This window comes from Affinundibacterium danionis (genome assembly GCF_042432465.1).
Classification (GTDB): domain Bacteria; phylum Pseudomonadota; class Gammaproteobacteria; order Burkholderiales; family Burkholderiaceae_D; genus Undibacterium; species Undibacterium danionis.
Genome location: NZ_JBHLXJ010000002.1, coordinates 1 through 461,373, shown reverse-complemented (window position 1 = coordinate 461,373; position 461,373 = coordinate 1). Strand labels below are relative to the sequence as shown.

The window sequence follows — 461,373 nt, the reverse complement described above, 5'->3', positions numbered from 1 at the left end:
AAAAGGGTCAGCAAAATAACGCGTGATGGAAAGAGCGACGACCGGGCCGACATCATTGACTTGCAATAACTGTTCTTCGGTCGCAGCCATCAATGCTTCCATGTCAGCAAATGCCAAGGCCAAATCTTTTGCCGTTGATTCTCCAACATGACGAATTCCCAACGCATAAATAAAGCGCGGCAAGGTGGTGGATTTGGACGTCTCTAAGGCATCCAAAATATTCTGCGCTGATTTTTCCGCCATGCGATCCAATTCGGACAAAGCCATCAAGCCCAGCTTGTAAAAGTCTGCAGCAGTAGTCACGACATTTTTGTCCACCAATTGCTCAATCAATTGCTCGCCCAAGCCTTCAATATTCAAGGCCTTACGTGACGCAAAATGGAATAAGCCACCTTTACGCTGTGCAGCACATTTGATCCAACCACCCGAGCAACGTGCAATCGCCTCATCTTCTAACTTCACAATATCAGAACCACAGATAGGGCATTGTTTAGGCAAAACGAATACACTAGTCTGTTCTGGTCTTTTTTCTAAAACACTAGCCACCACTTCAGGAATGACATCACCAGCACGGCGCACAATCACGGTATCACCAACCCGTACATCCTTGCGTTGAATTTCTTCTTCGTTATGCAAAGTCGCATTGGTGACCGTCACACCACCGACGAAAACGGGCGCCAAACGTGCCACCGGCGTAATGGCACCAGTGCGACCGACTTGTACTTCAATATCGAGTACCGTCGTCAACGCTTCTTCTGCTGGGAATTTATGCGCAATCGCGAAGCGCGGCGCACGTGATACAAAACCTAGAATCTCTTGCTGATCGAAGCGATTCACTTTGTACACAACTCCATCAATTTCGTATGGCAATTGCGCGCGCTTTTCTTGTATGCCGCGATAAAAATCTAATAACGATGCCGCGCCTTTGACCACTGCTTTTTCTTCACAGGTGGGAATACCCATGCTTTGATACCAGTCGAGCAAAGCGCGATGCGAGCTGGGCAATTCTGCGCCGTCTAACAGCCCTATGCCATAGGCAAAAAATCGCAAACTACGTTGCGCGGTAATTTTTGAATCGAGTTGACGCAAACTGCCAGCAGCGGCATTACGAGGATTAGCAAACTCTTTCGCACCGAGATCACGCTGACGTTGATTCAATTTATCAAAGTCAGCTTTAAACATCAAAACTTCGCCGCGCACATCCAAAATAGCAGGAGGGTTTTCACATTGCAAACGCAAGGGAACGCTACGGATCGTGCGAATATTTTCAGTCACATCCTCGCCAGTATAGCCATCGCCGCGCGTTGCCGCCTGCGAGAAAACGCCATCAACATAGCGCAAATTTATCGCCAAACCATCGAATTTCAAATCAATAGCGTACTCAATATCTTGATCGCTGGTCGCCAAGCCCTCACGTACCCGACGATCAAAAGCAAACACGTCTTCATCTTCAAACCCGTTATTCAAAGACAGCATCGCTACCGCATGCTGCACCTGAGAAAATTCAGGCAGTATGGTACCGCCCACTCTCAGCGTAGGACTATCTGGTGTTTTCAATTCAGGGTGCTGCTGCTCCAGCATTTGCAATTGCTGGAAAAGCTTGTCGTATTCCGCATCGGGAATGGTGGGCGCATCTAAGGTGTAATAGTGATAGCCGTGTTGTGTTAGCTCACGACGTAAGCGCTGCGCTAACTCTGGCAAGGACTCTTGCTCAGGCGTGGATTGCCCTACGGAGTTAGCACCAAATAAATCATTTTGCATGTTCAAGCGTTCGACTCAATTAACTCAAGTAACTCAAGTAACTCAAGTAACTCAATTAGTTCAATTAGTTCACTTAACTAAACAGGCGCTTAGCGCGGCGTGAGCCGGCTGGAATTTCCGCCACAGCCATGGCGTTACAAAATTCACGAACCTGGTCAGCAATTTCGCTAAGCGCTTGATCAGAAATAGGATTGTTTCCATCATCAACCACCGTTCCACCTAAGCGAGAAGCCAAGGAGCGCGCGCATTTCGCCATGACACCGAAGCCTTCCAAGTCGGGCGACACACAAGGCACATCCAGTAACAAAGTTAATTTGGATGTGACGGTTTCACTCGCACTCACATTAGTGGATAAGGTGAACAAATTACCGACATCACCATCTGGCATCACCAAGCGTCCGTCAGGGCGGACATCGAAGCCCTGCTTTTCCAATGCGCCTAATAAAGTTGTAATATCCCAAGGCGCACCATTGGATAAGACATTCACGCTCAACTGCGCATCGTGTTCGGCGACGAATTGGTGCAATTCACGTGCATTTGACATCACACGATTCATGTCGGGCACATCCGAATGTGCATTGAGACGATCAGCGATCTCACGCAATTTACTAACGAATTCGGAATACTCCAATTCATTCAAAGGACCACTGCGACTGACCATTTGCACACCAGCGAACAGCGCCGTGTACGCGCCGCCATGGGCGATTTCATCACGCTTACCATCATGGGTTAAACCGATGAAATGCACTGGCTTACGTCCGACATATTTCAAGTTATTGACTTCTTTCAGTAATTTTTCACCACGAATCGGCGCTTCAAATTCGAGCGGGATGACACAATCAATTAAGTCATCAACTGATAATTCCTTACCATACATCGTGGCATCGAAATCAGGTTTGGCACTGTGTGCCTGATTATCAGTAGAAGGCGATGCAAGTGCTTCCTCATCCATGCTCGCCAATTCTTCTTGATCAAATTGAGGCTCCTGACGTACCAACTCTGCATCATCGCGGGCATTCATCAAGACATCGTCATGTTTACCAGAAAAAGCGCGATCTACACTTTTTCGGGCACGATATTCCTGCCATTTACTATAAATATAAACCACCACTACAAATGCGCCACCTGCAATGATCAAACTCATCGTTAATTCTGACATGCTGCTTAACCCTCACCTACTAAACTTGCTGCCGATTCCATATCGACCGCAACGATTCGAGAAACCCCCTGTTCTTGCATGGTAACGCCAATCAATTGTTGTGCCATTTCCATTGCAATTTTATTGTGGGAGATAAATAAAAATTGTGTATTGCTAGACATACGTTTCACCATATTACAGAAACGTTCTGTGTTTGAGTCATCCAGCGGTGCGTCAACCTCATCAAGTAGGCAGAATGGCGCTGGATTTAATTGGAACATCGAGAACACCAAAGCGGTCGCGGTCAATGCTTTTTCACCACCTGATAGCAGGTGAATCGTCGCATTCTTTTTGCCCGGTGGCTGCGCCATCACTTGCACACCAGAATCAAGAATTTCATCACCCGTCATAATCAATTTTGCCTGACCGCCGCCGAACAAGATAGGGAATAGTTCAGCAAAATGATGATTCACACGATTAAATGTATCTTGCAATAAATCGCGAGTCTCGATATCGATTTTCTGAATGGCATCTTGCAGCGTCGTAATCGCTTCCGTCAAATCGGCGTACTGCGCATCTAGAAAAGTTTTACGTTCGGTCGCTTGTGCCAGCTCATCTAAGGCGGCCAGATTGACCGCACCAAGTGCTGCGATGGCATTGGTTAAACGCGTGACTTCACCCTGCAAATAAGACGGCTTCAAATCATCATGTAATTTTTCTTCGAGGGCGGCTTCATCAACCTCAAAATTACGCAACTGCTCTTCATATTGTTCTTGATTGAGGCGCGCTGCTTGCTCCTTCAGTTGCAGCTCGACGATGCGATCACGTTGCGGTTGCAAACTACGCTCTACTTGCATTTTTGATTCTTCTGCGTGGCGCAGTTTTTGAGTCAACTGATCCAGCTCATGTCGCGCATCCGCTAACACCCGTTCCTGATCACTACGCTTTTCCAACAATGTCTGTAAGCCAGCATGCGCAGTCTGCTCATCCATGCTCTCCAATTCAAGCTGACCTTGCTGCATATTCGCAAATAACTGCGAAGACTGCTCTAAGGCGGTGGCGATATTACGCTTGAGTTCTTCCATTTTGACGCGATGCGTTTTCTCAGCAAAACTGGCTTCTTGCGCAGCCAATTCCAAATCACGCAAACGAGAACGTGCATCATTTAAATGCTGTTCTTTTTCTAGAAAAGCCGTTTGTCCATCTTCATGCGTTTCCTGCATTTCGGCCAATGCAATATCCAGCTCTTCAAACTTAGCTTCTGACTCAGCGCGCGCAGTTTGTTGTTCCTGCTCTTGCTCGGCGATTTCTGCTAAATCAGAAAGAATTTGTGTACTACGCTGATTAAAGCGTTCCTGCACCTCGGTCAATTTCATGTATTCGATTTGTAAGCTATGAACGGATTGCGTCAAACCAGCAACCCGTACTCGTAACTCTTGCAAACTTTGTGTGGCCTGGCTTAACTGTGCTTCAGCGCGAACTGCTCGCGTTTTACCTTCATCAGCCAGGAGATGTTGCGCACGCGCCTGCTTAGCGACATTGTCAATTTCTTGTTGCCGTGCGAGTACGCCATCTTGTTCTGAATCGGCCGCATAAAATCGCACGCTATTAGCACTGATTAGATGACCTTCTTTGGTAATGAAGCAAGCACCGGCGGGCAATTTAGCGCGCTCTGCAAAAGCAGTCGGCGCGTCTGGCGCAATGTATACATTGTGCAGCCAGTCTTGCATCACGCTACGGACACCCGCATCATTGAGTTGCAACAAACTGAGCAATGGCTTTAAGCCCTCGACCATTGCAACCGGTGCAATCACTTGGGGTGCGTAGAGCGCTAATTTAGCTGGCGGTGCGTCATTAAAAAAGGCTTTTGCCCATTCCAAATTCGACATCTCCAGTGCCGAAGTACGTTCACGCAAGATAGATTCCAGCGCAGTTTGCCAGCCATTTTCTATCTGTACTTTTTGCCATAATTTCGGCAATTTTTCTAACTCATGTTTGGCTAACCAAGGTTGAACTTTGCCCTGACTTTCAACTTTTTCTTGCAATGATTTCAGTGCTGCAAGACGGGCATCGAGCTGCGCTGATTGTGCGGTGTCTTGATTTACTTGCGTTTGCGCGGAACGACGCTCTTCTTCCAACTGCGGCAAACGCTCTTGCGCCTCGTCCATTTGCATCGTCACTTCTTCTAACATCTGCTTTTTTTCTTCAAGTTGCAAAGACAGATTTTGCAAATGCGAAGCATCTGGAATAACCAGACCTTGCTTCTCTTGATTCAGACGTTCACGACGTACTGCTAAAGTATTTAAGATATTCGATGCATTGCGTTGATGCGCAGATTCGAGTTCTATCTGCTGTTGCATCTGCATGATTTTGGCGCGTGACTCTGTCGACTTGAGTTGCGCGTCACGCCAGATTTGCTCTAACGCAGGGATTTTTTCGTTCTGCTGCGCTACGGCCTCTTGCGCCTGCTCGCTACGCATCGCCAATTCTTCCACGTGCATTTCCGCATCGACTAAGTCATCTTGGAATTGCTGGCCTTGACGCTGCCATTGGTCGCGTTGCGCAGACAGCGAATTGAGTTGCGATTGCAAGCGAGCACGCGATTCGATCACGAACTTAATCTGCGCTTCTAAGCTACCGATCTCAGCATTAGTTTGGTACAAATTACCTTGCGCCTGATGCATCTTATCGCCAACCGCATAGTGCGCCTGACGCATTTGATCTAGTTCTAACTCTACATGACGTAGCTTGGCGGTTTGTTCTTCCAGATCAAGCTGACATTTTTCGATTTCGGCAAAATGCTTTTTCTGTTCGGTTGCAGCTTCACGTTTGCGTAACATCCACAACAGTTTTTGTTTTTCTTCTTGATCCGCTTGCAGAGAGTGGTACTTATTAGCGACCACCGCCTGCGCTTCCAGTTTTTCTAAATTATTGTTTAGCTCACGCAAGATATCTTCGACCCGCACTAAATTTTCGTGAGTATCGTGAATGCGATTTTCGGTTTCGCGGCGGCGTTCTTTGTAGCGTGACACACCAGCAGCTTCTTCCAGAAATACGCGCAATTCTTCTGGTCGCGACTCAATAATGCGAGAAATCATGCCCTGACCGATAATCGCGTAAGCGCGTGGCCCCAGACCTGTACCTAAGAAAATATCTTGAATATCACGACGACGTACCGACTGCCCATTAATATAGTAAGTCGATGTACCATCGCGCGTTAAAGTCCGTTTAACGGCAATCTCGGCGTATTGACTCCACTGCCCCGCCGCTTTACCCAAACTGTTATCAAAAACCAATTCAACCGAAGAACGCCCGGCAGGTTTACGATGTGTAGATCCATTAAAAATAACGTCTTGCATGGATTCACCACGCAATTCTGAAGCTTTAGATTCACCCAAGACCCAGCGCACGGCATCAATAATATTTGACTTGCCGCAGCCGTTCGGACCAACCACACCTACTAATTGACCGGGAACATGAAAATGAGTGGGATCGACGAAGGATTTAAATCCAGCCAATTTAATAGAAGTTAAGCGCACGTTGTTTTTATTTATCGATTTTTAGACCAAAATACACAAATTGAATCTGCTTCCAACACGCTATTCAAAGATCTTTCTTTTCTACAAAAACGTGATGGCAGATGACAATTTTTTTAGCATTCAACTTACCATTCAAACAAGTAAGACCGCACATCATAACATTCTGACGGCCTAGTTTTGCAGATTTTGATGGACTGACGACGCTAAAAAACGCAGACCTTCACAGTTTATTGAGAGATTGCTCTGAACTTCTCTCAACTTGCTCGTTAGCGCACAGCAAGCACGGCTATAATACGAGCTTATTTAGGTATCTGACTTATTGATTCTTTGCTTCTAAAAAAATATCTAGGCTAACAGGCTACGGCGGTGCAATAACCCAATTCAAAAGTTTTAATTTTAATTCTTATTTTTTCCGTATTTTTAAGTGAATTTGTCCGTGAATCCCAATTTAGAAAAACTACAAGCTTATCCGTTTGAAAAATTAAAACGTCTGTTTGCCGGCATAACCCCTAATCCCGATTACAGTGCTATCAGTCTTGGTCTAGGCGAGCCTAAGCATGCCACGCCGCAATTAATCAAAGATGCCTTGGTCGCAAACTTGAATGGTTTGGCCAATTATCCATCGACCAATGGTATAGAAGGCTTGCGAGTCGCAATTAGCAATTGGCTAGCGCAACGTTATAACATTCCAGCATTAGACGCGGCAACACAGATTTTGCCAGTCAACGGTTCACGTGAAGCGCTATTTTCACTGGCGCAAGCGGTGATAGATCCAAGTAAGAATAGCCACGGCGCACCTATCGTGATGTGCCCAAATCCTTTCTACCAAATTTATGAAGGTGCAGCCTATTTAGCGGGTGCTGAGCCGTATTTTGCCAATGCCAATCCGGCTAAAAATTTCGCTCCCGATTTTAGCCAAATTCCAGAAGCCATCTGGCAACGCGCACAATTATTGTATGTCTGCTCCCCCGGCAACCCAACCGGTGCGGTTTTGACACTAAACGATTGGAAAGAGCTGTTTGAATTATCGGATCGCTATAACTTTGTGATTGCTGCCGACGAATGTTATTCCGAAATTTATTTTGGTGAAACCGCACCTCTGGGCAGTTTAGCCGCAGCGCGTGCTTTAGGTCGCAATGATTACCCTCGCTTAATTACGCTATCCAGCCTTTCGAAACGTTCAAACGTTCCTGGCATGCGCTCGGGTTTTGTGGCTGGCGACGCCAATATCATCAAACAGTTTTTGCTGTATCGCACCTATCACGGTGGCGCGATGTCGCCTAGCATACAAGCGGCATCGATTGCAGCTTGGAACGATGAACAGCACGTGATCGAGAATCGCGCTTTGTACGTGAAGAAATTTTCTCAAGTTACTCCCGTTCTACAAGAAGTCCTCGATGTTGCACTACCTGACGCTGCTTTTTACCTATGGGCAGGCGTCGATAAGCATCTTCAAATCTCTGACACAGAGTTCGCGCAAGGTCTTTACCGAGACTATAATGTGACCGTTTTACCAGGTAGTTTTTTGGCTCGTGAAGCGCATGGCATCAATCCTGGCAGCAATCGCATTCGAATGGCTCTAGTCGCTGAAGTTGAAGAATGCATGGAAGCAGCACAGAGAATAGCTGCTTACACTAGGCAATTAATGCAAGCGCAGTAAAAACGCAACGAACACAATAAGCGCAATAACACCAGCCCGCAATTTCTATCTTCACCCATTAATTCACTTTACTTAAAAATAACGTCATGACACAGCAATTACAAAACATCATTGATCAAGCTTGGGAAGACCGTACTAATTTTTCTCCTAAAAATGCACCAGCAGAGTTACGCGAAGCCGTGGCTCACGTCTTAGAACAACTCGATTCTGGTAGCTTGCGAGTCGCACAAAAAATCGATGGTGCATGGCATGTTAATCAATGGGTCAAGAAAGCCGTGTTACTGTCTTTCCGCTTGGAAGACAATATCGTGATGCCATCTGGCGAGCATATGCAATTTTTCGACAAAGTCCCAACCAAATTTGCCAGCTACACGGCTGAAGATTTCGCCAAAGGCGGCTTCCGCGTAGTACCACCTGCGGTGGCGCGTCGCGGTAGTTTCATTGGTAAAAATGTGGTCCTGATGCCGTCTTACGTCAACATCGGTGCTTATGTCGATGAAGGCGCCATGGTCGACACATGGGCAACCGTTGGCTCATGCGCGCAAATCGGTAAAAATGTACATTTATCTGGTGGCGTTGGCATTGGCGGCGTGCTGGAACCTATGCAAGCCAATCCCACTATCATTGAAGACAATTGCTTCATCGGCGCACGTTCAGAAGTGGTTGAAGGAGTCATCGTGGAAGAAAACTCTGTGATTTCTATGGGCGTATATATCGGTCAATCGACTAAGATTTATGATCGCGCAACTGGTGAAGTCAGCTATGGTCGCATCCCAGCAGGTTCTGTTGTTGTCTCTGGCAACTTACCATCAGCCTGCGGTAAATACAGTCTGTATTGCGCAGTGATTGTAAAACGCGTTGACGCACAAACTCGCTCCAAAACCAGCATCAACGAATTGCTGCGCGGCGCTTAATATCCAGTTTTTTTGGGTTCAATCTCGCTTAATTTTGCTCAATTAACGGCGTCAGCATTTGAACAAAGTCATAACATAAAATAGGTTTTACTTTACAGGGGAATTATCATGGCAATGGATCGTTTATTTCAGTTAATGAAGGACAAAAATGCGTCAGACATGTTCTTTGCCATTAATTCGCCTATTCATTTAAAAATCAATGGCAATCTCCTCCCCATCAATCAACAACGCATGGATGAAGATAATATTATGGCTTTGCTGGCAGAAGTCTTGTCTGCAGAACAGATTGCACAATACAAACGCGAAAACGAGCTCAATGTTGGTATAGGCATGACTGGAGTTGGTCGTTTCCGTCTATCCGCATTTCGACAACGTGGATCAACTTCCGCAGTTTTCCGTTTTGTACCCGGACACATTCCGGGATTTTCTACTTTGCATTTACCACCCGTGCTTTCAGAATTAATTATGGAAAAACGGGGCTTAATTTTGGTGGTAGGCGCCACTGGATCTGGTAAATCAACTTCGATTGCTTCTATGCTCGACTACCGCAATGAAGTAAAAACGGGCCATATTTTAACGATTGAAGACCCTATAGAATATTTATTCCGCAGCAAAAAATCTATTGTCAATCAACGCGAAATCGGCACTGACGCCGACAGTTTAAAAACCGCATTACGCAACTCTTTACGTCAAGCACCAGATTGTATTCTGATCGGTGAGATCCGTGATTTAGAGACGATGATGGCTGCTATTGCGTACGCCCAATCAGGCCATTTGGTTTTAGCAACGCTGCATGCGAATAATAGTTATCAAGCCTTGAATCGTATCATTAGCTTTTTCCCGATTGAAAATCGCAGCGCTTTACTCTTAGATTTGGCGTCGGCAATCAAAGCCGTTATTTCGCAGCGACTAATCAAAGCGATTGATGGCGGTCGCTGTCCAGCGGTTGAAATTATGTTGAATACCCGCTATGTCGCTGAGTTGATTGAACAAGGAAATATTTTCCAAATTAAAGAAGCGATTGAGAAAAGCTTGGCGCCAGGTTCGCAAACCTTCGAACGCGCACTTTTGCAATTGATTAAAGACGGTCTGATTACGCAAGAAGAAGGTTTGGCCAATGCAGATTCGGCCAACAATCTATTGTGGTTGCTCAACAATGACACGGCCTTAAATCAAAAAGCACAGGCCGAACCAGAGCCAGAACACCATACTGAAGCAACCTTCACTGAATTTAATCTGAACATGTAATATGAAAGCACCAGCAAGCATTACTCTATTTGGCATCCCCAACTGCGATACCGTAAAAAAAGCGCGCACTTGGTTAGAACAACAGGCTATCCCGTTTGATTTTCACAATTTCAAAAAAGAGGGTTTAAGCGCAGAGCAAGTCGAACTTTGGCTAAAAAAAATCGACTTCGATACGCTGATTAATCGCAAAGGGACGAGTTGGCGCGCCTTATCGGAGGAACAAAAAAATCAAGCTGCAAGCAAAGCTGGTGCACTCGCCTTGGTACTGGAAAATCCCTCACTCATCAAGCGCCCCGTTCTACAAATTGGCGATAACACACTCGACTATGTTGGTGTTGGATTTAGCGACCAACTGTATTCATCCATTTTTCAAGAAAAGTAAATTTTCATGAGTAAAACGCTCGCACTGACAGAACAATTAATCGCCCTAGATTCCGTCACTCCTGAAGATAAAGGCTGTCAAAACACCTTAATCAATTTATTGACGCCATTGGGTTTTACTTGTGAAACCATACAATCTGGCGATGTCACCAATCTCTGGGCACGTCGCGGCAACTCACAGCCTCTAGTCGTATTCGCGGGACATACCGACGTGGTTCCGACTGGACCTGTGACGCAATGGCAATCTGAGCCGTTTGCGCCGACGCACCGAGATGGAAAATTATACGGACGTGGTGCGGCAGACATGAAAACCTCGATTGCCGCATTCGTCGTGGCAACCGAAGAATTTGTCGCGGCGCATCCCGATCATAATGGCTCTATCGGATTTCTCATCACCAGTGACGAGGAAGGTCCAGCCACCGATGGCACTATCGTCGTTTGTAATCTGCTCAAAGAGCGTGGCGAACAATTGGACTATTGCATCGTCGGCGAACCTACGTCTAGTGAAGTATTAGGCGATACCATAAAAAATGGCCGACGCGGCACCATGTCCGGCAAACTCACCGTGAAAGGCATACAAGGCCATATCGCCTATCCACAACTCGCTGAAAATCCCATACATACCGCTGCCCCCGCCTTAAGTGCTTTAGTCGCAGAAGTTTGGGATCTCGGTAACGAATATTACTTACCGACTTCGTGGCAAATCTCCAATATTCATGGTGGTACAGGTGCCTCCAATGTGATTCCAGGTGAAGTGGTTATTGACTTCAATTTTCGTTTTTCTACCGCCAGCACAGCCGAAGGTCTACAACAACGCGTGCATGCGATTCTCGACCAGCATCAACTCAAGTACGATCTAAAATGGACTATCGGTGGTCATCCTTTCTTAACCCCGAAAGGTAATTTGAGCGATGCTCTGGCCAAGGCGATTAAAGATGAGACTGGAGTGACAACAGAATTATCGACAACGGGTGGTACCTCGGACGGACGTTTCATCGCAAAAATTTGTCCGCAAGTGGTTGAATTTGGTCCTCCCAATGGCAGCATCCACAAAATTGATGAACATATCGAAGTGCGCTACATCGATCCGCTCAAAAACATTTATCGTCGTGCGTTGGAAAACCTTTTACTAAACTAGAATTATTATGACGAACTCAAACACGCTCCCGTTTCAAACACTACGCGACCTGTTGCGCTATGCGGTGACCCGTTTCAATACGGCACAACTATTTTTCGGCCACGGCAGTGCCAATGCTTTGGACGAAGCCGCCTATTTGTTGCTGCACACTTTAAAATTACCGTTAGACAAAATCGAGCCGTTCTTAGATGCCCGCTTATTGCCCCATGAAATTGATGCGGCGATTGCGGTGATCGAACGGCGCGCTACCGACAGAATTCCAGCCTCTTACATTACGAATGAAGCTTGGTTAGGTACGTATAATTTTTACGTTGATGAGCGCGTGATCGTGCCACGCTCATTTATCGCCGAATTGATACCAGAACGTTTTACACCGTGGGTACAAGATCCTGAAGAAGTAACTGACATTTTGGAACTATGTACAGGCTCAGGTTGCTTGCCCATCATGCTGGCCGATGCGTTTGAAAACGCTCATGTTGATACGGTTGATATTTCTAAAGATGCATTAGCCGTTGCGGCAAGGAATATTGCTACTTATGAGCTAGAAGATCGCATCACTTTGATTGAATCAGACTTGTACAGCAAGGTGCCCGACAAACTCTACGATATGATCATCACCAATCCACCGTATGTGAATTCGAGCTCCATGAGCAAACTACCCAAAGAGTATTTGCACGAACCGCAAATAGCCTTGGCCGGTGGTGACGACGGTATGGATTTAGTCCGTAAAATTGTTGCTGGCGCTGCGTCCAGACTCAAACCCAATGGCATCTTGATGGTGGAAATTGGTAATGAACGCGTGTTCGCCGAAGAAGCCTTTGCTGAATACGGTTTAACTTGGTTATCAACCAGTGCAGGTGACGATATGGTATTCCTGCTCACTGCTGAGCAACTCCAAGAAGGTAATTAAATCGCGACTGAGAATTACTATTAAGGTCGCCTCGTTTTTTTCTTGCACTAGTTTTATCGCTCAAAGCGCCGCATAGCGTTTTGAGCATTTTTATTTTTTGTAGTTCACTACTCCTTATTTTTGTTAGTCAAACATGATACGTCTTCAACAGGTCATCCTCGCCCGCGGCACTAAGCCACTTTTCGACAGCGTCGATGTCACGCTCAATCCCGGAGACAAGATCGGCCTGATCGGTTCGAACGGTGCCGGCAAATCCAGTCTGTTCGCTATGCTCCGAGGCGAATTACATCCCGATCAAGGCAGCATAGAATTCCCAGCCAAATGGCAACTCGCGCACGTCGCTCAAGAGACGCCCCCCTTAGAACGCAGTGCGATTGACTACGCGATTGATGGCGATGTCACGCTACGCAAGCTCGAAGCTAAATTAGCTGAATTGGAAGCGCAACCAGAATCGCATGACAATGGGATTGCGATTGGCGAAGTGTACGGTGCCTTGTCCGATGCCGATGCCTATACGGTGCGCTCTCGCGGGGAACAATTATTGTTAGGTTTGGGTTTCACGCTTGAGCAAATGGAACAATCCGTCGCCAGTTTTTCAGGTGGTTGGCGTATGCGTTTGAATCTGGCACAAGCCTTGATGTGTAAATCAGATTTACTACTACTTGATGAACCGACTAACCATTTGGATCTAGATGCAATTATCTGGTTGGAGGACTGGCTCAAGCGTTACACAGGCACCCTGATTATCATTTCACATGACAGAGATTTCTTGGATGGCGTTGTGAATGTCGTCGTGCATATCGATGAACGCAAGCTCAAACGTTATTCAGGTAACTACTCTGCTTTTGAACGTCAACGCGCAGCGCAATTGATACTCGCGCAGAGTTCTATCGAAAAACAAAACCGCAAACGTGCTCACTTGCAATCCTTCATTGATCGCTTTGCCGCCAAAGCGTCTAAAGCAAAACAAGCGCAAAGTCGTATTAAAGCTTTGGAGAAAATGGAAGAACTGGCACCTTTACGTGCTGCAGCAGAATTTTCTTTCGAATTCCGCGAGCCATTAAGTGCGCCTAATCCTATGTTGGTGATGGACGATGTGGATTGTGGGTACCGCATAGAATCGCAAACCGACCATAACTTTACCGAAAAGAAAATTGTTGGCGATGTTAAATTTTCGCTGCAAATTGGTCAACGCATTGGCCTACTCGGCATCAATGGTGCTGGTAAATCAACGCTGATCAAAACCATCGTCGGTGAACTACCGCCACTCACAGGTACGATCACCACGGGTAAGGGTTTATCGATAGGCTACTTCGCCCAGCACCAGGTAGAAATGCTACGCCACGATGAATCGCCGCTCTGGCATTTGGCACATATCGCACCCGACGTGCGCGAACAAGAATTACGTAATTTCTTAGGTGGATTTAACTTCCCAGGTAGCATGGTTACCAGTCCAATTGCGCCCTTCTCCGGTGGCGAAAAAGCCCGCCTAGCACTCGCCATGATTGTGTGGCAACGCCCTAACCTCTTGCTGCTCGATGAACCTACCAATCACTTAGATTTAGAAACACGAGAAGCCTTAACCGAGGCCTTGGCGCAATTTGAAGGCACACTGGTGGTGGTCTCACATGATCGTCATTTATTACGCGCCACGACCGACCAATTCATCATCGTCGCCGATGGTAAGCTTTTACCCTTCGATGGCGATCTCGATGACTATAAAGATTGGCTGTACAAAACCAAACTTGAACAAGCTGCGGCAGCCGCCAATGCGGCAAGCAATACCGCAACACTACCGGTTAAATCCAAGGAAAAAGCAGCCGCATTGCCGCAGGCACAGCCGGTACCAAGCACCCCGATTGATGACAAGGAACGTAAACGCCGCGATGCGGAAGAACGCCAACGCGTTGCCGCCTTACGCAAGCCTATAGAAACCAGAATCAAACGGCTAGAAGAACAAATGGCGAAGTTAAATCTGAAAAAGGATGACTACAGTAAGCAATTAGAAGATAGCGCTATTTACGATGATGCCAATAAAGAGAAATTGAAAAATCTCTTATTAGATCAAGCCTATGTTGTCAAAGAATTGGATCAGCTAGAAGCGGACTGGTTGGAGCAACAGGAGTTCTTAGAAGCAGCGGTTTAAAACAAAGCTAAGCTAAATTTAGCTTTGTTAGCCGATATAAATGAGGGGCGAAATCCCCTCATTGTATTTGTGTTGTACAAAAAGTCGCATTCCTTGCAAGGCCAGCTTTTCAGCATTACCATACAGCATCATTATTTCTAGATATTGAGCGCAATATGCGTGCACCGTGCTTGCTTCTGTCTCAAATATTCTTAGCCTTGTCGCTTATCGCGCTGAACGCCCCATCGCGGGCGCAGACCTTACAAATTTACACACAATCTTGGCCTCCCTATAGCTACGAGCATCAAGGCAGTTTGACTGGCTACTCGACTGAATTACTGCAAGCAGTTTTACAGGAAGCAGGAATCGATGCGAATTACACGACATTAAGCTGGAGCCGCGCTTATCAACACGCTAGCACAGAAGCAAATACCTTACTTTATACGACGACAAGAACACCTGAACGCGAAGAGCTCTTTGAATGGATAGGCCCAATCGGACTCAGAAAACTATGGCTATTTAAACTCAAGGAACGCACAGACATCAAGATCAAAGGCGTAGATGATCTTAAAAAATACAGGGTCAGCATAGTACGTGATACATCCAGTTTACAATTAGTGATGGAACGCGGTCTATTCCCACGCAGTCAGATCGACGAGGCGCCGACCACTACTTCGAACGTCAAAAAACTTTTCTTTAAACGCGTTGATCTCATCCTTGCAACTAATGGCGGAGCAAATTATGAGCTCAGCCAACTAGCGTATGCCAAAGACAGCATAGAGCCGGTCTATTTGCTCAACGATGAATTCTCACTCTATTTCGCTATTAACAAAAAAACTGAAGCAACAACTATAGAAAAAATACGCCTAGCATTTGACAAGATAAAGAGCTCTGGCCTCATCGAAACACTAAAGAAAAAATATAAGGTTGATTAAGCTTGAACATCACCTTGAGCATCACCTTGATCAACTTATCTGTACTAGCTCAGCCGTCGCAATTTTTTTAATTATCTCGAATTATCCTGACTTATTCGGGATGATAAACACGCACAAAACTCGCAAATTTTGGCAAGCCATTTGCCGTCCAATCGCGATACCGATACGTGATCAAAGTCCCAACCTCAGGTGGATTTTTGCGCATCTCGTCGTCAAATCCAGTGCCAAGTTTGAAGTGTTTCCCTTCAGGCGTTTCTAGCAATAAAGCACCCATCATTCCATGATATTTCCCTTGGCCTGCTTGGATAGCGATCACCTTGGCTTCGGCATCATGTTGAGGTTTTAATTTATATACGAAGGCGCTGCGTCCCGCTTGAAACTCCGCCTTAGCGTAATGCAAAACCAAGCCTTCAGCTTTTTGTAAACTCAGTTGTTTTAACTTCGCCTCAAGTTGCGCCACAGATTTCACTGGCTCTTGCGGAATCATGCGTAGCCATGGGATCGCTAGTTTTTGGACGATATTTTGTAAGGCCATAAAACGCTGACGAAAATCACCTGTCACTAAAGGATATTCAAACAAACAATATTGAATTTGCCGCCATTCATCATCATTGGCCTGTTGCCGCCTTACCGCGCCAGACAGACGCTCAAATTGCCCTCGCCCCATCCATAACTCGCCATCCAGAGGATGCGCAGGAAATTTTTCAGTGAACCAAGTAGGCGCTGCGATCACGCGACCACTACGAAAATATAATTGTTTACCATCCCAATACGCACGCACGCCGTCTAATTTTTCACTCATTAAATAATCAGCGATATTGGGCTCCAATTGACGTACATCGGACAAGGTTTGCGGAAGGACTAAGGCTAAAGTGGATGAACTATCTCGATCTACACTTGGCAACTCAGCAGGCATTTCAATTGCGTCATGCGCTTGCCCGTTAGTCATTACACTAAAAAAATTGAGCGGTAACAGCGCACAACATAAAAACTGACGGCGCACTTTGCCTTGCGTATTGAGTTCAGACAAGCACTTGTTTTTATACAACTCCATAGCAGCACCTTTAAGGGTTTTGAGGAATTTAAGTATAAAAACAATTAGATAAAATTACACCAAAATTCTTACCTGTGTAGCAAAAAAACAAAACCACCGTTCATTACTGAAGACGGTGGTTTTGCTTATTCCAACTAAGTTGTCACATAAAAATAAAACTTCCTGCTAGAAGCTGCCCAGCTTATGTGTATTGACTATGCACATTTATGCATTATTTCTGTGCTTTCACCACTTGCATTGCGCTCGCGATCAAGCCACTCATATCGCTCATATTCGCAGGCACGATGATGGAATTATTAGTTTTCGCTAAATTTGCAAAGGCAGCGACATACTGCTCAGCCACTTTCAAATTCACCGCATCCGCACCACCTGGCTCGCGGATCGCTGCGGCAGTTTGGCGAATAGCCTCTGCGCTCGCTTCTGCAATCGCCAAAATCGCGCCAGCCTGACCTTCAGCGCGATTAATCGAGGCTTGTTTTTCACCTTCTGATTTGGCAATCGACGCTTCACGCTCACCCGTCGCGATATTGATTTGCTCTTGCTTACGACCTTCGGAGGCTGCGATCAAAGCACGTTTTTCACGCTCCGCAGTGATCTGTGCTTGCATCGCATGCAGAATTTCTTTTGGTGGCGTTAAATCTTTGATTTCATAACGCAATACCTTCACGCCCCAATTGGCGGCCGACTCATCAATCGCATTCACAATCGTCGTGTTGATGTGGTCGCGCTCCTCAAAAGTCTTGTCGAGTTCCATTTTACCAATCACTGAGCGCAGCGTGGTTTGCGCCAACTGCGTAATCGCTGCAATGTAATTAGACGAACCGTAAGACGCGCGCATCGCATCGGTAATCTGAAAATACAAGATACCATCGACTTGCAGCTGCGTATTATCTTTAGTAATACAAACTTGTGGCGGTACGTCGAGTGGTATCTCTTTTAAGACATGTTTGTAAGCCACACGATCAACGAAAGGCACCACGATATTGAGACCCGGCGCTAAGGTTGCATGATATTTACCAAGGCGTTCAACCACCCACGCATCTTGTTGTGGCACCACTTTGATCGTCTTCATAATGAAGACTAATGCCAACACAAATAAAACTAATACGACAAAGCCTGAATTTTCCATGTTATTTTCCTCTTTTTGTTTTGTTTAAACCAACATCAAATTTTGAGTGTTTTTTTACTCAAGTAATCTCAGATCACCTTACATAGGACGCACAATTAAGCGACTACCTTCCACTGCTTCAATCACAAACATACCCGCGTTCGCATGCGCATGGCGCAACTCAACATCCCACATCGCGCCCCGATACTTGGTTCTAGCAACCGAGATACCATTGCCCTGCTCTTGCCATTCTTCCACTCTCAATTGCTGCCCAATATCAATATTCACATTAGGATCACGCGCCGCATCGCCACGCCGTTTCCAGCCATATTTACTATTATGCAGCGCCACAGTCGCAGCACTACCGACCACCGCAGCAATCAACATTTGTAATTGCATAGAGCTGATCAACAATGAGGCAATCGACGCACTCACCAAACCGAGCGCAAACATCAATAAATAAAACGTCCCAGTGAACAATTCACAAATCACCACCACACCCGCTACCACCAACCACCAAGTCCATGCTTCCATTTATTATTCTCCTTATAAAGAATTACAACAGTCTGCCCGATAACTAGTAAATTGTCATCGGTATTCTACAAACAAAAAAACCCTCGACATCGACGATGTGGAGGGTTTTTTCGCAGGTAATTTGAGGGCTTACTAATTTTTCGTTTTTTCTTGTTTTGATGCACTTACTGTAATGCTCAATTATGACAAGATGATGAAATTAAATACCTCGAATTCAAGCTAGACGTAAACCATGAATACACCTAATCGCATAGTTCCCATCAGTTATGATTTAACTCCAATAACGTAGAAGAGCTAGCAATTTAAACAGGGTAAAGCTCGCCGTCATCTTTCGCGCAATTCAACAGATGGAAAGGTGCAATAGATGAAACCCATTGCCCCGTACAAATTCGTTGCTCCTTACGGTCTTGTGCTTGAATTGTTTTGCTGTTGGTCTTTTAATTGAATAATTTGCGCTCAAAAATTCTACAATTATTTCATTAACGTCCAAACTTATAGTTTGCTTCAATCCAGAATTGGCGACCAACTGGTGAGTAGCTTCCAACTGGATAGTTAGGCCAGCCGCCAGTTTTGTCGATCTTGATCTTATTAGCTACGTTGTTCACCACGAAAGACAGCGTTAAGTCCTGGCTAGTCTGATAGACGGTACTGAAATTGCCTATGCCTGTTGGTGATAAATAGTAGCTACCTGAACCATTCGGGATTTTGCCATAACGAATAATGGTTAAGGTATTCGACCATGCACCTTTGTTCCAATTCAAACTACTAATTAATTTATCACGCCAGTTGCTATTGACGAGATCGTTTAAGTCATCGTATTCCGCATCGCCCGCAAATTGTTTTGATTTTTGCGTCAAAGTTTTGCTGTAGTTGCCGCGCAAAGTAAACGTACCTAAATCTTGCAAACGCCAAATGTATTTACCGCTGATATCAATACCGCTGGTCGACTTGCTAGCAGCGTTAATTGGATTGACCCAAATTTCTTGGATTTGACCTGGACGGCTTAAGTCTGTGTCTGGATAGCGCTTAATTCGATTAATGGTGTCCGTACATAAGCCGGATGCAATATCGCGTTTTCCTGTACGGCAGTCGGCTTCATCGCGTAATAATTGATCTGCACTAAGATTAGTAACCATGTCGCTGATTTTGATTTTCCAATAATCGACGGAGACGTCAAATCGGTTATTCGGTGACCAAACAATGCCTAAACCGTGCGATTTACCTTGTTCTGATTTGAGTTTTTTGTTACCAAATTGAACGTAATTTGCACCCGGTGAGTAGTTCGCGAATTCACAGTCTTTCAAATCAACACCTGTTGATTTGCAACGATAGTAGTCAGTCGTGCTGGAGTAATAGCCTGTGCCACGTGCTTTAAAAATATAGTTCATGTCGGGTGCGCGGAAATTAGTGGCATAGTTACCGCGCACTAAAATCTGTTCAGTTGGACGAATTTCCAAACCTGTGTTGTAAGTCAATTTACCATCGGTGCGATCAGCAAATGAATAATGATCGTAACGTGTGGCGACACTGGCGGTGACTTGCTTGAGGAGCGGAATATTCGCTTCTGCACCAATGGCATAACGTTGACGCTCACCGCTTACGATGTCGGATTTTGTGGTGGTGTTGAAATAGCCTTGATTGATACGTGGATCGGGCGTGTTATCAAATCGTTGGCTACCTATTTCCGCGATCGTTGCCACTTTCAAAGGCCCTGCTTTGAGTTGGACAACTTCGGCATTGGCAGAGAAACTTAAAGCATGCGTGAATGAACTATCGGAACTTCTGGAAGCGCCGAAGGCTTGATCGTATTCAGCTGGCGTAAAGATTTTAGTTAAACGAGCAGGATCTGGTGCGTAAATATTCACACCGTTTTTATATACACCGAGCTTGGGTCCTAAAATAAATTGATCGGTACTAGCTAAGGTACGTGGCGCTACGTTTTGGCTTTGATAATTCGACGCACTATACGCAGCTTCATACGACTATTCGGTATTGGGAATTTGGCCTTTTATACCGAGATTGAGCGTGGCAGACGTGTCGTTCCAAACGCGGTTAAAACGGTTGATGCCACCAATTTCTTCAGGCGAAAAAAGTTTAAACCAAGTCTCATACACATTGGTATTTTTGTTTAAGAAGTAGCCTTTGCTGGTCGCTCCGGCCGTCCAACTTGGCGAGCGTGTATCGTTTTATGTGCGACTTTTTCCGATCGAGAAATCGGCAAACAAACGGGTATTTTCGTCGATCTCGTAGTTGGTACTAGAGAATAAATTCAGGTTTTGATTCTTAGTTTGTACCGTCCAGTGTAAAGGGCTGATGATAGGACTGGCGCAATAGTTGCCTTTGCTGGTGGCGTAGCTAATGACACTGTTTTGGAACAGGCTTGCTTGTGAGCTGCATGTGTCGCCGAGGTCATAGTATTTTCCAGTCTTAGTATCACGACGATACAAGCTGGCCGATGGTGTACTACGGAAGGCCATGAAATCACGTTGTGTCGCGCGTAAAGGTTCGCGGTTGCTGGCTTCTACACTGAATAAACTTTTTAATTTATCAAAATTGAGCGTGCCAGAGAATTGCAGGCGCTGCGTTTCACCGCCACCGCGTTCGGTATCACCTAATTTGACATTGAAATTAAAACCTTGAGAGTTTTTCTTAAGGATAATATTAATCACACCGGCAATCGCATCTGAACCATACACTGCAGATGCGCCACCGCTCAAAATCTCAATACGTTCTACGATATTGGAAGGAATATTCGCTAAGTTAGTGAAGTTCACTGTACCTGTATAGGCAATCGGAAAGTCGGCGAGGCGGCGACCATCAAGCAAAATTAAGGTATGGTTAGGTCCCAAGCCACGCAAACTAATGGTGTTTGCGGAAGGCGTGAACGTGTTACCAAAATCTTCACCTTGCGTGAAGCCTGAGTTTTGTACGGTGTTTGCTAAGGCATCGTACACATTTTTATAACCTGCTTTGGCCAGTTCTTCTCCGGTGATAATCGTGACGGCAGTTGGGCCTTCTAAACTAGCGCGTGGAATGCGTGATCCTGTTACCACGACTGAGCTGACTTTATCATCGCCACTGATTTCATTGTTCGATGGTGTCGCAAAAGCTGGGTGACAAAGTGCAGCTAAAACGAAAGCGGTAATAGGTTTAAGTTGGGTGATATTTTTGTTCATAATTACTCTTGAGAAACGAAAAAGAGCTCGAACAATATCAAAGATGCTGCGCCGCACAAACTAATCTATTTGTATAACTTTATTTGGTTTTTTTACTCATGAATAATCTGGCATCCAATGATGCGGAGTGTGAAGCAGTTTGGAGAGGCAAAGTGCCGACATCTATCGCGTAACTTGAGGAGTGGAACGGTGCAATAGATGAAGCCCATTGCACCCTACAAATTCGTTATGCCTTACGGTCTTGAGTACTGATTGTTTCGATTACCAACTAGAATCGTCGGTTTGTGATTGAAATGTTGCTTTCAATAAGCTAAACGCAATCAATAGAAGACTAATTAGAAGGCCGCAAAAAAAGTACAGTGCGATCGAAATTTTAATATTACTTAAGACTTGAAAACCCATTAATGCTGAAATTGTAATTGAGACTACAAATGAAGCAAACATGAATATACTATCTATCGAAAATCGTAATTTCATAATACACAATCTCCTACATATAAGGTAATTTATTTAATCCGGTTTGAATCTAATCTCAGGACTTTTGACTCTATCAAGTTCCGAACAAGAAGGTAGGGCTCAATTGATCAATGCTGAATATCAATTGTTTCAATCACCAAAGAGGTGGATAAGTAGCAAGCTCACTCTAAACTCTATCTATACTTCTAATTTTCCATAATCACCTTTATTTCTCTCGCCTGATATGCATCATATTAAACTTGGAAGTTCTTTTGCTATGTAGATCAAATATAAAGAACTCCGCAAAATATGTCACGTTTATTTTTCACCCACAACAAAAATTCTTAAAGCCAATTTTGTTTTCAATAGCAAAGCGATCTCCAATGAAAAAGCGCGAAGATTCGATTAAATCTTCGCGCTCGAACTTACCAAGAAATTACCTCGATATTTTACTTAGCAACCGCAGCCAACAACTTCCAAGTATCAATCACAGAATCTGGATTCAGAGAAATCGATTCAATTCCTTCAGACATTAACCATTCTGCGAAATCTGGATGATCTGAAGGACCCTGGCCACAAATACCGACGTACTTGCCAGCTTTACGGCAGGCGGAAATTGCACGTGACAACATTGCTTTCACTGCAGGATCGCGTTCATCAAAATCGGCTGCCAACAATTCCATACCGGAGTCACGATCCAGACCTAAAGTTAATTGCGTCAAATCGTTGGAACCGATAGAGAAGCCGTCAAAGAATTCTAAGAATTCATCTGCCAGAATTGCGTTAGATGGGACTTCGCACATCATGATTAAACGTAAACCATTTTCGCCGCGTTTCAAACCATTTTTAGCTAGCAAATTGACGACTTTTTCTGCTTGTCCCAAAGTGCGAACAAACGGTACCATGATCTCGACATTGGTTAAGCCCATGTCGTTACGCACGCGTTTCATCGCCGTACATTCCATCTCGAAGGACTCAGCAAAATCGCTCGCTAAATAACGTGCAGCGCCACGGAAACCTAACATTGGATTTTCTTCATCCGGTTCGTAGCGTGTGCCACCGATCAGCTTTTTGTATTCGTTGGATTTGAAATCAGATAAACGCACGATGACTTTTTTAGGCCAGAAAGCAGCAGCAATAGTAGCGACACCTTCAGCTAATTTATCAACATAAAAAGCTTTTGGTGATGCGTGACCGCGTGCAACGGATTCGACGGCTTTTTTCAAATCAGGGTCAATATTCGGATATTCCAAAATCGCTTTTGGATGTACGCCGATGTTGTTGTTGATGATGAACTCTAAGCGCGCTAAGCCTACGCCTTCGTTCGGTACAGATTGGAAATCAAATGCCAGTTGTGGATTACCCACGTTCAGCATAATTTTCAGAGGTAACTTCGGCAATTCGCCACGTACTTCTTCTGTCACTTCGGTTTCAATTAAACCGTCGTAAATCTTGCCTTCGTCGCCTTCTGCACAAGAGACTGTCACCAAAGTACCGTCTTTCAACAAATCAGTCGCATCACCACAGCCAACCACCGCAGGCACGCCTAATTCGCGCGCAATAATCGCTGCATGACAAGTACGTCCGCCACGATTTGTCACAATCGCTGAGGCGCGTTTCATGACGGGTTCCCAGTTAGGATCGGTCATATCCGCTACCAACACATCACCTGGTTGTACACGTTCCATTTCGGATGGATCGTGGATCACACGTACACGCCCTGCACCAATTTTTTGACCAATCGCACGGCCTGAAACCAAAACCGCACCGGTACCTTTGAGTTTAAAACGTTGTTGTGCGTCGGTCGATTTTTGCTGTGACTTCACGGTCTCTGGACGTGCTTGCAAAATGTAGAGCTTGCCGTCGCGACCATCTTTGCCCCACTCAATGTCCATAGGACGACCATAGTGCTTCTCGATGATGACTGCATACTTCGCCAGCTCAACTACTTCTGTATCGTTCAAAGAATAACGATTACGCAATTCAATCGGCACATCAACAGTTTTTACTGAACGTCCTGCTTTCGCTTCGCCCGTAAATTCCATCTTGATTAATTTAGAACCAATATTGCGACGAATCACAGGCAATTTGCCTTGCTCGAGCATAGGCTTATGCACATAAAACTCGTCAGGGTTGACTGCGCCTTGCACCACAGTTTCTCCGAGACCATAGCTTGACGTGATGAACACGACGTCTTTAAAACCAGACTCCGTATCAATCGTGAACATCACACCAGCTGCACCTAAATCAGAGCGTACCATGCGTTGTACACCCGCAGACAATGCCACTTCTGCATGTGTAAAACCTTTGTGCACACGGTAGGAAATTGCGCGGTCATTGTACAAAGAGGCGAATACATGCTTCATCGCTTCTAGCACATTGTCGATACCAACCACGTTCAAGAACGTCTCTTGTTGACCAGCGAACGAAGCGTCTGGCAAATCTTCTGCGGTTGCAGAAGAACGCACCGCGAATGACATTTCAGCAGTGGAGTCGGCAACCAACTTATTGTAAAACGCTTCGATTTCTTTTTGCAGACGTGGCTGGAATGGCGTGTCGATAATCCATTGACGGATTTCAGCACCGGCTTTCGCCAGTTCTTTCACGTCTTCGATATCCAAGGACGCCAGACGGTCTGCAATACGTTGAGCTAATGGCAAACCGCCATCAACACTGTGGGATAAGAAATCTCGAAAAGCCTGTGCCGTCGTGGCGAAACCACCCGGAACACGTACACCTGCCGACGCAAGCTGGCTAATCATTTCGCCAAGTGAAGCATTTTTACCACCGACGGAATCGACATCAGTCATCCGTAAGTTTTCGAACGAGGCAACGTACACAGATTCACTGCCCGCCTCGATATTTGCTGCGTTAGACATAACAACCTCTTTTTTGATGATAAGAAATCTTTCGCCCTGCTTCAATGCGCCATCTTGATTAGAGCATGGATTCGTTGTAATGCCAGCTTTCTTATTATTCTGTTGCCTGCATCAACGACTATATTGCTGAGCATTTTACCTTGTGCGCTGCAAAATTTACATTTGCCCAAAAAATTTTGTGGGATTTTATGAAAATTTGTGGATTTTTCAATTGATATATTTATCCTGTCAGTCTCCCCATACAATGACCATAATGCGTGACCAAACTGCGTAACCAAACTGCGGATAGATTACTGTACAATTTCCCACAAGATTTCACTTCCTGGTTACACTCATTTTTATGCCTGATCATCTTTCCCCCGCTCTTCCTGTTGCCAACCGCACGGTTTTCTTTGTATCTGATGGAACAGGCATTACCGCAGAAGCATTTGGACATTCCGTCATTACACAATTTGACCTTAAATTTAAGCAAGTACGTTTGCCTTTTATCGACGATATAGATAAAGCTGAAGATGCGGTAAGACGCATTAACGAAGCGTTCGAATTAACCGGAAATCGCCCTATTGTTTTTTCTACTTTAGTTAAGCCAGATTTAGCGAATGTGATTTTCAAATCCAAAGGCTTGCACATGGATTTGATACAAACCTTTGTCGCGCCTTTGGAAGAAGAACTAGGAATCAAATCGACTCACACAGTAGGTCGTAGCCACAATATTGCAGATACCGAAGAATACAAAAATCGGATTGAAGCAATCAATTTCTCATTGGCGCACGATGATGGTCAGTCGAATAAAAATCTCTCACTTGCCGATGTCATTTTGGTTGGCGTTTCGCGCTCAGGCAAAACGCCGACAACACTCTATCTGGCAATGCAATACGGAATAAAAGCGGCGAACTATCCTTTAATTCCTGATGATTTTGAACGGGGCAAATTACCCTCGGCATTACCTGAATTCAAAGGAAAAATATTTGGTCTCAGCATTGCACCAGAACGTTTATCGGAAATTCGTAACGAACGCCGTCCGGGCAGTAAATATGCCTCCTTGGAAAATTGCCGTTATGAGGTAAATGAAGCCGAAGCGATGATGAAACGAGAAGGTATACGTTGGTTATCGTCTACGGCGAAATCGATTGAAGAAATCGCGACCACGATTTTGCAAGAGGTTAAACCGGATTCTCGCTTATAAATTCAAACCAAAGTCAAACCAAAATCAAATCAAATTCAGACCAACATCAAACAAAAAAGCTTGATGTAGAAAATTCTACCTCAAGCTTTTTTATTGTTATTTCTAAGGAATCGAGCTGATCTATTTTGTAGCGCCAGTAATCTGCTGACGAACTTGTTCAAAAAAACAAATCGCAGCACTCGCGGCAACATTCAAAGATTCGATCTCTGCCTTTTGTGGAATGGTGACGGCATCAGTCGCCAGCGCCATCAATTCAGGATCAACGCCCTGTCCTTCATGTCCAAATAACCAAGCCAATGGACGATTTAAATCGATTTGATAAATGCTCGTATCAGTATGCGAGCTAGTTGCCAAGATAGGAATGCTCGATGAATTGATCAAAGTATGTAAATCGACATTCTCAAAAATCTCCAACAAAAAATGCGCGCCCATACCAGCACGCAAGACTTTGGGTGACCAAGCAGAAGCACTACCTGGGCTGCAAAATACTTGTCGAATTCCCGCACCAGCCGCGCTGCGCAATATAGATCCAAGATTCCCCGGATCTTGTAAATTATCGAGTAACACGGCGTTCACGCTTAATTGCAAGGGCGCTTGCGCTTGATTCGCTGCGATCACGAAAAGAATACCGACGCCATTCTCAACCTGACTCAAAGCTTGATATAAATTATCTGGCAAAACGATGCAATCAGCACCGTCTTCTTCGCATAGAGCAATGATACCGCTGACTTCATGATGCTCAACACAACTGGCGGAGACCACGCATAACTCAGGCGCACCACGATGCTGTAAAAATGCTTGGCAAAGATGTACTCCATCGAGCATGGTCTTAGCCGCTTTTTTACGCGCGCTAGCACTGCTGGCTAAATGCTTGAGTTCTTTATAGAGCGCATTGTCGCGTGAACTAATTTGTTTCATCGTCACAGGTCTTTCAAGAGCGCTTTCACAGGCGCATAAGATTTTCTATGGATAGGCGACACACCGTATTGTTTCAGACGTTCTAAATGCAAAGCAGTTGGATAACCTTTGTGCTGATCTAAAGCGTATTCTGGATACTGCAAATGTAATTGCGCCAATAAATGATCGCGCGCCGTTTTCGCCAATATGGATGCAGCAGAGATGGCGGGCACTTTATCGTCACCTTTAACGATAGCCTCGGATCGAACCGCCATCACCGGACAACGATTGCCATCAATCAAAGCTAAAGTTGGTGTCACATTTAACGCTTCTACCGCGCGTCGCATGGCTAACATGGTTGCCTGCAAAATATTTAAGCTATCAATTTCTTGCTCTGAGCATTCTGCGATTGCCCATGCTAAGGCCTTCTCTTTAATCTCTATTGCTAATGCATCACGTTGTGCTTCACTCAGTTTTTTCGAATCTCGCAAGCCAGCAATCGGACGCGCAGGGTCGAGTATCACTGCGGCCGCAGTTACAGGACCAGCTAGAGGACCTCTGCCCGCCTCATCGACGCCACAAATAACTTCACCCTCGTAATCAAATAAAGAAAACAAAGAGAGACTCTCTTGTTTTTGATCAGTTTTTTCTTTTGTTTTCTTAGTCATGCAAGAAGGCTTTCAGTTTTTCTATATCCAAAAAATAATGGCAAAGTTGTTGCGCTTCTTGTGTTTCTTTTTGTCCAAATAAGACAGGCACCAATTCATCAAATTGAGCGACCAAAGCCTCATCGGCGTCTACATCGATGACATCAATAGTCGTAGATATACCACTCAAATTAGCCTTTAGCTGTGCCAGCATGTCATCGCACAAATGGCAGTAAGTACGCGAATAAAGTATGAATTTAATCGGAGATTTCGGTGATATTTCGAGCATAGAGCTGAATAAATTACGGCAGATTAAGAATCCAACGATTATATCGTCTCTCACCTACTTTCTGATTGAAATTAGTCTAAAAGCAAAAAAGCCGCACGGCTTAAGCAGTGCGGCTTTTTGACTGAGCGTAAAGATCAAAAAAAATTATCCAGCAGGTCGAATCACCAAGAATTGTGATGCTTCGCCTCTACGCACCAGAAGAACCACTGGTTTCTTAGTATCTAACTTGGCTACCATCGCATCAAATTGTTTAGCGTCTTTAATATCAACATTATTCATCATCAAAATAATGTCGCCAGGACGCAAACCACTCATAGATGAGAGTCCATCAACGTTTTCAATCACAACACCATTGCCACCTGGCATTTGGCGCTTTTGTGCATCGGACAAATCTGATACTGACAATCCTAAATAATTGTCGACTTTTTCGCGCTTGGCTTTTTTCTCAGCTTTTTGCGATGGCTTATCAGCTTCGGCTTCACCAATCGTAACGGCTATATCTTTCGCTGCACCTTTACGCCAAACAGAAACAGTCGCTTTGCTTCCTGGTTTAGTTGCCCCTACCATACGTGGAAGATCACTACGTTTCTCGATCACACTACCGTTGAACTTAAGAATAACGTCACCTTCCTGAATTCCCGCTTTTTCTGCAGGACCATTGGCTTCAACGCGTGCGACCAAAGCACCTTGTGCCTTACCTAATCCTAAGCCTTCTGCAACTTCCTTACTCAACTCGCCGATTTCGACCCCCATACGACCACGAGAGACAGAGCCAGTGCTTTTCAATTGTTCTACCACGCGCATCGCCTCATCGATAGGAATCGCAAACGAGATACCCATATAACCGCCAGAGCGGCTATAAATTTGCGAATTAATGCCTATCACTTCACCGCGCATATTGATCAACGGACCGCCAGAATTGCCGGGGTTAACAGCCACATCAGTTTGAATCAATGGCAAATAATCGCCTGTATCACGCGCCTTGGATGAAATAATTCCTGAGGTCACGGTGTTATCTAAATTAAATGGTGAGCCAATCGCAATCACCCATTCACCAGCCTTAATTTTGTCAGAATCGCCAATGGCAATTTTAGGTAACTTACTGCCTTCTATCTTCAATACCGCAACATCGGTGCGCTTATCACTACCGATCACTTTCGCTTTGAATTCGCGTTTATCGGTCAATTTCACATAGACTTCAGACGCATCTTCAACAACATGAGTATTGGTCAATACATAGCCATCCTGACTGACAATGAATCCCGAGCCCACTCCACGTGGTACTTCTTGTTCTTGTTGTTTCGGTGCTTGGCGACGATTTCTTGGTGCTTGCTGGGGGGCTGGCATACCAAAGAAACGTCGGAAAAATTCTTGTGCTTGCTCATCGCCATCAAATGGATCGCTTTGCACTTGGGTGATTTTTTGCGTGGTACGAATATTGACTACGGCAGGACTAGTCTTCTCTACTAGTTGCGTAAAGTCAGGCAATCCAGTGACCAATAAAGGTGCTGCCGCGGCACTCTGATTACTGGAGCTGCCAGCGCCCGATGAATTTTGCGATGCGACTTGCGCGTTCGCATGAGTGTCTGGACTAAAGAAACTAACTGCCGCAAACACCGAAGCAGAAATCAAAACCGAGGAAATTAAGATAGAAATATGTTTTTCAACAGGAAAAAATCTCACTTTTTTCATATTCTCACCATTAGTTTAAAACCGAGGCAAAACACTAACTAATAGTAAATTTACCTCTTAAATTGAACAGAATTCATTACTTGTTTAATTGCGGCATTCGGCACCTCACCTACCACTGTTACCCAATTGTCGCCGGAACGTTTTCCCATAATCGTCATCGCACCTTGCTGCAAACTTCCTTCGGTACGATTGCCCGTATTTGGCTCGACGAACACCGAAATAGTGGATAGCCCATCAGAAAACATCATTTGCACCACCTGATGCGACTTGGCTTGTCCCTGTTCCGCATTTGCTACATTGGCTGAAATAGGAATTAATCGCTTAGTTTCAAGAGTCTTTTTAAAGCCACTTGGTAAATTTTTTACCGTCCAACCAGAATTGACATTGGCCTGAACCGTCATATTTTCGGTTTTCCATTGAGCTACATTAGTATAGCTAGGCTTTAAACGATTTTTATCAACGTCGCCCAAGGAGATCTGGGTGAATGCAATTTGTTCGATAACTTCATTGCGCGGATTTAAGGTCTGTACGCCCAATAAAAGTCCCGCGTTTTTTTCAACACACAGGCGAAAGCCATAACGCAATGCATCTTTAGGCTGAAAATTTAACACCTGACACTCAACCCCCGCAACGCGACTCATTTGCGCTTTTTTGATGTAGTAAGACTCAGGTAATAAATTGACGTTTTCGCTCAATAAGGCAGGAAACTCTTCCTGACTTAAATTCTTTTCTATCTGTATCACTTTGCTATCAGGCAGATAGCAGGATACTTCTCCATTTCGACGTATATATTCTCTTGGCTTAGCATCGAGAATCTCCAATTTTTCGACCTCAGCATCACCATCAAATCCATGTGTGATTCTTGAAGTACGAATTTGATTTCCTTGTTGATAGACAAAGGTGCCGGAATAACTGGATTTCTTTGCCGCCGCCTGCGTGGTTTGCAAGAGCTTGAGAAGGTCACGCTCTTCGCTGCTTTGCGCACACGCCATGCTGGATAGAAAAAGCAGCGCTTGCGCAACGATCAAAGAAATATGTCGAAATCGCATACGATTATTTTTCAGATTCAGAGGAAGACACAACATTAGCGCGTTTAATATAACGAGCTCCATTATCAAAAGAAGGAGATACTTTTTGATGTGCTAATAAGTAACTATCCAAAATCGGATCACGCAGCATCTCTACTTGATTCTCCAATTTTGGTGCAAACTCTAATTCTTTTTTATCATTACTATTCGCATGCCCAGAAGCACTGGCATTGGATGCCAATTTTACGCCTGGCGCCGCAAATCCATCCGTCTGGTCCACTTTAGCCATCTGCGCATCAGGTGCTGCCTGCTGGCGCAATAATGGAATAATCTGTGGTGCCATAATAAATGCCACCATGACCGCTGCGGCCATACTACTAATAGCAAAATACGGGGCTTTAGACTTAGTTTCCTTCGCCACCTTAGCTGCGGGCGTATACGACTTGGGTGCCAGAATTACAGGTTCAGCATCCAACAAGGCCGAAAATTTCTGGGAAAAATCAGCGCTTAAAGGCACCGCTAAATCTTCGGATCTCAACACATCACCTAACTGGTGGTATTGATCCCAAGTTGCCTGGATTTGTTTGCCTTCATCACTTTTCAAACGGGTGAGCACAGCATCCAACTGCGCATCCGTCAGCTCGCCATCAAGCATACTAGAAATGAGTTCATCATGATTCGTCTTATTCATCGTTTCTTCCCGGTTCAACACATTTATTTTTTATAACATCTATTACTTCAATACAGCCAAGTTCTATTCAGGACAAGCACATCACCAGCGCTGATCGATTGCGGTCCCAATTAAGGGTCTTAATTTTTCTGCGATCGCTTCTCGTGCTCGAAATATACGACTACGTACGGTACCAATTGGGCACAACATGACTTCTGCGATTTCGTCGTAACTCAAGCCCTCAATTTCTCGCAAAGTAATTGCATTCCTTAACTCTTCCGGTAAAGACAGCATCACTGCATTCACCGTTGCTGCAATTTGCTTACTCGCCAATAAAGATTCTGGCGTATTAATATCTCTTAGTCCGTCCGCATCGTTAAAAGTTTCCGCTTCATTCACGTCCGCATCAGTTGATGTCGGTGCACGCCGTCCTTGCGTTACTAAATAATTCTTTGCAGTGTTAATTCCAATCCTGTACAACCACGTATAAAACGCTGAGTCACCACGAAAATTAGCTAAAGCACGATAAGCCTTAATGAAGGCTTCTTGCACCACATCTTCCGCTTCTGCATGATCATGGACGAGTCTAGACACGAGCCTAAATAGTTTCCTTTGATATTTGGAAACCAGAAGCTCGAATGCCTTTTTATCACCACGCTGAACGCGCTCAACCAATAGTTGATCTATCTCGCGCTCTGTCGTCACACAAACATTCCCATTTTATTATTTGTTTTTTAACTACTTAATTAACGAATTGGCTATGCTAAAAATTTGTTTTTACTGGTTTTATGACAATCACTGTTTTCAAAAGTTCCCCTCCGACAAATCATTCTGGACTGAAACTGATGTTTGAGCCTGCGCCAACCAATGAAAAGCCAAACTCAAGCGTCGAAAACCAGTAGCGCTGACGTTATCACGCAAAATCAGCAAATGAGTCGTTTTGCCGGATTCATTTCGTAGACTGAGTAGTAAGAGTGAAGGCCAAAGTATCAAAGGCGATCTCAATTTTACTGACTCAGAGTTTATCACTTGCCCCGCTGCATTCAGTCTACGCAACAGAATATCCCCTTCGCCACTGATTTCTAAGCTGACCACAAACTTCTGTTGCAAAACATTAAATACTAACCTGAGGGCAAAGCAATACAACAGCGTCGCAACCAGCAACTGTAAACTCGCAATCAAATAATTATGTCGCGATAAAAACCAGTAAGTGACTAAGCCCCAAGCAACACTGGCGCAGCATGTCATGAACAGCAATAGCCAACGTATCGTTTTCGACGGCGTAATTAGTGCAGATGTCGCAATACTCACTAGGCTTACCAATCACAAAAAAAAACACCACATAGAAATGTGGTGTTTATTTTATTACAGAAAAATTACAGATTGAGAATTTACGATATTGGTTCTTAAACTTTACCAAAAATCAAAGTTCCATTCGTACCGCCAAAACCAAATGAATTTTTCATTGCATACTGTATCTTCATTTCACGTGCCGTATTAGCGCAATAATCGAGATCACATTCGGGATCTTGATTAATGATGTTAATGGTCGGTGGTGAAACTTGATTATGCACTGCCAATACAGATAAAACAGATTCCAAACCACCAGCACCACCTAGTAAATGACCCGTCATCGACTTAGTCGAATTGATTGTCATTTTATAGGCATGATCACCGAAAGCCGCCTTAATCGCATCAGTTTCATTCTTATCACCCAAAGGTGTAGAAGTACCGTGCGCATTTAAGTAGCTGATTTGTTCTGTATTTAATCCTGCATTTTTCAATGCGTTGACCATACTACGACGTGGGCCATCAACCGTCGGCGTTGTGATATGGTAAGCGTCACCGCTCATACCGAACCCCAATACCTCGGCGTAAATTTTAGCGCCACGTGCTTTCGCGTGTTCGTACTCTTCCAACACCATGACACCAGCGCCTTCACCCAGAACAAAACCGTCACGGTCTTTATCCCAAGGTCGAGAGGCTGTCGCTGGATCGTCATTACGAGTCGATAAGGCGCGAGCAGACGCAAAGCCACCCAAACCTAAAGGAGAAATCGTTGATTCGGCACCGCCAGCAATCATCACATCCGCATCACCGTATTCAATCATACGTGCCGCGTTACCAATGCAATGCAAACCTGTCGTACAAGCAGTAACAATCGCCAAGTTAGGACCTTTCAATCCATACTTAATCGACAAATTACCTGAGATCATATTGATAATGGAAGCTGGTACAAAGAAAGGCGTGATACGACGTGGACCACGTGCGATCAAGACCTCCTTAGTTTCCTCGATCAATGGCAAGCCACCGATACCAGAGCCAACAATGACACCAATACGCTCTGCATTTTCTTCAGTAACAGTGAGACCACTGTCTTGAAAAGCCTGCACACCAGCCGCGATACCAAAATGGATAAAGGTATCCATATTGCGCGCTTCTTTGGCTGGAATATAGTCTTCGATGTTGAAGCCCTTCACTTCCCCAGCGAAGTGGGTAGTGAACGGGGTCGCATCAAATTTGGTGATCGTTGCAATACCAGATTTACCAGCGAGGATGGCTGCCCATGTGTCGGCGATATTATTGCCGACAGGAGACACACAACCAAGGCCAGTAATTACAACTCGACGTTTACTCGTAAGGCTCAAGCGTCTCTCCTGGAATTAATAAAGCAATCCGACAGAATTAAGCTTTGACGTGCGCAGTGGCGTAGTCGATTGCTTGTTTAACAGTCGTGATTTTTTCTGCTTGTTCGTCAGGAATTTCCATTTCGAACTCGTCTTCCAAAGCCATAACCAATTCAACTGTGTCGAGTGAGTCTGCACCCAAATCATCAACAAAGGAAGATTCAATTTTGATGTCAGCTTCAGCGACGCCTAATTGTTCAGCGACGATTTTTCTAACGCGTTGTTCGATATCAGACATGTGGTCTCCATTAGTGGTTACAGAAAGTGCGCGCATTTTATCAGGTTTGCGCGCAAAAAGAGCATTTTTAGATGCCGCACCGCTAACTCCGCTCAATTTTAGCGAAATTCGCTCAATTTACAACAATTACATTAACACAAATACATGCCACCATTCACATGAATAGTGGCTCCGGTGATATATCCCGCACTTGGTGATGCCAAAAAGACGGCAGCATCAGCAATATCTTCTGGCTGACCTAATTTACCCATAGGAATTTGGCTGAGAATTGCCGCTTTTTGATCATCGGTCAAAGCCTTGGTCATATCAGTATCGATAAAACCAGGCGCAATGCAATTAACGGTAATATTGCGACTACCAATCTCTAATGCAAGAGCGCGACTCATACCAGCTACTCCCGCTTTTGCCGCCGCGTAATTCATTTGGCCAGGATTACCGGATGACCCAACAACAGAAGTAATATTAATAATGCGGCCATGTTTCGCTTTCATCATACCGCGTAATACTGCACGAGATAAACGAGCAACTGAATTGAGATTAGTAGAAATAACACTATCCCAATCATCCTCTTTCATACGCATCGCCAACTGATCTTGGGTAATGCCTGCATTATTCACCAAAATAGATAGCGAGCCGAATTCCTTTTGAATTTCATCCACCAAAGAACCACAGCGCTCAACATCATTGACATTAAACGCAACACCCTTTCCCGCCTCTGGACTCACTTCCTGCAAATAAGCAGTAATTGCCTGCGCACCAGATTCTGAAGTTGCAGTACCAATTACTTTGGCACCAGCGCGCGCCAAAGCGATCGCGATTGCCTTACCAATGCCCCGAGAGGCACCCGTTACCAATGCTACTTGATTTGTTAATTGCTGCGTCATATTCCCTCACTATCTTGTCAGACATGGCCGCTATATGCCTGTCAGAATTTATTATTTGATTAATTTAATGATTGGTTCGATTTTTTTTAAATCTCAGTTTGAACTTAGTTTGAACCTAATTCGAGCTAAAGGATGCCAAAACTTTTTCCAGTGTTTCTTGATCGTAGATTGCATCGCCAACCAAGTCACCATTAATCCGTTTAGTCAAACCCGCCAATACCTTACCCGGACCGCATTCGATCAATTGTGCAATGCCAGAAGCTGCGATTGCATTTACCGTCTCGACCCAACGCACTGGACTTGCGGCTTGACGAACAAGTGCATCCTTAATCAAGGCTGGGTCGGTAACTATCGCGACATCCACATTATTAATTAAGGCAATCGCAGGCGCGGAAAATGACACATTCGCCAAATATTCTCGCAATTGATCTGACGCTGGTTTTAACAAAGAAGAGTGGAAAGGCGCTGAAACTGGCAATGGCAAGGCACGTTTTGCACCCTTTGCTTTAGCCAACTCACAAGCGCGCTCAACCGCCGCTTTACTACCAGCAATCACCACCTGCGCTGGCGCATTAAAGTTAACCGCCTCTACCACTTCCGCAGTTGCGGAAGCAGCTTCTGCGCAAGCAGCAATCACGTCTGCATCGCTTAGACCTAAAATCGCAGCCATACCACCCAAACCAACAGGCACCGCGCTTTGCATCACCTGCGCGCGAAAACGCACTAAAGGCACAGCGTCTTTAAACGCAATTACACCAGCTGCAACCAAAGCAGAATATTCACCCAAGCTATGACCAGCAACAATCGCTGGCTGCTTGCCACCTGCAGCAATCCACGCACGATAAGTAGCCACGGCTGCGGTCAGCATCACAGGCTGCGTATTCGTCGTTAAATCCAAATCCTCTTTTGGACCTTCGGAAATCAATTTCCCCAAATCCATTTGCAAAGCATCAGAAGCTTCTGCAATCGTGTCTTGCACGACGGGGTTACCAGCAAAGCCATTTAACATGCCAATCGCTTGCGAACCTTGACCGGGAAATACAAATGCAAATTGCGTCATAATATTTTCACTTTACGTATTTTTTAATGAGATTCAATCAGAACCAATGTGAACAACAATATCGTTTGCATTACATCTTGACTAAAGCAGCGCCCCAAGTGAAGCCACCACCAACACCCTCAAGCATCACAATCTGGCCTTTTTTAACACGACCATCACGCACCGCAGCGTCTAAAGCCAACGGTATCGATGCAGCAGAAGTATTGCCGTGCTGATCCACAGTCACAACCACTTTATCCAAAGGCAATTTCAATTTTTTTGCAGTACTTTGCATGATACGAATGTTGGCTTGATGCGGGATCAACCAATCAATTTGACTCGCGTCCATACCTGCAATTTCTAAGGCTTCATTGGCGACTTTTTCCAGAACATTCACAGCTAATTTAAATACAGCCTGACCGTCCATATACAAGAAGGCACTACCCGCAATCACACCAGCATTTACATTCCCAGGCACACACAAAATATGCCCATGGCTACCATCGGCATGCAACTTGGTTGCCAATACACCTGGCTCTTCGGATTGCTCCATAATGATGGCACCCGCACCATCACCAAATAAAACGCAGGTCGTACGATCTTCAAAATTCAAAATACGGGAAAAAACTTCAGCACCAATAATCAAAGCTCTTTTATGCGAGCCTGACTTAATCATGCCATCGGCCATCGCCATCGCATAGATAAATCCACTGCAAACGGCCTGAACATCAACTGCCGCAGCGCCGTTAGTGATGCCTAATTTATTTTGCACAACGCAAGCCGTGCTTGGAAATCCGCCAAAAAAATCTGGCGTAGAAGTTGCCAAAATAATGAGATCAATATCATTCGCTTGCAAACCCGCCGCGTCGAGCGCGTGCTTTGCTGCCTCAACCGCCATATCACTGGATGAGACATTGGGTTCCGCATAATGGCGCGCCGAAATTCCACTACGCGATACGATCCACTCGTCGGAAGTTTCAATGCCTTTTTCGGCCAACTGCGCTGCTAATTCGTGATTTGTTACTTTTCTCGGTGGCAGGTAGCTTCCTGTGCCTATAATTTTGCTATAGAAAGTCATGCGTCTTTATCTGTATTATGGTTCAGTAGAACCGGAACTATCTGTACTTGCCTCTGCGGGCACTGGCATTAATTCCGCCAAGGATGTTGTGATGCGTGCGAGCACATCATTTTTTACTGCATCGAATGCACGTTGTATCGCCCATTCGTAACTATATTTATCAGCGCCGCCATGACTTTTAATCACCACACCACGCAGTCCCAACAAACTACCGCCGTTATAATTGGATGGATTCATGGTTTTTGAAATGTGTTTTAACGCACCGCGAGCGATCAAAGCACCCAATATATTCAGCGGATTACTCTTAAACGCATCTGTCATCGTCGTTTTAAAAAAACGCCCTAGACCCTCTACAGCTTTCAAAGTCACATTCCCAACAAATCCATCACATACGACGATGTCGGTGGTACCTTTGAAAATGTCATTACCTTCAACATTACCGTAAAAATTTAACAGGCCACGCTCATGATCCGCGCGCAACAACTGCGCCGTGCGTTTCACTACATCGTTACCTTTAATGTCTTCTTCACCTACGTTGAGTAGGCCAATGGTTGGGCGCGGCTTATTCTCAAGTGCGGCAACTAAAGCTGAACCCATAATCGCAAATTGATGCAAATGCAAAGGCTCGCAATCAACATTCGCGCCGAGATCAAGCATGTAGGTTGGGAGTTTTTTCTGATTCGGCAATATGCTGCAAATCGCGGGACGATCAACGCCCGGCATCGTCTTGAGGACATAGCGAGATACCGCCATCAAGGCACCCGTATTACCCGCGGAAACACAAGCCTGCGCTTGCCCTTCTTTCACTTGATTTAGGGCGACACGCATGGAGGAGTCTTTTTTTCTGCGTAAGGCAATCTCAATGGGATCATCCATCTCGACCATTTCACTCGCATGCACGATGGATAGTCGCGGATGACCTAGCGCGCCGAGTTTTTTTAATTCTGCTTGCAGAACAGTTTCCTGCCCTACCAAAACAAATTCAACATCAGGCTCGCGGTTCGCAAATGAAACAGCTGCCGCTACAGTGACTGATGGGCCAAAATCACCACCCATGCAATCAATTGAAATTTTTATTGTCATGTATTTGTTACTATTTTCTCACTCCAAGAGAACTATCTTATCAAGAATGACGTAAAGAATCATCCGTTTTAAGTTCAATGGTGAAAAATGAAAGAAGCAATGAACAAAAACAAAAGCTAGTTTTGAACATTTTTTAGAATAAAAAAAAGCGGCGTCAAGTACGAGACTCGCAACGCCGCTTTATCACTGAGAACAGATTACTCGTCGTTCTTAGTTTTCAATACTTTACGACCACGGTAAAAACCATTTGGGCTGATGTGGTGACGCAGATGTGTTTCACCTGTTGTTGGCTCGATACCTAACTGTGGTGCAGTCAAGAAATCGTGTGAACGGTGCATACCACGTTTGGATGGTGATTTTTTGTTTTGCTGAACGGCCATGATAACTCCTAATACTTCAAAAAATGTTTCTAAAATTTAACACACTTGAATCGACAATCAAATCTTTTTCGCCGCTCAAGAATCCCTAACAATACTTCGACCTGAGTGTTTTTTCAGAATAATGCCACTAGGTACGCCCACTTACTTTTCATTGCAACTTCTTCAGCACAGCGAATGGAGACACTTTAATACTTGTGCTCGCTGTATCTACCGCATCTACATCGTTCGCTGCCTCTGATTGATTGAATGAATCAATTACATCAGGGCATACTGCATGTTTGGGCGATTGGGGTATTGCCAGCAACGCCTCATCCTCAATCAAATCCATGACATTGAATGCTTTGCTGCCTACTACTACATCAATCTCGTCATCCTCGAGCACGCTTTCAATTTCGTCGGCATGATCATCGTCTTTGGCGAGAATTAATTCTGCTTGTGAATCTATAGGAAAATCGTAAGGTGTCAAACAGCGCTGGCACATTAAATGAAGCTGCCCATCAACAGTCAACGTCAATTGAGGAAAACCTAATTGATTCACGCCGCCTTGTATAGACCAGTTCAACACACTTTCACCGTTTGCGCATTCCGCCGATAAACGCGGAAAATCGGCAATTTTTGTACTACCTTCACGTTGTTCGCGATGCTGACAAAACGTAAAAGTGTCGATGACAAATGCTTGCATAGGATTTCTAGACCCAGAAAACCTGCGATAATAACAGGATTACACCTTATTAGTCAAAGCCTTAGCGCATTTAGAATGTGCGAAGCTTGGGGAAAACGCAGTAATTTTAGCAAAAACCTCAAAATTCATACCAAAAAGATATTAACAATGCAGCCAAAATCATCATCGCCGCACATTATACTCGCCTCCAGCTCGGCATATCGCAAAGAACTACTGCAACGATTACGACTAGACTTTCTCGCGATTGCACCTGAGATTGATGAAACCCCTTCGCAGGACGAAGCGCCACAAGAAACAGCGTTGCGATTAGCACAACAAAAAGCGGAAGCAGTTGCTTTACTACACCCCGAAGCGATTATTATAGGTTCCGACCAAGTCGCAACTTTAGACGGTGTACAAATCGGAAAACCCGGCAATCACTCACGAGCATTAGCGCAATTACAAATGATGCGTGGTCGCGAAGTTATTTTTCACACAGCACTATGCGTTCTAAGCCTGCACGCCGAAGACACCGCCCATAAAGTGCAAATTCAAAATTGCCAGACCTTGGTACGTTTTCGTAATTTAAGTGACGCCGAATTAGATGCCTATCTACACATAGAACAGCCTTACGATTGCGCAGGCAGTGCAAAAAATGAAGGCTTAGGCATTGCCATTTTAGAGGCCATACAAAGTGACGATCCCACCGCGCTGACAGGCTTACCCTTAATCACACTAACCAGCATGTTACGCAAACTTGGCGTCTCGTTTTTTAGCTAACACTCACATGACATGCCATCGAACTATCGCGCAAAATCACGTAGCACATCCATATCTCATACATAGTGCAAAAACGCACTACAAAAAAAACCATATTAAAAAATAAAACGAAAGCTCACCATGTTAGGCACACTATATTTAATCCCCAACACGCTCGGTCAAAACGATACATCACAAGGCAATGTGTTGGCGCACATCATTCCGGAAACAGTGCAAGCAATGAGCGCCCAATTACACTATTTTGTCGCAGAAAACGCCAAGACCACACGTGCCTATTTAAAGACTTTAGCGTTGCATCATCCATTGGCAAAAACCATCCAAGAATTACAGATTACCGAATTAAACGTCAACACACCTGAAGCTGCCTTAAAAGATTTACTGAGCCCTCTACTTGCAGGTCATGATGTAGGTCTTATTTCGGAAGCTGGCGTGCCGGCAGTGGCCGATCCCGGCGCTAACTTGGTTCGCTTAGCGCACCAGCACAAGATCACGGTACGTCCTTTAGTCGGCCCCTCCTCTTTGCTATTAGCATTGATGGGCAGCGGATTAAACGGTCAAAGTTTTGCTTTTAACGGCTATCTACCCACAGATGCAGCGCAGCGCGCCAAACGCATCAAAGAACTAGAAGATCGTTCGCGCAAAGAAAAACAAACGCAAATCTTGATAGAAACGCCCTACCGCAATGCCGCCATGCTAGAAGCACTAGCCGCACATTGCCAAGCACATACATTGATCTGTATCGCGACCGATTTAAGTTTAGCGAGCGAATCGATACAGACCAAAACCGCTGGCGAATGGAAAAAACTTTTGCAAGCCAATATGACGCCAGATTTCCATAAAAAACCTACGGTATTTTTATTTTTGTCTTAGGATTATTTTGCCTAAGCACTAAATGGTAAAAACCCCGTAACAATGCTGCAAATAAAGTCAGGAACAAAGCAACATAACTACGCTCCGCCATAAAGATCAACTCCATCCATGGACAAAGGTATAAGGAAGCCGAGATTCATCGCCTTCCTCAATACTAATGAAAATATGAATGAAAATACCAATGAAAACCTCATTGAAATTCAGCCCCCTTACGACCAACCCAATAAGTTGCGATGATCAGCAATACGCCAGCGACTAGACATGACAGAGTTGTTGCACGCGCAGCGATATCAGGAGCCTTGCTATTGAGCGCCATCATAACGTAGGTCCAAGGGTAGTACACCCAATCCTTAGATTGACCAATCTGCATAATTCCCATAGTGGCGACAACACCGAGCGCCAATGGCGCGACGATATTTTGCACGCGCCAACTAATCCAATGCTGCACCATTACGATAGGCAGACTACAAACACTGGCAAGCAGAAAACTACGGACAAAGTCATATTGAAATGCCTGCTCAGTAGAAAAACCCGCCAATCCAAAAATACCAATACTCACAGCGATCTGAGCGAACAAGGCCAAATTAGCACCGATAACAAATATCAGCGCTAACACACATTTCGCCAGAAATAGCTGGCGCGCCGTAATTGGCAAGGTCAGCATCAAGCGCCAAGTTGAATTCCTGTGCTCATTCCCATTCAACAATCCTGTCGCCAACGCGATGAATAAAGGCAGCATGAAATAGCCCCAAATCGCGGTATTGCCCATCCAGTACATTTCCCAACGAATCGGACCTCCTTTGTGATTCTTTAATTGAATAAAAAAACACAATACCGTTACCATCAAAGGGCATAACAGCATCATCAATAGTGCCAAAGATCGTCGTACCTTTAAGATCTCCAGTTGTATCAACTTAAAAATCATGCTGCGCTCCTTTCCAGAGTCTGACTGTCCTGAGTGCTTTGATGGAACCATTGCTCAAGCGTTGGTTTTTCAAATATTGACTGGTGTAAGCGCAGATCTGCTTTAATCAAACAGGCATTTACTTTATAAGCCAATTCCTGTGGAAGACGATGCACACGTAAAGATTGTGGACTCGTAATCGTGACTTCAGCAGCCTGATCGACCAAGATTCCATTAAAACCCTTTGTGCCAACACAGCATCGTCCACCAGCAAAGTTAAATATGCATCTTGTTGCGCATAAAGAGCCGCCATCTCGGATTGAAATTGCACTCGCCCATTTTTTAAAAGCGCTAAGTGGGTCGCAATCTTTTCTACCTCATCAAGTTGATGACTAGAGACCAGCACCGTACAATTTCCTGTCTCAGGCAGGCTAGCAATTAAATTCCGAATCTCTTGCATACCAACTGGATCAAGGCCATTACCCGGCTCATCCAAAATCAATAATTTCGGAGAGCCGAGCAAAGCATGCGCCAAAGCCAACCGCTGCTTCATCCCCAAAGAAAACTGACTAATTAAACGCCGACCATCACCGAACAACCCAACGACGCCCAAGACTCGATCAATCTCGGTCAAAGACAAGGATTTCAAGACACAGGCAATACGCAAAAACTCACGGGCAGTTAAATTGGGATAAGCACTAGGCGCCTCAACCAAGCAACCCGTTTGCTTTAGTATCCATTTGCGCTCGGTCGTAATATCTCGCCCCAAAATTTGAATACGCCCCTGATCAGGATGTAGCAAGCCGAGCATTAAGCGAATCGCGGTTGACTTGCCTTCACCGTTATTACCTAAAAACGCGAAAATACTGCGTTCGGGTACCACCAAATTCAGACCTTTTAACACTTCATGCTGCTTAAAACGCTTCACAACCCCAGTCAGCTGTATCGCCGGATTCTGCATAAAATTTCTCCCAAAATTCACTCCAGCGTCAATAGTAGGAGGCACAACCGCAACTACCCAGGAGCACGCGACGAAACTTCGCAACATTTGGATGAAAGCGCTTTATTCAGGTGCCAAGCAAAAAAATGCAATCAATGCAAATAAGATTGGAATAACAACCAAACCACGAGTGAGCGCTTGGCAATGAATAAAAAAAAACCGCTGGTGAGAGCGGCCTTTAGATTTTGTCATGCACTTATGTAGTGACTTATTAACTGAACGAAGTTAGACATTTAGAAGTGAGCTGAAGGTGAAATAAAGGCGAATTAATGATGGGGACTTGATACTTAAACTTTACTTTTTAACGCTCTTCTCGATATGGCAATTTTCGCTCAAAAACCGCATAGCACCACTGTAGTTGGTATCCCAATCGTCCATCAAATAAGTCGGTGCTTCTTCGGCAAAATCGGCCCAGTCTTGTAGCAGCCCCTCTTGCTTCTCGTGCGGCGCAGTCGATTTAATCCACGCTATCGTTTTTTGCGCATCCAAACCATGTTCACGAATCTTCTTAATGATGCTTTTGGCGGTTTTTTCAGGCAAACTGGTTTTCGCAGGAACACCAGCCGCTATACACAAAAACAAAGTCAATAAAGAATCAATATCGGTCTTGCCTTTGGTGTGCTTCGCCCATTCTTTTGATACCAAGGCATCATAATCCGAAGTATCTTCCAGCTCGTGGGCGCAGATAAAATAACGTTCCTTTAATTCAAATACCAAGCGATCTAAAGAATTTTTGCTATCCAAAATCATTGGGATATCACGCGTGAGTATTTCTTCCAAAACCTGACGACTTAGCTCAGAAAATTTCGTAGGAATTGGCTCTGCAAATACCTGTTCTTGGGCTCGTTGAGCATCCAAAATTTTCGTCTTTTTGGTTTTAGATTTTGCTTCTTTGCGCAAACCTTCAATAATTTGTGCGAATTCAATTTGATTTTCTATCGGCGCATCAGGATCGCCAACTAGGCGTTTCAAAATCGCGGTACGAATCACCGCCAAAGCCTCGGCATCCTCTTCCTGCAATTCAGTTTGCGTGACATCCATTGCACGTCCAAACCAAAATGCAGCCTCAATTTCTAAAGCATTATTCTGACGATGCGCAAGTAAATTACGATATTCCTGGGGCTTGTCTTTTAAGGACCAAACATCCAAAAAATCTTCTACACGCGCTTTTTGTTCACGTCCCAATAATGCGTACTCAGGCAAAGCAAATAGCGCTTTTAATAAACCAGAACCACCACGAGACAGCGTTAGAAAGGTATTGTCGCGTATCAATTTTGCCGCAATATCCAAATCACCTTGTGACGTTTCCAATAAATATAAACTGGCGAGATTAACAATGCGCTTACAAGCCGTCTCGATTTCAGGTCGCAAATATTTACTGCCAAAAGCTTCTGCAATCTGGACCAGGCCTTTAGGCGCCTCCGCCTCTATCATCGCCAATTTTGCTTGCGTAATAATCGCTCTACGCACACCATGACGCAAAGCCGTTTCAAAGAACGGTCGATCATCATAAATGGCCAGTGCTTGCTGATTTTCAGACATAACTCAACTCATCTCTACATCAGATTACAAAGCAGATTCTTCATCGTCATCGTCGCCGTCGTCCGTATTTTTCTTCGGCGCACCAACCTCATCTTCGTCCTCTTCAGTCGATTCTGCAACAGCACCTTCGGCAAACTCATCATTTTGCAAATTACGCAGATAAACTTGGTAACGAGCGCGTAATTTCATCAACACTTCACGGAATATTTCAGGTAACTCATAACGTAAGATGTAGGTAACTTCCATCCAGTCATGATCTTCTACATTCGCTCTGTCGATCGCGGACGCACGCGTCTCCGTATCGCGAGTCAAACTCAACAAATCATCATCAATCGCTTGCGTTTTGTTTTCATCACCATACTCGTATAAATCAAATGTGGCGTAACGATAAAAGTGTTCAACCATTTGTGTACGGTCTTGCAGATAATCGGCAAGCGAATCATAGCCACCTTCTACTTCAGCGATTTCATACAAGAACTCTGCTGCATCAGCCCCTTCACGGAAAATCACTGAATTAATCATGCCACGCAACTGCTCGTGAGTCAGATCCTTGTATCGCTTCTCTAGCACCACGGCTTGCGCGAATTGCTCAGGTGTCACTAATAGATTAACCAAGGATTCTTTAGACGAATCATATTCACGAATAATCGCCAATAAATCTTTGGCGGGAAATTCATCTAATGCAGCGACCAAAGCTTGATCACCCTGGGTTTCGGCCAAAGTCGCCAACGCATGTTCTGCACCAGCGATATCGCCAACTTGCACCAAATTCTGCGCTTCTATGAGGGCGGGATAATTCATCGTTTTTCCTTAGACGTATTTACGGTTATTGTATTGTGCTTATGCGGTGGTGATGATTGCAAAGCCTATCGCGCTACGGCGGCAATCATCGTCGCCAAGATTTGGCGAAAGAAACAATTTGACTACCTCAATCCTTACGATCAAAGCCCTGCTCCGCCAACCAATCAGCGCCAGCTTCTTCCAAATCCACATCATCGCCATCGTCACCATCATCGCGACCATGTCGGCCATAATTGCCATCCAAATCGCCGTTCTCATGCAACTCGGTATCTTCATCCTGCTGATTTTCTTCGTTGTCATCGTCGACACTCGATGCGGCCAGTGCTCTAGTATGATGACTACGACTCAGATATTCCAAGCATGCAGCGGTCACCATAAAAGCGTCGCCATCAGGTTCGACCAACACCATTTGCGCCATCTTTTCTGCCCACGGCTCTAATTTTACGGCGCTGCTCAAACTTTTCCAGGAAGGCAGTTTATTCGCTTCTTTAGACGACAAAGACTCAAAACTCAAAGGATTCATAAACAAGAAGGCATTATGAAAAGCTGGCGCGAGCATTTCGGGATTAGATCCCATCATTGGCAATAAATATGCTAACTGTTCGCGCTTTTCCTTCAAGCGATGGCGCATCACATCTTTACCCTCAGAGTCAGAACGCAAATCGTCTAATTCCGCTTTATAAGCCAACATTAATTCTTGAAAATAGCGTGAAAATCTCACTGTAGTACTCCTGATAAATAGTTCTTCCAAATTTCACTCGCCGTATCGAGCGGCGATTCCAACAGATTACGTCGACGATTCTCATCGTAAGCAGAACGCGCAGCCTCATCCGACAACACATCGTAGGCTTCTTTTACCGCGTGAAATTTAACCGGTGCTAATTCCGAACTATTGCGGTCAGGATGGAATTCAGCCGCTTTTACTCGATAGGCTTTTTTGATATCCGTCAGCGTCGCATTACTCGCCACGCCGAGAATAAAATAATAGTCTTTCATGTCTTATCTACCCACGATGAAAGTCATACGAACGACACCATTTGTACCGAGATAGAATCAAGAACACTTTGGTGTCAACGTGAGATATAGAATTAATAGTTTTCAATAAAGTGCAAGAAGAAGTTTAAGCGCATAACAAAGTGCAGATCTAACTAGCATTCCAAACTTCAGAGACTAAAACTACAAATTCCTTAATCAATCTAGATCAATGATGATGGCCGTGCTCACCATGCACATGACCGTGTGCGATTTCTTCTTCAGTCGCAGCGCGTACTTCTAAAATTTCTGCGTCAAAACGAACCGACATACCGGCCAAAGGATGGTTACCATCCACCGTCACCATGCCAGCGTCAATAGCGGTCACACGATACTGTGCGGTCTCATCGGTTTCTGGATCACGAGTTTCGAACATCATGCCGACTTCCAAATCGGGCGGAAACAAACCAACGTCTTCTTCATGTACCAAACTCGGGTCAAACTCGCCAAATGCCTCGTCCGGCCCCATTGACACGGAAACAACTTGCCCGACAACCTGACCATCCAACGCCGCTTCTACAGCAGGTAGGATATTATCGTAGCCGCCATGTAAATACACGATGGGATGATGGTTTTTATCGATGACTGCACCTTGATCATCAAACATGGTGTAGTTCAAAGTAACTACAGAATTTTTCGAAATTTGCATAATTTAAATTGTATAAAGAGATCTGAGCGAGAAGATGAAACAACATAGTCATAGTCAAAATTTGTCTTCGTACCCGATAAAATAAATCTGACTGATGCTGTGAAGTAATTCAGTTCCAACAAAGTTAGCATTGTAACAGAGCCTCACAGAGCATTTACGCTGAAGATAGTCGTCCAATTTTGCTGGCAAAACCACCCATGCATGAAAAATTACAAAAAATCCAGATGAAATCTGATCTTACTTAAAGAAACAAAAAGAAAACCTTAGTAATTCATGGTTTTTCCATCTTCAAGATCAAAAAAAAGACCACCTAGGGTAGAATTGCGCCTGTAGAAAATTGAGATGCATAGATTTGAATCCATTTGTAGCTACTTAATTAGAAATTGAACTCTAAAAATTAATTCTTGAAGAATATAAAAAGTATTTGCAAATAGTAAGAAGTTTCATCGAAAAACTTCAGAATACAAAGATCCTACTCACAGCAACTCAACAGTCAGCTAGGCCAAGAATTTAAAATAGCAGTGTAGTCCAAGGAAAACAATGAAACGTGTAGATGACTTTCGCCTGCGTCTAGGCAAACATGAACTAGTGCCAATTATGATCGGTGGCATGGGCGTGGATATTTCAACCGCAGAATTAGCTTTAGTGGCAGCTCGTTTGGGTGGCGTCGGACATATCTCTGACGCATTAGTGCATGATGTTTCTGACCGTCGCTTCGATACCAGCTTTATCAAAGACAAAACGAAACTCTACAAATACAACATCAACAATTCTGATAAGACCGATATCAAATTTGATCTCGACTTATTAGCAGAGGCCACTCGTCTACACGTAGGCAAAACAATGGACGCCAAGCAAGGTGACGGTATGATTTTCGTCAACTGCATGGAAAAATTAACGATGAATGGTCCACGCGACACCTTGCGCGTGCGTCTCGCATCCGCTTTAGATGCCGGCATTGATGGCATTACCTTAAGCGCGGGTCTGCACCTAGGCTCCTTTGGCTTGATAGAAGATCACCCACGTTTCCGCGATGCGAAGCTTGGCATCATCGTATCCTCAGTACGGGCATTGCAATTATTCTTGCGTAAGAATGCAAAATTAAATCGCTTACCGGATTACATCATTGTCGAAGGCCCATTGGCTGGTGGCCACTTAGGCTTCGGGTTGGACTGGGCGAAATATGATTTGCACACGATAGTGGCAGAAGTCATTCAATATTTAAAAGACGAGAATTTAGAGATTCCTGTCATCGCTGCCGGCGGTATTTTCACAGGTAGCGACGCAGTTTCATTCTTAGAAGCTGGTGCTGGTGGTGTGCAAGTTGCAACCCGCTTCACGGTCACCAAAGAATGCGGATTGCCTGATGACGTTAAACAAGAATATTTTAAAGCGCAAGAAGAGCAAATCATCGTCAATACGATTTCTCCAACTGGCTATCCTATGCGTATGTTGAACAACACACCAGCGATAGGCTCTAATATTCGCCCAGGCTGTGAAGCCTATGGCTATCTGCTTGACGGTAATGGCAATTGCTCTTATATCGAGGCTTACAATCGCGAAGTAGAAGCTAATCCCAACAACAAAGACTTTAAAGTCATGGACAAAACTTGTTTGTGCACCCATATGCGTAACTTCAAGTGTTGGACCTGCGGTCAAACAACTTACCGTTTAAAAGATACTACGCATAAATTAGCCGATGGCAGCTACGCCTTACTATCCGCTGAACATGTATTCCGCGACTATCAATTCAGCATCAATAATGAAGTGGCATTGCCAACACAAGCCAGCTCAACTTGACCTGCAATGACATTTGTCTAATCGATTTAACCTAGATTTTTAATTAGATTGGATCGTATCGTAAAAAAAAGCGCTGAAATTTTCAGCGCTTTTTTTCATTTTACTTGATGTTGCTTGGTCATGAATAGCGACTCAAGCTTCTTGCCGATCAGCACTCATTAACCATCAACGAAATCATAAAGTAGCACATCCAATTCAGCTTGAAGCTGACGTGCGACATCGCTGCCTTTGGATTTTTGTATTGACTCTATGAGAGTTTCACCCAATTCCAAAAAATCTACGATGTTATCAGCACGCTCCGCCTTCAATTGCAGACCAAAACCACGAAGTCCTAATTTAGCTTTGATTGTCTCATTAAAAAAATTACGTATTTCTAGCATCCGTGCGGGTGTAGGAGTGCATAATACTTTTGATTTAGGTTTCGTTGCTGCGACTGGCTCAGGTATGCTTACCACCTGCTCTACCATTTTCTGAACAATAAATCCTTCTTCCAACAAGATATTCAAACTATCTTCGGTCAAACCTAATCCAGCTACTTTCTTTAACAGATCGGGGGCAGCATGCTTCCCATCAATCATCACCAGTAAAGGGCGTAACTTCGATGGCAGCTGATACTTACGAGTAGCTAACTCTTCTTTACCCTTCTCGCTCTTATCAAAAAATATCATATCCATTTACACGCTCCTTATTTTGCCAATTCAAGACCAAATTCATTTCCGTAAATCAACAAACTTCGGCTAAGCATACAGCAGATTCCTCTTCAAACATCAATAATATGTTCAATACGTCATAATGATTTATCTAATATTAATTAGATCAAACTAATTACGAACGCGCAATAAAGAAAATTACTTACCAATAAAAAAACGCAGAGTGCTTTTCAGCGAACTCTGCGTTTTATGCGACTCATCGAGATTTAGCCTACCCAAACCCGCGCATTTCTGAACATACGCATCCAAGGTGAATCTTCGCCCCATGACTCTGGTGCCCAAGAATGTAACACGCTGCGGAACACACGTTCGGCATGCGGCATCATCACAGTGAAACGACCATCATCATTGGTGACTGAAGTCAGTCCACGAGGCGAACCATTTGGATTATATGGATAAGCTTCTGTCGCTTGTCCGTGATGATCAACAAAACGCATCGCTGCCTGCACCGCATTAATATCGCCCGTCGTAGAGAAGTCTGCAAAACCCTCGCCGTGTGCTACTGCGATTGGTGTTTGCGTACCGGCCATACCTTGGAAGAAAATCGATTTCGACTCCAAAATTTCCACCATAGAGAAACGGCCTTCGAACTGCTCGGACTTGTTCTTAGTGAATTTCGGCCACGCAGTTGCACCTGGAATAATGGATTTCAAATTGCTCATCATTTGACAACCGTTACAGATACCCATACCAAACGTATCTTCACGGTGGAAAAATTCTGAGAATTGCTCAGACATCATGGCATTAAACAAAATCGTCTTGGCCCAGCCTTCACCCGCACCTAACACGTCACCATAAGAGAAACCGCCTACCGCGATCAATCCTTTAAAATCAGCTAGTTTCGCGCGTCCAGCAATCAAATCACTCATGTGTACATCAACAGCCGTAAATCCTGCCTTATGCATCACATACGCAGTCTCAATATGCGAGTTCACACCTTGCTCGCGCAAGATTGCGACTTTAGGACGAACACCAGTTGCAATATATGGCGCAGCCACATCTGCTTGTGCGTCAAAAGTAATAATTGGCTGCATGCCTGAATCCGACTCATCCGCAAGACGTGCGTATTCAGCATCCGCACAGGCTGGATTATCGCGCATACGAGCGATTTGCCAACTCGTTTTGCTCCAGATTTGATGCAAGGCACTACGTGATTGTTTGTAAATTTCTTTGGCGTCACGCATGAAAGAAATCACACCACTACTATTTGGCTTACCGATTTCATGACTGCAGGCACCAAGATTATGTGCACGTAATACATCCATCACGGCACTACGCTGCTCAGTACGAACTTGAATTACCGCACCCAATTCTTCATTGAACAAGGCGCGCAAAGTCAGCTCATTGCGACGTTCTGCCACCTGCCCTGCCCAATTTTTAGCATCGCCATGATCCGCAGCGTGCTCACTTTCCATCGTCAACATATCAAGATTGATCGCTAATCCGCTACGCCCAGCAAATGCCATTTCGCATAAAGTGCCATACAAACCACCATCAGAACGATCGTGGTAAGCCAAAATTTTTCCGTCTTGATTCAATTTCTGAATCGCTGCGAAGAAGGCTTTCAAATCATCCGCACTATCAACATCTGGCGTTTGATCACCGAGTTTTTGCATGACTTGTGCAAATGCGGAAGCGCCCAAGCGATTCTTGCCACGGCCTAAGTCGATCAAAATCAAGCTTGTATCGCCAACATCTAATTTAATTTGTGGTGTCAAACATTTGCGAATATCGTACACGGGTGCAAAAGCTGAAATAATCAGAGACACTGGTGAGGTCACAGATTTATCAACACCCTCATCTCTCCATGTGGTACGCATGGACAAGGAATCTTTACCGACTGGAATACTAATTCCCAAAGCTGGACACAGTTCCATACCAATTGCTTTTACCGTATCAAACAAAGCCGCATCTTGACCTGGTTGACCACACGCTGCCATCCAATTCGCGGAGAGTTTGATACTTTCAATATTGGAAATCGGCGCCGCTGCAATATTCGTAATGGCTTCACCGACCGCCATACGACCAGAAGCTGCAGCATCAATCACCGCTAAAGGCGTACGTTCGCCCATTGACATTGCTTCACCCAAATGCCCTTCTAAACTCATCGCCGTCACTGCGCAATCAGCAACGGGGACTTGCCATGGCCCAACCATTTGATCGCGCACAGACATCGCACCAACTGAGCGATCACCAATCGTCACCAAGAAAGATTTATCACCAACAGTAGGCAAACTCAATACACGTTCGCCAGCCACTTTCAAATCCATCCCAGTCAAATCAATAGATGGAAAATCGCGTTTTAGGTGAGTTACGTCACGATGCATTTTCGGAGGTTTACCGAGCAATACATTCATCGGCATATCAACTGGCGAGTTATCGTTCAATGGATCGATAACTTTGAGTTGACGCTCTTCTGTTGCCGTGCCAACTACCGCGAATAAACAACGTTCACGCTCACAGAAATATTGGAACAGTGGCAGACTCTCTGGCGCAATCGCCAGCACATAACGTTCTTGCGATTCATTACTCCAAATCTCTTTTGGTGCCATACCACTTTCTTCGAGTGGCACTTTACGCAGATCAAAGATCGCGCCACGTTTGGCATCATTCGTAATTTCTGGGAATGCATTGGATAAACCACCCGCACCCACGTCATGAATCGACAAAATAGGATTATCGTCACCCAATTGCCAGCAAGAATTAATCACTTCTTGCGCGCGGCGCTCCATCTCTGGATTACCGCGTTGTACTGAATCGAAATCCAAATCAGCAGTGTTGGTACCCGTCGCCATCGAAGACGCTGCACTACCACCCATACCAATCCGCATGCCCGGACCACCAAGTTGAATCAATAAACTACCAACAGGCAAATCAAATTTTTTCGTGTGTTTGTCATTGATGTTACCAATACCACCAGCGATCATGATGGGCTTATGATAGCCATGCACTGTGCCGCCAACATTCTGTTCGTAAGTGCGGAAATAACCGCCCAATACCGGACGACCAAATTCATTACTGAAGGCTGCACCACCAATTGGGCCTTCGATCATAATTTGCAAAGGAGAAGCAATGCGATCGGGTTTGCCGTATTGCTGTGTCGTGGTGTTATTAGTCAAGACATCGCTAGCGTTTTCCCAAGCTTGAATGTTGCCAGGCAAATTCAAGTTCGAGACTGTAAAGCCTGTCAAACCAGCCTTCGGCTTGGCACCGCGCCCAGTTGCGCCTTCATCGCGAATTTCACCGCCAGCACCAGTTGATGCGCCAGGGAAAGGCGAAATCGCCGTAGGATGATTGTGCGTCTCTACCTTCATCAGCGTATGCGTCAGCTCGGTCGAGGCTTGATACTCATTACCTTTGGCCGCGCCATTCGGATAAAAACGCGTGACTGTCGCGCCTTCCATAATGGAGGAATTATCGCTGTACGCAACGATAGTTCCCTTAGGCTGCAACAGGTGGGTATTTTTGATCATGCCGAACAAGGAGATATCTTTTTTCTCGCCGTCGATCGTCCAATCTGCATTGAAAATTTTGTGACGACAATGCTCACTATTCGCTTGCGCAAACATCATCAATTCGACGTCGGTAGGATTGCGTTTTGCCGTGGTAAAAGCATCGACTAAATAATCAACCTCATCATCCGACAGCGCTAAACCGAGCGCGCTGTTCGCTTCGACCAAAGCGGCTTTACCACCTGCCAAAACGTCGACATATTCTAGAGGCTTAGCTTCTAACTCTGTGAAGAGACCACTTGCAGCATTTAAGTCTTCCAACACCATTTCAGTCATGCGATCATGTAGCAACGCGATGACGGCTTGCTTAGATTCTGCCGCCAATTTTTTCGAACCACCTAACAAGCCTGACTTGACCTGCACAAAATATTGCACGCCTCGTTCAAGACGCTTAATTTGCTGCATGCCACAGTTGTGCGTAATGTCAGTTGCTTTGGATGCCCACGGTGAGATCGTACCAAAACGTGGAATCACAACGAAACTGTCACCCTCTTCGCTACCGTTAAAAGCATCGCCATATACCAATAGCGCTTGCAAACGATTCACTTCGACTTCGCTCAATGCTGCGGACGCGTCGACAAAGTGCGCATAGCGCGCCGTCACGCCAACGATATTGGCATCAACAGCTTGCAGACGAGATAATAGATTTTTAGTACGGAAGGCAGACAGGGCGTTAGAGCCTGGCAATATCAACATGGCATGAATGTAGTTGAGGCAAGGTGTTTGGTTTCTGGAGCTCGCTGTAGCATGACAGCGAGAGAATACAGACACAGTGCGGGTTGGAACGGAAAGTACGATTATACCTTGATGTGCGCTATGACTCCAGCCCGTTATTGATTCAATGCTGACCTAATAGATTTCTACCTCGATTGAAAAACATAAATACCGAGCCTGTGGAACAGAATATGCTAGCTGCAAGACTGATCAAATTAACTCGATTTTTTCGCATTTTCCATCTTAGGAAAATCTATTATCTCAAATTCTATTGTGCCAAAATCTGCCTCTGCCACAGGATCAGCTTGAGGGGTGATGGAAAGTTCGAGATCTACCTTGGTACGGCTAGTTTTAATCGGGCCTTCAATTGCCATAATTTTATCCAGCTCATGAGCAATTCCTAACAGCATTAAGATATCGCGATACACGGGTAAATCAAATCCTGAACGTTTACCCTCACGATCATCAATCAACAAACTTTCTAAGTAAGGAATAATGTCCGGCGTGTTCCACGCAGCCGAGATACGCTGAATTAAATGCGGAAAATCTTCTAAATGCCGCTCTTGAACTTGTGACAAATCTGCATCATATTCTGGGACATTCGCATTAAAGAAAGAAATAAAACGCTCGCGCAGTTGCTTGTATTTCTCAGCATCTTTGACCGTACGATACAGATCCAACAAGAACAACCAAGGCACAGGCGAATCCGGTTGCGCAACTTTCTCCTGCGCCGCCAAAATTTCAATCGCACGTTGTGGATCATTCATAGAAATCCAAAACTCGGCTTCTTGAGTGACATCCGAAATTTCTTCCACTTTCACCGAACTACCGCGTGGTGTAAAGAAATTAAAAATACTGCTATTCGTTTCTTCCAAAGTAGGTGTTCTCTGACGAGCTGATTCCAAAGATGCTGGCTCCGTAATCTTCGTCTTGCCAGCATCATCGAATGAATCCAGCGCATCGGACTCTGCATCAGAGGCAGCATTGCGATGCTCCACTATAGAGACATCGTCAGACACTCCCACAGGTTCGAAACTGGTTTGAAAATTTTTAATGACGTCATCAATTTTCTCGGCGGAAGCATGATCACTTGCTAAAGAGTCATCTTCCCACCAAGTTGGCATCTTATTGTTCAGATTTTTGCGAATATATAGCAACAAGAACAAAATAATCAGAATCGAAATTATGGCAACTATCGCCAAAATAATTAGCCAAGAATCAAAACCCGTTTTATTTTGCAGTTGAGCCAGCGCAGCTTTATCCAAAAGATTTTGCTTTTTCAACTGCTCGGCCTGTGATTTCAAATTCGCAATTTCATTTCCGTCTTTAGCCGCAACAGGTAAATCGATAGTCGCCTTTTCGTCACGTAAAATGGCGGCCATTTTTGCTTGTGCCGCCCGCAACTCTTCCATATTCTGAATCAATTCTTTCCCTGACTCGGTACTTAGAACGTCACTCATACGCAAACCTTGCTGTGCAGGAAGAATTACCTCATCAGACAATTTCAACACATCTTTTGCAACAGCCAGCTTCTTGGGTTTAGCCGTACTAGCCGCAGGTACTGGCACCTTATCGACACCAAAGCTTGGTTGAGGTGATGCAATACCTGCATCTAGATTTTCACGTTTCTTCTTTGATTTTTTCGGAGCTTTTTCAGATTCAGGAATAGCGGCAAGCTTAGTCCCGTCATTACCATCAGCCAGATTTTTGTTCTGTGCGGTAGGAGCGACGGCAAAGGGTGATTCGTCACGTTGCACGTTGATCGCATTGGCGCTCAACTCAGGAGGATCTAACAGAATAGAAAATTCTCTATGCAATTGCGTATCGCAATTGATATCAATTACCAAATTAATTGCGGGCTCATTAATGTGCTGCTTGGTAGTGAAGGATAAGGCTCGCTTTTTTTGATTTTGATACACGGTAATATTTGCACTTGCTACAAACACACCGTCCATAGTCAAAATACGTGCACGCAAACACGAAGAATTTACAACTTCAGTATCACTTCCAACGATATCTGCATGCGCCAACAGTCCCTGCCCCAATGACGAACGAACCCGGATCTCACCCAAACCGAGACCAAATGCTGGCACATTCACAACTGAACAAATCAGTATGAATGAGACAAGGCGATAAAAAAACCGGCGCAGGCGAACCAAAATGATATTTCCTTTTTTGTTATCGAGTAAAAACTGAGTTGAAACTAAGCGGAAACCAAGCAGTATCTAAATTAAAGTAACAAGTTTAAACTTGAGCGAGCAGTCCCAAAAACACGCAGCCAAGCTAAAACATTCTTGCTTATGCAAATACAATACTACTTGTTTTATTTACACTTTCAAAGAAAAACAAGCTGAATTTTGCTCTCCAACAAGTTGTTTTTAACCAAAAGACACAATGTATATCTTTAAATAGGCAAAGAAGCTATTCTGAAAACTAATTTATTCCACCACCAGCCACTAGAACTAAGATTCTCTATCCAAAATTCTTTTTGAAATTCCGCGGATTATATTCACTTCTTCAACTTCTAGCTGAGCTCGCGAAAATAAGCGTTTCAATCTTGGCATAAGTTTTTTGGGATTCTGAGGATCAAGGAAATTAATTTTGACAAGTGCTTGCTCCAAATGCTGGTACATGCCATCTATTTGTTCAAGCGACGCCATCTCTCCCTGAAATCCAACTTCGGACTTTGGCACCACATACGCAGAATTAGCCACCGCACTCATACGACACTCGTAAGCCAATATTTGTACCGCCTGTGCCAGATTCAATGACGAATAATCAGGATTGGCTGGAACATTGATCAACACATTACTATTCATCACGATGTCATTTGGCAAACCGTAACGCTCACTACCAAATACCAAAGCTACAGTCTGCGTAATCTCATTAACCAACTTATCGGCAAATTCACGCGGCGCTATAACAGGCGGTGAAAATTCACGTAATCGTGCGCTGACCGCCGCAACAAAATGGCAATCAACTAAAGCCTCTTCGATCTTATCGGCCACTTTCGCCGATGCCAGAATATCTTGTGCGCCACTAGCAAAAGCGATGGCATCAGGATTAGTAAGCGCATCGTCAAAGCGCGGATTCACTAAGCGTAAATCAGAAAACCCCATGGTTTTCATAGCGCGTGCCACTGCACCAATATTGCCTGGATGACTGGTATCGACCAAAACAATTCGCAGACGACTAAAAACAGATGTATCAGAAATAGGTAAGTTCATTTAAAATAGCGCCATTGCGCGTTAATTTTTGTTGATTTTTGTTGTTTGTGTCTTTATTCACAATAAATTACAGCGCCCTGCTCTTTAATTCATCTTTGTGCGACATCATCACGACCTTGGTCTAATCCAGATTCAAGGCTGAGCTGCCGCCATTTTAACGGAAACTCTATGCACCCAATGCTCAATACGGCAATTAAAGCCGCTCGTCGTGCCGCGACTATTATTAATCGTGCTTCTTTTGATGTGGACCGCGTCCAAGTCAGCGAAAAGCAATACAACGATTTTGTCACTGAAGTTGATCGCGCGGCTGAAGCTGCGATTATTGAGGTACTAACTTCCGCTTACCCTGATCATGCGATTCTTGCTGAAGAATCCGGTGCATCCAAAAATCTACATGATGACAATGAAAATGTTTGGATCATCGACCCACTCGATGGCACCACCAATTTCATCCACGGTTTTCCCCAATATTGCGTTTCCATCGCCCTGCAACAAAAAGGCGTCATCACTCAAGCCATCATTTACGATCCTAGCCGCAACGAAATGTTCACGGCATCCAAAGGTGGCGGCGCGTTCTTGAACGACAAACGTATTCGCGTGACCAAATGCGACAAAATCGCTGATGCCTTAATCGGCACAGGCTTCTCAGGTCGCGACATGTCGGGTCTAGATGAGTATATGGAAATGTACAAAATCATGACGCAAAAATGTCAAGGCCTACGCCGTCCAGGCGCTGCGGCTTTGGATTTAGCGTATGTTGCGATGGGTCGTTTAGATGGTTTCTTTGAAAAAGGCTTGGCGCCTTGGGATATCGCCGCGGGCTCTTTAGTAGTTACAGAAGCAGGTGGCATCGTTGGCACCTTCGCAGGTGAATCAGATTACCTCTACAAAGGTGACGTTTTAGCGGGCACACCAAAAGTATTCGGCCAAATGGTCAATGCCTTACAATCCTTCGCAAAATAAAATAGCATCGCGCACATCACCCACGCTTCAAGGGTGATGTGTATAGCCGCAATATGCAGTACCCAAACCTTTCCCACTCCCTGTGGGAAGTTTGTTTCCTATAGAAATTAGCATGACCACATTTTCAGATCTCGGTCTTTCCGAGTCCATCGTTCGCGCCGTCAGCGAACACGGTTACACCACACCAACACCGATACAAGCGCAAGCCATCCCTGCGGTCATCAAAGGCGGCGATTTACTCGCTGGCGCGCAAACTGGCACAGGTAAAACAGCCGGCTTCACACTGCCCATCTTAGAGCGATTACTGCGTAGCAGTTCAGTACCGAAAAACAAAACAGATCGCCGCACTATTCGCGTTTTGGTATTAACGCCAACCCGCGAATTAGCAGCTCAAGTTGAAGAAAGCGTCGCTACGTATGGCAAACATACGACACTTAACTCTGGCGTCATTTTTGGTGGCGTTGGGATCAACCCGCAAGTGAAATTGCTCAAAACTGGTGTAGACGTTTTAGTGGCAACACCAGGACGCTTGCTCGATCATCACCAACAAGGCACCATCGATTTGCATCACATCGAGATTCTGATCTTAGACGAAGCAGACCGTATGCTCGATATGGGCTTTATCCATGACATTAAAAAAGTGTTGGCGATATTGCCAGCAAAACGTCAGAATTTATTGTTCTCAGCGACCTTCTCCGACGACATCAAAGCACTCGCTGATAAATTGCTGAATAACCCGGCGATGATAGAAGTCGCACGTCGCAATTCCACCGTAGAAGTCATTGCGCAAAAGGTTCATCCGGTTGATCGCGATAAAAAACAAGCCATGTTGGCGCACTTAATCAAGACCCATAAATGGTCGCAAGTTTTAGTCTTCACCCGCACCAAGCATGGAGCAAATAAACTGGTTGAACAGTTAATGCGAGATGAAATTAATGCGATGGCAATTCATGGCAATAAGAGCCAATCAGCACGCACCAAAGCTTTGGCAGAATTCAAAGACGGCAGCTTAACGGTATTGGTGGCAACCGATATCGCGGCACGTGGTATTGACATCGATCAATTGCCGCACGTGGTGAATTACGACTTACCTAACGTCGCCGAAGATTACGTCCATCGTATTGGCCGTACTGGACGCGCCGGTGCCACTGGTGAAGCCGTGTCGTTAGTGTGCGTGGATGAATTCAAACTCTTGGCAGATATTGAGAAATTTATCAAACGCCAAATCCCTCAAGAAATTATCGACGGTTTTATTCCCGATCCGCACGCCAAAGCACAGCCTATACAATTGCGTAGTTTTCCTAATCCAGGGCAAGCTCGTGGCCGCAGCAATGGTGGTAACGGCAGCGGCAATCGCAGCAAGCCAGCCAATCGTCCACAAGGTGCACCGAAGGCAGCAGCCAGCAATGCCACACGGAATGCAGGCCCAAAACCTGCTGCAGCTAAACCTGCATTCAAACAAAGCACACCACGTCGTTCTGGCGGTCGCGGCGGTGCTTGATTTGTAGCGAATCAGGAATCACAAATAAGATAAAACGGGCAAATGTGCGAACATTGCCCGTTTTTCATTCAGGCATATATTTAATGCATATAAATCCTAAAAAAATCATCGCAATTGCATAGCCATACTATCTATTTGCGCTATGATTTCGCACCCTCAAGAAATTTCAAAAAGAATTTATTTTCTCTCGCATTCAACTCAAAAATATCAATAAAAATATGGCAGCTACTGAAACCCACACCCCAATGATGAAGCAATACTTAGGTATCAAAGCGGATTATCCCGATACTTTGGTCTTCTATCGTATGGGAGATTTTTATGAATTATTTTTTGAAGACGCAGAAAAAGTTTCACGAATTTTAGGCATTACTTTAACCCAGCGCGGCACCTCAAATGGCGCGCCTATCAAAATGGCGGGAGTTCCTTTTCACTCGATAGAGCCGTATTTGGCCAAGCTCGTAAAAATCGGTGAATCTGCTGCGATTTGTGAGCAAATCGGTGATCCAGCAACAAGCAAAGGTCCGGTAGAACGCAAGGTTATGCGCGTGATCACGCCAGGAACATTGACCGATACTGACCTCTTACCGGAAAAAGCAGAACGTCCTCTATTAGCCTTATGCCTGTTAAGTCAGCGTAAGACAGTGAACATTGGTTTAGCTTGGTTATCTCTAGCCAGTGGCGCTTTGAAATTGATGGAATTTAGTACCGATGAGAAATCGCTACAAGCGCGTCTGCAACAAGAATTAGAACGCATCTCGCCTGCCGAAGTTTTAGTGTCCGCAGGTGGCCTCATGTTAGAAGAATTTCGCCACGAGTTACCTGGCAAGTTTTCCGAAGTCCCAGATTGGCATTTCGATCTAAAGCAGGGACAAAAATCTTTACAAGATCAACTCGCAACCTCAACGCTCACTGGCTTTGGCGTTGAAAATTTCGGTGCGGCGTTAGGGGCTGCTGGTGCGCTCTTACGTTACGCAGAGTCCACGCAAGGGCGTGGATTAAAACACGTCAACTCACTCAGCGTAGAATCGGAAAACGAATTTATCGGACTCGATACCGCCACCCGCCGCAACTTAGAATTAACCGAAACTTTACGCGGACAAGAATCCCCAACTTTATTCTCCTTGCTGGATCACTGCCGAACAGCGATGGGTTCTCGTTTATTGCGCCATTGGTTACATCACGCACGTCGCGATCAACAAATCGCCCGCAGCCGTCATCAGGCTATCGACGCATTATTGCAAGCCGATGCGACGACGGGTTTGTCGAACACCTTGACGTCGATACCCGATATCGAACGCATCACAACACGTATCGCGCTACTCTCCGCACGTCCGCGCGATCTCGCGGCTTTACGGGATGGGATACAACATCTAGGAACAGTTCGCACTTACGTGTCCATGTGTTTGAAAAACAATGAGCCACCATTATTAGCGCAATCTTTAACCCATCTCGCGACACCCAATGAGTGCTTAGATTTATTAGAACGAGCACTGATGGCACAGCCCGCCACCATGGTGCGCGATGGAGGTGTGATCGCGACTGGCTTCGATGCTGAATTGGATGAATTACGCTCCCTCTCCGAAAACGCAGGACAATTTCTGATCGACCTTGAAACCTCTGAACGTGCTCGCACTGGCATTGCGAATCTTCGAGTCGAATACAATAAAGTGCATGGTTTTTATATCGAGGTGACTAATGGTCAAGCCGATAAGGTTCCTGATAATTACCGTCGCCGTCAGACGCTGAAAAATGCCGAGCGCTATATCACACCAGAATTAAAAGCCTTTGAAGACAAGGCTCTGTCAGCACAAGAACGTGCCTTAGTGCGTGAAAAAGTGTTGTACGAAAGATTATTACAAGATTTGCTTCCGCATATTCAAACCTTACAAACCATTGCCCATGCAATTGCACAATTAGATACACTGGTTAGCCTCGCTGATCACGCGATGAAAAATAATTGGTGCGCACCGCGTTTAGTCAGCGAACCAACTTTAGATATCATCCAAGGTCGCCACCCTGTGGTTGAAAATCAAATCGAACGCTTTATTGCAAATGATTGCCAACTATCGTCTGAGCGCAAACTACTACTGATCACGGGTCCAAATATGGGCGGTAAATCGACCTTTATGCGCCAAACTGCGCTGATCACGCTACTCGCCTACATTGGTAGTTATGTGCCAGCAATACAAGCGACCGTAGGGCCGATTGATCGCATTTTCACACGTATTGGTGCGGCCGATGATCTTGCTGGTGGTCGCTCCACCTTTATGGTGGAAATGACAGAATCAGCAGCGATTCTGCATGGCGCTACAGAAAATTCTTTGGTACTGATGGATGAAGTCGGTCGTGGCACATCGACCTTTGATGGACTTGCATTGGCATGGGCGATCGCACGTCATTTAATCATGACTTCAAAAAGTTACACGCTATTTGCGACCCACTATTTTGAATTGACGCAATTACCAGATATACATCCTAGTGCAGAAAACGTGCACTTATCGGCGATTGAACACAAAGAAAATATCGTGTTCTTACATGCGGTACAAGCAGGTCCCGCATCCCAAAGCTATGGCTTACAAGTGGCGCAATTGGCAGGCATTCCGCAACCAGTGATCCGCGCTGCACGCAAGCATTTAGCGGACCTAGAGGCGCAATCCTTACAAAGCACATCTCAATTTGATTTATTCGCCAGCAATAGCAACATGGCAGGTGATGGACCTGATGTAGACGCATTACCCGAGTCAGCGCCACCAGAGTCCGCACTATTACTTGCTATAGACGATATCGATCCTGATGCGATGACACCTCGCGAAGCCTTAGATGCGCTCTACAAATTGAAAGCCATCGCCAAACAAGCTTAAGCAAGTTTGGCCACAAAAAAACTTCTGTACTCAAATCGTCCATTCCGATTTTGATACAGAAGCTTTTTGTATTACCAAGTGACTAGCGACGACATCACAAAAGAGCGCCAACTAGCTTTCAATGACCTCAATGCAATGAATAAGTGCGGTATTCACCGTCTTCATCATCTTCGTCGTCATGATGGTGTCCATGCGCGCCATGTACATGACCATGCGCAATCTCTTCTTCCGTCGCCTCACGCACGTCAATGACATTCAATGTAAAACGTAGCGCGATGCCGGCCAATGGATGATTACCATCCAAAACGACTTTACCTTCTGCTATTTCGGTCACGGTGAAAATAATGCTCTCGCCGTCATCACTTTCTTCTGGCGTACCCTCAAATTGCATCCCTACTTCTATCGGTGAAGGCAGGCGCGCGCGATCTTCAATTTTTACTAATTCTGCGTCGTATTCGCCAAAAGCATCTTCAGGCTCTACCTGTATGGTTTCATTAAAGCCGACTGCTTTTCCATCCAAAGCTTCTTCTATCTTTGGTAAAGTGTTCTCGTAGCCACCGTGGAGATAAACCATCGGCTCTTGTCCCTGCTCGATCAGATTGCCGAGCGTATCAGACAAACTGTATTCGACCGTCACCACGGTATTTTTGGCAATTTTCATACTATTTCCTTAAAAATTTCAGTTCTTTTGTGCAGCAAAGTGCATTATACCCTCGTCAAGCAAGCGACTATGATTTATCCTGCCTGAACTTTTTACTTCCCCCAATTCCAAAGCTGCAATATGAAAAAATCTCCCGCACTCACTCTGTTAGGTGGTATTTCCCCTGAAGATTTTTTTGCTGAATACTGGCAAAAAAAACCACTCCTCATACGCCAGGCTATCCCAGGATTTAAGGCCTTATTTAGCCCCGAAGAATTATTTGAAATGGCGGGACGTGACGATGTGGAATCGAGGCTGATTTGTTTTTTTAAGCAACATTGGGAAATGAAAAACGGGCCTATAGATAAAATTCCCGTCAAAGAAAAAAAGGATTGGACTTTGCTGGTACAGGGTGTGAATTTACACCAGCCAAAAGCGGATGAATTATTGCGCCAGTTCCGCTTTGCGCCAGATGCTCGCTTGGATGATTTAATGATCAGCTATGCGCGCGAAGGCGGTGGCGTCGGCCCACATTTTGATTCTTACGATGTGTTTTTATTGCAAGCCCATGGTCAACGTCGTTGGCAAATCAGCGCGCAAAAAGATTTAACTCTAATCGAAGGCATGCCATTAAAAATTTTGCGCAACTTTAAAGCTGAGCAAGAATTCATTCTGGAACCGGGCGACATGCTGTACCTACCGCCACACTACGCACACGATGGCGTTGCACTTGGTGAATGCATGACTTACTCAATAGGATTTCGTTCGCCTTCTTATCAAGAACTAGGTGAAAGTTTCCTACAATTCATGGCTGATACCATAGAGTTACCAGGTCGCTACGCTGATCCTGAATTGCAATTAAGCAAAGCACCTGCAGAACTGAGCGAAGTGATGCTAGACAAAGTCGCTAAGGAGCTAGCAAAGATCACCTTTAGCAAAGAGGATATGGCGATTTTCTTGGGTGAGTATTTGACCGAACCTAAAGCAAGCGTGTTTTTCGACTCACCAGAAAATCCTTTAAGTCCCAAGAAATTCAGTCAAGCCGCATTAAAATATGGCGTGCGCTTGTCGCTTAAAACCCAAATGTTATATCAAGGCAAACATGTATTTATTAACGGCGAATCGTTTAGTGCCGGCAAAAGCGATAAACCCACATTAACTCAATTAGCTAACCAACGTTCATTGAGTCCCGATGAGATTGCTAAGGCTTCCGACGATGTGCTAGAGGCATTTTGTATTTGGTACGAAGATGGCTGGTTAGAACTAGCGAAAAAATGAGTATTTCACTACATAAGTGAAGGTCTTTATTAGAGCGAAAAGTGTCATTTGATGTGCATACAACAGCAAAATGTGAATTTGCCGCGTAAATTAGATAATAAGTTCATTTTTTTTGAAAAAAATGCTTGCAGGTATATTCGATTGACAGAAAAATCATTATAATTCGCGGTTAGGAAAGTTTCGAAGGGTTTGCAAGATCTTTTTGATTTTTGTGCCGACGTCCTAACCTATTGAGCGATAATTACCGGTAATTATTCATCGCAAGTTTGTTGTTTTTTTAGATCCATTTATTGAAAGTAAAAACATGAAAAAATCACTTTTGCTCGTTTCCTTGTTGGCAGTAGCTTTGGTAGCTTGCGGTAAAAAAGAAGAAGCTCCAGCAGCTTCTACTCCAGCAGTTGAAGCAACTCCAGCTTCTACTCCAGCAGCGGCTCCAGCTTCTACTCCAGCAGTTGAAGCAGCTCCAGCATCTGCAACAGCAGCTGAAGCAGCTCCAGCAGCGGCTTCTGCTGCAGCATCTAAGTAATTTTTATTACTTTTAAAGAAAAGCCGGTCATTGACCGGCTTTTTTTACGCTCACATTTCCCATACAAATCATTCAAACAAGAATGAAAATAAAGAAAAAAGGCGAAAAAAAAACGGATCATAAGATCCGTTTTTTATTAAAGCTTAAGCAATTTTATTTCAGTTGCTCATTCAACACTTTCAAGATCTTATTCGCTACTGGACTAGAAGAAACCTTGCCATCGTCACCATGCACGGTTACTCGACTCACCTCTCCAGCGTCGCGCACTAGGATACGGAATTTCTCGCCATCTTTTACCGCATCGCTAGAACCCCAAGAGAATAAGCGAGCGAAGAAGCCTTGACTTGCGCCCTTAGTCTTAGCGTCGATATCCTGATCGATATAACGAACAAAATAGAGTCCTTTAGAACGATCCCTGTCTTCTATGGTGAAGCCAATACGATCTAAAGCCAAACCTACACGGCGCCATGAGCGATCAAAACCTTCATCGGTCTCCAAATAGCTCAATTCGTCCAAGCTCAACAATTTAGAGCGTGGCGCTCCCGCTGCTGCATCAGGCGCCGTTGCAGCAATTGCTGCTTTTACCTTAACTTCGTCCGATCCCAAACGCAACATCAAACGCGATAAGAATTCTGCTTCCAGTCCAGCATCATTGGCACGCGAGGTCCAAGCTGTATTGTCTTTCTGCATACCAGTCAACACTTCTTGTGCGCCACGATGACTGATATAGACTTCGACATCGCCATTGGCACCGCGCTCTACACGGGTGCGGAATTTATCTCGTTCGCCGGTAGAATACAGACCATCAAATACTTTGCCGATTGTCGAACGAATGATGTCTTGTGGAATCTTGCCGCGATTTTCGGCCCAATCAGTCTCCATCACACCAGTGGCTTCATTTTCAACATTAATCAAAAAGCCTTGCTCTTGCCAAAAATCTTTTAATTGTGGCCACAATGCCTCTGGTGCAAACTTCACCACCAAATAACGCTGAGTACCATTACGCTCAATACGCATATCTTTTAATTGATTTGGGGCTACCACGCCATTGGCTGTTGCCACAGCCCCACCACCAGAGCGTTTTGCCGCATAAGAAGATGCAGTCGCACTTCCTTGCTCAGCATCAGGAATGGAGAAACGGCTATCGCGACGAATTTGGGTCAAATCAGGAGGAACATCTAGGGAAGTGGTTTTTGCCTTGCTTGCGCTTCTGTAATCAATACGATTGGAATCGGAAATATTACCCACGAAACTACAGCCAGCACTCAGTCCCGCAGCGCCAATTACACCAGCTAATGCCAAAGCACGAACCATCTTTTTATTAGCAACAACGCTTTTTGCCATGTGAAAATCCCTACAAATTGTAATCAAATAATATGCATGAAAACACGAATGCTAGTCCCCTGTCATAGCAATGCCATGCGCACCCGTTGAAGATTCTTAATGCAATACGCCTGCTTCACGTAAAGCGGAACGAACAATATCATGATATTGACTAGAAAGGCTAACCAAAGGCAAACGAATTCCAGCGGGCATCAAACCCATTTCGGACAAAGCCCATTTGACTGGCACTGGATTTGGTTCAACGAATAACTTGGCATGCAAAGGAATTAAACGATTATTAATCTCAACTGCCTTGGCTATATCACCTTGCATTGCAGCGACACATAATTCATGCATTGCACGAGGAGCAACATTCGCTGTCACAGAAATATTACCTTTACCACCACAAAACATTAACGCCATCGCGGTTGGATCATCGCCAGAATATACGGCGAAGGAGGCGGGCACCATGCGTAGCAATTCCAAACCACGGCCGACGTTACCAGTCGCATCTTTAATACCGACGATGCCTGGCACTTCGGCTAAACGTGCGATAGTCTCATTCGACATATCCGCCACAGTACGACCCGGTACGTTGTACAAAATAATCGGCAAATCCACAGATTCAGCGATTTTCTTAAAATGTTGATACATACCCTCTTGGGTGGGACGATTGTAATAAGGGACAACTTGCAAAGACGCATCTGCGCCAGCTTGCTTAGCAAATTGGGTCAGTGCTATCGCTTCCACCGTAGAGTTGCCGCCAGAACCGGCAATGATAGGCACACGCTTATTGGTATGTTCCACAGCTATACGAATTAGCTCGCAATGCTCTTCAACACTGACTGTCGGTGATTCTCCGGTCGTTCCAACGATGACGATACCGTCCGTACCTTCGGCGATATGCCAGTCTATCAACTTGCGCAGCGTTGGAATATCGAGACTACCATCGGCATGCATTGGGGTCACAATCGCGACCAAACTTCCTTGTATCGTTGTCATCTTAGCGCGTGGAAAAAGTAAAGCCATTATTGTAGCGGATCGTTACCTGCTATGGGAGAGAATCGAGCCTTGATTCGAGAAGAATCGACAGCAAATCTCATCGTGACAGACTCCAAACAAACGACAAACTTGGCGGATAGAAATTTAAATTGAAATATCGAACAAAACATTACACAAAACTTCGAGCCAATACGAGAATTTAGATCTTAAGGAATCACTTATTCACGCAAACGCCGAATGCAAATTCTCTGAACGACAGCTTCTGTGATTTGGTTGACATAAGTATGCTCGAATACAAGACATTGTTGGCGCCAGCCCGAGATAGCTGGGTAGACAAAGTGCTGAAGCAATTCATTCTCTTGCAGTAGAAAATCAGGATTGCGCGGTCTGCCATATTGCTCATTCCCCGCTGCAAACGTTTCATAAATCAACACACCACGATCTGCGAGCGACTGCAAAATCGAAGCCATCAATGGGCGATGCAAGTAATTTGTGACAACAATGCCGGCAAACTGTTCATTAGCAAACGGCCACTTAAAACCCTCACTCTCAAGATCAAGATGAAAACATTTCGCGCCTAATTGTTCTAATTCGGCCACGGAATCGCTATCTCGATCGACCGCCCACACCTCATAGCCCGCCGCCAATAATACGCGAGTGTGGCGGCCAGAGCCACAGGCCAGATCTAGCACAGGACCTCTTTCTTTAAGGATTTCGTCTAAGTAACGTCGTACAAATTGAGAAGGCTGAGCATTATTCATAAAGACTGAGAACTTACCGATTAGCTCAGTAACATCGTAAGTGGGGTCAATACGAATTGCAAAATCGACTGAGCGATATTCATCAGTGGGTACATCCAAAACTGTAAAATCTTAAAATAAACCAAAGCCATGACAATGAAGAAACCATAGGGTTCAATTTTTGAAAATTGATAGGCCTGACGATGTGGCAACAGGCTAGTCAAGATTCGTCCACCATCAAGCGGCGGAATTGGGAACAGGTTAAACGCGAACATCACCAAATTAGTCAACAATCCAGCCTGCGCCATACGATAAAAAAATTCGTGTTCCACTTTTAATACGACGAGAAACACGGCCAAAATCATCCACAAAAACGCCATAATAAAATTAGCGCCTGGACCAGCCAAGGATACCCAAGCCATGTCACGCTTAGGTTTGCGCAAAGCGCCGAAGTTAACTGGGACTGGCTTTGCGTAACCAAACAAAAACTGCCCGTCAGTTGCCATATATAAGACAACAGGAATAATAATCGTGCCAAATAAGTCGATGTGCACCACGGGATTTAAACTCATGCGGCCTTGGCTGTACGCGGTCAGATCACCAAAATATTTTGCTGCGTAGGCATGTGCCGCTTCGTGCAAAGTAATCGCCAAAATAACAGGAATCGCATATACGGCGATGGTTTGTATTATCAATGCATCCATGAATTTAATTCATCCTCAATCTTATTTTCGACCGCAAAAAAACAGCGTTGCAACGACTTACAAACCAAACAAAGCCGCGTCTCCACGTCCTTGACGTATCAACTCCGGCATTTCCTGCGTCATATCAATCACCGTCGTAGGAATCAGGCTGCAGGCACCGCCATCAATAACTAGATCGATCTGCTTTTCGAGTCGCTCGCGAACCAACTCTGGATCAGTCAAAGGTTCTTCTTCATCAGGCAAAATCAAGGTAGTTCCCAGCAATGGCTGCTTCAATTCCGCCAATAAAGCGTGGGTAATTGAATTTTCTGGCACTCGCAATCCTATGGTTTTACGAGAAGGATGACTTAAGCGGCGCGGTACTTCTTTGGTCGCTTCCAAAATAAATGTATAGGCACCGGGCGTCGCCGCTTTCAACATGCGAAATTGGCGATTATCGACTTTGGCATATTGCGCGATTTCAGATAAATCACGACACAATAAGGTCAAATGATGTTTTTCATCGACGCCACGAATGCGGCGCAAACGCATCACCGCATCTTTATCATCCAGATGACATACCAAGGCATAACAAGAATCCGTCGGCAAGGCGACGATCCCCCCCTGATCAATAATCTGTGCCGCCTGTTTGATCAAACGTAGTTGAGGATTATCAGGATGAATTTGAAAAAATTGGCTCATAAATAAAGTCTACCAATGAAACAACGGAGGCAGAGCCTCCGTTGAATATCTTATTAAAACTGTGTTTATCTTAATTACTTATTTAATTGCTTATTTTAATTGCTGTAACGCCGCGATACGTTGCGCCATCGGTGGATGAGTAGAAAACAACTCAGCCCAACCTGGCTTATCACTAATACCCACCGCCGCCATCGATTGAGGCAACTCGCCTGGCGCCATACCACCTAGACGCGCCAAGGCGTTAATCATGGGCTGACGATCTCCCATTAATTTTGCAGCGCCCGCATCGGCACGGAACTCACGTTGACGAGAGAACCAAGCAACGATCAAGGATGCGCCGATCCCGAACAAAATTTGAAACACAAACGAGGCAATATGAAAGCCCAGTCCCGGAGTGTGATTCTCATCATTCTTCGACAAAAAACTATCGACGGCATACGCAGCAATGCGCGACAAGAACACCACGAAGGTATTCACTACGCCTTGAATCAGAGTCATAGTCACCATATCGCCGTTCGCAATGTGCGCGACTTCATGCCCCAAGACCGCTTCAACCTCTTCTTTTGTCATACTTTCCAACAAGCCTGTAGAAACCGCCACAAGCGCAGAATTTTTGAACGCACCAGTCGCAAAGGCATTTGGTTCGCCATTGTATACGGCGACTTCTGGCATCGCGATTCCAGCCCGTTCAGACAAGGTCTTCACGGTGTTCACTAACCAAAATTCTGTAGAAGAAGCTGGATTATCGATGACACGCGCTCCGGTTGACCATTTCGCCATGGGTTTGCTGATCAACAAAGAAAAAATAGAGCCAGTAAATCCAACCACTAAGGAAAATACTGCTAACGCGCCTAAATTCAAACCTTTGGCAGTCAAATAATGATTGACACCCAACATAGACAAAATAACAGTCATCACCAACATGACTGCAATATTGGTCGCCAAAAATAAGACGATACGTTTCATATTCAATTCTCCAAAACCTAAGCGAAAACACGAACTACAACGGTACTGACATGGGGCAATATGCGTGTCTTTCGGCAAAATTCAAGTGCTTTGCGCCTTAATTGCACTTTAATCACACATTAGTCACATTTTTGACTCAATAAGCAGTCATTTAATCCAACTATGCCAAACTGGCGTCAACTCTTTAGCTAATGCGGGTAATTGTCCCAAGTCGGGTAAATTTTCATCGGGCGCATGAAAATCCGAGCCACGTGACGCCATAAATCCATACTGATTCGCGATTTTAGCGTATTCATCATATTGATCCACAGTATGACTGCCGGTTACCACTTCAATTGCCGTACCGCCCAGATTTTTAAATTCATTAAAAAAGGCATCAAATGCTATTGGCGTTAAATCATAACGCCCTGGGTGTGCCACTACAGCGATCCCACCAGCTCCTCGTATCCATCCAACAGCTTCAGACAAAGTCGCCCAACGATGCGGCACAAAACCTGGCTTACCATCGGCAAGATATTTCTTAAAGACCGCAGACACGTCCTCACACACGCCGACTTCCACCAAATAGCGCGCAAAATGGGCACGTGATATCAAGTCAGGATTACCTACATATTTCAGTGCACCCTCATAGCAATTAGGAATACCGACTTTCGCCAAGTCAGCTGCCATATCTTCGGCGCGGCGTTGACGTCCCGAGCGCGTCTTCGCTAAACCCGACAATAAGTTGGGATTCGTTTCGTCAATCTTCAATCCCACGATATGGATAGTTTTATTCGCCCAAGTAACAGAAATTTCTAATCCCGTCACATAATCCATACCTAAATCGGTTGCGGCCTCACGTGCCGCGGCGATACCACCGACCTCGTCGTGATCCGTCAAAGCCCAAACATCAACGCCCTGCGCATGCGCACGCTGCGCAACTGCTGCTGGCGCTAAAACGCCATCCGACACAGTGGAATGGCAATGCAAATCAACGTTTAAAGGTGGGGCAAACATAATGGAAGCAGACAAAATAACGGCAGAACAGATATTGTACTCCTGCCGCACGCGCTTTGCCGCACTGCGACAATCTAGAACAAGCTAAAAACTTAAAACTAAAACATCTCAACACAGAGATGCAGAGAAACAGCGGCGTAGAGAAAAAAGCAAAGAAAGACCACATTTTTTTTGAGATTTCATCTTGCCCTCCTCTACAACTCTGTGTCTCTGTATTGAGAAGTTTTGTATTTTAGCTTTCTTCAACAAGGCGAACATCCTGTAGAGCATACATCACGGTAGGAAATTGCAAACGCGCTCCCAATTCAGTTTTTATACGCCCATTCATTAAGCGACGTGATTCCGACATGAATGATAAAAGCATAGGCGATACCTGTTTTTCCAATTCAACTCTTGGCAGACGAGGTGCGCGCGGTAATTGAAAATGATCTGCCACTTGATCAAAGTAATCCCCCATCTTCAAATCACTCTCATCGACCGCATGATAAACGCGATTCGGACTTGCTCTAAAAAGCGCTAACTTGATCAAGTAAGCTAAGTCCTCCGCATGAATATGATTGGTGTACACATCGTCTTGCGCAATTAAGGCGGGAGTCCCTTTGCGCAAACGTTCTATTGGGAGGCGATCCGATGCATAAATGCCCGGTACCCTTAAAATAGACAACGCACTGTTGCGGCGTCTAGCCCAAGCACGTAAGGTATTTTCAGCATCAACACGACGCTTAGCTCGGGCATTCTGTGGCGCTACCGTCCTCGTCTCATCAAATTGAGCGCCATCACAATTTCCATAGACGCCAGTGGTGCTGATATAAACAAGTTTTGCCTTCTCAGGTAAAATAGCGGCTAATCGCCGTGTTCGTCGGTCAAATTCGCCATCAGTCTGCGGCGGCGCCAGATGAACAATGTATTTCGCCATTCCTGCTAAACGCCGTAAGGTGTGAGCTTGATCCAGATTCGCATAAATCGGCATCGCTCCAGCAAGCCGCAATTGCGTAAATCGCTCGGAATCAGGCGACTGACTGGTCAGAGCAAACACCCTAAAACGGTCAAGCAAATACGGTATTAAGCGCATACCGACATCGCCACAGCCGATAATCAAACAACGCGGTTTAGCGAACGAAGTAGGATTTCCCGCTACACGAGGGTTGAGAAATACGCCAGATTGATTCATTTTTTAACTTTGTTTTTAGATTGCCAACTGATTCAGGACAAGTATGACGTTTCAAGTAACTATTTCACCAAGCGGTCGTCAATTTCAATGCGACGACGATGAAACCGTATTAACTGCCGCCTTACGGGCGGGGCTCATTTTGCCATACGGCTGCAAAAACGGGGCATGTGGATCATGCAAAGGTAAAGTCAGCGCTGGTCAAGTTGTGCATGGCAACCATCAACAAAAAGCCTTGAGTGATGAAGAAGAAGCGCAAGGTGGCGCCCTATTCTGCTGTGCCAAACCGCAATCTGATCTCACTATCGAAGCACGTGAGATGTTAGCGGATGACGACTATCCAATCAAAAAACTCCCGAGCCGCATCGCTAAATTGGAAAAATTATCGGATGATGTGATGCTGATTGAATTGCAATTGCCCGCTGCGGAGAAATTCAATTATCGTGCGGGGCAATATATTGAATTTCTATTAAAAGATGGCAAACGCCGTAGTTATAGTCTCGCCAATGCGCCACATGTTGAAGGCCCACTGAGCCTGCACCTACGTCATATGGCCGGCGGCTACTTCACCGATCAAGTTTTTTCTACGCTCAAAGAACGCGACATCATGCGCTTTGAAGGTCCGCAAGGTAGTTTCTATCTAAGGGAAGATTCCGATAAGCCGATGATTTTGCTGGCATCTGGCACTGGATTTGCACCGATTAAAGCCATCATTGAACATTTAATCCATATCGACTCGAAGCGTGCAGTTCACTTGTATTGGGGAGGTCGCCGACCACAAGATCTGTATATGCATACGCTGTGTGAAGAATGGGCAAATACATTGGAAGGCTTCCAATACACGCCTGTCGTGTCTGATGCGAATGCCGAAGATGATTGGCAAGGTCGCACAGGATTCGTACATCAAGCAGTGTTGGATGACTATGCCAATTTATCTGGCTATCAAGTCTATGCTTGCGGCGCTCCTATCGTGATCGAGTCAGCAAAACGGGATTTTGTCGCGAAATCACATTTGCCAGCGGACGAGTTTTATGCGGACTCTTTCACCTCGGAAGCAGATTTAGCAAAAAACTAATTTATTTAAAACGATGAAATTATTTTTCATTTTTTTTGATTTATTTCAGGTTTGCATCGCACAAAACCGCAAAAAAACCGTTACACTACGCAAATGAAAAATTTTACCGACATGTCTTCTCCAAATATCGCTCGACGTCGCTGTTCGCACACCGAGCCTGGGAAGTCTTGCGCGTAAGAAAAGCAAGGTCACGATAAAACCACAGGCTCAAACCCTGTGGTTTTTTTTTGCGTGCTGGTGAATTTGCTTGTGGATGTGACGGTGGATCTGCTGACGTATGCTGAGACTGGTCGTTCTGCGGTAACATCTTTCGCTTATTCTGTTTTTGTATTTAATTTTGGATTTTTAGTCTTTGTTTTCTTCTTTGAGGAGTTTTGAAATGGAATTTAGTCAGTACAACGCCAATGCCCTGATGTACATCACACCACGTCCTGAGTTGGTGTTTACGGAAGGCCGAGGCATGTGGCTGACTGACCATAATGGCAAACGCTACCTTGATTACTTGCAAGGCTGGGCGGTTAACTGCTTAGGGCACTCTCCTCAATGCATCACCGATGCGGTGGTCGCTCAAGCGGGAAAATTGCTCAATCCTTCACCTGCTTTTTATAACGAAAACATGATCATGTTGGCGGATCAACTAACCAAGCATTCTTGTTTTGATCGCGTCTTTTTTGCCAATAGCGGTGCCGAGGCGAATGAAGGTGCGATTAAATTAGCGCGTAAATGGGGACAAAAAAATAAGAACGGCGCTTTTGAAATTATCACTTTCGATCACGGCTTCCATGGCCGGACTTTAGCTACCATGTCTGCCTCAGGCAAACCGGGTTGGGATACGATCTTTGCACCGCAAGTAACGGGTTTTCCCAAAGCCGATTTAAACGATATCGCCTCAGTTGAAAAACTCATCAACGACAAAACCGTGGCTGTCATGCTAGAGCCAGTGCAAGGCGAAGGCGGCGTGATTCCCGCAAGTCGCGAATTCATGCAAGCACTTCGCGCGCTGACTAAGCAACATAATATTTTGTTGATTGTCGATGAAGTGCAAACAGGCATGGGACGTACAGGCGAATTATTTGGCTACCAACTCTCAGGTATAGAGCCAGACATCATGACCTTGGGTAAAGGCATAGGCGGCGGCGTGCCACTCGCAGCCTTATTAGCGAAAGTAGACGTTTCCTGCTTCGTACCTGGCGACCAAGGTGGCACTTATAACGGAGCACCATTGATGACGGCGGTCGGTTTGGCTGTTATCAAGGCCTTGACCGCACCAGGCTTCTTAGATGAAGTGAAAGCAAAATCCGCGTATTTGAGCAAAGCACTTAATACGCTATCTGAGCAATTAGGCATGGAAGGCGAACGTGGTGAAGGCTTATTGCGCGCACTTAAACTCGGCAGCGATATCGGCCCACGTTTGGTCGAAGTCGCACGCGATCTGGAGCCGATTGGTTTACTCATTAATTCTCCACGTCCTAACTTACTCCGCTTCATGCCAGCACTGAATGTCAGCTACGAAGAAATCGACACCATGATTTCTATGTTGAGCAAAGTCATCCAACAGGTGATAGACGAAAAAGCCGCAGCATCGACAGCATCTTAAATCGAACATATCCGAACAAATTAACATGGCTATCAAACATTATTTACAGGTCTCTGACCTGACGTTAGATGAATACGACTATCTGATGCAGAGAGCACGGATCATCAAAGATCGCTTTAAAAAATACGAACCCTATCACCCGCTTTTGGATAGAACACTGGTGATGGTATTTGAAAAAAATTCCACTCGGACGCGCTTGAGTTTTGAGGCAGGTATGCATCAATTAGGTGGCGCGGCAATTTACTTGAATACGCGTGATAGCCAACTGGGTCGTGGCGAGCCTGTAGAAGATGCAGGTCAAGTCATGTCACGCATGTGTGACATCATTATGATCCGTACTTTCGAACAAGAGATGATAGAAAAATTTGCCGCGAATTCGCGCGTGCCTGTCATCAACGGTTTGACCAATCAACACCATCCTTGCCAAGTATTTGCGGATGTGTTCACTTTCATCGAACATCGCGGCTCCATCGCAGGCAAAAAAGTTGCGTGGATCGGTGACGCGAATAATATGTTGTACTCATGGATGCAAGCGGCGAAAGTATTTGGTTTCCATCTGCATATTTCGACACCGAAGGGCTATGACATTGATCCAGCGTGCGTCACTGTTGAAGCGGAACATTACACCGTTTTTGACAATCCATCGGATGCCTGCATCGGTGTCGATGCCGTCAATACCGACGTCTGGACCAGCATGGGCTACGAGGCAGAAAATCAAGCGCGGCTTAAAGCATTCGACGGTTGGATCGTAGATGAAGCGAAGATGGCGCGTGCCAATCCTGATGCAATTTTTATGCACTGCTTGCCAGCGCATCGTGGTGAAGAAGTCTCCGCAGGTGTGATCGATGGCCCGCAATCCGTAGTCTGGGACGAAGCTGAAAATCGCTTGCACGTACAAAAGGCCTTACTCGAATATTTAGTCATCGGCAAAGTCGATAACTGAGCAGAATTCCAATTTGATCTCAACATTATTTCAGCAATATCTTCAACATTAGAAAGCACATCATGAGCGACGTCAAAAAAGTAGTGTTAGCGTATTCCGGTGGTTTGGATACTTCCGTTATTTTGAAATGGTTGCAAGACAACTACCAATGCGAAATCGTCACGTTCACAGCCGACTTAGGTCAAGGCGAAGAACTCGAACCTGCACGTGCCAAAGCCTTAAAATTGGGCATTAAACCAGAGAATATTTTCATCGATGACGTACGCGAAGAATTCGTGCGCGATTTCGTATTCCCTATGTTCCGTGCTAACACCGTGTATGAAGGCGAATACTTATTGGGTACCTCGATTGCACGCCCACTCATCGCAAAACGCTTGATAGAAATCGCCAAACAAACTGGTGCCGACACGATCTCACACGGCGCAACAGGTAAAGGTAATGACCAAGTGCGTTTTGAACTTGGCGCTTATGCATTAATGCCAAACGTTAAAGTCATCGCGCCATGGCGTGAGTGGGATTTATTGTCACGCGAAAAATTGATGAAATATGCTGAAGATGCTGGCATAGAAATCGACCAAAAACACAAAAATGGCGGCGCACCCTACTCCATGGACGCCAACCTCTTACACATCAGTTTTGAAGGTCGTCATTTAGAAAACCCAAGTGCCGAAGCAGAAGAATCAATGTGGCGTTGGACGGTCAGCCCAGAAGCAGCACCAGACCAAGCTGAATACCTCGACATCGAATACGAAAAAGGCGATATCGTTGCATTGAATGGCGTACGCATGTCACCAGCAACCGTGTTGACTGAACTCAATCGCTTAGGCGGCAAACACGGCATCGGTCGTTTAGATTTAGTAGAAAATCGTTTCGTCGGCATGAAGTCACGTGGTTGCTATGAAACCCCTGGCGGCACCATTATGTTACGTGCACACCGCGCTATCGAATCCATCACTTTAGATCGCGAAGTTGCGCACTTGAAAGATGATTTGATGCCACGTTACGCGAGCTTGATTTATAACGGATACTGGTGGTCTCCAGAGCGTTTAGCATTGCAAACTTTGATCGATCACACGCAACAAAATGTGAACGGCTGGGTACGCGTCAAACTGTACAAAGGCAATGTGATTACCGTATCTCGCGATTCCAAAACCGACTCCTTATTCGACATGAACATCGCAACCTTCGATGAAGACGGCGGCGCTTACAATCAAGCCGATGCAGGTGGTTTCATCAAGTTGAATGCCTTGCGTATGCGAATTGCAGCGAATGCGAAATTGAAACGCGGTTAATGCATAGACATAGTCGCGACTAATACTCCCTTCTCCCGCAAGCGGGAGAAGGGTTGGGGATGAGGGCAGTTGAAAACGGTACAACAAAACGTAAGGCGGGTGAAACCCGCGCCGCCCAAACGTCAATGCACTGACCTAGGGTTGATCAGCGCGTATTTCATCCATCCAACAAAACTGAATCGCCCTCATCCCTATTATAAATTTACGACCACTGCCCCCCCTCACCCTAGCCCTCTCCCGCTTACGGGAGAAGGAACTAACATCAAAACCCAAACACCATGACCACACAATTCGACCAAGTCAGCGTCATCAAAAAGGCCAATCTCTATTTCGACGGCAAATGCGTTTCGCACACGGTGCTTTTCCCTGACGGCAGCAAAAAAACCATAGGCGTAATTTTTCCTTCCAGCCTCACCTTCAACACAGGCGCAGCAGAGATCATGGAAATCAACGCTGGCGTTTGCCGCATTACATTAGCTGGTGAAAACACGAGCAATGAATATCGCGCAGGGCAATCTTTTTCGGTGCCAGCTAATTCCAGTTTCCAAATCGAAACGCTGGAAACCTTGGACTATGTCTGCCACTTTATTGACGCTGCATAATTTATAGTTATCGCTAGCTGCACACCAAGTACAAGCCCTAATTTATTTAGGGCGATCATCACCATTAATTTTAATGAAACTGGCTGCTTAAGTTTTTTCTCTGCACCCCCTCTTTTTTCTCTGAGCCTCTAAGTTGAGAGGTTTAGATTTTTCTCCGCACATACACCAACACAACGCTTGAAACCCAGTTGACAGCTCAAGCGAAACAGCGCAATCTCGCTCTCTTTTGGAACGCCAAATCATCTCGCATTTGGATAGCCCTACTTGAGGAGTGACCTATCTTGACTCATACACGCAAACCTATTCTTCGTTCGATCATCAGCGCTGCCCTATTAACCTTAGCAGCGAGCGCTGCAGTAGCCCAAACCCAAGCGCCCCTATCCGCGATGACACCTGATGGCGTAAAAAGCTACGACAGCATTCGACCGCAAGCGGATTTCATCAAGCGCGTTGTAATGATTCCGATGCGCGATGGCGTCAAACTGTACACGGTCGTCGTCATGAAAAAAGGGACAAAAAATGCACCTATCCTTTTGAGCCGTACGCCATACAACGCCAAGGGTTCGACCTCCCGCACCCAAAGTCAAAAAGCCACTGAAATTTTAAGTGTCTTAGATGAAGTTTTTATCGAAGATAATTACATCCGTGTCTATCAAGATGTACGCGGTTTGCATGGTTCTGAAGGTGATTTCATCATGAATCGTCCTTTGCGTGGGCCACTCAACTCGACGACAACAGACGAATCCACAGATGCCTACGACACGATCGATTGGCTCACTAAAAACACACCCGAATCCAGCGGCAAGGTCGGCGTGATCGGCTCCTCTTATTTAGGATTCACCGCACTCATGGCTGAGATCAATCCGCACCAGGCGCTCAAAGCCGCCGTGCCGCAAAGTCCGATGGTCGATGGCTGGATGGGGGACGACTGGTTTCATTACGGTGCTTTTCGCAATACCAATATCGCCTACACAGTCGGCGTCACCACAGGTAAAGGCGGTGGTGGATCCGACCCAACAGGTGTTGGTGATGATTACAGCCGTTATTTGGAGGCAGGATCAACCGGCGACTACATCCGCCATTGGGGTTTTGATCAATATCCGTTCTTACAAAAGATCATGCAAAATGCCGCCTACACGCCATTCTGGTCGCAACAAGCGGTTGATAAATGGTTTGCCAATCACGATTTAAGTGTACCGACTCTGCTCATGGTCAGCCAATGGGATCAGGAAGATAGCTATGGCGCACCTGCCGTTTACAAGGCGATCAAGTCACGTAACAAAGATGCCAAAGTCAGCCTCTTGATCGGTCCATGGCCACACTCAGGCGGCAATCATTACGGCTTCAAACTTGGTGATATCGCGTTCAAAGGGGACACCGCTTTAGAAGCGCGCATCAACTATATCAAACCATTTTTAGATCATCATTTAAAAGGCAGCGCAGATCCACAACTCCCTGCCGCCATGACCTATGCAACGGGTGCAGACAAGTGGCAACATTCAGCGCAATGGCCTGCCGGTAAACCGACCAAGCTATATTTACGTGAAGGCTTTGGACTCTCTTTTGAAGCACCTGATGTCAAGCCATCCGCTAATCAAGCGCAAGGCCACGACGACTACGTTTCCGATCCTTCTAAACCTGTGCCATTCATCCCGCGCCCTATCAATATGAACGACAGCAGCCAATGGAAACCTTGGCTAGTGCGCGATCAACGCTTTGTGTCAGATCGCCCAGATGTGCTGGTGTATACCGGCCCGGTGTTGGACAAACCGCTACACATCATGGGACAACCTTTAGTTGAGTTATTCGCCGCCACCTCAGGCAGCGATGCTGACTGGGTCGTCAAGTTGATTGATGTCTACCCCAACGTCTCCCCGGAAGGCGGACAAGGCGTGATGACGATGGCAGGATTTGAGCTACCGATAGGCATAGAAATCTATCGCGGCCGCTATGTACGCGGCTTCGACAAACCACAAGCCTTGCCCCCCAACAAAATCGAAGCCTACCAATTTGGCCTGCCACACGTGAACCACGTCTTCTTGCCTGGCCATCGTTTAATGGTACAAATCCAATCATCGCTATTCCCTTTGTATGACCGTAATCCACAAACCTATGTCGAAAATATCTTCAACGCCAAGGCTAGCGATTTTAAAAAAGCGACGCAAAGTATTTATCGCACCAAAGCCGCGGCGAGTAATATTGTGTTGCCTGTGGTGGAGAATTAATTCACGACATTGATTGAATTAATTTAATTTTGAGACAGCCTGTTGATTAAATTCAACGGGTTGTTTTTTTAGGAAATTTGATTTTCTAGCATATAAGTTGGACTGCAATCCAACATTTATCGACATGACTGCAGAGCTTTGGACATATCAGCGCGTAGGTTGGGCGATTTGTTATGCATTTGGTTTGCTAATAAGATGTGTAGCCTTCCAACACAAAAATATAGTTGAAATTCTTGCAGCCTCACCTGCGCCCTTACTGCAAGCTACCTTAAATGCTTTATTTTGAATTTCAACCCAGTCAAATTTAAAACCACTTAAATCTTCCAGGGATACTTTGTAGTCATGCTTATGTGCGTAATTATTTCTTACTTTGTTTATAGCCTTAAAAGCGGAATAATATTTCTTATTTATTAGCCCCATGGCTAGAGCTAGATCTGTTTTAAGATCAAACGAACGTGTAGATTTAAAAAATGCGTTAGGATCTTTAAGATTTTTTGAAATCAAGGTTTCAAGCACTTTTTCAATAAATATATGCCCTTTAAGAATTGGCGATATTTCTTCGTCGTCAAATACAAACCGCTCCATAGCATGCTGGTCAATTTCATCGAAAGATAGATTGTCGAAGCTCAATGTTTTTCCTACCTTACATAACGTCGATTTGAAAGGCGCGCGCGCCAATCTACAAATTTTAAAAAAGCGCTTACTCGCGCGTCATTTTCGAAAGTCATGTTAGCGATGTTCACCACCATGGTTGGTCGACTTCCATATTCTCCATGAATTTTGGTCCTGATAACTTCCATTCGACGGCTTCCCGTAAGCTTAACTTTCTGATGCCACAATGAACAACGTTACAGTTGTGTACGATACCATTTACGAGCGATATACCCTCTATATGCCTGCCTGTTTCGTCAACGGAAATACACAAGCAAGGATGAAAACTACAACTCTCAAAAAAATCACCAACCTTTATTGCGTTTGGAATATTTACTTTTTCTGGCATGACAGATGATCGCTAACTAGTTTTAATGTGAAAGAGACGTAAGTTAACATACTCTTAAAATTTTATCAATAAAACATAAAACATTTGGAAACCCGCATAAAGTCTAGCACTTACGTATTTTTCTTGATCCACGAAAGGTATAACAAAAAAACGAAACAGGTTTTCAGGCAAATCAAAGCCTCAGAAAATTAACGACAAAATTCGCGCACCACTTCAAATACGCATCAGAATAAAACAGCATAAAATTATTTACCAAAATCAATCGCCAAAGCCATCACAAGATTTTTAGGAAGTGCAAAATTTTCATGACTATGTAACACATGCACTTCGCACCGATTCAACTGAACATCTAATTCCGCGCTCCACTCCTGCAACGCCAACCCACAACATTTCAATCTAGACTCATGCATCGCCCAACAAGCCGCGAATTCCTTAGCCTGCTGCTCTTCTGGCGCATTGGCGATACCTTGATTATCCGCAGGCGACAAATACAGCCGAGCTACATCACGCCAATCAAAATCAATCGCTGTGGCGAGTAGGTCTATCCCTATATTTTGATAACGATGAATCGCAGCCACAGCATAATTTTGATCATACGAAAACGAGAGAAATATACGCTGTTGTTCGACTTGCGCATACGGTGCTTGCCCTGCTTCTGCGTGCAATTGAATTTTGTCTTTATTGACCGCGCAAGCTAGCACTAAAAACTGTTTAACCGATGTGCGTAGTGATGTGCGAGAGACGGTGCGGTCGTGGTTTTCTTCCGCTTGATTGAATAACACCACGAAATCATGTTGGCGATAAAAAGCACAGGCTGCGTCGATTTGATTTGGGTATTCAAATACGCAGTGGCTGTGCTTCATATCAACACTACTTAGCAATCGCCGCGGGACAACCGCGCCAGCTTGATTTTGCGGGAATGAATTCGCCTTTCATGACCAAGGTCAACGCACCTAATTTGGCGTCATCGCCGACTACCGCGCTGTACAAAACAAAACTGCGTGGGCCGAGGTAAACGCGTTCGCCGATGATCACATGATCCACCTTCATCACGCGGTCTTCAAACAGATGTGTTTGTGGGCAAGCGGCGGCGTTGATTTCGCTGTAGGCGCCTATGGTCACGCAATCAAATTCAGTGATGTCGGTGGTGTCCAAATACACGCCCTTGCCGATTTTTGCACCTAATAAATTGAATGCCAATGGCAGCCACGGTGTGCCTTTTAAGTAACGCATAAAATTGGGGACGGCAATGCCTTCATAGAGATTGGTAATCGCTTCAGATGACCAGACAAACCACGTCCACATAGGATGACTGCTTTTTTTGTAGCGACCGATCAAGATCCATTTGGCGAGCAAAATAAACACATAGCAACCTGCACCATATAGCAAACCGGAGATGACCAAGTAATACAAGACTTCTAACCAACGTTCTTCGGCGGCCAAGGGCATTAAGTCGAGCACGATGGTGTAGCCGATGGCGATCACTAAGGCGTGTGGCGCGATGATGCGGAAGGCTTCGATTAGACCGCGGGCAACACGACGCCATAAACTCGGTTTAAAGGTGAGGTTTTCTGCGAAGCCTTTAACCTCTTCGCGCGCAGGCAGGTTCATCGCAGGTGAGCCTATCCATGTGTCGCCGCTACGCATCGCGCTATTCGCTGGGGCGCTGGTGTGCACGCCAATCAAGACATTCTCAGGAATCACGGTACCATCGGGAATATACGCGCCGTTACCGACAAAGCTACGACGCGAGACTTCGGTGGCTTGCACCGACATCCAGCCTTGATCGATTTCTTCATCGCCTAACATCACGGCATCGGCAATAAAACATTCATCGCCCAAGGTCAACATGTCAGGCACAACACCCAATGCGGTCGATACCTCTGCACCCTTACCAACTTTAGCGCCCAACATGCGGTACCAGAACGGTGAATAAATCGTCGCATACACGCCGTGCAAGACATTCAAACTCGATTCTTGAATTTGATTGACCAACCATTTACCGCAGTACACATTACTATGCACGGCATAACGTCCTGGTGTCATTTTGGGTAATAAGCCCCAGCGTATACCGGCCGAGAGAACCGCTGTGCACACAATCAGAACAGCGGTAGCTGGAAAAGCGAAGACAAAATACTCACTCAACTGCACTGCCACCTCGGCGTTCTGGGTGCTAGGTAACAACTCCAAAGTATCAAGCCAGTCGATCAAAATAAAGGTTGGGAAAACTGGCAAGAAAAACAGCGCTGAAATACTCAAACTACCTAGGATAAAAAATAAATTCTCACCGAATTTTCGTCCTATCCCAACCACCGGCCTTGGTGGTAAAGCGTGCGCATCAAAGGCTCCCACATCGCGCGCGGGTGAGCCTTCCCAAATGCGATGGGCTGGAATACTTTGCCCATCAACGAGACAGGATTGACCCGCCAAGTGGGCATGTGTTGCGAGCTGCGTACCACCTTCGATCACCGCATAAGAACCGACATAGGCGTTATCGGCGATATCAATTTGCCCCAAATGCAAATAGCCTTTTTCAACCCGTGCATTTTCAAAATTACAGGCGTTACCGATACTCGCACCATCACCAATTTGCAATAAGTCAGCGGCGCGTAAAGTGATAGAACCAATCAAAACTTCGTCGCCTATCTTGGCACCTAATGCACGCAGCCACCATGTGTAAATGGATGAGCCACTCAGCATATAGGCAGGTGCTGCTTCGATGATGCGGTCAACTAGCCACCAGCGAAAATAAGTCCATCCCCACAGCGGATATTTGCCCGGTTTTAATCGTCCGACGATCAACCATTTTGCCGCGATGGCGAGGAAAAACTCAGCAACGGTCACCAATAGGAAACATGCCAGTGACAAAGCCACCGCGCGTGGAATCGAGTCTTCGCTGTCACCAGTAAAAAAGTGATACGCGAAAAATGGCGTCAACCATTGCAACATGCGGAATGCGACCAAGCAAGGGATCATGGCGGCCTGTGCTAACCCACAGGTCCAGCGTTTGATAGCTGATGGCGGCGTCCATGCATCAGCTGCTTGTATCTCATCTGTCACCACGATCATGCCAGCTTGCATCACAGCAGCGATTTCTCCTACCCGACGCTGTTGATAGATATCGCTGATTTTAAAATACGCGAAACGCGCATCCAGGCGCAAGGACGATACTAAGCGCGCTGCCATCAAAGAATGGCCACCGAGATCATTAAAAAAATCTGCGTCTCGACGTATCGCTTGACCGGGAAAGAGACGCGTTAAGGCTTCAAACAAACATGATTCAGCCTCGGTTTCGGCGACATCACTTTCCGAGGATGAGACTTGTACAGCTAACTCCTGGGCTTTGAGGGTTTTGCGATCAATTTTTCCTGAGCTTAGACGCGGCATCTCGTCCAAAAATTCATAGCGCGTTGGCACCATGTAGGCGGGCAAACTTTGCGTCAATGCTTGGCGTAAATTGCTACCATTCACCAATGCAGGATCAGCACCAGTTTCGCGCACGAGAAAGGCAATCAGTTGATCAACGCCCTGCTCCGCACGCAAAATAACTGCAACGGTTCCTACACCGTTTTGCTTCGCCAAGACCGCTTCGATCTCACCCAATTCAACGCGAAAACCACGAATCTTTACTTGATCATCCGCTCGACCTAAACATTGGACGCTACCGTCTTCTCCAATTTTGGCAAGGTCGCCTGTACGATAAATTCTGTTATTGATAGGATCATTGGCCCAAGGATTACTCAGAAATTTTTCCGCAGTTAAATCAGGGCGTCCAAGATAACCAGCCGAAACACCTGGACCAAAAATACAGAGTTCACCAATCTCACCACGCTCCAACAGGCGCAAGCCTTTATCGACATCGGGATCAATCACCAATAGACCATAATTGGGCAGAGGAATCCCGATGGTCACGGGTGTGCCAGCTTGCAAAGGAGCGAGGCTAGCAGACACCGTTGCCTCAGTTGGGCCATAGGTATTGAACATCTGGCGGCCATTTATCGCCCAGCGTTCAACCAAACTAGCAGGACACATTTCCCCGCCCAGATTGATTAATCGCAAACACGGTACATCGATACTAAACAAGGCGAGCAAAGTCGGTACCGCATGCAATACAGTGATCTCATGTTCAATCAAGGCACGTGGCAGCGCATCGGGGTCGAGCGCTACTTCTTTTGGTGCTATCCACAAGCTAGCGCCGACCAAATAACTAATCCAGATTTCCTCAAATGACATATCAAATGCCACAGAAAAACCCTGATAGACACGATCGTCAGCCGTAATTCCAAGCACACTATTTTCACTGCGCAAAAAATGACAAATGCTGCCTTGGTTAATCAAAATACCTTTTGGTTTCCCCGTTGAACCGGAGGTATAAATCACATAGGCTGGATGACTAGGCTCAACGGCATTACGCTCACGTTTTCTTAGTACGCCCGAAGTTGGCGAGGATAATTGCGTCGCCGTAAAAACTTTTTGCGTTAGTGATGGCGTCAATTGTGCAAGTTGCGGCAGTAAGGTTTCGCTAGTGACTAAACCAAGTCCCTGCGCATCGTCCAAACAGACAGAGATACGTTCAACTGGAACCTCTGCATCAAATGGCAACCAGGCGGCACCAGCTTTGGCAATGCCAGCCTGCATGACGAGCAGCTCAATACCACGCGGAAGCCAAAGTCCCAGAATGTCACCGGGTTTAACACCAGCCTCAAGCAGATAATGCGCAACCAAATCGGCACGAGCGCCAAGCTCAGCATAACTAAGCTGTTCTTGATCACTAGAGAGCGCGATTTTATCGGGCAATGTGTGAATGGTCGTTTCTAATAAATCCGCTAAGCATTCGGTTTTGATCAACTCTGGCTGCACTGCGCCATACAAAATATTCGTATTTGATTTCATTATTTTTTTTATTGGTAAGACTTAGGGCCTGTTAGACGAATACAGGTTCGACTTCTAGTGATACACCCATTTTTGCCAACACATCGGCTTGAATTGCTTGTGCCAATTGCTTGACCGCAGCGCCGTTTGCACCGCCAAGATTAATTAGCACTAAGGCTTGCTTCTCATAGACGCCCACGGTCGCGGCGCTATAGCCCTTCCATCCACATTGCTCAATTAACCAACCTGCCGCTAATTTGTAATCACCATTGGCTTGAGGATAACTGACACAAGCAGGATATTGGCGCAGTAGTTGGTCGCGCAAGTCGGCGGTAACTATGGGATTTTTAAAAAAACTGCCTGCATTGCCAATCAAAGCGGGATCTGGCAACTTGCTTTGCCGGATAGCGATAATCGCATTACTAACATCAATTGGCGTCGGGGTAGCAACGTTATGCGCCTGAAGATATTTCGCCACGTCGCCATAATTGAGGCGGGCTTGCCATTGCTTAGGTAGCGCAAAACAGACATCTAAAATTACATAACGTCCCGGTTCTCCGCTTTTAAAAATACTGTCTCGATAGGCAAAGGCGCAGTCTTGTTTAGTGAAGGTTTTCACTTCCCCGGTCTGCATGTCCAACGCGCGCAAGCTATCAAAATAGTCTTGCATTTCTAAACCGTAAGCACCGATGTTTTGTATAGGCGAAGCACCAACGGTACCTGGAATTAAGGATAAATTTTCTAGACCTGGATAACCATGCGCCAAAGTCCATAACACAAACTGATGCCAATTCTCACCCGCGCCAGCACGCACGATGAAGGCGTCGCTGGTTTCGGCTTTCAATTGGCGTCCCATGATCGCGATATGCAGAACAATATGTGGTAAATGCTCAGACAAAATCATATTGCTGCCACCGCCCAAAATCAAACGCGGCAATTGTGATAAATCTGTATCAGCTTGAAGTTGCGTGCGTAATGCCTGTAACTGTGACAAGCTTTCTATCCGCACATAACGATGTGCTTGCGCCGATATTCCAAAGCTATTCAAGTGGCGCAGGTCAAAGTTTTGTTGAAGTAGATATTCTGGTTTCATAGAGACAAGATTATAGTCGGTAACGCATGCTTAGCCTGACGTTCTGTCACAAAAATGCCTATAAAGTTAGGCTTAGTTTTTGTTAAAATAGCGCCACCAAAAAGAAATAGCTAAATTTCATCGCTTTATTTCTGCCTATTTATATTATCGTAATTTTTTCACGCTTATTTTCGAGAATCATAGCCAGACGCGCTGTGAATCACGCCGATTAGTCATACATCTACAAGGAACATCCATGCCCTCATTTGATACCGTCTCCGAAGCGAATATGGAAGAAGTCAAAAACGCCATCACTCAAGTCAATAAAGTCGTTACCAATCGATTTGATTTGAAAGGAACTAGCGCCAAAGTTGAACTCAAAGACAAAGAGCGCGAAATCACCATTTTTGGTGATACTGAGTTTCACCTGGACCAAATTATGGTTGAAGTGACCCAAACCATGGGAAAACGTAGTGTAGATGTGCGCTTTTTAGATATCGGTAAAGTCGATAAAATCGGCGGTGATAAAGTTAAGCAGGTTATCAAAGTAAAAAACGGCATACAAACCGAAGATGCAAAAAAAATCGTTAAAGTGATCAAAGACAGCAAGTTAAAAGTACAAGCCAGCATACAAGGCGATGCGGTGCGTGTGACCGGCGCGAAACGTGATGATTTGCAAGCGACCATGGCAATGCTGCGTAAGGAAGTCAAAGATTTGCCGCTGGAATTTAATAATTTCCGTGATTAATCTTTACCTCTGTGTTCACTATCTGCTCTCTCTGACCGTGTACAAACAAAGCCAGCATGACTTTCTCTCATCTTAGGCGTCTTCTTTTAGCCAGCGCATCTACCGCTTTGCTAGGCAATAATCGCTCGGCTTATGCCGCCAGCGATATTAGCTTGGTCGCCTTAAGCAATGGAAAAGCCATGCTGGTCGTCGATGGTAAGGCGCCCAAAATGTATGCTATCGGTAGCAATATCGATAGCACGACAAAATTAATTGCTAGTACCGCCAATAGCGCGACGATAGAAGTCGAAGGCAAAAAGCAAATTCTGTATTTGGGTCATGGCGGCATGCGCAGCACTACTGAATCCAAAAACGCGAGCGTCACTCTACATGCCAACGAATTGGGCCATTTTTTCACACTGGGGCAAATTAACGGTGGCAGTAGTTTGCGTATGATCGTTGATACCGGAGCTAGCTTTGTCGCTATCCCAGCATCTGAAGCAATACGATTGGGAATTGACTATCGCAAAGGCCTAAGAGCCAGATCCAACACCGCCAATGGCATCGTTCCGATTTATTTGATCAAACTCGATTCAATCAAAGTCGGCGATATAGAATTATTTCAGGTCGAGGCGTCCATACACGAAGGTGATCTCAATATCTGCTTACTCGGTATGTCATTCTTGAAGCGAGTGAGTATGGTGCGCGAAGGCCAACAAATGGTGCTGACAAAGAAAATCTGATTTGACAGTCACCCAATAAAAAAGGGCTGAGTTTAAAAAAACTCAACCCTATTCACAGCATTTATTTAACTGCACTACGACGTTGTTTAACCGCATCAGCAAGTCCTTGTAAGACCACCTCACTGTCTATCCAATCTATACAGCCATCCGTAATGGATTGACCATAAATCAATTCTTTACCTGCCACTAAATCCTGACGGCCTGCAACTAAATTAGATTCGATCATCACCCCGACTATACGTTGATCGCCACCTGCGATTTGACGGGCAATATCTGCACACACTGGAATTTGGTTCAAAGGATTTTTTGAACTATTCGCATGTGAAGCATCGATCATAATGCGTGGTTGCAAACCATTAGCAGCGATATCTTTAGCGGCTGCATCAACGCTCGCAGCATCATAATTTGGCGTCTTACCGCCACGTAAAATGATGTGACAATCTTCATTGCCATTGGTCGAAACAATCGCTGAGTGTCCGCCTTTTGTGACTGACAAGAAGTGATGCGGTTGGGAAGACGCTTTAATCGCATCGACGGCGATTTTGACATTACCATCCGTGCCATTTTTGAAGCCAACTGGGCAGGACAAACCCGATGCCAATTCCCTATGCACTTGTGATTCTGTGGTTCGCGCACCGATCGCACCCCAGCTAATTAAGTCTGCGATGTATTGTGGACTAATCATATCCAGGTACTCGGTACCAGCCGGCAAACCAAGTTCATTGATATTTAATAGCAATTCACGCGCAATACGCAGACCGTCATTAATACGGAAGCTGTTGTCCATATACGGATCATTAATCAAACCTTTCCAACCAACCGTAGTACGCGGTTTTTCGAAATACACGCGCATCACGATTTCTAATTCACCGGCAAATTTCACGCGTGCTTCAGCAAGTTTTTTTGCATACTCCAGAGTCGCTTTGGTATCGTGAATCGAGCATGGGCCTATCACTACCATCACTCTATCGTCTTTGGCTTGCAGAATATTATGCAATGCGGCGCGCGCATTGGCGGTGACTTCTGATGCTTTATCAGAGCAGGCAAATTCGCGAATCAAATGCGATGGTGGAAGCAGCTCTTTCATTTCCCGAATACGTAGATCGTCTGTGCGTTGCATGATGTTTTCCTGAAGTTTTAGTAAGATTAAAATGTGTTTAAAAAATAATTTCTAGAAAATTTTTTTGATCCGTTTTACCTATCCATTGACCTGATGAGTTAATTTCAAAGGGCAAAAAAAAACCGCCATGATTGGCGGTTTTTTTGGATCGCTTGGGTTCTCAGTACGTCGATTTTGCTTCTACGTGAACTTACCACTTCTCCACCGCCTTAGGGTTGGAATAGCTAAAGTAAAAGTGAAAGTAAAATCGTGCAAAATTCATGAAAACCTCGTGATCGAATGCAATGACTATAACAACATCAAGCTGCAATTGGCAAGCAATTTATCTCAATATGCGCAGAAACTTACAAAAGGCTTGAGCAAACACATGCTTCAGAACATAAGCTTATAGCCAAATCTCATATACCAACTTCAGATTCAAACCTCACATTCAAACAAGATTAGCACTTATAAAAAACTGGCAATCTCATTTAATGGTTTCTTGCGAATATTTGGCACCATGCAATGATCTGCGGGATGTCCAACCACTAACAAAATATACGGTTTTTCGTTATCCGGACGATCCAGCAATTCATTTAAAAATCCCATAGGGCTTGGGGTATGTGTCAAAGTCGCTAAGCCTGCGTGGTGTAAAGCTGCGATTAAAAATCCTGTCGCGATGGAAACCGATTCTGGCACATAATAATTTTTGACTGCCGTGCCGTCATCCATCAAGGTACTTTTTTGCCCAAAGATCGCGATCAAATAAGGGGCATCTTCTAAGAAAGGCTTATTAGAATCCGTACCCAAAGGTGCTAATGCATCTTTCCACTCTTGCGGTGCACGACGCTCATAAAATTCGCGCTCTTCGATTTCTGCTTCGACACGGATACGATGCTTTAATTCAGGGTCACTGACAACTGCAAAATGCCACGGTTGATGATTGGCACCTGAAGGCGCAGTACCCGCAGCTAACAAACACTGCTCTATGACTTTGCGAGAAACTGGTTCTGATGAAAATTCACGTATGGTTTTACGGCGAGATAGCTCTTGATAGAACTCCGCAGCGCGCGCTTCCATCTCACTTTCGGGATAGGCGCGATAGGTACTCAAAGGAATGAATTGAGGCGAACCTTGATTGAAGGAGAGTTTAGACATGCTGATCCTTTCGTAGAAAAAAGATACTGTAATCACAATATCGGATCGACTCAAGACACAACACTACATTCAATACAAGAAGCAAAAATAAAGGCTTTTTAACAATCAATCAACGGCAAAAATATGTATATACAATACGAACTTTTGCCGTCAATTTACCAAAAGAAACTGCACTCTAGAACCTAGGCGGTACCGCCAACGACCAAGCCATCAATTCGCAAAGTCGGCTGTCCAACTCCTACAGGTACACTTTGCCCTTCCTTGCCACATACACCAACACCGGAATCCAAGCGCATATCATTGCCTATCATTGATACCCGATTTAAGACATCGGGACCATTCCCAATCAAGGTTGCGCCTTTAACTGGATAGGTGACTTTGCCATCTTCTATCATATAGGCTTCACTGGCAGAAAAGACGAATTTACCATTCGTGATATCTACCTGACCACCACCAAAATTCACCGCGTACAAACCATTTTTTACTGAAGCTAAAATTTCGGCAGGATCTTTGTCGCCGCCCAACATATATGTATTGGTCATGCGTGGCATAGGCAAATGGGCGAAAGATTCGCGACGTGCATTGCCTGTCACTGGCATCTTCATCAAGCGTGCATTCATCGTGTCTTGAATATAGCCTTTGAGTATGCCGTCTTCAATCAAAGTAGTGCATTGGGTAGGATTACCTTCGTCATCAATATTCAAAGAACCTCGGCGATTTTCTAAAGTGCCGTCATCCACTACAGTCACGCCTTTTGCCGCAACGCGATCACCGATGCGACCGGCAAACGTACTAGACCCCTTACGATTAAAATCGCCTTCCAATCCATGACCTATGGCTTCATGTAATAAAACACCAGGCCAACCTGAGCCAAGTACCACGGTCATCGGCCCGGCTGGCGCAGGTCGCGCATCTAGATTAACTAAAGCAGACTTCACTGCATCATCTGCGTATTGTTCCAGAATCGCATCCGTGAAATACGAAAAATTATAACGACCGCCACCTCCACTAGAACCTGTTTCACGACGGCCATTTTGTTCTGCGATGATAGTCAGTGACATACGCACCAATGGGCGAACGTCAGCAGCAATCACACCATCACTGCGTGCCACCAAAATCACGTCATACTCGCCAGCTAAACTCGCCATGACTTGGACGATACGCGGATCTTTGGCGCGCGCAATTTTCTCGATGCGCTCTAACAAGGCAACTTTTTGAGTGGCATCTAATGACGCCAAAGGATCATCTTGCAAAAATAAATTATGGCCTTGTATGCCTTGCATGGAAGAAGCAACTTGAATCTTGCCAGAGCCTGCGCGCGCGATAGTACGAGTAGCGGCCGCAGCTTCTAACAATGCGTGCTCCGAAATTTCATCTGAGTAGGAAAACGCTGTCTTATCGCCGGACACGGCGCGAACGCCAACGCCTTGATCTATCGAAAAACTACCAGTCTTAACGATACCTTCTTCCAAACTCCAACCTTCATTTTTGGTAAACTGAAAATACAAATCCGCATAATCGATCTTATGGGTGAACATGGTTTTCAACGCGGACGATAGCTTGACCTCATCCAGTCCAAAAGGCTTCAAAAGAATATCGCGAGCGATAGCAAGGTGTTTTAAATTCGAATCAAATGGTGTCATATTCTTCAATCTTTATTGACTACAGCAGTGGCTACTAAGTGGCTAGAAACTTGCGTATTGTAGAGCATTTCATACAGATGCTCGCGAGGCGACCAAACGCAACTAAAACCGAAACTAAAACACAACTAGCAAGCAAAGCGTCGATGCTTTAAGGCTGGTAAGTTATTACGGATATTTTGCATTGCTTCCCTATCCAAATCGGCGACAACTACGCCCTCGCCTTCTTCCAAACAACTCAAAACTTTACCCCAAGGATCAATCAACATACTATGTCCCCAAGTACGGCGACCACTATCATGCGTACCGCCTTGGGCTGATGCTAATACATAGCATTGGTTTTCTATAGCGCGGGCTCGCAGCAGGATTTCCCAATGCGCCTGTCCGGTCGTGTAGGTAAAGGCGGCGGGCAACACTAACAAATCACAGACTCCCATATTGCGGAATAATTCTGGAAAGCGTAGGTCATAACAAATACCCAAGCCCACTTTACCAACTGCGCTATCAAAGCTAACGATCTCGTCACCAGCTTGTATGGTGTTCGACTCTTGGTAGCTTTCTTCGCCATTGGTAAAGCCAAACAAGTGAATTTTGTCATAGCGCGCAATTTGCGTTCCGCTAGGATCAAACACCAGACAAGCGTTATAGATTTTATGACTATCACTCGATTGCAAAGGAATAGTTCCTCCGACTATGGTCATCTGCAATTCTTGCGCCATTTGCTTTAAAAAGTTCTGTAAAACGCCATTTCCCGGCTCTTCAGCAAAGGCTACTTTATCCGTATCACGCAGCCCCATAATGGACCAATACTCAGGCAACACGGCTAGCTCGGCACCCGCCGATTTCGCTTGTTGCAACAAACGTTTTGCGGTTTGTATATTGGTGGCTGGGTCAGCTAATGACACCATTTGTATTGCAGTGATTTTCATCATAGTCCTTACTTTACTTCAGTCTTACTGTACTTCAATCTTATTTTACGTCTGTCTTATTTTTACTTTGTTCGGCTTTCAATTGATCTGCTTTTTGCTTTTCTAAAATTTGCTGGCGCTCTTTATTTTCTATCTTGGTAACCACGGGATTTTTCCACGGTCCAGTAATTTGATATTCATAAGTGAACGCTCGTTTCAAAGGATCTCTAAAAAACAATTGCGCTAAAAACGTGCCTAAGCCTATAACAGGGTTAACGGCCAAACCATAAACCACAGACGCGGCACCAGCATTCAAATCAGGAATCACAGCAACGTGTAAATCTTGAGATTCTTTGGCGACATCTGCACTACCTTCCATCAATACGGTCGCATTCACACTATTCATTTTTAAATTATCGGTCTTGGCGATACCGTGTTGAATCTGTGCGGTTCCAGTAATCGTATCAAAGGCAAAACCGTCTGAAAACACATCGCGAAAATCTAGCGTAAAACGTCGTGGCAATGATTGCATACTCAGGACGCCAAGTAACTTCGCAGCACCCGGATCGACTTTAAGAAACTGCCCCGCAGCCAACTTCAATTGTAGTTGTCCGCTTAAGCTAGGAATATCGATATCGAAAGGTAAACCATTCCACTGTGCATCGCCCTCCAAACGGCCTTTACCCCCCTTCAATACTTCTTGAAAATCCAATCTATCCAAAAGCTTGCCAGAGTTAGCGATATCTAAAACGTAGCGCAAATTTGTCTGACTATCATTCGCTCTGGCCACCCATTTACCACTGGCACTCAGCTCAGCATCATCGTTTTTTATATTTAATTTATCGATATGCCATTCGCGCCCTTGCGCCGCTAGGCTATTACTGGCGAGTAAATCTAGGCGGCCCAATTTTTTATCAAATAATTCAAAATTGTCGACTTGAATATCAAGATTAGGAATTTGTTTCGTCGTATTCTTTGCTTCCAGTAAATCCCCTACGTCAGATGCTGCGGATTTGGGGATCATCAAACGACTTAAGCGAGCAGCTAGTTGTCCGTTGGATTGTTGGTTACCCAAGCCATTCCAAGTCAAATAACCTGACGCTTGTTTAGAATCCAAATTAGCTTGCCACAAACCCGATTGATGCGAGGCACCTAATACGATATTGTCCAATTTTTTACCAAACAAAAACAATTCATCCGTGGTGACGGAAAAAGAATTCGGCTCTATGTATTGGGCTAGATCGGGCGTTTTTTTACGCTCACCAGAAATAGCTTGGGCGCTCTGTGAATTAGCTAGGGGATTTTCCCCCTCGATAGATTTAGCATTTTTTTCTAACAACCGACGCCAGTCGTCCACGTTCAAGGACTTAGTCGCGATATGCACACTCAATCCATTATCGGGCAAAATAGCTGGCGCATTGACGGCAACACTTCCTTTCATCACCTGCCATTTCGCATTTTTCTCATTCAACTTTTTGCGTTGATAATGCGCACTAAAACGATTTCCTACACTAAGTTTAATTTGCTCGCGCGATTCGCTAGCACTACTGCTAGCGTCTGGTAACAGCTCAAATTTCAACGCTAATTGATCACTAGCAAGCTTGGTAAGCGGTGCAGGTAAATTCCACCCCAAACCAAGCAAGCCAGATTCCACTATCACTTCTGTTTGTCGTTGCTTAACATTTATTTGAGTTGTGTAACGACTCTCACCATTCAATCCAGTCAACAATCCACCTAAATCCACGTCCGCAAAGTGTTTACGGATGCCATCCGCACTGGCTAGGCCATCTAATTTAATACGGATCACACCGTCTTTTTGTGTTCCACCGCTAGCCTGAACGCTTCCACCTAACATCGACGCTTTTAAATTATTCAAATTTAAACCGCGTTCATTAAACTCGATGCGACCATTTAAACCTGTCATCAAAGGCAGATCTGGCTGCAAATTAGTATCGTTTGCGCCTAATTGCAAAACACCTTGTACCTTGGAATCAATAATCGTGTGTAAGGGCAACTGTAATTTCAATCCCAACTGTGCATTTCCTGTAGCGACAGTATCATGCAAAAAATTACCCAGCCAATCATCTACCGGACTCGCTTTGACATAATTCAGCATAGACTGCAAGCCACCACTAGCAATGCCATCAATTTGCAGGACAGAATTATGCTCGGCCAAGTCAGGAATAATTGCTTTTACTTTTGAGACCGCAACCCCATTAGTAGTACCGCTCTCCGCGCGGATTTCCATACGAGCGCGGTCAAAAATAAAACTGCCTTTAATGTTTTCTATCACAGGCCAAAAAGGCGCGTTACCATCTTTCGCAAATGCACCAGGTAAAAAATTTAATTTACCGGCGTGAATATTACCCTTTACGAAAAACTCTCCTTGCTCAAATGCGCGGGTGTCTTTTTGGTGATAAGGAAATTGCGCTAATGGTCCTTTAAGTTTGAAAACTACGTCATTTGCCGTACCGTCGAGTAAGGCATTACTCAACCAAAAACGCAAATCATCGGGGGTATGCGCAGGGATATAGCGATTAATCGTTTTCAAATCAAAACCATTCAAGCGGCCGCTGATATCGAGTTCGCCTAAATCTTGCTGACGCATCGACATAACATGTTTACCGTTCAAAGAGCCGATAGCACCATCTTGTTCAAAATCCATATCATGAATCTGAAACAATAATTTATCATCGTTCGCGAATTCCCATTGTGCACGCATTTGCAAACGTTTAAACGGCATCAAAGGGTCGACAAAATAACTCGGCAATTGCAGCACCAGATCATGAGAATCCAAGGTAAAACTGCCACCTTTATCCGTCGCATCTATGGAACCAGATAAATTATCAAAGCCAGGTATCGCTGGCACTGCCGCCTTGGCAGGCGTTTTTCCCACTTTGGGGCGAGCCAGCTGCGCCTTCAATGGCTGCATTTCTAAATTACTGAAATGGCCCTTGACGCTGTAACTAGAAATTTCGGGAAAACTACCCTGCCAGCGAGCAGTGAATTCCTTGAGCACACCTTTCGGTGCCACATCCATCAATAAACGTCTTTGATCTAAAGGAATCGGCAGATGCTCGGCAAAATTGGCTAAAGAATGCAAGTCAAGTGACTGCGCATACAATTCAACTTTCTCACCTTGACCATTTTCACCAGGTGTAAAGGTTTCCTTAAGGGTGGTTGCGGGCAGCAATAAACCGTCCCGAGTTTGCATAGAAAAATCGACCAAAGCCAAACTGTGTCCAGCCTGCCCTAGCATCCAAGATAAGTAGCGGCGATTATCGGCGATCCGCTCAGAGGCGATGATACGGCCACTTACTTGAGCCATATCCAGCACAGGCAAATCGCGACGAAATTTACCCAAGACATCTTGCAAGCGCACATCAGCGGTAAAATCAACAATTCTGCCCTGATCCATTTTCACCCAAGAACGTAAGGTACCAACACCTTTGTCTAGTTTCACAGGTAAGGAAAAATAACGGTGAATCGCAGGCAAATCAGCCTGTCGCAAATCAGAATACAATTCACCCGACCACGATGCTAAATCCATTTTTTTATGCGCAAAAACGGACTGAGTAAACTTGCCACGAATATCCACGGGGGCAGTCAATAAGGCTGGAGGCTTCGCACGCAATGCAAAACGATGTTGATGCCATTGATTTTCTAGGACGAAATTGACTTCATTGAGCGTCAAAACAGGATTTCCCTGCATTTGATCATCCCAACTAATCTGTCCATCTTGTATATTTATTTCATGTTGTGCCAACACCCAATTGATGCCTGCATCGTCTTGCTTCCCGTCCGACTTTACACTAACCGGAAAACCAGCCACCTGTATCGTACCGTCACGATCTCTTTGTACTTTCAAACTAGGTTTGAATACAGCAATCTGATCGAAACGTATGTCCAATACAAATAAAGACCACCAAGAAATACTGGTGCGCACCTCGGGCAAGCTTAATGCAGGCTTGGAATATTGGTCGAGGATGAGCACATTACTCAGGGTGAGTTGCGGATTAAATGCTTGCCAACCTGCCTGAATTTTTTCAATACGAACTTGCCGTCCCATTTTTTGACTAGCAATTTGCTCTATCTCTGGCTTGTAATTTTCGAGATTAGGCAAAACGATATAGCGCAACACCAAGAAGAGAACCGCGAATACGAAATACAGCAGCAACAGACACTTCATTGCAATCGTACAAGCCTTCTGCACTCCACGCCCACCATGGCAGGCGGCTACAAAGCAGGTACTCCTAAAATGAAGGGCGGCGTGACGCCAACCACGCTTAGTCGGTTGTGGTTGTGTATCAGAAGCGGATGAGGATGGCGGCGATTCTAATTTCACGTTAGAACCGAGGCAGAAAATTTAGGATAAAACAGGGCATCATGTGCCATCAGGCACCGCGACATCAGTAATGCTATAAACAACCGAATTCTCCCCGCTCACTTCGTAAAAATATCAAGCAATGCGAACATTTCGCATAAATTTCATAGCGCTTTTGCTGCAATAGTGTCGTAGAGTATCAATTCACAGCACAATTGACTACTACTTTACTTCTTTGTACTTACTGCCCGTTCTCTTTAACACGCCTCTAGATAACTCGGCAGTTCTTTATACATTGATCGTTCAGCTTTACTTTACAATGCACTTGGGCCAGATGCAGCCTACACCGGCATTTTTTATTCGTATAAATTTGCACCAACCTGAATACCGCACATGAATTCTTCACTCACCTCACTTACTTCAATTGCATTAAGCAATCCACAACATCCCGCCCTACGTTCGCGTTTTTTAAGGCGTTGGCTCAATGCAAAAGAAACAAGAATTCATGAGCTAGAAAATATAGCGCAATTATCCCTGAGCAAGGCGGTTTTTGGCGAAATTTTACAAAATGAAATGGCACAAGGCGCTAGCCTAAGCGCCGCCATGCGCCGCACTCGGAATTTGCTGCTCTCAAGCCTCATCGTGCGAGATCTCAATGGTAGTGCGAATTTGCATGAAGTTATTACCACTATTAGTGACTTTGCAGGTTTTGTCGTACAAACCCATTTGCAACAACTAATGTCGGAAATGCTCGCCATGCACGGCCAACCTATCGGTGAAGAAAGTGGCGAAGCGCAAGAGCTGATTGTGCTTGGCATGGGCAAACTAGGCGGCCATGAACTCAATGTATCTTCGGATATTGATCTGATTTTTTGCTACAGCGAAAATGGCGAAACCCAAGCTGGACCAGAACAACGCGAACTTTCTAACCACGAATTTTTCAGCCGACTTGGCAAAAAACTGATTGCGGCGATTTCGGAAATTACTGAAGATGGATTTTCATTTCGAGTCGATATGGCATTACGCCCTAATGGCAACTCAGGCCCCTTAGTCGCTAGCTTTGGCATGGTGGAGGACTATTTTTTAGTTCAAGGCAGAGAATGGGAGCGCTACGCCTGGGTCAAAGCGCGCGCTATCACAGGCAAAGCGGAACACATCGCTGTGCTAGGCAAAATTATTCATCCCTTTGTTTACCGTCGCTATCTCGACTATGGCGTGATTGACTCGCTGCGCAATATGCATCATCAAATCCGCGCCGAAGTGGTACGTCAAGAAACACGCCATCCTGATCGAGGCATCAATGTTAAATTGGGTCGTGGCGGGATTCGGGAGGTAGAATTTCTGGCGCAAGTATTTCAATTAATTCGGGGGGGGCGCGAGCCGATACTGCGTGATCGGTCCACTCGCAAAACCTTAAACACCCTAGCAGAAAAAGGCATACTAGATCAGCAAGTCGTTGCTCAACTGCTGCTGGCATATACCTTCTTGCGTGATGTCGAGCATCGATTGCAGTATTTGGATGATGCACAAACACATATTTTCCCGTCGAATTTAGAAGATCAACATATCGTCGCACAGATGATGGGGTATGCCGATGTCAGCGCATTAAATGCGGTGTTGATACCTCATATGCGATTTGTTGCGGAGCAATTTGATGCGATCTTCAAAGACAAATCAGACAAAGAAACCGAGCAATTAGAAGCGCCTAACTTATCGGATCCAGATGCAGTTGAGACTATCGAATTACATCTTCAAACTTTAGGTTTTCAAGAAGTAAAAAGTTTGGCGCAGCGACTCGCGAGCACTTGGCGATCTGGAAAAATGCAATCCTTATCGGAGTCTAGTCAGCAGAAAGTAAGCGGCTTGATCAATAGCGCACTCAATATTTTAGCCAAACGAACGGAAGGACAGACAGACAGCTTACAACGACTACTCGATTTTTTAGAACAAATTGCCCGTCGCAGCGCTTATTTATCTTTATTGAGCGAATTCCCTCATGCATTAGAACGTTTGCTTCGCATGATGAGCGCCAGTGATTGGGCCGCCAAGTTTCTAAATCGCCATCCTATTTTGCTTGATGAATTATTAGATGAGTCAGTCTTGCATCAGGTACCGGACTGGAGCTCTTTTAGCGCGGAACTACACCATCAATTGCAGCAACAAAACGGTGATATCGAAGCGCAATTAGACAGCTTACGCGAAATGCATCATGCGCTGCTATTCCGTCTATTAGCCCAAGATTTGGAGGGACGTTTAAGTGTCGAGCATTTGGCTGATGCCTTGTCAAAATTAGCCGACATTGTGGTAGACGCCGTTGTACGGGCGGTGTGGCAGAGTATTCCCAATCGCCATCGCGAAAGGCCGCGTTTTGCCGTCATCGCTTACGGCAAATTAGGTGGTAAAGAATTGAGTTATGCCTCCGATCTCGATGTCATTTTTTTGTACGATGACGAGGATCAGGAAGCGCCAGCACTGTATGCCAAATTAGCGCAACGCTTTATCACTTGGATGACATCACACACATCCGCTGGTGTGCTATTCGATATTGATATTGCACTACGCCCAGACGGTGCCAGTGGGCTCATGGTTTCATCCATAAAATCATTCGAAAAATATCAAGAAAAATCAGCTTGGCTGTGGGAGCATCAAGCCCTCACACGAGCACGTTTTTGTGCTGGAGATCAGGAAATTGGGGAACGATTTGAGCGAATCAGAGAGCAGGTTTTACGACTACCGCGAGATGCCGACAATTTACAATCTGAAGTCAGCAGCATGCGCAAAAAAATGCGCGATGCAAACGTGAATCGAAGCGATTTATTTGATTTAAAACACGATCATGGCGGCATGATAGATATTGAATTCATCGTCCAGTATTTGGTATTACGCTACGCTCATGACTATCCAGATCTGACCGCGAATATCGGCAATATTGCGCTATTAAAACGCTGCGGAGAACTCCAGCTTATCGATCCCACACTTGCCGTAGAAACAGCGAACACCTATCGAATTTTGCGTAAATATCAGCACAACATACGTTTACAAGGAGAGGAGAAAGCGCGTGTTCCGACTGACAAAGTGGCACAAGTAATTCTCGCTAGTCAAGCACTATGGAATACTTTGCTTACCTAAATACCATAGCGCCATAAAAAAAGGCTTTGCATGTAGCAAAGCCTTTGATCTCATTAACATTCCAGATGTCTAAGCTATCTGATGCGTTAGTGAAGATTTCTTATAGCTAAATTTAGCCCTCAGGATGCATGGCAGTAATCCATTTTTTGATACGCCCTGCATCAGCTAAGCGAGAATATTTGCCTTTGGAGTCAAGAAATACCATCACGACTGCGCGGCCTTCAATAATCGCCTGCATCACCAAACAACGTCCTGCCTCGGCTATATAGCCCGTTTTTTGCAAACCAATATTCCAATCTGAGCTTGCGACTAATTTATTGGTCGTGCCGTATTCCAACAATTGTTTACCTTTAGGATTGACCGCATATTTAGAATCTGTCGAATATTCACGGATCAAAGGATATTGGTAAGCAGCATTAATTAATTTCACCAAGTCACGTGCACTGGCTACATTCTTACTGGATAAACCGCTAGAGTCCACATAAGAGGTATCGTTCATACCTAATTGCTTAGCTTTGGCATTCATGGCGGCCACAAAGGCAGGCAAGCCACCTGGATAACTGCGACCTAAAGCAGACGCCGCGCGATTTTCTGAACTCATCAAAGCAATATGCAAAAGATCGGCACGCGATAACTTGGCACCGATTGCCAAACGCGAACCTGTACCCTTTTCTTTATCTAAATCTTCATTAGTAATCTCTATCATTTCATTTAAATCTTGCTTTGCCTCAACCACGACCAAACTCGTCATCAGTTTGGTAATCGAAGCGATAGGCAATGAGACTTCAGCATTTTTCTCAAATAAAACTTTAGAACTATCTTGATCGACGACAAAGGCAACATTGGACGCGAGCGCCAAAGCATCTATGTGTTTTAATCCTGCGATATCACCTGCACTTGGGCGCGTATCTTCTGCCAATTGGGCGGCGTGTTGTTTCGAGGCTTTTGCCGCTAAGACCTTGTGTTTAGATTTTTTTGAGAGTTTAGCGTGAGCCGTTTTTGAAACGTGCGCTTTAGATTTATGTGCGCTACTTTTAGTCGCATGCGCTTTTTTTGTACGATGATGACTGGAATTGGTAGCCGCTTGAACTTGAGAAACGAGCAAGGCTGAAGCGATAACAAGAACAGAAACCGCAGCCTTGTTAGTAGAAATTGCAGAAAAACCGAACATAGATTTCACCATAGACTTCAAACTTAGTGCAACCATGTAAAACTCCTTGAGACAAAAAATTTCCTAATGGAACGAAGTGTAGCAAATTCTTGACAATCCGCAAGAGAATTAAAGACTTAGCGCGACTTCCTCACTACAAATCTACATTCTGAAAACAAATCAGATAAACAATTCACATCATTTTTTTAATTCCAATATGAAATTAATATCTCTGTTGTATATTTCACTCGGCCAGATCTTTTAGTGAGTCAATCAACGATCAATCCAAAAACTGAACAAACTCAGAAATCGACGCTCGTTCAGTCATCAAGCTATTTTCAATTTTGCTCATATCTGCAAAACCCAAGGACATACCGCAAACAATCATTTGATCTTCGGGCAACTGCAATTCTTTCTGTAGAATTTTATGGTATTGCGTAAATGCGGCTTGTGGACAAGTATCTAAACCACGTGCGCGCGCGGCCAACATAATATTCTGCAGGAACATCCCATAGTCCAACCACGAGCCTTGTTCCATAATGCGATCTATCGTAAATATCAAACCCACAGGGGCATCAAAAAACTGATAATTGCGACCATGCTGGGTATGCATACCAGCTTTATTGTCGCGCGTCAGACCAAGTAAAGCGTATAAATCCCAACCCACTTTACGGCGCCTATCAATGTAAGGACTACGCCATTCGACTGGGTAATACTTATATTCTTCCATATGCGTCTTCGCAACCTCAGGGTCATTATGCGCAGCCAGAATAGCATTGGAAACTCGCTGCAAACTAAGTCCGCGCAAGACCGTCACTTTCCATGGCTGAGTATTAGTGCCAGAAGGAGCGCGCGCAGCGACCTCTAGAATGGCTTGAATATCTTCGGTAGCTATAGGTGTTGGCAAAAACGCTCGCAGAGAACGTCGTGAACGAATCACTTCATCTACGGTTTCTTGGACTGAATTTACTATCATCACCATCACCTTTTCTTACTAAAAAATTGATCAAAATCTTGCGCGACTTTTGACATTTCATTTTAAGTTGATTTCGCCCTGCGCGCTTTTTCCAAATCAGCAAAAAAACTTAAAACAACCGACAACTCACGACTACGAGCAAATGCCGGTAAGCTTTGCCAAATACGCTTGCCATATGGTTTTGAAATAAGTCGCGGATCACAAATCATCAATACACCACGATCTGTCTCGTCACGAATTAAACGGCCTGCACCTTGCTTCAAATTAATAATCGCTTCGGGCAATTGATGATGGACAAAACCGTTCAATCCTTTCTTCTCCATCGCTTCTATGCGCGCAGCTAAAACCGGATCATCGGGTGGCGCAAACGGTAGCTTATCAATCACCACTAAAGATAAGGCTTCACCACGCACATCGACGCCCTCCCAAAAACTCTGGCTACCAATTAGCACGCCGTTTCCTGACGCTCGGAATCGATCTAATAACTCGGTGCGTCCGGCATCGCCTTGAACGAATAAAGGAAAATTGAGTCCACGTTGACTGAATTCATCTTTAAGCCGTTCCGCGCAATGCTTAACTGCCTTATTGGTCGTACACAAAACAAAAGTACGTCCACCAGCCGCTTCGATGACCGGTAAAGCAGCATCGACAACGGCATCGGTATACTCTCTGGAATTGGGCTGTGGCATACCCTCCGGCACATACAAAATACCCTGTTCTTGATAATTGAATGGACTGGGCCAGGTACGCGCTGGTTCGTCCCACAATCCCATCTGCGAGACATAATGGCTGAAATCATTTTTCACTGCCATGGTGGCCGACGCAAAAATCCAAGTGCGTGGCACGCCTTCCCGCTGCTTATTAAAAATCGGCGCAATAGACAAGGGAGTTCTATGTAGCTGCAACGAGGTTGAGTAAGCTTCCACCCACAAAACACATTCAGGCTTGCCCTTGCTCTCTTTGGCATTAGGATCAAGCTCACGCCAGTCCTCTAATTTGGTTTGCAGATCAAGCGCACGAACCCGGCATTGCTCTATCGTCTCTGCTCGCTCCGCTTGCTTTTCTAATACGCAAATTAGATCGCTCAATGTGTCTTTTAAAGTTTCCAATGCTGGAAAAAATGGACTGGATGGCGCGATTTGCTGTAAGGACATCCGTATAGAATCTTGCGCAAAACAAAGTCGCAAGTCGCGTGCGGCTCGTTCTACTGGTGATACGATTTTCGCCCACTCGGCACCATCACGAGCATGCGATAAACCTTCCGCCAAACTATCCCGACACAACTCTAAAATCTGAGACGTCGAAATTGACTCTCCAAAAAACAAAGTTGCAGTTTCAGGTAACTGATGTGCCTCATCAAAAATAACCGTATTAGCTGATGGCAGGAGCTCCGCGATCCCCGTATCTTTTAACGCTAGATCAGCGAAGAATAAATGATGGTTCACCACCACTACATCAGCCTGCTGAGCTTCTTTCCGCGCTTTCATAACAAAGCAATCTTGGTAATACTGGCACTCAGATCCCATGCAAGTATCTTTGGTCGACGTTACCAAACTCCACACAGGCGCGGTCTCAGGAACACGCGCTAACTCGGCCTTATCACCGCTACTGGTGGTCTTCATAAACCGAGAGATATCTCGCAGATAACCGACATCTTCACGCGAGGTGAGTCGACCATTTTGCAGAGTTCGTTCCAAATGAAAATGACAAAGATAGTTTGCGCGGCCTTTTAACAAGGCAACTGAGACTGGTGCTTTTAATACTTTTTTTATCGTGGGGATATCACGTAAGTACAACTGATCTTGTAAGTTTTTTGTCCCTGTAGAGACTATGACTTTACCGCCCCATAACAAGGCGGGAATCAGGTAGGCAAAAGTTTTCCCAGTACCGGTACCCGCCTCCGCCAATAAAGTCGTTTGAGTCGCTATCGCCAAAGCGATCGCTTGCGCCATTTCTATTTGTGCCTGACGTGGCCGATAGCCCTGAATCGAGCTGCTCAAAACACCTGACTCACCGAAAATCTGCTGGACTTCGCGGTCATGAACACCGCTATCACTCGAATTTAAATTATGTTCTGTCAAAATAAGGCACAATCAAATACAACAAGAAAACATACTCCATGTAGACCAAAGAACATGAAGCAAAAAGTAAGTATAAGTACTAGCTAAGAGATAACTTGCTCAATTGCTTAGCTCAACTACTTAAAACTAGAACAACGATCCCAGTAGGCACGATTAGTCGCAACACAACCAAAAGTCTCAGCGATTATGCTGGAATATCCGGAGAGAGTTGCATTTTCAATAGTGATATGTAATCCTTGAGCTGCAACTTACGTTTTTTTAAACGGCGTAACTGTAATTCGTCGTGATTAGGATCTTTAATAATAGTTTCTATGACAGAATCGAGATCGCGATGCTCTACTTCTAATTCACAAATACGCATTCGAATTTGATTTGTATGGTCCATAAGCGATAAGAGCGAGTAAAATGCAACAAATTAATTTAATAAAAATCGGAATTTCCGACTAGTGTAATCTACCACGACGTATGAGCCAATATAAGATCGAAGCTGGCACCGCCCAACATATCGGTGATCGTAAGGAACAACAAGACCGCGTAGCACTTTTCGCGGCACCCAATGCGCCCGGCCACATGATGGCGGTGGTGGCAGATGGTATGGGAGGAAAAAGTGGTGGTGCCATCGCAGCAGAACAAGTAGTACGTTCTGCCAAAATGCTATTTGATGAATTTTTTCCCGGCAACGACATTAAAGCGATGTTGGAATCCATCGTCCATGAGGCTCACACAGTCATTAAGCTATCAGCCGTATCATCAGAAAAAGAACCTCATAGTACCTTTGTAGCATTAGTCATCTCCCCCGAAAAGGCAGTGTGGGCGTATGTGGGAGACTCTCGCCTCTATCGATTTTCAGGTCCCAATTTTGCCGAAAGAACCAAAGATCATTCTTATGTAGAACGTCTAGTTGACGAAGGTTCGATCACGCCGGAAGAAGCAAAAAATCACAAAATGTCCAATGTTTTAGTGAATGTACTTGGCTCTAAAAATGCAATTCCCTATGTAACTTTTGGAGAAAAGGACAATTTAACAGCTGGGGATTCGTTTTTATTGTGCTCAGATGGCTTATGGCACTATTTCGCAGATATAGAGTTATCGGTTGCAGTAGGTGCCAGCACGCCGCGCCAAGCGTCAGAACTGATGATACGCAAAGCACGTGAACGAGCAAATTCACAAGGTGATAACGTCTCATTTGCTATCGTCAAACTGGTATCACCGCCTGCCGAGCCTAAAAACTATATTGCGCAAAAGATGACGCGTGTGATTTAAATCTATAGATACGTGAAAATCAATCTACAAAATATAAAAGATTAGATGAAGTAAAAAGCCTCACTGTTAACTTAGTGAGGCTTTTTCTTTAGAGCTTAGCTTTTTTAAAGCTTTGATTTCAAAAAACTCAGAATTTTAATTAATATAATTAAACAGAGAAAGTGAAGAAGTCTTCACAAAGGATTGTTGTGCCGCCTGCAATACCACCTGATTCTGATTTAATTCAGTAATCGCTTTGGCGTAATCAAGATCTTGCAAAGCAGAGAGTTCCTGCTTATAAATGACTCCCATACTCTCTCCAGCGCTATTTAAATTCTCTAATTCCTTCAGGGAAGTGCCGAGACCGGTTCTGGCCATTAATACATTGGACAAAGATTTATCAATATTAAAGTTAGCCTGACTCAAATCCGCGGTCAATTCCAATCGGCGCTGAACATTGCCTGTTGGCGTTTTCAAAGTATTAATTAAATCAGTGATGGTTTCAAAAATATTTTGATTTCCAGGTTGAATTGAGAATTTGTCATTCGGCCCAGGAGCGCCGGGCGTATTCGTCAAAGTGATATCCATCCCATCAACCGTTACAGTTTGTGGGCTGGTATAGGCTGTACTAGGTACGACGACGACACCGGTAGTTTTATTGGTAACGGTAAAATTCAAGCCCGTGTTATCAAACGCAACTTCATAATTATTACCTGTCAAATTAGCTGTGGTTGGCACATTAATCGCGGCAGTGGCAACTGTTTGCCCCACATTTGAAGGATTAGGACGAATATTAAACTGACCGTTAGATGTTCTGATATTGCCAAAAATAGCAGAACCGATATAACTGATAGGAATTTGTCTTGAGGTATCGACTTGCAAGAATCGCCCACCTTGGTCACCATTGTATTGCGCCCCACCCTGTGTTTTAGTGTAAGGTGCGGTCGTTGATGAAAAGCCAGAAAACAAATAAGCGTCAGTACCATCGGTGGCATTCGCAAAACCAAACAATTGCTCCAGACTACCTTGCAGCTCATTGGCAATATAACCGCGCTCCTGGTCAGTTAATGTACCGTTACCTGCACTAACTACCAAGGTTTTGACGTTATGCAAAACATTTGTGACATTACTTAAGGTGTCTTCCGCAATACTCAAAGTATTGATTGCATTTTTTCTATTGACGGCAAGCTGATCATTAACCGCATCGGTCTGAGTGATAACCAAAGCACGAGCCGAGCCAATAGGATCGTCTGAAGGATTTAAAATTCTACGTCCGGAGGCGATCTGTTGCTGTGTGCGGTTCAATCCAACTTGCAGATCACTAATGCGTGCCCCACCCGACTCATAAATGGTATTGGTACTAATACGCATAATTATTCCTCTTATCTTCCTATAGCAAGTATCGCATCGAATAACTGGCTTGCGATTTGCATCAATTTACCGGCAGCCTGATAAGCTTGCTGATAACGCAATAAGTTCGCAGCTTCTTCATCCAAATTCACGCCGGATTCCGATTGTTGCGCTTGTATCGCTTGCGCCAATAATTTGGTTTCCGATTTATTGGTCACTTCCATCTCATGCGCTTTATTACCAACGTTGCTGACAAACTGACCATAGGCACCTTGGAAACTTGTGGTACCAGATCCCATAGTATTTTTCGTTTGCAATCCAGCCAGCAAACCAGCATTGCGATTATCGCCAGAACCTGAAGGATTAGTCGAGATATTTACGACGTCGCCATTGGAATATGCACCAGAAACGGTAAAACTCAGCCCATTAAAACTAATAGTCGAGCCTTCAATATAAGGAATCGCAGACCCCGCCACATAAGAAGTGGTCGTATTACCATTTTTTACAGTGACATTAGCATTAGCAGGGAAACCCGTAAAATTATTACCTGCAGAGTTATAAGTCAACTTCGTTGGTGTAATGGGCAAGGAGCTACCCAAAGTAAAAGTATCGCCAGCAGTAGGCGCACTAGGATTATCTTTGATGACGAAACTAACACCGCCATAAGTTACCGTCGCACCACTGGTATAAGGAACATTGACTACTTGAGGAGGACTTGCTGCAGGAGCCGCGACTGCAGCAACTTGGTAATTGGATGTAACCCCCCCATTGGTAACAGACACCAATGCACCAATCGGGAATCCTGCAAGGCTATTAGGACCAGTAGCAAATGTTAAGTTAAGTGGGGGAGTCAGAGTGGCACTTTTATAAGAATCACCAACCGACACCGCTCCTATGACTCCAGTCGCAGAATTACTGGTAGCTGAGACAGCAGTATTCACTACGCCTGAAGTTATTTTCCCAGTTCCAAGATTAGTGCTTGGCACACTTGTGGTCACAGGTACCGCGGCCGCAATTTTACTAGTGTCATTGATCGCCATGCTAATGGATGACGCTGCCAATGCAGTGGGGCGCACCATAAATTCATCATTAACATTGGGGGTCACGACTATGGCCGGCGAGCCTACTGCAGCGAGATTAAAACTGAGTCCATCAACAACGGCAGGCAAAGTTGTGGAGGTATTTACACTACCGTCAGATATACGGGTAATTTTAAAATAATTAGGCGCTGGCCCCACTCCTGCAAGATACTGAACCCGATAGTCACTAGTGGTTAAAGCGCCCACATCAGAAAATGAAACCGCCATATTGGCCGTACTGGTATTAATACCGCTGGGTGTTGAGGAAGGACCAGCAATCGAAAAGAAGTCATTCCCTATTTGCCCATTTAAATCTTGGCCCAGTTTATGTTGATCATTAAATTCTGTAGCGATAGCAACCGCAATGCGCCCTAAGGAATTACGCGCAACATCTAAGGAGTTTGATCTAAACGCAAATAAGCCGCCCAGCTCACCACCTTTCAGGCTTTGCTCATTTAATTGGATTAAACTTCCATTACTCTCATAAGACACTTGAATCCGGCTTGGATCAGTTAAAGAACTGGTTGGTTGCAAAACACTAACTTTAGCCCCTAACACTAGAGGCTGCCCCGTTCCCATGAAGATATTGAATTTTCCGCCTTGATCAACGACAGTCACGTTTACTAATTTACTCAACTCAGTCACAGCTAGGTCTCGTTGATCTAGCAAATCATTGGGAGCCCCACCGCCCGATATAGCAACGGCTGTCTCGATAGAATCGTTTAAGTCGGCAATCTGTTTGGAGTATGCATTAATGCTGGTCACAGTTTGACCAATTCTATTATTCACATCATCTGAAATCTGATCCAAACGACTACCTAAACTTTGAATGCGCGAGACCAAAGACGATCCGGTAGAGAGTACAGCCTGACGCGCCGCCGCGCCAGCTGTGCCATTAGGACTAATTGCCAAATTCTGAATAGAACTGAAAAACTCTTGCAGCGCAGGCGAGACACCGGCAGATTGATCTGCAACCAAATTACTAATTTGTTGTATCTGATTCAAGTAAGCAGCAGAATAATTCTGTGATGATTGGGTCGCGTTGACTTGCTGTCCGATAAATTCGTTATAAACCCGTCGTACTTCACCGATTACCGTACCCTGCCCGATAAAACTACCACCCACGTTTTGTGCTGCGGCGGCACTTTGTAGTAACTGCTGGCGGTTGTAACCTGGCGTATTAATATTGGCAATGTTATGACCAGCGGTCGCAATACCCATCTGCGCTGCCGCTAATGCACTTTGTCCAATGCCTAAGATATTGGTACCCATAATTCAACCCATTCACTTAAAACACTCAAAATATCGATTTAATACTACCGGAATTATTACCGGGCTAGAATCCCATTACAGATTACCGTCTTTCAATTTAACGGGTTAATCTAGGAAAACTTTAATTTCTGCGCTGAGCGAAATCAGCCTGAGAAAGACTGTTGTATTACTTTCGTCAACTTTTGCGCATAATGTGGATCGGTCGCATAACCGGCCTTTTGAAGTGCGTAAGCAAACTGAGAAGCATCGCCCCCATTTTGCAGTACGGATTGATAACGCGGATTATCTCGTATCAGTTTGGCATAGTCTTTAAAGGCATCACTGTAGTTATCATAAGCGCGGAATTTCTCAATTTTTTGATACGCGACGCCATTAGTGTATTCCGTGGTCATTGCGTCAACGGTGCGGCCTTTCCAATTCCCTGTCGCTTTAATACCAAATACGTTATGGCTAGATGACCCATCCAGAGCGCGAATCTCACGTTTTCCCCAACCAGACTCCAATGCTGCCTGCCCCAGCATAAACTTAGCAGGAATGCCACTTCCCTGACTCGCTAACTCAGCATGTGGCCCCAGCTTTTGAGTGAATTCTTGTACATGCCGGGCGGAAGAATTGGTTTCGATACTGCTGGTTGAGTCAAGCAGTTGTTCCGCTTTCGCCGCATACTTTTGTTGTTGAATATATTGATTGATACCGCCTAATCCGCCCATTGGAACTGGTGGCGCATTATCGGATTGCAAAGCTTGCGTCATCGCATTATTAGAAAGCTGTCTTACCATGGCATCTGCCAAACCTATACCGCGACTCGCCATTTTTTGCGATAGCTGCTGATCTAGCATCGAGGTGTACATGCGGCTTTGCTCATTATCGAACATACCATCTTGCCCACCCGCTTGCCGCATCGATTTGAGCATCATGCTCATAAACAGCGCTTCAAATTGAGTAGCCGCCGCCTTTAAAGCCTCGGGTGAATTATCCTTCGAAGATTGGCGCAATGCGTCCAACCCCTTGCTGTCAAACGCAAGTTTTTCAGATAAATCAGGGCGGGATATCATTGTATTCGCTCACAAATTAATTAAATGATTTCTAAATCAGCACGTAAAGCACCAGACGCTTTCATCGCCTGCAAAATCGCCAACAAATCCTGTGGTGTCGCTCCTATCGAATTAAGCGCTTTCACCACATCAGACAGCGATGCCCCTGCTTTCAACATCAATAGTTGCCCACCATCTTTGGTAATTGAAATATTTGAATTAGGTGTTGCTGCCGTTTGTCCATTGCTCAGTGCATTTGGCTGACTCACGGCATTATCCGTGTTGATCACGACACTTAAATTTCCATGTGCAACCGCGCAGGTCTCAAGACTAACCGATTGATTCATGACTATAGACCCAGTGCGTGCGTTCAAAATAACTTTGGCAGCAGTCTGTGCGGGAGTGACTTCAATACTTTCGAGTGCCCCCAAAAATGCCACCCTTTGATCATTCACTTGCGGCGCTTTTACTTGAATCACACGACCATCTACCGCTGCTGCCGTTTCGGGGCCGAATTTCTGATTAATCGCCTCAACCACACGACTTGCTGTTGAAAAATCGGCTGTATTCAATTCCAACTGTATCGAATTACCATGCCCCAAAGGTGATGGCACAGATCGCTCCACGGTTGCGCCACCCGAGATTTTACCGACACTCAAATGATTGACTTGCGCTTTACTGCCGTTAGCAGAAGCCCCCACACCACCGACCAACACATTACCCTGCGCCATCGCGTAAATTTGATTGTCTGCACCTTTTAAGGGGGTCATCAATAACGTACCACCTTTCAAACTTTTTGCGTTCCCCATCGAGGACACGGTGATATCTAAAGTTTGCCCCGGTTGAGAAAATGGTGGCAAAGATGTGGTGACCATAACCGCAGCGACATTCTTTAATTGCAAACTTGTGCCAACCGGTATTGATACGCCCATCTGTTGCATCATGCTGATAATGCTTTGTACCGTAAATGGGGTTTGCGTGGTTTGATCACCACTACCGTCTAAGCCAACCACCAGTCCATATCCCATCAACTGATTTTGACGAACGCCCTGTATCCCCGCCAAATCTTTGAGACGTTCGGCATGGCTTAATTGAGGCAAAATCAAAATACCAAGCAAGCAAACCATTTGAGCGGCACACCGACAAATTTGATAGACACTAAACGGCGATACTAGTGCATTTGTTTTACGCGATTCCATAGCAGACTCTCAAATTAGAACGGCAAAAAACTTAAAAAGAATCGGGTCAATAAAGAATTCACCTCGGCCAAATCGACACGCGATGTTGAACGATATTCAAACCTTGCATCAGCAACCTGCGTGGATGAAACTGAGTTAGCAGCAGTAATGGTTTGTGGATTAACGACGCCCGAGAAGCGCACATATTCAGCGCCCTTATTAAACGCGATTTGCTTCTCGCCACTGACTAACAAATTACCATTTGGGAGTACATCAATAACCGTCGCAGCAATCGTACCCGAGAAAGAATTACTCGCTGTTTCGGCACCTTTTTCATCAAATTTAGTCGATGCCGACGTAGAAATGGACGCTTTTGCGGTTGTACTAGCTGGAATACCTAAAATAGTGGGCGCAGCAAATGCTGTGCTACCGGATTTACTGCCCGACGCGCCAGCAGCTTTTGTCGCCGACGTATTTTCACTAATTGAGATAGTGAGCACATCACCAATTAGGCGCGCTTTAACATCCTCAAACAAAGGACGATAACTGGCTGACTGAAAAATCGCACCATTCGCTTCGCGTTGATTTTTGGCGGTTTGTGCGTGCACTACACCAGACTGATGGCTAATGGCAGGTGGTGTCGTGGCGCAACCGTATAAAGCCGTTGCACCTATTACTACGCTGATTAACTTTAGTGTCTTCATTTAAGTGTTCCTGTCTTCGCTAATCTAACCAATCGGATCAATATCCCCAATTACGCGATCACAATTGCGACAAGCGTTGTAACATCTGATCAGAAGTGGTGATGGCTTTACTATTGATTTCGTAGGCTCGCTGCGTCTGTATCATGCTCACCAATTCTTCCGCCACATTGACGTTAGAGGTTTCAATAAAAGACTGAACCAAAAGACCTGCGCCGTTAGTACCTGGTGCGTTAGTTCCAGGATTTCCTGAGGCCGCCGTTTCCACATACAAATTTTCACCCAGACTCATTAAACCAGCTGGATTAATAAACGTCGCTAACTGTATGGAACCGACTTGCACTGGTGCCGTAGAACCTGGCTGAGTTACAGACACTGTGCCGTCGCGAGCTACTGTAATTGATTGCGCATTCGCTGGAATAGTAATCGCTGGCTGAATGACAAAGCCACTGGACGTCACCATCTGCCCTTGGTTATCAACCTGAAACGAGCCATCCCGAGTGTATCCAGTAGTACCATCTGGCATCAGTACTTGGAAAAAACCTTGCCCATTAATCGCCAGATCCTTACTGTTTCCCGTTTGCTGTAAATTACCTTGCGTGAAGATACGCTCAGTTGCAACAGGCCTTACCCCAACCCCCAGTTGTAAGCCAGATGGCAACTGCGTTTGTTGAGAGCTTTGCGCACCCGGCTGACGCACTGTTTGATACAAGAGATCCTCAAAAACGGCGCGTGAACGCTTAAATCCCGTAGTACTGACATTGGCCAGATTATTGGTGATCACGTCCATTTGCGTTTGTTGCGCATCTAAACCCGTCTTTGCGATCCATAATGAGCGTATCATTTTCTTCTCCTATTTATGCATGCAATGCAGACAAACATTTTAGTGTTTGACCGACACCTCATTGTGCATTAACTTACATCAACTCAATGTGAAGATCTGACTTGCTTTAGTAGCGTTACTCTCAGCATTGGTCAATAATTTCATCTGCATTTCAAATTGACGAGCCAAATTAATCATCGTCACCATAGACTCAACGACATTCACATTACTTCCTTCTAACATTCCTCCCGCGACCGAGACGGCAACATCAGGATCAGGAACAATGCCATCCTTGGTTTTAAACAATCCATCAGCATCACGCACTATATTGGTCTCAGGAGGGTTAACTAATTTTAATCGTCCCAAAACCTGCACGGCATTTGGCTTTGTTCCCATAGGTACGCTTGATACGGTACCGTCTTTTGCAATCGCAATAGTGACTTCGGGAGGAATCGTTATCGGGCCCGCATCCCCTAAAACCGTCAAACCACTATGAGTTTGCAGAACACCATTTTCACTAATTTTCAAACTGCCATGACGCGTCATTTTCTCACTGCCATCTTCCGCTTGTACTGCTATCCACCCCTTACCTTGAATAGCAACATCCAACTCACGTCCAGTATTTTGTAAACTACCAGTGGAAAAATCAGTACCTACAGTGGCATCGACTACAAAAGCGCGAGTCGGCATACCTTCACTAATTACCGGCACGGCACGAAATGAATCTAACTGAGCTCGAAAACCAGTCGTCGTCGCATTGGCCAAGTTGTGTGAGGTGGTCGCCTGCTGCTCCAGGATATGCTTCGCTCCTGTCATCGCGGTGTAAATTAATCGATCCATCGCACACTCCTCAACTTAAACTCAAACTGAACCTAAAACAAAAACGCAACGTGGCAACACAGACATCACCTATCGCTAGAACTGGATTAACGCAAGTTGACCAATGTCTGTAGAATCTGATCAATTGTTTTAATAGTTTGCGCATTTGCTTGGTACACACGCTGCGCCGTAATCATGCTGACTAGCTCGCCAGTCAGATCGGTATTCGAATCTTCAGTCGCATTCGACGTTAACAGACCTAAACTACCAGAACCTGGTGGTCCCACCAATGCCGCACCAGAGGTTGCCGTCTCGGTCCATTGATTGTCGCCCAAAGATTGCAAACCATTAGCGTTAGTAAAGTTAGCCATAACGACCTGTCCCAATACCGAGGTTTTACCGTTGGTATAACTACCAACGATGGTGCCATCTTTTGCTGTATTAAACTTCGACAACTTACCTGAGGTATAACCATCTTGTTTAATGGCGTTGACGCTAAATGCAGCGCCAAATTGTGTTGTTCCAGTAAGATCAAACTTGACTGTTGGTGTAGAAATTGGTGTTACAGCACCCGTTCCAACAGGAATAGCAATCGCCAAAGCATTAGGATCTGTGGCTGCAAACGCAGGTGTCGCACCTACAAGCTTGCCGAGATTATTAAAACCAATTTTACCGACTGGCACAGGAGGCGCTGGCAATACTGAACCTATGGACAAACCATCCACCGCGGCATAAACATCCCACTCAGCGGTCGCGCCAGCCATAGTTGGCGGGAACGCTATTGGATCGCGTCGAACATAGAAAGTTTGTAAAACGTGCGAATTGCCCAAACTATCGAACACAGCAACCGACGTCGCATTGTTATAAGAAAGTGGATCGGTCAAAGAAAAAGCAATCGGTGTAATAACTGGGGGCGATGCAACGGGCAATTGTGTGCCTGGTACCAAAGCGCGAGAATCCAGATTCAAAAGAGCGGTTACAGTATCAGTCTCTTTTGGTGGGATATCGCTAGTGTTAATATTAATTGGAACAGCAGAACCAGTCGATAAAACACCGTTAGTATCTGCCATATACCCTGTCAATTTAGCGCCTGTTGCGTTGACGATATAGCCTTCTTTATCCAAAGAAAATTGACCGTTGCGGCTATATGTAATCGCGCCATTAGTAGACATTCTAAAGAATCCGGCTCCATTGATCGCGATGTCGAGAGGATTATTGGTGGATGTAATATTCCCTTGTGTAAATAGCTGCGCTACCGTCTGAACTTTGACACCGATACCTGCACCGCCTCCGCCTGCACCACTCAAAGAATTTGCAAACACGTCAGCGAATTGCGCTTGCGCCATTTTAAAACCCACCGTATTTGCATTGGAAATATTATTTCCAATCACGTCTAATGACTTAGACGCAGCATTTAATCCACTTAACCCCTGTTGAAAACCCATGATACCTCTCCTCTACTTTGGGTAAAAAGCGCTACAAAATAACTACCAAATAGTTACCAAACACTCAGATGTATTTAGCCATTTGAAAATTAAGTCACTTATTTCTTTGCTTATTTCTTTGTTTACCTATTTACTTATTTTTGAACACGATACAAATCAAAATACTTGCCTTACATCTGACATTGCCACTTCTCCGGTATTCAGAACACTCAACATCGTTCCCTGAGTTCCAAATGACACACTCGATACCAAACCAAAACTTAAAGGTGTAACAGTTAGTTTGGTTTCACCTGAACTGGCGGTCACTTCGAATTTGTAATTGCCATTGGCTGCATTCCCACCTGCATCCGTTTTACCATCCCACACCACAGAATTAAAACCGCTAGTCATGCTAGTAGAATCAACTGTTTTCACGACAGCACCCGATTGATCTTTAATGAGAACTCGAACTTTGTCTGCATTTTGCGGTAAGTCAAAACCTAATACGGACTTACCGTCTTTCAATTCGACATTTGTCCCAGGCACCACGACCCCATGACCTATCATGTTTGCAGCCTGCAAGCTCTGAGTACTTTTAAAACTGCCGCTCATTGCCGTCATCGTCTCATTTAACTTATCGATCCCAGTCACTGTCGATAACTGCGCTAATTGACTAGTCACCTGCGCATTATCCAAAGGATTCAAAGGATCTTGATTCTTCATCTGGGTAACTAGCAAAGTCATAAATCGATCTTGCGCCTCTTGAGCCGTAGTTTTCGTTGTACGTGAACCGTTCATCGACGCTAGCAAACTGGGATCTACGGTTTGTGTCGTTTGTGTATTAACTGTACTCATGATCTTGACCTCACTGACCTTGATGCTTCATGGATTAATTTGTTGACCGATATTTTTAAACGGTGCTTACTCATCGATGTTTATTGACCGATGCTTAAAGTTTTTAACAGCATCGACTTAGCAGCGTTCATTGTTTCTACGTTAGTTTGATATGAACGTGAGGCCGAAATCATATTCACCATTTCCTCTACCACGTTCACGTTCGGCATCGCGACATAGCCCTTTTCATCAGCTAATGGATGCTTAGGGTCATACATCATTTTCGGCGGATTGGGGTCTTCCACAACTTGTGTCACTTTCACTGCCGTCGATGCGGCATTGGAAGTGGGTATTGCGCTAAATACCACCTGCTTTGCTTTGTAAGGTTGGCCATTGGCACTCGTCACGCTATCCGCATTCGCTAAATTACTAGAGACCACATTCAAACGCTGCGCCTGAGCGCTCATGGCTGATCCAGAGACATCAAATATCTTAAATAAGGACATAATAATTACCCCTGAATTGCAGATAACAAACCTTTGATCTGCATATTAATCATCGTTAAACTTGCCTCGTAACGCAGCGCATTCTCAGTAAACTCATTGCGTTCCACATCCATATCTACCGTATTGCCATCGACATTGCCTTGCACTTCTTTTCGGTAGGCGGGAGGTAATCCTGCCACTGTACCGGGTTGACTTAAATGCGCTTGTGCAGTCTTAGTTAGATCTCGCGCATTCGAGGTTTTATCCAAAGCGGCATGCATCGCAGCACCAAAGTCAATATCTTTCGCTTTGTAATTTGGAGTATCTGCATTGGCGATATTAGAGGCGAGTAATTGCTGGCGTTGACCGCGAACGGACAAAGCCAACTGGTGAAAACGCATGTAATCATCAAGCTTGTTCATCATCACTCCCTCTACACATTCTTTTCACTTCTTTCGATTATCAGCAGCGCTAAGACAGTATCTTTACCTCTTGACTTACAAATTGTCTGTCAGCAGTCTCGTTACGGTTTCTGTTATCGTGCATAGTAGCCCTCGTCACGCCAGTTCAAACCGCCAATAAACCCACTAAAACCCCGTCTATTCCAACAATAGAAAAAAATCTCTTCACCTACACTTTCGCTATCCATCGTAATATTTGCAAACGGCCTAAGCTTTTTGGCGCGATCATGAAAAAAATACTGAAATACTTATGTACTGGCTTTATGACTGCACTGGCAGTCAACGTGAGTGCACAAAATATTGATGCGACGACGATGACACAGGCGGCTGAAGCATTCCTCAAAGAGCAAGTCAAATTATTACAAGTCGCGCAGCCTCAACTAGAGTCCGCCGTAAAGATTTCAGTGAATAAACCCGACCCACGTCTCAAACTACAAGCCTGCGACGACCTCAAACCATTCTTAACACCAGGTAGCAAAGCTTGGGGCAAGATCACCTTGGGCATACAGTGCCGCGCCCCAAAATCATGGACGATTTATCTCGCGGCCAACGTCATGGTATTTGGTGACTATTTTGTGACTAGCAAAACTGTCAATATGGGACAAGTACTAACAGAACAAGACTTGGTTAAATTGCAAGGCGAGGTAAGCAGTCTTCCTGCCAGTATCATTACCGATGAAAAACAGGCTGTCGGCAAGACCATGCTCGCGACTTATCCTGCAGGTGTGAGTCTACGTAAAGAAATGTTCAAGATCGTCCCTGTCATTCAACAAGGACAATCTATCAAAGTTAGTAGCACTGGTTTTGGTTTTACGGTATCGAATGAAGCCATCGCGCTGAACAATGCCGCAGAGGGTCAGGTCGCGAAAGCCAAGACCGCTAGCGGCCAAGTCATTTCAGGGATAGCAAGAATGGGCGGAGTTATCGAAGTCAATTAAAGCGTATTGGCGCAAATATAGCTAATCCAACTGTGGTTAAATGATGATTTGCCGAAATAAGATTAAAGTTTAAAATAAGTGCGCCGTTATAATGGATGTAGATATATGTCAATCCAACCTCAAAGGTGCTGCTGTGAAAATTAATGACGCTCTCAACTCGACGCAAGGTCTGCCCGCCAGCCCGCCAGCGCCACGCGCAGACAAAGCCGGAGATAATGCTAAGGTAGTTAATACGCCTTCGCATAATGTACAGATTTCACCTTTATCGGTGCAATTGCAGGCGCTGCAAAGTACGCAAGCAAGTTCTGCTGTTTTTGAAGCAAAAAAAGTAGAAGAAATTAAATTAGCAATTTCAGAAGGTCGTTTCCAAGTTGACGCTGAAAAAGTAGCGGACGGACTATTGGAAACGGTTAAAGATTTACTCAACGCAAGAAGACAACCAACATGAATGATGCATTAGCCAACTCTCGCAAATTACAGGACTTTTTAGAAAAAGAAATTGTATTAATGCGTTCGTTGGATCAGCTCCTTATTGAAGAACAAATTGTACTCACCAATAACGAAGCTGAAAAATTAGGGACCATCACCCCTGAAAAAAATAATGTATTAATGCAAATCGTCGAACTAGAAAAAAATAGAAATTTATTTTTATCTGCGATTGGTTACACACCTGACGCCAGAGGTATGCAAGATTTTTTTGCTGCAACAGAAAATAGTGACAAATTAGAAGATAACTGGAAAAATTTGCTCTCAATTTCCAGTGACGCTCAAGAAAAAAATCGCACCAACGGCTTACTCATCAGTCGCCAACTTAGCCGCAATCAAAGCGCGCTCAATATACTTCAGCAAAATACTCAGACAGGCTCTATGTATGGCGCTGATGGACAATCAAAAAATAATTCCACTACAGGTCGCGGCATCATAGCCGGCTAACCACTGTAATTCACAACTCGAAGCAAAAAAATATAGCCCAACCAACTTACTGCGGCAATATTGGCTTTAGTGTATTTACTGGAACGTCAATAGGCGTTTCAGGCAATACCGACAAAATGGTAACCGTCACTCGTCGATTACGCGCACGTCCATCTACAGTATCATTTGATCCGACTGGAAATTTGGGGCCTTGCCCGACAGCCGTGATGCGGTTTTCATCAACACCATTTTCCATAAATAGGCGGGCTACTCGACTTGCCCGAACCGCAGATAATTCCCAATTAGAAGGAAAAGTTGAATTCTTAATCGGCACATTATCGGTAAATCCTTCTACCTGAATAGAATGATTATCTAGCTTCAAGACACCAGCAATAGCATTCAATGCCTGAATAGAATCCTCATTCAACTTGGCCTCACCTGGCGCGAATAACAAACTCGCATTAATCTCTATCGACACACCACGACTAGTTTGCGTAACCTTAACTTTACCTTCCCGAACTAATGGCTCCAAGGCACTTAAGACGTCCTTCGCCACCGTCGTCATTTTTTCACGCTCTTTACGTAGAGACTCCACGTTACGAGGTTTAATCACCGGGAATTTTTCTATCAAAGCCGACTGAGAATTCTTTAAATCGGGAATTACACCACCGGGAACAACCACCGTACCAAACGCACCATTTAATGCAGTGGACAACACTCGATATTTACCATCATTGACCGAGGAGATCGCGTACATCACGACAAAAAAAGCAAACAACAAGGTCATGAAGTCGGCATATGAAACTAGCCATCGTTCATGATTTTCCGGTTCTTCGGTATATTTTTTGCGAGCCATATTGAGGTTTATTTGCGGTAGGCAGTAGATATTTATCCTCGATGATTGGATAAGCGTTCTTCAACTATCCTTGGGCTGTCCCCTTGCGCAATACTAAAAAATATATCGGCAAGCATCTCGCGTCTGACGACTTCCCTTCCCACCATTTCTTTTAACTTATTAGCGACTGGGAGAAAAAACAAATTCGCTAATCCAACGCCGTAAATGGTCGCCACAAATGCGACGGCAATACCACCGCCCAATTTACTAGGATCAGTAAGATTTTCCATCACATGTATCAAACCTAAAACTGCACCTAAAATACCTATTGTTGGCGAGTAACCACCAGCAGCATCCCAAATTTTAATTGCCTGACGTTGTTCCATTTCGTAAAAAGAAATATCAACATCGAGAATTTCTTTTAGGCGTTCCGGATCAACACCATCTATCACCAGCTTCAAGCCTTTTTCGATAAAAGGATCTTTGGACGAATTAATATAGCGCTCTAAGCTTAAAAAACCTTCACGTCTGGCGACAACGCTCCAGACCAAAGCATCGGTAACATTTTTCTTACTCTTATCCTCTGGCATCACAGCAATCCACTTCAACATCTTAATGCCACGAATAAAAGTAGGTAGCCGACTTTGTAACAGTACCGCACCTATTGTGCTAACTACTACAATCACAAATGCAGCAGGCTGCAACAAAGAGGATAAGTGTCCACCTTCTAGAACTTGTCCAGAAAGAATACCAACGAATACAAGAATAATTCCGATTAAGCTAGCCCGGTCCACGCGCGCTCCCTTAAAGATGCTCTTAACCTCGCTACCGCTTGACTATGCAATTGCGAGACCCGCGATTCAGAAACGCCCATGACGGCGCCGATTTCTTTTAAATTTAACTCTTGTTCGTAGTACAAACCCATTAATAGCTTCTCACGCTCAGGAAGATTATTAATGGCATACACGACGGCATCACGAAAATCACCGTGTAGCAAATCTTGCAATGGATCACCAGAACGCTCATCATTACAAAAGTGATCTAGAAAATGCTCTTTTGTCTCAGCATCATGGAAGTCTTCATAATACAAAAGTTGATGTCCACCGCTCTCACCTAGTAGCTCTTGATAATCGAGGAGATTAAGTTTTAAATGCTTCGCGACTTCAGTTTCCATTGGAGGACGACCTAATTTTTGTTGCAGCTCGTTCATCGCGGTTTCAATTTTTCGCATATTCTGGCGCACCCCACGTGGCAACCAGTCACTGCTGCGTAACTCATCTAACATCGCCCCACGTATTCTTTGAATGGCGTAGGTTTCAAATTGTGCGCCATGATTGTCTTCATAGCGATTGACTGCGTCTAGCAATCCTATCATTCCAGCTTGAACCAAATCATCGACTTCGACGCTAGGTGGCAAACGTGCTTTTAATTGATAAGCCAAGCGTTTTACTAACGGAGCATGCTCAGTAAGTATAGAATTTTTATCTGATTTACCGCTTGCTGTGTACATAAATAAATTAATTAATATTCCAAATGAGCACCTAAATGATTACCTAAAGCAGGAATGGCATCCAGTTGAAAACGTCCACTAGCTGAGGATAATAGCTTGTCGGCCATACGCACAAAGGCATTCGCCGCTTTCGACAAAGGGAAAGCATCGACAACCGCCCTACCCAATTCAGTGGCCCGTTTCAAGTACATGTCTTCGGGCACATATCCAACAAAATTCAACTCTACCGCAAGGTAACGCCGCGCGGTCAAAGATAGATTAAAAAATACACGCTGCGCCTGCTCTTCCGTTGCGCCAGATACGACAATATTGTAAGTACGGCGACCAAGACGATTATTCAGGCGCTTAATCAAACCATAAGCATTGGTAATCGAGGCAGGATCGGTCGATACTTGAATCAGCATTTCACTGTCATCCAATGATGACAAAATAAACGAATCATCTGAATTTAATTCACAATCGACCACCACCATATCAGAGCGATTTGCGGCCAAATCAAACACCTTCGATAACTCGCGATAGCCACTTTGCGGCAATCCGAGTGACTTAGGTATGATATTGGCGACTTTCGTTACCGATAGCCCCGGCGACACCTCTTTAATCACAGCATCCATTGTACGCTGATGTCGTGCCACCTCCAATAAGGTCTGATCAGATTTCAGGTTCAACCAAGCACTTAAGGTCGAACTAGTTGATTTCGCATCAACCATCAAAGTATTTTTGCCGTTCCGAACAAAACTTGCGGCGAGATTAATCAAGGTTCCATTTCGTTCTTCTGGAGGCAGCGCCGACATAAACGTCAGTACACGTAATCTCGGCAACTCCAGCATACGTCGCAAACCTTCTGCCTGATCGAATTTAGCCAAGATGAGCCTCCGCTTTTGCGCTCGTATTAAATCCAGAACCAGTCGACATCAACAATGGCAACTCTTCATTTTCAAATTTATAGGCGGACGTTTCTCGCTTCAATTTAAAGGCGCGATCAATCAAATATTGCTTATTCGCGACATGTAGATCTTCTGGCACACGTTGACCGCTTGCGACATAGTAAATATTTAATTTTTGACGAATCGCGATATCCAAAGCGCCACCTATCGTTGCGGCCTCGTCAAGTTTGGTCAAAATACAGCCTGATAAACCATTGCCCTTGTAGGCACGTACTACCTCGCTTAAGGTTTCGCCAGTGGACGTCGCGTTCAAGCACAGCAATCGTTTTACGTCGACACCGGAACCGGACAACATCGCGACTTGCTCAGTGACCATTTTGTCGCGCTGACTGACACCAACCGTATCAATCAGTACCGTGTGCTTGTCTTTCAGTTCGCGTAGAGCGATTTTCAGGTCGGCTTCATCCTTTACAGAATGCACCATGACACCCAAAATTTTTCCGTAAATTCTCAATTGCTCATAAGCGCCAATACGATAGGCATCAGTAGTAATTAAGGCCAGTTTTGAAGGCCCATGGCGCATCACACAACGTGCTGCCAACTTGGCAGTCGTAGTGGTTTTCCCAACGCCTGTAGGCCCAACCAGTGCATACACACCACCACGTTCCAATATCTCGTTTTCATTATTGATGGCGGACATGTTTTTGACTAGAACAGACTTAATCCATTCCAGTCCAGCGACTGCACTCTCTGACTCTGGCATTCTTTCAACCAAATGTCGCGCCAAGCTAGCACTAAATCCTGTAGCTAATAACTCGCGCAAAATATCAGCCTTATGTGGCGCTTTTTGCTGCATGCCCATCCAAGAAATTTCAGACATTTTATTTTCAAGCGCACCTCGCATCGACCGGATTTCATTCATCATCATCGCCATCTCTGTCTGGCTATCGCGGACTAATTGTGCTGCTTGCACGACTTGATTTTCCTCCCAAGTCGATTCTGTCGAGTTTGATTTAGTGTCAGCTAAATGAGCTTTTGAATTAAATTGCGCCGCACCGATTGTCGCTTGTGGCTTTGCTTGCTCTGGCATGATAGAACCTAGCATTCTGTCGCTGATCGCCAAAATTTCAACTTGCCCATCAACATTGCGATTCGACAAAATAACAGCGTCATCACCTAACTCGTTACGCACCTTTCTCAAAGCTTCACGTGAAGTAGGTGCGATAAATTTTTTGACGTTCATAATTGTCCTCCAACCAGGCTAGTCACCCGGATAGTTTTTGTTTCTGGTAATTCTGCATGAGACAAGACTTTCACTTGAGGCAAACTGCGGCGCAAGAAGCGCGCCATTAAAGCCCTCAAAGGACCGGGTACCAGCAGTACCGGTGTCAAACCCATTTGTTGTTGATGTTGAGCCGCAACTTCGGTTTGCATGGCTAAAGTGTCGGCCAAGCCTGGCTCCATACTAGCTCCGTCAGCACCATTGCCTTGTAGAGTTTGCATTAAAAGTCTTTCCAACTTGTTGTCTAGAGTCATCACACTCAACTCATTTCCAGTTGGGAAGATCTGCTGCACAATTGCACGCCCTAACGCGATCCGAACCTGTGCTGTTAATTCGTTCGCATCTTGTGTTTGCACCGCAAACTCGGTCAGTGTTTCGACGATGCTACGCAGATCGCGAATATGCACACCTTCTATCAATAAATTTTGCAGTACTTTCTGTACGGTAGATAAAGGCAGAAGTCGCGGTGTTAAATCTTCAATCAGTTTCGGCGAATCTTTTGCCAAATGATCGAGTAACTGCTGAACTTCATGACGTCCGAGTAATTCCGCTGCATTGCTGGTAATAAGATGATTTAGATGCGTCGCAATAACGGTTCCGGCGTCGACCACTGTATACCCCATAGACTGCGCCTGCTCTTTAGTTGCGGCATCAATCCAAACAGCGGGCAAACCAAAAGCGGGATCAGTAGTTGGAATGCCAGGCAATGTACCAGAAACCATACCGGGATCAATCGCTAAAAATTGCCCCATGTTAGCCTCACCACTCCCAATTTCCACACCTTTCAATGCGATGCGATAAGCGCTGGGTTTCAATTCGAGATTGTCCCGGATATGAACAGGTGGCGATAAGAATCCGATGTCCTGTGCAAATTTTTTGCGTATGCCTTTAATCCTGCGCAATAACTCCCCGCCCTGAGTTTTATCGACTAAAGGAATCAAACGATAACCCACTTCCAATCCCAAGGTATCGACAGGAAGAATATCTTGCCAAGTTGCCTCTTCCATTTCAGGTGCTGGAGTTGGCGCAGTCGGTACCTGATCCGCTGCAGCAGGTTTGGCTAAACGCTTCTCCATTAAATAGCCACCTCCTGCTAAAACACCAGCTAACAAAATGAAAGCGATGTGAGGCATCCCAGGGATAACACCTAGGCCACCGATAATTGCGCCGGTAATATAAAGCACCTGTGGCTTGGCAAACAATTGGCTGATAAATTGGCTGCCGATATCTTGTTCACTTGCCACCCGTGACACCACGATACCGGCGGCAGTAGAGATAATCAAAGAAGGAATTTGTGCCACTAAGCCATCACCAATGGCTAACAGTGCGTAGATTTTTGAGGCATTAGAAAAATCCAAATCATGCTGCACCATACCGACGATTAAGCCACCCACGATATTAATAATCGTCACCATAATGCCCGCGACGGCATCACCCTTCACATATTTACTAGCACCGTCCATAGCACCATAAAACTCAGCTTCCTGCGCAACCTCGGTACGACGTTTGCGTGCATCTTGCTCGCCAATCAAACCTGCGTTCAAATCAGCATCAATCGCCATTTGCTTACCCGGCATCGCATCCAAAGCAAAACGTGCCCCCACCTCAGCGATACGCCCCGCGCCTTTGGTAACCACAGTAAAGTTAATAATCGTCAAAATAATGAAAACGACGATGCCTACGGTGTAATTACCACCAATCAAAAAGTGACCAAAAGCTTCAATCACTTTACCCGCAGCGTCTGGCCCCGTATGCCCTTCAGTCAACACAATACGAGTTGACGCCACGTTTAGTGACAAACGCAGCATGGTACTGACTAGCAAAACGGTAGGGAAAACCATGAAATCCAAAGGTCTAACCGTATATAAACTAGTCAACAAGACGATGATAGAGAGCGCAATATTAAAGCTGAAAAAAATATCCAATGCAAAAGCAGGCAAAGGCAAAATCATCATGGACAACATCATGATGATGAGGATCGGTGCGGCAAGCGCTTTGCTACCCATGCCAGACAACCAGCTAGGAAATTTTATGGAGTTCATGTTGGTATTTCACTTTTTATTGACAGAGGATCGAGTCCCTCTGGCACTGCAATATTCTTAGGTTCTTGCGGTGGCAAACCACCTGCTTTTTTGAAAGTTTTAAGCTGAAATACATAGGCCAGAATTTCTGCCACAGCGGCGTACAATGCTTCTGGAATTTCATCACCTAGTTCAGTATGCTTGTGTAGTGCCCGCGCTAATGGTGGCGCTTCCAAAATCGGCACATTATTTTCTTTAGCGATTTCTCGGATTTTTGCGGCGACGACATCAGCGCCCTTCGCAACAACACGTGGAGCTCCAGAACCATCGGTGTATTTCAATGCGACAGAGAAGTGCGTTGGGTTGGTCACGACGACGTCTGCGGTTGGAATTTCGGCCATCATGCGACGACGTGCCATTTCACGTTGTTGAGCGCGAATTTTGGCTTTAATTTGCGGATTACCATTCGCCTCTTTAGACTCCTGTATCACCTCTTGATGCGTCATTTTCAATTTATCGGCATAAGCCCACATTTGATATGGCGCATCAATCGCCGCAATTAAAACCAAGCCACTCACGATCGCTAAAAAACAAACGCCTAGCATGTGTCCAACATGGGCGCTGCCTTGTTGTAAAGTCTCATGCACCAAGCCAAAAATGGCATCTTTCTGACGCATCACGACCATCCAGGCAATAACGCCAACCAAGATAGTTTTCAAAATCGCCTTAACTAACTCAATACCAGCGCGCGAGGACACCAGATTTCCCAATCCGGCGATAGGATTAAGGCGCGAAAATTTAGGTTCTAAGGCTTTAAAACTAAAAAGCCAGCCACCAATCAGTAAAGGCGATGCAAGTGCCGCAATTAACAACAATGCCGCGACAGGCATAAACGCAAACATCACCTCCTCAATCATATTTTGTGCTCTGGTCAATAGAAAAGTAGAGTCAAAAGCTACTGCGCGCTCAAATGACACACCTGTAGTCAAACTTTTCCCTAACTGCCGAAATAGCGTATCACCATAGAAGAACAAGCCTCCTCCTGCCGCTAATAAAACGGTACAGGTAGAAAGCTCTCTGGAACGAGGTACATCGCCCTCCTCACGCGCCTTTTCTAGACGCTGGGGCGAGGCCGGCTCGGTTCGTTCTAATCCACTGTCATCCGCCATTTGTTTTCCGTTAGTATCTGTACTAGCACTATTTTCCTAGGACAAATTATTAACGAAAACTATCGTTCGACATCAATGGAATAAGCAGTGATTCACCCCTTAGTTCTTCACAATAGAAATAACTGGAAAGAACGAGCTATTTGGAAAGCTCGCGTCCAGATAAAAATATTCCAGGGGAAATGAAAAATGACCAGTGTGTGTCGCGTCAATTATTACGCGACACACACTGGTCATTAAAAAGGATGAGGATATTTAAAACGAGTAGTCGGGGTATGAACTAATCAATGTCTTTACATCAGAACATAGTACCGACAAGAGATAGCGTTTAAGCAGAAGCGATATTCTTCGCCCACACTAATGAGGACAGATGGGCTTTATTAACATCATCATGCGCAATCTTCAATGTCTCTGCCAAAGATTGCACCAGCATGCTATTCAACTCACATGCTTCAGCCAAAGCCAAATATGGACCATAAACACCACTACGTGATACCAGTGCTTCAACTACAGGCTCTGGCAATTGAATCGTGGACAAGACTTCTTCCATAGGCAAGCCTAGCAAACGATCAAGCAAAGAGAACATGCCCGCCACAAATAAATTTTCAGCCTCTGTTTTAGACATAAATGGCTGTCCAAGCAACTCAGCAAAGCGACCTCGAATAATCGCAGTCTCTAACAAGACGGGTGAGTTTCCATTGGTACTTGCGGTTGCCAATAGCAATGTCAGCCAACGATATAAAGGACTATAACCTAAAATGGTTACAGCGTGCTTCAAAGACTGCACTTCGGTACGCAAACCAAAACCAGCGGAGTTGATATAACGTAGCAGTTTGTAAGCCAAAGCTGCATCACGTTTAACTACCGTTTCTAATTGTTGAATGTCGGCATTTTTTCGTATCATCTCCATTAATTGAAGAATCGTCGTCTGCGTGGTATTTAAACCTTTCTGTGTCAAATTGGGGCGTGGCGTTAAGTGCAACTTACCAACAAAACTCGATAGTCCCAAAGCCGCACAAGCATCAAAATCTTGCCAACTACCGACATTGCGCGCAACCATCTGCACATTCGATTGCTTCAAAGCGGCATACATTTTCGCCTGGGAAGCTAGATTACTGGCATCTAACTGCACTTCCATGTGGGTGATGAGCGAGAAAAAAGAACGCTCCAAAGCCGTAATATCTGCATTTCTAAGGCAGATACCAAAACCTTGTTCGCGCAATTCTTTAATTACTTCAAGGCTCTCAGGATCGCCAAAATAACGCTTAGAAAAAATCAACACCGTGTTCTTCGCGTAAAGCTGGCGCAATCCATCTGCCTTTAGCAAGCCAGGAACCGCTTCCAAGAAAATCAGGCTATCACCTAAAAGAAAACCCTTTTCTTCATCGTGAAATTCCGATGCGACAAATGACATCAAAGAACTTAAGGTGGAAATATCCACTTCAACATTTTTTACGCCAGATTGCCAAGACAATTGAAAACCAATAACGCGCTGGGTCGGATCCAACAATGGTTCTCTAACGATGAAGTTTACATCAGTCATAAATTAACAATCAATTTCTAATTTTTCTAATTGAGAACCAAAGATCAGGCAGGCTTACCTAATTTTTCAAAAATCTTAGATAGCTTTTCATCTAAAGTCGCCGCAGTAAATGGTTTGACCACATAACCATTTGCGCCAGCTTGAGCCGCGGCAATAATATTTTCTTTTTTCGCTTCAGCAGTAACCATTAAAACAGGTAACTTTGCCAATGCGGGATCAGCACGAATATGCTGCAACATCGTCAAGCCATCCATATTTGGCATGTTCCAGTCAGATATAACGAAGTCGAAATCCCCCCCCTTTAACTTTGCCAATCCAAGCGCACCATCTTCTGCCTCATCGACATTAGAATAACCAAGCTCTTTAAGAAGATTACGCACAATACGACGCATAGTCGAAAAATCATCTACAACTAAAAATTTGAGGTTTTGATCAGCCATAACTTACTCCATAATTTCACAAAGGACAGTAGTACATATTATCGGTTATCTACACATATTTGGATATGCATTTTCTGGTAAACCGTTGACGCTATACTAAACACGCAACGCTCGACTTCCGTGCTGATCAAGATAATGTAGCACTCGATGCGGTAACTCATTTAGCGCAACAACTTCATTAACAGCACCGACAGCGATTGCTTCGCGTGGCATTCCAAATACTACACAGGTTGCTTCATCTTGCGCGAAATTATACGCACCGGAATGCTTCATTTCCAACATTCCTTCGGCACCATCTTTTCCCATACCAGTCAAAATTACACCAACCGCATTTTTTCCTGCAAATTTAGCCGCTGAACGAAACAATACATCAACGGATGGGCGATGACGATTAACTGGTTCAGCATGACTTAATTCAGTCACATAATTGGCGCCACTGCGCGCCAAGAGCAGATGCGAATGTCCGGGTGCGATATAAGCATGTCCTGGCAAAATCCGCTCCCCACCTTGCGCCTCTGACACTGATATCTTACACAAACCATTTAATCGCGCCGCAAAAGATTTAGTAAAACCTTCTGGCATATGTTGTGCAATCAAAATACCAGGGCAGTCAGAAGGCATCTGCATGAGAAAATTTTTAATTGCTTCAGTCCCGCCCGTAGAAGCACCAACGATAATTAATTTTTCACTACTAACCAAAGGATTTCTAACCGATGGCAAAACCGATAATGAATGAGCACCTGCAGCTCCCGTTGTCACGGTTCTCGCACGAATTCTTGCTTTAGATGCGGCACGTATCTTATCTGTAATGACATGCGCATATTCATTCATACCGCTTTGAATGGACAACTTCGGTTTCGTCACAAAATCAACGGCGCCCAACTCCAAAGCTCGCATAGTAATTTCAGATCCACGCTCCGTTAGTGAGGACACCATAATCACTGGCATAGGACGTAGGCGCATTAACTTCTCTAAGAAGTCCAAACCGTCCATTTTTGGCATCTCTACATCTAAGGTCAACACATCCGGATTACATTGCTTGATCATCTCTCGTGCCACCAATGGATCGGGTGCAACACCTACCACCTCCATATCTGGCTGACTACGAATAATCTCCGACAAAATACTTCGGATCAGTGCGGAGTCGTCAATAATTAGTACTTTAATCTTCATTACCGTTCCCATTAGGCGATCCTCTAAAGCGATCTTTTTTTTCTGCGCTAACGACAAATTACTTCGACTTCAAACCCAACGAACCTAAATAAGCTAAAAGTAAGCTTAAAACAAATCCACATCCCCACCAACGGGTGCGCTCTTCAATCGGCTGGCGTAATCGAGCTCGCGTTTTTTCAAGGTATCGTTATGTTCAACTTTGAGTTTCTTCACTAATACTTTACCAGTGCGCGGAAAAAAATATACTTTTCGTGGGTAGATATCGTTAAGATCTTCTGCGATGACACGCATTCTCTCCATGCGTAGATAATCCAAAACAAATTTAGCATTTCGTTCACCAACATTAATTGCCGTAAATCCCCGCAGCACATTGCCACCGCCGAAAACTTTGGCCTCTAAATTTTCTCTACGCGCACCTGCCTTCAACAATTCATTAATCAGCACTTCCATCGCATAAGTTCCGTATCGCATTGAGGCCGATACAGGATTATCTGAATTCTCTCCGCCGTCGGGCAGCATAAAATGATTCATGCCACCTACACCCGAAACTCTGTCACGAATGCATGCAGAAACACATGAACCCAATACGGTCACGATCAACATATCTTTACCAGTGAAATAGAACTCGCCCGGTAATATTTTTGCAGCATCACAATCAAAAGTCCGATCGTAATAGACATTAGTTGCAAAGTGTTCTTCACTAAACTGGCTCATGGATCACCTATTATTTGTATCATAAGAGCTAGACCTCTTATGCCTATCATCTTGGCTAGCCAATACGTAAACTGTCTTCCCTCGCAGCTTAAAATCATCAGAAACATATAAAAAGTTTTCTGAGTGCCCGGCAAACAGTAATCCATCAGATTTCATCAAAGGCACGAATTTTTTCAAAATATTTGCTTGTGTCGGCTTATCAAAATAGATCATCACGTTGCGACAAAAAATAGCATCAAACTCACCGCTAATATGCCAGCGCTCATCCAACAAATTAAGCGACTCAAATGAAATTAAATCCCTTAACTCCTGCCGAACCAGAACAGTTCCTTCATTTTTTCCTCGACCTTTGAGAAAATACTTACGAACCAATTCAGGTGCCATTTTTTCAATACGTTCGATGTTGTATACACCGCGCGCCGCAACTCCCAATACATTCGTATCAATATCGGTCGCGATAATCTGCAAATTTGGCTTTGTCGTATGTAAAGCTTCACACACAGTGATGGCTATCGAATACGGTTCTTCACCAGTAGAGCTCGCCGAACACCAAATCCGAATCGGTCCATTTTTCTTTTTGACGTGCTCTGACAGGATAGGGAAATGATGCTCTTCACGAAAAAAAGAAGTTAGATTCGTGGTCAGTGCATTGGTAAAAGCTTCCCACTCAGCACTTTCGCTTTCGCGTTCTAATAAATCTAAATAGGTTGCGAACGACACAATTCCCGTTGCCCTTAGGCGTCGCGCCAAACGGCTATAAACCATTTCTTGCTTGCTGTCTGACAAAGAAATTCCTGCCCGACGATAAATCAAATCACGAACTCGTTCAAAATCGCGATGATTGAACAAAAATTCTTTTTCGCCTTCAGACCGATCCGCTGGCTTCGCCATCCCAAGTTTCCAGTCTCAAATTAAATGTATCTACTAAATAAAAACACGTGCTATCGTCAACTAGTCGGCATGATCCATCAATCCCATTTCAGGGCTTGACATCAATTTTTCTATGTCAACCAAGATCAACATACGCTCGTCCAATGTTCCTAGGCCAATCAGAAAATCGTCATTAAATGTCGTGTTCATTTCCGGCGCTGGTCTCACTTGTTCTGGCAACAAGGTCATCACGTCAGAGACACTATCAACCACCATACCAACAACTCGTGTACCAATATTTAGAATAATCACGACGGTCAATTGATCGTAAGTTGGCGTACCCAGATTAAACTTAATACGCATATCAACGATAGGAACGATAATGCCTCGGAGATTAATAACACCCTTTAAAAACTCTGGTGCATTGGCAATCCGGGTCACTGCTTCGTAGCCGCGAATTTCCTGCACTCGCAGAATATCAATCCCATATTCTTCACTACCTAAAGTAAATGCTAAAAATTCGTGCGTCGCCAATTCATCTTGAGTGGCATTTGCACTACTTGCATTTACTACAGAATTATCAGAATTTTGTGCCATGTTAATTCCCCATAAACCAAAGTTAAGTCAAAACTATCGGACTGAACGTAACAATGCCGCCACGTCTAAGATTAAAGAAACACCACCATCACCTAGAATAGTAGCGCCCGAGATTCCTGGAATTTTCCGATAATTAGATTCAATATTTTTTACAACAACTTGTTGCTGTCCGACCAAATCATCGACAAATAGTGCAGCTTTTTTCCCATCCACTTCAACAATGACAGTGATACCCAATGAAGGATCAGTATGAAGCGGCTCTATGTTGAATGATTGATACAAAGGAATTAACGGCAAATACTCTTCACGTATCTTGATGACACGACCTTTACCATTAATCTCCTTAATATCTTCTGCTTTGGGCTGCAAGGACTCAACTACAAAACCCAAAGGAAGAATATAAATCTCCTCGCCAACTTTAATCGACATGCCATCTAAAATAGCCAAGGTCAAAGGCAAGGAAATGGTAATAGTTGTACCAAATCCTTTGGCTGATCGAATGTCAACGACACCACCCATTTGCGTGATATTACGTTTAACCACATCCATTCCGACACCGCGCCCAGAAACATCAGTAACAACTTCGGCAGTTGAAAAACCAGGTGCAAAAATCAATTGCCAGACATCAGAGTCAGACATACTATCAGAGACAGCTAAACCATTTTGACGCGCTTTTTCAAGAATTTTTTCGCGATGTAATCCACCACCATCGTCACAAACTTCAATGACAATATTGCCGCCTTGATGCACCGCTGACAATGACAATCTGCCCGATTCAGTTTTGCCACTTTCCAGTCGCGTCGCAGGCATTTCAATACCGTGATCAATACTATTCCTGACCAGATGTGTTAATGGGTCGACGATACGCTCAATGAGTCCTTTATCTAACTCAGTAGATGCGCCGTAGGTCACAAACTCAACTTTCTTACCTAACTTGGTCGCGAGATCACGCACCATCCGCGGAAAACGTGAGAACACATAATCCATAGGCATCATGCGGATTGACATCACCGCTTCTTGCAAATCTCTGGTATTGCGGGTTAAGTGCGCAACACTACTAAGCAAACGCTCATTGGAGACAGGATCTAAATCCTGCGTTCTTTGCGCCAGCATAGCTTGAGTGATCACCAACTCACCGATCAAATTAATAATCTGATCAACCTTTTCAATACCAACCCGAATGGTACTTGACTCCTGAGTACCGGCATGTTTTTCCGCTTCTTTTTTTGCAGCGGCTTTGCCAGCATTTGCTAATGCTTCTTGAGCGTTTTTTTCCGCCGCTTTTTTTGCCTCATGCTGCGCATCTTGATGCTCATCTGGCGGAAACATTGCATCTAAAGGTTGAAAGAATCCGTAGCCTAACTCCTCTTCACTTTTACCTGAGGAATCGTCTATCACTTGAGCGATCTCTTCTCTTTCGATAGTAATTTTATCGACGTCCAAAATAAAAGAACAAACGGCCAAAATATCGTCTTCGCTGCCATTCGTCTCTAACACAATAAGCGCACTATCAGATCCACGTTTTTCAGACTTAACAGCCCCTAACAGACTCAATTCAGTCGTCAGCAGTTTGAGATCCTCATCACCGACGGCTGAAAAATTCACACTAAAACAATGATGGAATTTTTCATTTTCGTGTTGTGTTTTTACGTGCGCGCTAAGATCTGCGACGATAGTCGGCTTTGCCTTTATCTCCTCCTGCACAAATGATTGCAACAACATTCTCACGTCACCGACTGCATCTAAATCTACCGCAGAACCCAAGCGATGACCGTCCAATTGCATTTTAAGAATATCTTTAGCAGCCAGAAACGCATCGACATGCTCTGCTGTCAGTGCCATCTCACCTTTTCGAATTTTGTCCAACAAAGATTCGAGAATATGAGTCACCTCGGTCATATCGGCCAAACCGAAAGTTGAAGCGCCTCCTTTTATCGAATGTGCGGTGCGAAAAATGGCATTCAGATCCTCTGGATCTGGGGAGTCAACGTCAACACCCAATAGCAACTTTTCCATTTCAGCGAGAAGCTCTTCTGCTTCATCAAAGAAAACTTGAAAGAACTGACTCATGTCAATCGTCATTGTTCCACCCCATTTTTACTCAATTACTTTAGTAACAGCTGAACAAGCCAGCCATAGAAATCAAGACATCAACTAACCAATAACCTTCTTGACCACTTCGGTTAGTTTTTGTGGATCAAAAGGTTTTACCAGCCAACCGTTAGCACCCGCTGCTCGCCCCTTAGCTTTCATATCATCACTTGACTCTGTGGTTAGCATCAGAATTGGCACACGTTGATAGCTAGGCAGCGCTCGTAGCGATTTAATCAAAGTCAAGCCATCCATACGTGGCATATTTTGATCGGTCAAAACTAAATCAACTACCTGATTTTTAGCTTTTTCTAAACCATCTTGACCGTCGACAGCTTCTATGACTTGATAACCAGCTGCCTTCAAACTAAATGCAACCATTTGACGCAACGATCCTGAGTCATCTACCGCTAAAATTGTTTTGGCCATCATTACTCCATTCAGAAAATTGAGAAAAAATTCTCAGTCTTAGGCAAATCTAAAATAATTCAATATCACCACTATTTAAGTGTTCTTGGTTAACCGTTTTACGTAATAAGCTTTTCAACTCTATACTTTGTTGCTCTAGTTTTTCTGTTACTTCGGTCAATAGCCCTTCGATCTCGTCGTTTTCACCATCAGCAGAAATTACGTTACCAACAACGTCAAGGGTGCACAATAACTCTCTCAGTCCCGCACTACGCTGCATAGTCCTTGAAATCAATTGATTGGTTAAATCCTGAAACTGTAAGCTAGTTACCGCTTTATTAATATGTAGAGCAATATCTGCTTGTATCTGATGCAATCGTTCGACATTCTCCGCCGGCACCTGACCAGATTCAACAATCAAACTAATCTGCTCTTCCTGTGATAAAACAGAAGCATGCAAATCTAGGAAATTAGTTCCAAGTTTTTCTATTGCTTCTGCCAACAAAATAGTCGTCTGAATCAGATCAGTCTCAACCTCTAGCAAGTGAGCCACGCCGTGATCGGAAACTCCTGCCAACAGTTGCTTCACCTTAGACCCGAGCATTTTTCTCTTTGACATCGTTAGCGTCCCATTCTGCAACTAAGCTATTGCATTTCTGCAAGTGATTAACGTTATCTTATTTCTTGCCCTCAACCGGAACTTCGATCTGCTTCCCAAGATCGACTTCACCGCCATCTTGAGAAGCAGACAGCTCGGCTTTTTTATTCATCACTATAATACTGATACGGCGATTAATTGGATTTAAAGGCTCTTCTTTATCAAAAAGCACCGATGATGACAATCCTACTACACGCAATACTTTTTTCTCATCCATTCCACCATAAATAAGCTCTCGCCTCGATGCGTTGGCTCGATCGGCTGAGAGCTCCCAGTTGCTATAACCTTTTTCCCCACTCCCATAAGGTGCTGCATCGGTGTGCCCAGACAAACTTATGCGATTAGGCACTTCGTTTAACGCCAATCCAATTTCATGCAAAATTTCTCGGGTATAGGGCTGCAAATCTGCCTTTGCAGAAGCAAACATAGGGCGATTTTTTTCATCGACCATTTGTATCCTTAGCCCCTCGGTTGTAATATCTAGTAGCAGTTGCTTCTTAAATTGCTTTAAAGTGGCATTTGATTCAATCGCTGCTTCAATTTTCTCTTTGAGATTTTTAAGCCGCTCCGCATCAGCCCTTGCTAACGCTGCTTCAGCAGCCTGAAGGTTATAAGTCTTTTTTACCGCTTCTATTTCCCCTTTACGCTGCTGACCTTCACGCAAAGACAAATCCTTGCCACCACCTTTTATTACACTAGAACTATCTCCACTACCATCACCACCGGCCATCGCAACTTTCAAAGGCGTTTGAAAATACTCCGCAATACCTTGTAAATTGCCTTTTGCAGTAGAACCAAGCAACCACATCAATAAAAAGAACGCCATCATAGCGGTTACGAAATCGGCATAGGCGATCTTCCAAGCTCCACCATGATGCCCGCCAGCGACTTTTTTTATTCGCTTAACGATAATTGGCCTAAGTTCCTCATTTGCCATTTTATCCGCCCATCAAACTATTTAGACTTAGATTGCTTGATATGTTCTTCAAGTTCAGAAAACGTTGGACGCTCAGTTGAATAAAGCACTTTACGACCAAATTCAACCGAAAGTGCTGGCGCGTAACCATTTAAACTCGCCAACAATGTCACTTTAACGCACTGAAAAGCTTTCGACGACTCATCCAATTTTTGCTCCATCAAACTAGATAATGGTCCCACGAAACCATACGCCAGCAAGATACCCAAAAACGTACCCACCAAGGCTTTAGCGATTAGAATCCCCAATTCAGCAGGTGGAATACCAACAGACTCCATAGTATGCACAACGCCCATCACAGCTGCCACAATACCAAACGCTGGCAAACCATCGCCTAACTTTGCCATAAAATGAGCTGGAATAGCGCCCTCATGATGGTGGGTTTCCAACTCATTATCCATCAGGTTTTCAATCTGAAAAGCGTCCATATTGCCAGATACCATCAAACGCAAATAATCAGATAAAAATTCCATCAAATGATGATCGCCGACCACCAAAGGATATTTACTAAATAAAGGGCTTTCTTCAGGCTTTTCGATGTCACCTTCAATCGACATCAAACCTTCTTTACGAATCTTGGTCAGAACATCAAATAACATCGTCATTAATTCCATATACATGGCTTTTGAATATGGAGAGCCCTTGAAGACAGAAGGCAATGCCTTCAACGACGCTTTAAGTGATTTTGGTGTATTGCCGACAAATGCCGCTCCTACGGCAGCACCACCAATCATCAACAATTCAATCGGCTGAAACAGCACCGCCATGTGCCCACCAGCCAGCACAAAACCACCAAAAACGGACCCGCATACAATGATATAACCCACAATAACGAACACGAGTTAGTCTCCTTCATCAATTTGACCTCGATTTACTACGGTTTCGAGCGATAACTCAAGAATACCAGCGATCTGGTAACATTAGGCAACATTTCCCAGAATATTGCTCAAAAAATATATTTCTGTTGTTTCATTATATACGCCAGCCATATAGCAAGGATCCGTCCGACTCCAACTCCAAACATAGATCGGGAGGGGCATCAGGCACAATAAACTCGTAACTCAGAAAAAGTGATCCCGGCTGCATTTCAGCTTTCACCTTTAGCCAGAGATCGGTCATCGCTGCCGGAGATAAGTAGCAAAAAACCACGCGAAAATGCGATAAATCAATCCCAGTATAGCTACCAAAGTAAAATTTCACTGGTGGTTTTCGAAAAAAAGAACGTAATACGCTGACCAACCAAGGCAAGGGTGCAATTTCAACGCCAAAAAATTGCCCGTTTTTACTACGCGCGGAAAGGTCAAGCACCAAGCCGCCCATTCCACTACCAAGATCAATGAAATTAAATGGCGCATCACTTGGAAGCAATGTCGAAACAGGAATAATTAATGCAGATTTAGAAGGATAATAAGGCACTTGCGTCCGGTAAGTCGACCAGAACAACAGACTTAAAACGAACAAGCCAATGAGATAAAAATAGGACGGTATATTTTGCCAATATGACCAATACACCAAAAGCGGAAATAAGAATTGAATTAAGCCCCACCACCAATCAAATCGCAGTATTAAAGCTGCGCAAGCCGCGAAACAGCAGTGAATCAAGAGCCCAACAAAAAAACCAAATGAAATACCAAAACCAATCTTCAACAGCAGCAACAATGAATACGTCAATACTAGACTAGCCAACTGCAATAACAATGCTCGGATTCCGATTGACAACTTCAAATTGCTCACCCTTCATAAGCCGCATCAAAAACCAAATCAAACTTAACTTGAAGCAAGCGAATTTTAACGTAACTAAGCAAAGGCATGTGACATTTCAACTGCTCTCGCTTTTTTTGTTTTACCAGCACGAGAAGGAACATGACATAAGCCACAGGCATAATGATCATGCAAATCCAATGTATGCCCAACAAACTGACCGCCACAGTGCTCGCATTTGACGAACGAAAGCATATTTCCTTCGAAGAAACGTACCAATGTCCACGCACGAGTCAATGATAGAACTGGCTCTTCACCATCTGGTGTTGGCATTTGCTCAAGATAGAGTTTATAAGCCTTAACCACGGCATGAATACCACTAATTTCCGCATGCTCGCGCAAGTACTTAAAAATATTCATAAAAAGAGAAGAATGAATATTAGGCTGCCAAGTCACAAACCAATCAGTAGAAAACGGCAGCATACCTTTCGGTGGAGACACGCCCTTCAACTCCTTGTAGATTTTCAACAAACGCTCACGTGACAATGACGTTTCTGATTCCAGTAACTGCAAGCGTGCACCCAAGTTAACTAAATCTACTGCCAATTGAATTTCGTTAGCTTCATTCACAATACTTTTCGTTGCCATGACTACACCTCAATCTTCAAAAACAATTTAAAACGCCAATTTGAGCAATTAAGCAATTTCTTCTACTTTTTGGCCAGCCATCAAAATAGCAGCATGCGAATGCGCCAAAGAACGTTCTTTATTGTAATTAGTCAACATGCAAAGAATGGAGCTATCTTCGAATCTGAAACGAGCCAACATCATATTAGAGCCCGCCAATTTTAAAATCTGAGCATTGTTTAAGCCTTCGATCAAATCAGCGATTTCTTTACCGATGCCTAAGCGAAAGATTGCAGTTGCTTTGTCAGCACGGATCATTTGCTGGGCGAGCATGAGGTAACTCAGGTTAGCATCGCGAATTTCAGCCATCATATCATTTGGTGTCATTTTAATACTCCCACTATGTAGTCCTGACAGAATGTGTTGCCAGTGGGATACATTGTGTTACCAAGCAAAATTAGGGAGTATCAGCGGAAGCCTGGAATTGAATCCAGAAAATAAAGAAAGACCCAATAGGAATTCATCCTACATTGGATCATTAAGAGAAATCACAAAAATATATTTGCGATTTATATTTGAAATGTGAATTTTACCTATATCAGGAAAAACTCAATAAAACCTAATAAAAACAATAACTTAAAAAACTCAGCCAAGTAAAACTATCGTCTTCAAATACATTAACGGCAGCGATTTAGAAAACTTTAGGGCAAATTCAAAAATATTTTTAAAATTAATTTCGAGGATTTCCTACAAACATTAACGACAAAAAAAAGCGCCACTTTAGGGTGGAGCTCAAAATATTTTTCAAAATTTTGTTGGTATTTAGCTGAAAAATACCAAAAAGATATTAAAAATCATAGTCAGTTAACAAAACCAATAACTATCAAAATGAAACTCATCATCTAAAATTTAATATATTTTCAACTGATAGACTCTGTTTTCCAAAAACAATTTCCATTAGAAGCCTTGGAAATGTCATTAACCAGGTCCTCATGCATCTCCAATTCTCGATCACTTGCCGAATGTACCAAGGTATTGAAATCGATCTCTTCTGCCTCAACAATTGTCGCAACCACTTCTGCTGGCGCTTCATCTTCCTCGATACTAAAACTATTTTGGCCGCGAGACATTGCCAAAAAAACATCCGCTAACAACTCCGCATCCAACAAAGCGCCATGCAATTTACGATGTGAGTTTGAAATCTCATAACGATCGCACAAGGCATCTAGAGAATTTCGTTTACCTGGATGCAGCTCTTTCGCCTGAACCAAGGTATCAACTACGGCGGATACATGCTCCTCGAATTTTGGAAGTCCCAAACGCTCAAATTCTGCGTTCAGAAAACCCAAATCAAATGGTGCGTTATGAATAACAATTTCTGCATCTCTAACAAACTCAATAAATTCGGTGGCAATCTGAGAGAAAGTAGGCTTATCGCTCAAAAATTCCGTTGTCAAACCATGGACTGTCAACGCGCCCTCTTCCGAATCGCGCTGAGGATTAATGTAGCGATGGAAGTTATTGCCAGTTAATTTACGATTAAGTAATTCAACGCAACCAATTTCAATAACACGATTTCCCAAACGAGGGTTTAGACCTGTAGTTTCAGTGTCCAGTACAATTTGCCTGCTCATTGATTAAACTCTCTCATTTATTACGCACAACCACCAACTCAAATTTGAATACTAGCCTGATCGGGAATCCAAACAAGCTCGATCTTGTTTGCACCATCGGACCCAGACAAGAATGCCGCATCGGTGCCAACCAAACCGACATGAAGTAAATCATTTTCTATATAAACATAGGGTAATTTTTCTCGACGCCAAAATGGTATGCGCAGACTTTGAAAATGACTTTTCATATCCCGCGATGGCCTCAACTTACCTAAACGAAGACGCTCACCGCCCTTGCGCTGACGGACTTCCAATTTATTTTCCAACAAAACTTTAGGATCAATACCTTCAACACCAGACACCCGCCGAAACAAAAAACTACCTTTCAACTCAGGCAAATAAAGTCGCTCCTCGCCCGCCCATTGTATCCATAAGCTACCAACATAATGACTAACATGACTCGTATCGATGAGAGTGATTTTATCGTCATAGCGATACAAAACATAATGTAAATGCGCAACCGTAACACGCGCATCTGCTCGCGCATCAAATAGTTGATTTTGCATTTCCCGCAATTTTGCAGAAGAAGGCAATTGAATTCCCTGTCGCTGCAACCAATAGCGAAATACATTACTCAAACGATCTGCACTTAAACTCTTTAATACCGGGAGCTTTAAATCGACACCATCCAGACTGAGTGCCAAATCCTGTGCCGCGACCTCATCCAAAACTCGATTAGCCGAGCGAACATGCTCGGAAGTACGCAACAAACGCTCTGAAAATTCAGGTGCTATTTTTTCTATCTCTGGCATCACAAGCAGACGTAGTGCATTTCTGGTGTAGCAGGTGAGGCCATTTGATTCATCTTCAATATTCACCAAGCCATGCAATTGAGCATAATGAAGCAAAGTCTGTTTTGCCTCTGACAACAAAGGTCTGGCCAACAGTAATTCAGTATTTCTTAGCAACGAAGGAGCATAGTTAAAGTAATCCATGCCAGCCAAGCCGCGCAAACCAGTGCCTCGCAATAATTGCATCAACATGGTTTCAGCCTGATCGTCCAGATGATGTGCGGTTAGCAAAACAGGAATTTGATCGATTGCACACAACTCGCCCAATGCCGCATAACGCGAACTACGCGCAGCAGACTCGACGCCCTGCCCTTGTTGATTCACCTGGACTTTTATAAAGCGAAAACGAATACCAGCATCGCCACAAATTGATTGGCAATGCTGCAGCCATGCATCTGCATTCGGGCTTAAGCCATGATGTATGTGATAGGCAACTAGGGGAATGTTTTTCTGTTCAGCAAAGCGTTGTGCGAGCTTGAGCAGAACAGTAGAGTCAAGCCCCCCACTATAAGCCACGGCAAAACCATTTTGCTTGGCTGTGGGCACTTGACTCTCTAGGATGTCAGTAAGTCTGGCAAAAAAATTCTGTTCGAACTGCTTAGCACTAATTAAGTGCGTTAAGCTCATTCTGCCACTCGGGTTTCCTTAAACTTACCATAGCTCATCAATTTTTCATGACGCGCCTCTAATAAGTCTTTGGTTTTCATGCCCTGGAATTGACGCAAAGTATCGGCCAAAGCACGTTTAACTAAGGCACACATTTGCTTGGGATCACGATGTGCCCCCCCCAGCGGTTCGTTAATAATTTTATCGATCAAACCCATCGCTTTTAAACGATTAGCGGTCAAACCAAGCGCTTCCGCGGCATCAGAGGCGCGCTCTGAAGTTTTCCACAATATAGAGGCACAACCTTCAGGGGAGATCACGGAGTAAGTTGCATATTGCAGCATCAATACGGAGTCACCAACTGCCAACGCTAAGGCACCACCCGAACCACCTTCGCCAATAATAGTGGTAATCAAAGGCACTTTGAGTTCTGCCATGACATACAAATTGTGGCCAATAGCCTCAGACTGTCCACGCTCTTCTGCATCAATCCCTGGCCACGCGCCAGTTGTGTCTACAAAGGTAAAAACTGGAATATCAAATTTTTCGGCCAACTTCATTAGGCGCATCGCCTTACGATAGCCCTCTGGCTTAGGCATACCGAAATTACGCATAGCGCGCTCTTTTGTATCTCTGCCTTTCTGATGCCCGATAACCATACATGCCTGGCCATTAAAACGAGCCAAACCACCAACAATTGCCAAATCATCAGCGAAGGAACGGTCACCATGTAACTCATGGAAATCCGTAAATATCTGGGAAATATAGTCTAGCGTGTAGGGGCGTTGTGGATGACGAGAAATTTGTGAGACCTGCCATGGTGTCAATTTGGCGTAAATATCCTTCGTTAACATCTGACTTTTTTGGGATAAGCGATCAATTTCTTCTGAAATATCTACCGCAGAATCGTCTTGCACAAAACGTAATTCTTCTATCTTTGTCTCAAGTTCTGCGATTGATTGCTCAAATCCTAGAAATGTCGTTTTAGTCATCGTGCCTCCTTAAAAAATCCACACGAGTTAAAAAAATAAACTTAACTTAACTTAACTAGCTTAAATATAACTAGTTTAGCTGTATTACGTTATATCAAATTTGAATCTAGACTGCGCCACATATACCACGTCGCTACAGTTCTCCAAGGCTCCCAATTTGCGGCAACCTCGCGAATATCGATACGAGAAACAGGTTCTCCAGAAAAATAATTCTTACTAATTCCTGAGATTAGGCCATTATCGTCCAAAGGCAAAATATTTGGTCGTAATAAATTAAAAATTAAAAACATTTCAGCGGTCCAACGGCTAATGCCTCTAATTTGGACAAGCTCGGCAATAACCTCTTCATCCGACATATCTGCCCATTTGTCGACATGCACTTTACCGTCTTTAAAATGCCCAGCCAAATCTAAAATGTAATCGGTTTTACGCTTTGACAAGCCACTCGATAACAGTTTGTCTCTGCCGGCCGCGATAACTTGCTCTGGTGTCGATTTAGGACACACGATTAAATAATTCTCCCACAAAGCATTAGCTGAAACACCAGAAATTTGCTGTGCAATAATAGATCGAGTCAAAGTGGTAAATGGATCATCGCGCCCCATTAGGTACAAATCACCAAATTGTGGAATTAACTTACGCAAAATTCTATCGCGCTTCATCAACTCAACTTTTGCCTCTTCCCAGTAATCAGGTACATGCAATTCTTCGTTACGGACTCGACTATCTTTATTCATTTATTATCTTCCGTATTACAAAGGATGCTCGTCAAATCGGTATGTCACGTGCTAGGTCGTACACCCACTGTACTTATGTACCTAGCTCGTATTAAGAGAAAGCCGCCGATTTTACATGATAATGATTCTGAAATGACTATTTTATCGTGTGAATGAGTCGCGAAACCGATAGAAAAACTGATTTAACAAGCAAAAATAGCAAGCTTTTTACAGCACATAACAAAAAAGAATAACGATAAGAAATGTTAATCAACGCAAATGAATTGGAATAGATAAATGTATGCCACGGCATAGGCCGTCAGTGCCTAGCCTCAAAAGTTATTTCTCGTCAAACAACCATAGAATGCTACTTTTTCGCCTCAAGCAGCTAATATCTACAACGCACTAACGAGTTTATTTGTTAAGATTGCGCCTGATCTGCGCTTACTTCCAATGACTGTTATCAATTGGCTGGCGCAAACAAGTCAAAATGCATATTCCCGACTTAGTACGCAGGCTCGTAGAATTCACAAAATCAATAGAAAAGACACTCAATTAAATTATGCGACACTCTATAAAAAACGCATTTGCAGTAACGATTTTACTCGGCGCAATGTGCCCAGCGATCAGTTTCGCAGACGACGCTAGTGATGCGAGTAAATTATACAAAGCTGGACAACTCAACGAAGCATTAAAAAAAATAGATGCTGTCTTAAGTCAACGCCCCAAAGACGCTCAGATGCGCTTTTTAAAAGGCATCATTCTGACCGAGCAAAATAAGGCCAACGATGCGATTGTTATCTTTACCAAATTAACCGACGATTATCCAGAACTACCAGAACCCTATAATAATTTAGCGGTTTTATACGCGTCCAACGGACAATACTTAAAAGCTAGCACCGCTTTGGAAATGGCGATTCGCACCAACCCTACTTATGGTACCGCCCATGAAAATCTGGGCGATGTCTATGCTAAATTAGCTAGTCAATCTTATGACAAAGCCTTACAACTTGACTCAGGCAATTCAACTGCCAAGTTGAAACTAAACCTAGTTAAAAATTTGATCGGCAACTCTACGGGTGGCACCAATCCCAAAACGATTGCGGCAACAAGCCCGATTGCCAACTTACCTGCATCTCCAGCCGTTGTCGCGACACCGCCCAAATCAGCAGAGCCAAAAGTCGCCAGCTCGCCAGCGCCGACAACTAATAGCAAAGCAACTGCAGCAGTCAATGAGAAAGATACCGTGCTAAACACGGTAGAGACTTGGGCCAAAGCGTGGAGCAATCGTGACGTCAACAAATATCTAAGCCATTACGCAAAAGACTTTCAGACTCCCAAAGGAGAGTCTCGCGCAGCATGGGCAGAAGATCGCCGCTCACGCATCGAAGGCAAAGGGAAAATTAATGTGCGCGTCGAAGATGCCAACGTAAGTATTGACGGCAATTCCGCAACAGTAAAATTCAAACAATTTTATAGCTCTGACCGTCTGTCGTCGACCAGCAGAAAAGTCTTAGTGCTCAGCAAACAAGATGGAAAATGGTTGATTAAGCAGGAGCGTTCGGGCAGCTAATGTTTTTCACTTTTCCAAGCACTGTTTCAATGACTAGGCTCATTGGAACAGCCTCGTTCAGCCTAGCTTCAGCCTTAATTTTACTTGTTGCAAACACCCAAGATGCATGGGCCAATAACAATCCACCTGACAAAGCAAGTTTCCAGGCACCTAGAACTGGCCCCAATCCTGATTTAACATTAATTCAGGTCTATCAACATTTGGCCAATAATGAACTGGATAAGGCGCAAACAAAAATAGATGCTTTATTGACGGCCTACCCTAATTTTCAATTAGGGCATTTGATTCGTGGCGATTTAATCACCATGCGCACGCGTCCAGTCAATCGTTTTGGAGCGGTCACCAACCCAGCAAATGACAAATTAAAAGACTTACATGATGAGGCACAGGCTAGAATTCGCGCCATCACAGAACGCCCATCAAAAGACCTGATACCAAATGTATTATTGCAAATGAGCGAGGAACAACGTTATGCGCTGGTCATGGATGCCAAGCGCGCACGAATTTTCCTTTATGAAAACATCGGTGGCAAACCTAACCTACTCAATGATTACTACGTCAGCCAGGGTAAATTAGGTGTTGATAAATTTAAAGAGGGAGACCAACGCACTCCTATCGGAGTTTACTATATTACGACGCGCTTGCCTGGAGCAAAACTACCTGATTTTTATGGCCCTGGCGCACTACCATTAAATTACCCAAACGAATGGGATAAATTAAATGGACGCGGTGGTTCTGGCATATGGTTACATGGCGTACCACAACATAATTATAGCCGCGCACCGCTCGCATCAGATGGCTGCGTTGTCTTGTCGAATCAAGATTTTTTAGCACTAGCGGCCACCGTCGATATTGCCAAAACACCGGTAATCATTAGCGATCGTATTGAGTTTATCAACAGCACAAATTGGATCGCAGAAAAACTATCAGCAAAAAAAATACTCGATGCATGGCGAGCTGATTTTGCGACTGGCAACCCCAATGCTTTAGCGAAGCATTACAGTAAAAATTTTAAAACTGGCTCAAATGAAGGCCTAGCGAATTTTCTGCAAAAGCAGGTGCAAGGTATTGCGGGCGCAACCGTAACAGGCATCAACTTGCGTGAACTCTCGCAATTTAAATATCCTGGTCGGGAAGAGATAGTAGTGAGCAGTTTTATTCAAGACATTACTACCAGCCGAGGTGTAGCTAGCTTCAAGCATAAACAATACTGGGGAAAAGAAGCCGGTCAATGGCGTATTGTTTTTGAAGAAAATAATCTGATTGCGGGCAATCGCCTTGATGTGGATATCGCTAAAGTCGCGACATTAAATTCACAACCATTACCGAAACCACAAGCTCCGGCAATCCTGCCGCAAGCAAGTACGCAGCTTGCCAAAGCACAACGCCAGCCTGAAAAGACAAACGATAAAATAAATAATGGCACCCAGCGTGAAGTGATCAAAGCGGTCGAACAGTGGCTTAGCGTTTGGAGCCAAAAAAATACAAAAGCCTATCTAGCCCACTATGCAAAAGACTTCCAAACACCTAACGGAGAATCACGCAAATCATGGATGGAAGAACGTCGCTCAAGGATAGAAGGCAAAGGTAAAATTACAGTGCAGATTGATAAGCCTACCGTGACAATAGAAGGCAACACCGCGACTGTAAAATTTAGACAAAATTACCAATCGGGCGCACTTGTTGCGAGCAGTAGAAAGACCTTATTGATGGTAAAACAAGACGGCAGATGGTTAATTAAGCAAGAGAAAACAGGTAGTTAATTGAAGCAGCCCAATTTGACCATCATCGTATCTTCATCTGAGCATTAAAGGAGCAAAATATGATTTCCACCTTACGCCGCGGACTAAAAAATGCAAGCGCGACATTGCTTGTTGCTTGGTTTAGCCTATGCCTCACAAGCAGTTTTAACGCCAGTGCGCAAGAACTGCCAAAAGTCAATATTAAAACCTCGATGGGTGATATCGTGCTGGAGCTCTATCCAGAAAAGGCTCCAAAGACTGTAGAAAATTTTTTACGCTATGTCAAAAAAGGACATTACAACAAAACCATTTTTCACCGAGTAATTGATAATTTTATGATTCAAGGCGGTGGTATGGACAGCGCAATGAGAGAAAAAGCCACTGATAAACCTGTGGTATCCGAAGCAAAAATGGCGTTCGAGCAAGGCTTAAAAAATGACATGGGCACGATCGCCATGGCAAGAATGCCCGATCCAAACTCAGCTCGCGCGCAGTTCTATATCAACGTCAACAATAATGATTTTTTAAATTATCAGCCGCTAGCGGATGGCGATCCGGTACAGGTCATGAAAAACGGCGATCCCATCACTTTACCGCGCGCACGCGCCTTGGTAATTGCTGCAGGCTATACGCCGTTCGGCAAAGTAATTGAGGGCTGGGATGTGGTTGAGAAAATCAAAACTACAGCGGTAACCGACGTTAGCATCTACCAAAATGTGCCAACAAAACCGATCACCATTATCTCGGTAAAATTAATCAAATAATTGCTTTAAACAATTAGTTTAATAAGATCGATTAATCAAAAAAAGGCGCATTAGTGCGCCTTGATAACAGGATTTTTTCACATCGCATTCAGTTACAATACATCATCCATTTTTTTTGAGGTCTATCATGGCAGTCCTACTCACCACCAATCTCGGCAATATCAAAATCGAACTCCACGCAGACAAAGCGCCAAAAACAGTAGCCAACTTCCTCGCTTATGTCGAAGCGGGTCATTACACAGGCACGATTTTTCACCGTGTGATTCGCGGCTTTATGATACAAGGCGGCGGTTTTGAAGTTGGTATGAAACAAAAACCTACCAATGCACCAGTCGAAAATGAAGCGAAAAATGGTTTAAAAAACGTCCCCTATAGTGTAGCGATGGCGCGCACCAGCGACCCACATTCTGCTTCAGCACAATTTTTTATCAATACCGTAGATAACGAATTCCTCAACTTTCCAGGTCAAGATGGCTGGGGATATTGTGTATTTGCCGAAGTAAGCGAGGGCAAGGATGTTGTCGATAAAATTTCGGCTTCCAAAACAACACGCTCCGGGATGTTTGCCGATGTTCCTGTCGAAAATATTATTATCGAAAAAGCAGAAATTATTTAATTTCTAAACAGCTTATTTTATTGGATTCTATGTATGCCCACTTTATCCGATAACATAAACTCAAACTCAAAAGCGCAACCAAAAGCGGTTGCGCTTTTTGTTTCGGATGTTCATTTATCAGACGCGCTCCCACTTACCACCGCAACGTTTTTACACTTTTTGTCCACTCAAGCGATACAAGCTGAGCGTCTCTACTTACTGGGTGATCTATTCGAATATTGGGCAGGCGACGATGACAGTGATGCCCCTTACAATCAGGATATTATTACCGCCTTACGAGCCGTTAGTGATGCTGGTGTCGCGCTCTATTGGATGGCCGGCAATCGCGACTTTCTCGTAGGAGAAAGCTTTGCACATCAAACGTCTGCTCAACTCTTAAACGATCCGCATGAGCTGCATCTCGCTGGCCAGCATTTATTAATTTCACATGGTGATGCACTTTGCACCGATGATGTCAGTTATATGGCATTTCGCGCCATGGTACGCAACCCAGCTTGGCAACAGCAGTTTCTAAACAAGCCTTTACAGGAGCGCAAAGCGATTATTCTAGGCATGCGTCAGGCCAGTAATAGCGAACAGAGAAACAAGAGCATGGCGATTATGGATGTGAATCAAAATGCCGTGGCTCAATTATGTGAACAATATCAGGGAGCCAATCTAATCCATGGACACACCCATCGTACTGCGACCCATCACGAAACACATGGATTACGTTATGTTTTACCAGATTGGGATTGTGATCACGGCACAAAAGAGCGCGGTGGTTACCTACGCTTGGAGCCAAGCGGAAAATTACAATTTATCTACCTATAAACATTTAATGTGACAAATTAAACATTCAGACTGGCATATTTAAGTTAAACGTAACATGCAAGCCAACTCATTCTGCTAATAAGCTCAAAATTTCAGGTCTGACAATACGAAGATGTACTGCATCGACCAGTATTACGAGTGGGAGAATCACCAACGGAAATATGAAAAATTCCATCCATGACGACAAACCAACTTTGGATGACAAATCACCTAAAAAGACCAGTAAAACGAAAGGCAAAGAAAAAGCAATTGATGCTAGTATTAAAAGCCAATTTCGCGCATCTTTAAACGGCAACCGTTTACTGGCATTATCAATAATTGTCTTCGCTTTATAGCAATCAACTTCCGCTAATTCAGGTACAACGCGGGAAATTATCATTCTATGATAACTGCTTCGACTAAACATATATTTCAATCCTTTTCTTTAAACAAATTCAAATCCATTGTTTAATCCACTAACTGCGAAATTTCATCTGCATCGATACGTTTTTCAGTCAACGATTTTTCGCAAACGATACCTGCTACCAAAATTGCCGAACGCAATTTTTCAATTTGCTCTTGCTGCGAGCAGACGTGTTCAGTAAGTTGGCGAAATGCTTTTGAAATGGGATCATCTCCATTCGCACTTAATCCATACGCGCTAAATGCAGCAGGATCTTTTCCTTCATTGACTTCATGCCCTGATTTCACCAAATGTGCGGGATTTCCGACTGCAGTCGCACCCGCTGGAACGGGTTTAATCACCACCGAATTAGAGCCGATTTTTGCGCCAGCACCAACGGTAAAACCACCCAAGATTTTTGCGCCAGCGCCAACAATCACGCCCTCTTCTAATGTCGGATGACGTTTAGCGCCTTTCGTTAAGGACGTACCACCTAAAGTAACGCCTTGGTAAATCGTACAATCATCGCCCACCACGGCAGTTTCTCCAATCACGACGCCAAAACCGTGATCGATAAACACACGCTTGCCTATGGTCGCGCCAGGATGGATTTCAATTCCGGTAAAAATCCGCGCCAGATGCGCAATAAAGCGCCCTAGCCACTTCATACCATGCGTCCAACACCATTTAGCCCACACATGCATCACAATCGCTTGCAGACCCGGATAACAGGTAATCACCTCCCAAGTATTGCGAGCGGCGGGGTCACGTTGGATGATGCTGGCGATATCTTCGCGAAGTTGCTTAAACATAGGAATGAAAAATACTGGCAGAGTCAGTGCAATCTAGTAGAAGGACACCTAGTGTAAAAGGTTTTTGCGTTTGCTGCTGAAAGCGCATTATTTACCAAATCACGATGAAAGTGGATGATGCGTAGTAACCGAATGAAGCTTAATGATGCTTAATAAAGCAAAGATGCGGCATCTACGATGATGCCGCAATAGAAATTACTGAGCGGCGATGCGTTGACGACGTGCCTCGTAAAGACAGACGCCAGAGGCTACTGAGACATTCAAACTTTCCACTGAGCCCAACATAGGAATTTGCACTAGCATATCGCAATTCTCACGAGTTAAGCGACGCATGCCCTCACCTTCATTGCCCATCACAATCGCGATGCCACCTTTAAAGTCCACATCATAAATCGTTTTTTCTACATCATCGGAAGTGCCGATAATCCAGATATCACGTTCTTTCAAATCACGAATAGTGCGCGCCAAATTGGTTACCGTAATGTAAGGCACCGTCTCTGCCGCCCCACTCGCTACTTTTTCGGCAGTCGCATTTAAGCCAACAGCGCGATCCTTAGGCGCGATCACAGCATGAGCACCAACGCCATCAGCTACACGCAAACAAGCCCCAAGATTATGCGGATCGGTAATGCCGTCCAAAATCAATAACAAAGGTGGTCCTTCAATTGCATCAAGTAATTCATCTAAATTACGCGCTAAAGAAAGCTCACCCGCTTTGGCGACCACACCTTGATGACGACGCGTCCCAACGATATTAGAAAGACGCTGGTCATCCGCTTGAATAATTCGAATGCCAGCGGACTTAGCGGCATGTATCAATTCCTGCATACGGCGATCCGAACGATCATGGTCTACGTAGATTTCTTCTACTGAAGATGCTTCATGGCGAATACGGGACGTCACGGCATGAAAGCCGAAAATCATTTTACTTTTCATTGCTCACTTCTTTTATATATTAAACTTCTTAATGCGATTTTTTTACGACGAATTGTTACTACAAATTTTTATGTAATCTGCTTATGCTGTCTTCTCACGCAGTCCTCTATTGCGATCATCAACGTTCTAAGACATTCTTACGATAACCAAGCACGGGGCGCAGCAATCAAGCTTAGCGCTTCTTACGCGCTGATGCTGCAGTTTTTACTTTACGTTCGGCACGGGTCGCTGCAACTGACACTTTTTTACGCCTGGTTTTACTAGGTGCGGCTTCAACATAAACTGCAGTTGCCTTGCCTGCTTTGGCCCTGCTACTGACGGTCGACTTATCGCTCTCGATGGCACGCCCAGCTTTTACATTTGCACCACGCTTTCCGTGACGTGTTTCTGCAATTTCTTCAAATTCACGTGTTTTAGGGAAACGATTAGGTACTGCACTGGTCGCCAAAGATAAATCAATTTTACGTGCATCGATATCAACCCGGCTCACTACCACTTTAACTTTATCGGTCAATTGATAACGCTTCCCGCTGCGCTCGCCACGTAATTCATGACGAGCGTCATCGAATTGAAAATAATCAGCGCCGAGCTCAGTGATATGAACTAAGCCTTCCACAAACATTTCATCCAATTGAACAAATAAACCGAATTGCGTTACACCAGAAATGGTGCCGGTGAACTCTTCACCTAACTTGCTCTTCATGTAGTAACACTTGAGCCAGGCTTCTACGTCACGCGACGCTTCATCAGCACGACGTTCATTGGCGGAGCAATGCGTGCCGAGCATATCCCAAATGGTGATTTCTTTTTGCTGACGCTCTTTGCCAGCAGCACGATCAGCCGCCATTTGTTTGCGTGCTGCATTCGATACGCTGGTATTCAGAACGCTGGTATCGATACCCTTAGGTTCGTATTTTTTTCCTTGCAAAATCGCTTTAATAGCGCGATGCGTGAGTAAATCAGGATAACGACGAATCGGACTTGTAAAGTGGGCATAGGCATCATATGACAAACCAAAATGACCAATATTGTCTGGGCTATAGACCGCTTGCTGCATCGAGCGCAACAACATCGTTTGCAGTAATTGTGAATCGGGGCGACCTTTTATTTTTTCCATCAACTGCGCATAATCAGACGCAGATGGGGTATCTCCGCCCATCAAATTCAAACCAACTTGACGCAAGAAATTTCTTACTTGAGTTAACTTTTCCTTGGTTGGTCCCGCGTGGATTCGATACACGCCCAAATGTTCAAACTCAGCTAACAAACTAGCAGCGCACACATTGGCTGCCAACATACATTCTTCAATCAACTTATGTGCATCATTGCGTGTGCGCGGCAAGATTTTTTCTATCTTGCCTGCAGCGTTGGCGACGATATAGGTTTCAGTCGTTTCGAAATCAATGGCGCCACGACGCTGACGCGCTTTCAACAACACCTGAAAGCACTCATACAAATGCAACAAATGTGGCACCAAAGGTAGGCGCTTATTCGCTTCCGGTCCTTTTGTATTACCGAGGATGGTGGCGACTTCGGTATAAGTAAAGCGTGCGGCAGAATGAATCACCGCTGGATAAAACTGATACGCCGTCACTTCTCCGTCCAGAGAGATAACCATGTCACAGACTAAGGTCAACCTATCGACATTCGGATTTAATGAACATAATCCGTTAGACAGTTTTTCAGGCAACATGGGAATGACGCGGCGTGGAAAATACACTGACGTACTACGCAATAGAGCATCTTCGTCAATCGCATCATTGGGTTTAACGTAGTGACTGACATCGGCGATTGCAACCAACAGTCGATACGCTTTTTGGCGACCGATTTTGACGGGTTCACAATACACAGCATCATCAAAATCACGCGCATCTTCGCCATCAATCGTAACGAGCGGAATATCTCGCAAATCGACGCGATCTTCTAAATCTTTTGCACTGACATCAAAAGGCAATTTTTCAGCAGCACGCTTTGCTGCGACGGAAAATTCGTGCGGCACCCCAAACTTACGCACCGCTATCTCAATTTCAATACCAGGATCATCAATCTCACCCAGTATCTCAACCACCTTGCCAACTGCTTGTGAATATTTGGTAGGCTGTTCAATCAACTCAACACTCACTACCTGACCTACTTTTGCCTTGCCCGGAGTCCCTGCCAATAAAATATCTTGATTAATGCGATTATCTTCTGGTGCAATCAACCAAACACCATTTTCATTGATCAAGCGACCAATTATGTGCGTATTGGCGCGCTCCAAAATTTCCGTAACACTGCCTTCTAAGCGACCTTTTCTATCCGTACCAACGACTTTTGCACTTACCCGATCTCCATTTAAGATACGCGACATTTCGCGCTCGGGTAAGTATAGATCAGGACTACCATCATCCGGTGTTAAGAAACCATAACCATCACGATGACTACTTACTTTGCCAACGATCAAATTGTCTTGCACTAAGGCAGAGAAGTTTCCTGCGGCATCCTGTTTGACCTGACCTTCGCGTTCCATCGCTTTCAGTCTTTTTGCCATACCGTCGATCTCCTCAGGCTTCACGCCCAATTTCTTTGCAATCGATGTCGCCTTCAATGCAGTTTTTGAAGTGCGCAAAACGCCGAGAATATCCTCGCGGCTAGGAATGGGATAAAGATGTTTATTCAAAGCAGTTGAATCTCTTCAGATAGAAATATTAAACGTCACAAATGCCGTTAGTTTATCGGGTTACGTCAAAAATAAACAGCGAAGTTTAAGTAAGCAAAGTTCGCATGACAAGACGAGCAAAGCGCTAAATTCATTGACTTTAGCCGACATTACTTTATAATTCTCGCTTTCGTTGCCCACGTGGCGGAATTGGTAGACGCGCATGGTTCAGGTCCATGTGCCTTCGGGTGTGGGGGTTCGAGTCCCTCCGTGGGCACCACAGCATTAATTTAAAAAGCCGTTAATTCATTAACGGCTTTTTTGCATTTAAATCGGCAAAAATGTTTGAGTAACCAAAGACTAAAAATGCAGATTTAAAAAGAGAATATACGAACGAAATACAAGCACATAGTCATACTGTGCATATAAAAAACAATGATCTTCTCAGCGCTTTTATCTCTTCAAGGTTTCTTTAGTGTCTTTCGCGATTAGCCAAGTCTTCAAAACTCAAAGTGTCGTAAATCTCAAACGGCTGATGTATCCAAGGCGTGCCTTCTACATATTCTATATAGAAATCGGGAACAACCACCGATACCGACTTCACCCATATCACCGCACTCTTAATCTCGCTAATTTCTGGATAGTGACTACGCAACCAAGGCTGGACTTCTTTAAAAGTAATGCCGGAATCAACCAGATCATCCAACAACAGCACCCTACCACTCAGATTTTGCTCAACACTGGCAACACTACCACCTATCTGAATTTGGCCATGTTCCTGTCCAGCGCTGCCACGATAAGAGCTGACTGAAAGTATACTCAAAGGCAGTTTAAACAGACGCGAGAAAACATCGCCTAAACGAAGTCCTCCACGCGCCAGACATAAAATATGATCGAACTGTAAGCCCGACTCATGGATTTTCAATGCTAAGAGTTCAATAGCGCGATGATACTCATCCCACGAAACCCACAAATCTTTTTGCTCAGTATTCAAGATCAACAACTTTTCAAAATCAGCGACAGATTCAATCAAAGAAACGGGTGACGCAGCACAATCGTTTCTTCACGGTCAGGGCCAGTTGAAACCATATCAATTGGCACACCTACCAGCTCTTCGATGCGCTTAATGTAATTACGTGCATTGACTGGTAAAGCATCCATAGATTGCGCACCTACCGTAGACTCAGACCAACCTGGCATTTCTTCGTAAACCGCCACACAACGCGCAGCATCTTCTGCGCCGACCGGGAAAATATCCACCGCTTTGCCATCTATCGTGTAACCAGTGCACAACTTCAGGGATTCCAATCCATCCAACACATCCAACTTGGTCAAACACATACCAGATACACCATTGATTTGCACAGAACGTTTCAACAAAGCGGCATCAAACCAACCACAACGACGTGCTCGACCAGTGACCGTACCAAACTCATGACCGACACTCGCCAAATGCTTACCAACACCTTGATCAGTCGGCAATTCAGATGGGAATGGACCAGAACCTACCCGTGTCGTATAGGCTTTAGTGATGCCCAAAATGTAATGCAACATGCCAGGACCAACACCAGAACCCGCTGCCGCATTACCCGCAACGCAGTTACTTGAAGTGACGAATGGATAAGTGCCATGATCGATATCGAGCAAACTACCTTGCGCACCTTCGAACAACAAACTTGCACCGTTTTTATAAGAGGCATGCAGCGCACTAGAGACGTCAGTCACCATAGGACGGATACGCGCTACATCGCGCATCGCATCGTCATATGTTTTTTGGAAGTCGACTGGCTCAGCTTTTAAGTAATTCACCAAAACGTAATTATGGTATTCCAGATTTTCTTTGAGTTTTTCGGCAAAGCGCTCTGGGTTCAACAAATCAGCCACGCGAATCGCACGACGTGCAACTTTATCTTCGTACGCTGGGCCTATGCCCTTGCCTGTTGTGCCGATCTTAGCGGCACCACGTGCCGCTTCACGCGCTGCATCCAACGCAGTGTGATATGGCAGGATTACTGGGCACGCTTCAGAGATTTTTAAACGCGAACAAACCTCAACACCATTGGCCTGTAATTTATCAATTTCACGCAGCAAATCTGGTACCGACAAGACCACGCCATTACCAATGTAACAGGCCGTGCCAGCACGCATAATCCCTGAAGGAATCAATTGCAAAGCCGTCTTTTGGCCGCCGATCACCAAAGTATGGCCGGCATTATGACCACCTTGAAAACGCACAACACCTTGCGCGTGATCCGTCAACCAATCGACGATTTTTCCCTTGCCTTCATCGCCCCACTGGGTACCAATGACAACTACGTTTTTTGCTGGTTTATTTTGTGACATCGCTCATCAACCTACAGTTTTTAAAATCCATTGACTACCATCGAATTCGACCATGCGTGTGCACTCAAATTCGTCCTGTTCATTCTCGTGACCTGGCAGATTTTGTATGACAATCTCGCCTGCCTGGCGCAATTCATTAATTTTATGGCGCAGCGCTGGATCCGAACTCCACGGTGCCAAAATCGCATTCTTACGCTCTGCCGATGGCATCAAACGCGCCAATTCACGCAAATCTAATGAGAATCCAGTTGCCGGACGCGCACGACCAAATGCTTCACCCACGTGATCATAACGACCACCGCGCGCTACGGCATTCGGTAAGCCAGGAACGTAGGCATTAAACATGACACCACTATGATAGTGATAACCACGCAAATCTGCTAAATCAACCGTCACCTTGGCATTGCCTGCTAAATCGACTAAATACGCTAATTCGTCCAATGCTATCGCAATCCCATCGAGTTTGGGCAAAATTTCACGCGCTTTTTGAATAATCGCTTTGTCGCCGTATAAATTTGGCAAATCCAATAAAGCCTGGCGTATGTCTGGTTGAAAGTCTTTCGTCAACGCTTTCAAGGCCGGCAAATCTTTTGCTTCTAGTAAGGCAAATAATTGCGACTCATGTCGTTTGGCAGCAGCATCGCTATTTAACAAGGCGCGCAGCACACCAACATGGCACAGATCTAAACGCACTTCAGAAATATTCGCAAGCGCTAATGAAGCCAACATTAATGCTTGAATTTCTGCGTCAGCCTCTAATCCCGCATGCCCATAAATTTCCCCGCCGATTTGCAAAGGCTCGCGAGTCGCATGTAGACCTGACGGACGGGTATGTAAAACACTACCGACGTAGCATAGTCGAGTCACCGATTTGCGATTCAGCAAATGGGCGTCAATGCGTGCCACTTGCGTGGTCATATCGGCGCGCACCCCCATAGTACGACCAGAGATTTGATCGACCAATTTGAAAGTACGCAAATCCATATCTTGCCCGGCACCAGTCAATAAAGACTCGATGTACTCAAGCATAGGCGGCATGACTAATTCATAGCCATAACAACGGAAATTATCTAACAAGACACGACGTAGCTCTTCTATCTTGCGTGCTTCTGATGGCAAGACGTCAGCAATGTTTTCGGGGAGCAGCCAATTTGGCATAAGAAACAATCTTCAGTAATAACAATACTGCAAACATTAATGGATAGGGCAAAAACTAGAAAGACTGCAGTTCGAAATGAAATGCAGTCTGACTAACAACACCCACTTTACTAACAAATTATTTTTTCGGTGCAGCTCCGACAGCGCCTGAGCTTGGTGCTTTAAAGTATTTGAAAAACTCCGAACTTGGATCAACTACCATCATGTCGGTTTTGTTCTTAAAGCTGGCACGATATGCTTCCAAACTACGATAAAACTTGTAAAACTCGGCGTTTTGACCAAAAGCTTGCGAATAGATTTTCGCCGCCTCGGCATCACCAGCGCCGCTGATCGTTTGCGCTTCTTTGTACGCCTCAGCCAAAATCACAATGCGTTGACGATCTGCATCGGCACGAATTTTTTCAGAATCGGCAAAACCAGTAGAACGCAATTCATTGGCAACTCGACTACGCTCAGCTTTCATACGCTCGTAGACAGAATTATTGATCTGCTCAACATAATCAACCCGCTGCAAACGTACGTCAACTATTTCCACACCAATTTGTTTCGCTTCATCAGTGACTTTTTTACGGATCGCTTGCATTACTTTATCGCGCTCACCAGAGATCACATCACGCACAGAGCGCTTAGTAATTTCTTCGTTCAAAGCTGCTTTCACGATTTGTGATAAACGATCACGCGCACGGCCTTCTTCACCACCAACACTCACATAATAAAGCTTGGGGTCGGTGATATGCCACTTGACATAAGTATCAACCAAAATGTTTTTCTTTTCAGCCGTAATAAAACGCTCAGTCTCTGGAGACTCTATCGTCAAAATACGCTTATCTAAGAATTTTACATTTTGAAATGGTGGAGGCAACTTGAAATGTAAACCAGGTTCACTAATCACTGCTTTGACTTCACCTAAAGCAAATACAATCGCGTGCGACTTTTGATCCACAACAAAAATGGTTGAATAAGCTGCGATACCAGCGATCAGCAAACCCAATAGAGTAGAAATAAGTTTATTCATTAACGTGACTCCCTATCACGAGAATCGCGAGCACGACCATCTTTACTGCCTCGCACTTCCACGGTGGTCATGGTATCGGCAACTGCGCTAGTCGCTGTATTTGCGGGTTGACTCGCTTTTCCGGCGCTATCACCATTTAACTTATCTAGAGGCAAATAAATCATGTTATTTGCATTCTTAGTATCCATCATCAACTTTGTTGTACTAGAAAAAATTTGCTGCATAGTTTCCAAGTACATACGATCACGGGTGACCGCTGGCGCTTTTTGATATTCAACCAATACCTGTTTAAAACGGGCTGCATTACCTTCCGCGTTTGCAATAACGCGAGAACGATAGCCCTCTGCATCTTGCAACATACGCGACGCTTCACCACGTGCTTTTGGTATTACATCATTCGCATAAGCTTGGCCTTCATTCTTTTGACGTTCTTTGTCTTGACCTGCTTTGACTGCATCATCAAATGCCGCCTGCACTTGCTCGGGTGGCTGCACTGCCTGCATTGTCACATTCGTAATGCGCGCACCAGACTCATAACGATCCAAAACTTGTTGCATCAGCAGGCTTACATCTAACGCCACTTTTTCACGGCCTTCGTACAAAACAAAATCCATTTTGCTACGGCCCACAATTTCACGAATCGCGGTCTCGGCAACTTGACGTATCATCTCTTCCTGATCACGATTGCTATACAACCACTTCGCCGCATCACTTAACTTATATTGAACCGCAAACTGAATGTCGATAATATTTTCATCGTCAGTCAGCATCAACGCTTCTTTCGGCTGCTTGTTTTTCACATTATTGCGATAACCAACTTCTACCGTCCGAACTTGTTGTACGTTAACGATTTCATGCGCTTGAATTGGTGTTGGCCAGCGCCAATTGAAACCCGGGCTAGCTTGGTAACTATATTTACCAAATGTGGTAATCACTCCAGTTTTACCTTCTTCCACAATGAAGAAGCCACTCACCATCCAGAAAAATCCGATCACGATCAATACTAAACCGAGCCCGACTTTTGCGAAGGTCGAATCAGGCGATCCGCCGCTGCCATTACTACCATTATCATTCCCGCCATTTTTACCAAACAAGCGAGCGATAGATTGATTAAAATCGCGCCACAATTGATCAAGGTCAGGCGGACCATCTTCAGGCTTTTTGCCGTTTTGCTTACCGTCTTTTGAACCTCGCCCCCATTGCGGATCATTCAAAGACAATAAGGGGCGAAAAGACATTAAGCGTTTCAAAAAGGGAATTCGCATTCGTTCATTACCCGTTAAAAAGTTAAACTAGTGTTACCAGCAGTCTGATAATTTGCAATCAAATTGCGACACATTTATCGCCAACTGATCGCCTCATTAATTTCAAAAGAAAACCATACATCAATGCATAATCAATTTTACTCTTCAAGTAAAACTTCTTGATCTGATTCGACACTGGCACTATTTGGCGCCTCTTGCATCAATTCAATGATGGCATTTCGCAATAAATCAATACCCAAGCCATTTTTTGCACTAAGAAAAACCCTGTTGATTTTACCATATTCATCGCGCTCTACGTTGGCAGGTAAATCAGCTTGATCAATCTTATTCCACACCAATAACTGTGGAATGTGGTCAGCACCTATTTCCCTTAATACATGATTCACCTGATCAATCTGATCATTGCGCACTGCGCTACCAGCATCAACCACGTGCAACAACAAATCAGCATGAATCGTTTCTTCAAGCGTTGCCCGAAAAGACGCTACCAATTGATGGGGTAAATCACGAATAAAACCAACCGTATCAGACACGACGATATTCCCAACACCCTCAAGATACAGTCGGCGCGAGGTAGTATCTAAGGTTGCGAACAACTGATTGGCGGCATAGGTACCTGCTTTCGTCAAAGTATTAAACAATGTGGATTTACCCGCATTGGTATAGCCGACCAAAGACACTGTAAAAGTCTTACTACGCCCACGAGAACGGCGCTGCGTTTCTCTCTGTTTGTGCAGCTTCTCCATTTTTGCCTTGAGCATCTTAACCCGCTCACCTAGCAAACGCCTATCGGTCTCCAACTGAGTTTCACCAGGACCGCGCAAACCTATACCACCTTTTTGCCGCTCCAAATGTGTCCAACCACGAACCAAACGTGTCGCCAAATGCTGTAACTGCGCTAATTCGACCTGTACTTTACCTTCATGGCTTTTTGCACGCTGAGCGAAGATATCCAAAATTAAACTAGTTCTATCGACGACACGAATCTTTAAATGACGCTCTAAATTTCTCTGCTGGGCAGGAGAAAGTGCGTGATTAAAAATAACAAGGTCTAAGGAGAGATCAATGACAGCATGCGCAATTTCATCGGCTTTACCTGAACCGACAAATAATGCAGCATCAGGACTAGAGCGCTTGCAAGCGATGCTTGTGATAGTCTCAGCCCCCGCGGATAGCGCGAGCTGAGAAAGTTCGTCTAAACTTGCAGCAAAGTCACCCTTGCCGAAGTCCACGCCAACTAGAGCAGCGCGCATAGGAACCTAAAAATATTACGATAACAAATGAAATTCAAAAATAATTACTCAGCTTCAGATTCTGAATTGATACTCACCGCACGTGCAGGAACGACAGTGGAAATCGCATGTTTATAAACCATCTGTGTGACAGTATTACGCAACAGCACAACATATTGATCGAACGATTCTACGTGACCTTGTAGCTTGATACCGTTCACTAAATAAATAGAGACAGGAATGTGCTCTTTTCTTAGTGCATTCAAAAATGGGTCTTGTAACAGTTGCCCTTTATTACTCATAACAGCTCCATTGTGTTGTTGTGATTAGGAGTTGGAGACACTTTTTATGATTTCAAGTGTCCAAAAGATAATTAAGATACCACGAGAACTTAATTTTTAAAATACTTACCGCCATATATCATTTCTAAATAAACGAAGTAAATTTAGCGTTAAGCAAATCCTTACTTCGAATCTTTAGTAAATGGATTTTTACCCGAACGCATTTCTATACGCAAAGGCGTACCAGTTAAAGAAAAAGTTTCTCTAAAGTGCTTTTCCAAATAGCGCTTATACACATCACCAATCGCCTCCAAAGCATTACCATGAATGACGATGATAGGTGGATTTTGTCCACCTTGATGCGCGTAACGCATCTTAGGACGAATCGATCCTTTACGTTTCGGTTGTTGATGTTCAACCGCCTCAATCAGAGCACGCGTCAACTTAGGTGTCGACAAGTTCACCATCGCTGCTTCGTATGCCGCATCAATGGATTTCATCAATGGACTAATACCAGTCGATTTTAATGCAGAAATAAAATGGAATTTGGCAAAGGTCAGGAAATTTAACTTGCGTTCAATATCCATTTTAATTTCATCACGCCGATCACTTTGCAGACCATCCCATTTATTCACACCGACCACTAACGCGCGACCTGATTCCAAAATAAATCCTGCGATATGTGCATCTTGCTCTGAAATATCTTGTTGCGCATCCAGTAGCAACAACACGACATTCGCTTCAGAAACCGACTGCAAAGTTTTAACAACAGAGAATTTTTCTATCGCTTCAAAAACTTTACCACGACGACGAATACCCGCCGTATCAATCAAAGTATACTGCTGTCCATCACGCTCAAAAGGGATCTCAATAGAATCGCGTGTAGTACCTGGCATATCGAACGCGATCACTCGCTCTTCACCAAGCAGCGTATTTACTAAAGTAGATTTACCGACATTCGGGCGACCAACGATGGCAATTTTAATACCCTTAGCTGCATCGGCGGCTTCATCTTCTTCTTGAGGGCGAGAAGCATGCGCAATATTCAGGGCTTCATCGACCAAATCAGCGACACCATCACCGTGCGCAGAGGAGATCACATAGGGATCGCCCAAACCAAGTTCGTAAAAATCAGCAGCAACACTGGTATAGCGCATACCTTCTGCTTTATTTACCACCAGCATCACCGAGCGGCCTGATTTACGCAAAAAATCGGTAATCGTCTTGTCATGCGGGGTCAATCCTTGACGACCATCCACCAAGAAAATGACAACATCGGCTTCAGCTACTGCTTGCTTAGTTTGTTTCGCCATTTCGTGCATGATGCCCTCTTTGGCGACCGGCTCAAAACCACCGGTATCGATGACCAAAAATGGGCGCTCCCCCACTCTACCCTCACCATAATGGCGATCACGAGTCAAGCCAGGCATATCCGCAACCAAAGCATCACGGGTACGCGTCAGGCGATTAAAGAGTGTAGATTTGCCGACGTTAGGTCGACCGATTAAAGCAATAACTGGTTTCATTAATTTATTCCGTCGCAAATGCGACAACAGCACCTAGTTTAGTTTGAACAACCAGGTTATTACCGACCAAAGTCGGGGCAGACATAATCTTACTTCCATCCGTAGGCATACGAGCCAGGAAAGAACCATCTTCTCGAGATAAAAAGTGCAAATAGCCTAAACGATCACCGATCACCACAGCACGTCCAAAAGACATAGGTGCGGCCAAGCCACGGTTCGTCAATTTATCGTTTTTCCACATAGTGGCACCACCACTCAAGGCATAGGCGTACACACCACCTTCATTATCAGCGGCAAACGCAAATCGTTCATCAGCAGCCACACCTACTTCACTAGAAATGGCCTTAGTCCACTTCGCGCTACCATTCGTCAAGTCAAAACAACCAACACGACCTTGATAGCTAGAGGCGCACGCATTGTTACCTACCACCGCTGGCGCACCGGACATATCCACGATACGTTCCAATTCCGTTGCACCTTTTGGTTCGGCAGCCGTTGCTTCCCAACGTAAACCACCATTTTGCAAAGCTAATGCAATTAACTTACCACCAGGTGAGGAAATAATCGCCAGCTGATCTTTGATCGTAATTCCGGTCACGATACGTAAAGTCAACACTGGCAATGGCCGCTCTACAGTCCATTTACGCTCACCAGTGTTAATATCAAACGCGGAGATACGGTTATCAATACTATGCACCAAGACAAAATCATCAGACACCGCAGGTGTCGATAAAATTTCACTAGATGCCTGAGCTCGCCAACGCAATTTTCCTTGCACGTCAAAAGCAAACACGACACCTTTTTCAGCCGCGACCACTACTGCTTTTTGATTCGCACCGACACCCGCTGTCAAAGGCAAATCTGCCTTTATTTTCCACGTGACTTGACCGCTGGCATTATTAATTTTTGCGAGGCTACCGTCTGCGGCTGCAACATACACGTCATTAGCAACTGCGGCAGGTGAAAATACATAATCCCCGGCATTAGCAAGATTCACTGTCCAAGCACTCTTGACCGCCATACTTTGCTTAAATTCTTGCAAAGGTGCTGGCGCATTCTTTGTATCCTCTTTGGCAAATGGATTTAAAGACGACAGTGTTGAACATCCGGACAACAAACTCAAACCAATAACAAGAGATAAAGTGCTACGTAAAAACATAGTCATTTCCAATTTATTTTTTCTCTGAAGAGGCTGCCGCTTTTACTTCTGCAGCACCACCAATTGCGTCTAATTTAATCTGCACCAACTGACGGCCAGCATGCTTGTCACCCATTTTATCCAAAGCATTTTTGTACATATCACGTGCTTCTTTAATTTTATTTTGAGCAACAAAAACATCTGCTTTTTTATCCATGACGTCCGCTTCAAACGCAGCAGGAAAATCTCCCGCCAAGACTTTAGCGGCTTCGTCAAAATTCTTTTCATCTAACAAAATAGACGTCAAGCGTAATTTTGCTAAAGCTTTAAATTCTTTAGTATGCGCATGATCAATGGCCCAAGTTAACTGAGTCTTCGCGACTTTCAAGTCATTATTGTCAAACGCACTTTTAGCAGCGGCGAGCGCAGCCATTGTTGCGTACGCAGTACCGCTATATTTATCGACAAGAGCTGCTGTTGCACCTTGTACTTTGGCATTATCTTTCAATCCAACTGCACGTTGCACTTCCTCATATAAGGTGGAGGCTTGTGCAGCTTGATTGCGTTGATAGGTATTCCAAGCGGTCCAAGCTGCAAAACTTGATAAGGCCGCGATTAACAGCCAAGTCACCAAATTACCGTATTGTTTCCACCACGCCTTGAGGGTGTCTATCTGTTCTTGCTCTTCGAGATCGTATGCCATTTTTATTAATGATGAAGGTGAATATGATTAGGGTTATCGCACTGGGATTCGTCGTGATCCGCGCCAACAATTTGATCTACTAAGTAATCAACCGCGGTATCGAAAGGAACGCTGACTTGATTATTAGCAAAATCCTCTGAGCGCATAGACTTGACAGTCACTGTCTCAGCTGCCGCTTCATCCTCGCCAATGATGACAGCAAATGCGGCACCACTTGCATCCGCCTTTTTCATTTGCGACTTGAAACTACCGATTCCCGTAGCAGATGCGCAATGTAACACAACATCTAAGCCTGCATCACGTAAACGCTCACCTAAAACAAAAGATTGCATTTGTGCTTGCTCGCCTTGATGCACTAGGTAGATATCGCAACTATTCGCGACATCCGCATCGCCATTGAGTTTCATCAATTCCAACAGGCGTTCAACGCCCATAGCGAATCCACACGCTGGCGTAGGCTTACCACCAAAAATCGTGAATAAAGTATCGTAGCGTCCACCTGCACATACCGTACCCTGCGCACCGAGTTCATCAGTAACCCACTCAAACACCGTGCGATTGTAGTAATCCATACCACGCACCAATCTTGAGTTGATCGTGAATGGAATACTATTGTGACGCAATATTTTCTGCACGCCTTCAAAATGCGCCTTAGATTCTTCACCTAAGAAATCCAATAATTTGGGTGCCTTGTTGACCAAGTCTTGCATACTTGGATTTTTTGTATCGAGAATACGCAAAGGATTTGAATACAAACGACGCTGAGCCTCGGCATCCAACTGATCTTTGTGCCGCTCAAAATAAGCGATTAATTCTGCGCGATGTTGATTACGCTCGGCAGCATCACCTATCGAATTTAATTCCAGACGAACATTGGTCAAACCAAGGTCATCCCACAAGCGCTGGCACATCGCAATTAATTCAGCATCAATATCAGGACCAGCGAAACCTAAGGCCTCAGCCCCAACTTGATGGAATTGACGATAACGGCCGCGTTGCGGTTTCTCATGACGAAACATAGGGCCGTTATACCAAACGCGCTTTGGCCCCTCATAGGTAATATTGTGCTCCAACGCGGCACGCACGATACCGGCAGTATTCTCAGGACGCAACGTCAGCTTATCGCCATTCATCGCATCTTCAAAAGAATACATTTCTTTTTCGACGATATCGGTCACCGCACCCAAGCCACGCGCGAATAAAGGTGTAGCTTCAACAATCGGGGTACGCATCTGTTGAAAACCGTAGCTTTTCAATACAGATTGCACAGTATTTTCGAACAATTCCCAAAGCGCAGCCTGCTCAGGGAGAATGTCATTCATTCCCTTGATACCACTGATTTTTTCTATTTTTTTATCTTCGGACATGCATTCATTTCCACTTTAATTTCGATTGAAACGCTTCTTTTTAAAACTAAATTTCTAGGCTGTTGGTGCGTAATGGCTGTGCACATAATCAAGCACAATCTGCTGAAAATCTTTTGCGATATTTTCGCCCCGCAAAGTCATCGCCTTTACACCGTCAATAAATACCGGCGCTGCGGGCGACTCACCCGTTCCGGGCAAACTAATACCAATATTGGCATGCTTCGACTCACCAGGTCCGTTCACGATACATCCCATCACTGCAACATTCATGCTTTCCACCCCTGGGTAAGCCAATTTCCAAGTCGGCATTTGCTCACGCAAATACGACTGAATATTATCAGCCAACTCTTGGAATACCGTTGAAGTGGTTCTTCCACAACCAGGACAAGCGATCACCATGGGCATAAATTTACGTAGGCCCATTGTCTGTAAAATTTCCTGAGCCACAAAAACTTCACGACAACGATCACCACCAGGTTCTGGCGTCAAGGAAATCCGAATAGTATCGCCTATACCCTCTTGCAACAAAACAGATAATGCAGCAGTTGACGCTACGATTCCCTTACTTCCCATTCCTGCCTCGGTCAAACCCAAATGCAAAGGATAATCACAATGCTTACCAATTTCTCGATAAACTGCGATCAAATCCTGCACACCAGACACCTTACAAGACAAGATAATTTTATCCGCTGCCAAGCCTAACTCTTCGGCTCTATGCGCACTTTCTATCGCTGAAGTGATCAAAGCCTGATACATGACCGATTGCGCACTCAATGGCTCAGCGCGATTGGAATTTTCATCCATAATTCTTGCCAACAACGCTTGATCCAAGCTACCCCAATTGACACCGATACGTACCGGCTTATCATAACGACAGGCCATCTCTATCATTTGTGCAAATTGCGTATCACGCTTAGCACCTTGCCCAACATTTCCCGGATTAATCCGATACTTGGATAAAGCCTTGGCGCAATCAGGGAAGTCTTTTAACAAAGTATGGCCGTTATAGTGAAAATCACCCACCAAAGGCACATCAACGCCCATGAGATCCAATTGATCTCGAATGGCAGGCACCGCAGCCGCCGCTTCAGGATTATTTACCGTAATGCGAACCAGCTCTGAACCGGCACGAGCCAACTCTTTAATTTGAATCGCAGTAGCGATCACATCAGCAGTATCCGTGTTGGTCATCGATTGAATCACCACAGGTGCATTACCGCCTACCACGACTACTTTATCTTTATAGACAACCCGCACTGACCTTGCTGCGCGTCGCAAGTGGGCTCCCGAGGATATTTCCTGCAAATCAATCAGCATGTTTACTTCACCACCAAGTTCGCGACATTACTGCCACGTTCCGACGAAATCGTCAAAGTTTGACCACGCAAGCTTGCATCAACACCGGCAGCATTCCCAATTCGAACCGAAAGTGCTTGCTTTACACTAAACGACTCTTCTGTACCCGCCTTTGCCAGACGCGAGCTCAGCACAGTACCTGTTTCGGTTTTAACTTGAATCCAAGAGTTTTCGCGAAATTTCAAAACGAGTACATTGTTATCTCCAGCCGCAGCGGACAATGCCGCCTTCGACGCCGCTTGCGCAGAATTTGGATTGGCAAGTTGTGTCACATCAGCCGACGATGCAGCAACTACAGGCGTACGCGCAGCAGTAACGGCAGCAGCAAGGTTTTCTTGCGTCTCGCCCGCCACCACACGTTGTTCATCAGCACTGACAGTCGGCGCGGCCACGGGTTCTACACTTGGTAGCGAAGGCATAGCCACATTATCTGATCTAGGCAAATTTGCGTTCGCCGCTGCGACACTTGCGGTCGCACTCGCGATTTCTGTGTCAACTACGTTCTGATTGGGTGCAACCTCGGGAGTCACTGATTGAGCTGCCGGGGCATGGAACTGTGCAATGAGATTCCTACCAAATTCGGTTCGCTGCACCAACAAAAAAATCCCGACCAACAATACCAAACATATTGCACCAACGATATAACGACGATTGTTGTCATGATGTCCCAACAAAGAGAGACGGGAATCAACAAAAGGAGTCGATAAAGCAGGTCGCAAAGAAGTCTCTAGCTGCATAGGTGAGGCATCTTTCGGCAAAAGCGCAATCAAACTATCAGCATCAATTTTTAATAACTTAGCATAGGCGCGCACAAACCCACGGACAATGACCAACTTAGGTAATAACTCGAATTGATTCGATTCCAAAGCAAGAATTTGCCCCTGAGACAACTTCAATTGCTCCGCGACATATTGAACGCTCCAGCCTTTTTGCCCGCGACTGGAAGACAATCTTTCGCCCACTGACAAATTCTGCATCACTTCAATTGATTCAGTAGCATCATTACTCTCAAGCAAAGTCGATGCTCGTGACAAGTCATTCATTAAACGCACCCTTTTGAAACGAAGCGAACTCTTTTGAATTAGGATGTCTGCGACGCAATTGGGTCGCCAATCCATTCACCGATGCGGTATCACCCAGTTTATTATCGATTTTAATCGCCAACCACAATACATCTGCCGCAAAAATCTCTTCTTTTAAAACGCGTTGAATATAAATTCTAGCGTCCGTAAACTGAGCTTTATCAAAATACAGTTTGGCCAAATTACCGTTGATGGTCGGATTATTAGGCTGCAATTCGGCGCCCATTTTAAAATAGCGCTCAGCCGTAGCAAGATCTTTTAAACGCAAGCTACACACGCCTGCACTCAACATAGTTTTCACTGGCGCGGCATAACTGCGATCATTCAAGACTTTGTCAAACAAAGGCAAAGCCTGCTTTCCGCGATTAGTCTCACACAAGAACCACGCATAATTATTTGTAATATCAGAATTAGTCGGATCTAATTTGCGGGCATGCAAAAAATTCTCTTCCGCCCTTGGCATGTCATTCATTTCCATCTGAATGAGGGCTCGCAGACTGTAGGCATCCGCAAAATTAGGAGACAAACTAATCACCTGACGTATTTCTTCTAAGGCCGGCTTATATTGACCTTGGGTGAAGTAATCAACCGCCAACTGCATACGAATCGAAACTCGACGTTGCACATCGGGGGTTTCAGTTTTCACTTTTTCATCATCCATAGAACTCACAAAACGTGAGCTGGAACAAGCAGATAAAACCAACACAAAAAAACAATAAAAGAATACTGAAATTGCTTTGCAGGATTTCATTCCTTAATCTCCGTAATTTTGCCAAAATTGGGACCAAATTTCTTTTGATACGCCGACATTTGCTGCATACGTTCTTGCACCCGAGTTCTATCTTGCACTTCACCCGCCAATTGACCGCAAGCAGCATCAATATCATCGCCGCGCGTTTTACGCACAGTCGTGACAATACCAGCGTCCATTAGAATTTGTGCAAATAATTTAATGCGCACATTAGGTGAACGCTTTAAACCAGACTCTGGAAATGGATTAAATGGAATCAAATTAAATTTGCACGGAACCGTTTTCACCAACGCAACCAGCTCACGTGCGTGCTGATCGGTATCATTCACACCGTCCAACATACAATATTCAAATGTGATGAAATCACGTGGTGCATAGTCGAGATAACGACGACACGCATCCATCAGTTCATGCAATGGATATTTCTTATTCAAAGGCACCAGCCCATCTCGCAAAGCATCATTAGAAGCATGCAAAGAAACAGCCAAAGCAACGGGACACTCTTTCGCCAACTTATCTATCATCGGCACTACGCCGCTGGTTGACAGAGTGACGCGACGCCGCGACAAGCCATAGGCATTATCGTCCAACATCAACTTCAAGGCGGTTACCGTTGGCTCGAAATTCAACAACGGCTCGCCCATACCCATCATCACGACATTGGTGATTTGGCGTTCACCTTTAGGGCCTGGCTCTATGCCTTTAGTACGGCGCAGTTCAAACTCAGCCATCCACAATTGGCCAATGATTTCACCTACGCTTAAATTACGATTAAATCCTTGTTTGCCGGTAGAACAAAAACGGCAATTAACTGCGCAGCCAGCTTGAGTAGAAATACACAAGGTGCCGCGATTTTCTTCTGGAATAAATACGGTCTCAACCGCATTTCCATTACCGACATCGACTAACCACTTACGGGTACCATCGGTCGAGGTGTGATCACTGATGACTGCTGGTGCGGAAATATGCGCACGTCCAGCCAACTTCTCTCGCAAGGATTTTGCCAGATCGGTCATTTCATCAAAATTGCTAGCGCCGAATTGGTGTATCCAGCGCTGCAATTGCTTTGCGCGAAACGGCTTCTCACCCAACTCGCCACAATACGCTACAAGTTGTGCAGGATCAAAATCCAATAAGTTGGTGAGTGCCGTCATGTAAATCTTCTTAATTAAAACTTTTCAGTTAATTTTCGCGCCTGGAGCAGACGCCCCAGTTAAAACTAATAAATCAATAACTACCTTAAACCTGCTTCAACACAGATTAACGTGAGTACACGTTCAATGCTGGGAAGAAGTAAGCGATTTCAACAGCTGCTGTTTCTGCAGCGTCAGAACCGTGAACTGCATTCGCATCGATAGACTCAGCGAAATCAGCACGGATTGTGCCTTTTTCTGCTTTCTTAGGATCTGTTGCGCCCATCAAGTCACGATTTTTCAAAATCGCGCCTTCGCCTTCCAATACTTGTACAAATACTGGACCAGAGATCATGAAATCGACCAAATCTTTGAAGAATGGACGTGCTGCGTGCACAGCGTAGAAACCTTCTGCTTCAGCGCGGGACAATTGTGTCAAGCGAGCTGCAACAACTTTCAAGCCAGCGCCTTCAAAGCGGCTGACGATTTGACCGATAACGTTTTTTGCTACTGCGTCAGGTTTAATGATTGATAATGTACGTTCGATAGCCATCTAAAAACTCCAATAAAAAGAAAGGGTTAAGACAAAATTTCAAGAATTCATCTAACCTTAGATTCTAGCACGAAACCATTTACTCTAGGGAACATGTCAATTAATACAATTGGTCCTTTAATTTATGATCCTTTAACTTATTGAAATGCATTCATCTTAAGCGTTACCACTATCGACTCATACGAAGTTATTTTATAGGCCATAAAAATTCTAAAAACAGTAATTTAGAATGGCTAAACATAGAACTTCCGCAGTGCAACTGTTAGACTTCGCGCTTCGATCCGAAACACCAATACCAACATTATGCAGACCGCCAAACGCTTTTCCGAACTACCACTCACCAAGGCCATGCTGGATAACTTAAGCAATCTTGGCTATCTGGAAATGACAGAAATCCAAGCTGCCAGCATTCCGGTTATGTTGGAACAGCAAGATTTGATCGCCCAAGCAAAAACGGGCAGCGGCAAAACGGCGGCTTTCGGCATTGGCATTTTAAGCAAACTAAATCCCAGCTATTTCGCGACACAAGCACTCGTTGTATGCCCAACACGAGAGCTCGCCGAGCAAGTTTCGAATGAATTAAGACGCTTAGCCCGCGCGATTGGCAATGTAAAAATTCTTACGCTATGCGGTGGAACGCCAATGCGACCACAAATTGCCTCATTAGAACATGGCGCACATATCGTGGTCGGTACACCTGGACGTCTGCTTGATCACATTGGACGCAATAGCCTCAATTTAGCAACGGTTCAAACACTGGTCTTAGACGAAGCTGACCGCATGGTCGACATGGGCTTTTTCGAAGATATCGTGGGCATTGTTGCAGCTTGCTCGCCACGCCGCCAGACTTTACTATTTTCGGCAACTTACCCAAACGATATGCGCAATGCAAGCGCCAGCTTTTTACGTAATCCTGTGGAAGTTAAGGTTGAAAGCCAGCACGCGGGTCAACAAATTGAACAAATTTTTTTCGAGACGACTGCCGAATCTCGTAATGCAGCAGTGAGTCAACTTCTATTTCATTATCAACCGACGTCCAGTATTGCTTTTTGCAATACAAAAATTCATTGTTGGGAATTGGCGGAAGAATTACAGCAACAAGGTATCACCGCACTGGCATTGCATGGCGATCTAGAGCAACGTGATCGTGATGAAATTCTGGTCTTATTCGCGAATCAAAGCTGCTCCGTACTGGTTGCCACCGATGTGGCTGCGCGCGGTATTGACATTCAGTCTTTAGGCGCCGTCATCAATGTGGACGTTTCCAAAGACACTGAAGTGCACATACATCGTATTGGCCGCACTGGCCGAGCTGGAGAACGTGGTTTAGCACTAACACTAGTCGCCCCCAATGAAAAAAAATGGGTACGCCTAATCAAGGAATATCAAAATCAAGCGGTCACATGGAAATCATTAGCAGAACTGGAAGCTCGTCAAATTGATTTGCAAGCACCCATGATCAGCCTGTGCATCTCAGGCGGTAAAAAAGATAAATTGCGCCCTGGCGACATCTTAGGTGCACTAACTGGCGATGTTGGACTAAGAAAAGATCAAGTTGGAAAAATTAATGTATTTGAATTTATGTCCTATGTTGCGATAGAACGCAGCGTTGCAGAACATGCTTTAAAAAAATTAAGTCTATGCAATATCAAAGGCAGACAATTTAAAGTTCGAGAAATCACCTGATCGCGGCTTGCCGATCAACCTACGACAATATAAAAATACAAAAAAAAGAGAATCCAGTAAATGATAAAAATTCTGATTGCAGACGACCATACCATCATGCGTGAAGGACTTAAACGCATCCTAGATGGGATAGAGGATATCCAAGTCATAGGCGAAGCAATTGACGGCCACGACACCATCACCAAAGTCCGCTCAGAAATTTTCGATGTCTTGCTCTTAGATCTCTCTATGCCGGGGCGCAGTGGTGTTGATTTAATTCATCAAATTAAAGATGAATTTCCCAAACTACCCATTTTAATTTTAACCATGCACGAAGAAGAGCAATATGCAGTGCGTGCTATACGCGCCGGCGCCAATGGTTATTTAACCAAGGAAAGTGCCGGAACACAATTAGTCAGCGCATTAAGAAAAGTGGCATCTGGTCGCCCGTATATCAGCATGGAGGTGGCAGAACAATTAGCGATGTCTGCGATGCCCGCCAGCCAGAACGACTCGTCACACAGCGCCTTATCTGATAGAGAGTTTGAGGTTTTCTGCCATCTAGCGAAAGGCAAATCGATTACCGAAATCGCCGAAATGCTGCACTTAAGCGTTAAAACTGTCAGCACGCACAAAACACGAATTATGCAAAAAATGGAACTGCATTCCATCTCCGAATTAGTGCAATATGCGATGGCACATCACTTACTCAATTGAACGACGCAAAACGCAGATAAGCGGCTAAATTCCCTAATTTGCGCAGACTCTACTTCACTTCTCCACTCCGCGTCCTCGCCCCCCCAAAAAAAGACCAGCAAACCATGCTGGTCTTGCTGTTAATAAGCCAGCCGCCTCAAAGTCTAGACTAACAAAATCAGTCTTGTAGGAATAATCCTAGTTGCCGCATCGCAAACTCCCACAAAGCAAATCAGCAAACACTGATGTAAATCAAATTCGCACTTCGCCATAATGGACACATATCAATAACGCAGTCCATTAAAGATCAAACGCATCATGAATCTGTTTATCGTCGAAGACTCTCTCCTGATTCAAAATCGCCTGGTGCGGTTTATCGAAGAACTGCCAGACGTTAGCATAGTCGGCATCACTCCAGACATAGGAAGTGCCTATAACAAAATTCTGGACAGTCATGCAGATGCGATGATTTTGGATATCCAACTGAGCGACGGCAACGGCTTAGTACTTCTCAAAAAAATTAAAAATACCCATCCAGAAATTCGCGTTGTGGTACTGACCAATCACTCAAATGAAGCTAACCGCATGCAAGCTTTGCGTGCGGGTGCAGACAGTTTTCTAGACAAATCAACTGATTTCGAGCAAATCCCAGACATCTTGCACCGATGGCAAGCTACAGGACCTACTCACTAGCAAGCATATTTTTCATCCAAGCTTCAATTAACTAATTAATTACGAATTCAACAGTTTATAAATTCATTCTAAAGAGAGTCCATCATGTCGAACTTACTTACACTTACTCAGCCTAATCGTTTCGCCGATGCTACTCATGCATCCGATAGTGCTTGGCGCCAGCAAGGTAGCTTGTGGTCTAACTTACGTCAGGTATGCGAATTATTGACTATTCAGCCTCCTGCCACGGCGGATGATGAAGACACTTTATTTCAACATGTACGCTTCAAAGCTGGTCAACGCATACATCGTATTGGTCAGGTGTTTGATACCTTGTATATTGTTAATTCTGGTTTTCTAAAAACTGTTCATATCGATGAATATGGCAACGAACAAGTATTAAGTTTCCCTATGAAAGGTGACTTACTTGGAATCGACGGCATCCACAAGCAGCACTATGCCTCTGAAGCGATCGCGCTCAGCGACTGCGATATGATTTTGGTTCCTTACAAAACATTCACTTCGCTAGGTCGCATTCATGTCGAATTAGAACAAGCGATGTTCAGCGTGATGAGTCGCGAAATCGTCCGTGAACAAATGATGATCAGCATGCTCAGCGCATTGAGTGCAGAAGCGAAAGTAGCTCGTTTCTTAACTAATCTGGGCGAACGTTTCAATCAGATGGGCTATTCAGGTCGTAGTTTTAATTTGCGCATGACCCGCCAAGAAATTGGCAGCTACCTGGGATTGACCTTGGAAACCGTCAGTCGTACATTATCAGCCTTAAATGAACTAGGCATGATTTCAGTAGAACAACGCGAAATTAAACTGATTGATCCTGTCGCATTAAAAACACTACGTCGCTTGCCTCCAGCGAAAGCACGGATTAAAGTGAGTGAAATTGTGAGCGAAAAGGTCACAGAAAAAGTCAACGCTTTAGTCAATAAAAATATACTGCCACAATGGAATAAGGACATGGCAGTCGCTCTCAACTAGTATTTGGATCAACCATCTCCAACGTCAACACCGAGGTGCATCATGACTTACAAAACTATTTTGATACATGTTGATGAAACACCTAGCTCAGTGAAGCGCACGCAATTGGCACATGCCATTGCACAACAATTTGACGCCCACTTAACAGGCATCGCGTTGACTGGTATCTCGCGCTATATTTTCGAGAGCACCGATCTCGGTGTTGGTGATCCTAACATCATGCTGCATCTAACTGCTTTAAGGGAAAGAGCAGAAAAAGCGATCACGAGATTCAAACAAGCCAGTGCTGAATTAAGCATCAGCACCAACGAATGCGTGATCGCGAATGATGAGGCCAATGGCGGCCTAGGATTGCGGGCACGCTACGCCGATCTAATTGTGATAGGGCAAACCAATCTGCACGAACCCTCACCTTCGGTTATGTCTGACTTTCCTGAATTCATGATCGTCAATTCGGGACGTCCCATACTCATCGTTCCCCATACGCTGACACAACTCACCCTAGGTACGCAAATTGTAGTCGCTTGGGATGGCAGCCGAGAGTCAGCTCGCGCCCTGACCGACGCCTTGCCGCTACTCAAACTGAGTAAGCTGGTTCACCTATTGATCATTAATCCCAATCAATCAGAACCTGCTCATGGCGAAGAGCCAGGTGCAGATATTGCACTCTACCTTGCGCGGCATGGCATCCAAGTTGACATCACAACTCGGTTTAGTACACATGACAAAGGCACAGCCATACTCAATGTCTGTAAAGAACTGGGTGCGGATTTGTTGGTAATGGGCGGATATGGTCATTCGCGCTTTAGAGAAATGATTATGGGCGGAACTACCAGAACCATATTAGAAAAAATGGATATTCCAGTGCTTATGTCGCATTAGAATCATCAAAACAAATCGACTATTATTTTACCCAAATCTGACTTGCCAACTCGATAGCTCTTGCTAGGGACTAATTTGTGCGACCGAGCTGGCAGCAACTCACTCACTCACTATTCAGGCTACCACCGCCGCACTTTCGCATGTTCGCACAGCCGTCGACTGAATCATTTTCTAAGACACTTAGTGAAAATAATAATGCACGGCTCCCTATCCTTTCGCTAAAATCACTTTTTCTTTCCGTCGGCCTGTTCACACTCGAGCCCACGCTATCGCATACACAATAGACATCATAGACATGAAAAATGCCGTCCCCAAAGAATTACAACACATCTGCTGGATTAGTGCATTTCTATTTACCTTGTCTGGTCTTTTATGGTCGCAACAAGCGCTGTTTACGCAAATCCGAATACCAAACGCCTTAAGCATACATACGGCACTTGAAACTGCCACCATCATCATCTTTACATCCGTTTTTATCGTGTCGTGGAATGCATTCGGTGATGTACGCAAACGTAGTAGCCTGATCCTTGCGATCGCATTTCTTAGCGCTGCCCTATTTGGTTTTTCTCACGCGATTTCATTTCAAGGCATGCCGGGATTTCCCGATGCAATCGACATGCATAAGTCGCTGAGTTTTTGGTTACTGTCTCGCTACATTATCAGCCTCACTTTGCTAGGCCTCGTTATACAAACCAAAGACATTAATGTTTCGAACAAGTACTCCTCATTAAGCGTTTATTGCGTCGTCATTCTCACTATCGCGGCTAGCCTTTTAATATTCAACTATCCTGCCATTCTTCCTCCGACCTACCTCAAAGGCTCAGGACAAACGCTGTTTAAAATTCATTCGGAAATTTTGCTGGTTGTGATTAACGTCATCACGGCTGCTTTGTTATATCGTCAAATATTACGCTCTGACAGACTCAATATTGATACCGATCTAAAGATCAAACGCTCCTTGCTATTTTTTGCGAGTGCGATGATGGCGATCTCAGAAACTTATTTTTCTATGTACCAATTTCCGGATGAATTGTTCGTGGTGATTGGACATGTATTTCAAGTACTAGCGGCATTCGCGATTTATCGCAGCATGGTTGGCATCAATATTCACGCTCCCTACTCAAGCTTAATTCAAACGACCAAAGACTTACAAAATACGGCGGATGAATTACTCATCCACAAACGGCGCTTAGTCGGCGTCATAGAAACTGCCATGGACGGCATTCTGACTATCGATGAAAGCCATACCATTATTTTGGTCAATCCGGCTGCTGCCAGTATTTTTGGTTACACCGTGAATCAATTACAAGGCGCCCCAATTGATATAGTCATTCCCATGAGACATCGACATGTCCACAACACCCATGTCAATCAATTTGGTGAACGTGGCACAACTCGCCGAAAAATGGGCGGCAATTTTGACGATTATTACGTCACGGGCTTGCATGCCAATGGTAGCGAGTTTCCACTGGAAGCCTCCATTTCCAGCCTGATTGAAAATGACAAACGGTTCTACACCGTGATTTTCCGTGATACCAGCGAACGCAAACTAGCCAAAGAAAAAATGGCGCAATATCATTCAGAGCTTAGTCAACTATCATCGGCTTTACAAAGCATACGCGAAGAGGAACGCAAACACATCGCCCGAGAATTGCACGACGATCTAGGTCAACTATTGGCTGCGCTGCGTATGGATTTATCGCTACTACAACGCGACCAAGGTTTAGCCGGCAAATCGCGCTTGGCTTTAAATAGCATGGATCAATTACTACTGACATCCATCACAACTTTACGCCGCATCGCAACCGATCTTCGCCCTCGTGCGCTAGATGAAGGTGGATTATTTTTTGCGCTACAAACTTTACAAAAGGAATTCTCACAAAGACATGGCATTAACTGTGACTTGATCGCCAATGAAGAGCAATTAATTCTCGACGATGAGCCTAGCACTGCGATCTTTCGTATAGTGCAAGAATCGCTGACCAATGTCGCCCGCCATGCGAAAGCCAATCACGTCATCATTCGATTTGCAAGAGATGAACAATCCTTAGCGTTTACGATACAAGATGATGGTCGCGGAATTGAAGAAGGCGCGATGAATAAAACGCGTTCATTTGGCTTAGTTGGTATGCGTGAACGAATCAAAGCGATGCAAGGTGAATTTCAAGTATTGAGCGAAGTAGGTAAAGGAACGCAAATTCAAATTACATTACCTTTGAGGCAGCAATCCAACAGCGCCAAATTAATTTAGTCTTATCTAAAAATAATATCAAGGCAAGAATAGAAAATCGTACTTTTTTACAGTGCATAAAATTTTCTGCAAACTTACTGAATTAGCGCTATGCTAGAACCAATCGAGACTCAAAACGAGTCTAGTTAAGTAATCAGCAAATAAGCAAGCAAAGTTGAAGGAAGTATGATGTCACTCTCTAGCTTTAATATAGGTGTTTCTGGCATGCGAGCCTACTCAGGAGCGCTTGATAGCAGTGGTCATAATATCGCCAATGCCAGCACCAAAAATTTTCAACCGCAAGTGGCGAGCTTTCAAGAAAATACCAATGGCGGCGTGATCGTCAACATCAGTAAAACCAGCCAGCAATTGGCGGCCCAAAACAACAATGTAAATGGCAACGGTAAGGACTTAAGTGGCTCCGATCTGAGTACCGAACTCACCAACAATTTACAATACAAAGCGGGCTTTGAATTCTCAGCAAAAATTGTTCAAGTTGCCGATGCTATGTTTGCCTCTTTACTCGATATCAAAAAATAAGTTCAAAGCTGACCTAGCGTTCACTTTAGTCCTTATGCTTGCTAGCCAATTTTCTCAATAATTACTTGCTACTGACTCCAGCTCTTCTGAACTAGCGCGGCGTTACGCACAAGAAATCCGGCATACTATTCATATCAAAATAGAACAGACCTGCCACGCCAAAGCCAATTAAAATCAAAGCAAATAAGGCCTGCACTACACCCATCATGCCATGCGCTTTGATTTGTTTAGACATGGTTTGCGCAATTAATAAATGTGGCAGTGCTGCTAAACCAAACAGCAACATCAACACCGCACCTGACCATGCTGCTCCTGATAACAAAGCGAATGGCGCAATCGCATACGACAAGCCACATGGCAAACAACCCCAGGCCATTCCTGTCAAATACGGGTGCGCACTACCGCGCTGTAAACTGGGAGTGAGTTTGCTATAAAGCGCTTGGGTCTTAGCTGTCAAAAATGTCGGCAAGAATGTGCTTAACAATAAATTCAACTTAAAGCCCAGCAGGCGCAGCCCTAAAAAGACCAATGTCAAATTACCGAGAGCAAAAAAAATGCTTGTGATTGGAAATTCTGCTTTCCACCGCAAACTACTCGCACCGAAACCACCAAATACCGCCCCAATAAGTGCGTAGGTGGATAGACGCCCGGCATGTAATTTATATGGATATAGCTTCCGTCCAAGATTCGAAACAGGACTTGCATTGCCTGTCGCCAGCACTGGATTGATAGGAATTACTTTGGACAAACTCAGCCTGTCGTCGATCTTAGCTTGAGAGACCTCGGTAATTGTAGGCAAACTGCTCAATAGACTTGCGATTCCACCACACATACCAACGCAATGAAATCCACCAATCAATCCCGCAGATAAGGCCGCGATTATGAATGGAAAGGTCAGCATGGCGTCGCCTACTGCCTTAAATCAATTTAGAATATTTTGCACCACTTTGGCGTGACAAATACTGATCAAACACCATACTAAAGGCACGCACAAACATCCGTCCTTTGGCCGTTACACTCACGGCTGACTCACCTATCCTCATCAGACCTTCATCCGCATACGCTTGGATACGAGCTAACTCATCACTAAAATACTCCGCAAAGCGAATATGGTATTTACGTTCGATTTCTGGAATATCCAAACTGGTGCTACACATCAAATCCATAATAATTTCACGGCGCAGCAAATCGTCTTCACTCAGATGAAAGCCTTTTTCGACCGGTAATTTATTCTGATCAAGCGCTGCGTAGTACTCATCTAAAGTGCGTAAATTTTGTACGTAAGACGCACCAATTTTACCTATTGAGGATAAACCCAAAGCCACCAGATCACAGTCGGCACGGGTTGTATAGCCCTGAAAATTTCTGTGCAATGATTTGTCTTTCACCGCCAAGGCCAAACTGTCATCAGGTTTCGCAAAATGATCTAAACCAATATATACATAACCCTCTGCCAGCAAGCGACGTAGTGACATTAAGAAGATTTGCAAACGCTGTTCGGCAGAGGGCAAGTCAGCCTCGTTGATTCGACGTTGAGGTTTAAAACGTGTCGGCAAATGTGCGTAGTTATATAAAGCAATACGTGCAGGTGATAAGGCGATAACCTGATCCAAAGTACGTGAAAAACTTTCCAAACTTTGTTTAGGTAAGCCATAAATCAAATCAAAATTAATCGACTGAAATCCTACTGCACGGCTTTGCGTAATACATTTCTCCACCATGTCGTAGGGCTGAATTCTATGCACTGCAATTTGTACTTGCTCATCAAAATCCTGCACACCTAAACTGGTGCGGTTAAAGCCGACATCAGCGAGCAGTTGTAAGGTCTCAGGCGTCACTGTACGCGGATCAATTTCTATCGATATTTCGGCATCGGCGGCAAAATCAAAATGCTCACGCAACATTGCCATCAAGCCGCGCATCTCTGCTTCGCTTAAGAAAGTAGGGGTTCCACCGCCTAAGTGCAATTGCGAAATAGTTTCACGAGCGGTCAAATGTTGCTTGACCAGTTGCAGTTCTTTCGCCAGATAGTTCAAATAAATCGCCGATTTACTACGATCTTTGGTAATTACTTTATTGCAGGCGCAGTAGTAACAAAGCGATGCGCAAAACGGGATGTGAATATACAAGGACAATGGCGGTTTATCCACCGCATCATTACGTTGTTTTAAATACTGAATGTAAGACGATTCAGTGAATTCAGCATTGAAACGATCAGCCGTAGGATAAGAAGTATATCGAGGACCGAGCGAATCGAAACGTCGAATCAATTCCTCAGAAATCTCCAAATTGTCTTGTATGCTGTTTTCTAAAATCGTCATTTTTGCGCCCAAGTAATCTATGTTATTTTTCGTAAGAGTAAAGCGGTGAGCCAACTTGAGAATGCGCCTAAAGCCCAAAAAATCAAAAAACCTATCGTATAAGCACCTAGCATATGGACTTGTACGCGTTCATCCAGAACAATGAGTTCCATGGGATCAACCAAACTAAAGAAAACGCCAGTAGCAACACATGCCATTAAAAATGCAGGCCACAATACCACCATTAATATGGAACGTATCGACGTTTGTTCTTGCGTCTTATTGTGCGTTTGTTCTTGCGTTTGTTTTTGCTGTAGATTGCTAGTGTCCAAACCTCACTCCTTTACCGGTCTTTACTGCAGACTCACATTGAGTCAAACCACACAACATTGTTTTTTGTAAGCCGACTAACGCGAAGGTGATAATGCCAATTGCCTTTGTAATGGATCTAACCAATCGCCCGTCAAACGCCAATCATTGGTTTCTAATTTCACGTGCAAAATATGCAGTACACCAGAATTAATTGCATTCTCCAGCTTTTTATCCTGTGATAAATCCGCATCATATTTGCCATCCGCAATCAACTTAAGCGGCAAGCGACGAACTACCTCTTCAACAGAACCGCTGGCAGCGCCCGAGCTTGCTAAACTGAGTTGCACCAAATCGGGCAACACTTGTTTGGAATTCAATTGCATCACGATTTTTTTATTCGCCATATCCAATTGCAAGCCTGCATGCAAAGCCAATTCACGCGCTTTGGCATCGCGTTGCAGATTCGTATTGATCATTAATCCTTGGCGATAATAATCTTTCGCCACCACTTGATCAGCGCCACGAAATGCAATAAAGCCCGTAAATAAACTTGCGCAGACCACCAATAATGGACCGCCTACAACCAGTAGCAACCACGGTTCTTTATACCAGATGTCTTTTTTAACGGGTTGGGTCAAAATTCCTGCGTTCATAGTCGCTCCTTCAATTTGCTTCACTTTATGTCACTTTTGGTATGCAAACTGCATTTACAGATCTAATTTAGCTGTTTATCTTGGGACTAAGAAAACCGCTTTCTCGGTCACTGAAATATTAGCGCTTTCACTATCTGACACCACAAAGCGTATTCTGTTCGAACCGGTTGGCGCGGCACCGGCTGGCACTCTGACCCGAACCGGGAACGCCATACTGGTCGCTGCTTTGATAGAGACTTGTGCCTCATTCACAATAGTCGCACCAGGAATTCCTTTGACGCTAATTTGGAAATTACGAGCGGCTTCTTGTGTGTTCATAATCTGCAAACGATAGACGTTTTCTATCGCACCTACTTCGGTTATTTTCGGCATCGCTCTATCACGGATTACGTCTACTTTCAAAGGGATACGATACGCCAAAGAAACCGCAGCTAACAACACGATTAAACCAAGTATCGCGCCATATACCAGTGTGCGCAAACGAAATACCCGTTTCCACATCGCATCTTTAGTCATTTTTTCGGTCAGCGCATGCTCAGTGGTATAACGAATTAAGCCGCGCTCATATCCCATCTTGTCCATCACTTGATCACAGCCATCAATACAGGCACCGCATGCGATACATTCGTATTGCAAGCCTTGGCGTATATCAATTCCGGTTGGACAAACCTGAACACAAATACCGCAATCGACGCAAGAACCTAAGCCTTCCGCTTTGAAGTCCACTTTTTTATTGCGAGAACCGCGTGGCTCGCCACGCTCAGTATCATAGGTAACAATTAAAGTGTCTTTGTCAAACATGGCGCTTTGAAAGCGCGCATATGGGCACATGTATTTACATACTTGTTCACGCATGAAGCCCGCATTGCCATAAGTCGCAAAAGCGTAAAACAAGAACCAAAATGTTTCCCATGGCCCCAAGCTAAAAGACAGAACTTCGCTGGCCAAAGTTTGAATAGGTGAAAAATAACCTACGAAGGTAAAGCCGGTCCAAAGTGCAATTGCCAACCAAATAAAATGTTTGGTCGATTTACGGCGAAGCTTATTGAAGGACATCGGCGCCTGGTCTAATTTCATGCGCGCATTGCGGTCGCCTTCTATTTTAGCTTCCACCCACATAAAAATTTCGGTGTACACCGTCTGAGGACAGGCGTAACCACAAAACAAGCGTCCTGCTATAGCCGTAAATAAAAATAGTGATAGCGCAGAAATAACTAATAAAACGGCGAGATAAATAAAATCTTGCGGCCATAACACCAAGCCAAATATATAAAATTTACGATTCACCAAATCAAACAAAACAGCTTGGCGATCATTCCAAGTCAACCAAGCTGAACCGTAAAATAATATCTGGGTAAAAAACACCAAAACCCAACGCCAAGATTGAAACCAACCTTTTTGAGAACGCATATAAATCTTTTTTCGTTCTTCAAATAATGCGAGCTCAGCTTCATCAACAGGCACTGGGATAATGGGTATTTTTTTCATGTCGTGCTACTTTACCTTCGTTGGTTTCCTGCTTGCCTGTTAATAGGCGTTTTTGCTTATCACTGCAAGCAGGTCACACTATTTTCAACTATCTATAACTAACGACTACATACTATAGCGACGTACTACAGTTACGTACTATAACTTACTATCGTTTGCTAGGATTTACCCTAGCGTATTGCTTACTTGCCCTCAGCGGTGACTTCCGCACTAGCGACCGCGGAGGCACTAGCGATTTGTTTGAGTGCATTGGCATCAGCTGCCGACACCGCAGATCCAGAATTTGACAGTCCCCAGACGTAGGCGGTCAATAAATGAATCTTAGCATCAGTCAATATGGTTTTATGAGCTGGCATTTGATTGCCGCGACCTTTATTAATGGTCTCGACAATATTATCGATACCACCACCATACAACCAAACTTTATCTGTCAGGTTTGGTGAGCCAATGGCTTGGTTACCTTTGCCATCAGCACCGTGACAGGCAGCACAAACACCAAACTTACCTTTACCAAGCGCAGCTTTGATAGGATCATGTGCAGAACCCGACAAACTCATTACATAGTTGGCGACATTTTTAACATCATCGTCACCACCTAACGCAGCCCCCATAGGTGGCATTTGCCCATGACGACCTTCTTGTATCGTGGTCTTGATCACTTCTGGTGCACCACCATATAACCAATCGCTATCGGTTAAATTTGGATAACCTTTGCCGCCTTGGGCATCCGAGCCGTGGCATTGGGCGCAGCTATTCAAGAATAAACGTTGACCGATTTCGCGGGCTTGTGGATCGAGTGCAACTTGTTTCACATCGGTATTCAGATACTTGTTAAACAAAGGGCCGTACTGCGCTTCACCGTCTTTCATTTCCTTCTGATAAGCGCCCTCTTGTGTCCAACCAAATGTGCCTTTGTAAGAGCCCATACCTGGATAAACAATCAAGTATCCAACGCTATAAATAATCGTCAGATAAAACAACCACATCCACCATTTTGGCAAAGGATTGTTTTGTTCCATCAAAGACTCATCCCAAACGTGACCAGTGGTTTCGGCTGGCAATGGTTTCCCATCGGTACCGATTTTCACTTTGACTTTGGATTGAGACCATAATAAGAGTCCACACGCAAGAATACTAATGCCTGTTAACACGGCAATTGCGGTGCTCCACCATTCGCTAAAAAAATCTGCCATGGCTATTTTCCATTCTCATTATCTTGTGGCAATTGTGCCAATTCTTCAAAACGGGCTTTATTCTTAGAACTGAAAGCCCAGTACAGGATGCCTATGAAAGCGATCATACTGATCACGGTCATCACACTGCTTAAGATCGTAAAATTCATCGTCAACTCTCCTAAAAAGTTCTAGTCATCCTAGTTTTTGTTTTTGATCGAAGTACCCAAGACCTGCAAGTAAGCAATCAAGGCTTCCATCTCGGTTTTGCCAGTTACTTCTTCAGATGCCTTCGCAATTTCTTCGGCCGTATATGGAACGCCCAAAGTTTGCATTGCCTTCATTCTTGGTGCCATTCCAGCGCCGTCTACAGTTGCCTTTAACAACCATGGATAGGCTGGCATATTGGATTCAGGCACAACAGAACGTGGATCGGTCAAATGGTCTTTGTGCCAAGTGTCACTATAACGACCACCAACACGCGCCAAATCTGGACCAGTACGCTTACTACCCCATTGGAACGGATGATCATAAACAGACTCACCTGCCACAGAGTAATGACCATAACGTTCAGTCTCGGCGCGGAAAGGACGGATCATTTGGGAATGGCAACCATAGCAGCCTTCACGCAAATAGATATCACGCCCCGCCAATTGCAAGGCGGAATAAGGTTTCATACCCTGCACCGCAGAGGTAGTCGATTTTTGAAAGAATAAAGGTACGATTTCAACCATACCACCAATACTGATCGTCAAAATAACCAGTACCAACATAAGACCGATATTGCGCTCGATCAAATCATGAGTAAATTTACGCATTTAGATTCTCCTGATAGTGTCGAGGTTAAGCGTGGGCTGTATGAGTTGCATGTGCTGCTGGCAACGCAGGAATCGCATTGTTTGCAGGTTTGGCCAACATCATCGTTTTTGCGACGTTATAGACCATCAACAACATACCGCTCAGATACAAAATACCGCCTGCCAAACGAATCACATAGTAAGGATAAGTTGCTTTTACAGACTCAACGAAGGTGTAAGTCAAAGTGCCATCTTCGTTCACTGCGCGCCACATCAAACCTTGCATCACACCAGCAATCCACATCGCCGCGATATACAGAACGATACCGATTGTCGCAATCCAGAAATGCATTTCAATCAAGCGTTTGCTATACATTTGAGTTTGACCGAACAAACGTGGAACGAGGTAATACAAGCTACCAATAGAAATAAAACCGACCCAACCCAAAGCACCTGAATGCACGTGACCAACCGTCCAGTCAGTGTAATGCGATAATGCGTTCACTGTTTTGATCGCCATCATAGGACCTTCGAAAGTCGACATGCCGTAGAAGGACAAGGAAACAATTAAGAAACGCAAGATAGGATCAGAACGCAACTTACTCCAAGCGCCGGACAAAGTCATAATACCGTTGACCATACCACCCCATGATGGCGCCAACAAAATCAAGGAGAACAACATACCAATCGATTGCGCCCAATCTGGCAAAGCGGTGTAATGCAAGTGATGCGGACCCGCCCACATATAAGTAAAAATCAAGGCCCAAAAGTGAACGATAGACAAGCGATAGGAATACACTGGGCGACCAATTTGTTTCGGTACGAAGTAATACATCATGCCGAGGAAACCCGCAGTCAGGAAGAAACCCACCGCATTATGGCCGTACCACCATTGCACCATCGCATCTTGCACACCAGAATAGGCAGAATAAGATTTCATGAAAGAGACTGGCATCGCCGCACTATTAACGATATGCAGAACGGCTACCGCAACAATGAATGCACCGTAGAACCAGTTCGCTACGTAGATATGCTCGACCTTACGCTTAACGATAGTGCCGAAAAACACCACTGCGTAAGAGACCCATACCAAGGCGATCAGAATATCAATTGGCCATTCCAATTCTGCATATTCCTTACCTTGGGTATAACCTAAAGGCAAACTAACCACTGCAGCAACAATCACTAATTGCCAGCCCCAGAATACAAATTCGATCAACGGGCCACCAAATAGACGTACGTTACAAGTACGCTGCACGACATAAAACGAAGTCGCAAACAGAGCACAGCCACCAAAGGCAAAAATCACTGCATTGGTATGCAAGGGACGCAATCGCCCATAGCTCAACCAAGAAATTCCGGATAAAAATTCTGGCCAGGCAAGTTGAGTTGCAATCAGTACGCCCACTAGCATACCAACCACGCCCCACACTACTGCCATGACAGAAAATTGGCGAACAACTCGATAGTTGTAGGTGTTTTCATTGTTTATAGTCATGATCTCACTCGGTTAAAAAATACAGATGCAGGATAACAATCGTTCCACAGAGCTACATTGATACAAATCAAATATAACCTGTATTGCAAAGCAACTTTTAGCTGAATAAAGAATTTCTCTAAAATATCGCAAAAAAACCCACAAATATCGAGAATTCGAGCAAAAAAAAAGACAGCCCGAAGGCTGTCTTTTTCAAATCAATCACCACATCAATTACCTAAAATAAGCTGCTTAAAATAAGTTAGCCAAGCTATCGATAACATTAATGACGCGATATGCTTATTCTCAAACTCAATTACATCAATTATTGCGCCGCGTTCGAATTTGATTTTGATGCCAAAGCGGCACGATTAATCGTTACTTTGGCATTTTGTTTCAACGCCTCAACGTAGCTAAATACCTCTTGCTGTGCAACCGCATTTTCAACTTGCTTAGCTTCGGACAAGCGACGAACAGGATCAGGCGTACCTTGGCTTACTTTAGAAATGCGATAGACCTCGTAGCCCTGCCCTGCAACTTCAACCCCCACGTAAGCAGGTAATTTTTGCACGTCTGCCTTTACAACCGCCAAGAAAGCCTCATTGCTCAACTCTGGCTTTTTCAAACGAGACACCGTTTTAGTTTCGGCAAAACCATTGGCATTATCGGCCGCTTTCAAAGCTTGCAATTTTGCCTCGCCTGCCTTCTTCGCCAAAGCTAAAGATTCTGTTTGCTCGATTTTCCCCTGAATGACCGCTTTCACTTCTTCAAAAGGACGCTTAACCGCTGGCTTGTATTCAACTACACGTCCTGCGACCAAAGTATTCGGTGCAATTTCAACGGCTTCCGTATTGTGTTTTTTCTTTAAAGAATCATCGGAAAAAATTGCCTTCAAAAATTTAGGATTATTAGCAATCATCGTCGCAGGAGCACCCGGCATACTTTGACGTTGCAGATTGCTTACCTGCTCAATTTTCAATTTCAATTTTTCTGCGATAGGCTTCAAACTATCTGGCTGTTCGTACGCCATATTCGTAAAAGCTTCGGACGCTTCAGCATAGGCCTTAGCTGCTTTTTGTTTTTTAATATCTGCCACCAATTGCGCTTTTACTTCTTCCAAAGGCTTAATGGCTGCAGGTTTAACCGCAGTCAATTGAATAATGTGAATACCAAATTCACTTTGTACCAAATCACTGATTTCGCCTTGTTTCAATTTAAAGGCAACATCGTCAAACGCTTTTACCATCGCACCACGAGAGAAGTAATCAAGATCACCACCACGCTCTGCCGAACCCAAATCCTGAGAATTTTCTTTCGCCAATTTAGCAAATTGATCTGGGCTCTTACGCACTTGCGCCAACAAAGCTGCTGCTTTCTCTTTTACTGCCTTAGTTTCATCGGCACTTGCGTCTTTTTTCAAATTCAGCAAAATATGACTAGCACGACGTTGCTCATCTGTTGTGTAGTTCTTTTTATTCTGTTCGTAATGGGCAAGGACGTCAGCGTCAGCTACGGTGATTTGCTCAGCCAAAGCCTCGTTGCTTAACACAACATATTCCGCATTAACCAATTCAGGAATCTCAAATTGCGCTGCATTTTTATTGTAGTAAGCACGCAAAATATCATCTGTAATTTTGACATCCGCTACATAATCTTTTGCTTTGAAACTCAAAGCTTGGACTTCGCGCTCTTGCTCAGAAATCAGTGCAATACGTTCCGCCACCGTTTTTGAATTGATCGCAGAATTCTGTACTGAATTAAGCAACTGCTGCAATGCCAAATCTTGCCGCAAATTTGCTTCATACATCGCCGGCGTCATGCCTTGCATTGCCAATAAGCTCTTATAGCGATCGGTATCAAAAGTATTGTCTGGCTTTTTTAAGCCTGGTGTTTCAAGAATATTTTGTTGCAAAGACTGATCTGTAACAGTCAATTTGTTTTTAACCGTCTCTGCGCTCATTGCCTTACGTGCAATCAAGTCATCCAAAATGCCTTGACGTGCTTCTGGCGTATTGAGCATCTGTGCATCAAATTCCGGTCCATAAGCCTGCTTCAAACGGTCCAATTGGCTGCGCATAGCCTGATCAAATTCTTGCTGACTGATAGATTGACCTGCGACCGTCGCTACCGCCGTATTCGCATCACGCGAACGCATGAAACTATCAACACCAAACAGCGCAAACGATGGGAAAATAATCACCAAGAGCACGCCTTGCATGATGCGTTTATGGGTACGAATATACTCAAACATGGTTCACCGATCAATTCGAAAAAATTACCAAGAAAAATATAAAAAAAGGCGAACATATGTTCGCCTTTTAGATGTTGGCGGAGCGGACGGGGCTCGAACCCGCGACCCCCGGCGTGACAGGCCGGTATTCTAACCAACTGAACTACCACTCCAATTTCCTGCTATTGCTGATATCTGGTGGGCGCTGAGAGGCTCGAACTCCCGACCTAAGCCTTGTAAGGGCTCCGCTCTACCAACTGAGCTAAGCGCCCCATCTATCAACAACAATGCGACTTACTTATCTTTAATAACTAAATCGCGAAGTGCATTAGTTTACCGCATCTTTCAAAGCTTTGCCAGGCTTAAATTTAGGAACCTTCGCTGACTTAATCTTGATTGCTTCACCGGTACGTGGATTGCGACCAGTACGTGCAGCACGCTTACCGACAGAAAAAGTACCAAAACCAACGAGCGTTACTGTGCCGTTCTTTTTCAAAGTTGTTTTAACAGCCGCGATCACAGCATCCAATGCACGTGCTGAAGCAGCTTTAGACAAATCGGCAGATTTAGCGATATGGTCGATCAATTCAGTTTTATTCACTTATGGTCCCCTCACAAAAAATTAACACTACGATGATATTTTTGGCTCAAACCCAAGACTGTGCAAGCTCTACGGTCTGGCGAAAATTTGCATCCGGTATTAGATCAAGGCGATCAGTATTGTGTCAAGCGCTTTGGATGTTTTTTTGGACCGCATGCATAAAAAAAACAAAAAAAAATTCGAATGCATCACGCACCCAGCCTATCTTTCGCACGAAAAATCTTCGGTAAGTCGCTTTAAATCTGAAGAAAAACTCTCAGCAACAAAACTTAATCCCTAGAACTACGCAACAAAACTGCAAATATAATCACGCGACAAAAGTAGAATTTTCAGCTAGAGCAAACATGAGTTTAAAAAAATCGCATATAGTTAAGCCCTTTTTTTAGCAAAACATAGACGGTTGATACTCATGATGAAATTTGATGTAGCCATTGTTGGAAGTGGTTTGGCAGGATTATCGGTAGCTTTACATTTAGCGCAAACACATAAAGTTGCCGTCATCTCGAAACGAACCCTTTTAGACGGTGCAAGCAATTGGGCGCAAGGTGGCATTGCGGCTGTGCTTGATTCACATGACAGTCATGAACAACATATTGCCGACACCATTGTTGCGGGCGCTGGATTATGCGACGAAAGTGCTACTCGTACTATCATTGAGCAAGGCCGAGCCGCGATAGACTGGTTGATCGAGCAAGGCGTTCCCTTCACTAAAGATCAGCATGCAGAATTAGGATTTCATCTAACTCGCGAAGGCGGGCACAGCCAACGTCGCATCATTCATGCAGCCGATGCAACTGGCCATGCAGTTCAAGTTACTTTAGAGCAGCTAGTGCGCAAGCATCCTAACATCAGTTTATTTGAACATCATTACGCGATTGACGTTATTACCTCAAGCAAGGTAGGCGATACCTCTGCCACACCTCGTTGCTTAGGTCTTTATGTGCAAGATGTAAAGTCAGGTACCGTGCACACTGTTAGCGCGCAACACACGGTCATGGCAACAGGCGGAGCAGGTAAAGTATATTTGTATACGACCAATCCAGATACCGCGACAGGCGATGGCATCGCGATGGCATGGCGCGCAGGCTGCCGAGTAGCGAACATGGAATTCATGCAATTTCATCCAACCTGCCTGTATCATCCATACGCCAAATCTTTTTTAATTACCGAAGCAGTTCGCGGTGAAGGTGGCATTTTAAAACTGCCACCTGAAGCCGGTGCAGCAGCTGGCACACGCTTTATGTTGTCGCATGATGAGCGAGCTGAACTGGCTCCACGCGACGTGGTAGCGAGAGCGATTGACTTCGAAATGAAAAAACGCGGCCTCGATTATGTAGAGCTCGACATTAGCCATCAACCACCAGAATTTTTAAAAGAGCACTTCCCCACTATTTACGCCCGCTGCTTAGAACTGGGTATAGACATCACTAAACAAGCAATTCCTGTAGTGCCCGCTGTTCACTTTACCTGTGGTGGTGTGGTCACTGACACCTTAGGCAGAACCGATATTCCAGGCTTATATGCGGTGGGTGAAACCGCTTACACAGGCTTGCATGGCGCCAATCGTCTCGCTAGCAACTCCTTACTGGAGTGCTTAGTCGTCGGCAAAGCCGCAGCGCAGCATATAGCAGCTCAAACCCTAATAGAAATTCCCGACTTGCCAGCGTGGGATGAAAGCCGCGTTTCAGATGCTGACGAAGAAGTCGTGATCGCTAACAACTGGGATGAATTACGTCGTTTTATGTGGAATTATGTCGGCATCGTGCGCACCACCAAACGTCTAGAACGCGCCAAGCATAGGATTAAATTACTGAAAGAAGAAATCGATGAATACTATGCGAATTTTCGTATCTCTAACAATTTATTAGAGCTACGCAATCTGGTTGAAGTCGCCTCATTAATCGTCAACAGTGCCCTATCTCGACGCGAAAGTCGTGGCTTACATTTTAGTCGCGATTATCCAGATACCATGCCAAAAGCATTGGCCACCGTTTTATCTCCCAAGCAAAAAATAAAGCCGGCAAAAAAATAAATTTAAGTATCCGATTGAGGTCGCCCCCATTTATCTATCTTTGGGGGCGTAACCTAATGACCTCAATCGACCAAACCATCCACATCACGAATCTTATTCAGCGCCTCGTCAATACGATCAACAGCAATAATTTGCAAACCTTCGATTTTTTGTTTAGGCGCATTTGATTTAGGTATCATCGCCACCGAAAACCCCAACTTGGCAGCTTCACGCAAACGCTCTTGACCACGCGGCGCAGGTCGAATTTCGCCAGCCAAGCCAACCTCACCAAACACCACCAAACCACGTGGCAGTGGCTTATTACGCATAGACGAATTGATCGCCAATAGAACCGCCAGATCAGCGGCAGGCTCAGTAATCTTGACGCCTCCGACTGCATTAATAAAAACATCCTGATCAAATGCGGCGACACCGGCATGTCTATGCAAAACCGCCAATAACATGGCTAGACGATTTTGTTCCAAGCCGACCGACAAGCGTTTGGCATTGGGAGCGTGTGAGGTATCAACTAGAGCCTGAATTTCAACTAGCAAAGGACGAGTACCTTCTTGCGTCACCATGACGCAGGAACCGGGTACTTGCGTATCATGCTGCGATAAAAATAACGCCGATGGATTTGAAACACCTTTCAAACCACGTTCTGTCATCGCGAATACGCCTAACTCATTCACCGCACCAAACCGATTTTTAATCGCACGAACGAGGCGAAAACTAGAATGGGTATCTCCCTCAAAATACAACACCGTATCCACAATATGTTCCAGCACGCGTGGCCCCGCCAAAGCGCCCTCCTTGGTCACATGACCAACCAAAATCATGGTGATGTTCATGGTTTTAGCGACACGAGTCAGTTGAGCTGCGCATTCTCTTACTTGTGCGACCGATCCCGGCGCTGAAGTCAAAACATCAGAATAAAGCGTTTGTATCGAGTCAATCACCACCACTTGTGGCTTATGCTCAGCCAGCGTATTGAGAATTTTTTCTAATTGAATTTCGGCTTGCAAGGATAAGCCACTCGCTTCTACCAATAAACGCTTAGCGCGCAGGGCAATTTGTGCACCAGATTCCTCGCCACTGACATAGAGTACTTTTTTAATCTTATTGAGATTCGATAAGGCTTGTAATAACAGCGTCGATTTGCCTATCCCCGGATCACCACCAATCAACACCACGCCACCAGGAACCAAACCACCTCCCAAAACCCGATCAAACTCCTCAATCCCAGTTCCAAAACGAGGAATATCTTGCGCATCAATTTCCGCTAAATTTAATATCGGTGCAGTCTGCGCTATGCCCTGATATTTGTTTGTTGAAAATCGATTCCCAGCTTCTTCAACCAAGGTTTCGACCAAAGTATTCCATTGCTGGCAAGCCGGACATTGTCCCGCCCATTTACTTTGCACGCCGCCACATTCGGTACAAGTGTAATTAGTTTTTTGTTTAGCCATATTGCGTTTAAATGCGTGTAATTGCGTACTTAAGGTGTGCTTAATGCGTTCTCAATACGTGCCAATGTGCACGAGCGATACAAAGTGTTGTTAAGAACAAGAAGAATACTGATATTTTACTCAGTATTCCCATCGATGCTTGCGCTATTTCAAAGAATTATTCGATGTTTCATGTGATATTTCATGGTATAAAGCTTGCCTGCCAGATAAAGCATATCAGGCATGTGACTAGACAAAGGTGCACGGATCGAATGAAACGCGGTTTTTACACAATTATGGCAGCGCAGTTTTTTTCTTCGCTTGCTGATAACGCGCTGCTAATTGCAGCGATGGCACTTTTAGTCTCTATGCACGAACCAGCTTGGATGACTCCATTACTTAAATGGAGCTTCGCGCTATCCTACGTGCTGCTAGCTGCCTTTGTTGGTGCATTTGCTGACTCTCGCCCCAAAGGCAAAGTCATGTTCATCACCAACTTGATCAAAGTTGGCGGCTGTGCGCTGATGTTTTTTGATGTGCACCCTGTCATTGCCTACGGCGTAGTTGGCTTCGGTGCAGCGGCCTATTCGCCAGCTAAATATGGCATCCTGACCGAATTACTACCGCCCGAAAAATTGGTCGCGGCGAATGGCTGGATAGAAGGACTCACCATCAGCTCTATCATTCTTGGCGTTCTGCTCGGTGGTAAGCTAATCGATCCAAACATCTCTGCGGTATTACTTTCATTTGATTTTCCTCTGATTGATTTAGGCGTCGACAGTATCAATGAATCGGCACTGTGCGTTATCACCGGCTGCTATGTCGTTGCTGCCATATTCAATCGTTACATCCCCGACACCGGAGCTAAATATCACAAGCAAGAGTCAAATCCAATCTGTTTACTGCGCGATTTTGCTCATTGCTCAGTAAGACTGTGGAAAGATAAACTAGGTCAAATCTCACTTTCTGTAACCACTTTATTCTGGGGCGCTGGAGCAACTTTACAGTTACTCGTTTTGGAATGGGCAAAAGTCAACTTAAATATGCCTCTCAACAAGGGCACGGAATTGCAAGGCGTCTTTGCTTTAGGAATTGCACTTGGTGCCTTATTCGCAGCACGTATTGTTCCCCTGAAAAAATCACTTTCGGTCATGCCACTTGGCATAGCCATGGGTCTAGTTGTAACGTCGATGATTTTTGTAAAATCAGTTTGGCTGGCCTATCCCTTACTGATATTTATTGGCGGCTTAGCAGGATTTTTCGTAGTGCCGATGAACGCCTTACTACAACATCGAGGCCATGTTCTAATGAGTGCAGGACACTCTATTGCAGTACAAAATTTCAATGAAAATTTATCGATATTGGTGGTATTAGCGATCTATAGCTTTATGGTTTCGCTGCAACTGCACACCAGTATTATTATCGTGATCTTCGGCCTATTTGTCGCTTCGACCATGTATGCAGTCATGCTAAAACACAAAGCCAATCAGAAAATATTTGATTCAGTGGCTTTGATCGGTGAACAAAAACACGAATAAAACAAGAAAGAATCAAGCAGCTAAGTAACTAAGTTGGCAGCACCAACGTCGCACGTGCAGGCCAGTCATTTGACACCACCATACCGCGACAAAATTCTTGCATCAAGTGACCATTTCTCTTCATGATCGCCACCATAACAGGCGTGCTATCAACTTGAAAATGTCGATGTAACGCATCGAGTATCATCGATTTTTCCATCACTTCATCAGGCGACGCCTGTGCTGGCGCCAACCATTGCAAACGCTCCAACCTTAAGGCATAAGGAACGGCTAAGTGCTCAAACTCGTCCAAAGTCCACCAAAAACCCAAACAATGATTACTAGCAATGCCTCCCACAAACGCCAAATTGCGATCAGCCGTGTGATAAAACAACCAGCCTTTGATTAATGCCTTTGCTACGATAATTTTAGATTGCACCAGTTTTTTAGCGGCTTCGTGCTGAGATAAACTTAACTGCTGTTGCAAAATTTTTTGCATCTTCGCACCCAGACTGTCATTCAAATTCGGGCCCAAATAATTAAAAACCGTCATAGGACGAGACACGTCAGCAGCACGATGAAATAGATAAAACTTGGTCGCCAGCTCTAGGTGCAATAGCCCCCCCTGAGCAAACAAGAGATAGTCGAATTCACCAATCGTATCCGATTTTTCGCTGTGAACTTGCAAACCATGTGCGTATAGCAGACCTTCATGCCTAAAATAAAACGCCAAGAGATTTTCAGCGTAATGCCCAAGACGCAAAAATTTATGTATTTTTAGTGCCTCATGCAAAGGCGTTGGATGTGCATCTAAATCATGCAACCAGATTCTTAATTTCTCACGATCAGGAATGTTCAAGCTACCAATCTGCTGCCACCAGATAGGCGCATTTTTGTCTAATACATCAGGTGAAGTCAGCAACCAAGCTAAAGCTCTTACATGCGGATCGCTTAGCTCAGACCATTCTTGGTGAAAACTATTTTGGTAGGTATCCATAGCCCATTTCTTTTAAAGATCACTTGACGTCAACATTCCCAAAAGAACCAAAAACTCAAGAACATCAAGAGCATTACAGCTGTCTTAGCCTACACAGATCTTGCCAAACTTCATATTTCGCTTGCGGATGTTTTAGTAAGAAGTGGGGATCATGAGTCACAATAACCGGAATTTCTTGATACTGATGTTGCGCTTGCCGCATATTCATTTTGCTATCCACATCGACGTCCAACAAGCGCCGCGCCAAGCTTTCTCCAAATACCAGCAAAACTTTGGGTTTTACCTGATGAATTTCTTGATGTAGGAAAGCCTGACAAGAACTCACAGCATCAGCGCTTGCAACATCCGAAGTAATTTGAGATGAGTCAGAAATTTTCGCCTTCAATAGTGAGGTACGATAAACCGCCAGTGTTCGAGACGACGGTTTTGTTTTGTCGCCCAATGACAATGCAGCTAAGATACTCGATAGCAATTTTTCTGATTGCTGCAAAATGGGATCAAGTTGCGCAGAGCCATCGGCTGCCGACCAATCCGTAATAACCATAACGGTGGCTGAAGTATCACCAGAACCCAGCATTCCTTTGCCGAATTTTGCACAGAGCGAACATGCCTGACATTGTTGCAAAGTCTTGTGCAAAACCTGCCAATCAACAGGCGACTCGCTATTTTCATCTGACTGACTTGGAATTATCGTTGACGGCTGCGCAGCTGCGGCAGCGACCGGCATAACAAGCGCCTTCTCAACACTTGGCATAGTATCGGCATCAGCCTCGACTTCACCCGCCACCAATTCAGTTAAAGCAAGTGATGCGGGCAGATCCGATTGGCGCAATTGCCAAATTTCACCTATACCGAGATTTTTCAGATAGTAATCGCGCATATCATTCATAAAATTTGCCTGCTATCTTCAATTTACCCAAGATTCGCGCTATCCGATGTCGCAATGCGCATCACAATCGCATCTTCACGAGTCAATTGATCGACAGGATAGTAGCCCTTGCGTCTTCCAATTTCAACGAAACCAAACTGCTGATAAATATGTCGAGCTCGCAGATTACTGATGCGTACTTCTAACATAATAGACAAATAATTCTTGGACTTTGCCAAGCGCCTCATTTCCTCTAGCAAAAGCCGCGCGTAGCCCTGGCCTTGATATTGAGGATGAACTGCAAAGGTTAACAAATGCAATTCATCGAGAATGGGCATCAAAAGAAAATAAGCGACTAGCGTACCGTTATTTGACCTCAAGCCGATTGCCTCGTAAGGCTCAGCGAAAGAATCGAGAAAATTGCCCCGGGTCCAAGGATGTGTATAAACCTCGTTCTCTATTTTTAAAATCTCTTCGAGATCAGTGCTTCCTAATGAGCAGCAATAGACATTTTTTGCATCGGATGAAGATTGAGATAAATTTTGCAAGACTAAACTCCGCGCTGTAATTGTCGCTCAGCCGTAGTTTGTGCGATTTTATTTCTTAGATATAAAGGTTGTGCGTCAGCAGCATTCAACAGCAAGCCACGCTCAAATGCGTGCATTGCAATAGGAATCGCGAAAGAGGCATGCGGCATCGCATTGGTAATCATAAAATTAGCATCAGTGGTCGGGACGTCCAATCCATTTCCCAGTACTAATGGCAAACTATTCGCGTGCGCGTAGGCTAAAGCCACATCTAGCGTGCTCAAACTAGGTGCAAGCACCTCGAGCCATTGACCTTTTTGGCCGCGATAATGCGCCCAATAAACCTCATCCATGCGCGCATCAAGCAAACATAACATGTCCTCCCATCCGGAGTTCGTATTAGCAGCCTCGGCCATGTTAGCAAGACTAACGACAGAAATCACCGGCACATCCAAACCAAATGCCAGCCCCTGCACAACGCCACAGGCAGTGCGCGTTCCGGTAAATGCCCCTGGACCACAACCAAAAGCTATAGCATTTACTTGCCCCAACTGCAGCTCAGCTTCTAAAAGCAATGTCTGCAAAGCAGGCAGCAAGCCATGTGAATGTGTTTGCACACCAGTTAAATCGCGGCTAATAATCCGCTCACCGGAACTAAGAGAGACTGAAGCGAGTTCAGTAGAAGTTTCAATTGCCAATATAATAGTCATGCTTTCATTTTACCTTGTCGAACGCGCTTTCTCTAGCGACTATTCAAGTTTTCATCACCGCTTAAGCAATGCTTTTTCAATTCATATCGCATAGGGTAAAATATGTCATGCTTACACCGACCTACTCCACTGACGATTTAACAGCAATTAAGAATCAACTGCAGACCAAACCGTGGTTAGTCGCCTGCCTGTGCGCCGCTTGGTGCGACACATGTCAATCATACCGCGCGGGCTTCGATCAACTGCGTCTATCGCATTCAGATAAATGCTTTGCGTGGATAGATATCGAAGATCATGCCAATTTAGTTGAAGAAATCGACATCGAAAATTTTCCGACTATTTTGATTCAATACGAGGAAAAAGTTTTATTCTTCGGAACCATGCTACCAGATAGCAACTTGGTTATTCGCTTGCTGCAAGCTTTCGAGCAACAACTAAATGAATCAGGCTTAGAAAAAATTATTCCCTCCATCCAAAGTAGCGATTACCCGGTCGATACCAACTGGAGCCTACGTCACTTACTCTTGAACAAATCGGACTAAAAATTTAATTCCCGAGCGCTTTCAATAAGTTTGCTACAACTAAACGTCCCTAGTCGGAATAAAATCAACGACTCACCACCTAAGCACGCAAACGAACAAGCAAGAAAATAAATAAATCGAAAAGCAAAATGAAAAAAGGGACTAGATTTGCATCTAGTCCCTTAAATCTGGTGCGGCTGGCAGGAATCGAACCCACGACCCCTTGGTTCGTAGCCAAGTACTCTATCCAGCTGAGCTACAGCCGCGAAGAAAAGAATTATAGCAGACTGTATTCCAAATATGAAGTCTTCTGCGCTAGGAATTACGAGGATTATTAATCGCCCTACTATTTTACGCAAAAAATCCGAGAATATAGCCCAAAACTCGGAAACACCCTAAGTACAACATACAAAATGAAAAAAGGGACTAGATTTGCATCTAGTCCCTTGAATCTGGTGCGGCTGGCAGGAATCGAACCCACGACCCCTTGGTTCGTAGCCAAGTACTCTATCCAGCTGAGCTACAGCCGCGAAAAACAAGATTATAGCACAGCTATTTTTAATTGATAAGCCCTATTGCAGCTCTATTGCAAAGTTTCATAACGACAAACGGGCTTGTCACAGCTATATTTCAACTTGAGCACCAACCTCAATCACACGATTACTCGGAATCTGATAGTAATCGGCAGCGTCGCGCGCGTTGCGTGACATGGTTACAAAGAGCCCCTCACGCCAACTTGCCATACCACTACCAGGACTAGAAATAATCGTTTGACGCGAAATAAAATAAGATGTCTCTAGCGGTTCAAAAGTCAGACCGAAAGGCGCGCACAATTCCAAAGCATTCGGGATATCCGGTTCATTTTTAAAACCATAATAGACATCAATCTGAAAGCAATTATTTCGTAAATCAGTCACTTTAATGCGATCAGAAAACGGTACCCAAGGAATTTCACGATTATGCAAAGTGATGAAAATGACGCGCTCATGCAATATTTTATTGTGCGAAAGATTATGTAATAAGGCATGCGGCACACCATCGGCCTCGCCACGCAAGAAAACGGCGGTACCTTCAACACGCACAGGTGGTGAAACAAACAAAGACTCCAAAAACTCCTCCAATGGAATCGCGTGCTTTTTCAAATTATCAAACACCAAAGATCTACCACGGCGCCATGTCAACATGACCACGCAAATACCAAAACCCAAGGCAATCGGGAACCAACCACCGCTGAAGAATTTCAAAGCATTTGAAGAGAACAGCGAGATATCAATCAAGAAGAAGAAGGAAGTCGAGGCGATACACAATGCCAGATTGTATTTCCAACCAAAACGTATCACGAAAAAGGTCAAGATCGAAGTGACCAACATCGTCCCAGTATTGGCGATACCATAAGCTGACGCCAAGTTAGAAGCAGAGCCAAAACCCACGACAGCGCCGACGACCGCCGCGAGTTGCAACCAATTCACTACCGGAATATATATCTGCCCAATCTCTTTGGACGAGGTATGAATAATTTTCATGCGAGGCAAAAATCCTAGCGAAATAGCCTGTTTCGTCATGGAAAACGCGCCAGAAATAGTCGCTTGAGATGCAATCACAGCGGCCATAGTCGACAGCACGACCAAAGGATAGATACTCCAATCACCCAACTGATTGAAAAAGGGATTTTCAACCGCAGTAGGATCAATCATAAGCAAGGCGCCCTGCCCTAGATAATTTAATCCTAGCGCTGGAAACACGATAAAAAACCAGGCTGTACGAATCGGTTTCGCTCCAAAATGTCCCATATCAGCATACAAAGCTTCAGAGCCAGTGAATGCCAAAACCACAGCGCCCAAAGCAATAAATGCCGCCCATCGGTGATAGTATAAAAATTCCAAGGCATGCATAGGATTAAATGCCGCCAAAATATCGGGGACACGCAAAATATTGTACAAACCCATAGCAGCCAAGACTGCAAACCACAAGACCATGATAGGGCCGAATAATTTACCTATGGTCGCCGTGCCACGAGACTGAACTGCATAAAGTCCAATCAAAATGATTAAAGTAATAGGCACCACAAATGGTTTCAGCGCGGGTGTCGCAACTTTAATCCCCTCGATAGCCGATAACACTGTCATCGCCGGGGTAACGACGCCATCGCCATAGAACAGAGAGGCGCCAACCACGCCTAAAATCACCAAAGGAAAATACAATTTGGAATTCTTACCAACTGACTCCAAGGTCAACGCAGCCAGTGCCATAATCCCGCCCTCGCCGCGATTATTCGCTCGCAAGACCAAGGTCACATACTTCAATGAAACAATAAAAATCAACCCCCAAAGGATGAGAGAGACGATACCAAGTATATTTTCTGGGTTTAACGCAAGACCATGTTTATGATCAAAAACCTCTTGCATCGTGTAAAGAGGACTCGTACCGATATCACCATAAACGATACCGATTGCAGCTAAAGTCAATGCCGACAAACTGCTTTTAGTGTGTTCGTGAGCCAATTGCATTCCTTGTTATTATTGGTGCATTGCACAATAGACGAAGGTCAAACGAAATTCAAGAGTGTTTAACTGAAAAAAGACAGCCTACGCCATAAATAAATTTTATGAAAGCCGATTTAATGAAATTTGAAACACGGTGAAAGGAAATATGCCCGACTAATTGTCATCAGCGGGCATTATTTTTTTGACAAACAGCACCTTACTCAACGCATACTAACCAAAATGGATCGTCTCCTACAAACCAATTAAGGCTAGTCCATTAGACGCAGCACAGCTAGCGCGTCATGAAATCGATGCGAAAAATCAATATGCTTCAGCAATATGACTAATTGATATTATTAATTAAGCAGGAACACCAAGAATAACACTAGAGGCTTTAAAAATACCTGTGGCAATTTGCCCCACCGCTAGTTCCAAGGTATCACAGCTTTCATTAGTGATCGTTGCAGCCAGCGAGGTATGATCATTCATCTCAATCACAATCTCGCTATTTACCGCACCCACTTGTATACGTGAGATTTGTCCTGTGAATTGATTGCGAGCAGAGAGCTTTACGTCAGAACTAACGCCGCTCATAACGACAATAGAAGAAGCTTTGACCAAGGCAAATACTTCTGAGCCAATTCGTAAGCCCAGTTCCTCTGTACTCTCATGCGTGATGATGGCAATTAATTTTTGATCGCCTGCAATTTGCACCTCTATTTCATCATTCACCGCGCCGATTTTAAGCTGAGTAATGATGCCTCGATATTGATTGCGGACACTGGTTTTCATATTCATTCTCTTAATCAATAAGAAGTCATCGGCAATACCTTTGGCATGTCGCCCCAATTGCGCGATGAAATCGCGATGTTCTTTATCGATAATAATAAAGTTATCGACAAGTTGCTGACCGCGTTTCGTTAAGCGTGTACCCCCGCCCCCTTTCCCACCAATCAGCCGCTCAACCAGAGGTTCTCCTGCTAGATTATTCATACTATCAATCGCATCCCAAGCAGCCTTATAGCTCATTTTAATGGCTTTCGCCGCCTGTGTAATTGACCCCGACTCAGCGATTCGAGCCAATAACTCGATACGACCCTTTCCACCAAAATTCTCCCCATCCACCGTCATCCAAACAGAGCCATTAATCGCAATTGTCGCTTTAGATTTATCTTGCATAGTGTGCTTTATACATTCTTCGTCGATGGCGAGAAGCATACCTCAAACTCCGCGCATCTCATGCATTTTGGCGGCTGCAATCCGGGCTTTCCTTGAGTTGCACCTAATTGCGCTTAAATAAAACGCTTCCATTTCAAATTCTAGGAGTTTTGTCGATATATTGGTTAAAAGTACTATCTCAGCAATTGCGAAACTCCATCTCGAACGCTAAGCCTCATAATGAACGTTTTTTACGTAAATTGGCGCAAGCGGATAAACACTGGCAGTAGTCTAAAGCTATTTTTTAGGTTGGAAGAATTTCACACAATCGAGGAAAATATCGAGCGAACTGGTTATTTGATCGCTGAAGTACGCGTTTTGACATTGTGGCCAAAGGTAAAACTGCCGATACGGGGAAAGCTTCGTACCACACGGGAAGGAATGTTGCTCGCTACACAAATCAAAAGCCAAGCGAATGTCGCTAATTACCACTATCAAACCAAATGGCATACCGAGCGAAGCACAAAAAGAAAAAGCCCTTGAATTTCAAGGGCTTTTTCAGCATTGCTGGCGGAGACGGTGAGATTCGAACTCACGATCCAGGTTACCCCAGATGCTTCCTTAGCAGGGAAGTGCCTTCGGCCACTCGGCCACGTCTCCACACTCTCACAACGCCCTACTTAAGCAAGGCATTACAAGCGAGACCGTGATCATAGCGGGTAGTTCATCTTTGGTCAACTACCCGCCATGAAAATCTCACATGAAAACGTATTACGCGGCTTCCAAACCAAATGCTTTGTGCAAAGCACGTACTGCCAACTCCATATACTTCTCGTCAATCAAAACTGAGATTTTAATTTCTGACGTAGAAATCATCTGGATGTTAATACCTTCATCGGACAAAGTGCGGAACATTTGCGAGGCAATACCAACATGACTACGCATACCAACGCCGACCACAGATACTTTGGATACTTTAGAGTCGCCAATGATATTACCTGCACCGATATGCGCCTTCACACTTTCATTCAAAACATCCATCGCTTTGTTGTAATCGCCGCGCGGCACAGTGAATGTGAAATCGGTTTTACCCTCGACCGATTGATTTTGAATAATCATGTCGACTTCAATATTGGCATCGGCGATAGGACCGAGAATTTGATAAGCGATACCTGGCTTATCTGGTACGCCAAACACAGTGAGTTTTGCTTCATCACGATTAAAAGCGATGCCAGTAATTGTGGCTTGTTCCATATTTGTATCTTCCTCAAACGAAATCAGGGTGCCGGAGACGATTTCTTCGGCTAAAGGCATTAATGGGTCAGTCAATGATGACAAAACGCGAGTCGGCATGCGGTAATTACCTGCAAACTCTACAGAACGAATCTGCAAAACTTTAGATCCCAATGACGCCATTTCCAACATTTCTTCAAACGTCACGGTATTTAATTTACGAGCGTCGGAGACCACACGTGGATCGGTCGTATACACGCCGTCAACGTCGGTATAAATCAAACACTCCTGCGCCTTCAAGGCAGCCGCAATAGCGACTGCTGAGGTATCTGAACCTCCACGGCCAAGCGTCGTAATATTGCCCAGCTCATCAACGCCTTGAAATCCCGTAATAATGACAATCTTGCCCTCGGCCAGATCAGCATTCACTTTTGCATCGTCAATTGACGCTATGCGCGCCTTCGTGTAGGAGGAATCGGTCTTAATCGGCACTTGCCAACCAGCGTAAGAAACTGCTTTTTTACCTAATGCTTGCAAAGCGATCGCGAGTAAACCAACTGACACTTGCTCACCGGTTGAGGCAATCATATCAAGTTCGCGCGGATCTGGATCAGCCATAATTTCTTTAGCCAAACCAAGAATTCGATTCGTTTCGCCTGACATAGCAGACGGCACAACTACGATTTGATAACCTGCATCATGCCATTTGGCGACGCGTTTAGCGACGTTCTTGATGCGATCCGTAGACCCCATCGAAGTACCGCCATATTTGTGGACAATTAAAGCCATAACATTTCAAAAAGAGTGACGAAAAGGGAGTAGAGCGAGAAAAAGAACGCATGACTTTACATGTTGCTCTGCAAAATAACAAGGCGCACATGCCTGTTTTTTAAGCGCATCAAATCGAGAGAAAGTAAAAACAAAGGAAATGCTTAGAAAAACCGATGAAAACTGGCAATTGTTTTGTAAGAAAAGTCGGATGGAATGAGCAAGAGAAATAGACGCAGCAAAGCATTCAGATAAATGCATGAGCAAGACTTAATGACAGTAGTCAGACAATGACGTATAAATAGAAGAATTTAGCCCCATAAAACAATAAAAAAATATCACAACAAGGAAGATTCAATACCCAATTTATCTAGACTACTACCTCAATTCTTCACGCATTTACGTCAAAAAAAGAAATTCACACATAACCAAAACAAATATGAATATAAGGAAAGAATCGCTGAACCTAGCCCCTCTCAACGGAAAAATTCTAGATTCGATACGGCACCCTGCAAAAAATAAGCCTGTCAACATATTTATTGACAGGCTTATTTACCTACTAATTAAACCGATACCGGCATAAAAAGCCATCGCTAGCGACTTCTTATCCCGCCCAATATCAAGATTAAATAAAAAGCTTCTTCCAAGCTTCATGACCCAATGCGCGCAAAGTTTGCATATTCTTCTCGTAAATCTGCTCTGCTTCAGGAAAAGCTTCGACCGCTTTATCTATGCTGTCCTCGCGCAGCAAGTGCAGCGTTGGAAATGGCGAGCGATTCGTATAATTATCGATGTCATCTGGCGCGGCATCTTCAAACTGATATTGAGGATGAAAACTGGCCACTTGCAAGATGCCGTCTAAATCCAACTCTTCCAAAGTTGCATCGGCGACTTCTAGAAAATCGTTATAGTCGAGAAAATCTTGCATCACGAATGGATGTATCAATAAGGTGGTATCAATTTTTTCTGGATTGACCTCCGCCAGCACTTCTAATTCAGCCATCAAATCCTTGATCAGGGCTTCCGGCGTCGTTGCATGGCTGACGAAATAACGAATCTGATCTTTAATATGTACGCCTTTCGCAAACGGACAGAGATTTAAGCCTATGACGGCTTTTTCCAACCACAGCTTGGTTTGCGCGATGACTTCGTCATCCTTAATTTGTACTTCATCCATCTTCTTACTCCTCGCCTACCCTAAATTACGACCCAATTTAAAACTGCAAAGTCTTTACACCATCCGCAGTACCAAGCAAACAAACATTCGCCCCTTGTGCGGCAAATAATCCCACCGTCACCACGCCGACGATATTATTAATCCGCGCTTCCAATGCGACAGGATCAGCGATGTGCAAACCATGTATATCAACAATAATATTGCCGTTATCCGTCAACAAGGCGGCGCCGTCTTTCATACGCAAACGGGCCTCGCCGCCTATCGCATTCAACGCGCGAATCACGGACTCACGTGCCATAGGAATAACTTCCACTGGCAAAGGAAATGCTCCGAGCAAATCCACCAATTTAGAACCATCTGCGATACAGACAAAAGATTTTGCTACTGACGCAACGATTTTTTCACGGGTCAAAGCAGCGCCACCACCCTTGATCATAGCGCCGTTGGCCGTGATCTCATCGGCACCGTCAATATAAACCGGCATAGAACTAACATCATTTAAATCAAATACCGCAATACCATGCGCCCGCAAGCGATTGGCTGTCGCTTCTGAAGAGGCAACCGCACCTTTGATTTTGTGTTTAATCTTAGCAAGCTCGTCGATAAAAAAATTAGCCGTAGAGCCTGTGCCAACGCCAACAATTTCACCTTCGACCACATAAGCAATCGCAGCCTGCGCAACCGCGAGTTTCAATTCATCTTGTGTCATAGTCATCACATAAAAGAAAATAATCAGAATGACGCCATTGTAAACGATGGAAGCTAGATGGGAGTCAGTAAATAGGTCCTAAATGCCTCCCCAACAATACCTCAGACGCGCAGTGGCGCTTCGTCCATTAAGGCTATTTGTTCTCGCATTTCTAAAATCCTATCCTGCCAATAGCGCTGCGTATTAAACCAAGGAAAAGCGTGCTTAAATGCAGGGTCGGTCCAACGCTGCGCCAACCATGCTGAATAATGCAATAAACGCAAGCTGCGCAGGGCTTCAATCAAATGCAATTCTGCTGGATCGAAGTGATAAAAATCTTCATATCCCATCAAAATATCGCATAACTGGGCCTGCATTTCCTGACGCGAGCCGGACAAAAGCATCCACAGATCCTGCATCGCTGGTCCCATTCGACTGTCGTCAAAATCAACAAAATGTGGTCCTGGGTGTGCACCAGCATCAGTCCACAATACATTTCCCATGTGACAGTCGCCATGCAGACGCAAGCTTTGCACGGCACCAGCTCGCAGATAAGCGTCATTGACCGACGCTAACATACTGCGCGCAGTTGTCTCATATGCATGCACAATGTCAGCAGGAAGAAAATCATTCTGCAACAAATAATTCAAGGATGCGTCACCATAAGTTTGGGAATTGATCTGCGGGCGATGCTCATAGGATGCGCGCGCCCCTACTGCATGAATTCGTCCTAAAAAACGCCCTATCCACTCCAAAGTGCCAGCACGATCCAATTCAGGCGCACGTCCGCCTTGCCGGGCAAACACGGCAAATCGGAAACCCGAAAATTCACGCAAACTATCGCCATTCGAATCGAGCACAGCGGGTACCACAGGTATTTCCGCCGATTCGAGTTGCATAACAAATTGGTGTTCTTCTCTGATCTGCGTGTCACTCCAGCGTAGCGGGCGGTAAAATTTCACAATTAAGGGCGGCGCATCATCCATCCCTAATTGATATACGCGATTTTCATAGCTATTTAATGCTAATAGTCGCCCATCACAATGGAAACCATGAGCATGCATAGCGTCAAATACGCAATCGGAACTTAGATTTGAAAAATCTGTAGGATTGGATTGAAAATCTTGGTCAATCGTAAACTGACTTTCAGCGCCGTTTTCATGGGGAATTAGAATATTTGAGCTCATACCCTTTATTGTACGTGCTTTCTCACCACGAACCAGAAACAAAGCGCTACACTTCTGCTGTTCAGATCGCTGTTGGTAGAGCATTACAAAATACACAGCGATCACGTCTGAAAACCACTTTATAACGAGTAAGCATCATGCATCTGGATGAACCCCTGAGCGACAAAGAGTTTAACGAACTCGATAAATTTTTAATGTCTGACGCCGTCGGCGATGACGGCATGACCATGGATGCCTTGCACGGCTATCTGACCGCGATTGCACTTGGCCCTGAAGTCATTGCCATGACAGAGTGGCTCCCTTTAGTTTGGGGCTTACCTGAGCAAGGTGAACCGAAGTTTAAAAATCCGAAAGAAATGCAGCGCATTACTAACTTGATCGCGCGCTTCATGAACGAGATTCAAATTACTTTCGAAGTCGCACCGCAAGAATTCGAGCCTTTATTTTGCGTCATGGAAGAAAACGGTAAGGAATTGATTGATGGCGAAACTTGGGCCTGGGGCTTTTGGGAAGGTATGCAATTGCGTGCAGAAGCTTGGGAAGCGGCATGGGAATCACCAACAATCGCTCCCTTACTAGAACCGATTTATCTACTGGGCGCAGAAGAAATCAAAGAGGAAGAAACTAAGCTAGTCGATACGCCAGAAAAATGCCACCAACTTGCTTTAAAACTGGAAGCATCCATAGGAGAGATCCGCCGTTTCTGGGCACCACTACGTAAATCCGGTGTAAGCACGGTGAAGCGTGACGCACCCAAAGTGGGTAGAAACGATCCCTGCCCTTGCGGTAGCGGCAAAAAATACAAAGTCTGCTGCGGCGCCGAGCCAACCATACACTAACATCAACGCTATCGTTGACTTAAGTTGCCTAGTTTTTCATATGAACGCCAGAGAAATCTGGCGTTTTTCCTAGGATCCAACTTGCCTTCAAGTGCCCTTTTATCCCAAATGGATTAGTAGCGTAGGAAGTCGCTAACCCGTTTGAGGAAATCTTCTATAGGAAGCCTGCGACAATGCTGCTAAGCTAGAACGCAGAAGCCAATCCATAGTTCATTATATGGAAAATCGGATTTAAAGCTTCCCACCATTTCCACTCCACTCTTTTTCAACATCAGGAGATTTTATGAGCCTCATCGACCAATTTAATCAAGCGCAAGCGGATTCTAAAAATTTACCGGAACGTCCTGACAATATGACTTTGTTGAAGATTTATGCGCTTTTCAAGCAAGCAAGTACGGGTGATGCCAGCGGCGATCGTCCAGGCATGACCGATTTCGTTGCACGCGCCAAATTTGATGCTTGGGCAGAATTGAAAGGCACCTCAAAAGACGCAGCAATGCAGGAATATATTGATTTGATCGAGTCTCTGAAGGATTAGATGCTCCGAGCAAATGAGAGAAACAAACGTAATTCCAAAAAACTGCCGTTATTGAAAAATCACTAAGAACTCATTGAGTTCTTATTAAAAACTCGCTTAGCAAGAGCATAAACAAAAAATAAACAGGCACGGAACATCAATGCTCAGTGCCTGTTTCATTCTGGCCGGACTGCCTCACATTTCAAGCACATCACGATTGAGTAAATCTGGCGGTGTCTCGCCGCGAGCTACAGCAATGACATTAGCAATCGCACGTCTTACCATCGCCCGTCTGGTTCGCTCAGACGCACTGGCAATGTGCGGAGTTAACACGACATTTTTCAAGGCCAAAAAGTCAGGATGAAAGCGTGGCTCATTCTCAAATACATCCAATCCTGCTCCTGCAATTCGCTTGGCTTGCAAAGCCTGAATTAAATCAAGATCATTCACGATACCTCCGCGTGCAATATTGATCAAAGTCGCACTTGACTTCATCAATGCCAACTCTGCGGCGGTGATACTGTGATGCGAGTGTGACGAATACGGCAAAGCTAAAATTAAGTGATCAGATTCGCGCAATAAAGTTTCTTTATCAACATAACGAGCATGATGCGCAGCCAACTCCTGATCCGCGCTGAGTCGACTGCGATTATGATAAATCACCTTCATTCCAAAACCGGCAGCGCGGCGTGCGATAGCTTGGCCGATACGCCCCATGCCTAAAATCCCTAAACAGGCCCCATGAATATCGGCTCCCACAAAGAAATCTACACCCCATTTTTTCCATTCACCGGCTCGTAAAAAATGCTCAGCTTCGCTCACTCGTCGAGCCGTAGCCATCATCAAAGCCCAGGCAAAATCTGCCGTTGTTTCATTCAACACATCAGGCGCATTGGTCGCCATTACCCGATACTGGGTGCATGCTTGCAGGTCAAAATTATCGTAACCCACGGCTATCGTGGATATGATTTTTAATTCAGGCAACTTCATTAGTAATGCCTGATTAATTTTGGCGCTTGAGGTACAGATCATCCCCAATTTACCCTGCAAGCGCTGTTCCAGCTCCTCTGGAGAAAAAATGTGATCTTCTTGATTTAGCTCAAGCTCAAAATAATCATTCAAGCACGCTAACTCATCAAGGAACATGGCACGCGCAACTAATAGTTTGGGTTTAGATAATTTCATAGAGATTTATCGTAAAAAGACAGAATATAAGCGGATGTAACTGATTATACGGCAGTCGATTGTACTTACCTGTGATCACGAAACAAAAGCTAAATGGAAGCAATCGAAAGCTAGCAATTGCCAGAAATTACATTTACTTATGCCAATTTTATCTAAGCCACAATTGTGAGTTGGAACGATTTACCTTAAAATACAAGGCTTTGCGGCTACATAGAAATTTTCGTAGCGCTTCACCCCCGATTTTTTTATTGATAGGCCTGTTATGACCCACGTTGTGACCGAATCCTGCATCCGTTGCCGTTACACCGACTGCGTTGATGTTTGCCCAGTGGACTGCTTCCGTGCAGGCCCTAATTTTCTCGTAATTGATCCGGATGAATGTATCGATTGCGCAGTCTGCGTCGCGGAATGTCCAGTCAATGCGATCTACGCCGAAGAAGATGTACCACAAGATCAAATGCAGTTCATCAAGATCAACGCCGATTTGATCCGCAGTTGGCCTTCCATCACGAAGACAACAGCGCCACTCGCTGACGCGGATGAGTGGAAAGATGTCAAAGATAAGTTGCAGTATCTCGAGCGTTAATCTCATTAATCTCATCTATTCGATTACTCAAATTATGAGTAATCGGCAAAGAGGCTCAGCCGATCCTCTTTTCTCATTTTCTTAAGAATATAAAGTCGTATGGATAACAAACAAAACTCAGTAGTCACAGATGTGATTGAGGCCGATGCAGTCATCGTTGGTGCGGGTCCTGTCGGTCTGTTTCAGGTCTTTGAACTTGGCCTACTCGAAATCAAAGCCCACGTGATTGACTCACTGCCAGTCGTTGGCGGTCAATGTGTTGAGCTGTATCCGGACAAACCTATTTATGACATTCCAGCGGTTCCTGTCTGCACGGGTCAAGAATTGACCGATAATTTACTCAAGCAAATTGAACCATTTGAACCGACTTTCCACTTGAATCAAGAAGTCACTTTGGTGCAGCGTCGCGCTGATGGTCGCTTTGATCTAGAAACCTCATTGGGTACTAAATTCATCACCAAAACAATTTTCATTGCTGCTGGGGTAGGCTCTTTCCAACCTCGTACCTTAAAAGTAGAAGGCATTGAAGCATTCGAAGGCTCTCAAGTTTTCTATCGCGTCAAAGATCCTAGCCGCTTTGAAGGTCGTAACTTGGTGATCTGTGGTGGTGGTGACTCCGCATTGGATTGGGCATTAGCGCTTGCTGGTAAAGCTGAATCCGTGATTTTGTTGCACCGTCGTGATGATTTCCGCGCTGCACCTGCGTCTGTCGCCAAAATGAAAGAAATGTGCGACAACTATGAAATGCAGTTGATCATCGGCCAAGTGACTGGCATAGAAACCAAAGATGACAAATTGGCAGAGATCAAAGTAACTGGAGCCGATGGCGTAACTCGTCGCTTACCACTTGACGACTTGTTGGTATTCTTCGGTTTATCACCAAAACTCGGTCCTATCGCTGATTGGGGCTTAGAGATAGAACGTAAGCAGTTGAAAGTCATGGACACTGAGAAATTTGAAACGAATGTGCCAGGTATTTTCGCCGTTGGCGATATCAATACTTACCCAGGTAAGAAAAAATTGATTTTGTCCGGTTTCCATGAAGCTGCTTTAGCCGCTTTTGGTGCTGCACCGTATATTTTCCCTGAAAAGAAAATCCACATGCAGTACACAACGACTTCACCAAAATTGCACAAAATTCTTGGTGTAGAATCACCTGTATTCGACTAAGCACACCTTGGTACTCCAAATAAAGAAAGCGCATTTTTTGCGCTTTCTTTAATTTGCCGGAACAAAAAATCAGCACTCACAAAAAAATCAATAAATTTCTGTTTCTCCCGCTTCGGTTTCACGATATTGCAAAGCAATTTGCCTGAATTCATCGGTGATTTTTAAGAATCCATCAAAAATCTCAGGGTCAAAATGCGTGCCTCGGCCTTTGCGCATAATATCAATGGCTTCCTCATGAGTAAAAGCAGGTTTATAAACACGTCGAGAAATCAGGGCATCATATACGTCTGCGACAGCCATCAGACGCGCTGAAATCGGAATCGCATCACCCGATAAATTTTCGGGATAACCAGAACCATCCCACTTTTCCTGATGCGAATAAGTAATTTCACGAGCAAATCGCAGGAATTCATTACTCTCACCTAAATAACGTTCAACCGACAAAATCGTCTCACGACCATAGTTAGTATGGAGCTTCATGACCTCGAATTCTTCCGAGGTCAATTTACCTGGCTTTAATAAAATATTGTCAGGAATTCCCACTTTTCCGATGTCATGCAAGGGCGCTGATTTATATAATAATTCAATATTTTCATCAGTCAGTTCTATGGAAAATCGCGGCAAGTGTTTCAACTGACGCGCCAATGCGGCTACGTAGTTTTGAGTGCGGCGGATATGATTGCCAGTCTCGTTATCTCTCGTTTCCGCCAAAGAAGCCATCGCCATAATAATGGCGTCCTGCATTTTTGCGAGCTTACGAGTACGGTCTAGCACCAGGGATTCAAGATGTTTATTTTGATCTTGTAATAAATTACGTGCGCGGACCAAATGCAATTGGGTTGCTACTCTAGCCAAGACAATTGGCGGGCTGATCGGCTTACTAATATAATCAACCGCGCCCAACTTCAGTCCCATTTCCTCATCAGACACCTGACTTTTTGCCGTCAAAAAAATCACTGGAATGTCCGCCGTCATAGGATTTTCTTTGAGACGCCGACAAGTCTCATAACCATCCATTTCAGGCATCATAACATCCAACAAAATCAAATCGGGCGCTGGAGAAGTCGCGGCGATATGCAGAGCCTTAATCCCATTAGTCGCGATCTTGATACGATAGTTATCCTTGAGTAAGGCCGACAATAAAGTAATATTATCGGGCGTATCATCAACGATCAGTACAACTTGCTTTGCATCCAAATCATTCACTGCATTCATAAATCACCTTTGAATTATTTCTAATTTAGCTGCAGTCCACCCACCGCATAGTCATATAGGCGCGCATTAATCAAGCTCCAATCCACTCATATGTGCGTTCCCTTTCATGATAGAGGCGATGACATCAAAATCGTATTGTGCTGCGGCCCGCATAATTTGTTTTTGCACATCCGTTCCAAAAGCGATATTTAACTCTTCAATTGCATCGGATAAAACCTCTAATGCTTCTCCATCATAATTATTGACCAATTGATAGCAATGCTTTAATTTTTCCACTACCTGCTGACTATCTCGCTCAGGTTTCACAAGGGTCTCTGTGGCCTCCTGCATTTGAGCGTACTCACTGAGCAAACATGCTTCTATGGCGGATATACACTGTTTAAGCTCTAGCTCGGTTGAGCAAAGCGAGGCCTCAAATTGGGTGAGCCGATTTTTGGCCATCTCGGCTTTATCTTGAAACTGATCCTCTGCTTCAAGCTGATTTTCATTCTTGCCTTCAGTTTCTTTTTCAAGTGCAGCCTCTAAAGCTCCCGCAGCATGCTGCACACGCGCACCGATTAAACCCGCCACACCTTTTAAGGTATGCGCAATACGCTCTGCCGACTTCACATCACCCTGAGAAAGTGCTTGACGTATGTGATCAATCGCATCACGCTGGTCCTGAACAAACAGCTTTAATAATTTGAAATATAGCTGCCTATCGCCCATAGTGCGACTTAAACCCAAGGCGGCATCAACCCCATCAATCTGCAAAACTAAATCGGCAGAGTTAGTCGCACTACCCGCAGGTAGATTAGTATGACCGACGACATACGCTTTGCACCATTCAGCCACCGCTTGATACAACTCACCAGGATTAATCGGTTTCGCAAGATGCGCATTCATTCCTGAGGCGAAACATCGTTCCCGCTCAATCAGCAGCGCATGCGCGGTCATCGCAATGATAGGTAATTTAGAAAAAGTATCATCGCTTCGAATTAATTTCGTCGCTTCATGTCCGTCCATTTCCGGCATTTGCACATCCATGAATACCATACCGTAATAATCCGCGCCACGCTCATGCAAACGCTCTACCGCGACACGTCCATTGCCTGCAAGATCCACTTCAATATCGGCAGCCTCCAACAACTCCCTTGCAATTTGCTGATTAACTACATTATCTTCCACTAACAAGACACGCAAATCTTTGCATCGAAACGCGGCATTCGCGGCATTGGCCACACTGCTATGCGCGTGAAATGAAAACATATTGACCAAACAATCAAACACATTTGAATTATTAAAGGGCTTATCCAGATAAGCATCGATCACGGATGAATCTTCCCGATAATTCAAATTCTCACGCGCTGTCGCGCCGACCAATGCGACCTTAGGTACTTCTTGCAAGTTGGAATGGCGAATCAAGGTAATCAGCTCGGTGCCATCCATATAAGGCATATGCAGATCAATAAACACCGCATGGTACTGCCCTTGCAAAGTTTGATCTCTATCTAATAAACATTTAAGTGCATCTTGTCCGGAACAGACTGTATCGCAAGCGATACCATATACCGACAATTTGTCTGCCAATAGTGACGCAGCAAACGCATGATCATCCACGATTAGTACAGACAATTGATCAAATAAATCTCGATTTTTGGGTTTCGTATCTACCGGCAATTCGATTAAAGGCAATTGAAACTTTACGCTTGTACCTTGCCCCACGCGGCTATCCAAAGATATCTCGCCGCCCATAAGATCGACCATCCCTTTGGAAATCGACAAGCCTAAACCTGTTCCACCAAATTTTCGGGTTGTTGATTCATCACCTTGACTAAAAGGCATAAACAATTTGGCCGATTGTGCTTCGCTCATACCCAAGCCGGTATCGCGTACCACAAATTGCATGGTCACCTGATCACCTTGTCGTGCCACCACCTCGCAGCGCAAGCAAACCTCACCCTCTTCGGTAAATTTGATCGCGTTATTCACTAAATTAATCAAGACCTGACCAATTCTTAATGGATCGCCTTTCAAACGTCTAGGAACACACTCGCCGACATCAAATAAATACTCCAAACCTTTTTGCTCTGCTTTTTCGCTAGTCACTACTGCAACGCTATTGAATACTTCATCTAAGTCAAACTCAACGTTTTCGATATCTAATTTACCGGCTTCTATTTTAGAAAAATCTAAAATATCGTTAATAATCCCCATCAGGGACATACCAGCCTTATGAATTTTTTCGACGTAATCTTTTTGCTTAACAGTCAAATCCGTCTTCAACGCTAAATGCGCCATACCAATAATCGCATTCATAGGCGTGCGAATTTCATGACTCATATTCGCTAAAAATAGAGATTTAGCTTCTGTCGTCTCTTCCGCGTGACGACGCGCCAATTCGGACACTTTCAATTCATTTTGCATCTGCAAAGTCTGCAAACGCATTTGCTCGTCCATGCTCTCTTTCAACTGGGATTCGAGCAATTTACGTTGGGTCAAATCAGATACAAATGACAGCGTCGCGGGTAGTCCTTCCCATTCAATCAATACTGAGGAAATTTCGACCCAAATCAAAGCTTTGGTAACTCGATGTTCCAAACGAATTTGATAATATTGCTCCACCACTTCACCGCGCAAACGACGAGCATGACGCTCCACCACTACCGGCACATCATCGGCGTAGATGGATTCGGTAAAAGGCATGCCTATCAATTCTTCGTTGGTGTAGCCACTCAAAGTTTGAATCAAGCGATTGGCAAAAGCGATCTTGGCATTTTGTACGACGATAATGCCTTCGGTGACATTGTTAATCAACAGTCGATAGTTATATTCTGATTTGTGCAAATCATCTTCTAATTGACGGCGCGTTGAGATATCCATCACGACCCAAACTGTTCCATACGATAAATCATTTTTATTCACCGCACGTCCGGAAAAATGCACCCAAAATACGGTGCCGTCGCTACGACGCATTTTGAGCTCAGTTTCAAATGCCTCGCCGCGCAACACAGCCTGACTCACCGCAGCCCCGCATTCGAGATAGCTTTCACGAGATTCGTAAAATGGCTCTAACGAAGCGCCCAGCACATTGTCGCGCTCCACACCAAAAATTTGACACAGCGGTGTATTGACCCACTGCACGCGCCCCGAGCTATTCAAGAAAATCATACCAACGATAGAATTTTCCAAAATCGTCTCGCGCTCGGTCAACATGCGCTGCAATTCGTCGTCTAGGGATTTTCGTTCTATGCTCATACGCTCGTTCATGCGGCGATCTTGTTCGGCCTCTTTGAACTCATTGCGTATCTTTAAATTTTCAATTTGAATTTTATTGGCACGTTCTTGTGCCCGTATTAGCAGGGCTTGATGACGTTTTTGTTCTTCGTAGGCTTCTTGCCAACGCCCCAATTCCGCATAGATCTCGGACAGCTCATTGATCGCACGCAGCGGCAAATGCACGTAACCGCTATCGCCAAGCTCATTAATCGCATTGCTCAATACCGATATTGCCAAATCATATTGCCCGCTTTTACGATACAGGTAGCCGCTAACCCACCAGATATATGGTCTCAAATGTGGGTCTTCAATCATATCAATTAGAGTCAGCGCTTTTTGACTTAATTGTTGGGCCTGTGTTAACTGATCCCTGAGAGCCAAAGTGTAAGCTGCGACCGATAAATAAAAAGCGGAATAAGATTGAGTATGCTCCGTCGCCGCTTCATCGTTTTCTATGTAATGAGAAATCGCATCATAAGCTTCATCAAATTTTCCCAATGCGATCTTACATAAAGCCAGCATGGTGGAACTGAACGGCATCAACCATTTTTCTGTTGAAGACGGCGCCACGTCACGCGCAATTTGTAATAACTCTTCAGCAGCAATAGCGTTTCCAGTGACGTACAAAACCTCACCCAAATTTGCGGTCACCTGCGCAATACGACTAGTAGAATTAATTCGACGAGACTCATCTAAAGCAAGGTAAAAATACCGAATAGACTGCTCAGTCTCACCCCGCTCTTGGGACAAAATTGCAAAGATATTCCAAGCCAAGATTGAAAGTCGAGAAGGCATTCCATGTGCGACGGGTAATAATTTGGTTTCGCAAATTTCACAAGCCGTCTGCACTTCACCCAGCTTGCGCAATACAATCACTCGCCCCGTTTCAGCGAAAAAAACACCACGCATCTCTGCATGTGAAGAGAAAAATTGAGACAATCTCTCAAAAGAATGAATCGCTTGAGGAAGACGATTTTCAAAGTAATCGGCAAAAGCAAAAATAAGTTCAGCACTGGCGACCAAAATCTCGTCTTGAGAAGCGATACCTTCGTTTTTAATCTGATTCGCCAAAGCACAGCCATCGGCAATCGAGTCTCGCAATGTATCTAGGCCATCAAGTGACCGCTCAATCCAGCTTATTCGCATATTGATGGAAATCCACTCATAAGTAATTGCTTCTTACGCTAGCCAAGAACTGATTCAAGAAAAAAGCCTTAGCAAATTCGCAGACTTTATCTCTAACATTCCTGACTTTGCCCAAATCGAGTTCAAGCCTAAAGAAATTTTGATTCTATCCCGATTGAGGTCATAAATGTACCTAGCGATGACATCCGCAAAGGAATATTTTGATTGGAAGAAACACATACAACATTTAATTGCAAATTAACCACATTGTTTAAGGATATAAGATGCAAACATGCAGGCCAACATAAAGCCGATTCAGACACACACCTAGCTAAACAAATACACTAAAATCAAACTGAATAACTGATTGCGTCCGATCAATAAAATTACTTTCGCCATGTCTATAGATAAACAAAATCACATCCTTCTCGCCGAAGATAATGAATTTAATCAAGAACTCATCGTTGATCTATTAAGTGACGCGGGATTCTCGGTCAGCACGGCGAACAATGGCCAAGAAGTTCTTGATTTATTGGCGCAAAATGCGAGTGATTTTTTTCACTTAATTCTGATGGATTTGGAAATGCCCGTCATGGATGGGCACCAAGCGACATTGAAAATACGCGAGGACAGCCGATACCAATCCATTCCAATCCTAGCGCTAACTGCAGACGAAGAAGCTGAAACAAAAAATCGATGTTTGGCGGAAGGAATGCAGGACTATCTGATTAAACCGTTTGATCCAGATGAACTCAATAAGACGATCTATCATTGGCTCAACCAAGGACAGCAGTCCCAACACGCAACATCAAAAACAGAAACCGAAAATGCGGTTTTACCAGGCTTTAAATACATCAATACGGCGGCAGGATTACATTCCACCGCTCACAATCAAACGCTCTATTTACAACTCCTACGTCGCTTTGCCAACACGCAAAACACATCATTAGAAGCGATAAAACACGCGCTAACAAGCGGAATCGCGGATGAGAATTTTCGGCGTTTGATTCATACGCTTAAAGGTGTCAGCGCAACGATAGGCGCATCGGCAATCGCCGCATTGTGTATTCAGATCGAAATGTCGCAAGCAAAGCATGACGACGAAATTCATACTGAGTCGGCTCAATTTTTACTGCAACTCTCAGAAGAACTCAATAAGTGCATACAAGAGCTAGATGTTTTTTTTCAACAGTCACCGGCAGATAGAATCGAACCTCTATCCATTGAAAGAGACAAACTGCAAAGCAATGAAACTGATGAAATCAAGTGTAGCTTTCTTGAGCTGCTACATGACAGCAATCCTGAAGCACTCAATTATTTCGAAAAACACCAACCTTACTTTGTCACCATATTTAACAATGATGACCACCAAACATTGCAAAAGGCCATTGAAAATTATGATTTTGATCAAGCTATTGAACTAATAAATAAGATTTAAACAAGACATACAGAATAAATTGCTTAAATCACTAACTATTTATTGACTATTTATCTTTAGGAAATAATCCACAATAGCGCTTTCAATGTTATTTACGTTCACGAGTGACTACAAAAATTCCTCCACGGAATATATTTATGACGCACTGCAATAATTTAGCGTTATACTAGAACGAATCCGACGCTTACCGCACTCCACAAAAGTAAGGTAATACCAGCAATTCCGTCAATAACTAGGAAAATGCACGATGCTCTATCAACTTCATGAACTTAACCGATCCTTTTTAACGCCTTTAACCAAATGGGCGCAGGCATCCTCCAAGATGTTTGCCAATCCTATTTCACCACTGGCCTACACTCCCTACTCACAAAGAATCGCAGCAGCTTACGAACTGGTATATCGCCTCGGCAAGGATTATGAAAAGCCAGCATTCAATATAGACTCAGTACAAATAGGCGAGCAACACATCGCCATCGTTGAAGATAACACGGTAGTTAAACCTTTTTGCAAACTCATTAATTTCAAAAAGAATCTGGCTAATAGCAAGCGCGATGCAAAAATCAGTCAACAACGAAAAGTTTTAATCGTCGCCCCGCTCTCTGGTCACCACGCAACTTTATTGCGCGACACAGTAAAAAGCCTGCTACCGCACTACGACGTCTATATTACCGATTGGATTGATGCGAGGATGGTACCGCTGTCGGCTGGCCCATTCCATTTGCACGACTACATCTACTACGTACAAGAATTTATCCGTGGCTTAGGTCCTGATCTGCACGTCATCTCAGTCTGCCAACCGACCGTGCCGGTATTAGCCGCCATCTCACTCATGGCGAGCGCCAATGATCCTGCGTTGCCCAAAACGATGACCATGATGGGCGGCCCGATTGATCCGCGCAAATCACCTACGCAAGTCAACACACTTGCCACGGAAAAGAAATATTCTTGGTTCGAAAATTCGGTTATCTACAATGTTCCTGCCAATTACCCTGGTTTTGGTCGCAAAGTCTATCCGGGCTTTTTACAGCACACTGGCTTTGTCGCGATGAACCCTGATCGTCATGCCCAGAGTCATTGGGACTTCTACCAACATTTAGTGCAAGGCGACGATGAATCGGCAGAACAACATAGAAAATTCTATGATGAATACAACGCCGTATTAGATCTGCCAGCTGAATACTATTTGGAAACGATTAAAACGGTATTCCAAGAATTCCGCTTACCTAAAGGCACCTGGGAAGTCGAAGGCAAATTAGTCAAGCCACAAGATATCAAGACGGTTGCGCTCTTCACCGTTGAAGGTGAGTTAGATGATATTTCCGGGGCAGGTCAAACTCAGGCCGCTCATGATCTTTGCAGCAATATCCCAGCATCCATGAAACAAGACTTTGTCGCCCCAGGTTGCGGCCATTATGGGATTTTCTCAGGCCGTAAATGGCGCGAAATCGTATGTCCAAAAGTCATAGACTTTATCGAGAAACATGCCTGATCTACCGCGATAAACAAGCTCGACTCAAGTTACTGACAAAACGAAGGTGAAAGAATGCTGCTTTCACCTCGGTCGCACTTAGTTAGCGCTAAGTTAGCGCTTAATTGGCAAATTGGTTTATCGCACTACCCTAACACACCGCGCTATCACATTAGCCTTTCAGGCCAACTCCAAGTAGTTATCTTCTTTATCAGGATTAAGTGCAAGGCTTACTTTCGCTATAAAGTAAGCTATACTCCTCCTCTTTTCCGCAGGATAGCGCGCTTGATGTAATTTTCACCACGAACGCCACGGCTTAGGTCAAATCCCGTTTTCTTTTATTTTTTTGCAAAACGCTTATGAAAAAAACCGGACTTCTGAAAATATGCTTAGTACTCTTCCTGGTTGCTGGCAATAGCTACGCAAGTGACGAAGTAGCCATAGAAACACCCAACAAAACCCTCTCAGCACTCAAAGACTTAAGAGATAAAACCTCGGATTTAACGATTAATGCCATGAGCATGCTAGGCATTAAATACAAACGTGGCGGCAACTCGCCAGAAAACGGCTTGGATTGCAGCGGATTTGTTAGATTAGTTTTTAAGAATTCAAGCGAAACCGAGCTGCCAAGAACGGCAAAAGAAATCAGTAACAAAGGCGACAAAGTCGAGCCTAAAGATCTAAAACCCGGCGATCTGGTTTTCTACAACACACTCAAAAAGAGTTTTTCCCACGTAGGAATTTACCTTGGTGATAACAAATTTATTCACTCACCCTCAGCTGGCGGCCGAGTACGCATAGAGAGCATGAATGTCAGTTACTGGAAAAAACGCTTTAATGGCGCACGACGCATCAACGAAGACGAAGTAAAAAAATAGAATGGTGTCTTGTCATCTACTGCCTTATTTTCTACATTAATCACACGCAATCGATCGAAACAAATCACAAATAACTGACCCTGAGCAGAGTACAACTGAGCGCCACACATCTAACTCATTGGCATCACCTCAAGCAGCTCGATTATTTCTCTTGAAACGCCCGGATTTTTTCTTTTAATTCGCCAATAACGGCATTAGTGGCGCGCTCACCCGCAAGTATCGCCAAATTACGGCCATTAAAATCATTACCTTTCATACTGGCCAACTCTGGCTTAATCACCACATCCGCACTCTTCAATTCAAACTGATTCAAACTTTGTCCCATGATGGTAAAGGTCTGCATCAAAACTTCCAAAGAGCTGGCGGAATTTTGTGCTTCAGGCGAAGAAGAAATATTGACCGCGATCACAATATCTGCCCCCATCTCACGTGCGAAACGCACAGGTACGGGAGACACCAAACCACCATCGACATAAAATCGATCATTAATCTTCACGGGCTGAAACACGCCCGGCACAGCAGACGATGCACGCACTGCAAGACCCGTATTCCCGCGTTGAAACAAAATCGGCAATCCTGTATTTAAATCGGTTGCCACCGCACCGAAAGGCTTCTTCAATTTCTCAATGGCAGTTTGATTGACCATACGATTCACGTAACTCTGAAGCGCCTCACCTTTCAAGACACCACTACTTTTGGAAAAGAATGGCAAAGACCAATCCGAAATCGTCGCCTCATCCATCTCCAAAGCCATCTTCTGCAGCGCAAAACCATTATTCCCCGCCGCATACATCGCACCAACCACACTACCAGCACTCGTGCCCACCACCACATCAGGCACAATCCCTTGGGCTTCCAACACTTTAATCACGCCAATATGCGCAAAGCCACGCGCAGCGCCTCCCCCCAAAGCTAAACCGATACGAACTGGTCGCAAAGTTTTTGGAGCAGGCGTCACTGGCAAGTCTGTTTTTACAAATACTTTTGCTGGTGGTGTTGGTGGGGCCGAGGTCGCACAGCCGCCCAAGATTGTCAGGCAAAACACGAGGACAAAAAATATCCGTAGACTAGAGGTAGACATGCAAAGCATAATATTTTTAATGTGAGAGATGATGAAAGATCGTTTCCCAAACAAACGTCGTCAGGAAAGAAAAGAATATCGCAATCGACTTGCCTAAGACTAAATTGGCGCAAGAAACATCTTTAACTAACGGCACTGACATTTTTTAACTGCACTCAATTTATCTTTAACAATCGAAAAATTATACAGTAGGCATCACATTTCCACCTAACGCCGTCAGTAGATTTCAGCTAAATCACAGAGGAATTTCTGCAAAAAAATGCTCCCCTCAACTAAAGTTAACGGCAGCTTTATTACAATCAGAATAGTAATCGCTTTAGTATCACTACACCAAACGGACTGTCGAATCTTGCAATAAGGTGCTTGTCTGCAAAGCTTGATTTACTCCTCCAAATTGCGAACTTGCGAATAAGGTATGAGTAGGTAGTTTAGGGCATTTCTTGTGCTCTGCGCCTAATCGGGCTCTTTGAGCTGCCTGTGACTGGCAGATTACATAGTTCATCTATTTGATCATCAATCCTCGACGATCCAATCACATCCAAGGATTCACGCACCATATTTGGTTAATGTGCGTATGGTGTATGTCAAATTCGGACGGTCAAATCACCCAAAAACACGCACTTTTTATTGTACATAAGATTACGAATGCACTGCCCAAAAGCGTATACCAACCCTGCTTTTAACCCGCAAAATGCAATACTGTGCAATGTTGTGCAATACCCTGCAATATTGTGCAAAACAGTGAAAAACTGTGCAATTGTCTGCAATGAATTTTGAAAAAAGATGAAAAACTCTGCAAAAGAATGAAAAACGGTGAAAAAGGACGAAAAAACATGAAAAACAATGAAATTCCCCACGCCGCCAATATCATCTCGATGAAGGCCATGCGTGAACGGCGTTTTTACGTGGCGCTGGCGCAAGCGGATGAACACTGGCAACAGACCACGGCTAGTTTTAGGCTGGAAGGACTCCACGCGACCGAGAACGACGCCGAACGGGCTGGTCGTGTGATCGCTGGGGTGTGGACTTTGGAACAGGCGATTGAGGACGTGCGACGCGGTTATTTGGCGTCGCACTGAATTGCTCGGGCTTGATTAGATTTGCTGCGTTTCTCTTCGGCTGGAGTGGTGCAATTGATGAAGCCCATTGCACCTTACCAATTCGTTACGCCTTAAGACATTAACGTCCGTAACAACAGCAATCACAAGATTCGATTTATTTGAGAAAATAATTCTTCCGCTTCAGCAATTGTCGCCCCCATACGATTTTCAAAATCACGCAGAGGAAGTCCATTGCAAACTTCATTCAATGAATTATTTAGAATGTAAAGTTCATCCAACGTAAAAAAAATCGTAATTCCACTTTCAGATTTATTCTCAATTTTCATATTATTTTAAACCTTCAAAATAGGCTTTTGCATTGGTCGGTTGAAACGCAGTTCCCAAATCACTTGCGCGTGGATTGTGTATTACAACTGTTCCAGAAGGTTCATGAAAATACGCAACTCGATCACGCATCAAAGTTCGTGTAGCTGTCGGATTAGCCATGACTTCAGCTATATGCTTTTCCAACTGGGCGACTGTACGAATTGCAAGACCTCGGAATAGTGGATCATCTATTCTTGCACCAACACCTAACACATGCTTTGAGAATGAATGCCCACCAGATATTTTTATCGATGTGGTTCCCGCGAAGCCCATTGCTATATTCAAAGTCATTTGATCTTGCGCTGCCTTGTCTCCAGCTAGCGCAGCACTTCTAAGATCAGCTCCCTCTTGACGATAATCTAAAAATTTCTCCCATTTATCATTCAGCCAATCTTTCACATCCTGCAATGAACTTTTCTCGCGCTTTACATCTGTTTTCTGAGTAGTCTCAGGCGTTATTGTTTGGCCCCCCCCGATTGCCGATCCCTTTCCCCCTGAGTTATCGGCGGATTGATTTTTTCCTTGTTCGCTAGGAGCAAACACGCCATCAGAATATAAAGTACCGATGCACTTTGAATTTTGTGAGCATGGTCCCGCTAATTTTTTAAATACAACGCTTTGTGGCGGTGGTTCTTTTGGTTTTTCTTCTGGTTTTGGTTCTGGATTTTCAGGGGCAGAAGCATTCTCCTCCATCGCCACAAACCCCGTAGGATCAGTAAGATTAGTCGGATTGTTCCATACATAAGTATACCGATTATAGCTCCGAGAATGTTCAGGATCTTGAATGATAGGATCCGCACTCATGAATCGGGCGATGAGCGGATCGTAGATACGACCGTTCATGTGCACCAGATCGAGCTTGTCTAGCATCTCGTGTCCGGTAAAGCCTTTGTTGTCTTTGACACCATCGATACTGTCAGGGGTTTCGTTACCACTTAGGCTTCGGCGCTTGCCCCAGCTGTCGTAGGCGAGTCGTTCCACCAGCGTACCACTCGCGTTGCTAATGGCGATCACGCTACCTAGGCGATCCGTATGAATCCAGTTGAGTTCTGTTGCTTGAGTTGGTTTATCGATTTCGAATCCGATCCCACCTGGCCAGTAGGTTTTGATACTCTGAACAGTACCGCTTTTGGTCTCGACTTCCATCGCTCCTGCATAGTAAATCGTACTGGTGTTAGCGCCACCATCAGATTTCATTTGCTTGGTGCGTTGATGGTCGGCTCCGTAAGCGAAGCTACTGCTTTCATTGCCTTTGGTGATTTTCTCTGGCATGTCAAAGCTGGTCCATTCAACACTGCGTCCTGCACCATTTTTCAGATTACCATTGTCGTCATACGTAAAGCTGCCTATGCCCGGGATGCTCTGTACCGCATGAGGGCGATTATTGCTCGCACCATAAGTACCAAAGCTGGTGGCACCCGAGGGTGGATAAGCGTAATTCCCATTGCCAACACCCGTCTTACTTTCGATATTGCCGATACTGTCATAGTTAAAGACTTGGGTCGCATAGCTAACATCCAAAGTCCAACCCAAGCCAATAGCAGTCAACAAAAAATGGCATACCAGATGTCATACCAAATGAAGCGCAAAAACAAAAAAGCCCTTGATTTCTCAAGGGCTTTTTAAATTCTTGGCGGAAGCGGTGAGATTCGAACTCACGAAGGGCTCTCACCCTCGCTAGTTTTCAAGACTAGTGCCTTCAACCGCTCGGCCACACTTCCGTCTTTGCTACAAGCTTGAAATTTTAGCGCAAATAAATTTGAACTAATCTCTCAAGCCCTGCATTATAGCGAGTTTTTCTAATTTCTTGTGAACTTTTTTCAGAAAAATTCTTAAATTCGTAATTTAGTAGTGCCCCCGATAGCTCGATCAATAGGGCAATCAATAAAACGAAGGGAAGCTAAAACTTCTTAACATCACTTCAGAAAACTTCTCTGCATCGAGTGGTCGAGAAAACAAATAGCCTTGTATTTCGTCGCAGCCCATTTTTTGTAAAAAGGCAAACTGCTCGCTGTTTTCTACTCCTTCAGCAATCACTTTATGTTTCATTTGCTTGGCCAAACCAATAATGGCGCTGGCGATAGCACAGTCGTCCGCATCATCTGGAATGCCTTGAATGAATGAACGATCGATCTTTAGAGTGTCGATAGGAAAGCGTTTTAAATAGGATAAACTAGAAAATCCAGTACCAAAATCATCCAATGCCAAAGTCACGCCCAATGCGGTAATTTGGGACATGATCGCCACCACGTCGTCGGCATTTTGCATCAACATACTTTCGGTAATTTCGAGCTCTAACCATCCTGATGAAATTTGATGCTTACTTAAGGCCTGCTCTATGCGCTCGGGCAAAGACACAGTGAATTCACGCGCTGATACATTGACGGCGATACGAAAAGCTTGAACTCCTGCGGATTGCCATATTTTTGCTTGAGCGCAGGCTGCGTCTAACACCCATGCATCAATTTGCAAAATCAAATTAGTTTCTTCTGCCACGGGGATAAATTCATTCGGCGCGATAATACCGTCTTGCGGATGCGCCCAACGGATCAGCGCTTCTGCCCCTAGGACTTTACCACTACGCACATCGAGTTTAGGTTGATACAGCAGAAAAAATTCTTCGCGCTGTAGAGCGCGTCGCAATCCTGATTCTAGATACATACGTCCAGAGATCGAGCGATTCATCTCGGCATCATAAAAAGTATACGAACCACCGGCCTTATCAATTTGCCGCTTGGCTTTAAACATCGCGATATCGGCTTTTTGCAATAAGGTCTCAGCATCATTGCCGTCCTGGGGATAAATACTAATGCCGATGCTGGCGCCTAGACGCAGATCATGTCCTTCAACGGAAAAAACATGCTCTAAGGTGGCAAGAATTTTTTGTGCTACCAATCCCGCATGAAAATGCTGCTTTACATCCAGAATCGCAATAGCAAATTCATCGCTACCAAGCCGGGCAATCACATCGTTATCTCTCAACGCAACGCGAAAACGCTCGGCTACCTGTTTCAATAACAAATCACCGATGTAATGTCCCAATGTATCATTGATCGGTTTGAATCTATTCAGATCAACAAACATCACCGAAACGGACATCTCATTTCTGTAGCTTTGTTGTAAAGCGCTATCCACCAATTTTTTAAACAAACTGCGATTAGGCAGATCGGTCAACACATCGTAGTAAGCGAGATGATTTATTCGCTCCTCTGAACGTTTGCGTTCTGTGATATCACTTAAGTAGCCAATCAAACCAACGGCTTGTTGATACTCATCGAATAAGGTCGATAAACTTAAACTCGCCCAAAAAATTTCACCATTTTTTTTGCGGCGCTTCACTTCCATCTCACGCCCACCGCGCTCCAAAAATATGTCGCGAATCGATGAATCGTCGGCGTCTTCTGCTTCGTACAGAAATAGAATATTTTGTCCAAGCGCTTCTTTTGCGGTGTATCCAAATAAGCGCTCAGCGCCGAGATTCCAACTCAAAATGAAGCCCGCAAGATCCATCGTAATGACGGACTCATGCAACTGATCAAGAATTTGTGAATGAACTAATTGCGACTTCATCGCCGCTTTAAATTGCGTTGCGGTGCTGAGCCGCTTGGCAAAAAGTCTCGCACTCAATTGAGTAAGTTGATTCAACTTATGTAAATCACGCTCATTGATTTCACCACATTTGCCGGAGATGACAAAGTAACTTTCTGGCGCGATCTCAGCCAGCATTTGTCCTTGTTCTAAAATCGGGCGCTGACGACGATAAGCGACATCACTTTCGGAAAATAAACTACTAAGAATACGATTTAAACTTGCCTCTAATGCCTGCTCTTCAGCACTCAAAATTGTTTCGCACAATTCTATGCCTAACACGATGTCTTGCTGAAGATCAAATGGCCCTGGCATCATAATTCCTGACAGACTTGATTGACCCAGCAATAGGCTTGAATCAGGCTTTCGTAATAGATATCCGTTGAAACACCTAATGTCTCTAGCGCCTCGGGCAAGCCTGATTGATAGGCGACATCGGCTTGTTCAGTCAGCATAAGAAACTCACCCATCTGCCCTGCTTTATCAATCAAGGCAATACGAACCTCGTCAACCAAACTTAAGGGCTTAACGATTTCCCATAAAGGACTGGCGAACAATAAATCCAATAAAGAAAACATGCCAACCATAAACGCAGCATCCTGCTGATCGCGATCACCGCCCTGGTGACGACACAGCGCTTCCATCATACTTGCACGAAACGCGGCTCTGAGCATCAGCGGATTTAAACTACTCCCATGATTATTTTGACGAGCGTAGAGCAATAGCTGCAACCACCGTTGCAACTGTCGGCGCCCTAATAAATTAATCGCCTGCACAAAGCTAGTCACCTTAACCGTTTGCGCGAATGCGGCAGAGCTGACCAATTTGAACAGCATAAATGAGAGAGTAGGATCTTGTTTAAAGAGACTTTCTAACTCTTTTGCATCGGCATCTTTGGATACCAGCCCCAGCAATTTGAGCAATCGTGAACGCGCCGTCGGGTCGTTGCTACGCGTATTATTTTCGGCGGAGAAAGCGAAACTACCGCTAAACAAACTAAAACCGGCTTCCTGCGCTTGTGAAAGACAAGAAACCGAGTTGACGTTTCTCGCTAAATGCTGGCTTTGATGTAGGCTAACAATCCAAGGTTGTACATGCGCGGGAATACCTAACTCGCAATTAACGGCTATGCCTTTGGTATCAGACCAAATCAATGAAGACTTCGAATTAAAGTCATCCATCATCATGCGCACACCAGTCTGACTCAAATATTTTAATTTTTGCTGTGCTTCTTTAGATTCACATTCGGCTTCGATAAAACATAACACCAAATTTTTGCAATAGTCACGATTTTCAAAATCGGGAGGCAATACTAATGGTGAGGTCAGCGGCAGGATGAACTGTAAATTCGATAGGCGCTCAAAACCCTTCGATTGACTCAAAATGGCGAGCAACTGCGTCACAGCATCATCACTACGTTCGGGAAAATCGGGTAATAACGCGACTAATTTTTGCTGACTGTTGACGACAGGAAGGAATGAAGCGGTAGGCATCATTTGATTGAATTTTCCAAGTTTTTAAATTTCTTATAATCAAGTGCTTTATAGCAATTTCTATCCCGATAGTAAGTTGAAATTTACACAATTGCAAGGGCATTTTTGATGACTTCTATAAATTTCATTTATTGTTGGCCTAATAAGACGTAAAGCAAAATTTCCCGCTGAAATTAACGCAGTAATTTTGTTTATAAATACGCTTTTTTGTGCACTAAACTTCATACAAAAACAAAGGCTTAAAATAAAAAACTCGAATCTTAATTCAAGATTCGAGCTTGTAACTTACGGAGCAAAGCATTCGCACATTAGTCAAAGTGCGCTGAACTAAGCCAATCACTACAGAATCATGGCTTACAAAAAGATCTGCTGCAAATCATTCAAAAACCGCCGCCCTAAATCGCTAGGAGCAATGCGTAAATGATCCCGGTACAACAATCCTTTTTTCTCCGCCATTAATAATTTGCTTTCGATTGAATTCAGTAACAATCCGGTACGATCAAAAAAGAGAGAAGCATCAAAACCTTGATTGAGACGTAAGGCATTCAACATAAATTCAAAAGCTAATTCATCTTTCGTGATTTCATCACTGTCTTGAATGGCATCACCCTTCAATGCACTATCCATGAAGGCTTTGGGCTGCTTATGTCTAACTTGACGGACGATACGGTGGGGAAAAGACAGCTTAGAATGCGCTCCGGCGCCTACACCCAAATAGTCACCAAAATTCCAATAATTCAGATTGTGACGTGATTCATGCCCAGGCTTAGCAAAGGCAGAAACTTCATAATGTCGATAACCCGCACTCGCCATCCTTGCCTGAATTTGTTCTTGCATTTCGGCGCTTAAATCATCATCAGGAATCACTGGCGGGAATTTAGCGAAATAAGTATTTGGCTCTAAAGTCAGGTGATATAGCGACAAATGATTTGGACTAAAACTCAAAGCCGTTTCGAGATCAAGAATGGATTCATCGAGTGTTTGCACGGGCAAAGCGAACATCAAATCCAAATTGAAATTATCAAAATTTTTAGCAGCGATTTCTATCGCACGCTTCGCTTCATCCCCGTTATGAATACGTCCCAATGACGACAGATGCTGGGAATTAAAACTCTGTATACCTATCGATAAGCGATTGATACCGCTTAGACGATATTGACGAAATTTTTCAGCTTCAAATGTCCCGGGATTTGCCTCCATGGTGATTTCGGCATTGGCATCAATCGGCAATAAACTACGCAAATCAGACAGCATGCGATCGAGTCCAGCGGCTGACATTAAGCTGGGCGTACCACCACCAATAAAAATGGTGTAAATCTTACGGCCCCAAATCAATGGCATCGCGGCTTCTAGATCCGCACGCAGCGCAGATAAATACAAAGCTTCATCAAATGAAGTCTTGACCTCATGCGAATTAAAATCACAGTAAGGACATTTTTTGACACACCATGGAAAATGGATGTACAAAGACAAAGGGGGCAAAGCGCTCAAATTAAGCACACCTGGCGCAAGGAAATTTTCTTTTACTTGGCCAGGAATACGACGCATTTTTTCTTGCCTATCCTGCGTCGTATCGGAAGCGACAGCGGATTGACTATTGCCTGACGAAGAAATGGGCTTAATGGGGATCATCTTAATTTCTTGAGTAATTCTTGTAAGGCCTGAGCACGATGAGATAAGCTATTTTTTTGGGCGGAATCAAGCTCAGCCACCGTTTTATCAAACTCAGGCAAATAAAAATAAGGATCGTAGCCAAAACCTTCGCTACCTCTGGCTTGATCAATTATTTGCCCCTGCCATCGGCCATCCGCAATCACAGGTTGTGGATCGTGTTCAGAACGAACATAAACCAAAACACAATAATAATACGCAAAACGATCTTCAATACCACGCAGAGCATCAACTAGCTTACGATTATTATTGTCATCCGATTTTGGTTCACCTGCATAACGCGCAGAATACACACCCGGCGCGCCGCCCAACGCATTGACGCAAATACCAGAATCATCAGCGATCGCAGGCAAACCAGATAAACGCGATGCGTGACGCGCTTTAGTTAAGGCATTTTCGACAAAAGTAAAAAATGGCTCAGGGGCATCGGGAATATTTAATTTTGCCTGAGGTAATAATTCAATGCCAAGCGGCAGCAAAATTTGACCAAATTCTTTGAGCTTACCGGCATTATTCGATGCCAAAACAATTTTTTTATTCATGTTACTTTACTTAATTTGGTTCATCCCTTGGAGATAAATTTATATCTCTAGAGCTTGCTTTTGTTTTGCAATAATGTCTCGTATACCTGCGTCCGCCAGATCCAAAAGATCATTCAGCACCTTACGATCAAATGCGGCGCCTTCGGCCGTTCCCTGCACTTCTATAAAATGTCCTTGTTCATTCATGACGACATTCATGTCGGTATCGCAATTAGAATCTTCCAAATAATCCAGATCCAAAACAGGTACGCCCTGATATACGCCCACCGAAATGGCCGCGACAAAATGCTTCACAGGTATGGCAGAAATCACACCCTTCTCAAGCAGCTTTGAAAAGGCATCGTAAGCCGCCACCATGGCACCAGAAATGGCCGCAGTGCGGGTACCGCCATCCGCCTGTATAACATCACAATCGAGATGCAAAGTACGTTCACCAAATGCTTCAAGATCAAAAGCAGCGCGCAAAGAACGTCCAATCAAACGCTGTATCTCTTGAGTACGTCCAGATTGTTTGCCTTTGGCGGCTTCTCTATCCATTCTGGTGTGTGTCGAACGCGGCAACATACCATATTCGGCAGTGAGCCAACCCTGACCACGCCCCTTCAAAAAGCCTGGCACTTTTTCTTCTATGCTGGCGGTACAAATTAATTTGGTATCACCAAATTGGACTAAGACTGAACCTTCGGCGTGCTTGGTGTAATGGCGGGTAAAACTGATGGTGCGCAATGCCGTTACGGAACGGGCACTCGGACGAGTAACTTGTGACATGGATTAGCTCTTATGGGTTATTCATAGGACTGACACAAAACTATATCAGGGTCGTTGTTGCCGACCTTAGCTGAACAAAGGTATTCAGATACTATCTTCGGCTGCCCCCCGATTACTACGTTCGAGGGCCGCCGCTAGCTGGGATAGTGCTGCGATAATCTTGTGTACGCCCTAATCTGGAGGTTTATCTAACTTTTATTGGTTAAGCGGGTGGAGTTGTGGATTGCGTTGCGAATTTCATCAATCGCTTTTTCAATTTCTTCGTCATTGAAAATATCGGCCTCGGCATTTTCATCGTCCATATCAACCGGCACTTGTATCGTGGTCGCGATAGAACCTATAGGTAAGGTATTGGTAGAAATGATGGAAGAGTTTTCGAGAATATCATTCCCTTCCCACATCATTGCTAAAGCCGTGGCGTTGTCACCCTGACGTCCCGCGATCTCTACGGCACTTCGCACCAATTCCGGTATGGCACGGACTATGGTTTGCTCATGCAAACGCTGCGCCAATATGTGATCAGGCAACACGCCCCATAAACCGTCAGAACACAGCATAATCAAATCACCCGCCTGCAAAGATGCGCGACGTGACAATTCGACGATGGGTGCATGCGGCGCACCGAGGCAATTAAACAGCTTATTTCTATCGGGATGCGTATTGCGCTCAGAGGGATCAACTTTCCCTTGTTCGATCAAGGTTTCTAAACGCGAATGATCTTTAGTGCGCAATAAAATCTGACCATCACGCATCCAATACAATCGAGAATCACCACAGTGCGCCCAGTAGGCATTGCCGTTTTGGATCAGACAAGCCACGATGGTAGTACGTGGTGTTTCAGGTAAATTCTTTAATAATTTAAAACGATGAATCTCATTGTGCGCGGACAAAAAACCTTTTTCTAAAAAGCGTTCCGGCTTATCAATCATAGGATGCGCTTGTTTTTGAAAAAGACTACCAATAGTTTGCATGGCGATTGTGGCCGCCATTTCCCCCATGATATGTCCGCCCATACCATCGGCAAGCAATAATAAAATTGCGTCTCGGGTAAAGCTGTAACCCATACGATCCTGGTTAACTTTACGACCGCCGATATGACTCTCTTGATAGACTGAAAAGCGCATGAATTTTTTACTAGATTAGTTCAAATTATTGAGAATCAACCATTATTAAATGGCTAGATTCAAAGACTAAATCGTGTCTTCTTGTATGGTTGTGAAATCGCCTTCTTCGGCATCCTTCTTATTTTTTCCAAGCAGATCAGCAACTTTTAATTTTGCTTTTTCAAAAAAAGTTAATTCACGTTGTGGCGGTGCCTTAACCGCGAGCGCTTTTTGCAAAGCAAATACGCTTTGTGGCCGCTCCATGGGATCAAGTTTCAAACACATGCGAACCACATCTATCAATTCTGCTGAATAAGTACCTTCCAGCTTTTTGTAATGCGCTTCCATTTTATCGTTGCTCTTGCGTTGATCAGATGGTTGTGGTGGTGCACCGACCATACAAGCAAACATCGATGCGCCGATACTATAGATATCAGTCCAAGGTCCCAAAGTGCTATTCTTTACGTACAATTCAGGCGCTGCAAAACCAGGCGTGTACATAGGATAAAGCTTAGGCATGTCAGTTTTCAATGTCTGACGAGCGGCACCAAAATCCAGCAAAATAGGTGTACCGTCCATGCGCAGATAAATATTGGCGGGTTTTAAGTCCAAATGTAGTAATTTATTAGTATGTACTTCGCGCAAACCATTCATGACCAAATTAAACATTTTTCGGATAAAACGTTCCGAGACCAAAGGCTTTTCGCCCTTATCGCGACGACGCAGAATATGTTCTTGCAAAGAGCGCCCTGACTCATACGCCATTACCATATAGACCGTCTCATTCGCGCGGAAAAAATTCACGACGCTCACCACATTCGGATGCGAAATACGCGCTAAAGCACGTCCTTCTTCAAAAAAGCATTTAAGCCCAATGCGGTACACAGGAAAATTTTCGGCAGAAATTGCAGGCACCAACTCGCCGACTTGGCGCAGTGCTAATGAGCTAGGCAAATACTCTTTAATTGCCACGGCATTACCATCTTCATCAGAAGCTAGATAAACAATACTAAAGCCACCTGAGGCAATTTTCTTTACAATACGATACCCGGCTATTTCTAAACCGTCAGGCAATGGTGCGTTATTTTGTGCTGCCATAGTAAATGTGGTCCCACTTAGAAAACTAGCTGAAGAAAAATAGCTGGAAAATTATTAATTACGTTGAGTTGCATTGTACAGTGTCGTTTTTGCGTCTATGGACTTTGATAGATAAATAAATGATTAATCATTAAACAATTCGCATAATCACAACACGAATCTGAGGAAATCAATTGAGCATTTTTAGCATGACTGGTTACGCTACCAGTACAAAAGAAACCGACGCAGGCACAATAACGATAGAAATTAAGAGTGTCAATTCCCGTTTCTTGGATTTACAATTTCGTATCAACGATGAGTTCCGCTCAGTTGAGCCTCTATTTCGAGATGCCCTAAGCAAACGCCTGCATCGTGGCAAAGTTGAATGTCGTTTTAGTTTTGGTAAAAGTAAGCTTAGCACCCAGCAAAAGGGACTCAATGTAGAAGTGCTAACACAACTTCAAGAACTTCAAGCCAATTTACAATCCCGATTCCCTACGATCAAAGCGCTGAGTATGGCGGACATACTACGTTGGCCGGGCGTAATAGAAGAATCAGAAATCAATACCGATGAGCTGCAAGATCAAATAGCTGCAACCATAGAAACAACTTTAAAAGCATTTATTGACAGTCGCACCCGTGAAGGTGTCGCGCTCGCTGCCGTTTTACTGCGCTGCGTGGATGACATGGAAATTATTGTAGCGCGCATTACGCCTTTATTACCCACAGTTCTTCAGCAGTTTCAACAAAAAGCCATCACTCGCCTAGAAGAAGCATTGGGTCTGGCGTTGAACAACGGCAGTAATGCAATGCCAACGATTTCTCGTGACGAAGTCTTAGACAGAATACGCCAAGAAGTCACGATGTACGGCATACGCATTGACGTCAACGAAGAGTTGGCAAGACTTTCTGGACACTTAGCCGAAACACGACAAATCATCCAAAAAGGCGGACAAGTTGGAAAACGTCTGGATTTCATGATGCAAGAACTCAATCGCGAAGCCAATACGCTAGGCTCAAAAGCGGCATTAAAAGAATTGGCAGACGCCTCAATGGAATTAAAGCTATTAATTGAACAAATGCGTGAACAAGTTCAAAATTTAGAATAATTTAAAAAAAATAGTTTAAAAATAAATAATTTAAAAATTCGCCCCATTTTCTGTGAGTTGCTATGAGCAAGAATCCAACCACCTCAGGTAGTCTTTTTTTAGTTTCTGCGCCTTCAGGTGCGGGGAAATCATCACTAGTCAATGCTTTATTAAAACTAGAACCAAGCCTGCAATTATCCATTTCATTTACGACAAGAGCGCCTCGTCCGGGCGAGCAAAATGGCAGGGAATATCATTTCATTACCATTGAAGATTTCCTTCAAAGAAAAAATCATAGTGAATTTTTAGAATTCGCTGAGGTGCATGGCAATTACTACGGCACGTCTAAGATTCTGATTCAGGAAGCTATGCAGGCTGGCACAGACATTTTGCTAGAAATAGACTGGCAAGGCGCGCAACAAGTGAAAAAACAATTTCCCGATGTGGCAAGCGTCTTCATTTTGCCACCGTCTTTAGAAGCGCTTAATGAACGCTTAAACAAGCGTGGACAAGATTCCCAAGAGGTCATTAGCAGACGAATTTTGGCGGCGGGAGGCGAAATCGCACACGCGCCAGAGTTCGAATATGTTATCATCAACCAAGATTTTGAATTAGCTTTATCAGAATTGAGTGCAATTGTAAAAGCCACACGTTGCCGCACCTCGCAACAATCCGTGCGCAACGCCGCACTCTTTGCCCAATTGGGCATATAAATCAATCACACGCTCTAAGGAAATAATATGGCACGCATTACCGTTGAAGACTCTTTGAAACAGATTCCAAATCGTTTTCAATTAACTTTATGTGCAACCTATCGCGCACGTCAGTTGCTGCAAGGTCACACACCAAAAGTAGAAGCAAAAAACAAACCTACAGTAGTTGCATTGCGCGAAATCGCTGACGGCAAAATCGGCATTGAAATGCTGAAAAAAGTCCCATTCTAATTTCAGAATCGCGACTAAAGTGAAACGGCTGGGAACCAAGTATGAATTTGCAAGACGACAAATCGCTCACCCCAGCCAACACTGCTTTGGCGACTACCTCACGCATGTCTGATAATGCAGCCGAGAATGCCGCAGAAAACACGTCCGAAAAAACCGCACCAAAAGCCCCTCGCAGCAAACATAAATCTGAAACACATTCAAATATCGTGCCTACGGCCAATGCGGTAGCCTCGATTACCGAGCTCACCAACCGTCTCTCTGAATACCTATCGGCAGCAGACTTAAAACAAGTCAAAGAAGCCTATCGCTTCTCTGACGAAATGCACTTGGGACAAGTTCGCAAGTCGGGTGAACCCTACATCTCACACCCTATCGCAGTCGCCGAAATTTGCGCTGAATGGAAGCTAGATGTGCAGGCCATCATGGCGGCCTTATTGCATGATGTGATGGAAGATCAAGACGTAAAAAAAGAAGAATTAATTGAACGTTTTGGCGCGCCAGTGGCAGCGTTGGTAGATGGTCTTTCCAAATTAGAAAAAATTGAATTTCAAAGTCATATTGAAGCTCAAGCGGAGAATTTCCGTAAAATGCTATTAGCCATGGCGCGCGATGTGCGTGTCATTTTAGTAAAGCTTGCGGATCGTTTGCACAATATGCGAACCTTGGGTGTCATGTCACCTGAAAAGCAGCGACGCATTGCCAGTGAAACGATGGAAGTCTATGTACCGATTGCTCATCGACTAGGACTCAATAATATTTATCGCGAGTTGCAGGATCTCTCTTTCGCCCACATTTATCCTTTGCGCTATCGTACGCTGTCAAAAGCCATTAAAGCGGCACGTGGTAATCGTCGCGAAGTGGTCAACAAAATTATGGCATCCGTCAAGGCGACTTTGGCAGAGGCTGGATTAGAAGCACAAGTAGATGGTCGTGAAAAAACTTTGTACGGCATTTACTGCAAAATGCGCGATAAGCAACTCAGTTTTTCTCAAGTACTGGATATTTACGGCTTCCGTATTGTGGTCGACAATTTCCAAAATAGTTACTACGCGCTTGGCACCTTACATGCTTTATATAAGCCTATGCCAGGCAAGTTCAAAGATTATATCGCCATCCCAAAGTCCAACGGTTACCAGTCTTTACACACGACGCTGATTGGTCCCTATGGCACACCAGTAGAATTTCAAATTCGCACGCAAGAAATGCACCGCGTTGCTGAATCCGGTGTGGCGGCGCACTGGCTATACAAAAATGAAGAAGGAAGTCTGACTGATTTACAGCAACGCACGCACGCGTGGCTACAATCTTTACTCGACATCCAAAAACAGACTGGTGATTCTGCTGAATTCTTGGAGCATGTGAAGGTTGATCTGTTCCCAGACTCAGTCTATGTTTTCACACCAAAATCAAAAATTTTTGCTTTGCCACGTGGCGCGACCGCACTTGATTTTGCCTACAATATTCACACTGATATTGGCGACCAGGCAATTGCTACCCGCATTAATAATGAACCGGTACCACTGCGCACGGAATTAAAAAATGGCGATATCGTTGAGATCATCACCTCACCCAATTCTCGCCCGACTCCGAATTGGCTCACCTATGTGCGCACTGGCAAAGCCCGATCCGCGATTCGTCATTACTTACGTACCATTAATCTGAACGAATCAACTGAGTTGGGTAAACAATTATTGGCGCAGGCTTTAGTCTCTTTACACTTAAATCCTGATTTACCAGAATCTTTGGTTGACAAGCTACTTAACGAATCTAGTGCCAATACTTTAGAAGAAATCCATACCGACATTGGTATCGGCAAACGTATGGCGGCCTTGGTGGCTCGTCATATTTTAGATTTAGTTGAGAATGATTCTCCGTCAATTCCGTTTCAACATATCGGCGACGAAAAACATAACAAACCCGATCCTGTCATTATCTATGGTAGCGAAGGCGTCTCGGTTCAATTGTCGCCATGCTGCTTACCAATACCAGGTGACAGCATCGTAGGGCAGTTAAAACGCGATCAAGGTTTGGTTGTGCATAGTAGCGACTGTACCAACGCCAAACGTATGCAAGTCAAAGAACCAGATCGTTGGATAGACGTGACCTGGGGAGAAGATCTCAATCGTCGCTTTGATTGCCGTATTTCCGTCATCGTCAATAACGAGCGCGGTGCCTTAGCACGTATTGCCGCTGAAATTGGTGAAGCAGATGCGAACATCAGTCATGTGAATATGGAAGATGGCGAGTCCAAAGACATGACCAAAATTCACTTCACGATTCAAGTGGATGGCCGAGTACACTTGGCGCGCATTATTCGCAACGTCAAACACCTCAATGGCGTCAGCAAAATTCATCGCGAATATTCGAACTAAACAAAAACGATCAGTTAATCAAACAATAAATAAGTTGATCGATTGATTGATCAATCAGTCTTTGCCTTCTCAAAATCAATAGACTCTGGGATAAACGCTAGCTTTGCGGATACTGCACATCCAATATCGTTAATTCTTCAACGCCATGTGGCGTCTTCAAACTAACTGTGTCCCCTACTCTGGCCTTAGTTAAGGCGCGGGCGACTGGTGCGATCCAGCTAATCTTACCATTCAGAGGATCGAATTCATCCACGCCTACAATGCGGATTGTAGTGACTTCGCCGTCCTGATTTTCATATTCAACTATGGCGCCAAAGAATACCTGATCAGAGCCCAAATGCATCGTGGGATCAACGATTTCGGCCAGATCTAATCGCTTCGTCAAAAATCGAATACGTCGATCAATCTCACGCAAACGTCGCTTACCATAAATGTAATCACCATTTTCCGAACGATCACCATTTGAAGCAGCCCAAGAAACGATTTTCACCACTTCTGGTCGCTCATTATCGATGAGATTCAAGAGCTCTGTTTTCATACGATGATGCCCTTCAGGCGTCAGATAGTTCTTTACCCCAGGAGGAATTGGCGGTGCGCCAAATTCTTCCTCATCGTCATGATCTGTTTCTTTTACAAATGCTTTACTCACACACTAACTTTCCAATATCAAATCACCCAGCACCATCGCAGTCCCAAACAATTTTGGCTCGCCACCAATCTCATATGAGGATTTATTCACAGGGATTTTACCTTGTTTCAGTGCGCCGCTCAGGACAAAAAATGCCCTTTATTTCCTTGGTGCATCATGCAATAATGCTCAGACACTTGCATCTAGCTAGGAAAGATTTTTGCATGACCGAAAACGCTCGTATTAAATTACTTATCGTCGATCCACACCCTGTTGTGCGCGCGGGTATAAGGTACTTTATCCGCAACGAAGACGATATCGCGATCGTCGGCGAAGTTGTCAATGGACAGGATGCCATTCGTCTCGCACGCCAAATTGATGTCAGCATCATGCTAATAGAAATCGCGTTGAATGACCGCAACGGTATGGACGTCATCAAACAAATCAAACGTGAATTCCCTCATATTTCCTTGATTGTTTTTTCTTCCCATCGCGAAGATCAATACGCAATCCGTTCACTCAAAGCTGGTTCGTCCGGTTTTTTGAGCAAGCAATGTGCGGCGGAAGAACTCATTTTAGCCTTGCAACAAGTCTCCTCAGGCTTAAAATTCATCAGCCCAGAGTTAGCGCAAGAAATGGCTAACAATCTGAATAATGAACATATCAACGAACCACATAAACTCTTATCAGATCGCGAATATCAAACCATGATGATGATCGCTTCAGGCAAAAGTGTTAGTGATATTGCTAAAGAATTGTCGCTGTCAGTTAAAACCATTAGTGAATACCGCGCTCGTATCCTGATTAAGATGAGATTACGCCACAATGCGGAGTTAACGCATTATGCGATTAAGAATGAACTGGTAGAATAAATATCCATTGATGCTGAGCCTGCGAGCTGAGCTGCATTTTGTCGAAAGAGTGTCATGTCAGAAAAGTCAAACAACACCGCGCCGAAAACGCCGACCGACATTGCCCGAGAAACATTTAAACGTTTGGCACTAGAACGCATTGCGCCCACCCCAGATGCTTATCGCAAACTATATGTAGAAATTTCCGGGATTGACGATGCTGCACCAGTAAAAGTTGAAGTGCCGGCGCCTCGCAGCATTGATGACTTAATGCCAAGCGAAGCAGAAAGTCTACTCAATACCTTTGCAAAATCCTTACAAAAATCCAGTGGTGATTTGGCCAACTATGGACATCGCTTCACGCGTGCGCTTAAAAGTAAGGATTGGGATGACTACGCTAAAGGATTGAATGAACTCGCTAATAAAGTTAATACAAAACCTAACAATAATTTAGTCGACCCACTCGCCCCCATTCCAGCAGCCGTCAATGCACTACCCAAACGCATCTCTTTGGTTGATGATGAACCAGAGGAAAATCCGCGCGAAAATATGCTTAAGGATCTTCTATTCAGAACCTTGAGCATGGCGTTGACCTCACTACTCAAGCCGAATCCCACACTTGCAGCAGAATCAGAATCGATCGCAGATGCCGTCAAAGCCTCAATCAATGAAGCAGAACTGACTACTATAGGCACAAGGCTCAAGCAATTATGCTTTCAGATTGAACTCAAAAGTGGCGACACAGCAGAACAACAAGAACTTCTGCTGCGTCTGTTTGCTCTTCTACTTGAGAACGTCAGAGAATTACTCGACGATGATAATTGGTTACGCGGTCAAATCGAAGTCGTACAAAATTTAATTGCGGGTCCAATCGACCACAGAGCCTTACAAGAAGCAACACGCAGTCTGAAGGACGTCATCTACAAACAAGGTGCGCTCAAGCACAGCTTGGCGGAATCCAAAACTTCCGTCAAAAATATGATGTCAGCATTTATTGACCGCCTCGATGTCATGACAAGTACCACTAGCAACTACCAAGAAAAAATTAGCGGCTACTCAAAAGAAATCAGCAACACCACAAATACCGCTGAAGTAGAAAAAATTATCGGCGAAATTTTAAACGAGACTGAGACCATACAATCAGAGGCCAGTCGCTCACAGCAAATTATGCTGGCCGCCCAAAAAGAAGTAAAAGAAGCTGAAATTCGTATCAAAGAATTGGAAGACAAACTCACCCAAATGAGTGAATTGGTTCGCGAAGATCAGCTCACTGGCAGTCTCAATCGTCGTGGGTTGGATGATATTTTTGAACGTGAGGCGGATCGCGCAGATCGACGTGGCACTTCTTTATGCGCCGCCATGTTAGACCTTGATAATTTCAAGAAATTAAATGATACCCATGGACATGCAGCGGGCGATGAAGCGCTGATTCACGTCGTCAGGATCGTCAAGCAAACCCTGCGCTCGATTGACGTCATTGCACGTTATGGCGGGGAAGAATTTTTAATCGTCATGCCAGAAACCAGCCTAGAAGAAGCGGCAAAAGCCATGACCAGAGTGCAGCGCGAATTAACCACCCACTTCTTCACCGCCAACGATCAGCGTCTATTCATCACCTTCAGCGCTGGCGTGGCTCTACGCGCGCCACATGAAGCGCAGGACTCAGTGGTAAAACGTGCGGACAAAGCGATGTACGAAGCCAAAAAAACAGGTAAAAATCGGGTGATTGTGGCGAAGTAAACGCTAGTATTAAAAGTGACTTTACATTGCAAAATAGAGTAAGCAATACACACAAAAAAAACGGCAGTCATTAAAAATTAATGGCTGCCGTTTTTATTATTAAAGCCTGTAAATTTCGCTAGAAATTTTTTTTAGTACATGCACTTAATCTCGCTTAAATCTACCTATAAGTACAGACTGGGGATTTAAGAAATTCGTTTTAAAAATCCGTCTGGCGCAACCGTGATCTGTAACTTGTGATGCATATGCGCATCAATCACAAACTCGGGATGTGACGCCAAATAAGCATGTACCGCCGTCTTAGGACTGTTTCCTGGGTTCCAAGGACGATTATCAAACACATCGGCAGGGACATCTTCGACGAAGGTATCGAAGACCACACAGTAACTGTCTTTACTCACCAAACCGGCGTAAGCATTCAGCTCCGCTAACACGTGCTCATGGGTGTGGTTGGAATCCAAGAAAACCAAGATTTTTTTCTTATCTTTTACCAAAGCAAGAACTTGATTCACGATCTCTGGAGCGACACTAGAGCCCTGCAACATAGTGATACGTTTGGACATGGGATGCTGCAAAATCGCCGCACGATTGTGTTCGCGAATGTCGATATCAATGCCGATCACCATCGCATCAGAATTACCACCGCACGCTGCGTTGAGCTCCAACAGCGAGGCCGAATAAATAATCGATCCACCATGTGCGATACCGGTTTCAATAATCACATCAGGTTGTACGGTCCAAATCAATTCTTGCATCGCCATCATATCGATAGGATTTTGAATAATCGGGCGACCTAACCAGGAAAAATTATAGACATATTGGCGGCGCATACTTTGTTCCAACCAGTCTCTCGATTGTTTTTGAAACTCAACATCGCGCCCCAAGGCTTCTACGCGCGTTTCTCTTTCTTTTTCAAATTGCTGTATCGGATTCATATTGCCTCACCATATTGTTGAAGGAGACTTGGCAAATCCTGCACCAAATCACTCGATCTGCTACCTACTATTCTTTCTAATTTTTGTGTCTCTATGCGCGGAAATTGAATCACAGGTGCATTTTCTTCAAACCTACAAAGCACCCCTGCTTTACCCAAACAATCAGCGATCATTTGATTTGTCGTGTTTTTTCCAGACGCCAAATTAATCACACCGTAATCGCCACTCAGTGCGATTCGTGCCAAGGCACGCACCACCTCTTGCACTGAAATGTAATCTTTTTCCGAATCAGGCGCACTGCGAAACAGCACCTGATTCGTTCTCACCGCCGCACGTACAATATCTGCCAAAAAATTTTGCTCTGGCATCGCCTCACCATATACGTTCGACAGACGCACAATATGTACGGGACGAGTACTTTGTAGACTCAAACTTTCGCCCATCAACTTAGAAAGATTATAGAGGTCGCCAGCTACGTTGGGATTCACACTCAAATCAGCGGTTTCAGACGTTGACACCGCATTGGCATAAACTCGAGTGCTCGATAAATACGTTAAAGAATCAAAATACGCAGTCTGCAACCATTTTCCCAAATACGACACGTGTGCTTCAACCGTATCGAAGGGTCGCTCCCGAAAATCCGCTGTCAATCCAGCGCAATAAAAAACGTGCCCACATGTCTGACTCGGAATCGACTTATCGTCGCGTGCGATTTCATCACAACGCCAACCCGCATGTCGCAAATGATGCACTAAATGACGGCCGACAAACCCATTGCCACCGATCACCGTTGCATGTAACGACAAGCTCATTGACGCCATCCTATATGTCGCAAAGGATTACCAGCGCGAATCGCATAAGTAGGAACTTCGCCCCGCACTAACGATCCCGCTCCGATAACACAGCCTTTGCGCAAAATCGCACCATCTAAGATCACCACGTTGGCACCTATCCAAACATCATCTTCGATAATAATTCCGCCTCGGCTAGGTAAAAAACCTTGTTGATTAATTCGTCGCGATTTGTCTTGATAAGCATGATTAACAGGCGCGAATGTACAATTCGCGGCGATCGCGACATCGTTTCCAATTTGTATGCCGTTGCCGGTATATAGCACACAACCCGAATTAATGACTGAGCGTTCGCCTATGATCAAATCGCCATTGCCGCCCGCCGGTTTTACTTTCACAAAGCTATCCACGCTAGCATAAGCGCCGATGATAATCCGCGTGCCACGCACCGAGTCTTCGATATCAGCAAGCGCCGAAACCTTTGCTAGTGGATGAATATCTATCAAAGCAAATACTCCTTTTTAAAATTCCATGAATAAGAAATATTTTAAAAAATTCTTAGGCTAGGAATTGCGATCACAAATTGCGCGCCCCATTCACGCACGAAGGCTAACTCTTGCGTGATTTCGTGCTCCAGATTCCATGGAAAAATAATAATTCTATCGGGCTTGTGTTGTTTCAAATGTTCTAGGTCCACAATCGGAATACGACTTCCTGGCAAAAATTTCATTTGCTTTTGCGGATTTTTATCGACGACAAAAGACAATAAATCAGCACGCACACCCGCGAAATTGAGCAACGTGTTCCCTTTTGCCGCTGCACCATACGCTGCCACGGTTAAGCCAGCACGTTTAAACTGTATGAGTTGTTCAATCAATGCATATTTAGCCTGTTCAGCACTTTGTTGAAATCCCTGATAAAACGCTGGCGTCAACATACCGGCAGCCGCTTCCTGCGCCAAACAGGCTGCTACGCGCTCGGAAATAGCATAATGCTGTGCAACTTGTGCATACACTCGCAAACTACCACCGTGCGTGTTCAGTTGTTCGACATCAAAAACAAATAAGCCATTTGTCTCAAAGATTTTCTTTACAGCAGTCAGAGATAAATACGAATAATGTTCATGGTAGGCAGTATCAAACTGATTTAATTTCACCATGTTCAGTAGATGTGGAAATTCAAAAGTCGCCACCCCTGTCGGCTTCAGCAAACGCGCAAACCCGCGCACAAAATCATTGATATCGGGTACATGCGCCAATACATTATTCGCCGCAATCAAATCAGCTTGCCTACCTTGCGACTGCAAACGATGGCCTAATGCCTCTCCGAAAAATTCTTCAACAATCTCAATACCACGCTGCTTTGCCATTGCAGCAGTACTCGTCGTCGGCTCGATACCATAACAAGGAATTCCGCGCGCTTGGACATACTGGAGTAAATAACCATCGTTCGCTGCGACTTCGACAACCATGCTTTGATCAGTCAATCCAAACCTCTGTTGCATGGTTTGCACATAGTTCTCCGCGTGTGCTAACCAAGAACTCGAATAGGAGCTGAAATACGCATAGTCTTCGGTGAATAAACTTTCACGTTGTGCAAAATCTTCGGTCTGCACCAAAAAACATGACTCGCACAATAACAAACGTAGCGGAAAATAAGACTCCGGCAAACTTAATTGCGCCTGCGTCAAATACGAATTAGATGGCGGCGCAGTACCTAAATCTAAGCAAGCGAGATTGAGCTGGGTTGAACAATGACGACATTTCAAAGTGTGACTCCTTCAAAGTCTTTTGCTAGAAAAGAAAATCCCAAATCACGCTCAGATCGTTGGGTAATAGGTAGTGGCCAGTGTAACTGCAAACGCGGATCTAACACGTTAATTCCTGCCTCACTCTGTGGCGCATACACGGCACTATGACAATAAAACATATCGACATCATCCGTTAAGGTTTGGAATCCATGTGCACAACCTGGTGGGATTAAAACGCTGCGATTATTTTGCGCCGATAGATTAATTGAGATGTACTGCAAAAATTGCGGGGAATCAGCGCGTAAATCCAACACGACATCACATACTTCACCACGTACGCAAGTCACCAATTTGCTCTCAGCAAATGGAGGCAACTGATAATGCAAACCCCGCACCGCGCCTTTTTGCGCAGTGAAACTATGGTTCACTTGAGCAATGCCGTCCTCCCATCCCAAATTCTGTAAAGTTTGATGGCAAAAAATCCGCTCAAAGTATCCGCGCTCGTCACCGCGCCGAGTGCGTTCAATGATGTACACACCGGGAATCTCTGTCTCCTGACTTTGCAAAGCTTGACTTGGGCTCACTGCGTTTCCTCGCTCTATGTTCTTTTCAATTTATTTCTATTTTTCTCTAATTCTTTTTTGTCTGCCAGACCTCAAAGCAGTTAGCGCAATATTCGATCAATCTGATCGTGCAAGCGCCAGGTAAGCCTGGATATCGGTAACACATAGGCGTCGGGCATCAGCCTTCTCTAAATACGCTTTATACCAGCCCATTGTTTTTTCAATCGCTGTCGCCAATGGCCAACGCGGTCTGATGCCTAGTTTTTCCTGCGCCAAACTGGTATCTAGATGTAACAATCCCGCCTCGTGCGGACCCGCTACTTGTTCTGCAAACTGCGTCGTGCCTGCACCAAAGACGCCTTGTGCTAGTTCGATCACGTCGCGCACACTAACAGCATCGGTAAGATTCGGACCAAAATTGTAAGCCTGTCCCAATTCAACATTGCTAAACATTTTTTGTGCTAGAACTAAATAAGAACACAAGGGTTCTAGTACGTGTTGCCAAGGACGAATCGAATCGGGTCGACGTATCTCTAAAGTTTGGGATTCTTTCCATGCTCTGACCGCGTCGGGTAATAAACGATCTGCTGCCCAATCACCCCCGCCTATCACATTACCTGCGCGCGCAGTCGCAACGCCTAGATGCTGAAGAAAACTCAATTTATAACTACTTACCAAAATCTCGCATGCTGCTTTACTCGCGCTGTAAGGGTCGTGACCGCCTAAGTGATCGGTTTCACGGTAAGCCTGTCCTGACTCATTATTTCGATACACTTTATCAGTGGTCACGATCACCATAGAACGAATTGATGCTTGTGTTCGTGCCGCTTCCAATACATGCAAAGTTCCAAGAAAATTACTCGTCATCGTGTCCACAGGATCAAGATAACTTTGTCTGACCAAAGCTTGTGCGGCAAAATGCAATACGATTTCTGGCTGCACCCGCTCCATCCACGCTGACAATGCAGCCAAATCACGAACATCGCCAATCTGACTATCAATCAATTCCGCGACTTTGGCATCTGAAAATAGATTCGGTGTCGTTGCAGGTGCAAGAGCATAACCATAGACCTGCGCACCAAGTTGAGTCAGCAGAAGCGCCATCCAACTTCCTTTGAAGCCCGTGTGCCCCGTTAAAGCAACGCGCCGCCCACGCCAAAAATTGGGATCTGGATTGACATAGTTCACCAACATTTCCACGGTGCTCTCCCACTCTGCCATAAATCTTCCAGCATATTTTTTTCACGCAGCGTATCCATAGGCTGCCAAAAACCAGAATGTTCAAATGCCATCAATTGCTGACTGCTTGCTAAGCTAGCGAGTGGCTCTGACTCCCAGCTGGTGGCATCCTCTGCGATTAAATCAATCACTTTTGGCGACAATACAAAAAAACCACCGTTAATCCAGCCTCCATCACCACGCGGTTTTTCGATGAATCCTTTGACAAAATCCCCATCACGTTCAAGCGCGCCAAAACGTCCTGGTGGTAACACCGCAGTGACCGTTGCCAGTTTGCCGTGCTGTCGATGAAATGCTAGTTGCTCAGTGATATTCACGTCCGATAAGCCATCACCATAGGTAAAGCAAAACGCTTCTTCATCTTTTAAGTATTGCGCGACACGCTTTAAGCGCCCACCGGTCATCGTATCTTCGCCCGTGTCGACCAAGGTGACACGCCAAGGCTCCGCGTGATGTTCATGCACTTCCACCTGATTTGTCTTCATATCAAACGTTACGTCCGACATATGTAGGAAGTAATTCGCGAAATATTCCTTAATTAAATAACCTTTGTAGCCACAGCAAATCACAAAGTCATTCACACCGTGCGCGGAATAGGTCTTCATGATGTGCCATAAAATCGGATGCCCGCCGATATCAATCATGGGCTTGGGCTTTAAATGCGTTTCTTCAGAAATTCTTGTACCCAATCCACCTGCCAAGATTACTGCTTTCATGCTTCACCTTTTTCACAATAGATTTGCCACATTTGACGATAGGCTTTTTCGACTGAGCGCGCAAATGCGTCTTCGTTCATCAACATCGAAGTTTCCATTTCTTGTCGCATAGTCTTACGCATGTGAACAAGACCCTCTATATCATGCGCCAAAATAATGGCTTTTTGCGCGTATTCTTCCTCTGTCGTTGCAATCCACTCTGGACGCCCCATCCCCATTAACACACTAGAACCAATGCGCCCGACTGGTGGTCTGTCTTGCAAAGTGATAAAAGGAATTCCCATATACAGGGTTTCTAACAAAGTTGTGCCTGAATTATGGGGAAAGCAATCCAAACCTATGTCTATGCGTTTTAAGACTTCCCAAGAAGGCGAGCTAAATCCGATATCCAGACGCGAGCGCTCAATACCGTATTGCATGAATCTCGACGCCATCTCTTCTTGCACCAAAGGATCTTTAAAGTCGCCACTATTAATCACCAACCGAGAATTCGGCATCGCGTCCAAAATCGCTGCCCAGATCCGCACTACACGATGATTAATCCTAGTGGTGCGAGACAAGCTACCAAAAGTCACGACACCGCTCTGACTTGCGGGAGAATCATTCAGTATCGCTAAGCGGGTGTCTGGACGATAAACATAGGCAGGACCATCTAAGCGCCAAATTTTTTCAGAAAACAAATGATCACAATCACCGGTGACGCTAGGACTGTCGGTCATAAAATAATCAACCGCACTTAAGCCTGTCGTATAACCATATTCCAACCAGTGCAAAGAAACCGGTGCAGGTTTTTGCGCAAATATCATCAAGCGATTGGAGTTGGTATGACCTGATACGTCAATTAAGATATCAATCCCATCGGCACGAATACGCTCTGCTGCTTCATCGTCCGTCATGCTGCGAATCGGCACCCAGTGATCGACAATTTTTTTGTAGTGTTCAGTAACTTCATCTTCAAACGGAATCTGTGCGTAGGCAAAGATCTCCACCTGACTTCTATCATGCTTTTCTAACAAAGGAATCAAGAAGTATTTACAGACTTGGTTATAAAAAGACTGACAAACATAACCAATCTTCAAACGCTTACCAGGCGACTTATCATTAGCAAATGGACGCCATTTATCTTTCAAATGAATAGCGAAGCGCTGATCAAAATCGCGATAAGCATTAAAAATCATCTCTGCCGACAAGTCGGGATGATAATTCAAACAAAACAAGATATTGGTATAGACTTTTCGATTAAACGTAGAATGCTCGTCGCTGCGGAAAGAAACCGCCTGTATATAAGTCTCAATCGCTGCATCGAGATAACCGCCATCTCTCAGCGCATCTCCGTAAGCTGCCCAGATTTCGGGGATTTGATCATTCAGCGCCAGCGCTTGGCGACTACAATTAATCGCCTGCTGTATTTGCCCAGCATGCCTGTAGGCTTCAATCAAATTTGGATAAACCTGGTGCAAATCTGGCTGTATCTGAAGTGCTTGATGATAGACCTCAATCGCTGATTGACAGCGATCCAAAGAACGATAAGTTAAGCCTAAGTTGTTATAAAGATAGGCCATCTCGGGCGCCAACTGTATCGCTTTAGTAAAACTCTCAATAGCCTCCTCATACCGCCCAAGAAAACGATACGCGTTTCCGAGGTTGTTATAAGCCGTCGCCATATCAGGCGCTAATTCTACAGTTCGTTGCAAAATCACTAAAGACTCAGCACAACGCTCTAAAGAGGTCAATGCACAAGCTAAGTTATTCAGTACGTGAGGATTATTCGGCAAAATTTTAGAAGCTTGCAGAGCGGCTTCGTACGCTGCCTCATATTTTTGCTGTTCAAGATAAGCAATCGACAAGTAATCCCATGCAATTCCATCTTTAGGACGTAGATTCACTAACCACAAACTTGCTTGTTCCAATAGCGTATAAGATTTTCTGGAAACAAAGCGATTTAAGATTGTGTAGTAAGCCTTGGAATCAATCACAACTTTATGCGAAATGGTAAAAGCTTTTTGCAAATGGGCAATCGCATTTTCATCTTGGTCAAGATTGAAATAAATTTTCGCCAATAACAGATGCGCTTCTTCATGCATTGGAAAACGCTGTACCACGCGCATTGCGACTATCTCCGCTTCACTCAGCTTTCCCGCTTTTGTTAATGACTGCGCTTCACGCAAAGCAGCTTTCACATCAAAACTTGGTTTACTCATCACTTCATCTTTCGCTGATTAGTTTACTGGTTGCTTTAGTTGTTTATGTTTTACCAGTTAATTCCATGTTTCACAATTCATCGCATGCAAGGAACAACAGAACGTAATCAAAAAAACAAATATAGAAAGAGGATCTCGCTATTTTTTAATATTTTACAAACCTTCTTTAGCATTAAATCCCCTAAAAAGAAGTGCAAATCTTCTTCAAATTAGCCCTTAAGTATTTTAAAAACTTGCCGTATAACGGATTAACAAAAAAAACTTAAGCACAAAAAATAATATTTATTTTGAGCAATTTCCTCAATTTTTTAATTTCCTGCCCGTTACCTGATTCAACGACGGTGCAATGGTCAATAAGACAGACCGAAGTTCAAGCTAAACGTCGAGTTGAATTAACCAAGTTAGGAGAACCACCATGGCTTCATATATCAATACCAATATCGCGTCCTTAAATGCACAACGCAATTTATCGACATCACAAAGTTCATTAAACACATCCTTGCAACGTTTGTCTTCTGGTTTGCGTATCAATAGCGCAAAAGACGATGCAGCAGGCTTGGCGATTTCTGAACGTATGACTTCACAAATCGGCGGCTTGAACCAAGCAGCTCGTAATGCAAATGACGGTATCTCTCTGGCTCAAACAGCTGAGGGTGCGTTAGGCCAAATCGGCGCTAACTTGCAACGTATTCGTGACTTGGCCGTTCAATCTGCCAATGCATCTAATAGTGTTACCGACCGCGCAGCCTTGAACAACGAAGCTTCCCAATTGATCTCTGAAATTAACCGCGTTGCCAGCAACACTAACTTCAACGGCGTTAATTTGTTAGATGGTTCTTTTGCAGCTCAAACTTTCCAAGTTGGTGCAGACGGTACAGCTAACGATCAAATCAGCATCTCATCTATCGCTAGCGCTAAATCATCTGCCTTGGGTGTTGGTGCATCATCTAGCTACGCCACAACAGTCGCAGGTGCTGGCTCAGTAACGACAACAGCCTTAGCAGCTGGTGACTTGTCCATCAACGGCTTCCAAGTTGGCGCGTCTGCAGCGGACGGCGTATCCTTCTCCAACTCTACAGGTAGTGGCATTTCAAAAGCTGCTGCGATCAACGCGATCAGCGGTAGCACAGGTGTGACCGCAACTGTAGGCTCAACCACTGTTGCAGGCACTGCTTCTACCTCTGCAACAGCGATTGCATCTGGCGACATCACGATTAACGGCGTGAATTTGGGTGCATTGTCAGCATCAACATCAGGTGCGCAACGTGGTGCTCAAGTCGCAGCGGCAGTCAACGCGATCAGCACACAAACTGGTGTAACAGCGACATTTAACACATCAACTGGTGCCGTTGCTTTGGCTGCGGCAGATGGCCGTAACATCACTGTCACAGCAAGTACAAATGCTGCTGCAGCGGCTGCTAATACAGGTATCACAGTATCTGCAACTGGCGCAACAGATGTTTCCACATCAACCTTGAGCTTGTCTTCAAGCAGCTCTGCTGGTATCACGTTAGCTAACGGTACAGGCACTGGCTTGACAGCAGCCAATTTGACTGGTGGCTTCACATCCGCCACAACAACAGTGGGTGCAGGCGTATCTTCACTGAACTTGGGTACAGCGGCGGGAGCTACCGCGGCGTTATCGACTATTGATGCTGCTCTACAGGCAATTAATACGTCTCGCGCCTCTCTCGGTGCTTACCAAAACCGTTTTGCTTCTGCTGTGTCAAGCTTACAAACTAATGCAGAAAACTTGTCAGCATCACGTAGCCGTATCCGTGACGCAGACTTCGCCTCAGAAACTGCAACATTGACTCGCGGTCAAGTATTACAACAAGCAGGTACAGCGATCTTGGCACAAGCAAATGCGTTACCACAAGGCGTATTGGCTCTGTTAAGAGGTTAAACGATAATGTAGTCCAGCACATTATTCATTGATGTAGACTGTCCCCTGCCCAATTTTTTTGGTCAGGGGAATTTTGCTTAAAGGAAAAGATCATGGACATTCAATCAATTGGCAAAATTTCGCCATCTGGACCATTGGTCGCAGAAAAACTCCCTCCCCCGCCTACGCCTGCCGTTGCCAACGCTCAAAATACAACTGGCGCACAGACCTTGTCTGCGGTGACTCAAACTGCCAAATCGCCAACGAGCAGCGAAGTCAACAAAGCAGTTAGTGACATCAACAAAACGGTGCAAGCCATTTCACAGAATCTTGAATTCACTGTTGACACTGATGCCAACGAAATCGTGGTAAAAGTTGTCGATCAACAGACCAAGGAAGTATTGCGTCAGATTCCGACTGTAGAAGCACTAGAAATCGCAAAATCTCTAGACAAACTTCAAGGTTTATTGATCAAGCAGGAAGCATAGTATTTATTTAGGCTGACAAGCTTCATCATTAAGCACTATCAAGAAACACGAATAACGAAGATAGCGTTCATAAAATTTGTAAGATGAAAATAGATAGGTAAATGCCCCTCTAAAGTCTGATTTGCTTTTGCCGTTAACTCGTATAGTAACGATACTTACAAAAGGGGAACGTGGTGGGCATACAATCAACTGGAGTTGGCTCCAACCTAAATGTCAATGACATCATCACTAAGCTGATGCAGGTGGAAAGCCAGCCGTTAACGACCCTTGCAAAAAAAGAGGCGAGCTATCTAGCAAAACTGACTGCTTATGGTTCATTAAATGGTGCGCTCAGCTCGTTCCAAAGTAGCTTTGTTGGCTTAAACAGCGCGGCGGCTTTTCAAAATTTAACGGCCAATGTTGGAGATCCCAGCATATTGACGGCCAGTACAACCAGCGTCGCCACAGCAGGCAATTACAATATTAACGTCACCCAACTGGCCAAGGCACAAACCATTTCTAGTGCAGGTCAAGTTAGCACCACCGATACAATTGGTACGGGCGCAACGACGACAATTTCATTTCAATTCGGCACCATCAGTGGAGGCACACTGAACAATGGAGTCTATACTGGTGCAAGCTTTGCGCAAGATGCGAATCAAGCAATTGGCACCGTTACGATCAACAATACCAATAATTCATTGCAGGGGATTCGTGACGCAATTAATGCGTCAGGCAAGGGGGTTACCGCATCGATTGTTGGAGATGGTTCGGCCACACCTTACCATTTAGTTCTCAGCTCCAACAAAACAGGTGCAACATCGAGCCTGAAAATTGATGTCAGTGGTGATGCAAGCTTACAATCCTTACTTAGCTACGATCCTACAGGCACACAGAATTTCACAGAAACCACTACCGCACAAAATGCTAACTTGTCGATCAATGGTATTAATATCACCAGCGCATCGAATACGGTCAATGATGCCGTTCAAGGAACTGCCATCACACTGTCGAAAACAGGTAGCACTTCACTAGCGCTTAGCAATAATACTGCTGGAGTACTCAACTCCATTAATACTTTCGTTAAAGGTTTTAATGATCTTCAAGCGACTTTTAAATCGCTAACAGGATTTGACGCAGCGACCAAAAAAGGTGGCGTTCTGACCGGAGATGCGGCAGCACGCGGTGCTCAAACTCAAGTTAGAAACGCTCTCTCTTCTGCCGTCAATGGCCTTGGTGGGAACATCACAACCCTATCATCAATTGGAATTAGCTTTCAAAAAGACGGAACATTAAGTGTTGATTCGACAAAACTCCAAGCAGCCGTTAATAATAATTTCAAAGAAATTAGCGGACTGTTTGCGACGATAGGTAAAGCTACCGATAGCTTGGTAAGTTACAGTAGCTCAACCGCAGCAACAACGCAGGGAAGTTACGCTCTCAACATAACCGCCTTAGCCACACAAGGTAGCTTAACAGGTGATGTCGATTTGACTGCTGCTAGCACAACAATTGATCCTAATACCAGCATCAACGTCACAATTGATGGAACTAGCGCTGCGGTGACTTTGGCTGCTGGCACTTATACCGCGAGCCAACTCACCACACTATTGCAAACTTCCATCAATGGAACGACCGCGTTTAGCAGTGCAGGCATCAAAGTCTCAGCGACAACGACAGGAGGCGGTCTGCTTAAGTTAGTGTCGAGCAGTTACGGCAGCACGTCCAATATTGCATTAGCAAACGGAACTGGAACTGGCGTATCTACCTTTACTGGAAGCATTCTAAGTGGCACGCCTGGAACTAACGTAACCGGATCTTTTAATGGTGTCGCTGCTACCGGTGCTGGGCAATTTTTGACGGGCACCGCTGGCTCCGCAGCGGATGGCTTGAAAGTTCTAGTCTCCGGTGGTACTACTGGAGATCGTGGAACGGTACATTTCTCCAAAGGCTATGCTAGTCAACTTAATACTCTATTTAGTTCCATTATTGGAACAGGCGGCAGCATTGCCAATACGACAGATGGTGTCAATCGAACCATCAAAGATATAGGCAAACAACGAGATATTTTAAATAGCCGTCTAATTGACACTGAAGCAAGATATCGCGCGCAATTTACTGCATTAGACAAAATCGTTAGTGGGTTAAATAACACAAGTACGTTTTTGACTCAGCAACTTTCTGCATTAACCGGTAGTAACACCAAATAATTAAGGATTTATTTATGTTTGGCTCGTCTAATTCACATGGGGCAAATGCCTACGCAAAAGTTGGTATTGAAACAGGTGTTATCTCTGCTAGTCCGCACAAACTCATCGTCATGCTATATGACGGCGCAATTGTTGCACTAAACAATGCTATACAGCATATGAAAAATAGTGATATTCCTGCAAAAGGTCACTCCATTTCTAAAGCAATTGCGATTATAGAAAATGGCTTACGTGCGAGTCTTGATAAAAAAGCAGGCGGAGAGATAGCCGCTAGCCTAGATGCGCTTTATGAATATATGAGCAATCGCCTACTGCAGGCGAATATCAATAATCAACCAGAGGGTCTAGCGGAAGTACAGACCTTATTACGAGATCTAAAAGCATCATGGGAAGCAATTGCTCCCGATAACAATAAAGCCAACGCTGAAGCGCCCCTACCTCAGCTAGATCCACTGGCACCACGTCGCGCAAATTTTTTTGAGGCATAAACCATGAATAGTTTTGATCTGTTAAACGTCTATGAAAAAGTCGCTCATATCACGGCCGATATGCTAGTTGCCGCACAGGCAAACGATTGGGATTTACTCACTAAACTTGAGAACGATTGTAGCAACCACGTCAGTACTTTAAGAGAGTTTGAAGGTCCAAGTGAACTACCTGAGGATTTAAAAGCCAAGAAAATTATTATCATAAAAAAAATTCTGGCCGATGATCGTGCTATTCGCGACATTACCGAACCTTGGATGCAGAATCTCGCCAACTTAATGAAAAGTTCTAGCACCAGCCGCAAACTCTCACAAAGTTATGGTGCCAATCAGATGGGATAGTTCATGTCGACTATTTTCCCTCGCCTCGATCCCAATCTGATTATCACGACCGGTGTAGAGGGACCAACCTCACTTAAGCCAATAGAGGCAATTAAACAGGAAATAGTCCACAAGTTAAGTCAGTTCAGCACAGGAAAACATATCCAGGGCGAAGTCCTAGCGAAACTTAGAGATGGCAGCTTTGTCGCAAAAGTTGACGGCGTACCAATGCGGCTAGCGCTCCCAAACGGGACACAAATCGGTGAAAAACTATCATTAACTTTACTAAACCTGACGCCACGTCCCGTTTTTTTACTCAATGGACAGAGTCAGGTAACTCTTTTAGACCCACCAAGACGTGCCCAAAGTGGCGTGACAACTAGCCAGAATAGCGGAAGCAGAGACATCGCTTCGGATCTATTCTCAAAAACGGATACAGATCTATTTCACACGTCTCCCAGACCTGCACTTAACCGCGAACGTGGCTCCAATGACGCCAACTTAAGCAATTCCGCACAAACCGCCAAGTCAACACCCGCCAATGCGCTAGCTCAAACATCAGTTCAAGAAAACGCCTCTTACACCTCCATCAAATCAACTGGGGCAATCCCACTTTCTGATGTCGATGTCGCAGCACAGCGATTGCCACATGCACCCAATAATCTGAGTACGCAAATCGAACTAAGTACAACCGGACAGCTCATCAATAAACTACTAAGAGAAACCAGCACTACACCCGAAAAGCTGCATCTCCAAGGAAAAACACTTTTATTAGCTGAGACCAATAGCAAGCTACCTACAACGCTATTAGCTCGCCAACTAGAAACGAGCTTGCAGCACAACATCAAGGAGAGTGGTCTTTTTTACGAATCTCATATCGCCCAATGGGCCAGTGGGCAAAGATCTCTAGCGGAATTACAAAGCGAACCGCAATCAAAAATCTCGCCCAATACGGAACAGTTAATGTTGACTAATACGGAAGATAGTAAACACGCAAGCTTGAGTCAACTCATACATCAGCAACTTGAGGTACTAGAACATCAAAAAATTCAATGGACTGGTCTGCTGGCACCTCAAATTCCTCTGCATTGGAGCATAGAAGAAAATCAGCAACAGCAACACCCATCTTCACCTGAAGAAGCGACCCAAGAGGCGACTTGGCAAAGTGATTTACAAATAGATTTCCCATACCTGGGCAAAGTCGCCGTAAGAATTTATTTAAGTGCCAATCAGCTACAACTTAGTCTTAAAAGTGATGCGGCAAGCACAAGCTCTCTTTTAAAGTCAGAATATCTCAGCTTACAAAAAGCCATCGAAAACGCAGGAACGCATATCCAATCTTTCACGGTACAGCATGATGAGCAACTCTGAACACAAGGTTTCTAGCGCTGTCGCACTCACCTACAGTCCAGATGATGGCGCGCCTAAGGTAGTTGCGAAAGGCAAAGGTCTTATTGCAGAGGAAATCATTGCACGCGCCAATGAACATGGCGTATTTATTCACCAGTCCAAAGAATTGGTCGGTTTGTTGATGAAAGTGGACTTAGACGACAACATCCCGCCCGCACTCTACACAGTGGTTGCAGAACTACTCGCTTGGCTATACCATATTGAGACAGAGGCAAAAACAAAATAATACCTCTCCCTTCCCTCTTATAATTATTATAGAATAAAGCACTATGCAAGTATCGCATCCGTCCCTGGGAACCGAAAACCAAAGTCCATATCAAGTTGAGTCAAAGCGAGAGATTCTCTCCATACTCAAAGGTTTTAGGGATAAGTCGCAATTGATCAGCATGATGATCAATGGTGGCAGCGAAGCATTTATTACCTCAGTTTTGGATATCGACGACAAAAACAATACACTCATCGTCGATAGCACACCCACCAGTGAAGCGAATCAAAGAATTATCGCCGCATCAACAGTATTTTTTGATGGCCTGCTCGATAGAATTAGTATCCAATTTTCATCTTCTAACGTCAAAGTCATCAGCTTCGAAGGCAAGCCGGCCTTACAAATGCCTTTGCCATCTAGCGTAATACGTTTACAGCGTCGCGAAAATTACAGAATTAATACACCCGTTTCAACACCCATCAAATGCGTCATCCCGGTTGAAGTAGATGCTGGCGTACAAAAGCACAAATTTTCCTTAGTGGATATTAGTTGTGGCGGCATCGCAATCTTAGATGATGGGCGTCTAATCGACATCGCTATCGGCACGAGTTATCCAGAATGCCAAATGGATATTCCGGGCATTGGTGTGATCGAGATGGAATTGCAAATTCGCAACTCCCAAGAATTAACCTTATTAAATGGAAAAACCACGCGCCGGATAGGCTGTGCTTTTCTCAATTTATCGAGCAAAACATTGGCAGCGGTTCAACGTTACATCATGAAACTGGAGCGCGAACGCAATGCCAAAATGACGGGTATTAGCTGAACAACTTCAGGGTAATCCAGAGCTTGTAGCCTCAAAACCCGCCTAGCTCCCATGCAATCACCCTAGCAGCGCGCAAGCACTATATTTGCATGTTCATAATATCGTGATAAGCAGAAACAAGTTTGTTCCGAACTTGAATGGTAGTCTGAAATGAGATACTAGCCTTTTGCATAGAAATCATCATATCTGACAAATTCACACTATCGTCGCCCATTGCGAATTTCTTCCCCATCTCCTGAGACGCACTTTGCGCAGCGCTCACTTGATCAAGTGAGGACTTTAAAGCATCAGCAAAATCGAGCTTAGGCGCACCTAAAGGCGCGCCAGATACGACATTGCCTGTGCCCCCTTCCATTTTTGCTGCAGCAGCCTTAAGTTGCGCTACCATGGCATCAATTCTACTTTTATCTATTCCACCGACATTCACTTGAGCTCTCCGTTTTTTCAGATATGCTTACAGTAACATCCAGCATAAAAAGCTTAAGTCCAAGAAGACGGGTGAAATGGGCGTTTTTCTTACAATTGAAAATCATAAAAAGTCGCACAATAACTAGTAAGGAAAATACCCTCACAGGAAAACAAAATGCCGCAACATGATCTAAACCAAAATAATGACGGGAGCAACTATGGCAACCGCTAATGATGCGACTTTAGAAACGCCAGTACCGGTTGTATTTGGCATTCCTCAAACGCCCGCGGTACGCACAATCTTATTATCAGTCGGTGCGGCGTTTACTATCGCGTTAATGGTAGGCATCTGGCTGTGGAGCCAAGCACCGGATTATCGCGTACTCTTCTCCAATTTCAATGATAAAGACGGTGGTGCGATTGTCGCCTCGTTGCAGCAATTGAATATTCCGTATAAGTATTCCGATGGCGGTGGCGCAATTTTGGTTCCAGCCAACCAAGTCCATGATGTACGCCTCAAACTTGCTTCGCAAGGTTTACCTAAAGGCGGCAATGTAGGATTTGAGTTGATGGAAAATCAAAAACTAGGTATTTCCCAGTTTTTAGAACAAGTCAATTTTCAACGTGCGCTGGAAGGCGAATTAGCTCGCTCCATCCAAGCCGTCTCGGCAGTGCAAACTGCGCGCGTTCATTTAGCGATTCCCAAAGCCTCTGTGTTCGTGCGCGAACAACAAAAACCAACCGCATCAGTTCTCTTAAATCTCTATCCAGGAAGAGTCTTAGATCAACAGCAAGTGAGCGCCATCGTTCACCTAGTCGCAAGCAGCATTCCTGAATTACCAGCAAAAAATGTGACGGTGGTAGATCAAAACGGCAATTTACTCTCTGACACCAGCAAACAGACTGCCAATAATAATCTCGATCCTTCCCAGCTCAAATACGTACAAGAGTTTCAATTAAACATCGTCAAGAAAATTGAATCAATTATTTCACCTATCGTGGGACCACAAAATGTCCGAGCTGAGGCTACCGCAGACATCGACTTCTCTCGTAGTGAACAAGCTGCAGAAACCTATCGCCCGAACTCGCCTCCAGAAGCGAGCACCATACGCAGTCAACAAACGAGCGAAAGCTATGGCAAACCTGCGAACGCGTCAGGCATTCCTGGAGCGCTTAGCAATCAGCCGCCAGTACCAGCAACTGCACCTATTACTGCACCAGCAGGTCAGGATGCTCAAGCAAATGCAAGCACCAACACAGGACTAACTCAGAAAGACTCCACCGTCAATTTTGAAGTCGACAAAACCATACGTTACACACAACAAGCGATGGGTGGTTTAAAACGTCTATCAGTCGCGGTCGTGGTTAATTACAAAACTGAAACCGATAAATCCGGCAAAACCACCACACGCGCGCTGACAGAAGTCGAAAAAAATCAAATCACCGATTTAGTCCGCGAAGCGATGGGCTACAACAAAGAACGCGGCGATACCTTAAACGTCGTCAATAGCCCATTTGCGGCACCGGAAAAAGTCACCGCTGAAGACGTGCCACTTTGGAAACAAGCCGATGTTCTGCAAACAGCAAAAGAGGTTGGTAAATACGTGATTGGTGCTTTATTACTCATGTATTTATTCTTCGGCTATCTGAAGCCCACACTCAATAAGATTATGGGAAAAGATCCTGCCTCATTGCGCAAAGAAAAAGAACGTGAAGCACTCGAAGCGGCTGCTCGCGCCGAAGAAGAAGAGGCCGCGATCGTCGATTTAAATAATAAAGAACAAGAAACCAATAACAAACAACAGCTATCCAGTTATGAAATCAATATGGACATGGCAAAACAACTAGCCGCCAGCGATCCAAAAATTGTCGCTAACGTAATTAAGGCATGGGTAAGCAATGAGTGATGAAGGCATACAAAAAGCAGCGACGTTAATGCTCGCATTAGGTGAAGATGCTGCTGCTGAGGTGATGAAACATCTCGGCCCCAGAGAAGTACAAAAAATTGGCGCCGCCATGGCGACCATAGGGGCGATCCCACATGAATCAATTGCCAAGGTGCTTGACGAATTCAAATCGCAGGCCGATTTAAGTTCATCGGTGGGACTTGATTCAGATGAATACATTCGTAATGTCCTGACCAAAGCCTTGGGCGACGACAAAGCCTCGTCTTTGCTAAATCGAATTTTAGGTGGCAAAGACGCCAGTGGCATTGAAAGTCTCAAGTGGATGGATTCTGCCTCGGTGGCGGAACTAATTAAAAATGAACATCCACAAATTATTGCGACCATTTTAGTGCACCTAGAAAGTGATCAAGCCAGCGAGGTACTGAACAATTTCAGTGAACGCTTGCGCAATGATGCAGTACTGCGAATCGCCACCTTGGATGGTATCCAGCCTACTGCATTGCGTGAGCTCAATGACGTACTAACCAAGCTGTTGACTGGTAACGAAAGCTTGAAGAAAAAATCCATCGGTGGTGTACGCGCCGCGGCAGAGATTCTCAATTTTATGAGTGGAGAAAATGAAGCCTCCATCATGGAAAATCTGCGTAAATATGATGGCGATATGGCAGAAAAAATCATGGACGAAATGTTCGTCTTCGATAACATCCTTGAAATTGACGATCGTGGGATTCAATTATTACTACGTGAAGTACAGTCTGATTCATTGATCATCGCATTAAAAGGCGCAAACGCCGATATGCGCGAAAAGATTTTCAAAAACATGTCACAACGTGCGGCAGAGATGATGCGAGAGGATTTGGAATCCAAAGGTCCGGTTCGTCTGTCTGAGGTAGAAGCGCAGCAAAAACAAATTCTTTTGATCGTCCGCCGATTAGCCGATGATGGTCAAATCATGTTAGGTGCAAAAGGAGAAGATGCTTATGTCTAATGCGCTGCCCAAAGAAATGCAGACCGCATTCCAACGTTGGGAAATGCCCTCGTTTGGCGATATTCGCCCAGCCCATTTAGAGAAAGTCGCGCAACAAGAAAAAATCAGTCAAGCTGAAATTGCCTCCATCAAAGAGCAAGCAAAAAACGAGGCGTATGCAGAAGCCTACCGTGAGGCCTATGCGGTTGGTTATCAAGAAGGACTGCAAGCTGGGCAAGTTGAAATGCAAACTCAGACCGTACAAGTAATAGCGCAACTGAATGAACTAAAAAACGCTTTCGAAACACAATTAGTCAATGCGCAAAATACCATAGGCCGAGATCTGATCGGATTGGCGGTTGAGCTAGCAGGTGCAATGACGAAACACCACTTTGAACAACACACGGATGCCATCCTAGAAATCGTACAAGAAGCCATCGCGTCCCTTCCCTCAATTCAGCAATCAGGGCAAATCTTTTTACACCCTGACGATTGCAAAGTAATGAAAGACGCAATGGGCGAAAATCTAGAACGTGATGGCTGGCGTTTGACCGCAGACCAGCACCTAGCAAGAGGTGGCTGCCGCATAGAAACCGCACAAAATTTGCTCGATGCAAGTGTCGAAACCCGCTGGTCACGCCTGAGTCAGGCATTACTCGACGGCCAGCAAGACTAAAACTTCACCTCGGCAACTTGAACGATTTAAATATAGCAAAGCACAAAAAATGGCATGAATACTTTACTCTCCCCGCAGCACTGGAAAGATCAATTGACCAATAGTGCCAAGCAAATTTCGCACATCCAGACGGAAAGTATTTCGGGGCGTATTGTCAAAGTAACCGGCTTGGTTATGGAAGCTGTCGGTATCAAATTGCCTGTGGGTAGCGCCTGTCAAATCCATCTTCCTAACGATGTAAGAATTGAGGCCGAAGTTGTTGGCTTTGATGGCGATCGCCTTTTCCTCATGCCCCAAAGCGATCTGGATGGCGTTGTGCCTGGTGCAGCGGTTGTCCCAGTTGCGTCTGCGCGGCATCAAGACCCCAATCAGCCGCATCGTCGAACTAACGACAGAACTAAACGCCTTCCCGTGGGTTACGAGTTACTTGGCCGCGTACTCGATGCCAATGGCCGCCCACTGGATACCTTAGGTCCTTTAAATAACTCAACGAGCGCGGCGCTTGGCGCACGTATTTACAATCCATTGACGCGTGCCCCAATCAAAGAAAAACTCGATGTCGGCGTGCGCGCCATCAACAGCATGCTAAGTGTAGGACGCGGCCAACGGCTGGGGCTTTTTGCAGGCTCGGGTGTCGGTAAAAGTGTGTTGCTAGGCATGATGGCGCGCTACACCACCGCCGATGTTATCGTCGTTGGCTTAATCGGTGAACGGGGTCGCGAGGTCAAAGAATTTATCGAAGAAATTTTGGGTGAAGAAGGCTTAGCACGATCGGTAGTAGTCGCGGCGCCAGCCGATGCCCCCCCCTTGATGCGCCTGCAAGGTGCAGCCTACGCGACGACCATCGCAGAATACTTTCGCGATCAAGACAAGAATGTACTCTTGATCATGGATTCACTAACGCGTTATGCGATGGCTCAGCGCGAAATTGCCTTGGCAATCGGTGAGCCGCCTGCAACCAAAGGTTATCCACCTTCTGTATTTGCAAAACTACCTATCTTGGTTGAACGGGCAGGTAACGGTCGCCCCGGTGGCGGCTCGATTACGGCGTTTTATACCGTGCTCACTGAGGGCGATGATCAGCAAGATCCGATTGCGGATTCTGCACGTGCGATTTTGGATGGACATATTGTCTTAAATCGAACCTTGGCAGAGAGTGGTCACTATCCCGCGATTGATATTGAACAATCCATTAGTCGTGCTATGCATGGCATCACCACACCTGAGCATCAAGCGCTATCCCGACGCTTAAAACAACTGTATTCACGCTATGAGCGCAGCCGGGACTTGATTAACGTAGGCGCATATTCGGCCGGCTCTGATCCGGTCTTAGATGAAGCCATACGAAAATACGACAGAATTCAAGCCTTTCTACAGCAAGAAATTACGGAAAAATCATCCATATCGCAAAGCTTAGAGGGACTTTCCGCTCTTTTCAGCGCTTAAAATAATAAGTCCATGAGTAAAATAAGAAAATGATGAGACAGATATGGCTGGGTAAGCAATGTCAGCATTAAACACTTTGATCGAATTGGCGCAAAATGAGGTAGAAAATGCAGCCAAATATTTAGGACAAACCATCAAGGCAAAGGACGATGCGATTGAACAATTGGGATTACTCACACAGTACCGCGCGGATTATGAAACAAGATTACAAAATAACGCTCAAAAGGGATTGTCAGTCACTCAATTTGCCAACTTTCAAGGATTCATCGCCAAATTAGATCAAGCCATTGAAGGGCAGAAAAAAATAATTATTGATGCCGAATACAAAGTCGATAAAGCAAAAAAGAATTGGCAAGCTTGTGAAAAAAAACGTCTCTCATATCAAACTTTAATTAATAGAAATATCGCGACCGAATTAAAAAAAGAAAATAAACGCGATCAAAAACAAACCGATGAACGCGCTACCCGCACGCTGTTTTATAAAAAATAGCGACAGATGTTGCGGATAGCTGCGCTCAAGTACTTAACTCTTATTTTGTTTTCCAGGTGTCAAAATGCCAAACACATCCCCACTCTCACAAATTCTTCCGAATTTCAATGCACCGAAAAGTGGGCAACCGGCATATGAAGCCAAAACAAATACCAATTTCAATCAGATATTGAAAAATGAAGTCGCGAATAAAGTAAAAAAACCGCCTACCAATACAAGCAAGCCACAAGTCAACAATCAAGCCACATCGTCAGCCCAAACTACCCAGCCCGCTCAAGCTGCACCAGTGCAAAATGGAGCTGGTGCAATCAAAGAGGCAGATACTTCGGAAAAAAGCTTATCCACAGAGGACAAAAAGTCTGATGAGCGAGATGTTGCTGCGCTAACCGTTCCTGATGAAACCAGCAACTTACTCAGTTTTGTTGGCGACGTAAATGCACTCAACGCCAATAAGCAAATTGAGGCTGACAAGAGCGATACAAGCGAGACTATTGCGATAAACACTACAACAGTCAGTCAAAATAATAGCGTCGATACCGACCTATCCAATTATGCCAGTCCACCAGACGCGACCGCGCCAGCACCGGGCCAATTAGGTGATAACCAATCTATTGCGAACTCAAACACGCAATCATCAACATCGACCTTTAGCATTAATGATAGTCGCGAGACCAGCGCGGAACTTGCTACGAAACCGACAGCTCAAACTAGCGACCTTTCTGCTACTCATCCGGCTTTAGACCAATCAAAACTCCGTCAAACCATAGAAGAAAACAGTGCCGCCACTTACGCAATCAGCGCAAGCGAAAATCAAGCTAATGTGGACAAAACCGTTCAAGAAGAATCATTATCGGGATTGACTATCAGCGAGAAACCAGAGACGACTAAATTGACTGCAAGCCCACCAGCGGTAGACAAAAATACTAGCGAAAAAATAGATTCAACTGACTTGGCGCGAACTACCAAAACAAGCAAAACAAACGATTTGAACGCGAATGAGCGCAGTGCTAGCGATAAGTTCTCAATTGAACTCAAAGGTTTAGCGCAAGAGGTTCGTCGCGGCAATATTGACGAAAAAAATAGAGATGCACGAGAATTCAAAGTGGCCGAATTACCCAAAGTGGAATCTCTTCCATCCTCACCACCAGTACCAGCCACGCTGGAAACAACTAGCGTCTCCCCGGCCTCCAATTTTATTGGGCCGCGAGTTGGAACAAAAGCTTGGGATCAAGCCATAGGACAAAAAATTGTATGGATGGTAGCCGGTGGTGAACAGAGCGCTCAATTGACATTAAATCCCCCCGATCTTGGACCGGTACAAGTCGTGCTCAGCATCAGTGACAGTCAAGTTGACGCCAGTTTTGTGTCCTCGCATCTCGACGTACGCGAAGCCATCGAAGCAGCCGCACCTAAATTGCGTGAAATGATGGATAGCGCAGGGATATCGCTGTCAGGATTCTCCGTTTCCGCACAATCTACACCATCAGGAAGTAGTTTTAATTCTGAAGGAAGCAGCAGAAATAATGCAACGCTAAGAGCTAGCACATCGAGCAATCAAGAGACTCCAGCCTCGACTACAACAAGCGCCCGCCCAAGCTCCAATCCCCAAGGTTTAGTTGACACCTTTGTTTAGTCATTTTACTGGTCGCTTTGCGGACTCTATGGAAAGCTAAATTGTTAGTTTTGATTTAGCTTTCACTTGGCGTTGAAACAACGGCCAACTGAGCAAACAAATCAATAGTAAATTCATAATATGAATCTGAACTAGCTTGTTTACAACGTATAGAGCGCCGATTCAGACCGAATAGTTGAAAACAATACTATAATAAAACCCGCAGAAACAATTCTTTTGTGAAACTTTGGGACGACTGCAAAACAGATCGCTCGAATAGCGTTTACACGTTCTCCCTATACACTTTAAAACATTGATTCTGCATCTCGTAAAGAAAGCAAAAATCGAGAGTAAAGCCGCAAATCCTGCTCTGTTTTACAGATGGAATACCACAAAACTAGAGGATAATTTTTTCAACTGCACTAACACTTAAGAAGTAGTGGAAGCTAAATATGTCAAAAGCCCCTGGAAAACCCGCTGCAGCTGATGCACCAGCTGGTAAATCGAAAAAGAAGCTATTCATTATGATAGGCGCTGCAGTGCTATTGCTGGGTGCTATCGGCGGTGGTGCCGTGTTTATGTTGTCGGGCAAAAAGAATGCAAAAGATAAAGACAAAGAACACAAGGAAGAAGTAGTAAAAGCGCCAGTGTTTCTTGCACTTGAACCTTTTATCGTCAATTTACAATCAGATTCAGGTGAAAAATATTTGCAAGTCCAAATGACTTTGAAAGTACCTGATGAAGCGCAATCCAATCTGATCAAATCCAATTCACCGCAAGTGAAAAGTCGCTTAATCATGCTCTTGTCGAGCAAAGATGCTGCGGAATTATTGACTCCAGATGGTAAGGATAAATTGATTAAAGAAATTGTGGAGCAAGTTAATCTACCGTTCACCTCAAAAGGTGATCCACAAAAAGTTAGTGATGTATTTTTCACTTCATTTGTCATTCAATAAGCTAACTCTATAAAACCGTGTCAGATAATTTTCTATCACAGGAAGAAGTCGATGCCCTACTTAAGGGTGTGACTGGCGATCAAGACGACTCCGAGTCGCTTGAAGATACCTCAGGTGTCCGCCCCTACAACTTGGCCACCCAAGAACGTATCGTTCGTGGACGTATGCCAACGCTGGAAATTATCAACGAAAGGTTTGCTCGCCTCTTGCGTATAGGATTATTTAATTTTCTACGCCGCAGCGCCGAAGTATCGGTCGGCACTGTCAAAGTGTCGAAATACAGTGAATTTATTCGAAATCTGGTGGTTCCAACCAATCTCAATTTAACCCACATGAAGCCCTTGCGCGGTACATCGCTCATCGTGCTTGATCCGGGTTTGGTATTCCTTCTGGTCGATAATTTGTTTGGCGGCGATGGCCGTTTTCATACTCGTGTTGAGGGTCGTGACTTTACCCAGACCGAACAAAGAATTATTCAAAAAATTCTGGAAATCATCTACGAGACCTACGCCAAATCTTGGGAACCTGTCTATCCTGTTCAGTTCGAATATATACGTTCTGAAATGAACACACAGTTCGCCAATATTGCGACCCCCAATGAAGTCGTAGTCTCGACCACCTTCACCATCGAACTAGGCCCTGTCAGCGGCGAAATGCATATGTGTATGCCCTATTCGATGATAGAACCCATCCGCGACCTGCTCACCAGTAGCTTGCAAGGCGAAACGCTGGAAATCGACAAACGTTGGGTGCGTTTGATGACGCAACAAATACAAATTGCTGAAGTTGAAATTGTGGCGGATTTGGGTACCGCACGCATCAATTTGGGCGATATCTTAAACATGAAAGTCGGCGATGTGATTCCGATCGCAGTGCCCGAAATCATCGCAGCAAAAGTAGATGGAACGCCTGTGATGGAATGTAAGTATGGCGTTTTTAATGGGCAGTATGCGCTACGGGTCGACAAGATGCTGGGATCTAGCGTCAACGATATAGCCCACGAGTCACTTAATGGAGAAAACAATGGATGAGAATGACGCAATCAGCGAAGATGATTGGGGCGCAGCCATCGCCGAACAAGAAAAGGCTGATGCAGAAGCCGCTGCTCGTGCTGCCGCTGCGGCAGCCGCAGCACCTCCGGCTCCAACTGCTTTTTCTGCTGGAGCATTTCAAGAATTTGGTAAGAGTCCACAAGCTCAGACAACAAACGATATTGACTTCATTCTCGATATTCCAGTTCAACTCACGGTTGAATTAGGTCGAACTAAAATTGCGATCAAAAACTTACTGCAATTAGCGCAAGGCTCGGTCGTCGAATTAGATGGTTTAGCGGGTGAACCTATGGACGTACTAGTTAATGGCTGCTTAATCGCGCAAGGTGAAGTCGTTGTGGTGAATGATAAATTCGGTATCCGTTTGACCGATATCGTGACACCTGCCGAACGTATTCGTAAGTTGAACAAATGATGCAGCATGTTATGCGCTCTCAATCAAAGTCTGTTTTCTTATCCAGTCTGCTGTTGATTTTTTTTAGTACCTCAGTATTAGCACAAACAGCAGCACAACCGTCAGCGAATACAGTGGCGCAGGCGAAAGGACAAGCCAGCACATTAGCCAACAGCGTGTCACCGACCACAGGCTTACTGCAAATTTTTTTGGCTTTAATTATCGTCATTGCATTGATGTTGTTCATCGCATGGTTATTTAAACGCATAGGCACTATCAATAGTATGAACAAAGTACCGATGAAAGTTGTCGGTGGTTTGAGCTTGGGCAATCGCGAGCGAATTATGGTGGTAGAAGTAGGCGATCAATGGCTAGTATTAGGAATCACGGCGCAACAGATTAGTAATTTAAGTAGCATGCCGAAACAAGCGTTGTCCACTGCCAGCACGGACGATAATAAGCTAAGCAATGGCCAGGAAAAAGGCCCAGAAAATCAATTCGCCTACTGGCTGAAAAAGACTCTAGAAAAGCGCAACACACCTGACACTTAAAGCCTCATGAAAACCCTGCGCCTCCCCTTCTTTTTACTCGCTTCTAAAAAACAAACAAGCAAAACACTAGTCATGTTAGTGCTGCTAGTTTTATGGGCACTTCCAAATCTCGTATGGGCACAAAGTGCTGGTGGCTTACCAGCAATCACAACTTCACCCACATCAGGAGGTGGACAAAATTACTCACTGAGTATTCAGACTTTAATTTTTTTAACCTCGCTGACTTTTATCCCAGCGGCTTTATTGATGATGACCAGTTTTACCCGCATCATCATCGTTTTGTCTTTATTACGGCAGGCACTCGGTACCCAATCCGCGCCCCCCAATCAAGTGCTGGTAGGACTGTCTTTATTTTTAACCTTGTTTGTCATGGGTCCTGCGTTTGACAAAATCTATGAAGAGGCTTATCTACCTTTTTCTAAAAACGAAATCACCATGCAAAAGGCAATGGAAAAAGGCGTAGAACCACTCAAAGGTTTTATGCTGAAGCAGACTCGTGAATCGGATCTGGCGCTGTATGTACGCTTATCCAATACCCCAGCACTTCAAGGTCCAGAAGATGTTCCGCTTCGGGTGCTCATCCCGGCCTTTATTACCAGTGAATTAAAAACCGCCTTTCAAATTAGCTTCGCGATTTTTATACCGTTTTTAATTATTGATATGGTCGTTGCTAGCGTCCTGATGGCGATGGGTATGATGATGGTCTCGCCGTCCATTGTGTCGCTGCCATTTAAACTGATGCTATTTGTCCTCGTCGATGGTTGGCAATTATTGATCGGCTCGCTGGCGCGCAGCTTCTATTAAAGGAACCAATATGACACCAGATAGCGTAATGACCATAGGCAGACATGCGATGGAAATCACCCTGATGATTTCGGCACCACTGCTCTTAGTTGCCTTAGGAATCGGTTTGATCGTAAGTATTTTTCAAGCGGCAACTCAAATCAATGAAACCACCTTATCTTTCATCCCTAAGTTAGTTGGCATTTTCGTGACCTTAATCATCGCTGGTCCGTGGATGTTGTCGGTGCTGGGAGACTATATGCGCGAAGTATTCACCAGCATCGCCACCATGGCTGGTTAAAATAATCCGTCATGGTTTCTATTAGTAGTCAAGAGTTGATCGACCTGATAGCCGCTTTTCTGTGGCCATTAACGCGTATTCTCGGCTTTATCGCGATTGCTCCTCCATTCGGTAATAACGGTGTTCCGGTGCAAGTAAAACTGGCATTAGGGGTATTTTTGGCGATGATCGTTGCGCCAATGATCGATCCTATTCAGGATGTCGATATGCTGTCTGTCACTGGCATCATGATCGTCTTACAGCAATTCATTATTGGTTTGGCGATGGGCTTTATGGTGCGCATCGTATTCGCCGGCATTGAGATGGCCGGTGAAGTGGCTGGTCTCACGATGGGTCTGGGTTTCGCCACATTTTTCGACCCGCAAACTAGAGGACGCTCGTCCGCCATTAGTCAATTTTTGGTCATCATTACGACCTTAGTTTTTCTCTCTTTAAATGTGCATCTGGTGCTTTTCGAAACCATCATCACCAGCTTTAAAAGCATTCCCATTTCCACCTCTTTAAGCATGGGCTTTAGTTTTCAGAAGCTCGCTATTTGGGGTGAAGAGATTTTCAAAATCGGACTTCTGATCTCTTTACCTATCGTTGCCGCACTTCTTATTACCAATATCGCTTTGGGTATTTTGACCCGTGCAGCGCCTCAGTTAAATATTTTTGGTATTGGATTTCCAATTACTATTGGTGTTGGTTTTTTAATGTTGAGTTTAATTTTGCCCCATCTGCTCCCACCGATAGAAAACATTTTTCAACATTTAATTGACAGCATTTCTTTACTGGGTGGGAATCAAGACCCAAGCTATTTGCGATCTATCAATTGATTCCAAGATCTAAGCAATTAATCTTGTAGGCAAGCAGAAACAAAACAGCGTATTGATTTATTTGGAGGCATCTCGCTATGCAATACCACGCGCTCTACCAGATTGCACAAATTCGCGATATTGAAAAACAAGCGAAAGCATCATTGGCAATTGGCAATCCAACAGCTCGCTTACCTGACAGTTTAATGATTACCGCAGGCAAGGCAGCAGCCCAATTGGCCTGGCGAATTTTAGACGCTGCCTCTAAAAAAGACGTTAAAAAAATTATGATTCTGGCTGGCCCCGGCGACAATGGTGGAGATGCCTTTGAAGTAGCGCATCAACTCGCCGAAATGGCACAGCTATCACCTGAAGATACGCATTATGAGATACACGTACTGATCTGTGGCGAACCTAATGCTTATTCTAATGATGCAAAAAAAAGCCTGTTAGCAGCACAAACTAATTCTATACATTGGCACACAATTGATCCATTGCAGCAAGCTCAGCTACAACGTGATAAATTGCCGCAACTGAACTTCAGCCAATTCGATCTGATTGTAGATGGTTTATTCGGTATAGGCCTCAGCCGCCCGATTACTGGAATTGTCGCCGAACTCATCATTCAAATAAACCACAGCAAAGCTTGTCCCGTTTTAGCCTTAGATGTTCCTAGCGGCTTAAACGCTGATACAGGACAAGTGATAGCTACGATAGCCACAACGGCGGAAGACGCGGTTGCGGTAATTGCTAGTCACACAATCAGCTTCATCGCCAACAAACCCGGATTACACACTGCCAGTGGCAAAGATTATGCAGGTATCGTTGTGGTTGACGATCTCAATATAGATAACGGCTACTATCCTGTTCCATACGCCTACCTTAGCAATCCAAGTCAGCTATCTACGCTGATACCAGCACGCAAACAAAATAGCCATAAAGGTAGCTATGGCGACGTGCTCATTGTAGGAGGAAGTACAGGTATGCAAGGTGCGGCCATATTGGCGGGACGCGCTGCGCTATACACAGGCGCGGGCAGAGTTTATCTCGATTTAATAGAACCTTCTTCCAGCGTTGATTATTCACATCCTGAAATCATGCATAGTTCCATCGAGGAGCATGATCTGTCCAATGCGCATGTGGTCATTGGACCGGGCTTAGGCCATTCACCAAACGCATTAAATCGCTTACGTCACGCGCTTATACACGCACCTGCACTAGTCATCGACGCCGATGCGCTCAACCTGATTGCCATTCATACTGATTTGCAGGCGCTGTGTCGTAACAGATCGAACTTATCTTGGCGTACCATCATTACACCTCACCCACTAGAGGCTGCGCGTCTACTCAATTGCGACACAGGTAAAATTCAAGCCGATCGCTGCCTAGCCGCACAGACACTCGCCAATCAATTCCGCTGCACGGTCATTCTAAAAGGTTCGGGAAGCATCATCGCTGCTGAAATCATGGGTAATTCAGCCGAAGCAAATAAAGCTTTAGCTAAAACTGATAATCATCCGAATGATGGCGAATCCCGAAGTACACAGCCACGCTCTGACAAGACGCAAATATGCATCAATCCTAGTGGCAATCCGGCCTTGGCAACCGCAGGCACTGGCGACGTATTGGCAGGCATCTGTGGCACCATGCTGGGACAAGGATTAAGTGCATTTAATGCGGCCTGTCTAGCCACCTACATTCACGGCTTAGCAGCGGATGATTGTGTGCGGGAAAACTTCGGGCCAATTGGAATGAACGCGAGTGAGTTAATTCCCGCCGTGCGCAAGGTATTAAATCAAATGATTCAATAACTACTTGACCCCTAACATTAAGGTCAAAATAAAACTCACACCATCTTCCACGTTCTGTGCCTTAATTGTGCCGCCCATTTTCGCCATATAGGTTTGCGCTACAAATAGCCCTTGACCACGATTACCGTTTGCACCCGATTCCAACTGATCTGAAACGCCGTATTCAAAGATTTTTTCTAACATGGCTTCGGGAATGTGTGGGCCACGATTATGAATAGTAATAACGGCACACACTTCATCAATCGTTAAATGAATACGAATCGCACTTCCTTTGGGACGATAGCGATCTGCATTTTTCAAGATGTGTGTTACCACATCCTCCAGAGAGTATTCATCCGCTTTGACCATACTATTTTTTTGCTGAGGCTTGAGTGTAGCAGGCGCAATAAATTCAACATCATTTACGCCTATACAAGGCGCATTACTCGCCACATGCGCCAAGAACTGATGAAGATCAATTTCATCTAGTTGTAGTACGGTTGTTTGAAATGCCTCAGTCGGTGTAGCACTGCCGTATAAAACTTTAATCGCCTGCTGCATGCGGCTGATATAGCGGTGACTCTGATCCTCAGGGGTCTGATGTAAAACCATCAGTGACTGCAAAGGAGACATGATCTCATGTCCTACCGCATGCCACATTTGTTTTTCTTGTTCTGTACGTATGGTCTCACGCTCCACATCTTCTTTAACGCGTCTTAACAAATCATGCAGCGCACTCGCCAATACGCCCAATTCATCCGGACTGCGTAAATCGCTTACATCTAATTGATCCAACTCACCAGAGCCTTTCATAGTGCGCGATAGCGTTGCCGCACGCTTAGTCAGCAAAGTAATGCGTCGAATAATATTAATTTCGATCAGCAACCACGCCAATAATAATGCCAGCAACATCCCTCCTACAAACCACGAGACACGGGTCGCAACCACGCTCAAACTCTTACTAATACTACGTACATCACCTTTCAAATTAATCTCATAATTATCTAAAGGTGTGCTGATCAAGTCATTAGCAACAAGAGGCGTATCATATTCATCGACTGGTAAGCGTCGAATTAAACGCGTCAATAAATTCCATGAATCTTCTTCTTGTTCTATTTTACCCAGCAGTTGAATAATGTCCTTTTTGTCGGAGGCTTTGCGTATCGTTAAACCCTCGCCGGGCAATAACATGGTGTGTAGATCATGCAAAGAAAATGGGGTCGCAGTTGGCACACTTCTACTATCCAATAAGGCGATTTCACTTCCCGGTGCTAACACACTCAATTCCACCTGAATCTGATCTAGATCTTGTGGCGGCCACACTGGGCGTTTTTTTTCAAATAGTGCTTCTTGTAGAACGGCAATCGGCAAACGTAAAGAGAAAAAAGTATGACGCAAACAATCATCATTTTTAGTCTCTAGCTTAACCACTGTGGACGCATCTTTATCGCTATCATTACAAATCGATTTTTGCCACGCCCAACCACGAAAATCTCGGACCGGACGTAGATTAGGTTTAGCGATCTCACTCTCAACAAATCCCACCCAACGGCCACGCAATCCAACATTACCTTTGATGGCAGGCTCTTCCTCAAATGGCGCTATCCATTGATAATGCTCGCCTCGCAAAGCGACGCTGACACGTATTCTATGCGCCTCATCGCGCACCATTTGTCCGCGTGGTCGGGATACCAAAGCAGCACTATTAAAACTACCCGCCACATAAATAAATCCACCAGCCCAAGGATTATTTCCTATGCCGACACAGAGCGATCCATGGTCACCGTACTGCACCAAACAACCCGACATAGCAATCGCTTGTTGCACCTTACTTTGATCATCAAAATCAAGCGCCGAAAAAGGAAGCAATAAGGGATGTAACACAGCGCGGTCTTCCGCGACCGCACCATCCAGCGTGACACTACGTGGATTCAGTAAGGCCAACTGACCAGCTGGATGCCGCAAAGTAGCGAGGATTTGATTGCGAGTTTTATTAAAATTAGTTTGATAATTGTTGTAGCTTAATTGCTTCTCTTGCTGCAATACAGATAGCGCCAAACCTAGTGTTGCCAGACCCAATAACAAAAATACGCCGCGAAAAAGCAAGCGTAAGCGGTACGAAGACAGCAGAAGTTTTTTCATAATTCAATTTCGTTTTGGGTGCTAGTGTTTGGGCAACAATCATTTAAATATTAATATTTTGGATTCCAATAGTTTGAATACTAATAGTCTGGATTTTAATGATCACATAAAAGTCCTGACTAAATACCTGCCACCCAACGGAAGCCGCGCATAGGTACATTTTCGATACCTTCAAAGGCCGGGTCAATCTCACGAAATGCATCACGTATGGTGCTCACGTGCTTGCGAATATTGTCGCGATTACGACCACTCTTAACGACTTCGTAGAGATCATCATAAGACACGACCTGACCTCGTTTTTCAAACATCACGGCAAGTATGCGTTGTGCGGTTAACGGCAAGTTAATGCGTTGCCCTCGCCAAGTAGGTGTGCGCTGACGTAGTGGGTCTATGCTTAAAGAATCAGCTGCAATCTGCACTTCCTCTTTCTTATGACTGGTGGATATTTTTTGCTGACGACGCTCTTTCACGGCGCGTAGCATATCAAGAAAAGTCTCAATAAAATCGGCTTCCTCAAACGTCGCCTTTTGCAAATAGTCCCACGCATCCAAGGCCTTCATAATGCTGCGATAAATAGTCGCAGGCATAGCTGACACAACTAACACTGGCGTCGTGTGTCCGCCCTCGCCTTTACCGAGTTGCTTATTAATCGCATTAATAATCGCGACACCCGCATGCCGCTCCCGACCTAATTCAATATCCAATACCACCAGATCATACTGTTCACGGGTAATTGCCGCTTCCGCGTCATCGCGATTAAACCATTGATCGATATGTATGCCGGGTTTAGCTGCTTCTATCCAGGCTTTGAATTGATTACTGGTTGGCAGATCGTCTTCAATGACGGCAACTTTAACTAGATTTGACACGCCGAACTCCTTCTTACTGTATTCATACCCAGTATCCCTGTTTTTGCACAAAAAGTCAGTGTTCCCTTGTGAGTTTTTCTTCACAAGCTAGTCTAAAAATTCCGTTCTATTATTAAATGCAACTCAACAGTAACCATTCCTCCTGTTGATCAGCATTGAATCCTCCGCATCCAACAGAGCAAGATACGTCCCAGGGAAATGCATAAAAGTATGCAGATAAATTCAAACCCTAACTCGATATTTAACTTCAGGAGGCATCATGGCAAATCGTCTTAAATCCATCGTCAACGCGGTACGTTCCACCTTGTCGTCGGTATTTACCCGTCGCTCATCACAATCCGATATCAAGGCGACACCCTCATCAAATAGCGACGCGGACACACAGTTCCGAGGTGATTACCAGACAGAATACCAACGTGAATACCCAGCCGAATTTCAAGTTAAAACGCCAATTTTGAATAAAGCCCTCATCAAAAAAATTGCCCTCTTTGGTGTCATCTGTGCTGCGGGCTATGCAATCTATCGTCACCCACCAATTCAGACCATTGGCCGCGGTCAAGTAGGTGTTCGTTCCAACTTATTCACCGGTAACGCTAGCCAATTTCGTGAAGGTAGCGTGATTGTGATTCCAGGTATTTATCAATTACGTAAATACTCATTACAAGATCAGTTATATCGCCCAACCAAAACCAACGCTAATAGTGCTGATAGTGAAGCACCATTTCAATCTATCGAAGGCTTATCGCTCGGCGTTGATCTCACTGTGCGTTATGCCATTGACCCAAGCAAATTAACCAGCACAGGCAAAGGCTTGCCGGACAATATTAATGCCGACATTGTGGAACCTTTGGTGCAAGGTGTGATGTACAAAGCCTTCACCCGTTACACAGTTAAAGAAATTTTTTCCACTAAACGCGCCGAGATTCAGCAAATCATAGAAAGTGAATTGAAGCCTAAGTTAGCCAATGACGGCATTCTTTTACATGCGGTCATGATAGGCAAAATTGATCTTCCCGCTGACTACAAACGCGGCATGGAAAAACTCCTTGCTGAAGAATTAGAAAGCGAAAAAATGCGCTACACCTTAGAGCTCAAAGAAAAACAAGTGAAGCAAACAGCATTGGAATCAGATGCAGAAAAAATTCGCCGTGAAAAAACAGCAGAAGCAGCTGGCAATGAACAGGTGATTGCAGCTAGAGCGCAAGAAGAAGCGATGAAACACGTTCTCCCCTTCAAGCAAAAGCAAATCGAACAGAGACAATTAGAAGCCGAAGCTGCAAAGATCTCTATGATCAAAACCTCAGAAGGTAATGCGCAATCGCGCGTGATTGAAGCCGCAGGTGAAGCTGACTCTCGTCGTAAATTAGCGGATGCAGACGCCTATCGTCAAGAGCTAGTCGGTAAGGTCTCCAGTGCGCAATTGGAACGCGATGGTGCTTTATTGTCCAAGCATCCTTTACTGATTCAAAAAACCATGGCGGATAAATTATCCGACAAAATCTCCGTCATCATCGCGCCACCACCTGCTGATGGAGGCTTTATCGGCTCCGCTTTACTGGGCACCGGTGCAGGGAAAACTCAAACTAGCGCACCCCAAGCTGTCGTCAATAAAGAAACGGCACAAAGCGAAAATCAATCTGAAAACTAAGATCAACACACATTTAATTTTTACGTTTTCATCATTTCACCTTAGCAAAAAATCAGGAAGAATCATGTTAGCTAGCCTCACTGCCGCCGCTGCATCCAGCCTCATTGCCATTGTCACGCAAGATCAAGCGGCCTTGCGTGCCGCGCCTAAAGATAGTGCACAACAACAAGTCGTCTTATGGCAAGGTGATAGTTTAGAAATTCGTGGTGAACGCATGGACTATTTACAAGTCTATGATCATAGACGTGAACGCGCCGGATTCATCAAAGCAAGCCAAGTGCGCCTGATACGCATGGATCCAGATGATGCACCGGATAGCTTTGCAGTAATTCGATTTTTACGAGATACGCCTGACGCGGAGGCACTGGGCATTAGCTATACCGCTGCCTATCTCAAAGCGGCACCAGCCAATCAAATTGGCGCGGAAGTCTTCGATGCTTTGGGTTGCATGGCAGAACGTTTAGCACGACGCTCGACCAATTTACCAAGTCAATCCGGTACCAATACAAAACCAGCGAAGCAAATCGAAACGAGCATCGCTGCGCATCTGGAAGTCGCCAGTTATTATGGCGTGCAATTTAAGAGTTTCGAACGTAAAGGCCGAATTCAACTTTGCTATGACGGTGAAGCATTTCGCCGCGTCTTAGCGATGAACGCCAGCAGTGAACAAAAAGCGCGTGCGGCTTTAGCGCTCACACGTCCCGAATGCATAGATCCGGCAACACGTCCTTTGGAAAAATTGGCCATCGATAATTGGCGTGCCGATATTTTGGATCGAGTCGATACCAACAACTTACCCGAATTTCTCAAAAATCGTATCAAGATGCGTAAAGCCAGCGTGTGGTCCAGCATTGCCTATCAACGAGGCCGCAAAAATGAAAACGTGCAAGCCGCAGGCAATCGCGCCCTATTAGAACTTGCCTCCGTCAACAAAGAAGAGCTGACGGATGAAGACAAGCAAAGTTACGCCGATGCGGGTGTGCGCGTCGGCACCGCGCGCTGGGCCGCAGAATTGGCGATCAACAAAAAAAGTAATTTACAAATTATCACCAGCCCGGGCGACACTGGAGAAACCTGTGTGCAGCTAATCGACACTGCGCGTGACGCCAAAACGCCACTGGCGAAACGCTGCACTTATAGCGTGGTATGGCTAGCCTCAGCGCGCGCCAACGCGCATAACACCGCATTAACACTTGCAGTACAACCCTTGGATACTTGGCGTGAACTCTGGTTATTCCATCAAACCAGTGCGGGTTGGGTAATCGATGTTTTACCACCTGCCAACACAGATCCCAATTTGGGCTATGTCGAATTCGCTGGCTGGGTACCTGCAAGTAATAAAATGCTAGTCGCTCGTGAAGCCAAAGTCGATGGCGTATTTAAACGCCGCTTTGAGGTCATCAATATGGATACGCTACAAACCGAAAATGGCGCAGACCAGCCGAGCTCTTTAAGTCTGTTTTATAAATGGCAGGATCCGATGTGGAAACTTCAGACGGTGAGTCTAAGGTAGTACTCAGGGTGATGCTTAAGGATTGATAAAAGCTAGATGGGTGATGAAGGAAGTGAAGCCTAACAGTGGTTGAAGTCTAAGCATAGGTTGGGTTGGGCTTCGCTTTGCTTAGCACCAACCTACTGAGCACTACTCTAGTACAACTACAACTTCAGCAAGCTCAACAACACCTGCAACTCCCCACGAATTTGTACTATATTCATGGTTTCTTTTGGGCTTGTATGCACTTCAACTTTAACGTCATCATGCGAGACTTGATTATTGAGCTTGTTGCGCGCGCCATTGATGGTAAAGCCTTGCTCGTAAAGTAGCTCGCGAATACGGCGAATCAACAGCACTTCATGATGCTGATAATAACGGCGATTGCCACGTCTTTTTACAGGTTTTAGCTGCGCAAATTCTTGCTCCCAATAACGTAAAACATGCGGTTTGACACCGCACAAATCACTGACCTCGCCTATCGTAAAATATCGTTTGGCGGGAATAGGAGGTAATACTAGGTTTTCCATTGTGACGTCACTCATAAGGCAAACATGGAGGGAAACTACGCTGCGTTGATATCGTTAAACTGACCGGGAGAATGCAGATCGTCAACCATATTTTTAAGCTTTTGGCTGGCATGAAATGTAACCACACGTCGTGCAGTAATCGGAATCTCCTCACCAGTTTTTGGGTTGCGCCCAGGGCGTTGCGGTTTGTCACGCAACTGAAAATTACCAAAACCAGAGAGCTTCACCTCAGCTCCGCGTTCAAGAGCGTCGCGGATTTCGCCGAAAAAAGTCTCTACCATATCTTTGGCTTCGCGCTTATTCAAACCTACTTGCTCAAACAAAAGTTCTGCAAGCTCTGCTTTGGTTAAAGTCGGCAAATCTTTTTCTGCCTTAAAACGCACCTGCGCTTCATGCACTGCACGTTTTAAATCTTCGTCCAATAGCGATTGAAGATCAGCAGAATTTACATCGTTCATCATTATTTACCTATTCTTTACCCTTTAATTTCTAAAGGTATCTATCTTTTTTCGTAGAATTCAACACGCACCGCATGTCAAATAAACGCTATGCCTGATGCGTGGCCGAATTCCATTCCCAGCTTCTCGATTCGCTAAAATGCATTGACGCCCCTACCTGCCATGATGAATTGGCACTCAGGGCGTCAAAACAATGAATTTAACGAAGTCTGGCTGAAACACCAGCAGTTGCAGCAGCAACTAAAGCGGCCATTGCTAACTCGACGGTTTCATCTTGCAGCGTGTTCTGAGTATCTTGCAAGCTAAAGCGGAAAGCAAGACTTTTCTCGTCATTTTCCAATCCTTTACCACGATATTCATCAAATAAAACAAGGTCTTGCACGATTTTGCAAGATTCTGCTTTGTTTATTTCTGCGTGGAAAATATCAATCAAGTTTTGAGCAGAAACCGTTTGCTTCACTACCAAAGCCAAATCACGTGTAACCGCTTGGAACTTAGAAATATCACGATGTACTGGTAAGTTAACTTCCTGCAATGCCGCAGCTTCGACTTCAAATACGATAGGAGCTAAAGGTAAGTCATATTTCTGCTGCAAGCGCGGATGTAATTCGCCAATCAAGCCTATCACTTTACCATCGCACTCGACTTGCGCCGAACGTCCTGGGTGCAAAGCCGGATGCTCTAGCTTATTGAATCGCAAAACTTTAGGTGCAAATAGATTTTCCAAATCGGACTTCATGTCGAAGAAATCAATATTGCGCGTCGTTTGTCCCCACTGCTCCGCAGCGACCGGTCCATAAGCTAAGGCCGCCAGACGTTTAGGTTGATCGTAGCCTGCCACAGTTAATGCGCCATCACTGACCGCTTCGTCCCGTAAATACACAGCTGCCAATTCAAAGATGCGAACGCGGTTGAGCTTACGATTTAAGTTATAACGAGTATTCGCTACCAAACTAGCAATAAGACTAGAGCGCATTACACTCATTTGACTTGCAATCGGATTTTGCAGTTTGATAGGGCTATCATTACCACAGAAATCTTTTTCCCAAACTTCTTCGACAAAACTGTAATTAACGACTTCTTGATAATCCAAGTCAGCGATCTGGCGGCGTAAAGTGAATGCGGAACGAGTATTTTCAGGCGCAATCAACATCGCATTTGGCGCGACTGGCGGCAAAGAAGGAATGTTCTCGAAACCGTATACGCGTACAACCTCTTCGATCAAATCTTCTTCGATCTCAATATCGAAACGATAGGAAGGTGGCGTAACTGAAAACAAACCGGGTTCTTGCGTAAACTGCAAACCAAGGCGGGTGAAAATATCAGCGATCTGCGCATCGGTAAAATCAACACCAATTACTTTATTCGCACGTGCTGTGCGCAATTTAACAGGCAAGCGTTTAGGCAAATTCACGACTAGATCATCGACTGGGCCAACTTTAACGTGCTCAGTTCCACCACAAATCTCGACGATCAAAGCAGTAATACGTTCTACATGTTCAACGATAGAAGCAAAATCGACACCCCGCTCGTAACGATGTGCTGCATCCGTAGAAAAATTATATTTACGTGCGCGACCTTGTATCGCTTGCGGCCACCAGAATGCGGATTCCAGATAGATATTCTCTGTTTCCAAACTAACTGCAGTTGAATCACCGCCCATGATCCCTGCTAAAGATTCTATCTCTTGCTGATCGGCGATAACTCCAACCCATTCATCAACGGCCACTGTATTGCCATTTAAAAGTTTTAAGGACTCACCCGCTTTACCCCAACGCACATCGAGGCCACCGTGGATTTTATCCAAATCAAAAACGTGGCTAGGACGCCCCATTTCCAACATCACATAATTGGAAATATCGACCAGCGCGGATATTGGACGCTGACCACTGCGCTCAAGGCGTTGCTTCATCCAATCTGGAGTTGGCGCTTTCGCATTCACGCCACGAATCACGCGACCAACAAAACGACCGCACAAATCAGGCGCGCTGATTTTGACAGGTAATTTCTCAGTCAAACTGACAGGAACAATATGCGCTTCTGGCAAATGCATAGGCGTGCCAGTTAATGCCGACACTTCACGCGCTACACCTAGTACGGATAAGCAATCCGCTTTATTAGGCGTCAACTTGATCGTGAATTTCAGATCGTTTAACTGATAATAATCACGGAAATTTTGACCAACTTGCGCATCTGCAGGCAAGTCCATCAAGCCGCTACCTTCTTCCGACAATTTCAATTCTTTAGCGGAGCACAACATGCCTTGCGATTCGACGCCGCGCAACTTGCCGACTTTAATCAAGAACGGTTTACCATCCGCTCCGGGCGGCAATGCCGCGCCCGCCATCGCACATGGCACCTTCATACCAACGCGCACATTCGGTGCTCCGCATACGATGTTCAACAAAGTACCGGTTCCAACATCGACTTGGCACACATTCAAACGATCCGCATCTGGATGTTTAGCGATCTCGCGAATCTCCGCGACAACCACATTGCTAAATGGCGGAGCAACTGGCTCCACTTCTTCTACTTCCAAACCCGCCATCGTCAGTAAGTGAGACAACTCATCCGAAGTCATGTTCGGATCAACCATGGTACGTAACCAGTTTTCAGAAAATTGCATAATTCAACCGTGATGTTGATGGTGTACTTTGCAGTACGAAAAATTTATTCTAATTTAATCCTGCAGATGGAGCGTCTAGAAATTCAATTATCGGGATGCAGATTGAGGCGCAAAACGTAGCAATACGTCGGTATTGCGAGGCTTTGTAACGAAAATATGCGCCCGAGAATTGGATTTATAGATGTCTCCACTAATTAAATTGCTTTAAGAATCGTAAATCACCTTCGTAGAACAAGCGAAGATCGCTGACGCCGTAACGCAGCATCGTTAAGCGTTCCAAGCCTGAGCCGAATGCAAAACCGATATATTGCTCTGGATCGAGTCCCATGTTTTTAATTACAGAAGGATGCACTTGTCCTGAGCCAGAGATTTCCAACCAACGTCCTTTCAAAGGGCCGCTACCAAAAGCAATATCGATCTCTGCGGAAGGTTCGGTAAATGGGAAATACGATGGGCGGAAGCGTACTTGCAAGTCATCTGTTTCGAAGAAGGCTTTCACAAAATTCAGATACACGCCTTTCAAATCGGCAAAGCTAATGTCCTCGCCTATCCACAATCCCTCGACTTGATGAAACATAGGCGAATGTGTGGCATCGCTATCGACGCGATAAGTGCGACCTGGCGCAATCACTTTAATAGGCGGCTTATTCATGCGCGCATAACGTACTTGCATAGGACTAGTATGCGTACGCAGCAACAAAGGCTTACCAGAGGTATCGTTACCTTCGACATAGAAAGTATCTTGCATAGAACGCGCAGGATGATTTTCTGGGCTATTCAATGCCGTGAAGTTAGTCCAGTCATTTTCGATTTCAGGACCATCCGCCACATCAAAACCTATCGAGCGGAAGATTTCTTCTACACGTTGCCAAGTACGCATAACAGGATGAATGCCACCCATGCCACGACCGCGCCCCGGCAAAGTTACGTCGATGGCTTCTGCATTTAAACGCGCTTCCATCTGCGCATTCGCTAATGCGTCACGACGTGCCGTCAAGGCATTTTCAATTTTCTCTTTGGCGACGTTAATCACGGCACCTTGTGCTTTACGCTCTTCCGGTGCCAATTTACCCAAAGCTTTCATTTGCTCGGTGATTTGACCAGACTTTCCGAGGTACAGTGCTTTTGCATTTTCCAAAGCGGCGGCATCTGCAGCGGCGGCAAAATCGGTGATAGCTTGCGTTACGATTTGATCTAATGAGTTCATGCGATTTTTCCCACTTCATGTGGATGATAAAAAATATCGAGTCTTCGTCTTGTAGAATGAATAAAGCACACTTCAAACTACATCACTCCCTCCCCATCAAAGGGAACGCGAGGGTCACTGCCATTAAGTTAAGCCATATCGTAGGGCGGGTGAAACCCGCGCTGCTCAGGTGTTCAATTGACTGGTGGCACAGGTTTCACCCGTCCTACAAATTTATATCCTTAATTTAATGACAGTGAAGGTTGAGATGGGGGAAGGGTCTCATTTAAGTAAACAAAACATTGTCCATTAATCGAATTTAACCCATCCCAATCCCGACCTTCCCCTTGAAGGGGAAGGAGCGGAATCAAAGACTCACACAAAATAAACTGAACGAAGTTAGATCATTTTGTATAAGCCCTACAAAAAACAAACGGGGCACAGGATTGAACCTCTGCCCCGCTCATATTGGCGTTTCGTGTTTAACGAAACGCCAGACTATGACTAATTAAGCAGCCAAAGTCGTTTTTACTTGATTAACAATCGCAGCAAATGCTGGCTTGTCCATCACAGCCATGTCGGCCAACACTTTACGGTCGAGTTCGATGTTCGCTTTTTTCAAGCCGTTCATGAACACGCTGTAAGTCAAACCATGTTGACGGGATGCTGCATTGATACGGGTAATCCACAAAGCGCGGAATACACGTTTTTTGTTACGACGATCGCGGTATGCATATTGACCAGCGCGCATAACAGCTTGCTTAGCAATACGGAATACCTTACTACGACGACCACGATAGCCTTTGGCTAAATCGAGAACTTTCTTATGACGGGCACGAGCGGTAACCCCACGTTTTACTCTAGGCATGATAACTCCTTAAAATAGTGAGTAGAGGTTAAGCTGTTGGCATCATGCGCATGACTGATGTTACGTCAGACGCGTTGATGTTACGGGTGCCACGCAATTGGCGTTTGTTCTTAGTGGTTTTTTTAGTCAAGATATGGCGCTTGAAAGCGTGACCACTCTTCACTGTTCCACCTGGGCGTACACGAAAGCGCTTCTTTGCAGAGCTCTTTGTTTTCATTTTAGGCATAACTTCTCTGTCTTTTACGACAGCTCCTTTTTATATGATGGTAGGTGGTGACAATGACGTCACTCTTGCATGCCTACTTCTCACTTAGTTTGGGCTTGGAATCGAGTCCAATGCCCTTTGTTGCAATTGCGGCTCTTGCGAATCGCCATCACTACAAATTCTTTTTTTGCTTCTCTAAAATTAGAGGCCGCAAGGTTGGCTCAGAAATTCCATTTTAAGGATGCAGTACTAGGCGTTTACCGCAGCAATACGTTTGCATTGCGAGGACAAACAACGACGTAATGCGTCCTACAATTAGATTTATGAACTCACCAACTTATTTCTTCTTTTTCGGTGAAAGGATCATAACCATTTGGCGTCCTTCCATCTTAGGAAACTGTTCAACCTGACCGTACGGCTCAAGATCGAGTTTCAAACGCTCTAACATGCGCATACCAATTTCTTGGTGTGCCATTTCACGTCCACGGAAACGCAAAGTGATTTTAGTCTTATCGCCGTCATCCAAGAATTTGGTCAAATTACGCAACTTAATGTTGTAATCGCCATCATCGGTACCCGGACGGAATTTAACTTCCTTGACCAAAATAACCTTTTGCTTCAGTTTGGCTTCGTGCGCCTTCTTCTGCTCTTGATACTTAAATTTGCCGTAATCCATCAATCGGCAAACAGGTGGCTGCGCGGTTGGCGCAATTTCCACCAAATCTACTTCGGCCTCTTCGGCTAAGCGAAATGCTTCACTTAATTTAACAATGCCTAAAGGCTCGTTCTCAACGCCGGACAGACGCACTTCTATCGCTGTAATTTCGCCGTTGATGCGATGTGACTTATCGGTAGCTATCTTAGTTTCCTTCAAAAATTTAAATAAACAGGCTGTACTTTTTTTGGGCAAAAGCTGGTTAAGCCTTGGTTTCCAAGTCGTTTTTGAGGCGATCCAAGAAGGCTTCCTGGGTCATTACACCCAGATCCAGATTACCGCGCGTACGCACAGCCACTGTATTCGCATCCCGTTCTTTATCACCGACTACGATGATATAAGGCAACTTTTGCATGGAATGTTCGCGTATTTTATAGGTAATCTTCTCATTACGCAAATCTGTATGCACTCTAAAGCCTTGTTTTTTCAGGTTTTCTGCGACAGATTTTGCATATTCAGCCTGAGATTCGGAGATATTCAGCACCGCAACTTGCACTGGTGCCAACCAAGTTGGTAAAGCACCTGCATGATTTTCGATCAAAATACCAATAAATCTTTCCATTGAACCAACAATCGCACGATGCAACATCACAGGTACTTTACGTGAATTATCGTCAGATACATATTCTGCACTCAAACGACCAGGCATAGAGAAATCGACCTGCATCGTGCCTACCTGCCACGGACGACCCAAGCTATCTTTCAAATGATACTCAATCTTAGGACCGTAAAAAGCCCCCTCACCTGGCAATTCTTCCCAAGTCATGCCGCAATTACGCAAAGCAGCACGCAAGGTATCTTCCGCCTTATCCCAAATCTCTTCAGAGCCAATACGATTTTCAGGACGCAAGGCCAATTTGATTTGAATATTTTCAAAGCCAAAATCGTCGTACACCTTCATCGCTTGCGGATGGAAAGCCATCACCTCATCTTGAATCTGATCTTCGGTACAGAAGATATGACCATCATCTTGGGTAAAACCACGTACACGCATAATGCCGTGCAAAGCACCGGACGGTTCATTGCGATGGCATTGACCGAATTCGCCGTAACGCAATGGCAATTCGCGATAGCTACGCATATTTGAATTGAAGATCTGCACATGGCCTGGGCAGTTCATTGGCTTCAATGCGTAATTACGATTTTCAGACTCGGTACTGAACATATTCTCGCGATAGTTCTCCCAGTGACCTGTTTTTTCCCACAAGGTACGATCCAAAATTTGCGGCGCTTTGACTTCTTGATAGCCGCAATCTTGATAGACTTTACGCATGTATTGCTCAACTTGCTGCCAAATTGACCAACCTTTTGGATGCCAGAAGATCAAACCCGGCGCTTCATCCTGGAAGTGGAACAAATCCAAAGTTTTACCTAGCTTACGATGATCACGCTTTTCCGCTTCTTCTAGCATGTGTAAATATTGCTCTTGATCTTCCTTCTTCGCGAACGCGGTGCCGTACACGCGCTGTAACATTTCGTTTTTGGAATCGCCGCGCCAGTAAGCACCCGCCAACTTCATCAACTTAAATACTTTCAATTTGCCTGTTGATGGCACATGAGGGCCACGGCACAAATCGGTGAAGCTGCCTTCTGTGTAAAGCGATACGTCTTGATGTGCAGGAATCGATTCAATGATTTCTGCTTTATATTTTTCGCCAATCGATTTGAAGTAAGCCACAGCCTCATCGCGTGGCACGACTTTACGTACAACTTGCTCATCTTTTTTCGCCAACTCTGCCATTTTCTTTTCGATAGCAACTAAGTCATCGGGTGTGAATGGACGTTTGTAAGAGAAGTCATAATAAAAGCCATTTTCAATCACAGGACCAATCGTGACCTGCGCATCAGGAAACAACTCTTTAACTGCATACGCCAACAAATGGGCTGTGGAGTGACGAATCACTTCCAAACCATCCGCATCTTTATCAGTCACAATCGCCAAATCAGCATCTGCTTCGATCAAATGCGATGTATCGACCAACTTACCGTTGACCTTGCCAGCCAAAGCTGCTTTTGCCAAGCCCGTGCCGATACTGGCGGCGACTTGCGCCACTGTGACAGCGGACTCAAATTGTCGTTGCGAACCATCGGGCAAGCGAATTGAAATCATATTCATCTCCATACGGGCCTAAGCCAAAAAATTACAAGTTTAAAATCAGAACAAATCTTTAGACGAAAAAAAACGCGGACTAGCCGCGTTTTTCTGAATACTTCCAAGACGAAAAAACACCTCGACTAGCGTCGCTCACAAAGGAATGTGATCGTAGTTCGCGGTATCATAACCATGATGCCTTTCTCGCTCTTACAAAGTACTACTTGTTGTCATGCACAATTATGTACATTTACTAAATTCTGGTGGGCGGTGAGGAATTCGAATCCCCGACCCCTTGGATGTCGACCAAGTATTCTAACCAGCTGAACTAACCGCCCGAAGAGCCGAGACTATAGCAAACATCAGGATAACCGTAAAGTGCTTTTTAGTGATTTCGTATAATCTGCTTTATTACCCATACTAAGCTAGAGGCCAATTGGCTGGAAATAAATTTGCCATCGACCATCATCACAATCACTTACCACAGCTAAGCCAACATAAATCACTTACAATACCTAACCAACTTCAGAGAAAAATCTACCTCCTATGCCTCACGATTCACATACGCATAACAGCTCAGAAAAAAGTGCACATTTACACGCGCACCGACATGGCGACGCGACGCATCAACATTATTTTGCAGATCGTAGTCAATCAATTCTTGCTTGGGCATTGGGTTTAACTTTGTTCTTTGCTGGCGTCGAGATCGTATTCGGTTTTTTATCCAACTCACTGGCTCTCATCTCGGATGCAGGCCACATGGTGACTGATTCTGCAGCGCTTGGACTTGCGCTTTTGGCGCAACTCATTGCCAAACGCCCGCCAACGGCAAAACACACATTTGGCTTTGGTCGCTCAGAAGCACTCGCTGCCTTTGTTAATGGATTAGTGATGCTCGGCGTCGTGGCGTGGATTAGTTTTGAGGCACTCCAACGACTAGCAACACCAGAAAAAGTCCAGGGTGGCATGGTCATGATTGTGGCAGCTATAGGCCTCGCGATAAATATTATTGTTGCTTGGGTTTTATCGCATGATAAGGACAGCATGAATACACGTGCCGCTTTAATTCACGTTATGGGCGATTTACTTGGCTCCGTAGCAGCCATCGTTTCTGGCGCTATTATTTATTACACAGGCTGGATGCCTATCGATCCCATTTTATCTATTTTTGTTTCATTACTAATTTTAAAATCGACGCTAGGCGTACTCAAGGAGTCTTTTCATTTTTTAATGAAAGGCGTACCTCATCAAATTAATTATCTGCAAATTGGCGAAGATCTAGAAGCCACAGCCGGTGTCATTTCCGTGCACGATTTACATGTTTGGGATATGTCGCCTGGTCAACCTGCATTGATTGGCCACTTAGAAATCGATGACCTTAGCGCTTGGCCACGTATTTTGGAAAGCATCAAAAAAATGCTTTTAGAAAAACATGGTATCGATCACATCACTCTGCAGGCTGAAGTACTACGAGAAGAAGCATTCAACGACGCACAATGTAATGGCCAGCATTAAAAACAGGCGCTCAGCCACAAGCGCACCAAATGAACTCATCAAATTAATTAGTCAGTTCAAGCGCGACGAACTTCCTGCACACCAAGTACTTCATGAATCACTATCATCGCTTTTTGTAATTGGGTCGTACCATTTATCTCGACGGTAAAGGACATCTTGGCCTGCCCTTTCGCACTTTGTGTATTGACCCCAATCACATTAATTTTTTCTCGGGAAAACACTTCCGAGATATCGCGCAATAAACCTTGTCTGTCTTGTGCCATAACAAAAATATCGACGGGGTAAAGACTGTCTTTACCGCCATCACCCCAGGTCGTTTGAATAACACGCTCGGGAGCCTTATTGCGCATTTCAGCAAAATTTTTGCAGCTCAATCTATGAATTGAAACACCTTTGCCACGTGTGACAAAACCAACGATATCATCCGGTGGCGCGGGCTTGCAGCAGCGCGCTAATTGCGTCATCAAACCATCAGTCCCCACCACTAAGACACCTGATTTAGCACCCTGCACCACGCTTGATGCGCGACTCTTATTAGCAACGAATAGTTCGACATCAGATTCTGGCTCAGGATTATCTCTCAATGCAACTTCAACCTGGCGCAAACTAAACTCTTCTTTACCCACGGCTAAAAACAGATCATCCAAACTAGCAAAACTCAATTTACGAGCCAACTCCTCTAAATTAACCGAAGTTTTGCCTTCACGTTGCAAAGTTTTTTCTATCATGCCTCGCCCGTTGGACAAGGTCATTTCCTGATCGATCGCATTAAACCATGCGCGAATCTTGCTGCGAGTTCGAGTTCCTACCGTATATTCAGGCGTCAGCCAATCACGCGACGGTCCAGTCTGAATAGAGCCGCTTTTCAAAGTGATGATTTCTACTGTCTGTCCATTTTTCAACTTAGTATTGAGTGGCACCATCACACCATCAACGCGAGCACCGCGACAACGATGTCCAACATCGGTATGCAGTTGATAGGCAAAATCGACAGGTGTCGCACCTGTTGGCAACTCAATGACCCTAGCCTGCGGTGTCAACACGTAAATTCTATCGTCTAGCGTGGCGGCTTTGACCTTCTCTACCCACTCACGTTGCAATTGCTCTTGATCGACCACTACATCGGAGACTTCATTTTTCCAAGCCAACAACTGACGTAACCAGGCGATTTTTTCATCATATTCATGCGCAGAAAAATTCGATCCGCCCGCTTCTTTATAGCGCCAATGCGCCGCCACGCCAAACTCTGAGAATTGATGCATTTCTTTAGTTCGGATCTGCACCTCCAATGGTCGCCCATCATCAACGATCACAACCGTATGCAGGGATTTATAACCGTTAGGCTTAGGGCGAGAAATATAGTCATCAAACTCTTTGGGGATGGGTGTCCACAAATTATTTAAGATCCCCAACACCGTATAACAATCTTTTATGTCATCAACGATGACACGAAATGCGCGCACATCGTAAAGCTCATCAAAATCGACCTTCTTCCCCTTCATCTTTTTCCAAATACTAAAGATGTGCTTAGGGCGGCCACTGACTTCAGCCTTTACACCAACGGCAGCAAGTTCTTTTTCTAAACGAGCAATCGCCGACACCACAAAACTCTCGCGCTCAACTCGCTTTTCCTCCAACATTTTAGCGATACGCTTATATTGTTCCGGCTCTAAAAAACGGAACGATAAATCTTCCAGCTCCCACTTCAACTGCCAAACGCCAAGGCGATTTGCCAATGGCGCATACAAATCCATGGTTTCGCTGGCGAATTGCTGAACTGCGCCATCGTCGCGCTTACATTCTGCAAAATAGCGCAAGCTAGTTAAACGCGATGCCAGTCGCACTAAGACAACCCGCATATCGTTCGCCATTGCCAATACCATCTTACGCAGCACTTCCATCTGCGAAGCGGTACGTTCAGCATCGTCCTTACCGCGTCCGACATCATGCTGCGTCAAGGTCGCTTCACGCAGGCGCATCAAGCGCCGCACACCAGCAACCAATTCCGCAATTTCCTTACCAAACTTCGCCTCTATCTTGGCGGCAGCTAATGGATTTACTTCAGACAATTCAAACAACAAACCCGCGATGCGCGTATCAACATCCGTTCTTAACAAAGCCAAAGTCGACGCCACACCAACCACAAATTGCAAAGCATTCTGTTCTGTCTGTATGCAATGATCTTCGTAGTGAGGCGTCACAAACTCTAGAGCCTGTATGACGCGTGCTGCGTCTGACTCGGATAAACCTTCCAGTAAAGCTGCTTCGGAAATTGTCGCTGATAAAGAAACCATATTATTTTTGCGCTGCAGTCACAACGATCTCAACTAACCAATCGGGATTGGCCAATGCGGCCTGAACGGTGGCACGTGGCGGCGAATTTCCTTCCGCCACCCAAGCGTCCCATGCTTGATTCATCCCAGCCATATTTGCCATGTCAGTGATGAAAATCTGGCACATCAAGATGCGTGATTTATCGCTCCCAGCTTCTAGCAATAAGCGATCAATTTGCTCTAAAACATTTTGCGTCTGTCCAACGATATCTTGCGTGGTATCTTCTGGAACCTGACCCGCCAGATAAACAACCTGATTAAAAATCGCATATTCCGACAAACGTGGACCTACGTGAAAGCGTTGCAACATAATGAAAAAACTCCAAAAAAACTCAAAAATAAATTACTAAACAAGTCGCCAAAGTAGCCCAAGGAACTCCCTATCGAAGCAAAAATGCTTTAGCAATAGCAATCTGATCCTGATGCACAAAGGTCGGCGCATGCCCTACCCCTGCAATTTCGACCACCTCGGCGCGCGGGCCACGCTCTTGCATTTGCAATGCGGTGGCTTTCGATAGTAAATCAGACTCCTGACCACGAACTAACAAAGTTTCGCAGGTGATCGCATCATACGCAGCCCAAAGCATTTTTTCGCCTATCGAGGCCACTTCCGCCGTAGTTGCCTGAACTGGAATCGCCAAACCCAAATCATAGTGACGCTGCCACTGTCCATCAGCATTTTGTTTTAATACATCACGGGCGATTTTGCGCCATTCAGTATCAGAATGCGGACCAAACGAAATAGAAACCTCACGAATGAATCGCTCAGCCTCTTCAAAGCTATCAAAACGTACATCTTGCGCAATCGAATCGCCAATACGTTTTAAACCATCGAAATTTAAACTAGGTCCAACATCATTCAAAACCAATTTACGCAGCGGATTATTTTTCATCGAGGCCAGCACCATGCCAATCAAACCACCCATCGAGGTACCAAACCAATCAACCGTATCAGCATTAGCACGTGCCAACAAGCTAACCATATCGCTCACATATTGTGGAATTTGATAGAGCTGAGGATTAGGCAAATGATCTGACTGACCGCGCCCAACCACATCTGGGCAAATAACACGATAGTCAGCTTCCAAAGCCTGCGCCAGCATATCGAAATCATCGGCTACACGCGTCACACCATGTACACAAATCAATACCTTTGCATTTTGTGGATCACCCCATTCCTTGTATGACATCTGATGCAAGCCAGCGGGAGAAATGCACTGCACAGTTTGACGGGTGAAAGTCATAGAAAATTTCTTTGTAAGATTTGAAAAGTAAGCTGCCATTTTACCGAGGCTTTGGCATAAAATCCCTTTGACTGCTTTTTTTCTCTCACTATTTTTGATTTTTCTATAGGAAACCGCATGCAAACTCGATCACTTGTTGGAAAAACTGCTCTAGTTACTGGCTCTACCTCGGGTATAGGCTTGGGAATCGCTCGTTCACTAGCTGCTGAAGGCGCCAATATTTGTTTAAATGGTTTTGGTGATGCACAAGAAATCGCACAATTACGCGCAGCAATAGAACAAGAGTATCAGGTCAAAACCATGTACTCAAATGCCGACATGACTCAGGCATCGCAAATCGCCGATATGATGGCGCAGGCGCAAGCGGAATTTGGCGGTGTCGATATTTTAGTGAATAACGCAGGCATTCAACACGTTGCCGCGATTGAAGATTTTCCGATTGAAAAATGGGATGCGATTATCGCGATTAATTTAAGCTCCGCCTTCCATACGACGCGTTTGGCATTACCATCCATGCGCACAAAAAATTGGGGGCGCATCATCAATATCGCTTCCGTGCATGGTTTAGTCGCTTCAGCCCAAAAATCCGCCTATGTGGCAGCCAAACATGGCCTGATTGGGTTCACCAAAACCACGGCCTTAGAAACTGCAGATACGGCCATTACTTGCAATGCTATCTGCCCAGGATTTGTACTGACACCACTAGTACAAAAACAAGTCGATGCGCGCGCTGAAAGAGACAACATTAGCAATGAGGAAGCAAAAAAATCTCTGCTCTCGGAGAAACAACCGTCAGGTGAATTTGTCACGCCGGAACAACTAGGCGCCTTAGCAGTATTTTTCTGCAGTGATGCAGCAACGCAAATCCGTGGCGTCGCTTGGAATATGGATGGTGGTTGGGTTGCGCAATAGAAGCTCTCTCTCCTGCGTCATTTAATTGTAGGGCGGGTGAACCCCGCGCCGCCAGGCCTTTGAGCACCTGAGCAGCGCGGGTTTCACCCGCCCTACGATATCGCTTTAAACGAAGCCGAACAGCCCCAAAATTATTCCACTGCGCTCGTATCAATTGTCGCTTCTGTCTTCGCCTGAATCTCTTCCTTAGTCACGCCTGGCGCCAATTCAACTAGCTTTAATCCAGTTGCAGTAATATCGATCACGCCTAAATCCGTGATGACGCGATCCACCACACCGACACCAGTTAATGGCAAATTACAGGTTTTCAAAATTTTGTGTGCATCCCCTTTGGCAACATGCTCCATCAAAACGACAACTCGACCTACGCCTGCGACTAAATCCATCGCGCCGCCCATGCCTTTAACCATTTTGCCTGGAATCATCCAGTTCGCCAGATCGCCTTTTTCAGAAACTTGCATCGCCCCCAAAATAGCCACATTAATTTTACCGCCGCGTATCATCGCGAATGAATCTGCCGAACTAAAAATCGATGAACCAGCTAAAGTTGTTACGGTTTGTTTGCCCGCATTAATCAAATCAGGATCAACTTGATCCTCAGTTGGGAATGGCCCGATACCGAGCAAACCATTTTCCGATTGCAGCCATACTTCCATGTGATCAGGTACATGATTTGCCACCAAAGTCGGCAGACCGATTCCCAAATTCACGTAAAAACCATCTTGTAATTCTTGCGCTGCGCGTGCAGCCATTTCGTCACGATTCCATGCCATGATAATGTCCTCTTTCTTCTTCTGTGATTAGCTCGGCGTTACTGTGCGTTGTTCTATGCGTTTTTCTGGATTGGCATTGACAACGATGCGATGCACATAGATACCGGGGGTATGAACCTCATCCGGATCAATCTCACCAATTTCCACCAATTGCTCGACTTCAACTATCGTAATTTTGCCGGCCATAGCCACATTAGGATTGAAATTACGAGCCGTTTTGCGATATACCAGATTGCCGGCTTTGTCTGCTTTATAGGCTTTTACCAAAGACACGTCCGCGACCAGAGCGCGTTCCATCACATATTGCTCACCATCAAATTCACGCACCTCTTTGCCTTCAGCGACTATGGTACCCACGCCAGTTTTGGTAAAAAAGGCGGGAATGCCAGCGCCACCGGCTCTCAGCTTTTCAGCCAAAGTACCTTGTGGCGTGAATTCCAATTGCAATTCACCAGCCAGATATTGACGTTCAAATTCTTTGTTTTCGCCGACGTAAGAAGAAATCATTTTGGTGATCTGACGAGTCGTTAATAATTGACCCAGACCAAAACCATCTACACCCGCATTATTAGAGATCGCGGTGAGATTTTTCTTGCCGCTATCGCGCAATGCGGCAATTAACGCTTCAGGAATACCACACAGACCAAAACCACCAACCGCAATGGTTTGACCATCTTTGACTACATCAGCCAGTGCAGAGGCAGCATCAGGATAAAGCTTATTCATACGTCTCCCTTTTCTAGGTGTACCAAAAAAATCAAGCATAGAGTGCAATACGGGACAATGCAATACCGTAGAACTACTATCCGAAAATCGCACAGGCGATCTGCAGCGACGCACAAAGCCACCAGCAATCTCTCGCCATAACATGCGCTTCATTGTATTCTACGCAGCGGGGACTCTCACCACGACGGCCTTAATAATTAAGCACCAATTAATCACAAATTATCAACTTTCTTCTCGCTATGTCCACTGCCCTGCCTATCGACTTTGCCAACATTTTTGAATTGGCGCCTATAGGCATGTGCGTCTCGCAGAATCGCCGAATCATCGCTTGCAATCGAGCACTCGCGGCGATATTCGGCTATCACCAGGACGAGCTTATTGGACAATCATTTTTAATCTTATATCCGAGTTCAGATGAATTTGAACGCACAGGCGCACGTATTGTACCTATCATTAATGCGATGGGCAGCTATTCAGACGAGCGCATTATGAAACGCGCCAATCAGGAGCTATTTTGGTGTCATGTGACGGGACGCTCATTGCATCCAGATGATGCGCACGCAGCTGGCATCTGGACTTTTGATGATCTGAGCGCAAAACGTAAAGTGTCGCAGGAATTATCAACCCGAGAACGCGAAATTGCCGCGCTAATAGCCGATGGACATACCAGTAAAATGATCGCACGCAACCTGAATCTCAGCCCGCGGACCATAGAAATGCATAGAGCCAAGCTAATGAAAAAACTCAATGCCAACACGGCCAGCGAACTCATCAATAAACTACTGCGGATTGGCTAGCACGCTGAATAAGCGACTGTGCAATTAGGAAAATTTATGCACTCAAAAATACCCGAGTCTTATTGATCCGGGTATTTTGAATGGGACTAGAACAGGAAACGATATAAGAAAGTTTACGACGCACCCAACCCGTCATCCGCCGACATGATCGCGCCGTTGATAAAACGCGATTCCTCTGCAGCTAACAGCAATAACAAACCGTCCAAATCTTCCGGCGTACCTACACGTTTTCGAGGCAACATGTCGATCAATTTTTTACCTTGCTCTGTTCTAAAATGATCTTCGTTTATTTCAGTCTCAATATAACCTGGACAAATCGCGTTGACGTTGATGCCAAACTTCCCCCACTCCACCGCCATCGCTTTTGTCATTTGCACGACCGCAGCTTTACTCATGCAGTAAATGCCTAATTGCGGAATGACACGCAATCCCGCTACGGAGGCGATATTGATAATACGGTGTTGTTTTTTGTGATCGCCTTTATAGCGAGTAATCATGCGTTTAGCGGTTTCTTGTGCAACAAAAAAAGCACCGCGTTGATTGGTATCCATCACAAAAGCATAGTCTTCTGGCGTCACATCTACTAATTTTTGTTGAGTCGAGACACCTGAATTATTAATCAGAATATCAATAGGACCCGCTTCCGTTTCAGCGTGGGCAATCGCTGATTTGATACTGGCATAATCGGTCACATCCAATGCGACCACATGTGCTGCGCCGCCATCCGCCTCAATCTCGGCACGCAATTCTTTGAGACGATCGATACGACGTGATGCCAATACGACCTGAGCACCCGCCATCGCCAATACTTTCGCAAAACGCGCGCCTAAACCACTTGAGGCACCAGTAATGAGGGCTACTTTTCCCTCAAAATTGACTTCTATTCCCATGTCTTTCTCCAACAAAATTATGATCTAAAATTCCGATCTGACAACTGCTTTTAGAATATCGCTTAAGTGCCTTATCTAAGATCAAGTGCGCTCAGCAAATTGTTCGAATCATACTCGCAATCAACATTATGATGGGAAAATGCGGCCGAGGCGATCCTAACTAATCTGCATTTTTGAAGTAAAAGCCTATTTTTACTGCTCGAATCGCGGCATTCTCAAATCGTGCCTACAGGCAAATACGCAAAAATCTGGGATAATCCCACGCTGAAAGCCAATTCAAAATACAACAAGAAATAACAAAAACGCGCCATTAGAAATCCGCCACTAGTGGATCAACTTGCACAATTGTGTGAGTACCCATAACATCGGGCATCCACTTTTGCTAGCGACTGCATTCAAATTAGAAAGCCCTGCTTATTATGACTACCTCTCAACAATTACTAGAAGAATACGGCCCACGTGATGCGATGGAATATGACGTCGTCATCGTCGGTGGTGGTCCGGCTGGATTATCTGCTGCGATCAAGCTCAAACAATTGGCGGCGGAAAGTGGCAAGGAAGTATCGGTTGTCGTCTTAGAAAAAGGCGGCGAACCGGGCGCACATATACTTTCAGGTGCGATTATGGATCCAATCGCGCTGACTGAACTTTTTCCAAACTGGAAAGAATTAGGTGCACCGCTGAACACGCCGGTGACCGAAGATCGCATCTATGTGTTGACCGAAAACAGTGCGTTCAAAACACCAAACTGGTTAGTCCCAAAATGCTTTCATAATGAAGGTAATTACATTGTCTCCCTAGGTAATGTCACACGTTGGTTAGCCCAACAAGCAGAAGCCTTAGGTGTAGAAGTATTTCCGGGTTTTGCCGCTGCTGAAGTCTTGTTCAATGAAGATGGTTCAGTCAAAGGTGTAGCGACCGGCAATATGGGCGTCAACCGCGAAGGTGAAGCGTCCTCCTCATTCCAAATCGGCATGGAATTACATGCGAAGTACACTTTGTTCGCCGAAGGCGCACGCGGGCATCTCGGCAAACAAATGATTGCGAAATATGCGCTAGACAAGGACAAAGATCCACAATCTTACGGTATCGGCATTAAAGAATTATGGGAAATTGATCCCGCCAAACATAAAGAAGGCTTGGTCGTCCATACGACGGGCTGGCCTATGATGAGCGATTATGCTGGCTCTTTCCTCTATCATTTAGAAAACAACCAAGTAGCAGTTGGCTATGTGGTCGGCCTCGCTTACGAAAATCCTTACATCTCACCATTTGAAGAATTCCAACGCTTCAAAACGCACCCAACAATTCGTGGTTTCTTTGAAGGCGCTAAACGTATTTCTTACGGTGCACGTGCCATCACTGCGGGTGGTCTGCAATCATTGCCTAAATTAACTTTCCCGGGCGGCGCCTTAATTGGCTGCGATGCGGGCTTCTTGAACATGAGTCGTATTAAAGGTAGCCACGCTGCGATTAAAACCGGCATGCTGGCTGCAAGTGCGGCATTTGAGGCATTGAATGCAGAACGTCAGCACGATGAACTCTCCGCATACACGACAGCATTTGAAGCATCGTGGTTGCATGAGGAATTACATACCGCGAGGAACGTCAAAAATCTCCTGAAAAAAGGCGCGTATGGCTCACCATTTGTTTGGTTAGATCAAGTGCTACTGCGTGGCAAAGCACCGTGGACTTTGCGTCACTCTAAGCCTGATCACGCATGCCTGCGCCCTGCTTCGGAGTTCACACCGATCAACTATCCAAAACCAGACGGCAAGCTAACGTTTGATCGTTTGTCGTCCGTATTTATCTCCAACACCAATCACGCCGAAGATCAGCCTATCCATCTGACTTTGAAAGATGCGAGTGTGCCAGTCAACGTTAACTTAGCAAAATACGCCGGACCTGAAAGCCGTTACTGCCCAGCCGGTGTGTATGAATTCGTGAAAACGGATGAAGGTGCTGATCGCTTACAAATCAACGCCCAGAACTGCGTACACTGTAAAACTTGCGATATTAAAGACCCAACGCAAAATATCGTATGGGTGACACCTGAAGGTGGTGGTGGCCCGAATTATCCTAGTATGTGATTTATCTTTGAATGGATAGATAGCAAGATCGACTCCTTCAAATAATATGAAAAACCGCTATAAAAACCGCTATAACTTAGCGGTTTTTTACTTTTTGCAACGCATTTTTTGGGCAGATATCACTTGCACCAAAAAACAATTTCTCAAACTATACTAACCACATAAGTTTATTAAAATTCTCAAATTGCAAATTATGTAACGTGATAATATCGCCTATATTTTTACTATCCAGACCCGCCAATTCATGCCGCGAATTTATTCCTCACACATAAGTCAAAAAACCTTAATTTGTGCGATCTTGAGTACGTGTTGCGCGACCAGTACGGTGCATGCACAAGAAAATAGCGGCAATAAAGCACCAACAAAATCGGAACCAACGCAAAAAGTCGAAATCAATGCCAAACAGTATGATGCACGACGCGAGGATACTGCTTCCAAGATCGTGGTGACAGAGGAAGAAATTAAGCAGTATGGCGAATCCAATGTTGCAGAAATTCTCAAGCGCCAGTCTGGCGTTACTGTCAGCGGCAATGAGATTCGTATGCGTGGCTTGACCAACGGCTACACGCAAATTCTTATCGATGGCGAGCCGCTACCAAGAGGCATGGGTATAGAAACTGTCGATGTTAACAAGATAAAGCGCATAGAAATTCTACGCGCAGGTACGGCAGACTTGAGCACCCGCGCCATCGCCGGTACCATTAATATTGTGATGAAGAAAATAGAGACGACGAGTCGTGAATTCAGCACAAGTTTGAGTCGATCCGCAATTGAATCTTTTGGAAATATCAGCTTGAATCAATCCGATAAGAGCGATCGTTTTTCTTATGGAGTCGGCGTTCGTATCATCTCAGGACATTTTTTAGGTCGTAATCAGACTTTACTAGAGACCCTAGATGGATTAACAGGACAATACGCTACACAACATGCGCATGGCGAAGCAAAAACCTCATTCCCAGCGCTCATTATCGATCCTAGATTCACGTGGACGCTGGAAAATGGCGACACGCTCACATTGAAGAATCAAATTTTCTATCAAAAGATAGATAGAGACAGCCTGACAGACTGGGGAAGCTCGACTGATAAAACTAAGACACATGACGATAGAAAAGCGCTGGGTGCTGAGCTCAACTGGGAGCGTCGTTTAGCCAAGGAATTTGGCAACGAATCCACCTTCAAATTCAATCTTGGCGTGAACCATTTTATGCTAAGCACTACGGGTTCAGATCAAACCTCGGCTGCCAATTCCTCTTTACCATCGACACGACAAACGCAACTGAATGAAACACATCAAGATTGGAAATCAACTGGCAGTTACGTGACTTCATTTGCCAAAACTCATATCCTTAAAAGCGGATGGGATAGTGCGATCGCCATCTCTGATAGCCATAAAACCCAAATGACTATGCAAGCACAGTCGCCGAGCATCTTGAACGATAGTAGCGATGTGCGCATACAGCGCGCCGCCTTCTATGTGCAGGATGAATGGCAAACTACGCCGACGTGGTCTAACTATTTTGGACTGCGTTGGGATATGTTTCAGACTACAGGATCGGGCGATCAGTTTAGCCAATTTAAAAATAAGACCAGCGTGCTAAGTCCGATACTGCAGAGTTTATGGAAGCTAGCCGATAGCAAAGAAAACCAAGTCAGATTCGCGTTCGCCCGCAGCTTTAAAAATCCAGAAGCCTCAGACTTAATTCCTACCAAGTTTAAGAGTTTGAATAATCAGTTTGCCTATCCCGAACGCAGTGGCAATCCATTTTTAAAACCAGAAATAGCGCTAGGCTTAGATGCCGGGTTTGAACATTTTGGTGAGAATGGACTGAAGTACAGTGCATCGGTTTATCTTAAAAAGATTGAAAATGTCATGCGCCGCGACATTAGTCTGATCGATCAAAGATGGGTCGACATGCCTGTCAATGATGGTAATGCGCAGGCTCGCGGGCTGGAGCTAGATACCAAGTTTCCCTTATCGATCTTATTTGAGGATGGAAAAAATATAGAATTCAGAGCCAATGCAGCACGCAATTGGTCGTCGGTGGACAATGTTCCAGCACCGAATAATCGATTTGCACAACAAGCGCGTTTATCCGCCAACACAGGGATAGATTACAAAGCGAACGATAACTGGTCGGGCGGTGCGTCTTATACCTTCACCAGCGGAGGACCATTTAGACTGTCCCAAGAAAACAGTCGCTATATTAGTGTGAGCCGCCGCTTGGATGCGTTTGTGAAATGGAAGTTGAGCAAAGAAACCACAATGCGATTTGTTGTGCGAAATTTGCTAGCGCAAGACAATGTCAGTATCCGACAATATGTCAGCAGCACACTCACAACAAGGAGTCAGGAATTCTCGCCTTCATTTAGGCAAATTGGTGTCAGTCTAGAAATGAAATTATGAAGAGGATTTTCACGAAGTCCATTCTTGCTTAAGAATTTTATCCAGCCAAAATGCGCCGATGACCGTTTTGACATCGGTAATTTTTCCTGACTTCACCCATTCCAAAACATCAGATACTGGCGCAGTGAAGGTTTCTAGAAACTCTTCTTCATCGAGTTTTGCTTCACCAGCGACCAAGCCACGTGCTAGATAGATATCGAGATGCTCATCGGCATAGGCAATTGCATTATGTATCGTACAGAGGAATTGCCAATCGCTCGCGGTGTAACCGGTTTCTTCTTTGAGTTCGCGCTTTGCGCAGACTAAGGAGTCTTCATTGGGATCGATTTTCCCGGCTGGGAACTCTAGAAATACTTGGTTAAGCGGATAACGAAACTGGCGCTCCATCAAGACCGTACCATCATCAAACAAGGGCAAAATAACCACCGCACCCGGATGCTTAATGTATTCACGCGTGACCAAATTACCGTCTGGCAATCTGACGGTATCTTTTTCTACATGTAGGAAATTACCTTGATAGACACGTTGGCTATCAACTTTGATTTCGGCTAACTGAGGATTTTGATCTGGACCTAGATCTAGGATATTCATACGATTTTGATCCATGTAGATTGGACTTAGTTTTAACTTTTACGTAAGTAGCGAAAAACGAAGCCTGGAAAAGCGAATACTATAAACAAGCAAGCTGTTAATGCAAAAAATTCCCAGCGTTGCTCGAATCGGTTGCCTGCATTCGACTCTAAGAAGAAGCCAAATGCGCCCACAACAAAATACAAAACAATCAGCTCAGCCAAACGCAGCCAAGCCGATTTCTTGTTCTGAGATTTTAAAGGGATCAGACCAAAGACGCGTTCGGTAACAAACGGCAAACTTGCAGCGAAAAGTGCCACGAAAATCACAAGCCAACTAGATAGTGATGTATTCAAGACACTTCTCTCTTTAGAATAAAAACGGATAACACGAGGAATTTATGAGGCTAACGCACTCTTCACGGCATCCACGCAGCTGCGCAGTAAGGAACCTGGCATCAAGCCCAACACCAATACGGCCAAACCATTGGCACTTAATACCAACTTTAAATCCATATTCGCTGTGATAGGAGATGTATCGACTGCTTCATCAAAGTACATTACTTTAACAATACGCAAATAGTAGAACGCACCAATTAGTGAGAACAGCACCGCTGCCACAGCCAACCAAATTTGACCCGCCGCAACGACAGAACTCAATACAGACAATTTTGCATAGAAGCCCATCAATGGAGGGATACCTGCCAATGAGAACATCAGTAACAACATGATGAAGGCGAACCATTTACTGCGTTTGTTCAAGCCTTTGAGATCAGAGATGTTCTCAGCTTCAAAACCTGCACGTGACAACATCAAAATAATGCCGAATGTACCTAAAGTCGTCATCACATAAGTCACCGCATAAAACATGGAGGCGCTATACGCTTCAGCAGCTAGCTCGGTGTTGCCGTTCGATACGCCAGACAAGAAGCCCAGCAACATAAAGCCCATTTGCGAAATCGTAGAATACGCCAACATACGCTTCAAATTGGTCTGGGCAATCGCGGTGATGTTACCGACCGCCATCGACATCACGGCCAGCACCATTAACATTTGTTGCCAATCGACTGCTAATGGGAATAAGCCTTCTACCAATAAACGATAAGTAATAGCGAAAGCAGCTAATTTAGGCGCACCACCCAACAACAAGGTAACAACAGTAGGTGAACCTTGATAAACGTCAGGAACCCACATATGGAAAGGTACGACACCAAGTTTAAACGCCAGACCAGCAACCAAGAAAACAATACCAAATACTAAAATCGTTTTGTTGGCATTCACGGAGGCGGCTACCTCAGCCATTTTATTCAAATTCAAAGTGCCTGTTGCACCATACAACATAGAAATACCATACAACAGGAAACCAGAAGCCAGGGCACCCAATACAAAGTACTTCATCGCGGCTTCGGTCGATACATTGTTATCACGACGCAAGGCTACCAAGGCATATAAAGCCAAAGACATCAATTCCAAACCAAGGTAAATAATCAAGAGATTATTACCGGAGATCATGATCATTTGACCCAACAACGAGAACAAAGCTAAGGTGTAGAACTCACCACCGAGCAAACCACTAGTCATACCGCGATCTGTTGCGTATTGACGACCATAGATAAATGTCACGCCTACCGCAATATAACTGAACATCTTTAACAGGTTCGACATGGCATCAGAAACGAACATGTTATTGCTCAAATAAACTGAGGTACCTGTGGTCGCATTCATCGTCAATACACCACAGACACCAAGTGCCAAAAGGCTCAGTGCGTAGGTAATGTTGCGCTTTGCATCGCCCAGAAACATATCGATTAGCAAAATAGCGCAAATCGACAGCAGCAAAAACATTTCTGGATAAAGTGATGGTGGAATAATCAGGTTCATATTATTGATTTCTAATTTCTAATGGCTACTATGGAGCAATTTTAGATGTTGCGACATGTTTCAATAAGTCTGCAACGGAAACTTGCATCGCATCGGTGAACGGTGCTGGATACAAGCCCATCGCAATCACTGCAATCGCTAACACGCCGAGCATAAAGAATTCACGCTTATTCAAATCTGTCAATTTCGCAACGTGATCATGGGTAATCGCACCGAACACCACACGTTTTACCATCCACAAAGAATATGCAGCGCCGAAAATTAAAGCAGTTGCTGCCAACATGCCGATCCAGAAATTGAATTTCACTGCGCCGATAATCACCATGAATTCACCAACGAAACCTGACGTCGCTGGCAAACCGCAATTAGCCATAGAGAACAACACAAACAAAGCTGCAAACTTAGGCATCGTGTTCACGACACCACCGTAGTCGGCGATTTCACGTGAATGCACGCGGTCGTACAAGACACCGATACACAAGAACATCGCAGCGGAAATAAAACCGTGAGAAATCATTTGTACGATAGCGCCCTGCACGGCCAATTCATTAAACATGAAAAAGCCTAGAGTCACAAAACCCATGTGAGCGATAGAAGAATAGGCCACCAACTTCTTCATATCTTTTTGAACTAAGGCTACCAAACCAATGTACACGACTGCGATCAAAGATAAAGTAATCATCATGCTAGACAAGTAATGACTAGCATCGGGAGCGATAGGTAAAGAGAAACGCAGGAACCCATAAGCACCTAATTTCAACATGATCGCTGCCAATACCACAGAGCCGCCGGTAGGCGCTTCTACGTGAGCGTCTGGCAACCACGTATGCACTGGCCACATTGGGACTTTCACCGCGAAGGCCATCAAGAAGGCGACGAACAACATGATTTGTTCATTCAAAGTCAATGGCAATTGATGCCAAGTCTGAATATTAAAAGAATTACCAGATTTAAAGTAGAGGTAAATAATTGCTACCAAAGTCAGTAAAGAACCTAACAAGGTGTACAAGAAAAATTTAAATGCGGCATAAACACGATTTGGTCCACCCCAGACACCGACGATGATGTACATAGGAATCAAGGTGGCTTCAAAGAATACGTAGAACAACAAACCATCAGTTGCACAAAATACGCCTATCATCAAACCTGACAGAATCAAAAATGCGCCCATATACTGAGCGACGTTTTTTTCTATCACTTCCCAAGCTGCAATCACGACAATCACAGTGATGAAAGCAGTCAAAGGCACGAGCCACATGGAAATACCATCGACTCCCAAGGCATAAAACGCATTAAAACGTGATATCCAAGAAAGGCTTTCAACAAACTGCATACCATGAGCAGTGTTATTGAATCCGTCAATAATTGGCAATGTGACTGCGAAACTCAGTAACGAACCAATCAAAGAAAGGGTACGAACAAAACCTTGGTTTTTATCGCGACCCAAAGCTAAAACAACGATACCAAATACGATTGGCAACCAAATCGACAGGCTTAATAATGGAGAGTTTGACAGCATCATGATTATCTTATTATGGTCACTTATTTAGTAAACGGTGTAGGTACAAAATGCATGAAGTAAATCAAGAAGCCCAATACACCCAAAATCATTACCAGTGCATAGTGGTAGATGAAACCAGTCTGGAACAAACGAACCAACTTGGAAAATAAACCTACCAACTTCGCACTACCATTGACAACCAAACCGTCAATCAAACCTTTATCACCGATATTCCACAAACCACCACCCAACAAACGTGCACCACCTGCAAACACGATTTCATTGAATCTGTCCATGTAATACTTATTGTCGAGCAAAGTATAAACAGCACTAAATTTCTGCTTAATCATAGTTGGAATTGCAGGTTTCACCATGTAGAAGAAATATGACAAAGCCACACCCGCCAGAGCCAACCAGAATGGTGGCGTCATCAAAGCATGTATGCCCATTGCTTGCCAACCATGGAATTCTTCCTTCAACTCTCCCATCGCATGATGCGCATGGTGATCGATGAAGATGACGTCTTTGAAGAAGTCACCATATAACATAGGTTCAATTGCATACAAACCGATGAACACGGATGGAATTGCCAATAACGCCAACGGTACCCACACCACCGCTGGGGATTCATGCGGCTTTTGACCTGGCGCCAAACCATGGTGATGATCATCATGGTGATCGTCATGACCATGTGCGTCATGTGCATGACCGAAGTTTTCTTTACCGTGGAATACCAAGAAGTACATTCGGAAAGAATAGAACGCAGTTACAAAGACACCTGCCAACACTGCAAACTTAGCAAAACCTGCACCCGGTAAGTGAGACAACATGACCGCTTCAATAATAGAGTCTTTCGAGTAAAAACCAGAGAAGAACGGTGTACCAATCAAAGCCAAAGAACCTAGCAATGAAGTAATCCAAGTGATCTTCATGTATTTACGCAAGCCACCCATATTGCGAATGTCTTGATCGTGATGCATTCCAATAATCACAGAACCAGCTGCTAAGAACAATAGAGCCTTAAAGAACGCATGTGTCATCAAATGAAATACCGCGACTGAATAGGCAGATGCACCGAGCGCCACCGTCATGTACCCCAATTGAGACAAAGTAGAGTACGCAACCACGCGTTTAATATCGTTTTGAATAATGCCAAGGAAACCCATGAACAAAGCAGTAATAGAACCGATGATCATGATAAAATTCAATGCCGTATCAGACATTTCAAACAGCGGTGACATACGTGCCACCATAAAGATACCGGCGGTAACCATGGTAGCTGCGTGAATCAGTGCAGAGATCGGCGTAGGACCCTCCATAGAGTCAGGCAACCACACGTGCAATGGGAATTGCGCAGATTTACCCATCGCGCCAATAAACAAGCAAATGCAGGCAACGGTGATCAACATCCAATCCGTACCTGGCAACATCAAAGGCGCAAGTTCCGCTTTCTTTGCGAACACTTCTGCGTAATCCATAGAGCCAGCATAAGCGACCAATAAGCCTATACCCAAGATGAAGCCGAAATCACCAACACGATTGACTAAAAAAGCTTTCATATTGGCGTAAATAGCCGTCGGCTTGGTGTACCAAAAACCGATCAACAAGTACGAAACCAAACCTACTGCTTCCCAGCCAAAGAACAACTGCAAGAAGTTGTTGCTCATCACGAGCATCAACATCGAGAATGTAAACAAAGAAATGTAAGCGAAGAAACGGTTATAGCCCTCGTCTTCAGCCATGTAACCAACTGTGTAGATATGCACCATCAATGACACAAACGTCACCACACACATCATCATCGCAGTCAAGCTATCGACCAAGAAACCAACTTCCAATTTCAAGCTACCTACCGTCATCCAGTGGTATAAAGTCGCATTGTATTTTGCACCATCTAGCACTTGCGAAAAGGTCATGCAAGAGAGAATGAACGCAATCAATACACCAAGAATAGTCGCAGAATGCGACACCTTGCGGCCGACAAGATTGCCGAAAAATTTTGTGCCTAACAGACCTGCAATCGCTGCACCAGCGAGTGGTGCTAACGGTACTGCCAGCAATAAATGTGGGTTAAGTTGCCCCGCCATAATGACCCTTTTTTATCTTTATCTTAATTCTTATAAATTCTCGAACTGCATTCAAACCAAGAAGACGATTACCTACATTAACCTTTGAGTGTGCCTAGGTCTTCGACATTGATGGTGTCCAAATTACGGAACATCACTACCAAAATCGCCAAACCAATTGCCGATTCAGCGGCCGCCACAGTCAAGATAAAGAAGACAAATATCTGCCCTGCTGCATCACCCAGATAATGTGAGAAAGCGACAAAATTCATATTCACCGCCAACAGCATCAACTCTATCGACATCAACAGCACGATAATGTTTTTGCGGTTCATGAAAATACCGACGATAGAGATAGCGAATAAGATCGCGCCCAAAATCAAAAAATGTGTCAGAGTTAAAGCCATTTATACACCTGTATTTTCTGCATTGGCAGCGCTTGCTTGCGCCTCGCCCACTGAACGATTTGATTCCGCTTTCATGCTTACCATACGAACACGATCTGCACGTTTTACTTTTACTGCGGCGGCCGGATCAAAATATTTACTGTCTTTACGTTTGCGCAAAGTTAAAGCTACTGCAGCAACAATCGCCAACAACAAAATGGCAGCAGCAACTTCAAACGCAAATACATAATTTGTGAAGATCTCGATACCCAAGGCTTTAGTAACACCAATCTCGGCAGCCGCCGCTGGGACACTATTATCCGTACGCAAAAATCCTCTAAACAAGACCGCAGACATTTCTAACGCAATAACGACACCGACAATTGCTGCTAATGGCAAACGTCCCCAAAAACCTTCTCGCAACTTATCCATATTGATGTCCAACATCATAACCACGAACAAGAACAAGACCATGACCGCACCGACGTACACTAACACCAAAACGATCGCCAAAAACTCAGCTTTCAACAACAACCAAATCCCTGCCGCATTAAAAAATGCCAACACCAGAAACAATGCCGCATGCACAGGATTACGCGCAGTGATCACCTGTGTTCCAGCGATGATTAAAATCGCCGAAAACACATAAAATAAGACAGTAACAAAATCCATAATTCAGCTCTTCCAGTTTAACGGTACGCTGCATCGGCTTGACGAGCCGCAGCAATTTCTGGTTCATAACGATCACCAACTGCAAGCAGCATCTCTTTGGTGAAATACAGATCGCCACGTTTCTCGCCGTGATATTCCAACACATGGGTTTCTACAATAGAATCCACTGGACAAGATTCTTCGCAAAATCCGCAGAAAATACATTTAGTTAAATCTATGTCGTAACGTGTAGTACGACGTGAGCCGTCCTCACGCTGATCCGATTCAATCGTAATCGCCATTGCCGGGCAAACCGCTTCGCATAATTTGCATGCGATGCAGCGCTCTTCTCCGTTTGGATAACGACGCAAAGCATGCAATCCACGAAAACGCGGTGATTGCGGTGTTTTTTCTTCCGGAAATTGCACCGTGATTTTACGCGCAAACATATAGCGACCAGTCAAAGCCAAACCTTTGATCAACTCGCGCAGCATCAAGCTGCCAAAGAAATCCTTAATTGCTTCCATTATTTGCTTCCATTATCTGCTAGCGTTGTTTTTCAGCTATTTTGAGCCGATTACTTCCAAATATTCCAAGAGGTTTGCATCCATGCAGCGACCATGACCAAGTACACCAGCGTCAACGGAATAAATACCTTCCAACCTAAACGCATAATCTGATCGTAACGATAGCGTGGGAAAGAAGCACGTGCCCAAATAAACATAGACACCACGACGAAAGTTTTCAAACCTAACCAAATCCAACCAGGCAAATAAGCCAATAGACCTAATACAGGCACGGCATGACCTATCGGAGAATTCCAACCACCAAGGAACATCAAAGATGCCAAGGCTGAAATCAAAATCATATTGGCGTATTCAGCCAAGAAGAACATCGCAAATGACATACCTGAATACTCAACCATGTGACCCGCAACGATCTCGGATTCACCTTCTACGACGTCGAAAGGATGGCGATTAGTTTCTGCAATACCGGAAATCACATAGATCACGAACATAGGTAATAAAGGCAACCAGTTCCATGACAAGAAATTCCAACCGTGCTCGGCGAAATAACCTTTCATTTGTCCATTGACGACGTCAGACAAATTCAAACTACCAGAAACCATCAACACAATCACTAAGACAAAACCCATCGCGATTTCATAGGAAACCATCTGTGCTGAAGCACGCATAGCACCCAAGAATGCGTACTTAGAATTGGATGCCCAGCCTGCGATAATGATGCCGTACACTTCCATGGAGGTGATTGCCATAATCAACAACAAGCCAGCATTGACATTTGCCAACACCACTTCAGGTCCAAAAGGAACCACTGACCACGCCGCCAAAGCCGGCATAATCGTCATAATTGGTGCAATAACGAACAACACTTTATTAGCTTTTGCCGGAATGATGATCTCTTTAAGCAATAGCTTTAAAGCGTCAGCAATCGGTTGCAATAAACCTGCAGGACCGACACGATTTGGGCCAAGACGCACATGCATCCAGCCTATCATTTTACGTTCCCACAGCGTCAAATAAGCTACGCAGCCCATGACTGGCAAAGTAATACAAACTATCTTGACTAAAGTCCAGACTAAAGGCCACAAACCACCAAGATATTGCACACCGTAGGATTGAACCGTATCTAAAAAATTCATTATGCACGCTCCACATTAATTGGGCCGAACATCGCACCCAGTTGATGCGTTGCCAAAACACCAGCAGCCACGCGTACCACTGTCGCAGGCAAGGATTTATCGAGTTTCGCTGCACCCAATACTGAAGCATCCGCTTGCGTCAACTTCACAAAGTCACCATCTGCAATACCAAGGCGAGCAAACTCCGCAGCACTCAAACTAATCGCTGCTGCTTTTGCATCGGCCGTACGCTGCAAGGATTCAGAACGACGCACAATCGCGTCAGTGCTGTAGATAGGTACATCAGAAACACGTTCCAAGCCACTAGCGGGGGTGGAAGATGCGATCGCGACATCTGCGATATTGTTCAACTTAGCGGACAAATCGGTTTGGCCTTGAGCGAGAGCTTGACCCAGCACTGCATCACGAACTGCTTCTGCTGTTTCAAAATCAAAGTTATCCAAGCCTAACAAATTACCGAGTACACGCAAGACTTTCCAAGCTGGACGCGTATCGCCTAATGGTTTAACCACACCATGGAAACTTTGTGCACGGCCTTCGCAATTGACAAACGTACCGGCTGTTTCGGTAAATGGAGAAATTGGCAGTAACACATCTGCATATTCCATGCCGTGTTTGAATGCGGACATAACGACAACCATATCGGCTTGCGCTAATACCGCTTGTGCCTGATTCGGATTGGCAAAATCAAATGTTGGCTCTGCATTCAACAGCACCACCGCTTTACGCGCATTGCTTAATACATTTGCTGCCGTATCTGCATTCGCTGGAACCGCATCAGCAAGATAAGCACCCACGGTATTGGCAGCTTCAGTTAAATAGCCAAAGCCAGCGCCCGTATTTTGCGCTATCCATTGTGCCAAGGCGTGGATCTTAGAAGCATCAGGATGTTGCGCCGCTGTATTACCTAAGAACACACCAGCCGATTGCGCTTCCGCGCCGGACAATAAGCTCGTTGCAATCGCTTGCGCCGCATCTGACACAGCGACATCAATCAAACCTGCTGGTTTAGAAATTTGTTTTACATTAGCAACCTCTGTTGCGACTTCAGCTAAGAAAGACAACCACGCAGACGGAGCAAGAACTGCTTTAGTCGCGACCTTCATCAAGAGTTCATCATCAGTCGCATGCAGAACACTTAATTTAGTGCCGGACTTAACTGCTTGACGCAAACGAGCTGCCAATAAGGGATGGTCTTTACGTAGGAAAGACCCGATCACAAACACTTGCTTCAATTGCGCAAACGCGGCAATTGACATGCCCAACCATGGTTTGATCTTGCCTGTTAAAGCAAAATCGGATTGGCGCAAACGCGTTTCGATATTCTCAGAGCCCAAGCCGCGCACCACGCGCGACAACAAGCTTAATTCTTCCAATGTGGAATGAGCAGAAGCCAAGCCAGCAATCGCATTCGCACCGTGCTCATGTTTCACATTTTTCAATCCATGTGCGACATATTCCAGCGCAGTTTGCCAGTCAGTTTCCTGCCATTGACCGCCCTGTTTCAACATTGGCTTAGTCAATCGATCCGCGCTGTTTAAACCTTCATAAGCGAAACGATCTTTGTCGGAAATCCAGCATTCATTGACCGCATCATTTTCAAATGGAACGACGCGCATTACTTTGTTATTCTTAACTTGAACGATCAAATTAGCACCCAAGCCGTCGTGCGCACTAACCGATTTACGGCGTGATAATTCCCAAGTACGTGCAGAATAACGGAATGGTTTTGAAGTCAAGGCACCCACTGGGCACAGATCAATCATGTTGCCAGACAATTCAGAATCAACCGTCTTACCAACGAACGACGTAATTTCAGAGTGTTCACCACGACCCAACATACCGAGTTCCATCACGCCTGCAACTTCTTGACCAAAACGTACACAACGTGTGCAGTGGATACAGCGACTCATCTCTTCCATTGAGATCAAAGGGCCAACATTTTTATGGAAGACAACGCGTTTTTCTTCTTCGTAGCGCGAACTGGTTTTACCGTAACCAACGGCTAAATCTTGTAATTGGCATTCACCACCTTGATCGCAAATTGGGCAATCAAGTGGATGGTTAATCAACAAAAACTCCATCACATCTTTTTGTGCTTTGACTGCTTTATCGCTATTGGAACGCACAATCATGCCTTGTGTTACAGGCGTTGCACAGGCGGGCAAAGGTTTAGGTGCTTTCTCAACCTCAACCAAACACATACGGCAGTTTGCCGCAATCGACAATTTTTTGTGATAGCAAAAATGAGGAATGTAGGTGCCAAGTTTATTAGCAGCGTCCATCACCATGCTGCCCGCAGGGACTTCTACTTTTTTGCCGTCTATTTCAATTTCAACCATGGTGTGCTCTGGGTACGCTAAAAGGACAATCAAAACCTCTTAACACAGAGGTTTAAAGTTTTTTGCATCACATTTATAAATAAGTCGGAACCAAGCAGTGTTTATGCTCGATATGATATTCAAATTCTTCACGGAAATTCTTAATAAATGCACGCACAGGCATCGCAGCGGCATCTCCTAAGGCGCAAATCGTGCGACCTTGGATACCATCAGCAACCGCATTTAACATATCTAAATCGTCTGGACGACCTTGACCATTTTCAATACGATGTACCATACGATACAGCCAGCCCGTACCTTCACGGCACGGCGTACATTGACCGCAAGATTCTTCAAAATAAAAGTAAGATAAACGCAGCAAAGATTTGACCATGCAACGCGTTTCATCCATCACGATCACCGCACCAGAACCAAGCATAGAGCCAGCCTTAGCGATGGAGTCATAATCCATGTCGGTTGCCATCATGACGTCACCGGTTAACACTGGCATAGATGATCCTCCAGGAATAACCGCTTTAATCTTTTTGCCATCGCGCATGCCACCAGCCAATTCCAGCAAGGTTGCAAATGGCGTACCGAGCGGAACTTCGTAATTACCTGGCTTCGCTACGTCACCTGACATGGAGAAAATTTTGGTGCCACCATTATTTGGCTTACCTAACGCCGCATAAGCCTCACCACCCATCGCTAATACGAAAGGTACAGCCGCAAATGTTTCTGTATTGTTGATTGTCGTTGGCTTACCATACAAACCAAAACTTGCTGGGAATGGTGGTTTGAACCGTGGCTGACCTTTTTTGCCTTCTAAAGACTCAAGCAATGCAGTTTCTTCACCGCAGATGTAAGCACCGTAGCCGTGAAACGCATGCAATTGGAAAGAAAAATCAGATCCATGAATACGATCACCCAACATGTTCGCTGCGCGCGCTTCTTCTAAAGCCTCTTCAAAGCGGTCGTAGTCAGCAAAAATTTCGCCGTGAATATAGTTGTAGCCAACCGTGATGCCCATTGCATAGGCGCCAATCGCCATCCCTTCGATCAAGGCGTGCGGATTGTAGCGAATGATGTCACGGTCTTTAAATGTACCTGGTTCACCCTCATCGGTATTACAGACCAAGTATTTTTGACCTGGGAACTGACGTGGCATAAAACTCCACTTCAAACCTGTTGGAAAACCCGCACCGCCACGACCACGCAAGGAGGAAGCTTTGAGCTCCGCAATCACTTGTTCCGGTGGGATTTTTTCGTCCAAAATACGTTTTAAAGATTGATAGCCACCACGCGCGACATAGTCTTGCAGGTGCCAATTTTTTCCATCTAAGCCAGCAAGAATCAGTGGCTTGATATGGCGATTATGTAGACTCGTCATTATTTACCTGCTTCTGTTGTTTGGCTTAATTCACTGACCAAGGCATCAATTTTGTCATTGGACATGAAGCTGCACATGCGCTTATTGTTGACCAACATGACCGGCGCATCGCCGCAAGCGCCCATGCACTCGCCTTCCATCAAAGTAAACTGTCCGTCCGCACTGGTTTCTTTGTAATCCAAACCAAGCTTTTGTTTCAAATGATGTGCTGCACGCTCACCGCCAGATAAAGCACATGGCAAGTTCGTACAAACAGTAATTTTGTGCTTACCAACTGGCTTGGTGTTGTACATATTGTAGAAGGTGGCTACCTCCTGCACTGCTACGGCAGGCATACCGATGTAATCGGCAACAAATTGCAACACTTCTGGAGATAACCAACTGGTTTCATCCTGGGCAATCGCTAAGGCCGCCATCACGGCAGACTGGCGCTGATCCGCAGGGAACTTCGCCAATTCGCGATCAATTTTCTTTAATGCTTGCTCTGATAAGACCATCGCTTTTGCCTCAAATATCAGCCCACAACGCGAGCCAATCATTTATCAATTTTTATTTCTACAAGGTGCCGTGACAATTCTATTTTAGGGATGCAATGCTAGGCATTTTTCGCTGCAATATCGAAGTATTGCGAGAGCAAACAAAAACGCAAAGCGCCCTGCGATTGAATTTAGCATGACTCCTATCGGTCGATTTCACCGAATACAATATCTTGCGTACCAATAATCGTTACTGCGTCGGCAATCATGTGGCCTTTCGCCATTTCATCCAAACCTTGCAGATGCGAGAAACCAGGTGCGCGAATTTTCATACGGTATGGCTTATTCGCACCATCCGACATAAGGTAAATACCAAACTCACCTTTTGGATGCTCAACCGCTGAATAAGCTTCACCAGCAGGAACGTGGAAACCCTCTGTGAATAATTTGAAGTGATGAATCAACTCTTCCATGTTCGACTTCATATTCACACGACTTGGTGGCGCCACCTTATGGTTAGTTGACATCACCGGACCTGGATTATTGCGCAACCACTCGACACATTGCTTAATAATACGATTTGATTGACGCATCTCTTCAACACGCACCAAATAACGATCATAGCTATCGCCATTCACACCAACTGGAATATCAAAATCCAATAAGTCATACACTTCGTAAGGCTGCTTTTTACGCAAATCCCACTCTACGCCAGAACCACGCAGCATAGGGCCAGTAAAACCCATCGCCATGGCACGCTCAGGAGATACCACACCGATACCAACCAGACGCTGTTTCCAGATACGATTATCTGTCAACAAAGTCTCATATTCATCAACGTATTTAGGGAAACGATTAGTGAATGCCTCAATGAAATCCAACAAAGAACCCTGACGATCTTCGTTCAGCAAACGCATCGCTTTTTCATTCTTCAAAATCGACGCTTTGTGTTTAGGCATTTCATCCGGCAAATCGCGATATACGCCACCTGGACGATAGTAAGCAGCGTGCATACGAGCGCCAGACACCGCCTCGTAGCAATCCATCAAATCCTCACGTTCACGGAACGCATACAAGATAACCGCCATGGCACCAACGTCAAGCGCATGAGCACCGATCCACAATAAGTGATTCAACAAGCGAGTGATCTCGTCAAACATCACGCGGATATATTGCGCACGCAACGGCACTTCCAAACCGAGCATTTTCTCAATCGCCATAACATAGGCGTGCTCATTGGACATCATCGACACATAATCGAGACGATCCATATAAGGAACAGATTGCAAGTAGGTTTTTTGCTCAGCCAATTTTTCTGTTGCGCGATGCAACAAGCCTATATGCGGATCGGCACGCTGAATAACTTCGCCGTCCAATTCAAGCACCAAGCGCAAAACACCATGTGCAGCAGGATGTTGAGGACCAAAGTTTAAGGTGTAATTTTTAATTTCAGCCATGATGCTTCTTATCCCTTAATCCCGTAATTTTCTTCACGAATAATGCGTGGCGTGTTTTCACGTGGCTCAATGGTAACTGGCTGATAAATTACACGCTTTTGATCAGCGTCATAGCGCATCTCTACATAACCAGAAACAGGGAAATCTTTACGGAAAGGATGACCAATAAAACCGTAATCAGTCAAAATACGACGCAAATCATTATGCCCATCAAACAAAATACCGAAGAAATCGAATGCTTCGCGCTCATACCAGTTTGCTGCACTCCAGACATCAACCAAGGAAGCGACAACCGGAAACTCATCATCTTCAGCAAACACGCGTACGCGCAAACGCCAATTATGCTTAATTGAAAGTAAGTGAGACACCACCGCAAAGCGCAATCCATCCCAAACACCATCGCCGTAAGTCGAATAATCGACACCACACAGATCAATCAATTCTTCAAATCGTGTAGCAGCGTTATCGCGCAAATCACGCATTACAGACAAATAGTCTTTTGCCGCGACAATGACAGTGAACTCACCTAGCGCCAATTGCGACTGCATGAGTCGCTCGCCGATGACACCCTTCACTGCCGACTCAAGATTTTCTAATTTGGTAGTCATTTTGCTTTAAGTTGTAGTTTTCGCCGACCAATAACATTTGCACCGCACTAGCGAGCAATCGTATTAGTGCGCTTAATTTTATTTTGCAATTGAATAATGCCGTAGATCAGCGCCTCAGCGGTAGGAGGACAACCTGGAACATAAATATCAACCGGAACTATGCGATCACAACCTCGCACTACAGAATAGGAATAATGATAGTAACCACCACCATTTGCACAGGACCCCATAGAGACAACCCAACGTGGCTCCGCCATTTGATCGTAAACCTTACGCAAAGCAGGCGCCATCTTATTACATAGCGTACCAGCCACAATCATCACATCCGATTGACGAGGAGACGGGCGAAAAATCACACCGAAGCGATCCATATCATAACGAGAGCAACCCGCGTGCATCATTTCAACCGCACAGCAAGCCAAGCCAAAAGTCATAGGCCACATAGAACCCGTCTGAGTCCAGTTAATCAGCTTGTCCAAACTGGTTGTAACAAAGCCTTCGCTCAATACACCTTCAATTGACATACGCTTTTCCTATCAGGTCATTCCCAATCCAGGGCGCCTTTTTTCCAGATATACCAAAATCCGACCGCAAATTCCAAGATGAAACCCAACATCACCAAGAAACCTGTCCACCCCAATTCCTTCATGGATACAGCCCAAGGAAAGAAAAAAGCAGTTTCAAGATCGAACAAAATAAAGAGAATTGCAACGAGATAATAACGCACATCAAACTTCATACGCGCATCTTCAAAGGCTTCAAAACCACACTCGTAAGCAGATGTTTTTTGACTATCAGGTCGGTGCGGCGCAATCAAACGGCCTAAGACTTGCGGAACGACACCAACCGCAACACCAACCAAAATAAAGAGAAGAACTGGGAAATAATTTTCGAGGTTCACGTTAGGCTACCCATATAAAAACGTAACATTGAGATGTTTATTGCATGATTGAGTGACGATTAAATCCACAACCACTTCCTCGATCAAGTCAGCAAAAAACTAACTTATTCATTGGTGCCGACGACGAGACTCGAACTCGTACAGCTTTCGCCACTACCCCCTCAAGATAGCGTGTCTACCAATTTCACCACGTCGGCATAAGCCCAGCATTTTACTCTGTTCACCGCAATTGTTCAACGCACAATTGCAGCAATTCAAGATTTTTTTACCAGACAAACTGATTTAAATTAAGTTATTTAGGGATTTCAGTGGTTTGACTTGCCGCACTTACTGACGCACTTTCAGGGGCACCTACTGGCGCAACTGACGCTGCTACCGAAGCGGCGCTAGCAGGCGCCGTTTTTGCGGCAGGCAAATTATCCATCACACCAACTGATGGCGCTTTATTTGCACCCAAAGACGTCAAGATCAAAGTTGCGATAAAAAACACCGCAACTGCAACCCCTGTAGATTTGGATAAAAAATTAGAAGATCCAGTTGCGCCGAACAAACTACCAGATGCACCAGAACCAAAAGACGCCCCCATATCAGCACCTTTACCATGCTGCAGCAAAACCAGACCAACAATAACTAACGCAGACAAAACCTGCACAATCATAACCAAGGTAGATAAAGAAGTTTGCATTTAAAACATCCAAGTAAAATTAATCGTTACAACAAAAATATATTCAAAAAATTTTCGTACAGCAGAAAACCTAAGCCGCCTTAATGATAGACAGAAAATCAGCCGACTTTAACGATGCACCACCAATTAACCCACCATCAATATCAGGCATAGCCAACAACTCTTGCGCATTATCAGGCTTCATACTACCGCCATACAAAATACGCACTCTATTCGCGGCAAAATCACTACGTTCAGCCAAAACCGAGCGCAACACAGCATGAACCTCCTGCGCCATCTCAGGCGTCGCTGTTTTACCCGTACCAATAGCCCACACCGGCTCGTAGGCAACAACGATACGCGCTAAAGCACCGTCATCCAAAACATCCATCACTGCACGCAACTGCGTAACGACCACTTCATTCGTTTTACCCGCTTCGCGCTGCTCCAAAGTCTCACCAACACAAACAATCGGAAAGATACCCGAACGCAAAGCCTGCAAGGCCTTCTGCGCCACTAACTCATTAGACTCATGATGATAAGCTCGACGCTCAGAGTGACCAACAATAACGTACTTACATGCAAAATCAGCCAGCATTGCCGACGATATTTCACCCGTATAAGCACCAGACAGATGCGCCGAAACATCTTGCGCACCAATCGCAATCGCAGAAGAGCTCAATAAAGACTCACATTGCGACAAGTAAATTACAGGCACACATACCAGCACCTCACAAGTAGAACCGCTCGCAGCAAGCTCAGGTGCCGCCTGCAAACTTTCAAGTAAGCTCGCATTTGCTGCGAGACCGCCATTCATTTTCCAATTTCCGGCTATTAATGTTCGTCGCTGTTGTGACATAGGCTTAAGAATTTAATTAACTGCATATTGTATCGCGGCAAGGCTGCAAGGGTCAATTTTCTAACACAAGTTTGAGGAGATACGCCTTTTTGCACCACTTATTTTGTTCCACTAAAACTCGCTCGCACAACCGAAGCACCAAGCGACATGAAGAATTGCAGCACCTAGCGGCAAAAAATACACAAATCACAACTCAAGTACAAGCTTACCAATATGTTGACTCGCTTCCATCATTTCATGAGCCTTACTCGCCTGCACCAGAGGAAAAACTTGATGTATCACGGGCTTGATAGCACCACTTTCCAAAAGTGGCCATATCTTACTGCTCAACGCTTGTGCAATTCCAGCTTTAAATTCAACAGAACGCGGACGCAGCGTTGACCCAGTCACATGCAAACGACGACGCAACACCTGCGACAGATCCAACTCAGCCTTCGCACCACCCAAAAGCGCAATCACAACTAATCGCCCATCATCAGCCAAACTATCAATATTCTTGGACAAATATTTTCCAGCAACCATATCAAGTATCACGTCCACCCCCCTACCCGCAGTTTCCGACTTAATTACTTGAAGAAAGTCCTCAGTCCGATAGTTAATCGCGCGAACCGCACCCAACTCTTCCGCCGCACGACACTTCTCATCAGATCCTGCCGTGGCAAAAACTTTAGCACCTAAAGCTCTGGCCATCTGTATTGCAGCAACACCTATCCCAGAAGTACCGCCATGCACCAACAAGCTTTCACCAACAGACAAAGCACCGCGATCAAATACATTAGACCAGACAGTAAACAAAGTTTCAGGTAGCGAAGCTGCCTCAATCAAGCTCAAACCCTTTGGAATATGCAAGCATTGCACCACAGGAGCCACGCAATATTCTGCGTAGCCACCACCCTGCACCAAAGCACAAACCGAATCACCCAGTGCAAATTCAGAGCCAGACAAATCACCACCCGCAATTTCACCCGCCACTTCCAAACCAGGCAAGTCAGACGCATTCGCTGGCACAGGATAAAGCCCCATGCGCTGCAATACATCCGGCCGATTAACACCAGCCGCCCTCACCCGTATCAATACCTGCCCTGCACTAGGAACTGGCATAGGCCGCTCACATAGTTGCAGAACTTCAGGTTCGCCATAGCGCGTAATTTCAATTGCTCGCATTATTTATATCTCATCAAAATCTAGCATAAAAGTATAAGTTCCCCATTAAAAAACCGCTCGCAGCTTCCCACGAGCGGTTTTAATTTTACGCTGATTTGTTTTCGACGATATGAAGATCATCTTCCAACAACGAGCATTTAGGCTTCTGGTGCAACCTCAGCAGGAGCCGCTGCTTCAGCTGCAGCTTTCATTGACAACTTAAAGCGACCACGATCATCCGTCTCCAACACTTTAACGCGAACTTGTTGACCTTCTTTGAGATAGTCAGCTACCGCATTCACGCGCTCATTAGCGATTTGACTGATGTGCAACAAGCCATCTTTGCCCGGCATAATTTGTACAATCGCGCCGAAGTCCAACAACTTCAATACAGTACCGTCGTAAATCTTGCCAACCTCAACTTCCGCAGTCAACTCTTCGATACGACGCTTCGCTTCTTGACCAGCTGCCGCATCAACAGAAGCGATCGTTACCACACCTTCATCGCTAATATCGATTTGCGTACCAGTTTCTTCCGTCAATGCACGAATCACTGCACCACCTTTGCCGATCACATCACGAATTTTTTCTGGATTGATCTTGATTGTAATCAGGCGTGGAGCGAAGTCAGACAACTCCACCTTACCAACTGGAACTGCTTTTTGCATTTCACCGAGAATATGATCACGACCTTCTTTAGCTTGCGCCAAAGCGACTTGCATGATTTCTTTCGTGATACCTTGAATCTTGATATCCATCTGCAAAGCAGTAATACCTTCTGCGGTACCAGCGACTTTAAAGTCCATATCGCCAAGATGATCTTCATCACCCAAGATATCGGTCAAGACGGCAAACTTATTACCTTCTTTAATCAAGCCCATCGCAATACCTGCCACATGCGATTTCATCGGCACACCCGCATCCATCAATGCCAAGCAGCCACCGCAGACAGATGCCATCGAAGATGAACCATTGGACTCAGTAATTTCAGAAACCAAACGCACTGAATAGCTAAAATCTTCTGGTGCTGGTAATGCTGCTTGTAACGCACGTTTCGCTAAACGGCCATGACCAATTTCACGACGCTTAGGTGTACCAACGCGACCTGTTTCACCAGTCGCAAACGGAGGCATGTTGTAATGCAACATGAAGCGATCAGAGTATTCGCCCATCAAAGCATCAATTTTTTGCTCGTCGCGTGAAGTACCCAATGTTGCAATCACCAAAGCCTGCGTTTCACCGCGAGTGAACAATGCAGTGCCGTGCGTACGTGGCAATACGCCAGTGCGAATTGTGATTGGACGCACAGTGCGCGTATCACGACCATCAATACGTGGCTCGCCATCCAAAATTTGAGAACGTACAATTTTAGATTCCAAGTCAAACATGATATTGCCAACTTCAGCAGAATCAGGCGCATCAACGCCAGCTGCAGCGGCTTGTTCAGCCAAAGCAGCGGAGACTGCTGCACTTGCTGCTTTCAATTGCTCAGTACGCGCTTGTTTTTCTTTAATTTGATAAGCAGAACGCAGCAAAGGCTCTGCAACTGCAGTCACAGCAGCAATCAAAGGCTCGTTCTTTGGCGCTGGCGCCCATTCAACTTCAGGCTTACCACCTTCGCTGACCAAATCATGAATCGCGTCAATCACGGTTTTCATTTGCGTATGACCGTAAACCACCGCACCCAACATCACTTCTTCAGACAATTGTTGCGCTTCAGATTCCACCATCAAAACCGCTGATTCTGTACCAGCCACCACCAAATCCATCGCTGAGGATTTTAATTGTGTCGCCGTTGGGTTTAATACATATTGTCCGTCGATATAACCAACACGTGCCGCACCTACTGGACCGTTAAATGGAATACCTGACAGGCAGATCGCTGCAGATGCACCAATCATGGATGCGATATCTGGATCAATTTCAGGATTGACTGACAAGACGTGCACAATCACCTGCACTTCGTTCAAATATCCTTCTGGGAACAATGGACGGATCGGACGGTCAATCAAACGTGAAGTCAAAGTTTCTTTTTCTGAAGGACGACCTTCACGCTTGAAGAAGCCACCAGGAATACGGCCTGCCGCATAACTCTTCTCCATGTAGTCCACGGTCAATGGGAAAAAGTCTTGACCTGGCTTTGCATCTTTTTTTGCAACAACGGTTGCCAATACCACGGTATCTTCGATCGATACCATTACCGCACCAGACGCTTGACGTGCGATTTCACCTGTCTCCAAAGTCACTGTATGTTGACCATATTGGAATGATTTTGTAACTTTATTAAACACAATGTGTCCTTTCACTATTTACTACTATTGCCGACAGATTTCCAGGCGCTGTCGTTCACCTCACCACATGCGATCCACACTGCATCGCCCCACTTCACAAACATTTCACATCTAAATATTTTCGCAAAATGATCGCTTTCACTTCCAACTACGCCACAATTTTAAGCAAATTATGACGACTTAAAGGCAAAAAGCCTGCGACAGCAAAACTGACGCAGGCTTTTTACTTTAATTCTTTGCTAGGCTCAGCAAAATATTCTGACGAATAGATTACTTACGCAAGCCGAGTTTTTCGATCAATGAACGATAACGGTTCAAATCTTTCTTTTTCAAGTAAGACAACAAACTCTTACGACGGTTAACCATCATAATCAAACCACGACGTGAGTGGTGATCTTTAGTGTGAGCTTTGAAGTGACCGTTTAAGTCATTGATACGTGCAGTCAACAAAGCAACTTGCACTTCTGGTGAACCTGTGTCGTTTTGACCACGGGCATTATCCGCAACGATGGCGGCTTTTGCACTTTTTTCGATAGACATCTTATTTCCTTTACATGCGATATCAAGAGTAAGGCTTTACACCAAGACCTTCAATATCGTGAAATTACATTAATAAATCCCATCAAAACTTGATGAGACCGCGACTATAGCATGAAAAACAGGGGAAACTCAAGGCAAGATGTAAAATGACTCCTTTGCACGAAGCATACGAACGAAATCACTTCACCCCATCGATTCAACAAATCATCGCAATTCAACAAATCATCATCAAATCTGCGGATTCAGCTTCTCAACCTTAGAATACAATTTATTCAATGCCGAAATATAAGCCTTGGCGGAAGCCACTACGATATCAGGATCAGCACCCACGCCATTGACGATACGCCCTGCTTTACTCAATCGTATTGTCACCTCCCCTTGCGATTGCGTACCCGCTGTAATCGCATTAATCGAGAATAGCAACAACTCTGCTTCACTCTTCACTTCTGATTCAATCGCATTTACAATCGCGTCTACAGCACCATTACCTTGCGCAATGCAGGATTTTTCGCGATCACCAATCGTCATCACTACCACCGCTGACGAGCGCTCACCCGTTTCGGAATGCTGACTAATAGAAACCAAGCGATAATGATCAGCGTCGTGCGAATGTTCCTCTTCCGCGACCACAGCCATAATATCTTCATCAAAGATTTCCGCTTTTTTATCTGCCAAATCTTTAAATCTTGCAAATGCTGCATTCACCTCAGTTTCAGACTCCAATGCGATGCCTAATTCTTGCAAACGTTGTTTGAATGCGTTACGGCCAGAGAGTTTACCGAGAACGATTTTATTGGCGCTCCAACCGACGTCTTCTGCGCGCATAATTTCATAGGTATTACGCGCCTTCAAAATACCATCTTGATGAATGCCTGAGGCATGTGCAAATGCATTGGCACCAACGATCGCTTTGTTTGGCTGCACTGCAAAGCCAGTAATTTGCGATACCATTTTTGAAGTTGCCACAATCTGTGTGGTATCAATACCGATATCGAGATTGAAGTGATCTTTGCGGGTACGTACAGCCATCACGATTTCTTCGAGCGCGGTATTACCAGCACGCTCACCAAGGCCGTTAATCGTACACTCCACCTGACGCGCTCCACCGATCATTACACCCGCCAAGGAATTGGCCACAGCCATTCCCAAATCGTTATGACAATGAACCGACCAAATTGCCTTATCTGAATTCGGTATGGTCTCGCGCAAACGTTTTAAGGTATTGCCGTACAACTCAGGTACGCCATAGCCAACGGTATCAGCAAAGTTGATTGTCGTTGCGCCCTCTTTAATTACGGCTTCGATGACGCGACAGAGAAAATCAAAATCAGAACGACTCGCGTCTTCTGGGCTAAATTCCACATCATCCGTAAATTGACGCGCAAAGCGCACGGCTTGAATAGCTTGCTCAAGCACTTGATCAGGACTCATGCGCAATTTCATTTCCATATGCAATGGTGAGGTTGCGATGAAGGTGTGAATACGTTTGCGTTGCGCTTTTTCAAGCGCCTCAGCAGCACGAGAAATATCTCTATCATTGGCACGAGAAAGTGAGCAAATAATTGGTTCACGCACCGCTGCGGCAATCGCCTTAATCGATTCAAAATCGCCAGGAGAGGCGGCAGCAAATCCTGCTTCAATTACATCGACTTTCAACCGCTCCAATTGACGCGCAATCCTGACTTTTTCGTCGCGCGTCATTGATGCACCAGGGGATTGTTCGCCATCACGCAAAGTTGTATCGAAAATGATGAGTTTGTCTGCCATGTTTGCCTCCAAGAAGTCCAAAATAAAATAGATGAAATTTGTACGAAGAATCGAGTAAAACTCGTTGACTTGAATAGACCTTTCCCGCCCCTTGCAAAACGCACACGGGTGAGAGACTACTCAAGTTGTGGGGTAATGGGATTTAGCGCGCGAGCGCTAGTAGCGTGTTCGCTAGAGATAAAGCTAGTAGAGATGCCAAGATAGCGGCAACTGGCAATGCCAACGACAAAAGCAGACCGGAGCGATCTGCTTTAATGAATGCCTTTTGAGCATTAAATGTCGTGGATGGGAATGTCATGCAAAAGACTATAAGCGGGATTGCACAAAAGCGCAAGAGATCTTCCTCAATTATTTCTTAAGGTCGCCCGACTCATCGCCGTGCGACTCAGCAGTTAATTGCACCAAGCTCACAGGACGCCCCTTGCGCCAGCGCCAAAGTAACAACACGTAACCCGACATCGCATAAATCACAAATAAACCGAACAAAACTTTTGGCGGATCACTCACGACCGCCACATACGCCAAAACAATTAAAAAAGGCGCAATGAAAGGCACGGAGCGCTTTAAATTCACGTCTTTAAAACTATAAAATGGGACATTCGTCACCATCGTCAAACCAGCGAATAAAGCGACAGTCCAAGCAAACCAACGCACGTCGCCCCCCGGAATCGCAAGATCATCCATTAGAAGAATAAATCCAGCCACCAATGCTGCCGCCGCAGGACTGGGCAAGCCTTGAAAATATCGCTTATCAACCACCGTAATATTCGCGTTAAATCGCGCCAATCGCAAAGCAGCGCCTGCGCAGTAAACGAAAGCGGCCAGCCAGCCCCATTTTCCCATGCCTTTCAATGCCCACTCATAGGCGATCAAAGCTGGCGCCACACCAAACGACACCATATCCGACAAACTATCGTATTGCGCACCAAACTCACTTTGCGTGTTGGTCATGCGAGCTACCCGACCATCGAGACTATCCAACACCATGGCGGCAAATATCGCCAATCCAGAATGTTCGAATTTTTGATTCATCGCCATGACGATAGCGTAAAAACCGCAAAACAAAGCCGCCGTGGTAAATGCATTAGGCAGTAGATAGATACCGCGCGAAGGCTTACGCGGCGCGCCGAGCGGCTCACCGTTATTTTTTCTCGCACCACGTGGGAACAACTTAAAACTACCTTTGGGCTTGCGATTTTTTGCTGAACTCATACTGAATTATTAAGAGAATAGAGGAAATGACGGTTGGAATTACAATATGAATTTCACTTTCCAGTGACTACAAAACAAGCACGCAAGATTCCAAACCGTAAAAAGATGCGGCCAAGTATAACCGTGAAATGCCGTTCAGAAAACTGTTTCACCAATTAAACGCCTCTCTATCGCTGAGGTTCTACCTTCACTTCTGTTGGATTCAGTGCGTATTTCAAATGGAATCTAAAACGCCTGCATAGCAAGTAAATCTCAACTATTTTCGGCAGAACCAAAACAAAAAGGCTTTGCCGTTAGACAAAGCCTTTTTATTCATTCAAACGAAAACAACTTATTGCGCTTGCTTCAATTGTTCAAGAATCGCTGGATTTTCCAAAGTCGATACGTCTTGGGTAATTTCTTCACCTTTGGCTAATACGCGCAACAAGCGACGCATGATTTTGCCGGAACGTGTTTTAGGTAAATTATCACCGAAGCGAATTTCTTTTGGTTTGGCAATCGGGCCAATTTCCTTCGCCACCCAATTACGCAACTCCAAGGCGATTTGCTTGGCTTCGTCGCCAGTTGGTCGACTACGTTTCAATACCACGAATGCGCAAATTGCCTCGCCCGTCGTATCATCTGGTTTGCCAACCACAGCAGCCTCCGCCACCAAAGGATTCGCGACCAAAGCCGATTCGATTTCCATAGTGCCCATGCGATGACCAGACACATTCAACACGTCATCAATACGACCCGTAATCGTGAAATAGCCCGTTTCTTTATTGCGAATAGCACCATCACCCGCGAGATAAGTTTTACCGCCCAATTCTTCTGGGAAATAACTCTTCTTGAAGCGATCAGTATCACCCCAGATATTACGTATCATCGAAGGCCATGGACGTTTGACGACCAAAATACCGCCCTGCCCGTTTGGCAAATCTGCACCTGTTTCATCAACAATTGCCGCCATAATGCCAGGCAATGGCAAAGTACATGAGCCTGGCACCAACGGTGTCGCACCCGGCAGTGGCGTAATCATGTGACCACCGGTTTCGGTTTGCCAGAAGGTGTCGACGATAGGGCATTTTTCACCACCAATATTACGGTAGTACCACATCCAAGCTTCTGGATTGATAGGCTCACCAACAGAACCCAGTAATCGTAAGGAGGTCAGATCATATTTATTAGGATGAATTGCCGCATCACCATCCGCAGCTTTAATTAAAGAACGAATCGCAGTTGGTGCGGTATAGAAAATCGATGCTTTGTGCTTCTGTATCATGTCCCAGAAACGACCAGCATTTGGGTAAGTTGGAATACCTTCAAATACGATTTCAGTCGTGCCCATCGCTAATGGACCATAGGTGATATACGTATGGCCTGTGACCCAACCAATATCGGCGGTACACCAGAATATGTCGCTAGGCTTCACATCAAAGGTCCACTTCATGGTGAGCATTGCCCACAACAAGTAGCCACCCGAAGAATGCTGCACCCCTTTTGGCTTACCGGTGGAGCCAGATGTGTACAAAATAAATAAAGGATGATCAGCATTGACCCACTCAGGCTCGCACTCAGTGGCTTGATTTGCGACCAGATCATGCATCCATAGGTCACGTGCTGGATTGAATGGAGCGTTACCACCAGTACGCTTATAAACAATTACTTTCGCAACTTTTTCGCAATCGCCCAAGCCTAAAGCTTCGTCGACGATTGCTTTCAATGGCAATTGTTTGCCGCCACGGACTTGTTCGTCGGCAGTGATAACTATGCTCGCACCAACGTCCACAATCCGCTCTTGTAGAGATTTTGCAGAGAAACCGCCAAACACCACAGAATGCGTTGCACCAATGCGGGCACAGGCTTGCATCGCAACGACGCCTTCGACTGACATTGGCATGTAGATGACCACGCGATCATCTTTTTTAACGCCTAAAGAGTGCAGACCATTGGCAAACTGACAGACTTTCGCATGCAGATCTTTGTAACTGACCTTGGTGACTTCACCACCATCCGCTTCAAAAATGATCGCAATCTTATCGCCCAAACCTTTTTGGATATTAACGTCGAGGCAGTTGTAGGATACATTCAACAAGCCATCGTCGAACCACTTGTACAAAGGCGCATTAGATTCGTCTAATGTAGTGGTGAATGGTTTATGCCAATGCAGATTTTCGCGCGCTAATTTAGCCCAAAATCCTTCGTAATCATTGGCGGCTTCAACACAGAGTGCGTTGTACGCATCCATGCCAGAGATCGCGGCGTTTGCAACAAAATTCGCCGGTGGGGGGAACACACGTGATTCAGTCTTTACTTCTTGATCCGACATAATTGTCTCCATGCTGTTGTGAATATCAAAAAAGTTCGAATTGCCGCAACGAAAAATGTATAGACAATCGCAATCTAAGGATTGACGAATATTTGCTGATTCGCCTTCAAGCCTTTTTGATATTCACCACTTATTATCTTTTGACGTTGATTCTAAGGCTAGCAGTCCAAAAAAGCTATTTTTTAGTGAGTGGTATTACACCCCAATTGGGACTTCCGCGACAGGTTTAACTTGATTTAGCACAATAAAACCGCAATTAGCGTTAGCCGCAGACATTGCACCTTCATCGGTGTAAAATGCGGGCAAATTTTGCATCCACTTTGAAGTCGGATTTAAACTCAGATTTAAATTCCGCTTTAAAGAAAAATGGAATGCAAAAAGTGAATTACTTATAGCTTAGAAAAGGCCTCGAATGTCGCAAGCAACTCATACTGAAGAACCGCAAAAACTCTCCGCTCTATCCAAGTTTATTTTCGCAAGTCGCTGGTTGCAGTTACCACTTTATCTTGGTTTGATTTTGGCGCAGTGCGTCTATGTTTATCATTTTTGGGTTGAACTAGTTGATCTGATCCGTGCCGCTATGGGCGATGGTGTTGCCTTACAACATTTATTAGACGCAGTTTCAGTCGCTGGCTCAGACGCAGTACGTCCAACCAAACTCAATGAGACTACGATCATGCTCGTAGTTTTGGGCTTGATCGACGTCGTCATGATTTCAAACTTACTTATTATGGTAATCGTTGGTGGTTACGAAACATTTGTGTCACGTCTAGGCTTACAAAACCACCCCGATCAACCTGAATGGTTATCTCATGTCAATGCAACGGTTTTAAAAGTTAAATTAGCGATGGCGATTATCGGCATCTCATCCATCCACTTATTAAAAACCTTCATCAATGTGAAGTCTTATGAAGCCAAAGAGCTGATAGCACAAACCATTATTCACGTAGTGTTCTTATTATCTGCATTAGCGATTGCTTATTGCGATCAACTCATGTCGAAGACACATCAGCAGGCACAAAAACACTAATTTTTTTCATTCATTCCTTAGCCAAGAGCAAAAAAATGACAACCACTACGACCATTATTAAGCAAGACGACCTCATTGAATCCGTCGCCGCCGCTTTGCAATACATCAGCTACTACCATCCTGCTGACTACATCGCGCATTTGGCACGAGCTTATGAAATAGAACAAAGCCCTGCGGCAAAAGACGCGATTGCACAAATTTTAACCAATTCGCGCATGTGTGCGGAAGGTAAACGTCCTATTTGCCAAGACACTGGTATTGTGAATGTGTTCTTGAAAATTGGTATGGGTGTGCGCTTTGAAGGCTTCTCAGGTTCGATTATCGATGCGGTGAACGAAGGTGTACGTCGTGGTTATGCCTATTCAGAGAACGTATTACGTGCATCTATCGTCGCAGATCCTCAATTTGATCGCAAAAATACCAAAGACAATACGCCAGCGGTAGTTCATATGGAGCTGGTTCCTGGTAATACCGTGGACGTACAACTCGCAGCAAAAGGCGGCGGTTCAGAAAACAAAACCAAGTTCGTAATGTTGAATCCATCTGACTCCCTAGTTGATTGGGTCATGAAAACTGTACCGACCATGGGTGCTGGCTGGTGCCCACCAGGTATGCTTGGCATCGGTATCGGTGGCACTGCGGAAAAAGCGATGTTGATGGCGAAGGAATCCTTAATGGAAGACATCGACATGCATGAACTCAAATTGCGCGGGCCTCAAAATAAGACTGAAGAACTGCGTATCGAATTGTGCGACAAAATCAATGCACTCGGTATCGGTGCGCAAGGCTTGGGCGGTTTGACCACTGTGCTCGACGTCAAAATCAATATGTACCCGACGCACGCGGCATCGAAACCAGTTGCCATGATTCCTAACTGCGCGGCGACACGTCATGCGCATTTTGTACTCGACGGTTCTGGTCCAAGCTACATGGAACCACCATCATTGTCCAACTGGCCCGATGTACATTGGGTCGCCGACACTGAAAAATCCAAACGCATTGATTTAAATACCTTAACCAAAGAAGAAGTCACGTCTTGGAAGCCTGGTCAAACTTTGTTATTGAACGGCAAGATGCTGACGGGTCGCGATGCGGCACACAAGCGCATTCAAGACATGCTGGCGAAAGGTGAACAACTGCCGGTTGATTTCACTAATCGCGTTATTTACTATGTTGGTCCGGTTGATCCTGTGCGTGATGAAGCAGTTGGTCCAGCTGGCCCAACCACTGCAACGCGTATGGATAAATTCACCGACATGATGTTGGAAAAGACAGGTTTAATTTCCATGATCGGTAAAGCGGAACGCGGTCCAGCGGCGATTGAATCGATCAAGAATCATAAGTCTGCCTACCTAATGGCAGTCGGCGGCGCGGCTTACTTAGTATCAAAGGCGATCAAGACTGCCAAAGTGGTTGGCTTTGCCGATCTTGGTATGGAAGCGATCTACGAGTTTGACGTGGTCGATATGCCAGTCACCGTTGCGGTTGATTCGAACGGTACCTCCGTTCACAATACCGGTCCGAAAGAATGGCAAGCAAAAATTGGAATTATTCCCGTTGCCTAATACTCAAAATAAACTAAACACACCAAGCCTCCAAGCTGAACACAAGCACGCCGACAGCAATGCGCCTGTCGGCGTGTTTGACTCTGGCATCGGTGGCCTATCGGTACTCAAACATCTGCGTGAACAATTACCGTTTGAGGATTTCATATATGTTGCCGACATGGCTTACGCGCCATATGGTGAGCGCAGCAATGAGGAATTGATTGCACGTAGTATCAAGATTACTGATTTCTTTCTTAGCATGGGAATCAAAGCCTTGGTAATTGCCTGCAATACCGCAACCGCTGCAGCTGTAAAAGTTCTACGCCAACGACATCCAGAACTGATTATTATCGGTATGGAACCGGGAATAAAACCAGCAGCAGCTCGGAGTGAAAGCAAGATTGTCGGCGTGCTTGCAACAAAAAGCACTTTACTAAGCGAAAAATTCAACCAACTTAGTCAACAACTTAGTCAAGAAACACAGACGCAGTTTATTCCTCAAGCTTGTATCGGCCTAGTAAACCAAATTGAATTAGGTGACTTACATTCTGAAAAAATTCTTGAATTACTAAGGCTTTATGTATGGCCTCTGCTGGAACAAGGGGTCGATACCTTAGTCCTCGGATGCACTCACTATCCCTTTGTCTCAGCGCAAATAAACCAAGTCATCAACGAATTTTTCTTACCTGAAAAAAGAAATATTCACATAATTGATACTGGAGACGCGGTCGCGCGCCGACTTAAGCAACTCTTACAACAGGAGAACTTGTTACGTGATTACCAACAAGGCGTGCTGGTTGCCTATACGACGGGAAAACTAGAAATGCTACTTCGTGGCCTCAGTTTTGACATGCAAAATAAAGGCATGCTAGAAGCACACCAAATTCAAATTTAAATCAACAAATAATAATTATAAATTACCTACACACATAAACTTTATTTTGATACCATATTCCTCGGCAAAGGTTATTTTAGTTTCATTAACCCTGCCAAACTGCACTAAAAATATCTCAATCAATTAGAACCTTGATGAGACAAACTTAGATTGACAATTACAAGGAGTCAAAATGAAAGCTTTAAAAAAAGCATTATTAAGTTTAGGTTTAGGTGTAACTGTTTTAATGGCAACTATCGGAAGTGCGTTTGCCTACCCACCATATGGTACAGTTTATGAATGGTTGATTGAATGCCGTGGCGGTAGCGAAGCATCCTGTGTCAAAGTAGATCGTTACGGTGGTTACTACGGCATAAACCGTTATACAGATCCAGCCACATTGCCAGACCCATGGGGTTAAGCCGAACAGGCTAAGGACTATCGTCCGAGAATAAAAAAACCGCCGATAAAGATCAGCGGTTTTTACTTTATGCAAGGGAAACTTTAAGCCAGAACTGCCGCCATCGCCTCTGCCGTTGCTTCTACATTGCGTGTATTTAAACCAGCCACACACATACGACCAGAACGCACCAAATACACCGCGAATTCTTCTTTTAGACGATCACACTGCGCTGCGGTCAAACCGGTATAACTAAACATACCGCGCTGCGTAAGGAAATAGCTGAAATCACGACCAGGTACTTTGGCAACCAAAACATCATGCAAAGCTTTACGCATTGCTTGAATACGATCACGCATCGCCACCACTTCCGCTTCCCACATTGGGCGCAGCTCTGGGTCAGTCAATACGGTTGCAACTAGCTGGCCGCCATGCATAGGTGGATTGGAATAGTTACGACGAATGATCGCTTTCATCTGCCCCAATACATTCACAGCCTGCGCTGCATCTGGACAAACTACACTCAATGCACCACAGCGCTCACCGTACAAACTCATGCTCTTAGAGAAGGAATTCGCGACAAAGAAACTCAAGCCTTGATCGGCCAACAAACGAATTGCAAATGCATCTTCTTGGATACCATCACCATAACCTTGGTAGGCTAAATCCAAGAAAGGAATCAGATTGCGCTCTTTGAATACCGGCACCAATTGTTCCCACTGCGCTTGTGTCAAATCTACGCCAGTTGGGTTATGGCAGCAGGCATGCAGGAGAACCACTGATTTTTCTTCGGCTTGTTTGAAGCTCGCCAGCATTTCGTCGAAACGCAAACCACCTGTTTCAGAATTGTAGTAAGGATAGGTCTTAACTGGTAAGCCAGAACCTTCAAATACCGCACGGTGATTATCCCAAGTAGGGTCACTAACCAACATTGTGGTATCAGGGAAATAACGCTTAATAAAATCCGCACCTACTTTCAGACCGCCGCTAGACCCAACAGTTTGCAAAGTCACGACACGGCCTTCTTTCACCGCAGGACGATCGGCACCAAACAACAAATGTTGTACCGCTGTACGGAAATTAGCTGCACCTTCCATCGGCAAGTAAGGACGTGCACCAGCCGCTTCAACCACTTTCAATTCAGCAGCACGAACCGATGGCAGCATAGGAATCTTGCCGTTATCGTCAAAATAAATCCCAATCGACAAATTAATCTTGTTTGGGCGGGTATCTTTACCGAACGCTTCATTCAAGGAGAGGATAGGATCGCCTGCATAGGCTTCGACGTGCTGAAACATGTTAAAACTCCAATGTGAGAAAAATCATAAACAAACAAAAAAAACGTTAAGGGAGTAAAGCTTTTTGGTGTGAATTGAAAAACAAACCACAAGCGACTCAACCAAAATCCGACTATTCGTTAGTTTGCATAACTTGAATATCTGAGCAGATCAAGCTGATAAATGCATAAAAACGCATAAAAATGCATAAACACGACACAGCGATCATGCAAGCAACTTTTTAAGTGCCGATAAATAAGTCTCAGTGCAAGGGGAAAATGATGTTTTCCAAGAAGTTTGCGCCCATGTTATGAGCCAAAACAGCAAAAAAGACGAATAAAGCAAGATTTCACGAAGCGCATATTTTGACACAATATCTGCTCAATAAGCGCTCTAGTCTTAGCATTTTTTCGATATAAGGAAAGAACCAAGAAGAACATAAGTCATTAATAATGCACCATTCATGCACAATATCAGGCACATTTTTTATATTTGCCTTGCTTGATCTAATTGAGGTATTTACACTCGAATTCTCAAGTACTTTTACAAGGTCAGGATAAGTCTGAGGCAAGCGCACTCAAAGTTTCCCACCAAAGAACCGCAGTAAAAGATCGTCATTGGCTTTTTGTCATACTTTCGAGCATATTGTAGATTTTCCTCTTTTTAGGAGGCTGGCATCATGAATTACATAGACGGTTTCATTATTCCTGTCCCTACGGCCAGCCGCGAAATGTATAAGGCCTACGCAGAAAAATCTGGCGCTCTTTTTAAAGAATTTGGAGTCATCAGTATAGTCGAATGTTAGGGTGATGACGTGCAGCCAGGAAAACTCACTTCATTCCCACAAGCGGTGATCTGCCAAGAAGATGAGACTGTAGTGTTTTCATGGATGACTTGGCCATCCAAAGAAGTGCGCGATGCCGCTTGGGAGAAAATAATGGCCGACCCACGCTTTGCACAAGAAACACTACCCATGCCCTTTGACGGCAAACGCTTGGTCTACGGCGGCTTCGAAAAACTAGTAGAGCTCTAAAAAACTTACAAGGAAATCCTATGAAAAAAATTATGCCGTGCCTGTGGTTTAACTTTAATGCAGAAGAAGCAGTTGATTTCTATCTGAGCATTTTTGAAAGCGGCCAAATTCTAGATGTATCTCGTTATGGAGATGCCGTTCCCGAACTGGAAGGCAAAGTACTGACGATGCGTTTTGAATTAGAAGGACAAGAATTTTTAGCGTTAAATGCGGGGCCTCAATTCCCGTTCACTGAAGCGATATCATTGTTTGTCGATTGCGAAACACAAGAAGAAGTTGACCATTATTGGGAAAAATTATCTCAAGATGGCGTACCCGGGCGTTGCGCATGGCTAAAAGATAAATTTGGATTATCATGGCAAATCGTACCACGTAGCTTAGTCACCATGTTACAAGATGACGATGCAGAACGCTCTGCTCGTGTGATGAAAGCAATGATGGCAATGGGTAAAATTGACGTCGCAGTATTAGAAGCCGCTTACAAGGGCGACTAAAATATAAAACCTCGTTACTACCAACATCAAAACAAAAACGAGTATGGTTTAGAATAAAAAGGCTGGCAAATGTGACTTCACATTTGCCAGCCTTTTTTATGGATAAAGATTTTTTAGTTAGCGATATTTATTTGGATTTTTTGAACAAGCGTTTCATCCAATGTTCGAAATCATCTACATAAGTAAACACCGCTGGCACCACCAACAGACTCAGCAAGGTTGAGGTAATCAAACCGCCAATAACGGCAATCGCCATAGGTGAACGGAAACTAGGATCAGCGCCCCAGCCCAATGCTAATGGCATCATGCCAGCGCCCATTGCAATCGTAGTCATGATAATTGGGCGACTACGTTTATGACAAGCATCGACTAACGCAGCAAATCGGTCCATGCCCGCGCTACGCGCAATAATGGCGTAATCAACCAACAAAATCGAATTCTTAGTCACAATACCCATCAGCATAATCAAGCCTATCATGGACGGCATAGATAAAGCCCGCCCAGTAATTAATAGTGCGACGAAAGCACCACCAATACTCAATGGTAAAGCAGCCAAGATCGTGGCAGGTTGTAAGAAGTCTTTAAATAGTAAAACCAACACGCCGTAAATACACAAGACACCGATCAACATAGCGATACCAAAACTAGCAAACAAGGCCTGCATTTCTTGCGCATCCCCTAACTCCGCGATACTGACTGACGGTGGTAAATTTTTCATAGTCGGCAAAGCACGCGCTTCCTCATTGACTTCCCCTAATTGTCGCCCACCAAGCTCAACATCCAAGGTCACATTACGACTGCGGTTAAGTCTGTCGATTTGCGCAGGGCCAGATTCCATACTCACGCTCGCAACACTACCAATCATTACAGGACCATTTTTACCCGGCACCGTCAAACGTTCGATTGAAGCCAGATCGGCGCGCACATAATCGGGCAACTTGACGCGTATCGGTACCTGACGCTGCGCCAGATTCATTTTGGAGAGCGCCATATCATAATCACCAGCGGTAGCGACGCGCACAGTCTCGCCTATGCTCTCTGCGGTAACGCCAAGATCTGCCGCTTTGGCAGAATCAGGGCGAACAATGATTTCAGGACGCACCAAAGAAGCACTTGAACTAACATTACCTATGCCTTTTAAAGTACGTAATTCACGTTCAACTTTACGTGCAGTTTCTAACAAGCTGACCGCATCTTCGCTCTTCAAGACGAGCTGTAATTTCACCCCTGTATCTAAAGGACCGACAGAAAATTTGGCGCCTGCAATATCACTCATTTTAGTGCGTATCAAATTATCTAAATCTGACATCGATTCTTTGCGCTTATCGCGATGTACAGCGCTCACCGTTAGTACGGCACGACGCGCTTCAGCGGCCGCACCTGGCGCAAATGCATCACCGCTAGATCCACCACCGATAGAACTAAAGACGCTGCTAATTCCTTTCACGGTCATAATCGCTAAGCGTGCGCGTTCTGCAATATCACTCGTTTCGGACAAAGTGCTGCCGGGTGGCAGTTCAATATTGACCTGTGTTTGCGCTCTGTCTGAAGGAGGCACAAAACCCGTCGGTAACAGGCCAACCAAAGCAATCGAAGCGATAAAAAATACTGCCGCAGAAATAACGGTAACGAGACGATGGCGCAAACACCATTGCATCGTTGCCATATATCGCTGCATCATCCAACTGTCTGGTTTTTCATGGACATTTCCGGTGGCATCTTTTTTGGGCGCTTTCAAAATATACGCAGCCATCATCGGTGTTAATAAACGCGCTACCACCAAAGAGGCTAAAATCGCAATCACCGCGGTCCAACCAAACTGTTTAAAGAACAGTCCAGGCACGCCGCCCATAAACGCCGTAGGCAAAAACACCGCAACCAAAGCAAAGGTAGTCGCAATTACCGCCATACCAATTTCATCTGCGGCTTCGGTCGCCGCCTCCATCGGCGTTTTACCCATTTGTAAATGGCGCGCAATATTTTCAATCTCGACAATCGCATCATCGACTAAGACGCCTACGACTAAGGCCAAAGATAAGAGGGTCACGGTATTGAGCGTGTAGCCAAAATATTTAAGCCCGAGGAAAGTTGGAATCACAGACAGTGGTAAGGCAGCAGCCGCCACAATGGTAGAACGCCAGTCGCGCAAAAACCACCACACTACCAATACAGCCAACAATGCGCCCTCATACAGCAACTCCATAGAGCCTTTGAAGTTTTCTTCTACCGGTTGCGCGTTATCAATTGCATGTTGAAACACGTATTTTGGATACGCTTTTTTTAGTTCCTCTATGGCAGCACGTGTACCTGTCGCCACATCGACTTCAGATGCGCCTTTGGTACGGAATATTTCAAATCCAACCACCGATTTGCCATTGAACGTCGCGCGCGAGCGAGGTTCACTTACAGTATCTGTCACACTAGCTACTTGATCTAAACGTATATGACGCCCATCGGGAAGTGGAATGTCCATGCTTCCCAATTCTTCCGCGGTCTTGACCGTTGCAATAGTGCGCACCGCTTGCTCGGCACCGCTGACATCGCCTCGACCACCTGGAGCTTCCTTTTGTACGATTTTTAAACGACGCGAGACATCGAGCGCTGAGACATTCAATGCCGACATTTTGTTAGCGTCCAACTCAACACGGATTTCGCGATTAACGCCGCCCATACGCTTCACCGCGCCAACACCGGGCACACTGCGCAAACGTTTGGATACCGTATTGTCCACGAACCAACTCAGGTCTTGCACATCGGGCGTGGTATTGTCACCAACGACTGAAGATGAGTCTTTGCTGGGTGGTGCGGCCTCAATGGTGTAAGTCAAAATCACACGACCGGCTGTCGACATTTTGGTGACCGTAGGATCACGCATCTCGCTGGGCAAATCGGCACGCACTGTTGCAACCGCATCACGTACTTCATTCACCGCATCCGATAAAACTTTTTCCAGTATGAACTCCACCGTGATGTTGACATTACCGTCAAGCACGTTGGTATAGACATTTTTGACGCCTTGCAAACTAGCGACAGCATCTTCGATTTTTCGAGCTACTTCTGTTTCTAATTGTGCTGGCGCTGCGCCTGGCAAACTAGCGTTGACCGTCACCAAAGGCAATTCAATATCAGGAAAATCCTGCACGATGGTACTGCGGAACGACAAAATACCCGCCAAGGTCAGCAGGGCAAACAGCATAATTGCAGGAATAGGATTTTTAATAGAAAGCGTAGAAAAATTCATCGTACGCCCCTATTTCTTCGCAGCCGGGGCTGCGGGGGCTGCACCAACAGCCGCTGACGGCGCAACCAGCTTTACCAGATCACCATCATTCAAAAATCCTACACCACTTGCTGCGATTTGAGTGCCGGCATTGATGCCACTGAGAACTTCTATCTGTTCGCTGCCATTAACTTGCATACGACGCCCCGTTTGAATTTTTACCTGAGTTACGCGTTGATCAGGATTCAGTTTAAACACATAACTAAACCCATCACGCACCACGACTGCTTGCTGTGGAATCGTGATTGCCTGAGAGCTGCCTAATAAAAATTCTCCGCGCGCAAACATACCCGGCTTAAACGCAGCCGCCGTTTTATCTTTAGGTAAAATCAGATCGACATACACCAAGCCTGCACGATTAGTCACGTCCACCGTTGGTGCCACCATGCGCACTTTGCCCTGCGTTTGTTCTCCATTCGGCGCCATTACGGTCGCTGTCATACCCGCGGTTAACTTACTTAAATCAGCGGAAGTCACTTCAGCACGCCATTCCAAACGGCCTTGACGTATCATGCGAAACAATTCAGCGCCATTACCGAGTACCGCACCGACCGTGGCCATTCGAGCGGAAATAACGCCGGCATCCGGGGCGACGACTTGGGTATATTTCAGACGCAATTGCTGTACATCGAGACTGGCTTTTGCCGCTGCAACTCTGGCTTTCGCCGTTTGCTCTGCCGTCAAATACTGTCCTATTTGTTGTTTACTAATCGCGCCACTGGCTTGCAAACCGCGCGCTCTATCCGCATTCGCAATCGAATCAAGCGCAGTTGCTTCAGCTTCAGCCAAAGCCGCTTTAGCTTGTGCCAAATCAGCGCGCACGGCTTCACTATCAAAGCTGGCTAATACCTGACCACGTTTCACCACGTCGCCCACATTCACCATAAGCTCCGTAATACGCAAGCCGCTTGATTGCGATCCTATGGTCGCTTCCTGCCACGCCGCGACACTGCCATTCGCGACTAGCTTAGTCGCCATTTGCCCGCTACCTACTTGCGTTGCTGTCACTGTCAAAGAGGGTTTTGCTGTGCTAGTTGGTGTACTAGTTGATGTACTAGTAGCAGCGCTAGCCTTGGCACTCGCAGCCGATTGCGCCTGCGCTGGCATGATCGTCGCAAAAAGACTAATCAACAAAAAACTTAAGCTAGTATTGACGGGGATATACATCTGTTTCATCTTTGTATTTCCTTCAGAGATTTAAAAAAATAGTGTAGAAGCTAGCAGAACGAAATGACCGAACAAACTCATTTATCTATCGCACGAATTCTTAAAGCTAGCCAGGTAAACCTAGCAAATTTAGCCAAGAAGTATAAACGTAAAGTCAAGCAAGCGCCGCCATTTCGTCCGAAAAAAAACCTCCATATCAATGGACCTAAATCTGTATTTAGATAAAGTAAGGTGTAGTCAAAATTAGTGACCACAAAAAAACGCATCACGTATTGCTACGTAATGCGCATCTGGCACCGAGTATGAGACAGGGCATGACCCCAATACTTCAAGCGCTGTATGAAGGTTACATGAGCGTGATGAAAGCGAACGAAACTTTAAAGCTTACCTACCAAGCCAAACAAAACCATAAAGCAAGATCATTGTCGTTCACTCCAGGCCGCTCTCAACAAAGTCATTGCCACGATCAAGACCACGGCCAACACGATCCAACGCACAAATTCCAAAGGCAGAGACTTCACTACGTAAGCCGCCAGCAAAACCGCAGGGACACCTCCAATCGCAATTCCAAGCGCAGCAGATGGCAGATATTTTCCATTCCGAAAAAATCCCATGCTACTAATGGGCATCAAGAATGCACAGGAGCCCATCATGATAGGAAATGCCGCCAAAGGACTCATACCTAGCAGGCTCACCAAGATCATGCATGGCGCATACAAACCAATTCCTAAAGGCATTAATACACCGAGTAAGAGATTTCCAATCACCCCCACCCACCATTTCCAGCCACTCAAAGATAAAGCATCGAGACCTGCCGGTAAAACGCCCTGCATCGATAAAAACATAATCGTCGCAGCGATTAATAAAGCGAGGCCCATACCAATACGAATTTGAAAACGGGGCAAGCGCCCTACCATCTTGGTGCCAATCACCGCACCTATACCTGCCGCCAATATCATGGGCAATAAAGTCTCAGGTGCGACTTGAACAATTTGAATAAAAATCAGTGCTTGCGTGATGGTGCCCAGTGTATGTCCAACATTTAAGGTACCGGGTATCAATTCATCTGGTACTAACTTAAAAATTCTGAACAAGGCGGTACTCGGAGCGAATGAACCTATCCCTAAAGTATCAAAGAAATCAGTGATGGCACCGATCACGATCTCCACGGGTTTAGGCCAATTCCATGCCTCCCCGTTCTCACGCATATGACGTAATCGCTTCACCCACATCGCAATGAAAAGTAGCGCTAACAAAGCAAAAACTACCAATAAAGACTGACTTAAGGACTGACTTAAATTAACACTACGCACATCACAAGCTGTCAGAAGAATAGATAGAACAGCTGTATAGCAAATACCTCTGATTATTTTCATGTGTCACCTAAGTCTAAGGTCCCGTTAGCAACTGGTTTTACAGTGTAGTTTTTACGGCGTAGTTAAATGAAAAATTGGCGAATAAATTTAAACATATTCAAACATATTTAAATGCATTTAAATATATTTATAAAATATGTAAAAGTATCCTCTGTGTTCATCGAGCAAAGCAAGCATTTTTCGGTATTTTTCTTAATTCAACAACAGTCCAACTAATTAGAAATCCTAAACATAGCGTTCTCCTCAATAAAGCAAAAAAATACGCGTAGAATCAATTCTGTCTCCAGCCGAAGTTCAAAGCCACGATGAATTCCCGGACCAGCCCCTCACCAAGTGACCGCCTAGCGAATACGCTGATGCTAGGCTTGATATTTATCACCTTATTGGCGCTCTACGCCAATGAAAATTGGATGCCCCGCCGCATCACAATTAATGCACAGTCTGACTACATCATCACGGGAATTGATGACAGAGCAGAAGGTGGACACAGCATTGCCAAGTTACGTAAAGATGATCAAGGCATACATTTAGATTGCAATATCCATGCCGGTTATCAATGGCCATTTTGCGAAATAGAAATTCGCTTAAATCGGCTTACTAGTTCAAATCAATTACTAGGATCAGAGTCGGACAAGGGCAGCAATACTGCGATTCAAGGTTTAGACTTAACTCAGTTTGACTCTCTCAACATAAAGCTCCGTAGTGATGGGCCAGAAGGCAGCCATCCAGTCCGTGTGTTCCTACGCAACTACAACCCAGCCTATTCCAAAGCGAGTTTAGGTAGCAGCTTAAAACCGCATGAAATTGTGTACGATCCCAATCAAGCGATAAGCATAGCCAACTTTAAACTCAGCCAATTTATGGTGGCCTCTTGGTGGACGCAGGAAAACCCCACCAGCATCGATCATATTGGCCCAGAGCTGGACAATGTCATCGCACTGAGCTTCACGACTGCTGGCAATGTCACACCCGGCGCGCACCGTATTACCTTAGAATCGGTCGAATTTGTAGGCTTATGGATTTCTGCGGAAAACTTTAGGCTAGGAATCATTTTCATCTGGATCATTGCCTTCCTTAGCTATCTCACACTCGCATGGCGCAGATCAAAATTAGATTTACTAGAATCAAACAAACTCAGAGAAGCCTTAAAGCATGCGAACGAGATTTTAGAAATACGGGTAGAGGAACGAACCCGTGCCTTGGCAAGTAGTAATTCACATTTAATAGAAACGCTACAAAACCTAGAAGGCACGCGACACGAATTAGTACAAAACGAAAAAAATGCAGCACTCGGTGCCTTAGTCTCTGGCGTCGCACATGAGTTAAATACGCCGATAGGGAATGCGCTGTTAGTCAGCAGCACCTTATCCGACAAGATCAAAGAACTAGAATTCGCCAGTGAGAATAAATTCACGCGTAAAGCGTTGCAAGATTTCCTCACCGAATCTTACCGAGGCACTGCGATATTGCAGCAAAATCTGGAGCGCGCAGCCTCCTTGATTAGCAGTTTTAAACAATTGTCGGCAGACCAGCACTCGGAACAAAGAAGAGAGTTTTCACTAATCAATGTGGTCGATGAGACCCGACTGGCGATGTTGCCTAGCATAGCGCAGACCCAGCATATTTTTCAATGTGACGTCGATGCCGCAATTACGATGCACGCCTATCCGGGTCCACTCAGTCAGATTTTAATCAATCTAATCAATAATGCGCTCTTGCATGCGTTTGAAGGTATTCCACAAGGGCATATGCTATTGACCGCTAAGTTAGTCGATGACGATAAAGTAGAAATTATTTTCAGTGACAATGGTAACGGCATCCCCGCCACCGTGCTGCGTCGCGTGTTTGAACCCTTTTTCACGACTAAATTAGGGAAAGGTGGAAGTGGTTTGGGTATGCATCTAGCGCATACCGTAGTGACACAAGTATTTGGTGGGAAAATTGATATCGAATCAGTGCCAGGCGAAGGTACCAGCATACGCATGGTCTTACCTCTGATTGCGCCCGATCTCGATCAGAGCGTAATAAAAGTTGGTGCGCCTAAAGATGTCGTGAAAGACTATCAGTTATTTTTAGATGGGAGAGCCGTCACTTCCATCACTGACTTTTCTGGACATCATAGCCGTCGCGATGTCGTTGAATTCGCATTCTTCATCTGTGCTTTACAGACCGCTTTACCTGAAGCCAACTACAAAATCATCGCGATCGATAGCTATGCCAACGGTTTAGAGCAATTGCGCACCTCCTCAATCACGACGCTCGCCACCACATGCTGGCAATCAGATTTAGGAACCTATACTGAAGAAATCTATCAATCTGAAGCGATAATCGCCGATGGAAAATCCTTAGTAGGCATCTATACCTACCCACAGAATCAACATGCCCTTGCTTGCAAAACTCTTAATGACTTGCGGCAATTGCGCTTTGTTTCCAATCGTGACTGGAGTGCGGATTGGAATACCTTGGAACGACTTGGCATCATGCACTGCCTCGATGTAAAAACTTGGCGTCAAATGGTCTATATGGTTAGTAGCGGTGAAGTTGATGCGCTACTTGCACCGTTTAGTACAGCCCATCATATGACTATAGAATTGGACGACTGCCAACTGGTTCCCGTACCCAATCTGCGAATCGCGCTACGCGGCTCTCGCCATTTCGCCTGTGATACCAGCGCACACGGGAAAATGATCGCAGACAAAGTTTTTCCAGAATTACAAACGCAAGTACAAAACGGTCGATTCGAACTCGCACTTCAACAATGCGGCTTTTTTAATGCAGCAACCGAGCATTGGACTATTCTTTAACTAGCGTCTCAAGATTAAACTACTTAGTTTGTACTGAGTTGGGTGATCAATCAGCTACAACAAAGATCAAAAAAAGTCCCTGCAATCAATTTTGCAGGGACTTTCTGAAAGAGACAAAAACGAAAAAATTACTTCTTGCGTTGCGGCGGTAAATCCGTACAAACACCTTTGTAAACTTCAGCTGCCATGCCGATAGACTCGCCTAAAGTTGGATGCGGATGGATGGTCTTACCAATATCCACCGCATCTGCACCCATTTCAATTGCCACGGCGAGTTCACCTATCATATCGCCAGCGTGAGTACCGACAATACCGCCACCAATGATACGTTTAGTCTCGGCGTCAAAAATCAATTTGGTGAAACCTTCCGCACGACCGTTGGCAACCGCACGACCCGAAGCCGCCCAAGGGAAGACACCTTTCTCGATTGCCAAGCCTTTTGCTTTAGCTTCATCTTCGGTCACACCCACCCATGCCACTTCTGGATCGGTGTAAGCAACGGATGGAATCACGGTCGCATCAAAGTAAGCCTTGTGTCCAGCAGCCGCTTCCGCTGCCACATGCGCTTCATGCACCGCTTTGTGCGCCAGCATCGGTTGCCCAACCAAATCACCAATCGCGAAAATATGTGGTACGTTGGTACGCATTTGTTTATCGACATTGATGAAGCCACGATCAGTCACTGCTACACCGGCCTTGTCGGCAGCGATCTTCTTACCATTCGGACTACGACCGACCGCCACCAAGACCAAATCATAGATTTGTGGTGCAGGTGCGGTTGCGCCTGCTTCAGCGGCTTCGAACGTGACTTTGATGCCTTCTGGCAGCGCTTCGACGCCAACTGTTTTCGTCTTCGTCATCACATTATCAAAGCGATGCTGATTATGTTTCTGCCAAACCTTGACCATATCGCGATCAGCACCTTGCATCAAACCGTCCATCATCTCGACGACATCGATGCGAGCACCCAAAGTCGAGTACACCGTCGCCATTTCTAAACCAATGATACCGCCACCGATGACCAACATACGCTTCGGGATTTGGCGCAATTCCAAAGCGCCAGTACTGTCAACGATACGTGGATCTTCTGGTACGAAAGGTAGTTTCACCACAGAAGAGCCAGCCGCGATAATCGCCTGCTTGAATTGCACGACTTTCTTACTACCGTCTGCCGCCGTTACTTCGATGTGATGTGGGCTAACAAATTGACCGAGGCCTTGTACTACGTTCACTTTACGCGCCTTAGCCATACCCGCTAAGCCGCCGGTCATTTGTTTGATAACACCATCTTTGTGCGCACGCAAAGCATCGAGATCAATTTGCGGCTTGGCGAAAGTCACACCATGACCTGACATCGCAGCGGTTTCATCAATTACGGCCGCTACGTGCAACAAGGCTTTGGATGGAATACAGCCGACATTCAAGCATACACCGCCTAAAGTCGAATAGCGTTCGACCAATACCGTGCTCATGCCGAGATCAGCAGAACGGAATGCTGCGGAATATCCACCGGGGCCCGCACCCAACACCATCATGTCGCATTCGATATCGACTGTACCAGCATAACTCGATGCCAATGGCGCAGCGACGGCAGGCGCAGGCGCTACCGCAACTGCCTGTGCGGCTGGCGCAGCAGCAGGTGCGGTACCTTCGACGATAATCAGCAAACTGCCTTCAGCCACTTTGTCGCCGACTTTAACTTTAATTTCTTTAACGACGCCAGCATGGCTCGATGGAATTTCCATACTCGCCTTATCTGATTCAACTGTCACCAAAGACTGATCAACTTTGACTGTGTCGCCAACTTTCACCATCACTTCGATAACTTCGACTTCTTTAAAGTCGCCGATATCGGGAACTTTGACTTCGATTGGGCCGCTAGAAACGGGGGCAACGGTAGGAGCCGCGGCAGCAGCAACTGGGGGCGGAGCTGAAGTACCAGCTGACACAGGTGCTGCCGCAACTGGCGCAGCGGATGGTGCCGGTGCAGCAGCACCCACAGCTTCCACCACCAGAACAATACTGCCTTCAGCAATCTTATCGCCTACTTTCACTTTCAGCTCTTTAACGACACCCGCTTGACTCGACGGGATTTCCATACTTGCTTTGTCTGACTCAACGGTAATCAGTGATTGATCGACTTTAATCGTGTCACCAACTTTAACCATCACTTCAATAATTTCGACTTCTTTAAAATCACCAATATCCGGGACTTTGACTTCAATTGTGCTCATATTTTTTGCTCCAATTTTTTCTTCGTAGGATGGGCACTTGCCCACCGCTGTCAGTCAATAATTACCTTACGCGTGGGCAGAAAACCCTGCCCACCCTACGTTTTTTTTTACAGCATCGTCTTACGCAAATCTGCAAGTACGTCAGCCAAATAAGCAGTGAATTTCGCGGCCATCGCGCCATCGATCACGCGGTGATCGTAGGACAAGGATAGTGGCAACATCAGACGTGGCACAAATTGTTTGCCATCCCATACTGGCTTCATGGAAGATTTAGACAAACCTAAAATCGCTACTTCAGGTGCATTGATGATCGGTGTAAACGCTGTACCACCAATACCGCCCAACGAAGAAATCGTGAAGGTCGCACCTTGCATATCGGCTGGTTTCAGTTTGCCGTCACGTGCTTGCGCCGACAATTCACCCATTTCAGTTGCGATTTGTGACAAAGTCTTTTGATCGGCGTTTTTGATCACAGGCACAACCAAACCATTTGGCGTGTCAGCCGCAAAACCGATGTTGTAATACTGTTTCAAAATCAGGTTTTCACCGGTTGCATCCAAAGACGCATTGAAGGCTTTGAATTTTTTCAGAGCCGCAACACTGGCCTTGATCACGAATGCCAACATAGTCAATTTCACGCCCGATTTTGCCAAGGCATCATTGGATGATTTGCGGAATTCTTCCAAGCCTGTGATATCGGCTTCATCAAATTGCGTCACGTGAGGAATCATCACCCAGTTGCGATGCAAGTTCGGACCGCTGAGTTTTTTGATACGTGACAATGGCAATAATTCGGTACCGCCAAACTTGCTGAAATCTAACGAAGGCCAAGGCAAAAGATTTAAGCCCGCGCCGCTGCCATTGGTATTAGCAGTAGCGGCAACGGGCGCATTGGCCGCACCAGCAATCACGCCTTTAACAAAATTCTGCACGTCTTGTTGCGTGATACGGCCTTTAGGTGCTGTACCAGGAACTTTACTCAAATCAACGCCAAGCTCACGTGCGAATTTGCGGATCGATGGTGAAGCATGCGCTTTCCCTGCTGACGCGGTCGCCACACTGGCCACACTCGCTGCAACAGGAGCAGGTGCTGCCGCTGCCACAGGCGCCGGTGCAGAAGGTGCAACTGGAGCCGCAGATGCTGCAGGAGCTGCTGACGCACCATCGGCATCAACGATCACGACCAAAGAACCGAGCGCCACTTTATCGCCGACTTTAACTTTCACTTCTTTCACAACACCAGCGTGGCTGGATGGAATTTCCATACTGGCTTTGTCTGATTCAACTGTAATCAAGGATTGATCAACTTTGATGGTGTCACCCACTTTAACCATCAATTCAATGACTTCAACCTCTTTAAAATCACCGATATCCGGCACTTTGACTTCTACTGTACTCATAATGTTTGCTCCACTATTTCAGGTAGGGTGCGCCGTGCGCACCTCGGTTTGGTGCGCACGGCGCACCCTACTTTGCTATTCTTTAAAATCGCATCAACAATAATTAAACAGTCACCGGATTTGGTTTATTTGGATTAATACCGTATTTCTCAATCGCTTGTGCTACCACAGAAGCAGAAATCGCGCCTTCGTCTGCCAGAGTTTTCAATGCTGCGATCGTCACGAAATAACGATTCACTTCAAAGAATTCACGCAATTTGGCACGGCTATCGGAACGACCAAAACCATCCGTACCCAAAACTTTGTAGCTGCGATCTTTTGGAATAAAGGCGCGAACCTGTTCTGCATAGACACGCATGTAGTCAGTAGATACAACGATAGGACCGGCTGTATCTTTCAAGCATTCAGCAATATAAGGGACACGTGGTGTTTCGGTTGGGTGCAACATATTCCAACGTTCTGCATCTTGACCGTCACGCGCCAATAATGTGAAGGATGGTGCAGACCAAATATCGGCTGCAATGCCCCAATCGTTTTGCAACAAATCAGCGGCGGCAATCACTTCACGCAAGATCGTGCCTGAACCCAAAAGTTGCACGCGATGTTTAGTTTGTGCTTCGGATTTCTTGAAGGAATACAAACCTTTGATGATGCCTTCTTCTTGACCTGCGACCAAACCTGGGTGCGCGTAGTTCTCATTCATCACCGTGATGTAGTAGAACACGTCTTCTTGGTTAGTGACCATACGACGCAAACCATCATGAATAATAACTGCGACTTCATGCGCAAAAGTCGGATCGTAAGGCACGCAGTTTGGAATCGTCGATGCCATCACATGGCTATGGCCATCTTCATGCTGCAAGCCTTCACCGTTCAGTGTCGTACGACCTGCAGTACCACCGATCAAGAAGCCACGTGCACGCATATCTGCTGCGGCCCAGGCTAAATCGCCGATACGTTGCAGACCGAACATTGAGTAATACGTGTAGAACGGAATCATCACGCGATTATTGGTCGAGTAGGAAGTCGCCGCAGCGATCCACGAACTCATACCACCGGCTTCATTAATCCCTTCTTGCAAAATCTGACCAGCTTTATCTTCGCGGTAGTACATGACCTGATCTTTATCGACAGGTTCGTACAACTGACCAACTTGGCTAAATATACCGATTTGACGGAACAAGCCTTCCATACCGAATGTACGCGATTCGTCGACCATGATAGGTACAACACGCTGGCCCAAACTGCTATCACGCAGCAAAGACGTCAACACGCGTACATACGATGCTGTCGTTGAAATTTCACGACCTTCTGCCGTTGGTTCCAACATGGCTTGGAATGCAGACAATGGCGGCACCACTAATTGTTCATCCGCTTGTTGGCGACGCTGTGGCAGGTAACCACCGAGTGCTGCACGACGTTCGTGCAAGTACTTCATCTCAGGTGTGTCGTCAGCTGGTTTGTAGAATGGAATCTCAGGCAACTTCTCATCGGCGATTGGCAATTGGAAGCGATCGCGTACGGATTTGATCGTTTCGTCATCGAGCTTCTTCGTATTATGTGCCGTGTTACGTGCTTCACCCGCTTTGCCAAAGCCGTAACCTTTAATACTCTTGGCCAAAATCACCGTCGGTTGATCGACACTTTCTTGTGCGACCTTAAATGCTGCGTAAATTTTGTGTGGATCGTGACCACCGCGTGTCAAACGCCAGATATCGTCGTCCGACATATGGGCGACCATCGCCAAAGTACGTGGATCTTTGCCGAAGAAGTGTGAACGAACATAGGCGCCATCTTTCGCTTTGTAGTTCTGATATTCACCGTCCACGGTTTCCATCATGATCTTACGCAAAGCACCTTCTTTGTCTTTCGCCAGCAATTCATCCCAACCTGAACCCCAAATCACTTTAACGACGTTCCAGCCTGCGCCACGGAAGTCAGATTCGAGTTCTTGGATGATTTTGCCATTGCCGCGTACTGGACCGTCCAGACGTTGCAAGTTACAGTTCACCACTATCACGAGGTTATTCAGCTTCTCACGACCCGCCATACCGATCGCGCCCATGGATTCCGGTTCATCCATTTCACCGTCGCCGCAGAATGCCCAGACTTTACGTTTTTCCGTATCAGCGATGCCACGTGCGTGGAGGTATTTCAAGAAGCGTGCTTGATAGATCGCCATCAATGGGCCCAAACCCATAGAGACCGTTGGGAATTGCCAGAAATCTGGCATCAATTTTGGATGTGGGTAAGAAGACAGGCCTTTGCCATCGACTTCACGACGGAAGTGTAACAATTGATCTTCGCTCAAGCGGCCTTCGAGGAAAGCGCGAGCATAGATACCTGGAGAAGAGTGACCTTGAATGTAAAGCAAATCACCACCATGATCTGCGGTCGGTGCATGCCAGAAGTGATTAAAGCCGATACCCAACATATTCGCCAAAGAAGCGAAACTCGATAAATGGCCGCCTAGATCGCCATCAAGACGATTTGCTTTCACCACCATCGCCATCGCATTCCAACGCATGTAAGAACGCAGGCGCTCTTCGATTTCGAGATTACCTGGGCAATGCGCACCTTTATCGGCAGGAATCGTATTAACGTAAGCGGTGTTGCTTGAGAAAGGGATATTTGCACCACGACGACGCGCCAAATCCATCATACGTTCCATCAAATAATGTGCACGATCCGGACCTTCCGTATCAATCACAGACTCAAGCGCATCAAGCCATTCATTGGTTTCGATCACGTCGGGATCATTCACGGCTTGCGCCAAAATTTGGTCTATCTGTGACATACGGTCTCCTCATGGATAAAGGTCATGTGTTCTGGTGGCGACTGCTCACGTCGTGCAGAGCTAGTACCGCCTTTACACTGTTTAGTTTTACGCAAGCTTGTGCGAAATGTGAAAAATTCTCAAGCCTTTTTCAAGACGAAAACGACTCTCGATTTTTTGCATCGGGGACATTCTAACAGCACTTTTCTCAAATTTCAAATTACGATATGTGATTTCATATTGTGAGATTCGTGATGCAATGCAACATACAAACTTCTATGTAAATTACTATGATTTGTGAAGCCAAACCTACTCATATATTTTCTAAATTAGCAGAAAGCTTGGCAAATTACGAAACACATTTCATAGATAAACCAACAATTTTGGTAATAAAGAGAAACACTTTCGAAGTCACAAAAAAGCCACGTCTATCAGGATCAGGAGATTCACCGCTGAAATCAGAATTTTTAACTTTTTTTCGCCCAGTTTGATCAAGAAAGTTAGCAACTATTAATACGCCTGGTCGCCATCCTTTATAATGATGCTTGATCCATTTTTTGCCATCCGCCGACCTTGTCGTATTTTTTTCAAGTGTCCGCCTCCTTTCGAGCACAAATACCATGACAGCACAAATCATCAGTGGCACCCAACTTTCTCAGCAAATTCGCGAAGACGTGACTAAACGCGCAGCAAACTTAACTGCAAAAGGGAAACAACCAGGCCTCGCGGTCATTTTGGTTGGCGACAATCCCGCCTCTCAAGTCTACGTACGCAACAAAGTCAAAGCATGCGAGGACTGCGGCTTTTACTCAGTTCTTGAAAAATATGATGCATCCTTAAGCGAAATTGACCTTTTGGCACACATCGATCGCCTCAATAATGATTCAAAGATCAATGGCATTCTGGTGCAATTGCCTTTACCCGCACACATCAATGCTAACAAAGTGATTGAAGCGATTGCTGCCGAAAAAGATGTAGACGGTTTTCATATCAGCAATGCTGGTTTGCTAATGACAGGTCAGCCTTTATTCCGTCCATGCACACCGTATGGCGTGATGAAGATGCTGGAATCTATTAACTACCCAGTACGTGGCGCGAATGCGGTGGTGGTTGGTGCTTCAAATATTGTCGGAAAACCGCAAGCCATGTTGCTCTTGCAAGCAGGCGCAACCGTCACCATATGTAATTCCAAGACACGTGATTTGGGCGCCCATACACGCAATGCCGACATCCTCGTGGTCGCCACAGGCAAGCGCAATATCGTCACTGCCGACATGGTGAAACCGGGTGCGGTCGTACTCGACGTCGGCATGAATCGCGACGATGAAGGCAAATTGTGCGGCGATGTGGATTACGCGAATGTCAAAGAAGTCGCTAGTTACATTACGCCAGTACCAGGCGGCGTTGGTCCAATGACGATCACGATGTTATTAGTTAATACGATAGAAGCTGCAGAAAGAATTTAATACGATGAGTGAAATGACGACCCAATCAACAACGACCACCAATCCGCTACTCGACTTTAGCGATCTGCCACGCTTTGATTCGATCTCGCCGGAGCATGTCAGTCCCGCGATTGATCTATTGTTAGCAGAATGCCGTACTGTGGTATTGCAATTAGAAGCGCCAATAGCAAACATTGATTGGGACAATTTCGTCACGCCATTAGAAACCGTTACCGAAAAGCTCAGCCGTGCTTGGGGCATCGTGAGTCATCTCAATTCGGTGCGCGATACACCAGAACTACGTGCAGCCTATAACGAAAACCAACCCAAGGTCACCGAATTTTGGACTGAGCTTGGACAAAATCTGCATTTATACGAACACTACAAAGCATTAAGTGCGAGCGCTGCCTACGCGACGCTGAGTGCCGCGCGTAAAAAAATCATCAGCAATGCCTTGCGTGACTTTAAACTCGGCGGCGCAGAATTAGCTGACGACAAAAAGAAACGCTACGCAGAAGTGCAAGAAAAATTAGCCGCCCTCTCCACCAAATTCTCTGAGAACGTGTTGGACGCGACCAATGATTACAAATTGCTCGTCACGGATGTGGCCGAACTCAAAGGATTGCCGGAAGAAGTCTTACAAGCGGCACAACACGCCGCCGAACAGGATGGCAAAACGGGCTATCAATTCAGCCTGCATTTCCCTTCGTATTTCCCACTTTTGCAATACGCTGAAAACCGCCAGCTACGCGAAACGATTTATCGCGCAAACGCGACCAAGGCATCGGAACTAGGCGGGCATCCTGAGTGGGATAACACGGCAATCATCGATGAGTTATTGAGTCTACGCCAAGAAGAAGCGGAACTACTTGGCTATCAAAATTTCGCAGAAGTCTCGCTTTTACCCAAAATGGCGGAGAGCGCCACCCAAGTCGAAAGTTTCTTGCTCGATTTAGCACACAAAGCGAAACCGTTTGCCGAAAAAGATTTGACGGAGCTACGCCAATTTGCCCAAGAACAATTTGGCATCAGCGACTTGCAAGCGTGGGACACCACTTTTGCTTCAGAAAAACTCCGCGAACAACGTTACGCGTTTTCTGAGCAAGAAGTAAAGCAATATTTCCCTGAGCACAAAGTCGTCGCTGGTTTATTCAATGTGATTCAAACTTTGTTTGGCGTGAATATCCAAAGCGATAGCGCCGCTACGTGGCATCCTGATGTGAAGTTTTATCGTGTCGAGCGCGATGGTGAATTGGTTGGACAGTTTTATCTTGACCTCTACGCGCGCGCTGCAAAACAAGGCGGCGCTTGGATGGACGACGCCCGAGCACGCTGCCGCAAAGCGAGCGGCATTCAGACGCCCGTGGTTTATTTAACCTGCAACTTCAATGCCCCAGTGGTGGTGGATGGCGTCACCAAACCAGCAACATTCACCCACGATGAAGTGATTACCCTATTCCATGAATTTGGGCACGGATTGCATCAATTACTGACCAAGGTCGATGACATTTCGGTTTCGGGAATCTCTGGCGTCGAGTGGGATGCGGTGGAATTGCCGTCTCAATTTATGGAAAATTTCTGCTGGGAATGGGATGTCTTACAACAAATGACCGCGCATGTTGATACCGGCGCCCACTTACCGCGCAGCTTGTACGACAAAATGATCGCTGCAAAAAATTTCCAATCTGGCTTACAAACGCTGCGTCAGGTGGAGTTCGCCTTATTTGATATGCGTCTTCATGATGGTAGCGCCAGCGCCGCCAGTCTCAGCGTCGCCCAAGTATTGCAACAGGTCAGAGATGAAGTGAGTGTCATGCAACCTCCTGCTTTTAACCGTTTCCAACATTCGTTCAGCCACATCTTCGCCGGCGGGTATTCAGCAGGATATTTTAGTTATAAATGGGCTGAAGTTTTATCAGCGGATGCCTACAGCGCGTTTGAAGAAGCAGCACAGATCGAAGGGACGAGCTTATCTCGAAAAGTTGGCCAACTGTTTCAAGCCGAAATTTTAGAGATGGGTGGATCACGCCCGGCCTTAGACTCATTTGTCGCTTTTCGCGGCAGGAAACCGACTATCGATGCCTTATTGCGCCATAATGGCATGATTCAATAAATAGTCTATTTGGAGATTATCGCAATGCACCTTCCTCATGACGTTACCACGACAGAAAAAATAGTCAAAAAAACTGATTATTCGCCAATTAGCTTGCTAGCCACCGCACTGCTGCTCTGCGCTGCGACCTCGATGACTAACATCGCTCAAGCACAGATGTATAAATGGATAGGCCCGAACGGAAAAACCGTTTACAGCGATACGCCGCCACCAGCCAATGCGAAAAAATTACTCAGCAAATCGACTGAAGGTGCCGGGCAGCAATCTAATGTCCGACTACCACCGGAATTAGAAGTGGCGACTCGTAAAAACCCTGTCACGCTGTATGTAACACTGCCTAGTACACCATGCGGCATCTGCAATGAAGCACGTAGCATGTTGAAACAAAATGGTATTCCCTTCACTGAGAAAACCGTGGACACGAAAGACGATGTTGAAAAACTTCGTCAAGTCAGCGGTGATACTCAATTGCCTCTACTTTTAATTAGTAGAGCAAAGTTTGCAGGCTTTGACAGTGTCGAATGGCGCACAGCCTTAAGCACTGCTGGCTACCCAGAAACCAGTGTACTTCCCAAAGACTATCGCTATCCAGCAGCGGAACCAGCAGCACCGCCAGCACCCGTTGACAACAAAGACAAAGCAGAAAAAACAAGTGAGCAAGTAAAACCGCGCACCGCGTCACCGACCGGTATTCGTTTTTAAGCCAAGCAAACTGAATTTGAGAATTTAAATAATCTAAAATGACTCGAGTAGATTTTCATAGTCAAGTGAGCGACAAAATTCACTATGCCTGCCGCCTCATCAGAAAGGCGCGGGCGGCGAATTGTCAGATTCTGGTATTGAGTCAAGATTTGGCGCAGGCGCAATCTTTAGATCGAGCTTTATGGAGTTTTTCTGCCAGCGATTTTTTACCTCACACACTTATCGAAGATCCTCTGGCAACCCAGAGCCCAATTGTGATAAGCGCAGACCAAGAGGCGCCATCACCGCACCATGATTTATTGGTCAATCTCAGTCAGTCTTTACCATTGCAATTTCAAAGCTTTCAACGCGTGATAGAAATCGTATCGAGCGAAGAACAAGATGCCAATGCGGGACGGCAACGCTTCCGCCTTTATCAACAACAGGGTATCAAGCCTACTCACACCGTCGCCAACGCATCATGAATGATCAAATTGATTCCAGTATTCCTGTTTTGACCGAAGTCATTGCGCCAACGACGCCAGCGACTACTGAGCGTCAAACAACTGCGCAACCAACCTCATCGGCGCCAAATAAACCTGCGACATCTGTACGCCCTACGCCCGACATTAAAAGCCCCACAGCACCAGCATCACCGGTGGCGAATATAAACACAGCAACGGCGACGGCAGCGATGTCGAAACCAATTTCTCCGACTAATTCGATTAGTGTGCCTAAAGCAGCGCCTGCACCAATATCAGCACCAGCAACTCAAGGCAAATTCTTTGAAGAGGTAAAACAAGAACAAGTTGCCGTCCAAAATTGCGATAACATGAGTACTGAAGCGTGGCTACAAATGGAGCACAAGCTTAAAGAAAATGTACTGCGTCAAGTATTGGCGCGCGTTGATTTTGTCCTAGAACATAGAGTGCGCGATAGTCTGGCTGAAGTATTACAGAGTGCGGTCGATCAGCTTGCCGACGATATTCGTGCGGGTCTGCGACAAAGCCTAGAAGAAGTCATCACACGGGCGGTCACACAAGAATTGAGTAAGCTAAAAAGTCATAAGCCTTAGCACTAAGAAATCACTTTAGTGTAAGGCTTAAGGTCTCAGGTCTCGCGTATTGATCCTAATTTATTTCGCGACACGTACCGACAACTCTGGCATTTTTTCATCAAAAGCAATGCGCGTAGAAAACTTCGCTCGTTTCATAGGAAAACGTGAGTGAAAATGCCGCACGTTACCCGACCCAGAGATGGCGCGCCGCACGAATTGATAATAAGCCTCCATGTCGACCACATGGATCACTAAAAAATAATCAATTTCACCTGATACGAAGTAGCATTGCATTACTTCCGGTTCGTGATTCATGCACGCCTCAAAATCACGCATATGCTCGTCGGATTGGTTGGTCAATGAAATCTCAAGGAAAGCAAGCATGCCATAACCAAGAGAAAATGGATCAACCATGGCAACATCGGCATTAATAATCCCCGCGTCTCGCAGCGCCTTAATTCTACGCAAACAAGTTGGCTGAGAAATATGAAGTTTCTCAGCCAGAACACGAGTCGCGACTTGGTTATCTTTTTGTAGCAAATTGAGTAATTTGCGATCTACTTTATCGAGAGTATGAAATTTGGCCATAACAAATTAGACAGATACGTAAACAAAAAGATGTACAAAGTTAAAACTACAAACTCAATAAAAAAGCTCGGCACTCAGGATGCCGAGCTTAGTGTTATTCATCGTACTGATTAATCATAAACAATGCATAACTAATGCTAACTAATTACTCGTCAAAACGACGAATTAGCAAGCCTAAGAATTAACTATTTTTATTTCAAAGACAAAACCCAGGTTACTAAAGTTTTTGCTTCTGCTGGAGACACCTGAGCATTTGCTGGCATAGGTACTGCGCCCCATGTGCCGCTACCGCCTTTAATAACTTTAGTTGCCAGTTTATCCGCTGCAGTTTTATCACCTGCGTATTTTTTTGCAACGTCTTTAAATGCAGGTCCCAAAATTTTATTGTCAACGCTATGACAAGTCATACAATTTTTTGCTTTCGCCAAATCAGCATTCGCCATCGCAGAACCAGATACCAACAAAGCCGCGCTACTGATCACCATAAGTGCTGTTTTCATCAAAATCTCCTAGTCAAATTTGAGGTACAGATATTCTACTGCTTTTTACGATTTACCGAGCCTTCCAACGTCGCTAAATTTCGTTTGGTTGACCTAAGTCTGGAATATGCCTATGATGAACACTCACTTAGCAAGGTCACCCATTCATTTTTCAAAGATTTTCAACTATGTTCCTGATTATTCCTATCGTCATCCTCTACGCATTAAAACTGCTCGAAGTGAGTTTTATGGAACAAGTGTCGTGGTGGTGGATTAATGGATTCGCATTTGCCGCGTTTATCTGGTTTGAATTTCTCGAACGCATGCTGGGGTTGGACAAACGCAAAGATGATATGCACCATAAAAAAATGCAAGATGAACGCTTGAAACGCAATTTCAAAGAAAGCAAAAAAAAGTAAATTGGGCACCCCGATTCAAGCCTATTCTGACCGATTCAGAAACGCTAAATTTTATTGAGACGCAGCACTTAGTTAATCTACTTACTGAGCCCACTTAGTTCATCAATTTATCCAGCCCATCCATGATCGTTCGCATTAAGTCATGCAGATAGAACTGCGTCAACTCAGATATTTTGTAGCAGTCGCAGAAGAACAGCATTTTGGTCGCGCGGCGCTACGTTTGCATATGACGCAACCACCGCTTTCTCAAGCGATACAAGGCTTAGAAGCCCAGCTTAATGCAGCCTTATTTATTCGCACGACAAGACACATTCAATTGAGTGCAGCAGGCTTAGCTTTACTGCCCGAAGCCAAGCGTTTACTTGCACAAGCAGAGCTACTTCCTGACATCGTTCAACGTGCTGCTAATGGACAAACGGGAGAGCTACGTTTGGCGTTCATATCTATCGCGGACTACAGCATATTGCCGCTAGTTCTGCGCAAATTCAGACAAAGCCATCAAGCAGTTAAAATTGAGTTAAATGAAGCCACCAGCGATAAGCAATTAGTCTTACTGGAAAAGTCAGAGATTGATTTAGGCTTTTTAATCCCACCGATTCCATCGTCACTAACCGCGCAAATCCACTACAAAAAAGTGCGTAGTGAAGCCTTGATCTTAGCCATACCCGAGTCTGAGGCACAACGCGCCAACCCCAACGATTTAGCGACTTACAAAGATTTGCCATTAATCCTTTTTCCGCGCAAAATTGCGCCTGCTTTGCACGACAGTATTTTGTCCTGTTTTGAAAAAGTGGGATTGACACCCGTAGTGTCACAAGAAGCGATACAAATGCAAACCATTATCGCCTTGGTCTCTGCATCGATGGGGATGGCCTTAGTACCAGAATCCGTTTCTAATTTAAAACGTCCGGGCGTGATTTACTATCCGCTAAACCAAAATCAAGCGACAAAAAAAACACGCAAAGATGCCAACAAACACGCAAACCCAAATACACTCGCGCCCTCATCTATTCATGCAGGCGTAGAAATTGGCGTAGCCTGGCGCAAAGATAACACCTCCCCTGCCTTGCAGGCTTTTTTAGATCTTTTATAAATCAATTATGCTGGAACATCCCAACTTCGACCCCGTTGCAATCCGACTCGGTTTTCTCAATATCCATTGGTACGGTCTGATGTACTTAGTCGCCTTCGCACAGTTTGTCGCGCTGGGTCGAGTACGTCTAAAACAACCTCATATCGCCGCCCTTGGCTGGACCAAAGAACACATAGACGACATGCTGTTTTACGGCGTATTAGGGGTCGTGCTAGGTGGGCGGTTAGGTGAAGTCGTGTTTTACAATCTGAGCTACTACCTCACCAATCCTCTCGAAATTCTCATGGTATGGAAAGGTGGTATGTCCTTTCACGGTGGATTTTTGGGCGTGCTAATCGCGATGAGCTTATGGGCTCGCAATGCAAAAATGCCGCTGGTTCATGTCTATGATTTTATTGCGCCTTTAGTCCCTCTCGGTTATGCCGCAGGACGCATCGGTAATTTTATTAATCATGAATTACCTGGCCGTATCGCCTCCAGTGATTTGCCTTGGGCTATGAAATGGCCAGGCATAGACTACCCTGTGCATCCATCGCCGCTTTATCAGGCTTTAGTCGATGGTCTGCTACTATTTATTCTGGTCTGGATCTATGCACGTAAGGCGCGCCCAGCACTGGCGGTCGGTGCTGTATTCGTCTGCTTGTATGGCTGCGCACGTTTCTTCACCGAATACTTTCGCACGCCAGACTATGAGGTACATGTGGCGGGTTTCAGCATTTCTGCCGGACAAATGCTGTCCTTACCCATGATCGTTGGCGGACTGTTATTGCTCTGGCTAGCCTATCAAGCTAAATTCGAACCCAAGACAACCAAGCCCAGTAGCGAAAAACCCAGTCCAAAAAAACCTAAATCGCACAAGAACAAATAATGTGAAGTACGGAAGAGAAGCCCATGCCTGATATTCATAATTCACACCTAACTGTGGGCAACACTGCGCCCCAAATAGACGAACAAATAGGTGAACAAGCGATCGAGCAAGGTCAAATTATTTGCGAAACTCAAGATAAGATTGCCTACGTTACGATCTCTAATCCAGAACGACTCAATGCCATCAATATGGCGATGTGGAATGCACTCACTAAGCATTTCACTGAGCTAGATCGCAATACTGAATTACGTTGCATCATCATCCGTGGCGCCAATCGTAATTTTGCGGCAGGTGCCGATGTACAAGAATTTGCTACCGTACGCAATACTTTGGCCGATGGTATGCGTTACCACAATCAAGTGATCGCAGCGGCGCTCAAAGCCATTAGTGAATGCCAACATCCTGTCGTTGCGGCGATTGAGGGCGTATGCGTGGGCGGTGGATTAGAAATCGCAATCGCAAGCGATATTCGTATCGCTGCTCCCAACTCACGATTTGGTATTCCTATTAATAAACTAGGTTTTCCCTTAGCACCACAAGAAATGCAAAGTTTATTAGCCTTGGTTGGCAAGGCAGTCAGCTTAGAAATTTTGCTGGAAGGAAGAATCTTAAATGCCATTGAAGCAAAAAATAAGGGCTTAGTACAAAGGCTTTCCGATAATGTGCCATTAGAAGCTTTAGAAACCGCAGAGAGAATCGCCCGTGGCGCACCGCTGGCTGCTCGTATCAATAAGAAAATCATGCGCCGTCTCAGCTTCATGCCTGCACCACTGACCGAACAAGAACAACTCGATGCCTTCTCTTTTTTGGAAACCAGCGATTATCAAGAAGGCATACTCGGTTTTCTCGCCAAAAAGACGCCAGAATTCACTGGTAAATAGTAGCTTAGCTAACATAATTTAGTGACCGCAATAGCATCAACATTTTTCATTGCTTTTCTATGAACGCCAATCTCTACGCACTATTTTCAGAACATTTCCCGTCAGACTTAAGTCAGTGCTGCATAGAAACGCACGATCGACGCTACTACACCTGGCTTGATGTCGAACGTGCCAGTGCCAAGTTGGCCAATTTACTGTGTAGCCTAGACTTAAGTCCTGGTGCCCGAATCGCGGTTCAGGTAGAAAAATCGCCTGAAGCACTGATTTTGTATCTCGCCACTTTACGCGCTGGCTATATTTTTTTACCGCTAAATACGGCTTACCAGCACGCTGAAATTACCTACTTCATACAAGATGCAGCACCAGAAGTGGTCGTATGTTCTCCGCAAAATTTTGGCTGGGTTTCTCAGATCGCATTTCAATCAGGTAGCCAGCACGTCTTTACTTTAGACGCACCAGCACTGGGAAATAATCGTGGGAGCCTGCTTGATCGTGCCACCCCCATGTCTGACCAATTTATCACGGTACAAAGTCAAGCAGACGATCTAGCGGCAATACTGTACACCTCAGGCACCACAGGACGCAGCAAAGGCGCGATGCTCAGCCATGACAATCTCGCCTCTAATGCGAAAGTGCTAAAAGATGCTTGGGCTTGGCAAGACGGCGATGTGCTGCTGCATGCCCTGCCCTTATTCCATGTACACGGATTATTTGTCGCCTCTCATGGCGCATTACTGAACGGCAGCAAGATGATTTTCTTGCCGAAGTTCGATGCAGATTTGGTGCTTCATTATTTACCACAATCAACGGTGATGATGGGCGTCCCGACCTACTATGTGAGGCTGTTGCAAGACGATAGACTCAATCAAGCGCTGTGCGCCAAGGTTCGACTGTTTATCTCTGGCTCTGCGCCTTTGTTAATGGAGACCTTCCTAGATTTCACGCAACGTACCGGACACACGATCTTGGAACGCTATGGTATGAGCGAGACCACCATGCTAACCTCCAATCCATATACAGGACAACGAAAAGGCGGCACAGTTGGGCTAGCTCTGCCTGGTGTTCAGGTGCGCGTAGTCAATTCTGAAGGAGTCGTTTGTAGCGTCGGTGAGATTGGCGATATCCAAGTCACAGGCCCTAACGTGTTTCAGGGCTACTGGCACATGCCAGAAAAGACCGCCGAGGAATTTACACCGGATGGCTACTTCCGCACCGGCGATGTCGGTAAGTTTGATAGTGGCGGATACTTGAGTATCGTCGGACGCAGCAAGGATTTAATTATTTCGGGTGGCTACAATGTCTACCCAAAAGAAATCGAAAGCGTCATTGACGAAATGCCAGAAGTGCTTGAGTCTGCTGTCATTGGTTTACCACATGCCGATTTTGGTGAAGCAGTTTGCGCCGTGGTTGTTTTAAAGAATACCGCCACGCTAGATTCAGCAACCGTCAGCGCACGCTTAAAATCACAGATCGCGAACTTCAAAGTGCCGAAGCAAGTTTTCTTCGTGAAAGAATTACCAAGAAACACCATGGGGAAAGTACAAAAAAATATCCTCAGGCAGCAGTTCCAAAACTGAGTTTTATTTTTTATCTAAAAGCTTCAGCACGGTTTTCCATTCTACTGCGGTGACGGGAGTAATCGAGAGACGACTCCCTTTCTGCAATACCACCATACTCGCCAAATCTTCATTCGCGCGCATTTCTGCCAAGCTCAGTACACGCGTTTTGCGGATTGCTTTCACATCGACCAAGATCCAACGCGGGTTTTCTGGTGTCGCCTTCGGATCATAATAATGACTGCTCGCATCAAATTGCGTCGCGTCAGGATACGGTGTGCTGGCCACTTCTGCGATCCCGACTACCCCAGGCTCATCACAACTAGAATGGTAAAACAGCACACCATCTCCGACCTGCATTTGATCCCGCATAAAATTACGCGCCTGATAGTTACGCACCCCAAACCAAGGTGCAGCGCCAATACGCAATGCATCGTCAATACTGACTTCGCTGGGTTCAGATTTCATTAGCCAGTATTTCATTTATTGCTCCCGACAAGATAAATAACAGTTTCCGCACATCAATCAGGCCCTTAGGTATGACAGACAATTCTAAAAGGCGATTATAGCGACTCCGATCAAGAAAAATGAGTCGATATCTCCTCGCCCAAATTATTGAGACGACAGATAGAAATACATAAAAAACAATTAAAACACAAACGAAGTGCACCAAAAGAAACAAAATTTGTTTCGATCAAAACAAAATGCTATAGTAGCTCCATATTCATATAGTTTTTTGTCACTGAGCGATTCTTAAGTCCGGAGTACACAAATGCCCATGTTATTACGTCACCCAGAACCACACACGCCCCCATCAGAAGATCGTGGTGCCCTAGCTAAAATGGTCATGACGCTGATGGATCATTGGCAATTATCTACCGAAGATCAAGCCGCCTTATTAGGCATTGCCGCCAGCAATCGCGCCACCTTAACGCGCTATCGTAAAGGCGAAGCAATAGGTACCAATCGCGATCAATATGAACGTGTTGGACATCTGCTTGGCATTCACAAAAATTTACGACTTCTCTTCCCACAAAACCGCGAGCTGGCTTATGCATGGATGACGACTCGCAACCGCGCTTTCGACAATCTGTCGCCCGTTCAAGTGGTACGCGAATGGGGATTTACTGGGCTCTTGATGGTGCGCTCTTACCTTGATCGCGCGCGTGGCATTTAGTTTTTTCCCGCTAGCCTTACCCAATAAAAATTAGAGCTCCCTCATTTGGCCGAAATCTCGCATGCACACTTTATTTTCCAAAGTAAAACTCCACGATGTTCATGAAAATGTCTTTCGCAATATCGTTTCACTACAAGCCTCACAAGATCTATTTGATGACTTAAGCGATGCACCGCAGGATTGGGAATTGGCACAGCAAGTCGAGGAAGAGGTAAAGCCGCCTAGCTATATTTCCACAACGCCCATCATCCACCGACCATTTGAAGACGCACATTGGTTCAATGCGATCACATGGCCTTTTCAACACTGGCAAGCGAGCCGATATTCAGATGGACAATTCGGAGTCTGGTATGGCGCCGAGTCGATAGAAACCAGCGCCTACGAAACGGTCTATCACTGGTACCACGGTTTATTGGCGGACGCCGGTTTTCAAGACCGAGATGTACGAATCGAACGCAAAGTCTACACCGTCGCCTGCGACGCCGCGCTACTCGATTTACGGCCTTTCCACAAAAGCCAAACAGGCTTGATGCACAAAACGGACTACAGCTACACGCAAGCAATAGGCAAACGCTTACATCGAGAGGGACATCCAGGACTCCTCACACATTCAGTGCGCAAGCCATCCGGCGATTGCTACGTGATCTTAAATCCAGACGTACTATCCGATCCGCGGCATTGCTGTTACTTATCCTATCGTCTAGATGGCGATAAGATCTATGTAGAAAAACAAGTGGGTGATAGTTGGTTGGCGATTTCGGTTTCTGGGTTGTGATTGGCTTATTAGGCCACACTAACAAAACACATAGCGATTCGCCAGATCGACGATAAATGCGGGTTGTAGATACCCCAAAAAGACCAACACCAATATCGCCCCAACAAGCAGCGATATCAGTGCATTGCGAATTCGTGGCTTCAATTTCATATCGCGAGATCTTATACAGCGGCGGGTAATTTTGTATCGCGCTCTATTGCGGCTTCGTTAATCGGCAGATTGATCAGTGTGGCGAAAATTCCTAAGCCAATTACGATCACCCATACTGCGTCGTAATTGCCGTTTTTGGTATACATATAACCACCCAACCACGCACCGATGAAGCTGCCTAGTTGGTGCGAAAAGAAAACGAAGCCAGACAGCATGGACAAATATTTCAAACCAAAAATACCTGCAATCACACCATTGGTAAGTGGGACGGTTGATAGCCATAGCAAACCCATCGCTGCTGCAAAAATATACACGCTATAAGTGCTTAAAGGCGCCAGAATAAACAAAGCGATCACAATACTGCGGTTAAGATAAATGCTCGATAACAGGTAACGCTTAGGGAATAATCCACCCAATTTTCCAGCACCATACGATCCAAAAATATTAAATAAGCCAATCAAGGACAAGGCAATCACAGCGACACTAGGATCGGTTATTCCCTTATCTTTCAAATAGGCGGGCATATTCATACCGATAAAAACTAATTGAAATCCACACACAAAATAACCAGCTAGCAGGAGTAGGAATGGCTTATGCGCAAAGGCTTCCCGTACCGCCTCAATCGTACTTTGTTGTGGGCCGGTATCGACTGCGCGCGGCGGCTCTCGTAGCTTCCACGCCATGGGCAACATCACAATTAACATCAAGGCAGCCAGCACGTACAAGGCGTTTTGCCATCCAGCGTGTTGTATCAATTTCTGATCGACCGGCATCATAAAAAACTGACCGAATGAACTAGCGGCCGATGACATCCCAAAAGCCCAAGAACGTTTTGCATCAGGCGCAGTGCGCCCAATGATGCCGCTGACCGCACCAAAGGTGGTACATGCCAAGGCCGCGCCGATCAACACGCCCGATCCAACAATAAATGCCAACGGCTGACTCACTAAGGCCATCCATAACAAACCGAGTGCAAATAAGATTGCGCCTAACACGATAACTTTTGCAGTCCCTAATTTGTCGGCTGCCATACCGGCGAACGGACCAAACACGCCCCACATCAAATTTTGAATTGCGATCGCCATCGAAAAGGTTTCGCGCGTCCAATGATATTCTTGCGAAATCGGCTGCAACCAAAAACCAAATCCATGGCGCACACCCATAGATAATGTTAGAACAAATCCGGTCGCGAATAGAACCGTAGTTAAGTCAGGAGAATTCAATTTTCTCGTAGGATCACTCATGATGCACTTTCAAATAGGCAAAGTCAGATGAGTTTAACGGAATTTGCTTTGATGCGTGGTATTGATGAATTTTATTGATGGATTTTATTGCGCTCATTTTCACGGCTAATCATCTGTCTCTACACGTACCAGAAAGAATCCATCGATATCAAAAAGTTCAGTAACTTATCAAAGCTAAGTTGATCCCGAACTTAAGTCCGATATTGAATTTAAATGCATAAAATGCCTCACTTGCATTAAAATTTCTCATCCCCATGGCATTAGTATACATTTGTATTCTTGCTGCCAGCACTCAACACTTGCACCAAACATCTGCACTCATCACATATGGATCAACTCGCTATCACGCCACCACTAAAAAGAAGAAGCGCTCGTCACAGCAACCAAGAAAATCAAAAACAGCTAAGAGAGAAAATCATTCAAGTCGCAACCACGATATATAAGCGTGATGGAATTGAGGCGCTGACCATGCGTTCAGTCGCGAAACAAGTCGGCATGTCAGCCATGGGTTTGTATTATTACTTTAATGACAAGTCAGAACTCTTAGTTGCCTTGTGGGATAGCATACTAGATGACCTACACATACAGGTTGCGCGGGCGATTGACGGTGCGGGTAGTGCTCGTGAACGTCTGCGTTTAAGTATTGATGCCAACTTGAGTTATTGGGAGGCGCATCCAGAAAATTTTCGCTTAGTATATATGTCTGAGCAAACCGTACGCGGCGAACATAGCCAAAAATTGACCATGTCTTGCAGCTACCAAAATGTGATTTCCATTGCATTGCCATTGATAGAACAGGTAGCAATTGAAATTAACGGCGATCTACGTCAAGCGCCGTTAGCAAGAGATCTGCGTTTGAGTTTAATGGTAGGTTTTTTACACTCAGCATTAATCAATGTCCGCTATCCGTGGATAGATTTAGCCAAATTGCGCGCACATGCGATTGAATCAATCGCCATCGCCGTTGAACACTGTTTGGCACAGAATTTGCATGAATAATTAAAAAATCAAAACATAGTCCATATAAACGCCACTTGCCCTGTCCCTAGGTAAATTTGATATGTACAACGTAGTGTGCTCAAAGCAATCGCTCTACTTAGCATCACTTCTGAAAAAATAACGTACATAGAAATATCTCAAGTTTGATTTATATCAAGCTCAAAAAGAGACGCATAAAAACTTTCACAAGAAAATTAACCTATGCTTTACGTGTAAGTTACATGTTCACAAAATAATCTAACAATAAATATTTTTAAAATAAAAACAAACCACTTACTATTTCCATACAAAACAAAAAAAAAAGCGCAGGCACGCCCTAGCAATCTCAAGAAGTCGATCAAGCTATAACTAAGACATAAATTTAAGCTTCCTCTATGTAAATAGCGGGAAAAGTATTTTCCAATACTTTGTTTTATTTTTTATAGATGGTGAACACTTACATTTGAGGAAGTCTGAAATGAGATTAAATACGCCTGTTACTCAAAATGAACATGACATCAGTGATTCTGACTCAATCGTTTCCACCACTGATTTGCAGGGCAATATAACTTATGCCAATCCCTATTTTATCGAAGTCAGCGGATTTACCGAAGATGAACTAATTGGCGCTCCGCAAAATATTGTGCGGCATCCAGATATGCCGATCGAAGCATTCGCAGATCTGTGGGATACCATTAAATCAGGGTTGCCTTGGACTGGTGTCGTCAAAAACCGCTGTAAAAATGGCGACTATTATTGGGTATATGCCAATGTCACGCCAGTCATAGAAAATGGCAAAGCAACTGGCTATATGTCGGTCAGAACCAAACCCAGCGTTGCGCAAATTCGTCAAGCTGAACAACTATATAAAGAGCTAAAAGAGGGCAATCCAAATCGTTTGCAGTTACGCCAGGGTAACGTAGTCAAATCTAACCTACTCACTAAATTTAATGCGCTAATTAACTTCAGCATAAGTCAAAGAATCGCCGTTAATGTTGGACTCCTCTTGCTCGCCATCGGCTGCTTATTTGCCAACATGTTGCTATCCCAAGCTAAACCCTTTTTGAGTAACACCAACATGGCAGTCATACTTGGTCTTGCTTTCGTCAATACTGCATATCTTTGGTATAGCTTTCAAATAGCCGTGGTACGTCCTAGTCAACAAGCCTTAAGCGCTGCAAAAATCATGGCTGGCGGCGATCTCACCGCAAAAATTGAAACCGATCGAACAGATGAATTAGGCCAAGTGCTCAGAATGTTGCGTCAAGTCAAAGTTAATTTGCACTCGATTGTCGGAGACGTGCGAAAAAATTCTGAACATATACGTGTAGCAACCCAAGAAATAGCAGCCGGCAACATGGAGCTGTCAGGCAGAACCGAATCCCAAGCTTCGTCTTTAGAGGAAACCGCCGCAAGCATGGAAGAATTTGCCTCAACCGTCTCACAAAATACCGACAATGCGAATATTGCTAGCACGATGGCACACGATGCCTTACGCATTGCCGATCAAGGTGGTACGGTCACAAAACAAATGGTAGAAACCATGGAGGATATCAATCTCTTTTCAAAACGTATGATCGACATCACCGGAATAATCGAAGGAATCGCATTTCAAACCAATATTCTTGCACTCAATGCCGCAGTGGAGGCAGCGCGGGCGGGAGAACAAGGACGCGGATTCGCGGTCGTAGCGTCCGAAGTTCGCAGCCTGGCACAACGCAGTGCCGCCGCAGCGAAAGAAATAAAACAGCTAATTGATACCTCAGTAGAGAAAATCCATGCGGGTACCAATCTGACGGCACAGGCTGGCAATGCGATGAAAGAAATCTTAGGATCAACCAATAAAGTTAGTGGGATTATGAATGAGATTGCCTCCGCATCTCGTGAACAAAGTGCTGGCATTATTCAGGTAAACGAAGCTATTACTTTGATGGATACGGTCACCCAGCAAAATGCGGCGTTAGTAGAAGAAGCAGCCGCGGCTGCGGGCAGTCTGAGCCTGCAAACCCAGACCTTGGTCAAAGCGTTGTCGGTGTTTAAGCTAGAACATGGCGCTCAACATTCACCAGTGCAGGTAGATGCCGCAAAATCGCGCCGCCCTGCGGCCTTGTCGCAACGCACTCCCACGTCGCGAGCGCTGCTGACCTAGTGCGCCTTGAGCTCAAACAAGTAGGCACAAAAAAAGCACTTATCAAATTTGATAAGTGCTTTTTTCTACAAATGAATTAAGTTCCCACCAGTGCCGCTATGCCGGCATCCTGAACCCGGCGGTTCAAGTCGGCCATGGTCAGTTCAAATCGGGTTCATCGGACATAAGCGACGCTCACGCCATTGAACAATTTCCACAGCCTATGCACATAAATGGTTCAAGGAATATATGGCACTGGCGAACACGGCAGGAGAGCGTAGTTTACTCCTTATTTATCGCTTCATCAGCAAAATTTCACAAAATTTTTTTGATTTTTTGATTGAATTAAACAATAAAACGCACGCTTAAAATAGATTCTCTTGTGGAGTTAGTGCCTGATCAATCGTATCGCTCATCGCCACAATTTTTTGTTTCACTTCACCTATGCTTAAACCTGAGAGTGGTCCATCGTGCGCTTTGGTTGCAAGCAGATCGATCGCCATACTTAATGCGGCCATGACTGCAATCCTGTCAGTGCCTTTTACTTTGGATGCATCACGAATACTGGACATCTTTTCATCAAGATAAGATGCAGCCTGTTGCAAGGCACGGTCTTCACCTTCTTTACATGACAACTTATACGTTTGTCCCATGATGTTGACATCAATTTGTATCGCTTTAGCTTCACTCATGCTACATCCTTCATATCATCAGCTGGTAATTGCGCAAGAATAGCTTCCACTCGTCCGTGCGCCTCTTGCACGCGCTCACGCAGCTCTTTATTTTCAGAAGCGAGATCAACTGCTGTACGACGCAGCGCTGCATTTTCCAAACGCAGGGTTTGGGCCAGCTCTGCTAAGCGGTTCACCTTTTCAGCGAGTAGTTCAAATTCAGAAATCATGTTGGCAAATTCTTGGCAAATAGTACAAAAAAATAGATTACAAAAATTAATTAAGGCGGGTCAAAGCAAGATCAGCTTCGAAAGCAAAATGTTTTTAATTATAAGGGGTATTTCCCTACAATTGTGCTGCTTAGTTCATTGGCTTTATCGCTGAATTCTCAAACACGGCGCTTACACTACTACTAGGCAACTAATCCCTGCTCTGTTAATTCCACCAAACGACCATCACCCAAAATCAAAGCAGTTTTGATCGTTTTCATAGGATAAATAGCTTTTAAGGCTTGTTGATATATCGCCAATTGAGCTCGATAAGCAGGTTCTTGGTTCGTAGACAATTGACGTTTGTAATCCAAAATCCATACGGTATCGGACGACACAACCAGCCTATCCAAGCGCAAAATTTGTTGCTGAAACACGATATCCATTTCATTTCTGGCGTAATCAAATTGGCGCGCATCAAAAAATTGCTGTAGTTGCGGATTTTTAAAAATCGCCAGCGCTTGCTCCCGCACCAACTTCGCCACCGATAATGCACATGGCAGCCAAGAAGAAATCACTTCGGCTGTCGGCACTTTTATCGGCCAAGAATTATTTTCAATGTCGGTCAATCGTTCCATTAAAGCGTGTAATGCAATGCCTTCAATTTGCTCTGCGCTCTGGGTAGGTGATGGCGCCGACATGGGTAAGGACAAATCAGGTGGCGTAAACATTGGAAGCGTAAAAAACTCTTGCGCCTCGTTCGAATCACTCGAGTTTTGTGCAATCACCTCCGCTTCATCCAAATGCGTAAATCGCTGATACCAACTACCCTGCTGCACGCCCGGATGCTCGCTCATTTTGTCTGCGGCTTTATCACTGGCGATGCCGCTCACGATAAGAACTTGCTTAGCCCGAGTGACGGCGACATACAGCAAGTTCCAATTTTCTTGCTCGGCTTGTTCATCTTCGGCTTTAAATAAGTCGTCGCGTGCAGCACCGCGTTCATCTTTTTTACCAAAGGCAGAAAAATGTTTCTCGCCACCTTCGTGCAAAGGCCACGCACACAAAATACCCATATTATCTTTGGCAGCATCGCTATGGTTAGCATCAAGCATAGCAACTACTTTAGCTTCTAAGCCTTTGGCACTATGTATCGTCAAAATACGCACGGCGTCGATACCGCTACCGATATTCGATTCATCTGGTGCGTCGTTTTCTGCGCCTTTATCAAATTCTTTTAAAGCCGCAATAAATTTAGGCAGACTAGGATAACGTCCACCGTCCATATTGAGTGCCAATTCAGTGAACGCTGTGATATTGCCGATGATCTGCGAACGATTCGTGGCGGGTGCGGCTTGTGCATAGCGTTGTACTAAGTCACCTTGATGCAATATACGATCTAGCAAATCGTGTACGGGTAAGTCATGCGCAGCCTGCATCCAGATTTGCAGCAAAGGTTCTGCGCGCACCAAAGCCGCTGCTGTGGTTTCAGTCTCTCTCACAAGACTTTGTAGGCGTTTCCACCACGAGGTTTCGCTACGTTGCGCTAAGCCGATTAAATCCTCATCACTAGCGCCAAACATCGGTGATTTCAAAATATGAGCTAGTGCGCGATTATCACCCGGCGTGATCAAGAAGTTCAGCAAGGCGATCAAATCCGCAATCTCTAATGTGGAAAGCAAGCCACCACGACGATTTGAGACAAAGGGAATACCCGCTTCACGCAGTGCTTTTTCGTACTGGGCCAGATTACTACGGCGGCGCACTAACAACATCACATCTGACCAGCGCAAACTACTTTGAGCCGGCGATTGAAACTCAGCGCGCAATTGCAATAAAGCTTGCGCTAATTGTTGTCCTTCTTGATACCGTCTAAGGTCGTCTTCCTCCTCGGCGGGCGTAGTCAAAGGATCGCGCAAAGGGAAAGGATTACTTGAGCTATCTTCTTCCTTTTCAGAGCCGCGAATCAAAGGCAAGCGTAATACGGTTCCTGTCATCGTCGCCGCAGTCGTTTGCGCAGAATAGATAGGATTACCTATCATCGCCTGATTCAATACGTCGACAATAATCGGTGCATTTCTGCGCGTTTGATTAGTACGTAAAATTGCCGCCCCTTGCGCCGCCAGCAGCTCACGCGCAGCGACAAAGACACGCGGATCAGCCCGGCGGAAACGATAAATCGACTGTTTAGGATCGCCCACAATAAACACCGTAGGTCGTGCTGCATCGGCACCATAGGCATCGAGCCATGCACTGATGATATTCCATTGCAAAGGGTTGGTATCTTGAAATTCGTCTAGCAAAATATGCTTATAGCGCGCATCCAAACGACCATGCAAATAGGCCGCAAATTCATCATGACTCAGGAGACGATAGGCTTGCCACTCTAGATCTGCAAAATCAAGCGCACGCTGCTCCGCTTTTAAGCTTTGATAACAGTCCAGATAGGTCTGGCCGACCACAAATAAGGCTTCATTTAAACGCAACACGGAAGCTTCTTTACTTCGCTTTTCCAAGACCTTAAGCGTTTCTGCGATGGCATTACATTCATCGTGAAACGCATCTTCATTATCTGCGCCTAACCATGCTGCAATTGCCAAACTTAAAGCCTTGGTTTTACGATTCTTTCTATTGGTGCCGTCTGCACCATAAAACTCATTTGTTAATGCTGCAAAATGCTCAAGATCGGCCGCCTCACCTCGCTCTAGTGCCTGCAGCGCCGCAGTCAAAGCAGTCTCAATCGCCACGCCGCGCTTCTGATTTTCTGGGCTACCCTTACCTAAACAAATACCAACTTGTTGTATGCGTTCGATTAACGCATGATCTTGCCAAACGCGCAGGCGCGCGTCGAATTGCGCATCTTCACCCATCAAATCCAGCAAATATTGCAGCGGCGCTTGCGCCGATTGATTTTGCGTCACCGCCCACCATTCAGCTCGCTTATCGATAAAAGCATCGAGCATCGCCTTAGCGTTAAAATCACCAAGCTCTTCATATAGGTACAAAAGTTGCTGTTTGATACTGATAGGTTCAGACTCATCGCCATCGACTATGTCCTTAGCACTATCCTTAGCTGTCGCATCGGTTGCCGTCTGCATACCGATTTGCAGCATTAACTGTCCCCAAGCTTCACGCTGCAAACTGCCAGTCGCCTCAAGTAAAGTAAATCCATGGGGCACGCCAGATGCTAAAGGCGCTAATTGCAATAAACGTCCGAACCAGCTATGAAAGGTATCCATAGACAAGCCTTGCGGATTACTCAATAAATTTTCATACAGCCTACGGGAGCGTGGCAAACAAGTCGATAGATCTTGCTCCAGCACACCGCGTTCGCGCAGAATAGTCGAAGCGTCAGCATCATTCGCCAACGCTAATTCCGCCAACAATTCCATCAATCGATGACGCATCTCCTGCGCGGCTTTGCGAGTAAAGGTGATCGCTAATAATTCTGCGGGTTCTGCGCCATCCAATAACAGGCGCAACATCCTAGCCACCAACAACCAGGTTTTACCGCTGCCTGCACAGGCTTCCACCACGACTGAGCGATGTGGATCGCAGGCTGTCGCCGTAAATTGCGCAGCGTCTACTGCATGTCCATTGAGTTCATACGCCTGTGCTGCATTAGCTTGGGAGAGTGAGAGCGAATTCATTACCACGCTCCTTTACGACACAGACCACGCACATCACAGTATTGACAAACACTTTCCACCCCTTGCGCTGGCAAAGCGGCACCATGCTGTATCGCTTGCATATTGTTTCGTATCGCTTGTTCCAATTCAAATTTCCATACCTTGTATTCTTGCGCCTCGACAGCACCTGTTTTTTCACGTTCTAATTCTAGGGCAACATAACTTGCGGTATCCGGTGCATCTAACAATAGCGTAGTAAGCTCGTCCGTAGATGTATCTTCGTCCGTCGTTGGTTCAATCACCGGTTGCAATAGACCGTAAAAAGCCAGCTGATGATCGTCAAAATATTTCAAACGTGTTTTAAGTGAACTCTTCGTTTTCGTTTTGTAATCAAGTACCGCGCGTTCAACTTCGCCATTCTCTAACTGGCGCTCATCAATACGATCAACTCTTCCCCGCAATTTAATTTGACCATCATCCCATTGCAATTGCGCTTCCGCCCACACTTCACCAAAAGCAAATTGCCAACCATCGGCCTCATGCTGATTGGCCCATTCCACATAAGCAGGAATCACTTTACGCCAGCGCACGCTGTAACCTAGAGCGGCTGGGCTATGTTTCAACACACGGTTAAACCAAGTATCTGAAATCGCCTGCAACAAACCAACACGATCCGCAGTCAAAGCGAGCTGATCCTTCTTTAGTTGATCATGATAGAACTTCAAAATGGCGTGCAGCCAATCACCGTAGTCACGTTTTTCAGGCATATCCGACAATTCATCAATCGCCGCCAGCTTCAACATGCGCCCTGCGAAAAATTGATAAGGACAGGCAATCAAACTACTCAAACCACTCGCCGATAAAGTAGTCGGCATTAAAGCCGCGGCACTTGGCTTTGGTTGTAAATTGATCTGCGTTCGCAAACGATGTTCTGACAAAGGCAAAATATCATTGCTAAGCATCGCCAGATTTTGGCGCGCCAAAGATAAATTTACTTGTTCAATCCAGGGACTAACCGCGTTCAGTTCGCCATTAATTTGCGACTGCCACGACAAAACCACTTCGGTATTCGACAAAATGAGTTCAGCAAAATCTCTTTGCTGTTGCAACTGTCTTTCCTCGCGTGTCACCAAACCACATTCGCGCCGAACCGCATTGGTAAAAAACAGCGTTTCCTGCGCTTTCGAAGGTAAATGCTTAGCATCGCCACCGATCAGATAGACGGCATCAAAATGACGCAACCGCGCACCGTTTAAAGGCAGCATCACCACGCGTTGATCGACTTGTTCTAATTTAAACGGGGTTGCTTCCATTTGTAGATTAATGAAAGCACGCCATTCAGAAAAACTAAAATGCGTATCTAAACTATGACAATCAGAACCCAAGGTCTGCAACATCTGCAACACCTGTGCACCAGCCACATCTTGTTGCAACAAGTCTTGCATACCCAACTCATCAAAACTTTGCAGACTAATCGCGGTCCAATCCTTCAAACTACGGCGTGCAGCACTAGCGCTGCTGACATAACTGTGAGCCAGTCGCGCAATCGTTGCCACCCACGGACGTGCCTGGGGTTGGCGTTCCAACGTGGACAGAACCGCATCCCAACCACCGACCACATTATTGCGACGCAAAGCCAGCTCGATCTCCATAATGAGATCGGCTTTATCAACAGATTCTGATAAAGCGAGATCAGCGGAATCTATCGATTCCAGTTGGCAAGGCAAAAACGGGGATTTCAGAAAATCCAATAGAGCGATGGTATCGGCGCGCGTTGCCAGCATTTCAAACCAAGCGGCCAAAGCGGCTGCCGCGCGCGTGGTAGAAAGTTTCCAACCGGTTTCATCCGCAACGATCACATTGGCTCGCTCTAACAAAGCACGTAAGCGCCGCGACACCACTCGATCTTGCGCGATCACAGCAATTTTTTGTTTCCCAGCTTGTAGCCATTGCACGATCATTTGTGCAGCCTGCTCCGCTTCTTGTTCCAAACTATGCAGCTCACACAGACGCAAGCGTTGCCAATCAAATGTTACTGGGGACATCGATTTAGCGTCAATGACCTCTGATGAACATAGATCGTGCCAAGCTAAACGCATGGCTTCAGGCACGGCGGCTGCCTGCCAATCAATACTGTACAAATGGACTTGCTTACGCTGCTGATACATAGTCAGGAACGCCTCTTCCAAGGCGTTCGGCAAGGTCGGTGCAATCCAAAACAACTCCGTACTAGCATTCTGCGCAAGCCGCATCATGTGCTGAAACTCTTGTACCGTTTTATCATGCTGGTCTAGCTGACCTTGCCATAAGGCCCATACCAATTGAGTTTCATCTGAAACGATTTCATGCACAGGTAATGGCAATTGTGCCAGCGCCTCATGCCAAGTATCGCGCATATTCTCAGCATGAATCTTGTATCGGCTGTCCAGTACCTTGGGTAACCAAATCTGGGTCAACTCATCTGACAAGGTCAACAAAGTTTGAGCCAGTGGCAATAAATCGGTATTGCGTTTCGCGCCGAATAATTTCTTTAACCACGCATGCTGTCGCAATTCAGAATATAAACGCATCAAGCGTTCACTATTCGCAGTCGCAGCCACACTGTGCGGTGCTTGCATACCGAGCCAGGCGAACATCGTTTGTATGCGAGGAGGAATAAAATGGCCATCTAACTCCTGACTTAAAGCGCGCAACAATAAATGCGCATGTTCAAAAGTCGGTACAACCACTCTCACATCAGAAAAATCATTACTCTGCGTTGCCTCCAAGCTCGCAAATAAATCGACAGGCATTTGCGCTTGACGGCGTGCTTGTATAAATTCACAGGCAACGTGATTCCAAAACTGTGCAGAAACGGGGATGAGTCGAGTAATGATTGCCATTGATTGCGATTGAATTTAATAGTAAGGATTTATCAGTGCGAAGTGAGTGCAAAGTAAGCTTCGCCGTGTTGCGGTTAAAATCTGATCAAGCATTTTATGCGAGCACCACTAGAAAATGCTGTGAGAATGAGGAAAAATCAGTAAATAAGCCACCTTTTTAAAAATAGGGTATTATTTATCACTGTGTTTATTAGTGTATTTATTACTGTTAACGCCGCAATAATTCGTGAAAGTGTTCTCGCCCGATAGAAATGACAAAAAGGCGCACTTGAAATAGGCGGAAATACCCCAAAGTTTAATCCCTGATTTAATTTATTCAACACCCACCCTTTTACAGATTAACCAGAATAACGAGAATTCTATGAGCGACAATATCATTTATGTAAGCGATGCATCCTTCGAAGCCGATGTATTAAAATCTGACAAACCAGTCTTGGTAGACTTTTGGGCTGAATGGTGCGGTCCTTGTAAGATGATTGCACCAATTTTAGAAGAAGTTGCCAAAGAATATGGCGGTAAAATCACAATCGCTAAAATGGACGTCGATGCGAATCAAGCCGTACCAGCAAAATTCGGCATTCGCGGCATTCCAACCTTGATTTTGTTCAAAAACGGTGAAGCCGCCGCACAAAAGGTTGGCGCGCTGGCAAAAGGTCAATTAACGGCCTTTATTGATAGCAATATTTAAGTTACTATCCTGCTGTAGATTATTATTTCAGACGATGTTACAAGAAAATTTTTACATCGTCTGAATTAAGTCTTACAATATACTCAAATTAAAGTAGCAAACCCAATATAAGTAGCGACCGGAATCAAACCCGCTCTGCAGTTTTCTAATCATCCAGTAGTTCATTTTTTCACTTCTGTTCACTCCCCCACCACACACTCCCATCTCGGGACACTCACAACATGCATTTATCTGAATTAAAGGCCTTACACGTCTCCGCACTGTTAGAAATGGCCATTGGTCTCGATATCGATAACGCTGCGCGTATGCGTAAGCAAGAATTGATGTTCGCGATCTTGAAAAAGCGCGCCAAAGGCGGCGAACAAATTTTTGGCGATGGCGCACTCGAAGTCTTACCAGATGGTTTTGGCTTTTTGCGCTCGCCTGATGCCAGTTACATGGCATCCACCGACGATATTTATATCTCCCCTTCACAGATCCGCCGTTTCAATTTGCACACCGGCGACTCGATTGAAGGTGAAGTCAGAACACCCAAAGATGGCGAACGTTACTTCGCCTTGGTCAAAGTGGACAAGGTCAACGGCGAAGCGCCAGAGATGTCCAAACATCGTATTCTGTTTGAAAACTTAACCCCGCTGCACCCAAACAAACTCTTACAATTAGAGCGCGACATGCGTGGCGAAGAGAACACGACAGGTCGTATCATCGACTTGATCGCGCCTATCGGTAAAGGTCAACGCGGTTTATTAGTTGCCTCCCCCAAGTCGGGTAAATCTGTCATGTTGCAGCACGTTGCGCATGCCATCACGACCAATCATCCAGACGTCACCATGATCGTTTTGTTGATCGACGAACGCCCAGAAGAAGTCACCGAAATGCAACGTTCGGTACGTGGCGAAGTGGTCGCATCAACTTTCGACGAACCAGCAACACGCCACGTACAAGTGGCTGAAATGGTTTTAGAAAAAGCCAAGCGCTTAGTCGAAATGAAAAAAGATGTGGTGATTTTGTTAGATTCCATCACCCGCCTAGCTCGTGCCTACAACACAGTGATCCCAGCTTCCGGCAAAGTCTTAACAGGTGGTGTCGATGCCAACGCATTGCAACGCCCAAAACGCTTCTTCGGTGCAGCACGTAATGTAGAAGAAGGTGGCTCCTTAACGATTATCGCCACTGCCTTGATCGAAACCGGTAGCCGTATGGATGACGTGATCTACGAAGAATTCAAAGGCACAGGTAATATGGAAGTGCATTTGGAACGTCGTTTGGCAGAGAAACGTACTTACCCAGCAATCAACCTGAACAAGTCCGGCACACGTCGCGAAGAGTTGTTGATCAAGCCTGATCAACTACAAAAAATCTGGATCTTGCGTAAGCTCTTGTACGGCATGGATGAGATTGAGGCGATGGAATTCATCTTGGATAAGATGAAGGCGACTAAGAACAACGCGGAGTTTTTTGAAATGATGCGTCGTGGTGGATAATTAATATTCACAGATTGTGTCGTCTTCAAAAAAGCCGAACTTTTGTTCGGCTTTTTTGTTTTTCTAGCGACAATCGTAAATCCGTTGGTTTGGAGTTTGGTTTTGAAGTGGCTTTTGATCTTCAACAAGTTTAGATTTCCCTAAGCATTCAAATCATTATCCTTCTATTCCATTTTCCCAAAGAATCAACCTTCACAGGTCGGGTGTGGCCCGACAGCCAATCACCTTTTTTGCTTCGCCAAAAAAGGTGATCCAAAAAAGGCGACCGTAGACTCGCCCTTCGGGTGCTTACGCTTCGCTTCAGCATAATTTGTGTCTCACAAAAAATGGGAAAGTGTTGAAACTCGCTGCGCTCAAACACAACACTTTCTTATCCATTTTCTGTGAGGCACAAATTACATCGTCTCGAACGGGGTAGGTCAAAGTCAAAAGCAAAGTCAAAAACAACAGCAACACCAAAACAAGCAGCCTCAATGGTTGGGTATTTTTTTCTAACCATCGTAACCCTTGGTTTTGAATTTGCTTTTGCGCTGCCAGCAAACCTATCGGTAGGTTGGCGCTGAGCAAAGCGAAGTCCAACAACAGTTGCGACTATCGAATAATGCTGGGCTTAGCAGCGCCAGCCTACGGGCTAGCCGTTCTAGGTTGTTGATTTTGATTTTGATTTTGCTTTTGGTTTGATTTTGACCTTTACCCACTTCTGACACTGCCAATTGTGCAGGACAGAAAATGGATAAAGAAAGCCTTGTGTTTGAGCGTAGCGAGTTTCAAGGCTTTCCCATTTTTTGTCCCGCACAATTGGGAAGCCGAAGGCCAGTGGCAGCGTGGTCGCCTTTTTTGAGTTACCTTTTTTGGCGAAGCAAAAAAGGTAACTAGCTGTCGGTCTACCACCGACCTGTAAACATCAAAATTAGCCTTAAACCATTTACCACGGAAGTTTAGATGTAACCGAACAATCACATCGCTACCCATCTACCTCACTACAACACGACGTTGCAAACCACTGGGTTACTTCAAAATTTATACAATATGCTGAGCTTCGCAGCCCAGCCTAAAAAATCACAAGCACAAAAAAAGCCGAACTTTTTACAGTCCGGCTTCCATAAAACTTAACTCAACAAAACGACTACTGTCCCCAACCACCACCAACAGCCTTATACAAAGCCACACCAGAACTCAGCTTCGCACGTTGACTATCGATCGCAGCAATCTCTGCCTGCATCAAATCTCTTTGCGCATTCAGGACTTCAACATAGGCACTGTAACCACTTTGATAGCGCAGATTCGATAAGCGATACGTTTCACGAACTGCCGTTAAACGAGTTTGTGTTGATGCATCAATTTCGGCATTACTCGCAGCATTGTTTAAACTGTCATGCACATCGCGGAAGGCGTTTTGTACGGTTTGTACATATTGCCCCAAAGCTTGACGTTTGCGCGCTTCTGCACCATCGACTACCGCGCCTACTGCTCCCGCGCGGAACACCGGTTGCACTAAGCTGGACGCGACGTTCCACAACAGAGATGCAGGACTAAACAAATCTTCTAATACGCGAGACTCACGTCCTACAGAAGTGGTTAAACGCAGACTTGGAAAGTACGCAGCTTTTGCTTGACCGACGTCAGCATTGGCAGCAACCAAGCCCTGCTCTGCTGCCGCAACATCAGGACGACGGGCTAACAAATCCGATGGTAACTCAGCCGCATTTGGTAAATTTTGCACCAATTGTTGTATCGTTAAACCACGTGCGATATCTGGATTCATCACTTGTTTTGGTGAACGTCCTAATAAAACAGCGAGCGCGGATTCCACATTACTCAAGGCTTGTTTCGCTTGAGTAAAATTGATTTCACCTGCGGCCAATTCTGACTCAGCAACATGCAATTCAATATCGCTAATCGAACCGGCTACGTGACGTTTGCGTTGCAAAGCCAAATACTCTTGACGGCTCTTCAAAGTCGTTTCTGCAAATGCCAGCTGCGCATCGAAGGCACGCAGAGAGAAATAAGTCTGCGCAACATTTGCAACCAAACTCAAATGCACAGTGTCGCGATTCGCTTGGCTCGCCACCAAACGTGCTTTCGCCGCTTCATCAGCACGACTCAATTTGCCAAACAAATCTAACTCATACGCGGCACTTAAACCAAACTGATAATCCTTCGCAATCGGATTTGCATTCGATGGCAACTTGCCCGAATTCTCACTAGTACGAGAACGGCTCGCTGCCAAAGTCGCATCGACGGTTGGAAAACGATTGGCCAACGCAACACCGGCGGTTGCTTTGGCTTCATCGATACGAGCTGTCGCGACCAGTAAGTCTTGATTTTGCTTGAGCGCTTCATCAACCAATTGATTCAAAACTGGATCTTGCAAGCTTTTCCACCAGTTTTTTAGTTCAGCTTGTTTTGCAGTTTGCGTCGCAACTTGCTGTGGCAACTCCAACTGTGGGCGCTGATAATCAGGCCCCACGGAAATACATCCCGCTAAGCTTAAACTCAAGGCTAATGGCAACAACTTCAAAGTCGTTGAGCGAGGAAAAATCTTCCCTAATTTCATGATTTCACCTCATTATTTTCTTTAACTGTATCCGTAGCTTCAACTTTTCTAAACGGATTTTCAAATGGGTCATTCGCATACTTGTGCTCAGGATGATCGAAGTCAGTATCTAATGTTTTGAAACGACGGTCATAAATCAACTTGAAGAACAAAGGTACCAAGAAGATAGCCAAGAATGTTGCTGCGATCATGCCGCCTAACACACCGGTTCCCAAAGATTGACGTGCAGCAGCACCAGCACCACTAGAGAAAGCCAATGGCACCACACCTAAAATGAACGCCAACGAAGTCATCAAAATAGGACGGAAACGTAAGCGTGCTGCTTCTAATGCCGCCGCCACGGGCGCATATCCTTCATGCACTTTCATCACCGCAAATTCAACAATCAAAATCGCATTCTTCGCGGATAAACCGAGCAAGGTGACGAGACCGATTTGGAAGTACACGTCATTATTAAAGTGACGCAAATAGACGGCCAACAAGGCACCGAAAATACCAAACGGCATCGCCAACAATACTGAGAATGGCAAAGACCATTTTTCATATTGCGCAGCCAGAATCAAAAAGATCATTAAGACGCCGGCGCCCAAAGCCAAGCCAGCAGCATTACTACTACGTTTCTCTTGGAAGGATGCACCACCCCAATCGTAAGTTACGTCTGCTGGCAAGACAGCTTTAGCAGCTCTCTCCATAGCAGCGATAGCCTGTCCAGAGCTGAAACCTGGTTTCGCATCACCCAAAAGTTTAATCGCAGGTAAGGCATTAAAACGTTGGACAGAATCAGGACCTGTTATGAACTTAGTCGTCGTAAAGGCACGGATAGGAATCATTTGGCCGCTAGTCGAACGTACATACAAATTACCAATGTCTTCAGGCTTAGCACGATACTGCCCTTCCGCTTGCAGCTGCACGGTATAGACACGACCATTTTTGTTAAAGTCATTCACATAGTAGCTACCCAAAGTCGCCGCTAAAGTATTGTAGACATCGGATAAAACTACGCCCATGGAACGCGCTTTTTCATTATCAACGTCGACAAACAATTGCGGAGAATTAGCTTGCCACAAGGTCTTCACGCCGGCTAATTCTGGTTGTTTATTAGCTTCTGCGATCAAGGCTGGCAATAAACCTGCCAAGCGTTTCACACCGCCTTCGCCTTTGTTTTGCAAATAGAATTCAAAGCCACCAGTTTGCCCCAAACCTTGAATGGCTGGCGGACTAAAGAACAACGGTAAGCCTTCTTTGATGGCGCCTGTACGCATAAACGATTCACCGACCAAATCTTTAGCAGATTTAGTACGCTCTTCCCAAGGACGCAAGGGGAAGAACATGGTCGCAGCAGATGATTTCAAACCGCCACCGCCTAAGAAATCGAGACCGATCAATGCGAAACGTGTATCGATATCTTTGTTCGATTCGAGTGCGGTTTCCATTTGTTTTACCATCATATTGGTACGCTCTAAAGAGGCACCTTCTGGCAAAATCGCAGCACCAATGAAATACCCCTGATCTTCATCCGGTACCAAACCACCAGGTACTGTTTTCCACAGCAAACCAGCTAAAGCGATCATACCAACAAACAAACTCACGCCCAACACCGCACGCTTCAAGAAGAAAGTCACACCCGCGGTATAACGCTTGGTCAAATGGGCAAACGCATGATTAAACCAATCAAAGAAACGATTATGGTTTTCCGCACCTGGTTTCAACAGAATCGCACACAACGCTGGCGTCAAAGTCAAAGCAACGATACCGGACAAAATAACGGCGATAGAAATCGTCACCGAGAACTGACGATACAACTCACCTGCCAAGCCACCCAAGAATGCGATAGGACCGAAAGCGGCAACCAATACCAATACAATAGCGATCACCGGACCTGTCACTTCATGCATCGCCTCAATCGCAGCTTCCTTGGGCGACATGCCTTCTTCATTCATTAAACGTTCAACGTTTTCCAACACCACAATCGCATCGTCAACCACAATACCAATCGCTAACACCATACCGAACAAGGTCAAAGTATTGATGCTATAACCGAGCATATGCAAACCAGCCATGGTACCGATCAAAGACACCGGAACCGCCAAAGTTGGAATGATAGTCGCGCGCCAGCTTTGCAAGAATAAATAGACCACGACGAACACCAAGACCATCGCTTCGGCCAAGGTTTTCAATACTTCGTAGATTGATTCTGTAACGAAAGGTGTCGTGTCATACGGCGTCGCATAGGTCATACCTTCTGGGAATTTTGTTTTTAATTCTTCGAAAGTTTTTTCAACGGCTTTCCGTGTATCTAAAGCATTCGCACCGGTCTGCAAGAAGATACCGATGTTCGCAGATGGATGACCATTAATACGCCCATACAAATTGTAATCTTTAGAACCTAGCTCAACTCGTGCGACATCACTCAAACGTATGGTGCTACCACCTTTAGCGGATTTAACGATGATGTTGGCAAATTCAGATGGCTCCAGCAAACGACCTTTAGCCGTCACTGTCATGGTTAACTCTTCCGTATTATTCGGTGGTGCACCAATTTTACCTGCTGCATATTGGGCATTTTGCTCACCGACGGCGGCTGCTATATCGTTGACTGTCACGCCCAGTTGCGCCATACGATCAGGACGCATCCAGATACGCATCGCATAGTCTTTGGCACCAAATACCTGCACATTGGTGGTTCCTGGAATACGCTTAATCGCGTCCAAGACGTTCTGCGTTACGTAGTTCGACAAGTACAAACTATCGTAACGATTGTCTTCAGAGTAGATCGCCGCAACGACTAAAAAGTTTGAGGAGCTCTTCGCTACCGTCACACCTTGACGTCGAACTTCTTGCGGCAATTTCGCTTCCGCTTGTCGCACGCGATTGTTGACGTTAACCGCAGCAATATCGAGATCCGTACCAACTTCGAAAGTCACGTTAATTGAAACGCGACCGTCGGCTGAGGAAACCGAGTCCATGTACAACATGTGCTCAACACCATTGATTTGTTCTTCAATCGGTGCCGCTACGGTACGTTCCAGCACTTCAGCGGAAGCACCTGGATAAAAAGCCACCACGTTCACCACAGGGGGGGAAATTTCGGGATAGCGCGAAATCGGTAAGATGCGCAAGGCAGCTAAACCGGCGATCACGATAATCAGAGACACTACGGTCGCGAAGATCGGTCGATTAATAAAAAATTTGGAAAACATTATTTATCCTTAAAACCTGTTGGGCTAACACTAATTGCAGAAAATGTCGGAACTAACTGAGTGGGCTAAACCTACTAAGCCAACTGAACCTAATAAATCTAATTCCGAAACAATCCGCAAAATTAATGCGCTGCGGATTTTGCACTAGCGGCTGGTGCTGAAGCTGCCGGAGCTGGCGCTGCTGCTGACGTGCCAGCTGGCGCTTTAGTATCAATGGCTACTGGTTTCACCGTCATGCCTGGATCATGTGCTTTGATAAAGCCATCAACCAAAACGCGTTCACCGGATTGAAGGCCTTTAGTAACAACCCAATCACCACGTGACCAGCCATCCAATTCAACCGGACGAGGTATCAGCTTATTATCAGGCGACACACCAAATACCATCTTGCCCATAGGGCTATCGATTACAGCGCGTTGCGGCACCGACAATGCATCCTTACGCGTACCGCCTTGCAACATGACACGTACGAATTGACCAGGACGTAAAGCACCATCCGGATTAGCGATTTGAGCACGAGCATCAAAACCGCCCGTCGTCGTATTGACCTTTTCGCTCAAGAAATTCATCTTGCCCGCAGTCGGGAAAATAGAACCATCCGCCAATTTAACTCGGACTTCAAAATCCATACTGCCATTGCCTGCGCGTTTGCCTGGTAACTGCAATTTACCGCTCGCCAAATCGGCATTCAGTTTTAAGTAATCCGCTTCACTGACGCTAAAATTGACATACATAGGATCAGTTTGCACGATAGTTGTCAGCAAGCTATCTGAAGGCGTCACTAAGCTACCATTCGGTTTCGTTGCAACACCTGTCACGCCAGCAATCGGTGCCACCACTTTGGTGTAACCCAAATTCAATTTCGCTTCATTGACTTGTGCGCGCACCTGTTTATAGCTTGCTTCAGCCATTTCCAACGCAGATTTTGCGTCGTCATATTCACGCTGACTGATTGCTTTTTCGGTTGCCAACGGCGCTAAACGTGCATATTCACGTTTTGCCTGATTCAGTTTAGCTTCGCTCACGCCCAAAGCAGCTTCTGCAGAAGCTAATTGTGTTTGATACGCGCCTGGATCAATTTGAAATAACACCTGACCGGCTTTAACCTTGGTACCCTCTTCATACACACGTTGCTCAACGATACCGCTGATGCGAGCACGAACTTCAGTTTCACGTATGCCTGCTGTTTGTCCTACATATTCGAAATCAACTGGCAAATTACGCGCTTGTAAAGTAATGACATTCACCTCTGGTGGTGGCATCGCGCCCATACCCGCACCACCAGCGCCATCCTTTTTACCGCAGGCAGTCAAACCCAAAAATGGTAAACTCAAAGCAAGCACCAAAGCCAACTTATTGAATTTAAACGGAAAAGCCGAAGAATGACGATTACTTGTCAATAGTTTGTTGTTGATCTTGCTCATGAATTCCCTCTTTAAATGATAATTGCAGTGTGCTATTATATACATACACGGATGTTTGTATAGTTTTGATTCAATAAATTTGTCCAATATAATTAAAAATAATAACGTGATGATGACGTATTCACTGGACCTATAAGGAGCTTTCATCATGGTCAGAAAGACCAAAGAAGACACCCAACAGACTTATGAAGCCCTGCTCAATGCAGCGGAACAGGTTTTTTGCAAAAAAGGCGTGTCTAAAACAACTTTAAACGATGTTGCTTGTGCAGCTGGCATGACTAGGGGCGCGATTTATTGGCATTTTAAGGACAAAAAAGAACTCTTTCACGCACTATGTGACCGAGCATTTTTACCAATGGAAACATTGTTAAACGAAATCACCGGTAGTTCAATTGATGAGCCGCTCGCTGCCATCCGTCGCTTGAATTTGCACTTCCTGCGTCAGGTAACGATCAATCCACGTCAAACCAAAGTATTTGATATTATTTTTCATCGCTGCGAAAAAACCGCAGAGATGCAATCATTTATTCAAGAGCGCGAAAGTCGCGCAGAATGCATAGACCAAATTGCAGAAATTTTCAAAGCGGCAGTTGCCAAAGGTGAATTACCGCTCAATACCGATATTGCGATTGCAGTTCAGATTAATCATGCCTTCTTAGTCGGCCTAGTGCACGAATGGCTGATTGATCCCAGCGCCTATGATCTATCAGCCAGCGCAGAAACGATGATAGACGTATTAATAGCAGGCTTAGTAACCCGACCACCCTTGAAGAAAGACTAAATCGTTTTGAAAGCAAATTTTTGAACACTGGCTAGCAGTTATTTTCTTGATCAAAGAAATCAAAAGGAAGCTAGCCAGGCAGCTTCAAATCAAAACGGACTGCCAACAATCTTAGCACCACAGTCAGCGCAATACCAGAAAGTACCGCACTCAACTCTGCCACGCCCAACAAAGCCAGTAATAAATAAGCCCAAGATCCGAGAAATGCACAACTAGCGTACAACTGGCCGCGACGAAATACCATGGGAATTTCATTACAGATAACGTCGCGCAGCACGCCCCCAAAAATACCAGTAATTACGCCCATCATTACGCAAACAAATAAAGGCATGTGCATGTCATAGGCCAGCGACGTGCCGCCAATACTAAATAGCCCTAAGCCAAATGCATCCGCGTACAGTATCACTTTCTCAGTAACGACCTGGCGCAATTGCCGAAAAAACGGCGACACCAACAAACAAAAAATAAATACCAAGGTCGGATATTCATAATTTTCTATCCAAAATAAAGGTCGTCGGTCCAACAAGATATCTCTCACCGTACCACCACCAAAAGCAGTGATAAACGCCACAGTAAATACACCGACGAGATCCATTTTTTTACGTCGAGCCTCCACCAAGCCCGACCCAGCAAATACAAATACGCCAATAACTTCAACCACATGCAATACCGTACTCATTCCAACTTGCATACTTGTAGGCATGTCCCACCCTCATTTTTAAATTTTTTATATTTTCAGTATCGAGCCAGCTTAACGCCATTTAGCAGACTGCAGCTATCAAAGGAATTAATTCTGGCAAAAATAGTAAGATAACAGACGAAATCAGCACGCTAGACGTCCTCACTCTTACTGCAATTGTACAATTTTATTGTGCTTATATTTTCCCCTTATTGTATAATGCGCGGCTTAGCTTAACGCTAAGAACATTTAAACTGATTTAAAACCCAGGCAAGTGATACACAATCGGGTCACGAAGCAAGACGACCGCCGAAGTGCGTATTGGCTACCAAACTATTTTTGAGGCAAGCATGAAAGACGGCATCCACCCAAATTATCGTGAAGTATTGTTCCACGATGTATCCAACGATTTCAAATTCATCACACGTTCTACTATTAGCACACGTGACACAATCGAATTCGAAGGCGCAACTTACCCATTAGTTAAGATCGAGGTTTCTGCGGAATCCCATCCTTTCTACACTGGTAAGCACAAAATCGTTGATACAGCAGGTCGCGTTGATAAATTCCGTAAGAAATTCGGTACTGTTGGTTCTAAGACAGCAATTTCTAACCAATAATTTGCGATATGACCCATTTTGTCGGATATTACTAATATGCGACAAAGTCAGATCAGCGGTAAAAAAAGGCAGCTCAGGCTGCCTTTTTTGTATCATCAAGTTTTACACTAAACGTCATCAACATTCCTCTACTTCTCTTTGTCAGACAGCATGCTGAATTAACGCGCACTGACCTAGGAGCGGAGTAACGAAGCGTTCATTTCTCTATCGAAAAGATCTATGAAACCAGTCCGCCTGCCTGCTGCTGCCACTATCGCCCTACCACGCTGGAGCATTTTCGCGCTCTGCCTACTCTATATACTACCCGGACTAATCGGTCGCGATCCTTGGAAAGGCATTGATGCTGCCAGCTTTGGCGTCATGTGGACGATGGCGCATGGTAACTTACATGATTGGCTGTGGCCACATATCGTCGGTCTGCCTATGCCAGAAGAAGGTCCACTCGCATTTTGGCTAGGTGCACTTTGCATTAAATTATTCGGCGGCCTAATTGGCGACCCGATGGCAGCACGAGTTTCGACTGGCGTCGCATTTTTAATTGGCTCAATTTCAGTTTGGTATTCCACCTTCTTACTAGGCCGACGACAAGAAGCGCAACCTCTGAAATTAGCATTTGGCGGACAACCAGAGCCCAACGATTTTGGTCGTACCTTAGCGGATGGCGCCTTACTCATTTACCTAGGCTGCCTAGGACTATTATTGCCAAGCCATACGACCAGTACCGGTCCTTTATATATTGCGCTCATTGCTTACACACTCTACCTCTGCATACGTTTTTTTGATCAGGCAAAGAAAAGCACCGCAATCAAACTAGGTCTCATTTTAGGCTTACTCATACTCACCCGAGGTTGGGTACTGCCACTCGGTTTATTTATCACACTACTCAGTTTGTGCGCATATCGCAGACAAGGCGTGTACACCGCCCTGCTCACGATCAGCTTACCTATTGCCTTAATCGTTACTGGCGCTTGGATTTTTGGATTACAGCAAATTCAACCCTATGACAGCTCTCCATTCGAGGGTTGGATGGATTGGAATTATCGTCAAATCGGCTTCCCAATTTTTGACAATTTCAAACACTTCCTTGGCTACGGAATTTGGTTTGCGTGGCCGGCATGGCCCTTCGCGGCATGGGCCATCTACGCTTGGCGCAAACAAGAACGCGCCCTACATATTTCCTTACCACTAGGATTTTTGATCTGCTTCACGGTCTTAGCGCTACTCAATCGCACCCATGAAGAAGGCTACTTGCTTCCTTTATTGCCGCCATTAGCTATTCTCGCCGCATTTGGATTGCCCACTATGAAGCGCAGTGCGATCAATGCGGTTGACTGGTTCGCCGTGATGGTAATGACAGGAGCAGCTGGCTTATCTTGGTTTGGTTGGGTAGCGGCGCAAACCGGATGGCCGCTCAGAACCAGCACTAAAGTTTTAAGCTGGGCACCTGGCTTCACACCAACGTTTAACGCTTTCACCTTCGTCATTGCTTTGGCCGTTAGCATCATTTGGTTCCGCATTGTCTATTGGCGCATCTCGCGTCAGCCGTCAGTATTATGGCGCGCCGTCGTCCTTTCCAGTGGCGGCGTGATTTTATGCTGGTTCTTACTGATGTCTTTATGGCTCCCACTAGTCAATCACCGCGTCAGCTATTCCATAGTAGCACAAGAAATGACTCAAAAAATCAGTGCGCCATATCGCTGCATCGACAGCAAACTGGGGCCCTCACAACGTGCGTCCTTCGCCTATTTCAGCGGCGCGCACTTCGCTGGCTTTAATGAGCAAAATTGTGATCTATTACTGACCCAAGGAAATCGACGCTTCCAAGGCAAAGTCAAAGGTCCAGTAGATAAAGATTTTCCCGGTAATTGGGAAATGATTTGGGAAGGCCAACGTGCGGCAGATAAAGATGAATTCTTTACCCTATATCGCAAGATTGAGAAAAAATAAAAACAGTAGGAAAGTGAAAATATGGACTTTGCTGAAGAATTAAGCAAACCAGCACTTTCGAAGAGCGAAACCATAAAATATAACAGCAAATTAAGCCAAGTGCTTGCAAAAATCGGAGCACCCTGTCATAATTCTGTTCATGCGTTGCCGAGATGGCGGAATTGGTAGACGCACCAGACTCAAAATCTGGCGCCGCAAGGCGTGCCGGTTCGATTCCGGCTCTCGGCACCAACAGTATTTAAGCCTCTTGAGAAATCAAGAGGCTTTTTGCTTTTCTGGCTAACTAGTCTTTCGCATCTACAGCCTCACTATTTGACAACACATACGCCAAATGCCGCACTTTTAGCCCCAACACTTTGCACGGCCCTAAGCAACGGAATATCGATCACTTGGTTCGGACATTGCGCTAAGATGTGATCATCCAAAAATCCTTTTATTCCTTTATTTATGCCCTCTCCCGAACTTGCCGTTCTCGGTCTCAATGTAGTTATCGTTTTGCTCGCTTATCTTTCTGTGTATCCCACCTTAGCAGGCAATCAAATTCATAAGATTGCCGCCTATGACACGCTCACGTCCAGTATTGCACTCGCCATCGTGGGCTATCATTTTTGGGAAAGCCCATACCAATTTAACCTACTTATTGCGGACGTTAATTGGTTTTGGTTTACCTTGATTAGTTATGGTGTGATCGAGATACCGCTGATGCTGTGGTATTTTAAAAAGCATCAGGTCGATACGAAATTATAAAAATAGTGTCTATGGGAAGGAAAAAAAGCATTGCGCTTGACAATGCTTGGAGCAAAACCGTCAAAGCGATAAATTCAAGAAGAGGCAAGACTGTCTTTATGAACACCTACATCATTGTGCGACTAGTTCGGCTTAAATCTGCAGACATACACAGATTTATCATCACCGATATTTCACTTTCCATTTATTGGAACCAATCTGCTGCCCGAACGAATAACTAAATCCAGCTTCTGCTTGGAATTTTTTCTGCATGAACGTAATCAGATCTTCTAACTCTTCGCGGGAGAATATCCCCTTGGTTTTCATACTAGTCTCTCCGCGCTCCCCCTCCTTAGATGAAAATGAAGCTTGAATCTTGCATTCAAACACGTGCTTGCTCTCGATTTTGCACAACTTAGTCGCATCCATCGCTTTCTTGCTGATCAATTGAAACTCAAGCTCTACTGGATGGGCAAAATCAATTTGATTCAACTTCTTTTCGTAGTCTGTGTTTGACTTTGTGCTACATGCAGATACTAGGCACAAGAAAATAATTCCATTAAGCCAAGCTAAGCAATGATAACGGTATCTAGATCGCATAAAATTTTCTAAAAAGTGAACGACTTGGCTAGCTTCAGCTAAAATACAAATTTTACTACACAAAACACCTAGTATTTCTTAATTTTATTCCCGTCTGGTGTGGAAGCAAATAGCAACAAGAGCGCTAGTGCATCCTTTCGAGAATCAGATGTATAGCTGACCTAGTTAGCATGGCATGTCATTTACTGTCGATAGTTTCAGCCGTGATGGTGCGCTCATTCAAACTAAGTTAGAACACTAAACGAGCAAACATAAATGCAAAAACTATTCGGCGCCTATTTCTATTTATGGATGTCTCTACTCATCGCGATGATCGTTGGGGTCGGCTTTATTCCGAACTTAGGCGAGCGAATAATTTACCCCGCGCATCGCCTTCCCCTTATTTTGTATCTCTACGCCGCTGTCGCTGCGGGCTGGGTTTTGTTGCTGTGTGTTCAAGCGAGTTTGGTGAGAATGGCGAATGTGCGAGTACACCGGCAACTGGGTCTATTCGGATGTGCGCTCGGCACTACACTACCTCTAATCGGGATAGGCACCGAAATCACCATGAATCAATCGCATCACAGCCTAGGGCGCAGCACCAACCCTGTATTCTTTAGCATCTCGCTCAACGATAAGCTGAGCTTTGCCATCGCATTTGGTTTGGCGATGTGGTGGCGACGTAGTGCGGAATATCACAAGCGACTGTTACTTATCGCCACATGTTGCCTAGTATGAGCTAGATGGATTAAGGAAAAATACTGGTCGCACTTTTTACGATTGAATACTGGGCTTGTCAGCCCAACCCTGGTTGGTATAACGATCACCTCTCGCACTTTCAGAATTTCAAAAGCATCCAAACTGGACATGCAGTGTGCCCCGTATTTCCCATAGGATGACACACATACTCAAAGCCCATTTTCTTATACAAATTTTGTGCTGCTAACATATTTGGCATGGTCTCAAGGTAGCATTGACGATAGCCCAGTTTTTCAGCAGCGGCGATACAGGCTTGTATCAATGCTTGGCCTATGCCTAGACCTCGTGCGCTTGGTAGCATGTACATTTTTTGTAGCTCGCAAATAGAGGCATCTTCGCCAGGTAAACTACCGATCCCGCCACCCGCAATCAGTTCACCTTCTTGCTCCACCACCAAATAAACACCGCGATCATTTTGGTAATGCTGATACAAATGATCGAGTGAAGGATCAGCGTAAGCCGAACCTACTTTGGGAACCTCCATCTCGATTAAAACCGAACGAATTACTTGAGCTATAGCGGCATTATCAGCAGCTTGGATTGGTCGAATGGTAAATGGCGACATAGATATAAGAACTCAAAAAATCATGAAACGACAAAATCAAAAACAACAAAAGTAATTTTCATTAACAATCCGCCTTATGCATCGTAAAAAAAGGAAGCTGCGCGAGCGCCGACTTCCTTTTTTCTTATGTTGCTAACGGACGAGAATCATCCAACAATCACTTGACTGGGACATAATTGATCGGCATCCAAGCATATCCTTTGCCTTCAGTGCGGATATAGCCTAAACCAGGAAATGACAAATGTGTTGCACCGACCATATATCCTTGTTTGGCAGCTTCTGCATAGGCTTTTTGGCGCTGCGCCATGGCTGCTTTGCTATCACTGTCAAAACCAATAGTAACCGACGGGTTTTCAAATTGAACCGCCGCGACGTGCATCAAGTCGCCCCAAAGCATTAATTTTTGTCCCTTGCTTTCTACCAAGTAGATACTATGACCGGGCGTATGGCCGCGCGCAGCGAGCGCTTTTATACCTGGCACCAACTCGGTATCACCATCAAACCATTTGAATTTGCCGGCTTTCACATAAGGGTTAAGTGAAGCCATTGCGCCTTGAAAACTACCTTTTGCATCGGCTGGCGCTTTATCTAGATTGGCCTGACTTAGCCAAAAATCGGCATCGTGTTTATCCGCGCGCACAATGGCATTGGGAAATGCCATCTGATCGCCCATCATCAATCCACCAACATGGTCACCGTGCATGTGAGTAATATAGATTTCATCCACTTGTTCTGGGCTATAGCCCGCCGCTTTCAAACTGTTCGCCAGTCGTCCTAGTGTGGGTCCAAATAAACCAGCGGCACCTGTATCGATGAGTACCAATTTGCTACCGGTATTAATTAAGTAGCCATTCACTGAAGTTTGCACTGGCGTACTCAAATGATATTTTTGCAGCGATTTGAGGGTTTTTTCTGGCGTAGTATTGGTGAGCAACTTATCTATTGGTAGAGCAACCGTGCCATCTGACAAAGCGGTGACTTCAAAATCACCTAGCATTACGCGATAGTAACCAGGTGCTGCGGTCTTCGCCATAGGTGCATCCGCGTAAGCAGGCACAGTTCCGAATGTAGCGATAGTGGCGGATAATAGTGTGAGTGCCAAAGTACCGGCACCTAAGCTGAAACGGGATTTCATCACTTTAGATCTCCTAGATTAAATCATGCATACGCAACATAGCGTGGCGACATTATGACTAAAATTGAATGATCTTGCTGCGTTGTGCGCATTTGTACAGAATTGGCGAAAAACTGCTTAAAATATGGGCAAATTGGTATTTCATTTTGTGGCGATTTAGCCGATCATGCCACTCATAGGCTAACCGAATATGCCGACTGATTTCGTAAGGATATTGATCATGGCCATCATTTCACTCAATAGCAGCAATTATCAAGCTATCAGAGACTTAAACAGTGCTTACGCGACGACTTCATCGAGCGCAAGCAAAACAAGTTCAGATAAGGAGCTTGACCCAGTTCAGAGCGGAAACAACAGTGAATTAAATGCGGTAGTGCGTCAGGTACTCAGCCAGATCAATTCATCTAAAGATATTAGTTCCTTTTTTTCCACTGAAGAGGGGCAACAGGCTGGTGCCGATTTCACCTCAAGCTTATTTTCCACTCTGCCGGGATTAAGTTCAGATAACGCCAATGCTAACAAGGTGACGGGAATAGAATTAGATCCGTCGAGCAGCTCCTACAAGCTACAAAACAGCATACAAAAACTGATTACCCAACTCGACAATGGCAAAAGCGACGTGTCTGGTTTGGACAAGCTACAAGAAACATTCAATGCGCTGATAAAGAAAAGTGGCGGCGATCCAAGTTCGGAAAATCTACAATCTTTTTTAAAATTGGTCGCGGTGAATATTCAAGGTAGCACTTCTATTGGTAGTTTATTCAGCGCCTCCGCCTGACACTCTATAGTGTCAATGCCGTGCATTGGCGTAATTCTCATGTCGCTAAAAAAGCTTGCGCTTCTTTCTGCAACCACAATTCAAACGCTTGCAATGCGGCGTTCTTTTGCAAGCCTTTTGGCGTTACCAAATAATAGCTATAGTCTGATTGCGCAATAACATCAAATAGACGCACCAAATTACCTGCCGCGATTTCACCTGCGACCAAACTATGTCGAGCTACCGCAATACCCTGCCCTGCTTTAGCTGCCGTCAGCATTAAGTTACTGTCGCTATGATGAGTCTCATGCTTGAAACTAGCGATGTCTATGCCCGCAACCTGGCTCCAGTTTTGCCATTCACGACCATTTTCTACACATAAAATTCTGTAGTTACATAACTGCTTTGGACTCGCTGGAAAACGCCCTGCATTAAAATCAGGACTGCAAACTGGATATAACTGATCATCAAGCAATTTCTCCGCATCGTAATCGTCCCACTTCCCTAAGCCGAAACGAATGGCGATATCGGTTTTGGTTTTATCCAAATTCACCAAACCTATAGCTGCTTGTATGTGGATCGCTAAATCGGGGTGCGCAGCCTGGAATTTACCCAGACGAGGCAATAACCAAAACGTGGCAAACGACTGCAAAGTCGCAACACGTATCGCAGGTACGCGTTTTTCTGTTTGCACTTGCGCCAAGGCTCGGGTGATTTGACGCAATGCGGGCTGTATCTGTTTGAGTAATTGCGTGCCTTCGGGCGTCAATTGCATTTGCCGCCCTTTACGTTCAAACAAAGCGACACCCACTGCGTCTTCGAGTAGCCGCATTTGTTGGCTGATCGCGCTATGCGTAATATGTAATTCAGCCGCCGCCAGCGAGTAGCTTTTATGACGCGCAGCAGCTTCGAAAGTAGCAAGGGAATTTAAGGAGGTCGGTAACATGCGGTATTGTTAGTTTTTCTTACAGTTACTGTCAATAAGTATCGTTCGCTTTTTTGGGAAGGGAGGACTAGCATGTTGGTCTCAGTCTATGTCCCTTTTTCACCTGACCTCCATTAAGCAAAGAAACCACTATGTCCACTTCCAATCTAATTCGACTCCTGCTATTGGCCTTAATTTGGGGCACTAGTTTCATGCTCATGCGCATAGCGTCGCCAGTGTTCGGCCCTTTTTTGACGACGTTTGGGCGAGCCAGCTTGGGCGCTTTAGCGATTTATCTTTTTGCGCGTCATCGTGGTGTTGAATTTCATTGGAAAAAGAATGCCAAAACCTATCTAATCATTGGCCTTGGCAATACCGCGATTCCTTTTAGTTTATTTGCTTGGTCGGCGTTACATATTCCATCCGCCTACATGGCCACCATGAATTCGCTGGCTCCCATTTTTACGGCCGTATTCGGCTTCATCATGCTAGGTGAGCGCTTGAGCTGGCTGCGTATTGCGGCATTTATTATGGGTCTGTTTGGGGTTGCGGTATTAGTCGGTATTGGTCCGGTTGCCGTCACGCCGCTGGTCATCGCGGGCGTTTTGGCGGGCATGGGCGCTGCCATCAATTACGGCTTTGCTGCCACTTATACTCGCATGTTTGCCAAAGAGATTCCATCTCTGGCGACCGCCGCAGGCAGCCAATTTGCCGCGGCCTTAGCCTTGCTCCCATTCGCGCTGCCTGGCGTTCCCCATGCGATTGAACATGGCACAAGCAGCGCACTATTATCGGTGATTATCTTAGGTGTGGTGTGTACCGGAATTGCCTATGCCTTGTTCTTTCATTTGATTTCAACTGAAGGCGCGAGTAAAGCAGTGACCGTCACATTCTTAATACCGGCGACCGCATCGGTATGGGCATGGTTATTACTCAACGAGCCGATCACACCCGGCATTATCGCGGGCATCTTTATCGTCTTAATGGCAACAGCGATGTCCTTGGGCATATTGAAAAAACCTGCGTTTTTAAGTCGCTCTCTGAGTCGATAGGAGTATCGATAAAGCTAATCAATACGCTTTCAATAATGGAATCGGATGTCGGTGATGTTACACTGCGCGAACTAGGTGTTTCATCTAAAGTAAATTTGAATTTTGAATTACTATTAAGCATAAAAAAGGAGAACGCACATGAATATCACCGTCGAAACAACTGTCGCAGCACCGATTGCCAAAGTTTGGTCACTATATAATTCACCCGAAGCGATTAAAAAGTGGAATGCCGCCTCAGACGACTGGCACACGACAGCCTCATCCGTGGACTTACGTGAAGGTGGCACTTTTTCTTCTCGGATGGAAGCTAAAGATGGCAGTATGGGATTCGATTTTGTGGGCACTTTCACCAAGATCGTGGAGCACGAGTTAATCGAATATAGCTTCGGCGATCGCAAAGCAAAAGTGAGTTTTACTGACACGCCAGCGGGAAGCAAAGTTACTGTTAGCTTCGATGCTGAAACCACTTATCCGATCGAACAACAACAGCAAGGTTGGCAGGCGATACTCAATAGTTTTAAACGCTACGTCGAAATCGCAAGCTAATTTATTTACCTATTTAAGCTCTACTTTGTCTTTACCCTATAAACCGTATGTAGCTGCTATATCGCACTTCCCCCATACGGCAATCATTTGATGAAAAGGATAATGCGATGTCAGGTTTCTTTGAAGTCACGCTTGGTGGATTGATAGGCAGCGGTTTGGCAGCTGCGGTCTTCGGCGCTATATTTTTACGTAGAAACAAGGTCGTCGAATCCGAAATCAAGGCCCATTTTGATGAAGGATTTAAGATCTTTGAATCTAAGCGGACTTGGAAGCAGCAAGCGCTATTCGAATTGCTTGGACCGCTACAAATGCAATTTGAGCGAACCAAACATGCCTTCAATCGATGGGATCAAAAAAACCTTTTCCTTGAAGCACAAGTCGTCCATGAAGGGAACAAAACCATTCGCGATCTCCTGTTGAGCAAAGGTCACTTGATACCACCTCATTTGATGGAAGATGCTTGTAAGCTGATTGAACATTATGACGCATGGCTAGAAGCATTTGATCGCATCAGGAACGACAAGGAAAAAAGTAGTACGACCAGCTTTGTCTTTGTCGGACCTGATGGTTATCCATTTCCCAGCGCAGCGGAAGCCAAATTCAAAGCCGAGTTCAGAAAACTTCAGAGCGAACTATATGGTGTGTAATCATTCCTTGTAGACAGCAATGCCTAGATATTTAGATTGAAGTTAAAAGTTCAAATTAAGATTAATGCTGATGGCTTCACACCAAAAAATTTAAAAAACATGGATGCTAGCCTATTCCCTATTCTATTTTTATTTGGCTGGTTGCTCCCTTTCTTCTTGGCCATTTCAATATCATTCTGGCTAGTTGGCAAAGGCAATCGTTTACTTTGGATTCTGCCGTTCTTTCTATTGTGGTTCGGCATTGGATTTTTATTTAGCAAACTTGGACCAACCCAACTATCGCTCATTACGCTAATCACAGATTGGTTGGTAGCCTGCACCGTCATATTTTTTTCTTACCTATTCAGACGTATTCGTACTGTCATCAAAAATAAGCCCGATCCAATAAAAACTGAGACGTGATGAGCACGTCCCAGTGAGTATCTTAATCCATGTTTATCTCAGTTAAAACTTGGCATCGAAAGCAGCAACGGCATCCAAGATTTCCAAGCAAGTCACATCTTTCATATCGCTGCTGTATATCGCTTTAGGATTTTTCAAAGTAACATCACGAAAAACCGTAGGGCATCGCTGCCTAAAAATCGTCAATGCCGCATCGAATTTAACCTCGTTAAATTTCACCCCAAAACGTTCTTCCATATCGCCGAAAATCGCAGCAACATCAGAACAAGCGACATTGGTAAAATTAACGCTTACCTTCATATCCGGCTGGTGCAGTTTGATTTGAGCCGTGCTTCCAGGACATGCGCTTTCAGCGGTTTGCAAAAGCTGTTTGAGCGGCATATTTTTTCCATGTAAATTTACCGTATTACCACTATCAATTTGCATCCAAGCACACGCAGCCGTGGTAATTCCTAAACTTAAAAGCAGCGTCGCACTGATGATTCTATGAACATGCTTCATCGTATTTTTTTCTGTTAAAAACAGTCTTTGAATTCTAGGCAGTAACATATTTTTCCTTCCGTTAAGGGCAATGGTCGTCGTTAAGAAATGCACGTGCATTTCGGCAAAGTGCTGCAAGGTTTGGGCGTACAACAGGGGATTACGGCAGATGCCAACGGCAATATCGTCGCAGGCATTTTCGCGTTCTTGATCGAGCTTGGCACTGATCCAGAATACAAAAGGATTAAAAAAATACAGCGCTTTTACTACACACTGCAGATTCGCAAATAAAACATCATGACGTTTTACGTGCGCAAGTTCATGCAAAACAATCAGCTCAATTTGTTGCGGACTCATACCAAGCAACAGACTGGCAGGCAACAAAACAATCGGTTTAAAGTATCCAAGCACGCACGGCATATTGATCGTATTAGACAAACGAAAACGGACCACCTTATGCAAATCCATACGACCTACTAACTCTAACAATCGAATTTCCCAAGCCGCGGGCAGTACAAATAAATCTCGCTGCATCAGTCGTCGATCACAGTACAAAGCCCATGCACTCTTAGCGCCCATCAATAGGAAACCTATACTCCAAATCAACACAATTTCCGATAAATGCTGATTGATATAAGTACTCAAATTATCTATCAAAGCATCACCCGATGTTGACGGGATATACGTCGCAACTCTACCCTGCGGACTAAAACTCAAGGTCAATACGCTGCTTCTAAAGTAAGAAAAGAAAGTAACTAGGCTGAGCAATAAGCATGTCAACATGCCCAATGCATACATACTAAAGCGCAAATTCGCCTGACTTTTCTTAGTCAAAGAAATGAGCATAATTAAGCACACACTGACTAATCCAGCCTGCCACAATGAGTGCAATAAACTCCAGGACAAAGCATGCAGCAGATCCGTGCCAAAAACATCTGACAACACCACAAAATGAGAAGAATCAAATGATGACTGACTCATTTTTTTAGCTCGCTCGCAGACTCGCCCTCACCCGCAGACTCAATTTTCTGCAAATAAGCTTTAATCTCAGCCAATTCTTGTTTCGTCACTTTTTTATCTTCAAACAAACGCATCACTAAGCTGGATTTGGAACCAGCAAATGCCGTTTGCAGCAGTCTATCAACCAGCGAAATCTGCGTTTCATGCTGTTGTTCAACGGGAAAATATATATGACTCTTTCCATCTTTTTTACGTCCCAACAATCCTTTTTGCTCCATGATTTGCATGGTTTTTAAAGTTGTCGTGTAACCAACTGGACGTAGCTTACAAAGCTCATCATTGACAGCCTGAATTTTGCTCTCGCCCAAGCGCCAAAGGATGGCGAGTATTTCTAATTCTGCTTGCGTGGGATTTGCCATAGCATTGCTCTCTTCTATTCTGTCGAATCATTTTTCAAGCCGAACTCTTCATTAGTGTCAGCTCAACTACGATAACTTTCGTAACAAAACGAAATATATACGAAGACTTTCGTAGATACAAGTGAAATTTTATTTTTTTTAGAGAACTCAATATCCGCGATCACGATTGAAAAACAGGAATTGAAGCAAAAACACCCTGCATCTCTTAGCTTTGTTTCTCTCAAGAAATCCGATAATCCTTACATCGGCGCATCGACTGACTATACTGAATAGAGGTGGTACGCAAGATAGACCTATTGATTCGCTAGAAACTAGGATTGCTGCAAACGCAGATCCCACTTCTTTCGATCTCACACCTTATTTGGAAGGAACACCATGTTAATCGAACGCGAAGCTGAGAGCTGCTACTTAGGTCAATTTATTCCGCTGCAATACCATCACAATATGTTGATGGACGCGAACCGCATGGATAACTTTAAAGCGGCGATACAGCGTCAAGTATTTGAAGGTGCCAAAGTATTGGAGCTGGGCGGCGGTACCGGCGTTCTATCGTGGTTTGCTGCGCAAGCGGCATCTAAGGTGTACTGCGTAGAATTTAATCCTGACATGGTGGCGGAAGCGCGTCGGCTACTCGCGATGAATCAATATGGCGATAGAGTTGAAGTCATTCACGCGGATGCGTTTGAATATCTACCGCCTGAGCCTGTCGATTTTGTCATTTGCGAAATGATACACGTTGCCATGCTGCGCGAAAAACAAGTCGAAGTGATAGAAAACTTTAAACGACGTTATGCAGAAAAATTCCCTGGTCAAATGCCCGTGTTTATTCCGGAAGCTGTCGTCATGGCAGTACAACCGCTGCAACAACGCTATGACTTCTCAGGTTATCAAGCGCCTATCATTCAATTCCAATTACCTGGTGCGTTCACCTCTGACACCATAGAGCTAGCCCAACCAGCGCTGTACAAGATCATAGACTTTACTCAGCCGAATGATTTATTGATCGAGTGGGATGGTCAATTCACGATAGAAACCGCGGGGCAATTAAGTGCTTTGCGCTTTGTGACTAAAAATATTTTAGCGATCGTAATGGAGAATAATTCGACGATAGATTGGCTCAACCATTACATGGCATTGCCACTTGCAACGCCACTCAGTGTTGCCGCAGGTGACGTGGTACAGGTGAGTTTTCAGTATCGTGCTGGCGGCTCTATTGAATCATTGCAAAACAGCATGCGGGTGAGCGTAAAAGCATCAGCCAAATTACGCTCCAAACATTTATCCTTGGCGATTGGGTAAAAGAAAAACAGGCGGTTGACTTTGAACCAAGCGGTGATCATATCCGCTTGGTCTTGCCGATTAAAGCAACTAATACCAAGTGGTCGACTTGGAAATTCCACTCGCTTCTTATTTGGATGTAGATACAGGCTTAGCCAATTGGCGAATCGCATCATTAATTTTTGCGATCTTTTCTGCGGAAACATCTTTGCTGCAAACGATGTAGCTCTCTAAACCTTTTGGAATCCCGCCCATCTCAACTATTCGGGTTTGTCGAAAATAAGAATCAGAATCCTTCAAAAAATCCCAACCCGCTTTTTCAATCAACATAAATGAGGCGCGATTTGCACCTATCATGCGTGCCATGATCATAGGTAAAACGCTATGCCGTTCTTGTTTATTTTTACTTTCTCTAATCATCGCCTCCAGCTCGGGACCATAACTGGCTGAATCCACCATACCAAAAGTTAAACTGGTATCGGACAACAAAGATTTTAAATTTGAATGAGCAGCCACTTTGGCATACGACTGGGTATTACTCAGCACCGAATAAGCCGTATTTTTTTCCAATGGGATAGAAAATTGAACTAAGGCTTCACGCTCTGGCAAACGATACCAGTCGAAAGAACAATAATTCTTCACACCTGCTGCATATTGATTCCAAATACGTTTGGGCGGCTCTTGAACCAAAGTGAACGGAATTTTGGTGAGCGTGAATATCTGCTTCACGCGCTCTAAACGCTCTCCTTTTTCCATCCCATTTTCTATATATTGAAATGGAGGGCGAACGTTCCATGCGACCAATAATACTGGCTCTGTCGTAAGTTCAGCCTTAGCTGACAATGGCATAAGTACGCTTATCAACGCGCTCATCAACACAGTCACCAACGGGTAGAAAGCTGCACGATATTGCCCCCATACGGATACCACAGCGCACACCCACCTTTGCTCAAAGAGCGACAAGCCCATACTCAGGTTGCAAGGCTTAATAAATGTCTTGATACACAGTGCTATCAACATCGTTGTCAGTTTTAACAAGAAAAACAATAATTAAAATTTCTATTAATAAGAAACTAGATAGAATTTGCCATCTGCCGCAGCGCTCTACACCCAGCCATCACCAACCAGCCTCCCGCTCCTAACCACAACTAAGTATGCCTGATTTCGATCACGGCTTATAGATAAAAATCGGAGAAAAATCGGATAAACTTCGCTTTCCGTTCTATTCCAAGCATAAAGACAATATTCAAGAACGATACCGCTAAATTTTTTATTACATTTTTTCACACCAATTATCGAATTCTCATTATGACACGCAAGATTATTTTGCTACTTTGTGGATTAGGCATTTTATTTTATGCCTACAAAATCTATCATTTAAAAGACAGTATTAACTTATTCCCTAGTGCTAACAATACGACTATAAAAAGCCAAGCATCAGGAAAATCAACTCCCATGATGCGTTTAAAATTTACCCTGGAAACCGATAAGGTGGAATTGGTAGAAGCCTGTCGCAAACTCTTTACACAAACGGATGACTTGGTCAAACTCAGCCCTCATCCTAAAGAAGAAGGCAAAGCTATTTTGACCATAGAGCGATTATTTCCCACTGGTGAATTACAAAATACACTAGATTTAAATAAGGCACTAAAAGCACAAGGCTGTCTCACCACAGATAAAGACATCTTTGCACTTGAGACCGTCAAGTAAATTTGTAACTTATCTTTATTTTTCGTTTTATTGATCAGGTTCTACCCCATACTTTCTGAAAAACTCAGCGATCTCGCTTGCTTGTATTTGCCTGTATTTGCTTATATTCGCTGGTTTTCACAGTTTGTGAATTTTTGTGACATCCAAAACCGATAGTCGTGCGTTAAGCCCTGACAGGTAGCTGTATTCTCAATTTCACACTCTATCCACTCCATGTGCGAGAACATCACCATGACACTGATACATCACACAAGAAAACTTCTGAGCCTTGCTGCCATCAGCTTTGCCACTTTTGGCTTGACACCTGCAGCAAGTGCACAAGATGAACCGCCAGCACGAGTCGCAAGGGTTGGCTACGCTTACGGTAACATTAATTTTGCCGATGCAGGCAGTAATGAATGGGTGCCGCTACTCGCTAATCGTCCGATATCCACTGGAGATAGCGTCTTTGTGCCCGCCAATGGCAGAGCTGAGCTGCAAGTTGGTGCCAACGCCTTACGAATGGCCGAGCAAACACGCATTAGCTTTATTAATCTGAACGATGACAATATTCAAATCAAACTCTCGCAAGGCAGCATCGTATTGCGGGTTCGCGCCATGCAAGAAAAAGAAAATATAGAAGTCAGCACGCCCAATCTGAATTTCTCTATTCAGGAACCCGGTGAATATCGTATCAATGTGAATGACGACAATACCAGTACCATCATCGTACGCAACGGTATAGGTGTCGCACAAGGTGATCGCGATATCATCACCTTGCGCGCTGGCGAGCAAACTCGCTTTTCTGGAACCAATTTAAATCATACCCAAATCACCCGCGTGCCACCGTTTGACACCTTTGATCAATGGGCAGCTGATCGTGACCGTGCCGACGAAAATTCTATTTCCGCTCGCTACGTCCCGCGCGAAGTAGTTGGCTATCAACAACTTGACGATTACGGTATTTGGGAAACCCATGTTGAATACGGTGCCATCTGGTATCCACGCGGCATCTCAGTGGGCTGGGCGCCATACCGTGATGGTCAGTGGGTTTGGGTTGCACCTTGGGGGTGGACATGGGTAGATCGTGCACCGTGGGGCTTTGCTCCGTATCACTACGGTCGCTGGGCATTCGTGGGCAAACGCTGGGGCTGGGTGCCAGGTCGTTATGAACGTCATTACCGTCCAGTGTACGCGCCAGCACTGGTGGCTTTTGTCGGTGTCGGCAGCAATGGTATCAGTGCTGGAATCAATCTCAGCAGCCGCAACCACGGCCCTTCCGTATCATGGTTCCCGCTGGGACCTGGCGAAGTCTATCATCCGCACTACACACAAAACAGTCGCTATATCCAAAATTTGAATCAAACAGTGATCATCAATAACACCACCGTCATCAATCGACCTGATCGTGGCTATCGCAACCAAAATGTACACAATGCGATCACATCGGTTCCAACCAGAACCTTTGTTCGTGGTGAACATGTATTCCCTGCGTCGTCCTCTATTTTATCGGGACAGATTAAACAAATGCAGGTTGCTACCGAAGCCCCCAATCTGGTGCCAGAAAGAGGCAATCGATTTGGTGATGCACGTCCGCGCAACTGGCAAGAAAATGATCAGTTCCGTAGCCGCCCAGTTATGAACAATTCAAATCGTGGTGAAGCGATGCAAACCACGCCAAATACGGCTGCACCTAGCGGCACATCCAATGGAACGTCGAATGGCATCTTAGGAAATGCCTTCAATCAACGACCACAAGATAATCGTGGTCAGCCTAATAATGTACAAAATAATGCGCCAAATAATCGCGACAATGGACAAGGATTTGGGCGCCGCATCGATAACTTAGAGCGTCCGCAAGCCGCGCTAAATTCGAACGATGCCCGTGCCATGACGGTTCGTAATCCCAACCAACAAATCGCGCCAGCGAATAACAACCTGAACAACACCAATCCATCAAGTTCAGGTATCCGCACATTAGAGGAAATGAACGAGCAACGGAATCGCAATCCACGCATAGAGCGTCTGGAACGTTCTGATCGCTTCGATAAGTTTGATCGGTTCGATCGCTCCGATACGCGTAGCAATAACAATAGTGGATTAAACGCGGGCAGCCCAAGCAATCCAATACCTCAACAGAATCAGCAAACTCAGCAAGCACAGCAGGTGCAACAAGTCCCACAAGCACCAGCCATCAATACGCAGCGAGCAGAAAGTCGTCGTGAAAGTTTTGATCGCAACAACGCGCCAGTCAACGTACAAGATAATAGCGCGGCGATGCAAGTGCAACGTCCGATGGAGCGTCAAGTGGAACGTCCTAGCCGCGCCATCATGAACGAACGTAGTGTGGAACAACATAGCGAACGGCGCTTAGAAAGAAGTATTGAGCGCCCGGTAGAACGTTCTGTTGAGCGCCCACCAGCAATGCCGCAGGCCACCATGCCGCAAGCACCAAGAGCAGAGCCTCGTCCAGCACCTGAAGCGAGAAAAGAGGTGAAAGCTGAAAAGGAAAAAGAAGGTGAGAAAAGAAAATTTGAGCGTTAATCATTTTCTGCTCAATCTTATACTTATTCCAAACATAGAAAAAACGGCGCACAGAGCGCCGTTTTTTTCTACTAATTTCAAAACCTAATTGAGGACTTTTTAGTATTTCGCCGCTTGCCCATTCGCTGGAGTCGCCTTTTTAATGAACTCACGAATATGCTCGTTTGAAGTGACCAAATCTTCCGAACGTAGGTACATCATGTGACCACTGCGATAGCCTTTAAACTCCATACGATCACGCATCTTGCCACTAGGATCGACTTGCCACATGGTGTACTTCGCATCGAAATAAGTAGTTGCGCCGTCGTAGTAGCCGGACTGTACTAACAAGCGCATGTAAGGATTTTCTGCCATCGCCAATCGTAGATTTTCTCCCGTACGGTCATTGCTGTTATCCCATGGATGCACTGGGCCGAACATGTTGTACTTGACATCAGTTTTGTATTTCAACACATCACGTAAATAATGATTAATCGCTGGTGTAAACGAATGCAACCAGGAAGTCAATTCAGCATTGTAATCAGGGCCGCTGCCTGCATCCATTCGGTCTATCCCTAAATAGCGAGAATCCAGACGCCCCACCGTTTGTCCGCGAGTGCGCAACAAATCTTTCCAGAAATAAGAAGTAGGCACTGCGAGATTGTGCTGCAACACGGTCGTCTCAGATAAACCAGAGTAACGTGCTACTTTCGCTGCCATCTCTTTACGTTGAGTTGGATCGATAAATCCACCTTTGGACAAAGCAGGAATAAATTCATTGAGCGTGAAAGTTTCGACTTCCGCCAAGACGTCATTCAAATCGCGCTTTTGCAAATCGGCCGCTAAAACTTTATGATGCCAAGCGGATGCCGTGTAGTAAGGTAGACTCAAAGCATCGCTGACGGGGCCTTCACGTTTAATGCCCAATCCCGTTGGCGAGACCAAGATCACACCGTTCAAATACATCCAGTGATTATTTTGTAGTTCTTTAGCGAGACCAGATACGCGCGCGGTACCATAACTTTCACCGATCAGATATTTCGGTGAATTCCAGCGACTATTGCGCGATACGAAAGTATTCAGCCATTCCGCCAAATATGCGATATCGGCATTCACGCCAAAGAACTGATTACGGTCTGCTTTAGGATCGAGAATGCGGGAGAAACCCGTATTCACAGGATCGATGTACACAATATCGGCCACATCCAAAATCGAATGCGGATTATCACGGATACCATAAGGCTGAACTGGATAACCTTCATCATCAATATTTAGCATTTTGGGGCCGGTATAAGCCACATGCATCCACACCGAAGCGGAGCCTGGGCCACCATTAAACGAGATGACCAAAGGACGCTTATCACGATTACTCACATCACTACGCTGATAGTAGGTATAAAACAGCGATGCAATCACCTTGCCATCTTTGTCCCACACTGGCTGCGTTCCAGCCGTTGCTTTATAAGGTACCAGCTTGCCTTTGATAGTCACTTGACCATTTGAATGAACCGCGGATTCTGCAGCCAACAAGCGATCATTAGTAGCGCTGGCTTTTGAGCGCTCCACTGCCGGGGCAGTTGCGGATGCGGGTGTCGCTGCCGTGCTTGCATCCTGAGCATAAGCACTAGACATGCACAACAGCATACTAGCAAGAAGTAAGTTGGATTTTTTCATAGTAATGTGTCGCCTCTCTTTTTTATAGTCTGGTTAAGTTGATGCGATCTCACCAGAGCAATTATGGAAATATGAAAGATATTTTTGTGCGTCTAGACCTTGGAACATGTTCGCGCTTCTCTAAACAGGCAAAAACAATTTAGCCCACCTAGGATATATTAGGCTCAAATAAGTTCCCTCAAGCGGCTCATTTGGGCAGCACTTGCCAGCGTATAATACGCAAAATTCCCACAAAATCAGTCGTAAAAAGACAAAACTAAGTACAACGAGGAACCAAAATGAGCGATAACACCGATATCCAAATCTGCGGTACTTTCAAAGTAAATGACGCCAACGGCAAAGAACATACGATCAAAGGTATACGAATCTACGACGAAGGCTATGGCATTATTGACGTCTTCGTCGATTTTGCGGCGCCTATGGAAGCTGGCAGCTATCGCGATCGCGCGTTGATTAAACAAATCATGCAGGCACTACATAAAGCTGGCTACGTCGGCCCAGATTTTGGCGTTACGGACCCAAGCTTGCAGGAACGCAAAATGATAGTTTTAGAAGCCCCGGAAGAGTTCTGTACCTTCGCCAAAAGCAAAGGTTGGAAAAATTTAGCTGAAGAATTTGAGTAAAACTGTCGTGCTCAAATAGTCGCTTTTTTCATACAATTTGAACTGTCACAAAATTTTTTGTAAAGGATGCTTGACATCCTATTTTTTTCGTTTAATATGTCAAACATGCTTTACACATTTAGATGTGCAAAGCTTAGTAGCTAGCAATAAAAACAGTAACAAAAAAAGAGCGGCATTTTATTAGCTGCTTATTTTTTACCAAAGCATGTCAAGCTTACTTGACTAAAATGAAGAATACGAAATCGTTTTAGATTAAGTCGAAGTAGATTAAGTAGCAGTAAATTAAGCAACAAACCAGTCATCAAAGTAAAACCTTGGCAGGATGTTCCCATGTTTGGATTCCTGCTTTTTTTAAACACAGTGATGTAAAACAAACTTTACAAACCAAGTTTGCGTCATTTCAAAATAAGGAGCACACAATGTTGAACAATCAATACTCAAAGAAAGACAAAGCACTAGCGAAACAATATGGCATGGAACTTGGATTGAGCCTACTGATTTACATCGTCGTCTTAATGGCATCCATCTATTTCGCCAAAGCAATGGAAGATGGCTTAGTTCGCACACTGACCGTATTAACGCCTTGCATCCCTGCACTCGGTGCTTTATGGGCGATCGTACGTCAATTCAAACGTCTCGATGACTATCTCCGCGTCTGGCTGTTAGAAATCCTGGCCATCTCGGGTGCAATCACCACAATTTTTAGTTTCAGTTATGGCTTTTTAGAAGGCATAGGCTATCCCAAGTTGAGTGGTTTCATTACTTATGCGATTTTCATGGGAAGCTGGGGCGCTATTACTTGCATACGCAAAATCATGGAGCGTGAATGATGAGAAACATCGTTAAAGAACTACGCACAGACCGAGACTGGAGCCAGGCAACCTTGGCAGATCATCTAGAAGTATCGCGTCAGACAGTGAATGCGATAGAAACAGGACGCTACGATCCCAGCCTCCCCTTAGCATTCACCATCAGCAAACTATTTGGAAAACCTATAGAGCAAATATTTTTTGAAGACTGATTTTTAAATACGAATCTGATTAAAAAAAACAAATCAAAACTTAACGAATACAAAGCACAAAGTTCTTTACCTATTTTTAGTTATCAAAGGAAAAATCATGAAACTTACTTCTTTCTACACTACAAAAGACGCAGCAAAATATCCTGTAAAACGTATTGCTTTCATCATGTTGATCGCACTCATTAGCTCGCTTAATAGCAATAGCGCGAGAGCCGCGACCGCAACAACCGCAGCAACAATGAGCATTAGTACACCGAGTCAGGCAACTAGCGCAGTTGAATATCAAATTGGCAGCATGTATGTCGAGGAATATCTCAACCCCAATGCTAAAGGTGCGCCTATCATTTTGATTCCCGGCTTATCTAGCGGCGGCTATATCTGGGATGAGACCGTCAAAGCACTGCGCAATGAACATAGTTTGTATGTGATTACACTAGCCGGTTTTAATGGTAAGCCAGCTATCGCCGGCCCTAAGATCGTCAAAGCAAAACAATCTTTACTCGAACTAATTACTAGCAAACAAATCGACAAACCGATCTTGGTTGGACATAGTCTAGGATCTCTGCTCTCCACTTGGTTTGCGGTCGATCATTCAGCGCTAATACGCGGTGTATTTGCGATCGACGGCTTACCCGTTTTTCCACGCACCGAAAATGTCCCAGCGGCGCAACGTCCAGCAATGGCACAAGCCGCCAAAACACAAATGGCGAATGTGACTCAGGCAGTTTTTGCAGAACAACAATTACAATACATGCGTGGCATGGGTGTAGTTGACGAAAAAAACGCACAGACTTTAGCTGAACTGAGCAGCAAAAGTGACCGCGTCGCAGTCGCAGAATACATGGGTGAATTATTAGAACTGGACATCCGCGCAGACCTGCCAAAAATCAGCGTGCCATTGACTTTTATTTCACCTTACTATGCACCTGATTTTGCTCCAGCCAATTTATCCGAAGAAGCGAAACACGCTTACTACGGCACGCTGCTCAAAGGGGTTCCTCAATTGAATATTGTCGGCATCACGAATTCACGTCATTTCCCTATGGTTGATCAGCCTAAGGTTTTTGCAGATAAATTGACACAGTTTATTAAATCTCTGCCTTGAATGATGTGCTGTTTAAGCACGAAACTATGCCGATCAATAGTTCATGCATAGTCAAGTTAAGCTGATTAACAAACTCTATTAGACTTATCAAAACGCTCTTTCATGTGAACGGCATCCGCATGAAAGAGCCACATACATGTAAGACAACTAGGAAAAAGCTATACAGATTGACATTTTCATTTGACAGGTTTCAAGCTAAAAGGAATACTGTAATGACTCTAAGCCTACTTTCATTACTGTCACCAGCACATGAAAATCCTTCTCAGCTTACATCAAAGAATAAGCAAACCAAGTAGGCCGACCTGTACTCCTGCAGCGATGGTAAAGTCTGACTTTTCAGCTGACCTCTCATCTCAATTGACGTCGTTAATTAAACGCCCTTTCATCAAACTGAGCTTACTGAAATTATTGTGCTTATTAGTGTGTTTATTAGGCGTCATGAGCCTAAGTAGTTTTTCAAGTGCGGCACCTACTCACTCGACTGAAAATTCCACTGGCAACAAGACCGTTACCTATGCCTGGGCAGAGTCCATGGCCAATGATAAACGCGGGCTCTATCCGATACAATTACTACAACTAGCTCTGCAAAAGTCTGGGGGAAACTATCAAACCAAACCGAGTAAACGCGACATGCCGCAATGGCGAACGCTGCGTCACGTTGAATTAGGGCTTGGGATCGATGTAATATGGACCTTCACCACACCAGAGCGCGAAACCAGTCTATTACCGATACGCATCCCCATAGACCGCGGACTGTTAGGTTGGCGACTGCTACTAATCAAGGAAGATTTCAGCGCTCAATTTGCACTTCTCAGCAGTCCTGAACAACTCAAAAAGCTGCGCGCAGGACAAGGACACGATTGGCCCGATTTTCCAATTCTCCAGCAAAATGGTTTTACCGTCAGTCCAAGCGCCAGCTATGAAGGTTTGTTTCATATGCTGACACTGAACCGCATACAGTACTTTCCACGCGCAGTGACTGAAATTGACATCGAACTAGCGGCACGTCCTAACATGGGATTGGCGATAGCGCCTAAGTGGGTATTTTTCTATCCTGCGCCGCTGTATTTTTTTGTAAAAAAAGACCAGCAAGAACTCGCTGCGGCAATAGAAAAAGGCTTACATCTCGCGATTCAGGATGGGAGTATGCGACAATTATTTTTGCGGCATTTCGGAACAGCGATTCAACACGCAAATTTAAAATCGAGACAAGTCATACGACTACAAAATCCACTATTGACGAAAGAAACACCGATTAATCAAGCTGATTTATGGTTCTCACCTGAACGTGGTTTTTAGCGAAGCTATCAAGACTGGCATGAAGCAAGCTTTACCAGAAAACTAGAGCAACAATCAAGAAGGAAAGTAAGACGCGATCACAACCATCTCACCCTATACTTTTATGCCCAGCTCTCCCACTTCCTCGTCCGCGCCATCGTACAATAAAAGCGAAAATCGTCATCAAGATGGTAGCCACACAACACATAGTCAACACAAGCGGAGCCTGAGTACCCGCATAGTGATTGTGGTACTACTATATACGCTAGTCGTAGCGGCCATCGTCTCAGGATTGCAGACCTATCGTGCCTATCAAAGTGCACTACAAGATGTACAACTGCATTTCAAAGAAATCGAATCTAGTTATTTACCAAGTCTAGCCGCTGGTATGTGGTCAGTTGATCAAGCGCGGGTCAACGCTCTGCTCGACGGTATCGCCAAAATGCCGGATATTGGACGTCTGCGCCTACAAGACGAAATTCATCAAACCGAGAGTCGTCAACACCCGCTGTTCGTAAAAGCACTTTTTAGCCGCAGTTTTAAAATCGTACACACCGAAGATGACGAACAATTTGTCATGGGCGAATTAAGTGTTGATTTGATGGATGTCGAAATCCAAAAAAATCTAATAGAAACAGCAAAGTCGATTGCGATCACCACCACCATCACTTTAATGTTGTCTTCGCTGTTTATCTTATTTTTACTTCGAGTCTGGATTATTCGCCATCTAAAAAACATGGCTGATTATGTGCAAAAAATTGACCTCAATCATTTGGACTATGAGCTCAAATTAGAGCGACATAACAGTCATACTAAAGATGAACTCGATACCGTTGTTTTAGCTATTAATCAAATGCGTCTTAGCTTGCAAGATGATATTTCCCAGCGTAACAAACTAGATCAGGAGCTGGCGAAACATCGCGAACAACTAGAACAACTTGTTAGTGAAAGAACTGCCGATCTACAGAAAAAAACTGCACAACTAGAAGCCCAGTCACAAGAACTCCTACAACAAAATCAGGAGCTTGATGCGTATGCTCATACCGTGGCACACGACTTAAAACAACCAGTCAGCAACTTAATCGCCGCCTCCGATTTATTGAATACCGACAAGCTACAACTCTCAGCAGAAAAAAGTCAGAGTCTGCTCGCCAGCATACAAAATTCTGCAAAAAAAATGCATGCTATTATCGACTCACTGCTGCTCTTATCCAATATCCGAAAAAATGAAACTATACCTAGCGTCAGTTTCAATACTAAGCTATCGGCGATGGAAGCCTGCAAACAACTACAAGATTTCGCGCAGCAACGTGGCGCCCACATTGAGTTGCACGAATTCTGGCCGAATGCCTATGGCTACGAACAATGGGTAGAAGAAATCTGGTCGAATTTTTTATCCAATGCGATCAAATATGGCGGAGAAAATCCCAAGATAGAATTAGGCGCCAGCTTGGCCGAACCAGGTATGGTGAAATGCTGGGTAAAAGATTACGGTAAAGGTTTGAGCGAGGCACAACAAAAAGCCATCTTTCATCATTTTGTCCGATTTGATGTGCTGGCTGCGGAAGGTCATGGACTGGGCTTGTCCATCGTCAAACGTATAGCCGCAAAACTGGGCGGCAAGACGGGTTATGAACGTACGGATGACGGTGGTAGTTTGTTTTGGTTTACGCTGCCTGCTAGTGAATAGTTCTGAATTCATTTAACGACAGGCTGTGTGCCAGCATTTTTCAACTTTCATATCTTTCATTCTATATCCGCCATTTCCCACAAAAATCCAACTACGATCAGTCCGATAAAAAAACTGACGCTCGTCAAGAAAAGTCAGTACAAAACAAGTTTCCTCTCAGCAAGCGCGGGTATTTCCCTTTAGGCTTATCCATGATGAGACTCTGAGTTCAGTCAGCGAGACCTCAGATTCAGCATTGCCGACGCTAGCGGCCGTTCATCCATAGTCGTCGTTGACTAATGAGTCTTGGCCGAGGATTAGCCATTATTTTTGATTTCATAAAGGAGAAATTTTATGCCACACGATTGTTCACGCCCTAGTACCGAAGCGGACATATACGCGTTCGATGCACGCTGTGTCGCGAAGCGCTTTCGCCATGCCGCGATCTTCGGCGCACTCTCAGCGTTGCAACCAGGAGAAACCATGCGCTTTTGTAATGATCATGACCCCATTCCGCTGTTGCATCAAATTGGTGATCATTTCGGCGACAAAATTAAGATGGCCTATATTTCACGCGAGCCAGGTGAAATTGTCATCGACTTTCTAGTTTGCGCATAAGCTAAAAAATGTTTTGACATGAAGTTGCCATCCTTAATCAAAGAACATGATCCATGGGTCGAATCAATGAGTCGAGTCAATGAGTCTGGATGGCAGCAGCGCTAATGATCAGTATTGGAAGATGTTACCTCGGCAGGTTTTAAGTCAGCAGTGATATGCGTCATATTTCCATCACCGTATGATTTAAACACCTGCGCCAGCACCACTTGATAGCCTTTATACCATTGAGCATATTTTCGCTTGGCTTGCAAATGTTGAGGATGCGTTGCTAGGATTTTCAGGCTTTCCATATTATCCCAGTAGTAGGTCGCATTGTGGCGTTTACCATCTTCAGTCTGCCAAACTTCAACACCTAAATATCCGGGAATAGTAGCCACCAAAGCTTCAATTTCAGCATTTAAAGCATTAAATTCCTGATCATAAATTCCCGGTTCCCAGATGAAGCTAGCAGTGTACATAGTTGTCCCGAAATAAGGGTTAAATAAAAAAGGAAAAGAACAATAATAGTTCTATGCGCAAGGTTCCGGGGCATCGAGCGATTTGAGGTAACGAAGAAGCACACGGCGTGCTCGATATACGCGCCGAAATTCCTGAAAAGTCAGGTACCAACATGCAGCAGTCAATATAAGCGCAGGCAACAATAAAAAGACGCCTTGCCAAATCGCTGCCACGCACACGATAAACATCGGCAAACAAAAAATACTCAACAACGCAAATAGAATTAACTGCCTCTGAAAAAATGGCATACACACCGACTGCGTCAAATGATCAAACCAACCGTAAATCTCACGCCAGTGCTGCGGTGCGGGCATCACCATGGTGAGCCTATCTCCAACTTTAGGATGCAAGTGACCGAAGCTACGTGCTTCACCCGATTCACCTTGCGTAGAGACAAAACCGAATTGAGTAAATCGCCCACGCTTACTTGTTATGTAAGTCACTTCAGAAACTTCCGACAAAGTTAAGTGCTGTAAATGCATCTCAAAGCCTCATATTTTGCATACGATGAAACGCTTACAAACCACCCGCAGGATCAATAAAACTGCCCGTAACAAAAGAGGATTTATCACTAGCGAGCCATAATATTGCCTCAGCGACTTCTATAGGCTGACCACCTCTTTGTAAAGGTATTTTAGACTTTAAACGATTGACGCGATCTGGCTCGCCGCCCGAGGCATGCATCTCGGTAAAGATCAATCCAGGACGTACTGCATTCACACGAATTCCCTCAGCGGCAACTTCCAGCGCCAAACCGCGGGTTAAGGTATCAACCGCCGCTTTAGACGCAGCATAATCAATATACTCATCTGGCGATCCGCTCTTAGACGCCATCGAAGATATATTCACAATCGTGCCACCATGCCCTCCATGTTTCGTGGACATGCGTTTCACCGCCTCTTTGCAACACAAAAAACAGCTCATCACATTGCTCAATAAAACCGTACTAAAACGCGCCTCCGTCATTTCTTCCAAACGGCATTGCGTTTTTAAGATCGCTGCATTATTGACCAACACACTAACGCGCCCCAACTCACGATCTACCGTTTCAAACAAGCGAGCAACCTCGCTGGCTACGGTAACATCAGCCTTCACCGTAATACAAGATCCGCCAAACGACACGATCTCATGTTTAAGACGTTCAGCCGCCTCATCATTCGCCAAATAATTAATACAAACAGCATAACCATGTCGTGCAAATAACTTTGCGGCTTCCGCACCGATACCACGACTTGCACCAGTAATAATCACAACCATATTTGAATTCATATGTTTCACCGAAGTTTCACCGCAATTTCACCACAAACAGAATAGGCCATAATACAGTGAGGCCAATTTGATGTTAAAAGCTACTACCCTGATGGCAAAATTAGGCTGACTCAGGGACAGCTTTTCTTGCTCGGCTAGCACGCCAAGTATCTATATACCAGTATTCGGCAACAAGCCAATTAGGCACCCAGCAAAGCCATGCAATGATGGGATAAGCGATCTCAAACGGAATACTCGCGAGCATAGAAGATGGTAAATAAATGCGTAAGGTCACCGCGGCCAAAGTCAAAGAAAAGTTACGTATCATCCAATGACGATGTGCTTTCACTGCACCTCGTCGTATTGCTCGGTAGGCACAAAAACCGGTCCACAGCCAAGCCACTGCAAGACCAGCAAACCCAAGCTTGGCGGCCAAGCCACCAAACGCGAATACAGACATATATAAAGCAGCGAAACCGCCCAAGCCAACGCCGACCGATAAATAAATCCGTCCCAACCAGCGATGCAAATGCGGACGAGAGTTGCGTAACTTTTGCGAAAACTGTAAAGGCCCCAACAACAAGGCAATCGCTGAAGCAAAAATATGGGTATAGATGCCCAATTGATGCGCATTAAAATTAATTCGCATATCAGGATGCACCAATGAACCTAAAGGAAAATAAGCATAGGCGAACAGCGCATAAGCCGCCACACCAAAAGTGAGAAAATAAAGACAGATCGTACGAAATAAGTTCATAAGTATCCCAACATTTTCAAATCTAAAAAGCAGCCTAAGGTAAATTGAGCAAGCTGAGAAGTTACTACGAAATTACAAGGTCGGACACTTCGCACGCCACTTGCTTGCAAACACACTGCCGTAAAGTCATCAGAATTGTATGCGAATAATTATCTTGATCACTAGCAAATTAAAAAAGAAATATGCGTCTATAAGATTTAGACAAAATGGGATAGGCCGCATTGGGCTAGCAGCCTGAGCAGACTTAACAGATTCAAAGTGGTGGGACTAGATTAGTGTCACTAGCGCAGCGATTCACGATACAAGGTAAATCGCGCAACGCGCTCCTCCAACACGGTGACGCCGATTCCAGTCCCCGCAGGTAAAGCGATGAAACCATCATCAGCCAACACTACGCCAGGCTCAACAATATCTTCTTTAAAGTAGCGTGAAGTTTCAGACGTATCTCCGGGCAAAGTGAAACCTGGTGAGGTCTGTAATTGCAGATTGAAGGCGCGGCCGATGCCGGTTTCATCCATGCCACCTGACCACACGCCTATGCCAGCCTGTTGGCACAAGGCTGCGATGCGTAGTGATTCGATCATGCCGCCTACCCTGCCCTGCTTAATATTGATCACACGAGCTGCTTTCAGTGCCAAAGCCGAGCGTGCGTCATCTAGATCGTGAATTGACTCATCAAGGCACAATGGGGTCGCCAGTTCTTGCTGCAAGGCGGCGTGTTGAACGATATCGCTGTACGACAAAGGCTGCTCTATCATGGTCAGATTGAAAGCATCGAGATCACGCAAATGCGCTGCATGCTCAAGGCGGTAATCGCCATTAGCATCCGCCATTAGCATCAATTTTGGATACGCCTCACGAATGGCGCGCACCCATTCAATATCCTTGCCTTGCATGATCTTGAGTTTGACGCGGTGATAAGGGCGGCTCATTGCGTCTGCTACCGCATCAAGTAAGGCCGGAATCGAATCTTGTATACCTAAGCTAATACCCGACTGAATACGCCGTGCTGGCAATCCCAATAAGTCATGCAAAGGTCGATTTTGTTGGCGCGCGATCAAATCCAACAAGGCGTTTTCGACCATGGCCTTTGCCATGCCATGCCCACGTACTGGGCTCCAACGCTTCAGTAGTTCGCCGATAGTTTGTCCTGGCGTCAGCAAGGGTAACAAAAACTCTTTAAAAATATGGCGTACGGTTTGCGTCGTTTCACTGGCATAAAAAGGATCGGGATCAGCCACACATTCGCCCCAACCAACCACACCGTCTGATTCTAAGCGTAACAAAAGCGCTTCCTTCACCGCCCACGTGTGTACGCTGGTTGCAAATGGTTTCACAAACGGCAGACGCACCGTGATTAAGTCGATCCTATCTAAGACCGGAACACGAGCATTAACGGCTGGAGAAACCGCAACGGCGCAGTGTAAAAATTGTTGATCCATATCCATCATCCTTAGGCATAACCTATCATCACAGCAATCGCTACCATCGCCATTGACATAAGCAAAATCAATAACTGAAAACGCCAAATAATGCCAAACCACCGCGTCCAAGGGACACCGGCAACACCGAGACTTGCCATCAAAATCGCCCCTGTCGGCACGCTCATGTTAGCCATTGCATTACCGAGCTGGTAAGCCAAAACGGCGGTTTGTCGCGTCACCCCGACTAAATCAGACAAGCCTGACATCAAGGGCATATTAATCGCAGCCTGAGCACTGCCAGAATGAATCACGAAGGTAAATCCAGTTTGCACAGCCAGCATGCCTTGCGCTGCTAATAGCGGAGGCCAGGTTTCCAACATACTGCCCATGCTATGCAAAAAAGTATTCAACACGGAAGGTGCATGTGGATTGGCACCACCCAATAAATATTCTATGCCTTTCGCCAATGAAATCACCATCACCGCAGAAACCAATTGCTGCGCTCCACCGACAAAAGCCTCAGCAGCGGCATCAGCGGTCAAACGTTTGGCAATGATCGCCACAATAGCGGCAAAGAAGCATAGCGTGACAAACTGGGTAGCGATCTCAGGAATAAAATAACCCGCCATGACCACACCCCACACAATCCAGATTATCGTACCAACGATACCCGCCAAGATCACGCGATCAGCCAGTGCCAACGGCGGCGTATCGACGGGGATAAGAACTTGACCATTCTCGCCCAACTCGGCTTTGCTGCGATGACGTTCCGCATACCAAAGTGTAAATGCAATGCCAGTGCTGACAAAAATCAAGAACATCGCGATGCGCAAAGGCGCACCAGACAGCAGCGGTACGTTAGCAATACCCTGCGCCAAAGCCACACCAAATGGATTCATCCACGAGGTGCCAAAACCAATTTGACTGGCGACATAGGTAATCATCACGCCTACCTCTGGCGGATAGCCCATACGTAGAATCAAGGGTAACAACAACGCTAGGAAAGCGAGGGTTTCTTCTCCCATCCCAAATACCGCACCACCGGTCGCAAATGCCGCAAACAAAGAACCCAACAGCAAACGTGGATGATGTCCGGTAATCACAATCAAACGTAACAAACCACGATCAACCGCCCCGGTGGCGTTGATCACCCCAAATGCACCACCGACTAATAGAATAAACGCGATTACACCAATCGCCGAACCACTGCGACTACCCGAAGTCATACCTTCAAACGGCGCATTGAGAAAACCAACTTCCTTGCCGCTTCCAAACACCGAGATACTAATATTGTGTTCTGCGACACGATAAGATTCGAGTGAAATCGGCACGCCTTTTTCAAAATATCCCGCCGATACCCAAGGCACCAGCAAGGCCACGAATAAGGCGCCGAAAAGCAAAATGATCAGGGTATTAGGAACCTTGAATTTACGACGCTTGTTGCTCACGTCTGTGCTCGTGCTCACGCTTTTGTTCACGCTTTTACCCATACTAATAGCTCCTGCTAACAATGCTGACCATCTACCCACCCTGTTATAAAAAAGCCCCACCTGAGTGGGGCGTTAAGGCTTGCTGGGAGAATCGATTTAATTGAATTTGTACTGCAGATTGATGAACACAGAACGTCCACGCGGGTCGCCATAAGTCGGGTCCCAAGTCACTTCAAAATAACGTGATTGATTGGTGAATGGTGGTGGCGTATCTAACACATTGATGACACCCGCACGCAATTTCAAGTTCTTTGTGAACGCGTAACTGCCCGACAAATCCCACAGAGAATAAGCTTTTACATCACGATCATTCCACCCCGGATCGGCTAAGCCAGGAATATTCTGATCACGGTAGCTAGAGAAAAAGCTATTCCCCAAGGTCAAGTTGAGTGCTCCATAAGCCCAATCGAGATTGAGCTTATGACGCCAGCGCTGCACCGCTTTGTCATCACGGAAGACGCCCAAGCCATTGGTCAAAGGAGAATTTGGATCAGACTGGAATTTGTACTCAGTCAAATACGTCGCACCGATATTCGCGCTAAAGCGACCATAGGCAGTCGCATCACCACGCCAGTTGAGTGCCAAATCAAAACCTGAGGTATTGAGCTTGCCACGGTTCTCTTTTTTGAACTTCAAATAAGAGACCACACCATCGGAATCACGCACCACGATATTTGGATTATTGTAGTAAACCGGATTATCAAAAACCGTTTGCTCACCAATTTCTGAAATGATGTCGGTTTTGCGTATCATCCAGTAGTCGATACTGCCGTTCCAGTTTTGATTTGGCTCAAGCACCAAACCTAGCGAAAATTGCTTAGACTTTTCTGGTCGAAGTGAAGGATTGCCATAACGATCCAAATCAAACTGCGCAATTTCACCTGACACCGGATCTTTCACAAAACTGGCAATCGTGCCAGAACGCACAGGCAAGAACATTTCAGAAATCGATGGCGCACGGAAACCAGTACCGAAGGACGCACGACCTAACATCGCCTTGCTTGGGCGATAGCTCAATGCGATCTTGGGATTAGTTGTATCGAGATTCTGTGAAGTAACACCGGAGAGCGGATCTTTGACGCCTTTATAGTGATCATAACGTAGCGCAAATTGACCTTCCCATTCTTTGGTGAACGGCGCATTCACCTCTGCATAAAAGCCCGCGATATCACGTGAATTGGATGAGTCCGCCAACAACTCATCAGAGCTAGAACGGTCACCTTGTACATCATTGGTTTTCAAAGCCGCCGTCGATGAAAACTCTGTTTTCTCACGACGCATTTCGGCGCCGACCGCCAGCATCGCATCGCCACCTGCTAAGGACATCAAAGAACGCGTCAACTTACCGTCAAAACTATCACTCGTTCCTTTAGAGACACGTGCGGCGCCCGATATTTTGATCGAGTTCATAAACTTTCTACCGGAATCGTCGGTAGGTGCGACGAATGGGTTATACAGGCCTTTCGCGATCCCATCTAATAATTTGCTGCGCGATACCCAACCGTCGATATCCAAATCGGTGGCCTTATTTACGCTGTGGTTATAAGCGGTATCGTAATCCCAGCTACCAAAACGGCCATTCGCGCCAAGCACAATACGCGAGCTATCACTGGTCACCTCAGTAGTACGTCGTCCAGCATCAGTCAAGCGGAAACGGAAATTAATAGGCGTCGTGATACCTGTTTTTGCCTGCAAATCTTTAGGCAAATAAATACCCGTACTAGTACCGTTAATACTACCGGATGTCGCAGGTGAAGCCGCATACGCCGTCACCGCTTTGCTCTGCAGCGCTTCGATGAATACTTGATGCTCATCCGAAACTAAGAAGGTTGCGCGGCCGATAAAACTTTGCTTTTCTGCTTTTGGATAAACTTCAGAATCACCCATGTAGTTGAATGAACAGCCTTCCGTACCGCCTGGCCCCAAAGGACGCACCACATTCGGGCTGCCATTCACGCAAGCCGCTTTACCTAAACTCACTCGTCGCCCGGGCGAAGGTAGCCATTTACCGCCAGGCCCAGAGCCAAATAAGTAGGATGAATTATTTAAGGTCGCCAATTGCGCGGCAGTTAAATCGACATTGGCAGGAAAAGAGGTGCTAGACAACTGTGGAGAGAGACGGTCTGGCAAGCTATATTCTTGCATGAACTTACGCTCAGAACTCGCTAACCTTTCCATTCTCTGCACGTCCAAAGCACCAAAGACATTAAAACGATCTTTGCCCAAATCACCAAAGCCGCCTGAAATGGAAGCCGTTTTTTTACCGCCACCGCCTTCATCTGTTTTTAAAGCGTACACATTCAGATCCGCGCCTTGATAATCCTTGCGAGTAATGAAGTTGATGACACCACCCATCGCATCAGTACCATAAATTGCGGAGGCACCATCCTTTAATATTTCCACACGTTGAATCGCGCCAGCCGGAATACTATTCAGATCAACACCAGAATTATCGCCAGGGCTAGCGAAATTAGCGAGGCGACGACCATTGAGTAATACCAATGTACTGGACACGCCAAGACCGCGCAGATTGGCACCATTGAAACCACGTTGTCCGCCCATCACATCACTGACACTGGCACCATCGGTTAAGCCACCGACATTGGATGAGATTTTCTGGAGTAATTCCGCCGCAGTAGTGACACCGGTCTTATCGATGTCTTCGCGTTTGATAGTTTCTACGGCCAATGCAGTTTCACCTTCGATGCGCTTGATGCTAGAGCCTGTGATTTCGACGCGCTGTACGGTTTGCGCGACGGCATTCACGCTCAAAACGCTGAGTGCAAATAATACTGCATGGGTACATCGGGAGCGGCGGAATACGAGTGCCGCAGGCTTGCTGACTGGTTTCATGCGATAAGTCCTCGAAAATGTGTCATGTGTGTATGTACTAAACGCGAACACCTTGTTTGCAGTGTTTCTGCGCAACCTTGGAACGATTCGAGTGTATGCAGTGTTTGCTCGCTTGGGCCGTGTCTTTTTGCTTTGCGTCGCACCGTGTGAAACCCGTGTCGCATTCTTGCAATGTTATTTTGCTTACTATGTTGCGAACTTCCGACAGTGCGACATGCATTTACTAATGTGCGCAAAGTTACCGCCGAGCGCATCAGAAGATGGCAGATTGATGGCAACATCCTACTTATAGAGTTAAATCAAGTTTTGTACATCAGTTTCTCAATGAGTTCTCCTAGAAAGGCACGGCTTTGAAATCTTTATTTATGCTCACCTTGCTTGCTGCAAATCTGACTAGTAATAGTGTGTTTGCTGAAGAATCAAATGACAAAGTTGCGTTCCAGCCCGTCGCCGGTATCGTGGTTCCCATGGGCGGTGCGGTACGTGGAGATAACGACGAACTGCGCCAGCGTTTAGTTGATCTCGCTGGAGGCAAAGGTGCAAAATTTGTGGTAATTCCAACCTCTTCCGGCAGTCCACAGGTTACAGGCGAAAATGCCGCACACGAACTGCGACGACGTGGCGCGCAAGTAGAGGTCTTAAAAATTGCGCCGCAATGGCCAGGAGAAAATCTAGAATCCGCCCGTCGTGCTGCCGCTGATCCAGAAAATGTCGCAAAAATTCGCGCCGCCAATGGCGTGTATTTCACCGGTGGTGCGCAAGAGCGTTATGCGGATGTACTCAATCCAAACGGCGTGGCGTCGCCCGTATTGCAAGCGGTGCGTGAGTTACAAGCGCGCGGTGGCGTGGTAGCTGGCACTAGCGCTGGTGCCGCCATCATGAGTCACGTCATGTTTCGCGATGCACTCAATCCTCTATTAGTGCTCAAAGGATTACTTAGGGATGGCAAAGAAATTGAACGAGGTTTGGGATTCGCCGGTGAAGAGATTTTCATAGACCAACATTTTTTGAAGCGCGGACGGATTGGCCGATTGCTCGCTGCCATGCTCGCTAAAGGTTACAAAATAGGATTAGGCATTGATGAAAATACCGCAGCGGTGATTCGCGGCACCGATGTCGAGATCGTGGGTGCCACAGGCGCACTGTTGATTGATTTGCGTGACGCTACGGTAGGCGCTGGGCCAGTCAATGTTAGCAATATACGCATCTCGTATTTAGACAATGGCGACCATTATGATTTGGCGAAGGCACAAGCCAGCGTTTTTCCAGCCAAGCGCGATAAGGGCGAACTGAAATTCAGACAGCCTGATTTCGTTCCTGAATTGGAAAATCCTCGCCTCGACTTCCCCGACATCCTAGGCGAAAACGCTATCCAGCGCGCCTTATCACAATTGGTGGATGGGAATCGTGATCACGTCGTCGGCTTCGCCTTCAGTCTGCTTCCTGCCAAAGGCGATCCTGCACCCGATCTCGGTTTCGAATTTCTATTACGACGCGATGAGCGCACGCGGGCTTGGGAAAGTACAGGTATCGACGGCAAAGACTACTCCGTATTCAATGCACGCCTAGACGTGCGCCCAATACGCATGGCAACGCCACACTATCAAGCATGGTAGTCCCTATGCAAAAGCTGCGGCGCTTACCTCTACTCTTATTTGCTGTCTTACTGAATGCGCAGCTTATTCAAGTACCGGTGCAGGCTCAGACGCAAGCACAACAGCCATCCTTTGATCACACGAAGCTTGATGCCGCCGCCGCGCGTACTTTGCCCGATGTGATCAATTGGCGTCGCGATTTACATGCTCATCCCGAGCTAGCATTTCAGGAGCATAGAACCGCCAATATCGTTGCGACACAATTGCGTAATATGGGCTATGAAGTCACGCAAGGTGTTGCTGGTACTGGCGTAATTGGCTTACTCAAAACCGGACGACCTGGCCCAGTCGTGGCTTTACGCGCCGACATGGACGGCCTACCGGTGAGCGAAGAAACTGGCCTGTCATTCGCGTCTAAGCAAGTGATTAAACCCAATGGCAAACAAGCAAACGGCCAAATAGGTCTGATGCATGCCTGTGGTCATGATATGCACGTCGCCATGCTACTTGGTGCGGCGCGGGTGCTTGCCGATCTGCGAGGACAACTTTCCGGCACCGTCAAATTAGTATTTCAACCTGCTGAGGAAGGCGTCGCCAATGAACCGAATGGTGCGGAACGCATGGTGACAGCTGGCGTCTTGGATAGTCCCAAGGTGGATGCGATGTTTGGCTTACATGTGGGCATCACACCTCAAACAACTGGCACTATTTCGGTGCGTACACGCGGTTTAATGGCGAGCAGCGACAGCTTTGAAATTTTAGTCAAAGGCAAGCAAACCCATGGCGCTTTGCCGTGGAATGGGGTTGATCCTGTCATCGTGAGCGCGCAGATTATATTGGGATTACAAACCATTGTTAGTCGTCAAACCAATCTTACGGCAGCACCAGCCGTCATCACCGTCGGGACTTTGCGGGGAGGACAAAGAGCGAATATCGTACCGGAAACCGTTACTATGAGCGGCACGATTCGCAGCTTTGATCCCGCCATGCGCAAGGATATTTTGGCACAAGTTAAACGCACCGCCGAGCACCTAGCTTCGGCATCAGGTGCGACGGCGACCGTCAATTTTGATGCTGGCTATCCGGTCACTTGGAATGATCCAGAGCTAACTGCAAAAATGCTACCCAGCCTAAGCCGTGTTGTAGGCCCTGCTCTGCTAACCGACGTTCCACCGACCACGACGTCTGAGGATTTTTCTTTCTACGGACAGCACGTTCCTAGTATGTTGTTTTTTCTGGGCGTCAAGCCACCGGGAACTTCAGTTACCGACTGGGCACCCAATCATTCACCTCGTTTTAACCCGGACGAAGCGGCCTTGCTAACTGGCGTGCGTGCCCTTGCTAGCCTAGCTGTCGATTATTTATCTGGAAAATGAAAGCTCGTATGGAACTCATCTCAATTCCACTCCCATCTCCTGCGCTAGGCACCAATAGAGTCTTGCCATTTTTACGTTTCGGCACACCCGGCGTTGGTCCTAAAGCCTATATCCAAGCATCACTCCACGCCGATGAATTGCCCGGCATGCTGGTCGCGCATCATTTAAGAAATATGCTGAGCGAGCTTGAACAGCAAGGCCAGCTGCTGGGCGAAGTTATTCTAGTCCCAGCGGCTAATCCTATCGGCCTTGCGCAAACCTTACTAGGAACCAGTCAAGGTCGTTTTGATCTACGCACAGGACAGAATTTTAATCGACTGTTTCACAGCTTATCGGAAAATGTTTTGGCGCGCGTGAGATCTCAACTCACAGCCGATGCCGACCTAAATAAAACATTGATTCGTGCGGCTATCCGCACTTGTCTCATGGAGCAAATTAGCACTGACGAATTGTCAGCGCAACGACTCGAATTAATGCGCATGGCAGCCGATGCCGATGTAGTCCTCGACTTACACTGCGATTGCGAATCGGTACTACACATCTATACCGGAACGCCGCTGTGGGAGCGGGTTGCGCCGCTGGCAGGATTACTCAAGGCGCACGTTGCACTTTTGGAGACCAATTCTGGGGATGATCCTTTTGATGAAGCCTGTTCACGAATCTGGTGGGATATTGCAGCGCAGGTAGGTGACGAATTTCCGATTCCCTTAGCCTGTCTTTCTGTGACGGTTGAATTACGTGGCTTTATCGATGTTAATCACGATACGGCACAACAAGACGCGACAGCCTTAATCGATTTTCTACGACTCCAAGGCCTTATCAACGGGGCGCTGTCTCAAACCATACCGCCAGCTTGCGAACCCACACCTCTGGCAGGCTGCATTCCACTGACCGCGCCAACGGCGGGTCTAGTCGTCTACCTGCGAGAGCTTGGCGATACGGTAAAAGCAGGCGATCCACTGATCGATCTGATTGACCCGGTGAGCGGTACAGTGCAACAATTATTGGCGCCTGTCGATGGCGTTTACTTTGCTCGTGAAAATCGTCGCTATGTATCACCCGGCACGCGCTTAAGCAAAGTCGCAGGTCGTGAGGCAATACGCAAAGGCTCCTTGCTATCGGCTTAGGAAAAACCTGTTACCTGTGTTATGTTGGCCGAGCGCAGTGCTTTGATATTGAGTTTGGATAAAGTTTGGATAAAGTTCGGATAAAGTCTTACGGTCACAAAAAAAACAATGACAACGCCCTTCCCTATTTCGTTGATACTGCTGCCCGGTTTCTCGCTGTTCGCACTAGGCGCCGTGCGTAGCGTGTTTGCTGGCGCGAACGAAGTACATGGTGAAACGCTTTATACCATCGAGCAATATGCAGCGGATGGTTCGCAGGTACTCTCCCAATGCGGCCTTACGCTCCCAGCGAAAACGCTTGATCAACTGCCTCTTCATCCAACAGGCTTACTGATGTTGATTGCCGACGAGCGAGTTGACGACAGCGTGGCTGATTTGGTCGGCAAGCAGCTAAGTCGCCAATTTAATTTCGCGCACAATGAGCATGAATGGGTCGTCGGTGCTTGCGGCGCTGGCGCTCAGGTATTGGCAGAATATGGTTTTTTGGACGGCTATCGTGCCGCGATACATTGGCAAATCTTAGCTGATGCGGTCAAACGCTACCCAGCTACGGTGTTCTCACCGAGCTTATTCGAAATAGATAGAAATCGTATTAGCGCAGGCGCGGGTGCGGCGGTACTCGATTTGCTATTGCATTGGCTGGGATCACGCCACGGCGCAAGCTTTGCGGCAGAAGTCGCGGCCGGACTTGGTTTAGATCGATTGCGCAGCGGCGACGAACGACAACCAGTACCGACATCGGCACAACCCGCACAAGGATCTGCACGCCTGAAAGAAGCCTTGGAATTAATGGCAGCCAATCTGGCCGAACCGCTACAAGCAGAAGATATTGCTCAATTAGTTGGTGTCTCACGCCGGCAATTAGAACGGCTGTTTCGCCAGCACATGGATACTTTTCCATCCCGCTATTATCTGGAGCTGCGACTCAAACATGCACGCCGTCAATTGAAACAAACAACGCAATCCATCCTGCAAGTAGGACTGGCTTGTGGTTTCACTTCAGGCCCGCATTTTTCCACCACTTACCGCAATTACTTTGGCTACACGCCGCGCGAAGAACGCGCCCGCCACACCATGCCGCAAGTCGCCACTAAATTCTCCGAAGAGGACACGCAATGAATCACTCGATGAATCAAGCTACGAATCACTTAGTGAAGCACTTAGACTACCTGTTGCGCCCAGCGACGCTGGATGATCTGGACACGATTGAACGCTTTTCGAAAGCCAGTACCTTCGGCATTCACACACTCAAACCAGGTCGTGCTCGATTGGCAGAACGTCTCGAACGCTCGCACAAAGCCTTTGCTGGCACAGACTCATTTCATGGCGATGAAATTTATCACTTCGTACTAGAAGACCTCAACGCAGGTCGAATAGTCGGCACCAGTGGCATAGTCACGAGCGCTGGTTCAAATGGTCGTTTCTATTGTTATCGCAACGAATTTTCTGTACACGCCAGCGAAGAATTGGGCATCAGCAATCGCGAACACACACTACGTCTGTGTGAGGACTTATCCGGTCACACACTGCTCAGTTCGTTCTATATCGAGCCAGAGTACAGCGCCACGCTAGCACCACAATTACTCTCGCGTGGACGGCTGCTTTTCATTAGAAACTTTCCTCACTTGTTTGCCGAAAGAATCGCCGCTGAAAATCCCGGCTTATGCGATGAATTAGGTAATAGCCCATTTTGGAATGCACTAGGTGGACGTTTTTTAAAAATGCCGTTTCCAGAAGCTGAACAACGTACTGGAGGACGCTCTAAAAGTTTCATCGCTGAATTGATGCCGCGCTCCCCGATTTATGTTTCTTTGTTGGCCGAAGATGCGCAGTGGGCAATGGGACAATTACATCCCGACGGCGAGCTGCCTTTTGGAATTCTGGTCTCGGAGGGTTTTGATGTGGATTCTTTCGTAGACATATTTGATGGTGGCCCCATCGCCGAAGCACGCGTCGCCATGTTAAAAAGCGTCGTGTCCGCGCTGGACGTCACATTAAAAGCCTCAGCCGACTTAGAGCAAGACCCTTATCTGGTCGCCAATATGGATCGTTCAGGATTTCGCGCGACGCTGACACGCGCCAGCGTTGTTGACAATACCTTGCAACTGACACCATCAGCAATCGAGCGACTAGGACTCAAGCTGGGATCCAGCGCTTGCGCCGTCAACGTCAGTGACACCTAAAAGAAAAAGCACAGACAAACAAACAAACAAACAAACAAGCAAAAACAAACTGAAGGCAACTATCATTACGACGCACTGTCGAAATGATCAAATGCTAGTTGCCTTCAGTATTCAAGACTTATTTTTCTTCACTCGCGCCAATAAAGCGATACACGCTAGCACCCAATACCGCACCAACAATTGGCGCTACCCAAAACAACCACAACTGCGCCACAGCCCAATCACCCACAAAAATGGCAACCGCCGTGCTGCGTGCAGGATTGACTGAGGTATTAGTCACAGGAATACTGATTAAGTGTATCAAGGTCAAGCATAAACCAATCGCAATCGGCGCAAAGCCAGCTGGTGCGCGCTTATCAGTTGCCCCAAGAATCACGATCAAGAAGAACATAGTCAAAACCGCTTCAATCAAAAACGCGGCCATCATGGAATAGCCACCAGGCGAATGCGCTCCAAATCCATTCGACGCAAAACCTTTAGCAACATCAAATCCCGGTGCGCCGCTAGCAATCAAATACAAAATTGCCGCACCTGCAATACCACCAGCCACTTGCGCCACGATATACGGCAACAACTGTTGTGCCGGAAAACGCCCACTCAACCACAGACCGACAGACACCGCCGGATTCAAATGGCATCCAGAAATATGACCAATCGCATAAGCCATCGTCAATACCGTCAAACCAAAGGCCAAGGAAACACCGACAAAACCTATACCCAAACCCGGAAAGCCAGCCGCCAACACCGCACTACCGCAACCGCCCAAGACCAACCAAAACGTACCAAAAAATTCTGCGCCATATTGTTTCATCACCATCGCCTCCCCACTTTTGAATTAAAAAAACCAACGATCACTACCAGCGTTGGCCGCCTACAAAGCGCATCTTGAAAGCGATCCTTGCAACGGTCAAGTAAGTTTCTATTAATTTAACAAATTTTTTCTTTTTTACAAGCGATGCGATTGTGCGACGAAGGGACTGATGATGGGACTGATGAAGTAGGCGATGAAGTAGATCGATGAAGAGGCGATGATAAATACAGAACTACAGACAACTATACTGCGCTAATGTTTCGATGTTGTGAACTAGGGCAGTACAGTTGCCTCGTACTGCCTACTTTCTTTTGCCTACGCCGAGTAAATAAAAAAATTAAATCGCTTTGACCAACATCACACGACGGTTCTTGGAGCGCCCTGCTTCATTGGCGTTGTCGTCGATAGGCTTATCTTGACCATAACCAACAGCTTGCAAACGTTTCGCCTCTATTCCTTGCGCTGTCAAGGCTTGCACCACGGCTTGCGCACGCGACTCGGATAGTTTTTTATTGTGTGTCGCCGAACCTTGATTATCGGTGTGGCCTTCAACTTTTAAACGCAAACTCGGATCAGTATTGAGCAACTTAGCGATCTCTGCGACTACCGGCTTGCTCTCTTCTTTAATGACTGCACTATCAGTATCAAAGGCCAAATACAAGGCGATCTCTCCCGCTTTTTGCAAACCTTCTGCCATCGCTTCCGCCTTAGTCAACGCGACCGTTTGTTCAAAGGCTTTTTCTTCCATTGTCAGCAGCCATGTGCCTCGCCCATCATCATAAATACTTAGGCCAAACCAAATATTTTTTTGTGGTGTTCTTACGAGGAAAATCTGATAGTTCGCCCCACCGTTATTCACGCCTAAAACACGCATTTTCTTTTCCAGAATCTCATTGTTTTCTGGGTAAAGGCGCTTGAACTCGGCGTCTGCTGGCATCAATTGATTTACCTTGACGCCCCCCAAAGACTTAATCAGATTTTCGTAATTGCGCTGGGATTCAAGTGCCGACATATTCACTGTGGTATGTGGAAAATTGCGCACAAAAAGTTGCCCTTCCACCTTACGTAACTCTTTGCCCACGACCAAATAAACTTCATCGAACCGAGGCTTTCTATCCGTGCGATAGCCATCCTCCAGTTTCTCTGGATAATCCAGATACGGATAAGCAGGCAACTTGACCGTCGATACAGGTACCGATTGGATATCAAAAGGTGCTACTTTATTTTCTGCAGAGGGAGTTGATGTCGCTGCACCTGCTTCTACGGCAACCGCTGCAGTAGATGCACTACTGGAAGACGACGCTGCCATCTTTGCGGAATCGGTTTTCTTTTGGCAGGCACTAAGTGCAGCGATTAAACAAACAATTAAACAAAATTTTTTCATGGCTCTTTCAACAAAAAATTAACAATGGAAAGTAAATACAACCTAACTACAAAGCAGAAGTCAGCGAACTTCGGTAGTTTTCAGCAAATAAATTGGAATAAAATTTTATGCGGCGAGTGTGCCGCAATCTTGATCTAAAAGGCAAGCTTTTTACACTTTATTTCACTACATGAGAGTGTTTAATGCCTGTCCATTTAGCACATTGTTAGATAATCGCCGCGTGCATTTTTTTCAACTTCGCGAGGCACTCACAAACCCGTAGAGTTGTTTCGCAATGATTGTTTAGGCCTTAGTGTTGTCATGTGCAGGCTGATTCATTAAACAATATCCTGTTTGAAAACGGATCGGTTACCGTGAAGCACCTAGCGCCCCAAGGTGCATTTTCTATGCTTGGTTTATTGTATTTATAAGGCTTGGCAGTGATTTGAGCAAAGAGTTTATCAAGCTCACTTACATTGACGAAAACCTTACTACCAGGCGTACAGTCACCAGAATGTTCACTTAGGTGAAGAACAAAATCACCAAGCGATACTTGCATATAAATTGGAAAGCCATCTTCAAAGCGATGCTCCCAATCCAAATTCATACCAATAAAACCAAGGTAAAACTCTTTGGCTTTATCTTCATCAAAAATCCGAATTATTGGGATTGTCTGAAACTTCATGTCTTCTACTCCAATACACATAAGGTTAAATTAAAAAGCACAAACGCAAATCAGTAAATTTTAAATTTGTGCAAATTGTCTCTGCATTTTCGAATGGGAAGCTCGGAAGTCATGTTAAACATTTTTTCGTAGGTCATCGATGTTAGTCTTTCCTCGGCATGCTTCTTCTAGCGAATTTGCGACAAACCAACATTCATCTGAATCCCATCCCAATGAACTAGCATGCGACGCAACAATTGGGTAATCACCTGTACTTGAATGCCCACGCATATCAAAAATATAAAATGTGCCTCCGCCGTTAAATGCAAATGGTAATCCCATTGGCATGTATTCGGGAAATTCGTAAGCAAGTAGCATCGCCCTTAAGCCATTGGTGGGATGCAATGCTGGAAAAAACTGAAAATGGCGATCTTCATTTGAAAAATCACCACCATTCGAGAACCTTAGAAACTCTAAAAGGCTTACTGGGATTTCGAAAGTAGGAAGAGTCCACAACTTTGGATCAAACGTCCGGAAGGAAACATGCAATAGATCATTTTCATTAAAAGGATTATGAGAAGCTTGCTTTCGGGTGGCGGAAATCTCATCGAAAGATAATGGTGCAAAAAGCGTACGTAAAAGATCCCTCAGCTCAATTTCTGAAGCACCCGGTCGCTCGGCACTGTCTGTAAATATCGTGTTCCAGTTCATTGGCTACAAAAGAGATGTTTAACGTTGAGTTCACCTACGCCGAAGGCGTGGGAGTACAACGACATGTTAAAACTAAATTATTCACTTCATGCTCCACTCTCATCCCAATATTTCCATTTGCCCTTTTCGATGCCATAGAGGTAATTTCCTTCCGCGGCGACCTGTCCATTTTCATGGAAGTCGCGCCAAAGTCCATTTTCAACACCGTTCTCGTAATTACCTTCCGAAGCGAGAGCACCGTTTTCATGGAATGCACGGAACAACCCGTGACGCACCCACTTTGTACCGTCCTGGGAGAGATATCGGGAATATTCAAATCGTGTAGCTCCCGACTGGTACGGTATCATCGCGATATTCAAATCACTCATGATTTTTAACGTTTAGGTGCCGGGATCGCCGCCACCAACAAATAAAATAATATCGAAATCAGTCGCGGCGATTCCCCGCCGACTGTCAAGTTAAATCTCAAGTTCAATCTCAATACCCCGTTCGTCATAATAGCGAATGCCGCGAAATAACTCGGTCTGGCCAGACCAATAGGCTCGTGCTGAAACTGGAAACGCTAAATTCGACGCCAAGAGCGTATCTTTAAAATGAGCTATTTCCGATTCTGTCGGCTTGCGAACGCCATGCCAAAAAGAGAACCACTCATTATCTAGGTAAATACTATATGACTTTGAACCGTCGTACATGCCGAAATACTCTCTGTCACCATTAAATTTGAAGACAGCTAGTTCAAGCTCAAGTACGTTCTCATCAAACTGCTCATGAGAATCTGGTACGACATATTCAAATGCGTCGTACCCACCTTCATCGTCATTGAGATAACACCAACGATGTGATTTCAAATCGAGCACCGTAATATCCTCGATACGTTTTGGCTTGGACATACACATTGAGATTTAACTATTTAACTGAAGGGCATCGCGGTTTTTGCGATGTCCCTTTCCGGTGAAACGTTCTCTGGAATAGAGAGCGGCGAGCAACGGCAAAGTAATTTTATCCACGAACTCTCCAAAATTTTGCCCGTTCAAATGCTTTACACCTGAAGCGATGATCGCCTGTCCGAATCAACGACTCGTCGTTATTCGCGCTGGTGTTCATCGCTTCACTATATAGCATTCTTTTCGAGCTGTATAAACATACAGTTGTTGTGTACTATATTTGGTTCACCAAACTTGCACACTAGCTCTCTATTTCCAGGGAACGTTTTAGTTGTGCGGCACCCCGAAGGGGAAACCGCGTAGCGGTGTCCGCTACCAATGCCTTGTTGCACGGGGCGTCTACAGCTGGTTGNCCAACAGTGCGAACAGGCAAAAGCTATTTGCATAAGCCATCCCCAAACACACGCAAATAAATCGGGCTCGTCCAACAAACGGTTCAGATCGTGGCCGCTTCGCGTCACGATCTAACCTTACTCGTTAGGCATGATTGGATTTTCTCCACTTTCTGAGTCGCCCGCAGGCATTGGTGTATGGAGAAGAGGTATTAAATTGAATCATCCTTCCCATAGTCCATTTTTCATACCATAGCTGTCCATAGAGTTCAGAGTCGTCATGGCTTTCCACCAATTCAACTATTTTACCCTTGGCGGAATTCAGCCGCACAACCAAGTCATCAAATGGAACGCCTTCATAGTCTTTGTAAAATTTTCCCGCTAGCGACCCCAGTTCATTCCACTTGAACCCGGTCTCGGGGAAATCAACTTTTTCTCCTAATGCCATTTTCGCGTGCCATTTCAGAACTAGTTCGTTCCAGCCGACAAGATACGACATCAAGTTATGAGGGCTCATTTTGCTGCCTTTGGCATGTCCATCCATAGACTTGTCCAAGACGAATTCAGCAGGAATCAGTGCAATTTCACTGCTTAGTTTCTTATGTTCTTTCTGGATTGCAGAAAGAAGCTCGGTCTTGTTTTGCGGTACTGACATGCTGATGACCTGTTGCCTAACGTTTTAGTTGTGCGGCACCCCGAAGGGGAAACCGCGTAGCGGTGTCCGCTACCAATGCCTTGTTGCACGGGGCGTCTACAGCTGGTTATAAATTAGTTATGGAGATTTTAAGAGTTATCAGAAAAGGAAGCAATCGGATTTATCTTCAAAATCGAAAGGATTGTTAAAACGATGCAGGCAATATTTACACAATGGTGGGGCAGTATTCTCTGATGGCAATGGAAACGTGAGAAATGGCGAACTCGAGACGAGTTGAGACAAGCACGAATCGACATTGTGCTAGACATGGCGATCTCCTTGCGCAGGCGATCGTGGTGGATCGTGATGCGGAGCGATGTTTCGGACATGGCCGATAGCCGCACCGCACACCGTACAAACATGCGCAGTGGGTCGCGTGGCGTGATGCGCGTAATACGCTTGCCAAGTCAGTGGTTCCATCTTGGTGATGGGCGCTTGACGGAACACGGTGCGTGCCAAATTCAGTCGTGCTGTTTTACGCGGTGCGTACAAACCATAACTACGCACCGTATGTTTGCCGGGTTCGGGTACGTGTTGCAAAACCAGTTTCAGAAAACCCTCCGGCGTGTGAGCCGCGCAAACCGAGCGATACGCAGTAGCGCTATCACGATGCGGTGTATACGTAAAATTAACCTGCTGCGCATTGGTGAGCCGAATCTGACCATCATGCAATGGACCTCCACGTACGTAGCGCGCTAAATACTGCACCAAGCCCTGGCCGTGATCGTAACGGGTTTCAATACGCACATTCCACTTCTTCCGAAACAGATGGTTCAAGCATGAATGCATGCGCTCATGACTCACATCATCGGGTAGGCGCAGCGTTTGCCGCTCGATGGCGCGTCGCAACTGCGCGAGCAATTTACCGCGAAATTTAGCCATCAGTACCCGTGCAGGTAACAGACAACTGCCTTTGGGGTGCTGCCAACCAGCATCAGAGAGACCACCATCAGTGATCAAACAATGCAAGTGTGGATGCAAAGAGAGGGATCGCCCCCAAGTATGCAGTGCCAAGACATAACCCGGTTCAGCACCAGCAAGTCGCCGCTCATCGTTGAGTAATTCTTGCAGACATTGACTAGCGCACTGAAACAGCAATTCCATCATCGCGGCGGTATTGCGTTGCCACAACGGGTTCAATTCATGGGGAATGGTAAAGATGATGTGATGGTGCGGGCAATGGAGTAATCGTTCGCGCTGTTGCTGCAACCAACGCGCCATTTGCAGGCCTTTGCATTGCGGGCAGCTGCGATGCTTACAGGAGTTATACCAGACGCGTTCAACATGCCTTTGAGGACAAGCCTGTACGTGACCACCTAATGCCGCAGTACGACAGCGAGAAAGTTTATTCGCAGCCCGATACCAATGCGGCGGTAAGCGTTCAGTATCAGCCAACTGTGAGAAATGGCGCTGAAAAAGACGCTGCAATGTACTGGCCATTGGTCACCTCTCTTAACGCTAAGAACCTGTAAACCAGCGCTTTACGCGTCCTCCCGCGTAGCGGGACTAGTGCAACGCCTGAATTAAGCCGCGCCACGAAGTGGNCAGCCAACTGTGAGAAATGGCGCTGAAAAAGACGCTGCAATGTACTGGCCATTGGTCACCTCTCTTAACGCTAAGAACCTGTAAACCAGCGCTTTACGCGTCCTCCCGCGTAGCGGGACTAGTGCAACTTTAATTTAATTTGACAAAAATGCATATTAACTTGTCGGTCAAAAAAACACAATTTGTTCGAAACCTCTTGAAATGCTCATGAAACCTCGCTATATTTGGTTATACTGAATATATATACAGTATAACCAAATGAACAAAAACATCACTTCACAGACAGTCGCAAAACCCCGGTTATTAGACCAGGTTCGTGAGCGCATGCGCTATAAGCATTACAGCTTATCTACAGAAAAAGTTTATGTTTATTGGATTCGTTTTTTTATTCGCTGGTCTGGGCTACGGCACCCGCTAGAAATGGGAGTAAGGGAAGTTGAAAACTTTTTGACTATGTTGGCAACAGAGCGACATGTATCACCGTCTACACACAAACAAGCACTCTGTGCGATCCTATTTTTATACAAAGAAGTTTTGCAGATAGAACTGCCTTGGATGGAACAGATAGGCAGACCAAAAACACAGCAGCGACTTCCGGTTGTATTCACCAAATTAGAAGTTCAAAGTATCTTACAAGAACTTAATCGTACCCACACTGAATATGGCCTATTTGCGAGTCTTTTGTACGGCACTGGCATGAGAATTATGGAGGCCGCTCGCTTGCGTATTAAAGATATTGATTTTGATCATTCAGCGATCATCATTCGAGAAGCAAAAGGAGGGAAAGAACGCGTAATCATGCTACCTGACAGCTTACGGACGTCGATGCAGAATCAAATTCAACAAAGTAGAAGAATTTGGCGTGCCGATCTGGATGCACATATGAGTGGTGTTGAAATGCCTTTTGCCATCGATAAAAAGTATCCACAAGCAGGACACAGTTTGGCTTGGTTTTGGTTTTTTCCACAAGCAACTTATTCTACAGATCCTCGCAGCGGCATCGTACGACGGCATCACCTGTATCCCCAAACCTTTCGGCGCGCATTTACGACCGCACTGAAGCAACTAAACTTACATAAACCTGCAACGCCACACACACTACGCCATAGTTTTGCTACCCATTTATTACAAAGCGGTTGTGATATTCGTACAGTTCAAGACCTACTTGGGCATAGTGATGTGAGTACAACGATGATTTACACCCATGTTCTAAAAATTACTGCGGGCGTACGCAGCCCACTCGATCACCTGTAATCAAATCTCTTGTTACAGCGCGCACAAACAGATATCACCCCAATTTGCCATTTTTTTTGCGCCAGACACCTAACCTATCGATGCTAAGCCTCTGATTTTTAAAATAAAACCGCTATTTTCAACTTTCTTCCTTGAAAAAGCCCCACCTCGCCCATATAATTAGCACTCAGCGAGAGAGAGTGCTAACAATGACCTTTATAGCTTTGTTGGCAGTTTCCTCTAGCAAGATTTTTCTGGCGAAATAGGACTTGAAAAGACTTGCTCTGCTCTTATTTAGTGCGCTGGACGTACTTAGTCGAGCATAGCTGGATTGGTTTAAGCCATTTATTTTGCAATTTTATTTACTTTGGTAATTTTACTTTTGTAATTTTTTTAGGAGTTAGTATGAATCTTCGTCCCCTGCACGATCGCATTATCGTTAAACGTTTGGATCAAGAAACAAAAACAGCATCCGGTATCGTTTTGCCTGACGCGGCAGCTGAGAAACCAGATCAAGGTGAAGTACTGGCGGTTGGTAACGGTAAAGTATTGGAAAACGGCACAGTGCGCGCTTTGGAAATCAAAGTAGGCGACCGCGTATTGTTCGGTAAATATTCTGGTCAAGCTGTCAAAGTGGACGGCAATGAAGTCTTGGTAATGCGCGAAGAAGATGTTTTCGCGATCGTTCAAAAGTAAATAAAGTACGACTAAGCTACTGCGCGACCGAATTTTGAACCTGCGATGCTCATCGTACTAAAGTACGATTGCGCTTCTCGATCCAAACTTCAGTCGCTCGCTACGCTTATTCATACCTTCTTAAACAGAATTTTTATGTAATTGCCTTCTGATCTTTTACCTCAAAAGTGCTCACTTAAATTAGTCGAGTTACCGAGATCAGAAATTCAATTCCAAATTTCATCCTTATTCGGAGAATTAATATGGCAGCTAAGCAAGTAGTATTCGGCGATGACGCACGTGCAAAAATCGTTAACGGCGTCAACGTGTTGGCGAATGCAGTTAAAGTCACTTTGGGCCCTAAAGGTCGTAACGTCGTTTTAGAGCGTTCTTATGGCGCGCCTACAGTAACTAAAGACGGCGTTTCTGTAGCTAAAGAAATCGAACTGAAAGACAAGCTCGAAAACATGGGCGCGCAGTTGGTAAAAGAAGTTGCTTCTCGCACTTCTGACAACGCTGGTGACGGTACAACAACAGCGACTGTATTGGCACAAGCCATCGTTCGCGAAGGTTTCAAATACGTTGCTGCTGGTTTCAATCCAACTGATTTGAAACGCGGTATCGACAAAGCGGTTGTAGCTTTGGTATCTGAAGTAAAAAACATCGCACGTCCAACAACGACTAATAAAGAAATCGCTCAAGTTGGCTCTATCTCTGCAAACTCTGACCAAAACATCGGTGACATCATTGCTAAAGCGATGGACAAAGTCGGCAAAGAAGGCGTGATCACTGTTGAAGATGGTAAGTCTTTGGAAAACGAATTGGATATCGTTGAAGGTATGCAATTTGACCGTGGCTACTTGTCACCATACTTCATCAACAATCCAGAAAAACAAGCCGTGATTTTGGATAATCCATTCATCTTGTTGTTCGACAAAAAAGTCTCCAACATCCGTGATTTGCTCCCAGTATTGGAACAAGTTGCTAAAGCAGGTCGTCCATTGTTGATCATCGCAGAAGACGTTGATGGCGAAGCATTGGCAACTTTGGTGGTGAACAACATCCGCGGTATCTTGAAAACCGCTGCTGTTAAAGCGCCAGGTTTTGGTGACCGTCGTAAAGCCATGTTGGAAGACATCGCGATTTTGACTGGTGGCCAAGTGATCGCTGAAGAAGTTGGTTTGACTTTGGAAAAAGCAACTTTGGCTGAATTGGGTCAAGCAAAACGCGTTGAAATCTCTAAAGAAAACACCATCATCATCGACGGCGCAGGTCCAGCGGTTGGTATCGAAGGTCGCGTTAAACAAATCCGCGCTCAAATCGAAGAAGCAACTTCTGACTACGACAAAGAAAAATTGCAAGAACGCGTGGCCAAGTTGGCTGGCGGTGTTGCAGTGATCAAAGTTGGCGCAGCAACTGAAGTTGAAATGAAAGAGAAAAAAGCACGCGTTGAAGATGCATTGCACGCAACTCGTGCAGCGGTTGAAGAAGGCGTTGTTCCTGGCGGTGGCGTTGCCTTGTTGCGCGCACGTGCAGCAGCTGGCGTGATCAAAGGCGACAATCCAGATCAAGACGCAGGTATCAAATTAGTCTTGAAAGCCATCGAAGCACCATTGCGTGAAATCGTAGCAAATGCTGGTGGCGAAGCAAGTGTAGTGATCAATGCCGTAGTTAATGGCTCTGGCAACTACGGTTTCAATGCTGCTAACGACACATATGGCGACATGATCGAAATGGGTATTCTCGATCCAGCTAAAGTAACACGCTCTGCATTGCAAAACGCAGCGTCTGTTGCTGGCTTGATTTTGACAACCGACGCATTGGTTGCTGAGTTGGCAGAAGACAAACCAGCTGCTGGTGGCCATGATATGGGTGGCATGGGTGGTATGGGTGGCATGGGCGGCATGATGTAATTTGCCGTAGCTGATTAGCGTTCTAAGTTCTCCGCTTCAAAAGAAAGCCTCGTTATTTCGGTAACGAGGCTTTTTTATTGGTACTGCCCGGAATAATTTTCTTGTCAGTTTTTGTGTTGTATTCCCTTCTCCCGCAAGCGGGAGAAGGGTTAGGGATGAGGGGCGTTCAGGTTCGGATTAAGCAATCGGAGCATCAAATCTCGATGAATTGAGACTTTTTTCTTGCTTTGCGACTGCTGAACCACCCTCACCCTAACCCTCTCCCGCCTGCGGGAGAGGGAATATTTAACGTCATCATTTTAAGTCTATTCATTCACCAATAACTTAAAACTCAAGGACAGTCTGCGACTTACGAATAGGTGTAAAAGTATTCCGAACAGCAGTGCGCATGCACGGGAACGACAGAATTGAGCCAATCAGAGATTTATTGGGGGATTCAATCATTCGAATAAACTCTATCTAGAGCACTGTCTAAAGTTTCCCTTTAATACCCGAACTAATCGCCGTCAAATCATTCCCGTTGTCATCTTCCGCTTGATGAAATCTGACACAGAAACGTGCTTTAGCTAGGGGTTTTAATGAGCCGTCAGAGCGCGCTGGTATCACAGCCCATTTGCCCGGCTCGCGTATCACTTTACCATCCGGAAGACGCGCTTGAAAAATACAATCTAGTGTGCCCATCGCTACCGAAAATTTTTCACTCTTGGTCAACTTTGCCGAATTCGAGCGCACGTCTTGCGCTGCTTGCTGGGCAGGTGTGAGTATCTCTTCGACAGCGGATTTGGGCATCTGCAATCGATAGCGATTCGCGATGCTATCTAATGCCATCAAATCTTTAGCAGAACCAGCGCCACTTAATGAATCGCTTGCTAAGTCGTTTTTACTAACTTTATCCTCAGAACCTTGTTCACTCACAGTGGTATCGGCAGTCTTAGCAGGTCCAATAGTTGAAGATTTTGATGCTTGCGGCATGAGCGGCTTCTTTTCCTTGTCATGATTGGCAAGCAATGTTGGATCAGGAGATGGTAAACGTTTGATCGACACAAACATCATGGCAGAATTCAAAAATTGGGCAGTCGTCCGTGGGTTAGTCCGACTCAGAAAAACGATGAGCAAGCCATGACACAATACGATCAGACCGCAAAGAATCAAACGCGTGGTACGAGACGAATTTACCGAACTTACCGAATTCACTGAAGTTACTTTGATCATTTGTAGCAATTTCTTTTCATACTAAAAAGTAGTTTGCATAATACCCCACTGATCTTGACAACACCATAACAGCCCTAGATACTTCCGGCACAATAAAAAATCTGGAGGTTATCTTGGCCATTCAACAGCTCAACGAGACACAGGTACGAACTTGGACGCGGCAGCAAAAAGATCAGTGGTGGCTCGACAAGGTGTATCGCGGCGATATGGCGCAATTGAGCCTGCGTTCCGGTTTGTCAGGTTTTTTACTCGGTGGAATATTGTCGGCTACCGCCATGTACATCGGTGCCAAGACGGGTATTTCTATCGGGGTGAATCTGATCTCGGTGATTCTGGCCTTTGGCATTTTTAAAGGCTTAGAAAGTGCGGGTTTTGCCAAAGATTTTACGATCCTAGAAAATAACTGCACGCAATCCATCGCGACCTCAGCGGGTTATATGACCATGCCTCTAGTCGCTTGCTTACCGGCTTACATGATGATCACCAATATCATTCCGAGCTGGTGGCAAATGCTGATCTGGATGGTCATCATCGCAGTACTTGGTGTGCTCATGGCATTCCCACTCAAACGTCGTTTTATCAATGAAGATCAACTACCCTTCCCCGAAGGTAATGCTTGTGGCGTTGTGCTTGATACTCTGTATAACGGCGATGCGGGTAGCGGTATTTTTAAAGCAAAATTATTGGCTAAAGTCGGCCTGTGGACGGCTGCTTTACAAATGATTTTGAGCGATGGTTGGATGAAGCTACTGCAATTCAAATTGCTGCGTTTGGATCAATGGGCTGGCTTGACTGAGCCGTGGTATCTCAAAGAACGTTTGGATACTTATTACTATCTAGCGGCGGTGAAATATGATTTATGGATACCGAAAATCTTGGGCGTCGATTTCCGCACTCTAGGCTTACGCTTTACGCTCGACGCCGCCATGCTAGGTGTCGGTGCCTTGATGGGCATACGAGTGGCAACTAGTTGCCTAATTGGCGCCGTGCTAAATTTTACTATTCTCGGTCCTATCATGATAAATCGTGGTGACATCGCGCCACGCATGGGTCTTGATGGCAAACTGGTGCCGCTGTCACGTATAGAAATTTTAAATCAATGGTCATTATGGTGGGGTATCGTAATCATGGTGGTGGCCGCGCTATTAAGCTTATTTGCCAAGCCAGAAATCTTCAAAGGTCTGTCACGTCTATTCAAAAAAAACGCTCATGCTGAACAAACTACCGATGTGCTCGCTCACATCGAGGTGCCATTATGGATTTCATATATCGGGGTACCTATTTTTAGTTTGTTAGGCGTGTGGGCGACTCATACTTTCTTTGGTGTGCCATGGTTGTTCGCCTTTATCTCTTTAGCCTTGGTGTATTTGCTGACCGTGATTTGCATTAATTCTATGGCCTTAACCTCGTGGATACCAACCAGTGGTTTATCCAAGATCACACAATTTTCTATGGGGGCTTTGGATCGCAGTAATCCGGCAACGAATCTCATTCCAGCGGGGATGTCAGCCGAGGTCGCCTCAAGCGCGGCCAGTTTGCTATCCGATATTAAACCAGGTTACATGCTAGGTGCAAAGCCACGGCATCAAGTGTTGGGACATTTGATCGGAATTTTTTCGGGCACCTTGGCTTGCATACCGGTGTATTTTTTATTGTTCTTACCACCGGATGCCAACGGTGTCCGCAATACAGCCACCATCGTGACAGATCAATTCGCCTTCCCCGCAGCGATGCAATGGAAAGGTGTCGCCGAATTGATCGGGCATGGCTTCAATAATCTGTCACAAAGCGCGATTATTTCCATCGTGATCGCTGCTATCGCTGCCGTCTTATTTGAACTCGCCACCATCTTCAGCAAAGGAAAATTTCCAATTTCTGCAATCTCGATAGGTTTAGGCGTGGTACTGCCACCAGAAGCGGTGCTCACCATGTGGATAGGCGCGTTTGTGTTTTGGTGGATGGATAAAAAACATAAGGACAAGCCGAAAGATAGCCACGGCTATAAGGTCTGGGTCGACGGCATGCAAGCCGTGGCAGCAGGATTGCTGGCGGGATCGGCTTTAATAGGCATAGGCAATGCGATGATTAATGTTCTATTGTAGGTAAGCTCGGATGCGGTTTGGTCGCGATTAATTTCTGTTAACGACGCAGCAAATTATTCACACCAAACTTCATCTGCAATTCATTAAATTCGTCAAAGGCGCGTAGCAAGGCTTCAAACTTTGTAGCCGTCTCTTCAAGCTGCATCAAAGCATAGGTACATGCTTCCAGCGTGGATAACTGATCTTCGCCATGCGCATGACGAATTTGATAGCGCGACGCGGGCACGTCACTCAATGCGTAACGCGGCAAGCTTTGCAACAAAGGATTGTTTAATAACATTTGCTTGCTGTGACGCCAGCTTGCATCGATGATGACTAAGCGCAACTTGCTAGATTCGTGTGTTGTAAGCTTAGGTGTTGTATGGTTCGGTGCTGTGAGCTTTGGTGCGGCGGGCAAACCCACCGTGTCCGGATATAGCAAGACACTCTGTTTTCCATCTCGTACTAAGACTTGCTGAAGATTCGTTTCATCAAATACTTCAGCAATCTTAATCGCACAATGCGACAAACAGAGATGCAAGAGACGGGCGCTGCCTTTGACATGATTCGTCTCAGCCGGATGCTGCAAGATCAATACTTCGATTTGATTTTGTACTCGATGAACACAAGCACAAATACACGCCCGACTCGCACGCACGCATTGCGGACAAATTTGCCGTTTGGGTGTTTCCATCACGAATTCATCTTTACTTCAATAAGTCTCGCAGAGCGGCGCTTAAGTCAGCAAATTCAAACTTAAAACCACGCTCAGACAAAGCTTGTGGTATCACTTTTTGTCCCGATAAAAGTAAATCAGAGCGCTCGCCGAGCGCCAATTTTAACAACACCGTTGGTGCAAAAAAGATAGCCGGTCTGTGTACCGCGCTAGCCAAAATCTGCGTAAATTGTGTATTCGTCACAGGCTGCGGTGCAGTCAAATTAAATGCACCTTGCGCGGTTTGATCGTCCAACAAAGTTAACACTGCACGCAGATAATCCTGTCTGTGTATCCAACTCATCCATTGCCTACCATTCCCCAGTCGGCTGCCCAGCGCCAGACGAAATGGCAGTAACATTTTTTTCAAAAGTCCGCCCTCTTCATCCATAACCAAGCCGGTGCGCAACAAAACCACGCGCACACCGGCATCTTGTGCCGTCAATGCAGCTTGCTCCCACGCAGCACATAATTGTGCAGAAAAATCTTGGCCAGCAGCGACATCCTCAGTCAAGATTTGATCTTCATGCATGCCGTAATAACCAATCGCAGAGCCACTCAATAAAATCTGAGGTCGATGTTTTGCCCTACGCATTTTCTCGACCAAAGTCTGAGTCAACGCGACCCGGCTATCAAGTAAAATTTGTTTGCGGCGCGCCGTCCATCGAACGTCGACTATGGGTTCGCCCGCCAAATTAATTACTGCGTCAAACGCGACATCCTCGGTATATTCCTTAAGACTAGCAATGGCTTTTACAGATGAGCCGCACAGCGCGGCAACTTGCTGTGGTCGACGACTCAACACCGTGATCTGATCACCGCGCGCCGTTAATGCAACGCACAGGCGACGACCGATTAGACCTGTACCACCCGTCATCAAAATACGCATATTGTCTCGCTTTGGTTTGCTTTGGTTTGCTTAGCTTAAGTTCGCACCACTAGCGTGGTGCGATTAGCTTGATTTCATTTTGTCTAAGTTCAAAATGAAGGTGGGAGATCTTCCAGAATACGCAGGCGATCTCCAAAATTCCACACTCGTTGAATTTCAATCACATCATACTTCGCCGCAAGCGTGGGAGGAAACACAGAAAACGGGGCATTTGCCATAATAATGTTACGAGCTTTTTCGTCGATTGCGCGATTACCGCTAGTGCGCATGATGGTTACTTCTTCTATCGTACCGTCACTACGTATCACCATATTAACCAACACATTGTGCTCAATATCGCTGAGTGAGCGTTTTTCGTAAATTAAATTACCATTGCGTTCCATCTTTTGCTTCAGGCTATCGACATACATGCGCAATGGCACTTCTTTGTCGTAGGCCCCCAAGAAACTACGACGACGGGAGCGATTATCATCCGTCAATTTGCCATTTGATGGAATAGACGGCGCCGATCTGAACATGTCACCGTTACGAGCTTGCTCACGCAGACGACTAGCAAGATCACCCTTACCTAGGCTCGGCGATAGGCCTGTGTTACCTGCCGCATTATTAGTAGTGCCCTTACCTTGTCCGTTTTGCCCATTACTGTCACCAGCGGCTTTCGCCGCAGCCAAACGTGCTGCGTTGGCGGCGTTCGCAGCATTGGCTGCTGCTTCACGCTCGGCATTGGCGCGCGCATTTGCTTCGGCTATCGCCTTTTGCTCTGCCAGTTTCTGTTCTGCTAATTTCTGCTCGGCGGCCTTCTGGTCTGCTAATTTTTGCTGGGCGAGTTTTTGTTCATTGGCACGTTGCTCAGCCAATTTTTGCTCCAAAACCTTTTGTTCCGCCAAACGTTGTTCCTGTAACTTTTGCTCTTGTAGCTTTTGCTCCAGTTGTGCGGCGATTTTTTGCGCCTCTAACTCCTCGGCTTTCTTGCGTTCAGCAATTTCTAGAGCGCGTTTTCTTTCAGCTTGTTCCTCCTGCTGCTTCTGGCGCAATTGAGCCTGCGCTAAGGCCTCTTGTTTTTCTAACTCTTGCTCTTGCGCCAATTGACGTAAGCGTCGTTGTTCGGCCTGTCGTCTTTGCTCTTCTTGTTTTAAGGTTTCTTGTGTCAATAATTCCTGACGCTTTGTTTCACGCACCATTTCTTCGATAGCGCGCTCACGCTCGTGTTTTACGGTTTCTTGTGCTAATTTCTCTTGCGCCATTTTTTCTTGCAGAGCTTTTTGCTGAGCCACCTGTTGGGCTAACTGCACTTCTTGCTCACGCAATTTTTCTTGTGCCGCTTGTGCTAATTTTTTCTGCTGAATCTCTGCTTCACGTTTTTGTTCCGCTAATAATTTTTCTTGTTCTAATTTCTTTAGTTCATCCTGGCGTTTTTGTTCAGCAAGCAATTCAGGATCAGCATTTTTATCAATGATGGCATCTTCTGGAATCGCTTCTGATTTTTGCTTATTCTCTTTTTTATCTTCCGCGCGTCGTTGTAACTCTTCTTCACTGGTCAAGGGCACCACAAAATCGTCGTTCTTAACTTGATCTTGCGCGATGATGCGTGTCGGCGATTCCGCCGGTGGCAATACCCGCTTCGGCGTTGGTGTTGGCGGGGTGCTTGCCAGCACTTTGGACTTCACTGGCTTATTGGCTTTTTTGACGACAACTGGCTCAACTTTAGCCATAGGCGCGATCAACTGAATACCGCTATGAGGCTGCACACTCGCTTTCGGTATCGGCGCTGGCAAAACAGGTGTTGGTAATTTGAATAACTCTGTTGTAGTAACCGATGGCGTTGGTTTGACAGGCAGCGCTTGTGGTGCGGGACTAGCAATCTCGATCTGTAAAGGCTCAATCGCAGTCCGTCGCTCCTTCCACGGCGCCTCTAGACTAGGCAAATCCAAACCGGGAATACCAAATTGCAAAGACAATATGATGGCATGTAAGAGCAATGACACCAAGATACCGCTAATTAAACGACGATTTGCCAAAGCGGCATCGCTCATTTCTTCGGGTTCTTCAGGAGTCGTCTCAAAACGCATGCAAATTGATAATCATAAGAAACAATGAATACTCATTATCCCAGATTTTTTGTTTTCCTTAGGTACGATATTGCAACTATCGGCAGTAGTGGAAATAGTACGACAGAGAAATTCTACCTATACATGACTATATGAATATCTATACAACATCATGCTGGGATAGCACTAGTATCCCGTTTAACAAAAAACAAACTCGCGCCAACCAACATCAGTACCGCGCCGAATACTCGATTTTGGATACGCTGCGCCTTCACATCGCGCATTAAATTTTGCAAAGAAGCCGCTAACAGCGCGTAACTATGCATCACTGTGGTATCGATGACGACCATGGTAATCGCCAAAATTGTTAATTGTGGCAAAAGCGGAGCCTGACTATTAATAAAGTTGGGTAAAACCGCCACCATAAATACTATCCCTTTAGGATTACTGGCATTGGTCAAAAAACCAGTCAGCACGCGGCGACCAGAGCTAGGGATATGGAGGCCAGCCTCATTATCCTGAAGCACGACGCTCGCTTGTGGCCTACTAAGAAATTGCGTCAGCCCTAAATAAATCAAATACAAAGCCCCCAGGAGTTTGACAATCCCAAATGCGGTTTCGGATGCCAGCAATAAGGAACCGACGCCGGCACCGGCGACAATCAAGACCAACAACAATCCCAGTTGCAAACCAAAGATCGTAACGCTGGCACGTTTCACACCGTAGTTAAGGCCATGCGACATCGACAAAATCGCGCCAGAACCAGGCGATATGGCGATCAGGCAGGCAGCACAAAAAAAGGAAAACCAAGTAGCGAAACTCATTGTATTTATGTCGTAAAGTAAAAAAAGAAGCAAAAAAGTCTAATTCGTTGGATACAAGCATCGCTAAACTAAGAACCAATTGGAAGCGAACTAAGTGCAAGAAAAATACAAACTAAGCAATCCCATTCGCACCGTATTTTAAAAATCCTGGGCGCAGCGACAAGCGTTCAAAATAAGCGTCTAGAGCGGGCAAAGTTGCGTGCGCTATTGGGGCTGAACGCCAACGATTGAGCGACAAACCTAGCACAATATCGGCTAAAGAAAATTGTTCTCCCCCTACAAACGCCTGGGTAGTTTGCAAGCGTTGATCTAGTATGGCCATATGACGATTCCACTCTCTCACACTATGCGCAATCGCATCGCTATTTTGATGGGCGGCACTGTGCCTGACCGTTGCCATAAAAGCGTAGCGCCAAGCGTTGTTTAATTCAGTCGCTTGCCAATCCATCCATTTTTCTACTTGCGCACGTAGCATGGCATTTTGCGGCAACAAATCAACACGCTGATAGCGCGTCGCAAGATAGCGACAAATCGTATTCGACTCCCATAAAGTTCCCTCGTCATTTTGAATTACGGGCACCATACCGTTTGGATTCAAAGCGAGGAATTCGGGTGTATCGATCGCATTTGGTGTACCTGAGCCAAACTCATTCAATTCAAAAGCTAGATCAATTTCAGCACAAGTCCAGAGCACTTTGCGCACATTGATAGAGCTGGCTTTGCCTAAGATTTTTAACATGAACACTTTTCCAATTGATCAGCACAAGCGTGGAAGTTTACCTGATCATAACTAACGCGTGTTGCCCTAATACTTGGGTAAAGAAATTAAAAATAAGCTACCGACGATCTATGCTACTGAATACAAAAACGCCATCACAATCCCAGAACAAAGTGTGATGGCGCATAAGAAAATTCAATTTAATGAATTTAATTGCTTATGGCTCGCCGCATTAGGCCGCTTGCTCCAACAAAGTTGGGTAATCGGTATAACCCTTTTCTGCGCCACCGTAGAAAGTCGCGCGGTCAGGTGTATTCAATTCAGCCCCCTTAGCAAAACGTTCGACCAAATCCGCATTAGCGATATAAGGACGACCAAATGCAACCGCATCTGCCAAACCATCTACAATCAGGGCATCCGCTTCTTCTGCCGTATAACCGCCGCAGCAAATCAAGGTACCGGTAAACGCCGCACGCAATGCTTGACGGAATTCAAGCGTCAACTCAGGGCCGCCTACCCAGTCTGGCTCTGCGATGTGCAAATAGGCGATGCCACGCTTGCTAAATTCTTTCGCCAGATACAAGGCGCTAGCCTCTGCTTCGGTATCCGCGATGCCATGCGCAACAAAGTTGGGAGACAAGCGAACACCAACTCGATCGGCCCCCATTTCAGCAATCGCCGCATCAACAACTTCTAACATCAAACGAGCACGATTTTCTAAACTGCCGCCGTAGATATCATCACGTTGATTACTATTGGTCGCCAAGAATTGCTGCAATAAATAACCATTCGCACCGTGTACTTCTACAAAATCAAAACCTGCACGTCTCGCTCGTAAGGCCGCTTGACGATACTGTGCTACGACACCCGGTATTTCAGCCAACTCTAATGCTCGCGGCTGGGAAGTTGGGGCATTAGTTGGCGTACCATCTTCTAAAATAACAAAAGACTGGCTATTCTCAGCCGTGATTGCTGAGGCAGAAACAGGTGCAGCGCCATTCTCTTGCAAAAGATTATTAGAGATACGACCCACATGCCAGAGCTGTAAAGCGATACGACCTTGCTTAGCGTGCACCGCATCGACTACCGATTTCCAGCCTGCCTCTTGCGCATCGGTATAAATACCCGGCGTCCAAGCATATCCCTGACCTTGACGAGAAATCTGACTCGCCTCAGTGACGATCAAACCTGCTGTCGCCCGCTGAGCATAATATTCCACGTTCAAGGCGTGCGGAATGTCACCCGGCTGCGCCGCACGTGAGCGGGTCAAAGGTGCCATCATCACGCGGTTATTCAATTCAATAGAACCCACTTTGATCGGGGATAATAATTTTTTTAACATCGCATTTTTCCTTTTATTTACTTTCATTTACTTCGGCTAAGTCAACACTCATGATCAAATCTAGTCAAACCAAATTAGACCGGTCGTCTAGAATTAATTTCAAAAAAATGGGCATCTGCCCACCTCATTTTTACCGCTTTATCGATACTACAAATTCAGTCGCCCTACTTCGCTGCTATCTGACTTCTACTCTCTAATGCCATTCACCAGTATTGCCCACTTTGGGAAACATCACTTTCTATAGATATCTCAAGCATGCAGCAACACTTTGGTCTGTTGCATCGCTAACTCTAGCGGACGTATTTCTAAATGCACTTTACTCAATAAAGACGCGCCTACCCACGTCGCATAAATAAATTCAGCCAACTCAAGTGCATCTTGTTTTTGCGATTGACCTTGCAGTTGGCCTTCCGTTTGCGCCTCACGTATGACATCGGCAATCACCGCCGTAATACTCTGCATACCAACCGTCAAGGCCTGACGCATAGGTTCGGACAGATCGGATACCTCCGCTGCCAGCTTCACCGCCAGACATAATTTATTGCATGAGGACGCGCGTGTGCTCTCGAGCCAACCATCGAAATAAGCAAGCAAACGCTCACAGGCTGGACGTCCGTCTTCTTGCAATTCACGACGCAAACGCAGTTGGTAATCAGCAAAATAACGTTCCAACATCGCTACACCAAAACCTTCTTTTGATTGAAAGTAATGATAGAACGAGCCTTTCGGCACCGCTGCTGCCCCCAAAATTTCACTCAATCCTAGAGCCGAAAACCCTTTACCCAAGATCAAACTTTCGCCAGTAAGCAAAATGCGCTCGCGAGTATCTTGATGAACAGTGGTGGATGGATGAGAAGTAAGCATGTGCGAATATTATTAGACCAGTCGTCTAGTGTCAAGTGTTTTTCTGTTTCTATGCATTTGTCAAACCCGATGCTTCGTAAAAATTAAACTCGCGAAGCTCAGCAATTTCAGTAAGTTTAGCAATTTTGATAAACGACGTATACGACGTCCCTACCCCTTTCAACATCAAAAATATTATTTACACCACACCCTACATTTCATCGGCAACGCTACAGATCAAAAATAGGCAGTCCATAACACTTTTTACGATGAATCTATCTAAACAAACAAATCAAGCTTTTTAATAAAGCTCCGTTACTTCACTAAATGAAAGCTCAAGTAAAACACTCAATGCCATCTGCTTGCACGCTTCACTCAATTCACTCTTAACTGAAAATACGCTAACAGGATACTGCCATGAAAATCGCCACTTCGGATATTCAACTACAAGGCAATTACAGTGCAAGCAAACGACTAGAGACGCAAGAAAAAATGCGTGCATGGATAGGTGATCAGCGCCCCGACTTCGAGGGTCGCCGCAACAACCTGATAGAAAATCGACCAACATCATCAGCTGCGCAGAGCGATCAGGTACAACTCTCTGATGCGGCAAAATCAGCGCAAACACAAGAAGCTCAAGCCATTACAAACATCGATGATGAGATCGCGAAAGATCCACGCTATGCATTCATTAAGTATCTAGTTGAACTGCTGACAGGTCGCAAAATAACGACCTTGAGTACAGCCGACATGAAAGCGAGTGGCGCTAGTGCTTGCCCTCCCGCCGCTGCAAACACAGATTCACCACAAGCAACACCTGCAGCCGCCCCACCAGCAACAAAACGTGCCGGCTGGGGAGTCGAAATTGAACGACATAGCTCCTATACAGAGACCGAACAAAGTAGTTTCCAAGCCAGCGGCACCATCACCACGGCAGATAATAAGACGATAGAATTTAATCTCAGTTTTAATTTACAACGCAGCTATCACGAAGAAAGTAGTGAACAGATACGTCTCGGCGATGCGAAAAAAGTGGACCCACTGATACTCAATTTTTCCGGTAATAGCGCGCAACTCACCTCGCAAAAATTTGCTTTTGATCTCAATGCTGACGGCAAAAAAGAAAACATCTCCTTTGTGCAAGGCTCAGGTTTTCTGGCATTCGATAAAAACGGCGATGGCAAAATCAACGATGGATCGGAATTATTTGGTCCCGGCACCGGCAATGGTTTTGCCGAATTAGCAGCCTACGATAGCGATGGCAATCACTGGATAGATGAGAACGATGCCGTCTATCAGAAACTACAAGTATGGACCAAAGACGGCAGTGGTAAAGACCAGTTACAAAGTCTAAAGCAAGCCAATGTTGGGGCACTCTATTTAGGCAATGTCAGCACACCATTCGAGCTTAAAAATTCTCAAAATCAGAGCGATGGGCAACTACGCGCTTCGGGGTTGTGGTTGACCGAAGATGGTAAAGCGAAGACGATGCAACAAGTGGACTTAGTAGTGTGATACAAACTAAACGTATGCACTATTGAGCCTGCAAGATTTTACTGTCAGTGCCTCACATGTGGAATTAATTAGGCCATGGTTGAGGACACATCAGGCACTGACAAACTTTGTCTTTGTTATGCAGTATGAAAATTATGAAGTATGGAAAAATTGCTTCACAGCCTGCACAAAATTTTCAGCATCGTTAGTTGTGATATCTAAGTGCGTGACCAAGCGAACGCGCTTACCTGCTGAAATCAAAATGCCACGTTCTCGCAAATAACTACCTGCTCGCAAACCGATTTCTTGTGACGCGAATTCAATGTAAAGCATATTAGTATGCGCGGCTTCCACTTTCAATTCGGCAATTTGGCTTAACTCGTGTTGCAAGCTCAATGCGATTGCATGATCTTGCGCCAAACGTTCGACATGATGATCTAGCGCATAGTCAATCGCTGCTGCAATAATGCCAGCCTGACGCATACCGCCACCTACCATTTTTCGCCAACGACGAGCCTGCAAAATAAAATCACGCGGTCCACACAAAAGGCTACCGATAGGAGCACCTAAGCCTTTTGAGCAACACACCGATACCGTATCAAAAGGTGCCGTGATTTCGTGCACAGCCAATTGCTGCGCAACCGCCGCGTTGAACACGCGTGCACCGTCAAGATGGGCTGCCATCTGATGAGATCGAGCCAAGGCAATCGCAGCCTTCAAATAATTATTACTCAGCACCTTGCCTGAATGAGTATTTTCTAAGCTCAATAATTTGGAACGCGCGTAATGAACATCATGAGGTTTAATCACCGCCGTAATTTTATTCAAATCTAGGCTACCATCAGCCTCTACGGGTATCGGTTGCGGCACGATACTGCCGAGACTGGCAGCACCACCGGATTCATATAAATAAGTATGATAATTTTGTCCGACGATGTACTCATCTCCGCGTCCACAATGCGTGAGCAAAGCAATCAAATTACTTTGGGTACCGCTAGGCACCAGCATGGCCGTCTCTTTCCCGGTCAAATGAGCCATCTTTTCTTCTAATGCATTCACACTAGGATCATCACCATACACATCGTCGCCGACTTCGGCGTTTGCCATCACTGTCCGCATCGCGGCTGTAGGTCGAGTTACGGTATCACTTCTAAAATCTATCATCATGTGTTATCTACTGAGTGAGGAATAAGAAGTAAGAACATTTTAAAGCGCTTTAGTTCCTCCGATTTTTAAGTGAAATTCCTGATAGCTCCCATAGTTAATCATAAAATAAGCGTCTCTTTTTACAACAAGTAAAATGGGTAGACTCAACTATGCTGATTTCGGCATTCGATAAACTATAAAAAAGCAAGACGGCACTAACTCAGTTCGTTACACTGCTTTACTACGATTCAAGCCTATCCCTCGCATTGCAGTAAAAACAGAGAGCTAACCATGAACACAGCCGTCAAAAAAATTCAGATTATTGATTCACATACGGGTGGCGAGCCTACCCGCTTGATCGTTGATGGTGGCCCTGACCTAGGCGCTGGCCCACTATCTGAACGCGTTAAAATATTTAAAGAAAAATTCGACCATATACGTAGCGCAGTAGTTTGCGAACCACGTGGTTCTGATGTTTTAGTTGGTGCATTGCTTTGCCCCCCACATGACCCTTCTTGCTCAGTCGGCGTTATTTTCTTCAATAATGTTGGTTATCTGGGAATGTGCGGACATGGCACCATAGGCCTAGTCGCTATGCTGGCATATCAAGGCGTTTTAAAAGTCGGGCAGCACAAAATTGATACGCCTGTCGGTGCGGTGTCAGTGGAGCTACATGATGACCACAGCGTTACCGTACACAACGTACCCGCCTACCGCGCCAAGCATGCGGTAACAATAGAAGTCGAGGGGCACGGTCCAGTGACGGGTGACGTAGCATGGGGCGGCAATTGGTTTTTTTTAGTCGCTGAACATGGTCAAGATATGCGTCTGGCAAACGTCGAAGCACTGACCAGTTTTGCTTGGCGCGTACGTGAAGCACTCAATGCCGCCGGTATTACAGGCGACAATGGTGGAGAAATTGATCACATAGAGTTATTTGCACCGCCTTCCTCGCCTGAAAATGACAGTCAGAATTTTGTACTTTGTCCGGGCAAGGCATATGATCGTTCGCCATGCGGCACAGGCACTAGCGCAAAACTAGCCTGCCTCGCCGCTGATGGCAAACTCAAAGCTGGTGAAATCTGGCGTCAAGAAAGTATCATAGGTAGCGTATTTGAAGGTAGCTTCCAAGCAAGTCAAGAGAAGGGGAAAATTCACCCAACGTTGCGCGGCACGGCATACGTTAACGCAGAGTCCACTTTAATACTCGATGAGCGCGACCCCTTCGTCTACGGCATACGCTAAGGAATTCTGGTAATGAGCAAGCAAGAATCCTACGACGTCATCATTATCGGCGGCGGCATCATAGGCTGCGCCTGCGCAGCAGCACTCGCCCAAGCGGGTGTCAAGCTCTGCCTGATCGAACCCGGCACTATTGGCGGTGGCACAACCGCTGCGGGCATGGGGCATCTAGTCGTGATGGATGACAATCCTGCAGAACTGGCGCTGAGTAGTTACTCCCTAGAATTATGGCGAGAACTAGTGACCGACGATGTACGTTTATCAAGCAAGCACGAATACAGCCAATGCGGCACGATCTGGGTCGCTGCCGATGAAGAAGAAATGGAAGCCGCGCGAGCAAAACTCAATATTCTGCAAGCGCATGATATCGCCGCCGAATTATTAAGCGCAACACAATTGCGCCAACTCGAACCACAATTACGCGCAGGATTAGCAGGCGGTTTATTGGTCAAACAAGATGCCCTGGTCTATCCACCAAAGAGCGCACAAATTTTACTGGACAGGGCATTGACTACCAAACCCGGTAACGCGATACACCATCGTGGCAGTGTCAGTGAACTGATCGATGGCGGCGTCCTTTTATTCGACGGTAGTCAACTATTTGCAAAGCATGTGATCGTCGCTAACGGTATCGCTTCAACACAACTAATTAACGACCTACCCTTGCGCTACAAAAAAGGTCATCTCTTAATTACTGATCGCTACCCCAATTTTATTCAGCATCAATTGGTGGAATTAGGCTATATCAAAAGCGCTCATGCATCGGATGGCGATTCAGTCGCCTTTAATTTGCAACCGCGCCCAACCGGACAAGTTTTCATAGGCTCATCGCGCCAATTTGATATCACGCACAAAGAAATCGATACCAACATTCTCAGCAAAATGTTAGCGCAGGCGACTAGCTATGTACCGGCTCTCGACAATCTAAAAGCGATACGCGCTTGGACTGGGTTTCGTGCTGCGACGCCCGACGGCTTGCCCTATATTGGGCCACATCCGAGTCGCAAAAATGTATGGATGGCGACCGGGCACGAAGGCTTAGGTATTACAACTTCGATGGCTACTGCTGAACTTCTCAAAAATCAAATCTGCCAACAAACTAGCAAAATCGCGGTCGAACCCTATTGGCCATCACGCAATCTATCGCAACACTAAATTAATCTAATCAGCACAATTCAGGCCAATTTGACTAACAACACGACGCGCATATGAAATCACCTAAGCTGAGCAATTCGAACAATGACCGAGCTACCGCCGCAAAGATCAGCATCACGATCAACGGCCAACCACATCAGGTAGAACCCGGTATTAGTGTGGCGGCAGCACTCGCGCTATGCGAGGTACTTAGCACACGTCAATCAGTGACTGGAATGGCGCGCGCCCCTCTCTGTGGTATGGGCGTATGCCAAGAATGTCGAGTCAGTATCAATAATCAACGTCATCAATTGGCCTGTCAAACCTTAATCGCAAATCACATGGACATCCAAACCGGAGCGTTAGCGTGAACACAGATATTCTCATCATCGGTGCCGGTCCGGCGGGTCTAGCGGCAGCTGCATCTGCGGCAGAATCTGGTTTGCAGATAGACATCATTGATGACAATTTTATGTCTGGCGGGCAGATTTGGCGCGGTGGTGCTCACACGCAAACCGATACAAGAGCGCTAGACTTATGGAATACGCTCAATGATTGCGACAACGTACGTTTTCACTTTCAATCGAAAGTCATTCATGCCTGCCAACAGGAAAAGGGCGACGCGATTCAAGTCACGATTGAAGTTCAAAGCACATCAGAAAGGCAAGTCGGCGCACAAGTCTTCAACGCAAAGAAAATCATCTTGTGCACCGGCGCACGAGAACTCTTAGTCCCCTTCCCCGGCTGGACACTTGCTGGTGTCACTGGCGCTGGTGGTTTACAAGCTTTGTCGAAAGCTGGTTATCCGGTGGCAGGTAAACGCGTGATCGTCGCAGGGACAGGTCCTCTGTTATTGGCCGTCGCCGCGAGCTTGATAGAACGAGACGCCGAAGTCACGCATATTTTGGAACAAGCAAAATTTAGCTCACTCAGCCGTTTCGCCTTAGGCTTATTAGCTACGCCCAGCAAAATCTCGCAAGTCGTACAGCTTGGACGTCGCTTAAAAGAAGTAATTTACCACGCAGATAGTTATGTGATGAGCGCTCATGCTCGAGTTAAATCTGAAGCATTAAATTCGACCATAGCGCAAGTCGGAAGCGCCACGGTATCCGTACTGGGAGAAGTACAAGAACTCCCCTGTGATCTCCTCGCCTGTGGTTATGGATTAATTTCCAATACCGATCTAGCAGCCGCATTGAATTGCCAGCTCGATGACCTTGTAGGCTATGAAAAAGTCGTCGTCAACGAATGGCAGGCAAGCACACAAGAGAATATCTATTGCGCTGGAGAAGGTACAGGAATAGGTGGTGTTGATCTAGCACTGGCAGAAGGTCGCATCGCCGGATACGCCGCAAGCGCACAAACAAGGAAAGCGCAAAAATATTTCAAGGAACGCAAAAAATGGCAAAGCTTCGCGAAACGCTTACACCACAGTTTCACATTACGCCCCGAGCTTAAACAATTATGTGATGCCGACACCATCGTGTGTCGCTGTGAAGATGTCAGCTATCAAGAATTAAAAAAACATACCGACTGGCGCGATGCCAAATTACATACCCGTTGCGGCATGGGCGCCTGTCAGGGGAGAATCTGCGGTGCGGCGAACCGGGTTTTATTTTCTTGGAAGAGAGACGCCGGAAGATTGCCTATCTACCCTGCGAAGATTGGTAGTTTAATTAGCGCGGAGAGGAAATAAGATATCTTCCTCCAATCTAGCGACCGAGCTCTACAAATCTCCCTGAGCGATGTCAGTCGCAGGCGCTGATTCAGGGGCGACATTTACACTGCTTTGCACCACATCCTGCACAATAGCGCCCTGCTGTAAAACCACAACCCGCTCAGCCATCGCGATCGTTTCAGGCCTATGAGCGACGATAACGCGGGTGAGCGGAATTTGCTTAATCGCTGCATTGACCGCTTGCTCATTCCACACATCGAGATGACTGGTAGCTTCGTCCAGTACCAACAACTTAGGATTTTTATACAGTGCGCGCGCCAATAATATCCTTTGTTTTTGTCCACCTGATAAGCCAGTACCAATATCGCCAACCAACGTGTTATAGGCCATCGGCATCGCCATGATTTCTGGATGAATCGACGCTAATTGCGCGCATGCGGCGATTTGTTCTTGATTGGGTGTAGGATCAAAAAAGCAAATATTGTCAGAGATTGATCCAGCAAATAAGCTATCGTCTTGCATCACCGTTCCGAGCAATTGGCGGTAATTCGCCATCCCGATTTGCTTGAGTGGTAGCGAAGTTTTATCTTCGCCGATCAGTATTTCACCTTCAGTCGGTTCAAGTAATCCCAATAGCAGTTTCATTAAGGTCGTTTTACCGCAACCCGATGGTCCAGTGACTGCGATACATTGACATGCAGGTATGGTGAGATTTAAGTCTTTCAACACATACGGTTCACTGTCTGCATAGCGAAAGGAAAGATTGCGAAATTCTATTCTCGGCGCGATATGTTCTGCATCCATCTCAACATCTTGCGTTTCTTCCTCCGGTGCAGTCATGACGATATCTGCAACACGTTCGCCGTGTAATTTCATCATACGTAGTTCAAATAATTTATCCACCAAGCTTGCCATGCGTTGACTAAATTGGTCTTTATAGCTGATGAAGGCAAACAGCATACCGACCGAGAACTGATTATCTAATACCGCCAACGCCGCCATCCAGATAATGATGACGCGTTCCGCGCCAAACAAAAACTGATTCGCGGTTTGATACGATACCGATAATTTGGCGATGCGTAACTCGGCATTAAATTGATCCACCAAGGCATTCATTCAACCACTCTTACGCTCTTCGGCACGCGAGAACAAGCGGACACTTTGCACCCCACGCACTGACTCCATAAAATGCGTTTGCTGTTTCGCCGCGTGAATAATTTGCTCCGCAGTCGCCTCGCGTATCGCTTTAAAGATCGTCCAGCGTAAAACGATGTAGAGCAATACCGCAACGCAAGCAACCAAGGCAAGTTTAGGGCTATACAACAACATCATGATAAAGGTGCCAATCACCAAAACACCATCAATCACCCCTTCCACAAACTGCGTGGTCAGACTGCGCTGTATCGTTTGGATAGAACCAAAACGCGACACGATATCGCCAGTATGACGTTTCTCAAAATATGGCAAAGGCAATCTCATTAAATGCGCAAACGCATTACCCAGCCACTGAAAATTAAGGTTCGTTGCCAGCACTGTCGTCACCCAAGAACGCACCGCACCGATACTGGTTTGCACCAACACCAACAACAAAAAACCACAACCCAATACCGTAATCAAATCGCGATCCGCAGCCAGCATAGCCTCATCCACTAGCCACTGCATATAAAAAGGGGCAACCAAAGCACACACCTGCAAAGCTAGACCTAATAGCAATAGCTGAATCAAGCCACGCTTTAAGCCGATTACGCGTCCCATCAGTGAGAGCAACGAGTAATCTTGTACTTCGACTTTTTGCTTAAACTCAGCCGTCGGCGTCAACTCCAAAGCCACGCCGGTAAAGTGTTTAGCCAGCTCCGCTAAAGCCAAACGCCGCTCACCGACCGCTGGATCGTGTATCACCGCATGTGTCGTTGAGACAGATTTGAGTACCACGAAGTGATTCATATCCCAATGCAAGACACAGGGCAGCTTCAAATCAGGCAAATGCTCCATGTCGAGTTTTAATGGTCGTGTCTGCAAAGCCAAACCCTGCGCCATCGCCATCAAACCCTTGAGAGTAACCCCTTTCAACGATACCGAAAAACGCCGCCGCATACTAGCGATATCCGTTTTATGTCCCCAGTAACTGGCTACCATCGACAAACAAGCCAAACCACATTCAGCCGCCTCAGTTTGCAATAAAACTGGTAAGCGCTGATTGCGCCAGAAAGAAAATGAAAGATGAGAGAGAGGTGATGACATAAGCTAAGTTAATTCAAAAAAAAGCAGGAACAAAAACAAAAGTGGAAACACAAATGCTCACAAACACGGGGAACAAAACTCCCTTCTCCCGCAAGCGGGAGAAGGGCTGGGGATGAGGGAGGTTCAGAGAAGAATAGAATTTAAATGGACGGATAATCAATACATACGAAACATCGTCATTCCAGCAAATTCTCAGCGGAAATTCAGTACAGTCCAGCAACCCACACGTCGCACAAATAAGTCACCACAAAAAAACTACATCCGCCCAGAAATAGAAAACAAAGGCTCCAACACCCACTCATACAAACGCCGCTGTTCTAGCAAAATACTGGCGTCCACCAACATACCTGATTTCAAAGGCAAAGCCTTACCATACGCCAGCACATCTTGCTTTGCCAAGGTCAAGCGTATGCGATACACAGGTTCGCCATTGCCTCCATTTGCCGCACCGGGCAAGGCCAACTCTTCAGGGCGCAAGGACGTACTCGCCACCTCACGCACCGTGGCTGCATACTGACCAAATTTTTGGTACGGATAAGCTTGATAGCGCAACTGCACCTGCATGCCCGGTTTCACAAAACCTATCGCCCGCGAGGGGGCATAAATCTCCGCTTCCAAAACACTACCTTCGGGCAAAATTGACGCCAAAGCCTGATTCGCCACCACGGTTTGTCCTAATTCCGCAGTCATCGCCGTCACGATCCCCGCCTGCGCCGCTGTCACCACAAATTCACGCCGTGTTTCATTTTCTAGCAAATCTTGTTCAACCCCTGCCGCACTACGTTGCAAAGCAGCTTGTTCACGCGAGGTCGCAATTTTTGCATCATTGAACTCCGCTTCAGTGCTGCTCAATTCTCTTTGATTACTTGCTTTGACTCTTCGCAAATCCGCTAAACGCTGCTGCTGATCAATCAGCTCTGCTTGTCGATCTTGCAATTGCGCGGCAGAGATAAAATTGGTCGCCTGCAAATCTTTAAAGCGCTTGAAATTCTGTTCAGATAAAGTCACACGCTGTTGTTGCAAACCTATCTGCGCCTCGGCACGCTGCGTTTCTTGACGTAGGTCAGCAAGACGTTGCTGTAAAGCAGCGAGCTTCTGCTGTCCCTGTGCGCCGGATTGTTTCAGTTCTGCATCAAAGCTATCACGACGTTTTTGTAAAATCGCAGAGATAGTTTTTTGTGCATCGAAAGGTGCGACATTAGGTTGTTGATTCGCAGTCACTGCAGCGCCACCTTGACTTTGGCGCTCACTACGCAAGACATACAACACTTCCCCCGCCTTCACCTTCTGTCCTTCTTTAACCCGCTTATCAATGACCACACCATTTTGTATCGACACCACCTTGACCACCCCACTATTGGGCAACAACACCCCAGACGTTTGCGCTTTACGTGTGGTCGAAAACAACACAAAAAAGCTGACAATACCGATGGCGATGGCGACAAAGAGGGCTGTAAAAAACCGATGACTAAATGATTTAGCGAGGATGACCGTGCCGTACTGCTTGGTGCTGAGATGGGTGATGGCTTGCTGGCGAAATAAGGGGCGAACAGCTTCAGAAGTAAGACTTTGATTAATTTGCTTGCTCATTAGAAATGAAAAAATAATTTATCGAAAACAGTAGAAAGAGCTTGACACACTATTTTTTTAGCAATACTACTGTTGTCGGGATAATTCTATTTCGACAATTTTGTTTTTTTAATTTACGTTTTGAGGTTTATTATGCAAGAATTGAATATCATTGAAGTGGATGAAGTGGGTGGTTCTGTTTTTTTTGAAACAGTGGGTTATATCCTTGGCTGGCCGTGTGGCGCCGGCGCAAAAATGAGAAAAGCCGTAGACGATCAAGATAACATGTTATTAAGTGGCCTACAGTACGGTGCATAAAACTGTAACAAAATAAAAAGGTAAAAAGATGAAAGAGTTAGATCAAATTGAAATTGAAAGTGTGAGCGGTGCCGATTGGAGTAAATTTCTATTTTTAGCCGACATGGTGATTGATTTATGGAATGGGTTTCTTGCAGGAGGAAAAGATGGTTGGGGTCAAGATTCTATACCCGACACTGAACTGACCTGCTACGCAAATGACCCAATTAGATGGCCATAAGTGATTATAGCTAGTCAAGAAACCCTTTTTTTATTTTTATAGAAGGGTTTTTATTTCTTCTCATACATCCAATTTGATTGTATCTAAATACCGTAAAAATTCCCTTGACTCTTCGTAGTGATACTCTTTTTATATAAATGAAAACAACATTATTTTTGCTTCCAACTAACATGGCGTTTCGCATAGTCTGTTTTTTGATAACCCCAATTACTGGAGCAATGTTCACGCTCATATCGTGTGGATTGATTGACACCATGTTTTCGAAAAATTTAGAGCAACCAATTGGCCTCGAATGGTACACGGTAATTGGTGCACTAGTAATTGCACCTTTTCTTGAAACATTCTTATGGCAAAGCCTACCATTTTCTTGGTCAACCAATAGAGAGAAACCATTGCTACTTACAATTTCCCTTATGACAATTCCCTTTGCGCTTCTTCATGCACACAGAGGTATAGCAGCATTTTTAGGAGCATTAATTGGTGGAGTGACTCTTTCAGCTATATATATTGTATGGTCTAATGCTTCAAAATCTACGGCATTTGCGGCAACAGCATTGACACATTTTCTTCACAATGCGGGAACATTGTCTCTCATGCTGAATTCAGGAGTTACGATGATTCCCATTGCACAAAGTTAAAAATAAAGTATGGAGGAACAGTAGAAATATATTACGGCCACGGTTTGCTTCCCGCAGTAGCAGCATACTGACCAAATTTTTGAGACGGATAAGCCTGATCGCAACAGCAGTTGCATGCCCAGCTTCACAATACCAATCGCCCGCAAGGGGACATAAATCTCCGCTTCCAAAACACTACTTTCGGGCAAAATTGACGCAAAGCCTGATTCGCCACCACCGTTTGCCCCTACTCCGCCGTCATCGCCGTCACGATCCCCTCTTGTGCCGCCGTCACCACAAATTCACGCCGTGTTTCATTCTCTAGCCAATCGTTCTCCCCCGCCGCCGCACTGCGTTGCAAAGCAGCTTGTTCACGCACCGTCGCTATTTTTGCATCATTGAATTCGGCTTCCGTGCTACTCAATTCGCGTTGATTACTCGCTTTAACTCTTTGCAAATCCCCTAGCTTCTGCTGTCCCTGTGCGCTGGATTGTTTCAGTTCCGCGCCAAAGTTATCACGACGTTTTTGTAAAATCGCAGAGATAGTTTTTTGTGCATCGACAGATGCGGCATTTGGTTGTTGAATCGCAGTCACCACAACGCCACCTTAACTTTAACGTTCGCTACGCAACACATACAACACGCCCCCCGCCTTCACCTTCGCACCTTCTTTAACCCACTTATCAATGACCACGCCATTTTGGTTCGCCAACACTTTGATCACACCGCTATTGGGCAACAACACCTCAGACGTTAGCGCTTTACGTGTAGTAGAAAACAACACAAAAAAAGCTGACGATACCGATGGTGAGGCAGACAAAGAGGACAGTAAAAAAACGATGACTGCATGATTTAGCGAAGATAACTGTTCCGTATTGCTTAGATGAGTAATGACTTGCTGGCGGAATAAGAGGCAAACTGCGTCAGAAGTAGAAACTTGATTGACTTGCTTGTTAATTAGAAATGAAAAAATAATTTGCCTAAAACAGTAGGAAGAGCTTGACACACTATTTTTTTTTTAGCAATACTGCTGTTGTCGGGAAAATTCTATTTCGACATTTTTTATTTTTTAATCTACTTTTTGAGGTTTATTATGCAAGAACTGAATATATTTGAACTTTGTGCAGTCGGTGGCGGAATAATTTCTGCAAGACAAAATGGTATTTATATTGGCCCTGATGGTGCCCCTTATAAAAATGGAATGCCCATATACATATCTATTGATCAGATTGACTAGGATGACGAACTCCCTGTGTAAATGATAGTGAATTAATCAAGGAGCGTATTTTTGGATACGCTTTGACGAATGAACCACAGCCGTCTAGCTCACCCTCGAACGAATAGAAAAATCGAACAATTCAATAGAACACTTAAAAATAAAGTTATCTCTGGAAATAACTTCGCCGATCTGCAAAAAGTGCAGAAAGCGTTTGATAAGTGGCGTCAAATTTACAATACAGAACGGTCTCATGAACGTATTGAGATTCGAACGCCGGTTACCCGTTATCAATCGAGTCCATTCAGTTATCTCAGGAGTCTGCCGCCAGCGAAATACTTACCAAATGATGTTGTGATCAAAGTCGGTTGGGGAAATGGATCAAATTTAAGAAGCGATCTATTAAAGTATCTACAGCATTAGATCGAGAAGCTATTGCTGTAAGACCTGTGAATCAAACGGATGGTGTTTTGATTTGTTTTACTGCAAGCAAAAATACTGCAAATAGACTTGCGAAAACACACAATCCCCGTTTAAATGTGTTAACCATGTCTCGATACACGTGTTATCTATATCTACAGCTATACCCACAAAAAATCTACCTGCGTAGCTTGACCTTGGCAACGGAAGTGAGCTGACGCGCTGCACGTTTTTTGCTTGCTGTGCTTGGACTATTTTTGCAAAGTCTTCTTGTAGCTTGACCTGAAACTATTTTCATCAATAATCGTTGCCCCACACAAATAAAAAACTCCCTGTTCAATTCATTGAACAGGGAGTTTTTTTACGCTAATTCACTAGGAATTATTTAAAACGGTAAGAAGCAGACACGTAGAGATAACGTCCGCGTGGGTTACCCCAGCTTGAGTTATATCCTAATGCACTTGCTGGATCAAAAGCTGGATCCTTGTTGAACAAATTATTAATACCTGCACGCAATGTCAAGTCTTTAAAACCAGAGTAAGAACCAGACACATCAATCAAAGTGCTGCTGCTGATTTTCAATCCTTCAGCATACTGATCATAATAACTATTATTAGTCAGCGTTGGGGAACGATCGACTTTAAATGCGCCAGTGTAATTAGCAACGGTAGTCAACGACCAGTCTGCCCTATCCCAGCTAACTCCCATTTTTGCCAATACACGTGGCGTACCGTATTCGCCAGCTTCGCACGCAGTATTGTTCGGGCAGTTGATGTACGGATCATCCGGCAACAAAACGCTATCGTAATGACGTGTGAAAGTGGCCTCAGAGAAGAACTTGAATTTACCATTCGTGTCAGTCTTCCACAATATACTACCGTCAACATCGAAACCATCGGTTTTGACTTTACTACGATTAATCAAACCTGCACGGACTTCTTTTAACTTACCGACCAATGGACCCAGTTTCGCCTTATCAGCCGCACTTAACGCTGCATAGAAGGTACGATCATCATCACTAATAGGGTAACGAGTAACGTTGTTTTTGTATGGACCATCTTCACCAGCCAATACTGTGTCATTGTCCAAACTTTCGACCCGATCATTCCACTTGATGTTCCAGTAAGTCAAACCAAAACTTGTATTTTTAATCGGCTCAATGACCATACCAAGATTGAACATTTTGGCGTTCTCTGGTTTCAAGTCTTTCGAACCAGACAATAGTGATAACACTGAACCATCACAAGATTGGGTAAAATGGACATTTCCCTCTAAGCAACGCTTTGGATCTCTAGAACTACCAAATCCACCACGGCCATCATTGAATTGCTGCGACAATGTCGGTGCGCGGAAAGCGGTGCTGTAAGTTCCGCGGAACATCAGTGTGTCTAACGGACGATAAATGATACCTACCTTAGGATTCGTCGTGTTACCAGCCGATTGGTATCTATCATGACGAACCGCGACGTTGGCTTCCAAAGTTTTTAAGAGCGGCAAATTAGCTTCTGCGTAGACTGCAGACAATGACTCAGAGCCATTAATACCACGCAATACGGAGTAGATACCAATTGCGCCATCACGCCAAGCTTGGGATGGATCATATTCCAATTTTTCGCGCTTATACTCGGCACCAACCGCGACGCCGATAGGGCCGCCAGGGAGTTTACCTAATTCAGTTGTAGCATTGAATTTGACGAAATCTGTCGCAGTTGAAGTATTGGTGTAGTGATCGGCACTCAATTCATTAATAATTTGTGCAGAGTTGTGATTGCCACCGAACGGATTGTATTTACCCTCTGTCAAATACTGTTGCAATTTATCATGCATGAAACTGCCATAAATACGCGTCGTGCCTTTTTCTTGACCATGACCCACGGTTGTCGTCAACTCCCAATCACTAACTTGTGCAATCAAGCTCAAGTTCGCAGACAGTGTATTCACATCCGTACCGTTACCACCTTCTGCTGCTTGGAAATTACGGCGAATACGAACTGGTACGCCATAAGTGTTGAACTTGTTATTAGCAGGCACTAACGAGTAAGGTTAGATCGTGACGCGAAGCGGCCACGATCTGAACCGTTTGTTGGACGAGCCCGATTTATTTGCGTGTGTTTGGGGATGGCTTATGCAAATAGCTTTTGCCTGTTCGCACTGTTG

At 45.2% G+C, this 461,373-nt stretch carries 404 protein-coding genes, 10 tRNA genes, 1 other RNA gene and 2 pseudogenes (1 of these 417 only partly in view); 151 read left to right on the top strand and 266 right to left on the bottom strand.

The genetic code is table 11. The features are described from left to right. The 3 genes from ligA to smc all read right to left on the bottom strand — a co-directional run. Positions 1–1,761, bottom strand: the 5' portion of a protein-coding gene (gene ligA / locus ACFFJH_RS02090) for an NAD-dependent DNA ligase LigA (protein ID WP_390209692.1). It extends 306 nt beyond the left edge of the window; only the first 1,761 of its 2,067 coding nucleotides appear in the window; its start codon is at positions 1,759–1,761; its stop codon lies beyond the left edge, outside the window. Positions 1,762–1,834: 73 nt separating this feature from the next. Next, positions 1,835–2,920, bottom strand: coding sequence for a cell division protein ZipA C-terminal FtsZ-binding domain-containing protein (locus ACFFJH_RS02085; RefSeq protein WP_390209690.1), 1,086 nt, complete (start codon positions 2,918–2,920; stop codon positions 1,835–1,837). Positions 2,921–2,925: 5 nt separating this feature from the next. Next, positions 2,926–6,438 carry a chromosome segregation protein SMC gene (gene smc, locus ACFFJH_RS02080; RefSeq protein WP_390209688.1) on the bottom strand — a complete coding sequence of 1,171 codons (3,513 nt, stop codon included), beginning with the start codon at positions 6,436–6,438 and terminating at the stop codon, positions 2,926–2,928. Positions 6,439–6,874: 436 nt separating this feature from the next. Here smc and dapC point away from each other — a divergent pair, with 436 nt between their 5' ends. The 8 genes from dapC to ACFFJH_RS02040 all read left to right on the top strand — a co-directional run bounded on the left by dapC (position 6,875) and on the right by ACFFJH_RS02040 (position 15,749). Then, positions 6,875–8,098 (top strand): succinyldiaminopimelate transaminase, encoded by a 1,224-nt coding sequence (dapC, locus tag ACFFJH_RS02075; protein WP_390209686.1) that lies wholly within the window; start codon positions 6,875–6,877, stop codon positions 8,096–8,098. Between the two features lie 86 nt (positions 8,099–8,184). Continuing rightward, entirely contained in the window at positions 8,185–9,012 is an 828-nt protein-coding gene (dapD, locus tag ACFFJH_RS02070; protein ID WP_390209685.1) for a 2,3,4,5-tetrahydropyridine-2,6-dicarboxylate N-succinyltransferase, read from the top strand. A gap of 108 nt (positions 9,013–9,120) precedes the next feature. Next, positions 9,121–10,260, top strand: a complete 1,140-nt coding sequence (locus ACFFJH_RS02065; RefSeq protein ID WP_390209683.1) for a PilT/PilU family type 4a pilus ATPase — start codon at positions 9,121–9,123, stop codon at positions 10,258–10,260. A 1-nt stretch (position 10,261) separates the two neighbouring features. Continuing rightward, positions 10,262–10,642: an arsenate reductase gene (locus ACFFJH_RS02060; RefSeq protein WP_390209681.1), complete on the top strand. Its 381-nt coding sequence runs from the start codon at positions 10,262–10,264 to the stop codon at positions 10,640–10,642. 6 nt (positions 10,643–10,648) lie between these two features. Beyond that, the gene (gene dapE / locus ACFFJH_RS02055; RefSeq protein WP_390209679.1) at positions 10,649–11,779 is read left to right on the top strand and encodes a succinyl-diaminopimelate desuccinylase; all 1,131 of its coding nucleotides are present in this window, start codon (positions 10,649–10,651) and stop codon (positions 11,777–11,779) included. A gap of 7 nt (positions 11,780–11,786) precedes the next feature. Beyond that, entirely contained in the window at positions 11,787–12,689 is a 903-nt protein-coding gene (gene prmB / locus ACFFJH_RS02050) for a 50S ribosomal protein L3 N(5)-glutamine methyltransferase (protein WP_390209677.1), read from the top strand. A gap of 133 nt (positions 12,690–12,822) precedes the next feature. Continuing rightward, positions 12,823–14,835, top strand: coding sequence for an ATP-binding cassette domain-containing protein (locus tag ACFFJH_RS02045; protein WP_390209676.1), 2,013 nt, complete (start codon positions 12,823–12,825; stop codon positions 14,833–14,835). 155 nt (positions 14,836–14,990) lie between these two features. After that, positions 14,991–15,749 carry a substrate-binding periplasmic protein gene (locus ACFFJH_RS02040; RefSeq protein WP_390209674.1) on the top strand — a complete coding sequence of 253 codons (759 nt, stop codon included), beginning with the start codon at positions 14,991–14,993 and terminating at the stop codon, positions 15,747–15,749. A 91-nt stretch (positions 15,750–15,840) separates the two neighbouring features. On the opposite strand, the gene ACFFJH_RS02035 is transcribed toward ACFFJH_RS02040, so the two are convergent. The 6 genes from ACFFJH_RS02035 to ppsA all read right to left on the bottom strand — a co-directional run bounded on the left by ACFFJH_RS02035 (position 15,841) and on the right by ppsA (position 24,956). Further along, the gene (locus ACFFJH_RS02035; RefSeq protein WP_390209672.1) at positions 15,841–16,803 is read right to left on the bottom strand and encodes a DNA ligase; all 963 of its coding nucleotides are present in this window, start codon (positions 16,801–16,803) and stop codon (positions 15,841–15,843) included. A gap of 211 nt (positions 16,804–17,014) precedes the next feature. Continuing rightward, the gene (locus tag ACFFJH_RS02030; RefSeq protein ID WP_212673654.1) at positions 17,015–17,932 is read right to left on the bottom strand and encodes an SPFH domain-containing protein; all 918 of its coding nucleotides are present in this window, start codon (positions 17,930–17,932) and stop codon (positions 17,015–17,017) included. Positions 17,933–18,010: 78 nt separating this feature from the next. After that, positions 18,011–18,445 carry an NfeD family protein gene (locus ACFFJH_RS02025; protein WP_390209671.1) on the bottom strand — a complete coding sequence of 145 codons (435 nt, stop codon included), beginning with the start codon at positions 18,443–18,445 and terminating at the stop codon, positions 18,011–18,013. Between the two features lie 479 nt (positions 18,446–18,924). Beyond that, complete coding sequence (locus tag ACFFJH_RS02020) at positions 18,925–20,310, bottom strand: TonB-dependent receptor domain-containing protein (protein WP_390209670.1); 1,386 nt, start codon at positions 20,308–20,310, stop codon at positions 18,925–18,927. A 321-nt stretch (positions 20,311–20,631) separates the two neighbouring features. Beyond that, positions 20,632–21,621, bottom strand: a complete 990-nt coding sequence (locus tag ACFFJH_RS02015) for a TonB-dependent receptor (protein ID WP_390209668.1) — start codon at positions 21,619–21,621, stop codon at positions 20,632–20,634. A gap of 905 nt (positions 21,622–22,526) precedes the next feature. Beyond that, entirely contained in the window at positions 22,527–24,956 is a 2,430-nt protein-coding gene (gene ppsA / locus ACFFJH_RS02010) for a phosphoenolpyruvate synthase (protein WP_390209667.1), read from the bottom strand. A gap of 340 nt (positions 24,957–25,296) precedes the next feature. Here ppsA and ppsR point away from each other — a divergent pair, with 340 nt between their 5' ends. Next, entirely contained in the window at positions 25,297–26,142 is an 846-nt protein-coding gene (ppsR, locus tag ACFFJH_RS02005; protein WP_390209666.1) for a posphoenolpyruvate synthetase regulatory kinase/phosphorylase PpsR, read from the top strand. Between the two features lie 120 nt (positions 26,143–26,262). Here ppsR and ACFFJH_RS02000 read toward each other — a convergent pair whose 3' ends face one another. From ACFFJH_RS02000 to ACFFJH_RS01925, 16 genes are all read right to left on the bottom strand, one after another. After that, the gene (locus ACFFJH_RS02000) at positions 26,263–27,060 is read right to left on the bottom strand and encodes a TrmH family RNA methyltransferase (RefSeq protein WP_390209664.1); all 798 of its coding nucleotides are present in this window, start codon (positions 27,058–27,060) and stop codon (positions 26,263–26,265) included. A 2-nt stretch (positions 27,061–27,062) separates the two neighbouring features. Continuing rightward, the gene (gene rnhB / locus ACFFJH_RS01995) at positions 27,063–27,707 is read right to left on the bottom strand and encodes a ribonuclease HII (RefSeq protein ID WP_390209663.1); all 645 of its coding nucleotides are present in this window, start codon (positions 27,705–27,707) and stop codon (positions 27,063–27,065) included. Continuing rightward, positions 27,700–28,029, bottom strand: coding sequence for a glutaredoxin family protein (locus ACFFJH_RS01990; RefSeq protein ID WP_390209662.1), 330 nt, complete (start codon positions 28,027–28,029; stop codon positions 27,700–27,702). Before ACFFJH_RS01990 ends, rnhB begins: the two co-directional genes overlap by 8 nt. Positions 28,030–28,119: 90 nt before the next feature. Then, positions 28,120–29,667 (bottom strand): DegQ family serine endoprotease, encoded by a 1,548-nt coding sequence (locus tag ACFFJH_RS01985; protein WP_390209661.1) that lies wholly within the window; start codon positions 29,665–29,667, stop codon positions 28,120–28,122. Between the two features lie 50 nt (positions 29,668–29,717). After that, the gene (locus ACFFJH_RS01980; protein ID WP_390209659.1) at positions 29,718–30,716 is read right to left on the bottom strand and encodes a MucB/RseB C-terminal domain-containing protein; all 999 of its coding nucleotides are present in this window, start codon (positions 30,714–30,716) and stop codon (positions 29,718–29,720) included. A 4-nt stretch (positions 30,717–30,720) separates the two neighbouring features. Continuing rightward, on the bottom strand, positions 30,721–31,386 hold the full coding sequence (locus ACFFJH_RS01975) for a sigma-E factor negative regulatory protein (protein WP_390209658.1): 666 nt from the start codon (positions 31,384–31,386) through the stop codon (positions 30,721–30,723). An 81-nt stretch (positions 31,387–31,467) separates the two neighbouring features. Then, positions 31,468–32,070: an RNA polymerase sigma factor RpoE gene (rpoE, locus tag ACFFJH_RS01970; RefSeq protein ID WP_390209657.1), complete on the bottom strand. Its 603-nt coding sequence runs from the start codon at positions 32,068–32,070 to the stop codon at positions 31,468–31,470. Between the two features lie 99 nt (positions 32,071–32,169). Next, on the bottom strand, positions 32,170–32,676 hold the full coding sequence (locus ACFFJH_RS01965; protein ID WP_390209655.1) for a protein YgfX: 507 nt from the start codon (positions 32,674–32,676) through the stop codon (positions 32,170–32,172). Between the two features lie 95 nt (positions 32,677–32,771). Then, positions 32,772–34,013, bottom strand: a complete 1,242-nt coding sequence (fabF, locus tag ACFFJH_RS01960) for a beta-ketoacyl-ACP synthase II (protein ID WP_390209653.1) — start codon at positions 34,011–34,013, stop codon at positions 32,772–32,774. Between the two features lie 37 nt (positions 34,014–34,050). Continuing rightward, a complete protein-coding gene (acpP, locus tag ACFFJH_RS01955; protein WP_186889650.1) occupies positions 34,051–34,290 on the bottom strand; it encodes an acyl carrier protein in 240 nt (79 codons plus the stop codon). A gap of 131 nt (positions 34,291–34,421) precedes the next feature. After that, entirely contained in the window at positions 34,422–35,174 is a 753-nt protein-coding gene (gene fabG / locus ACFFJH_RS01950; RefSeq protein WP_390209651.1) for a 3-oxoacyl-ACP reductase FabG, read from the bottom strand. A 115-nt stretch (positions 35,175–35,289) separates the two neighbouring features. Continuing rightward, a complete protein-coding gene (gene fabD / locus ACFFJH_RS01945) occupies positions 35,290–36,234 on the bottom strand; it encodes an ACP S-malonyltransferase (protein WP_390209650.1) in 945 nt (314 codons plus the stop codon). Positions 36,235–36,304: 70 nt separating this feature from the next. Beyond that, positions 36,305–37,291 (bottom strand): beta-ketoacyl-ACP synthase III, encoded by a 987-nt coding sequence (locus ACFFJH_RS01940; RefSeq protein ID WP_390209649.1) that lies wholly within the window; start codon positions 37,289–37,291, stop codon positions 36,305–36,307. A gap of 15 nt (positions 37,292–37,306) precedes the next feature. Beyond that, entirely contained in the window at positions 37,307–38,374 is a 1,068-nt protein-coding gene (gene plsX / locus ACFFJH_RS01935; protein WP_390209647.1) for a phosphate acyltransferase PlsX, read from the bottom strand. A 197-nt stretch (positions 38,375–38,571) separates the two neighbouring features. Continuing rightward, positions 38,572–38,754, bottom strand: coding sequence for a 50S ribosomal protein L32 (gene rpmF / locus ACFFJH_RS01930; protein WP_162018712.1), 183 nt, complete (start codon positions 38,752–38,754; stop codon positions 38,572–38,574). Between the two features lie 148 nt (positions 38,755–38,902). Next, on the bottom strand, positions 38,903–39,436 hold the full coding sequence (locus ACFFJH_RS01925) for a YceD family protein (protein WP_390209646.1): 534 nt from the start codon (positions 39,434–39,436) through the stop codon (positions 38,903–38,905). A 147-nt stretch (positions 39,437–39,583) separates the two neighbouring features. Between ACFFJH_RS01925 and ACFFJH_RS01920 the strand changes: the two genes are divergently transcribed. After that, positions 39,584–40,195: a Maf family nucleotide pyrophosphatase gene (locus ACFFJH_RS01920; RefSeq protein WP_390209645.1), complete on the top strand. Its 612-nt coding sequence runs from the start codon at positions 39,584–39,586 to the stop codon at positions 40,193–40,195. Between the two features lie 120 nt (positions 40,196–40,315). Next, positions 40,316–41,065, top strand: coding sequence for an SAM-dependent methyltransferase (locus ACFFJH_RS01915; RefSeq protein ID WP_390209644.1), 750 nt, complete (start codon positions 40,316–40,318; stop codon positions 41,063–41,065). Between the two features lie 190 nt (positions 41,066–41,255). On the opposite strand, the gene ACFFJH_RS01910 is transcribed toward ACFFJH_RS01915, so the two are convergent. The 7 genes from ACFFJH_RS01910 to ACFFJH_RS01880 all read right to left on the bottom strand — a co-directional run bounded on the left by ACFFJH_RS01910 (position 41,256) and on the right by ACFFJH_RS01880 (position 46,993). After that, the gene (locus ACFFJH_RS01910; protein WP_390209643.1) at positions 41,256–41,990 is read right to left on the bottom strand and encodes an ABC transporter permease; all 735 of its coding nucleotides are present in this window, start codon (positions 41,988–41,990) and stop codon (positions 41,256–41,258) included. Positions 41,991–42,108: 118 nt separating this feature from the next. Next, a complete protein-coding gene (locus tag ACFFJH_RS01905; protein WP_390209642.1) occupies positions 42,109–42,930 on the bottom strand; it encodes an ATP-binding cassette domain-containing protein in 822 nt (273 codons plus the stop codon). A gap of 333 nt (positions 42,931–43,263) precedes the next feature. Beyond that, positions 43,264–44,511, bottom strand: coding sequence for a hypothetical protein (locus tag ACFFJH_RS01900; protein ID WP_390209641.1), 1,248 nt, complete (start codon positions 44,509–44,511; stop codon positions 43,264–43,266). A gap of 24 nt (positions 44,512–44,535) precedes the next feature. Next, positions 44,536–45,312 carry a hypothetical protein gene (locus tag ACFFJH_RS01895; protein WP_390209640.1) on the bottom strand — a complete coding sequence of 259 codons (777 nt, stop codon included), beginning with the start codon at positions 45,310–45,312 and terminating at the stop codon, positions 44,536–44,538. Between the two features lie 127 nt (positions 45,313–45,439). Then, entirely contained in the window at positions 45,440–46,033 is a 594-nt protein-coding gene (locus tag ACFFJH_RS01890; protein ID WP_390209639.1) for a hypothetical protein, read from the bottom strand. After that, on the bottom strand, positions 46,030–46,308 hold the full coding sequence (locus ACFFJH_RS01885; protein WP_390209637.1) for a DnaJ domain-containing protein: 279 nt from the start codon (positions 46,306–46,308) through the stop codon (positions 46,030–46,032). The genes ACFFJH_RS01890 and ACFFJH_RS01885 overlap by 4 nt, the downstream gene beginning before the upstream one ends. 205 nt (positions 46,309–46,513) lie before the next feature. Next, positions 46,514–46,993 carry an FKBP-type peptidyl-prolyl cis-trans isomerase gene (locus ACFFJH_RS01880; protein ID WP_390209636.1) on the bottom strand — a complete coding sequence of 160 codons (480 nt, stop codon included), beginning with the start codon at positions 46,991–46,993 and terminating at the stop codon, positions 46,514–46,516. Positions 46,994–47,533: 540 nt separating this feature from the next. Between ACFFJH_RS01880 and ACFFJH_RS01875 the strand changes: the two genes are divergently transcribed. Beyond that, positions 47,534–48,793 carry a nitronate monooxygenase gene (locus tag ACFFJH_RS01875; protein WP_390209635.1) on the top strand — a complete coding sequence of 420 codons (1,260 nt, stop codon included), beginning with the start codon at positions 47,534–47,536 and terminating at the stop codon, positions 48,791–48,793. A 158-nt stretch (positions 48,794–48,951) separates the two neighbouring features. On the opposite strand, the gene ACFFJH_RS01870 is transcribed toward ACFFJH_RS01875, so the two are convergent. From ACFFJH_RS01870 to ACFFJH_RS01855, 4 genes are all read right to left on the bottom strand, one after another. Then, positions 48,952–49,467 carry a hypothetical protein gene (locus ACFFJH_RS01870; protein WP_390209633.1) on the bottom strand — a complete coding sequence of 172 codons (516 nt, stop codon included), beginning with the start codon at positions 49,465–49,467 and terminating at the stop codon, positions 48,952–48,954. Between the two features lie 242 nt (positions 49,468–49,709). Next, positions 49,710–53,711 carry a phosphoribosylformylglycinamidine synthase gene (gene purL / locus ACFFJH_RS01865; RefSeq protein ID WP_390209631.1) on the bottom strand — a complete coding sequence of 1,334 codons (4,002 nt, stop codon included), beginning with the start codon at positions 53,709–53,711 and terminating at the stop codon, positions 49,710–49,712. Between the two features lie 233 nt (positions 53,712–53,944). Then, positions 53,945–55,822, bottom strand: a complete 1,878-nt coding sequence (locus tag ACFFJH_RS01860) for a type IV pilus assembly protein FimV (protein ID WP_390209630.1) — start codon at positions 55,820–55,822, stop codon at positions 53,945–53,947. A 369-nt stretch (positions 55,823–56,191) separates the two neighbouring features. Next, on the bottom strand, positions 56,192–56,956 hold the full coding sequence (locus ACFFJH_RS01855; protein WP_390209629.1) for an RNA methyltransferase: 765 nt from the start codon (positions 56,954–56,956) through the stop codon (positions 56,192–56,194). A gap of 168 nt (positions 56,957–57,124) precedes the next feature. On the opposite strand from ACFFJH_RS01855, the gene ACFFJH_RS01850 reads away from it, so the two are divergent. From ACFFJH_RS01850 to mutS, 3 genes are all read left to right on the top strand, one after another. Further along, positions 57,125–57,919 (top strand): inositol monophosphatase family protein, encoded by a 795-nt coding sequence (locus ACFFJH_RS01850; protein WP_390209628.1) that lies wholly within the window; start codon positions 57,125–57,127, stop codon positions 57,917–57,919. A 112-nt stretch (positions 57,920–58,031) separates the two neighbouring features. Further along, positions 58,032–59,420 (top strand): DEAD/DEAH box helicase, encoded by a 1,389-nt coding sequence (locus ACFFJH_RS01845; RefSeq protein ID WP_390209627.1) that lies wholly within the window; start codon positions 58,032–58,034, stop codon positions 59,418–59,420. A gap of 218 nt (positions 59,421–59,638) precedes the next feature. Then, positions 59,639–62,281: a DNA mismatch repair protein MutS gene (mutS, locus tag ACFFJH_RS01840; protein WP_390209626.1), complete on the top strand. Its 2,643-nt coding sequence runs from the start codon at positions 59,639–59,641 to the stop codon at positions 62,279–62,281. A gap of 127 nt (positions 62,282–62,408) precedes the next feature. Here the strand turns inward: mutS and ACFFJH_RS01835 are convergent, their stop codons facing one another. Further along, positions 62,409–62,942, bottom strand: coding sequence for an FKBP-type peptidyl-prolyl cis-trans isomerase (locus ACFFJH_RS01835; protein WP_390209624.1), 534 nt, complete (start codon positions 62,940–62,942; stop codon positions 62,409–62,411). A gap of 120 nt (positions 62,943–63,062) precedes the next feature. On the opposite strand from ACFFJH_RS01835, the gene ACFFJH_RS01830 reads away from it, so the two are divergent. Together ACFFJH_RS01830 and ACFFJH_RS01825 are read left to right on the top strand one after the other, a co-directional pair. Then, on the top strand, positions 63,063–64,199 hold the full coding sequence (locus tag ACFFJH_RS01830; RefSeq protein ID WP_390209623.1) for a JmjC domain-containing protein: 1,137 nt from the start codon (positions 63,063–63,065) through the stop codon (positions 64,197–64,199). Between the two features lie 304 nt (positions 64,200–64,503). After that, a complete protein-coding gene (locus tag ACFFJH_RS01825) occupies positions 64,504–64,725 on the top strand; it encodes a hypothetical protein (RefSeq protein WP_390209622.1) in 222 nt (73 codons plus the stop codon). A 153-nt stretch (positions 64,726–64,878) separates the two neighbouring features. Here the strand turns inward: ACFFJH_RS01825 and bamC are convergent, their stop codons facing one another. From bamC to ACFFJH_RS01785, 8 genes are all read right to left on the bottom strand, one after another. Further along, a complete protein-coding gene (gene bamC, locus ACFFJH_RS01820) occupies positions 64,879–66,069 on the bottom strand; it encodes an outer membrane protein assembly factor BamC (RefSeq protein ID WP_390209620.1) in 1,191 nt (396 codons plus the stop codon). A gap of 96 nt (positions 66,070–66,165) precedes the next feature. Beyond that, the gene (gene dapA / locus ACFFJH_RS01815) at positions 66,166–67,050 is read right to left on the bottom strand and encodes a 4-hydroxy-tetrahydrodipicolinate synthase (RefSeq protein WP_390209619.1); all 885 of its coding nucleotides are present in this window, start codon (positions 67,048–67,050) and stop codon (positions 66,166–66,168) included. A gap of 218 nt (positions 67,051–67,268) precedes the next feature. Further along, positions 67,269–67,811 carry a class I SAM-dependent methyltransferase gene (locus ACFFJH_RS01810; protein ID WP_390209618.1) on the bottom strand — a complete coding sequence of 181 codons (543 nt, stop codon included), beginning with the start codon at positions 67,809–67,811 and terminating at the stop codon, positions 67,269–67,271. 20 nt (positions 67,812–67,831) lie between these two features. Then, the gene (locus ACFFJH_RS01805; protein ID WP_390209617.1) at positions 67,832–68,494 is read right to left on the bottom strand and encodes a site-2 protease family protein; all 663 of its coding nucleotides are present in this window, start codon (positions 68,492–68,494) and stop codon (positions 67,832–67,834) included. Positions 68,495–68,551: 57 nt separating this feature from the next. Beyond that, positions 68,552–69,175, bottom strand: coding sequence for an L-threonylcarbamoyladenylate synthase (locus ACFFJH_RS01800; RefSeq protein WP_390209615.1), 624 nt, complete (start codon positions 69,173–69,175; stop codon positions 68,552–68,554). Between the two features lie 90 nt (positions 69,176–69,265). Further along, positions 69,266–70,141, bottom strand: a complete 876-nt coding sequence (gene htpX, locus ACFFJH_RS01795; RefSeq protein ID WP_390209614.1) for a protease HtpX — start codon at positions 70,139–70,141, stop codon at positions 69,266–69,268. Between the two features lie 147 nt (positions 70,142–70,288). Further along, on the bottom strand, positions 70,289–71,137 hold the full coding sequence (locus tag ACFFJH_RS01790; RefSeq protein WP_390209883.1) for a 3',5'-nucleoside bisphosphate phosphatase: 849 nt from the start codon (positions 71,135–71,137) through the stop codon (positions 70,289–70,291). A gap of 232 nt (positions 71,138–71,369) precedes the next feature. Then, entirely contained in the window at positions 71,370–72,308 is a 939-nt protein-coding gene (locus ACFFJH_RS01785) for a sugar nucleotide-binding protein (protein ID WP_390209612.1), read from the bottom strand. A gap of 43 nt (positions 72,309–72,351) precedes the next feature. Here ACFFJH_RS01785 and ACFFJH_RS01780 point away from each other — a divergent pair, with 43 nt between their 5' ends. From ACFFJH_RS01780 to ACFFJH_RS01755, 6 genes are all read left to right on the top strand, one after another. Then, positions 72,352–73,380: a CDP-6-deoxy-delta-3,4-glucoseen reductase gene (locus ACFFJH_RS01780; RefSeq protein WP_390209610.1), complete on the top strand. Its 1,029-nt coding sequence runs from the start codon at positions 72,352–72,354 to the stop codon at positions 73,378–73,380. A gap of 379 nt (positions 73,381–73,759) precedes the next feature. Beyond that, positions 73,760–74,977, top strand: coding sequence for an acetylornithine transaminase (locus tag ACFFJH_RS01775; protein WP_390209608.1), 1,218 nt, complete (start codon positions 73,760–73,762; stop codon positions 74,975–74,977). A gap of 25 nt (positions 74,978–75,002) precedes the next feature. After that, entirely contained in the window at positions 75,003–75,920 is a 918-nt protein-coding gene (gene argF / locus ACFFJH_RS01770; protein WP_390209606.1) for an ornithine carbamoyltransferase, read from the top strand. 62 nt (positions 75,921–75,982) lie between these two features. Further along, positions 75,983–77,212 (top strand): argininosuccinate synthase, encoded by a 1,230-nt coding sequence (locus ACFFJH_RS01765; protein WP_390209604.1) that lies wholly within the window; start codon positions 75,983–75,985, stop codon positions 77,210–77,212. Between the two features lie 278 nt (positions 77,213–77,490). Then, a complete protein-coding gene (gene ppnP, locus ACFFJH_RS01760; protein ID WP_390209602.1) occupies positions 77,491–77,814 on the top strand; it encodes a pyrimidine/purine nucleoside phosphorylase in 324 nt (107 codons plus the stop codon). 281 nt (positions 77,815–78,095) lie between these two features. Beyond that, positions 78,096–80,039: a CocE/NonD family hydrolase gene (locus tag ACFFJH_RS01755; protein WP_390209600.1), complete on the top strand. Its 1,944-nt coding sequence runs from the start codon at positions 78,096–78,098 to the stop codon at positions 80,037–80,039. Positions 80,040–80,210: 171 nt separating this feature from the next. Here the strand turns inward: ACFFJH_RS01755 and ACFFJH_RS01750 are convergent, their stop codons facing one another. From ACFFJH_RS01750 to murB, 4 genes are all read right to left on the bottom strand, one after another. Next, entirely contained in the window at positions 80,211–80,669 is a 459-nt protein-coding gene (locus ACFFJH_RS01750; RefSeq protein ID WP_390209598.1) for a hypothetical protein, read from the bottom strand. A gap of 615 nt (positions 80,670–81,284) precedes the next feature. Beyond that, positions 81,285–81,902 carry a 4'-phosphopantetheinyl transferase superfamily protein gene (locus ACFFJH_RS01745; protein ID WP_390209596.1) on the bottom strand — a complete coding sequence of 206 codons (618 nt, stop codon included), beginning with the start codon at positions 81,900–81,902 and terminating at the stop codon, positions 81,285–81,287. Between the two features lie 7 nt (positions 81,903–81,909). After that, positions 81,910–85,932: a Pls/PosA family non-ribosomal peptide synthetase gene (locus ACFFJH_RS01740; RefSeq protein ID WP_390209594.1), complete on the bottom strand. Its 4,023-nt coding sequence runs from the start codon at positions 85,930–85,932 to the stop codon at positions 81,910–81,912. A 31-nt stretch (positions 85,933–85,963) separates the two neighbouring features. Beyond that, on the bottom strand, positions 85,964–87,004 hold the full coding sequence (gene murB / locus ACFFJH_RS01735) for a UDP-N-acetylmuramate dehydrogenase (RefSeq protein ID WP_390209592.1): 1,041 nt from the start codon (positions 87,002–87,004) through the stop codon (positions 85,964–85,966). A 235-nt stretch (positions 87,005–87,239) separates the two neighbouring features. On the opposite strand from murB, the gene ACFFJH_RS01730 reads away from it, so the two are divergent. After that, on the top strand, positions 87,240–87,731 hold the full coding sequence (locus ACFFJH_RS01730; RefSeq protein ID WP_390209590.1) for a YajQ family cyclic di-GMP-binding protein: 492 nt from the start codon (positions 87,240–87,242) through the stop codon (positions 87,729–87,731). Positions 87,732–87,787: 56 nt separating this feature from the next. After that, on the top strand, positions 87,788–88,453 hold the full coding sequence (locus ACFFJH_RS01725) for a retropepsin-like aspartic protease family protein (protein WP_390209588.1): 666 nt from the start codon (positions 87,788–87,790) through the stop codon (positions 88,451–88,453). 61 nt (positions 88,454–88,514) lie between these two features. On the opposite strand, the gene aroG is transcribed toward ACFFJH_RS01725, so the two are convergent. The 5 genes from aroG to ACFFJH_RS01700 all read right to left on the bottom strand — a co-directional run bounded on the left by aroG (position 88,515) and on the right by ACFFJH_RS01700 (position 97,603). Next, positions 88,515–89,573: a 3-deoxy-7-phosphoheptulonate synthase AroG gene (gene aroG, locus ACFFJH_RS01720; RefSeq protein ID WP_390209586.1), complete on the bottom strand. Its 1,059-nt coding sequence runs from the start codon at positions 89,571–89,573 to the stop codon at positions 88,515–88,517. A gap of 447 nt (positions 89,574–90,020) precedes the next feature. Then, positions 90,021–90,710 (bottom strand): nitroreductase family protein, encoded by a 690-nt coding sequence (locus tag ACFFJH_RS01715; RefSeq protein ID WP_390209584.1) that lies wholly within the window; start codon positions 90,708–90,710, stop codon positions 90,021–90,023. 182 nt (positions 90,711–90,892) lie between these two features. Beyond that, positions 90,893–92,353, bottom strand: a complete 1,461-nt coding sequence (gene tldD / locus ACFFJH_RS01710) for a metalloprotease TldD (protein ID WP_390209583.1) — start codon at positions 92,351–92,353, stop codon at positions 90,893–90,895. A gap of 125 nt (positions 92,354–92,478) precedes the next feature. Further along, the gene (locus ACFFJH_RS01705) at positions 92,479–93,282 is read right to left on the bottom strand and encodes a carbon-nitrogen hydrolase family protein (RefSeq protein WP_390209582.1); all 804 of its coding nucleotides are present in this window, start codon (positions 93,280–93,282) and stop codon (positions 92,479–92,481) included. A gap of 37 nt (positions 93,283–93,319) precedes the next feature. Continuing rightward, the gene (locus ACFFJH_RS01700; RefSeq protein WP_390209580.1) at positions 93,320–97,603 is read right to left on the bottom strand and encodes a YhdP family protein; all 4,284 of its coding nucleotides are present in this window, start codon (positions 97,601–97,603) and stop codon (positions 93,320–93,322) included. A 372-nt stretch (positions 97,604–97,975) separates the two neighbouring features. Here ACFFJH_RS01700 and glnE point away from each other — a divergent pair, with 372 nt between their 5' ends. Then, positions 97,976–100,711: a bifunctional [glutamate--ammonia ligase]-adenylyl-L-tyrosine phosphorylase/[glutamate--ammonia-ligase] adenylyltransferase gene (gene glnE, locus ACFFJH_RS01695; RefSeq protein WP_390209579.1), complete on the top strand. Its 2,736-nt coding sequence runs from the start codon at positions 97,976–97,978 to the stop codon at positions 100,709–100,711. 112 nt (positions 100,712–100,823) lie between these two features. Here glnE and pbpG read toward each other — a convergent pair whose 3' ends face one another. From pbpG to ACFFJH_RS01675, 4 genes are all read right to left on the bottom strand, one after another. After that, positions 100,824–101,918 carry a D-alanyl-D-alanine endopeptidase gene (gene pbpG / locus ACFFJH_RS01690; RefSeq protein ID WP_390209577.1) on the bottom strand — a complete coding sequence of 365 codons (1,095 nt, stop codon included), beginning with the start codon at positions 101,916–101,918 and terminating at the stop codon, positions 100,824–100,826. A 223-nt stretch (positions 101,919–102,141) separates the two neighbouring features. Further along, positions 102,142–102,837, bottom strand: coding sequence for a nitroreductase (locus ACFFJH_RS01685; RefSeq protein WP_390209575.1), 696 nt, complete (start codon positions 102,835–102,837; stop codon positions 102,142–102,144). Positions 102,838–102,899: 62 nt separating this feature from the next. Then, positions 102,900–104,918, bottom strand: a complete 2,019-nt coding sequence (locus ACFFJH_RS01680) for an ATP-dependent DNA helicase (RefSeq protein WP_390209573.1) — start codon at positions 104,916–104,918, stop codon at positions 102,900–102,902. 184 nt (positions 104,919–105,102) lie between these two features. Then, positions 105,103–105,279 (bottom strand): YdcH family protein, encoded by a 177-nt coding sequence (locus tag ACFFJH_RS01675; RefSeq protein WP_390209571.1) that lies wholly within the window; start codon positions 105,277–105,279, stop codon positions 105,103–105,105. A 104-nt stretch (positions 105,280–105,383) separates the two neighbouring features. Between ACFFJH_RS01675 and ACFFJH_RS01670 the strand changes: the two genes are divergently transcribed. After that, positions 105,384–106,181: a PP2C family protein-serine/threonine phosphatase gene (locus ACFFJH_RS01670; RefSeq protein ID WP_390209569.1), complete on the top strand. Its 798-nt coding sequence runs from the start codon at positions 105,384–105,386 to the stop codon at positions 106,179–106,181. Positions 106,182–106,316: 135 nt separating this feature from the next. Here ACFFJH_RS01670 and flgL read toward each other — a convergent pair whose 3' ends face one another. The 11 genes from flgL to flgB all read right to left on the bottom strand — a co-directional run bounded on the left by flgL (position 106,317) and on the right by flgB (position 117,584). Beyond that, entirely contained in the window at positions 106,317–107,531 is a 1,215-nt protein-coding gene (flgL, locus tag ACFFJH_RS01665; RefSeq protein WP_390209568.1) for a flagellar hook-associated protein FlgL, read from the bottom strand. Positions 107,532–107,542: 11 nt separating this feature from the next. After that, the gene (gene flgK / locus ACFFJH_RS01660) at positions 107,543–109,861 is read right to left on the bottom strand and encodes a flagellar hook-associated protein FlgK (protein ID WP_390209567.1); all 2,319 of its coding nucleotides are present in this window, start codon (positions 109,859–109,861) and stop codon (positions 107,543–107,545) included. A gap of 143 nt (positions 109,862–110,004) precedes the next feature. Continuing rightward, a complete protein-coding gene (gene flgJ / locus ACFFJH_RS01655; RefSeq protein ID WP_390209565.1) occupies positions 110,005–110,916 on the bottom strand; it encodes a flagellar assembly peptidoglycan hydrolase FlgJ in 912 nt (303 codons plus the stop codon). A gap of 20 nt (positions 110,917–110,936) precedes the next feature. Next, positions 110,937–112,022 (bottom strand): flagellar basal body P-ring protein FlgI, encoded by a 1,086-nt coding sequence (locus ACFFJH_RS01650; RefSeq protein WP_390209881.1) that lies wholly within the window; start codon positions 112,020–112,022, stop codon positions 110,937–110,939. Between the two features lie 86 nt (positions 112,023–112,108). Then, entirely contained in the window at positions 112,109–112,777 is a 669-nt protein-coding gene (locus ACFFJH_RS01645) for a flagellar basal body L-ring protein FlgH (protein ID WP_390209564.1), read from the bottom strand. A 58-nt stretch (positions 112,778–112,835) separates the two neighbouring features. Next, a complete protein-coding gene (gene flgG / locus ACFFJH_RS01640; protein ID WP_390209563.1) occupies positions 112,836–113,618 on the bottom strand; it encodes a flagellar basal-body rod protein FlgG in 783 nt (260 codons plus the stop codon). Positions 113,619–113,696: 78 nt separating this feature from the next. After that, positions 113,697–114,437, bottom strand: a complete 741-nt coding sequence (locus ACFFJH_RS01635; RefSeq protein WP_390209561.1) for a flagellar basal body rod protein FlgF — start codon at positions 114,435–114,437, stop codon at positions 113,697–113,699. 86 nt (positions 114,438–114,523) lie between these two features. After that, positions 114,524–115,861, bottom strand: coding sequence for a flagellar hook protein FlgE (gene flgE / locus ACFFJH_RS01630; protein ID WP_390209560.1), 1,338 nt, complete (start codon positions 115,859–115,861; stop codon positions 114,524–114,526). A gap of 156 nt (positions 115,862–116,017) precedes the next feature. Beyond that, on the bottom strand, positions 116,018–116,695 hold the full coding sequence (locus ACFFJH_RS01625) for a flagellar hook assembly protein FlgD (RefSeq protein ID WP_390209558.1): 678 nt from the start codon (positions 116,693–116,695) through the stop codon (positions 116,018–116,020). Between the two features lie 80 nt (positions 116,696–116,775). Further along, positions 116,776–117,180 (bottom strand): flagellar basal body rod protein FlgC, encoded by a 405-nt coding sequence (gene flgC, locus ACFFJH_RS01620; RefSeq protein ID WP_390209556.1) that lies wholly within the window; start codon positions 117,178–117,180, stop codon positions 116,776–116,778. A 5-nt stretch (positions 117,181–117,185) separates the two neighbouring features. Continuing rightward, complete coding sequence (flgB, locus tag ACFFJH_RS01615; protein WP_390209554.1) at positions 117,186–117,584, bottom strand: flagellar basal body rod protein FlgB; 399 nt, start codon at positions 117,582–117,584, stop codon at positions 117,186–117,188. A gap of 263 nt (positions 117,585–117,847) precedes the next feature. Here flgB and flgA point away from each other — a divergent pair, with 263 nt between their 5' ends. From flgA to ACFFJH_RS01600, 3 genes are all read left to right on the top strand, one after another. Continuing rightward, positions 117,848–118,558, top strand: coding sequence for a flagellar basal body P-ring formation chaperone FlgA (gene flgA, locus ACFFJH_RS01610; protein WP_390209553.1), 711 nt, complete (start codon positions 117,848–117,850; stop codon positions 118,556–118,558). Positions 118,559–118,691: 133 nt separating this feature from the next. Next, positions 118,692–119,006, top strand: coding sequence for a flagellar biosynthesis anti-sigma factor FlgM (gene flgM, locus ACFFJH_RS01605; RefSeq protein ID WP_390209552.1), 315 nt, complete (start codon positions 118,692–118,694; stop codon positions 119,004–119,006). Continuing rightward, entirely contained in the window at positions 119,003–119,491 is a 489-nt protein-coding gene (locus ACFFJH_RS01600) for a flagella synthesis protein FlgN (protein ID WP_390209550.1), read from the top strand. The genes flgM and ACFFJH_RS01600 overlap by 4 nt, the downstream gene beginning before the upstream one ends. A 46-nt stretch (positions 119,492–119,537) precedes the next feature. Here ACFFJH_RS01600 and motD read toward each other — a convergent pair whose 3' ends face one another. From motD to ACFFJH_RS01475, 25 genes are all read right to left on the bottom strand, one after another. Further along, positions 119,538–120,326 carry a flagellar motor protein MotD gene (motD, locus tag ACFFJH_RS01595; protein ID WP_390209549.1) on the bottom strand — a complete coding sequence of 263 codons (789 nt, stop codon included), beginning with the start codon at positions 120,324–120,326 and terminating at the stop codon, positions 119,538–119,540. A gap of 32 nt (positions 120,327–120,358) precedes the next feature. Next, on the bottom strand, positions 120,359–121,099 hold the full coding sequence (locus ACFFJH_RS01590) for a flagellar motor protein (RefSeq protein ID WP_390209548.1): 741 nt from the start codon (positions 121,097–121,099) through the stop codon (positions 120,359–120,361). Next, complete coding sequence (locus tag ACFFJH_RS01585) at positions 121,081–121,815, bottom strand: RNA polymerase sigma factor FliA (protein WP_390209547.1); 735 nt, start codon at positions 121,813–121,815, stop codon at positions 121,081–121,083. The genes ACFFJH_RS01590 and ACFFJH_RS01585 overlap by 19 nt, the downstream gene beginning before the upstream one ends. Before the next feature lie 11 nt (positions 121,816–121,826). Then, on the bottom strand, positions 121,827–122,681 hold the full coding sequence (locus ACFFJH_RS01580; protein ID WP_390209545.1) for a MinD/ParA family ATP-binding protein: 855 nt from the start codon (positions 122,679–122,681) through the stop codon (positions 121,827–121,829). Then, positions 122,674–123,945: a flagellar biosynthesis protein FlhF gene (gene flhF / locus ACFFJH_RS01575; RefSeq protein WP_390209544.1), complete on the bottom strand. Its 1,272-nt coding sequence runs from the start codon at positions 123,943–123,945 to the stop codon at positions 122,674–122,676. The genes ACFFJH_RS01580 and flhF overlap by 8 nt, the downstream gene beginning before the upstream one ends. Further along, entirely contained in the window at positions 123,942–126,026 is a 2,085-nt protein-coding gene (gene flhA, locus ACFFJH_RS01570; protein ID WP_390209543.1) for a flagellar biosynthesis protein FlhA, read from the bottom strand. Before flhA ends, flhF begins: the two co-directional genes overlap by 4 nt. Continuing rightward, a complete protein-coding gene (gene flhB / locus ACFFJH_RS01565) occupies positions 126,023–127,174 on the bottom strand; it encodes a flagellar biosynthesis protein FlhB (RefSeq protein WP_390209542.1) in 1,152 nt (383 codons plus the stop codon). The genes flhA and flhB overlap by 4 nt, the downstream gene beginning before the upstream one ends. A gap of 325 nt (positions 127,175–127,499) precedes the next feature. Further along, positions 127,500–128,714: an EAL and HDOD domain-containing protein gene (locus ACFFJH_RS01560; protein ID WP_390209541.1), complete on the bottom strand. Its 1,215-nt coding sequence runs from the start codon at positions 128,712–128,714 to the stop codon at positions 127,500–127,502. 44 nt (positions 128,715–128,758) lie between these two features. After that, positions 128,759–129,154, bottom strand: coding sequence for a chemotaxis response regulator CheY (gene cheY / locus ACFFJH_RS01555; protein ID WP_314862798.1), 396 nt, complete (start codon positions 129,152–129,154; stop codon positions 128,759–128,761). A gap of 96 nt (positions 129,155–129,250) precedes the next feature. Continuing rightward, the gene (locus ACFFJH_RS01550) at positions 129,251–130,327 is read right to left on the bottom strand and encodes a protein-glutamate methylesterase/protein-glutamine glutaminase (RefSeq protein WP_390209540.1); all 1,077 of its coding nucleotides are present in this window, start codon (positions 130,325–130,327) and stop codon (positions 129,251–129,253) included. A gap of 105 nt (positions 130,328–130,432) precedes the next feature. Continuing rightward, positions 130,433–131,041: a chemoreceptor glutamine deamidase CheD gene (gene cheD / locus ACFFJH_RS01545; protein ID WP_390209539.1), complete on the bottom strand. Its 609-nt coding sequence runs from the start codon at positions 131,039–131,041 to the stop codon at positions 130,433–130,435. A 3-nt stretch (positions 131,042–131,044) separates the two neighbouring features. Further along, entirely contained in the window at positions 131,045–131,932 is an 888-nt protein-coding gene (locus ACFFJH_RS01540) for a CheR family methyltransferase (protein WP_390209538.1), read from the bottom strand. 60 nt (positions 131,933–131,992) lie between these two features. After that, positions 131,993–132,508: a chemotaxis protein CheW gene (locus ACFFJH_RS01535; protein ID WP_390209536.1), complete on the bottom strand. Its 516-nt coding sequence runs from the start codon at positions 132,506–132,508 to the stop codon at positions 131,993–131,995. Between the two features lie 33 nt (positions 132,509–132,541). Beyond that, the gene (cheA, locus tag ACFFJH_RS01530) at positions 132,542–134,590 is read right to left on the bottom strand and encodes a chemotaxis protein CheA (RefSeq protein WP_390209535.1); all 2,049 of its coding nucleotides are present in this window, start codon (positions 134,588–134,590) and stop codon (positions 132,542–132,544) included. Positions 134,591–134,662: 72 nt separating this feature from the next. Beyond that, a complete protein-coding gene (locus ACFFJH_RS01525; protein WP_390209879.1) occupies positions 134,663–135,028 on the bottom strand; it encodes a response regulator in 366 nt (121 codons plus the stop codon). A gap of 49 nt (positions 135,029–135,077) precedes the next feature. Further along, positions 135,078–135,626 carry a chemotaxis protein gene (locus ACFFJH_RS01520; protein ID WP_390209533.1) on the bottom strand — a complete coding sequence of 183 codons (549 nt, stop codon included), beginning with the start codon at positions 135,624–135,626 and terminating at the stop codon, positions 135,078–135,080. Between the two features lie 58 nt (positions 135,627–135,684). Beyond that, on the bottom strand, positions 135,685–136,602 hold the full coding sequence (motB, locus tag ACFFJH_RS01515) for a flagellar motor protein MotB (protein WP_390209531.1): 918 nt from the start codon (positions 136,600–136,602) through the stop codon (positions 135,685–135,687). Between the two features lie 17 nt (positions 136,603–136,619). Continuing rightward, positions 136,620–137,480 carry a flagellar motor stator protein MotA gene (gene motA, locus ACFFJH_RS01510; protein WP_390209529.1) on the bottom strand — a complete coding sequence of 287 codons (861 nt, stop codon included), beginning with the start codon at positions 137,478–137,480 and terminating at the stop codon, positions 136,620–136,622. Positions 137,481–137,613: 133 nt separating this feature from the next. Beyond that, the gene (locus ACFFJH_RS01505) at positions 137,614–138,360 is read right to left on the bottom strand and encodes a class I SAM-dependent methyltransferase (protein ID WP_390209528.1); all 747 of its coding nucleotides are present in this window, start codon (positions 138,358–138,360) and stop codon (positions 137,614–137,616) included. A gap of 78 nt (positions 138,361–138,438) precedes the next feature. Beyond that, complete coding sequence (gene flhC / locus ACFFJH_RS01500; protein ID WP_390209526.1) at positions 138,439–138,990, bottom strand: flagellar transcriptional regulator FlhC; 552 nt, start codon at positions 138,988–138,990, stop codon at positions 138,439–138,441. A gap of 48 nt (positions 138,991–139,038) precedes the next feature. Further along, positions 139,039–139,356 (bottom strand): flagellar transcriptional regulator FlhD, encoded by a 318-nt coding sequence (flhD, locus tag ACFFJH_RS01495; protein WP_390209525.1) that lies wholly within the window; start codon positions 139,354–139,356, stop codon positions 139,039–139,041. 533 nt (positions 139,357–139,889) lie between these two features. After that, positions 139,890–140,603, bottom strand: coding sequence for a DNA polymerase III subunit epsilon (gene dnaQ, locus ACFFJH_RS01490; RefSeq protein ID WP_390209524.1), 714 nt, complete (start codon positions 140,601–140,603; stop codon positions 139,890–139,892). 38 nt (positions 140,604–140,641) lie between these two features. Continuing rightward, positions 140,642–142,060 (bottom strand): tRNA lysidine(34) synthetase TilS, encoded by a 1,419-nt coding sequence (gene tilS, locus ACFFJH_RS01485; RefSeq protein WP_390209523.1) that lies wholly within the window; start codon positions 142,058–142,060, stop codon positions 140,642–140,644. Continuing rightward, entirely contained in the window at positions 142,057–143,031 is a 975-nt protein-coding gene (locus tag ACFFJH_RS01480) for an acetyl-CoA carboxylase carboxyltransferase subunit alpha (RefSeq protein WP_390209522.1), read from the bottom strand. The genes tilS and ACFFJH_RS01480 overlap by 4 nt, the downstream gene beginning before the upstream one ends. A gap of 89 nt (positions 143,032–143,120) precedes the next feature. Beyond that, on the bottom strand, positions 143,121–143,768 hold the full coding sequence (locus ACFFJH_RS01475; RefSeq protein WP_390209521.1) for a DNA-3-methyladenine glycosylase family protein: 648 nt from the start codon (positions 143,766–143,768) through the stop codon (positions 143,121–143,123). Between the two features lie 541 nt (positions 143,769–144,309). On the opposite strand from ACFFJH_RS01475, the gene ACFFJH_RS01470 reads away from it, so the two are divergent. The 5 genes from ACFFJH_RS01470 (at position 144,310) to ACFFJH_RS01450 (ending at position 149,255) form a co-directional block, all read left to right on the top strand. Beyond that, a complete protein-coding gene (locus tag ACFFJH_RS01470) occupies positions 144,310–145,320 on the top strand; it encodes a L,D-transpeptidase Cds6 family protein (RefSeq protein WP_390209520.1) in 1,011 nt (336 codons plus the stop codon). Between the two features lie 29 nt (positions 145,321–145,349). After that, entirely contained in the window at positions 145,350–147,083 is a 1,734-nt protein-coding gene (locus tag ACFFJH_RS01465; protein WP_390209519.1) for a L,D-transpeptidase family protein, read from the top strand. 59 nt (positions 147,084–147,142) lie between these two features. Beyond that, on the top strand, positions 147,143–147,826 hold the full coding sequence (locus ACFFJH_RS01460; protein ID WP_390209517.1) for a peptidylprolyl isomerase: 684 nt from the start codon (positions 147,143–147,145) through the stop codon (positions 147,824–147,826). A gap of 127 nt (positions 147,827–147,953) precedes the next feature. Next, complete coding sequence (locus ACFFJH_RS01455; RefSeq protein ID WP_390209515.1) at positions 147,954–148,442, top strand: peptidylprolyl isomerase; 489 nt, start codon at positions 147,954–147,956, stop codon at positions 148,440–148,442. Between the two features lie 33 nt (positions 148,443–148,475). After that, on the top strand, positions 148,476–149,255 hold the full coding sequence (locus tag ACFFJH_RS01450; protein ID WP_390209513.1) for a UDP-2,3-diacylglucosamine diphosphatase: 780 nt from the start codon (positions 148,476–148,478) through the stop codon (positions 149,253–149,255). A gap of 67 nt (positions 149,256–149,322) precedes the next feature. Here ACFFJH_RS01450 and ACFFJH_RS01445 read toward each other — a convergent pair whose 3' ends face one another. The 4 genes from ACFFJH_RS01445 to rnr all read right to left on the bottom strand — a co-directional run bounded on the left by ACFFJH_RS01445 (position 149,323) and on the right by rnr (position 154,044). After that, the gene (locus tag ACFFJH_RS01445) at positions 149,323–149,661 is read right to left on the bottom strand and encodes a hypothetical protein (RefSeq protein WP_390209511.1); all 339 of its coding nucleotides are present in this window, start codon (positions 149,659–149,661) and stop codon (positions 149,323–149,325) included. Positions 149,662–149,702: 41 nt separating this feature from the next. Then, positions 149,703–150,449, bottom strand: coding sequence for a serine O-acetyltransferase (gene cysE, locus ACFFJH_RS01440; RefSeq protein WP_390209510.1), 747 nt, complete (start codon positions 150,447–150,449; stop codon positions 149,703–149,705). Between the two features lie 195 nt (positions 150,450–150,644). Beyond that, on the bottom strand, positions 150,645–151,385 hold the full coding sequence (gene rlmB, locus ACFFJH_RS01435) for a 23S rRNA (guanosine(2251)-2'-O)-methyltransferase RlmB (protein ID WP_390209509.1): 741 nt from the start codon (positions 151,383–151,385) through the stop codon (positions 150,645–150,647). A 172-nt stretch (positions 151,386–151,557) separates the two neighbouring features. Then, positions 151,558–154,044, bottom strand: a complete 2,487-nt coding sequence (rnr, locus tag ACFFJH_RS01430; protein ID WP_390209508.1) for a ribonuclease R — start codon at positions 154,042–154,044, stop codon at positions 151,558–151,560. A 174-nt stretch (positions 154,045–154,218) separates the two neighbouring features. Between rnr and ACFFJH_RS01425 the strand changes: the two genes are divergently transcribed. Beyond that, positions 154,219–154,303: transfer RNA gene (locus ACFFJH_RS01425), tRNA-Leu, on the top strand. A 192-nt stretch (positions 154,304–154,495) separates the two neighbouring features. Here ACFFJH_RS01425 and ACFFJH_RS01420 read toward each other — a convergent pair. The 16 genes from ACFFJH_RS01420 to ndk all read right to left on the bottom strand — a co-directional run bounded on the left by ACFFJH_RS01420 (position 154,496) and on the right by ndk (position 170,926). Beyond that, on the bottom strand, positions 154,496–155,056 hold the full coding sequence (locus tag ACFFJH_RS01420) for a phosphoribosyltransferase (protein ID WP_390209507.1): 561 nt from the start codon (positions 155,054–155,056) through the stop codon (positions 154,496–154,498). Then, complete coding sequence (locus tag ACFFJH_RS01415; protein ID WP_390209506.1) at positions 155,053–156,366, bottom strand: adenylosuccinate synthase; 1,314 nt, start codon at positions 156,364–156,366, stop codon at positions 155,053–155,055. Before ACFFJH_RS01415 ends, ACFFJH_RS01420 begins: the two co-directional genes overlap by 4 nt. A 6-nt stretch (positions 156,367–156,372) precedes the next feature. Beyond that, entirely contained in the window at positions 156,373–157,524 is a 1,152-nt protein-coding gene (locus ACFFJH_RS01410) for an ATP phosphoribosyltransferase regulatory subunit (protein WP_390209504.1), read from the bottom strand. A 118-nt stretch (positions 157,525–157,642) separates the two neighbouring features. Next, complete coding sequence (hflC, locus tag ACFFJH_RS01405) at positions 157,643–158,539, bottom strand: protease modulator HflC (RefSeq protein ID WP_390209502.1); 897 nt, start codon at positions 158,537–158,539, stop codon at positions 157,643–157,645. Next, entirely contained in the window at positions 158,539–159,777 is a 1,239-nt protein-coding gene (gene hflK, locus ACFFJH_RS01400; protein WP_390209501.1) for an FtsH protease activity modulator HflK, read from the bottom strand. Before hflK ends, hflC begins: the two co-directional genes overlap by 1 nt. A gap of 164 nt (positions 159,778–159,941) precedes the next feature. Beyond that, a complete protein-coding gene (gene hflX, locus ACFFJH_RS01395) occupies positions 159,942–161,057 on the bottom strand; it encodes a GTPase HflX (RefSeq protein WP_390209500.1) in 1,116 nt (371 codons plus the stop codon). A gap of 44 nt (positions 161,058–161,101) precedes the next feature. Beyond that, a complete protein-coding gene (gene hfq, locus ACFFJH_RS01390; protein ID WP_189344399.1) occupies positions 161,102–161,338 on the bottom strand; it encodes an RNA chaperone Hfq in 237 nt (78 codons plus the stop codon). Positions 161,339–161,499: 161 nt separating this feature from the next. Continuing rightward, a complete protein-coding gene (der, locus tag ACFFJH_RS01385) occupies positions 161,500–162,843 on the bottom strand; it encodes a ribosome biogenesis GTPase Der (RefSeq protein WP_390209499.1) in 1,344 nt (447 codons plus the stop codon). A gap of 4 nt (positions 162,844–162,847) precedes the next feature. Continuing rightward, positions 162,848–164,002 (bottom strand): outer membrane protein assembly factor BamB, encoded by a 1,155-nt coding sequence (gene bamB, locus ACFFJH_RS01380; RefSeq protein ID WP_390209498.1) that lies wholly within the window; start codon positions 164,000–164,002, stop codon positions 162,848–162,850. A 13-nt stretch (positions 164,003–164,015) separates the two neighbouring features. Continuing rightward, positions 164,016–164,684, bottom strand: a complete 669-nt coding sequence (locus ACFFJH_RS01375) for a YfgM family protein (RefSeq protein WP_390209497.1) — start codon at positions 164,682–164,684, stop codon at positions 164,016–164,018. Positions 164,685–164,689: 5 nt separating this feature from the next. Continuing rightward, complete coding sequence (hisS, locus tag ACFFJH_RS01370; RefSeq protein ID WP_390209496.1) at positions 164,690–166,051, bottom strand: histidine--tRNA ligase; 1,362 nt, start codon at positions 166,049–166,051, stop codon at positions 164,690–164,692. Positions 166,052–166,105: 54 nt separating this feature from the next. Beyond that, positions 166,106–167,368 (bottom strand): flavodoxin-dependent (E)-4-hydroxy-3-methylbut-2-enyl-diphosphate synthase, encoded by a 1,263-nt coding sequence (gene ispG / locus ACFFJH_RS01365; protein WP_390209495.1) that lies wholly within the window; start codon positions 167,366–167,368, stop codon positions 166,106–166,108. A 2-nt stretch (positions 167,369–167,370) separates the two neighbouring features. Further along, entirely contained in the window at positions 167,371–168,450 is a 1,080-nt protein-coding gene (locus ACFFJH_RS01360) for a helix-turn-helix domain-containing protein (protein WP_390209494.1), read from the bottom strand. Further along, positions 168,443–169,240, bottom strand: coding sequence for a type IV pilus biogenesis/stability protein PilW (gene pilW, locus ACFFJH_RS01355; protein WP_390209493.1), 798 nt, complete (start codon positions 169,238–169,240; stop codon positions 168,443–168,445). The genes ACFFJH_RS01360 and pilW overlap by 8 nt, the downstream gene beginning before the upstream one ends. Further along, on the bottom strand, positions 169,237–170,394 hold the full coding sequence (gene rlmN, locus ACFFJH_RS01350; RefSeq protein WP_390209491.1) for a dual-specificity RNA methyltransferase RlmN: 1,158 nt from the start codon (positions 170,392–170,394) through the stop codon (positions 169,237–169,239). The genes pilW and rlmN overlap by 4 nt, the downstream gene beginning before the upstream one ends. A 106-nt stretch (positions 170,395–170,500) precedes the next feature. Then, a complete protein-coding gene (gene ndk, locus ACFFJH_RS01345) occupies positions 170,501–170,926 on the bottom strand; it encodes a nucleoside-diphosphate kinase (RefSeq protein ID WP_186915269.1) in 426 nt (141 codons plus the stop codon). 303 nt (positions 170,927–171,229) lie between these two features. Here ndk and dbpA point away from each other — a divergent pair, with 303 nt between their 5' ends. From dbpA to ACFFJH_RS01310, 7 genes are all read left to right on the top strand, one after another. Continuing rightward, a complete protein-coding gene (dbpA, locus tag ACFFJH_RS01340) occupies positions 171,230–172,612 on the top strand; it encodes an ATP-dependent RNA helicase DbpA (RefSeq protein WP_390209490.1) in 1,383 nt (460 codons plus the stop codon). Positions 172,613–172,672: 60 nt separating this feature from the next. Further along, entirely contained in the window at positions 172,673–173,308 is a 636-nt protein-coding gene (locus tag ACFFJH_RS01335) for a response regulator (protein WP_390209489.1), read from the top strand. Positions 173,309–173,605: 297 nt separating this feature from the next. Beyond that, the gene (locus tag ACFFJH_RS01330) at positions 173,606–173,980 is read left to right on the top strand and encodes a response regulator (RefSeq protein ID WP_390209488.1); all 375 of its coding nucleotides are present in this window, start codon (positions 173,606–173,608) and stop codon (positions 173,978–173,980) included. An 84-nt stretch (positions 173,981–174,064) separates the two neighbouring features. After that, on the top strand, positions 174,065–174,955 hold the full coding sequence (locus tag ACFFJH_RS01325; protein ID WP_390209487.1) for a Crp/Fnr family transcriptional regulator: 891 nt from the start codon (positions 174,065–174,067) through the stop codon (positions 174,953–174,955). 42 nt (positions 174,956–174,997) lie between these two features. After that, on the top strand, positions 174,998–175,837 hold the full coding sequence (locus ACFFJH_RS01320; RefSeq protein ID WP_390209486.1) for a universal stress protein: 840 nt from the start codon (positions 174,998–175,000) through the stop codon (positions 175,835–175,837). A gap of 295 nt (positions 175,838–176,132) precedes the next feature. Continuing rightward, positions 176,133–178,088 carry an MASE3 domain-containing protein gene (locus ACFFJH_RS01315; RefSeq protein ID WP_390209485.1) on the top strand — a complete coding sequence of 652 codons (1,956 nt, stop codon included), beginning with the start codon at positions 176,133–176,135 and terminating at the stop codon, positions 178,086–178,088. A gap of 165 nt (positions 178,089–178,253) precedes the next feature. Next, complete coding sequence (locus ACFFJH_RS01310) at positions 178,254–178,607, top strand: flagellar basal body rod protein FlgC (RefSeq protein ID WP_390209484.1); 354 nt, start codon at positions 178,254–178,256, stop codon at positions 178,605–178,607. A gap of 91 nt (positions 178,608–178,698) precedes the next feature. On the opposite strand, the gene ACFFJH_RS01305 is transcribed toward ACFFJH_RS01310, so the two are convergent. From ACFFJH_RS01305 to ACFFJH_RS01245, 13 genes are all read right to left on the bottom strand, one after another. Next, positions 178,699–179,508, bottom strand: a complete 810-nt coding sequence (locus ACFFJH_RS01305; protein WP_390209483.1) for a sulfite exporter TauE/SafE family protein — start codon at positions 179,506–179,508, stop codon at positions 178,699–178,701. Between the two features lie 16 nt (positions 179,509–179,524). After that, on the bottom strand, positions 179,525–180,928 hold the full coding sequence (gene hemN, locus ACFFJH_RS01300; protein WP_390209481.1) for an oxygen-independent coproporphyrinogen III oxidase: 1,404 nt from the start codon (positions 180,926–180,928) through the stop codon (positions 179,525–179,527). A gap of 17 nt (positions 180,929–180,945) precedes the next feature. Further along, positions 180,946–181,239 carry a hypothetical protein gene (locus ACFFJH_RS01295; RefSeq protein ID WP_390209480.1) on the bottom strand — a complete coding sequence of 98 codons (294 nt, stop codon included), beginning with the start codon at positions 181,237–181,239 and terminating at the stop codon, positions 180,946–180,948. A 75-nt stretch (positions 181,240–181,314) separates the two neighbouring features. Beyond that, on the bottom strand, positions 181,315–181,872 hold the full coding sequence (locus ACFFJH_RS01290; protein WP_390209479.1) for a FixH family protein: 558 nt from the start codon (positions 181,870–181,872) through the stop codon (positions 181,315–181,317). Positions 181,873–181,947: 75 nt separating this feature from the next. Beyond that, positions 181,948–183,360, bottom strand: coding sequence for a cytochrome c oxidase accessory protein CcoG (ccoG, locus tag ACFFJH_RS01285; protein WP_390209478.1), 1,413 nt, complete (start codon positions 183,358–183,360; stop codon positions 181,948–181,950). Between the two features lie 182 nt (positions 183,361–183,542). Next, on the bottom strand, positions 183,543–184,553 hold the full coding sequence (gene ccoP / locus ACFFJH_RS01280; protein ID WP_390209477.1) for a cytochrome-c oxidase, cbb3-type subunit III: 1,011 nt from the start codon (positions 184,551–184,553) through the stop codon (positions 183,543–183,545). A 2-nt stretch (positions 184,554–184,555) separates the two neighbouring features. Further along, positions 184,556–184,702 carry a cbb3-type cytochrome oxidase subunit 3 gene (locus ACFFJH_RS01275; protein ID WP_186942912.1) on the bottom strand — a complete coding sequence of 49 codons (147 nt, stop codon included), beginning with the start codon at positions 184,700–184,702 and terminating at the stop codon, positions 184,556–184,558. 30 nt (positions 184,703–184,732) lie between these two features. Beyond that, positions 184,733–185,350 (bottom strand): cytochrome-c oxidase, cbb3-type subunit II, encoded by a 618-nt coding sequence (ccoO, locus tag ACFFJH_RS01270; protein ID WP_390209476.1) that lies wholly within the window; start codon positions 185,348–185,350, stop codon positions 184,733–184,735. A 25-nt stretch (positions 185,351–185,375) separates the two neighbouring features. Further along, positions 185,376–186,827 carry a cytochrome-c oxidase, cbb3-type subunit I gene (ccoN, locus tag ACFFJH_RS01265; protein ID WP_390209475.1) on the bottom strand — a complete coding sequence of 484 codons (1,452 nt, stop codon included), beginning with the start codon at positions 186,825–186,827 and terminating at the stop codon, positions 185,376–185,378. 304 nt (positions 186,828–187,131) lie between these two features. Next, positions 187,132–189,057 (bottom strand): SurA N-terminal domain-containing protein, encoded by a 1,926-nt coding sequence (locus ACFFJH_RS01260; RefSeq protein WP_390209473.1) that lies wholly within the window; start codon positions 189,055–189,057, stop codon positions 187,132–187,134. A gap of 75 nt (positions 189,058–189,132) precedes the next feature. Further along, a tRNA-Asp gene (locus ACFFJH_RS01255) sits at positions 189,133–189,209 on the bottom strand. Positions 189,210–189,232: 23 nt separating this feature from the next. Continuing rightward, a tRNA-Val gene (locus ACFFJH_RS01250) sits at positions 189,233–189,308 on the bottom strand. 56 nt (positions 189,309–189,364) lie between these two features. Next, positions 189,365–189,637 (bottom strand): HU family DNA-binding protein, encoded by a 273-nt coding sequence (locus ACFFJH_RS01245; RefSeq protein WP_212673987.1) that lies wholly within the window; start codon positions 189,635–189,637, stop codon positions 189,365–189,367. 412 nt (positions 189,638–190,049) lie between these two features. On the opposite strand from ACFFJH_RS01245, the gene nadB reads away from it, so the two are divergent. Then, complete coding sequence (gene nadB / locus ACFFJH_RS01240) at positions 190,050–191,669, top strand: L-aspartate oxidase (protein WP_390209877.1); 1,620 nt, start codon at positions 190,050–190,052, stop codon at positions 191,667–191,669. A gap of 62 nt (positions 191,670–191,731) precedes the next feature. On the opposite strand, the gene radA is transcribed toward nadB, so the two are convergent. Next, entirely contained in the window at positions 191,732–193,117 is a 1,386-nt protein-coding gene (radA, locus tag ACFFJH_RS01235; protein ID WP_390209472.1) for a DNA repair protein RadA, read from the bottom strand. A 251-nt stretch (positions 193,118–193,368) separates the two neighbouring features. On the opposite strand from radA, the gene lplT reads away from it, so the two are divergent. Then, on the top strand, positions 193,369–194,634 hold the full coding sequence (gene lplT / locus ACFFJH_RS01230) for a lysophospholipid transporter LplT (protein WP_390209471.1): 1,266 nt from the start codon (positions 193,369–193,371) through the stop codon (positions 194,632–194,634). Positions 194,635–194,662: 28 nt separating this feature from the next. On the opposite strand, the gene ACFFJH_RS01225 is transcribed toward lplT, so the two are convergent. The 4 genes from ACFFJH_RS01225 to tsaB all read right to left on the bottom strand — a co-directional run bounded on the left by ACFFJH_RS01225 (position 194,663) and on the right by tsaB (position 197,715). Beyond that, positions 194,663–195,610 (bottom strand): DUF1853 family protein, encoded by a 948-nt coding sequence (locus tag ACFFJH_RS01225; RefSeq protein ID WP_390209470.1) that lies wholly within the window; start codon positions 195,608–195,610, stop codon positions 194,663–194,665. A 73-nt stretch (positions 195,611–195,683) separates the two neighbouring features. Continuing rightward, the gene (locus ACFFJH_RS01220) at positions 195,684–196,499 is read right to left on the bottom strand and encodes a uracil-DNA glycosylase family protein (protein ID WP_390209469.1); all 816 of its coding nucleotides are present in this window, start codon (positions 196,497–196,499) and stop codon (positions 195,684–195,686) included. A 23-nt stretch (positions 196,500–196,522) separates the two neighbouring features. Beyond that, the gene (gene rimI / locus ACFFJH_RS01215) at positions 196,523–197,026 is read right to left on the bottom strand and encodes a ribosomal protein S18-alanine N-acetyltransferase (protein WP_390209468.1); all 504 of its coding nucleotides are present in this window, start codon (positions 197,024–197,026) and stop codon (positions 196,523–196,525) included. Positions 197,027–197,028: 2 nt separating this feature from the next. After that, the gene (gene tsaB / locus ACFFJH_RS01210; protein ID WP_390209467.1) at positions 197,029–197,715 is read right to left on the bottom strand and encodes a tRNA (adenosine(37)-N6)-threonylcarbamoyltransferase complex dimerization subunit type 1 TsaB; all 687 of its coding nucleotides are present in this window, start codon (positions 197,713–197,715) and stop codon (positions 197,029–197,031) included. Positions 197,716–197,822: 107 nt separating this feature from the next. On the opposite strand from tsaB, the gene ACFFJH_RS01205 reads away from it, so the two are divergent. After that, positions 197,823–198,257, top strand: coding sequence for a thioredoxin family protein (locus tag ACFFJH_RS01205; RefSeq protein WP_390209466.1), 435 nt, complete (start codon positions 197,823–197,825; stop codon positions 198,255–198,257). A 168-nt stretch (positions 198,258–198,425) separates the two neighbouring features. Here ACFFJH_RS01205 and ACFFJH_RS01200 read toward each other — a convergent pair. The 9 genes from ACFFJH_RS01200 to ACFFJH_RS01160 form a co-directional block, all read right to left on the bottom strand. Then, positions 198,426–198,502 (bottom strand) — tRNA-Arg (locus tag ACFFJH_RS01200). 187 nt (positions 198,503–198,689) lie between these two features. After that, a tRNA-Arg gene (locus ACFFJH_RS01195) sits at positions 198,690–198,766 on the bottom strand. A 93-nt stretch (positions 198,767–198,859) separates the two neighbouring features. After that, positions 198,860–200,743, bottom strand: coding sequence for a potassium transporter Kup (locus tag ACFFJH_RS01190; protein WP_390209465.1), 1,884 nt, complete (start codon positions 200,741–200,743; stop codon positions 198,860–198,862). A 336-nt stretch (positions 200,744–201,079) separates the two neighbouring features. Further along, on the bottom strand, positions 201,080–201,937 hold the full coding sequence (locus tag ACFFJH_RS01185; protein WP_390209464.1) for a TOBE domain-containing protein: 858 nt from the start codon (positions 201,935–201,937) through the stop codon (positions 201,080–201,082). A gap of 508 nt (positions 201,938–202,445) precedes the next feature. Further along, positions 202,446–202,537: transfer RNA gene (locus tag ACFFJH_RS01180), tRNA-Ser, on the bottom strand. A gap of 111 nt (positions 202,538–202,648) precedes the next feature. Continuing rightward, entirely contained in the window at positions 202,649–203,899 is a 1,251-nt protein-coding gene (locus tag ACFFJH_RS01175; RefSeq protein ID WP_390209463.1) for an aspartate kinase, read from the bottom strand. 604 nt (positions 203,900–204,503) lie between these two features. Next, on the bottom strand, positions 204,504–205,055 hold the full coding sequence (locus ACFFJH_RS01170; RefSeq protein ID WP_390209462.1) for a DUF1415 domain-containing protein: 552 nt from the start codon (positions 205,053–205,055) through the stop codon (positions 204,504–204,506). Positions 205,056–205,092: 37 nt separating this feature from the next. Further along, positions 205,093–205,764 carry a ribose-5-phosphate isomerase RpiA gene (gene rpiA, locus ACFFJH_RS01165; RefSeq protein WP_390209461.1) on the bottom strand — a complete coding sequence of 224 codons (672 nt, stop codon included), beginning with the start codon at positions 205,762–205,764 and terminating at the stop codon, positions 205,093–205,095. 101 nt (positions 205,765–205,865) lie between these two features. After that, on the bottom strand, positions 205,866–206,930 hold the full coding sequence (locus tag ACFFJH_RS01160) for a serine/threonine protein kinase (RefSeq protein WP_390209460.1): 1,065 nt from the start codon (positions 206,928–206,930) through the stop codon (positions 205,866–205,868). A gap of 137 nt (positions 206,931–207,067) precedes the next feature. Here ACFFJH_RS01160 and ACFFJH_RS01155 point away from each other — a divergent pair, with 137 nt between their 5' ends. Both ACFFJH_RS01155 and ACFFJH_RS01150 read left to right on the top strand, forming a co-directional pair. Beyond that, positions 207,068–207,769, top strand: a complete 702-nt coding sequence (locus ACFFJH_RS01155) for a UPF0149 family protein (RefSeq protein ID WP_390209458.1) — start codon at positions 207,068–207,070, stop codon at positions 207,767–207,769. 283 nt (positions 207,770–208,052) lie between these two features. Next, a complete protein-coding gene (locus ACFFJH_RS01150) occupies positions 208,053–208,307 on the top strand; it encodes an acyl-CoA-binding protein (RefSeq protein WP_390209457.1) in 255 nt (84 codons plus the stop codon). A gap of 174 nt (positions 208,308–208,481) precedes the next feature. Here the strand turns inward: ACFFJH_RS01150 and ACFFJH_RS01145 are convergent, their stop codons facing one another. After that, complete coding sequence (locus ACFFJH_RS01145) at positions 208,482–209,471, bottom strand: 2-hydroxyacid dehydrogenase (RefSeq protein ID WP_390209456.1); 990 nt, start codon at positions 209,469–209,471, stop codon at positions 208,482–208,484. 262 nt (positions 209,472–209,733) lie between these two features. On the opposite strand from ACFFJH_RS01145, the gene fdxA reads away from it, so the two are divergent. Together fdxA and ACFFJH_RS01135 are read left to right on the top strand one after the other, a co-directional pair. After that, positions 209,734–210,057 carry a ferredoxin FdxA gene (fdxA, locus tag ACFFJH_RS01140; RefSeq protein ID WP_390209455.1) on the top strand — a complete coding sequence of 108 codons (324 nt, stop codon included), beginning with the start codon at positions 209,734–209,736 and terminating at the stop codon, positions 210,055–210,057. Positions 210,058–210,156: 99 nt separating this feature from the next. After that, positions 210,157–211,227 carry an NAD(P)/FAD-dependent oxidoreductase gene (locus ACFFJH_RS01135; protein ID WP_390209454.1) on the top strand — a complete coding sequence of 357 codons (1,071 nt, stop codon included), beginning with the start codon at positions 210,157–210,159 and terminating at the stop codon, positions 211,225–211,227. An 87-nt stretch (positions 211,228–211,314) separates the two neighbouring features. On the opposite strand, the gene ACFFJH_RS01130 is transcribed toward ACFFJH_RS01135, so the two are convergent. Further along, complete coding sequence (locus ACFFJH_RS01130; RefSeq protein ID WP_390209453.1) at positions 211,315–212,442, bottom strand: response regulator; 1,128 nt, start codon at positions 212,440–212,442, stop codon at positions 211,315–211,317. Positions 212,443–212,508: 66 nt separating this feature from the next. After that, on the bottom strand, positions 212,509–216,846 hold the full coding sequence (locus ACFFJH_RS01125; RefSeq protein WP_390209452.1) for a response regulator: 4,338 nt from the start codon (positions 216,844–216,846) through the stop codon (positions 212,509–212,511). Between the two features lie 376 nt (positions 216,847–217,222). On the opposite strand from ACFFJH_RS01125, the gene ACFFJH_RS01120 reads away from it, so the two are divergent. From ACFFJH_RS01120 to ACFFJH_RS01110, 3 genes are all read left to right on the top strand, one after another. Further along, a complete protein-coding gene (locus ACFFJH_RS01120) occupies positions 217,223–218,263 on the top strand; it encodes a response regulator (protein WP_390209451.1) in 1,041 nt (346 codons plus the stop codon). A 247-nt stretch (positions 218,264–218,510) separates the two neighbouring features. Further along, positions 218,511–219,752 (top strand): polyhydroxyalkanoate depolymerase, encoded by a 1,242-nt coding sequence (locus ACFFJH_RS01115; protein ID WP_390209449.1) that lies wholly within the window; start codon positions 218,511–218,513, stop codon positions 219,750–219,752. A gap of 338 nt (positions 219,753–220,090) precedes the next feature. Continuing rightward, positions 220,091–220,609 carry a C40 family peptidase gene (locus ACFFJH_RS01110; protein ID WP_390209448.1) on the top strand — a complete coding sequence of 173 codons (519 nt, stop codon included), beginning with the start codon at positions 220,091–220,093 and terminating at the stop codon, positions 220,607–220,609. Between the two features lie 142 nt (positions 220,610–220,751). Here ACFFJH_RS01110 and ACFFJH_RS01105 read toward each other — a convergent pair whose 3' ends face one another. After that, positions 220,752–221,690: a patatin-like phospholipase family protein gene (locus ACFFJH_RS01105; protein ID WP_390209447.1), complete on the bottom strand. Its 939-nt coding sequence runs from the start codon at positions 221,688–221,690 to the stop codon at positions 220,752–220,754. A 773-nt stretch (positions 221,691–222,463) separates the two neighbouring features. Between ACFFJH_RS01105 and ACFFJH_RS01100 the strand changes: the two genes are divergently transcribed. Then, entirely contained in the window at positions 222,464–222,769 is a 306-nt protein-coding gene (locus ACFFJH_RS01100) for an antitoxin VbhA family protein (RefSeq protein WP_390209446.1), read from the top strand. A 122-nt stretch (positions 222,770–222,891) separates the two neighbouring features. Here ACFFJH_RS01100 and ACFFJH_RS01095 read toward each other — a convergent pair whose 3' ends face one another. The 10 genes from ACFFJH_RS01095 to ACFFJH_RS01050 form a co-directional block, all read right to left on the bottom strand. Continuing rightward, entirely contained in the window at positions 222,892–223,077 is a 186-nt protein-coding gene (locus ACFFJH_RS01095) for a hypothetical protein (RefSeq protein WP_390209445.1), read from the bottom strand. A gap of 1 nt (position 223,078) precedes the next feature. Then, entirely contained in the window at positions 223,079–224,668 is a 1,590-nt protein-coding gene (locus ACFFJH_RS01090; protein WP_390209444.1) for an RHS repeat domain-containing protein, read from the bottom strand. Positions 224,669–224,748: 80 nt separating this feature from the next. Next, positions 224,749–224,838 (bottom strand) — tRNA-Ser (locus ACFFJH_RS01085). A 160-nt stretch (positions 224,839–224,998) separates the two neighbouring features. Beyond that, positions 224,999–227,023 carry a putative bifunctional diguanylate cyclase/phosphodiesterase gene (locus ACFFJH_RS01080; protein ID WP_390209443.1) on the bottom strand — a complete coding sequence of 675 codons (2,025 nt, stop codon included), beginning with the start codon at positions 227,021–227,023 and terminating at the stop codon, positions 224,999–225,001. Continuing rightward, positions 227,020–228,201, bottom strand: a complete 1,182-nt coding sequence (locus ACFFJH_RS01075; protein WP_390209442.1) for an EAL and HDOD domain-containing protein — start codon at positions 228,199–228,201, stop codon at positions 227,020–227,022. The genes ACFFJH_RS01080 and ACFFJH_RS01075 overlap by 4 nt, the downstream gene beginning before the upstream one ends. Before the next feature lie 351 nt (positions 228,202–228,552). Next, on the bottom strand, positions 228,553–229,830 hold the full coding sequence (hemW, locus tag ACFFJH_RS01070) for a radical SAM family heme chaperone HemW (protein ID WP_390209441.1): 1,278 nt from the start codon (positions 229,828–229,830) through the stop codon (positions 228,553–228,555). Further along, on the bottom strand, positions 229,827–230,411 hold the full coding sequence (rdgB, locus tag ACFFJH_RS01065) for an RdgB/HAM1 family non-canonical purine NTP pyrophosphatase (RefSeq protein ID WP_390209440.1): 585 nt from the start codon (positions 230,409–230,411) through the stop codon (positions 229,827–229,829). The genes hemW and rdgB overlap by 4 nt, the downstream gene beginning before the upstream one ends. Positions 230,412–230,450: 39 nt before the next feature. Then, positions 230,451–231,179, bottom strand: coding sequence for a ribonuclease PH (rph, locus tag ACFFJH_RS01060; RefSeq protein ID WP_390209439.1), 729 nt, complete (start codon positions 231,177–231,179; stop codon positions 230,451–230,453). Positions 231,180–231,367: 188 nt separating this feature from the next. Then, positions 231,368–232,303, bottom strand: coding sequence for a PP2C family protein-serine/threonine phosphatase (locus ACFFJH_RS01055; RefSeq protein WP_390209438.1), 936 nt, complete (start codon positions 232,301–232,303; stop codon positions 231,368–231,370). A gap of 66 nt (positions 232,304–232,369) precedes the next feature. Continuing rightward, positions 232,370–233,380: a serine/threonine protein kinase gene (locus ACFFJH_RS01050; protein WP_390209437.1), complete on the bottom strand. Its 1,011-nt coding sequence runs from the start codon at positions 233,378–233,380 to the stop codon at positions 232,370–232,372. A gap of 188 nt (positions 233,381–233,568) precedes the next feature. Here ACFFJH_RS01050 and ACFFJH_RS01045 point away from each other — a divergent pair, with 188 nt between their 5' ends. The 4 genes from ACFFJH_RS01045 to ACFFJH_RS01030 all read left to right on the top strand — a co-directional run bounded on the left by ACFFJH_RS01045 (position 233,569) and on the right by ACFFJH_RS01030 (position 237,763). Next, positions 233,569–234,468 carry a YicC/YloC family endoribonuclease gene (locus ACFFJH_RS01045; RefSeq protein WP_390209874.1) on the top strand — a complete coding sequence of 300 codons (900 nt, stop codon included), beginning with the start codon at positions 233,569–233,571 and terminating at the stop codon, positions 234,466–234,468. A 62-nt stretch (positions 234,469–234,530) separates the two neighbouring features. After that, positions 234,531–235,160: a guanylate kinase gene (gene gmk, locus ACFFJH_RS01040; protein ID WP_390209436.1), complete on the top strand. Its 630-nt coding sequence runs from the start codon at positions 234,531–234,533 to the stop codon at positions 235,158–235,160. A 27-nt stretch (positions 235,161–235,187) separates the two neighbouring features. Further along, on the top strand, positions 235,188–235,391 hold the full coding sequence (gene rpoZ, locus ACFFJH_RS01035) for a DNA-directed RNA polymerase subunit omega (RefSeq protein WP_189346687.1): 204 nt from the start codon (positions 235,188–235,190) through the stop codon (positions 235,389–235,391). Between the two features lie 41 nt (positions 235,392–235,432). Then, on the top strand, positions 235,433–237,763 hold the full coding sequence (locus tag ACFFJH_RS01030) for a RelA/SpoT family protein (RefSeq protein WP_390209435.1): 2,331 nt from the start codon (positions 235,433–235,435) through the stop codon (positions 237,761–237,763). Positions 237,764–237,860: 97 nt separating this feature from the next. Here the strand turns inward: ACFFJH_RS01030 and greB are convergent, their stop codons facing one another. Continuing rightward, the gene (gene greB, locus ACFFJH_RS01025; protein WP_390209433.1) at positions 237,861–238,412 is read right to left on the bottom strand and encodes a transcription elongation factor GreB; all 552 of its coding nucleotides are present in this window, start codon (positions 238,410–238,412) and stop codon (positions 237,861–237,863) included. 203 nt (positions 238,413–238,615) lie between these two features. Between greB and ACFFJH_RS01020 the strand changes: the two genes are divergently transcribed. Further along, the gene (locus tag ACFFJH_RS01020; RefSeq protein WP_390209432.1) at positions 238,616–239,263 is read left to right on the top strand and encodes a response regulator; all 648 of its coding nucleotides are present in this window, start codon (positions 238,616–238,618) and stop codon (positions 239,261–239,263) included. Between the two features lie 54 nt (positions 239,264–239,317). Then, complete coding sequence (locus tag ACFFJH_RS01015; RefSeq protein WP_390209431.1) at positions 239,318–240,982, top strand: GGDEF domain-containing protein; 1,665 nt, start codon at positions 239,318–239,320, stop codon at positions 240,980–240,982. Positions 240,983–241,167: 185 nt separating this feature from the next. Here ACFFJH_RS01015 and ACFFJH_RS01010 read toward each other — a convergent pair whose 3' ends face one another. The 8 genes from ACFFJH_RS01010 to ACFFJH_RS00975 form a co-directional block, all read right to left on the bottom strand. Next, positions 241,168–241,917 (bottom strand): cephalosporin hydroxylase family protein, encoded by a 750-nt coding sequence (locus ACFFJH_RS01010; protein ID WP_390209430.1) that lies wholly within the window; start codon positions 241,915–241,917, stop codon positions 241,168–241,170. Next, the gene (locus tag ACFFJH_RS01005; protein ID WP_390209429.1) at positions 241,914–242,729 is read right to left on the bottom strand and encodes an NAD-dependent epimerase/dehydratase family protein; all 816 of its coding nucleotides are present in this window, start codon (positions 242,727–242,729) and stop codon (positions 241,914–241,916) included. The genes ACFFJH_RS01010 and ACFFJH_RS01005 overlap by 4 nt, the downstream gene beginning before the upstream one ends. Next, positions 242,726–243,214: an acyltransferase gene (locus ACFFJH_RS01000; protein WP_390209428.1), complete on the bottom strand. Its 489-nt coding sequence runs from the start codon at positions 243,212–243,214 to the stop codon at positions 242,726–242,728. Before ACFFJH_RS01000 ends, ACFFJH_RS01005 begins: the two co-directional genes overlap by 4 nt. A gap of 41 nt (positions 243,215–243,255) precedes the next feature. Further along, positions 243,256–244,476, bottom strand: a complete 1,221-nt coding sequence (locus ACFFJH_RS00995; protein WP_390209426.1) for a methyltransferase domain-containing protein — start codon at positions 244,474–244,476, stop codon at positions 243,256–243,258. Next, on the bottom strand, positions 244,473–245,042 hold the full coding sequence (locus ACFFJH_RS00990) for a dTDP-4-dehydrorhamnose 3,5-epimerase family protein (protein ID WP_390209424.1): 570 nt from the start codon (positions 245,040–245,042) through the stop codon (positions 244,473–244,475). The genes ACFFJH_RS00995 and ACFFJH_RS00990 overlap by 4 nt, the downstream gene beginning before the upstream one ends. A 96-nt stretch (positions 245,043–245,138) precedes the next feature. Continuing rightward, positions 245,139–246,242: a CDP-glucose 4,6-dehydratase gene (gene rfbG / locus ACFFJH_RS00985; protein WP_390209423.1), complete on the bottom strand. Its 1,104-nt coding sequence runs from the start codon at positions 246,240–246,242 to the stop codon at positions 245,139–245,141. Then, positions 246,206–246,976 (bottom strand): glucose-1-phosphate cytidylyltransferase, encoded by a 771-nt coding sequence (gene rfbF / locus ACFFJH_RS00980; RefSeq protein WP_390209422.1) that lies wholly within the window; start codon positions 246,974–246,976, stop codon positions 246,206–246,208. The genes rfbG and rfbF overlap by 37 nt, the downstream gene beginning before the upstream one ends. Further along, entirely contained in the window at positions 246,973–249,177 is a 2,205-nt protein-coding gene (locus tag ACFFJH_RS00975; RefSeq protein ID WP_390209421.1) for a tetratricopeptide repeat protein, read from the bottom strand. Before ACFFJH_RS00975 ends, rfbF begins: the two co-directional genes overlap by 4 nt. 415 nt (positions 249,178–249,592) lie before the next feature. On the opposite strand from ACFFJH_RS00975, the gene ACFFJH_RS00970 reads away from it, so the two are divergent. The 8 genes from ACFFJH_RS00970 to ACFFJH_RS00935 all read left to right on the top strand — a co-directional run bounded on the left by ACFFJH_RS00970 (position 249,593) and on the right by ACFFJH_RS00935 (position 256,986). Continuing rightward, entirely contained in the window at positions 249,593–251,083 is a 1,491-nt protein-coding gene (locus tag ACFFJH_RS00970; RefSeq protein WP_390209419.1) for a flagellin N-terminal helical domain-containing protein, read from the top strand. A gap of 92 nt (positions 251,084–251,175) precedes the next feature. Continuing rightward, on the top strand, positions 251,176–251,550 hold the full coding sequence (locus tag ACFFJH_RS00965) for a flagellar protein FlaG (protein WP_390209417.1): 375 nt from the start codon (positions 251,176–251,178) through the stop codon (positions 251,548–251,550). A 173-nt stretch (positions 251,551–251,723) separates the two neighbouring features. Continuing rightward, entirely contained in the window at positions 251,724–253,739 is a 2,016-nt protein-coding gene (gene fliD, locus ACFFJH_RS00960) for a flagellar filament capping protein FliD (RefSeq protein WP_390209415.1), read from the top strand. 14 nt (positions 253,740–253,753) lie between these two features. After that, a complete protein-coding gene (fliS, locus tag ACFFJH_RS00955; protein ID WP_390209414.1) occupies positions 253,754–254,227 on the top strand; it encodes a flagellar export chaperone FliS in 474 nt (157 codons plus the stop codon). A gap of 3 nt (positions 254,228–254,230) precedes the next feature. Beyond that, on the top strand, positions 254,231–254,566 hold the full coding sequence (locus ACFFJH_RS00950; RefSeq protein ID WP_390209412.1) for a flagellar protein FliT: 336 nt from the start codon (positions 254,231–254,233) through the stop codon (positions 254,564–254,566). 3 nt (positions 254,567–254,569) lie between these two features. Continuing rightward, positions 254,570–255,916, top strand: coding sequence for a flagellar hook-length control protein FliK (fliK, locus tag ACFFJH_RS00945; protein WP_390209410.1), 1,347 nt, complete (start codon positions 254,570–254,572; stop codon positions 255,914–255,916). Beyond that, positions 255,903–256,181 carry an EscU/YscU/HrcU family type III secretion system export apparatus switch protein gene (locus tag ACFFJH_RS00940; protein ID WP_390209873.1) on the top strand — a complete coding sequence of 93 codons (279 nt, stop codon included), beginning with the start codon at positions 255,903–255,905 and terminating at the stop codon, positions 256,179–256,181. Before fliK ends, ACFFJH_RS00940 begins: the two co-directional genes overlap by 14 nt. A gap of 43 nt (positions 256,182–256,224) precedes the next feature. Next, entirely contained in the window at positions 256,225–256,986 is a 762-nt protein-coding gene (locus ACFFJH_RS00935) for a flagellar brake protein (RefSeq protein ID WP_390209409.1), read from the top strand. Positions 256,987–257,065: 79 nt separating this feature from the next. Here the strand turns inward: ACFFJH_RS00935 and fliE are convergent, their stop codons facing one another. After that, positions 257,066–257,341 carry a flagellar hook-basal body complex protein FliE gene (gene fliE / locus ACFFJH_RS00930; RefSeq protein ID WP_390209870.1) on the bottom strand — a complete coding sequence of 92 codons (276 nt, stop codon included), beginning with the start codon at positions 257,339–257,341 and terminating at the stop codon, positions 257,066–257,068. A 271-nt stretch (positions 257,342–257,612) separates the two neighbouring features. On the opposite strand from fliE, the gene fliF reads away from it, so the two are divergent. From fliF to ACFFJH_RS00860, 14 genes are all read left to right on the top strand, one after another. Beyond that, positions 257,613–259,301, top strand: a complete 1,689-nt coding sequence (fliF, locus tag ACFFJH_RS00925) for a flagellar basal-body MS-ring/collar protein FliF (RefSeq protein ID WP_390209407.1) — start codon at positions 257,613–257,615, stop codon at positions 259,299–259,301. After that, complete coding sequence (gene fliG / locus ACFFJH_RS00920; protein WP_390209406.1) at positions 259,294–260,289, top strand: flagellar motor switch protein FliG; 996 nt, start codon at positions 259,294–259,296, stop codon at positions 260,287–260,289. The genes fliF and fliG overlap by 8 nt, the downstream gene beginning before the upstream one ends. Then, positions 260,282–260,944: a flagellar assembly protein FliH gene (locus tag ACFFJH_RS00915; RefSeq protein WP_390209405.1), complete on the top strand. Its 663-nt coding sequence runs from the start codon at positions 260,282–260,284 to the stop codon at positions 260,942–260,944. Before fliG ends, ACFFJH_RS00915 begins: the two co-directional genes overlap by 8 nt. A 54-nt stretch (positions 260,945–260,998) precedes the next feature. Next, positions 260,999–262,390 carry a flagellar protein export ATPase FliI gene (fliI, locus tag ACFFJH_RS00910; protein ID WP_390209404.1) on the top strand — a complete coding sequence of 464 codons (1,392 nt, stop codon included), beginning with the start codon at positions 260,999–261,001 and terminating at the stop codon, positions 262,388–262,390. 58 nt (positions 262,391–262,448) lie between these two features. Next, on the top strand, positions 262,449–262,880 hold the full coding sequence (fliJ, locus tag ACFFJH_RS00905) for a flagellar export protein FliJ (protein WP_390209403.1): 432 nt from the start codon (positions 262,449–262,451) through the stop codon (positions 262,878–262,880). A gap of 64 nt (positions 262,881–262,944) precedes the next feature. Further along, positions 262,945–264,513 (top strand): flagellar hook-length control protein FliK, encoded by a 1,569-nt coding sequence (locus tag ACFFJH_RS00900; RefSeq protein ID WP_390209401.1) that lies wholly within the window; start codon positions 262,945–262,947, stop codon positions 264,511–264,513. Positions 264,514–264,944: 431 nt separating this feature from the next. After that, on the top strand, positions 264,945–265,448 hold the full coding sequence (gene fliL / locus ACFFJH_RS00895) for a flagellar basal body-associated protein FliL (RefSeq protein ID WP_390209400.1): 504 nt from the start codon (positions 264,945–264,947) through the stop codon (positions 265,446–265,448). 17 nt (positions 265,449–265,465) lie between these two features. Beyond that, on the top strand, positions 265,466–266,479 hold the full coding sequence (gene fliM, locus ACFFJH_RS00890) for a flagellar motor switch protein FliM (protein WP_390209398.1): 1,014 nt from the start codon (positions 265,466–265,468) through the stop codon (positions 266,477–266,479). After that, a complete protein-coding gene (fliN, locus tag ACFFJH_RS00885) occupies positions 266,472–266,915 on the top strand; it encodes a flagellar motor switch protein FliN (RefSeq protein ID WP_390209397.1) in 444 nt (147 codons plus the stop codon). The genes fliM and fliN overlap by 8 nt, the downstream gene beginning before the upstream one ends. An 11-nt stretch (positions 266,916–266,926) precedes the next feature. Next, positions 266,927–267,445, top strand: coding sequence for a flagellar biosynthetic protein FliO (gene fliO / locus ACFFJH_RS00880; RefSeq protein WP_390209396.1), 519 nt, complete (start codon positions 266,927–266,929; stop codon positions 267,443–267,445). A 72-nt stretch (positions 267,446–267,517) separates the two neighbouring features. Next, the gene (gene fliP, locus ACFFJH_RS00875) at positions 267,518–268,249 is read left to right on the top strand and encodes a flagellar type III secretion system pore protein FliP (protein ID WP_390209869.1); all 732 of its coding nucleotides are present in this window, start codon (positions 267,518–267,520) and stop codon (positions 268,247–268,249) included. 10 nt (positions 268,250–268,259) lie between these two features. Then, positions 268,260–268,529 carry a flagellar biosynthesis protein FliQ gene (gene fliQ / locus ACFFJH_RS00870; protein ID WP_390209395.1) on the top strand — a complete coding sequence of 90 codons (270 nt, stop codon included), beginning with the start codon at positions 268,260–268,262 and terminating at the stop codon, positions 268,527–268,529. Between the two features lie 11 nt (positions 268,530–268,540). Beyond that, entirely contained in the window at positions 268,541–269,347 is an 807-nt protein-coding gene (fliR, locus tag ACFFJH_RS00865) for a flagellar biosynthetic protein FliR (RefSeq protein ID WP_390209394.1), read from the top strand. 77 nt (positions 269,348–269,424) lie between these two features. Next, positions 269,425–271,137 (top strand): NAD(P)H-hydrate epimerase, encoded by a 1,713-nt coding sequence (locus ACFFJH_RS00860; RefSeq protein ID WP_390209393.1) that lies wholly within the window; start codon positions 269,425–269,427, stop codon positions 271,135–271,137. On the opposite strand, the gene ACFFJH_RS00855 is transcribed toward ACFFJH_RS00860, so the two are convergent. Together ACFFJH_RS00855 and ACFFJH_RS00850 are read right to left on the bottom strand one after the other, a co-directional pair. Then, positions 271,138–273,258: a sensor histidine kinase gene (locus ACFFJH_RS00855; protein ID WP_390209391.1), complete on the bottom strand. Its 2,121-nt coding sequence runs from the start codon at positions 273,256–273,258 to the stop codon at positions 271,138–271,140. 119 nt (positions 273,259–273,377) lie between these two features. Next, positions 273,378–274,127, bottom strand: coding sequence for a response regulator transcription factor (locus ACFFJH_RS00850; RefSeq protein WP_390209389.1), 750 nt, complete (start codon positions 274,125–274,127; stop codon positions 273,378–273,380). A gap of 259 nt (positions 274,128–274,386) precedes the next feature. Between ACFFJH_RS00850 and ACFFJH_RS00845 the strand changes: the two genes are divergently transcribed. Both ACFFJH_RS00845 and ACFFJH_RS00840 read left to right on the top strand, forming a co-directional pair. Then, positions 274,387–275,775, top strand: a complete 1,389-nt coding sequence (locus ACFFJH_RS00845) for an SPFH domain-containing protein (RefSeq protein ID WP_390209388.1) — start codon at positions 274,387–274,389, stop codon at positions 275,773–275,775. Between the two features lie 64 nt (positions 275,776–275,839). Beyond that, a complete protein-coding gene (locus tag ACFFJH_RS00840) occupies positions 275,840–277,288 on the top strand; it encodes a hypothetical protein (protein ID WP_390209387.1) in 1,449 nt (482 codons plus the stop codon). Positions 277,289–277,551: 263 nt separating this feature from the next. Here the strand turns inward: ACFFJH_RS00840 and ACFFJH_RS00835 are convergent. From ACFFJH_RS00835 to ACFFJH_RS00795, 9 genes and pseudogenes are all read right to left on the bottom strand, one after another. Further along, positions 277,552–277,797, bottom strand: a pseudogene (locus ACFFJH_RS00835) (MerR family transcriptional regulator); the annotation flags it as partial. Positions 277,798–277,832: 35 nt separating this feature from the next. Then, on the bottom strand, positions 277,833–278,255 hold the full coding sequence (locus ACFFJH_RS00830) for an integration host factor subunit alpha (RefSeq protein WP_390209867.1): 423 nt from the start codon (positions 278,253–278,255) through the stop codon (positions 277,833–277,835). A 199-nt stretch (positions 278,256–278,454) separates the two neighbouring features. Continuing rightward, entirely contained in the window at positions 278,455–280,881 is a 2,427-nt protein-coding gene (gene pheT / locus ACFFJH_RS00825; RefSeq protein ID WP_390209386.1) for a phenylalanine--tRNA ligase subunit beta, read from the bottom strand. 190 nt (positions 280,882–281,071) lie between these two features. After that, the gene (gene pheS / locus ACFFJH_RS00820; protein WP_390209384.1) at positions 281,072–282,088 is read right to left on the bottom strand and encodes a phenylalanine--tRNA ligase subunit alpha; all 1,017 of its coding nucleotides are present in this window, start codon (positions 282,086–282,088) and stop codon (positions 281,072–281,074) included. A 487-nt stretch (positions 282,089–282,575) separates the two neighbouring features. After that, positions 282,576–282,935, bottom strand: coding sequence for a 50S ribosomal protein L20 (rplT, locus tag ACFFJH_RS00815; protein ID WP_186889230.1), 360 nt, complete (start codon positions 282,933–282,935; stop codon positions 282,576–282,578). 28 nt (positions 282,936–282,963) lie between these two features. After that, entirely contained in the window at positions 282,964–283,161 is a 198-nt protein-coding gene (rpmI, locus tag ACFFJH_RS00810) for a 50S ribosomal protein L35 (RefSeq protein ID WP_038493025.1), read from the bottom strand. 316 nt (positions 283,162–283,477) lie between these two features. Continuing rightward, on the bottom strand, positions 283,478–284,050 hold the full coding sequence (infC, locus tag ACFFJH_RS00805; RefSeq protein ID WP_390209382.1) for a translation initiation factor IF-3: 573 nt from the start codon (positions 284,048–284,050) through the stop codon (positions 283,478–283,480). 7 nt (positions 284,051–284,057) lie between these two features. Continuing rightward, positions 284,058–285,965, bottom strand: coding sequence for a threonine--tRNA ligase (gene thrS, locus ACFFJH_RS00800; RefSeq protein WP_390209381.1), 1,908 nt, complete (start codon positions 285,963–285,965; stop codon positions 284,058–284,060). Between the two features lie 243 nt (positions 285,966–286,208). Beyond that, a tRNA-Val gene (locus tag ACFFJH_RS00795) sits at positions 286,209–286,285 on the bottom strand. A gap of 208 nt (positions 286,286–286,493) precedes the next feature. Here ACFFJH_RS00795 and ACFFJH_RS00790 point away from each other — a divergent pair. Then, entirely contained in the window at positions 286,494–287,462 is a 969-nt protein-coding gene (locus tag ACFFJH_RS00790) for a cation diffusion facilitator family transporter (RefSeq protein ID WP_390209379.1), read from the top strand. A gap of 56 nt (positions 287,463–287,518) precedes the next feature. On the opposite strand, the gene ACFFJH_RS00785 is transcribed toward ACFFJH_RS00790, so the two are convergent. The 3 genes from ACFFJH_RS00785 to ACFFJH_RS00775 all read right to left on the bottom strand — a co-directional run bounded on the left by ACFFJH_RS00785 (position 287,519) and on the right by ACFFJH_RS00775 (position 291,039). Then, the gene (locus ACFFJH_RS00785; protein ID WP_390209378.1) at positions 287,519–289,756 is read right to left on the bottom strand and encodes a RelA/SpoT family protein; all 2,238 of its coding nucleotides are present in this window, start codon (positions 289,754–289,756) and stop codon (positions 287,519–287,521) included. Between the two features lies 1 nt (position 289,757). Then, the gene (locus ACFFJH_RS00780; protein WP_390209377.1) at positions 289,758–290,105 is read right to left on the bottom strand and encodes a RidA family protein; all 348 of its coding nucleotides are present in this window, start codon (positions 290,103–290,105) and stop codon (positions 289,758–289,760) included. 70 nt (positions 290,106–290,175) lie between these two features. After that, positions 290,176–291,039: an alpha/beta fold hydrolase gene (locus ACFFJH_RS00775; protein WP_390209376.1), complete on the bottom strand. Its 864-nt coding sequence runs from the start codon at positions 291,037–291,039 to the stop codon at positions 290,176–290,178. A 117-nt stretch (positions 291,040–291,156) separates the two neighbouring features. On the opposite strand from ACFFJH_RS00775, the gene ACFFJH_RS00770 reads away from it, so the two are divergent. Further along, a complete protein-coding gene (locus ACFFJH_RS00770; RefSeq protein WP_390209374.1) occupies positions 291,157–291,951 on the top strand; it encodes a 3-hydroxybutyrate dehydrogenase in 795 nt (264 codons plus the stop codon). 131 nt (positions 291,952–292,082) lie between these two features. Here the strand turns inward: ACFFJH_RS00770 and ACFFJH_RS00765 are convergent, their stop codons facing one another. Together ACFFJH_RS00765 and ACFFJH_RS00760 are read right to left on the bottom strand one after the other, a co-directional pair. After that, positions 292,083–292,724: a CoA transferase subunit B gene (locus ACFFJH_RS00765; protein WP_390209373.1), complete on the bottom strand. Its 642-nt coding sequence runs from the start codon at positions 292,722–292,724 to the stop codon at positions 292,083–292,085. 27 nt (positions 292,725–292,751) lie between these two features. Then, a complete protein-coding gene (locus tag ACFFJH_RS00760; protein ID WP_390209372.1) occupies positions 292,752–293,450 on the bottom strand; it encodes a CoA transferase subunit A in 699 nt (232 codons plus the stop codon). Between the two features lie 239 nt (positions 293,451–293,689). Here ACFFJH_RS00760 and ACFFJH_RS00755 point away from each other — a divergent pair, with 239 nt between their 5' ends. Further along, positions 293,690–294,247 (top strand): LuxR C-terminal-related transcriptional regulator, encoded by a 558-nt coding sequence (locus ACFFJH_RS00755; RefSeq protein ID WP_390209371.1) that lies wholly within the window; start codon positions 293,690–293,692, stop codon positions 294,245–294,247. A 113-nt stretch (positions 294,248–294,360) separates the two neighbouring features. Here the strand turns inward: ACFFJH_RS00755 and ACFFJH_RS00750 are convergent, their stop codons facing one another. Continuing rightward, positions 294,361–295,137, bottom strand: coding sequence for an SDR family oxidoreductase (locus ACFFJH_RS00750; protein ID WP_390209370.1), 777 nt, complete (start codon positions 295,135–295,137; stop codon positions 294,361–294,363). A 419-nt stretch (positions 295,138–295,556) separates the two neighbouring features. Between ACFFJH_RS00750 and ACFFJH_RS00745 the strand changes: the two genes are divergently transcribed. Both ACFFJH_RS00745 and ACFFJH_RS00740 read left to right on the top strand, forming a co-directional pair. Further along, positions 295,557–297,227 (top strand): electron transfer flavoprotein-ubiquinone oxidoreductase, encoded by a 1,671-nt coding sequence (locus tag ACFFJH_RS00745; protein WP_390209368.1) that lies wholly within the window; start codon positions 295,557–295,559, stop codon positions 297,225–297,227. A gap of 298 nt (positions 297,228–297,525) precedes the next feature. Continuing rightward, positions 297,526–299,631, top strand: a complete 2,106-nt coding sequence (locus ACFFJH_RS00740; protein WP_390209367.1) for a TonB-dependent receptor plug domain-containing protein — start codon at positions 297,526–297,528, stop codon at positions 299,629–299,631. 9 nt (positions 299,632–299,640) lie between these two features. On the opposite strand, the gene ACFFJH_RS00735 is transcribed toward ACFFJH_RS00740, so the two are convergent. The 25 genes from ACFFJH_RS00735 to acs form a co-directional block, all read right to left on the bottom strand. Further along, positions 299,641–300,222 (bottom strand): NUDIX domain-containing protein, encoded by a 582-nt coding sequence (locus ACFFJH_RS00735; RefSeq protein ID WP_390209366.1) that lies wholly within the window; start codon positions 300,220–300,222, stop codon positions 299,641–299,643. Between the two features lie 32 nt (positions 300,223–300,254). Then, positions 300,255–300,557: a DUF2818 family protein gene (locus tag ACFFJH_RS00730; RefSeq protein ID WP_390209365.1), complete on the bottom strand. Its 303-nt coding sequence runs from the start codon at positions 300,555–300,557 to the stop codon at positions 300,255–300,257. 42 nt (positions 300,558–300,599) lie between these two features. After that, complete coding sequence (gene nuoN / locus ACFFJH_RS00725; protein WP_390209364.1) at positions 300,600–302,081, bottom strand: NADH-quinone oxidoreductase subunit NuoN; 1,482 nt, start codon at positions 302,079–302,081, stop codon at positions 300,600–300,602. 28 nt (positions 302,082–302,109) lie between these two features. Continuing rightward, on the bottom strand, positions 302,110–303,603 hold the full coding sequence (locus ACFFJH_RS00720) for an NADH-quinone oxidoreductase subunit M (RefSeq protein ID WP_390209362.1): 1,494 nt from the start codon (positions 303,601–303,603) through the stop codon (positions 302,110–302,112). Between the two features lie 20 nt (positions 303,604–303,623). Beyond that, positions 303,624–305,669: an NADH-quinone oxidoreductase subunit L gene (gene nuoL, locus ACFFJH_RS00715; protein WP_390209361.1), complete on the bottom strand. Its 2,046-nt coding sequence runs from the start codon at positions 305,667–305,669 to the stop codon at positions 303,624–303,626. 77 nt (positions 305,670–305,746) lie between these two features. Continuing rightward, positions 305,747–306,055: an NADH-quinone oxidoreductase subunit NuoK gene (nuoK, locus tag ACFFJH_RS00710; protein ID WP_390209359.1), complete on the bottom strand. Its 309-nt coding sequence runs from the start codon at positions 306,053–306,055 to the stop codon at positions 305,747–305,749. Continuing rightward, complete coding sequence (locus tag ACFFJH_RS00705; RefSeq protein ID WP_390209357.1) at positions 306,056–306,706, bottom strand: NADH-quinone oxidoreductase subunit J; 651 nt, start codon at positions 306,704–306,706, stop codon at positions 306,056–306,058. A gap of 17 nt (positions 306,707–306,723) precedes the next feature. After that, the gene (nuoI, locus tag ACFFJH_RS00700; protein ID WP_315472925.1) at positions 306,724–307,212 is read right to left on the bottom strand and encodes an NADH-quinone oxidoreductase subunit NuoI; all 489 of its coding nucleotides are present in this window, start codon (positions 307,210–307,212) and stop codon (positions 306,724–306,726) included. Positions 307,213–307,262: 50 nt separating this feature from the next. Next, positions 307,263–308,348: an NADH-quinone oxidoreductase subunit NuoH gene (gene nuoH / locus ACFFJH_RS00695; RefSeq protein WP_390209355.1), complete on the bottom strand. Its 1,086-nt coding sequence runs from the start codon at positions 308,346–308,348 to the stop codon at positions 307,263–307,265. Continuing rightward, positions 308,348–310,690, bottom strand: coding sequence for an NADH-quinone oxidoreductase subunit NuoG (gene nuoG, locus ACFFJH_RS00690; protein WP_390209354.1), 2,343 nt, complete (start codon positions 310,688–310,690; stop codon positions 308,348–308,350). Before nuoG ends, nuoH begins: the two co-directional genes overlap by 1 nt. A 73-nt stretch (positions 310,691–310,763) precedes the next feature. Continuing rightward, complete coding sequence (gene nuoF / locus ACFFJH_RS00685) at positions 310,764–312,059, bottom strand: NADH-quinone oxidoreductase subunit NuoF (RefSeq protein WP_390209353.1); 1,296 nt, start codon at positions 312,057–312,059, stop codon at positions 310,764–310,766. Further along, complete coding sequence (nuoE, locus tag ACFFJH_RS00680; RefSeq protein WP_390209352.1) at positions 312,059–312,556, bottom strand: NADH-quinone oxidoreductase subunit NuoE; 498 nt, start codon at positions 312,554–312,556, stop codon at positions 312,059–312,061. The genes nuoF and nuoE overlap by 1 nt, the downstream gene beginning before the upstream one ends. A gap of 182 nt (positions 312,557–312,738) precedes the next feature. Further along, a complete protein-coding gene (locus ACFFJH_RS00675; RefSeq protein ID WP_390209351.1) occupies positions 312,739–313,992 on the bottom strand; it encodes an NADH-quinone oxidoreductase subunit D in 1,254 nt (417 codons plus the stop codon). Positions 313,993–314,000: 8 nt separating this feature from the next. After that, positions 314,001–314,600: an NADH-quinone oxidoreductase subunit C gene (locus tag ACFFJH_RS00670; RefSeq protein WP_390209350.1), complete on the bottom strand. Its 600-nt coding sequence runs from the start codon at positions 314,598–314,600 to the stop codon at positions 314,001–314,003. A 47-nt stretch (positions 314,601–314,647) separates the two neighbouring features. Continuing rightward, the gene (locus tag ACFFJH_RS00665; protein WP_315473244.1) at positions 314,648–315,124 is read right to left on the bottom strand and encodes a NuoB/complex I 20 kDa subunit family protein; all 477 of its coding nucleotides are present in this window, start codon (positions 315,122–315,124) and stop codon (positions 314,648–314,650) included. A gap of 17 nt (positions 315,125–315,141) precedes the next feature. Further along, the gene (locus tag ACFFJH_RS00660) at positions 315,142–315,501 is read right to left on the bottom strand and encodes an NADH-quinone oxidoreductase subunit A (RefSeq protein ID WP_390209349.1); all 360 of its coding nucleotides are present in this window, start codon (positions 315,499–315,501) and stop codon (positions 315,142–315,144) included. Positions 315,502–315,613: 112 nt separating this feature from the next. Beyond that, positions 315,614–315,698 (bottom strand) — tRNA-Leu (locus tag ACFFJH_RS00655). 95 nt (positions 315,699–315,793) lie between these two features. After that, a complete protein-coding gene (gene secG, locus ACFFJH_RS00650; protein ID WP_390209347.1) occupies positions 315,794–316,186 on the bottom strand; it encodes a preprotein translocase subunit SecG in 393 nt (130 codons plus the stop codon). Between the two features lie 70 nt (positions 316,187–316,256). Beyond that, positions 316,257–317,024 (bottom strand): triose-phosphate isomerase, encoded by a 768-nt coding sequence (gene tpiA, locus ACFFJH_RS00645; protein ID WP_390209346.1) that lies wholly within the window; start codon positions 317,022–317,024, stop codon positions 316,257–316,259. Between the two features lie 186 nt (positions 317,025–317,210). Then, a complete protein-coding gene (locus ACFFJH_RS00640) occupies positions 317,211–318,188 on the bottom strand; it encodes an NAD(P)H-quinone oxidoreductase (protein WP_390209344.1) in 978 nt (325 codons plus the stop codon). A 137-nt stretch (positions 318,189–318,325) separates the two neighbouring features. Continuing rightward, positions 318,326–320,458 (bottom strand): polyribonucleotide nucleotidyltransferase, encoded by a 2,133-nt coding sequence (gene pnp, locus ACFFJH_RS00635; protein ID WP_390209343.1) that lies wholly within the window; start codon positions 320,456–320,458, stop codon positions 318,326–318,328. Positions 320,459–320,728: 270 nt separating this feature from the next. After that, on the bottom strand, positions 320,729–320,998 hold the full coding sequence (gene rpsO, locus ACFFJH_RS00630) for a 30S ribosomal protein S15 (RefSeq protein WP_390209342.1): 270 nt from the start codon (positions 320,996–320,998) through the stop codon (positions 320,729–320,731). 228 nt (positions 320,999–321,226) lie between these two features. Next, positions 321,227–322,765, bottom strand: a complete 1,539-nt coding sequence (locus ACFFJH_RS00625; RefSeq protein ID WP_390209341.1) for a 2-isopropylmalate synthase — start codon at positions 322,763–322,765, stop codon at positions 321,227–321,229. Between the two features lie 348 nt (positions 322,766–323,113). Then, a complete protein-coding gene (pssA, locus tag ACFFJH_RS00620; protein WP_390209340.1) occupies positions 323,114–323,977 on the bottom strand; it encodes a CDP-diacylglycerol--serine O-phosphatidyltransferase in 864 nt (287 codons plus the stop codon). A gap of 331 nt (positions 323,978–324,308) precedes the next feature. Further along, positions 324,309–326,288: an acetate--CoA ligase gene (acs, locus tag ACFFJH_RS00615; RefSeq protein ID WP_390209339.1), complete on the bottom strand. Its 1,980-nt coding sequence runs from the start codon at positions 326,286–326,288 to the stop codon at positions 324,309–324,311. 412 nt (positions 326,289–326,700) lie between these two features. Here acs and ACFFJH_RS00610 point away from each other — a divergent pair, with 412 nt between their 5' ends. From ACFFJH_RS00610 to ACFFJH_RS00595, 4 genes are all read left to right on the top strand, one after another. Next, positions 326,701–327,318 (top strand): TIGR00645 family protein, encoded by a 618-nt coding sequence (locus ACFFJH_RS00610; protein WP_390209338.1) that lies wholly within the window; start codon positions 326,701–326,703, stop codon positions 327,316–327,318. 35 nt (positions 327,319–327,353) lie between these two features. Beyond that, positions 327,354–328,883: a fumarate hydratase gene (locus ACFFJH_RS00605; protein ID WP_390209337.1), complete on the top strand. Its 1,530-nt coding sequence runs from the start codon at positions 327,354–327,356 to the stop codon at positions 328,881–328,883. Then, on the top strand, positions 328,876–329,760 hold the full coding sequence (murI, locus tag ACFFJH_RS00600; protein WP_390209336.1) for a glutamate racemase: 885 nt from the start codon (positions 328,876–328,878) through the stop codon (positions 329,758–329,760). Before ACFFJH_RS00605 ends, murI begins: the two co-directional genes overlap by 8 nt. Before the next feature lie 172 nt (positions 329,761–329,932). Next, positions 329,933–330,160 (top strand): hypothetical protein, encoded by a 228-nt coding sequence (locus ACFFJH_RS00595; RefSeq protein ID WP_390209335.1) that lies wholly within the window; start codon positions 329,933–329,935, stop codon positions 330,158–330,160. 83 nt (positions 330,161–330,243) lie between these two features. Here ACFFJH_RS00595 and ACFFJH_RS00590 read toward each other — a convergent pair whose 3' ends face one another. Next, on the bottom strand, positions 330,244–331,437 hold the full coding sequence (locus ACFFJH_RS00590) for an amino acid aminotransferase (protein WP_390209334.1): 1,194 nt from the start codon (positions 331,435–331,437) through the stop codon (positions 330,244–330,246). Positions 331,438–332,095: 658 nt separating this feature from the next. Here ACFFJH_RS00590 and ACFFJH_RS00585 point away from each other — a divergent pair. Together ACFFJH_RS00585 and ACFFJH_RS00580 are read left to right on the top strand one after the other, a co-directional pair. Beyond that, positions 332,096–332,449 (top strand): annotated as a pseudogene (locus ACFFJH_RS00585) (DUF1428 domain-containing protein). Positions 332,450–332,469: 20 nt separating this feature from the next. Beyond that, the gene (locus ACFFJH_RS00580; RefSeq protein WP_390209333.1) at positions 332,470–332,943 is read left to right on the top strand and encodes a VOC family protein; all 474 of its coding nucleotides are present in this window, start codon (positions 332,470–332,472) and stop codon (positions 332,941–332,943) included. 127 nt (positions 332,944–333,070) lie between these two features. On the opposite strand, the gene ACFFJH_RS00575 is transcribed toward ACFFJH_RS00580, so the two are convergent. The 3 genes from ACFFJH_RS00575 to ACFFJH_RS00565 all read right to left on the bottom strand — a co-directional run bounded on the left by ACFFJH_RS00575 (position 333,071) and on the right by ACFFJH_RS00565 (position 338,766). Then, the gene (locus tag ACFFJH_RS00575) at positions 333,071–336,184 is read right to left on the bottom strand and encodes an efflux RND transporter permease subunit (protein ID WP_390209332.1); all 3,114 of its coding nucleotides are present in this window, start codon (positions 336,182–336,184) and stop codon (positions 333,071–333,073) included. 9 nt (positions 336,185–336,193) lie between these two features. Then, positions 336,194–337,399, bottom strand: a complete 1,206-nt coding sequence (locus ACFFJH_RS00570; protein WP_390209330.1) for an efflux RND transporter periplasmic adaptor subunit — start codon at positions 337,397–337,399, stop codon at positions 336,194–336,196. 410 nt (positions 337,400–337,809) lie between these two features. Continuing rightward, a complete protein-coding gene (locus ACFFJH_RS00565) occupies positions 337,810–338,766 on the bottom strand; it encodes a sulfite exporter TauE/SafE family protein (protein WP_390209329.1) in 957 nt (318 codons plus the stop codon). 305 nt (positions 338,767–339,071) lie between these two features. Between ACFFJH_RS00565 and ACFFJH_RS00560 the strand changes: the two genes are divergently transcribed. Then, on the top strand, positions 339,072–341,570 hold the full coding sequence (locus tag ACFFJH_RS00560) for a sensor histidine kinase (protein ID WP_390209327.1): 2,499 nt from the start codon (positions 339,072–339,074) through the stop codon (positions 341,568–341,570). 128 nt (positions 341,571–341,698) lie between these two features. On the opposite strand, the gene lpdA is transcribed toward ACFFJH_RS00560, so the two are convergent. The 3 genes from lpdA to aceE all read right to left on the bottom strand — a co-directional run bounded on the left by lpdA (position 341,699) and on the right by aceE (position 348,001). Next, entirely contained in the window at positions 341,699–343,804 is a 2,106-nt protein-coding gene (lpdA, locus tag ACFFJH_RS00555) for a dihydrolipoyl dehydrogenase (protein WP_390209326.1), read from the bottom strand. A gap of 107 nt (positions 343,805–343,911) precedes the next feature. Continuing rightward, entirely contained in the window at positions 343,912–345,204 is a 1,293-nt protein-coding gene (aceF, locus tag ACFFJH_RS00550) for a dihydrolipoyllysine-residue acetyltransferase (protein ID WP_390209324.1), read from the bottom strand. Between the two features lie 103 nt (positions 345,205–345,307). Beyond that, positions 345,308–348,001, bottom strand: a complete 2,694-nt coding sequence (gene aceE / locus ACFFJH_RS00545) for a pyruvate dehydrogenase (acetyl-transferring), homodimeric type (RefSeq protein WP_390209323.1) — start codon at positions 347,999–348,001, stop codon at positions 345,308–345,310. Between the two features lie 599 nt (positions 348,002–348,600). Between aceE and folD the strand changes: the two genes are divergently transcribed. From folD to ACFFJH_RS00520, 5 genes are read left to right on the top strand one after another with little or no spacing between them, the layout of a single operon-like run. Then, complete coding sequence (gene folD / locus ACFFJH_RS00540; RefSeq protein ID WP_390209322.1) at positions 348,601–349,446, top strand: bifunctional methylenetetrahydrofolate dehydrogenase/methenyltetrahydrofolate cyclohydrolase FolD; 846 nt, start codon at positions 348,601–348,603, stop codon at positions 349,444–349,446. A 13-nt stretch (positions 349,447–349,459) separates the two neighbouring features. Next, positions 349,460–351,538: a M3 family metallopeptidase gene (locus ACFFJH_RS00535; protein ID WP_390209320.1), complete on the top strand. Its 2,079-nt coding sequence runs from the start codon at positions 349,460–349,462 to the stop codon at positions 351,536–351,538. A gap of 24 nt (positions 351,539–351,562) precedes the next feature. Next, positions 351,563–352,240, top strand: coding sequence for a DUF4124 domain-containing protein (locus ACFFJH_RS00530; RefSeq protein WP_390209319.1), 678 nt, complete (start codon positions 351,563–351,565; stop codon positions 352,238–352,240). Positions 352,241–352,278: 38 nt separating this feature from the next. Further along, complete coding sequence (locus ACFFJH_RS00525; RefSeq protein ID WP_390209318.1) at positions 352,279–352,704, top strand: DNA polymerase III subunit chi; 426 nt, start codon at positions 352,279–352,281, stop codon at positions 352,702–352,704. Next, the gene (locus ACFFJH_RS00520) at positions 352,701–353,294 is read left to right on the top strand and encodes a hypothetical protein (RefSeq protein WP_390209317.1); all 594 of its coding nucleotides are present in this window, start codon (positions 352,701–352,703) and stop codon (positions 353,292–353,294) included. Before ACFFJH_RS00525 ends, ACFFJH_RS00520 begins: the two co-directional genes overlap by 4 nt. Before the next feature lie 60 nt (positions 353,295–353,354). On the opposite strand, the gene ACFFJH_RS00515 is transcribed toward ACFFJH_RS00520, so the two are convergent. Together ACFFJH_RS00515 and ACFFJH_RS00510 are read right to left on the bottom strand one after the other, a co-directional pair. Next, a complete protein-coding gene (locus ACFFJH_RS00515; RefSeq protein ID WP_390209316.1) occupies positions 353,355–353,864 on the bottom strand; it encodes an Lrp/AsnC family transcriptional regulator in 510 nt (169 codons plus the stop codon). 191 nt (positions 353,865–354,055) lie between these two features. Next, positions 354,056–354,364, bottom strand: a complete 309-nt coding sequence (locus tag ACFFJH_RS00510; protein ID WP_390209315.1) for a c-type cytochrome — start codon at positions 354,362–354,364, stop codon at positions 354,056–354,058. A 167-nt stretch (positions 354,365–354,531) separates the two neighbouring features. Between ACFFJH_RS00510 and ACFFJH_RS00505 the strand changes: the two genes are divergently transcribed. The 5 genes from ACFFJH_RS00505 to ACFFJH_RS00485 all read left to right on the top strand — a co-directional run bounded on the left by ACFFJH_RS00505 (position 354,532) and on the right by ACFFJH_RS00485 (position 359,181). Further along, positions 354,532–354,762: a TIGR04438 family Trp-rich protein gene (locus ACFFJH_RS00505; protein ID WP_390209314.1), complete on the top strand. Its 231-nt coding sequence runs from the start codon at positions 354,532–354,534 to the stop codon at positions 354,760–354,762. Between the two features lie 142 nt (positions 354,763–354,904). Further along, complete coding sequence (locus ACFFJH_RS00500; RefSeq protein WP_390209312.1) at positions 354,905–355,855, top strand: LysR family transcriptional regulator; 951 nt, start codon at positions 354,905–354,907, stop codon at positions 355,853–355,855. Positions 355,856–355,862: 7 nt separating this feature from the next. Then, positions 355,863–356,723 carry a prolipoprotein diacylglyceryl transferase gene (gene lgt, locus ACFFJH_RS00495; protein WP_390209311.1) on the top strand — a complete coding sequence of 287 codons (861 nt, stop codon included), beginning with the start codon at positions 355,863–355,865 and terminating at the stop codon, positions 356,721–356,723. Positions 356,724–356,746: 23 nt separating this feature from the next. Next, positions 356,747–357,604 (top strand): enoyl-CoA hydratase/isomerase family protein, encoded by an 858-nt coding sequence (locus tag ACFFJH_RS00490; RefSeq protein WP_390209310.1) that lies wholly within the window; start codon positions 356,747–356,749, stop codon positions 357,602–357,604. A 59-nt stretch (positions 357,605–357,663) separates the two neighbouring features. Continuing rightward, positions 357,664–359,181 carry a malonate--CoA ligase gene (locus ACFFJH_RS00485; protein ID WP_390209309.1) on the top strand — a complete coding sequence of 506 codons (1,518 nt, stop codon included), beginning with the start codon at positions 357,664–357,666 and terminating at the stop codon, positions 359,179–359,181. Positions 359,182–359,184: 3 nt separating this feature from the next. On the opposite strand, the gene ACFFJH_RS00480 is transcribed toward ACFFJH_RS00485, so the two are convergent. Further along, positions 359,185–359,643, bottom strand: coding sequence for an EVE domain-containing protein (locus ACFFJH_RS00480; protein WP_390209307.1), 459 nt, complete (start codon positions 359,641–359,643; stop codon positions 359,185–359,187). Between the two features lie 289 nt (positions 359,644–359,932). Here ACFFJH_RS00480 and ACFFJH_RS00475 point away from each other — a divergent pair, with 289 nt between their 5' ends. Both ACFFJH_RS00475 and ACFFJH_RS00470 read left to right on the top strand, forming a co-directional pair. After that, positions 359,933–360,337, top strand: a complete 405-nt coding sequence (locus ACFFJH_RS00475; RefSeq protein WP_390209306.1) for an MbcA/ParS/Xre antitoxin family protein — start codon at positions 359,933–359,935, stop codon at positions 360,335–360,337. Between the two features lie 61 nt (positions 360,338–360,398). Further along, on the top strand, positions 360,399–361,112 hold the full coding sequence (locus tag ACFFJH_RS00470; protein ID WP_390209304.1) for an RES family NAD+ phosphorylase: 714 nt from the start codon (positions 360,399–360,401) through the stop codon (positions 361,110–361,112). A 161-nt stretch (positions 361,113–361,273) separates the two neighbouring features. Here the strand turns inward: ACFFJH_RS00470 and ACFFJH_RS00465 are convergent, their stop codons facing one another. Next, the gene (locus tag ACFFJH_RS00465) at positions 361,274–362,506 is read right to left on the bottom strand and encodes an MFS transporter (RefSeq protein WP_390209303.1); all 1,233 of its coding nucleotides are present in this window, start codon (positions 362,504–362,506) and stop codon (positions 361,274–361,276) included. 327 nt (positions 362,507–362,833) lie between these two features. Here ACFFJH_RS00465 and ACFFJH_RS00460 point away from each other — a divergent pair, with 327 nt between their 5' ends. Then, a complete protein-coding gene (locus tag ACFFJH_RS00460; protein ID WP_390209302.1) occupies positions 362,834–363,505 on the top strand; it encodes a TetR/AcrR family transcriptional regulator in 672 nt (223 codons plus the stop codon). Positions 363,506–363,962: 457 nt separating this feature from the next. Further along, positions 363,963–365,633 carry a methyl-accepting chemotaxis protein gene (locus tag ACFFJH_RS00455; protein ID WP_390209301.1) on the top strand — a complete coding sequence of 557 codons (1,671 nt, stop codon included), beginning with the start codon at positions 363,963–363,965 and terminating at the stop codon, positions 365,631–365,633. Positions 365,634–365,710: 77 nt separating this feature from the next. Here ACFFJH_RS00455 and ssrS read toward each other — a convergent pair. From ssrS to ACFFJH_RS00430, 5 genes are all read right to left on the bottom strand, one after another. Beyond that, positions 365,711–365,889: non-coding RNA, 6S RNA (ssrS, locus tag ACFFJH_RS00450), on the bottom strand. Positions 365,890–365,977: 88 nt separating this feature from the next. Continuing rightward, on the bottom strand, positions 365,978–366,304 hold the full coding sequence (locus ACFFJH_RS00445) for a cell division protein ZapA (RefSeq protein WP_390209300.1): 327 nt from the start codon (positions 366,302–366,304) through the stop codon (positions 365,978–365,980). Then, on the bottom strand, positions 366,301–366,513 hold the full coding sequence (locus ACFFJH_RS00440; RefSeq protein WP_390209299.1) for a DUF904 domain-containing protein: 213 nt from the start codon (positions 366,511–366,513) through the stop codon (positions 366,301–366,303). The genes ACFFJH_RS00445 and ACFFJH_RS00440 overlap by 4 nt, the downstream gene beginning before the upstream one ends. 182 nt (positions 366,514–366,695) lie before the next feature. Beyond that, positions 366,696–370,142: a UvrD-helicase domain-containing protein gene (locus tag ACFFJH_RS00435; protein ID WP_390209298.1), complete on the bottom strand. Its 3,447-nt coding sequence runs from the start codon at positions 370,140–370,142 to the stop codon at positions 366,696–366,698. After that, positions 370,142–373,003, bottom strand: a complete 2,862-nt coding sequence (locus ACFFJH_RS00430; RefSeq protein WP_390209297.1) for a PD-(D/E)XK nuclease family protein — start codon at positions 373,001–373,003, stop codon at positions 370,142–370,144. Before ACFFJH_RS00430 ends, ACFFJH_RS00435 begins: the two co-directional genes overlap by 1 nt. Positions 373,004–373,364: 361 nt before the next feature. Between ACFFJH_RS00430 and trxA the strand changes: the two genes are divergently transcribed. Both trxA and rho read left to right on the top strand, forming a co-directional pair. Continuing rightward, positions 373,365–373,691: a thioredoxin TrxA gene (gene trxA, locus ACFFJH_RS00425; protein ID WP_390209295.1), complete on the top strand. Its 327-nt coding sequence runs from the start codon at positions 373,365–373,367 to the stop codon at positions 373,689–373,691. A 221-nt stretch (positions 373,692–373,912) separates the two neighbouring features. Then, positions 373,913–375,175, top strand: coding sequence for a transcription termination factor Rho (gene rho / locus ACFFJH_RS00420; RefSeq protein WP_390209294.1), 1,263 nt, complete (start codon positions 373,913–373,915; stop codon positions 375,173–375,175). 1,126 nt (positions 375,176–376,301) lie between these two features. On the opposite strand, the gene ACFFJH_RS00415 is transcribed toward rho, so the two are convergent. The 3 genes from ACFFJH_RS00415 to ACFFJH_RS00405 all read right to left on the bottom strand — a co-directional run bounded on the left by ACFFJH_RS00415 (position 376,302) and on the right by ACFFJH_RS00405 (position 382,356). After that, positions 376,302–377,732 (bottom strand): efflux transporter outer membrane subunit, encoded by a 1,431-nt coding sequence (locus ACFFJH_RS00415; protein ID WP_390209293.1) that lies wholly within the window; start codon positions 377,730–377,732, stop codon positions 376,302–376,304. After that, a complete protein-coding gene (locus ACFFJH_RS00410) occupies positions 377,729–380,932 on the bottom strand; it encodes an efflux RND transporter permease subunit (protein ID WP_390209292.1) in 3,204 nt (1,067 codons plus the stop codon). Before ACFFJH_RS00410 ends, ACFFJH_RS00415 begins: the two co-directional genes overlap by 4 nt. Positions 380,933–381,054: 122 nt before the next feature. After that, positions 381,055–382,356 (bottom strand): efflux RND transporter periplasmic adaptor subunit, encoded by a 1,302-nt coding sequence (locus ACFFJH_RS00405; RefSeq protein WP_390209291.1) that lies wholly within the window; start codon positions 382,354–382,356, stop codon positions 381,055–381,057. A 148-nt stretch (positions 382,357–382,504) separates the two neighbouring features. Between ACFFJH_RS00405 and ACFFJH_RS00400 the strand changes: the two genes are divergently transcribed. Then, on the top strand, positions 382,505–383,137 hold the full coding sequence (locus ACFFJH_RS00400; protein ID WP_390209290.1) for a TetR family transcriptional regulator: 633 nt from the start codon (positions 382,505–382,507) through the stop codon (positions 383,135–383,137). Between the two features lie 70 nt (positions 383,138–383,207). Here the strand turns inward: ACFFJH_RS00400 and ACFFJH_RS00395 are convergent, their stop codons facing one another. Continuing rightward, positions 383,208–383,840: a trimeric intracellular cation channel family protein gene (locus ACFFJH_RS00395; protein ID WP_390209289.1), complete on the bottom strand. Its 633-nt coding sequence runs from the start codon at positions 383,838–383,840 to the stop codon at positions 383,208–383,210. A 326-nt stretch (positions 383,841–384,166) separates the two neighbouring features. Between ACFFJH_RS00395 and ACFFJH_RS00390 the strand changes: the two genes are divergently transcribed. From ACFFJH_RS00390 to ACFFJH_RS00375, 4 genes are all read left to right on the top strand, one after another. Further along, the gene (locus ACFFJH_RS00390) at positions 384,167–384,436 is read left to right on the top strand and encodes a type B 50S ribosomal protein L31 (RefSeq protein ID WP_390209287.1); all 270 of its coding nucleotides are present in this window, start codon (positions 384,167–384,169) and stop codon (positions 384,434–384,436) included. Positions 384,437–384,655: 219 nt separating this feature from the next. Beyond that, positions 384,656–386,383 (top strand): ArnT family glycosyltransferase, encoded by a 1,728-nt coding sequence (locus ACFFJH_RS00385; RefSeq protein ID WP_390209286.1) that lies wholly within the window; start codon positions 384,656–384,658, stop codon positions 386,381–386,383. A 146-nt stretch (positions 386,384–386,529) separates the two neighbouring features. Beyond that, a tRNA-Leu gene (locus ACFFJH_RS00380) sits at positions 386,530–386,614 on the top strand. 216 nt (positions 386,615–386,830) lie between these two features. Next, entirely contained in the window at positions 386,831–387,130 is a 300-nt protein-coding gene (locus ACFFJH_RS00375) for a hypothetical protein (RefSeq protein ID WP_390209285.1), read from the top strand. A gap of 162 nt (positions 387,131–387,292) precedes the next feature. On the opposite strand, the gene ACFFJH_RS00370 is transcribed toward ACFFJH_RS00375, so the two are convergent. Next, complete coding sequence (locus ACFFJH_RS00370) at positions 387,293–387,601, bottom strand: hypothetical protein (protein WP_390209284.1); 309 nt, start codon at positions 387,599–387,601, stop codon at positions 387,293–387,295. Positions 387,602–387,964: 363 nt separating this feature from the next. Between ACFFJH_RS00370 and ACFFJH_RS00365 the strand changes: the two genes are divergently transcribed. Further along, positions 387,965–388,426 (top strand): hypothetical protein, encoded by a 462-nt coding sequence (locus ACFFJH_RS00365; RefSeq protein WP_390209283.1) that lies wholly within the window; start codon positions 387,965–387,967, stop codon positions 388,424–388,426. 100 nt (positions 388,427–388,526) lie between these two features. Here ACFFJH_RS00365 and ACFFJH_RS00360 read toward each other — a convergent pair whose 3' ends face one another. Then, a complete protein-coding gene (locus tag ACFFJH_RS00360) occupies positions 388,527–389,012 on the bottom strand; it encodes a GNAT family N-acetyltransferase (RefSeq protein WP_390209281.1) in 486 nt (161 codons plus the stop codon). Between the two features lie 157 nt (positions 389,013–389,169). Beyond that, positions 389,170–390,147, bottom strand: coding sequence for an MBL fold metallo-hydrolase (locus ACFFJH_RS00355; RefSeq protein WP_390209280.1), 978 nt, complete (start codon positions 390,145–390,147; stop codon positions 389,170–389,172). Positions 390,148–390,367: 220 nt separating this feature from the next. On the opposite strand from ACFFJH_RS00355, the gene ACFFJH_RS00350 reads away from it, so the two are divergent. Further along, the gene (locus ACFFJH_RS00350; RefSeq protein ID WP_390209278.1) at positions 390,368–390,925 is read left to right on the top strand and encodes a hypothetical protein; all 558 of its coding nucleotides are present in this window, start codon (positions 390,368–390,370) and stop codon (positions 390,923–390,925) included. A 37-nt stretch (positions 390,926–390,962) separates the two neighbouring features. Here ACFFJH_RS00350 and gcvA read toward each other — a convergent pair whose 3' ends face one another. Continuing rightward, positions 390,963–391,850, bottom strand: coding sequence for a transcriptional regulator GcvA (gcvA, locus tag ACFFJH_RS00345; protein WP_390209277.1), 888 nt, complete (start codon positions 391,848–391,850; stop codon positions 390,963–390,965). 131 nt (positions 391,851–391,981) lie between these two features. On the opposite strand from gcvA, the gene ACFFJH_RS00340 reads away from it, so the two are divergent. From ACFFJH_RS00340 to ACFFJH_RS00330, 3 genes are all read left to right on the top strand, one after another. After that, positions 391,982–392,881, top strand: a complete 900-nt coding sequence (locus ACFFJH_RS00340; protein WP_390209275.1) for a DMT family transporter — start codon at positions 391,982–391,984, stop codon at positions 392,879–392,881. A gap of 138 nt (positions 392,882–393,019) precedes the next feature. Then, positions 393,020–393,427, top strand: coding sequence for an SRPBCC family protein (locus ACFFJH_RS00335; RefSeq protein ID WP_390209274.1), 408 nt, complete (start codon positions 393,020–393,022; stop codon positions 393,425–393,427). 107 nt (positions 393,428–393,534) lie between these two features. Further along, complete coding sequence (locus tag ACFFJH_RS00330) at positions 393,535–394,074, top strand: hypothetical protein (protein ID WP_390209272.1); 540 nt, start codon at positions 393,535–393,537, stop codon at positions 394,072–394,074. A 50-nt stretch (positions 394,075–394,124) separates the two neighbouring features. On the opposite strand, the gene ACFFJH_RS00325 is transcribed toward ACFFJH_RS00330, so the two are convergent. From ACFFJH_RS00325 to ACFFJH_RS00315, 3 genes are all read right to left on the bottom strand, one after another. Continuing rightward, the gene (locus ACFFJH_RS00325) at positions 394,125–394,400 is read right to left on the bottom strand and encodes a hypothetical protein (protein WP_390209271.1); all 276 of its coding nucleotides are present in this window, start codon (positions 394,398–394,400) and stop codon (positions 394,125–394,127) included. 118 nt (positions 394,401–394,518) lie between these two features. After that, complete coding sequence (locus ACFFJH_RS00320; protein ID WP_390209270.1) at positions 394,519–395,937, bottom strand: M56 family metallopeptidase; 1,419 nt, start codon at positions 395,935–395,937, stop codon at positions 394,519–394,521. Further along, positions 395,934–396,335, bottom strand: coding sequence for a BlaI/MecI/CopY family transcriptional regulator (locus ACFFJH_RS00315; protein WP_390209269.1), 402 nt, complete (start codon positions 396,333–396,335; stop codon positions 395,934–395,936). Before ACFFJH_RS00315 ends, ACFFJH_RS00320 begins: the two co-directional genes overlap by 4 nt. Positions 396,336–396,710: 375 nt before the next feature. Here ACFFJH_RS00315 and ACFFJH_RS00310 point away from each other — a divergent pair, with 375 nt between their 5' ends. Then, on the top strand, positions 396,711–397,634 hold the full coding sequence (locus ACFFJH_RS00310) for a methyltransferase domain-containing protein (protein WP_390209267.1): 924 nt from the start codon (positions 396,711–396,713) through the stop codon (positions 397,632–397,634). A 108-nt stretch (positions 397,635–397,742) separates the two neighbouring features. On the opposite strand, the gene ACFFJH_RS00305 is transcribed toward ACFFJH_RS00310, so the two are convergent. Beyond that, positions 397,743–398,462 carry a hypothetical protein gene (locus tag ACFFJH_RS00305; protein ID WP_390209266.1) on the bottom strand — a complete coding sequence of 240 codons (720 nt, stop codon included), beginning with the start codon at positions 398,460–398,462 and terminating at the stop codon, positions 397,743–397,745. Between the two features lie 459 nt (positions 398,463–398,921). On the opposite strand from ACFFJH_RS00305, the gene ACFFJH_RS00300 reads away from it, so the two are divergent. Further along, on the top strand, positions 398,922–399,323 hold the full coding sequence (locus tag ACFFJH_RS00300; protein WP_390209265.1) for a hypothetical protein: 402 nt from the start codon (positions 398,922–398,924) through the stop codon (positions 399,321–399,323). A 231-nt stretch (positions 399,324–399,554) separates the two neighbouring features. Continuing rightward, positions 399,555–401,846 (top strand): DUF6600 domain-containing protein, encoded by a 2,292-nt coding sequence (locus ACFFJH_RS00295; RefSeq protein ID WP_390209264.1) that lies wholly within the window; start codon positions 399,555–399,557, stop codon positions 401,844–401,846. A 99-nt stretch (positions 401,847–401,945) separates the two neighbouring features. On the opposite strand, the gene ACFFJH_RS00290 is transcribed toward ACFFJH_RS00295, so the two are convergent. Further along, positions 401,946–403,499: a S10 family peptidase gene (locus ACFFJH_RS00290; RefSeq protein ID WP_390209263.1), complete on the bottom strand. Its 1,554-nt coding sequence runs from the start codon at positions 403,497–403,499 to the stop codon at positions 401,946–401,948. A gap of 278 nt (positions 403,500–403,777) precedes the next feature. Between ACFFJH_RS00290 and ACFFJH_RS00285 the strand changes: the two genes are divergently transcribed. From ACFFJH_RS00285 to ACFFJH_RS00255, 7 genes are all read left to right on the top strand, one after another. Then, positions 403,778–404,122, top strand: a complete 345-nt coding sequence (locus ACFFJH_RS00285) for a hypothetical protein (protein WP_390209262.1) — start codon at positions 403,778–403,780, stop codon at positions 404,120–404,122. Between the two features lie 419 nt (positions 404,123–404,541). After that, positions 404,542–404,952, top strand: coding sequence for a hypothetical protein (locus tag ACFFJH_RS00280; protein ID WP_390209261.1), 411 nt, complete (start codon positions 404,542–404,544; stop codon positions 404,950–404,952). Further along, positions 404,952–405,143: a helix-turn-helix transcriptional regulator gene (locus ACFFJH_RS00275; protein ID WP_390209865.1), complete on the top strand. Its 192-nt coding sequence runs from the start codon at positions 404,952–404,954 to the stop codon at positions 405,141–405,143. The genes ACFFJH_RS00280 and ACFFJH_RS00275 overlap by 1 nt, the downstream gene beginning before the upstream one ends. Positions 405,144–405,240: 97 nt before the next feature. Next, the gene (locus ACFFJH_RS00270; protein ID WP_390209260.1) at positions 405,241–406,248 is read left to right on the top strand and encodes an alpha/beta fold hydrolase; all 1,008 of its coding nucleotides are present in this window, start codon (positions 405,241–405,243) and stop codon (positions 406,246–406,248) included. A 438-nt stretch (positions 406,249–406,686) separates the two neighbouring features. Beyond that, the gene (locus ACFFJH_RS00265) at positions 406,687–407,547 is read left to right on the top strand and encodes a hypothetical protein (RefSeq protein WP_390209259.1); all 861 of its coding nucleotides are present in this window, start codon (positions 406,687–406,689) and stop codon (positions 407,545–407,547) included. A gap of 103 nt (positions 407,548–407,650) precedes the next feature. Beyond that, a complete protein-coding gene (locus tag ACFFJH_RS00260) occupies positions 407,651–409,216 on the top strand; it encodes a sensor histidine kinase (protein ID WP_390209257.1) in 1,566 nt (521 codons plus the stop codon). A 333-nt stretch (positions 409,217–409,549) separates the two neighbouring features. Beyond that, positions 409,550–409,813: a DUF2249 domain-containing protein gene (locus ACFFJH_RS00255; RefSeq protein ID WP_390209256.1), complete on the top strand. Its 264-nt coding sequence runs from the start codon at positions 409,550–409,552 to the stop codon at positions 409,811–409,813. 101 nt (positions 409,814–409,914) lie between these two features. Here ACFFJH_RS00255 and ACFFJH_RS00250 read toward each other — a convergent pair whose 3' ends face one another. The 7 genes from ACFFJH_RS00250 to ACFFJH_RS00220 all read right to left on the bottom strand — a co-directional run bounded on the left by ACFFJH_RS00250 (position 409,915) and on the right by ACFFJH_RS00220 (position 418,083). Continuing rightward, positions 409,915–410,271, bottom strand: a complete 357-nt coding sequence (locus tag ACFFJH_RS00250) for an antibiotic biosynthesis monooxygenase family protein (protein WP_390209255.1) — start codon at positions 410,269–410,271, stop codon at positions 409,915–409,917. 51 nt (positions 410,272–410,322) lie between these two features. After that, positions 410,323–410,793, bottom strand: coding sequence for a hypothetical protein (locus tag ACFFJH_RS00245; RefSeq protein WP_390209254.1), 471 nt, complete (start codon positions 410,791–410,793; stop codon positions 410,323–410,325). A 34-nt stretch (positions 410,794–410,827) separates the two neighbouring features. Continuing rightward, entirely contained in the window at positions 410,828–411,580 is a 753-nt protein-coding gene (locus ACFFJH_RS00240) for an SDR family oxidoreductase (RefSeq protein WP_390209253.1), read from the bottom strand. Positions 411,581–411,680: 100 nt separating this feature from the next. Further along, positions 411,681–412,316: a DUF2306 domain-containing protein gene (locus tag ACFFJH_RS00235; protein ID WP_390209251.1), complete on the bottom strand. Its 636-nt coding sequence runs from the start codon at positions 412,314–412,316 to the stop codon at positions 411,681–411,683. Between the two features lie 281 nt (positions 412,317–412,597). After that, entirely contained in the window at positions 412,598–413,758 is a 1,161-nt protein-coding gene (gene menC, locus ACFFJH_RS00230) for an o-succinylbenzoate synthase (protein ID WP_390209249.1), read from the bottom strand. Positions 413,759–413,769: 11 nt separating this feature from the next. Beyond that, a complete protein-coding gene (locus ACFFJH_RS00225; RefSeq protein WP_390209248.1) occupies positions 413,770–415,188 on the bottom strand; it encodes a transporter permease in 1,419 nt (472 codons plus the stop codon). A 138-nt stretch (positions 415,189–415,326) separates the two neighbouring features. Then, entirely contained in the window at positions 415,327–418,083 is a 2,757-nt protein-coding gene (locus tag ACFFJH_RS00220; RefSeq protein ID WP_390209247.1) for a TonB-dependent receptor, read from the bottom strand. Positions 418,084–418,433: 350 nt separating this feature from the next. Here ACFFJH_RS00220 and ACFFJH_RS00215 point away from each other — a divergent pair, with 350 nt between their 5' ends. The 5 genes from ACFFJH_RS00215 to ACFFJH_RS00195 all read left to right on the top strand — a co-directional run bounded on the left by ACFFJH_RS00215 (position 418,434) and on the right by ACFFJH_RS00195 (position 424,364). Next, on the top strand, positions 418,434–419,699 hold the full coding sequence (locus ACFFJH_RS00215) for a cyanophycinase (protein WP_390209245.1): 1,266 nt from the start codon (positions 418,434–418,436) through the stop codon (positions 419,697–419,699). Between the two features lie 5 nt (positions 419,700–419,704). Then, entirely contained in the window at positions 419,705–421,054 is a 1,350-nt protein-coding gene (locus tag ACFFJH_RS00210; protein WP_390209244.1) for a M20 metallopeptidase family protein, read from the top strand. 8 nt (positions 421,055–421,062) lie between these two features. Continuing rightward, on the top strand, positions 421,063–422,181 hold the full coding sequence (locus tag ACFFJH_RS00205; protein ID WP_390209243.1) for a succinylglutamate desuccinylase/aspartoacylase family protein: 1,119 nt from the start codon (positions 421,063–421,065) through the stop codon (positions 422,179–422,181). Between the two features lie 108 nt (positions 422,182–422,289). Beyond that, entirely contained in the window at positions 422,290–423,300 is a 1,011-nt protein-coding gene (locus ACFFJH_RS00200; RefSeq protein ID WP_390209241.1) for a GlxA family transcriptional regulator, read from the top strand. Continuing rightward, positions 423,297–424,364, top strand: a complete 1,068-nt coding sequence (locus ACFFJH_RS00195) for an arginine N-succinyltransferase (protein ID WP_390209240.1) — start codon at positions 423,297–423,299, stop codon at positions 424,362–424,364. Before ACFFJH_RS00200 ends, ACFFJH_RS00195 begins: the two co-directional genes overlap by 4 nt. 118 nt (positions 424,365–424,482) lie before the next feature. On the opposite strand, the gene aqpZ is transcribed toward ACFFJH_RS00195, so the two are convergent. From aqpZ to ACFFJH_RS00155, 8 genes are all read right to left on the bottom strand, one after another. Continuing rightward, positions 424,483–425,175, bottom strand: a complete 693-nt coding sequence (aqpZ, locus tag ACFFJH_RS00190; protein ID WP_390209239.1) for an aquaporin Z — start codon at positions 425,173–425,175, stop codon at positions 424,483–424,485. 337 nt (positions 425,176–425,512) lie between these two features. Next, positions 425,513–426,559: an OmpA family protein gene (locus ACFFJH_RS00185; RefSeq protein ID WP_390209238.1), complete on the bottom strand. Its 1,047-nt coding sequence runs from the start codon at positions 426,557–426,559 to the stop codon at positions 425,513–425,515. A 298-nt stretch (positions 426,560–426,857) separates the two neighbouring features. Beyond that, the gene (locus ACFFJH_RS00180) at positions 426,858–427,223 is read right to left on the bottom strand and encodes a glyoxalase superfamily protein (RefSeq protein WP_390209237.1); all 366 of its coding nucleotides are present in this window, start codon (positions 427,221–427,223) and stop codon (positions 426,858–426,860) included. Between the two features lie 114 nt (positions 427,224–427,337). Then, on the bottom strand, positions 427,338–427,913 hold the full coding sequence (locus tag ACFFJH_RS00175) for an SMI1/KNR4 family protein (protein WP_390209236.1): 576 nt from the start codon (positions 427,911–427,913) through the stop codon (positions 427,338–427,340). Positions 427,914–427,999: 86 nt separating this feature from the next. Beyond that, the gene (locus ACFFJH_RS00170) at positions 428,000–428,281 is read right to left on the bottom strand and encodes a toxin-antitoxin system YwqK family antitoxin (RefSeq protein WP_390209235.1); all 282 of its coding nucleotides are present in this window, start codon (positions 428,279–428,281) and stop codon (positions 428,000–428,002) included. A 90-nt stretch (positions 428,282–428,371) separates the two neighbouring features. Further along, positions 428,372–428,803 (bottom strand): hypothetical protein, encoded by a 432-nt coding sequence (locus ACFFJH_RS00165; protein ID WP_390209233.1) that lies wholly within the window; start codon positions 428,801–428,803, stop codon positions 428,372–428,374. A gap of 531 nt (positions 428,804–429,334) precedes the next feature. Next, positions 429,335–429,844 carry a ClbS/DfsB family four-helix bundle protein gene (locus ACFFJH_RS00160; protein WP_390209232.1) on the bottom strand — a complete coding sequence of 170 codons (510 nt, stop codon included), beginning with the start codon at positions 429,842–429,844 and terminating at the stop codon, positions 429,335–429,337. 300 nt (positions 429,845–430,144) lie between these two features. Next, positions 430,145–431,323: an IS91 family transposase gene (locus ACFFJH_RS00155; protein WP_390209231.1), complete on the bottom strand. Its 1,179-nt coding sequence runs from the start codon at positions 431,321–431,323 to the stop codon at positions 430,145–430,147. Between the two features lie 363 nt (positions 431,324–431,686). On the opposite strand from ACFFJH_RS00155, the gene ACFFJH_RS00150 reads away from it, so the two are divergent. The 3 genes from ACFFJH_RS00150 to groL all read left to right on the top strand — a co-directional run bounded on the left by ACFFJH_RS00150 (position 431,687) and on the right by groL (position 435,249). Next, a complete protein-coding gene (locus ACFFJH_RS00150) occupies positions 431,687–432,682 on the top strand; it encodes an integron integrase (protein WP_390209230.1) in 996 nt (331 codons plus the stop codon). Positions 432,683–433,066: 384 nt separating this feature from the next. Beyond that, a complete protein-coding gene (gene groES, locus ACFFJH_RS00145; RefSeq protein ID WP_390209229.1) occupies positions 433,067–433,357 on the top strand; it encodes a co-chaperone GroES in 291 nt (96 codons plus the stop codon). A 242-nt stretch (positions 433,358–433,599) separates the two neighbouring features. Then, on the top strand, positions 433,600–435,249 hold the full coding sequence (groL, locus tag ACFFJH_RS00140; RefSeq protein WP_390209228.1) for a chaperonin GroEL: 1,650 nt from the start codon (positions 433,600–433,602) through the stop codon (positions 435,247–435,249). 471 nt (positions 435,250–435,720) lie between these two features. Here the strand turns inward: groL and ACFFJH_RS00135 are convergent, their stop codons facing one another. After that, positions 435,721–436,461, bottom strand: coding sequence for a hypothetical protein (locus tag ACFFJH_RS00135; protein WP_390209227.1), 741 nt, complete (start codon positions 436,459–436,461; stop codon positions 435,721–435,723). A 113-nt stretch (positions 436,462–436,574) separates the two neighbouring features. On the opposite strand from ACFFJH_RS00135, the gene ACFFJH_RS00130 reads away from it, so the two are divergent. Continuing rightward, positions 436,575–438,563, top strand: coding sequence for an OPT family oligopeptide transporter (locus ACFFJH_RS00130; protein WP_390209226.1), 1,989 nt, complete (start codon positions 436,575–436,577; stop codon positions 438,561–438,563). A 37-nt stretch (positions 438,564–438,600) separates the two neighbouring features. Here the strand turns inward: ACFFJH_RS00130 and ACFFJH_RS00125 are convergent, their stop codons facing one another. From ACFFJH_RS00125 to ACFFJH_RS00095, 7 genes are all read right to left on the bottom strand, one after another. Continuing rightward, entirely contained in the window at positions 438,601–439,236 is a 636-nt protein-coding gene (locus tag ACFFJH_RS00125) for a tRNA-uridine aminocarboxypropyltransferase (RefSeq protein ID WP_390209225.1), read from the bottom strand. Positions 439,237–439,249: 13 nt separating this feature from the next. Continuing rightward, on the bottom strand, positions 439,250–440,146 hold the full coding sequence (locus tag ACFFJH_RS00120) for a TIGR01777 family oxidoreductase (RefSeq protein ID WP_390209224.1): 897 nt from the start codon (positions 440,144–440,146) through the stop codon (positions 439,250–439,252). An 89-nt stretch (positions 440,147–440,235) separates the two neighbouring features. Beyond that, positions 440,236–442,215 carry a TonB C-terminal domain-containing protein gene (locus ACFFJH_RS00115; RefSeq protein WP_390209223.1) on the bottom strand — a complete coding sequence of 660 codons (1,980 nt, stop codon included), beginning with the start codon at positions 442,213–442,215 and terminating at the stop codon, positions 440,236–440,238. Between the two features lie 149 nt (positions 442,216–442,364). Then, positions 442,365–443,018: a LysE family translocator gene (locus tag ACFFJH_RS00110; RefSeq protein ID WP_390209222.1), complete on the bottom strand. Its 654-nt coding sequence runs from the start codon at positions 443,016–443,018 to the stop codon at positions 442,365–442,367. A 112-nt stretch (positions 443,019–443,130) separates the two neighbouring features. Further along, a complete protein-coding gene (locus ACFFJH_RS00105; RefSeq protein ID WP_390209221.1) occupies positions 443,131–443,757 on the bottom strand; it encodes a glutathione S-transferase family protein in 627 nt (208 codons plus the stop codon). A 211-nt stretch (positions 443,758–443,968) separates the two neighbouring features. Next, entirely contained in the window at positions 443,969–445,078 is a 1,110-nt protein-coding gene (locus ACFFJH_RS00100; RefSeq protein ID WP_390209219.1) for an alkene reductase, read from the bottom strand. Positions 445,079–445,327: 249 nt separating this feature from the next. Next, on the bottom strand, positions 445,328–445,942 hold the full coding sequence (locus ACFFJH_RS00095) for a TetR/AcrR family transcriptional regulator (protein WP_390209218.1): 615 nt from the start codon (positions 445,940–445,942) through the stop codon (positions 445,328–445,330). A 396-nt stretch (positions 445,943–446,338) separates the two neighbouring features. On the opposite strand from ACFFJH_RS00095, the gene ACFFJH_RS00090 reads away from it, so the two are divergent. Then, positions 446,339–447,436 (top strand): hypothetical protein, encoded by a 1,098-nt coding sequence (locus ACFFJH_RS00090; protein WP_390209216.1) that lies wholly within the window; start codon positions 446,339–446,341, stop codon positions 447,434–447,436. A 132-nt stretch (positions 447,437–447,568) separates the two neighbouring features. On the opposite strand, the gene ltaE is transcribed toward ACFFJH_RS00090, so the two are convergent. Then, entirely contained in the window at positions 447,569–448,579 is a 1,011-nt protein-coding gene (ltaE, locus tag ACFFJH_RS00085; RefSeq protein ID WP_390209864.1) for a low-specificity L-threonine aldolase, read from the bottom strand. 273 nt (positions 448,580–448,852) lie between these two features. On the opposite strand from ltaE, the gene ACFFJH_RS00080 reads away from it, so the two are divergent. From ACFFJH_RS00080 to ACFFJH_RS00065, 4 genes are read left to right on the top strand one after another with little or no spacing between them, the layout of a single operon-like run. Beyond that, a complete protein-coding gene (locus ACFFJH_RS00080) occupies positions 448,853–449,806 on the top strand; it encodes a 4-hydroxyproline epimerase (RefSeq protein ID WP_390209214.1) in 954 nt (317 codons plus the stop codon). A gap of 12 nt (positions 449,807–449,818) precedes the next feature. Next, the gene (locus tag ACFFJH_RS00075; RefSeq protein ID WP_390209213.1) at positions 449,819–450,958 is read left to right on the top strand and encodes an NAD(P)/FAD-dependent oxidoreductase; all 1,140 of its coding nucleotides are present in this window, start codon (positions 449,819–449,821) and stop codon (positions 450,956–450,958) included. A 53-nt stretch (positions 450,959–451,011) separates the two neighbouring features. Further along, on the top strand, positions 451,012–451,308 hold the full coding sequence (locus ACFFJH_RS00070) for a (2Fe-2S)-binding protein (protein ID WP_390209212.1): 297 nt from the start codon (positions 451,012–451,014) through the stop codon (positions 451,306–451,308). Next, positions 451,305–452,633 (top strand): FAD-dependent oxidoreductase, encoded by a 1,329-nt coding sequence (locus ACFFJH_RS00065; RefSeq protein WP_390209210.1) that lies wholly within the window; start codon positions 451,305–451,307, stop codon positions 452,631–452,633. Before ACFFJH_RS00070 ends, ACFFJH_RS00065 begins: the two co-directional genes overlap by 4 nt. A gap of 30 nt (positions 452,634–452,663) precedes the next feature. Here ACFFJH_RS00065 and ACFFJH_RS00060 read toward each other — a convergent pair whose 3' ends face one another. The 3 genes from ACFFJH_RS00060 to ACFFJH_RS00050 all read right to left on the bottom strand — a co-directional run bounded on the left by ACFFJH_RS00060 (position 452,664) and on the right by ACFFJH_RS00050 (position 456,446). Then, complete coding sequence (locus ACFFJH_RS00060; protein WP_390209208.1) at positions 452,664–453,731, bottom strand: peptidase domain-containing ABC transporter; 1,068 nt, start codon at positions 453,729–453,731, stop codon at positions 452,664–452,666. After that, entirely contained in the window at positions 453,732–454,856 is a 1,125-nt protein-coding gene (locus ACFFJH_RS00055; RefSeq protein ID WP_390209206.1) for a peptidase domain-containing ABC transporter, read from the bottom strand. 255 nt (positions 454,857–455,111) lie between these two features. Continuing rightward, positions 455,112–456,446, bottom strand: a complete 1,335-nt coding sequence (locus ACFFJH_RS00050; protein ID WP_390209204.1) for an HlyD family secretion protein — start codon at positions 456,444–456,446, stop codon at positions 455,112–455,114. Positions 456,447–456,578: 132 nt separating this feature from the next. Here ACFFJH_RS00050 and ACFFJH_RS00045 point away from each other — a divergent pair, with 132 nt between their 5' ends. The 3 genes from ACFFJH_RS00045 (at position 456,579) to ACFFJH_RS00035 (ending at position 457,601) form a co-directional block, all read left to right on the top strand. Then, complete coding sequence (locus ACFFJH_RS00045) at positions 456,579–456,743, top strand: hypothetical protein (protein ID WP_390209203.1); 165 nt, start codon at positions 456,579–456,581, stop codon at positions 456,741–456,743. Between the two features lie 28 nt (positions 456,744–456,771). After that, positions 456,772–456,963 (top strand): hypothetical protein, encoded by a 192-nt coding sequence (locus tag ACFFJH_RS00040; protein ID WP_390209202.1) that lies wholly within the window; start codon positions 456,772–456,774, stop codon positions 456,961–456,963. 254 nt (positions 456,964–457,217) lie between these two features. Continuing rightward, the gene (locus ACFFJH_RS00035; RefSeq protein ID WP_390209200.1) at positions 457,218–457,601 is read left to right on the top strand and encodes a CPBP family intramembrane glutamic endopeptidase; all 384 of its coding nucleotides are present in this window, start codon (positions 457,218–457,220) and stop codon (positions 457,599–457,601) included. Between the two features lie 226 nt (positions 457,602–457,827). On the opposite strand, the gene ACFFJH_RS00030 is transcribed toward ACFFJH_RS00035, so the two are convergent. Then, on the bottom strand, positions 457,828–458,175 hold the full coding sequence (locus ACFFJH_RS00030) for a hypothetical protein (protein ID WP_390209199.1): 348 nt from the start codon (positions 458,173–458,175) through the stop codon (positions 457,828–457,830). 18 nt (positions 458,176–458,193) lie between these two features. Then, positions 458,194–458,586 carry a hypothetical protein gene (locus tag ACFFJH_RS00025; protein ID WP_390209198.1) on the bottom strand — a complete coding sequence of 131 codons (393 nt, stop codon included), beginning with the start codon at positions 458,584–458,586 and terminating at the stop codon, positions 458,194–458,196. A gap of 87 nt (positions 458,587–458,673) precedes the next feature. On the opposite strand from ACFFJH_RS00025, the gene ACFFJH_RS00020 reads away from it, so the two are divergent. Both ACFFJH_RS00020 and ACFFJH_RS00015 read left to right on the top strand, forming a co-directional pair. After that, positions 458,674–458,817 (top strand): hypothetical protein, encoded by a 144-nt coding sequence (locus ACFFJH_RS00020; RefSeq protein WP_390209197.1) that lies wholly within the window; start codon positions 458,674–458,676, stop codon positions 458,815–458,817. A 69-nt stretch (positions 458,818–458,886) separates the two neighbouring features. Then, positions 458,887–459,219, top strand: coding sequence for an integrase core domain-containing protein (locus tag ACFFJH_RS00015; RefSeq protein ID WP_390209196.1), 333 nt, complete (start codon positions 458,887–458,889; stop codon positions 459,217–459,219). A gap of 378 nt (positions 459,220–459,597) precedes the next feature. On the opposite strand, the gene ACFFJH_RS00010 is transcribed toward ACFFJH_RS00015, so the two are convergent. Continuing rightward, positions 459,598–461,247 (bottom strand): TonB-dependent receptor domain-containing protein, encoded by a 1,650-nt coding sequence (locus tag ACFFJH_RS00010; RefSeq protein WP_390209195.1) that lies wholly within the window; start codon positions 461,245–461,247, stop codon positions 459,598–459,600. Between the last annotated feature and the right edge of the window lie 126 nt (positions 461,248–461,373).

What these genes read in the sequence shown, in the direction of transcription:
- ACFFJH_RS02085 (WP_390209690.1), bottom strand. Translation starts at nt 2,920, where the DNA reads ATGTCAGAATTAACGATGAGTTTGATCATTGCAGGTGGCGCATTTGTA.
- dapD (WP_390209685.1), top strand. Translation starts at nt 8,185, where the DNA reads ATGACACAGCAATTACAAAACATCATTGATCAAGCTTGGGAAGACCGT.
- ACFFJH_RS02065 (WP_390209683.1), top strand. Translation starts at nt 9,121, where the DNA reads ATGGCAATGGATCGTTTATTTCAGTTAATGAAGGACAAAAATGCGTCA.
- ACFFJH_RS02060 (WP_390209681.1), top strand. Translation starts at nt 10,262, where the DNA reads ATGAAAGCACCAGCAAGCATTACTCTATTTGGCATCCCCAACTGCGAT.
- dapE (WP_390209679.1), top strand. Translation starts at nt 10,649, where the DNA reads ATGAGTAAAACGCTCGCACTGACAGAACAATTAATCGCCCTAGATTCC.
- prmB (WP_390209677.1), top strand. Translation starts at nt 11,787, where the DNA reads ATGACGAACTCAAACACGCTCCCGTTTCAAACACTACGCGACCTGTTG.
- ACFFJH_RS02045 (WP_390209676.1), top strand. Translation starts at nt 12,823, where the DNA reads ATGATACGTCTTCAACAGGTCATCCTCGCCCGCGGCACTAAGCCACTT.
- ACFFJH_RS02040 (WP_390209674.1), top strand. Translation starts at nt 14,991, where the DNA reads ATGCGTGCACCGTGCTTGCTTCTGTCTCAAATATTCTTAGCCTTGTCG.
- ACFFJH_RS02035 (WP_390209672.1), bottom strand. Translation starts at nt 16,803, where the DNA reads ATGGAGTTGTATAAAAACAAGTGCTTGTCTGAACTCAATACGCAAGGC.
- ACFFJH_RS02030 (WP_212673654.1), bottom strand. Translation starts at nt 17,932, where the DNA reads ATGGAAAATTCAGGCTTTGTCGTATTAGTTTTATTTGTGTTGGCATTA.
- ACFFJH_RS02025 (WP_390209671.1), bottom strand. Translation starts at nt 18,445, where the DNA reads ATGGAAGCATGGACTTGGTGGTTGGTGGTAGCGGGTGTGGTGGTGATT.
- ACFFJH_RS02015 (WP_390209668.1), bottom strand. Translation starts at nt 21,621, where the DNA reads ATGAACAAAAATATCACCCAACTTAAACCTATTACCGCTTTCGTTTTA.
- ppsA (WP_390209667.1), bottom strand. Translation starts at nt 24,956, where the DNA reads ATGTCTAACGCAGCAAATATCGAGGCGGGCAGTGAATCTGTGTACGTT.
- ppsR (WP_390209666.1), top strand. Translation starts at nt 25,297, where the DNA reads ATGCCTGATCATCTTTCCCCCGCTCTTCCTGTTGCCAACCGCACGGTT.
- ACFFJH_RS02000 (WP_390209664.1), bottom strand. Translation starts at nt 27,060, where the DNA reads ATGAAACAAATTAGTTCACGCGACAATGCGCTCTATAAAGAACTCAAG.
- rnhB (WP_390209663.1), bottom strand. Translation starts at nt 27,707, where the DNA reads ATGACTAAGAAAACAAAAGAAAAAACTGATCAAAAACAAGAGAGTCTC.
- ACFFJH_RS01985 (WP_390209661.1), bottom strand. Translation starts at nt 29,667, where the DNA reads ATGAAAAAAGTGAGATTTTTTCCTGTTGAAAAACATATTTCTATCTTA.
- ACFFJH_RS01980 (WP_390209659.1), bottom strand. Translation starts at nt 30,716, where the DNA reads ATGCGATTTCGACATATTTCTTTGATCGTTGCGCAAGCGCTGCTTTTT.
- ACFFJH_RS01975 (WP_390209658.1), bottom strand. Translation starts at nt 31,386, where the DNA reads ATGAATAAGACGAATCATGATGAACTCATTTCTAGTATGCTTGATGGC.
- acpP (WP_186889650.1), bottom strand. Translation starts at nt 34,290, where the DNA reads ATGTCTGATATCGAACAACGCGTTAGAAAAATCGTCGCTGAACAATTA.
- fabG (WP_390209651.1), bottom strand. Translation starts at nt 35,174, where the DNA reads ATGACGCAGCAATTAACAAATCAAGTAGCATTGGTAACGGGTGCCTCT.
- fabD (WP_390209650.1), bottom strand. Translation starts at nt 36,234, where the DNA reads ATGACGCAATTTGCATTTGTATTTCCCGGTCAAGGTTCGCAAGCGATT.
- ACFFJH_RS01940 (WP_390209649.1), bottom strand. Translation starts at nt 37,291, where the DNA reads ATGACTTTCTATAGCAAAATTATAGGCACAGGAAGCTACCTGCCACCG.
- plsX (WP_390209647.1), bottom strand. Translation starts at nt 38,374, where the DNA reads ATGACAATAAAAATTTCAATTGATTGCATGGGTGGTGATTTTGGCCCA.
- rpmF (WP_162018712.1), bottom strand. Translation starts at nt 38,754, where the DNA reads ATGGCCGTTCAGCAAAACAAAAAATCACCATCCAAACGTGGTATGCAC.
- ACFFJH_RS01925 (WP_390209646.1), bottom strand. Translation starts at nt 39,436, where the DNA reads ATGCAAGCATTTGTCATCGACACTTTTACGTTTTGTCAGCATCGCGAA.
- ACFFJH_RS01920 (WP_390209645.1), top strand. Translation starts at nt 39,584, where the DNA reads ATGCAGCCAAAATCATCATCGCCGCACATTATACTCGCCTCCAGCTCG.
- ACFFJH_RS01915 (WP_390209644.1), top strand. Translation starts at nt 40,316, where the DNA reads ATGTTAGGCACACTATATTTAATCCCCAACACGCTCGGTCAAAACGAT.
- ACFFJH_RS01910 (WP_390209643.1), bottom strand. Translation starts at nt 41,990, where the DNA reads ATGATTTTTAAGTTGATACAACTGGAGATCTTAAAGGTACGACGATCT.
- ACFFJH_RS01905 (WP_390209642.1), bottom strand. Translation starts at nt 42,930, where the DNA reads ATGCAGAATCCGGCGATACAGCTGACTGGGGTTGTGAAGCGTTTTAAG.
- ACFFJH_RS01900 (WP_390209641.1), bottom strand. Translation starts at nt 44,511, where the DNA reads ATGTCTGAAAATCAGCAAGCACTGGCCATTTATGATGATCGACCGTTC.
- ACFFJH_RS01895 (WP_390209640.1), bottom strand. Translation starts at nt 45,312, where the DNA reads ATGAATTATCCCGCCCTCATAGAAGCGCAGAATTTGGTGCAAGTTGGC.
- ACFFJH_RS01885 (WP_390209637.1), bottom strand. Translation starts at nt 46,308, where the DNA reads ATGAAAGACTATTATTTTATTCTCGGCGTGGCGAGTAATGCGACGCTG.
- ACFFJH_RS01880 (WP_390209636.1), bottom strand. Translation starts at nt 46,993, where the DNA reads ATGCAAATTTCGAAAAATTCTGTAGTTACTTTGAACTACACCATGTTT.
- ACFFJH_RS01875 (WP_390209635.1), top strand. Translation starts at nt 47,534, where the DNA reads ATGAAACGTGTAGATGACTTTCGCCTGCGTCTAGGCAAACATGAACTA.
- ACFFJH_RS01870 (WP_390209633.1), bottom strand. Translation starts at nt 49,467, where the DNA reads ATGGATATGATATTTTTTGATAAGAGCGAGAAGGGTAAAGAAGAGTTA.
- purL (WP_390209631.1), bottom strand. Translation starts at nt 53,711, where the DNA reads ATGTTGATATTGCCAGGCTCTAACGCCCTGTCTGCCTTCCGTACTAAA.
- ACFFJH_RS01855 (WP_390209629.1), bottom strand. Translation starts at nt 56,956, where the DNA reads ATGAACTTACCTATTTCTGATACATCTGTTTTTAGTCGTCTGCGAATT.
- ACFFJH_RS01850 (WP_390209628.1), top strand. Translation starts at nt 57,125, where the DNA reads ATGCACCCAATGCTCAATACGGCAATTAAAGCCGCTCGTCGTGCCGCG.
- ACFFJH_RS01845 (WP_390209627.1), top strand. Translation starts at nt 58,032, where the DNA reads ATGACCACATTTTCAGATCTCGGTCTTTCCGAGTCCATCGTTCGCGCC.
- mutS (WP_390209626.1), top strand. Translation starts at nt 59,639, where the DNA reads ATGGCAGCTACTGAAACCCACACCCCAATGATGAAGCAATACTTAGGT.
- ACFFJH_RS01835 (WP_390209624.1), bottom strand. Translation starts at nt 62,942, where the DNA reads ATGAAAATTGCCAAAAATACCGTGGTGACGGTCGAATACAGTTTGTCT.
- ACFFJH_RS01830 (WP_390209623.1), top strand. Translation starts at nt 63,063, where the DNA reads ATGAAAAAATCTCCCGCACTCACTCTGTTAGGTGGTATTTCCCCTGAA.
- ACFFJH_RS01825 (WP_390209622.1), top strand. Translation starts at nt 64,504, where the DNA reads ATGAAAAAATCACTTTTGCTCGTTTCCTTGTTGGCAGTAGCTTTGGTA.
- bamC (WP_390209620.1), bottom strand. Translation starts at nt 66,069, where the DNA reads ATGGCAAAAAGCGTTGTTGCTAATAAAAAGATGGTTCGTGCTTTGGCA.
- dapA (WP_390209619.1), bottom strand. Translation starts at nt 67,050, where the DNA reads ATGACAACGATACAAGGAAGTTTGGTCGCGATTGTGACCCCAATGCAT.
- ACFFJH_RS01810 (WP_390209618.1), bottom strand. Translation starts at nt 67,811, where the DNA reads ATGAATAATGCTCAGCCTTCTCAATTTGTACGACGTTACTTAGACGAA.
- ACFFJH_RS01805 (WP_390209617.1), bottom strand. Translation starts at nt 68,494, where the DNA reads ATGGATGCATTGATAATACAAACCATCGCCGTATATGCGATTCCTGTT.
- ACFFJH_RS01800 (WP_390209615.1), bottom strand. Translation starts at nt 69,175, where the DNA reads ATGAGCCAATTTTTTCAAATTCATCCTGATAATCCTCAACTACGTTTG.
- htpX (WP_390209614.1), bottom strand. Translation starts at nt 70,141, where the DNA reads ATGAAACGTATCGTCTTATTTTTGGCGACCAATATTGCAGTCATGTTG.
- ACFFJH_RS01790 (WP_390209883.1), bottom strand. Translation starts at nt 71,137, where the DNA reads ATGTTTGCCCCACCTTTAAACGTTGATTTGCATTGCCATTCCACTGTG.
- ACFFJH_RS01785 (WP_390209612.1), bottom strand. Translation starts at nt 72,308, where the DNA reads ATGAATCAATCTGGCGTATTTCTCAACCCTCGTGTAGCGGGAAATCCT.
- ACFFJH_RS01780 (WP_390209610.1), top strand. Translation starts at nt 72,352, where the DNA reads ATGACGTTTCAAGTAACTATTTCACCAAGCGGTCGTCAATTTCAATGC.
- ACFFJH_RS01775 (WP_390209608.1), top strand. Translation starts at nt 73,760, where the DNA reads ATGGAATTTAGTCAGTACAACGCCAATGCCCTGATGTACATCACACCA.
- argF (WP_390209606.1), top strand. Translation starts at nt 75,003, where the DNA reads ATGGCTATCAAACATTATTTACAGGTCTCTGACCTGACGTTAGATGAA.
- ACFFJH_RS01765 (WP_390209604.1), top strand. Translation starts at nt 75,983, where the DNA reads ATGAGCGACGTCAAAAAAGTAGTGTTAGCGTATTCCGGTGGTTTGGAT.
- ppnP (WP_390209602.1), top strand. Translation starts at nt 77,491, where the DNA reads ATGACCACACAATTCGACCAAGTCAGCGTCATCAAAAAGGCCAATCTC.
- ACFFJH_RS01745 (WP_390209596.1), bottom strand. Translation starts at nt 81,902, where the DNA reads ATGAAGCACAGCCACTGCGTATTTGAATACCCAAATCAAATCGACGCA.
- ACFFJH_RS01740 (WP_390209594.1), bottom strand. Translation starts at nt 85,932, where the DNA reads ATGAAATCAAATACGAATATTTTGTATGGCGCAGTGCAGCCAGAGTTG.
- murB (WP_390209592.1), bottom strand. Translation starts at nt 87,004, where the DNA reads ATGAAACCAGAATATCTACTTCAACAAAACTTTGACCTGCGCCACTTG.
- ACFFJH_RS01730 (WP_390209590.1), top strand. Translation starts at nt 87,240, where the DNA reads ATGCCCTCATTTGATACCGTCTCCGAAGCGAATATGGAAGAAGTCAAA.
- ACFFJH_RS01725 (WP_390209588.1), top strand. Translation starts at nt 87,788, where the DNA reads ATGACTTTCTCTCATCTTAGGCGTCTTCTTTTAGCCAGCGCATCTACC.
- aroG (WP_390209586.1), bottom strand. Translation starts at nt 89,573, where the DNA reads ATGCAACGCACAGACGATCTACGTATTCGGGAAATGAAAGAGCTGCTT.
- ACFFJH_RS01715 (WP_390209584.1), bottom strand. Translation starts at nt 90,710, where the DNA reads ATGTCTAAACTCTCCTTCAATCAAGGTTCGCCTCAATTCATTCCTTTG.
- tldD (WP_390209583.1), bottom strand. Translation starts at nt 92,353, where the DNA reads ATGACACCATTTGATTCGAATTTAAAACACCTTGCTATCGCTCGCGAT.
- ACFFJH_RS01705 (WP_390209582.1), bottom strand. Translation starts at nt 93,282, where the DNA reads ATGATGAAAATCACTGCAATACAAATGGTGTCATTAGCTGACCCAGCC.
- glnE (WP_390209579.1), top strand. Translation starts at nt 97,976, where the DNA reads ATGAATTCTTCACTCACCTCACTTACTTCAATTGCATTAAGCAATCCA.
- pbpG (WP_390209577.1), bottom strand. Translation starts at nt 101,918, where the DNA reads ATGGTTGCACTAAGTTTGAAGTCTATGGTGAAATCTATGTTCGGTTTT.
- ACFFJH_RS01685 (WP_390209575.1), bottom strand. Translation starts at nt 102,837, where the DNA reads ATGATAGTAAATTCAGTCCAAGAAACCGTAGATGAAGTGATTCGTTCA.
- ACFFJH_RS01675 (WP_390209571.1), bottom strand. Translation starts at nt 105,279, where the DNA reads ATGCGTATTTGTGAATTAGAAGTAGAGCATCGCGATCTCGATTCTGTC.
- ACFFJH_RS01670 (WP_390209569.1), top strand. Translation starts at nt 105,384, where the DNA reads ATGAGCCAATATAAGATCGAAGCTGGCACCGCCCAACATATCGGTGAT.
- flgL (WP_390209568.1), bottom strand. Translation starts at nt 107,531, where the DNA reads ATGCGTATTAGTACCAATACCATTTATGAGTCGGGTGGGGCACGCATT.
- flgK (WP_390209567.1), bottom strand. Translation starts at nt 109,861, where the DNA reads ATGGGTACCAATATCTTAGGCATTGGACAAAGTGCATTAGCGGCAGCG.
- flgJ (WP_390209565.1), bottom strand. Translation starts at nt 110,916, where the DNA reads ATGATATCCCGCCCTGATTTATCTGAAAAACTTGCGTTTGACAGCAAG.
- ACFFJH_RS01650 (WP_390209881.1), bottom strand. Translation starts at nt 112,022, where the DNA reads ATGGTTTGCTTGCTTGGTATTTTGATTTTGCCTCAATTAAGCCATGCC.
- ACFFJH_RS01645 (WP_390209564.1), bottom strand. Translation starts at nt 112,777, where the DNA reads ATGAAGACACTAAAGTTAATCAGCGTAGTAATAGGTGCAACGGCTTTA.
- flgG (WP_390209563.1), bottom strand. Translation starts at nt 113,618, where the DNA reads ATGATACGCTCATTATGGATCGCAAAGACGGGTTTAGATGCGCAACAA.
- ACFFJH_RS01635 (WP_390209561.1), bottom strand. Translation starts at nt 114,437, where the DNA reads ATGGATCGATTAATTTACACCGCGATGACAGGAGCGAAGCATATCCTG.
- flgE (WP_390209560.1), bottom strand. Translation starts at nt 115,861, where the DNA reads ATGGGTTTTCAACAGGGGTTAAGTGGATTAAATGCTGCGTCTAAGTCA.
- ACFFJH_RS01625 (WP_390209558.1), bottom strand. Translation starts at nt 116,695, where the DNA reads ATGAGTACAGTTAATACACAAACGACACAAACCGTAGATCCCAGTTTG.
- flgC (WP_390209556.1), bottom strand. Translation starts at nt 117,180, where the DNA reads ATGTCCTTATTTAAGATATTTGATGTCTCTGGATCAGCCATGAGCGCT.
- flgB (WP_390209554.1), bottom strand. Translation starts at nt 117,584, where the DNA reads ATGATGAACAAGCTTGATGATTACATGCGTTTTCACCAGTTGGCTTTG.
- flgA (WP_390209553.1), top strand. Translation starts at nt 117,848, where the DNA reads ATGAAAAAAATACTGAAATACTTATGTACTGGCTTTATGACTGCACTG.
- ACFFJH_RS01600 (WP_390209550.1), top strand. Translation starts at nt 119,003, where the DNA reads ATGAATGATGCATTAGCCAACTCTCGCAAATTACAGGACTTTTTAGAA.
- motD (WP_390209549.1), bottom strand. Translation starts at nt 120,326, where the DNA reads ATGGCTCGCAAAAAATATACCGAAGAACCGGAAAATCATGAACGATGG.
- ACFFJH_RS01585 (WP_390209547.1), bottom strand. Translation starts at nt 121,815, where the DNA reads ATGTACACAGCAAGCGGTAAATCAGATAAAAATTCTATACTTACTGAG.
- flhF (WP_390209544.1), bottom strand. Translation starts at nt 123,945, where the DNA reads ATGAACGTCAAAAAATTTATCGCACCTACTTCACGTGAAGCTTTGAGA.
- flhA (WP_390209543.1), bottom strand. Translation starts at nt 126,026, where the DNA reads ATGAACTCCATAAAATTTCCTAGCTGGTTGTCTGGCATGGGTAGCAAA.
- flhB (WP_390209542.1), bottom strand. Translation starts at nt 127,174, where the DNA reads ATGGCGGATGACAGTGGATTAGAACGAACCGAGCCGGCCTCGCCCCAG.
- ACFFJH_RS01560 (WP_390209541.1), bottom strand. Translation starts at nt 128,714, where the DNA reads ATGACTGATGTAAACTTCATCGTTAGAGAACCATTGTTGGATCCGACC.
- cheY (WP_314862798.1), bottom strand. Translation starts at nt 129,154, where the DNA reads ATGGCTGATCAAAACCTCAAATTTTTAGTTGTAGATGATTTTTCGACT.
- ACFFJH_RS01550 (WP_390209540.1), bottom strand. Translation starts at nt 130,327, where the DNA reads ATGAAGATTAAAGTACTAATTATTGACGACTCCGCACTGATCCGAAGT.
- cheD (WP_390209539.1), bottom strand. Translation starts at nt 131,041, where the DNA reads ATGAGCCAGTTTAGTGAAGAACACTTTGCAACTAATGTCTATTACGAT.
- ACFFJH_RS01540 (WP_390209538.1), bottom strand. Translation starts at nt 131,932, where the DNA reads ATGGCGAAGCCAGCGGATCGGTCTGAAGGCGAAAAAGAATTTTTGTTC.
- ACFFJH_RS01535 (WP_390209536.1), bottom strand. Translation starts at nt 132,508, where the DNA reads ATGGCACAAAATTCTGATAATTCTGTAGTAAATGCAAGTAGTGCAAAT.
- cheA (WP_390209535.1), bottom strand. Translation starts at nt 134,590, where the DNA reads ATGACGATTGACATGAGTCAGTTCTTTCAAGTTTTCTTTGATGAAGCA.
- ACFFJH_RS01525 (WP_390209879.1), bottom strand. Translation starts at nt 135,028, where the DNA reads ATGGCCAAAACAATTTTAGCGGTAGATGACTCAGGATCGTTGCGTCAA.
- ACFFJH_RS01520 (WP_390209533.1), bottom strand. Translation starts at nt 135,626, where the DNA reads ATGTCAAAGAGAAAAATGCTCGGGTCTAAGGTGAAGCAACTGTTGGCA.
- motB (WP_390209531.1), bottom strand. Translation starts at nt 136,602, where the DNA reads ATGGCAAATGAGGAACTTAGGCCAATTATCGTTAAGCGAATAAAAAAA.
- flhC (WP_390209526.1), bottom strand. Translation starts at nt 138,990, where the DNA reads ATGGCAACGAAAAGTATTGTGAATGAAGCTAACGAAATTCAATTGGCA.
- flhD (WP_390209525.1), bottom strand. Translation starts at nt 139,356, where the DNA reads ATGACACCAAATGATATGATGGCTGAAATTCGCGATGCTAACCTGAGT.
- dnaQ (WP_390209524.1), bottom strand. Translation starts at nt 140,603, where the DNA reads ATGAGCAGGCAAATTGTACTGGACACTGAAACTACAGGTCTAAACCCT.
- tilS (WP_390209523.1), bottom strand. Translation starts at nt 142,060, where the DNA reads ATGAGCTTAACGCACTTAATTAGTGCTAAGCAGTTCGAACAGAATTTT.
- ACFFJH_RS01480 (WP_390209522.1), bottom strand. Translation starts at nt 143,031, where the DNA reads ATGACTAAAACGACATTTCTAGGATTTGAGCAATCAATCGCAGAACTT.
- ACFFJH_RS01475 (WP_390209521.1), bottom strand. Translation starts at nt 143,768, where the DNA reads ATGAATAAAGATAGTCGAGTCCGTAACGAAGAATTGCATGTACCTGAT.
- ACFFJH_RS01470 (WP_390209520.1), top strand. Translation starts at nt 144,310, where the DNA reads ATGCGACACTCTATAAAAAACGCATTTGCAGTAACGATTTTACTCGGC.
- ACFFJH_RS01465 (WP_390209519.1), top strand. Translation starts at nt 145,350, where the DNA reads ATGACTAGGCTCATTGGAACAGCCTCGTTCAGCCTAGCTTCAGCCTTA.
- ACFFJH_RS01460 (WP_390209517.1), top strand. Translation starts at nt 147,143, where the DNA reads ATGATTTCCACCTTACGCCGCGGACTAAAAAATGCAAGCGCGACATTG.
- ACFFJH_RS01455 (WP_390209515.1), top strand. Translation starts at nt 147,954, where the DNA reads ATGGCAGTCCTACTCACCACCAATCTCGGCAATATCAAAATCGAACTC.
- ACFFJH_RS01450 (WP_390209513.1), top strand. Translation starts at nt 148,476, where the DNA reads ATGCCCACTTTATCCGATAACATAAACTCAAACTCAAAAGCGCAACCA.
- ACFFJH_RS01445 (WP_390209511.1), bottom strand. Translation starts at nt 149,661, where the DNA reads ATGTTTAGTCGAAGCAGTTATCATAGAATGATAATTTCCCGCGTTGTA.
- cysE (WP_390209510.1), bottom strand. Translation starts at nt 150,449, where the DNA reads ATGTTTAAGCAACTTCGCGAAGATATCGCCAGCATCATCCAACGTGAC.
- rlmB (WP_390209509.1), bottom strand. Translation starts at nt 151,385, where the DNA reads ATGAAAAGTAAAATGATTTTCGGCTTTCATGCCGTGACGTCCCGTATT.
- ACFFJH_RS01415 (WP_390209506.1), bottom strand. Translation starts at nt 156,366, where the DNA reads ATGTCACAAAATAAACCAGCAAAAAACGTAGTTGTCATTGGTACCCAG.
- ACFFJH_RS01410 (WP_390209504.1), bottom strand. Translation starts at nt 157,524, where the DNA reads ATGCCAAATTGGCTGCTCCCCGAAAACATTGCTGACGTCTTGCCATCA.
- hflC (WP_390209502.1), bottom strand. Translation starts at nt 158,539, where the DNA reads ATGAATAAACTTATTTCTACTCTATTGGGTTTGCTGATCGCTGGTATC.
- hflK (WP_390209501.1), bottom strand. Translation starts at nt 159,777, where the DNA reads ATGTCTTTTCGCCCCTTATTGTCTTTGAATGATCCGCAATGGGGGCGA.
- hflX (WP_390209500.1), bottom strand. Translation starts at nt 161,057, where the DNA reads ATGCGCGCTGCTCTAGTTGGCGTGGACTTCGGCAAGGGTGACTTTGCT.
- hfq (WP_189344399.1), bottom strand. Translation starts at nt 161,338, where the DNA reads ATGAGTAATAAAGGGCAACTGTTACAAGACCCATTTTTGAATGCACTA.
- der (WP_390209499.1), bottom strand. Translation starts at nt 162,843, where the DNA reads ATGAAACCAGTTATTGCTTTAATCGGTCGACCTAACGTCGGCAAATCT.
- bamB (WP_390209498.1), bottom strand. Translation starts at nt 164,002, where the DNA reads ATGTTTTTACGTAGCACTTTATCTCTTGTTATTGGTTTGAGTTTGTTG.
- ACFFJH_RS01375 (WP_390209497.1), bottom strand. Translation starts at nt 164,684, where the DNA reads ATGGCATACGATCTCGAAGAGCAAGAACAGATAGACACCCTCAAGGCG.
- hisS (WP_390209496.1), bottom strand. Translation starts at nt 166,051, where the DNA reads ATGTCCGAAGATAAAAAAATAGAAAAAATCAGTGGTATCAAGGGAATG.
- ispG (WP_390209495.1), bottom strand. Translation starts at nt 167,368, where the DNA reads ATGCTGATTGATTTGCAGGAAATATCCTCGGGAGCCCACTTGCGACGC.
- ACFFJH_RS01360 (WP_390209494.1), bottom strand. Translation starts at nt 168,450, where the DNA reads ATGAATGACTTGTCACGAGCATCGACTTTGCTTGAGAGTAATGATGCT.
- pilW (WP_390209493.1), bottom strand. Translation starts at nt 169,240, where the DNA reads ATGAAATCCTGCAAAGCAATTTCAGTATTCTTTTATTGTTTTTTTGTG.
- rlmN (WP_390209491.1), bottom strand. Translation starts at nt 170,394, where the DNA reads ATGACGGCACTCACCAACTTATTGGATTTTGATCCTGCACAACTTGTA.
- ndk (WP_186915269.1), bottom strand. Translation starts at nt 170,926, where the DNA reads ATGGCTATCGAACGTACATTATCAATCATTAAACCTGACGCAGTAGCA.
- dbpA (WP_390209490.1), top strand. Translation starts at nt 171,230, where the DNA reads ATGCAGACCGCCAAACGCTTTTCCGAACTACCACTCACCAAGGCCATG.
- ACFFJH_RS01335 (WP_390209489.1), top strand. Translation starts at nt 172,673, where the DNA reads ATGATAAAAATTCTGATTGCAGACGACCATACCATCATGCGTGAAGGA.
- ACFFJH_RS01330 (WP_390209488.1), top strand. Translation starts at nt 173,606, where the DNA reads ATGAATCTGTTTATCGTCGAAGACTCTCTCCTGATTCAAAATCGCCTG.
- ACFFJH_RS01325 (WP_390209487.1), top strand. Translation starts at nt 174,065, where the DNA reads ATGTCGAACTTACTTACACTTACTCAGCCTAATCGTTTCGCCGATGCT.
- ACFFJH_RS01320 (WP_390209486.1), top strand. Translation starts at nt 174,998, where the DNA reads ATGACTTACAAAACTATTTTGATACATGTTGATGAAACACCTAGCTCA.
- ACFFJH_RS01315 (WP_390209485.1), top strand. Translation starts at nt 176,133, where the DNA reads ATGAAAAATGCCGTCCCCAAAGAATTACAACACATCTGCTGGATTAGT.
- ACFFJH_RS01310 (WP_390209484.1), top strand. Translation starts at nt 178,254, where the DNA reads ATGATGTCACTCTCTAGCTTTAATATAGGTGTTTCTGGCATGCGAGCC.
- ACFFJH_RS01305 (WP_390209483.1), bottom strand. Translation starts at nt 179,508, where the DNA reads ATGCTGACCTTTCCATTCATAATCGCGGCCTTATCTGCGGGATTGATT.
- hemN (WP_390209481.1), bottom strand. Translation starts at nt 180,928, where the DNA reads ATGACGATTTTAGAAAACAGCATACAAGACAATTTGGAGATTTCTGAG.
- ACFFJH_RS01290 (WP_390209479.1), bottom strand. Translation starts at nt 181,872, where the DNA reads ATGAACGCAGGAATTTTGACCCAACCCGTTAAAAAAGACATCTGGTAT.
- ccoG (WP_390209478.1), bottom strand. Translation starts at nt 183,360, where the DNA reads ATGAAAAAAATACCCATTATCCCAGTGCCTGTTGATGAAGCTGAGCTC.
- ccoP (WP_390209477.1), bottom strand. Translation starts at nt 184,553, where the DNA reads ATGGCAGATTTTTTTAGCGAATGGTGGAGCACCGCAATTGCCGTGTTA.
- ACFFJH_RS01275 (WP_186942912.1), bottom strand. Translation starts at nt 184,702, where the DNA reads ATGAATTTTACGATCTTAAGCAGTGTGATGACCGTGATCAGTATGATC.
- ccoO (WP_390209476.1), bottom strand. Translation starts at nt 185,350, where the DNA reads ATGCGTAAATTTACTCATGATTTGATCGAGCGCAATATCGGTCTTATG.
- ccoN (WP_390209475.1), bottom strand. Translation starts at nt 186,827, where the DNA reads ATGACTATAAACAATGAAAACACCTACAACTATCGAGTTGTTCGCCAA.
- ACFFJH_RS01260 (WP_390209473.1), bottom strand. Translation starts at nt 189,057, where the DNA reads ATGTTTGAGTATATTCGTACCCATAAACGCATCATGCAAGGCGTGCTC.
- nadB (WP_390209877.1), top strand. Translation starts at nt 190,050, where the DNA reads ATGAAATTTGATGTAGCCATTGTTGGAAGTGGTTTGGCAGGATTATCG.
- radA (WP_390209472.1), bottom strand. Translation starts at nt 193,117, where the DNA reads ATGGCTAAACAAAAAACTAATTACACTTGTACCGAATGTGGCGGCGTG.
- lplT (WP_390209471.1), top strand. Translation starts at nt 193,369, where the DNA reads ATGAAACGCGGTTTTTACACAATTATGGCAGCGCAGTTTTTTTCTTCG.
- ACFFJH_RS01225 (WP_390209470.1), bottom strand. Translation starts at nt 195,610, where the DNA reads ATGGATACCTACCAAAATAGTTTTCACCAAGAATGGTCTGAGCTAAGC.
- ACFFJH_RS01220 (WP_390209469.1), bottom strand. Translation starts at nt 196,499, where the DNA reads ATGAATGATATGCGCGATTACTATCTGAAAAATCTCGGTATAGGTGAA.
- tsaB (WP_390209467.1), bottom strand. Translation starts at nt 197,715, where the DNA reads ATGACTATTATATTGGCAATTGAAACTTCTACTGAACTCGCTTCAGTC.
- ACFFJH_RS01205 (WP_390209466.1), top strand. Translation starts at nt 197,823, where the DNA reads ATGCTTACACCGACCTACTCCACTGACGATTTAACAGCAATTAAGAAT.
- ACFFJH_RS01190 (WP_390209465.1), bottom strand. Translation starts at nt 200,743, where the DNA reads ATGCAATTGGCTCACGAACACACTAAAAGCAGTTTGTCGGCATTGACT.
- ACFFJH_RS01185 (WP_390209464.1), bottom strand. Translation starts at nt 201,937, where the DNA reads ATGCTTCTCGCCATCGACGAAGAATGTATAAAGCACACTATGCAAGAT.
- ACFFJH_RS01175 (WP_390209463.1), bottom strand. Translation starts at nt 203,899, where the DNA reads ATGGCTTTAATTGTCCACAAATATGGCGGTACTTCGATGGGGTCTACG.
- ACFFJH_RS01170 (WP_390209462.1), bottom strand. Translation starts at nt 205,055, where the DNA reads ATGGATGAAGTACAAATTAAGGATGACGAAGTCATCGCGCAAACCAAG.
- rpiA (WP_390209461.1), bottom strand. Translation starts at nt 205,764, where the DNA reads ATGACACAAGATGAATTGAAACTCGCGGTTGCGCAGGCTGCGATTGCT.
- ACFFJH_RS01160 (WP_390209460.1), bottom strand. Translation starts at nt 206,930, where the DNA reads ATGAGCTCAAATATTCTAATTCCCCATGAAAACGGCGCTGAAAGTCAG.
- ACFFJH_RS01155 (WP_390209458.1), top strand. Translation starts at nt 207,068, where the DNA reads ATGCATCTGGATGAACCCCTGAGCGACAAAGAGTTTAACGAACTCGAT.
- ACFFJH_RS01150 (WP_390209457.1), top strand. Translation starts at nt 208,053, where the DNA reads ATGAGCCTCATCGACCAATTTAATCAAGCGCAAGCGGATTCTAAAAAT.
- ACFFJH_RS01145 (WP_390209456.1), bottom strand. Translation starts at nt 209,471, where the DNA reads ATGAAATTATCTAAACCCAAACTATTAGTTGCGCGTGCCATGTTCCTT.
- fdxA (WP_390209455.1), top strand. Translation starts at nt 209,734, where the DNA reads ATGACCCACGTTGTGACCGAATCCTGCATCCGTTGCCGTTACACCGAC.
- ACFFJH_RS01135 (WP_390209454.1), top strand. Translation starts at nt 210,157, where the DNA reads ATGGATAACAAACAAAACTCAGTAGTCACAGATGTGATTGAGGCCGAT.
- ACFFJH_RS01130 (WP_390209453.1), bottom strand. Translation starts at nt 212,442, where the DNA reads ATGAATGCAGTGAATGATTTGGATGCAAAGCAAGTTGTACTGATCGTT.
- ACFFJH_RS01125 (WP_390209452.1), bottom strand. Translation starts at nt 216,846, where the DNA reads ATGCGAATAAGCTGGATTGAGCGGTCACTTGATGGCCTAGATACATTG.
- ACFFJH_RS01120 (WP_390209451.1), top strand. Translation starts at nt 217,223, where the DNA reads ATGTCTATAGATAAACAAAATCACATCCTTCTCGCCGAAGATAATGAA.
- ACFFJH_RS01115 (WP_390209449.1), top strand. Translation starts at nt 218,511, where the DNA reads ATGCTCTATCAACTTCATGAACTTAACCGATCCTTTTTAACGCCTTTA.
- ACFFJH_RS01110 (WP_390209448.1), top strand. Translation starts at nt 220,091, where the DNA reads ATGAAAAAAACCGGACTTCTGAAAATATGCTTAGTACTCTTCCTGGTT.
- ACFFJH_RS01105 (WP_390209447.1), bottom strand. Translation starts at nt 221,690, where the DNA reads ATGTCTACCTCTAGTCTACGGATATTTTTTGTCCTCGTGTTTTGCCTG.
- ACFFJH_RS01095 (WP_390209445.1), bottom strand. Translation starts at nt 223,077, where the DNA reads ATGAAAATTGAGAATAAATCTGAAAGTGGAATTACGATTTTTTTTACG.
- ACFFJH_RS01080 (WP_390209443.1), bottom strand. Translation starts at nt 227,023, where the DNA reads ATGATGCCAGGGCCATTTGATCTTCAGCAAGACATCGTGTTAGGCATA.
- ACFFJH_RS01075 (WP_390209442.1), bottom strand. Translation starts at nt 228,201, where the DNA reads ATGATGCCTACCGCTTCATTCCTTCCTGTCGTCAACAGTCAGCAAAAA.
- hemW (WP_390209441.1), bottom strand. Translation starts at nt 229,830, where the DNA reads ATGATCCCCATTAAGCCCATTTCTTCGTCAGGCAATAGTCAATCCGCT.
- rdgB (WP_390209440.1), bottom strand. Translation starts at nt 230,411, where the DNA reads ATGAATAAAAAAATTGTTTTGGCATCGAATAATGCCGGTAAGCTCAAA.
- rph (WP_390209439.1), bottom strand. Translation starts at nt 231,179, where the DNA reads ATGTCACAAGTTACTCGTCCGAGTGCCCGTTCCGTAACGGCATTGCGC.
- ACFFJH_RS01055 (WP_390209438.1), bottom strand. Translation starts at nt 232,303, where the DNA reads ATGCGCTTTTCAGTCTATCAAGAGAGTCATATCGGCGGTCGTAAAGTT.
- ACFFJH_RS01050 (WP_390209437.1), bottom strand. Translation starts at nt 233,380, where the DNA reads ATGGCAGCACAAAATAACGCACCATTGCCTGACGGTTTAGAAATAGCC.
- ACFFJH_RS01045 (WP_390209874.1), top strand. Translation starts at nt 233,569, where the DNA reads ATGACTGGTTACGCTACCAGTACAAAAGAAACCGACGCAGGCACAATA.
- gmk (WP_390209436.1), top strand. Translation starts at nt 234,531, where the DNA reads ATGAGCAAGAATCCAACCACCTCAGGTAGTCTTTTTTTAGTTTCTGCG.
- rpoZ (WP_189346687.1), top strand. Translation starts at nt 235,188, where the DNA reads ATGGCACGCATTACCGTTGAAGACTCTTTGAAACAGATTCCAAATCGT.
- ACFFJH_RS01030 (WP_390209435.1), top strand. Translation starts at nt 235,433, where the DNA reads ATGAATTTGCAAGACGACAAATCGCTCACCCCAGCCAACACTGCTTTG.
- ACFFJH_RS01020 (WP_390209432.1), top strand. Translation starts at nt 238,616, where the DNA reads ATGACCGAAAACGCTCGTATTAAATTACTTATCGTCGATCCACACCCT.
- ACFFJH_RS01015 (WP_390209431.1), top strand. Translation starts at nt 239,318, where the DNA reads ATGTCAGAAAAGTCAAACAACACCGCGCCGAAAACGCCGACCGACATT.
- ACFFJH_RS01010 (WP_390209430.1), bottom strand. Translation starts at nt 241,917, where the DNA reads ATGAATCCGATACAGCAATTTGAAAAAGAAAGAGAAACGCGCGTAGAA.
- ACFFJH_RS01005 (WP_390209429.1), bottom strand. Translation starts at nt 242,729, where the DNA reads ATGAGCTTGTCGTTACATGCAACGGTGATCGGTGGCAATGGGTTTGTC.
- rfbG (WP_390209423.1), bottom strand. Translation starts at nt 246,242, where the DNA reads ATGGCAGAGTGGGAGAGCACCGTGGAAATGTTGGTGAACTATGTCAAT.
- rfbF (WP_390209422.1), bottom strand. Translation starts at nt 246,976, where the DNA reads ATGAAAGCAGTAATCTTGGCAGGTGGATTGGGTACAAGAATTTCTGAA.
- ACFFJH_RS00975 (WP_390209421.1), bottom strand. Translation starts at nt 249,177, where the DNA reads ATGAGTAAACCAAGTTTTGATGTGAAAGCTGCTTTGCGTGAAGCGCAG.
- ACFFJH_RS00970 (WP_390209419.1), top strand. Translation starts at nt 249,593, where the DNA reads ATGGCTTCATATATCAATACCAATATCGCGTCCTTAAATGCACAACGC.
- ACFFJH_RS00965 (WP_390209417.1), top strand. Translation starts at nt 251,176, where the DNA reads ATGGACATTCAATCAATTGGCAAAATTTCGCCATCTGGACCATTGGTC.
- fliS (WP_390209414.1), top strand. Translation starts at nt 253,754, where the DNA reads ATGTTTGGCTCGTCTAATTCACATGGGGCAAATGCCTACGCAAAAGTT.
- ACFFJH_RS00950 (WP_390209412.1), top strand. Translation starts at nt 254,231, where the DNA reads ATGAATAGTTTTGATCTGTTAAACGTCTATGAAAAAGTCGCTCATATC.
- fliK (WP_390209410.1), top strand. Translation starts at nt 254,570, where the DNA reads ATGTCGACTATTTTCCCTCGCCTCGATCCCAATCTGATTATCACGACC.
- ACFFJH_RS00940 (WP_390209873.1), top strand. Translation starts at nt 255,903, where the DNA reads ATGAGCAACTCTGAACACAAGGTTTCTAGCGCTGTCGCACTCACCTAC.
- ACFFJH_RS00935 (WP_390209409.1), top strand. Translation starts at nt 256,225, where the DNA reads ATGCAAGTATCGCATCCGTCCCTGGGAACCGAAAACCAAAGTCCATAT.
- fliE (WP_390209870.1), bottom strand. Translation starts at nt 257,341, where the DNA reads ATGGAAGGGGGCACAGGCAATGTCGTATCTGGCGCGCCTTTAGGTGCG.
- fliF (WP_390209407.1), top strand. Translation starts at nt 257,613, where the DNA reads ATGGCAACCGCTAATGATGCGACTTTAGAAACGCCAGTACCGGTTGTA.
- fliG (WP_390209406.1), top strand. Translation starts at nt 259,294, where the DNA reads ATGAGTGATGAAGGCATACAAAAAGCAGCGACGTTAATGCTCGCATTA.
- ACFFJH_RS00915 (WP_390209405.1), top strand. Translation starts at nt 260,282, where the DNA reads ATGTCTAATGCGCTGCCCAAAGAAATGCAGACCGCATTCCAACGTTGG.
- fliI (WP_390209404.1), top strand. Translation starts at nt 260,999, where the DNA reads ATGAATACTTTACTCTCCCCGCAGCACTGGAAAGATCAATTGACCAAT.
- fliJ (WP_390209403.1), top strand. Translation starts at nt 262,449, where the DNA reads ATGTCAGCATTAAACACTTTGATCGAATTGGCGCAAAATGAGGTAGAA.
- ACFFJH_RS00900 (WP_390209401.1), top strand. Translation starts at nt 262,945, where the DNA reads ATGCCAAACACATCCCCACTCTCACAAATTCTTCCGAATTTCAATGCA.
- fliL (WP_390209400.1), top strand. Translation starts at nt 264,945, where the DNA reads ATGTCAAAAGCCCCTGGAAAACCCGCTGCAGCTGATGCACCAGCTGGT.
- fliN (WP_390209397.1), top strand. Translation starts at nt 266,472, where the DNA reads ATGGATGAGAATGACGCAATCAGCGAAGATGATTGGGGCGCAGCCATC.
- fliO (WP_390209396.1), top strand. Translation starts at nt 266,927, where the DNA reads ATGCGCTCTCAATCAAAGTCTGTTTTCTTATCCAGTCTGCTGTTGATT.
- fliP (WP_390209869.1), top strand. Translation starts at nt 267,518, where the DNA reads ATGTTAGTGCTGCTAGTTTTATGGGCACTTCCAAATCTCGTATGGGCA.
- fliQ (WP_390209395.1), top strand. Translation starts at nt 268,260, where the DNA reads ATGACACCAGATAGCGTAATGACCATAGGCAGACATGCGATGGAAATC.
- fliR (WP_390209394.1), top strand. Translation starts at nt 268,541, where the DNA reads ATGGTTTCTATTAGTAGTCAAGAGTTGATCGACCTGATAGCCGCTTTT.
- ACFFJH_RS00860 (WP_390209393.1), top strand. Translation starts at nt 269,425, where the DNA reads ATGCAATACCACGCGCTCTACCAGATTGCACAAATTCGCGATATTGAA.
- ACFFJH_RS00855 (WP_390209391.1), bottom strand. Translation starts at nt 273,258, where the DNA reads ATGAAAAAACTTCTGCTGTCTTCGTACCGCTTACGCTTGCTTTTTCGC.
- ACFFJH_RS00845 (WP_390209388.1), top strand. Translation starts at nt 274,387, where the DNA reads ATGGCAAATCGTCTTAAATCCATCGTCAACGCGGTACGTTCCACCTTG.
- ACFFJH_RS00840 (WP_390209387.1), top strand. Translation starts at nt 275,840, where the DNA reads ATGTTAGCTAGCCTCACTGCCGCCGCTGCATCCAGCCTCATTGCCATT.
- ACFFJH_RS00830 (WP_390209867.1), bottom strand. Translation starts at nt 278,255, where the DNA reads ATGAACGATGTAAATTCTGCTGATCTTCAATCGCTATTGGACGAAGAT.
- pheT (WP_390209386.1), bottom strand. Translation starts at nt 280,881, where the DNA reads ATGCAATTTTCTGAAAACTGGTTACGTACCATGGTTGATCCGAACATG.
- pheS (WP_390209384.1), bottom strand. Translation starts at nt 282,088, where the DNA reads ATGAACTCATTAGATCAAATCGTAACGCAAGCTATCACCGATTTTGCC.
- rplT (WP_186889230.1), bottom strand. Translation starts at nt 282,935, where the DNA reads ATGCCTAGAGTAAAACGTGGGGTTACCGCTCGTGCCCGTCATAAGAAA.
- rpmI (WP_038493025.1), bottom strand. Translation starts at nt 283,161, where the DNA reads ATGCCTAAAATGAAAACAAAGAGCTCTGCAAAGAAGCGCTTTCGTGTA.
- thrS (WP_390209381.1), bottom strand. Translation starts at nt 285,965, where the DNA reads ATGATTTCAATTCGCTTGCCCGATGGTTCGCAACGACAATTTGAGTCC.
- ACFFJH_RS00790 (WP_390209379.1), top strand. Translation starts at nt 286,494, where the DNA reads ATGCCTCACGATTCACATACGCATAACAGCTCAGAAAAAAGTGCACAT.
- ACFFJH_RS00785 (WP_390209378.1), bottom strand. Translation starts at nt 289,756, where the DNA reads ATGGTTTCTTTATCAGCGACAATTTCCGAAGCAGCTTTACTGGAAGGT.
- ACFFJH_RS00780 (WP_390209377.1), bottom strand. Translation starts at nt 290,105, where the DNA reads ATGTTGCAACGCTTTCACGTAGGTCCACGTTTGTCGGAATATGCGATT.
- ACFFJH_RS00775 (WP_390209376.1), bottom strand. Translation starts at nt 291,039, where the DNA reads ATGACTTTCACCCGTCAAACTGTGCAGTGCATTTCTCCCGCTGGCTTG.
- ACFFJH_RS00770 (WP_390209374.1), top strand. Translation starts at nt 291,157, where the DNA reads ATGCAAACTCGATCACTTGTTGGAAAAACTGCTCTAGTTACTGGCTCT.
- ACFFJH_RS00765 (WP_390209373.1), bottom strand. Translation starts at nt 292,724, where the DNA reads ATGGCATGGAATCGTGACGAAATGGCTGCACGCGCAGCGCAAGAATTA.
- ACFFJH_RS00760 (WP_390209372.1), bottom strand. Translation starts at nt 293,450, where the DNA reads ATGAATAAGCTTTATCCTGATGCTGCCTCTGCACTGGCTGATGTAGTC.
- ACFFJH_RS00755 (WP_390209371.1), top strand. Translation starts at nt 293,690, where the DNA reads ATGTCCACTGCCCTGCCTATCGACTTTGCCAACATTTTTGAATTGGCG.
- ACFFJH_RS00750 (WP_390209370.1), bottom strand. Translation starts at nt 295,137, where the DNA reads ATGGGAATAGAAGTCAATTTTGAGGGAAAAGTAGCCCTCATTACTGGT.
- ACFFJH_RS00745 (WP_390209368.1), top strand. Translation starts at nt 295,557, where the DNA reads ATGACTACCTCTCAACAATTACTAGAAGAATACGGCCCACGTGATGCG.
- ACFFJH_RS00735 (WP_390209366.1), bottom strand. Translation starts at nt 300,222, where the DNA reads ATGAATATCCTAGATCTAGGTCCAGATCAAAATCCTCAGTTAGCCGAA.
- nuoN (WP_390209364.1), bottom strand. Translation starts at nt 302,081, where the DNA reads ATGAACCTGATTATTCCACCATCACTTTATCCAGAAATGTTTTTGCTG.
- ACFFJH_RS00720 (WP_390209362.1), bottom strand. Translation starts at nt 303,603, where the DNA reads ATGATGCTGTCAAACTCTCCATTATTAAGCCTGTCGATTTGGTTGCCA.
- nuoL (WP_390209361.1), bottom strand. Translation starts at nt 305,669, where the DNA reads ATGGCGGGGCAACTTAACCCACATTTATTGCTGGCAGTACCGTTAGCA.
- nuoK (WP_390209359.1), bottom strand. Translation starts at nt 306,055, where the DNA reads ATGGCTTTAACTCTGACACATTTTTTGATTTTGGGCGCGATCTTATTC.
- ACFFJH_RS00705 (WP_390209357.1), bottom strand. Translation starts at nt 306,706, where the DNA reads ATGGATTTTGTTACTGTCTTATTTTATGTGTTTTCGGCGATTTTAATC.
- nuoI (WP_315472925.1), bottom strand. Translation starts at nt 307,212, where the DNA reads ATGGAAGCAATTAAGGATTTCTTTGGCAGCTTGATGCTGCGCGAGTTG.
- nuoH (WP_390209355.1), bottom strand. Translation starts at nt 308,348, where the DNA reads ATGAATTTTTTAGATACGGTTCAATCCTACGGTGTGCAATATCTTGGT.
- nuoG (WP_390209354.1), bottom strand. Translation starts at nt 310,690, where the DNA reads ATGGTTGAAATTGAAATAGACGGCAAAAAAGTAGAAGTCCCTGCGGGC.
- nuoF (WP_390209353.1), bottom strand. Translation starts at nt 312,059, where the DNA reads ATGACGAGTCTACATAATCGCCATATCAAGCCACTGATTCTTGCTGGC.
- nuoE (WP_390209352.1), bottom strand. Translation starts at nt 312,556, where the DNA reads ATGGTCTTATCAGAGCAAGCATTAAAGAAAATTGATCGCGAATTGGCG.
- ACFFJH_RS00675 (WP_390209351.1), bottom strand. Translation starts at nt 313,992, where the DNA reads ATGGCTGAAATTAAAAATTACACCTTAAACTTTGGTCCTCAACATCCT.
- ACFFJH_RS00670 (WP_390209350.1), bottom strand. Translation starts at nt 314,600, where the DNA reads ATGACTACCAAATTAGAAAATCTTGAGTCGGCAGTGAAGGGTGTCATC.
- ACFFJH_RS00665 (WP_315473244.1), bottom strand. Translation starts at nt 315,124, where the DNA reads ATGTCAATTGAAGGTGTATTGAGCGAAGGCTTTGTTACAACCAGTTTG.
- secG (WP_390209347.1), bottom strand. Translation starts at nt 316,186, where the DNA reads ATGCAAACTTCTTTATCTACCTTGGTTATGATTGTGCAGGTTTTGTCT.
- tpiA (WP_390209346.1), bottom strand. Translation starts at nt 317,024, where the DNA reads ATGTCACAACAGCGACGAACATTAATAGCCGGAAATTGGAAAATGAAT.
- ACFFJH_RS00640 (WP_390209344.1), bottom strand. Translation starts at nt 318,188, where the DNA reads ATGCGAGCAATTGAAATTACGCGCTATGGCGAACCTGAAGTTCTGCAA.
- rpsO (WP_390209342.1), bottom strand. Translation starts at nt 320,998, where the DNA reads ATGTCTATCGAAAAAAGTGCAAAAGCCGCCATCGTTGCGGATAATGCC.
- ACFFJH_RS00625 (WP_390209341.1), bottom strand. Translation starts at nt 322,765, where the DNA reads ATGGCAGACAAACTCATCATTTTCGATACAACTTTGCGTGATGGCGAA.
- pssA (WP_390209340.1), bottom strand. Translation starts at nt 323,977, where the DNA reads ATGAGTTCAGCAAAAAATCGCAAGCCCAAAGGTAGTTTTAAGTTGTTC.
- acs (WP_390209339.1), bottom strand. Translation starts at nt 326,288, where the DNA reads ATGTCGGATCAAGAAGTAAAGACTGAATCACGTGTGTTCCCCCCACCG.
- ACFFJH_RS00610 (WP_390209338.1), top strand. Translation starts at nt 326,701, where the DNA reads ATGTCGCAAGCAACTCATACTGAAGAACCGCAAAAACTCTCCGCTCTA.
- ACFFJH_RS00605 (WP_390209337.1), top strand. Translation starts at nt 327,354, where the DNA reads ATGACAACCACTACGACCATTATTAAGCAAGACGACCTCATTGAATCC.
- ACFFJH_RS00595 (WP_390209335.1), top strand. Translation starts at nt 329,933, where the DNA reads ATGAAAGCTTTAAAAAAAGCATTATTAAGTTTAGGTTTAGGTGTAACT.
- ACFFJH_RS00590 (WP_390209334.1), bottom strand. Translation starts at nt 331,437, where the DNA reads ATGTTTCAGCACGTCGAAGCCTATGCAGGCGATCCTATCCTCTCCTTG.
- ACFFJH_RS00580 (WP_390209333.1), top strand. Translation starts at nt 332,470, where the DNA reads ATGAAAAAAATTATGCCGTGCCTGTGGTTTAACTTTAATGCAGAAGAA.
- ACFFJH_RS00575 (WP_390209332.1), bottom strand. Translation starts at nt 336,184, where the DNA reads ATGAATTTTTCTACGCTTTCTATTAAAAATCCTATTCCTGCAATTATG.
- ACFFJH_RS00570 (WP_390209330.1), bottom strand. Translation starts at nt 337,399, where the DNA reads ATGAAACAGATGTATATCCCCGTCAATACTAGCTTAAGTTTTTTGTTG.
- ACFFJH_RS00565 (WP_390209329.1), bottom strand. Translation starts at nt 338,766, where the DNA reads ATGAAAATAATCAGAGGTATTTGCTATACAGCTGTTCTATCTATTCTT.
- ACFFJH_RS00560 (WP_390209327.1), top strand. Translation starts at nt 339,072, where the DNA reads ATGAATTCCCGGACCAGCCCCTCACCAAGTGACCGCCTAGCGAATACG.
- lpdA (WP_390209326.1), bottom strand. Translation starts at nt 343,804, where the DNA reads ATGAGCACAATTGAAGTCAAAGTCCCGGATATTGGTGATTTTAAAGAA.
- aceF (WP_390209324.1), bottom strand. Translation starts at nt 345,204, where the DNA reads ATGAGTACAGTAGAAGTCAAAGTGCCGGATATCGGTGATTTTAAAGAG.
- aceE (WP_390209323.1), bottom strand. Translation starts at nt 348,001, where the DNA reads ATGTCACAGATAGACCAAATTTTGGCGCAAGCCGTGAATGATCCCGAC.
- folD (WP_390209322.1), top strand. Translation starts at nt 348,601, where the DNA reads ATGACAGCACAAATCATCAGTGGCACCCAACTTTCTCAGCAAATTCGC.
- ACFFJH_RS00535 (WP_390209320.1), top strand. Translation starts at nt 349,460, where the DNA reads ATGACGACCCAATCAACAACGACCACCAATCCGCTACTCGACTTTAGC.
- ACFFJH_RS00530 (WP_390209319.1), top strand. Translation starts at nt 351,563, where the DNA reads ATGCACCTTCCTCATGACGTTACCACGACAGAAAAAATAGTCAAAAAA.
- ACFFJH_RS00525 (WP_390209318.1), top strand. Translation starts at nt 352,279, where the DNA reads ATGACTCGAGTAGATTTTCATAGTCAAGTGAGCGACAAAATTCACTAT.
- ACFFJH_RS00520 (WP_390209317.1), top strand. Translation starts at nt 352,701, where the DNA reads ATGAATGATCAAATTGATTCCAGTATTCCTGTTTTGACCGAAGTCATT.
- ACFFJH_RS00515 (WP_390209316.1), bottom strand. Translation starts at nt 353,864, where the DNA reads ATGGCCAAATTTCATACTCTCGATAAAGTAGATCGCAAATTACTCAAT.
- ACFFJH_RS00510 (WP_390209315.1), bottom strand. Translation starts at nt 354,364, where the DNA reads ATGAAAACAGCACTTATGGTGATCAGTAGCGCGGCTTTGTTGGTATCT.
- ACFFJH_RS00505 (WP_390209314.1), top strand. Translation starts at nt 354,532, where the DNA reads ATGTTCCTGATTATTCCTATCGTCATCCTCTACGCATTAAAACTGCTC.
- ACFFJH_RS00500 (WP_390209312.1), top strand. Translation starts at nt 354,905, where the DNA reads ATGCAGATAGAACTGCGTCAACTCAGATATTTTGTAGCAGTCGCAGAA.
- lgt (WP_390209311.1), top strand. Translation starts at nt 355,863, where the DNA reads ATGCTGGAACATCCCAACTTCGACCCCGTTGCAATCCGACTCGGTTTT.
- ACFFJH_RS00490 (WP_390209310.1), top strand. Translation starts at nt 356,747, where the DNA reads ATGCCTGATATTCATAATTCACACCTAACTGTGGGCAACACTGCGCCC.
- ACFFJH_RS00485 (WP_390209309.1), top strand. Translation starts at nt 357,664, where the DNA reads ATGAACGCCAATCTCTACGCACTATTTTCAGAACATTTCCCGTCAGAC.
- ACFFJH_RS00480 (WP_390209307.1), bottom strand. Translation starts at nt 359,643, where the DNA reads ATGAAATACTGGCTAATGAAATCTGAACCCAGCGAAGTCAGTATTGAC.
- ACFFJH_RS00475 (WP_390209306.1), top strand. Translation starts at nt 359,933, where the DNA reads ATGCCCATGTTATTACGTCACCCAGAACCACACACGCCCCCATCAGAA.
- ACFFJH_RS00470 (WP_390209304.1), top strand. Translation starts at nt 360,399, where the DNA reads ATGCACACTTTATTTTCCAAAGTAAAACTCCACGATGTTCATGAAAAT.
- ACFFJH_RS00465 (WP_390209303.1), bottom strand. Translation starts at nt 362,506, where the DNA reads ATGAGTGATCCTACGAGAAAATTGAATTCTCCTGACTTAACTACGGTT.
- ACFFJH_RS00460 (WP_390209302.1), top strand. Translation starts at nt 362,834, where the DNA reads ATGGATCAACTCGCTATCACGCCACCACTAAAAAGAAGAAGCGCTCGT.
- ACFFJH_RS00455 (WP_390209301.1), top strand. Translation starts at nt 363,963, where the DNA reads ATGAGATTAAATACGCCTGTTACTCAAAATGAACATGACATCAGTGAT.
- ACFFJH_RS00445 (WP_390209300.1), bottom strand. Translation starts at nt 366,304, where the DNA reads ATGAGTGAAGCTAAAGCGATACAAATTGATGTCAACATCATGGGACAA.
- ACFFJH_RS00440 (WP_390209299.1), bottom strand. Translation starts at nt 366,513, where the DNA reads ATGATTTCTGAATTTGAACTACTCGCTGAAAAGGTGAACCGCTTAGCA.
- ACFFJH_RS00435 (WP_390209298.1), bottom strand. Translation starts at nt 370,142, where the DNA reads ATGAATTCGCTCTCACTCTCCCAAGCTAATGCAGCACAGGCGTATGAA.
- ACFFJH_RS00430 (WP_390209297.1), bottom strand. Translation starts at nt 373,003, where the DNA reads ATGGCAATCATTACTCGACTCATCCCCGTTTCTGCACAGTTTTGGAAT.
- trxA (WP_390209295.1), top strand. Translation starts at nt 373,365, where the DNA reads ATGAGCGACAATATCATTTATGTAAGCGATGCATCCTTCGAAGCCGAT.
- rho (WP_390209294.1), top strand. Translation starts at nt 373,913, where the DNA reads ATGCATTTATCTGAATTAAAGGCCTTACACGTCTCCGCACTGTTAGAA.
- ACFFJH_RS00415 (WP_390209293.1), bottom strand. Translation starts at nt 377,732, where the DNA reads ATGAAATTAGGGAAGATTTTTCCTCGCTCAACGACTTTGAAGTTGTTG.
- ACFFJH_RS00410 (WP_390209292.1), bottom strand. Translation starts at nt 380,932, where the DNA reads ATGTTTTCCAAATTTTTTATTAATCGACCGATCTTCGCGACCGTAGTG.
- ACFFJH_RS00405 (WP_390209291.1), bottom strand. Translation starts at nt 382,356, where the DNA reads ATGAGCAAGATCAACAACAAACTATTGACAAGTAATCGTCATTCTTCG.
- ACFFJH_RS00400 (WP_390209290.1), top strand. Translation starts at nt 382,505, where the DNA reads ATGGTCAGAAAGACCAAAGAAGACACCCAACAGACTTATGAAGCCCTG.
- ACFFJH_RS00395 (WP_390209289.1), bottom strand. Translation starts at nt 383,840, where the DNA reads ATGCCTACAAGTATGCAAGTTGGAATGAGTACGGTATTGCATGTGGTT.
- ACFFJH_RS00390 (WP_390209287.1), top strand. Translation starts at nt 384,167, where the DNA reads ATGAAAGACGGCATCCACCCAAATTATCGTGAAGTATTGTTCCACGAT.
- ACFFJH_RS00385 (WP_390209286.1), top strand. Translation starts at nt 384,656, where the DNA reads ATGAAACCAGTCCGCCTGCCTGCTGCTGCCACTATCGCCCTACCACGC.
- ACFFJH_RS00375 (WP_390209285.1), top strand. Translation starts at nt 386,831, where the DNA reads ATGCCCTCTCCCGAACTTGCCGTTCTCGGTCTCAATGTAGTTATCGTT.
- ACFFJH_RS00365 (WP_390209283.1), top strand. Translation starts at nt 387,965, where the DNA reads ATGCAAAAACTATTCGGCGCCTATTTCTATTTATGGATGTCTCTACTC.
- ACFFJH_RS00360 (WP_390209281.1), bottom strand. Translation starts at nt 389,012, where the DNA reads ATGTCGCCATTTACCATTCGACCAATCCAAGCTGCTGATAATGCCGCT.
- ACFFJH_RS00355 (WP_390209280.1), bottom strand. Translation starts at nt 390,147, where the DNA reads ATGAAATCCCGTTTCAGCTTAGGTGCCGGTACTTTGGCACTCACACTA.
- ACFFJH_RS00350 (WP_390209278.1), top strand. Translation starts at nt 390,368, where the DNA reads ATGGCCATCATTTCACTCAATAGCAGCAATTATCAAGCTATCAGAGAC.
- gcvA (WP_390209277.1), bottom strand. Translation starts at nt 391,850, where the DNA reads ATGTTACCGACCTCCTTAAATTCCCTTGCTACTTTCGAAGCTGCTGCG.
- ACFFJH_RS00340 (WP_390209275.1), top strand. Translation starts at nt 391,982, where the DNA reads ATGTCCACTTCCAATCTAATTCGACTCCTGCTATTGGCCTTAATTTGG.
- ACFFJH_RS00335 (WP_390209274.1), top strand. Translation starts at nt 393,020, where the DNA reads ATGAATATCACCGTCGAAACAACTGTCGCAGCACCGATTGCCAAAGTT.
- ACFFJH_RS00330 (WP_390209272.1), top strand. Translation starts at nt 393,535, where the DNA reads ATGTCAGGTTTCTTTGAAGTCACGCTTGGTGGATTGATAGGCAGCGGT.
- ACFFJH_RS00325 (WP_390209271.1), bottom strand. Translation starts at nt 394,400, where the DNA reads ATGACGGTGCAGGCTACCAACCAATCTGTGATTAGCGTAATGAGCGAT.
- ACFFJH_RS00320 (WP_390209270.1), bottom strand. Translation starts at nt 395,937, where the DNA reads ATGAGTCAGTCATCATTTGATTCTTCTCATTTTGTGGTGTTGTCAGAT.
- ACFFJH_RS00315 (WP_390209269.1), bottom strand. Translation starts at nt 396,335, where the DNA reads ATGGCAAATCCCACGCAAGCAGAATTAGAAATACTCGCCATCCTTTGG.
- ACFFJH_RS00310 (WP_390209267.1), top strand. Translation starts at nt 396,711, where the DNA reads ATGTTAATCGAACGCGAAGCTGAGAGCTGCTACTTAGGTCAATTTATT.
- ACFFJH_RS00305 (WP_390209266.1), bottom strand. Translation starts at nt 398,462, where the DNA reads ATGCCATTGTCAGCTAAGGCTGAACTTACGACAGAGCCAGTATTATTG.
- ACFFJH_RS00300 (WP_390209265.1), top strand. Translation starts at nt 398,922, where the DNA reads ATGACACGCAAGATTATTTTGCTACTTTGTGGATTAGGCATTTTATTT.
- ACFFJH_RS00295 (WP_390209264.1), top strand. Translation starts at nt 399,555, where the DNA reads ATGACACTGATACATCACACAAGAAAACTTCTGAGCCTTGCTGCCATC.
- ACFFJH_RS00290 (WP_390209263.1), bottom strand. Translation starts at nt 403,499, where the DNA reads ATGAAAAAATCCAACTTACTTCTTGCTAGTATGCTGTTGTGCATGTCT.
- ACFFJH_RS00285 (WP_390209262.1), top strand. Translation starts at nt 403,778, where the DNA reads ATGAGCGATAACACCGATATCCAAATCTGCGGTACTTTCAAAGTAAAT.
- ACFFJH_RS00280 (WP_390209261.1), top strand. Translation starts at nt 404,542, where the DNA reads ATGTTGAACAATCAATACTCAAAGAAAGACAAAGCACTAGCGAAACAA.
- ACFFJH_RS00275 (WP_390209865.1), top strand. Translation starts at nt 404,952, where the DNA reads ATGAGAAACATCGTTAAAGAACTACGCACAGACCGAGACTGGAGCCAG.
- ACFFJH_RS00270 (WP_390209260.1), top strand. Translation starts at nt 405,241, where the DNA reads ATGAAACTTACTTCTTTCTACACTACAAAAGACGCAGCAAAATATCCT.
- ACFFJH_RS00265 (WP_390209259.1), top strand. Translation starts at nt 406,687, where the DNA reads ATGAGCCTAAGTAGTTTTTCAAGTGCGGCACCTACTCACTCGACTGAA.
- ACFFJH_RS00260 (WP_390209257.1), top strand. Translation starts at nt 407,651, where the DNA reads ATGCCCAGCTCTCCCACTTCCTCGTCCGCGCCATCGTACAATAAAAGC.
- ACFFJH_RS00255 (WP_390209256.1), top strand. Translation starts at nt 409,550, where the DNA reads ATGCCACACGATTGTTCACGCCCTAGTACCGAAGCGGACATATACGCG.
- ACFFJH_RS00250 (WP_390209255.1), bottom strand. Translation starts at nt 410,271, where the DNA reads ATGTACACTGCTAGCTTCATCTGGGAACCGGGAATTTATGATCAGGAA.
- ACFFJH_RS00245 (WP_390209254.1), bottom strand. Translation starts at nt 410,793, where the DNA reads ATGCATTTACAGCACTTAACTTTGTCGGAAGTTTCTGAAGTGACTTAC.
- ACFFJH_RS00240 (WP_390209253.1), bottom strand. Translation starts at nt 411,580, where the DNA reads ATGAATTCAAATATGGTTGTGATTATTACTGGTGCAAGTCGTGGTATC.
- ACFFJH_RS00235 (WP_390209251.1), bottom strand. Translation starts at nt 412,316, where the DNA reads ATGAACTTATTTCGTACGATCTGTCTTTATTTTCTCACTTTTGGTGTG.
- menC (WP_390209249.1), bottom strand. Translation starts at nt 413,758, where the DNA reads ATGGATCAACAATTTTTACACTGCGCCGTTGCGGTTTCTCCAGCCGTT.
- ACFFJH_RS00220 (WP_390209247.1), bottom strand. Translation starts at nt 418,083, where the DNA reads ATGAAACCAGTCAGCAAGCCTGCGGCACTCGTATTCCGCCGCTCCCGA.
- ACFFJH_RS00210 (WP_390209244.1), top strand. Translation starts at nt 419,705, where the DNA reads ATGCAAAAGCTGCGGCGCTTACCTCTACTCTTATTTGCTGTCTTACTG.
- ACFFJH_RS00205 (WP_390209243.1), top strand. Translation starts at nt 421,063, where the DNA reads ATGGAACTCATCTCAATTCCACTCCCATCTCCTGCGCTAGGCACCAAT.
- ACFFJH_RS00200 (WP_390209241.1), top strand. Translation starts at nt 422,290, where the DNA reads ATGACAACGCCCTTCCCTATTTCGTTGATACTGCTGCCCGGTTTCTCG.
- ACFFJH_RS00195 (WP_390209240.1), top strand. Translation starts at nt 423,297, where the DNA reads ATGAATCACTCGATGAATCAAGCTACGAATCACTTAGTGAAGCACTTA.
- aqpZ (WP_390209239.1), bottom strand. Translation starts at nt 425,175, where the DNA reads ATGAAACAATATGGCGCAGAATTTTTTGGTACGTTTTGGTTGGTCTTG.
- ACFFJH_RS00185 (WP_390209238.1), bottom strand. Translation starts at nt 426,559, where the DNA reads ATGAAAAAATTTTGTTTAATTGTTTGTTTAATCGCTGCACTTAGTGCC.
- ACFFJH_RS00180 (WP_390209237.1), bottom strand. Translation starts at nt 427,223, where the DNA reads ATGAAGTTTCAGACAATCCCAATAATTCGGATTTTTGATGAAGATAAA.
- ACFFJH_RS00175 (WP_390209236.1), bottom strand. Translation starts at nt 427,913, where the DNA reads ATGAACTGGAACACGATATTTACAGACAGTGCCGAGCGACCGGGTGCT.
- ACFFJH_RS00170 (WP_390209235.1), bottom strand. Translation starts at nt 428,281, where the DNA reads ATGAGTGATTTGAATATCGCGATGATACCGTACCAGTCGGGAGCTACA.
- ACFFJH_RS00165 (WP_390209233.1), bottom strand. Translation starts at nt 428,803, where the DNA reads ATGTCCAAGCCAAAACGTATCGAGGATATTACGGTGCTCGATTTGAAA.
- ACFFJH_RS00160 (WP_390209232.1), bottom strand. Translation starts at nt 429,844, where the DNA reads ATGTCAGTACCGCAAAACAAGACCGAGCTTCTTTCTGCAATCCAGAAA.
- ACFFJH_RS00155 (WP_390209231.1), bottom strand. Translation starts at nt 431,323, where the DNA reads ATGGCCAGTACATTGCAGCGTCTTTTTCAGCGCCATTTCTCACAGTTG.
- ACFFJH_RS00150 (WP_390209230.1), top strand. Translation starts at nt 431,687, where the DNA reads ATGAACAAAAACATCACTTCACAGACAGTCGCAAAACCCCGGTTATTA.
- groES (WP_390209229.1), top strand. Translation starts at nt 433,067, where the DNA reads ATGAATCTTCGTCCCCTGCACGATCGCATTATCGTTAAACGTTTGGAT.
- groL (WP_390209228.1), top strand. Translation starts at nt 433,600, where the DNA reads ATGGCAGCTAAGCAAGTAGTATTCGGCGATGACGCACGTGCAAAAATC.
- ACFFJH_RS00135 (WP_390209227.1), bottom strand. Translation starts at nt 436,461, where the DNA reads ATGATCAAAGTAACTTCAGTGAATTCGGTAAGTTCGGTAAATTCGTCT.
- ACFFJH_RS00125 (WP_390209225.1), bottom strand. Translation starts at nt 439,236, where the DNA reads ATGGAAACACCCAAACGGCAAATTTGTCCGCAATGCGTGCGTGCGAGT.
- ACFFJH_RS00120 (WP_390209224.1), bottom strand. Translation starts at nt 440,146, where the DNA reads ATGCGTATTTTGATGACGGGTGGTACAGGTCTAATCGGTCGTCGCCTG.
- ACFFJH_RS00115 (WP_390209223.1), bottom strand. Translation starts at nt 442,215, where the DNA reads ATGCGTTTTGAGACGACTCCTGAAGAACCCGAAGAAATGAGCGATGCC.
- ACFFJH_RS00110 (WP_390209222.1), bottom strand. Translation starts at nt 443,018, where the DNA reads ATGAGTTTCGCTACTTGGTTTTCCTTTTTTTGTGCTGCCTGCCTGATC.
- ACFFJH_RS00105 (WP_390209221.1), bottom strand. Translation starts at nt 443,757, where the DNA reads ATGTTAAAAATCTTAGGCAAAGCCAGCTCTATCAATGTGCGCAAAGTG.
- ACFFJH_RS00100 (WP_390209219.1), bottom strand. Translation starts at nt 445,078, where the DNA reads ATGTTAAAAAAATTATTATCCCCGATCAAAGTGGGTTCTATTGAATTG.
- ACFFJH_RS00095 (WP_390209218.1), bottom strand. Translation starts at nt 445,942, where the DNA reads ATGCTTACTTCTCATCCATCCACCACTGTTCATCAAGATACTCGCGAG.
- ACFFJH_RS00090 (WP_390209216.1), top strand. Translation starts at nt 446,339, where the DNA reads ATGAAAATCGCCACTTCGGATATTCAACTACAAGGCAATTACAGTGCA.
- ltaE (WP_390209864.1), bottom strand. Translation starts at nt 448,579, where the DNA reads ATGATAGATTTTAGAAGTGATACCGTAACTCGACCTACAGCCGCGATG.
- ACFFJH_RS00080 (WP_390209214.1), top strand. Translation starts at nt 448,853, where the DNA reads ATGAACACAGCCGTCAAAAAAATTCAGATTATTGATTCACATACGGGT.
- ACFFJH_RS00075 (WP_390209213.1), top strand. Translation starts at nt 449,819, where the DNA reads ATGAGCAAGCAAGAATCCTACGACGTCATCATTATCGGCGGCGGCATC.
- ACFFJH_RS00070 (WP_390209212.1), top strand. Translation starts at nt 451,012, where the DNA reads ATGAAATCACCTAAGCTGAGCAATTCGAACAATGACCGAGCTACCGCC.
- ACFFJH_RS00060 (WP_390209208.1), bottom strand. Translation starts at nt 453,731, where the DNA reads ATGAATGCCTTGGTGGATCAATTTAATGCCGAGTTACGCATCGCCAAA.
- ACFFJH_RS00055 (WP_390209206.1), bottom strand. Translation starts at nt 454,856, where the DNA reads ATGTCATCACCTCTCTCTCATCTTTCATTTTCTTTCTGGCGCAATCAG.
- ACFFJH_RS00050 (WP_390209204.1), bottom strand. Translation starts at nt 456,446, where the DNA reads ATGAGCAAGCAAATTAATCAAAGTCTTACTTCTGAAGCTGTTCGCCCC.
- ACFFJH_RS00045 (WP_390209203.1), top strand. Translation starts at nt 456,579, where the DNA reads ATGCAAGAATTGAATATCATTGAAGTGGATGAAGTGGGTGGTTCTGTT.
- ACFFJH_RS00040 (WP_390209202.1), top strand. Translation starts at nt 456,772, where the DNA reads ATGAAAGAGTTAGATCAAATTGAAATTGAAAGTGTGAGCGGTGCCGAT.
- ACFFJH_RS00035 (WP_390209200.1), top strand. Translation starts at nt 457,218, where the DNA reads ATGTTTTCGAAAAATTTAGAGCAACCAATTGGCCTCGAATGGTACACG.
- ACFFJH_RS00020 (WP_390209197.1), top strand. Translation starts at nt 458,674, where the DNA reads ATGCAAGAACTGAATATATTTGAACTTTGTGCAGTCGGTGGCGGAATA.
- ACFFJH_RS00015 (WP_390209196.1), top strand. Translation starts at nt 458,887, where the DNA reads ATGAACCACAGCCGTCTAGCTCACCCTCGAACGAATAGAAAAATCGAA.